Below are 441,248 nucleotides of genomic sequence, written 5' to 3' on the forward strand. Positions count from 1 at the left end.
GCCGGCAGTTCGATGTCGATCATCACCGCGTTCATCAGCATGCCGTTCACCTACGTGCTGACCAACGATGCGTTCTACTTTGGCGTGCTGCCGATCCTCGCCGAAACCGCCAGCCACTACGGCATCAGCGGCAAGGAAATGGCAATCGCCGGGTTGATCGGCCAACCGGTGCATTTACTCAGTCCGCTGGTGGCGTCCACGTATCTGCTGTGTGGGTTGCTGGATCTGGACTACGGCGATAACCAGCGCATGACGTTGAAATGGACGATCGGCACGGTGGGGGTGATGTTGTTGGCGGCGCTGGCGTTGGGGTCGATTTCCGTCATCCGGTAATCGTTCTGTAGGAGCCAGCTTGCTGGCGATGGCTGCACCGCGGTGTATCGGTTAGATCGCATCACCGGCAAGCCGGCTCCTACAGGGGGTGCGTGCAATTTGCGGGCGAAAAAAAAACCGGACCTGGGTCCGGTTTTTTATGGGATCGCTACGGCGCTTTATTCAGCAGCCGGGGCTTCCGGCTTGCGGCGCTTGAGCGGGGCCATGCCGTCCTTGCTAACCAGCGACAGGGCGTCGGTCTTCGGGCGGTTGGCGATTTTGCGCTTGGTCGGTGCCTTGGCGCCGGTTTTCTTCTTCTCGCCCTTGGCGTCGACCTTTTTCTTCTTCACGCCAACCGCTTTGCCCGAGGCCTTGACCTTTTTCGGTCCGCCGTAGGTGCCTTTGACTTCCTTGATGGTGCGGCGCTCGAAGCTCTGCTTGAGGTAGCGCTCGATGCTCGACATCAGGTTCCAGTCGCCGTGGCAGATCAGCGAGATGGCCAGGCCATCGTTGCCGGCACGACCGGTGCGACCGATGCGGTGAACGTATTCGTCGCCGCTGCGCGGCATGTCGAAGTTGATCACCAGGTCGAGGCCGTCAACGTCCAGGCCGCGAGCGGCAACGTCGGTGGCCACGAGGATTTTCACGCCGCCTTGCTTCAGGCGATCGATCGCCAGCTTGCGGTCTTTCTGGTCCTTGTCACCGTGCAGCACGAACGCTTTGTATTCCTGCGCCACCAGGCGGCCGTAGATACGGTCGGCCATGGCCCGGGTGTTGGTGAACACGATGGCCTTCTGATAGGTCTCGTTGGCCAGCAGCCAGTTCACGATCTGCTCTTTGTGCTGGTTGTGGTCAGCGGTGATGATCTGCTGACGAGTGGTCGCATTCAGGTCGCTGACGTTGTTCAGCTGCAGGTGTTCCGGGTTGTTCAGAACCTTGGCAACCATCTCGCGCAGGCCCGAACCGCCAGTGGTGGCGGAGAACAGCATGGTCTGCTGGCGATTGGTGCACTCGTCCACCAGACGCTGCACGTCTTCGGCAAAGCCCATGTCGAGCATGCGGTCGGCTTCGTCGAGCACCAGTACTTCGACTTCTTTCAGGTCGAGGTTGCCGGCGTTCAGTTGCTCGATCATCCGGCCCGGCGTACCGATCAGGATGTCCGGCACCTTGCGCAGCATGGCGGCCTGGACCTTGAAGTCTTCACCGCCGGTGATCAGGCCGGATTTGATGAAAGTAAATTGCGCAAAGCGCTCGACTTCCTTGATGGTCTGCTGGGCCAGCTCGCGAGTCGGCAGCAGGATCAGGGTCTTGATGCTGACGCGGATTTTCGCCGGGCCGATCAGACGGTTGAGGATCGGCAAAACGAAAGCAGCGGTTTTGCCGCTACCGGTTTGCGCTGTCACCCGCAGGTCACGCCCTTGGAGCGCCAGCGGAATAGCCGCTGCTTGCACAGGCGTTGGCTCGACAAATTTAAGCTCGGCCACGGCTTTGAGCAGGCGTTCGTGCAGGGCGAATTGGGAAAACACGGGTGCTACCTCGAAGAAATACAAAAAAACAGCTGCATAGGGTAACGGTTTCGAGCGCGAAGGCCGAGTTTCTTTATGCAATCGACCGTAAACAGTGGCTTTTTTGTTGCCTCTTTTGTCCTTAAACGTCATGCAAAGCGTCTTAAATGCTCTAATCGCTCCGACACGGACAATAGAAGAAACGGTTTTACCCATGGATATCAAACAGCTCTGGCTCAACGTCCAAGACATCTGGGGTGCTCTCGATCAGCATCCGCTCCTGCATTCCGGCCTCGGGCTGCTTCTGTTGCTGGTGGTGGCGCTGACCCTCGGACGAGTGGCGCGTTACCTGATCCTGCACGCGACCAAAATGCTCGGCCGCCAACCCGCGTTGCACTGGGTCAACGACTTTCGCCAGAACAAGGTGTTTCATCGCCTGGCGCAGATAACGCCGTCGCTGGTGATCCAGTTCGGCCTGCACCTGGTGCCGGAGCTGGGCAAAACCAGCCTGATTTTCCTCGGCAACGTCGCACTGGCCTTCACCATTCTGTTCCTGGTGCTGGCGATCAGCGCCCTGCTCAATGCGTTGCTGGACATCTACGCCCGCACCGAACACGCCCGCACCCGCTCGATCAAAGGCTACGTGCAACTGGCGAAAATGGTGTTGTACGTATTTGGCGCGATCATCATCGTCGCCACGTTGATCGACCGCTCGCCGCTGTTGCTGCTGTCGGGTCTGGGCGCCATGTCGGCGGTGATTCTGCTGGTCTACAAGGACACATTGTTGTCGTTTGTCGCCAGCGTGCAGTTGACCAGCAACGACATGCTGCGGGTCGGCGACTGGATCGAGATGCCGCAAGTCGGCGCCGATGGCGATGTGGTGGACATCACGCTGCACACGGTCAAGGTGCAGAACTTCGACAAGACCATCGTTTCGATTCCGACCTGGCGCCTGATGTCCGAGTCGTTCAAGAACTGGCGCGGCATGCAGCAGTCCGGTGGACGACGGATCAAACGCAGCCTGTTCATCGACGCCAGCGGCGTGCGATTCATCCGTGATGACGAAGAGCAAAAGCTGTCCCAGGTGCACCTGCTGACCGACTACATCAGCCGCAAACAGGCGGAACTCAAGGCCTGGAACGAGGCTCAGGGCAACGTCGCGGCAATGTCGGCCAACCGTCGGCGGATGACCAACATCGGCACCTTCCGCGCCTATGCGCTGGCGTATTTGAAAAGCCATCCGGAGGTCCAGCCGAACATGACCTGCATGGTGCGGCAGATGCAGACCACGGCACAGGGGATTCCGCTGGAAATCTACTGCTTCACCCGCACTACGGCGTGGGCGGATTACGAGCGGATTCAGGGGGATATTTTCGATTATCTGCTGGCGGTGCTGCCGGAGTTTGGCTTGAGCCTTTATCAGCAGCCGAGTGGCGGGGATCTGCGGGCCGGTTTGCTCCCGGCGATGCTTGGCGCAAGCCACATCCCCGAACCCGAAAAACACATCATGTAACCCCACCAACCAATGTGGGAGCGAGCCTGCTCGCGATGAGGTCGTGTCAGTCAACATATCTGTCGTCTGACACTCCGCTATCGCGAGCAGGCTCGCTCCTACAGGTTGCAGAGTTGACTTAGCAACACCGGTGTTATTTGACCTGACGCTGCGGTGCCTTGTGCACCATGGTGTAGGCGTAATCCACACCCATGCCATACGCGCCGCTGTGTTCCAGCACCAGTTCCATTACCGCCTCGTAAGTGTCTTTGTGTGCCCAGTCACGCTGGTATTCCAGCAGCACTTGTTGCCAGGTGACCGGCACCGCGCCTGCCTGAATCATCCGCTGCACCGACATGTCGTGAGCTTCTTTGGTGGTGCCGCCAGACGCGTCGGTCACGATGTACACCTCGTAGCCTTCAGCCAGGGCTTCCAGCGCCGGGAAGGTCAGGCAGACTTCAGTCCAGAGCGCAGCAATGATCAGCTTCTTGCGGCCGGTGGCTTTCACCGCGTCAACCAGCGCCTTGTCTTCCCAGGAGTTCATCGAGGTGCGCTCGATCGGCTTCTGCTCTGGGTGAACAGCCAGCAACTCCGGCCAGATAAAACCGCTGAAGCTTTCGGTTTCCACCGAGGTGTAGATCGTCGGCACGTTGAAGATCTTGGCGGCCTTGGCCAGGCCGACGGTGTTGTTCTTCAGGGTCTGGCGGTCGATCGACTGCACGCCGAAAGCCATTTGCGGCTGGTGGTCAATCAGGATCAGAGCGGAGTTGGTTGGGTTGAGCAGTTCACGAATAGACATGGCGCGTTCCTTTTGATGTCGATAATTCAAATCAGTAATGGGTTAGTCGACGCGGCTTCCAGAGGCTTTGTCGTCGGCTTGGATGTCACTTTAGGGGCTAGCAAGGAAAGGGACAATTACCTAAAATAGAGAATCATTGATTCTAAAATAGGGACAATCATGGATCGCATCGAATGCATGCGCGCGTTCGTCGTCACGGTCGGCGAGAACGGCTTTGCCGCCGCTGCACGGGCAATGGATGTGCCGCGATCAAAAGTCAGTAAACAGATTCAGGCGCTGGAAGAAGCCATCGGCGTGCAACTGTTGCAACGCACCACGCGCAGCCTGCACCTGACCGAGGCAGGCGCGGAGTATTTCGACGCGGCGCGGGAAGTACTGGCCTCGCTGGACGAGGCCGAACAGCGTGCCCGTAACGGCATCGGCGAGTTACGCGGGGTGCTGCGGGTCAATGCGCCGATGTCCTTCGGGTTGCGCCGGCTGGGGCCGCTGATTCCGCTGTTTCATGAACAACACCCGAACATTGAGCTGCAACTGGTGCTCAGCGATCAGCAGGTTGACCCGGTGCGCGGTGGTTTCGACGTGACCATCCGCATCGCCAGCATGCCGGACTCGACAATGATTGCCCGGCAACTGGCGCCGGCCCCGCGAATCATGGTCGCCTCACCTGCGTATCTCAAACGCGCAGGCACTCCGCAGACGCCGCAGGATCTGCGCGCCCATCAATGTTTGAACTACGGGTATTTGCAAAGCGGCGTGAGTTTGCAGCTGTGCAACGGCAAGGAAACCCAACGGGTCAACGTCACGGGCCCGCTGCACGCCAACAATGGCGACTTGCTCGCCCAGGCTGCCGAAGCCGGCATGGGCATCGCGCTGCTGCCCAACTTCATTGTCGAGGATGCGCTGGCGGCTGGCCGGTTGGTGCCGGTGATGTGTGAATGGCAGGCGCCTGCGATCACGATTAATGCGGTCTATCCATCGGCACGCCGGGTACCGCAGAAGACCCGGACGTTCATCGAGTTTCTGGTGGCGCAACTGGCAGAGAAATAACACATCCCTTGTAGGAGCGAGGCTTGCCCGCGAAGGCGGAGTGTCAGTCGACATACCTGTTGCCTGTCACACCGCGATCGCCGGCAAGCCGGCTCCTACAGTAGTCAGGTGATTGCCAACGACTTTCGTACACCCAGTCTGCTGATCCACACCGCCATCAAAATCACCGATCCGCCAAAGAACAACCGCCCCAGCTCTTCATGCTGATTCCAGATCAGCAGATTGATCAGCAACCCCACCGGCACATGCAGATTGTTCATCACCGCCAGCGTCCCGCCATTCACCAGGCACGCGCCCTTGTTCCACCAGTACAACCCCAGCGCGGTCGAGACCAGGCCGAGGAACACCAGCACGCCCCATTGCAGCGGTGCTTCGGGCAGGAAGTTCTGTTTGCCGAACAACAGAAACGCCGGTAACGCCACCGCCAATGCGCCGAGATAGAAATAGCCAAAGCGCCGGTAATGCGGCAGATCGCTTGGATGACGCGCCACCAGATGCTTATAAAGCACCTGCCCGGCGGCGTAGGTGAAGTTGGCCAGTTGCAGCAGCAGGAACCCCATGAAGAAATCCGGGTTGATCCGGTCGTAGCGAATCACCGCCGCGCCGAGCACCGCCACCAACGCCGCGACCAGTGCCCATGGATTGAAGCGCCGGTTCAGCGCGTCTTCGATCAGCGTCACATGCAGCGGTGTGAGGATGGTGAACAGCAACACTTCCGGCACCGTCAGCACCCGGAAGCTCAGGTACAGGCAGACGTAAGTCACGCCGAACTGCAACGCACCGATCAGCAGCATGCCGCGCATGAACGCAGGCTCCACCGAGCGCCAGCGCGTCAACGGAATAAACACCAGCCCCGCCAGCAGCACGCGCACCAGCACCGCGAAGTAACTGTCGACATGACCGGCCAGGTATTCGCCGATCAGACTGAAGGAAAACGCCTGGATCAGCGTGACAAAAAGTAGATAGCCCATGCTCGCCTCGTTTTGAATGGCGGCGACGATAGCGGGTTTTGCCGACGATCGCGAGAACACACAGATCTCTGTAGGAGCGAAGCTTGCTCGCGAAGACGGTGTGTCAGCCGCTATCTCTGTTGACTGTGACACCGTCTTCGCGAGCAAGCTTCGCTCCTACAGGTTTGTGGCAAACCATCAAATCGCAGGCAAAAAAAAGCCCGATCTCGCTAAAGCGTTCAATCGGGCTACAGCACTCAGGAGCAACAAGTGCAAAGGGAGGTCGATGCGCGTACAGGCTTGAAGGGTTGCGCCAAGTCACTAGACCATCCAGCGATTATCTGGCGATTAAAGCCTCAGGCCACTTGGGAAAGCTTGGCGTTGGCCTGGTTCAGGCCCTTCTCCTGGAAGTCACCGCCCAGGTTCATGCCTTCGGCGTGGATGAAGGTCACATCGTGGATTCCGATGAAACCCATGACCTGACGCAGGTACGGTTCCTGATGATCCGCAGTGCTACCGGCGTAGATCCCGCCGCGAGCGGTCAGCACGTAAGCGCGCTTGCCGCTGAGCAGGCCTTGCGGGCCGGTGTCGGTGTATTTGAAGGTCACACCGGCTCGCAGCACGTGGTCGAGCCAGGCTTTCAGCGTGCTGGGGATCGCGAAGTTGTACATCGGTGCGGCCATGACCAATACGTCGGCGGCCAGCAATTCATCGGTCAACTGGTTGGAGCGCTCCAGGGAAGCCTGTTCGCTGTCGTTGCGCTGTTCGGCGGGTTTCATCCAGCCGCCCAGCAGGTTGATGTCCAGGTGCGGCACCGGATTGACAGCCAGGTCACGGACGGTGATCTGGTCGTTCGGGTGAGCGGTTTTCCACTGGTTGATGAAGGTCTGGGTCAGTTGACGCGAAACCGAGTCTTGCTGACGGGCGCTGCTTTCGATGATCAGAACGCGGGACATGGGATGTAGCCTCCATCTGAGAATGCTGTAAGTCGATGGAGTGAAGGTTAAACAGAGTCATATCGATGAAAAAGCGCAAATAACTGCTATAACCCATCAATAAATTCGTTTATAAGCTGAGCATGCTTCATGTGGGAGCGAGCCTGCTCGCGATAGCGGTGGCGCATTCAAAATTGACTTTGACTGACATACCGCTATCGCGAGCAGGCTCACTCCTACAGGGTTGCAGTGTTATTTGGGGGTGCAGGTCAGGTTGATGCGCATCTTGATGATGGTCCGGTTGAACTTGGCAGTGGCATTTTTGTGCTTGCCGGCCGCCACTTCGATATTGCGGGTGCGCGGTGCTTCCGGACCGTTATTGAAAACCACCTTACAGACTGCATCGGTGCTGCCGAAGTTGTTGACCTGTATGGAGGCGATGTCGGTATCCGTGTCATACGCGTTGTAGTCGATGTCCATGCCGTTCAGCTGTTTTTGTACGTCGATCGGGTAGGCAAACGCAGTCAACGGCAACATCGCCAGCACCACACAACAGAATTTTTTCATTCGGCAGTCTCCAATAAGGACCGCCAGCTTAGGACAAGAGGAGCTCAAGATGAAAGCGCCCCGCGTGACCCTTGATCAATGGCGAACGTTACAGGCCGTGGTCGACCACGGCGGTTTCGCCCAGGCCGCCGAAGCGCTGCATCGCTCGCAATCGTCGGTCAGCTACACCGTGGCGCGCATGCAGGATCAACTCGGCGTGCCATTGCTGCGTATCGACGGCCGCAAGGCGGTACTGACCGAGGCCGGCGGCGTCTTGCTGCGTCGCTCGCGACAACTGGTGAAACAGGCCAGCCAACTGGAAGACCTGGCGCATCACATGGAGCAAGGCTGGGAAGCGGAAGTGCGCTTGGTGGTCGACGCCGCCTACCCCAGCGCCCGCCTCGTCCGCGCCTTGACCGCGTTCATGCCGCAAAGCCGTGGCTGCCGCGTGCGTCTGCGCGAAGAAGTATTGTCGGGCGTGGAGGAAGTCCTGCTGGAAGGCGTGGCCGACCTGGCGATCACCGGGTTCAGTATTCCCGGCTATCTGGGCGCGGAGTTGAGCGACGTCGAATTCGTCGCTGTCGCCCACCCCGAGCACGCCCTGCATCGATTGAACCGTGAGCTGAATTTCCAGGACCTGGAAAGCCAGATGCAAGTGGTGATCCGCGACTCCGGCCGTCAACAGCCACGCGACGTCGGCTGGCTCGGCGCCGAACAACGCTGGACCGTCGGCAGCCTGGCCACCGCCGCGACATTTGTCAGCAGCGGCCTGGGATTTGCCTGGTTGCCGCGGCACATGATCGAACGCGAACTGAAGGAAGGTACGCTCAAGCTGCTACCGTTGGATCAGGGCGGTAGCCGGAACCCGAGTTTCTACCTGTATTCAAACAAGGAAAAACCCTTGGGCCCGGCCACGCAAATCCTCATCGAACTGCTGCGCACCTTTGATACCGCGCCGCTGGATGCGCCCTTCGCTGCCCCAGAACAAGCCTGATACGGAGTGATCGCATGGCCTATTTCGAACACGAAGGTTGCAACCTGCACTATGAGGAATATGGCCACGGCACGCCGTTGCTGCTGGTTCACGGGCTCGGTTCCAGCACCCTGGACTGGGAAAAACAGATCCCGGCATTGGCGACCCGCTACCGGGTGATCGTCCCGGATGTGCGCGGCCACGGTCGCTCCGACAAACCCCGAGAGCGCTACAGCATCGCCGGGTTCAGCGCCGACCTGGTTGCCCTGATCGAACATCTGAACCTCGGCCCCGCACATTACGTGGGACTTTCGATGGGCGGCATGATCGGCTTCCAACTGGCGGTGGATCAGCCGCAATTGCTCAAGAGCCTGTGCATCGTCAACAGCGCGCCCGAGGTCAAATTGCGCAGCCGCGACGATTACTGGCAATGGTTCAAGCGCTGGAGCCTGATGCGTGCGCTTAGCCTGGGCACCATCGGCAAGGCCCTTGGTGGCAAACTGTTCCCCAAGCCGGAACAGGCTGAATTGCGTCAAAAGATGGCCGAGCGCTGGGCAAAAAACGACAAACATGCTTATCTCGCCAGCTTCGACGCGATTGTTGGTTGGGGGGTTCAGGAACGACTTTCCAGGGTGTCCTGTCCAACCCTCATTGTCAGCGCCGACCGGGACTACACGCCGGTAGCGCTGAAAGAGAACTATGTAAAACTGCTGCCCGATGCGCGGCTGGTGGTGATCGCCGATTCGCGTCACGCCACCCCGCTGGATCAACCCGAACGCTTCAACCAAACCCTGCTCGAGTTTCTCACCGCAGTCGACACCACCACACTCAGGATCACTGACCCATGCTGAAAAAAATCGCCCTCGTCGCTGGCACCGTTCTGTTTGCCGCCAACCTGATGGCCGCTACGCCCGCCAAGGCCCCACACGTTCTGCTGGAAACCACCAACGGCCAGATCGAAATCGAACTGGACCCGGTCAAGGCGCCGATCAGTACCAAGAACTTCCTTGAGTACGTCGACAGCGGCTTCTACAACAACACGATTTTCCACCGTGTGATCCCGGGCTTCATGGCCCAGGGCGGCGGTTTCACTGCGCAGATGGCGCAAAAAGACACCAAGGCACCGATCAAGAACGAAGCCAGCAACGGCCTGCATAACGTGCGCGGCACCTTGTCGATGGCGCGTACGTCGAACCCGGACTCGGCCACCAGCCAGTTCTTCATCAACGTCGCCGACAATGCGTTCCTCGACCCGGGTCGCGACGCCGGTTACGCGGTGTTCGCCAAAGTGGTCAAGGGCATGGACGTGGTGGACATCATCGTCAATTCGCAAACCACTACCAAACAAGGCATGCAGAACGTGCCTATCGACCCGGTGCTGATCAAGTCGGCCAAACGTATCGACTAAGATCCACAGGCACAGGGATGTTGAGCGGCCGCCGGTATTCGGCGCCGCTCATAGTGTTTAAAGGAGAGCCCGCACGCGGGCGGAGAACCGATGCTTTATCGCCGTTTTGAACAATTGATTGACGTGTTCCGTGACGCCCCGACGGCGGCTCCGCCCGACCGTGTTTTCCCCTTCTATACCTATTACCTGAAGCAGGTCTGGCCGAGTTTCGCCGCCCTGCTGACCGTCGGCCTGTTCGGCGCATTGATCGAAGTGGCGCTGTTCAGCTACCTGAGCCGCATCATCGACCTGGCCCAAGGCACGCCGAACGTCAATTTCTTCAAGGAACACGGCATCGAACTGGCCTGGATGGCCGTCGTGGCGCTGATCCTGCGCCCGGTGTTCGTGGGCCTGCATGACTTGCTGGTGCACCAGACCCTGAGCCCGAGCATGACCAGCATGATCCGCTGGCAAAACCACAGCTACGTGCTCAAACAGAGCCTGAATTTCTTCCAGAACGACTTCGCAGGGCGCATCGCCCAACGCATCATGCAGACCGGCAACTCGCTGCGCGATTCCGCCGTGCAGGCGGTGGACGCGCTGTGGCATGTGCTGATTTACGCGATCAGTTCGCTGGTGCTGTTCGCCGAGGCCGACTGGCGCCTGATGATCCCGTTGTTGACCTGGATCGCTGCCTACATCGGCGCCCTCTACTACTTCGTGCCACGGGTGAAAGAGCGCTCCGTGGTGTCTTCGGATGCGCGTTCCAAGCTCATGGGCCGGATCGTCGACGGCTACACCAACATCACCACGCTGAAGCTGTTCGCCCACACCAACTTCGAGCAGCAATACGCCAAGGAAGCCATCGAAGAACAGACGGTCAAAGCCCAACTGGCTGGCCGCGTGGTCACCAGCATGGACGTGGTCATCACCAGCATGAACGGCTTGCTGATCGTCAGCACCACGGGCCTGGCGCTGTGGCTGTGGTCGCAGTCGCTGATCACGGTGGGCGCCATCGCACTGGCCACCGGCCTGGTGATCCGGATCGTCAACATGTCCGGCTGGATCATGTGGGTGGTGACCGGCATTTTCGAAAACATCGGCATGGTTCAGGACGGTTTGCAGACCATTTCGCAACCGGTCAGCGTCACTGATCACGCAGAGGCCAAACCGTTGACCGTCGCCCGGGGCGAAGTGCGTTTCGAGCACGTGGATTTTCACTATGGCAAGAAGAGCGGGATCATTGGCGACCTCAACCTGACGATCAAACCGGGTGAAAAAATCGGATTGATCGGCCCGTCCGGCGCCGGTAAATCGACTCTGGTCAACCTGCTGCTGCGCCTCTATGACGTGCAGGGTGGGCGGATCCTGATTGACGGCCAGAACATCGCCGAAGTCGGCCAGGAAAGCCTGCGCGAGCGCATCGGCATGATCACCCAGGACACGTCGCTGCTGCACCGCTCGATCCGCGACAATTTGCTCTATGGCAAACCGGACGCCACCGATGCCGAACTCTGGGAAGCGGTGCATAAGGCCCGGGCCGACGAGTTTATCCCGTTGCTCTCGGACGCCGAGGGGCGCACCGGTTTCGATGCGCATGTCGGTGAGCGTGGGGTGAAGCTCTCCGGTGGTCAGCGTCAGCGGATCGCCATCGCTCGCGTGCTGCTCAAGGACGCACCGATTCTGATCATGGACGAAGCGACTTCGGCGCTGGATTCGGAGGTCGAAGCGGCGATTCAGGAAAGCCTGGAAACCCTGATGCAGGGTAAAACCGTGATTGCCATTGCTCACCGGCTCTCGACCATCGCCCGGATGGACCGGCTGGTGGTGCTTGAGAAAGGCAAGATTGCCGAGACGGGGACCCATGCTGAGTTGCTGGCGCATGGCGGGTTGTATGCGCGGTTGTGGCAGCATCAGACTGGGGGGTTTGTCGGGATCGATTGATTGGGGATTGGGGTTGGGATTGGGGGCATATCCGTTGCTGCGGTAACGGCCGCTATGGGTTTCGCCCTTACGGCGAGTCACTTGGAGAAGCGCCAAGTAACCAAGCGCTCTTGCCCCTTTCGTTCGGTGCCTCGCTAATGCTCGGCATGCCCTCGCTCCGGTCCTGCTCCGTGGGCACGCCGCCATCGGCCATCCCTGGCCGGGGGCGGCTAACCCGGCATCCATGCCGGGTTGCCCACTGCGCAGAACCTCCACTCGGCCTCTCGAGGGGGCGCTCAGATCAAAAGCTGAAGGCGAGCTAACGCTCGGCCTGATGAGTGGTGAAAATCAAAAGCGTACGCGCCCCCTGTAGGAGCCGGCTTGCCGGCGATAGCGGTGGGTCAGTCGACGCATTTATCGCCTGAAAGGACGCCATCGCCAGCAAGCTGGCTCCTACGGGGTAATGCGTATGTGTTCGGAATGTACACGATCCCCTGTAGGAGCCGGCTTGCTGGCGATAGCGGTGGGTCAGTCGACACATCTATCGCCTGAAAGGACGCCATCGCCAGCAAGCTGGCTCCTACGGGGTAATGCGTATGTGTTCGGAATGTACACGATCCCCTGTAGGAGCCGGCTTGCTGGCGATAGCGGTGGATCAGTCGACGCATCTATCGCCTGAAAGGACGCCATCGCCAGCAAGCCGACTCCTACGGGGTAATGCGTATGTGTTCGGAATGTACACGATCCCCTGTAGGAGCCGGCTTGCTGCGGGCGGCGTTCCGACGATAGCGGTGGATCAGTCGACGCATCTATCGCCTGAAAGGACGCCATCGCCAGCAAGCCGGCTCCTACAGGGGAGCGGTGTTCATGTCCGGAATGAGTGAGCGCAGCAGAGAAGAAGAATGCGGACAGCTGAGAGCCAGGTCGGCTTTCAGGCCGCCTCGGCGGCTGTGGCGGTAGTCGCCCCCTCGAGAGGCCGAGTGGAGGTTCTGCGCAGTGGGCAACCCGGCATGGATGGCCGATGGCGGCGGGCCCACGGAGCAGGACCGGAGCGAGGGCATGCCGAGCATTAGCGAGGCACCGAACGAAAGGGGCAGGAGCGCTTTGGTTACTTTCGCGCTTTTCGAAAGTGACTCGCTGTAAGAGCGAAACCAATAGCCGCCATTACCGCAGAAACGGATATGCCCCCAACCCACAACCCCCCACCAACCCCATCCCCCACCGCTCTAAGCCCACTGGAATTCCAGAAAAACCCTGCTGTACTCAGCCAAGGTTCTGGAGATGAGCCTGTCGTAAATCTGCAGGATGCATAACTCAATACAGTCTCGATAGGAAACCTATCAAGGACACTCTCATGTCTCTGTTCAAACGTTCAGTCACTGAGTTGTTAGGTACGTTCTGGCTGGTGTTGGGGGGTTGCGGCAGTGCGGTTCTGGCCGCGTCTTCTCCGCTTGGGATCGGAGTGCTCGGTGTAGCCATCGCGTTTGGTCTCACCGTACTGACCATGGCCTTCGCCATCGGCCACATCTCCGGTTGCCATCTCAACCCCGCCGTATCGGTCGGTTTGTCAGTCGGTGGCCGATTCCCCGCCAAGGAACTGCCCGCCTACATCATCGCCCAGGTCATCGGCGGGATCATCGCCGCCGCGTTGATCTACTACATCGCCAGCGGCAAGGAAGGCTTCGACCTCTCCGCCGGCCTGGCCTCCAACGGCTACGGCGAACACTCCCCTGGCAAATACTCGATGGCCGCAGGCTTTGTCTGTGAACTGGTGATGACCGCGATGTTTGTGCTGATCATCCTCGGTGCCACCGACAAACGTGCGCCGGCCGGGCTGGCACCGATCGCTATCGGCCTGGCCCTGACACTGATCCACCTGATCTCCATTCCCATCACCAACACCTCGGTCAACCCGGCCCGCAGTACCGGCCCGGCCCTGATTGTCGGCGGCTGGGCGATCGCGCAATTGTGGATGTTCTGGGTCGCGCCGCTGCTGGGTGCGGTGGTCGGTGGTGTGACGTATCGGTGGCTGGGCAAGGAAGGCACTTGACCTCATGGAAGAGGATCAGTCCTGTCGGTAAGGCAAGGCGGTCCTCGCTTCCTCGGCATAGGCCAGGACGCCGAGACGCTCCTGATGAAGGAAGTCTTTGACGGCGGCTTTCAAGCCGGGATGGCGCAAGTAGTGCCAGGAATGGGTGATCACCGGTTCAAACCCGCGAATCAGTTTGTGCTCACCCTGAGCACCGGCATCGAAACGCTGAAAACCGTTGGCAATTGCGTAGTCCATCCCTTGATAGAAACACGTCTCGAAATGCAGGCGATCGAACTCCGCCAGACAGCCCCAGTAACGCCCGTAAAAACTGTCGCCGCCCACCAGGCTGAAGGCCATGGCCACTGGCCGTGAGCCCTGTTTGGCCAGAACCACGCGAATCGATTCCGGCATGCGCTCGGCCAACAGACTGAAAAATTCCCGCGTCAGATAGGGCCGTTGCCGGCGCACCGCGTAGGTGTTGGCGTAACAGGCGTAAACGAAATCCCACTGCGCCTGATCCAGTTGCTTGCCTTCCAGCCACTCGAAATCAAACCCCTGCCCCGCCACTTGCTCGCGCTCTTTGCGCATCTGCTTGCGCTTGCGCGAACTGAGGACGTCGAGGAAGTCCTGAAAATCCCGATAGCCGCGATTTTGCCAGTGGTACTGACAGCCGATGCGCTGCAGCCAGCCGGGTTGTTCGGCCAGCGCCGCGTCGGTGAACGGATCGGTGAAATTGATGTGCGCACTGGAGAGTTCTTCGATCTCGAGGTAGCCCGGCAAACTCTTCAGCAGTTCGAAACCGTCTTCGACCGAGGCCGCCAGCAAGCGCGGTCCGCTGACCGGGCTGAACGGCACGGCGGTCAACAGTTTGGGGTAATAGTCGATGCCGGCACGCTCGCAGGCATCGGCCCAGGCGTGATCGAACACGTACTCGCCATAGGAATGCCATTTGCGGTAACTGGGCAGCGCGGCGATCAACCGGTCCCCGTCCATGTGCAACAAATGCTCGGGCTGCCAACCGGAATGCGGACCGACGCTGCCGCTGTCCTCCAGTGAACTGAGAAAGGCATGGCGCAGAAACGGCTGGGTTTGCGGCACCAGGGCATCCCAGGTGTGCGGGGCTATTTCGGACAGACGTTCCAGACGTTGCAGCGGCATCACTTCCCTCTCCACTTCTTGGCGTAAAAGCCTCGCGAGTATCGCCTATCGAGGCGCAATCCACACTCGTGATCCGCCGACAGGGCCCGGAATAGAAAGTTCCTTCGCACTTTGTATCGTCATCGAGCCGCCATCACTTTGCCACTGCCTTGTCATAAACCATCGCGATACTGGCGCCAGTTTTTAGAGCGTCGGGTTCTTAGCCCGATCACTGTTTTCCGTCCGACATCGGTCGGTTGTGCCCTGGATGGCTAAGTCATCCCCTCTCATCTTCGGAGATTGATATGCGTCTTGCTTCCACGAAAACTGCGGCGGCCCTGTGTGGCGGTCTGCTGCTGGCCATGAGTGTTCCGGCCAGCGCCGCAGTCGACGCCAAACTGCTCGACATGCTGAAGGCTAACGGTTCGATTACCAACGCGCAGTACAGCGAGTTGCAAGCCGAGCTGGCCAGGGATCAGAAGGATCAGCAAATCGCCCGTCAGGCTCAGCAAGAGACTAACGAGCAGATCGCGGCCACCGCGAAGAAAACCGAAGCACTGAGCACCTTCGACCAGAAACTGGCGTGGGCTGCCAAGACCCAGTTCAAGGGTGACGTGCGTTTCCGCCAGGAAACAGTCAAGAACGACGGTGTTTCCAACACCGGTGACCAGGATCGTCAACGTATTCGCGTCCGCCTGGGTGCCTACACTGCAATCAACCCGCAAGTGGACACCGGCATCCGTATTGCCACTGGCAGCGACAACGACTCTCGTTCCACCAACCAGAGCCTGGATGGCAACTTCACCAAGAAGGATATCTGGCTGGACCAGGGTTACGTCGACTACCACCCTGACGCCATCAAGAATCTGCACTTGATCGGCGGCAAGATGGCGCAACCATGGGTGAGCATGGGCGACATCATCTGGGATAGCGACATCAACCCGGAAGGTCTGGCAGTGACTTACAAATACCCGCTGGGCGGCAGCACCGAGCTGTTCGGTAGCGCCGGCCACTTCACCCTCAAGGACAACGTCGACGGCGAAGGCAAGCAGTTCCGCCACGACCTGCGTCTGTACTCAGGCCAGTTGGGCGCGCGTTTCGCGATCACTGACAACCTGAAAATGACCTTGGGTGGCAGTCTCTACGCTTACGACAACGACAACGACATCAACAATACCTGTGCGGCGAACACCTGCCGACTGGCTATTAACGGCAACACGGCGAACGAACAGTTCAAACTGTACGAAGGCTTTGGTCAGCTCGACATCGGCGGCCTGCCAATGCCATTGTCGATCTACGGTCAAGTCGTCAACAACGACGATGCCAGCAACGATCAGGACATGGGCTGGTTGGCCGGTGTCAAGACCAACGTCTTCGGCTTCGGCGTGGACTACAACTATCGCGACGTACAGCGTAACGCCGTGGTCGGCGCCTTCACCGACTCTGACTTCGCCAACGGTTTCACCGGTTCGCGCGGCAGCAAGTTGAAAGTGAGCTACGAGATCGACAAGAACTTCGCCCTCGGCGCGACGTACTTCATGGCTGATTCCGACTACACCAACGCCACCCTGCGTGACTCGAAAATCAACACCTTGCAGCTGGATGCCGAAGCCAAGTTCTGATCCCTGCTACACGGTTCGGGCAAGGACGCCCAAACTGCTTTTACAAACTCGCGCTGCTGTATCGGTCCCCATCATCCGTCCGATTCAGCAGCGCGAGTTTTTTTATGCAAAAAAAGATCGCAGCCTTCGCAGGCTGCGATCTTTTCATTTACCACGACAACTCAACGCTTGCGCAGAATCACACTACCAATCGAATAACCGGCGCCGAACGAGCTGAGCACCGCCAGCGAACCCGCCGCCAGATCATCCTGGTTCTTGTGAAACGCAATCACCGAGCCCGCAGAGCTGGTGTTGGCGTAGGTGTCGAGAATCACCGGGGCTTCTGCTTCGGTAGCTTCGCGGCCCAGCAGTTTCCTCACGATCAAGTGGTTCATGCTGAGGTTGGCCTGGTGCAGCCAGAAGCGCTTCACGTCGCCGACGTTGAGCTGGTTCTCTTCCAGGTGCGCACCGATCAGCTCGGCAACCATCGGGCAGACTTCCTTGAACACCTTGCGGCCTTCCTGCACGAACAGTTTGTCCTTGGCACCGATGCCCTCTTCTGCCGCGCGGTTGAGGAAGCCGAAGTTGTTGCGGATGTTGTTGGAGAACTTGGTCAGCAGCTTGGTGCTGACCACATCGAACTGGTACTTGGACGTCGCCAGGTCCGCTCGCTCGATGATCACTGCAGTGGCCGCGTCGCCGAAGATGAAGTGGCTGTCACGGTCACGGAAGTTCAGGTGACCGGTGCAGACTTCCGGGTTGACCATCAGCACTGCCCGGGCCTGGCCCAGTTGCACGCTGTTGGCCGCCGCTTGAATGCCGAAGGTTGCCGAGGAGCAGGCCACGTTCATGTCGAAACCGAAACCCTGGATGCCCAGCGCTTCCTGGACTTCGATAGCGATGGCCGGGTAGGCGCGTTGCAGGTTGGAGCAAGCGACAATCACGCCGTCGATGTCCGCCGCGGTTTTGCCGGCACGCTGCAAGGCTTGTTCGGCCGCGCCGATGGCCATCTGGCAAAGCACCGACCACTCGTCGTTCGAGCGCTCCGGCAGGCGTGGCGTCATGCGTTGCGGGTCGAGAATGCCGTCCTTGTCCATGACGAAGCGGCTTTTGATACCGGAGGCTTTTTCGATAAACGCGGCGCTGGATTCGGTCAATGCCTCGACTTCGCCACGGGCGATGGCGTCGGCGTTGTCGGCGTTGAACTGCGCGACGTAAGCGTTGAAAGACTGCACCAGCTCTTCGTTGGAAATGCTGTTGGCCGGGGTGTACAGGCCGGTGCCGCTGATGACGACGTTATGCATGGTCGTTTCTCTAATCTGTTCAGGCAGAAAGCATTGGCACCGACGTACCAATACATAAAGGGTCTGTTCCCGTCACGGAAAGCACACCTGGCATCGCTTTATTCCGAACCGCCCGAACCTGTGGAGGCTCAAAACCGCGGGGCCGGCGTTTATAGGCGCGAAGTTTGCCATAAACGTTGGGGTTTGGCGCCTTTTGCGAGTGTAACGGCACTACGGTTCAAGTAATGACAAACGGCAGATATCCAACCTGTAGGAGCACGGCTTGCCGGCGAAGGCGGCCTTGAACCTTGCATCGCACTCAAAGACGCCTTCGCCGGCAAGCCGTGCTCCTACAGGTTTTAGGGTTCGACCTGGGTCCATTGCTTGTTCAGGCGTTTGTCGGAGATCGGCACCTTCGTCCCCAATTGCTGGGCGAACAGCGAAACCCGGTACTCCTCCAGCCACCAGCGATACAGCTCCAGCTGCGGATCACGCTTGCCTTCCTGGGCATGTTTGCTGGCGCGAGTCTGGTATTGAGTCCAGAGGCCGGACAACTCACCGCTCCAGACCCGATCCTTCTGCACCTGCGCAGCCAGTTTCTCGAAGCGCTGCTCGATGGCTTTCAGGTAACGCGGCAGCTCCTTGAGCCACTGCATCGGCGTTTCGCGGACGAAACCCGGATACACCAGATGACTGAGCTGCTGCTTGATGTCATTCAACGCCACGGCCTGCGCCAGATCGATCTTGCCCTTGAAGCGTTTTTGCAGGCCGTGCCAGAGCTTGAGAATTTCCAGGGTCAGCTTCGCCAGACGCTCGGCATGCTCGGTCCAGCCGCCGCGTTTGCGTTCGGCCAGCGCCGCCAATCCGGCGCCATCACGCGGCAACGGGTCTTCGCCGTCGAGGATGCAGCTGTCGAGACTGGCCAGCAGAATGTCTTCCACCAGACTGTCGACACGGCCCATGTCGCGGTACATCAGGCCCAGCTCCGTCAGGCCCGGCAACTTGCCGCGCAGGAACTTCGCCGGTTCCGCCAGTTGTTGCATCAGCAGGCGCTGCAACGCGCGGCGATGCTGGAACTCGGCTTCGGCCGGTGTCGAGAACCGCCCTTCCTTGACCGTGCCGGCCTCTTCGACCAGCGCCGGATACACCGTCATCGACAACCCGGCGATCTTCTGTTGGGTCTTTTCCGCCACGGCGGCGAAGACTTTCGCCTCCACCGGTTGCTGGCTTTTCGCCGTTTGCGGAACGGCCAATGCCGCCTGGCTGGCTTCAGCGAATCGCGCGGTGAGTTCCGCCAGATCTCGTCCTTCGCCGAGGAACTTGCCCTGGCCATCGACGATTTCCAGGTTCATCCGCAGGTGATTTTCGACCTGCTGCGCCGCTTCGGCCCACGCTTCATCGCTGACCCGCGCACCGGTCATGCGCAACAACTCGCGACCCAATGCCTGAGGCAACGAACCCTCAGCAAAGGTCATGCGCTGCAACGCGGCTTTGACGAAGTCCGGCACCGGCACGAAGTTCTTGCGCAACGCCTTGGGCAGGTTGCGCACCAAGGCAATGCACTTGGCCTCGATCACGCCGGGCACCAGCCACTCCAGACGTTCCGGCGGCAGCATCGGCAACAGCGGCGCCGGCACGCGCAGGGTCACGCCGTCACGCGGATGGTTCGGTTCGAAATGGTAACTGAGCGCCAGTTCCAGATCGCCGATGTGCAAGGTGTCCGGGTAATGCAGCGCGGTGACTTCACTGGCCTCGCGGGCCAACACGTCCTCTTCGCGCATGATCAGCAGTTGCGGATCTTTCTGGCTGTTAATCCGGTACCAGCTGTCGAAGGTCGCGGTCTGGTGAATCTCCGCCGGCAGTCGCGCATCGTAGAAGGCGAACAGGGTTTCTTCGTCGGCCAGAATGTCGCGACGGCGAGCCTTGGCTTCCAGCTCGTCGAGCTGTTCCAGCAGTTGCTGGTTGGCCGTCAGGCACTTGGCTTTGGACTGAATCTCGCCGCGCACCAGGCCTTCGCGAATGAAAAACTCACGGGACACTACCGGATCGATCGGCCCGTAATGCACCGGCCGGCGACCGACCACGATCAGCCCGAACAAGGTGATCTGTTCGAACGCCACGACCTGCCCGCGCTTCTTCTCCCAATGGGGTTCGAAGTGGTTTTTCTTGATCAGGTGCCCGGCGAGCGGCTCGATCCAGTCGGCGTCGATCTTGGCGACCATGCGCGCGTAGAGCTTGGTGGTTTCCACCAGTTCGGCGGTCATCAGCCATTGCGGGCGCTTTTTACCAAGGCCCGATGACGGGTGAATCCAGAAGCGCCGCTGCCGGGCACCGAGGTAATCGCCTTCATCGGTTTTCTGCCCGATCTGGCTGAGCAGGCCCGAGAGCACGGCTTTGTGAAGTTTTGGGTAATCCGCCGGCTCTTTGTTCAGGCTCAACTGCATGTCGCGGCAGATCAAACTCAACTGACGGTGCGAGTCGCGCCACTCGCGCAACCGCAGGTAGTTGAGGAAATTCTTGCGGCACCAGTTACGCAGCGGACTGGCCGTCAGCGCCTGGCGTTGCTCTTCAAAACCACGCCACAGATTGACCAGCCCGGCGAAGTCCGAGTCCACGTCTTTCCATTGCGCATGCGCCTGATCCGCCGCTTGCTGACGTTCCGGCGGACGCTCGCGCGGGTCTTGAATCGACATCGCGCTGGCGACGATCAGCACTTCCTGCAAGCTGCCGAGTTTCGCCGCTTCCAGCAGCATGCGGCCCATGCGCGGGTCCACCGGCAGGCGTGCCAATTGGCGCCCCAGCGGGGTCAACTGGCTGTTGCGGTCCACCGCCGACAACTCTTGCAGCAGGTTGAAACCGTCGCTGATGGCCTTGCCATCGGGTGGCTCGATAAACGGGAAATCGGTGATCTCGCCGAGGCGCAGATGCAGCATCTGCAAAATCACCGCCGCGAGGTTGGTCCGCAGGATTTCCGGGTCGGTAAATTCCGGGCGACCGATGAAGTCTTCTTCGCTGAACAGCCGTACGCAAATGCCTGGCTCAACCCGACCGCATCGACCTTTACGCTGATTGGCGCTGGCCTGGGAAATTGCTTCGATGGGCAGGCGCTGGACCTTGGCGCGATAGCTGTAACGGCTGATGCGCGCGGTGCCGCTGTCAATCACGTAACGAATGCCCGGCACGGTCAGCGACGTTTCGGCGACGTTGGTCGCCAGCACCACGCGACGACCCGGGTGCGACTGGAAAATCCGCTGCTGTTCGGCCGGCGACAAGCGTGCGTACAACGGCAGGATTTCGGTGTGCTTGAGTTGCGCCTTGCGCAGCATGTCGGCGGCGTCGCGAATCTCGCGCTCGCCGGGCAGGAACACCAGCACGTCGCCGGGGCTCTTGCGCTCGCTGCGTTCGAACGCGGCGATTTCGTCGAGGGTGGCGAGGATCGCCTGATCCACGGTCAGGTCATCCTCGACGCGGTTGCCCTCTTCATCCTGTTCCAGGGTCAGCGGGCGATACCAGGTTTCCACCGGGAAGGTGCGACCGGAGACCTCAACGATGGGCGCATCGTCGAAGTGCTTGGAGAAACGCTCCAGGTCGATGGTCGCCGAGGTGATGATGACTTTCAGGTCCGGACGACGGGGCAGCAGGGTTTTCAGGTAACCGAGCAGGAAGTCGATGTTGAGGCTGCGTTCGTGGGCTTCGTCGACGATGATCGTGTCGTAGCGTTCGAGGTAGCGGTCGTTCTGGGTTTCCGCCAGCAGGATACCGTCGGTCATCAGTTTGATCAGGGTGTTGGAATCGCTCTGATCCTCGAACCGCACCTGATAGCCGACCAGCGCGCCCAATGGCGTCGCCAATTCTTCGGCAACCCGGCTCGCCACGCTGCGCGCCGCAATTCGACGCGGCTGGGTGTGGCCGATCAGACCGTGCTGGCCGCGACCGATTTCCAGGCAGATCTTCGGCAACTGGGTGGTTTTACCCGAGCCGGTTTCGCCGGCGATGATCAGCACCTGATGCTTGAGCAGCGCTTCCTTGATTTCATCGCGCTTGGCGGCGATGGGCAGGCTGTCGTCGTAACGAATCACCGGCAGGCTGGCGCGCCGCGCCAACACCTGATCACAGGACGCCTGCATGCGCGCCACCCACTGGGCCAGCTTGGCTTCGTCAGGCTTTTTGCGCAGCTCAAGCAACTGCCGACGCAGCCGGTGGCGGTCGGCGAGCATGGCGTGATCGAGGTTTTTCAGCAGTTTGTCGAGTGAAGGCGATTCGTCAGTCATCAGGTACGCAATAAGTCGTCTAGTGGCGCAGGGGGCGGATTGTCGCAGATTTTACGGCCGCTGCGCGGCCGAATCGCGAGCAGGCTCGCTCCCACATTGACCGCGGCGCCCCGATTTTGTGGTCGCTGTAGATCCAGTGTGGGAGCGAGCCTGCTCGCGATTCGATTGCACAGCAATCGCAGAGAACTACTCGGTATCCATGCCCTTGCGCCGATACGGGAACACGTCGATCACCTTGCCCGCACGAATCGCCTCTTGCAGGCTTTTCCAGTAATCGGCGTTGTACAACTCGCCGTGCAACTGATCGAACAAGCGCCGCTGCGCGGAATCGGCAAACAGAAACGGCGGGAACTCCTCGGGGAACACGTCCAGCGGCCCGATCGAATACCACGGCTCGGACGCCATTTCGTCTTCCGGCGTGCGCGGTTGCGGGATGTGGCGGAAGTTGGCTTCGGTCAGGAAGCAGATCTCGTCGTAGTCATAAAACACCACACGACCGTGACGGGTGACGCCGAAGTTTTTCAGCAGCATGTCGCCGGGAAAAATGTTCGCCGCCGCCAGTTGCTTGATCGCCAGGCCGTAATCTTCCAGCGCATCGTGCACCTGCGCCTCGTTGGCGTTTTCCAGGTACAGGTTCAACGGGGTCATCCGCCGCTCGGTCCAGCAGTGGCGGATCAATACGGTGTCGCCTTCCACCGACACGGTAGACGCCGCCACGTCCAGCAATTCTTCCAGACACGCCGGCTCGAACTTGCTCAACGGAAAACGGAAATCGGCGAATTCCTGGGTATCGGCCATGCGCCCGACGCGGTCGACGCTTTTCACCAGTCGGTACTTCTCGATCACCGTCGCGCGGTCGACGTTTTTCGACGGCGAGAAACGGTCCTTGATGATTTTGAACACGGTGTTGAAACCCGGCAGCGTGAACACGCTCATCACCATGCCGCGCACGCCGGGGGCCATGATGAACTGGTCGTCGGTGCTGGCCAGGTGGTTGATCAGCGCCCGGTAGAACTCCGACTTGCCGTGCTTGTAGAAACCGATCGAGGTGTACAGCTCGGCGATGTGTTTGCCCGGCAAGATCCGCCGCAGGAAACCGATGAACTCCGCCGGCACCGGCACATCGACCATGAAGTAGGAACGGGTGAACGAGAAGATGATCGACACGTCGGCTTCGTCGGTGATCAACGCATCGATCTGGATGCCACGGCCCTCAAGGTGCAGCAGCGGAATCGCCAGCGGCCATTGCTCATCGGTGGTGTAGATGCGCCCCACCAGGTAAGCGCCCTTGTTGCGGTACAACACCGAGGAAAACAGCTCGACGCTCAGCTCGGGATCCTTGCACACCCAGTCCGGCAGGTTCTCGCGCAGCTGTGCTTCGAGGCGACGCAGATCGCCCGCGAGGTCGGCGTAATCCTCGCTGAAACGGTAGTCGGCAAAAATGCTCGCCAACATGCCTGACAACTGCCCCTGAGGTTTGTAGGTGCGGGTTTGCGCGGCGCGCGCCCGGCGCAGGCTTGGCCGGGTGGTGTGGATGAACATGCAGCCATCGCTGATCAGGTCGTGGCTGAACAGCCCGCAGAAGATCGAGTTGTACCAGGTCTCGGACAGTTCATCGTCGAAGCGCAGGTCGATCAGGCTGATGTAGGCGCTTTTGACCAGTGGCCAGCAGCTGACATCCAGCGTGTCGGCGTCGAACGCGATGCGCAGCCGGTCCACCGTTTCGCTGACTTTATCTTCGTAGAGGTTGATCCGCGCCGCCGAGGCGATTTGCGTTTCCTGCCATTGGGCTTGCTCGAAACGCGCCCGGGCGCCGTCGGTGATCTGCCGGAAATGCTCGCGGTAATCGTCAAAGCCATCGAGGATCATTCGGGCGATGTCGGCGGCTGGCCATTGCTGCGGCATGGTGAGACCTCTACGGGAATTCGGAAGGCCTGAGCTTAGCCAGTGAACCGGGTGCAGGAGAAGCCTAATTTCGGTCCGAAAACGAATGAATCGCTCATGGGCGCAGTTTTTTCAGACTTTTTTTAATCGACCGTTCGGTCAGTAAACGACCTCAAAAGTCACTCTCCATCCACTTAATCGATTCATCTACAACCCTCTGATTATCAGGCGTACGGATCCAATCCACGGTCAGGCAAATGTCAGCCGCCAGGTTTTCTGCTTTTTCCTGAAAGCCTGCCCGCCTGAAAAGTGCTCTCGAACTGGTCTTACCAAGATAATGGCACTTTGATATACACCCCACGTTCACCCGCCTAAAAACAAGATCCTCGGTCCACGAGGACTACCTCTCAAAATGCCCAAGGAGCACATAAGATGCCTATAAGGAACATGCGCATAGGTTTGCGCGCGAGCTTGAGTTTTGCTGTGCTGGCCAGCCTGCTGGTGCTGGTCGGACTGTTCGGCCTGGGTCAGATGGCGACCCTGCGCGAAAGTGCATCGGTCATCGAGGAATCGTGGATGCCGAGCATCGAGAGCATCCATGACAGCGCGTCCAACATCGCCACCATCCGCCTGGAATCGTTGCGGTTGATCGCCAACAACCAGAGCGCTGTGCGGGAAAGGAGCAAAGGCATTCTCAACGCGCAACGCCAGGAATTGCAAAAGCGCCTCAACGACCACAAGACGCTGCTGTCCAGCGACCAGGAACGGGCCATGCTCGACAGCCTGAATGCCGCCGTTGCGAAGTACCTGGCCATCCTCGATCAGATCCTCGCGCAGATCGATGCCGGCCAGGATGAGCAGGCCTACGCTCGCCTCAACAGTGAACTGGCCCCGCAGGGCATCGTGCTGGATAAATCCCTGGAATCGATGATCAGTTTCAATCAGCAAGGCGCCGATACCGCTGCGGACGCCGCCGCGTTGATGTACCAGCGCGCGCAATGGATCGTCGGCACGATCATCGTGATTGCACTGCTTGCCACGCTGCTGTTGGCCTGGTTGCTGACGCGCAGCATCACCACGCCGATCAATCAGGCGCTGCAGGTCGCACGCCGGATTGCCGCGGGCGACCTCAGCGGACAGATTGCCAGCCACGGCAAGGACGAAGCCGCGCAATTGCTCAATGCCCTCGCCGATATGCAAGGCAACCTGCGCACGACCATTCGCGGCATCAGCGACTCGGCGCGCCAGCTGGCGTCGGCAGCCGAGGAGATGAGTTCGGTGATGGAGGAAAGCACTCGCGGCCTGCAGCAGCAGAACGACCAGATCGAGATGGCCGCCACCGCCGTCACCGAGATGAGCACTGCGGTGGACGAGGTCGCCGCGAATGCCGTGTCCAGCGCCGAGGCCTCCCAGGCGTCGAACGAGGACAGCAAGCACGGCCACGTGCAGGTCACTGAAACCATCACCGCGATTCAGGGGCTGGTCAGCGAAGTGCTTGGCGCCTCGGAACGGGCCGAGGGCCTGGCGGTTCAGGCGCAGGACATCAGCAAAGTGCTGGAAGTGATTCGCGGCATCGCCGGGCAGACCAACCTGTTGGCGCTCAATGCGGCCATCGAAGCCGCACGCGCCGGTGAAGCCGGGCGCGGGTTTGCCGTGGTGGCCGATGAAGTGCGCTCGCTGGCGCAACGCACCCAGAACTCCACCGAAGAAATCGAGCTGATGATCAACAACATCCAGCACGGCACCGGGGCCACGGTCAGCGCGCTGCAAAGCAGTGCCGAACACGCCAGCCAGACCTTGCGCCGGGCCAACAGTGCCGGCAGCGCGCTGGAAAAAATCACCGCATCGATCTCGCAGATCAACGAACGCAACCTGGTCATCGCCAGCGCCGCCGAACAGCAAGCGCTGGTGGCCCGGGAAGTCGATCAGAACCTGGTGACCATTCGCGATCTCTCGACCCAGACCGCCGCCGGCGCCACCCAGACTTCAGCCGCCAGTCAGGAACTGTCGCGGCTGGCAATCGACCTCAACGGTCTGGTGACACGTTTCATAATTTGATGCCGGTTTTTCGGTTGCCATAGGCAAGGCTCTCGGCAACACTCTCGTCCCCATCAAGGAAGGAGTGCACCGTGAGCCCTGTCGATATCGTTCGTTTACTGTCGCTGGCGGCCATTTGGGGCGCGAGTTTCCTGTTCATGCGCATCATCGCCCCAGTGATTGGCAGCATCCCCACGGCGTTTTTCCGCGTGTCGATTGCGGCGGTCGGGTTGCTGGTGATTGTCGGGCTGATGCGCATCAGCTGGGATTTCAAGGGCAAGCTCAAAACCGTGATGCTGCTCGGGGTGATCAACTCCGGGATTCCGGCGACCCTCTATTCAGTGGCAGCCCAGGTGCTGCCCGCCGGCTACTCGGCAATCTTCAACGCCACCACGCCACTGATGGGCGTGTTGATCGGCGGCCTGTTCTTCAGTGAGCGGCTCACTGCCGCCAAGCTCGGCGGGGTGTTTCTCGGTTTGTTCGGTGTTGGCGTGCTGACCCGTGCCGGCCCGGTGGCCTTCGACCTGCAACTGCTGATGGGCGCCCTCGCCTGCCTGCTCGCCACCACCTGTTACGGTTTTGCCGGGTTCCTCGCCCGCCGCTGGCTCGATCAGGCCGGCGGGCTCGACAGTCGTCTTTCGGCACTGGGCAGCATGCTCGGGGCGACCTTGTTCCTGTTGCCGTTGTTCGGCTACAGCGTGATCAGCCAGCCACCGGCGAGCTGGGGCGGCTGGAGCGTGTGGCTGTCGTTGCTGGGATTGGGGCTGGGGTGCACGGCGTTTGCGTACATTATTTACTTCCGCCTGCTCAGCTCGATCGGGCCTTTGAAATCGATGACAACGACGTTCCTGATTCCGCCGTTCGGGGTGTTGTGGGGGGCGTTGCTGCTGGATGAGCCGTTGTCGATGGCGCATGTGTATGGCGGGGTGTTGATTGCGGCGGCGTTGTGGTTGGTGTTGAAGCCTTCGGTGATGAAGGTCGCCGAGGTGACCGCCAAATAGAGTTGTGGTGCTGCTGATGACGCCTTCGCGGGCAAGCCTCGCTCCTACAGGTCCTGCACAAAACCTGTAGGAGCGAGGCTTGCCCGCGAAAGCAATCGCTCAGGCACTACAAAGGTGACTGACTCTCTTCGCCATCCACCAACCGCCGAATCCCCAGCGGATTCGCGTTCTGCAACGCCTCGGGCAACAACGCATCCGGGTAATTCTGGAAGCACACCGGCCGCAGGAATCGATCAATCGCCAGCGTCCCCACCGACGTCCCGCGAGAGTCCGACGTGGCCGGATACGGCCCGCCATGCACCATCGCCTCGCAGACTTCGACCCCGGTCGGATAGCCGTTGAGCAAGATCCGCCCGACTTTTTCCTGTAGCAATTGCGCCAGCCAGCGGTATTCCAGCAGCTCTTCGGCCTCGCCGATCAGCGTCGCCGTCAATTGCCCGCGCAGGCCGTGCAGCGCCGCCGCGAGCTGCGCCCGATCTTCGACTTCGATGACGATGGTGGTCGGCCCGAACACTTCCTCCTGAAGCAACTCATCACCCTTGAGCAGCAGGCTGACATCGGCCTTGAACACCTGCGGTTGCGCCTGATTGCCCTGCTGCGGTTTGCCCGCCAGGTGCGTCAGCCCCGGATGTTCGTGCAATTCCCCAAGGCCTTGGCTGTAGCTGACCAGCGCGCCGGCATTGAGCATGGTTTGTGCCGGCTGCTCGTTCATGTTGGCGCAGAACTGTTGAAGGAAAGCGCTGAACTGTGGCGAACGCAAACCGATGACCAAACCCGGATTGGTGCAGAACTGCCCGCAGCCCAAGGTCACCGAACCGGCCAGTTGCGCCGCGATCTGCTCGCCCCGCACGGCGAGGGCTTCGGGCAACAGGAACACCGGGTTGATGCTCGACATTTCGGCAAACACCGGGATCGGTTGCGGCCGGGTCGCGGCCATGTGGCTCAGGGCATTGCCACCCTTGAGCGAACCGGTGAAGCCCACGGCCTGAATAGCCGGGTGCTTGACCAGCCACTCACCAACGCCACCGCCATAAATCATGTTGAACACACCGGCCGGCATGCCCGTGCGTTCGGCGGCGCGGATGATGGCGTCCGCGACCCGTTCGGCGGTTGCCATGTGTCCGCTGTGCGCCTTGAATACCACCGGGCAACCGGCGGCCAGTGCCGAAGCGGTATCGCCACCCGCCGTGGAAAAAGCGAGCGGAAAGTTGCTGGCGCCAAACACCGCCACCGGACCGATGGCGATGCGGTACTGGCGCAGATCCGGGCGTGGCAACGGCTGACGATCCGGCAAGGCCCGATCGATCCGCGCGCCGTAGAAATCACCGCGCCGCAGGACCTTGGCGAACAGACGCATCTGGCCGCTGGTGCGCCCGCGCTCGCCCTGGATACGCCCGGCCGGCAGTGCCGTTTCCCGGCAGACCGTGGCGACGAAGTCATCGCCCAGCGCATCGATTTCATCGGCGATGGCATCGAGGAACGCCGCGCGTTTTTCCGCGCTCAGGTTGCGGTAGATCGGGTACGCCGCAGCGGCGGCTTTGGCGGCGGCATCCACTTCGGCTTCAGTCGCCTGGAAGAAGGTGCCGGGCAGCGGCTCGCCGGTTGTGGCGTCGAGGCTTTGCAGTTGCAACGTGCCGTTGGCGCTGCGCTGTCCGCCGATGTAGTTGTGTCCAAGTAACGTGGTCATGAGGTAATTCCTGATCAATTAGCACGGACCTGTAGGAGCCGGCTTGCTGGCGATGGCGTAGGGTCAGCCAACATAAATTTCGCCTGACAAATCGCTATCGCCAGCAAGCCGGCTCCTACAGGGATCAAGCGTTCCGCCAGTTTTAGAGCGAACGCACGTGGCCAATGGCCAACGGCTGGGCGCTTTCGCCGATGCCGTTTTCCAACGGTGCGCCAAACGCGTCGAGGCTGATCTGGAAGCGATCACCCGGCTGGGTTTTCACGCCGTCGGCAAACGACAGCGTCGCGGTGCCGAAGTAATGCACGTGGACATCGCCCGGACGCAAAAACTGCGCGTATTTGAAGTGATGGAATTCGAGGTTGGCGAGGCTGTGGCACATGTTGTCTTCGCCGCTGAGAAACTCTTTTTCCCAGAGGGTTTCGCCGTTGCGGATGATGCGGCTGGTGCCCGCCAGATGACGGGGCAATTCACCGACACGCAGCTCCGGACCATAGGCACAGAAACGCAGTTTCGAGTGCGCGAGGTACAGGTAATTGCGCCGTTCCATGACATGGTCGGAGAACTCGTTGCCCAAGGCATAACCGACACGATACGGCTGACCATCGTCGCCAATCACATAGAGGCCAGTCAGCTCCGGTTCTTCACCGGCATCTTCGGCAAACGGCGGCACCGGGAAATCCGCGCCGGGGCGCACGACGATGCTGCCGTCGCCTTTGTAGAACCATTCCGGCTGCGCGCCAACCTGTCCGGCTGCGGGTTTGCCACCTTCCAGGCCCCACTTGAAAATGCGCATGGTGTCGGTCATGCCGGCTTCAACGGCGCCATCCTGCTGGTGCATTTTGTCCCGCGCCGAGGCGCTGCCGAGGTGCGTCAGGCCGGTGCCGCTGATAAGGCAGTGCGCCGGGTCTTCGTGATCCAGCGGCGGCAGGACGTTGCCCTGCTGCAACAGTTGCGCGTAATCCGGGCCAGGCTCAGTGCCGCGTTGGGCCACTTCTTCTTGCAGGCTGCGTTGGGCGCGGATCGCCGCGAGAGCCAGTTCACGGGTGCTACGGGTGCCTTTGAGCACCTGGACCTGCGAACCTTCGACGACGCCGACCTGACGCTCACCGGCAGTGTTTTCAAATTGAATCAGGCGCATGTCGGCCCTCCAGAAAGTCGTGAATGGCGCCGCTCACGAGCGGCGCCTCAAGGTCACTCGATGATGTTGAAGTCGCTCAGGTATTCATCGGAGATTTCCAGGCCCAGGCCCGGCTTGTTGTCGTCGAGCTGGATGTAGCCGTTGACCGGTTGCGGCTCGCCCTTGAACACGTAGTAGAAGAGTTCGTTGCCGACCTCGACATCGAAGACCGGGAAGAACTCGGCCATCGGTGAGGCGGTGGTGGACATGGTCAGGTGATAGTTGTGCATCTGCCCCGCGTGCGGAATAACCGGCACCGACCAGGCTTCGGCCATGGCGTTGATCTTGCGCGCAGCGGTGATGCCGCCCACACGGTTGGTGTCGTACTGGATAACGTCGACGGCGCGGCGCTCCAGCAGGTCTTTGAAACCGTAGGAGGTGAATTCGTGTTCGCCGCCGGAGATCGGCATGATCCCCATTTTTTTCAGCTCGATGTAGCCCTCGATGTCGTCGGCGATCACCGGTTCTTCGAGCCAGCGCGGTTCGAATTCGGCGAGTTTCGGCAACATGCGCCGTGCGTATTCCAGGGTCCAGCCCATGTAACATTCGAGCATGATGTCGATGTCCGGGCCGGCGAGTTCACGCAGTGCGCGCACTTGTTCGATATTTTTGCGCATGCCCGCCGGGCCATCTTTCGGGCCGTAGCCGAAGCGCATTTTCAGCGCGGTGAAACCCTGGTTCAGATAGCCCTGGGCTTCTTCGAGGAACAGGTCGAGGTTGTCGTTGGCGTAGAGCTTGGAGGCGTAGGTCCAGATCTTTTCCTTGGTGCGACCACCGAGCAACTTGAACACCGGTTTGTTGACCGCTTTGCCCATGATGTCCCAGATCGCGATGTCGATCGCCGAGATCGCCGCCATGCCGATGCCTTTACGGCCCCAGGCGTGGCTCTGGCGGTACATCTTCTGCCAGATGTATTCGTTGTCGAACGGGTCTTCGCCAATCGCAATCGGCGCCAGGTAGGTGTCGATGATTTCCTTGGCCACACGCGGCGCCAGGGCGCAGTTACCGATGCCGACGAGACCGGTGTCGGTCTCGACTTCCACCACCAGCCAGCCGTGGAAACGGAACGAACCCATGGCGTCGCCACGTTCGAACAGGATGTCGCTGGCGTTGGTGCAGAAGTGCGCTTGTGGTGGGACGACTTTGCCTTTCCACTCGAAAACGCGGGTACGGATTGCTTTGATTTTCATGAATTCAATTCCTTGCTAACGCTTGGGTAGTGATCAGCCAACCTGAGCCGGTGTGAGCTGCGAGGGGGATTTAGGGGTGTGGGTGCTGCGAAGTCGGGACAACAGGACGGCGCCGACAATGCCGACCAGGGCCAGGGCGAACATGCCGGCGCGGGGGTCGGCGAAGCTGGTTTCCATCACGGTTTTCAGGTTCGGCGCGACGAAGCCGCCGAGGTTGCCGATGGAGTTGATCAGGGCAATCCCGCCGGCTGCGGCGGCACCGCTGAGGTAGCTGGTGGGAATGGTCCAGAACAGTGGCTGCACCGAGACGAAACCGGCAGCGGCGAAGCAGAAGGCGATGACCACCGGAACCATGCTGGTGCCCAGCGCCGAGGCGGCGATGCCGAGGGCGGCCATGGTCAGCATGCACACGGCGAGGCGACGATGTTGCCCGGTGCGGTCGGCGTAGCGAGTGACGAGACGGGTCACGACCAGGGCGCAGATCCACGGTATCGCGGTGATCAGGCCGACGTTGAGGCCGACGTGGCCGTCGAGCAGCCCGGCGATGCGCGTCGGCAGGTAAAACACCACGCCGTACACGCTCATCTGAATGGTGAAATACGCCAGGCAGAACTGCAGCACCCTAGGGTTGCGCAGCGCACTGAGAAAACCATGGGGGCTGCTGTCTTTTTTCTTCGCGTCTTCTTCGCTGAGCGCGGTTTGCAGCGCCTGCTTTTCATCGACGCTCAACCACGTGGCATCGGCCGGGCGGTTGACCAGATAGAAGTACGCAGCGATGCCGACCACCGACGCCATCAACCCTTCGACGACGAACAACCATTGCCAGTTGGTCAGGCCGAACACGCCGTGGAAGTCCAGCAACCAGCCCGACAGCGGGCTGCCCAGCACCAGCGCCAGGGGCAAGCCGAAGTAGAACAGACCGAGCGCCTGGCCACGGCTTTGCGCCGGGAACCAGTAGGTGAGGTAAAGGATGATCCCCGGGAAGAAGCCGGCTTCGGCAACCCCCAGCAGGAAGCGCAGGACGTAAAAGGTTTCGGCGTTGTGGGCGAACATCATTGCCGCCGAGACCAGGCCCCAGGTGACCATGATCCGGCACAGCCAGACCTTCGCGCCGAGGCGGTGCAGCATGTAGTTGCTCGGCACTTCGAAGAACGCGTAGCCGATGAAGAAGATGCTCGCGCCGAACGCGAACGCGGCATCGCCCAAACCGGTGTCGGCCTGCAACGCGGCTTTGGCGAAGCCGACGTTGGAGCGATCGATGAAGGCGAGGATGTACATCAGGATCAGAAACGGCAGCAGACGCAGCCGGCTTTTGGAGATGGCACTGGACAGAGCCAGGGCGAAATCTGGACGAGTCATGTGAAGGTTCCTTTGCTGCCGGTATATGCCTTGCGGAAGTGACAAGGCGGGCTTTTTGTAGTTGTTGAATCGTGCGATCGAGGCAGCTCGGGTGGCCGGCTCTGGTCATTCGATGGAGCGACTTTAGCCAGCGCACAGGGCGGCGGATAATCACTTATGCACATCCATCGATAACCTGGAGTGATAGGTAAGTGCGGTTATTGCCTAGATCGAGTTATCAGGCGCCCCCTAAAACAACTGTGGGAGCGAGCCTGCTCGCGAAGGCGATCTGACAGGCACATTGCAGTGACTGATAGAGCGCTATCGCGAGCAGGCTCGCTCCCACATGGGGTTTTGCGTTGATTGAACAACCTGGCAGCACCACGCATTACTGTAGGAGCCGGCTTGCTGGCGATTGCGGCCTGACAGGCACATCATCGGCGTCTGTCAGGCCCTCATCGCTGGCAAGCCAGCTCCTACAGGGTTTTGCATGGTTCACAAATACTGGCAACACCACCATCCACTGTAGGAGCCGGCTTGCCGGCGATAGCGGTCTGACAGTCACCTTATGTGTGTCTGTCAGGCCCTCATCGCCGGCAAGCCGGCTCCTACAGGGACTTGCGGTGTGTCAGGGGTTTGGTGGGGGGGTCAGTAGTGGTTGGTGCCCATGCGGCAGGCGATTTCGAACGCCTGGCGGATCGCGCCGGGGTTGGCTTTGCCCTGCCCCGCGATATCAAACGCGGTGCCATGGGCCGGTGTGGTGATGGGGATCGGCAAGCCGCCCTGCACTGTCACCCCACGGGAGAAGCCCATCAACTTGATCGCGATCTGTCCCTGGTCGTGGTACATCGTCACCACCGCGTCAAAGGCGCTCGCATCGCCCTGCACCTTGAGGAAAATCGTGTCGCCCGGATACGGACCTTCGGCCGCAATCCCCAACGCCTGCGCCGAACGTACGGCCGGGCCGATGATGTCCAGTTCTTCTCGACCGAACGAGCCGTTGTCGCCGTTGTGCGGATTCAGGCCGCACACGCCGATGCGCGGTTTCGCAAGGCCGTTGCGTTTGAGCGCGGTGTCGATCAGCTGGATCGCTTCCACCACCCGCGCTTGCGTCAGCATGCCCGGCACCTCCGACAGCGCTACATGCGAGGTCACCCGTGACGTCCAGAGGTTGTCGAGCACGTTGAATTCGCAGAACGGCCCGTGGAAATCCAGCAGCTCGGCGAACCAGTGCAACTCGTCGTTGTGGGCCATGCCGGCCATGTGCAGCGAGGTCTTGTTCAGCGGCCCGAACAGCACCGCACCCGTGGTGCCAGCCTCGGTGAGACGCAGGGCTTCTTCCAGAGTGTCGAGGCTGTAGCGGCCACCAATGACGCTGGCTTCACTGCGCGGGAATTCACCAATGGTGTCGCCGCGAAAGTCATAGAACAACGGCGTGTCATCGACAAATGACAGCTGATCCAGCGACTCGACGCGACGGTATGGAAATTCCACCCCGGCGATGCGCATGCCGCGGCGCATTTCCGCTTCGTCGGCGATCAGGATCACGTTGGCCTGGCTGCGAACCTGAGGCTCGGCGAGCAGGCGTGCGATCAGTTCCGGGCCGATGCCCGCCGGGTCGCCCAGGACCATGGCGATGGTTGTCTTGCTCATGCTTCACTCCTCAAGGGTTCGGGCCATGTACGGTCAATGGCGCTAGGCTCGCAGCGATAAACCCGCTGCGCGTTGCTGTAGAACAGGCGCTCCTGATCCGCCCATGGCAGGTCAGCAACGATGGATTTGAAACCGCTGTAGATGTCGTCGAACGAGCCGCACAGGCTGTCCACCGGAAAGTTGCTGGCGAACATCACTCGCTCGGTGCCGAACATGGCGATCACTTCGCGCACGATCCAGGCATTGTCTTTGGCGCGCCATGCCTGCCCTTTCAGGCCCAGGCCGGAAACCTTCACCTGCACGTTCGGCCACTCGGCCAGTCGTGCCATCGCCAGACGCCATCCCGCCAGGCCTTCGGCGCTGCGGTCATTGGGCAACCCGGCGTGGTTGAGAATCAGCGTGGTGCCGGGAAAGTCCCGGGCCAGCCGTTCGGCTTCGTAGAGGTTCCACCAGGGTGTCTGCAAATCGAAATGCAGCCCCAGCCCTTGCAGCGCGGCGTAACTGCGGCGCCAGTGTTCATCGCTCATCAGGCTGCGCAGATGGCCCACCTGCGCCGTCGAAGTCGGGCCACCGGGTTTGTGGCGCACGCTGCGTACGCACTTGAAACTCGCCTGCTCGGTGAGCACCGCGATGGCGTCCGGATGATCGAGCCAGGCCTGCGCGACGATTGCATTCGGTACGCCATAACGCGCCGCCAAACCTTCAATGAATCGGGTTTCGCCAATCGGGTCTTGCGGGTCCCATTCGGTCTCGATGTACACCGTTTGCACGACGTTATGCGGCCCGGCATCGGCGAAGTAATCGTCGGGAAAATAGCGCCGCTTGATCGCGCTGTAGTCACCGTAGCGAAACGGGATCCTGGCTTCAGGCGCGAGCCACGGATGGTGATTGATCGTCGGGTCCCAGAAGTGGTGATGGGCGTCGATGATCGGCCCCGTATACAACTCAGTCATGGCGCACCTCGTCGAGGCTGATGAACAGCGTGGCGAAAACGAAGACCGCCGAACACGCCGCAAAGAAACCCAGCACCGGCGCGAATCCACCGGCCATTTGCAGGATCACGCCGACCAGGATCGGCACCGCAATCCCGCCCGTGCTGCCGGCCATGTTCATCACGCCGCCGATCAGGCCGACCCGCGCCGGCGCCGCCAGCAATGCCGGGAAGCTCCAGTAGAGGCTGCCCCACATCAGGAAAAACGCAGTCATGGCCAACAACGCCACGGCGGCAAAAGGGTTAGTCAGGGTCGGCAATAACAGAAACGCGCCGAGGGCCACCAGGCCGGAAAACGCCAGCAGGCTCTTGACCGCCACACCGCGACTGACACCTTTGCGGATCAGCCCGTCGCAGAGGAAACCACCGGTCAACGAGCCGAGCGCACCGCAGACAAAAATCACGAAGGTCGCCGCGCCAATGCCCTTGATATCGAAGCCGCGAGCCTGCGCCAGATAACTCGGGCCCCAGGTCAGCAAGCCGAAATACACCATCGCCCAACTGGCGCGGCCGATCAGCAAACCGCTCAGGGAACGCGCCGCGATGCCCAGGCCCTTGACCGGCACTCGCGCCGCCTCGGCTGCCGGCGTGGCGCGCCCGGCGTTGATCTTCTCGAGTTCTTCGGCATTCACTTGCGGGTGACTGGCCGGGTCATCGCGCAGATATCGCCGCGCCAGCCACGCCAGTACCAGCGTCGCGATACCGGCGATCACGAACGCCAGGCGCCATGAGTCCAGCGACGCGATCAGATAGGCGATGATCAACCCGCCGAGCGCCACGCCCAACGGGCTGCCGCTGTCCATCAGCACCGCGCCGCGACTGCGCTCGCTTGGCGCCAGCCACAACGAAATCAATTTGCCGCCCGACGGGAACAAGGGAGCCTCGGCAGCACCGAGTGCAACGCGGGCGAACAACAATGACAAGCCGCCCGTGGCAAATGCCGCCAACACTTGAAACGTCCCCCACAACCCGGTGGACCAACTGATGACCCGGTGCGGGCCGAAGCGGTCGATCATCCAGCCACCGGGAATCTGCAACAGCGCATAGGCCCAGAAGAAGCTGCTGAGGATCAGGCCTTGCATGCTCGGCGACAGGGAAAACTCATGGGCGATGGTCGGCATCGCAATGGACAGCGACACCCGGTCGATGAGGTTGACCATGGTCAGCGCGAAGATGATCGCGAAGATCCGCCAGCGCACATTGCTGGCCTTGGTGGTGCCGGTCAGCGGTGTGGCCCCTGCGGCGGGTTGGGCAACTGCGCCGGGCAATTGCAGGGAAGCACTGGAACGAGCCATGGTGCGTACCTCGAATTTATTATTTTTGTGAAGTTGCAAACACCGACCTTGTAGGAGCCGGCTTGCTGGCGATTGCGGTGGGTCAGGCGCTATCAATGTTGACTGATACACCGCTATCGCCAGCAAGCCGGCTCCTACAGTGATGGAGGTGCATCAATTGATATTGATGGCGCCTGACATTTCGCCATCGCCGGCAAGCCGGCTCCTACAGGGTTCCCGTTTTGCCGCGTTTTCACGGCATTGGTGAGCACTATCGAAGGCTCACTGATAACCGTCTAATCAAAACTTGAAATAAGGCGATAGCCTCGGGTTATGTCATGCCCTGCTTTCAGGGGGCTTTCAATGAATAAGGCCTGCACACACTTTCCACTCAAACTGCTCTGGCGCAAGGCCTGCGGCGATCATCACGATTTTTCCCGTGCCGAGCTATAACCCCAGGCTATCGGTGTATGTATTGTTTTGACTAGACGCGACGCCTGCGGCTTCCCACACTCGGGCCAGGCTTGCAGCTTTACCGCTCAGACAAGTCACTCATAACAACTACAAAAACGAGGCCCTTCCATGCGAAATGCATTCGTCCGTCGCACATCCCGTCTGTTTCTTGGCTGCACGCTGATCGCCGCCGGCGCCCTTCCCGCTCTCGCTCATGCCGCCTGGCAACCGGACAAGAACGTCGAAATCGTCGTCGCTGGCGGTCCCGGTGGCGGCACCGACCAGCTCGGCCGTTTGATCCAGTCGATCATCACCACCCACAAGCTGCTCGACGTGAATACCATCGTCCTCAACAAGGGCGGCGGCAATGGCGCCGAAGCTTTCCTCGACCTGAAAATGAACAAGGGCGATCCGGAAAAACTGGTGATCGGCACCAACAACATCTACCTCTTGCCGCTGGTGTCCAAGCTCGGCTACCAATGGCAGGAACTGACCCCCATCGCCGCCGTGGCCGAGGACGATTTCATTCTCTGGAGCTACAAAGACGCACCGTGGAAGGACGCCAAGGGCTTCTACGAAGCGGTCAAGGCTGACCCGTCGAACCTGCGCATGGGCGGCAGCCAGTCCAAGGACGTGGACCAGACCCTCACCTTGCTGTTGAACCAGACCACAAACAGCAAACTGGTGTACATCCCGTTCAAGAGCGGCAGCGAAGCCGCGACCCAACTGGCCGGCAAACACATCGCCGCCAACGTCAACAACCCCAGCGAAAGCATCAGCCAATGGCGCGGTGATCAGGTCGAGCCGCTGTGCGTGTTCAGTAAAGAACGCATGAGCTACACCGAGAAAGTCGCCGGCGACAAATCCTGGGCCGACGTGCCGACCTGTCACGAGCAGGGCCTTGGCATCGATCAGTACCGCTTCCCGCGTACCGTGTTCATGCCCGGCGAAGTCACCGCCGAACAGCGGGCGTTCTATGTCGAGCTGATGCGCAAAGTCACCGAAACCCCGGAGTTCAAGGCCTACGTCAAACAGAACGCACTGGTGCCCACCTTCCTCGAAGGCGAGCCGCTGACCGCCTACATTGAGAAAGACACCGCCCGCGTCACCCCGGTGTTCAAAGAAGCCGGCTGGCTGAAAAACTGAGTTGCCGACGGCCGTCCGCCTGCGCACGGCCGTCACCTCTGGAGGTGTCTTCATGTCCCATTCTTCGGATTCACCGGCACTGGTCGGTACCCGCTGGGTCGAACTCGGCCTGACCGTCTTCACCGCGCTGATCGGCGTGGTGGTGATGTTCGACAGTGTCGAACAAGGTATCGGCTGGGGCGATTCCGGCCCCGAGCCGGGTTACTTCCCCTTCTACATCGGCCTGATGCTCAGCGCCGCAAGCGTGGCCAACGGCGTGTTGACCCTGGTGCGCTGGCACGCCCTGAGCATTGCATTCGTCAGCCGCAGTGCGTTCAAGCAAGTGTTGTCGGTGTTCATCCCGATTGCGCTGTTCGTGGGCGCCATGCCGTTCACCGGCATCTACGTGGCGTCAGCCTGCTTCATCGCCTGGTTCATGTGGCGTGACAAGGTCCGCGCCAAGCCTTACGGCAAACTGATGATCGGCAGCGTGTCCCTCGGCGCGGTGCTGGCCAGCTACCTGATTTTCGCGCTGTGGTTCAAGGTCCCGCTGGATGCCGGCCCGATGGGCGACTGGATTGCCCTGGCCGGGAGAAATTTCAAATGAGCGAGTTCGATTCCCTGCTGCAAGGCATGAACCTGATCCTGACCCCGGGCCACATCGGCCTGATGGTGATCGGCGTGCTGCTGGGCATTCTGGTCGGCGTATTGCCCGGCCTCGGTGCCCCCAATGGCGTGGCGTTGTTGCTGCCGCTGACGTTCACCATGTCGCCGGTATCGGCAATCATTCTGCTGTCGTGCATGTATTGGGGCGCGCTGTTCGGCGGTTCGATCACCTCGATCCTGTTCAACATCCCCGGTGAGCCCTCATCGGTGGCGACGACCTTCGACGGCTACCCGATGGCCCGCGAAGGTCGCGCCGCCGAAGCCCTCACCGCCGCCTTCAGTTCGGCACTGATCGGTGCGCTGGCCGGGGTGTTGTTGCTGACGTTCCTGTCGACCAAGATCGCCGCATTCGCCATGTCGTTCAGTTCACCGGAGTTCTTCGCGGTGTACCTGTTGGCGTTCTGCACCTTCATCGGCATGAGCAAGAACCCGCCGCTGAAAACCGTGGTGGCGATGATGATCGGTTTCGCCATGGCGGCGGTCGGCATGGACACCGTATCGGGCAACCTGCGCCTGACCTTCGACCAGCCGATCCTGATGACGGGCATCAGCTTCGAAGTGGCGGTGATCGGCCTGTTCGGCATCGGTGAAATCCTTTGCACGGTCGAGGAAGGCCTGGTGTTTCGCGGCGAGCATGCGCGCATTACACCAATGGTAATTCTGCGTACCTGGGCCAAGTTGCCGCGTTACTGGTGGACCATTCTGCGCAGCACGCTGGTCGGTTGCTGGATGGGCATCACGCCCGGCGGCCCGACGGCGGCTTCGTTCATGAGCTACAGCCTGGCGCGGCGCTTCTCGAAGAATCGCGAGAACTTCGGCAAGGGTGAACTCGAAGGCGTGATCGCCCCGGAAACCGCTGACCACGCCGCCGGCACCAGCGCACTGCTGCCGATGCTGACCTTGGGCATTCCCGGTTCCGCTACGGCAGCGGTGATGCTCGGTGGCTTGATGATCTGGGGCTTGCACCCTGGCCCGACGTTGTTCGTCGAGCAGCACGATTTTGTCTGGGGCCTGATTGCGAGCATGTACCTGGGCAACGTGGTGAGCCTGATCGTGGTGCTGGCCACCGTGCCGCTGTTCGCTTCGATCCTGCGCATTCCGTTCTCGATCATTGCGCCGATCATCATCATGGTCTGCGCCATCGGTGCCTACTCGGTGCACAACTCGTTCTTCGACGTGGTGCTGATGCTGGGCTTCGGCGCGCTGGGGTACCTGTTCAAGAAACTCGGTTACCCGATTGCGCCGCTGGTGTTGGCGGCAGTGCTGGGTGACAAGGCTGAGGATGCGTTCCGTCAATCGATGCTGTTTTCTGACGGCCACTTGGGGATTTTCTGGTCCAACCCGCTGGTGGGCAGCCTGACCACGGCGGCGCTGCTGATGCTGTTCTGGCCGCTGATTTCCAAGGCGCTGGGCAGCCTGATGGGCCTGCGCAAACCCCACGTCGCCAAGACCAAATCGGTGCTGTGACACGGCAATGCTGGCAACGCCTGACATTTGTTGTCAGGCTTGCCGCAGTCTTTTTCGCGAGCGCGGCCCATGACCCGAATTCCTGATGCCAATGTGATCCACAGTCGACTGCGTCTGCGCCAATTGCGGCTGATGCTGGCGTTGCAGGAATTAGGCTCGCTGCGCCGCGCCGCCGACCACATCGGCATGACCCAACCGGCAGCGACCAAGATGTTGCACGAGGCCGAGGACTTGCTCGGCGTCGAACTCTTCGAACGTCTGCCTCGGGGCATGCGCTCTACCCCGTTCGGGGAGACCGTCATCTACTACGCGCGCATGGTGTTTGCCGAACTCAGCGGTATGCGTGAAGAACTGGTCGCCCTGGAATCCGGCAACCTCGGGCGAGTCGCCGTCGGGGCGATTCCGGCGCTGGCCTCGGGGTTGCTGACCCGCACCATCGCCACCTTGAAGAAAAGCCATCCTCGGTTGTCGATGAGCATTCAGGTCGACACCAGTGATGTACTGGTGCAGGCACTGTTGCAGGATCAGCTCGACATTGTGCTGGGGCGGATTCCGGCGGGTGCGCGGGCCGAAGAATTGCTGTTCGACAGCTTGGGTGAAGAGGAGCTGTGCGTGATTGCCGGTGCGCAGAATCCATTGGCGCGGGAGAAAAACCTGAGCTGGGCGGAATTGCAGAACATGACGTGGGTGTTGCAACAGCAACCGAGCCCGATGCGCGCGATCATCAATCAGGTGTTTCACAATGCGCGGGTCGACATTCCCAGCAGTATTGTTGAAACCACGTCGATCATGACCTTGCTGTCGTTGATCCAGCAGACCGACATGCTCGGCGTCACGCCGGTGTCGGTGGTCGAGGATTATCCGGGGCGTGATTTGCTGGCGGTGTTGCCGATCAAGTTTGAAGCGCGGTTGCCGCCGTATGGGTTGATTACCCGGCGTCATCGTATTCAGTCTTCGGCGATGCAGGCGTTTATGAATTCGGTGCGGGCTGAGCATGCTTTGAGTAAGTAGGCCTTTGGGTATGCGTATATATCCGTTGCTTCGGTAACGGCTGCTTATGGTTTCGCCCTTACGGCGAGTCACTTTGGAAAAGCCCCAAAGTAACCAAAGCGCTTTTGCCCCTTTCGTTCGGTGGCTCGCTAATGCTCGCCATGCCCTCGCTCCGGTCCTGCTCCGTGGGCCCGCCGCCATCGGCCATCCATGGCCGGGGGCGGCTAACCCGGCATCCATGCCGGGTTGCCCACTGCGCAGAACCTCCACTCGGCCTCTCGAGGGGGCGACTACCGCCACAGCCGCCGAGGCGGCCTGAAAGCCGACCTGGCTCTTTTGATGTCCGCGTTGTCCTTCTCTGATGCGTTCACTCATTCCGGACATTGGCACCGCTCCCCTGTAGGAGCCGGCTTGCTGGCGATAGCGTCTGTCCAGCCAATACATACGTGACTGACCCACCGCTATCGCCGGCAAGCCGGCTCCTACAGTTGATCGTATTTATCCAAACACATCTGCATTTCCCTTGTAGGAGCCAGCTTGCTGGCGATAGCGTCCGTCCAGCCAATAAATAGGTTGACCGACCCACCGCCATCGCCGGCAAGCCGGCTCCTACAGGGAATCCCGTACGCTTTTGATTTCCACCACTCATCAGGCCGAGCGTTAGCTCGCCTTCCGCTTTTGATCTGAACGCCCCCTCGAGAGGCCGAGCGCAGGTTCTGCGCAGTGGGCAACCCGGCATGGATGCCGGGTTAGCCGCCCCCGGCCATGGATGGCCGATGGCGGCGGGCCCACGGAGCAGGACCGGAGCGAGGGCATGCCGAGCCTAGGCGAGGCACCGAACGAAAGGGGCAAGAGCCCTTGGTTACTTGGGGCTTTTCCAAGTGACTCGCTGTAAAAGCGAAACCGCCAGCCGCCATCACAAAAAAAACGGATATGCCCTCCCCAACCGCTCTACCGCGCCTGACGAAACACCACCCCCAGACCAACAATAATCAGCACCATCCCCACCATGCTCAACACCGCAAGTTGGTTGCCGAAAAACAGATAATCCATCACCGCCGTCACCGCCGGCACCAGATAAAACAGACTGGTGACATTCACCAGATTGCCCCGGGCGATCAGCCGATACAGCAACAACGTCGCCAACACCGACACCACCAGCCCCATCCACAACACCGGCACGATAAAACCGCTGCTGCGTTCAAAGTGAAAGGGCTGGAACGGCACGAAAATCCCGCACAACAACAGCCCCGCCAGATACTGCACCGGCAGCGTACCGAGGGGATTATCGGTGATGCGTTTCTGCATGATCGAACCGAACGTCATGCTCGCCAACGCCAGTAAACCGAAAAACATCCCGGCCAGCGACATGCCGGCCAGACCAATGCCCTGATACACCACCATGATCAATCCGGCCAAACCCAGCATCAAACCGAACACCCGGTTCGCTGAGCGCTGGCGCTCCATGATCACCACCGTGAGGATGGGCTGCACACCCATGATCGTGGCCATCACGCCTGGCGTGACCTTCAGGTCCAGGGCCAGCAGATAGAAAATCTGATAAGCACCCAGCAACACCACACCAGTGGCCATCGCATACAGCATCGGCTTGCCACCCTTGGGCAATTTCAGCTTGAGCAATGGCACCAGCAGCACCAACCCACAAAGCGCGATGGCGAAACGAATCAGCAAAAAAGCGAAGGGCGACGCGTGGGCCAGGCCCCATTTGGAGAAGATCGCCCCGCTGCTCCACAGCAAAACGAACAGGCTCGTGGACGCCGCCGCGAGCGCGGATTTTTTCGAAAGGACAAACATGAATACCACCTGTAGTCAGGCATAAAAAGCCAACTCAGCCGAAGCTGAAATCCAGTAGTTTTTCAGGCGAACGCTTTTAGAAGGGCAAGGGAACAGCAGGGAAAGCTGATCAGCCCGAAACGCCAACGCCCGGCGGTGATACGACTGCGTACACCGGCGTGCTACGGACAGGTGGGGGGTAATGACTGATCTGCGCAGGCTGCTGATCCCCGCACGGCACGACGCCAGCGTGGACCGCTGAATCGACTACCGCGTTGATGAGGGAAGCAGGCATGGGCTGATCTTTTTTGATGGGATGGACGGTGAATGGAAATCACCGAGCGCCGACTATAACCAGCGCTCGACATGGATTGCAATGACTTGGACAAAGGGCCAGTAGATACAGCGTTAGACCTGCTGCTTACTCTGAGGGAAAGGAAATCGCCCACTGAGGGGGGCAGGGAATGCAAGAGATCAAATGCCAAGGGAACGGACTCAACTTCGGTATCAGCTGTACAGATCAAATGCTCGAAAGCTGGCAATTGCCACCCTATCCCGACTTCATCAAGAACTGGAGCATGGAGGGCAAGTCGGCTTCGATTTTTCCAGGATTCGTTTCGAACCAATCAACGCACAGGCATTGAATGCATTCCAGCACTGGAATGATCCGCACTATTCATGGAATGAAGTCGTTGGATGGAAGGCAAAAGAGCCGATGTGTTTTGATCTGGCGATCTGGTTTGATCTGGAGTTATGCGGGCTGTGTTTTGCGAATCCAAACCAGAGTCGTCAACGAGTAAAGATCGTGCGATTGGAGGGTAATCCAGAAAGAGGTCATCCCCTGAAAAGTCTGATTGCTTCGCTCGCACTGACCGCTGTTACTCACTTTGCACAAATCATTGGCTGCAGACAGATCGAAATACAGGAGCCTGTAAAGGGTGCCATCGCCATCTATCAGCAGCTTGGTTTTGAATTCGACACAGAGGGTCGGCTTGTGATGCTTATGGAGTGCGACTAATATCGGGCCAACTGCTCATTTAATGATCAACGCTGGAGATTCAATGAAAGCTCTCGCTGAAAAAAATATTGCAGATAGACAACCGATCAAGGCAACTCCGAAGCGACCACCCACTGAGTTGCCAGAAAGTGTTTTGCGTCGCATCAGAGATACACTGGCAAACCCGGTAACAGAAGAGCCGATGGGCGTTCTCGCTGGAGCTTCGTTCACCTTTTCCTCATAAAAAAACCGCTCACAAGGAGCGGTTCTTTATTCAAAGTCCGGTTTCACCCAAACAACCAATACCCCAACAACATCAACACCACCACCGCGAGCACCGGCCGCAGCACACGGTAGGCTTTAGGATTGCGCCGCTTCCACTGCTTGACCACACCGCTGACCTTATCGCTGGAGTTCTTGCTCCAGGCGTAGGCCCGGTTAATCCCGCCGACACGCTCGTCATCGAGGTTCTGCGGCGCAGTGGCGCGACCGAGCAGGCTGCTGATCGAGCGGTTGATGCGGGTCATGATACGGTTGCTCAATGGACGTTCGATGTCGCAGAACAGAATGACCCGGGTCTTCTCGGTTTCGTTCTTGACCCAGTGCACATAGGTTTCGTCGAACATCACGTCTTCGCCATCACGCCAGGCGTAAACCTGACCGTCGACGAAGATGCGGCAATCATCGGAATTCGGCGTCGACAACCCCAGGTGATAACGCAGGGAACCGGCAAACGGATCGCGGTGCGGGTTGAGATGGCTGCCACCCGGCAGCAAGGCGAACATGGCGCCTTTGACGTTGGGAATGCTGCTGACCAGGGCCACTGTTTTCGGGCACAGTGTTTCGGCCGATGGCAGGGGTTTGTCGTACCACTTGAGGTAGAAACGCTTCCAGCCTTTCTTGAAAAACGAGCCAAAACCGGCGTCGTTGTTTTTCTCCGCGGCGCGAATGTAACCCTCATCAAACAGGTGCATCGCTTCGTCGCGGATGACTTCCCAATTGTCCTTGAGCACATCAAGTTCCGGGAACTTGCTGCGATCCAGATAGGGTTTGGAGGGCACGCTGGAGAACAGGTACATCAAGGCGTTGTACGGTGCGAACAAAGCGGAGTGGTTGACGAACTGACGCAAGACCGGCAATCGCGCCTTGCCGCGCAAGTGCACATAGAGGGTACTGCCGAGGAACAGCAGCAACAGCGATGCCTTCGCGGCAATGGTAAAGGTCATCTACAACTCCTTGAGAATTAGCAACTCTGCACTACGCCATTTACCCGACGTGGCAGTCGGCCATGATAAACACTACCGGCCTCGGGAAAAACCCGCTTTCCTCAACATTCACTGTTAAAGATTGTGCAACAACGTACTTCTTAACATATGTCTCCTGAACGGGGGCTGACCTGGATCAGCCCACTTGTCGGGATGAAAATCGAAACATCACTGCTTTGATTTGTTCACGATTACTGCTGATTCTCCTGCTCGGTAAACAGATCGCTGAACAGCATGCTCGACAGGTAACGCTCACCGGAGTCCGGCAGAATCACCACGATGGTCTTGCCCTGCATTTCCGGCGTTTCAGCCAGGCGCACGGCCACAGCCATGGCCGCACCGCAAGAGATGCCGCACAAAATCCCTTCCTCCTGCATCAAGCGCAAAGCCATCGCCTTGGATTCGTCATCGGTGACCAACTCGACCCGGTCCACCATCGACAGATCGAGGTTCTTCGGCACAAAGCCGGCACCGATGCCCTGGATCTTGTGAGGGCTAGGCTTGATCTCTTCACCGGCCAGCGCTTGCGTGATCACCGGAGACACCACGGGCTCCACCGCCACCGAGAGAATCGGTTTGCCCTGGGTATTCTTGATATACCGCGAAACCCCCGTAATGGTTCCGCCCGTTCCGACGCCGGCCACCAGCACATCAACGGCACCGTCAGTGTCGTTCCAGATTTCCGGACCAGTGGTTTTCTCGTGAATGGCCGGGTTGGCCGGGTTTTCGAATTGCGCCGGCATGAAGTAGAGGGACGGGTCGCTGGCAACCATTTCAGTGGCCTTTTCGATCGCACCTTTCATGCCTTTGGCCGGCTCGGTCAGCACCAGTTCGGCGCCCAACGCCTTGAGCACTTTGCGCCGTTCGATGCTCATGGACGCCGGCATGGTCAGCACCAACTTGTAGCCCCGTGCGGCGGCGACAAACGCCAGGCCAATGCCGGTGTTGCCGGAGGTCGGTTCGACGATGGTCATGCCAGGCTTGAGTTTGCCGGTGCTTTCGGCGTCCCAGATCATGTTCGCGCCAATCCGGCACTTCACCGAGTAACCAGGGTTGCGCCCCTCGATCTTGGCCAGGATGGTCACGCCACGCGGCGCAATGCGGTTGATCTGCACCAGCGGCGTATTGCCGATGGAATGGGCGTTGTCAGCAAAGATACGGCTCATGGCTGGGTCCTTATGCAGCGTTGAATTAGCCCTCCACGGTATGCCTGTTGCCCGTGGTCGTCCAGTCAGTCGAACGTCCGGCCCGCACAGCAGTCAATCGCATTACACCGCCAGAGATTTGCCGCCATGAAGCGTCGATACAGTTGGCCTCTGTGGACCCTCGCCGGCCTCCTCATGTTGCTGTTTGCCCTGCACATCGCCCTGCCCTATCTGGTGCGTGACTACCTGAACGAACGATTGGCGAATATGGGTGACTATCGCGGGCAGATCACCGACGTGGACCTGGCCCTGTGGCGCGGCGCCTACAAAATCAACGGGCTGAAAGTCGTCAAGATCGAAGGCAAGGTCCCGGTGCCTTTCGTCAATGCGCCGCTGATCGATCTTTCCGTCAGTTGGCACTCGCTCTGGTACGACCACGCGGTCGTGGCCAAGGCGCAGTTCGTCAAACCCGAAGTGAACTTCGTCGACGGCGGCGCCAACAAGAAAAACTCCCAGACCGGTGAAGGCACCGATTGGCGGGCACAATTGGAGAAATTGCTACCGATCACCCTGAACGAAGTGCGGATCAGCGACGGCAAGATCAGCTTCCGGAACTTCAATTCCAAGCCCCCCGTGAACATGAACGCCACCCAGGTCAACGCCAGCATTTACAACCTGACCAACGTCGTCGACAAGGAAGGCAAGCGCGACGCACGGTTCGATGGCAAAGCGCTGCTGCTGGGGCACGCGCCACTGGAAACCAGCGCGACCTTCGATCCGCTGAGCGACTTCGAAGATTTCCAGTTCCGACTACGCGCCACGGGCATCGAACTCAAACGCATGAACGACTTCGCCTCGGCCTACGGCAAGTTCGATTTCAATGCCGGGCATGGTGATGTAGTGATTGAAGCGCAAGCGAAAAAAGCCCAATTGACTGGCTACATCAAGCCACTGCTCAAAGACGTCGATGTGTTCAACTGGCAACAGGACGTCGAGAACAAGGACAAAGGGCTGTTCCGCTCCATTTGGGAGGCCATTGTCGGTGGCTCCGAAACCGTGCTGAAAAACCAAGGCAAGAACCAGTTTGCAACGCGCGTTGAATTGAGTGGCAGCGTTCACCGGCAAGATATCAGCGCGTTCCACGCGTTTTTGCAGATTTTACGTAACGGTTTTGTCCAGGCCTTCAATGCCCAGTATGAACGGCCGAAGCCGGAGGCCGGTTAGGGTTTGCGTGTAACGGTGTAACGGCCGGTTTCTTCAGCCGCCCGCGCCGGATCTCGCAGCTGCAGAAAATCCCACCCCAGACAGGCCAGCGCCAATGACCGGGGCACTGCTTCACGGCCACTGCTGTAGCGCGTGATGCTGCGGGCACTCACCCCCAAAGCCTCGGCGGCCTGATTGAGCGGCAACCCGGTACGCGCACGCCAGTCGATGAAGATCCGGGTGTTTTCATCCGCTGCGTTTTGCGCGAGTGCATCCAGATAAACAGTGTCTGCGCCGATCTGGATATCCTGCTCAGGCCATTCGACGCACCAGCCATCATCGCCCAGGGTTGCACTGGCGAAAGCTCCCGCCTCCAGCAACGGCTGCAATCCAGGATAGGTACGCAGGTCACGGCTTAAATCGAGCGTCAATTGCTGACCATCGATAAATGTCAGCGCCAAACGGTAATCCGGCAACGCCTGCACAGCAGACAACCGTGGTCGTTTCATGGGTAACATCGTTTCCAGTCCTCCAGTAGCTGCACCTGATGGGTCCTGACCCATTCCAGAGCTTCCTTGATAATCAACGGCGGCGCCTTGCCGACCATCACTTCAACCGTTTCCAGGCTGAGCATCACATCCAGCCCGCCACCGGTCAGGTGGACATGGGGCGGCGGATGGTCCTTCTCTCGCAACTGAATGCGGTACGTATCGCGAAATCGATATTTAGTGGACATGCTCCGCAAGCTATCGCCAAAATGGCGATAGCTCAATACTGGCCAGCCGCCGAGACTGAGTCAAGATGTGACGCCCCATTCAGAGACTGAATAAGCCGTCTGCGTTCACAGTCGACCGGGCAGCGCGTTATAGTCGGGTACTACAATTATTGCGCCCCGCCCTGCCCTGTCAGGTCGGCGTTACCGTTCGAGGATTAGCAGATGAAGTTCGAAGGCACCCAGGCCTACGTCGCCACCGATGACTTGAAGCTGGCGGTCAACGCCGCCATCACCCTGGAGCGTCCGCTGCTGGTCAAGGGCGAGCCGGGCACCGGCAAGACCATGCTGGCCGAACAACTGGCCGAGTCTTTCGGCGCCAAGCTGATCACCTGGCACATCAAATCCACGACCAAGGCGCATCAGGGCCTGTACGAGTACGACGCGGTCAGCCGCCTGCGCGATTCGCAGCTGGGCACGGAAAAGGTCCACGACGTTCGCAACTACCTGAAAAAGGGCAAGCTCTGGGAGGCTTTCGAGTCCGAAGAGCGGGTGATTCTGCTGATCGACGAAATCGACAAGGCCGACATCGAGTTCCCGAACGACCTGCTGCAAGAACTCGACAAGATGGAGTTCTACGTTTACGAGATCGACGAGACCATCAAGGCCAAGAAGCGTCCGATCATCATCATTACCTCCAACAACGAGAAAGAGCTGCCAGACGCGTTCCTGCGCCGCTGCTTCTTCCACTACATCGCCTTCCCGGATCGCGTCACGCTGCAGAAGATCGTCGACGTGCACTACCCGGACATCAAGAAGGATCTGGTCAGCGAAGCGCTGGACGTGTTCTTCGACGTGCGCAAGGTGCCGGGACTGAAGAAGAAGCCATCGACCTCCGAACTGGTGGACTGGCTGAAGCTGCTGATGGCCGACAACATCGGCGAAGCAGTGCTGCGCGAGCGCGATCCGACCAAGGCCATTCCGCCGCTGGCCGGTGCCTTGGTGAAGAACGAACAGGACGTGCAATTGCTTGAGCGCCTGGCGTTCATGAGTCGTCGCGGTACTCGCTAAGCTCTGATTAAGTAGGGGCTAACGCCATGCTGCTCAACCTGTTCAATGAAATGCGCGCAGCCAAGGTGCCCGTCTCGGTGCGCGAGTTGCTGGACCTGATCAACGCGCTGAAACAGCGCGTGACCTTCGCCGACATGGACGAGTTCTACTACCTGTCCCGGGCGATTCTGGTGAAGGACGAAAAGCATTTCGACAAGTTCGACCGAGCGTTCGGTGCTTACTTCAATGGCCTGGAAAAACTCGACGATCACCTTCAGGCCCTGATTCCTGAAGACTGGTTGCGCAAGGAATTCGAGCGTTCGCTGACCGACGAAGAGCGGGCGGCGATCCAGTCCCTTGGTGGCCTGGACAAGCTGATCGAAGAATTCAAGAAGCGCCTGGAAGAACAGAAAGAACGCCACGCCGGTGGCAACAAGTGGATCGGCACCGGCGGCACCAGCCCGTTCGGTTCCGGCGGCTTCAACCCGGAAGGCATTCGGGTCGGCGATGCCGGCAAGCGCCAGGGCAAGGCGGTCAAGGTCTGGGATCAGCGCGAGTACAAGAACCTCGACGATTCGGTGGAACTGGGCACGCGCAACATCAAGGTCGCCCTGCGTCGGCTGCGTAAGTTCGCCCGTCAGGGTGCGGCCGAAGAACTGGACATCGATGGCACCATCGACCACACCGCCAAAGATGCCGGGCTGCTGAGTATCCAGATGCGGCCGGAGCGGCGTAACACCGTCAAGTTGTTGCTGCTGTTCGACATCGGCGGTTCGATGGATGCGCACGTGAAGATCTGCGAGGAGTTGTTCTCGGCCTGCAAGACCGAGTTCAAACACCTGGAGTACTTCTACTTCCACAACTTCATTTATGAATCGGTGTGGAAGAACAACATGCGCCGCACCTCCGAGCGCACGTCGACCCAGGACCTGCTGCACAAGTACGGCGCCGACTACAAAGTGATCTTCATCGGGGACGCGGCGATGGCGCCTTATGAAATCACCCAGGCCGGTGGCAGCGTCGAGCACTGGAACGAAGAAGCCGGTTACGTGTGGATGCAGCGGTTCAAGGAGAAGTACAAGAAGCTCATCTGGATCAACCCGTATCCGAAAGATACGTGGGGCTATACGTCGTCGACCAATATCGTTCGGGATTTGATTGATGACCAGATGTACCCGCTGACGTTGCGGGGGCTTGAGGAAGGGATGCGGTTTCTTTCCAAGTAATCTTTGCAGTCCGCCAGGGCCCCATCGCGAGCAGGCTCGCTCCCACACTGGATTTTGAGCGGACACAAATTATGTGTTCGCAGAAGTTCAACTGTGGGAGTGAGCCTGCTCGCGATGCTTTTAGCTGTTCAAAAAACGTCGCAAATACTCAACCTGCTCCCGATGCGCGACATCCTGCACCACCGGCCGCAACCGCACCGTCGCCCCCGGCAGACACTGCGCCAGCCGCGCCAGGGCCAGCGGCGTCAACGCCCCCAGTCGCGGATAACCGCCAATGGTCTGCCGATCATTGAGCAGCACAATCGGCTGCCCGTCCGGCGGCACCTGCACCGCGCCGAGCGGAATACCTTCGGAAATCATCGGTTTGCCCTGGTACTGCAACGCTGTTCCCAGCAAGCGAATACCCATGCGGTCGGCGCGACTGTCGAGGGTCCAGGCGCTGTTGAACGCATCGAACAAGCTCTGGCCGCTGAACTCGCCGATCTGCGCGCCGAGTACCACGTCCAGTGGCAAATCGGATTTGAAGTCCGGTACTTGTTCGCGAGGCAACTCGCGCATCAGCAATGGCGCTTCAGCCGAATAGCTCAGCGACGCGCCTTTGGCTAACGCCTGCCCCATGCCGTCCAGCCCACCCAGCTCCTCACGCACCACCGTCGCACTGCTGCCCAACACCTTCGGCGCATCAAAACCGCCCGGCGCCGCGAGATAAGCCCGCGCCCCCAGGAGTGGCTGAGTGAACTGCAAACGCTGACCTTTGCGCAGCTTGAAACTGCGCCACGGCGCCAGCGCCTGACCGTCCAACTGTGCGCCAAGGTCCGCCCCGGCCAGCGCGAGCAAGCAATCCTCTTCGGCAACAACGTTGAACCCGCCGAGGGTGATTTCGATCACCGGTGCATCCAGCGCATTGCCCAGCAGCCAGTTGGCCCAGGACATCGAGCGCCAATCCAGCCCGCCGCCCTGGGTCACGCCCAGATGCCGCACGCCAAAACGGCCGGCGTCCTGCAACAGGCACAACGGTGTGCTCGCTTCAATCGATAACCGGCTCATGCCTGCGCCTCCAGTGGCGTGTCGACACCGCCCAGGTTGATGAACTCGGCGTGGCTGACCGCTTCAAAACGCACGGTGTCGCCCGGTTGCATCAGGCTGTAGCCATCGCGTTCGCGGTCGAACAGTTTGGCCGGGGTGCGGCCGATCAGGTTCCAGCCGCCGGGGGACACCACCGGATAGGCAGCGGTTTGCCGTTCGGCGATCCCGACACTGCCGGCCGCGACTTTTTTGCGCGGAGTATTCAGGCGCGGTGCGGCGAGGACCTCTTCCACCAACCCCATAAAAGCAAAACCCGGCGCGAAGCCCAAGGCGAACACCTGGTACTCACGGTCACTGTGGCGGCGGATCACCTCCTCCACGGCCAGCCCGCTGCGCTGAGACAACAGGCGCAATTCCGGACCGACGCTCACGTCATACCAGACCGGCAGCACGTGACATTTGCCCCCGGTGCGAGTGTTGGGCGACAAATCGATCAGTGCTTCGGCGATCAATTCCCGCGCCTGCGCCGGACTCAATTCGGTCAGATCGTAATGCACCATCAACGTCGTATACGACGGCACCAGATCGATCAGATGCGCACCAAACGCCGCACGCAGGTTTTCGCTGGCAGCGAGCATCCACGGCATGTTGGCTTCGGCGATCTCATCGAACAGCCGCACCATCAGGCAATCCAGCGCCACCACTTCCACCCGAAGTTTCATGGCGCACTCTGCTGATCGAGGGCTTCGCGAATGCGCCGCACGGCCGCCACCGAACTGGCGTTGTCACCGTGTACGCACAGGGTGTTGGCCTGCAAATGCAAGGCGCTGCCGTCGCTGGCGGTCAGGTTGTCGCCACGGGCGATGGTCAGTGCCTGTTCGATGATTTTTTCCGGATCGTGGTGCACTGCACCCGGCAGTTGCCGCGAAACCAGCATGCCGGCGCTGTCGTAGGCACGATCGGCGAATGCTTCGAACCACAGCGTCACGCCGTACTCATCACCCAATCGCTGTGCGGCGCTGTTGTCGCGGGTCGCCATCAGCATCAGCGGCAACGTCTTGTCATAAGACGCCACGGCCTGCAGGACTGCGCGCAATTGCGCCGGGTTGGCCATCATGTCGTTGTACATCGCGCCGTGGGGTTTGACGTAGCTGACGCGCCCGCCCTGCGCCCGGCAGAGGCCGTCGAGGGCGCCGATCTGGTAGTGCAGAATGTCCTGAAGTTCCTGGGCGGTATACGCCATGGAGCGACGGCCGAACCCGACCAGATCCTGATAGGCCGGATGGGCGCCGATCTGCACGCCGTTGCTCAGGGCCAGGCTGACAGTCTTGCGCATGATGCTCGGGTCGCCGGCGTGAAAGCCGCAGGCGATGTTGGCGCAATCAATGAAGGGCATGACCTCGGCGTCCAGACCCATGGTCCAGTTGCCGAAGCTCTCGCCGATGTCGCAGTTCAATAGCAGGCGGCTCACGGTGAACGCTCCTGTAGGTTTTGTTCTTTTCAGATGTGGGCAGATTACTGCGCATCCAGTTGTTTGCCACGGGTTTCCGGCAGGCTCAACGCCGCAAGGATCACCACCCCGTAGGAAACCGCCGCGAACGCCCCGATGCCTACGCTCAATGGCACCTTCTGGCTGAGCAAGCCGATCAACAGCGGAAACAACGCCGCCAGCGCCCGGCCTATGTTGTAGCAAAAGCCCTGGCCCGAACCGCGAATCCGCGTCGGAAACAACTCGGTCAGGAAGGCACCCATGCCGCTGAAAATCCCCGAGGCAAAGAAGCCCAACGGAAAGCCCAGCCACAGCATCACGCCGTTACTGACCGGCAATTGGGTGTAAAGCAACACGATGGTGAACGAGCCCACCGCGAACAGAATGAAGTTTTTCTTACGGCCAAGGATGTCAGTCAAATACGCGCTGATGACGTAACCGACGTAGGAACCGACGATCACCATCGCCAGATAACCGCCCGTGCCGAGTACGCTCAAACCGCGTTCGTTCTTCAGGAACGTCGGCAGCCAGGAAGTGATTGCGTAGTAACCGCCCAGTGCGCCGGTGGTCAGTATCGAAGCGCGAAGCGTGGTGAAGAGGATGCCGGGGGCGAAAATCTCGTAGAACTTCGCCGGGTTGCTCGGTTCCTGTTTGGCCTTGGCTTCGCGGTAGATTTCCGGGTCCTTGACCAGACGACGGACGAAGATCACGAAAACCGCCGGGACGATGCCGAGGATAAACAGTGCACGCCACGCGTCTTCCGGTGGCAACACCGAGAACAGCAGCGCATACAGAATCGCCGTCAGCCCCCAACCCAGCGCCCAGCCCGATTGCACCATGCCCACCGCTTTCCCACGGTCCTTGGCGCGAATCACTTCACCCATCAGCACCGCGCCGGCGGTCCACTCGCCGCCAAAACCGAAGCCCATCAAGGTGCGGCTGATCAGCAGTTGTTCGTAGTTTTGCGCGAAGCCGCAGAGGAAGGTGAAGAAGGCAAACCACAACACCGTCAGTTGCAAGGTGCGCACGCGACCGATGCGGTCGGAGAGAATCCCCGCCACCCAGCCGCCGATGGCCGAGGCAATCAGCGTACTGGTGTGAATCAGCCCGGCCTCGCCGGTGGTGATGCCCCACATCGCGATGAGGGTCGGCACCACGAAGCTGAGCATCTGGGTGTCCATGCCGTCCAGGCCGTAGCCGATCTTGCAGCTCCAGAATGTGCGGCGTTCTTGCTGATTGATGTTGCGGTACCAGTCGAAAGGTCCCGGGCGAGCCGTGGCTTTCGGGATGACGGTGGTGTCGGGCGCACTCATGGCAACTCTCCGTGCAAATTTTATTGGTATTGTTCTGAGCCCCGACGACGCCTATCGTGGGAACCGGATGGCCTGATTTTTGGGCGCTGGGCCCTGTTGCGTCCAACTAATAAAAACCCGCCTTAGACATAAGAAAACTTTATCCACGAGCTGACCCCATGAACCTGAAGTTTCTCGAGACCTTCGTCTGGGTCGCCCGACTCAAAAGTTTTCGCCTGACCGCCGACAAGCTTTTCACCACCCAGGCGTCTATTTCCAGCCGCATCGCCGTGCTCGAAGGCGAACTCGGGGTGAAGCTGTTCCTGCGCGATTCACGCGGCGTGAGCCTGACGCCCGAAGGCTTGAAAGTGCTCGAACATGCCGAGCAGATGATGGACACCATGCAGGCGCTCAAGCAGTCGATCGAGACCCGCTCCAGCAAGGTCGGGCGGGTGCGCATCGGCGTGATGGACACGGTGATTCATACCTGGCTGAGCCCGTTGGTGGCACAGATGACGGATCACTATCCACTGGTGGAAATCGAGCTGGTGGCCGATACCTCGCTCAACCTCTGCGATCAGCTGCAAAAAGGCTTCCTCGACTTGATCCTGCAAACCGACCTGCTGCGTCAGGAAAGCGTGCGCAGCCTGGAGCTGGCCAGTCACCCGATGGGCTGGATCGCTGCCAGCAACTCGATCTACAACCGCGAGTATTCCAGCGTGGCCGATCTGGCGCGGGAGCGGATCATTACCTACTCGAAAAACTCACACCCGCATCAAGAGGTGCTCGCGTTGATGCAGGCCAATGGCGTCATGACGCCACGGCTGAACTGCGTGAATTCGGTGTCGGCGATTACCCGGCTGCTGCGGGACGGTTTCGGCATTGGCGCGTTGCCACCGGTGCTGGTGGCCGAGGAGCTGGCGCGCGGCGAATTGACCTTGCTGGCCATCGATCAACGGCCACCGGATTTACAAGTGGTGGTGTCCTGGCGGACCGGGGCGGAATGGGTCGAGGAGATTGTCGCGTTGTGTCAGCAGGTGCTGGCGGGGTATGCGCGCAAGGTCGGCGAAAACTACATCGTCCTTGCGCGCTGATCACTTACAACCCGCGTAAATCCCGCTCTTCAATCGGCCGGCTCTGGCGCAGGCGCTTGCCGCCCAGCACCACCCAGTCGATCAGCCGGAACAGGCATTCAATCCCGAACGACAGCAGCAACGCGCCGCTCATGCCCCAGATCATCGCTTCCGGCGTCAGCAGGATCTGGTAGCTGTAGCCGTTCCAGGTTTCCTTGCGGATATCCGGGTCGGCGGCCAGTACAACCTGCAGGAAGCGGATGTACCACGGGCCTTGCATGGCTTGGAATTGTTTATCGAGGGCCAGTTGACGGGTCAGCAGGTTGCTCAGGCTGTCGGCATCGCTGCGGAAAACCGGGTCTTCGCTGGCGCGGTAGTGGGCGACCAGGGCCTGCATGTCACCCTTGAAAAATTGAATGGCGGTGCCCTGAAAACCGCTCAAGCCGGTCTGCGCCTCAATCAGGTGCGCTTCGACCCGCTTGGCGTAGTCGTTGATGAACCCCGGCACCTGGACGCCGATCAACAGGCCCGCCGCGAACAACACCAGCCGTAGATAACTGAGCAACATGGGGGAGAATCCTTATTCGGTCTTGCCCTGGCTGACGCATTCACCGCGTCGCCAGAGGCTCCATTGGCCCGGTTCGTAGCGGGTCCAGGTTTCGTTTTCGGTCAGGGGTTCGGTGGCGATGACCGTGACCACGTCGTTGGGCGTGGTTTCGGCCTGGAAATCGACGATCACGTCGACATCCTTCAAGCGCGCCGGGCCGAACGGTGCACGGCGGGTAATCTGCGCCAATTTGGTCGAGCAATAGCAGAACAGCCAGTCGCCGTCGCTGAGCAAGCAGTTGAACACGCCTTTGCTACGGTATTCGGCGCAGGCGGCTACCAGGTCCGGCAGCAGTGTTTCGATCTCTACCGGTTCCGGGAACGCCGCGCGTACGCGGTTGAGCAGATCGCAGAACGCCGCTTCACTGTCGGTATCGCCGACCGGGCGATAAAAGCTGGTGATCGGCTGAAAGTCCGCCAGTTGGCCGTTGTGGGCGAAACACCAGTTGCGCCCCCACAGTTCGCGCACGAACGGATGGGTGTTGGACAGGCAGACCTTGCCGACGTTGGCCTGGCGGATATGGCCGATGACCACTTCGCTCTTGATCGGATAGCGTTGCACCAGGTTGGCGACTTCAGACTCGCTGCTCGCCGCCGGGTCCTGGAACAGGCGCAGGCCGCGGCCTTCATAAAAGGCGATGCCCCAACCGTCACGGTGCGGGCCGGTGCGGCCGCCGCGCTGCATCAGCCCGGTAAAGCTGAACACGATATCGGTCGGCACATTGGCGCTCATGCCCAATAACTCACACATGCTCGGACTCTCTGTAAGGCAGGGGCAAGGTTACAAACGCGGTTCGACGCGCATACGCTGAGGGTTGCTCGGGACCGGCGGACGACCGTAACGGTCATCACCGGCACCGCCGAAAGGATGATCGTCGTCAGGGTCGTCGGCCCGGGCCGCAGCCTTGGCGGCCGCCGTGCGTTCCTTGCGAGCGTTGGAAGCGCGTTCGATCGGGAATCGGATCGCCACGAACACCAGGTAAATGCCGAAGGCGATCATGCCGTACATGAACAGGTCGGAGACCGCCCGCCAGGCATTGTTGCCAACCTTGAACGCGAGATCGAGGGTGGTAATGGCGATGGCCGGTGCGACCTTTTCCTTCACCGGATCGATGATCGTCGGGCTGAACAGCAACACAGCGACCAGCAGCCGCAGGGGCTCGCGCAACCAGCGCCACATCCAGCGGGTCATGCGCATCCACACCAACAGGCAGCCTAAAGCGGCGAAGGCGTAAAGGCCCCAAGCGATCAGATAGTCGTTCTCGGTCATGGTGTCCATGGCAAGGCAGGCAAAGAGGCGCTTATAGTAACGACTTTTCGCACATCAGGCTTGCCCCAATGCCGGCCGGCTATGCACAAACACTGTGGGAGCGAGACCGGCTTGCCGGCGAAGGCGTCCTGTCAGCAACATTGATGGCGACTGACACACCGCTTTCGCGAGCAGGCTCGCTCCCACAGGGATTTGCGTCATTTACCTATAGCCTGCGAACCCCTCTATTCCGTACATCGCCCGAGAGCCCTTCATGCCCCAATCCGCCAACATCACCAGCGCCCCGATTGCCCACAAGGCTGAAGGTTCTGACCCGTATGCCTGGCTGCAGGAACGCGACACCGAGGTGGTGCTCGATTACCTCAAGGCTGAAAACCGCTATCTAGAGGCGCAAACCGCCGATCAGGCCGGCCTGCGCGAAACCCTGTTCGAAGAGATCAAGGGCCGGATTCTCGAAACCGACCTGTCGCTGCCCTCCCCGTGGGGCCCGTATCTGTATTACACGCGCACCACCGCCGGCGACGAATACGCCCGTCACTACCGCTGCCCGCGCCCGGCGGATGACAGCCTGCAACTCGACGAAAGCCAGGAACAGCTGCTGCTGGACCCGAACGAACTGGCCAACGGCGGTTTCTTTTCCCTCGGCGCATTCAGCATCAGCCCGGACCACCAGCGCCTGGCCTACAGCCTCGACACCACGGGCGATGAGATTTACACGCTGTTCGTGAAGGAATTATCCAGCGGCCGCGTCAGCGAACTGGAATTCGCCGACTGCGACGGCAGCATGACCTGGGCCAACGACAGCCTGACGCTGTTTTTCGGCGAACTGGACGACACCCATCGCTCGCACAAGCTGTTCCGCTATCGACTGGACGGCACGGCGGCCGAAGAAGTGTTCCATGAGCCGGATGGCCGTTTCTTCATGCATTGCTACCGTTCAAGCTCGGAGCAGCAATTGCTGCTGGCGCTGGGCAGCAAGACCACCAGCGAAGTCTGGGTGCTCGACGCGTTCCAGCCGCAACAGGCGTTTACCTGCGTGGCGCCACGGGTCGAAGACCATGAGTACGACGTCGATCACGGCGCTCTCGATGGCCAGTGGACCTGGTTCATTCGCACCAACCGCGACGGCATCAACTTTGCCCTGTACACGGCCGTCGATACCGGCGTCGCGCCGACCGAAGCCGACTGGCAGAACCTGATTCCCCACAGCGACACCACGATGATCGACGGCATGAGCCTCAACGCCGGCGCCCTGACGCTGAGCCTGCGGGTCGGCGGCTTGCCGATCATCGAGGTTCACCCGCAAGACCTGCCGAGCTACCGCGTGCAATTGCCGGATGCGGCCTACAGCCTGCACGTGCAAAACAGCCTGGAGTTCGTCAGCGAGCGGATCCGCTTGCGCTATGAAGCATTGAACCGTCCGGCACAAATCCGCCAACTGGACCTGGTCAGCGGCGAACAGAAAGTGCTCAAGGAAACCCCGGTGCTCGGCCCGTTCGACGCCGACGCCTATGTCAGCCAGCGTCTTTGGGCGACTGCGCCGGACGGTACGCAAGTGCCGATCAGCCTGGTGGTCAAGCGCGAAGCCCTCGGCAAGCCGACACCCCTTTATCTGTACGGCTACGGCGCCTACGGCGAAAGCCTCGACCCGTGGTTCTCCCACGCGCGCCTGAGCCTGCTGGACCGCGGCGTGGCGTTTGCCATCGCCCACGTGCGTGGCGGCGGCGAGTTGGGTGAAGCCTGGTATCGCGCCGGCAAACAGGAACACAAGCACAACACCTTCAGCGACTTCATCGCCTGCGCCGAGCACCTGATCGCCAACGGTTTCACCACCTCACAGCAATTGGCGATCAGCGGTGGCAGTGCCGGCGGGTTGTTGATCGGCGCGGTGCTTAACATGCGGCCGGAGCTGTTCGGCGCGGCGATTGCCGAAGTGCCGTTCGTCGATGTGTTGAACACGATGCTCGACCCGGATCTGCCGCTGACCGTCACGGAATACGACGAGTGGGGCAATCCTGAAGAGCCGGACGTTTATGATCGGATCAAGGCCTACGCCCCGTACGAAAACGTCACCGCGCAGGCGTATCCGGCGACGCTGGTGATCGCCGGCTACAACGACAGTCGCGTGCAGTACTGGGAAGCGGCGAAGTGGGTAGCGAAATTGCGCGCGACCAAAACCGATACCCATCAACTGCTGCTCAAGACCGAATTGGGCGCCGGGCATGGCGGAATGAGTGGCCGTTATCAGGGATTGCGTGACGTAGCACTCGAATACGCATTTGTTTTCGGGGTTTTGGGCATTGCCTGAGGAACTTGGCTCGGTGATTCGGTCTTAACACCAGAACGCCGAGCCTGCCCTTGTAGGAGCGAGGCTTGCCCGCGAAGAGGCCGTAACATTCAACATCTATGTTGGCTGTGATAATGCCTTCGCGGGCAAGCCTCGCTCCTACAGGGGAACTCGTATGATCCGGAACCGCTACAGACACAAGAAAAAGACCGTGACGACATGTCAGAACCGACCTTACTGAACAACGAAATCCGCGACTGGCTGATGGACTGTGGCCTGTTCGATCAACTGCTGCCCGCCGACTTCGCAGCCGCCTCGGGCTACTTCAGCATCAGCACGGTGGCCGAGGGCGAAGAGATCTTCCGCGAAGGCGATGCCGGCAGTTTCATGTGCATCATCCATACCGGCCAGGTCGCGGTACAAAAAACCAACAGCGACGGACAACGGGTGACCATGGCCACGCTGCGCAGCGGTCGGGCGTTCGGCGAAATGGCCGTGCTCGATGGCGAACGGCGCTCCGCCAGTTGCGTAGCCGCGAGCAATTGCCAGCTGCTGAACCTGGGCAAGGATTCCCTGGAAAAGATGCTCAACGACGCGCCGAAAATCGCCGCGAAGATCATCCGCGCCCTCGCCGTCTCCCTGTCAAAACGCCTGCGCATGGCCGACGGGCAACTACTCTCGCAGCAGGTTTAACCGCCCGGCGACTTGATCTTCGTGCGGTTCTGCTCAAGCCCCGGCAAGGGCTGATCCTTGGGCGGGCTGGGCACGATGATCGGCGGCAACAGCGGCGGCCCGCCACTGCCAGGCCCGACTTTGGGCACACTGTTGGGGGTGATCTGCGGGTACGGCGTCGGCGTTGCCGTGCCGGGCGAACCGGGCAGCGGTGACGGGCTGGTCGGAATGGTTTGCAGCTCTTGGGCCTGCACTGCAGTTATCGAGAGCGCGGCCAAGGCAATGACCGTTAGAATGGTGCGCTTCATCAATGGCTCCGTTAGCCTTGTTGTCTGTTTGCAGGCTACTCCCAACTGCGTTCGTTTGCCTCCCCCATGCCCTTCCTCCTCAAGAGAACCCCATGAAACGTTTCGTTCTGCTCGACACCGCGCCTATCCCTGAAAACGGCGGTGCCCTGTGCCTGTTCGAATACGGTGAGGATTTCGTCATCAAGATCCAGGGTGGCGACGGCGGACAATTGATGAATACGCGCATGCACGGTTCCGAAGATGCGCTGGCCGAGATCCCCTGCCGCAAGGTCGCCGGACGGCCGAATTCACGGGTATTGATCGGTGGCCTGGGCATGGGCTTTACCCTCGCCTCGGCCCTCAAGCATCTGGGCAAGAGCGCTGAAGTGGTGGTCGCCGAACTGGTACCGGGCGTGGTCGAGTGGAATCGCGGGCCGCTGGGTGAGAAAGCCGGCAACCCGCTGCTGGATAAACGTACGGTGATTCGCATGGAAGACGTGGCGAACGTGCTGCAGGCCGAACCGCAAGGTTTCGATGCGATCATGCTCGACGTCGACAACGGCCCGGAAGGCCTGACCCAGAGAGCCAACAGCTGGCTCTATTCCGCTGGCGGCCTGAGCGCCTGCGCCAAAGCCCTGCGCCCAAAAGGGGTGCTGGCCGTCTGGTCGGCCAGCGCCGACAAGCAGTTTTCCGACAAACTGAAGAAGGCGGGCTTCAAGGCCGAGGAAGTCCAGGTCTTCGCCCACGGCAACAAGGGCACCCGCCACACCATCTGGATTGCCGAGAAGCTCAAGGGCTAGGCTAAACTTACGTCATAACCGTCATTAGTCTTTTACAAAGGTGAACCCATGAGTTCGTCAACACCGACCAACACCTCGAAGCTGGACCGCATCCTCGCCGACAACCAGCGCGACAAGGAAATGGGTTACCGCGACAAAGCCCTGAAGATGTACCCGCACGTGTGCGGCCGCTGCGCCCGTGAGTTTTCCGGCAAGCGCCTGAGCGAACTGACCGTGCACCACCGCGACCACAACCACGACAACAACCCGCAGGATGGGTCGAACTGGGAATTGTTGTGCCTGTATTGCCACGACAACGAGCACTCGCGGTATACCGACCAGCAGTATTTCGGTGAGGGTTCGTTGAGCACGCCGAAGATTGCCAAGGCGACGCATAACCCGTTTGCGGCGTTGGCCGGGTTGATGAAAAAAGAAGACTGAATATCTTCATTGCCTGACTTGGCCCCATCGCTAGCAGGCTAGCTCCCACAGGGGATCTTCTGTGCACATAAGAGTTTGTGAACACCCAAGATCCAATGTGGGAGCTAGCCTGCTAGCGATAGCAATTGTTCAGACACCACCAATCTCAAACCAGACACCCCCTCCCCCAATCCCCGTATAATCGCCGTTTTTTCCCCGAAGGCACCCCGCTCGTGGCAGACAAACGGTACAGCTGCATTGGTTTGTTCAACCCAAAATCACCGGAAAACGTCGGCTCGGTCATGCGCGCCGCCGGCTGCTACAACGTGGCGTCCGTGTTCTACACCGGCAAGCGCTATGACCGCGCCGCCGACTTCGTCACCGACACCAAACGTGTTCACTACGACATTCCGCTGATCGGCATCGACGACCTGAAAAAAATCCTGCCGCTGGGCTGCGTGCCGGTGGCCGTGGAACTGGTCGACGGCGCCCGTTCGCTGCCGGAATACACCCACCCGGATCGCGCGCTGTACATCTTTGGCCCGGAAGACGGCTCGCTGGATAAAGAGATTCGCGACTGGTGCGAAGACGTGGTCTACATCCCGACCACCGGTTGCATGAACCTTGCGGCCACCGTCAACGTCGTGCTGTACGACCGCATGGCCAAGGGCCTCAACACCCGTTCCGGGCCGAAATTCCGCTGAACCGACGCACATCCGATGGAACAAGCCGCCCGCCTCGGCAGTCAGCTTAATTATCTATTCTTGAAGCAGTCCTTCCAGCAGGAGACAGATCATGAGCGAACTCAAACGCGTGGAGCGCATCGAGTCCACCCCGTTCCAGAGTCCTTCCGACCATAACGTCCACGGCTGGGAACGCGCAGGCTCCGTCGCCGGCGGCCTGGTGATGGTGGGCAAAGGCCTGCGTCGCGGCGGTATTTTCGGATTGATCCAGGTGGCGATCGGTGGCGTGGCGCTGGCCCGTGGCATCACTGGCCACAGCTCGGCCAAGAGCCTGCTGGAAAAGAGCCGTCAGGACATGAACAACGTGCGGGCGAAAATCGAGCGTGCCGGGGAAGACCTGGCTCGGTTGAAGGCGAATGCCGAGGCGGCGACCAAAACTGCCAGCGTGACCGGGAATGATTCGTTGAAGTCGCCGAAAGCCGGGGTTTGATCCGGGATTTTGTGTCGCGGTTCAGGGCCTCTTCGCGGGCAAGCCTCGCTCCTACAAGGGATCACGCGGTCCTGTAGGAGCGAGGCTTGCCCGCGAAGGCGGTGTTACTGAAGCAACCCGGTATCAAGCACCTTGGAAGACTCGCCAATCACGCTCTCGGCCAGTTGAACGAATTCCTTGGTATCCACACTCTCCAAGTGCATCGCCCCGCGCAACACATCATCGAGCGAGCGCTTGTTGCGGGTCTTGATACGGATCTCCTGATCCAGTTCACTCAGCAATAGAACCGCTTTGCCAATCTGTGCCGGGCTGATCTGCTCGCCCCGCAACGTCGTGACCTTCTGGCTATCCTTGGCCAACTTCTTGTGCAAACTCTCATACCGCTCATCACTCATGCCACCGGCGCGGCGCACCAGTTCGATGGCGTAATACTCGGCAAAGCCTTCGCTGATCCAGTCGCTGCGCTGCTTGTCGTTGATGCGCCCGAACACCTGGGCCAGCTCACGCACCAGCGCGCTGCTGCCACTTTCGCTGACCAGTGGCAGACGCGAATTCAGATAGATCGACTCTCGCGCCGCCAGACTGCCGCGCCACATCGGGTCGTTGGCGCCGACGATCAACAATTTGGCGGGATGACGCGGAAACACAGCCTGCACTTGCGGCCAGACGAACGTCAGCAGCGTCAGCACGTCCATGCGGCGCATGCCCTGGCCCTGAGGCGAGGCGACGGTGACTTCGGTTTCCCCAAGCCGGGTGCGACGACTGCCGAGGTGACCGGCGAGCATCCAGCCGGTTGGCCGGTCGAACAGGCGCGAGACGTTGTCGATGCGGAATTTGTTCTTGCCGATCCGCGGCCAGGCGGTTTCGACGCTTTTCCATCCGCTGGGCAATTCGAATTCAAGGCGTGACACCAACTCGACGCCGTCCTGCTGATCGAGTCTGGCGGCCGGTACCAGGTCGTCGCCACGAATCAGCGCCCAGGTCGGGGTCATGCGCGTGTCGAAGCTGCCGCTCTTGCGGCCGTGGCTGATGCGCACGCGGTAGGTCAGGCTGGCCTTGTCGGCTGCCGGGCGCCAGACACCCCGGGCCTCTTTGCCCGGCGTGAGTTGCCATTGGCCGTCGGCCTTGAAGTCGCTGTAATGGCTGCCGTCGCCGAGGTCGAAATCCAGACTGCGCACCGCCGAACCCTGGGCCAGCGTCAGGCGCACTTCAGCCTGATCGCTTTGCGGCAACAGGCGCACGTGGTAATCCAGATCGACTTTCTTCGCCGCCCACACCGACGAACTCAGGGCCAGCAGCCCAACGGCCAACGCCAGCCGCAATCCCACAGCCATACACACTCCCTTGTAAAACTAACCTGCGCGGAAAATCAGATGGTCTTCCCAATCGTCCTCGGGCACGCTGCCTTCGGCGAGCATGCGCCCGGACTGGGAAATACGTTCGTGATGCACGGCATCGCGATCACCGCACACCAGATGGTGCCAGAGGGGCAAATCCTTGCCCTCGCTGACCAGGCGATAACCGCAGGTCGGCGGCAGCCATTTGAACTCATCGGCCTTGCCCGGTGTGAGCTGAATGCAGTCCGGCACAAATTCACGACGGTTGGGGTAATCGCTGCACTGGCAGGTTTTCAGGTCCAGCAGTTTGCAGGCGATGCGCGTGTAATAAACGCTGTTGTCGTCTTCATCCTCAAGCTTTTGCAGGCAGCACAGGCCACAACCGTCGCACAGCGATTCCCATTCCTCTTGATCAAGTTGATCGAGGGTTTTGCGTATCCAGAACGGTTCGACTTTGGCGGCCATGGCTCAAGCATCAACATCAGGTGGTGAAAAGGCCGCCAGTCTAGTGCCAAGGCCGTTGCGGGCCAAGCATTGGCGACTGCCGGTAGAACGCGCTTGTCAGTTTTTGCGCTGCCCAGTAGGGTTTCGCGTCGCCCCTCACTTTCAAACGTAGCAAGGAATCTATTGATGAGTGCCAATCCACGCGTTGCCGATTATGCCATCCACCCTCAATTCACCGATCGCTGGTCGCCCCGCGCCTTCACCGGCGAGGCTATCTCCGAGGAAACCCTGCTGAGCTTCTTTGAAGCCGCACGCTGGGCACCATCGGCCTACAACTCGCAGCCTTGGCGGTTTCTCTACGCGCGCCGCGATACGCCGAACTGGGAGCGTTACCTGGGCCTGTTGAACGAGTTCAACCGCAGCTGGGCGCAACACGCCTCGGCGCTGGTGATCGTGATCTCGAAAACCACCTTCACAGCACCCGGCGCCACCGAAGAAACCCCGGCGCTGTGGCACACCTTCGACACCGGTTCTGCTTGGGGCCATCTGGCGCTGCAAGCGAGCATCAGCGGCTGGCACACCCACGGCATGGCCGGTTTCGATCAGGAACTGACCCGCAAGGAGCTGAACATTCCTGAAGGTTACGCACTGCACGCGGCAGTGGCGGTGGGCAAGCTGGGGGACAAGGCGACGCTGGCGGATTACCTGCAAGCCCGTGAAGAGCCAAGCCCGCGTCGTCCGTTGAGCGAGTTGGCGGCTGAAGGCGACTTCACCCTCTAAGCCACAACATAGAACCAAATGTGGGAGCGAGCCTGCTCGCGATGGAGTGTCAGTCGACATCAACGTGTCTGACACTCCATCGCGAGCAGGCTCGCTCCTACAGAAGGTTTGCACAGTATTCAATGATGCAGTGGGTTCAATACCCGCGATTGAAATCCACTTCGCCGCGCAACGCTTCGCCCGCCTGATACGCCCGCAAATTCTCGACAAACAACTTCACCATCATCGTCGGCGACGTTGGTGCGGAGCTGTGGCCGGTCAACAGCAGGCCCCAGGCCGTCCAGAACGGATGACGTTGCGGCAGCGGCTCCTGACGGCAGACATCGATCACCGCGCCCGCCAGATGCCCTTCCTTCAAGGCTTCCACCAGATCCGCATCGACCACCGCCACGCCGCGCCCGACGTTGATGAACAACCCGGTCGGCTTGAATTGCTTGAACAGCGCCGCGTTGTACAGGTCGTGGGTGCTCGGGGTGTTCGGCAGCAGATTGATCACGTAATCCACTTCACCGACCAGGCGCGGCAAGTCCGCCAGCGCCCCCACTTCGACAAACGGAGCCTGCTCGCGGGCTTCGCTGGCGATGCCATACAACTCGACGCCAAACGGCAGCAGAAACTGCGCGACGGTCTGGCCGATATCGCCGGTGCCGACGATCAAGACTTTACGCCCCGCCAGGCTTTGGCCCTGGCGGCTGTCCCATTTGCGCTCGACCTGACTGACCAAGCGCGGCAGCACTTCGCGTTCGTGGCCGAGCATGTAGGTCAGCACGTATTCAGCCATGACCTGACCGAAAATCCCGACAGCGCGAGTCAGGCGATAGTGGCGCGGCAAACCGTCGGCCAGCAGCGGCGTGATCCCGGCCCACGTCGACTGCAACCATTGTGGCTGGTGGCCCTGACGCAACAGAGTGGCCAGGAGGTCCGGCTGACCCAGCCAGATCGGGCAATCGGCAGCCTGACTGGCCAGTTCGGCGGAGTCACCGCTGGTCAGCACTTCCAGATCAGGTGCTGCCTGACGCAACAGTTGGGCATACACAGGGTGGTCGTGTTCAGCAATCAGAACGCGCATGGTTCAAACCTTTCAAAAGCAGTGCAGACGGCCGCCGAGGGAGTATCGCTCCCTCGTTGCGGCCATCGCCAAAATCATTCCAGTTTTTCATAAAGGCTCTGAACAGAGCCTGTCTGCCGACTACATCGGGTCGTTGCGTCGCAACAACTCTTCCGGCAAGTGTTCGATGTATTCGTCTTCGGCCGGCGGCATTTGCAGGTGATAGCCCTGCTTGTCGAGGTTTTCCAGCACCACGGTGATGTCCTCGCGCGACAGCTTGCGCTCGGGGGTCAGCACCAGGTCAAACGCGTGGTGAGGTTTGCCGAAAGCGGCCATCAGACTTTCCGGAACGCGCTCCAGTGCATCGCTTTTGAGCACATAGAGGTACATCTCGTTTTTCTTCAGGCTTCGATAGATGGAGCAAATACGTTTCAAGGCTGTTCTCCGGCGGTGGCCAGGCTGTCGAGCAGCGCCTGGCCCATCAATTCGCGGCGCCAGCCACGCAGCGAATCAGGCAATTGGTAAGGACCATTGGGGAAGCCGCTCTTGAGCAGCGCTTCCAGGGTTTTCTTGCGCAGCATCAGTTCCGGCGCGACGTTCAGTCGCTCGGCTTCGGCCTGGCCGAGCGCACGCAACTGTTTGATCAGTGCGGCAGCATCCACCGGCAACGGTTCCGGCACGGCTGGCGGCCATTGATCTGGCGACACACTGCCAGAGCGCTTGATCAGATCAAGCAGAAATTCGCCGTCCTGACGCACGGTACGCGGGTGCATGTCTTCGATTTTCGCCAACGCCCCGAGGTTGTCCGGTTGCGTGCGCGCCAGCGGCCACAGGGAATGTTCACGGATGATGCGATTGCGCGGCAGATCACGGGCGCGGGCCTCGCGCTCACGCCAGGCACAGAGTTCACGCAAAACGGCGAGCTGAGCGCGAGACAACTTCCAGGCCAGTTTCGCTTCGCGGTAAACCTCGTACGGGTCGACTTCACGACGCAGGTTGGCCACCAGCTCGGCGCCGTCTTCCAGGACCCAGGCGTATTTGTCGTCAGACAGCTTCGGACGAAGCTGTACGAAAACTTCTGCCAGGTGCAAGGCGTCTTCGGCGGCGTAGCTGATCTGGGTGTCGGACAACGGGCGTTGCAGCCAATCGGAACGGGTCTCGCCCTTGGGCAGGTCGATGCCGAGCACTTCCTGCACCAACCGCGAATACCCCATGGAGAAACCGAGGTTCAGGTAGGCGGCGGCCAATTGCGTGTCGAACAGCGGCGCCGGCAGACTGCCGGTCAGGCGCAGCAACACTTCGAGGTCTTCGCTGCACGCGTGGACGACTTTGACCACCGCCGGGTTTTCCAGCAACGCAGCCAGGGGTTGCCAGTTGTCGATGGTCAACGGGTCAATCAGGTAAGCGCGTACGCCATCGCCGATCTGCAGCAAACCCGCGATCGGATAAAAGGTGTCGACCCGCATGAATTCGGTGTCGAGGGCAACGTAGGGCAGCTGCTGCCACTCGGCGCAAAACCGGCCGAGGCTATCGTTGTCGCGAATCCAGTGAATATCGATGGCCACACGGCTCTCCCTTGAAGAATGGCGCGCAGTATATATCGCCCCCGGCGATTTCCGCGCCTCCACTGAACAAGAGCTTTAGCGAAAACACCTGCTTGTTAGCAAGAATAGTCTGACGGAGGGAGGTTATCTGGCCTTACGCAGCACGTAGACGCGCATCCGCGTGCAACCGGGCAGGAAATCCTGATGGCTGAGTAAACGGAACCCGGCCTGTTTGAACTCGGCTTCCACCTCGGCCTTACTGGCCAGATGCCGGGCATGAGTGCTTTGTGCATCGGGTTGCCGGCGTTTGAAATGAGCTTCGACCCGCACCGCGACAATCACGGTGTCGCGGCTGACCCGGTGGAACTCACCGAGCATGGCTGACCGATGCTCGGCGCAGGCGATGTGCTGAAACAGTTGCATGCAAAAAATGCAGTCCACCGCATTCGCCGACAAGCCGATGGCGAACGCCGAACTCTGAAAGGTCTTGACCCGTTTCAGCAGCTCTTGCGGATGATGGATCGGGGCGTGATCGAGCATGTCCTGCGACGGATCGGACGCCAGGATCACCCGGTTCGTGTGTTCGGCCAGCACCGGCCAGAAACGTCCGGCCCCGCAAGCGACGTCAAGAATCAACCCCGGCTCGCCGGCCACTTTGAGCGCGTTGCGCACCAACTGCTCGTCCCGCCAGAACGCCAGGCGCCCGGCCAGGCCACGCGGACGCGGCTGCATGCAGACGCGGGCGTGTTCCTGGTCATAACGCCGGGCGAACTCAAGCTCGAAGGCGGATGGGGGTTGAGGGGACATGTGTGATTGCTCTTGTAGGAAAATCTACCGGCCGCAGGTTAGCGGCCGATACGTGAAAAAAAGGTCGTTACCCTCACTCTTTGGCCAAGACGCCGTCGATCACCGCACCACGGCAGCCGGCAAACAGGTCCAGATCCTGGTTGTAGACCTTACTGTTGACCTCCAGCAGACCGAGCATCGAATGGAACAGATTGTCCTGGCTCAGCGGCTTTTCACGGCTCAATTGCAGGCAGTGTGTGTCCACCGAGAACGACTTTTGATAGCTGTCAGAGAACCAGGCCAGCATCGCAACATGCTTCTGTTGCTCCGGCGCCAGCATGTAAGGCGTACCGTGGAGGAACAGGTTGTATTCGCCCAGGGATTCGCCGTGGTCCGACAGGTAGAGCATCGCGGTATCAACTTTGTCCTGGTTGCTGCGCAACAGATCGATCAGGGTCGACAGCACGTGGTCGGTGTAAACGAGGGTGTTGTCGTAACCATTGACGATACTTTCGCGACTGCAATTATTCAGGGCATTACTTTCACACACAGGCGTAAAGCGTTCGTACTCTTTCGGGTAGCGCTTGAAATACTCCGGGCCATGACTGCCCATCTGGTGCAACACCAATACCGTGTCTTTATCCAGGGTGTCGATGAAGTGCTGCAAACCTTGCAGGAGAATTTCATCGCGGCATTCACTATTGGCGCAGAGCACCGGGTCTTTCAGGTTACTGACATCGTCGAGGGTGACGCGGTCGCACGTGCCTTTGCAGCCTGACTGGTTATCGCGCCATATCACCTCCAGGCCTGCACGCTTGAGCACATCCAGCAGGCCTTCTTCATTCTTGGCCTTGCTCGCGTTGTAGTCCTTGCGGCCCATGTTGGAAAACATGCAGGGCACCGACACGGCCGTTTCAGTACCGCAGGAATGCACATCGGTGAACGCAATCAGGCCGGCTTCTTTATCCAGCTTCGGCGTGGTGTCACGGCTATAACCCAGCACACCGAAGTTCTCGGCCCGGGCACTTTCACCGACCACCAGCACGGTCAGGGATTTGCGGCTGTGCGCTTGCCAGGTCGGATTTCTCTCGGCGTCCTCACCGATTTTAACGAAAGGCTGATGGGCCGAAGCGACTTGCTCACGCAGGTAGCTGAACGAGGCGCCGATGTAGTTGCTCGGGACCACCATCAAACGCAATTCATGGTGATTGCGAAACAGTGAGGACAGGCCCTGATAGTTGACCAGTGCGACGCCACCGATCACCGCCACCGACGCCACACTTACCAGTACTTTACTGAGCAACTCACGGTGCCAGCGGCGGTAATTAATTGGCGTCTTCCACAACAACCACGAAGGTAAAACCCCGAGCAGAACAATATAAACAAGTAACTTTATCGAGAGTAAGTCACGCACTTCCGTGGCATTGGTTTGCGCAAAGTTACGCAACATGCCGGTGTCGATAAGTGCACCGTATTGCCCCATGAAATACGCCACCCCGGCGCTGATCATGAAGAGTAGGGTCAAGACCGGTTTTAACAGCGGGCGGAACGCCAGCAGGGTCAATACGATGTTGAAAGCAGCCAGAATCATCAAGCCAAAAGCCACACGCATGACGATGCCTTGACCGTCGAACGCGGTGATTTCAAACAAATGTTGCCAGAGCACCAAATTAAAGCCTGTCAATAAAAAGGCACTGGCAATCAACGTCACCCACTCGGGGCGAACGGCTTTGAGTTTCCACATGATAATCGGCTGTTCCTGAAAAGAAGTGCCGTCGGTCAATGTGAAAATTTCATTGACCGCGACAGCACTAATTTTAAGTAGCCAACCATCAATTTTTTGTGAAAAAGAAGCCAACGATTAGTTGGCTTAAGGCGTTTAACTACATCTTGAGATGTATTTGAGAATGGTTCAGGCCTGGTTCAGGTACCAACGCCAATCCTGCTCACCGACCTCGCCCATGAATTGACGATACTCGGCTCGCTTCACCGCGAGGTAAACACCCAGAAATTCTCTGCCAAAGGCCTCTCGCGCCCAGCCCGAACCTTCCAGTGCGCGCAAGGTAGTCAGCCAGTCGGTGGGCAGCAGTTCCGTGGCCTGGGCGTAACCATTGCCCTCCACGGGCGCCCCCGGGTCCAGTTGTTCGCGAATGCCGCGATGGATACCCGCCAGAATCGCCGCAGCCGCCAGGTACGGGTTGGCGTCGGCGCCGCAAATGCGATGTTCGATGTGCCGCGAGAATGCCGGCCCGCCTGGCACGCGTAGACTCACGGTGCGATTGTCCACGCCCCAGGTGGCCGCCAGCGGCGCGTAGCTGTTGGTCTGGAAGCGACGGTAGGAGTTGGCGTTCGGACAGAACAGCAACAACGAATCGAGCAAGGTACTGAGCATCCCGCCGACAGCCTGTTTGAGCAGCGGCGTACCGTCTGCGGCTTCGCTGGCGAACAGGTTGTTGCCGTCCTTGTCCGCGAGGCTGACGTGCATATGCATGCCCGTGCCGGCCAGGTCATCGAACGGTTTGGCCATGAAGCACGCGGTCATCCCGTGCTTGTGCGCCACGCCCTTGACCAGACGCTTGTAGCGCACGGCTTCGTCCATCGCCTGCAAGGCGTCGGTGCGATGCTCAAGAGTGATTTCCACCTGCCCCGGCGCGTATTCGGAAATCGCCGTGCGCGCCGGAATGCCCTGGAGTTTGCAGGCGTTGTAGAGATCCGCCAGAAACGGCTCGATCTGCTCCAGTTCACGCAAACCATAGACTTGAGTTGCGCGCGGGCGCCCGCCATCGACATCCCGCGCCGGTTGCGGCCGACCGTTGCTGTCGCGCTGCTGATCCAGCAGATAGAACTCCAGCTCCGCGGCCATCACCGGGTAGTAGCCGTCCGCCTGCAAGCCTTCGATCACCTTCGCCAACAGGTGCCGCGGGTCGGCGATGGTCGCCGGCATGCCCACCTTCGGGTGCATGCTGACCTGCACCGCCGCCGTCGGAATCAATCGCCATGGCATGCGCGTCAAGCTGCCGCTGATCGGGTAGGCCCGGCAATCGATATCCCCCACGTCCCAGACCAGACCCGAGTTTTCCACGTCATCGCCGTTGATGGTCAGGCCCAGGATGGTGCTTGGCAGGGGGCGACCGCTTTCGTAGACCGCCAGCAGTTCATCGCGATGCAACAACTTGCCCCGTGGCACACCGTTGTTGTCGAGGATGAACAACTCGAACATCTCGATATCCGGATTCTGTTCCAGAAAAGTCAGGGCTTCTTGTTTCGTGGCGAAGGAGGTCGTGGCACAACTCATAGGAATTCTCTTGTTTCCGCGTCAGGCAAACGCGCAGGCGCTGCCGGTTTGATCCCGGCGCACAGCGCAGGACCTGTAGGAACTATCAACGGGAAAGGCAGGAATCCGGTGGGCGCGCGTGACGGCAATGCCACAACGCCCAGAAGGCGAGTTCGGAAGGAAGTGCGACTGGACAATCGTCCATAAAGAAGACCGCAGTAGACAGATGAGCAGCAGCGTCACATGGCTGGTTAAGTCGTTAAATCGGGATTTGAAGAACTTTGGTTGTGGATTGGCTAAACATTCCATAAGCCACCCTAGAACCAATGTGGGAGCGGCGGTGCGGCGATCCGACTTGCTCGCTCCCACAGGAGTCTGTGTTGCGGCAGAGGTATTTGATTTTTAAATACTGCGACGGACTTTCTGATTTGCGGCTTCCAGGCCGCTCGCGCCTAATCGGGCCCTGTCATTCAAGGTCCAATCGATGGAAAACGTCCGCGCCACTTCTCGCCCTGCCTTCTGGTTGATGATCAGCATCATGCTCGTCGCCCTGAACCTGCGCCCGTCCATGGCTGCGGTCGGCCCTTTGCTCTCGGCGATTCGCGGCGACATCCCGCTGAGTTTCAGCCTGGCGTCGCTGCTGACCATGCTGCCGGTGATGGCCATGGGATTGGCGATGTTCTTCGGCCTCAGCGTCAGCCAATGGCTTGGCGAACAGCGCACGGTGGTGGTGTCGTTGCTGATCATCAGCCTGGCGACGGTGTCGCGCCTGTTCCTCGACTCCGCGGCCGAACTGATCCTCAGCGCCGTTCTGGCAGGTGTCGGTATCGCGCTGATTCAGGCGTTGATGCCGACGCTGATCAAGTCGCGTTTCAGCGACAACGTTTCCGTGTGCATGGGCCTCTACGTCACATCGATCATGGGTGGCGCCGCCCTCGCCGCGTCCTTCGCGCCGCTGGTGATGATGCGCACCGGCAGTTGGCGAGGAGGCTTGGCGATCTGGTCGATCCTGGCATTGGTGGCGCTACTCTTCTGGCTCGGCCAACGTGCGGCGATGCCGGCACTGCCCGCTCATGCGCAACGAAACAGATCGTTCTCCGCCAATTCCCGCGCCTGGTTACTCGCCATCTTCTTTGGTCTGGGCACAGCGTCCTACACCTGTGTGCTGGCCTGGCTGGCGCCGTACTACATGGAAAAAGGCTGGAGCGAACAAAACGCCGGTTTGTTGTTAGGTTTCCTCACGGCCATGGAAGTACTGTCCGGCCTGGTGACGCCTGCGATCGCCAACCGCAGCCGCGACCGTCGCCTGGTGCTGGTGGTGTTGCTGGCGCTGATCATGGCCGGTTTCTGCGGGCTGATAGTGTGCCCGCAACACCTGAGTCTGTTGTGGCCGTGCCTGCTGGGGCTGGGCATCGGCGGACTGTTCCCGATGAGCCTGATCGTGTCGCTGGATCATCTGGACAACCCGCAACGTGCGGGCGGGCTGACGGCGTTCGTCCAAGGCATCGGCTACCTGATCGCCGGCCTCTCGCCGCTGATTGCCGGGATCATCCGCGATCAACTCGGCAGTTTCGAATGGGCCTGGTGGTCACTCACCGGCGTCATGGCGCTGATGATGTTGATGGTCCTGCGCTTCAACCCGCGGCACTACGCCCGCCACATTCACTGACCCGGAAGCGCCCTCATGAAACACACCGGTTTCGCCGCCGCCCACATCGGAATGCTGCTCTGGGCACTGTTGATCGCTGCTTCGTTTTCCGCAGCGGCTCAGGTCAGTCAGGCCATTGATCCGGTCCTGCTGACCGGCTTGCGCCTGCTGTTTTGCGCCCTGGTGTTTTTGCCGCTGTTGCTGATCAAGGGCGACACCGCCATGAATCGACGCGGGTTATTTGGCCATGCCGTCCTCGGCCTGCTGCTGGCGGTTTATTTTGGCTCGTTGTTCGAAGCGTTGCGCTACACCAGCGCGGTCAACACCGGCACGATGTTCACGCTGGTGCCATTGCTGACCCTGCTTTTCGAAGCCGTGTTGATGCCGGACAGCAGCCTGAAACAACGGGTATTACCGATGCTGATCGCGGCCGCCGGGGCCGTGATGCTGGTACTGAAAGGCACTGGGCCCGGCGAGTTGCCGTCGTTCTATGCGGTGTCGGTGTACGGGCTCGGTTGCCTGGCGATGGCGCTCTATTCGCCCCTGAGTCAGCGGCTGAAAACCAGCAGCCTCAAGGGTCGTGGCCCGGTGGGCATGACCTTCTGGAACATGCTGTTCGGTGCGTTGTTCCTGCTGGTGTTCTGCGGGGTCAGTGGAGGCTGGCGATCGGCATCGTTGCTGACCCTGAACGATTTTTACTGGCTGATTTACCTGGCGTTGTTCGCCACCCTGGCGACCTTCTGGTTGCTGCACCGGGCCATCGGTGTCATCGCCCCCTCCTCGGTCATTTCGTACATTTACCTGAGTACGTTGTTCATAACGCTGTTCCATTGGTTCTGGTGGCGTCAATCGCCGATGCCGCTGGAAATCGTCGGTGCGGTACTCGTAGGCATCGGCATGCTGGCGTTATTGATGTCCAGTCGTCGCACTGTGCATTTGGCACTGCCTCACAACTAAAAGGGAAACTTCCCACAAGGCATTCTCCTGGGACCATCGTTCCGCTAGGATCATTCGCACGAGTTTGCGCTCAGTCAGCGCAAGGATCACAGCGAGATGGAATGGATGCTGAACAGTAACTTGCTTAGAAAACTCGACATGCAGGACCTCATGGTGTTTATCGCCGTGTATGAACAAAGCAGCGTCACCGGAGTGTCCGAAACACTCTGCGTCAGTCAGTCCACCGTCAGTTACTGCCTGAAAAAGCTACGCAGCGGATTCGAAGACGAATTGTTCATCAACACCCGCGCGGGGATGCGCCCTACTTACAAAGCCAGCACCATGTACACCCACGTGCTGAAAATTCTCGACAGCATCAACCTCTGTCACGCCGGGACGCAGGCGTTCGACCCTACCCTGCAACCGGTCACCTTCAACATCTGCGCACCGGAATACTTCGAGCAGTTAATCCTGCCGCGGCTATTGAAAAGCTTTGATTTCGCCGACTTACCGGTGATGGTCAACATGCACAAGTTCGAAACCGACATCCCGGCCGAAGAACTGCGCGACGGCAGTCTCGACCTGGTGATTTGCTTCGGCCCGAATTTTCATCGCAGTCACACCGACTTCAAATCCCGCATGCTGCTGGAGGACGATCTGGTCTGCGTCTTCGATAAACGCGCCACGCCGCTGGAGCCGCGTTTAAGTCTGCAAGCCTTCACCGAACGTCGGCACGTGTTTCCTACACCCTGGACATCGACCACCAACATGGTCGACGGCTGGCTGACGCAGCAAGCGCAAAAACGGCAAATCGTCGCACGCTCCAACAGCTACAGCGCAGCGCTGAAAATGATCACAGGCACCGACTTCATCGTTACCCTGCCCCGACGCATCCAGCACTTACTGGCCAGCGAGGCGATTTTCAATCACTGCGAAGCGCCCAACGGCTTGCCGGGTTTCACCCTCGACATGCAATGGAGTCAAGGCGCCGATCAGGACAGCGCCAATACCTGGCTGCGTGAACAAGTGGTCAAGGCCTGCACTGAACAGGCCATTGCCTGAAACTCAGTTGTTGATGGCGACTTTGCTGTAGGACTCCCGATCGATATCGAGGATTTCTACAGCCAACTGCACTTCAACCCCCGCCGGCCATTCACACAAGTCCTGCACCACCGCCAACAGGCTTTCGGATAACTGCTTTTTGATCTGCGGCGAGCGGCCACTCAACAACGCCAGTTTCACGTGCACAAATGCCCGCTCAGCCAATGCAGTACCGACCTTGAAGGTTTCGACCTTCACCGCTCGGCTTTTGATGTCGTATTCGGCAGCAAACTGACCGGAAGCCACCAGCGTATTGTTGAGCCGGATCAACGCCACGTCGGCGTTCAATTCAGGCAGGTTGGCGGTGTATTCCATGTGCAGGTGGGGCATGACGTGGCTCCTGAAATTAGGCGGAAAGGTCGTACATATAACACAGAGTGGTCCTGCTCACCGGGACGGCGGCGACGCTAAGCGCTCACTCATGAACGCCTCCAGTCGCGAGCGCAACCAGCGCTCGGCGGGGTCGGTATCGACGTGGCTGAGCCAGACCATCGACAGGTCAAGCGTCGGTGTCTTGAACGGAAAAGGCTCCATGAACAACTGTCCGGACGCCGCCATCGCCTCGGCGGTGTAATCCGGCAGGCTGGCGATCAGATCGGTTCCGGCGAGCAAGGCTGGCAAGGAACTGTATTGCGGCACGGATAACACTACGTGGCGTGTACGCCCGATCTCCGCCAGCCACTCGTCAGCGTAACCACTGATGTTGGCGGTGTGCGACACCAGCACGTGCGGGCGCGAGCAATATTCATCGAGGGTCAGTGGCGTGTCGGACGCATCGGCGCGCAGGATCCTGGGCTGGATGTGTCGCAACAATTTGCGCTTGGCATTGGCCGGCAGACCCCGGGTCTGGCTGATACCCACGGTGATGTCGCCGGATGCCAGCAAATCGGGAATTCGCCAGTAATCGACATGCTGCACTACAAACACCACCTTCGGTGCTTCCTGACGCAAGGCACGCAGCAACGGCGGCAACAGGCCGAACTCGACATCGTCCGACAGCCCGATACGAAACGTCATGGTGCTGACGGTCGGGTCGAAATCATGGGTCAGGCTTAACGCCACCGACAACGAGTCCAGCGCCGGCGACAAATACTGAATCAGCTCCTCGGCCCGGGCGGTCGGCTCCATTCGATGGCCAACCCGGATGAACAGCGGGTCGTTGAACATCGTACGCAGGCGGTTGAGCGCCGAACTGATGGTTGGCTGCCCGAGAAACAACTTCTCCGCCACACGGGTAACGTTGCGTTCGAGCATCAAGGTTTCGAACACCACCATCAGGTTGATATCCGCCTTGCGTAGTTCGTTGCGATTCATCCACTGCCCCCAATCCCCAAATCTGCTGACAGTTTAGGTAGCTGTCGCAACGGGCGTCTATGCGACTCAAGCAGTTTGCAGTTGATCGGGCTGCAAGGCTGCTTGAAACGAAGCTGCCCTGATTGAGCAGCTTCACCGCTCGAGGCCTAGATTTCCTTCACCGGAGTCTGATCCTGAGTGCCCTTGATCAGGCTGATGGCATGCACGCAATCCGCCTTGTTGACGTAAGCCTCCCCGCTGGCAATCGTTTCATTGTTCCCCGCCCGTAAACGCCACCGCCATTGACCTTTGCCGGTGTGCGGGGTGCCACGGGTTTGCCTGTAAATCTCAAAGTACATTGATCGCTCCTTGCGATGACTGATAACGGCAGGTCAGTGACCTGCGAAACCAGAGTAGACGAGGTTATGGGGCGGAGAGGTTTTGCAATGTCAGGGGATATTTCGGGGAAGAAGCCTTGGTTCACGGGGCAACCAATGGATAGGGCGCAGGTTAAATAGACTGACTCGGGGGAGTCACTTTTCTCAAGAAGGGGTTTATCTTTCTTACGCCGATTGGCAGCTGGATCCTACACAAACACATCAAATGGAGCTGTACATGCAACGGGGTATCACTTTTTCTCTAATCCTTCTGACCACAGCGCTAAGTGCATGTACGTCGAAGAGTCCAGCCACTGACCAATCCCTCGTCGGCTCATGGCAAGGAATGCGCGAAGAAAGCGGGAAATGTCAGTTCCTGTCGTGGAATACCCATTTCGACCCCAATGGTCGCTTCTCGATTACGTTCTTCAAAGATGCGCAACAAACCAGGCCCATTCAAACCGAGCGCGGGTCATGGTCTGCGGCCAATGGCAAGAATGAGCTTAAAACAGACGGCGTTCGTACTCCGGAAATCTATAACTACAAAATGCTGGACGGAAACACTGTTCACTACGTGAACACCGTCAAAGATCCTACTGCCGACTGCCAAGAGGACTACGAGTTCACGGAGCATCGGGTTCGGGGCTAGACCTTGAGCCTTTCACTTCTCCGAAAACGTAAAAGCCCCGTAGCTGAATAAGCTACGGGGCTGAATGAGATGGCCAGTCGGACCAAGAAGCCCTGCAGGTTTACGCCTGCAGGGCTTTTTTGTTTAGTGCAAAGGCAGACTCCGGCATCGTCTGACAGCCCCTTCCTGATTTGTCCAAGCCCCTGGCGACATCAAGCTTGGCCCCTAAGCTCTGCGACGTGCAGGGCGAAAAGGCCCTGACCACCGACAATCATGCGAACTCAAAAGGAGCCTCTGCAATGGCTAGAGATAAAGCAAAAGACGACAAACACTTCAACTGCACCCAAGCCCATGAAGCCGACTACGTCGCAGGCCTTTACCCTCATGCGAAGGAAGAGGTCAAAACATTACTGGCATCCGCCTGCAAGGACAAAACCTTGCACAACTCCACACACAGGGATGTCTACGAGCTGATCAAGAGGAAACTGGGTTACTCACAGCCGTAAGATTGGCGGGCTAATACGAAGCTGCTCTGATTGAGCAGCTTCACGGCTGTTTTTAAGCTCCACCCCAATTGCACAGAATAGAGCTCAGCACCGCATGAACTCGTCAGGCATGTGCCTCGCGATCGAGAACATCAGCCACCCACTGATTAATGCTCTTGTTAGCGAGCTGTGCTTTAACAGCGACTGTTGCGTGAAGTGCTGGTGCGAGACGCAGGCTGAGGTTGCCCGAATAGGGTTTTTGCGGGGAGCGGCCGAGCTTGGCGCACGTCTCCAGATAATCTGTGACGGCCTCTTCAAATGCTGCGCGAAGCTCGCTGACTGACTCGCCATGAAACCCAACGACATCCTTGATACCGGCGATATGGCCAACAAACAGGCTGTCTTCATCGCTGTATTCGATCCGGGCGGCGTAGCCCTGATAATTCATAACGTTCACGGGATAACTCCTGCTTGTTCAAGGAAAGCCCGAACATCACGCACCTGGTAGGGCTTGGCTTCTTTGTCTGGGTGGGGCCGATGAAAAGTTGCGACCACACCGTTGAGTTCAAAACGTACCCGCGATCCGTTGCCTTCAATGGTTCTGGCCCCTGCTGCGCCCAGCAAGGACTCGACACGGGCCCACTCCAGAGTGTTGGGCGCCGGCCTTGAGAAGACCGCTCTGAGCGTACTGAGCTGTTTATTATTCATGGTATTAACTCATGATACCAAACAAGGTTTGGCAGCGGCTAGCAATGTCGCCGATGCGTGAGCTGACTCCCAATAAATGTGCAAAAACGCCGCTTTTCCAGAGACTGGAAAGCGGCGTTTTCACATCCGGGATTCAGCTGTTTTTGTAAGGCCACAAGAATATCGGCGGGACTCTCGGCGCAGTTGTAGGCAAAATCCGAGAGATGCGTACGAACGTACATCTGCTGTCAAGGTGTTGACGAGGTGGCCACCGCTGAATACCGACGCCTAGTACTTACTTCTAGGCGCCCCCTAAAAAACGCACTAAAAAATCTACAGAAACGAAAAAGCCCCGTAGCTTATTCAGCTACGGGGCTTTTTCTATGTAATGGCGGAGAGATAGGGATTCGAACCCTAGGTACCGGTGAAGGTACAACGGATTTCGAATCCGTCCCATTCGGCCACTCTGGCATCTCTCCAACGGCGCGCATCATAACAACACTTTTGCCGGAAGCGAACCCCCAAAGCGAAATTTTTTCCGTGCTATCAGATGCTTGCGTCGATTAAAGCGGTACGCCCAGACGATTGGCGACTTCTTCGTAGGCTTCGATGACGTCACCGAGGCCCTGACGGAAGCGGTCCTTGTCCATTTTCTTGCCGGTGGCCTTGTCCCACAGACGGCAGCCGTCCGGGCTGAACTCGTCGCCCAGGACGATGGAGCCGTCGGAGAACACGCCGAATTCGAGTTTGAAGTCGACCAGCAGCAGGCCGGCGTCGTCGAACAGTTTGCTCAGGACTTCGTTGACCTTGAGCGACAGTTCTTTCATGCGAACCAGTTGCTCGGCGGTGCCCCAACCGAACGCCACGACGTGGGATTCGTTGATGAACGGGTCGCCCTTGGCGTCGTCCTTCAGGAACAGTTCGAAGGTGTAAGGGTTGAGCTTCATGCCCTCTTCGACACCCAGGCGCTTGACCAGGCTGCCGGCGGCGTAGTTACGCACGACGCACTCGACCGGGATCATGTCGAGTTTTTTCACCAGGCATTCGTTGTCGCCCAGCAGTTTGTCGAATTGAGTCGGCACGCCGGCTGCTTCGAGTTTCTGCATGATGAAGGCGTTGAACTTGTTGTTCACCATGCCTTTGCGGTCGAGCTGCTCGATGCGCTTGCCGTCGAACGCCGAAGTGTCGTTGCGAAACAGCAGGATCAAGCGGTCAGCGTCGTCGGTCTTGAAAACCGATTTGGCTTTGCCGCGGTAGAGTTCTTCACGTTTTTCCATGATGGGCTCCGCTTGCTAAGTAGGTGGGCTAGGCGATGTGTCGCCAGTCGAGCCCTGAATCTTGATCGGCCAGTTGCAGCCAGTCCGGGTCGCACCCGAGGGTGTCGACAAAACATTGCCGGGCCAGCTGCGGCAGGTTGTTCTTGCTGCTCAGATGGGCCAGGACCAGGTGTTGCAGGCCTTGCCAGCCCAACTCGGACACCAGGAATGCCGCCTGGTGGTTGTTCAAATGTCCCAGTTCACCACCCACCCGCTGCTTGAGAAAGTACGGGTAGTGACCGCGAGCCAGCATGTCACGGCAATGGTTGGCCTCGATTATCAACGCATCGAGGTCACGATAGCCGTCCAGCACCTTGTTGCAGTACGAGCCAAGGTCGGTCAACAGGCCGAAGCGCCGCTCACCGTCACTGAACACATATTGCGTCGGTTCCTGTGCATCGTGGGCCACGGCAATGACGCCGATGCTCAGTGCGCCGATCTGCAGTTGCTCGCCGCCAGCCAGAAGGCCGGCCGGTTCAATCGGTTTGCGCATCCCGCGCAGGGTGCCGCGACTGAGGTAGACAGGCAGATTGTAGCGCCGAGACAGCAAACCCACGCCATGCACGTGGTCGGCATGTTCGTGGGTCACGAGTATCGCGCTCAACTGCGCCGGGTTCACACCCAGGCGCAGCAAGCGTTTTTCGGTTTCCCGCAAGGAAAAACCACAATCCACCAGCACATACGTATCAGCGCTGGCTATCAGCGTGCCGTTCCCTTGGCTACCGCTGCCGAGAACGGCAAAACGCATGTGATCAGCCCAGGTTGTCCTGAATCACGCTCAACACTTTGCGCGCCACGTCAGCCGGCGCCACGGTGTTGATGTTTTTCTCGACGGTGACCTGAACGGTATCGCCTACCTTGCTCAGGCGAACCTGATAACGCTCGGCACGGGCTTCAACTTCTTCCTTGTCCGGCTTGCTGCCGAACAAACCGCTGAGGAAACCAGGCTTCTCGTCTTTCTTCTCGGCTTTTTCGGCCAGGTTGATGTAGTACAGGCCCAGGCTGCGGTTGATGTCTTCAACGCGCCATTCGCCCTGCTCCAGCGCACGACCGACGCTCGACCAGGCACGATCCAGGTCGGTGCCGACGTTCAGAACCGGGTTGCCGCTGCCGTCTTCGCTCAGGCTGACACGGCTTGGCGCATCAAAATCACGCGAGGCCAGCATGGAGACCGAACCGCCCTTCTCCGACGTGCGGCTCATGCTTGCCAGCATGTCGTCGACCAGCGCTGCGTCCAGGCCAGTGTTGACCGAACGGTTGGTGAAGGCCACATCGGCGGTGCTGCCGGCAGGACGCTCGGCGCTGACCACATAGACTTCACTGGTGTTGCGCTGCACGCCTGGCTCGATACGGACCCGCACGCGGGTTTCGCTGTCGGCGCCGACACCGGCTGCGCTCAGGCGCTTGGCCATCGCTGCGGACAGTTCGTCGGAATGCTGCCAGGTGGTTGTGAATTCGCCGGTTTGCGGGCGCTGTTCATCCAGACGGAAACCGTTGTCCTGGAAGAACTGCACAGCCACTGGCCAGACTTCGGCTGGCGGGTTTTGGGCCAGGATCGATCTCGAATCACCGCTCTTCTGCAGCGAGTAGGCACTGGCATCGGCAGCAGCGGACAGCGGCTGCGGACGCGGCACGATGTATTCGCCCTTGACGGTGTCATCGGCCACGTTGCGCGGGATCGGCAGCAGCGGATCCAGACGCTTGGCAGTGCTGACGTCCGTTGGCAATTGCATAGGTGCAGTCTGTTGCGCTTCCAGGTAATCGCTACCACGGTCACGGAAATAACCTTCCGGGCCCCAGACCCATCCACAGCCACTGGTGCTGGAGATAATCAAGGCAAGTGCGGAAAGTCCGGCCAATCGCTTCATGCGTAGTGCTTCCTCAATTAAACCAGTACGCCGGACTGGCGCATGGCCTGCCGCAGCGGTTCGTGACAGGCAGCGCTGAGCCAGGTGAGCGGCAGACGGATACCGTCCGGCATCAAGCCCATTTCATGCAGTGCCCATTTCACGGGGATAGGGTTGGATTCGATAAACAGGGTTTTATTGAGCGGCATCAGCTTTTCGTGAATCGCGCGGGCCGTGACGGCATCGCCTTTCAGAGCAGCGTTGCACAGGTCGGCCATGTCGCGCGGGGCAACGTTGGCGGTCACGGAAATGTTGCCTTTACCGCCGAGCAGGATCAGCTCGACCGCTGTCGCGTCGTCGCCGGAAAGCACCACGAAGTCTTCGCTGACGCCGTCGATGATCGCTTTGGCACGGGCCAGGTCGCCAGTGGCTTCCTTGATACCGATGATGTTTTTCACGGTCGACAGGCGGATCACGGTTTCGGTCAGCATGTCACACGCCGTACGGCCCGGTACGTTGTACAGGATTTGCGGAATGTCGACGGCTTCGGCGATGGCCTTGAAGTGCTGGTACAAACCTTCCTGGGTCGGCTTGTTGTAGTACGGCGTCACCAGCAGGCAAGCATCGGCGCCGGCGGTCTTTGCATTGGTGGTCAGCTCGATGGCTTCGCGGGTCGAGTTGGCGCCGGTACCGGCGATCACCGGAATGCGCCCTGCAACCTGCTTGACCACGTAACGAATCACTTCGATGTGTTCGTTCACGTCTAGCGTGGCCGATTCACCTGTCGTGCCGACCGCCACGATGGCGTGGGTGCCGTTTTGCAGGTGAAAGTCCACCAGTTTGCTCAGGCTGTCCCAGTCGAGACGACCCTGTGCATCCATGGGTGTGACCAGTGCCACCATACTGCCCGCAATCATGCAACCGCTCCTGCCGGAAAAAGAGAGCCGTAATGGTACTGGCGCCAAGATGCTTGTACAAGCGAAGTACTGCGCTGCTGCCATTCCCCTTGGCGCTGCTTTTCGCTACCCTTCAGACTTTGATCGGTACTGACAAGCTCGTACGCCGGGTTTCAGCCTCCATTTTCGGCATCACAAGCCCCGATCCAGCGTTGCCACCCCTCGCTCTTGCCTTGATGGAGCACGTTGCAACCTTCCGGCTCGGGTTTTCTGAATTCGCATCCGCAGGCTCGCCCCCGGCAATAAAAGCCCGTAGAAGTATCGACCGCTCATCGCTTTAGGAATGCTGCATGTCCACCCCCACAGTTCGCGAACAATTCCTTGTCATCAGTGCCCTCGGCGCCAACCCCATGGAGCTGACTAACGTCCTGTGCCGCGCCAGCCATGAAAACCGCTGCGCCGTGGTCACCTCTCGCCTGACCCGTCATGGCGAGTGCAGTGCGTTGATCCTCGAGATCTCCGGTAGCTGGGACGCCCTGGCTCGCCTGGAAGGCAGCCTGCCGAGCCTCGCCAAGAAGCACGCCTTCACGGTCAACGTGGTGCGCAGCGCGGCACTGGAGAACCGTCCCCAGGCCCTGCCGTACGTTGCCTATGTCAGCTCGGCTTACCGCTCGGACATCATCAACGAACTGTGCCAGTTCTTCATGGACCACAACGTCGAGCTGGAAAACCTGACCTGTGACACCTATCAGGCACCGCAAACCGGCGGGACCATGCTCAACGCCACGTTCACCGTGACCTTGCCGGCTGGCGTGCAGATCAGCTGGTTGCGCGACCAGTTCCTGGATTTCGCCGACGCGCTGAACCTGGATGCCCTGATCGAACCGTGGCGCCCACAAAACCCAATGTAAGGAAGCTCTCATGGCCGTTGCCATCGACCAACCGGTTGCCGACTTCGAAGCACCCGCCACCAGCGGACAGACCGTCAGCCTCGCGAGCCTTAAAGGCAAGCAAGTGGTGATCTACTTCTATCCGAAGGACAGCACGCCGGGCTGCACGACCCAGGGCCAGGGCTTTCGCGATCAGCTCGATGCCTTTAAAGCGGCTAACACCGAAGTCTTCGGCGTGTCCCGCGACAGCCTGAAATCTCACGAGAACTTCAAGGCCAAGCAAGCGTTCACCTTCGAGCTGATCAGCGACAAGGAAGAGGCGCTGTGCCAGCTGTTTGATGTGATCAAGCTGAAGAAGCTTTATGGCAAGGAATACATGGGTGTTGATCGCAGCACGTTTTTGATCGACAAGAACGGTGTACTGCGTCAGGAATGGCGCGGCGTGAAGGTGCCGGGGCATGTGGATGCTGTTTTGGCTGCTGCGCAGGCATTGAACAAAGCCTGATTTTGATGGCGCCTGTTCTGGCGCCTTCGCGGGCAAGCCTCGCTCCTACAGGAGGCTTGGGTGCGACTCAAAACCTGTAGGAGCGAGGCTTGCCCGCGAAGGGGCCATTAAGCTTGAACGTTAAAGCAGAGGTGCCACCACCGGCTCCTTACGCGGCCAAGCGTCGAGTACTGCCTTGAACAGCGTCGCCAGCGGAATCGCAAAAAACACCCCCCAGAATCCCCATAACCCGCCAAACAACAACACCGCGCAGATGATCGCCACCGGATGCAGGTTGACCGCTTCCGAGAACAGCAGCGGCACCAGCACATTGCCATCCAGCGTCTGAATAATTCCGTAGACCGCCATCAAATAGATGAACTGATCGCTCCAGCCCCACTGGAACAACGCAATCAGCAGCACCGGCACGGTCACCACCACGGCCCCGACATAGGGCACCACCACCGACACGCCTACCAGCAACGCCAACAGTGCCGCGTAGTTGAGCCCCAACACGACAAACGCGATGTAGGTCACGCCACCACAGATGAAAATCTCAATGACCTTGCCGCGAATGTAGTTGGCGATCTGCCGGTTCATTTCGTGGGCAACACGGGTGATCAGCGCGCGCTCACGGGGTAGATAACCGCGAACCCACTGGCCGATCATTTCCCGGTCCTTGAGAAAGAAGAACACCAGGATTGGCACCAACACCAGGTAAATCATGATGTTGACCAACAGCGGCAGGCTGGACAGCGAGAACGTCAGCGCCCATTGGCCGAACTTGCCGATCTCACCGCGTGCTGCCTCGATGGCCTGCAACACCTGCTCGTCGGACACCAGATGCGGATATCGCTCGGGCAGCAGCAACAACAGTGATTGCCACTTGGCGAGCATGCCGGGCAACTCGTTGAACAAGGTGATCAACTGGTGCCAGAGCAACGGCACCACGACAATAATGAACACCAGCAAAACGCCCATGAACAAGGCAAAGACCGCTCCGACGGCCACCCCGCCCGGCACCCGCAGGCGCTCAAGTGTCACCACCAATCCCTGCATCAGATACGCCAGCACCATCCCGGCGAGCACCGGCGCAAGCATGCCGCCCAAGGTGAGCACGGCGGTAAACGCCAGAAACAGCAGGACCGCCAGCACCACCGCTTCTTCATCGGAGAAATAGCGCTGAATCCAGTCGCGTAACACTTTGAACATCAATAATCCTTAGAAACGAACGCAGCAATTTTCAGGCTTTTTTCAGCCAATAGCGGTAAACACCCGCTTCATCTTCTTCGCGAAGCAGCGTATGACCGGCCAAACGGGCAAAGGTGCGGAAGTCGCGCTGCGAACCCGCATCGGTGGCGATCACCTTGAGTACTGCGCCGCTGGCCATCTTGTTGAGTTCCATCTTGGCCTTGAGCAGCGGCAACGGACAATTCAGGCCGCTGGCGTCCAGTTCGGCGTCATGGGCTACAGCGTCGGTCATTGCGTTACTCCGGGTCAGGTGGTCGAGCGGCTTAGAATATCTGGTCCGAAGCGTACTGTCCGGCTACAGTAAGGTCTTTGTCGACTAAGGCTTTGTGCATGACTTTTTTGCGCCCTACCCTGCTGACGCTCGCTTGCCTGCTCGCCTCACCGGGCTTCGCCGACGACCTGCCGTCACTCGGTGACGCCAGTTCTGCAATCGTCTCGCCACAACAGGAATATCAGCTGGGCCGCGCCTGGCTGGCGCTGCTGCGCAGTCAGGTTGACCAGCTCAATGACCCGCAGCTCAAGGACTATGTCGAGTCCAGCGTCTACCGGTTGGTTGAGACCAGCCAGGTCAATGACCGGCGTCTGGAATTCATCCTGATCAACAGCCCGCAGCTCAACGCCTTTGCGGCGCCGGGCGGGATTGTCGGGGTCAACGGTGGTTTGTTCCTTAATGCCCAGACCGAAGGCGAATATGCCTCGGTACTCGCTCACGAACTGGCTCACTTGTCGCAGCGCCACTTTGCCCGTGGCGTCGAAGCGCAACAACGCATGCAGGTGCCGATGATGGCCGCACTGCTGGCCGGGATCGTGATTGCCGCTGCCGGTGCCGGCGATGCCGGGATCGCGGCCATTGCGGGCACGCAGGCGGCAGCGATTCAGGAACAACGACGCTTCTCGCGCCAGAACGAGCAAGAGGCCGACCGCATCGGCATCCTCAACCTGGAAAAAGCCGGTTACGACCCACGCTCGATGCCAACCATGTTCGAGCGGTTGGCGCGCCAATACCGCTTCGACGCCAAGCCACCGGAGTTCTTGCTGACTCACCCGGTGACCGAATCGCGTATCGCCGACACCCGCAACCGCGCCGAGCAGGCAAAACCCGGCGGCATTGAAGACAGCATGCGTTATCAACTGATCCGTGCGCGAGTCCAGCTGATCTACGAAGAAACCCCAGGCCTGGGCGCCAAGCGCTTCCGCGCACAACTGGATGAAAACCCGAAAAACGACGTTGCGCGTTATGGCCTGGCGATCGCCCAGATAAAGGGCGGCCAACTGAACGAAGCACGGGAAAATCTCAAGTTGCTGCTGGCCAAGTCGCCAAACGAGATCATCTACAACCTGGCGCAGATCGATCTGGATATCACCAACAATCGCCTGCCAGACGCCCAAACCCGGGTCGACCGGATGCTGACTCAATATCCGGGCAACTATCCACTGAATCAGGTGCGCGTCGATTTGCTGCTCAAGCAAAACCGGGCGCCCGAAGCGGAAAAAGCGCTGGAGAACCTGCTCAAAAGCCGTCCCGATGATCCGGATGTCTGGTACATGGTGGCGGAAACCCGTGGCCTTTCAGGCAACATCATCGGCTTGCATCAGGCGCGCGCCGAGTACTTTGCGCTGGTTGGCGACTACCGCCAGGCCATTCAGCAACTGGACTTCGCCAAGCGCAAGGCCGGGACCAACTTCCCGTTGTCATCGCGTATCGACGCCCGCCAACGGGAGCTGATGGAGCAGGAGCGCATGATCAAGGACATGATGGGCTGACACTTTTCACCAGGCATAAAAAAACCGCCTCTTTCGAGGCGGTTTTTTATTCAGCCGACAACCGGTTTATTCAGCCAGTTTGAAGGTGATGAAGCTGGCGCGATTCTGACGCAGAACCCGCATCGACACCGAGCGGTTCTTCGGCAGCGCCTTGGCGATATCGGTGAACTCCTTGGCGGAACCAATCGCCTGATTGTTCAGGTGAGTGATGACGTCGCCTGGCTGCAAGCCGATCAGGGACGCAGGACCGTCCTGAACTTCCTTGATCACCACGCCACCTTTGAGGTCGTAGGTTTTCTTCTGTTCGTCGGTCAGCTCGACCACGGAAACACCCAGGCGATTGCTGCTGCGCTCGGTGGCCGATTTCGGCAGGGCATCCAGCTCTTTGCCCTCTTCAGGGATAGCGCCGACGGTCAGCTCGACATTCTGGCGCTTACCTTCACGAATCACTTCAAGGTTTGCCTTGGCGCCAGCCTTCAGCGCGCCGACCAGATGCGGCAGATCGGCAGACATGACGATCGGTTGACCGTTCATGCTCAGGATCACGTCACCCACTTGCAGGCCACCCTTGGCCGCCGGACCGTCATCCTGGATCTGCGCCACCAGTGCACCGGCCGGTTTATCAAGACCGAACGACTCGGCCAGATCCTTGCTCACTTCCTGAATAACGACCCCCAACCATCCACGGCTGACCTTGCCGCCGCTTTTCAGCTGGTTGGAAACGTCCATGGCCACATCGATCGGGATTGCGAACGACACGCCCATGAAACCACCGGAACGGGTGTAGATCTGAGAGTTGATCCCCACCACTTCGCCCGCCAGGTTGAACAGCGGACCACCAGAGTTACCCGGGTTGATCGGCACGTCGGTCTGGATGAACGGCACATAGTTTTCGTTCGGCAGGCTGCGACCGATGGCACTGACGATGCCTTGGGTCACAGTGTGGTCGAAACCGAATGGCGAGCCGATGGCCACGACCCACTGGCCAGCCTTCAGGTCCTGGGATTTACCCAGTTTCAGGACCGGCAGATCCTTGCCTTCGATTTTCAGCAGCGCCACGTCGGAGCGTGGATCGGTGCCGACCAGTTTGGCTTTCAGCTCACTACGGTCAGCGAGACGGACGAGAATTTCGTCGGCATCGGCGATCACGTGGTTGTTGGTCAGGATGTAGCCGTCAGACGAGATGATGAAACCCGACCCCAACGACTGGGCTTCGCGCTGACGATCACCGCGCGGTGTACGCGGTTGTGGCGGCATGCCGCGCTCGAAGAACTCGCGCAACATCGGCGGCAAGCCTTCAAGGTCCGGCATCTGCTGGCTCGACACTTTGCGGTCCGGCAGTTTCTGCGTGGTACTGATGTTTACCACCGCGGGCGAGGCCTGCTCGACCAGCTGCGTGAAGTCAGGCAACTCGGCCGCTTGTACAGCGACCGCCTGACCGAGCACCAGCACGGTGGCAAATATGGAGAGGTAAGACTTCAAGCGTGGTATCGACATACGGCTCCCGTTACGACGAGCATGGTTAAGCGATATGGAGCAAGGAACACCGGGAACGATACGCCGGTATTTTTGTTCCGGGAACAACAAACAAGGCCAGAGCCGAGGGGCTCTGACCTATAAAAAATTTCGGGGATATTTGCAAATTGAAATGCTCACCAAACATTTCGGTTTCAGCTCACTACTGGGTTGCAGTGGCATCGGAGCGCATGGACAGCGCAATCCGTTCAGCGGTGCCTACCGGGATTTCACCGACGACGGTGACCATCATCTCGCCTTGAGGGGTGGTCAAGCGCCGGGATACAGCGACGGTTGGGCCCAACTGAGTGCGGGTATCGGTGACGGGGGCACCATTGAGCGGCTCAAGGAACACCGAAAAACGTGCGAGACCATCGTCATACATCAGGCTGCTGACTTGGGTTTTGGTCGCGGGATCCTTGCGTGAAGTGCTGCTGGTCAGCTCAAAGCCGGCAGGCAACCAGTCCGAATGCCAGGTCTGGGCAGCCTTGACTGCCGAAGCCTTGTCGCTGTCGAGGGTGATGGCTTTGCAATCCGGGCCCGCCTGCAAATCGTCGTCGGAGGGCAAATCAGAGGTATCCAGCTGCGTGAACTGGAACCGCTCCAGCAACTGCCCTTTCTCATTCAGAAGCAATGATTTGAGCGGCAGGCCGGTTTCTTTATCCAGATGCAATTCAAAACCGTAGCGATGTTGATCGCGAGGCGTCAGGGTAACGATGACTGCCGCACGTCCGGCCACACGCGACTTGCCGATGACGGCAAGGTCGTACCAATTCTTGAGCTTCTGTGGATCGAGTGTACGAGCAGCGGAGTTGGGGGAATCCCCAAGCCCTGCAATCAGAAGACCGCTGACGCATTGAGTATGCCCATCAATGCGTACAACTTCCTGAGCCTGGCCGTCGAGCTGGAGTAAACGCTCATGGACCTTGCCATCCTGGACGCGGTGCCAGATGTTGTGGGTAGAAAAACTACCGTTTCGCTCGTAGACAAAAGTACCGTGAAAGCTTTGCTGCTGCTCGGCCTGGCCAAGACGGGTCAACCAGTCTTGTGCCTCATCGGCATGGGCTGGAACAATGAACCAGCCACTAAGCAGAAGCGAAAGTAGAGGTATGGCGCGCATGATCCTCCTTAACGGTTTTCCAGGCTCGCTGCACGAGCGTAAGGCAGAGCGCTCTCAGTACCTTTCAGTGCAGCCTGTTGAGCATGTTGGCGCAAGTAGCCCGGCAAACGCTGATCGTGCCAGCCCGGCTGAGCCTGCAATACGCCGTTGGCCATAGGACCAGTGGCTTCCGAGCTCTCATTATAGCCTGCCAAAACAGCTGGACCCTTGACCTGAGGAACGGCCAGACCCGGTTGAGTGGAGTGCTGAGCCAACTCGACACCCGCGATCTCGTCCTGGTTGTACAGACGAACACCTGCCAACACGGCGACGGTAACCGAAGCGGCTACAGCGAGGCGACCCAGGCTGCGCCATGGACCACGGGAGGCTTTCGCCGGTACGGCTTCATCAGCCAGCGCAGCAGAAACGGCCGCTGCAATGTCCAGACGTGGAAGCAGCAGATCCTTGTGCATCACTGCCCGAGCGATTTGATAACGAGCCCATGTTTCACGGGTTTCAACATCGTCAAAGGCATTCAATACCCGACGCAATTCCAGTTCGTCCGCTTCGTTATCCATCACTGCGGACAGCGATTCCTGCAGGGCTTCACGACTCATGGCGTTCCTCTCTTGGCTGTCGCCGCTGTCTCAGTTTTCCTGCAACAACGGCTGCAGGGCTTTATCGATGGCCTCCCGAGCGCGGAAAATCCGGGAGCGCACGGTACCCACCGGACACTGCATGACTGCCGCAATGTCCTCGTAACTCAGACCATCAAACTCACGTAAAGTTAAAGCCGTACGCAAATCTTCCGGCAGTTGCTGAATGGTTCGATGGACGGTGCCTTCGATCTCATCCCGCAGCAATGCGCGCTCAGGCGACTCGAGATCCTTGAGGCCATGATCGCCATCGTAGAACTCTGCATCTTCGGAACTGACATCGCTATCCGGCGGCCGACGGCCGCGTGAAACCAGATAGTTTTTCGCCGTGTTGATGGCGATGCGGTAAAGCCACGTGTAAAACGCGCTGTCCCCGCGAAAATTTCCAAGCGCACGGTACGCCTTGATAAAGGCTTCTTGTGCCACATCCTGGGCTTCATGGGTGTCGTGCACGAAACGCACGATCAACCCGAGAATTTTGTGCTGATATTTCAGCACTAGCAGATCGAAAGCTCGCTTGTCGCCGCGCTGAACGCGTTCGACCAGCTGCTGATCCTCTTCCTGGGTTAGCATGAACTCTCCTCGATAAGCTCGGAGGAAGCTTGCATAACTAAACGACCAGACTTGCAAACATAGACTCGGGCTTTTCGCAAAAGTTCTCCCCCTCCAAGCAAGTTTCCTGCGGGCTCTGATTTGGCACGCACGAAAAGCGCAGCTCGGCATAACCCGGCTGCGCGAATAATCTTGTCATCGGATTCGCCGGCAAGGATCAAACCGCAATCCTGCATTGAAGCCGACACTGTCCCTTGATTCAGGCAACGGTCTATTGATCTTGGGCCTTTGGCAAAAGTTCCAAATATTTATAGCTGCGCAAGACCGACATTGTGCAACCGTGAATGGAAAAAGACTGTTAAATCGACGATACAGTCTTCTTGTCGCCGAACCGGTCGAAAAATCATCCGACGAAGCGTCAAGTCTTTTCCGTCACAGTAGTTTCACAATGCCATGTGACCTCGGCTATTGTGCCGCTCCCCCCCTCTATATACTAGTGCGCTGTGTGGCCGCCTTGACTCGCCGATGCGGGAGTCATGCGCCAACCCCGACCCGGGTCGCTTTGAGCGGAATCCTGAAATGAGCCAACAGTTTCAACACGATGTTCTGGTGATTGGCAGCGGTGCTGCCGGTTTGAGCCTTGCGCTGACCTTGCCCGATCATTTGCGCATTGCCGTACTGAGCAAAGGCGACCTCGCCAATGGCTCGACCTTCTGGGCCCAGGGCGGTGTCGCTGCCGTGCTGGATGACACCGATACCGTTGAATCCCACGTCGATGACACCCTGAATGCCGGCGGTGGCCTGTGCCACGAAGACGCCGTGCGCTTCACCGTCGAGCACAGCAAAGAGGCCATTCAATGGCTGATCGATCAAGGCGTGCCGTTCACCCGCGATGAACAATCCGGCACCGAAGATGGCGGTTTCGAGTTTCACCTGACCCGCGAAGGCGGTCACAGCCATCGGCGCATCATTCACGCCGCCGATGCCACCGGCGCAGCGATTTTCAGAACCCTGCTCGACAAAGCCAGACAACGGCCCAACATCGAGTTGCTGGAACAGCGGGTCGCCGTCGATCTGATCACCGAGAAGCGCCTGGGCCTTGAAGGCGACCGCTGCCTCGGCGCCTACGTGCTCAACCGCGGCACCGGGGAAGTCGACACCTACGGTGCACGCTTCGTGATCCTCGCGTCCGGCGGTGCCGCCAAGGTCTACCTCTATACCAGCAACCCCGACGGCGCCTGCGGTGATGGCATCGCCATGGCCTGGCGTTCGGGCTGCCGGGTGGCGAACCTGGAGTTCAACCAGTTTCACCCGACGTGCCTGTATCACCCGCAAGCCAAGAGCTTCCTGATCACCGAAGCCCTGCGCGGCGAAGGTGCGCACCTGAAGCTGCCCAATGGCGAACGCTTCATGCAGCGTTTCGACCCGCGCGCCGAACTGGCGCCACGGGACATCGTCGCCCGGGCCATCGACCATGAGATGAAGCGCCTGGGTGTCGATTGCGTTTATCTGGACATCAGTCACAAGCCGGAAGCGTTCATCAAGACGCACTTCCCGACGGTGTACGAGCGCTGCCTGGAGTTTTCCATCGACATCACCAAGCAACCGATTCCGGTGGTTCCCGCAGCGCACTACACCTGCGGCGGCGTGATGGTCGATCAGCAGGGCCGCACCGACGTGCCGGGGCTGTATGCAATTGGCGAAACCAGTTTCACTGGCCTGCACGGCGCCAACCGCATGGCCAGCAACTCGCTGCTGGAATGTTTCGTTTACGCACGCTCGGCGGCAGAAGACATTCTTGAGCAACTGCCGCAGGTTTCGATTCCGGTCGCCCTGCCCGCCTGGGATGCCAGCCAGGTCACCGACTCGGATGAAGACGTGATCATTGCGCACAACTGGGATGAACTGCGGCGATTCATGTGGGACTACGTCGGCATCGTGCGCACCAACAAGCGCCTGCAACGTGCGCAGCACCGCGTGCGGCTGTTGCTGGACGAAATCGACGAGTTCTACAGTAACTACAAGGTCAGCCGGGATTTGATCGAGCTGCGCAACCTGGCCCAAGTGGCGGAACTGATGATTCAGTCAGCCATGGAACGCAAGGAAAGTCGCGGCCTGCATTACACCCTCGACTACCCGAACCTGCTGCCGGAGGCGCTGGACACTATTCTGGTGCCGCCCACCTACGCCGACTGAACGTGAGCCGAACCCGCAGGCGTCGGTGCACATCCGCCGTCTGCGAATCCCGGGGCACACAGATCGCCCGGACCCGCCGCTCGCCTTGCAGGCGAAAACGCAGGACGACGACCAGCGGCAGCGCGAGGCTGTCCGGCCGTAGCTGAACCGCCTGCCAACCCGCCGCCTGATTCCACAACTGCCAGCCATCCGCATCGCGACGCAAGCCGCGAAACGCCTGTGGGTGTGTCAGTAAAATCTGGCGTGGCAATGCCCAAACGCAATGAGCCAGGCAGCAAACAGCGCCGAGCAAGCTGGCCCAGACCGGTATGGCAAGCAGAAACAATGCACCCAGCGCGAACAGCTGGGCCAACAGATACGCCGCCAGCAACTGCCCAGAGGCATGCCAGCGGCATTCGAACGCATTACTTGGGCTGGACACGATCCAGGATCATGCGAACCATGCGCTGCAGCTCCGGATCTTCCGACTCGGCGCGTTCCATGAACCAGCCGAACATGTCCTGATCTTCGCATTCGAGCAGCTTGCGGTAGCAATCGCGGTCGACATCATTGAGGTGCGGGTAGACCTCTTTCACGAACGGCACCAGCAACACGTCAAGTTCAAGCATGCCGCGGCGGCTGTGCCAGTAGAGGCGATTCAGTTCAACATCTTCGACCATGGAGCGCTCCTCAAATAGGCGGCAAGTATACAGCCCCGGACACCATCGAACAGTCGGCTTTGGTCGGGCACTGTCGACCTTTTGTGAACTACCCATTTCATGGGCGCCCCCTTATGATGTCCCCCAGACTCTTTTACCCTGCGATCTCCCATGGCCGATTCTGCTTTTTTCTGCACCCTGTCTCACGAAGGCGTTCTCGCGGTCCGCGGCGCGGATGCCAGCAAATTTCTGCAAGGCCAACTGACCTGCAACCTCAATTACCTGAGCGACACCCAGGCCAGCCTCGGTGCGCGCTGCACCCAGAAAGGCCGGATGCAATCGAGCTTCCGCATTCTGCTGCAAGGTGATGGCGTGCTCATGGCCATGGCCACCGAGCTGCTGGAGCCGCAACTGGCGGACTTGAAGAAGTACGCGGTGTTCTCCAAATCGAAATTGACCGATGAAAGCGCTGCCTGGGTCCGCTTCGGCGTTGACCATGGCGATGCCGCCCTGATCGGCCTGGGTCTCGAACTGCCGGCGGACACCGACAGCGTGGCGCGCAATGACGGATTGATCGCCATCCGCGTTTCACCGGACCGCGCCGAACTCTGGGTTGCCGCCGATCAGGCCGACGTCATCAAGGGCCGGTTATCTGCTTTGCTGACCGAGGGCGATCTCAATCAATGGCTGCTGGGTCAGGTCCGCGCAGGGATCGGCCAGGTGATGCCGGGCACACGCGAATTGTTCATTCCGCAGATGCTCAATCTGCAGGCCGTCGGCGGCGTGAGCTTCAAGAAAGGTTGCTACACCGGCCAGGAAATCGTTGCGCGGATGCAGTACCTGGGCAAACTCAAGCGCCGCTTGTATCGTCTGAAGCTGGACGCCAGTGCATTGCCTGAACCCGGCACTCCCTTGTTTTCCCCGACACACGGCAGTTCCATCGGCGAAGTGGTGATTGCCGCGCACGCCGGACAAAACATTGAACTCCTGGCCGTCTTGCAAGCCGAAGCGGCGGAAGGTGGCGACGTCCATCTCGGCGTGATCGAAGGGCCGGCCCTGCATCTGCTTGACTTGCCTTATGAACTGGATCGCGATCGCGAGATCCAGCGTTAACAGCAGTATTTGTTGCAACACCCTAGAGAAAAGAAATGAGCGATTTGGCGGATAAGGTCCAACAGGATTTGGTTGAGGCCATCGATAACGATGACCTGGTTCTGCCAACGTTGCCGGAAGTGGCCCTGCAGATTCGCAAGGCCGCTGAAGACCCGGAAATAAGTGTCAGCACCCTGAGCAAAGTGATTGGCCGCGATACGGCGCTGTCGGCGCGCCTGATCAAAGTGGTCAATAGCCCGCTGCTGCGCGCGACCCAGGAAGTCACTGACTTGCACACGGCAATCACGCGCCTGGGCGTCAATTACAGCAGCAACCTGGCCATCGGTCTGGTCATGGAGCAGATTTTCCATGCGCGCTCTGACGTGGTGGAGAAAAAGATGCGCGATGTCTGGCGCAAAAGCCTGGAAATCGCCGGGGTCAGCTACGCGCTGTGCCGCAGTTACACGCAGCTCAAGCCCGATCAGGCGGCGCTGGGCGGACTGGTGCATCAGATTGGTGTACTGCCGATCCTGACCTACGCCGAAGACCACTACGAGCTGCTGTCGGACCCGGTCAGCCTGAACCATGTGATCGACCACATTCACCCGCTGCTCGGCGACAAACTGCTCAGGGTCTGGGAGTTTCCGGAAATGCTGGTGCAATTGCCGGGGCTGTATCTGGACTTCAAGCGCGAGTCCGAACGCGTCGACTATGTGGATCTGGTGCAAGTGGCCAGTTTGTATTGCCACAAGGACACCGACCACCCCATCGCCCGTATCGACCCGCTCGGCGTGCCGGCCTTCAAGAAGCTGGGAATCGACCCGGAGAATGAGTCGATGTGCAGGGATCTGGAAGAATCGCGGTCGATGTTCTATTAAAAGCTTCGCGGGCAAGCCTCGCTCCTACAAAAGCATCGTAATACCTGTAGGAGCGAGGCTTGCCCGCGAAGATGCCACCATTATTCTCCCGCGATAAAACTCACCCGCACCTTCAATCCCGCCTGCTCGCCATCGTGCAGGCTGATCTGCGCCAGATGCGCGCGGCAGATCTCGCCGACAATCGCCAACCCCAACCCCGACCCGGCCACCTGCTGATTGCGACGATAGAAGCGCTCGAACACCCGATCACGCTCTTCCAGCGGAATCCCCGGCCCGTCATCCTCGACCTCCAGCACCGCCGGCGCCGAGACCTGCAGGATCACGTTGCCGCCAGGCGGCGTATGGGCCAGCGCGTTGTCCACCAGATTGCTCAACAGCTCGTTCAGCAGCGTCGGCTCACCGCGCAGCCACACCGGTTCGTCGGCCTCCAGCGCCAGCGCCACGCCGCGGGCATGGGCCAGCGGCGCCATCGCCATGCCCAGTTCCCGGGCCAGCTGACTCAGATCGAGCAGTTGCGCACCGCCCTCGGCAATCGCCCGGGCACCGTTTTCGACACGCGCCAGCGACAGTAATTGGTTGGCCAGATGGGTCAAACGATCCGTGCCTTGCGCTGCCGTTTCCAGCGTGTTGCGCCAGGTTTCGGGCTCGCCCGAACGCAGGCCGAGTTCAAGTCGCGCCTTGAGCGCCGCCAGTGGCGTGCGCAGTTCATGCGCAGCATCGGCAATGAACTGCGCCTGACGTTCGAACTGCCCGCGCAGACGCTCGGTAAAGTGGTTGAGCGCACGCACCAACGGCCACAATTCTCGCTGCACCTCGACCAGCGGCAGCGGCCGCAAGTCGTCGGACTGGCGCTCTTCCACCGCCGTGCGCAAGCGTTCCAATGGGCGCAACGCCGCACTCACCGCAAACCACACCATCAGCAACGCGCCGACCGCCAGCATGCCCAGCCGCAACAACGTGTCTGCCGCCAGGCTACGGGCCATGCTGACGCGTGCCTCGTCGGTTTCCGCCACGCGAATTTCCGCCATGCCGTTCATGTTCGGTTCGCTCACGGGCTTGAGCAGGCTGACCACCCGCACGTTCTGCCCCCGATACGTCGCGTTGTAGAAACGGGCAAGCGCCGGATAGTCATCGGTGCGCGGCGTTCCCGGTGGTGGAGCGGGAAGGTTTTCGTAGCCGGAAATCAGGTTCTGGTGAATGTCGTTGACCAGGTAAAAAATTCGCCCGGCACTGTCGTAGGCAAACGTATCCAGCGCCACGTAAGGCACATCGGCACTGAGGGTTCCGTCACGCTGGGACACCCCGGCGGCGATGGTTCGCGCCGAAGCCAGCAGGGTCCGGTCATACGCGGTGTCGGCGGCTTCGCGACCATTCCAGTACGCGCTCAATCCACTGGCCAGCATCAACACCACCAGCAGCAGCGCGAGGTTCCACAGCAACCGCCAGCGCAGGCTGCTGGGCTTATGCATCGCGGCTTTCCAGCAAGTAGCCGAGGCCGCGGAACGTCACGATGGCGACCGGTTGGCCGTCGAGCTTTTTGCGCAAGCGGTGGACGTAGATTTCGATGGCGTCGGGGCTGGCTTCTTCGTCGAGACCGAACACCTGGGCGGCCAGTTGCTCCTTGCTCATCACCCGACCGGGACGCGCAATCAGCGCTTCGAGCACCGCTTGTTCGCGGGAGGTCAGGGTCAGCAATTCGTCGCCGAGGGTGAAGCGCCGGGTGTCCAGATCGTAAGCCAGCACGCCGCAGGTCTGCTGACGTTCGCCGCCGAGCACACTGCGACGCAGCAAGGCTTTGACCCGGGCTTCGAGCTCGGTCAGTTCGAACGGTTTGGCCAGGTAATCGTCAGCACCGAGGTTCAAGCCATGCACGCGATCCTTGACGTCGCTGCGAGCGGTCAACATCAACACCGGCAGGTTCTTGCCCCGGGCCCGCAAGCGCGCCAGCACCTCGAAGCCATCCATGCGCGGCAGGCCGACATCGAGGATCGCCATGGCGTATTCCTCGCTGCTCAGCGCCAGGTCGGCGGCCACGCCGTCGTGCAGCACATCCACGGTCAGCCCGGTGCTCTTGAGCGCCTGGGCGACACTGTCGGCGAGTTGCAGATGGTCTTCGACGAGCAGAACACGCATGGATCTTTACCTCATTCAGGGATGTTCGACGCCATTCTTTGGCGCGGAGTTTACAGCCGCATCCGCCGCTGTGAAGCCCGAAAACCGTGAAAGTCCGCTGAAAGGTTAGTGAAAGGTTCGACCGTTAGAGTCGGCCCACGGATGGTTTCGACTGAAAGCCATCGATCGTGCTTTGAAATGTAGCTCCCGAAAAACGCCTCGATGCGTTTTCGCCAATAAGAACAATAACGAGGTACTTCGCCATGCTGTCCACACAGCCCCAGGTTTGCCCGCCTCATCTCTTTTTTCAATTCCCGTCGTTTACGTTAGTCAGCGCCATCAACGGCTGCGCGACGCGAAACTGCCGCACCTGAAACATCCCCAAAAACAACAACTCCCGTGGAGACAACAATGAATCGATCACTGCGCCGTTTCGCCCTCGCCGCCAGCTGCATGCTGTTTGCCGGCCAACTGATGGCCGAGCCCAAGCGCCCGGAATGCATCGCCCCGGCCTCGCCCGGCGGCGGTTTCGACCTGACCTGCAAACTGGCGCAAAGCGCGCTGATGAACGAGAAACTGCTGAGCAAACCGATGCGCGTGACCTACATGCCCGGCGGTGTCGGCGCAGTGGCGTACAACGCGGTGGTCGCTCAGCGTCCGGCCGACGCCGGCACGCTCGTGGCGTGGTCCAGCGGCTCGTTGCTGAACCTGGCCCAGGGCAAGTTCGGTCGCTTCGATGAAACCAACGTGCGCTGGCTGGCAGCGGTCGGCACCAGCTACGGCGCCATCGCGGTGAAAAGCGATTCGCCTTACAAGACCCTCGACGATCTCGTTCAGGCGCTGAAGAAAGATCCAAGCAAAGTGGTGATCGGTTCCGGCGGCACCGTCGGCAGCCAGGACTGGATGCAAACCGCGCTGATCGCCAAGGCCGCCGGGATCAACCCGCGCGATCTGCGTTACGTCGCCCTCGAAGGTGGCGGCGAAATCGCCACCGCCCTGCTCGGCGGCCACATCCAGGTCGGCAGCACCGACATCTCCGACTCCATGCCGCACATCCAGAGCGGCGACATGCGCCTGCTGGCGGTGTTCTCCGATAAGCGCCTGGACGAGCCGGAAATGAAAGACATTCCGACCGCCAAAGAGCAAGGCTACGACATCGTCTGGCCAGTGGTTCGCGGTTTCTACCTCGGGCCAAAAGTCAGCGATGAAGACTACGCCTGGTGGAAAGACTCCTTCGACAAACTGCTGGCTTCCGATGATTTCGCCAAGCTGCGCGATCAACGTGAACTCTTTCCGTTCGCCATGACCGGCCCGGAACTGGACACCTACGTGAAGAAGCAGGTCGCGGACTACAAAGTGCTGGCCAAAGAGTTCGGCCTGATTCAGTGATCGCCTCTGTCTAGCGGCTGCGGCCCCGCACTGCGGGGTCGCGGCACAGGAGTTCCCCATGCTCGTACAACGCATTTTCGCATCGGTGCTGCTGCTGGCCTGCGCCAGCCTGGTGCTGATGGCCTGGCCCTACCAGGCACCTTTTTCCTACGAACCGATCGGCCCTCGCGCCTTCCCCTTGCTGATGCTGGGGCTGATGGGAATGGGCTTGATCTACATGGTGTTTCGCCCGTCCCCGATCAAACACTCCGAAGAAGACCCGCCGCTGGATCGTGAAACCCTCCACAAGATCGGCCGCTGCGTGGTGCTGCTGCTGGTGTTCGCCGGCCTGTTCGAACCGTTGGGCTTCATCCTCAGCAGCATTTTGATCGGCATTCCGATGGCGCGCCTGTACGGCGGACGCTGGTTGCCAAGCGCAGTGATCATCAGCCTGATGAGCATCGGTCTGTACCTGCTGTTCGACAAAGTGATGGACGTGCCGCTGCCTCTGGGTCTGCTCGACGTTCTGGAGAACTGAAATGGATACGCTTGGTTATTTGAGTCACGGCTTCGGCGTCGCACTGACCCCTTACAACCTGGTCACCGCACTCAGCGGCACGCTGATCGGCACCGTCGTCGGCCTGCTGCCCGGCCTCGGTCCGATCAACGGCGTGGCGTTGCTGATCCCGATTGCATTCGCCCTCGGGCTGCCACCGGAATCGGCACTGATCCTGCTGGCTGCGGTTTACCTGGGTTGCGAATACGGCGGCCGGATCAGTTCGATCCTGCTGAACATTCCGGGCGAAGCGTCCACCGTCATGACCACCCTCGACGGCTACCCGATGGCCCGTCAAGGCATGGCCGGTGTCGCGCTGTCGCTGTCGGCGTGGAGTTCGTTCATCGGCGCCTTTATTGCCACGTGCGGGATGGTGGTGTTCGCGCCGATCCTGGCGAAATGGGCGATTGCCTTCGGTCCGGCGGAATATTTCGTCCTGATGGTGTTCGCGATTGTCTGCCTCGGCGGCATGGCCGGTGATCGACCGCTGAAGACCTTTATCGCGGCGCTGATCGGCCTGTTCCTGTCGACCGTCGGCATCGACGCCAACAGCGGTGTCTACCGCTTCACCGGCGACAACATCCACCTCACCGACGGCATTCAGTTCGTGGTGTTGGTGCTGGGCCTGTTCTCCATCAGCGAGATTCTGTTGCTGCTGGAAAAAACCCATCGCGGCCAGGAAGCGTTCAAAGCCACCGGCCGCATGATGTTCAACTTCAAGGAAGCTGCGTCGGTGTTCTGGGTGAACATGCGGTGCGGTGTGCTGGGTTTCATCATGGGCGTTTTGCCTGGCGCCGGTGCAACACTTGCCAGCGCCGTGGCCTACATGACCGAGAAACGTATCGCCGGCCCAAGCGGCAAATTCGGACAGGGCGACAAGCGCGGTCTGGCCGCTCCGGAAACCGCCATCGGTGCTGAAGCCTGTGGCGCGCTGGTGCCGATGCTGACCCTGGGCGTTCCCGGTTCGGGCACGACGGCGGTGATGATCGGTGCGTTGTCGCTGTACAACATCACGCCGGGACCGCTGCTGTTCCAACAGCAACCGGACATCGTCTGGGGCCTGATCGCGTCGTTGTTTATCGCCAACATCATGCTGGTGATCCTCAACATTCCGATGATCCGCATCTTCACCCGCATCCTCGCCGTACCAAACTGGGCGCTGGTGCCAATGATCGCGATCATCACCGCCATCGGCGTGTTCGCGGTGCATGCCACCACCTTCGACCTGTTCCTGATGATCGGCATCGGCATCTTCGGCTACATTCTGCGCAAGCTGGATTTCCCGTTGTCGCCGGTTTTGCTGGGCTTCATTCTCGGAGGTTTGATGGAACAGAATCTGCGCCGCGCACTGTCGATCTCCAACGGTTCGCTGGAGATTCTCTGGTCGAGCGGGATCACGCTGGGTGTCTGGGCGCTGATCGTGGTGATGCTGCTGGTGCCGATCCTGCGGATCTGGCGCAAACGTTCGGTCGCTCGTCGCGCGGTCGCCGATGTCTGATCGAACACCCTTCAACGCCTGGTGGGGTACGCCGCTGGTCGGCGCGCTGGGCGGTTACCTGGCCAGCCAGATCGGCTGGCCACTGCCGTGGATGGTCGGCTCGTTGCTGGCGATCATCCTCGTGCGTTGCCTGACGCCCTGGCAATTGGCCGAAATCCCTGGCGGCCGCAAGGTCGGCCAGTGGGTCGTCGGCATCGGCATCGGCCTGCACTTCACCCCGGTGGTGATGGAGCAGGTGTTGAGCCACTTTGGCCTGATCTTCTTCGGTGCGTTGATCACCAGCCTGTCCGCCGTGGTCGGGGTCTGGTTGATGCGCCGTACCGGTGAGGATCGCGCCACCGCATTTTTTTCCAGCATGCCCGGCGGCTCCGGGGAGATGGTCAACCTCGGCGCACGCAATGGCGCGGTGCTCAGTCGCGTAGCGGCCGGGCAAAGCCTGCGGGTGCTGGTGGTGGTGCTTTGCGTACCGGCGGCGTTCAAGTACTTGTTGGGCGACGGTGTGCCGGTCTTTCATCCGACGGCCGTCAACTGGTGGTGGCTGGCCCTTCTATTTCCGGCGGGCGCCTTGGCGGCGTGGATTTGGGAACGTTTGCGTCAACCCAACCCGTGGCTGTTCGGGCCGTTGCTGGTGAGTGCGGCGGTGAGCATTGGTTGGGATCTGCACATTGGTTTGCCCAACGGCGCTAGTCAGATTGGCCAATGGCTGATCGGCAGTGGCTTGGGCTGCCACTTCAATCGGCAGTTTTTCCGGCGTGCGCCTTCGTTTATGGGGCGGACGTTGATTGGTACGGTGTTGACCATGTTGATCGCCACGGCGGCAGCCTTGGGATTGAGTGCGCTGACACATCTGGATTTGCGTTCGCTGACCCTGGGCATGATGCCCGGCGGGATTGCGGAGATGAGCCTGACGGCGGAGACCCTGCAATTGTCGGTGCCGCTGGTGACGGCGATGCAGGTGATGCGGTTGTTGTTTGTGTTGTTTCTGGCGGAGCCGTTGTTCAAGTATTGGAATCGGAATCCGGATTCGGTCTGATAGACCGAGGTGTTCCCTTCGCGGGCAAGCCTCGCTCCTACAGGTTTTGCACGAAATCTGTAGGAGCGAGGCTTGCCCGCGAAGCTTTTTAGACTGGCGGCAACCGCCAATCAATCGGCGTCTCGCCATTCTGCTCAAGAAACTTGTTGGTCCGGCTGAAGTGCCCGCACCCGAGAAACCCGCGATAAGCGGACAGCGGTGACGGGTGCACCGACGTCAGCACCAGATGCTTGGTCGCGTCGATCAGCTTCTGCTTGCTCTGGGCATGGGCGCCCCACAGCATGAACACCAGATGCGGTTGCTGCTGGCTGACCACTTCAATGATCCGATCGGTAAAGAACTGCCAGCCCTTGTCCTTGTGCGCATTGGCATTGGCGCGCTCGACGGTCATGGTGGTATTGAGCATCAACACGCCCTGATCGGCCCAGCTCTGCAGATAACCGTGATTGGGAATGTCGATGTTCAGGTCGCGTTTCAACTCCTTATAGATGTTCACCAGCGACGGCGGCGCCGGCACGCCCGGTTGCACCGAGAAGCACAAGCCATGGGCCTGGCCTGGCCCGTGATACGGATCCTGACCGAGAATGACGACCTTGACCTTGTCCAGCGGCGTCGAGTTGAGCGCGTTGAAAATCATCGGGCCCGGTGGATAAATCTCCTTGCCGGCCGCACGCTCCTGTTGCAGGAAATCGCGCAACTCTGCCATGTAGGGCTGGTCGAATTCGGCACGCAGTGCCTCCTTCCAGCTCGGTTCGAGTTTGATACGGTCGTCAGCAGTCATGGTTACATCCGGCAAAAACAATGGGGCGAACCCTAGGAAAGCCCATCACGCTTGTCAATTGATCTGACGCAGATCCGGCACTTTCCTGCATTGCGATCATACTGAACGCTCAAATTCCCGATCGAGGTCACGATGAATCTGCACTTCGAAGAACTCACCGGCACCGACGGCGCCCGCATCGGCGTTGCCAGCCTGGATGCCGAAAAGTCCCTGAACGCCCTGTCCTTGCCAATGATCAACGCCCTGCGCGATCAACTGGACGCTTGGGCCAAGGATCCGCAAATCGTCTGCGTGCTATTGCGCGGTCATGGCGCCAAGGCCTTTTGCGCCGGTGGCGAAGTGCGCAGCCTGGTGGAAGCCTGTCGCGCGCACCCCGGCGTAGTGCCCCCGCTGGCCGCAACTTTCTTCGCGGCGGAATACCGGCTGGACTTCAGCCTGCACACCTACCCGAAACCGCTGATCTGCTGGGGTCACGGTTATGTACTCGGCGGCGGCATGGGCCTGCTGCAGGGCGCGAACATCCGTATTGTCACGCCGAGCAGCCGTTTGGCGATGCCGGAAATCAGCATTGGTTTGTATCCGGATGTCGGTGCCAGTTGGTTTCTGTCGCGCCTGCCCGGCAAGCTCGGTTTGTTCCTCGGCCTGACTGGCGCGCACATCAACGGGCGCGATGCGATCGATCTGGGCCTGGCCGACCGCTTCCTGCTCGATGAACAGCAAGAAGAGCTGATCGAAGGCTTGCTGCAATTGAACTGGCAGGAACAGACGCCGATGCAACTCAACAGCCTGCTCAAGGCCTTGCAGCAGGAAGCGCTGGCGCAAATGCCCGAAGCCCAGTGGCTGCCGCGCCGCCAGCAGATCGACGAATTGCTGGATGTCAGTGATGTACGTTGCGCCTGGAAAGCCATCAGCCAACAGCGTGATAGCACGGACCTGGTACTTAGCCGCGCGGCGCGGACCCTGAGTGAAGGTTCGCCGCTGACTGCTCATCTGATCTGGCAACAGATATCCCGCGCCCGGCATATGTCGCTGGCTCAGGTTTTCCAGATGGAATACACCTTGAGCCTCAACTGCTGCCGGCATCCGGAGTTCAGCGAAGGCGTGCGTGCGCGGTTGATCGACAAGGACCAGAAACCGCATTGGCATTGGCCTGATATCAATCACGTGCCGGATGCGGTGGTGGAGGCGCATTTTCGCAAGGTCTGGGAAGGCCGGCATCCGCTGGCGGATTTGTAAGGTCACAAAACGAAATGTGGGAGCGAGCCTGCTCGCGATGGCGGTTTGTCATTCATCAATGATGTGACTGACAATCCGCCATCGCGAGCAGGCTCGCTCCCACAGGTATTGCATTCAACTCATGTTATCGGTGGCTGCCTCGGCCAGAGTGATCGCCGCGACCGTAGTGGTCACCTCGTCCACCGTGATTGCGTCCGCCACCACGGTAATCATTGTTCCAATTGCCACGGTTACGGCCATCCCAGCCGCCCCGGCCATTGCCGTCCCAACCGCGCCCCTGATGCGCCCGGTAATCGCTTCGTGGCGAAGGCTGGTAATAACGCGGTGCCGGTTGATACACCCGCGGCTGGTGGTAGTACCGCGGCGTTGGCTGGTAATAGCGGGCCGGTGGTGAGTAATACCGGCGCGGCGAGGTGTAGTAACCGCCACTGGAGTAGTAACCGCCGCCATCTGAGTAGTACGGCGCGGGGGACGTGTAAACCTCGGAACTGTAGTAGCTGCCTCCTCCATCGGCATAGGGCACGCACGCGCCAAGTGACAATCCTAATACAGCCATCAGAAGAATTGGGCGGAGCTGTTTTCGACAGAGCATGGCGGCCTCCTGGACCGCGAGTGAGCCACACCAGCGACGCTGGCGAGCGACAGTCAATTATTCGGTGACTGTCGAAAGATCAGACATCGTTTTCGACATCCGGTGCGCTCTTGAAACAAGTTGAAACATCTAGCCGATGAAAGGTTTTTCATCTATTCACCCGCTGATTAATGGTGCCGCCCATGGTATCCACCGCCGTAATAACGAGGGTGATGCCCGCCCCAATAGTAGTAGCGATAACCACCGTAAAAGCGCGGACCATAGTAATAACGCGGGCCGTAATAGTAGGAATACGGCGCATAGCCGGGGTAGTAATAAGGCGTGGAATACACGTCGTAGGTGCCGGCGTAGTAGTAGCAGCCGGACAACCCGACACCGAGCACAACGCCCAGTAACAGTCGACGAAACATGGCGGCCTCCTGAAAGACCACAGCCGATACAGCCGGCTGACACCTGTTTTGACTGGCAATGCGACGGCGAGTGCCGGACGACGCCTGACCTTCGGATCAGCGGCCAGCCACGCTGCATCTCAGTGCACGGGCGCACCATCACAAAGCAGCGAACGGCCCTTGCGCCCTCCCGAAAAATGGCAATCCCCCGGCCCAGAGCGCTTCGGGCGACTTGGCACGGCTCTCGCTTTAGCAAACCCGTGCAGGAGTCATCACAGGTTCGCGGCACCACAATTTGCAATGGCTGACTAGGGTTCCGGCTCGCTAAGGCGAGTGGCTGGTCCGAGAGTTGGCGACCTCCAGTTGAGGTTACACGGCGGGACAAAAGCCCGGGAGACAAGCCACCGTTCGCGGTGCCGCGTTGACTCCTGCCCGCCCTTGATCAACTGGAGAACCACCATGTCCCGACTTCGTTTACCCGCCCTCCTCGCCGCTGCCTTCGCAGCCATCGTGAGCGTCTCGTCCCAGGCCGCGCCAAAAGACCACTTCAGCGTCTGCTGGACCATTTACGCCGGCTGGATGCCCTGGGAATACGCCGGCAGCCAAGGCATCGTCGACAAATGGGCGAAGAAGTACGGCATCAAGATTGATGTGGTGCAGCTCAACGACTACGTCGAATCCATCAACCAATACACCGCCGGCCAGTTCGACGGCTGCACCATGACCAACATGGACGCGCTGACCATTCCGGCCGCCGGCGGCGTCGACAGCACCGCACTGATCGTCAGCGACTTTTCCAACGGCAACGATGGCATCGTGCTCAAGGGCGACGGCAAGAAAGTCGCCGACCTCAAGGGCATGGACGTCAATCTGGTCGAGCTGTCGGTGTCCCATTACCTGCTGGCCCGGGCCCTTGATTCGGTGGACCTCACCGAGAAAGACCTGAAAGTGGTCAACACCTCCGACGCCGACATCTCCGCCGCTTTCAACACGGAGCAGGTCAACGCCGTCACCACCTGGAACCCGATGCTCTCGGACATCAAGGCCAAGCCGGGCGTGACCGAAGTGTTCAATTCCAGCCAGATCCCCGGCGAGATCATGGACATGATGGTGGTCAACAGCGCCACCCTCAAAGACAACCCCGCTCTGGGCAAGGCACTGACCGGCGCCTGGTTCGAAGTGGTCGAGTTGATGAACGCGAAAAACGCCGCCAGCAAGGCTGCGCTCGAACACATGGCCAAGGCCTCGGGCACTGACCTCGCAGGTTTCCAGGCGCAACTCGACACCACCAAACTGTTCGCCACACCGCAAGAAGCCCTGGCGTTCTCTACCAGCAAGCAACTGCCGGAAACCATGCGCAAGGTCGCGGAGTTTTCCTTCCAGCACGGCTTGCTCGGTGAAGGCGCCAAGGACACCAGCGCGGTCGGCATGGCCTTCGCCAACGGCGTGACCAGCGGCGACAAGAGCAACCTAAAGCTGCGCTTCGATCCGAGTTACGTGCAGATGGCTGCCGACGCCAAGCTGTAACAAGAGGACCTGGCCATGCGCCTGATCAATCGCCACCCGGATCGCCCGAGTCGCCTGTTGTTGGTGATCCTGCCGTTCGCCCTGGTGCTGTTCGCCTACTTCATGGGCTCGGCCGAACGGCTACTGGACAACCCTAACGACAAGCTGTTGCCGAGCGCCGTGCAAATGACCGACGCGGTGAAGCGCCTGGCGTTCACCGCCGACAGCCGCACCGGCGAATACGTGCTGTGGCAAGACACCGCGTCCAGCCTGCGGCGCCTGGCCATTGGCCTCGGCATCAGCGCGTTGGCCGGGTTGTGCCTGGGCATCGCCGCCGGCACGTTGCCGCTGTTCGGCGCGCCGTTGTCGCCGTTGCTGACGGTGCTGTCGATGGTGCCGCCGCTGGCGATCCTGCCGATTCTGTTCATCGTCTTTGGACTGGGGGAGTTATCGAAAGTGATGCTGATCGTCATCGGCATCACCCCGTGTCTGGCGCGGGATCTGGAACAGCGCGCCCGGGAAATACCGGTCGAGTTGCTGATCAAGGCCCAGACCCTCGGTGCATCGACCTGGACGCTGATGCTGCGCGTGGTGCTCCCGCAATTGTTGCCGCGCCTGCTGATCTCGTTGCGGCTGATGCTGGGGTCGGCGTGGTTGTTCTTGATCGCCGCCGAAGCCATCGCCTCTACCGACGGTCTCGGTTACCGGATTTTCCTGGTGCGCCGTTACCTGGCGATGGACGTAATCCTGCCGTACGTGGTGTGGATCACCCTGCTCGCCTGGCTGATGGATTGGGGCCTCAAGCGCCTGACTCAACGTGCGTTCCCTTGGTATGAAGGAGCCCGCGCATGAGCTTCATCACGGTAAAAAACGTCTGGCAGCAATACGCCGATCAAGTGGTGCTCGAAGGCTTGAACCTGAACGTCAACGAGGGTGAGTTCTGCACCCTGGTCGGCGCGTCGGGCTGCGGCAAATCGACCTTCCTGCGCCTGTTGCTCGGCCAGGAACGCGCCAGTCGCGGCGAGATTCTGCTGGACGGTCAACTGCTGGCCGGCGAACCGGATTCGAGCCGTGGCGTGGTGTTCCAGCGCTACTCGGTGTTCCCGCACCTGACGGTGCTGGACAACGTCGCCCTCGGCCTCGAACTGCCGCGCTCGCCGCTGCTTGGGCGGTTGTTCGGCAACGCCAAAAAAGACGCTCGCGAACAGGCCTCGGTGCTGCTGCAAAAGGTCGGCCTCGGTCACTCGCTGGACAAGTACCCGGCGCAGCTCTCCGGCGGCATGCAGCAACGGTTGGCCATCGCCCAGGCGCTGATCATGAAACCCCGCGTGTTGCTGCTCGACGAACCGTTCGGCGCGCTCGATCCGGGCATCCGCAAAGACATGCACGCCTTGCTGCTGGAGCTGTGGCGCGAGACGCAACTGACGGTGTTCATGGTCACCCACGACCTGTCCGAAGGTTTCAGCCTCGGCACGCGACTGCTGGTGTTCGACAAGGTCCGCGTCGACCCGCACGCCCCCGGCGCCTATGGCGCGCGCATCACTTACGACATCCCTTTGAACAGCGACCGCCGCGCCACGCGCGCCGCCGTCGATGCCTTGCCGGAAACACTTGCAGGCGCGCTTCGCACCGCTTAAGAGGATTTTGCACATGACTGATTCGACCCAACTGTTCCCCCCCTTCGCCGAGGAAATGCTCCCCGGCGGCGGCCATCGTTCCTTCGTCCTGAAGCGCGGCCAATTGCTGCGCCTGACCGACCTGCGCGGTGGCGCCAACGTCAGCCTGACGCTGCTCAACGCCAACGAAAAAACCGAACGCCTGAACCTGCCCGACAGCCTCAAATGCCAACACACCGCCAAGCTCACCACCGGTCATTGCCTGTATTCGGACATGGGCCGCGTGCTGGCGGCGATCACCGCCGACACCTGCGGCTGGAGCGACAGCCTCGGCGGCGTGCTGTGCGCTGAAGAAGTCGCGGAAAAGTACGGCGCAGGCCGCTATCAGGAACTGCGCAACGGCTTCTTCCGCAACGGCACCGACAACCTGTTGGTGGAACTCGGCAAATGGGGTTTGGGCCTGTCGGACTTGCTGATGACCCTCAACCTGTTCAGCCGCGTGAACGTCGACGAAGCCGGGCGTTTCCACTTCGTCGAAGGCAACTCCAAGGCTGGCGACTACATCGAGTTGTACGCGCCGATGGACACGCTGGTGGTGCTCACCGCCCTGCAACATCCGATGGATCCGTCGCCGGAATACGCACCAAAACCGTTGAAGCTGAGCTGGATGAACGCCGACGCCAGTGTCGCCGAACACTGCCGCACCTCGCGCCCGGAAAACGAGCGCGGCTTCATCAACACCGACCGCCTGTTCGCCTGAGGATCGCTGCCATGTCACTCGCAATCGCTACCGCTCAAAAGCATCCAGAAACAGCGGTCTACCGCGCCACCATTCCCGCCGGCGAACCGTGGCTGATGGAGGTCAAGGTCGGCCAGACCCTGCGCATCCTCGACCTGGAAGGCAATCAGGCGGTTGATACGTTGTTCTACAGCGTCGCCAACCCGAAAGAACGCTACGACGTGCAACGCACCTTGCGCCGGCAGAACAGCGTCTACCTGAGCACCGGCAGCGTGCTCTATTCCAACCTCGGCAAACCGATGCTGACCATCGTCGCCGACACCTGCGGACGCCACGACACCCTCGGCGGTGCCTGCGCGCAAGAGAGCAACACCGTGCGTTACGCTCTGGAAAAACGCTACATGCACAGCTGCCGCGACAACTACCTGCGCGCCTGCGTCCACGACGGGCGACTGGGCAAGGGCGACATCGGGCCGAACATCAACTTCTTCATGAACGTGCCGGTCACGGCGGATGGCGGGCTGACGTTTGAGGACGGTATTTCGGCGCCGGGCAAGTACGTGGATTTACGGGCGGAGATGGACGTGATCGTGCTGATTTCCAATTGTCCGCAACTGAATAACCCGTGCAATGCCTACAACCCTACGCCTGCGGAGCTGCTGGTATGGAACTGAAACTGAACCGTCTGCGTCGCTGGTTGTTTGCCCTGTGCCAGGCCCGTTCCGGGCAGTGCCTCAAACCTCAAGAACACCACTAACCCCCTGTGGGAGCGAGCCTGCTCGCGAAAAACCCAAGTGCACCGCGGGGCATCTGGTTTTACGCGTAATCGTTCACGACCATCGCGAGCAGGCTCGCTCCCACAGGGTTCAGCGGTGTTCTGAAGACTTGTGATTTTCCGCCGGGGACGACCCCGGCGCCCAACGAAAAACTGCGGGACGGCCCGCATCCCCTCCAGGGGTTATGCCATGTTCGAAAAAGTCCTGATTGCCAACCGTGGCGCCATTGCCTGCCGCGTCCTGCGCACCTTGCGTGAACTGCACGTCAAAGGCGTCGCCGTTTATTCCGAAGCCGATGCCGCGAGCCTGCACATCCTGCATGCCGATAAAGCCCACAGCCTCGGTGAAGGCGCCGCCGCCGGCACCTATCTGGCGGTCGATAAAATCCTCGCCATCGCCAAAGCCACTGGCGCCACGGCGATCCATCCTGGGTACGGTTTCCTCTCGGAAAACGCCGCGTTCGCCGAAGCCTGCGCATCTGCCGATATCGCGTTCATCGGCCCGACGCCAGAACAGCTGCGCGTGTTCGGCCTCAAACACACCGCGCGCGCCCTGGCCAAGCAACACGGCGTGCCGATGCTCGAAGGCACCGAGCTGCTCGACAGCCTCGACGCGGCATTGATCGCCGGCGATCAAGTCGGCTATCCGGTGATGCTCAAAAGCACTGCCGGCGGTGGTGGCATCGGCATGCGCGTGTGTCGCAGTGCTGACGAGTTGAGTGAATCCTTCGAAGCCGTAAAACGCCTCGGCCAAAACAATTTCAGCGATGCCGGCGTGTTCATCGAGAAGTACATCCAACGCGCCCGACACCTGGAAGTTCAAGTGTTCGGCGACGGTCGCGGTGAAGTGATCGCCCTCGGTGTGCGCGACTGTTCGGTACAACGGCGCAACCAGAAAGTCCTCGAAGAAACCCCGGCGCCGAACCTGCCTGACGGCATGGCCGATGAGCTGTGCGCGGCGGCGATCAAACTGGCAAAAGCGGTGAACTACCGCAGCGCCGGCACCGTGGAATTTGTGTTCGACAGCGCAGACCAGCGCTTCTACTTTCTGGAAGTGAACACCCGTTTGCAGGTGGAACACGGCGTCACCGAACAGGTGTGGGGCGTGGACCTGGTGCGCTGGATGGTGGAACTGGCGGCGGGTGATTTGCCGCCGCTGAGCGTATTGAGCCAAGGATTGAAAGCCGAGGGCCATGCGATTCAGGCGCGGCTTTATGCGGAAGATCCGGGTCGTGATTTTCAGCCGAGCCCAGGTTTACTGACCGCTGTAAATTTCCCTGTCGCCGACGGCAAACAGCTGCGGATCGACACCTGGGTCGAGGCCGGTTGCGAGATACCGCCGTACTTCGACCCGATGATCGCCAAGGTCATCTGCTGGGCGCCGACCCGCGAACAAGCGCGTGCGGATTTGCATCAAGCACTGGGCGACAGCCAGCTCTACGGCGTGGAAACCAACCGCGACTACCTGCGGCAGATTTTGCTCGATGAACCGTTCACCAGCGGCCAACCGTGGACCCGTTGCCTCGAAGGCCTGGTGTATCAGGCCAACACTTTTGAAGTGCTCAGCGCCGGTACGCAGACCAGCGTTCAAGACTATCCGGGGCGACTCGGTTATTGGGCCGTGGGCGTGCCGCCGTCAGGGCCGATGGACAGTCGCGCATTGCGATTGGGCAACCTTTTGCTGGGTAACGACGAAGGCGCCGCCGCGCTGGAAATCACCATGAGCGGGCCATTGCTGCGCTTCAATTGCGACGCGGTGGTGGCGGTCACCGGAGCAGTGATTCCGCTGACGTTGAACGGCGAAACCGTGGCGATGAACACGGCGCTGCTGGTTCCGGCAGGCACTACGTTGAGTCTCGGCACGATTGGCGGCGCAGGCGCCCGCAGCTATCTGTGTGTGCGCGGCGGGCTGCAGGTGCCCGACTATCTGGGCAGCAAAAGCACCTTCACCCTCGGACAGTTTGGCGGCCATGGTGGTCGCGCATTACGGGCCGGCGATGTGTTGCATGTGCCGGCGTTGACCGATCACAGCGTCGGTGAGCAACTGCCTGTCATTGCTGAGTTGCCTGCCATGCGGCAGATCCGGGTGATCTACGGCCCCCATGGCGCACCGGAATATTTCACCGAAAACTACATCGGCACGTTTTTCGAGACTCAGTGGGAAGTGCATTTCAACTCCAGCCGCACCGGCGTGCGCCTGATCGGGCCGAAGCCGGAATGGGTGCGGGCTGACGGCGGTGAGGCGGGGCTGCACCCGTCGAATATCCACGACAATCCGTATGCGATTGGCGCCGTGGATTTCACCGGGGACATGCCGGTGATTCTGGGGCCGGACGGCCCGAGCCTCGGCGGGTTTGTGTGCCCGGTGACGGTGATCGAGGCGGATCTTTGGCAACTCGGCCAGCTCAAGGCCGGGGACAAAGTGCAGTTCCAGCCAGTCGATATCAAAACCGCCCGCACCCTCGCCCTGAAATGGAATACCCCTTGTAGGAGCCGGCTTGCTGGCGATGGGGCCCTAACAGACACCGCGTCAACTTCATCGCCAGCAAGCCGGCTCCTACAGTCCCCTGTTGTCATGGAGATTGGTCAGGACGATACGCGGTTGGTTGCGCGACTGTCGGGGGATACGCACCTGCTACTTGAGATCGGCGCACCGGAACTGGACCTGGTCCTGCGCTTCCGCGCCCACGCCCTCATGCAAGCCCTGGAAAGCAAACACCTGCACGGTGTAATCGACCTCACACCCGGTATCCGTTCGCTGCAAGTGCACTACCAACCCGAACAACTGCCGCTGGCCGATCTGCTCGGTATCGTCGCCGGTGAATGGGACGCGGTGTGCGCCGCCAAGGACCTGCAAGTGCCTTCGCGCATCGTCCATCTGCCGCTGTCCTGGGACGACCCGGCCTGCCAATTGGCGATCGAGAAATACATGACCACCGTGCGCAAGGACGCACCGTGGTGCCCGAGCAATCTGGAGTTCATCCGCCGCATCAACGACCTGCCGAACCTCGATGAAGTACAGCGCACGGTGTTCGACGCCAGCTATCTGGTAATGGGTTTGGGCGACGTCTACCTCGGCGCGCCGGTCGCCACCCCGCTCGACCCGCGCCATCGTCTGGTGACCACCAAGTACAACCCGGCCCGCACCTGGACTGCGGAAAACTCGGTGGGCATCGGCGGCGCGTACATGTGCGTGTATGGCATGGAAGGCCCCGGCGGTTATCAGTTCGTCGGTCGCACGTTGCAGATGTGGAACCGCTACCGCGAAGTCGCCGCGTTCGATGGCAAACCGTGGTTGCTGCGCTTCTTCGACCAGATCCGTTTCTACCCGGTGAGCGCCGATGAACTGCTGCGCATCCGCCGGGATTTCCCCCTCGGGCGCTTCGATTTGAACATCGAACACAGCCAGTTGAACCTCGCGGATTACCAGGCGTTCCTGAGCAAAGAAGCCTCGAGCATTGCAGCTTTTCGGGATCAACAGAAAGGCGCGTTCAACGCCGAGCGCGAGCGATGGATCGCCAGCGGCCAGGCGCATTTCGACAGTGAAGAAGCGGCCCCGGAAACGATCGAAGACGCACCATTGGCCAGTGGCGAAAGGAGCGTCGACAGCCACATCGCCGGCAACCTCTGGCAGGTCCAGGTGGAGACCGGCAGCCGCGTTGCCGCCGGTGATGTGCTGGTGATTCTGGAGTCGATGAAGATGGAAATCCCGCTGCTCGCACCGATGGCCGGCGTGGTGCGCGAAATCCGCGTGCAACCGGGTTCGGCCGTGCGCGCCGGACAGCGCGTCGTGGTGCTGGAACTCGACTGAACCCATTTTGCAAAGGACTCACTTCATGACCATCAATCTGCAACTCGACGCCCTGCGCAGCGCTTATCGCGACGCCAGCATCACACCGCGACAGCTGCTGCTGGCCCTGCGCGATAAAGCCGCCGCCCTGAACCCGGACTATCACCTGTTCATTCATTTGCTCAGCATTGAAGAACTGGAGCCGTACCTCGCCGCGCTCGACGGCCGCGATATCGACAGCCTGCCGCTGTACGGCGTGCCGTTCGCGATCAAGGACAACATCGATCTGGCGGGCATTCCGACCACGGCAGCGTGCCCGGCATTTGCCTATGTGCCGCAGCAGTCGGCGACCATCGTCGAGCAATTGCTGGCGCTGGGCGCGATTCCGCTGGGCAAGACCAACCTCGACCAGTTCGCCACCGGCCTCAACGGCAGCCGCTCGCCGTATGGCGCGTGCCCGAACAGCGTGTTGCCGGAGTATCCGTCAGGCGGTTCCAGCGCCGGTTCTTCGCTGGCGGTGGCGCTGGGCGTGGCGAGTTTTTCGTTGGGCACGGACACGGCGGGCTCGGGGCGAGTGCCGGCGGGGTTAAACAATCTGGTGGGGATGAAAGCCACCAAAGGGTTGATCTCCACGGCGGGCGTGGTGCCGGCGTGTCGTACGCTCGATTGCGTCACGACCTTTACCGCGACGGCTCGGGAAGCCAGTCAGTTACTGGCGCTCACCGCGCATCTCGATCCACGGGACGAATACAGCCGCCGTAATCCGCTGTGGAATGACGGCTCGGCGTTCGGCACACCGCGCCCTTTCCGCTTCGGCGTACCGCGTGCGCAGGACCTGGAGTTCTTCGGTTGCCCTGAAGGTCCGCTGTTGTTCGGCGATGCCATCGACCGGCTCAAGGCGTTGGGCGGTGAAGCCGTGGAACTGGATTTGTCGCCTTTCCTTGAAGCGGCGCACCTGCTGTATGAAGGCCCGTGGGTGGCGGAGCGCTACAGCGTCGCCGGCGAGTTGATGGAGCAAAATCCTCAAGCGGTGTTGCCGGTGATTCGTGCGGTGCTGGCCAAGGCGCCGGCGGTGAACGGTGTGCAAACCTTCCGCGCCCAATATCGGCTGCAAGCCTTGAAAGCGCTGTGCGACAAAGCGCTGGAAGGACTCGATTGCGTGGTCACGCCAACCATCGGCCGTCCCGTCACACTGGCGGAGCTTGAGGCTGAGCCAGTGCTGCGCAATTCGGAACTGGGTTACTACACCAACTTCATGAACCTGCTGGACTATGCCGCCGTCGCGGTGCCGAGCGGGTTCATGGGCAATGGTTTGCCGTGGGGCGTGACGGTGTTTGGCCGGGCGTTTACCGATCAGTATTTGTTGAGTGTGGCGGATGCGTTTCAGCGTCGTTCTCCTGCGCCCGCAACGGTCGCGCGCAACGATCGTGCGCGGCTGGTGGTGTGCGGCGCGCATCTCGATGGGCTGGCGCTGAACTGGCAGTTGAAGCGGCGCGGTGCGACGTTGGTCGAGACGACCTTCAGCTCGCCGGACTATCAACTGTATGCATTGGCCGGTGGCCCGCCGTTTCGTCCGGGGATGGTGCGGGTGAAGGATGGCGGCGTAGCGATTGCGGTGGAGGTCTGGGACTTGCCGAGCAGTGAGTTGGGGTCGTTTTTGACCGGGATTCCGGCGCCGCTGGGGTTGGGCAAGGTGCAACTGGCGGATGGGCGTTGGGAGAGTGGGTTTATCTGCGAGGCGTATGGGCTGGAGGGGGCTGTGGATATAAGTCATTTGGGCGGATGGCGTGCGTACCTGACAGGTCGACGTTGATCTCACGATTCGCGGGCAAGCCTCGCTCCTACAGATCCAGGTGACCTGTAGGAGCGAGGCTTGCCCGCGAAGACGTCAGCACAGGCACCACAAGACCTGATCCTCGCCGATTCACCCAGCAAATCCCGCAGTTATTTCCCCGCAGTCCCACTAGAATGCTCCCCAACGGGCCACTGCCAACGGAATCGCCATGCTGCTTCACTCGCCGCTGTATTCGCAACGTTCGCTGGTCCTCACGCTGATCGCGCTGCTGGGCGCAGGTTTTCTCGCCACGTCATTTCTCAGCTACTACGCCTCGCGCGCCTCGATCCGCGACAACATCGTCAACACCGAGCTGCCGCTGACTTCGGACACGGTCTACTCGGAAATCCAGAAAGACCTCGTCAGACCAATCCTGATTTCCTCGATGATGTCCCGCGACACCTTCATGCGTGATTGGGTGGTCAACGGCGAACACGACCCCGACCAGATGACCCGCTACCTCAACGAGGTCATGACCCACTACGGCGCCTACACCGCATTTTTCGTCTCCAACGGCACGCTCACCTACTACCACGCCAAAGGCGTGCTCAAGCAGGTCAAGGTCACTGAGCCGCGCGATGCCTGGTATTTCCGTGTGCGTGACATGGCTGCCCCTTACGAGATCAACGTCGACCCGGACCTGGCCAACAAGGACAATCTGACGTTCTTCATCAACTACAAGGTCTACGACTACAACAACCGTTTCATCGGCGCGGCAGGCGTTGGTCTGACCGTCGATGCGGTGATCAAGCTGATCGACAAGTATCAACAGCGCTATCAACGTAGCGTGTATTTCGTCGACAGCTTCGGCCGATTGGTGCTTACCGGTGCCGAGGGTGGCCCGCAGGGCGCGCATATCGGCCAGAAACTCAACGACCTGGAAAGCATGAAAGGCCTGGTCAACCAGCTGCCCAAGCCCCACAGCGGCAGCTACGAATATTCCGTCCAGGGCCAGGGCCATTTCCTCAACGTGCGCTTCATTCCGGAACTGAACTGGTACCTGTTCGTCGACAAACGCGAAGACGGCGCCCTCAGCGAAATCCGCCAGTCGCTGTACCTCAACCTGCTGATTTGCCTGCTCGTGACCCTGACTGTGCTGGCCCTGCTCAACCGGGTGATCAAGCGTTATCAGGGCAAGATCCAGGCGCAGGCGACCCTCGACAGCCTGACCGAACTGCCGAACCGTCGCGGCTTCGATCTGCTGGCCGCACAAGCCATGCACGAAGCCCAACGCGAGCCGAAACCGCTGACCGCCTTGCTGCTGGATCTGGACCACTTCAAGGCCTTGAACGACACCTACGGTCACCTCGCCGGCGATCAGGTGCTGATCGGCTTCGCAAGGGATCTGGAGAGTTGCCTGCGCCATTCCGACATCGTCTGCCGTTGGGGCGGTGAGGAATTCATCGTGCTGCTCAAGGACACGGATGGTGAGACCGGTCTGATGATTGCCGAGAAAATTCGCCAGCATGTCGAAGAACAGCTTTATGCCTACAACGGTCACACCTTGCATCTGACGGTCAGCATTGGCTTGACCACGCTGCAACCGGATGACACCTTGCACACCCTGCTCTCCCGCGCCGATCATGCGATGTATCGGGCCAAGCAATCCGGCCGTAACCGTACCTGCGCGGAAATGCCTCACACCAGTTATGCATAGTCCTACATGAACAAGCCTGAATTCTGCCCGGCCTGCGGCGCCTCCAACGACTGCACCCTGGCCGACCCGCGAACCGCCGATCGGGCCTGCTGGTGCTACGGCGTCAGCATCGACCCGGCGGTGCTCGAAGCACTGCCGCCCGAACTGCGCGACAAATCCTGCCTGTGCCCGCGCTGCGCGCAGGTCGAGGCGCAGTTGTAAGCATCCTTGTGGCCGATCACGTAAGATGCGCGGCCCGTTTCCTTCCGATGTTTTGTCATGCGTGTTGACCGTTTCCTCAGCAACCTGCCCCGCTTCAACCGTAAGCAGGTTCGCCTGTTGCTGGTGGAAAAGCGCGTGCGGGTTGACGGAAAAATCGTCAGCGACCCTCACACCGAGGTGCTGGAGTTCAGCCGCGTCGAAGTCGATCAAGAAGTGCTGCAACTCGGCAAACCCGCCCGCTACTTCATGCTGCACAAGCCCCCCGGTTGCGTCAGCGCCACCCGCGATCCGGAACACCCGACGGTCCTTGATCTATTCGACGAGCCGGACAAGGAAGACCTGCACATCGCCGGCCGCCTGGACTTCAACACCACCGGCCTGATGCTGATCACCAACGACGGCAGCTGGTCACGACGCCTGACCCAGCCGCAGACCAAATTGCCCAAGGTCTACTACGTCGAGACCGAGCAAGACATCGGCCCGGAATATGCTTTGAAATTCAGCGAAGGCCTGTACTTCGCCTTCGAAGACCTCACCACGCTGCCGGCCGAACTGGCGCTGCTCGGGCCGAAATCAGCGCGGCTGAGCATCGTCGAAGGTCGTTATCACCAGGTGAAGCGGATGTTCGGCCACTTCGACAACAAAGTGCTGCGCCTGCACCGCGAACGCATGGGTCCGCTGGTGCTCGACAGCACGTTGAAACCGGGCGAATACCGCCCTTTGAGCGATGAAGAGATCGGATTGATCTAAGCAGCCTACCGCTCAGCAGAAGTTGTCGAACAATTTACGAATGGCACTTGCGCGATGCCAACTCCCCTGCTTGAATCAGGTCGTCAGCCGAAATGTGACTGACGAGTCACAACATACATCTAAGAAACTTTTTGTCGGTTAGAGAACCTCAAGGTTCCGCCTCAGACCGACAGACTGCCCGCCAATAACAACACCCGTCGACCGGACTGCAATGGATCGACATGGGCCTTCAAATTCCAGGCATATGCCTACCTGTCACAAAGCTCGTGCAATCTCATTTGCGCGCATACCCGCTTGCCAGGAGTCTTATGACATGAGGCCAGAAATCGCTGTGCTGGATATACAAGGTCAGTATCGGGTTTACACGGAGTTCTATCGCGCAGACGCCGCAGAGAAGACCATTATCTTGGTCAACGGCTCGATGGCCACGACTGCGTCGTTTGCACAAACCGTGAAAAACCTCCACCCGCAGTTCAATGTGGTCTGCTACGACCAGCCCTACGCGGGCAAGTCAAAAGCCCACAACCTGCATGAGAAATTGCTGACCAAGGAAGTCGAAGGGCAGATCCTCCTGGAGCTGATCGACCACTTCGCCGCCGAACACGTGCTGTCGTTTTCCTGGGGTGGCGCCGCGACCCTGGTCGCCCTCGCCCAACAACCGCGACGGATCGAAAAAGCCGTGATCAGCTCGTTCTCCCCGGAGATCAACGCGCACATGCTCGACTACCTCGAGCGCGGCGTCGACTACCTCGGCAGCCGTGACGGCGACCGGGTCGGCAACCTGGTGAACAGCACCATCGGCAAACACCTGCCGACCCTGTTCAAGCGCTTCAACTACCGTCACGTCAGCAGCCTGGCCGATCATGAATACGGGCAGATGCACTTCCACATCAGCGACCTGCTGCACAGCGACCGCCAGTGCTTCTTCAAGGCTGCGGAGAAAATCAACGTGCCGGTGCTGTTCATGAACGGCGAATGGGACGAATACACCGCCGCCGATGGCGCGGCATTGTTCGCCAACCACGTGCAACACGCCACGTTCACGACGCTGGATGCGACGGGCCACTTTCTCGACATGGAACACAAAGCCGCCTGCCGAGACAGTCGCAATGCGTTGCTGGGTTTCCTGAAACCTGAGCAACAGGCAAGCCGACCGCGTTACCACTACGTCCAGGACCACCATGCATTGTCCATTTGAAACAGCGTCATCGCGAGCAAGCTTCGCCCTATAGCGTTAACGCCAATCTGTAGGAGCGAGGCTTGCCCGCGAACGACCGCCACCCGGTCCGATGTCTTGTTTCACCTGTGCCAAAGCCCTCACGCGCAAAGAAAAACTTCATTTTCATGCGCACATCTGGTACAAAGTCAGCCGCTCTGAGCGGGTGTCGTATAATGGCATTACTCCAGCTTCCCAAGCTGATAACGAGGGTTCGATTCCCTTCACCCGCTCCACTATTTTCAAGGCCTCCAGCCTACCCCGCGTCAACAAGGTATCTGTTTCTGTTTTTTCAGAACACGAACAAACTAAAAACAGATACCAGTGCTTAGTCGACTTAGACCTATTGCGCCCCTCCTGCACGCTGGCAACTGGCCAACACACCACTATTCGCATGCCACCCACAGCTGATCAGGCTTAGTCATATAACTCTGGTTCATCATCTCCCATCCCATGCCCAGGCATGACCCCGCGAACATCCGCGCGGGCTATTTTCCAGCACAAGTCTGATACAGTCGCCCTCGTTAAATTCGTTGACAGGGAGTCAAGCATGGCAAAGCCAGCTGCACGAATCACCGACCCAACCAGTTGCCCCATACCTGGGCACGGCTCCAAAGCTATCGCCTCCGGCTCTCCTGATGTGTTCTTCGACGGCCTTGCAGCCGCTCGCAAAGGGGACACGTGTACTTGCGGTAGTGCGTTAGCCTCGGAAGTGTCCGGCACAGTGTTTATCAACGGCAAAAACGCCGCATTGGTCGGCACTGTCGGAACCCATGGCGACGTCGTAATCGGCGGTTCGGGTACGGTCATCATCGGAAGCTCCCACACCCCTGCCCCCTTTACTCCGCCTACGCCCATGGTCATTCACGGGAACTGGATCGGTTTTAAGATTTCCGCAGAAGAAAGCTACAAAGGATTTGCTTGCACGGCTCACTTTGACGATGGGTCTTCCATGCCCGGCGTCTTTGACGCAAACAACTCGGTCAAATTTTCCAACCCCACCGGAAAGGCATGCCATACCTTGGCATTTGCCCAACACGAGAACACCTGCACAACCGCAGGTATCGACGGACTGCTGAACGATATTTTGGGATAAGGATATTCTCGTGACGGAACCGAACCTGGTAACCGGAAGTTATGTTGTAAAAAGTGAACATACGCTCGACCGATCCCCCCTTGAGATGGCGGTTGCAGGCATGGAGGGGGCGGCCAGTCGTTTTTCCATCGATGCCATAAAGGACGAACGCGTCCGCGCAAGCTACGAGGGCAATATTCGACGAATGTCACAGCAGATATTCGCCGAGGTGCGGGCCGGCAACATAAGCGTTGAGGACGCGACAAAGTTCAGCAATGAGATGCGCAACAAAATCATGCTCGAACACCGCAAGCTGACCTCTGCGCAGGGCCTGGCCATCGTGCAAAAAAAGAAGAAAACCGGGAAAACACACAGCGAAATCCTGAACGAAAAATCTCAAACCCAGTTCAACAAAAATTACGAACAACTTTCAAAGGCCCAACAAAAAGAAGTCCTGTACAAAGCGCTGGAGCGGTCCGGAAGTGCCAATGCCAAGTTCACCTCTGGCACCAAAATCATGTCTGTTATGGGCAAGGTTGGCATCATCATGACAGCGGTGCTGGCCACTTACCAAATACTGAACGCAGACGACAAGGCCAAGGAAACGGCTCGTCAAGCCACGATCCTGGGTGGTGGTGCGGCGGGTGGATTTCTGGCGGGTTTGGGCATATCCGCACTTTGTGGTCCTGGAGCTCCGGCTTGCGCCATAGCCGTTGTTCTCATCGGTAGCATTGCTGGTGGCATTGCAGGCGGGGTCGCGGCTGATACGTTCGACGCAGAGCTAGAGGAGCTGGCCCATTGGGACATATTCTGACCCCCGCGGAACGAGCCAGCATCCAGATCGCGCTGGCAGAGGCTTTTGTAGACAGCACTGTCGACTACGCCTCTATTGCAGAACGAATCCGGGGCTATGACCCAAAGGTCGTTGAAGACATCTTGTACTCAGAGGTCGCGCCTGTGTGTTTCAGCAACCTTGAAACGCCCGTCCCTCCTGTTTGGACTGGTTTTCAGGATGAATGGTTACTAGATGAAATAGCCAAAGAACTCAAAGCGCGAGAAAACAGTTGGCTGCGACGTAGCTTCGACCTGTTAAAAGTTACATGGCTACGCTACAGCTACGGTTACATTTGGAAGGAGCTCATGAAATTTAATCAATTCCAGTAGCCCACCTGCACCAGCTTCCCTAGCTGATAACGAGGGTTCGATTCCCTTCACCCGCTCAAATCGAATTTATGTCTCACGTCAGGATGATTTTGACGGGAGACGCAGAAACACAAAAAACCGGTCCAAGTGACCGGTTTTTTTGTGCCCGGAATCTGGAGCCCTGCGAGCCAGCCGCAAGGCCAGGCGACCCGATGCCCCTACCCTGCCCGCACGCCATGCAGTGCTATACTTTTCATGGCTTGAACGAAGTGAGAAGCGTTGCCCACGGGTACCGATACCGACTGCAAATTCCGGCAAACAGCTGCAAGACAAAGGAGGTCTACGGCAAGCACGGGATGGGAGGTGTGGCATGAATCGACACTATTACATCAGTGACAATCTCGACGACCTTGAAGCCGTTGAAAATGAACTGGAAGCCAACGGCATCAACTCCGAACAAATCCATGTGCTCAGCGAACATGTGGCTGATGTTGAACAACATCACCTGCACGAGATCAACTCGTTGATGGAGCAGGATGTCGTTCACTCTGGCGAAATCGGTGCGGTGATCGGTTTGCCACTCGCCGCGTTGGTCCTTGGCGGCGCCTACTGGCTGGGCTGGACCGAATCCGTCGCAGGCTGGATGCCTTTTATCTTTCTCGCCGTTGTTATATTCGGCTTCTGCATCTGGGAAGGCGGTTTTTTTGGTATTCAGGTGCCAAACGCTCACTTCCGCAGTTTCAAACAGGTGGTAGAAGAGGGAAAACACATTTTCTTTGTGGACGTCGAGCCGAATCAAGAGCCGGTTCTGGACGGGGTTATCGGACACCATCCACTACTGAAGATCGCCGGTACGGGCACGGCAGCCCCTCACTGGACAGTCGCCTGGCTGCACAGGTGGCATCAGTTCAAACGAACGATATAACGGCATTTGTTGCCGATCAGTCCCCGGAGGCTCAAGGTCGTCCGGGCGTATCCTATTGACCGAAGAAAATCACCCGGCTGAGAAACACATAGTCCGCCTCGGTGGCCATCAGTCCGACAAGCACCAGCAAACACAACGGTGGCACCAGGATGGCGTAGACCATGGCCAATCGTTCCCAGGCCATGTGCATGAAGATGGAGACGATCAAACCGGCCTTCAGCAACATGAAAGTGATGATCAGGGCCCAGCGAAGGTAGCCGTGGAAGTGAAAGTAATCGACCAGGTACGACAGGGTACTGAGGACGAATAACAGCCCCCAGATTTTCAGGTACAGGCTGATCGGATGTTGCTGACCTTGAGCATGCGCCATCATCAGTGCTCCTCTGCGGATCCTGCTCTCCCCTTCATGAACAGCGTCCCGGACTTACCATAAATAGAAAAACGCAAAAATAAACACCCACACCAAATCCACGAAGTGCCAGTACAGCCCGGCTATCTCGACGTTTTGATAGTTTCCGGAGCGCTCATAATCTCCCCGCAATACTTTCCTCGCCACAATGCTGAGGTAGAGGGCGCCGATGGACACATGCAGCCCGTGAAAACCGGTAATCATGAAAAAGCTGGCGCCAAATTGCGCCGCTCCCATGGGGTTCCCCCAGGGACGTACCCCTTCTGCGATGAGCTTGCTCCATTCAAATGCCTGCATGCCGACGAAGGTCACGCCCAAGGCAGCGGTCGCCAACATCAGGGCGGTGGTTTTCGCGCGATCACGGCGATACGCATAGTTCACGGCCATGGCCATGGTGCCGCTGCTGCTGATCAGCACAAACGTCATGATGGCGATCAGAATCAGCGGGATTTCTCGACCGCCGATGGTCAAGGCGAACACTTCACTGGGGTTTGGCCAGGCCGTGGTGATGGTCATGCGAACCGACATGTAGCCGGTCAAGAAACAGGTGAATATAAACGTGTCGCTGAGCAGGAATATCCACATCATCGCCTTGCCCCAAGGCACCTGCTTGAAAGCCTCCTTGTCCGAGGCCCAGTCATTGGCGATGCCTTGCCATCCTGGTGCAGACGGCGAGCCGAGGGGATTGGATGAACTTTCGCCTGGAGCTTGTGGATGCGATGCCATGGCTGATCACCTCAAGCCGCAGAGTCTGGCGATGGCTTCATAAGTCTGTGGCGTGCTGGTCAGCAAAGCGAATAACACAATCCACAGACCCAACAAGTAATGCCAGTAGATGGCACAGAGTTCGACGCTGGCGCTGAGTTGCGGCAACGGCACGCGACTCAGGAATCTGGCGACGGTCCTGCCCCAGGCAAACAACCCGCCCAGCAGGTGGAGCCCGTGCACACCGGTCAACAGGTAGAAGAAGCTATTGGCCGGGTTGCTGGCGACAAAGTAGCCCCAGGCGACAAACTGCTGCCAGACCCAGAACTGCCCCGCCAGAAAGGCAATTGCAAATACGCCTCCCACTACAAAGCCAATGACCGTTGCGTTCAGCCGAGCCTGGCGAGCGGCCATGCGCGCCCACTGCAACGCGATGCAACTCAACACCAGAAATGCCGAATTCACCCAGAGTTGCCATGGGTTGGCTAACGGCGCCAAGGGCTCTGTCAGGGGTAGCCAGTCGGACATTTGTGAACGGGCGATAAAGGCCAGCAGAAAGAGAAAGAACAACGAACTCACCACGACCAGAAACAGGCGCAGGCCTATTTTTGCGGTCTGGTTTCGATTGGCACCTTCAGCGGACTGAATCCCTTCGGGATCACGACTCCAGCTGCCGTTGGGGTCCGCGCCGTCGGCGTTTTTCAACAGCAGTCTGTTCATGTTTTAACGTCCGCTGCCCGGGTTCCGGCACTGAGCTGCCGCATCTGTTCCAGCTCCTCGGCGGAGACTGTTTGCGGCACGAAATCCTGTTCGATCCCCGGAACGCTGTAGTCATAGGCCCAACGATGCACGACCGGCAGCTTCGCGCCCCAGTTACCGTGTATCGGCGGAGTGTTCGGCGTTTGCCACTCCAGGCTGGCCGCGCCCCACGGGTTGCCGCCAGCGGGCTTACCCTTGAATGTGCTCCAGGCCAGGTTGAACACAAACAGCAACTGGGAAACGCCGACGGTCAAGGCCACCACCGTAATGAAAGCATTCAACTCTTGCGCCGACTGCGGGATGAACGCGTAGTTGTCATAAGCGTAATAACGGCGCGGCATGCCCTGGAAACCCAGGTAGTGCATGGGGAAGAAGATGGCGTAGGTGCCCAGGAAAGTAATCCAGAAATGCAACTTGCCCAGCGTGTCATTCAACAGGCGACCGGTGACTTTCGGGAACCAGTGATAAATGCCGCCAAACACCACCAGTACCGGCGCGACGCCCATGACCATATGGAAATGGGCGACGACGAAATAGGTGTCCGAGAGCGGAATGTCCACGATCACATTGCCGAGAAACAACCCGGTCAGGCCACCGACCAGGAAGGTGACGATAAAGGCCAGGGCAAACAGCATCGGCACGGTCAGATGAATGTCGCCGTGCCACAGGGTCAGCACCCAGTTGTAGACTTTCAGGGCGGTCGGCACCGCGATGATCAAAGTGGTGACGGCGAAGAAAAAGCCGAAGTACGGGTTCATTCCGCTGACATACATATGGTGCGCCCAGACCACAAAACTAAGCACGCCAATCGCGATAATGGCCCACACCATCATTCGGTAACCGAAGATGTTTTTCCGCGCATGGGTGCTGATCAGGTCCGAGACCAGGCCAAACGCCGGGAGCGCAACGATGTAGACCTCCGGGTGGCCAAAGAACCAGAACAGGTGCTGGAACAAGATGGGGCTGCCCCCTTGATGATCGAGTTGCTGCCCCAGCGAGATGATCGCCGGCATAAAGAAACTGGTGCCCAACAGTTTGTCGAACAGCATCATGACGGCGCTGACAAACAACGCCGGGAACGCCAGCAAGGCCATGATCGAGGCCATGAAGATTCCCCACACCGAGAGCGGCATGCGGAACAACGTCATGCCGTGGGTGCGCGCCTGCAACACCGTGGTGACGTAGTTCAACCCGCCCATGGTGGCGGCAACAATAAAAATCGCCAGAGAGACGAGCATCAGGACGATGCCCCACTCGACACCCGGTGTCCCCTGAGTAATGGACTGTGGCGGATAGAGCGTCCAGCCCGAACCGGTGGGGCCGCCCGGGACAAAGAAACTGGAGAGCAACACCACGACTGCCAGCAGGTAAAACCAGTAGCTGAGCATGTTGACGTAGGGGAAGACCATGTCGCGGGCGCCCACCATCAGCGGGATCAGATAGTTGCCGAAGCCCCCCAGAAACAAGGCCGTCAGCAAATAAATAACCATGATCATGCCGTGCATGGTCATCGCCTGGTAATAAGCACTGGCGTCCATGAACGCCAAACTGCCGGGGAAGCCGATCTGCATGCGCATCAAGCCGGACAGCACCACAGCGATAAGACCCACGAACAGCGCCGTCAAGGAATATTGAACGGCAATGACCTTGTGGTCCTGACTCCAGATGTATTTGGTCAGGAAACTTTTCGGCTCGTGCAGTGCCTCTGTTTCGGCTTGCTCCGCATAGGCCATCACGTCATCCTCCGGCCGAAGTTTCAGTGTGTTTCTGGCGGCTTTACGGCGACTTCCCTGGCTCAGCCTTGCTCGATTCAGCGTCAGCATTCGCTTTGGATTTGATAAAAGCGATCAGGGCGTTCAGCTCCTTGTCGCTCGGCGTGAAGGGCGGCATAACGGCTGCGTAGCCCTTGACGATTTTGGCAGCGGGATTGAGAACCGACTCTTTCAAATAGCCCTCATCGACCTTGATGCTCGTACCGTCGGCAAGGGTTTCTGCCTTGCCATACAGGCCCTGCCAACCGGGGCCGATACCCTTGCTGCCATCGACACTGTGGCAGGCCAGACAACCGAGCGACTGCGCCAGCCTCTGTCCCTGTGCCACCAGGTCGTCACCTGAGCCCGACACGTCGCCGGTAGACGGTTCTTCGGCTGGCTGCCCGGCACCCAGCGATTTGATCAGGGCGATGAGAGCAGCCAATTCATCATCCTTGAGAGTATAGGCCACCATCACCGGCGGGTAGCCTTGCACCAGGCGGGCCTTCGGATCGAGGATCGACTCTTTGAGGTAAGCCTCATCGACCTGCACGCTGCTGCCATCGGCGAGTTGTTCGGTGCGGCCGTACAAGCCCTTCCATCCCGGGCCGAGACTGGCACTGCCATCCTGGCTATGGCAGGCATGGCAGCCGTATTGCTCGACCAGTTGGCGGCCTTTTTCCAGCACGCTGTCCCGACCGGGCCTGGCGGCCGTGGTCAATGTCTGCGCAAAGGTCGGTTGGCTGCCCAGCCACTGAGCGAAGGCGGCCTGGTCGACCACGATCATATTGCCGCGCATGTTGTAATGACCGACGCCGCAATACTCGGCACACAGCACTTCATACTTGCCCATGACAGTTGGCGTAAACCAGAAGTACGACACCATTCCCGGCACCATGTCCATCTTGCTGCGAATCTGCGGTATATAAAAATTGTGCAGAACATCTTTGGAACGCAACAAGACTTTCACTGGCTGATCGATCGGAAGACGAACTTCATTACTTCTGACTATTACATCGTCCTGTCCAACAGGGTCCTTGGGATCAAGACCGAGTGGATTGACCGAATCAACAAGCTTGATATCCGACTTCCCCAACTTCCCGTCCTGGCCCGGAAAACGAAAAGCCCATTGCCATTGCTGGGCGACCACCTCAAGTTCATACGCATTTTTGGGCACCCGGATGAAATCGTTATAAACAACAAGACCTGGCGCCAACATCCCGGCAATCCCGATCGACGTCACGACAATCAACCAGAATTCCAAGCGTTTATTTTCTGGCTGGTAGGCGGCCCTGACGCCTTCCTTGTGACGGAAACGCATGACGGCCACCGCCATGAACACGGTGATGGCGATGAAAAATATCCCGCTGATGACCAGCGTGATGAACAGCGTGGTGTCTATTGACCCCCAATTGGAAGCGGGTGGTGCCGCATGCCAGGGCGCTAATAAATGGAAGAGCACGGATGCAATAACGATCAGGACAAGAATAATTGCCATTGCCATTTTGCCTTCTTCCTATTCCTGTCACTCATTGGCATGCATAAGCATCCCCACAGAACAGCAGCGTCTAATCACGACTCATCCGACGCCAAAACAGGCTGACCCAATACCACCTTTCGTCGTGGCAAAGTTCGCTGGAAGTATAGTTCATGGCCGCTACAGACGCTGTTGCTACAAGGCCCGCGCACCTGGATATTCCAACCTCGACATCAAGCGGATTACTTAAAACCTATTCGCTATATCTAACTGTCTCTATTCAGTAACACCCCTTCAGACTAATAAGGCGCGCAGAGACATCGAGTAAGCGAAACGCGGTGGCCAGCTATAATTAGTATCTGTGTTACGCAGGCAGGGATCGGCTGAAAATGCCACTGAAGACGGTCCTTGTCGGGTATAGCGGTCAGACCCATGACGGCTAAGAGCTACAACGTCCAGCCGTCCACAACGGAGATTTCGTCATGAGTGCCTTGACGATCGAAGGCTGGTGCAAATTCAACGGCGCACAAAAATCGACCCCAATAGGTGAAATCCATTTTTACGTCGATGGCCCCCTCCACCGGGGCCTGGAGGAGGCTGAAGAACGCTTGCAGGAGACCCATGAAAAGGAAGCCATGGTTGACGTCGACATGAGCACCCTGGAGTTGATCTTGCCAGGGGGGTACGGGCCTTTGTCCGACTGCCAGATGCGCGTCTATATCCACAACGAGCGCGGTCAGTTTCATCTGGTGGGACATCGAGCGAGTGATGGCTGCCTGATCTACAGCAACGCGGTTTTGGTTGATCAGTTGATTGATTAGCGGCTAAGGGATTTTCGGTTCTCAAATGCGCGAAAGGGGCGGACGAAAAGAGTGGCGTCTGCCCTGTTTCAAAAACCGGCTTTGATAGCCGGTTTTTTATGCTTGAAGATTGAGCTACGCAAGCGCTTCGGTTGGGCTGGCAAAACCCCGCAATATAGAAAATGCCTCATTTAAGGCCATCTCCACCCCCTATCCTCACGCCCTCCTAGACTCGTTTCTTACCACCTGTCCATCGATGCCCGAGAAGGCTCAGTGGTTATAGTGTTGATCATAAAAATTCAGTAGGTATAGTAACCACCTAAGCACACCACACGGAGGTGATGTGAATAGCCGATTTTTGATAAGCCAAATCGTTGCGGATGGCTGGTATCTGGTTCGAATCAGGGGTAGCCATCATCACTTCAAGCACCCGACCAAACCGGGGCTGGTGACAGTTCCTCATCCGAAAAAGGACCTGCTCAAAAAAACGGCAATCAGTATTTTGCAACAGGCGCTGCTCTGACGATCTCAATGCGCGGCGTCCCTGGAGGACAATGAACATGCTTTACCCAATTGCGATTTCAATGGGCGATGACGAACACGCTTGGGGCGTGGAGGTACCGGATATTCCGGGGTGTTTCTCTGCGGGTGAGGATCTTGATGATGCGATGGCCATGGCTCGCGAAGCCATTGAGGGCCATTTCGAAATTCTTGCCGAGGACGGTTCACCGATTCCACCCGCGAACAAAGTCACTCTGCACGCGGCCAATCCTCAGTACGCTGGTTGTACATGGGCGGTGGTGGATATCGATGTTACCAAGTACTTGGGCAAAGCCCAGAAGCTGAACATTACCCTGCCGGGCTACCTTCTCAACCGCATCGACGAATACGTACTGCATCATCCGGAAGAGAAAAGCCGCTCAGGTTTTCTGGCTTCGGCAGCTCTCAAGGTATTGCAGCAGAGCTGAAGATCTTGTTTCAAACATGCTCAACCGGCCCCAAGTGGCCGGTTTTTTTGTGGGCGGGATATAGTGAAACGTTGATTGCGATTGCCCCTTACTGATGGCCCTAAAGTGGCCAATAGCTGAATAGGCAAGGTCCTACACGACTCTGGGAATTGTCCGTAGACTTGTCCATTGCTGTGTTTTTGTCACGAAGCCTATAGTCCGTTCACGCCAAAAAGGCGTATCGGGTTTGGCGACTCGATGACAACGACCCAGAAGCCTCGGAGTTTTTCCGGAGCTTTTCTGACTGCACTTTGCTGCGCTTTTTTTGGTGGCTGTGCGTGGGAGACCTTCGGGTCTGCCGGTTTTACCGTTGTCCGGTTCGCCAACCCGCGTACAGCTACCACCCTATTGTTTGGCGACGATTGAGTGGTAGGTCTTTCACCTACTAACGGTAACCACTCATGAACGAATATATGGCTTTAACCAGCAACGCCGACGACCTCCCCACCTTCTACGTCAACACCACCCAACCGCTGCATTCCCTTCTCAGCTCCACCCGCTACAGAATCGGCGCGGTAACGCAGGTCCTGGAAAACCTCGCGATGCGTGGTGAAATCATCACCGACTCGGTGATTCTCAGCGACTTCGCACTCCTCTGCTCAATACCGCTACGCGATGGCTGCGACGTGATGGATGTCATTGCACGACGTATGGATGCTGAAAAGTAGTGCCGTGATTTGAGGGCGTCTTTCGGGGCGCTCTCCGCATTTAACCGCCCCACGTATAGTTTCCGTATAGATCCCCGCCACCCAGTAAAGAAGCCGTAGCGCCCCCTCAAACCCGCCCAAAAACCACCTACCCTGCCCTCTCACCTTTCACGCAGAGATCAGCATGGACAATTCAGAGTTGGGGCTCATGATCATTTCAATGATCGGGTTATTCGGCTTTGCGTCGTTTCTTTTCGATTACTTGAGCACCAAGCGAAGGGACAGATGACGTTCAGCGTTATCCGTCCCTTTTCCGCATTTAGCGGGTGGCGACGATGAACAATCGCGGGAATGGCAACAGCACCGAACCATCGCTCAGCGTCGGGTACGCCTGTTCGATAGCGGTGTGATATTGCTTGAGGTATTGCGCCTTTTCCGCGTCATCCAGCGGTTCGAGAAACGGCCGCAAGCCGCTGCCCTTGAACCACTCGACCACGCCCGAAGCGCCGCCCGCCAGCGGATGATGGTAGGTGGTGCGCCACACATCGACGCGCGCGCAGTGCGGTCGCAGCATCGAGTAATAGTCGCTGGCACTGGCCATTTCCGTGCGTTGCCCGGCGGCGTCCGCCAATTTGCTGGCCCACGGGCCATTGGCAGCGACGTCACGCATCAGGCGATGGGACGGTTCGTTGAGGTTGTCGGGCATCTGAATCGCCAGGCTACCACCGGGAGAAAGCTTGCTCACCAGAGCCGGCAGCAAATTCGCGTGATCGGGCAGCCACTGCAACACAGCGTTGGCGAAGATCACGTCGAACGGACCGCTCTCGTTCCAGGTGCCAATATCCACGGTGTCGAACTGCACCTGCGGCAAGCGCTTGCGGGCGGCTTCGATCATGTCGGTCGAACTGTCGACGCCGCGCACCGTAGCGCTGGTGAAGCGTTCCACCAGCAGCTCGGTCGAGTTGCCGGGGCCGCAACCGATGTCGATGGCCGAACGTGCTTCAACGGGCGGGATCGCCGCGAGCAGATCCCGGGCCGGGCGCGTGCGTTCATCTTCAAAAGCGACGTATTGCTTGGCGGACCAACTCATTGCGTTCTCCTGTCGAATCGTTGTCCGGGCCTGGGCCGACAACCGGTTCGCTACGATACCTCGCCCCACGCATCCCTCCCTACCCGACTTTTGGATGTTCGAAGGATATGCAGGTCGTTTCTTATCGCCAAATGATCAGAATTCATAACCAGATCGACCGTTCGTCGAGCTATCAGCAAAGCAGTTTTGACAGCCTGAATTTCACTTCTATAGTCCAATCGCGGCCCGTCGGAAGGAACCCGAACCCGTTGGTTTGTACTCAAGGAGCAAGGCCAGCTCATGTCCGTGACAGGTGGGTTCCGTCCGTAGTGTTTGCGCAACGACCGCAAGGCAAGCAAGCGTTGTTGAGCCTGGAAAGATGCCAGGCATTCACTATGAACAAGGAGTTTCACTATGTCTCGAGTCACGGATGTACTGGTTTCCATCGACACCGAAACCATTCTGAAAAACTACCCGAACATCAGCAAAAACCCTGCTGCGCCGACACTGATCGACGTCAATCACGTGTACATGGTGACCAACCAGAACAACGTGGTGAGCGGCCAGGCCGGTGGCGAACTCAACTTGAAAGCCCAGGTGGGCGACCTGATTCGCTGGCGTGAAACCAGCCTGTCGCAGAGCTTCGAGACCGCGGTGATTTTCTATAAATTCATCGGCAATGTCGGCCTTGACTTGATCTCCACACCCACGCCACGCAAGGCTACTGCCTGCGTAGCCGTGCCCAACACCAGCAATCCATCAGTGCCCAGCTGCCAGAAAGTCGATAACCATTACTGGTCTTCGGAAACCCTGTCCAGCGGCAGCGTGACCTATCACTTCCACTTCCTGATCGTGGATCGCGAGTGCAAGATCGTCGGCTGCTGTTCGTGGGACCCGTTCATTACCATCCGCAACTGACGAGCGTCAGGCCCCTTGGCAACGAGGGGCTTTTGCTGACTGCGTTGCCGCCTCGACAGGAACGGAATGCCTTGCATAAACCGAAGCGGCTACCGTCAAGTGTCACCATCATGAAAGGAATCCATGATGACTTCCGAACCGATCAAATCTCCTTCCTCAAGCGTCGCGACTGCCAACAATGTGTTGCTGATCGTCGATGCCGAATCACTGCTTCTACGCTACCCGAACCCGAGTCTTGAGGCGGAAAATCCGACACCCATTTCCGATGGATTCGTCTTCAGCATCAACGGATCGTCAGAACCACAAAGTACAACAAATGACAGCCTAATTACGTTGACCGCTGGCAGCGATGCGACTTTCCATATCCGCGGAAGAACCGTCAGCTTGCTCGCTGAGCACAGCGTAGTGTTTTACGAGATATCTGTTGGTGATGCCGGCGTATTGTCGACGCCGGAACTGGTGGTACGGGGCGACCTCACAGTGCCAGCACCCGACACTGAAAACCCGACTGAACCGGGTACTCACCAAGCCGATGATCATTATTGGGCATGCACCCGACTCGCCGCCGGAGTTGAGGCGTGTGAGCTGCATTTCATGCTGGTTGATAAAAACTGCGAGGCGTTGGGGTATTTCAGTTGGGCGGTTGAAATAAGGGTGCCCTGATCTGTAGGAGCCGGCTTGCTGGCGATGGCATCACCGCGGTTAATCAGCCACACCGCGTTGTCCGGATCGCCAGCAAGCCGGCTCCTACAGAAAGCGCGTCAGCAATCTGCTTGCAGCGCCCTGGCCATTTGCAGGTGGTTCTGCAGTTTGGGCAGGGTTTCTTCAGCGAAGGCTTTGATTTCCGGTACGTCCGTGCTCTGCGCCTCCTGCTCCAGTTGTTCGATGGCTTCCTGCGTGGTTTTCACCTGGCTGGCGGCGTATGCCTGATCAAAAGAATCGCCCTCCTGCACTTGCGGCATCAAGGCTTTGGCCTTGTCGACCACCTCTTCCCGTGGCGCCACCGGCAGATCCAGTTGCCTGGCGATTTTCGCCAGGTGCTGGTTCGCAGTGGTGCGGTCGTTGATGACGATGATGGTGAAGTCCTTGATCTCTTTGGATTCGGATTTCTGGTGCGCCAGGCGACTGGCTTCGATGTCGGCCATGCCTTTGGCCGAGGCATCGTCGATGAATTCGGCGGGTGACTGGGCAAAGGCACTGCTGGCACACAGGCCCAGTAACGTGGCAAATCCGGTGCTGCATAATCGGGTGGCCATCTGGCTCATGGTCGCGCCCTCCTCTCTATAAATTCAAACGGGAGCTTTCGCTCCCGCCTCTCAATCAAAACCACTTTCACCACTACTTGGATTTCTGGCCACCTTTGCGGCCCATGTCGGGTTTCAAAGGTTCTTTATCGACAGTCGTGGTGGTCGTTTTCCCACCTTTGCGACCGGCTTCAGACGCCTTCGTTCGATCGTTGGCGAAACTTCCCGAGTTCGAGTTTCTTGAGTTAGGCATGATTCTCTACCTCTTGGTGATGATCGCAGCGAGCAGGAGCCCGCATAGGATCTGAATTTCCATCACCGCAAAGGTTTAAAAAAAAACGGGATCGACGCGACGAACGGTGCCGTGGTTTTCAGGCCCCGAGTCGCAGGTGATGCTGGCGTTTGGCTGTGTACATCGCCTCGTCGGCATGGCGGAACAATTGCTTTTCTTCCGTGCCATGCTCGGGAAAATGCGCGACGCCGATGCTCAATTGAATGTTCAGGCTGTGCCCATCCAGCCGCAGCGGTTGCGCCAGGATATGACGGATTTTGCCCGCCACGCTGTCGGCATCTTCCGAGGCCTGAATGGTGTGCAGCAGCACCACGAACTCATCGCCGCCGATGCGCGCCACGGTGTCGGTTTCCCGCACGCAGCCTTTCAGGCGATTGGCGACCGCTTGCAGCAGCATGTCGCCGACTGCATGGCCGTGGGTGTCGTTGACTTCCTTGAAGCGGTCGAGGTCGACGTACAACAGCGCCATGCGCCCGCTTTCCGACTTGGCCAGTGCCAGTGAGGCTTTCAGCCGGTCCCGGAGCAACTCGCGATTGGGCAGTTGGGTCAGTTGATCGTATTGGGCCATGCGCTGCAGTCGGGCGTGCAACTGCTTGCGCTCGATGGCGGTGGCGACCTGGGCGCACACGAACTGCAACAGTTCCTTGTCTTGCTCGGTGTAGCGCTCGCCGCCCGCCACGCTTTTGACGATCAGTGCGCCGATGGTGCCTTTCTGGGAGTTCAACGGCACGCCCAGCCAGCATGGCGAATGCTGGCCCGTGACCAGCGCCTCGAATCCTGCGGGGGTGTTTTCCTGATTCGGGGTCAGCAGGATCGGTTGACCGCTGCGGATAACTTCGGCACACAAGCGTCCGGTCACCGTTCCAGGCTGTTCGGGTTGCTGCTCGTTGTCGTCGACGTGGTAAGGGAAATTGAGCTGCGCGCAATGCTCGTCATACAGCGCCACGGAGAAGTTCAGCGCCGGCAGCCATTCACCGATGATCAGGTGGATGCGTTTGAACAACGCCAACAAATCTTCCGCCGCGTGGGCCGCTTCGGAGATCGCGTACAGCGCCGCTTGTCGGGACTCGGCCTGCTTGCGTTCGGTGATGTCACGGGCCACGGCGATGCGCAGTTGATCGACTTCCGACCAGCGTGCGGACCACAGGATATGCACCACCCGGCCATCCTTGCGCACGTAGCGGTTTTCGAAGTTGAGTTTGGGGTCGCCGCCCATGATCTCCCGCGCGGCGTCGAGGGTGCGCTGGCGGTCGGCGGGATGCACCAGTTCGATCATCGGCTGGCCGACCAACTCGTCAGGCGTGTAGCCGAAAATGCGCTCGCAGGCCGCGCTGACAAAAACGAAGCGACCCTGTTTATCGACCGCGCAAACGGCGTCCAGCAGTAGATCAATGTAACTCGCCGACGGCGCGGAATTTCTGGTTGCCATGGTGCAGAGAGCATGTCCGAACAATGCAGCAATAAAGAACCATCCCTGACCAGTGATGATGCCGCTGACGCGTCCCTGCGATCAGTTTCAAGCCTTGTTCGGCATCAGCCCCGGCAAGGCATGCACCAGGGCGTTGATGGCGAAACCGATAAACATCACCCCGCACAACCGGGTGATCGCCAGTTCATGCCGTTGATACAGGCTGCGCACCTGCCGTGCACCGACGATGCCAATGAGGATAGCGTAGGCGATCAAACCGCCAACGAAGCTCAGAACGATCAGCCAGGGCAACATCGACCAATGCAGCAGTTCCGCACGGCTGGACAGCAACGCCGTAAAAGTCGCCACCGCCACCGGGTAAGCTTTGGGATTGGTCAGACCGAACAGAATGCCGTGCCAGAATGGCTGCCGCGCCGGGCCTTGCGGCGCTTCGGCGCTGCTGCGTTTGGCCCGCACTGCGCGCAAACCGAGCCAGAACAGATAGAGCCCGCTGAGCACGCCCAACACGTCAAACGCGGTGCTACCGATTTCCCGCGCACCGACAATCGCGATCAGCGCGGTGCTGCACCAGACCACGTCCCCGAGCAAATGCCCGCACAAAAAGCCTGCCCCTGCCCTTCGCCCACGCGCTGCACCAATACCGAACACCGCCAAAACGCCGGGCCCGGGCGTGATGCCGTAGATAAAGCCCGAGGCGAGAACGGCCATTAACAGCGATGGGGTCATCGGGAAATCCTTTTGTACTATCCGGTGAATGGGCGCAAGTCTATATCAGGTCCCGAGGAATCGACTGACTGATCGTCGAAGAACTTCATTCCTGCGTACGGCCGCTGACGACAGGCTGCCAATCGCGACGCCAGGTCGCCGACATGGACTTCGAGCTTGTGGCTGTCGGGGTCTAGGAAGTAGAAGGACGCACCTTCGCTGCGGTTATCGCGCCATTCGCGGACGTTGGCGGCACGAAGGCGCTCAACGAATGGCAGGAAGCCGGATGCGCTGATGCTGAAGGCGTAATGGGTGTAGTCGGTGGCGGGTTCAGTGTTGCGCAGGGGATCGAGGGAAAGGCACAACCACAGGCCGGGTAGCGAGAGATAGGCGCCGGAGTCCCATGTGGCGCTTAGCTGAAGTTGCAAGAGGTCGTGATAGAACGCCACGCTGCGGTTCAGGTCGGTGACGGCGAGGGTCAGGTGGTTGAGGCCGGTTAGCAATCTGATTACCTCGAACGTCGGAAGATAGGCTGTGCAATATCTCGTCCTCAATCCGCTCATACAACCCGTTCAACGTCTGATCCAGGACCAGATCCCTTGAATGAGCGGCCGGACGGCGTTCCGTTTACCAGCGATAGCGGTCTGAGATTGCAATGCCGATTTCGAGGGCCCCATCGCCGGCAAGCCGGCTCCTACAGGGTTGTGCGTGCTTTGGGAGCGATTGTTATTACCTGAACGCCGCGGTCTTGTAGGAGCTGGCTTGCCAGCGATGGCGGTCTGAAATTGCAATGCGGTTTTCGAGGGACCCATCGCCGGCAAGCCGGCTCCTACAGGGTTGTGCGTGCTTTGGGAGCGATTGTTATTACCTGAACGCCGCGGTCTTGTAGGAGCTGGCTTGCCAGCGATTGCGGTCTGAGATTGCAATGCTGTTTCGAGGGACCCATCGCCGGCAAGCCGGCTCCTACAGGGTTGTGCGTGCTTTGGGAGCGATCGTTACTGCCTGCACGCTGCGGTCCTGTGGGAGCTGGCTTGCCAGCGATGGCGGTCTGAGATTGCAATGCCGTTTTCGAGGGCCCCATCGCCGGCAAGCCGGCTCCTACAGGGTTGTGCGTGTTTTGGGAGCGATCGTTACTGCCTGCACGCTGCGGTTCTGTGGGAGCTGGCTTGCCAGCGATGGCGGTCTGAAGTTGCAATGCGGTTTTCGAGGGACCCATCGCCGGCAAGCCGGCTCCTACAGGGTTGTGGACTTCCCTAGAACTTGTCGAGTGTGCGCAGTTTTTGCGGTAACCCCCACAACAACAGCGCAACCGCGATCAGCGCGCAGACGCCGATGACGTACAGCGCCGGTGTGGTGCTGCCGGTCAGGTCTTTGATGCGCCCGACCATGACCGGGCTGACGATGCCGCCGAACTGGCCGAGGGTGTTGATCACCGCGATCCCGCCCGCAGCCCCTGCGCCGGCACCGGCCAGCAGTTTCGGTGGCAGGGTCCAGAAGCTCGGAATCGAGGCGATGATCCCGGCGCCGAGCAAGCCCAGCGCGACGATCAGGAAGGTCGTGTGGTTGGCGAAGATCCCGGCACAGAAGAACCCCAGCGCGCCCACCGCCACCAGCCCGGCGACAAACTTGCGCCGCTCGCCGGTCGAGTCGGACAACCGCCCGATCACCACCATGCTGATCGCGCCGCAGATGTACGGAATCGCGGTCAGCAAACCGATCATCACCGGGCTCTCAGTGCCTGCACTGCGGATCAGTTGCGGTGCCCAGAAGTTCAAGCCGTAGGACGCCACCTGAATCAGGAAGTAGATCAGCCCCAGCGTGAGAAAACCGGGAATCCGCAGCGCGGCGAGCAGCGAGCCACCACTCTTGTGCGGTTCGTGGTGAGCGATGCGGCTGGCCAGCAACGTCTTCTCCGACGGTGTCAGCCAATGGGCATCTTCGATGCGGTCCTTGAGCAAGGTCAGCACCAGCAAACCAAGGCCGATGCACGGCACGCCGCCGAGCAGAAACAGCCAATGCCAGCCGCGCATGTCCAGGAAACCATCGAGGTGTTGCAGCACCAACCCGGAGAACGGTGCGCCGACCAGCCCGGCAAATGCTGATGACAGGAACAGCATCGAGGTGATGCGCCCACGATAATGCTGCGGGAACCACAGCGTCAGGTAATACAGGACGCCCGGCGCAAAACCCGCTTCCATCGCGCCGATCACGAAGCGCAGCGCGTAGAACTGCCATTCGCTGTTGACGAAGACCATCGCCGCCGTCGCAAGGCCCCAGGACATCATGATTCGGGCGATCCAGCGCCGGGCGCCGACCTTGTACAGCATCATGTTGCTCGGCACTTCGAAGATCACGTAACCGACCACGAACAGCCCGGCGCCGAGGCCGTACGCGGTGTCGCTCAGGCTCAGGTCGGCCTGCAACTGGAACTTGGCGAAGCTGATGTTGATGCGGTCGAAAAAGGCGAACAGGTAGCAGACCATGATCAGCGGCATCAGGCGCCAGGCGACTTTGCTGACCAGGGCTTTTTCTTCGTCGTGGCTAACGGACGGGCTCGCGCCCGCCTCCAGTACGTTAAGGCTCATGCTGTTTCTCCAGGCGGACTTCCCGTGGGTGTCCGATTGTTTTTGTTGTCTGGTTGGGATGCTGTTTTCTGTAGGAGCCAGCTTGCTGGCGATGGCGGTGGCGGTGGGTCAGGAGACACCTATATTGGATTTTCCGGCCTCATCGCCGGCAAGCCGGCTCCTACAGGGGTGTTGGGTGGGTCAGGAAGGCAACGGGTGCAGGTCGCAATTGCGGCCGGCCTTGGCCAGTTGGCCGGGGACTTCGTGGCCGAGCAGCGCGGGCAATCCTCGCGAAAGCTTCAATAACAACGGCAGATCAATGCCGGTATGAATGCCGACTTCATCGCACAGGTTGACCAGGTCTTCGGTGCAGATATTGCCCGAGGCGCCGGGTGCGAACGGGCAACCACCGAGCCCGCCGAGGGCCGCGTCGAAGCGTCGGGCACCCGCCTCGTAAGCCGCCAGCACGTTGCACAAGCCTAGGCCGCGGGTGTTGTGGAAATGCAGGGTCAGATCCGCTGGCGAAACCCGCTGCAACACCCGCCGCACCAGCCGATCCACCTGCCGTGGATTGGCCATGCCAGTGGTGTCGGCCAAGGTGACGCCCTGAATCCCGAGTTCCTGATATTCATCGACGATTTGCAGCACGCGGTCCTCATCGATCTTGCCCTCGAACGGGCAACCGAAAGTGGTGGCGATGCTGCCGTTCAATCGCACCTTGGTGTCTCCCACGTATTGCACGATCTCGCCGAACGCCGCCAATGAAGCTTCGCAACGCATGCGCATGTTGGCCAGGTTGTGGGTCTGGCTGGCGGACATCACCAGGTTCAGCTCATCGGCGCGGCACGCCAACGCCCGTTGCGCGCCCTTGAGGTTGGGGATCAACGCGACATAGATCACCCCCGGTTAGCGGGTAATGCCCTTGAACACCAGCTCGCCATCGCGCAGGGCGGGAATGGCTTTGGGCGACACGAACGAGCCGGCTTCGATGCGGCTGAATCCAGCCAGTGACAGCTGATCGATCAACGCGATTTTGTCGACCGTTTCCACCCAGGTCGGCTCTATCTGCAAGCCGTCGCGCGGGGAGACTTCCTGAACGATCAGGGTCTCGGAAAAATCAGTGATCATTGCACCACCCCTTCAGTTTTCAGGCGTTCGATGTCCGCATCCGTCAGGCCCAGCCCCGCGAGAATCCCGTCGGTGTGCTGGCCCAGGCCCGGCCCCGACCAGTTCACGCCGCCGGGGGTTTCGGAAAGTTTGGGCACGATGCCCGGCATCTTCACTTTCGCGCCACCGGGCAGGTCGGCGCTGAGCAACATGTCCCGCGCCTGATAGTGCGGGTCGGCGACGATGTCGGCCACGGAATAGATGCGCCCGACCGGTACTTCAGCGGCTTCCAGCGCCGCCAGCACGTCATCGATGGGCAGGCTGCTGGTCCAGTGGGTGATGGCGGCGTCGAGCACATTACTTTTCAATGCGCGGCCATCGTTGTGGGCAAACTCAGGCGCTTCGGCCAGATCGCGGCGACCGATCACCTCCATCAAACGCTTGTAGATCGGGTCACTGTTGCCGGCGATCACCACGTAGGCGCCATCGGCCGTCAGGTAGGTGTTGGACGGCGCGATGCCCGGCAAGGCACCGCCGCTGCGTTCGCGAACATGGCCGAGCATGTCGTATTCCGGCACCAGGCTTTCCATGACATTGAACACGCTTTCAGCCAGCGACACATCGACCACTTGCCCCCCGCCCTGCCCGGTCTTGACCCGCATCAGCGACATCAACGCACCAATCACCGCGTGCAAAGACGCCAGGGAATCACCGAGGCTGACACCCACCCTCGCCGGCGGCGAACCGGGGGTGCCGGTGGTGTAGCGAATGCCGCCCATGGCCTCGCCGATGGCGCCGAAACCCGGGCGGTCGCGGTAGGGGCCGGTCTGGCCGTAACCGGAAATGCGTACCAGCGTCAGGTTGGGATTGAGCGCGTGCAGCACGTCCCAGCCCAGGCCGAGTTTTTCCAGGGCGCCGGGACGCAGGTTTTCGATCAGCACGTCGGCGCTGGTCGCCAGTTGCTTGACCAGTTCAATGCCTTCAGGGGATTTCAGGTTCAGCGCCAGGGACTTCTTGTTGCGCGATTGCAGGTACCACCACAGCGAGGTGCCTTCGTGCAGTTTGCGCCATTTGCGCAGGGGGTCGCCCTGGCCCATGGCTTCGATCTTGATCACTTCGGCGCCGAACTCGGCGAGCATGCGCGCGGCGAACGGCGCGGCAATCAGCGTGCCGATTTCGATCACTTTGATTGCGCTCAGGGGGGCAGTCATCGCGGGGTACCTCTTGTTCTTGGAATATGCGCCAAGGCTAGAGGAGCGAGGGGAATGGAATCCAACCTTCAGTTGGCAACGGGCGTTCGCCAAACGCGAACGCTCTGGAAGATTGTCGCGACCTCAGATCAGTCTTCGCGGGCAAGCCTCGCTCCTACAGGTTTGCGAGATCCCTGTAGGAGCGAGGCTTGCCCGCGAAGGGGTCGGACCTGCCAACAATAATCTCAACCCTGCCCGCGCAACTGCTCAAACAACATCCGGCTCACCGGCGACAACGCCGCTTCATCGCGCACGACGATGATCAACGCCCGATCCGACCAGTCATCCGTCAACGGCACCGCATGCAACCCCAGCGCCCGGCCAAACAACTCGTAAGCCTTCTGCGGCAAAATCCCGATGCCCATGTTGGCCTGGACCATCCGGCACATCGCATCGAACCCCGGCACATGAATCCGCAGCCGCAGCACTTTGCCCGCCTGCCGCGCGGCTGCGTGGGTGCGCATGTTGATGGAACTGGCGGCGTGCAGGCCGACGTAATCGCTGTCCAGCGTATCGGCGAACGCCAGGCTGGAACGGCTGGCCAAGGGATGATCCGGCAGCATCAACACCACCAGTTTGTCCTGGCGATACAGCACGCTGTGCAGACCTTTCACATCGCTGTCGCTGGAACAGATCCCGAGGTCCGCCACGCCATCCAACACCCCTTGAATCACCCCGCTGCTGGGGCGTTCTTCGAGGTCGGTCTTGACCTGCGGATGACGTTCGGAAAAGTCCCGCAGGTCTTCCGGCAGGAATTGAATGATCGCCGACAGGTTGGCGAGCATCCGCACATAGCCGCGAATACCGTGGCTGTGCTCGCCTAACTCCAGGCCCATTTTCTCGACGTTGAACAACATCTGCCGAGCATGGTGCAACAGGGTTTCGCCGGCCGGTGTCAGGGTCATGCCCTTGGCCTGACGCACAAACAGACTGATGCCCAGCGCCTCCTCCAACTCCATCAACCGCTTGCTCGCCGCCGACACCGCAATCGCTTCGCGCGCAGCGGCACGGGTCAGCGTGCCTTCTTCGTGGACGGCGACAAACAGTTGAAGGGTCATCAGATCGAGGCGGCGGATCAGGCTTTTTTGCAGCATGGAGGGCTCGGCGATGTCGGTTCGGGCGAAGACGCAGCATAGCGTCCTTTGCGCCCGAACCGTGCGACCGTCAAAACGCGCTGCGGAAAATCTCCTCGATCTGCCGCTGATCCGCTGCACGTGGGTTGGTCACGCCGCACGCGTCTTTCAAGGCGTTGCTGGCGAGCGTCGGGATGTCGTTGAGGCGGGCACCGAGTTCACGCAATCCGGCGGGAATTTCCACATCCCTGGCCAGGCTGCGGATCGCCGTGATGGCTGCCTGCGCGCCCTCTTCCGGGCTGAAGCCGCGAATATCGGCGCCCATTGCGTGGGCCACGTCGGTCAGGCGCTCGGCGCACACCAGCGCGTTGAAGCTTTGCACATGCGGCAACAGCACGGCGTTACAGACGCCATGGGGCAAGTCGTAGAAACCACCCAACTGGTGCGCCATGGCATGCACGTAGCCAAGGGACGCATTATTGAACGCCATGCCCGCGAGGAACTGTGCGTAAGCCATGTTTTCCCGCGCGGCCAGGTCGCTGCCATCGCGCACGGCCAGGCGCAGGTTGCTGCTGATCAGCGTCATCGCCTTCAGCGCGCAGGCATCGGTGATCGGGTTGGCAGCAGTGGACACGTAGGCTTCGATGGCGTGGGTCAGCGCGTCCATGCCGGTGGCGGCGGTCAGGCTCTTGGGCATGGCGACCATCAGCGCCGGGTCGTTGACCGACAGCAGCGGCGTGACGTTGCGGTCGACGATGGCCATTTTCACGTGACGGGTTTCGTCAGTGATGATGCAGAAGCGCGTCATCTCGCTGGCGGTGCCGGCGGTGGTGTTGATGGCGATCAACGGCAGTTGCGGCTTCTCGGATTGATCGACGCCTTCGTAATCGCGAATCTGCCCGCCATTGGTCGCGCACAACGCGATGCCTTTGGCGCAGTCGTGGGGCGAACCACCGCCCAGCGACACCACGAAATCACAGCGACTTTCCTTGAGCAGGCCCAGCCCGCTCTCGACGTTGGCGATGCTCGGGTTGGGCTTGGCGCCGTCGAAGATGACCGAGTCGATGTCTTTCATTGCCAGCCTCTCGGCGATCATCGCAGCCACGCCCGCCTTGGCCAGCCCGGCGTCGGTGACGATCAGCGCCTTTTTAAAACCGTACTTGCCGATGGCGTCCATGGCCTCGTCGAGGCAACCAATACCCATGATGTTCACGGCGGGGATGAAAAACGTGCTGCTCATGGCGAATCTCCAGGTCTGGGCCGTATCGGCGGTTCGATCCGGCGGATACCCACAGGATCGACCCATCGGCCCGACGTTAACTTGATCTGGCTCAAGTCCGGGTCGTGATAAAGTCGCCGCCCATCCGACCTTTTGCTTTTTGAGACGACGACCGCAATGACCGATTTCCAGGATGTCGATGCCCAACTTGAAGACTGGAACGCCCTGCGCGCCACCGCCTCGATCAGCGGCCTGCTGGTGGGCAACGGCGCCAGCCGCGCGGTCTGGGACGATTTCGGCTACGACTCGCTGTTCGAAAACGCCCGCACCGTCGAAGAAAAACCCCTGAGCCAGTCCGAGCTCAGCGTGTTCGATGCGATGCAAACGCGCAGTTTCGAGCAGGTGCTGGGTGCGCTGAAAACCACCAGCCGGGTGAACAAGGCCCTGGCCGTCAGCTCCGCCGCGCCGCGCAATCGCTACTACGCGATCAAGGAAGCGCTGATCAACACCGTGCACGCGGTGCACATCCCGTGGCGACTGGTGGTGCCTTCGACACTGGCGACGATCAATCAGGAACTGGGCCGTTACCGGACGGTGTTCACCACCAATTACGACTTGCTCAACTACTGGGCGATCCAGCACCAGCCGGATGCGATCACCGACCTGTTCCAGGGTGCCGAGCCAGGGTTTGATTTGAGCGCCACGGCGACCGATAAAACCCGTCTGCTGTACCTGCACGGCGGTTTGCATCTGGTGCGCAATCAGGACGGCACGGCGCGCAAACTGATGTCGACCGAAGGCACGCTGCTGGGCAGCTTTGCGATCAACAACACGATCAAGACGCTGGATGACGTGCCGCTGTTTGTGAACGAAGGGCCGAGCGCAGACAAGCTCAAGACTATCCGCAGCTCGGATTATCTGTCGTTTTGCTATGACCAGTTATTGGGGCATGCCGAGGGGTTGTGCGTCTTTGGGCATGCGCTGGGCGAGCAGGACAGCCACATCATTCATGCGCTGCGCCAGGCGAAACCCAAGGTGGTGGCGATTTCGATTTATCCGCGCAGCAAGGCGTTTATCCAGCATCAGAAGCGGCATTACGCGAAGGTGTTTGAGGGGACCGGGTGTGAGTTGCGGTTTTTTGATTCGAAGACGCATGCGCTTGGAAGTCCCAAGCTCACCGTTCCCGTCGAGGTGTAACACCGGTCCTGTAGGAGCCAGCTTGCTGGCGATGGCGGTGGGTCAGTCAATGCAGATGTTGATTGACCCACCGCTATCGCCAGCAAGCCGGCTCCTACAGGGGTGCGCGGTGTTATGCAGCTCACTCTTCAGCGCTATGCACCACCACCAGCAACTGCGCCTGAACCTCGCCCACTGAGCGGATCCGGTGCGGTTTCTGCGCATTGAAGTGCAGCGCATCACCGCGCTCTAGCAGCACGCGCTCGTTCATGAAGTCCACTTCCACCTGCCCTTCGTGGACAAACAGAAACTCCTCCCCCACGTGTTCCTTGAAGGTTTTGTCCGCGAATTCGAACGGCGGATAAATGATAAACGGCAGCAGACTGCGCTCACTCACCTGATGCGCCAGCACCGCATAGCCGGGGCTCTCATCATTGGCCGCCAGCGACTGACGCTCATGGCTGCGCACCAGGCTGTAGCTGTCGAGGCTGACGCTGTCTTCGGAGAACAATTCCTCGACCTTGACGTTCAGCGCCTTGGCCAGCTTCAGCGCAGCCGCGATGGACGGCGTATTCAACCCGCGCTCGACTTTCGACAGATAACTCTTGGTCATCCCGGATTTTTCAGCCAGGGCCTCGAGCGTCACGCCCAGTTTTTTTCTCAGTAATTTCAAACGGATAGACATGCAGAACGATTAATCCATCGAGGAGGCAACGATTCATCCTTGCCAATGACACAAAGTGTCATATAGCATCATTTGTGTCATTTGCATTCACCAAGGCCTTGCGAGCAACGAGTGAACGGCAAATCCGACGTCCATTGAACCACCCAAAGGACACCGATATGGCCAAGACCTTAGCACTACCCAAAGAGCAACTGGTCAAGCAAGCGCTGACCCAGATGCAAAATACCCTGGCAGATAATACGTGGACCGACCGGCAAAAGCTGGCCCTGACCTGCCGCATTCTGTTCGAGCACGGCCACGACTCCGGCCTGGCCGGGCAGATCACCGCCCGTGGCCCGCAGCCCGGCACTTACTACACTCAACAACTGGGCCTGGGTTTCGACGAAATCACCGCCAGCAACCTGCTGCTGGTCAACGAAGACCTGGAAGTGCTTGAAGGCCACGGCATGCCCAACCCGGCCAACCGTTTCCACAGTTGGGTGTACCGCGCCCGGCCGGACGTGAATTGCATCATCCACACGCACCCGACGCACGTCGCGGCGCTGTCGATGCTCGAAGTGCCGCTACAGATTTCCCACATGGACCTCTGCCCGCTCTACGACGATTGCGCGTTTCTCGAAGGCTGGCCGGGTGTGCCGGTCGGTAACGAAGAAGGCGAGCTGATTGCCGGCGCCCTCGGCGACAAGCGCGCGGTCCTGCTGTCGCACCACGGTCAGTTGTCCACCGGCACGACCATCGAAGAAGCCTGTGTGATCGCGCAACTGATCGAACGCGCCGCGAAGCTGCAACTGTTGGCCATGAGCGCCGGGACCATCAAGCCGATCATTCCGGAACTGGGCCGTGAAGCGCACGACTGGATCTCGAAACCCAAGCGCCATGGCGCTGCGTTCAACTACTACGCTCGGCAGAACCTGCGCCAACACGCCGATTGCCTGAACTGAACCCACGCATTTTCAAGAGGAGCGTCGCCATGTCGACCCCAACGATTCACGGCATCATCGGCTACACCATCACCCCGTTCACCGCCAATGGCGAAGGCGTTGATCTCGACGCGCTCGGACGTTCCATCGACCGCCTGATCGACGACGGCGTCCACTCGATCGCGCCGCTGGGCAGCACCGGCGAAGGCGCCTACCTGAGCGACGCGGAGTGGGACCAGGTCAGCGAGTTCAGCATCAAGCACGTGGCCAAACGGGTGCCGACCATCGTCAGCGTATCCGACCTGACCACCGCCAAAGCGGTGCGCCGCGCACGTTTCGCCGAAGCCCATGGCGCCGACGTGGTGATGGTCTTGCCGACGTCTTACTGGAAACTCAGCGAGGCGGAAATCCTCGCCCACTACCGCGCCATCGGCGACAGCATCGGCGTACCGATCATGCTCTACAACAACCCGGCCACCAGCGGCACGGACATGTCGGTCGACCTGATCCTGCGCATCGTCAACGCCGTGGACAACGTGACCATGGTCAAGGAGAGCACCGGCGACATCCAGCGCATGCACCAATTGCAACGGCTCGGCGAAGGTCAGGTGCCGTTCTACAACGGCTGCAATCCGCTGGCGCTGGAGGCTTTTGCAGCGGGTGCGAAAGGCTGGTGTACGGCGGCGCCGAACCTGATTGCGCAGCTCAATCTCGATTTGTATGAAGCGGTATTGGCCAACGATTTGAGCAAGGCGCGTGAACTGTTCTATCGCCAGTTGCCGTTGCTGGACTTCATTTTGAAGGGTGGGTTACCGGCAACGATCAAGGCCGGTTTGCGTGCGACCGGGCTGGAGGTGGGGGATCCACGGTTGCCGGTGTTTCCGTTGGGTGAGGCTGGGCAGAGTCAGTTGCAGGCACTGCTGAACGCGTTGCGCTGATCACCAAACCTGTAGGAGCCGGCTTGCTGGCGATCGCGGTGGGTCAGTCAACTTCTTTATCGACTGACCCTTCGCGATCGCCAGCAAGCCGGCTCCTACAGGGTTTTGTGTGGTTTTTTAGAGCACCGGCAAGGTCTTGTCCTTGATCACGGTGGTCGGGCCGTTGGTCTTCACGCTGGCGATGCCTTTTTCCCGCGCAGCCTCGGAAGAATAGGCCTCGCTGCTGCCGATGATCTCGTGGTTGGCGGCCTTGAGGTTGAAATACGGATGGCCATCCTTGGTAGTCTTTTTCTCGTAGCGCTCATCCAGCGGGCTGTTCTTCTGCACTGAGGCGATGCCGTTTTCGGCGGCGCTGCGAGTGGTGTAGTGCTCGCTGTTCAGAATGGTTTCGGCATTCGCCGCTTTCAGCACGAAGCGAAACTGGCCGTTGCTGGTTTTGCTCAACTCATACCATCCAGACATAATTTTTCTCCTTGGCGATTGAGGGGTTTCGCGCTTCAGAGTAAAGACCAGCCATGGATTTTTGTCGCCTGAACCGGCCTCTTCGCGGGCAAGTCGAATCGTCGCACCGCTCGCTCCTACAGGAACGCGTTCCCCTGTAGGAGCGAGGCTTGCCCGCGAATGGATCGACACGGTCTACGCTATTTCACCACCGCACGAACCACCGACAACTCCGGCGCCTGCACCCGCCGTTGCGACAAATACCGCGTACAACTCACCCGCAAGAACGAAGCGAAATTCACCACCTCCCCGCGGTAATCCATCACCTCTTCATACAGCTTGGCGATCAACTGGTTGGTGGTCATGCCGTCGACCTCGGCGATTTCGCTGAGGATGTCCCAGAACTGATTCTCCAGCCGCAGGGTGGTGACCACCCCGCAGATGCGCAGCGAGCGGGAGCGCGATTCGTACAGAATCGGGTCGGCCTTGACGTAGAGCTCGCACATGAAAAAGTCCCTCGTTACAGCGTGATTTTGGTGCCCAGCAACCCGAGGAAACCGGCGAGCCAGCTCGGGTGGGCCGGCCAGGCCGGAGCAGTGGCCAGATTGCCTTGAACGTGACCTTCCGTCACCGGGATATCGATAAACGTACCGCCGGCCAAGCGTACTTCCGGTGCGCAAGCCGGGTAGGCGCTGCATTCGCGACCTTCCAGAACTCCCGCCGCCGCCAGCAATTGCGCACCATGGCACACGGCGGCGATCGGTTTGCCGGCCTTGTCGAAGGCACGCACCAGCTCCAGGACTTTTTCGTTCAGGCGCAGGTATTCCGGGGCACGACCGCCGGGGATCAGCAGCGCGTCGTAGTCGGCTTCAGCAACCTTGGCAAAATCGAAGTTCAAGGCAAACAGATGGCCGGGCTTTTCGCTGTAGGTCTGGTCGCCTTCGAAGTCGTGGATCGCCGTGCGCACGGTCTGGCCGGTGGATTTGTCCGGGCACACCGCGTGCACCGTGTGGCCGACCATCAGCAATGCCTGGAACGGCACCATCACTTCATAGTCTTCGACGTAATCGCCGACCAGCATCAGGATTTTCTTGGCAGCCATGGGGAGGACTCCTCTGGGGAAATGCTTAGGAGTATTCAAGGTAGTCGTTATCCAGAGGGTCGGGTAATAACCAGCTACTACCTGATGGACCGCGTTATCGTTCTTCGCGGGCAAGCCTCGCTCCCACAGGATTTCGGTTGGTCGCGGTATTGCGCTCGGCACAAAACCTGTAGGAGCGAGGCTTGCCCGCGAAGGGGCCCTCAAACTGTACGGATAACTCTGCGCCTAGCTGTAACACCGCAGCCAGCACGGTTTATGGCTAGATGAAGACACTTCCCACCACCCTCGATTCTGGTTGCCCTCATGTCCACGCGCGAAAACACCGGCATGGCCCTCGGCCTGCTCGGCGTTGTGATTTTCAGCCTGACCCTGCCCTTCACACGGATCGTCGTGCAGGAACTCCATCCGTTGCTCAATGGCCTCGGACGTGCGCTGTTCGCGGCGATTCCGGCGGCGCTGTTGTTGCTGTGGCGCCGGGAAAAATGGCCGACCTGGAAACAGGTCAAAGGCCTGACGCTGGTGATCGCCGGCGTGATCCTTGGCTTCCCGGTTTTATCCGCCTGGGCGATGCAAACCTTGCCCGCGTCCCACGGCGCACTGGTCAACGGCCTGCAACCCTTGTGCGTGGCGCTGTACGCCGCGTGGTTGTCCCACGAACGCCCGTCGAAAGCCTTCTGGGCCTGCGCCGCGCTGGGCAGTGCGCTGGTGCTGGGTTACGCGTTGATCAGCGGTGCCGGGAGCATTCAGGCCGGTGATTTGCTGATGCTCGGCGCGATTGCCGTAGGCGGTCTGGGGTATGCCGAAGGGGGTCGCTTGGCCAAGGAGATGGGTGGCTGGCAGGTGATCTGCTGGGCGCTGGTGCTGTCGACGCCACTGTTGATCGGACCGGTGGTGTACCTGGCGCTGCAACACCAGGGCGAAATTTCGGCCAAGACCTGGTGGGCCTTTGGTTATGTTTCGCTGTTCTCGCAGTTCATCGGCTTCTTCGCCTGGTACGCCGGGTTGGCCATGGGTGGCATTGCCCGGGTCAGTCAGATCCAGCTGTTGCAGATCTTCTTCACCATCGCGTTTTCGGCGATGTTCTTCGGTGAACACATCGAGCCGATCACCTGGCTGTTTGCTGCCGGGGTGATCGTGACGGTGATGTTGGGGCGTAAAACGGCGGTCAAACCTGCACGTATTGCCACTGCATAACCCTGACCGCCTCCGAATGCACTGACACAACTCAATCCTGTAGGAGCCGGCTTGCCGGCGATGGCGTCCGTGAAATCGCCATCGCCGGCAAGCCGGCTCCTACAAGGTGTTTCAGAGGTAATTGTCAGCGCGCAGCAGGGTTTCCAGGCAATGTTCGGTGATGTGGTAGAAATCCTTCAGCTCCTGAATCTTCACCAACAACTGGGCCGGGTCCACCGGCTCGGCGCGCTTGACCGCCAGGATCATCTTGTTCTTGTTGGTGTGGTCCAGTGAGATGAACTCGAACACCTTGGTTTCATAACCGCAGGCTTCAAGGAACAACGCACGCAAACTGTCGGTGACCATTTCCGCTTGCTGACCCAGGTGCAAACCGTATTGCAGCATCGGCTTGAGCAGCGCCGGGCTCTGGATTTGCAGGCGGATCTGCTTGTGGCAGCACGGCGAGCACATGATGATCGACGCGCCGGAACGAATGCCGGTGTGGATCGCATAATCAGTGGCGATGTCGCAGGCATGCAGCGCGATCATCACGTCCAGCTCGCTCGGCGCCACACTGCGCACGTCACCGCACTTGAACACCAGCCCCGGGTGTTCCAGTTTCGCGGCGGCGGCGTTGCACAGGTTGACCATTTCTTCACGCAGCTCGACGCCGGTCACTTCGCCTTCGGCGTTCAGGGTGTTGCGCAAATAGTCGTGGATCGCGAACGTCAGGTAGCCCTTGCCCGAACCGAAGTCCGCGACCCGCACCGGTTTGTCCAGCGCCAGCGGCGAAGTGGTCAGGGCATGGCTGAAGACTTCGATGAACTTGTTGATCTGCTTCCACTTGCGCGACATCGCCGGGATGAGCTCGTGCTTGCTGTTGGTCACACCGAGGTCGGCGAGGAACGGTCGGCTGAAGTCGAGGAAGCGGTTTTTCTCGCGGTTGTGCTCGGCGGACGGCACTTCGCGCAATTGCTGAGGTTTGCTCTTGAACAGTGAAGACTTGCCCTTTTTGCTGTATTCGAGCTGGGCTTCGTCGGTCAGCGACAACAAATGCGCATTTTTGAACGAGGCCGGCAGCAACGCGGCGATGGTCGCCACGCCCTCGGCCAGCGGCAGGTTCTTGGTGATGTCGCGGGTTTTGTAGCGGTAGACGAAGGACAGGCAAGGCTGATCCTTGACCGTCAGTTGCTTGATGATCAGCCGTTGCAGATCCGCTTCGGTGCCGACGTACTTGGCCAGCACCAGTTTGATGAAGGCATTGGCGTCGAGGTTGGTTTGCAGCAGGTCGATGAACTGGGCGTGGTGATCCGGCGCGAGGCTGGCGGGAGTGGCGGTGACGGACATGGAAAAAACGGCCTCGGGCGGAGCGAATTGGGAATGGCGGGTATTTTAGGGGGGATGGCCGTTCAGGGCACGGCTAATTTCCCGAACGGCACACATCCCCTGTGGGAGCGGGCTTGCTCGCGAAGGCGGTGCTCAATCCAACATTGATGCCGGCTGACACGACGCCTTCGCGAGCAAGCCCGCTCCCACAGGGAAAGCGTCGCGGCCAGGAATTCAGCCTAGAACCACCAACCGGTTCGGCAACTCATTGCGCACATGCGTCACCGGCACGTGCACCTTGAGCAGCTCACCGCACGCTTCCACGCACGTCACAAAGCCCTGCAACGTCTGCCCCTGTTTCACCTGCTGGGTGAACGCCGCCACAATGGCGTCCCAGTTTTTGTTATCCAGCCGTTTGGAAATACCTTCGTCCACCAGGATTTCCACATAGCGCTCGGCCTCGCAAACGAAAATCAGCATGCCGGTGCTGCCGACGGTGTGGTGCAGGTTTTGCTCCAGGAACTGCCGGCGCGCCAGGTTCGAGGCGCGCCAGTGACGTACCGAGCGCGGGATCAGGTGCGTGGTGACTTTCGGAATACGGAACACCAGGCACAGCACAATGAAGGTGAGCCATTGCACCAGCAGCAGGCTGTGCATGGTCAGCCAGCCGGTCAAATAATGCACGACACCCGGCACCACCAGCGCCAGCAGGCTGGCCCATAGCAGCGGGATGTACGCATAGTCGTCGGCGCGGGCTGCAAGCACCGTCACCAGCTCGGCATCGGTGTCGCGCTCGACCCGGGCGATTGCCTCGGCGACTTTGCGTTGTTCGTGTTCAGTCAGTAATGCCATGTCTTAAAGTGCTCGTTCATTATTGTTATCACCAGCCGCCCGACGAACCGCCGCCCCCGAAACTGCCCCCGCCGCCGCTGAAGCCCCCGCCTCCACCGCCGCCGCCAAAACCACCACCGCCGAAACCACCACTCGAACCACCCGACCCGCCTCGGCCCGCCGGCAGAATCCCGAACATCTGCAAGACGAATATCGTCAGGATGAACAGCACCACCAGAAACACGAAAATCCCCGGGTGTCGGGAAACAAAATCACCGTCCTGATCGCCGCCCGACTCATAAATAGTCGACGGTTCATCCAGCGGGCTGCCGCCCAACACCACCAGCATCGCCGCGACCCCGTCGCTGATGCCCTTGCTGAAGTTACCGGCCTTGAACGCCGGGGTGATCACCTGGTTGATGATCACCGAACTCTGCGCATCGGTCAGGCGATCCTCCAGGCCATAACCGACTTCGATCCGCAGCTTGCGCTCATCGCGCGCAACGATCAGCAGCGCGCCATTGTTCTTGTCCTTCTGGCCGATGCCCCAATGACGCCCGAGTTGGTAACCGAAGTCGGCAATCTCGGCGCCCTGCAAGTCCGGCAACGTCACCACCACCAACTGCTCGCCGGTGGCCTTTTCATGGGCATTGAGCTGTTGCGTCAGCTGCTCGCGCACCGACGGCTCGATCATCCCGGCGTTGTCCACCACCCGCCCGGTCAGCTCCGGAAACTTCAGCTCGGCCTGGGCCGTGGTAGCAAACACCCAAAGCAACAGCGCCAGGCCCACATTCAACACGCGCATTGGCAACCTCATCCGTGGTAATGCTTCAAGCCGGTCAGAACTTCACTTCAGGTGCTTTCTCGGCACCGGGGGTGGTGGCTTCAAAGGTTTCGCGGATCGGCAAGTCGCTGTACATCACGGTGTGCCACAAGCGGCCCGGGAAAGTGCGGATTTCGGTGTTGTAGTTCTGCACCGCGAGAATGAAATCCCGACGCGCCACGGCGATGCGATTCTCGGTGCCTTCCAGTTGCGATTGCAACGCCAGGAAATTCTGGTTGGCCTTGAGGTCCGGGTAACGCTCGGACACCACCATCAAACGGCTCAAGGCACCGGTCAACTGATCCTGCGCCTGCTGGAACTGCTTGAGTTTCTCGGGGTTGTCGAGGGTGCTGGCATCCACCTGAATGGACGTCGCCTTGGCCCGGGCTTCAATCACCGCAGTCAGGGTTTCCTCTTCGTGTTTCGCATAGCCCTTGACGGTTTCCACCAGGTTGGGGATCAGGTCGGCGCGGCGCTGGTACTGGTTCTGCACCTGGCCCCAGGCGGCCTTGGCCTGTTCGTCGAGGGTCGGAATATTGTTGATGCCGCAACCGGCCAGCAACGTGGTCAGCAACATCAAGGCTGCGACCTGCAGGCTCGACCGAGTGTGATGTCGTACATTCATCTGGTTGACGCTCCCGTGCACATTCCGTTGAAAAAACAACCAGCAACCTCCTGACCGGACACTTCGGGCATAATCTGCCGCCGCTACTGGATTGCATCGAGCCAATGGGCTAAAAGATGCCCCTGCGCGAAAACACTGCGCAAGTGTGCCCGCATTTACTTGAACAACAATAGTCGCTCCCTAAATTTTGGCTGACCGGCGCATATTCACTGCCGTTTGGGCTTTTGAGAAAACCATTCATGAAGAAGCTGTGTTTGCTGGGCCTGTTCGTCAGCCTGGCCAGTCATAACGTATTGGCCGCCACGACGCCCACACCTCTGGAAAACAAGGACGCTTTCATCAGCAACCTGATGAAGCAGATGACCCTCGATGAAAAAATCGGCCAGTTGCGCCTGATCAGCATCGGCCCGGAAATGCCTCGGGAGCTGATCCGCAAGGAAATTGCCGCCGGTAACATCGGCGGTACGTTCAACTCGATCACCCGCCCGGAAAACCGTCCGATGCAGGACGCGGCGATGCGCAGCCGGTTGAAGATCCCGATGTTCTTCGCCTACGACGTGATCCACGGCCACCGCACGATTTTCCCGATCCCTATCGCCTTGGCCTCGAGCTGGGACATGGACGCCATCGGCCTGTCCGGGCGCATCGCCGCCAAGGAAGCTGCGTCGGACGGCGTCGACCTCACTTTTGCGCCGATGGTCGACATCTCCCGTGACCCGCGCTGGGGCCGTACTTCCGAAGGTTTCGGTGAAGACACCTATCTCGTGTCGCGCATCGCCGGCGTGATGGTCAAGGCATTCCAGGGCGCCGGCGCGAACGCGGCCGACAGCATTATGGCCAGCGTCAAGCACTTCGCCTTGTATGGCGCGGTCGAGGGCGGTCGCGACTACAACGTCGTCGACATGAGCCCGGTCAAGATGTACCAGGATTACCTGCCACCGTACCGCGCCGCGATTGACGCCGGTGCTGGTGGGGTCATGGTCGCGTTGAACTCGATCAACGGCATACCGGCCACCGCCAACACCTGGCTGATGAACGACCTGTTGCGCAAGGAATGGGGCTTCAAAGGCCTGGCGGTCAGCGACCACGGGGCGATTTTCGAGCTGATCAAGCACGGCGTTGCCGCTGATGGCCGCGAAGCCGCGAAGCTGGCGATCAAGGCCGGCATTCATATGAGCATGAACGACACGCTCTACGGCAAGGAGCTGCCAGGGCTGCTCAAGGCCGGCGAGATCCAGCAGAGCGACATCGATAATGCTGTGCGAGCGGTGCTCGATGCCAAGTACGACATGGGCCTGTTCAAGGATCCGTACCTGCGCATCGGCAAGGCTGAAGATGATCCGGTCGACACTAACGCCGACAGCCGCCTGCACCGCGCCGAGGCCCGCGACGTTGCGCGCCGCAGCCTGGTGTTGCTGAAGAACCAGGGCGAAACCCTGCCGCTGAAGAAAACCGCGAAAATCATGCTGGTCGGTCCGTTGGCCAAGGCACCGATCGACATGATGGGCAGTTGGGCCGCCAACGGTCGCCCTGCGCAATCGGTGACACTGTTCGACGGTATGACCACCGCACTCGGTGCGCAGTCGACACTGATCTACGCCCGTGGCGCCAACATCACCAGCGACAAGAAGGCGCTGGATTACCTGAACTTCCTCAACTTCGACGCACCGGAAGTGGTCGATGACCCGCGCTCGGCACAAGTGCTGATCGACGAAGCGGTGAAAGCCGCCAAGGATGCCGATGTGGTGGTGGCAGCCGTGGGCGAATCCCGTGGCATGTCCCACGAGTCCTCCAGCCGTACCGACCTGAATATTCCGGAAAACCAGCGTGAACTGATTCGCGCCTTGAAGGCCACTGGAAAACCACTGGTGCTGGTGTTGATGAACGGACGTCCGCTGTCGATTCTCCAGGAGAAGGAACAGGCTGACGCGATTCTGGAAACCTGGTTCAGCGGCACTGAAGGCGGCAACGCCATCGCCGACGTGCTGTTCGGCGACTACAACCCGTCGGGCAAACTGCCGATCACCTTCCCGCGTTCGGTGGGCCAGATTCCGACCTACTACAACCACCTGAGCATTGGCCGGCCGTTCACGCCGGGCAAACCGGGCAACTACACCTCGCAGTATTTCGATGACACCACCGGCCCCCTGTTTCCGTTCGGCTTCGGTCTGAGCTACACCGATTTCAGCCTGACCGACATGGCCCTGTCATCGACCACGCTGAACAAGACCGGCAAGCTCGACGCCAGCGTCATGGTGAAAAACACCGGCAAGCGCGACGGCGAAACCGTGGTGCAGTTGTACATCCAGGACGTGACCGGCTCGATGATCCGGCCACTGAAGGAACTGAAGAACTTCCAGAAAATCACGCTCAAGGCCGGTGAACAGAAAGTCGTGCACTTCACCATCACCGAGGATGACCTGAAGTTCTTCAACGCTCAGTTGAAGTACGCAGCAGAGCCAGGCAAGTTCAACGTGCAGATCGGCCTGGATTCCCAGGACGTGACGCAGCAGAGCTTCGAACTCCTGTAACCCCCGATCTCCTGTAGGAGCCGGCTTGCTGGCTCCTACAAGGGATGGGTCGACAAAAAAATCACGATCCAACCTCTATTCCCTGTGGGAGCGAGACCGGCTTGCCGGCGATGGCGGCCTGACAGTCAACTGAGATGTTGAATGTCAGGGCCTCATCGCCGGCAAGCCGGTCTCGCTCCCACAGTGGTTTGTGGTGTTCAAAAAACCGGGATCAGCCTCTACGATCCAGCAGATTCACCACCAGCCGATCCACCCATCCCCAGATCCTCTGCTTCACCCGCCGCCACAGCGGCCGGCGTTGCCAGGCCTCCAGGCTGACTTCCTGGCTCGATGCGAAGTCCCGCTCGAAACTCGCCGCCACTGCCCGTGTCAGCCCCGGGTCCAGCGCTTCAAGGTTGGCTTCCAGGTTGAATCGCAAATTCCAGTGATCGAAGTTGCATGAGCCAATGCTCACCCAATCATCGACCAGCACCATTTTCAGGTGCAGGAAACACGGCTGGTATTCGAAGATCTGCACCCCGGCCTTGAGCAATCGCGGGTAGTAACGATGCCCGGCATAACGCACCGACGGGTGATCGGTGCGCGGACCGGTCAACAACAGACGCACATCAACGCCTCGAGCTGCTGCCCGACGCAACGAGCGGCGGACTTTCCAGGTCGGCAGGAAATACGGTGTGGCCAGCCAGATTCGCTTTTGTCCGCTGTTCAGCGCACGAACCAGCGATTGCAGGATGTCCCGGTGTTGGCGGGCGTCGGCATACGCGACCCGGCCCATGCCCTCGCCCATCGGCGGCACACGGGGCAATCGCGGCAAACCGAAATGCGAGGCAGGTTTCCAGGCGCGGCGATGGCGGTTGGCGATCCATTGGCGATCGAACAACAACTGCCAGTCGATGACCAGAGGACCGGTGATTTCCACCATCACTTCGTGCCATTCGCTGGCGTCTTCGCCCGGCGTCCAGAACTCATCGGTGACACCGGTGCCGCCGACCACGGCCATGCTCTGATCGACCAGCAACAGCTTGCGATGATCGCGGTAGAAATTACCGACCCAGCGCTGCCAGCTCAGGCGATTGTAGAAGCGCAGCTCTACGCCGGCCGCCATCAGCCGCTGACGCAAGGTCAGGGTAAACGCGAGGCTGCCGTAATCATCGAACAGGCAGCGCACCCGCACGCCGCGCTCGGCGGCCTGGACCAGTGCCTGAACCATGGCCTCGGCACAGGCACCCGCCTCCACCAGGTACAGCTCCAGTTCGACTTGTTCCTCGGCGCGCGCAATCGCGACCAACATCCGCGGAAAGAACTGCGGACCGTCAATCAGCAGTTCGAAGCTGTTGCCTTCACGCCAGGGAAAAATCGCGCCGGCCATGTCAGCGCGCCGTGAAAATCAGCACCGCACCCACCGGCACCGACAGACTGATGGCCGACAACCCGGCGACCTTGCGCAAGCTGTCCAGCCCCGGCGCCAGATCAAAATCCTCGGCGTTGATCACCAGCGGTTCGAGCGTCACCACTTGAAAGCGTCGGTCATCAAGGCGAGTCGCCAACAACTCGGCGTTGTACTCACGGGTTTTGCCGTGGAGGTTGACGGTGACCGGCAAGCGCAGTTCGAGTTGCGCACCGGGGGCGAGGTCGTTGATCGGGCGCAAATCAATCTGCGCAGTGATCAACGCTTCGGGAAAGGTCTGGATCTCGAACAGCTCTTTGCGCATGCGCTCATCGCGCAAGGGGATGCCGCTGTTCACCGAATCCAGCTCGACTTCCACCTCGGCCAGTCCCTTGGGACTGACCTTGCCGTGCAGCACCAGGAAGCGCTGCACTTCGGAAACATTGGCGTTTTTGGTGCTGACAAATGACAGCCGCGAGGATTCGCCGTCCAGGTACCAATTGGCCTGAGCCGACAAAGTAGCGCTGGCCAGCAGCACAAAGGCGAGGGTTTTGGTGAGGGACCGCTTGAACATAAAGACTCGTGGGGCAGATAAACCTGAACGAACCTTAACCGTCCGCGAGCGCATTGCAAACCGCGAAGATTGAAGACCACCCTTGTAGGAGCCCGGCTTGCCGGCGATGGCGTTCCTGAGATCGCTATCGCCAGCAAGCCGGCTCCTACAGGTTTGGCGTGAACCTTCAATTCTCGAGCACACCGCAAATCCGTAGGAGCCCGGCTTGCCGGCGATGGCGTTCCGGAGATCGCCATCGCCAGCAAGCCGGGCTCCTACAGGTTTGGCGTGAACCTTCAATTCTCGAGCACACCGCAAATCCGTAGGAGCCCGGCTTGCCGGCGATGGCGCCCCTGAGATCGCCATCGCCAGCAAGCCGGCTCCTACAGGTTTGGCGTGAACCTTCAATCTTGAGCACATCGCAAATCCGTAGGAGCCGGCTTGCTGGCGATGGCGTCCCTGAGATTGCCATCGCCGGCAAGCCGGCTCCTACAAAGACGACCTGTCAGGGTTGCAGGCGGCAGCCTTGGTGTTCGCCGATCCATTGCGCGCTGTTGCTGCGGCCCATGCCGCTGACCGTCACGCGTTTGCCGGCGGCGTCATCGGCAAAACCGCTGAAGGGCAGCCATTGCTTCACATAGCCACGGCAATACTCGGCGTCGTTGTTCATCACGTATCGGCACGAGCAGTATTCCTTGGCGGTGTAGGCGCTGATGATGTCCGGGAAGGCCCATAGCGCCACACGCTCGTGCCAGATCCAGCCAAGCAAGGCGATCAGCAGGATCAACAACAGCGAACTGAACGGTCGGCGGCGGACAAACGGGCGACGGCTCATGGCTGCACCTTCCCGACGAATGCCTTACGCGCAAGGTTGAGCAATGCGTTGTGGCTGTAGCGACCGTCGCGGTCGTCGCCGTAGCGCACGATCACCAGTTTTTCGCTGGGGATCACATACATCGCCTGGCCCCAATGGCCAAGTGCGGCGAAGGTGTCGGGGGGTGCATCGGGCCAGGGTTGTGCGGCGCCATCCACGGCGCGGTTGAGCCACCACTGACCGCCTGGCACAGCGTCGTCCTGATTCGCTTGATAGTGAGCGAAGGGCTCGCGATTGAAGGTGACCCAGTCTTTGGGCAGCAATTGCCGGTCCCCCCAACGGCCGTCACGCGCCATCAACAGGCCGACTCGCGCCAGGTCGCGGGCGGTCAGGTAGGCATAGGACGAGGCGACGAAAGTGCCCGTGCCGTCGGTTTCCCACACCGCGTGACGAATCCCCAGCGGCTCGAACAGCGCGGTCCATGGATAGTCGGGATAACGCGCCGGGCCGACGATGTTCTTCAGCGCAGCGGACAACAGATTGCTGTCGCCGCTGGAATAGCGAAAAGCCTGGCCGGGTTTGGCGTACTCGGCGTGATCAGTGGTGAAGGCGGCCATGTCGTGATGGCCGCGGGTGTAGAGCATCGCCACCACCGAGGACTTCAACGGTGCGTATTCATAGTCTTCCTGCCAGTCCAGGCCCGAGGCCCAGTGCAGCAGATCGGCCAGGGTGATCGCCGGGTGTTTTTTCAGCGCTGGATAGAACTTCAGCACCGGGTCCTGCAATTTGAACAGGCCTTCGCCATAGGCGACGCCGAGCACCGTGGCCATGAGGCTCTTGCTGATCGACCAGGTCAGGTGCGGCGTGTCGGCGCTGGTCGGGCCGACGTAGCGTTCGTAGATCAACTGACCGTCGCGGATCACCAGCAAGGCGTCGGTGCGGATGCCCTTTCGGCTGATGTCATCACGGGATGGGAAGGCGTAGGTTTCCAGGGCTTGCAGCGCCGGGCCGCTCAGGGTCGGGCCAGTCGACCATTGCTCGGCGGGCCAGGTTTCGGCCTGGGTCGAGAGGCTGAGCAGCAGCATGAAAAACAGGGACAAGCCTTTGAACATGGCGGGGGCTCGGCGGATTTGATTGCTGAGCCTAGTTGAGGTTTATGACAGATCTGGAGTTTGTGTCGTCAATGAAGACGCCTTCGCGGGCAAGCCTCGCTCCTACAGAGGTATGCGCTCTCCTGTAGGAGCGAGGCTTGCCCGCGAAGAGGCCCGTCAGATCGCCGCCAACGCCTTGGCCAACCGCTTGCCCCGCGCCCCCGCCGCCAAATCCATCACAGCCTGATCCCGCTGCCACATCGCCGCCCACTGCGGCGGGCCATCGGCCAATGCCTGGTTCACCTCAACCTTCAACCCGTCGAACTGCGCAAACAACCCGCCCAGCAACACATGCCCCGCCGGATTGTTCGGCGCCTGACGGCTCATTTCCGCACACCCGGCCAACAGCGCCAGCAAACGCAACTGCAAGGCCTGCGGCCAGTCGCTGTCCTGGCCGACGCCATACAACCACGCTGTCATCGCGCTCAACACATAGACGTCTTCCAGCGTTCTGAACGGTTTGACGTACGCATCCCAGCCATCCCCCGCCAGCAATTCACACAAGGCATGGTCGAGAAACAGCCGGCCATGACTGATGTCCGGCATCAGCGGGATCGGCGGGAGTTTTTCCAGACGCACACCCGGCTCACCGGGATAAACCACCGCCAGGCTCAGGCGCGGCGACTCGCCAGGCGCTTCACTTCGCGCAGCGATCAGCAGCCAGTCGGCCGCATCGCCGGCGGTCACGAAATCCTTGCGTCCGCTCAGGCGCAGTTCGCTCAGGCGCGTCTGCATGTCCGCCACCCGCAGGCTGCGTTGCTCGGTCGCGCACAACGCGCCAAGACTCGGCGGCGCGCTCGGCCACAGCATGCGCAATGCCGCCTGATAGCCCACCAGAAACGCCAGCCCCGGCGTCGCCATCAGGCGTCCACCGCCCACCGCCAACTCAAACGGCGTGACCGTGCCCAACTGCTGCAACAAGGTCGCGAAGCCTTCACCGAGGTCCGGATTGGCGGGCAAGCGATCGCGGCGTTTCAACAGGGTTTGCCAGGGCATAAGAGGCTCCTTGTGGGCTGTCATATAAGCATCACCAAAGCTTCATGGCGATGACACCGGGGCTACATAGCCTGACTTTGCACAACACGGCCGCATAAAGAAAGTCGATCGGCTCTAACCCAAGACGGGTGACCAGCCCGCACGGAGAATCGCAATGACTCAGATCGCCCGCATCAGCGACACCGGCAATGAACGCCGCCTGCAAGCCGAACGCCTGGTGGGCGCCGAGGCCTTGCAGGAAGCCCAGGCTTTGCGCTTCAACGTGTTCAGCGGCGAGTTCAACGCCAAGCTCAAAGGCGCGGAACTGGGTCTGGACATGGATGACTATGATGTTCACTGCGCCCACATCGGCGTGCGTGACCTGAACACCGGTCGCCTGGTGGCGACCACCCGTTTGCTCGACCACACCGCCGCCAGCAGCCTGGGCAAGTTTTACAGCGAAGAAGAATTCAGCCTGCACGGCCTGATCCAACTCAAAGGCCCGATCCTCGAAATCGGCCGTACCTGCGTCGACCCGGCCTACCGCAACGGCGGCACCATCGCCGTGCTCTGGGGTGAACTGGCCGAAGTCCTGAACCAGGGCGGCTACAGCTATTTGATGGGGTGCGCGAGCATCCCGATGCAGGACGGCGGCATTCAGGCTCACGCGATCATGCAGCGTCTGCGTGAACGTTACCTGTGCACCGAAAACCTGCGCGCCGAACCGAAAAAACCGTTGCCGGTTCTGGACATCCCCTCCAACGTCATCGCCGAAATGCCGCCGCTGCTCAAGGCCTACATGCGCCTCGGTGCGAAGATCTGCGGCGAGCCGTGCTGGGACGAAGACTTCCAGGTCGCCGACGTGTTCATCCTGCTCAAACGCGACGAACTCTGCCCGCGCTACGCCAAACACTTCAAGGCGGCTGTGTAATGAGCCGCTTGCGGGTGTACGCGCGGATTGCGCGAGTGTTGGTCGTGGTGGCATTGGGGTTGAGCATGGCCAGTGTCTTCGGCTTGTTCGAGCGCTTGGGCATCGCCCATTCGATGGTCCGCCGTCAGCGCTGGTCGCGATTTTTCATGGCACGCCTGGCGAATGCCCTGCCCTTTCGCGTGACCGTGCACGGTGAATTGCCGAAGGAGCCGATGCTCTGGGTCAGCAACCACGTGTCCTGGACGGACATTCCGCTGCTGGGCATGCTCACGCCGATGTCGTTCCTGTCCAAGGCCGAAGTGCGTACCTGGCCGGTAGCAGGTTGGTTGGCGGCCAAGGCCGGCAGCCTGTTTATCCGCCGTGGTTCGGGTGACAGTCAGTTGATCCGCAAACAGATGACGCGCCACCTGGAGCAAGCGCATCCGCTGCTGATGTTCCCGGAAGGCACCACCACCGATGGCCGTTCGTTGCGCACCTTCCATGGTCGCTTGCTGTCGGCGGCGATTGATTCGCAAGCGAAGCTGCAACCGTTGGCGATTCGTTACCTGCGCGAGGGTGAAGTCGATTCGCTGGCGCCGTTCATTGGCGATGATGACTTGCTCTCGCACCTGATGCGCTTGTTTGCCAATGACCGGGGCGACGTGGAGATTCATCTGCTCAAGCCGATTGCCTGCGAAGGCCGGGAACGCGCGGCGCTGGCGTTCGAAGCGCAGCAGGCGGTGCAGAAGGTGTTGTTTGGCGAAGTGGCGAAACCGGCAGAGCCACGGCGCCCCGGCGAACTCATCGCCGCGTAACACTGCCTTTCTGTAGGAGCGAGGCTTGCCCGCGAAGGGAACGCTGCGGTGTAACTGATATACCGCGTTATCGTTCTTCGCGGGCAAGCCTCGCTCCTACAGGTTTTGTGTCAGCGGTTCCGGGCGAAGTCCTGGAGCTGTGGATAGAACAACCGAAAATCCTCGCTCAACGGCTCATACAACACCCGCAGCTCCTGCATCGCCGCCGCCAGTTCCTCGGGCCTGGTCAACCGCCGCGAAATCCCCCGCAGTACCTGCTCCAACACGTCGAATTCCCGGTAAGAACCCAACCAGTCATTCGCCACCATGTGCGGCGCAATCCTCGCCAGGCGTTCCGGTAATTGCGGCTCATTGGACAGCACCCGATACACATCGCCGGTGAACAGCGCCAGCGGCCGGTCGGCATACAGCGTCCAGTCCCGCGCCAGGCAATGGTCAAAAAACACATCGAGCACGATCCCGGCATAACGCCGGCGGGTCAGGGAAAACCGCGACAACGCCACGTCCACCATCGGATGGCGGTCGGTAAACACGTCGATGCTGCGATGCAACTGGATAGCCGCCTCGATCTCCGGGTCGAACTGCCCTTGCAGCCGTCCTTTGACGAAATCGCCATACAGACTGCCGAGCAATTGACCGGGACGCTGGCCACCGAGGTGAAGATGTGCGAGATAGTTCATGCCGCCCAGCTTAACACTGCGGCATTCATATCGTTATAACCCGATATACCGATTTGCGCGGTCATCAGATCAAAATCATATTGGTATATCGCGAAATACCGATTTAAAGTTCGCTTCATCGCGATATAACGTTTTACTCATCACGAGCCCCAAGCCATGAACCTCGACCTCGACGAAATAATAAAAGCCCTGGCACACCCAGTACGGCGAGAAATCCTGCACTGGCTCAAAGACCCGGACGTCGAATTTCCCGACCAGACCCACAGCAACGAGCACGGCGTCTGCGCCGGGCAGATCGATCAACGGTGCGGTTTGTCGCAGTCCACGGTGTCCGCACACCTGGCGACCCTGCAACGCGCCGGCCTGATCAGCAGCCGCAAAGTCGGCCAGTGGCACTTTTTCAAACGCAACGAGGAAACCATCCAGGAATTCCTCAAAACCTTCAGCAAAGAGCTCTGACCCTTAAGCTGACAAGGAATCAACAATGCCCCTCTCGCTCCTCATCCTGGCCTTGAGCGCCTTCGCCATCGGCACCACCGAGTTCGTCATCATGGGCCTGCTGCCCGATGTGGCGGCTGACCTCGGTGTGTCGATCCCCGGTGCCGGCTGGCTGGTGACCGGTTACGCCCTGGGCGTGGCCATCGGTGCGCCGTTCATGGCACTGGCCACCGCCAGGCTGCCGCGCAAGGCCGCACTGGTGGCGTTGATGGGGATATTCATCATCGGCAATCTGCTCTGCGCAGTGGCCAGTGACTACAACGTGCTGATGTTCGCCCGAGTGGTGACTGCCCTCTGCCACGGTGCGTTCTTCGGTATCGGTTCGGTCGTGGCGGCAGGCTTGGTGCCAGCCAACAAACGCGCTTCGGCCGTGGCCCTGATGTTCACCGGCCTGACCCTGGCCAACGTCCTCGGCGTGCCGCTGGGCACAGCGCTGGGTCAACAAGCCGGCTGGCGCTCGACGTTCTGGGCGGTGACCGTTATCGGCGTAATCGCCTTGATCGGCCTGATCCGTTTCCTGCCGGCCAAGCGCGATGAAGAGAAACTCGACATGCGCGCCGAACTGCGTGCCCTCAAAGGCGCCGGCATCTGGCTGTCGTTGAGCATGACCGCGCTGTTCGCCGCGTCGGTGTTCACCTTGTTCACCTACGTCGCCCCGCTGCTGGGCGAGGTGACCGGCGTCTCGCCACGCGGCGTGACCTGGACCCTGATGCTCATCGGCCTGGGCCTGACGGTCGGCAACATCATCGGCGGCAAACTGGCCGACAAAGGCCTGGCGGCGACGCTGATCGGGGTGTTCATCAGCATGGCCGTGGTGTCCACCGTACTGACCTGGACCAGCGTTGCGCTAATCCCGACCGAAATCACCCTGTTCCTCTGGGCTACCGCGTGCTTTGCCGCCGTGCCCGCCCTGCAAGTGAACGTGGTGACCTACGGCAAGGCTGCACCGAACCTGGTCTCGACCCTGAACATCGGCGCCTTCAACGTCGGCAACGCACTCGGTGCCTGGGTCGGCGGCAGCGTCATCGCCCACGGCTACGGCCTGACCAGCGTGCCACTGGCGGCGGCCGCGCTGGCGGTACTCGCCCTGCTGGTGACCCTGATTACTTTCCGTCAGAGCGGTAATCCCGAACTGGCCCCTGCTACCAACAACTGACTCACTGATACCTCACGAGGGTGCATTTCATGACGACTATTTTCGATCCGATCAAACTGGGCGACCTCGAGTTGGCCAACCGCATCATCATGGCTCCGCTGACCCGCTGCCGCGCCGACGAAGGTCGTGTGCCGAACGCGCTGATGGCCGAGTACTACGTTCAACGCGCCTCGGCCGGCCTGATCCTCAGCGAAGCCACCTCGGTCACGCCGATGGGCGTTGGCTACCCGGACACCCCGGGCATCTGGTCCAACGATCAAGTGCGCGGCTGGACCAACGTCACCAAGGCGATCCACGGCGCGGGCGGCAAGATCTTCCTGCAACTGTGGCACGTCGGCCGGGTTTCCCACGAGTCGTACCTGAACGGCGAAAAACCGGTCGCACCGAGCGCCATCCAGCCCAAAGGCCATGTCAGCCTGGTTCGCCCACTGGCCGATTACCCGACGCCGCGCGCCCTGGAAACCGCTGAAATCGCCGACATCGTCGACGCCTACCGCATCGGTGCCGAAAACGCCAAGGCCGCCGGTTTCGATGGCGTGGAAATCCACGGTGCCAACGGTTACCTGCTCGACCAGTTCCTGCAAAGCAGCACCAACCAGCGCACCGACCAATACGGCGGCTCCGTGGAAAACCGTGCTCGCCTGCTGCTGGAAGTGACCGATGCCGCCATCGAAGTCTGGGGCGCCGGCCGCGTTGGTGTGCACCTGGCACCGCGTGCCGACTCCCATGACATGGGTGACGACAACCTCGCCGAAACCTTCACCTACGTCGCTCGCGAACTGGGCAAACGTGGCATCGCGTTCATCTGCTCCCGCGAAAAAGAAGGCACCGACAGCCTCGGCCCGCAAATCAAGGAAGCCTTCGGCGGTCCGTACATCGTCAACGAACGCTTCACCAAGGACAGCGCCAACGCCTGGCTGGCCAGCGGCAAGGCTGACGCGGTCGCCTTCGGCGTGCCGTTCATTGCCAACCCGGATTTGCCGGCACGCTTGAAAGCCGATGCGCCGCTGAACGAAGCGCGTCCGGAGCTGTTCTACGGCAAGGGCCCGGTCGGCTACATCGACTACCCGGTAATGTAAGCTCCGTTTAAATAAAAAGCCCCGGGTAGAAACACCCGGGGTTTTTTATTTGGAAAACGCTAAACTAATGAAACAACATCTGTATTGCAACAGCACTTATAGCGGGGTTAATTTCAAACAACAACATAACCAACAAGTGATCTGAAATGGACAACTCCCCCGCAAACAAACTTACTTTTACATTAACCCTTAGCAACTTCACAGACTCGATATTATGGCGCAACGACGTCATGCTGGACGATACCCCGCCAGCCTTCCCCTCCAAAATCATGCCACTGAGTACTCAGTTAATCGTCTTGGAAGGCAACCCACAATTGCCGCAAAGCATTAATATCGAATACGGCATCAGAAAAACCGTTTTCAGCGCTCAGGCCATTTACACCAATTACCGTCAGACGGTGCATATCAAAACGGCTTTTCAATACACGCACCGTAAACGCCTGAATCATCGGCGGCCGGAAGTTGATTTCTTCTGGGAACACAACGCGTTGTCCATTGGGGAAGTCCCCATTTTCAGCCAGTCTTTTCTTGAAGACACGAGCGATAACTATCCCTACAACTACAACATGCTGGCCGTCATCATGGATCGCTGAGCCGCAATCCACCCAGACCGGGAACCACGTGTTTGATCGAAAGGAATCGACATGAACGACATCAAAGAAACCAGTAACAAGTACGAAGATTTACTATCGTTTTTCAATTACACTTCCATTGGCACACTTTACAACCTGACACCACTACTATTCAGCGAAGAGAATCAGCAAGCACTGGATGAGTTGATCGGGATCGCCCAAGTGGAATTAATCGGCCACCTCGAAAAGATTGAATCAGAGCGCGAGTTGAATCAGAAAATCGAACAGTGGCGACATCAAGATGAAAGCCCGAAAAACACTCGCGTGATCGTCAAACTCATTAACAACACACCGCACACGTTTAAAATCGCACAAACCAGTCTGCCTTTACGCCCATCAGAGCGTGAGTCATTCCTGCTCCAGGCTCACGCAAAGACAGCAATCAAATCCGATTTTGCCTATACGTACGCCGCGCCGTGGCCGAAGAACAAAATTATGTTCAATCAGTTCGTAGATTTTATCGATCAGAACGTCGGAGTACGTTTTGAGCTCGGCATGATCATGAACAAATCCTTCGGCGTTATTTCGCCAATACACAGGGCAACGGTAAAAAACACCGTCACCTCCATTGGCTCATCCAAAATCAATTGTTCCACCAAAATCACCAGCATGGCAGAGGATCAGCCTTTCAACTTCGAGGTGGAAATCACACTGGGCTGAAGCAGCGACCACTGGGGGATCGCTCTTACCTTTTCACATCTGCGACACAAATTTCCTACAAAATACGTAGCTCGCTACCTGTCATCCCGGAGCGCGTCCCTATATAAAAGCACCCCAGTACGCCAACGCGGGCGAAGAGTTGATCTTCGCCCGCGTCTATTGACATAAACGGATCCAATTACGCATGTTGCTTCACTTTCGCAGGCTGGGACTGAAACGCAGCATGTCCAGCCCGGTATCGACCCAACGCTCGGCCTCGGTATGCAGCTGGAAACTGTCCGGCGCGAGCAACCATTGGTACAACAGGCCATCTATATAGGCATGAATGCTGATGGCCGCACGGGCGGTGTCGAGGTTTTCCGGCAACTGCCCGCGATTCACGGCATTACGCAAGGTCAGGCCAATGCGCGTGTTGCATTCGAGGCTGGCCGTTCGGCGCTGCTGGCGCAGATCGCACATTTCATCGGTGAATTCGCACTTATGAAACAGAATCTCGTTGATGCGCCGGGTCTTGGGGTCCAGCGCAACTTCATGAAACAAATGAATCAGCAACCGACGCATGCAGCCCAGCGGATCGAGCTCGTCTTCGCTCTCCGCGGCTTTGGCCAGCTCATCAAGGGGCTCATGCAAGCTGTCGAGCATGGCCTGCACCAGATCGGCCTTGTTGCTGAAATGCCAGTAGATGGCGCCACGGGTGACGCCGGCCAGGGTTGCGATGTCCGCCAGCGTCGTGCGGGCCACGCCCCGCTCGAAAAAGGCTTTTTCGGCCGCCTCGAGTATCTGGCTGCGGGTTTCTTGAGCTTCCTCTTTGGTGCGACGGACCATGGCAGTACAACCTCAATCAGGATGCTTCAGCGATGTCTGAATATCAGCTGAATAAAAGTGGGGCGAGCGCTCTTGGGACTCGTCCCCGGGCCTACAATTCCAACCTTGCGACGGCCTCTGTAACAGCGAGGGTACACAGCCAAGGTATTTACAAACAACCGTGAATGTAAGTATATTCCTTAGCAAGCTACTTATCCACCCGGTACCCAATTTTTAACCTTCCATCTTTTCTTGTGCGTTTTTTTGCGCGCCTGACCCGAGGATTTTCATGCAATTCAAGCCAGCTGTTACCGCTCTGGTCACTGCCGTCGCCTTGGCATCGCTGCTCAGCGGATGCAAAAAGGAAGAAGCGGCACCGGCCGCTCCACCGCCTCAGGTCGGCGTCGTCACCCTGCAACCTCAAGCCTTCACCCTGACGTCCGAGCTGCCGGGCCGCACCAGCGCCTACCGCATCGCGGAAGTTCGCCCGCAGGTCAACGGCATCATTCTCAAACGTCTGTTCAAGGAAGGCGGCGACGTCAAGGCCGGCCAACAGCTGTATCAGATCGATCCAGCCGTCTATGAAGCCACGCTGAAAAGCGCCGAAGCCAACCTGCAACAGACCAAGTCGATCTCCGATCGCTACAAGCAACTGGTCAACGAACAGGCTGTGAGCCGTCAGGAATACGACACCGCACAGGCCAACCGCCTGCAATCGGAAGCCGCCCTGCAAAGCGCCCAGATCAATGTGCGCTACACCAAGGTCTATGCGCCACTGTCCGGTCGCATCGGTCGTTCCAGCGTGACCGAAGGCGCACTGGTCACCAGTGGCCAGGCGGACGCCATGGCGGTGATCCAGCAACTCGACCCGATCTACGTCGATGTCACCCAGTCCTCGGTAGAGCTGCTTGAACTGCGCCGCGAACTGGAAAGCGGTCGTCTGCAAAAGGCCGGCGACAACTCGGCGGCGGTCAAGCTGACCCTCGAAGACGGCAGCCAGTACAAGCTCGACGGCAAGCTCGAATTCTCCGAAGTCTCGGTTGACCAGACCACCGGTTCCGTCACCCTGCGTGCGGTGTTCCCGAACCCTGATCACACCCTGTTGCCCGGCATGTTCGTTCACGCCCAGCTTCAGGCCGGCGTGAATGCAGCTGCCATCCTGGCGCCGCAACAAGGCGTGACCCGCGACCTCAAAGGCTCCCCGACCGCGCTGGTCGTCGGTGCGGACAACAAGGTCGAGCTGCGTCAGCTCAAGGCCAGCCGCACTGTCGGCAGCCAGTGGCTGATCGAGGACGGCCTGAAAGCCGGCGATCGCCTGATCACCGAAGGGCTGCAATTCGTCAAACCTGGCGTTGAAGTCAAGGCCACTGAGGCGACTAACGTTGGCGCAAAGAACCCGGCCCCCGCACAGGCAGCTAACAAGGCTTCCAGCGGCAAAGGGGAGTAAACCATGTCGAAATTTTTTATCGACCGTCCGATTTTCGCCTGGGTAATTGCCCTGGTGATCATGCTGGTCGGGGCTCTATCGATCCTCAAGTTGCCGATCAACCAGTACCCGAGCATTGCGCCTCCGGCGATCGCCATCTCCGTGGCCTACCCAGGCGCTTCCGCGCAAACCGTGCAAGACACCGTGGTTCAGGTGATCGAGCAGCAGCTCAACGGTATCGACAACCTGCGTTATGTGTCCTCGGAAAGTAACTCCGACGGCACCATGACGATCACCGCGACCTTCGAGCAAGGCACCAACTCCGATACCGCGCAGGTTCAGGTCCAGAACAAACTGAACCTGGCCACCCCGCTGCTGCCGCAAGAAGTACAGCAGCAAGGTATCCGTGTGACCAAGGCAGTGAAAAACTTCCTGCTGGTGATCGGCGTGGTCTCGCGTGACGGCAGCATGACCAAGGACGACCTGTCCAACTACATCGTGTCCAACATGCAGGATCCGATCTCGCGGACAGCCGGCGTGGGCGACTTCCAGGTGTTCGGTTCCCAGTACGCCATGCGTATCTGGCTCGACCCGGCCAAGTTGAACAACTTCAACCTGACCCCGATCGACGTCAAAACCGCCATCGCCGCGCAAAACGTCCAGGTATCGTCCGGCCAGCTCGGCGGCCTGCCTGCCCTGCCCGGCACTCAGTTGAACGCGACAATCATCGGCAAGACCCGCCTGCAGACCGCTGAGCAATTCAACAGAATCCTGCTCAAGGTCAACAAGGACGGCTCCCAGGTTCGCTTGAAAGATGTCGCCGACGTCGGTCTGGGTGGCGAGAACTACAGCATCAACGCCCAGTTCAACGGCGCCCCGGCATCCGGCCTGGCGGTGAAACTGGCCAACGGTGCCAACGCCCTCGACACCGCGAAAGCGCTGCGCAAGACCATCGACAGCCTCAAGCCGTTCTTCCCGCAAGGGATGGAAGTGGTGTTCCCGTACGACACCACGCCAGTGGTGACCGAGTCGATCAAGGGTGTGGTTGAAACCCTGGTCGAAGCGATCGTGCTGGTGTTCCTGGTGATGTTCCTGTTCCTGCAGAACTTCCGCGCCACCGTCATCACCACAATGACCGTGCCGGTGGTATTGCTGGGTACGTTCGGCATCCTCGCGGCGTTCGGTTTCAGCATCAACACCCTGACCATGTTCGGTATGGTGTTGGCCATCGGCCTGCTGGTGGACGATGCCATCGTCGTGGTGGAAAACGTCGAACGGGTCATGAGCGAAGAAGGCCTGTCACCCAAGGAAGCCACCAAGAAATCCATGGGGCAGATCCAGGGTGCGCTGGTCGGTATTGCCCTGGTGCTCTCGGCGGTACTGTTGCCGATGGCGTTCTTCGGCGGCTCCACGGGTGTGATCTACAAGCAGTTCTCGATCACCATCGTCTCGGCCATGGCCCTGTCGGTACTGGTCGCGCTGATTTTCACCCCGGCGCTCTGCGCCACCATGCTAAAAGCCATTCCCAAGGGCGAGCACGGCGTGCCGAAACGCGGTTTCTTTGGCTGGTTCAACCGCAACTTCGACCGTAGCGTGAAAAGCTACGAGCGTGGCGTCGGCAACATTCTGCGCAACAAGGCGCCGTACCTGCTGGCCTACGTGATCATCGTCATCGGCATGATCTGGTTGTTCATGCGTATTCCTTCCTCGTTCCTCCCGGAGGAAGACCAGGGCGTACTGTTTGCTCAAGTGCAGACCCCGGCCGGCTCGACTGCCCAGCGCACTCAGGTCGTCGTGGACGAGATGCGTGAATTCCTGCTGCGTCCAAGCAAGGATGGCGGTGAAGGCGATGCGGTGAACTCGGTGTTTACCGTGACCGGCTTCAACTTCGCCGGCCGTGGCCAGAGTTCGGGTATGGCGTTCATCATGATGAGGCCGTGGCACGAACGTAACGCCGACAACAACGTGTTCAAAGTCGCGGCCCGTGCCCAACAGCACTTCTTCACCTTCCGTGACGCCATGGTGTTCGCTTTCGCACCGCCAGCGGTGCTGGAGCTGGGTAACGCCACCGGTTTCGACGTGTTCCTGCAAGACCGCGCCGGTATCGGTCACGAAAAGCTGATGGCTGCCCGTAACCAGTTCCTCGGCATGGCGGCGCAGAGCAAAGTGCTGGCGCAAGTGCGCCCGAACGGTCTGAACGACGAGCCGCAATTCCAGTTGGAAATCGACGACGAGAAGGCCAGTGCGCTGGGCGTTACCATCGCCGACATCAACAACACCCTGTCGATTGCCTTGGGCAGTAGCTATGTGAACGACTTCATCGACCGTGGTCGTGTGAAGAAGGTTTACGTGCAAGGCCAGCCCGGCGCGCGCATGAGCCCTGAAGACCTGAAGAAGTGGTACGTGCGCAACAGCACCGGGACCATGGTTCCCTTCACCGCGTTTGCCAAGGGTGAGTGGATTTACGGTTCGCCAAAACTGGCCCGTTACAACGGCGTAGAAGCGATGGAAATCCTCGGCTCCCCTGCCCCGGGTTATTCCACCGGTGAAGCCATGGCCGAAGTCGAGGCGCTTGCCCTGAAACTGCCGGCCGGTGTCGGTATTTCCTGGACCGGTCTGTCGTATGAAGAACGACTGGCGGGCTCCCAGGCGCCGGCGCTGTTCGCGCTGTCGATTCTGATGGTGTTCCTGTGCCTGGCAGCGTTGTATGAAAGCTGGTCGATTCCGATTGCCGTGGTGCTCGTGGTGCCACTGGGGATTATCGGTGCGTTGATGGCCACCAGCCTGCGGGGTCTGTCCAACGACGTGTACTTCCTCGTGGGTCTGTTGACCACCATCGGTCTGGCGGCGAAAAACGCCATTCTGATCGTCGAGTTCGCCAAGGATCTGCATGAACAGGGCAAGAGCTTGCAAGAGGCTGCCATCGAGGCTTGCCGCATGCGTTTGCGCCCGATCATCATGACCTCCCTGGCGTTCATTCTCGGCGTAGTGCCGCTGGCCATTTCCAGCGGCGCCGGCTCGGGCAGCCAACACGCCATCGGTACCGTGGTAATTGGCGGTATGATCACCGCCACCGTATTGGCGATCTTCTGGGTCCCGTTGTTCTTCGTCACCGTGTCGGCCATGGGTCAGCGAAAAATCGCCGATCAGGACGACGCTATTGAACCTTCTAAAGAGGCTGGCTAATGAGCAAGTCGCTACTCTCCATCGCAGTCGCGGCCTTCGTGCTGAGCGGCTGCTCGCTGATACCTGATTATCAGCAGCCTGAAGCACCGGTGGCCGCCCAGTACCCGCAAGGCCCGGCGTATTCGCCGGCCCAGGCGCCGAGCCAGGCCGCCGCCGAACAAGGCTGGAAGCAGTTTTTCCATGACCCTGCGCTGCAGCAGCTGATCCAGCTTTCCCTGGAAAACAACCGCGACCTGCGTGTCGCGGCGCTGAACATCGACGCGTTTGCGGCGCAGTACCGCATCTCGCGCGCCGACCTGTTCCCGGCGGTTTCGGCCAACGGTACCGGCAGCCGTCAGCGGGTTCCGGCTGACGCTTCACAGAGCGGTCAGGCAGGCATCACCAGTTCCTACTCGGCCACCGTCGGCATCAGCGCCTATGAACTCGACCTGTTCGGTCGGGTTCGCAGCCTGAACGAAGAAGCCCTGCAGAAGTACTTCGCCACTGAAGAAGGCCGTCGCAGCACGCAAATCAGCCTGGTGGCCAGCGTGGCGAATGCCTACCTGACCTGGCAGGCCGACAAAGAGCTGCGCAAGCTGACTCAGGACACCCTCGCTGCGTTCGAGGAGAGCTACAAGCTCACCGCGCGCAGCAACGAAGTGGGCGTAGCCTCGGCGCTGGATCTGGCGCAGTCGCGCACTTCGGTGGAAAACGCCCGTGCGCAACTGGCCCGTTACACCCGCCAGGTCGCCCAGGATGAAAACAGCCTGGTGCTGCTGCTCGGCACCGGTATCCCGGCCAATCTGCGGGAAGCCAGGCCGCTGTCTGACGACCTGCTGAGCGACGTACCGCCTGGCCTGCCGTCGGACCTGCTGCAACGTCGTCCGGACATTCTGCAAGCCGAATACAACCTGAAAGCAGCCAACGCCAACATCGGCGCGGCGCGTGCAGCGTTCTTCCCGAGCATCAGCCTCACCGCCAATGCCGGTACGTTGAGCCCGGACCTGTCCGGCCTGTTCAAGGGTGGTTCGGGCACGTGGTTGTTCCAGCCGCAAATCAACCTGCCGATCTTCAACGCCGGCAGCCTGCGCGCCAGCCTGGATTACTCGAAAATCCAGAAAGACATCGGCGTGGCGAACTACGAGAAGTCCATTCAAACGGCCTTCCAGGAAGTCGCCGACGGCCTGGCCGCCCGCCAGACCTACACCGAGCAGTTGCAGGCCCAGCGTGATTTCGTCACCGCCAACCAGGACTACTACCGTCTGGCCGAGCGTCGTTATCGCATTGGCGTCGACAGCAACCTGACCTTCCTCGATGCCCAGCGTCAGCTGTTCAGTGCCCAACAGGCGCTGATCACCGACCGCCTGGCGCAACTGACCAGCGCCGTGAACCTGTACAAGGCACTGGGCGGTGGCTGGAACGAGCAGACTGCGAAAGTCGAGCCGCTGAAAGAAGAAGCGCCGAAGCTGAAGTTGTTCTGATCGAGTTGCTGTAAACACGAAGCCCACCGTTTGGTGGGCTTTTTGTTGTCTGCTGGAAAAGTTGTGGTGTCTGTTATGGCCCCATCGCGAGCAGGCTCGCTCCCACAATGGATTGCATTCGTTCGGAAGGAACTCGGTTTACTGTGGGAGCGAGCCTGCTCGCGATGGGGTCAGTATTGCCAACACATAATCCAAGCCAATCTTGGTTCGATAATCGCCCAAAACCCGCTTTTACCAATTGAACCATCCAGTTCATTCCCCGCACCATTCGCCACACAAAACCAATAACAACAGGTTCGACACCATGCCCCCGCGCCCCGCCCTGTCCGGCTGATCTCGCCCCGTTTCATTTGAATTCGAATCTTTTTGTCTGCAACCCGACGGTTGCGGCATCGCCCCGTTTCATCTCCAAGAATTAGAGAGACCGAGCCCATGACGCCTTCCACTTATTTCGTTCCCAGCCTGATCGCCCTCGCACTGGCCGGCGCCGCCCTGCCCGCCACGGCCGAAGAGGCGGGTTTTGTCGAAGGGGCCAAGGTCAACCTGAACCTGCGCAACTTCTACATCAACCGCAACTTCACCAACCCGACCAAGGCACAGGGCAAGGCTGAAGAGTGGACGCAAAGTTTCATCCTCGACGCCAAGTCCGGGTTCACCCAAGGCACCGTCGGCTTCGGCATGGATGTGCTGGGGCTGTACTCGGTAAAACTCGACGGCGGTAAAGGCACCGGCGGTACGCAGTTGCTGCCGCTGGACCACGATGGTCGCCCGGCGGACAACTTCGGTCGCACCAACGTGGCGTTCAAGGCCAAGCTGTCGCAGACCGAAGTGAAGGTCGGCGAATGGATGCCGGTGCTGCCGATCCTGCGTTCGGACGATGGGCGCTCGCTGCCACAAACCTTCCGTGGCGGTCAGATCACCTCAAAGGAAATCAACGGCCTGACGCTCTACGGCGGCCAGTTCCGCCAGAACAGCCCGCGTGACGACAGCAGCATGAACGACATGTCGATGACCGGCAAAGCGGCGTTCACCTCCGACCGCTTCAACTTCCAGGGCGGCGAATACCTGTTCAACGAGAAACGCACCCAGATCGGCCTGTGGAACGCCGAACTCAAGGACATCTACAGCCAGCAATTCGTCAACCTGACCCACAGCCAACCCGTCGGCGACTGGACTCTGGGCGCCAACCTCGGTTTCTTCTATGGCAAAGAAGACGGTAGCGCCCGCGCCGGCGATCTGGACAACAAGACCTGGTCGGGAATGCTTTCCGCCAAGTACGGCGGCAACACCTTCTACGTCGGCCTGCAAAAACTCACCGGCGACAGCGCCTGGATGCGGGTCAACGGCACCAGCGGCGGCACACTGGCCAACGACAGCTACAACTCCAGCTATGACAACGCGCGGGAAAAATCCTGGCAGGTGCGCCACGACTACAACTTCGTTGCGCTCGGTGTACCGGGCCTGACCCTGATGAACCGCTACATCAGCGGCGAAAACGTACACACCGGCACCATCACCGACGGCAAGGAATGGGGCCGCGAGAGTGAACTGGGCTACACCGTACAAAGCGGTGCGCTAAAGGACCTGAACGTCAAATGGCGCAACTCGACCATGCGCCGCGACTACAGCAACAACGAGTTCGACGAGAACCGGTTGATCATCAGCTACCCGATCAGTTTGTTGTAAGCCTCAGCGCCAGCGTTGCCCATTGCGGGAAACGCTGGCGCTGACCACTGGTCGCGATGAACTGGCGAATTATTGAACCGCAGATACAGTCATCAAGGCGTTCAAGTTCTCCAGCCTGATGTAGGAGCCCCCATTTTCTTCCGTTATCTCCGGATGCTGTACGCGAAGCTGCCATGACCACGGAGGTCAGGTATGAGCAAGCGAATAGTTATCGTCGGTGGCGGCGTCGGTGGAACCATGCTGGCCAATCAACTGGTCAACAAGCTGTATCCAGAAATCCTGCGCGGCGAAGTCCTGATTACCCTGCTGTCCAACTCCCCCGATCACTACTACAAACCTGCGTTCATGTACGTGGCGTTCAACCTGTTTTTTCAGGAAGAACTCAAGCGCCCGGAACGCTCATTGTTGCGCCCGGAAATCACCTTCAACGTTGAAGAAGTGACGCGTTTTGATTTCCCTGGGCAACGCCTCAAGACCCGCAGCGGCAAAGTCTACGATTACGATTTTCTGGTCATCGCCACCGGTTGCGTCCCTGCCCCGGAACGTATCGAAGGTTTGAAAGAAGCCGGCGACCACTTCTATCAATACGACCCGGCCCGGCAACTGGCGCAGAAGCTGAGCACCATTAAAAAAGGCCGGATATTCATTACCGTGTCCTTCCCGCAAACACCGAACGTGCCCCATCAATGCGGCATCGCACCCGTCGAAACCACCTTGATGCTCGATGATTATTTGCGGCGTAGAGGTGTGCGAGACCAGGTGGAAATTATCTACACCTACCCGACAACCGCTCAGTTACTGCGCAACTGCCTGTTCCTGCAACGACCGACAGGGGAAATTCTGCCGAGTATTTTCGAGCAGAAAAACATTCGTTTTCAGCGTGGGTTCACCCTGGACCGTGTCGATCCGGACAGCAAAATCGCCTACTCCGCAGAAGGCGACGCGCAGCCTTTCGACATACTGATGGCAACGCCGCCGATCCGCGCCGTGGATGCCGTGCTGGAGTCCGGAGCGTCACAAGCGCCCAACAACGAAGGCTGGCTGCCCACCAACCATGAATCCCTGCAAGTCTACGGCCTGGAAAACGTCTACGTGATCGGCGACACCGTCGATCTGCCGGTGAGCAAGGCCGGAGGCGCGTGCCATAACCAGGCACCGGTGATCGCCAACAACATTGCTGCTGAAATCCGCCTTGGTGGTCCCATCGATGTCTACGACGGACGGGTTCAGGCCGTCGCGCAAATGGGCTTCTATGCCGGCATGCCGCTTTGGTACAACTTCAAGCGCGACGTTCTGCCAACTCCACCGACCAAACTCGGTGGCCTGCTCAGACACGGCTTCAATCATGGCCTGTACTGGATGATTGCCCGGGGCATGCTGTGACGGGCTCAGGGAGGAAAATGCAATGACAAACCTGACAGATGAAACCCTCGCCATCGCCACGGCCGACAGGTCGGAGGGACTCGTTGCCTTGATGGCAAAACTGCAGCCGCTGATCGATGGCGGGCGACTGGATAACCTTGTCGATTTGCTCTCGTTGACCTCGGACATGGTCGACCTGCTGGACGCGGCCATGGTGGAAAAACTGGCGCGCTTGTTCGAAAACGCTACGGCGGCCACCTGGACCGTCAGTAACGCCGTGCGCATGGCCCGTGCCGAAGTCGCCGCCGCCCCGGAACCACCGGGGGTCTACGCCTTGATAAAACTGCTGAACGAGCCGGACACGCGCAAAGGTGTGGCGGTTGTCCTGAAAACCCTGAACGTCATCGGAAGACAACTGTAACCGCCAGAGAGGACCACCTCATGAGCGTCAAACTTGATAAGGCAGGGAGCGCCTGCACGCACTGGGACGCCAAGGCGTACCAGCAGTTTTCGCGCCTCAGGCAACGACCGGTGAATGAATTGCTCGGTCGTGTCGAACTCAAATCGCCCCAACGCATTTATGACCTGGGGTGCGGCACCGGCATCGCCACGCAACTGTTGGCCAAGCGTTGGCCTCGCGCGCAGTTGCAGGGCATCGACAGCTCCGGACAAATGCTCGACGAAGCCCGCCTTCTGCCCATCAAGGCGCTGTGGAAACAGTGTGACCTGCTCGACTGGCAGCCCGAACAGCCAGCAGACCTGCTGTTCGCCGCCGCCGTTTTGCACTTCATCAAGGATCACCATCAACTGCTGCCGCGACTGCTCAAGCAGCTCAACCCAGGCGGTTGCCTGGCAGCGCACATGCCCGACTGGCGGGATGCCTTGTGGTACCGGTTGGTGCTCGACACGCTGGAAGACGCGGGGGCGTGTGGCCAACCGTTAGGCACGGCGCAGCTGCGCGAGGCCATGGCCGCACGAACGCTCTTGTCGCTGGAAGATTACTACCGCTTGCTCGCCCCGATCACTGACACCCTGGACATCTGGGAGACCGAGCAATTGCAGGTGGTCTGCGGCCAATCGCCGATCTATGACTGGGTCAAGGTCTCGGCGCTGCGACCAGTGATGCAGGCACTCAAGCCCGACGAACAGGCGCGCTTCATCTACCACTACCTGATGCGTGTACACGCGCATTACCCGCCGGAGAGCGACGGGCGAACGCTGTTTCCGTTCAAGCGCATATTCATCGTCGCGACGGTGTAACACATGACATTGCCTTCGCGGGCAAGCCTCGCTCCTACAGGATTATCACAACCTCTGTAGGAGCGAGGCTTGCCCGCGAAAGCGTCAATTCATGCACCGCAAATCGCGAACATTATTCCCGGGACTCGACGCCCAACTCGTCCCAAACCGACTCGGCCAAATGAAACGTCGCATTCGCCGCCGGGATGCCGCAATAGATGGCGCTCTGCATGATCACTTCCTTGATCTCGCCACGGGTCACGCCATTGTTGGCGGCGGCACGCAGGTGCAGTTTGAGTTCACCCTCACGGTTCATGCCGATCAACATGGCGATGGTGATCAGGCTGCGGGTATGGCGCGGCAGGCCAGGTCGGGTCCAGATGTCGCCCCACGCGTGGCGGGTGATCATCTCCTGAAACTCCGAATTGAACTCGGTCAACGCGTTCAGGCTGCGGTCGACATGGGCGTCGCCGAGGACTGCGCGACGGACGTTCATGCCCTCGTCGTAACGTTGTTTCTCGTCCACGGATGTTCCCCTCAATGACCCAGCAAAAAAGCGAGAACGCGCTCACTGAACGCATCGCCCGCCTGTACGTTGGACAGGTGCGCCGCGTAGAACTCGGCGTACTCGGCACCTGCCACATGTTCCTGGATGAAGTGCCCACCGGACGGCGGCGTGACCGCGTCTTCGGTGCCGGCGATCACCAGCAGCGGCACTTTGACCGAGGACAACTGATCACGGAAATCGGCATCGCGCACGGCAGCGCAATTGGCCGCGTAGCCTTGCGGCGAAGTGGCCGCGAGCATGTCGGTAATCCGTTTCGCCGCCGCTGGATTGGCCTCGGAAAAGTCCGGGGTAAACCAGCGCGCAATCGATGCATCGCGCAGCGCAACCATCGCCGCCGCGCCGTCACGCAACACGGTTTCGATGCGCGGGTTCCAGATCGACGGGTCGCCGATTTTCGCGGCGGTGTTGCACACCACCAGTTTGTTCAATCGATCACCGGCATTGATGCCCAGCCACTGGCCAATCAAGCCGCCCATCGACAAGCCGCAGAAATGCGCCTTCTCAATGTGCAACGCATCCAGCAGCGCCAACACGTCTCGGCCCAGTTGTTCGATGCTGTACGGCCCCGGCGTGACCAGGGATTTGCCGTGGCCACGGGTATCAAAACGCAGCACCCGGAAATGCTCGGTGAACGCGGCAATTTGCGCGTCCCACATGTGCAGGTCGGTGCCCAGCGAGTTGGACAGCACCAGCACCGGCGCATCGACCGGGCCATCGAAGTGCGGCCCTTCAATTTGGTAGTGCAGTCCGCCCTCGGCGAGTTGTACGAAAGCCACAGCAGTCTCCTTCAGGCAGTTAACGCAGAATGTTCAGCCACCGCTCGCTCGACCCAGGTACGGGCCTGTCCGAGGTAGTGAGCGGGGTCCAGCAGATGATCGAGTTCAGCGGCCGAGAGCTCGGCGGTCACGTGCGGCTCGTCGCCCAGCACCGCGCGCAAATGCCGTCGCTCGACCACGGCGCGCTTGCAGCACTGCTCCAGTAAATGATGCGCGGTGTCGCGGCCGACCCGTTGCGCGAGAACTATGCTCACCGCTTCGGCTAGCACCAGGCCTTGGGTCAGGTCGAGGTTGCGGGCCATGCGCTCGGCGTCCACTTCCAGTCCGTCTGCCACCAGCAATGCTTGCTTGAGACTGCCGGACACCAGGCAGCAAATCTCCGGCAGGGTTTCCCACTCGGCATGCCACAGGCCGAGGCTGCGCTCGTGCTCTTGCGGCATGGCACTGAACAGGGTCGAGAGCAGACCGGGAACCCGTGTTGCAGCGCCGATCAGCACGGCGGCGCCCACCGGGTTGCGTTTGTGCGGCATGGTCGACGAACCGCCCTTGCCCGGCGCCGAGGGTTCGAACACTTCGCCCGCTTCAGTCTGCATCAACAGGCTGATATCGCGACCGAGCTTGCCGAGACTGCCGGCGATCAATCCCAGCACCGAACCGAACTCCACCAGACGGTCGCGTTGCGTGTGCCACGGTTGGTCGGGCAACGTCAGGTGCAGCTCCGTGGCCAGCGCGTCGGCAATCGGCAGCGCTTGCGCACCGAGGGCCGCGAGGGTCCCGGAGGCGCCGCCGAATTGCAGCACCAGCAGGCGCGGTTTGAGTTCTTGCAGGCGTTGACGGCTGCGGGTAACGGCGCCCAGCCAACCGGCGATCTTCATGCCCAAGGTGACCGGCGTTGCGTGCTGCAACCAGGTGCGACCGGCCAGCGGCGTGGCGACATAACGTTGGGCTTGCGTTGAAAGGGTTTCGCCCAGTTGCGCCAGATCGCTCTCAATCAGTTCCAGCGCCCGGCGCAATTGCAGCACCAGGCCGGTGTCCATCACGTCCTGGCTGGTGGCGCCCAGATGCACATAGCGCTCGGCTTCGGCATCGGTGGTCGCGATCTGTTTGCCCAACGCCTTCACCAGCGGAATCGCCGAATTACCGGCCGTGGCAATCGCCTCGCCGAGGGCGGCGAAATCGTAATGCCCGGCGCGGCAAGCCGCTTCGATAGGCGCCACCGCCGTCTGCGGAATCAACCCGACATGCGCCTCGGCGCGGGCCAGCGCCGCTTCGAAATCGAGCATGGCCTGAACCCGGCCCTGATCGCAAAACACCTCGCGCATATCGCGCGCAGTGAAATAGGCATCGAACAATTGATTGCCCGGTCGCTGGTTCATAAACAGTCCCTGGAGGCGCGGGCCGCTTGGGCCCGCGGGTGTGGATCAAAGGTCGTTTTCTAGATACTTCGCATGCTTGGGCAGACGCAGGCTGAACAGGAACGCTATCGCCATCATCAACGTCACATACCAGTAGAAGGAGTTTTCCATGCCGACCGCTTTGAGGCTCAAGGCTACATACTCCGCTGAACCACCGAATATTGCATTCGCCACCGCGTAAGCCAGGCCAACACCCAATGCACGCACCTCAGGCGGGAACATTTCGGCTTTTACCAGACCGCTGATCGAGGTGTAGAAACTGACAATCGCCAGCGCCAGGGTAATGAGCACGAAGGCCAGGAACGGACTGGTGACGCTTTTCAGGCTGAGCAGAATCGGCACGGTGCACAGCGTGCCGAGTGCGCCAAACCACAGCATCGAGCTCCGGCGGCCGATCCTGTCCGAGAGCATGCCGAAGATCGGCTGCATGCACATATAAAGGAACAGCGCGCCGGTCATGATGTAGCTGGCGGTCTTGGCATGCATGCCGGCGGTGTTCACCAAGTACTTCTGCATGTACGTGGTAAAGGTGTAGAAAATCAGCGAGCCGCCGGCGGTGTAACCGAGCACGGTAATGAACGCGGCCTTATGGTCGCGGAACAGCGCGCGAATGCTGCCGGCGTCCTTGTTTTCGCGCATTTCCTTGCTGGTGGTTTCTTTCAGCGAACGACGCAGGTACAGCGAAACCAATGCCGCCATGGCACCCACCACGAACGGAATCCGCCAGCCGTAGGCACGCAGATCATCCTCGGTGAGGAACTGTTGCAGCACCACCACCAGCGACACCGCCAGCAGTTGCCCGCCAATCAAAGTCACGTACTGGAACGAGGCGAAGAAACCGCGCTGGCCCTTGAGCGCCACTTCGCTCATGTAGGTGGCGGTGGTGCCGTATTCGCCGCCCACCGACAGGCCCTGGAGCAAACGGGCGAACAGCAGCATGATCGGCGCCCAGACGCCGATGTCCTTGTAGGTCGGCAGGCAGGCGATGAGCAACGAACCGAAGCACATCATCAGAATCGATATCAGCATCGAATTCTTGCGCCCGTGCTTGTCCGCGACGCGACCGAAAATCCAGCCGCCAATCGGGCGCATCAGGAACCCGGCGGCAAACACGCCCGCGGTGTTGACCAACTGCACCGTCGGGTTATCGGACGGGAAAAAGGCAGGGGCGAAATAGATCGCGCAAAAGGCGTAGACGTAGAAGTCGAACCATTCGACGAGGTTGCCGGACGAGGCGCCGACAATCGCGAAGATCCGTTTGCTGCGCTCTTCGCCGGTGTATAGCGCGGTTGAAGCGATTGGCGTTGTCATTGTTTTTCACTCAATGGGGACAGTGAGAGTCTAGACACACTTTGCAACAGTCCCGTTCCACACGAACATTTGGTGGCGTACTTATGGACGCCTTCGCGGGCAAGCCTCGCTCCTACAGGTTTAGTGCCGCTCACAAAATGTGATGACCAAATCAAAACCTGTAGGAGCGAGGCTTGCCCGCGAATGATCTCAAGCCAACTCAATAATCGAAGAACACCGTCTCCGCATCCGTGCCTTGCAGAATCACATTCCACTGGTAAACACCGGTCGCATCCTGCTTCGCCAGCAAAGTATTGCGACGCTCGGCCGGCACGCACTCCAACAGCGGGTCGGCGACGTTGGCCGGTTCGCCATCAAAGTAAATACGCGTCAGCAAGTGCTTCACCAGCCCGCGAGCAAACACCAGCACCACCAGGTGTGGCGCCTGGGTCGAACCTTTCAGGCCTTCCACCGTGCCCGGCTTGATCGTGGTGAAGCGGAAGCGCCCTTCGGCATCCACCGGGATCCGGCCAAAGCCTTCGAAGTTCGGGTCCAGCGGTTTGGCCTGATCGTCTTCTGGGTGGTCGTACTTGCCGGCGGCGTTGGCCTGCCAGACTTCCAGCATCGCGTCGTTGACGATGTCACCGTTGCCGTCGATGACTTGCCCGGTGATCGCCACGCGCTCGCCCAGGGTTTGTTCGACGGTCAGGTTTTCGCGGTTCAGCCAGGTCAGGCCGATGTGGTAATACGGCCCGACGGTGTGGGACGTGGTCGCAGTCAGCGTCATCTTATTTCTCCATCGGCGTGGCGTCGCGGCCGCGCAATACGATGTCCCAGCGGTAACCGAGGGCATAGGAAGGGATGGTTTTTTCCAGGTCGAAACTGGCGATCAAGCGCTCTTTGGCGCTGGTATCGGGCACGCAGTTGTAGATCGGGTCGTACGCCAGCAACGGGTCGCCGGGGAAATACATCTGCGTGACGAGGCGCGTCAGGATGCTCGGCCCGAACAGCGAAAAATGGATGTGCGCCGGACGCCAGGCATTGTGGTGGTTGCCCCACGGATAAGCGCCGGGCTTGATGGTCTGGAATTGATACCAGCCATCGGCGTCGGTCACGGTGCGGCCGGTGCCGGTGAAGTTCGGGTCCAGCGGCGCGTCGTGCAGGTCACGGGCATGGTTGTAGCGACCGGCGGCGTTGGCCTGCCAGATCTCCACCAGAATCCCCGGCACCGGCAGACCGTTTTCATCCAGCACGCGGCCGTGAATGATGATGCGCTCGCCCAGCGGCTCGCCCTTGTGCTGGGCCGTCAGGTCATTGTCCTTCTCGTTGACGCGTTCGGCGCCGATGGTCGGACCGGTAATTTCCGACAACGAATGAGGCAAAAACACCAACGGCTTCGACGGTGAGCGACGGTTGGTGGATTGATACGTCGGGTGCAGGTACTCCGGCTGGGTGCCTTCCTGCGGGCGACGGTAACCAGGCTTGTCAGTCATTTCGCTTTCCTCAGTTCTTATTGTCACTGCTGTGGGTCAGACCCGTTCGATGGCCAAGGCCAGACCCTGGCCAACGCCGACGCACATGGTCGCCAGACCTTTCTTGCCACCGGTTTTTTCCAGCTGATGCAACGCCGTCAACACCAGGCGCGCACCGCTCATGCCCAACGGATGGCCCAAGGCAATGGCGCCACCGTTCGGGTTGACCTGCGCCGCGTCGTCCGCCAGGCCCAGTTCACGCAACACCGCCAAGCCTTGGCTGGCGAAGGCTTCGTTGAGTTCGATCACATCGAAATCGCTGACCGCCAGGCCGAGGCGTTCGGTCAGTTTGCGCACTGCCGGCACCGGGCCGATGCCCATGACACGCGGTGCGACACCGGCGCTGGACATGCCCAGCACTTTGGCGCGAGCGGTCAAACCGTGTTTCTTCACCGCTTCGGCCGAAGCCAGAATCAGTGCCGCCGCGCCGTCGTTCACACCCGACGCATTGCCGGCGGTGACGGTTTTGTCGGGACCGTTGACCGGTTTCAGTTTGGCCAAGGTTTCCAGCGTGGTATCAGCGCGAGGATGTTCGTCCTGGCTGACGACGGTTTCACCCTTCTTGTGGGCAATCCGCACTTCAATGATTTCTTCCGCGAAAAATCCTGCAGCTTGCGCGGCGGCTGTCCGCTGCTGACTGCGCAGGGCGAACGCGTCCTGATCCTCGCGGGACACTTCGTAATCGTCCGCCACGTTGTCGGCGGTCTGCGGCATCGCATCGACACCGTATTGCGCTTTCATCAACGGGTTGATGAAACGCCAGCCGATGGTGGTGTCTTCCAGCTTCATGTTGCGCGAGAACGCCGCATCGGCCTTGCCCATCACGAACGGTGCGCGGGACATCGACTCGACGCCGCCGGCAATCGCCAGTTCCATTTCACCGCTGGCGATGGCGCGGAACGCGGTACCGATGGCATCCATGCCCGAAGCGCAGAGGCGATTGAGGGTCACGCCCGGAATGGTTTCCGGCAGGCCCGCCAGCAGCAGCGCCATGCGCGCCACGTTGCGATTGTCTTCGCCGGCCTGGTTGGCGCAGCCGAGGAACACCTCGTCCACGGCGTTCCAGTCCACTGACGGGTTGCGCTCCATCAATGCCTTGATCGGCACGGCGGCCAGGTCGTCGGCGCGAACCGCCGACAGGCCACCGCCGAAACGGCCGATGGGGGTGCGAATCGCGTCGCAGATATAAACGTCACGCATCACGCTTCTCCGGGTGCTTGGCCGTGGGCGGCGGCGGTGCGGGCTTCCAGATCCCTGAGTGCCTTGAGTTCAACCTCGGTCGGCTCGGCGGTGTGTTCAACAGTGTCGGCGAAACGAATCGCCCAACCGGTGGCCGCAACCACTTGCTCGCGGGTCACGCCAGGGTGCAACGCCGTGACCACGAATTCATGGGTGCCCGCTTCCGGTTCCATGATGCACAGGTCGGTAATGATGCCGACCGGACCGGCGCCCGGCAGACCCAGACGCTTGCGCGAATCGCCGCCCTCGCCATGGCCGACCGAAGTGATGAAGTCGAGCTTGTCGACGAAGGAACGCGACGACTGTTTAAGGATGATCAACACGCTTTTGGCCGAACCGGCGATTTCCGGCGCGCCACCGGCGCCCGGCAGACGGACTTTCGGTGCGTGATAATCGCCGACTACCGTGGTGTTGATGTTGCCGAAGCGGTCCACTTGCGCGGCGCCGAGAAAACCGACGTCGATGCGCCCGCCCTGCAACCAGTAGCGAAAAATCTCACCGGTCGGGACCACGGTGTCAGCGGTTTCCGCCAGTTCACCGTCACCAATCGACAGCGGCAATACACTCGGCTTGGCACCGATCGGACCCGATTCATAGATCAGGACTACGTCGGGCGAGGACGTCAGCCGCGCCAGGTTGGCCGCTTTCGACGGCAGGCCGATGCCAACGAAGCACACCGAACCATTCTTCAGTCGGCGAGCGGCGGCAACGGTCATCATTTCATTGGTGGTGTAAGTCATTACTTCGCCTCCGAAGCAGCGGCCAGCTTGGCCTGGAACTCGCTGAAGTCAGCGCAGCCATGGATGTACTCGTTGATCCACGCGGTGAAGGTTTCACGGTCGCGGGCAATCGGGTCCCAGGCCTGATAGAAACGGTTGTCACGCTCGTTGTAGCCGTGGGCGTAAGACGGATGCGCACCGCCGGGAACATGGCAGACAGCGCTCAAGGCCCAGGTCGGCAGCACGCAGGAGTTCATCGGTGCGTTGAGGTCGTCGACGATTTCTTCAACGGTGACGATGCAACGCTTGGCGGCCAGTGCGGCTTCTTTCTGCACGCCGAGGATGCCCCAGAGCAGCACGTTGCCTTTACGGTCGGCTTTCTGCGCGTGAATCACGGTGATGTCCGGGCGCACCGAAGGCACGGCGGCCAACACTTCGCCGGTGAACGGGCAGGTAACGGATTTGATCAGCGGATTGACCTTCGGCAGGTCGGAACCGGCGTAGGCACGCAGCACCGCGAACGGCAGGCCGGAGGCGCCAGCGACGTAGGCGTTCGCCAGGTCGGCGTGGCTGTGTTCTTCGATTTCCAGCGGGTGCGGCCACTGCTTCTCGACCGCATCACGCAGACGGTGCAGCGAACCCACGCCCGGGTTGCCGCCCCAGGAGAAAATCAGCTTGCGAGCACAACCGGCGCCGATCAACTGGTCGTAGATCAGGTCAGGCGTCATCCGCACCAGCGTCAGATCTTTCTTGCCCTGACGAATGATTTCGTGACCTGCCGCCGTAGGGATCAGGTGAGTGAAGCCTTCGAGCGCAACGGTATCGCCGTCGTTAACGAATTGCTTCACCGCGTCGTGCAGCGAAAGGATTTCAGCCATGGGGCAGGCTCCCGTTTTGTTATGAACCGACAGTGGTAGAAAAAGGCGCGATGCGCGCGCCGGAATGACTAGAGAGTAAGCCCCATAAAAACGCCAAACAATCCGATAATCGACTGAGTGTTCGTTTATCGAACAGATTGTTGTCTCGCTACCGACCTCAAAAGCTTCGCGGGCAAGCCTCGCTCCTACGGGTAATCACTGAACCTGTAGGAGCGAGGCTTGCCCGCGAAGAGTCCATCAAACCCACTGAAGATCCTGAAACCCGGACTCAGGTCGCATCCGCATGGCTGACCATGCCCTTGATCACCACCGCCGTAGTCGCCAACGCCGCCGGAATCACCAGCGCCGTCAGCACCTGTTCAAAGTTCCAGCCCAACCCCAGCAACGTCGCGCCCATCCACGCCCCGAGGATCGCGCCAAAGCGACCAATCCCGAGCATCCACGACACACCCGTCGCCCGACCTTGAGTCGGATAAAACCGCGCCGCCAAAGAAGGCATCGCCGATTGCGCGCCGTTGACACACATCCCCGCCACCAGCACCAGGGTTGCCAACAGCGTGATGTTGCCCAGGCTCTGCCCTACCGCGTAGGCAAACACCCCGGCCAGCAAGTAGAAAGTGCCGATGACTTTGTGCGGATTGAACCGGTCCATCGCCCAGCCTACGCCCACGGCGCTCAACACACCGCCGAACTGGAACAGCGCGCCGATGAACGCCGCTTGCTCCATGCTCGCGCCACTGTCACGCATCAGCGTCGGCAGCCAACTGGTCAGCAGGTAAACGATCACCAGGCCCATGAAGTAGGTCAGCCACAACAACAAGGTGCCGGTGCTGTAAGTGCCGGAGAAGATCACCGCAAACACGTTGCGCGCCTTCACGGTTTTCTGTTCCGGCACACTGAAGCTGGATGCCTGAGCGACAACGCTCGGATCGATCGGCGCCAGCGCCTTGCGTACCTTGTCGGTGCCGCGATTGCGCACAACCAGGTAACGCGCCGATTCCGGCAGCCAGAGCAGCAAAACGACGGTGAGGATCAGCGGCAGAATTCCGCCGATCAGCAACAGGCTGTGCCAGCCGAACGCCGGAATCAGCTTGGCCGAAATAAACCCGCCACCGGCCATGCCGAGGTTGAAGCCGCAGAACATGCTGGTCACCAGCAGGGATTTTTTGCGCTCCGGGGTGTATTCCGACAGCAACGTCGTGGCGTTCGGCATGCCGGCGCCCAGGCCCAGGCCGGTCAGGAAGCGCAGCACCAGCAATTGATCGACATTGGTGCTGTAAGCCGACGCCAGGCTGAAGGCGCCGAACAACAACACGGCGCCCACCAGTACGACTTTTCGCCCGAAGCGGTCAGCCAACGGGCCGGAACCCAGTGCACCGAAGACCATGCCGATCAACGCCGCACTCATCACCGGGCCGAGGCTGGCGCGATCGATGCCCCAGTCCTGGGACAGTGCTGGCGCGATGAAGCCCATGGCCGCGGTGTCGAGGCCATCGAGGAAGACAATCAGGAAACACAGGATCACCACTCGCCACTGGTAGCGCGAAATGGGTTGAGCATTGATGAAGGACTGCACGTCGAGGCAGTTTCCTACAGCAGACTGAGGCTGGTTCATTATTTTTATTCCACGCAAGAACGCAGTCGGACAGGTGCCAGCCTAGGCTGGCGCTGCCGCGACATTAGTGATCCTGGGGAAAGTGCGTCAATTCGTTAAACGCGAGTCTGGGCGATTACCGAACAGCTTAGGCAAACAGCTGGGCGCTGAGGTTGCGGCTGGCCGCCAGCAGACCCGGCAGGAACCGTTGCTCCAGCTCGTTGCGGCTGACCCGGCCGGCGTGCGTGCTGACGTTGAGCGCCGCCACCACTTGCCCGGAAGCGTCGTACACCGGAACGGCAATCGAGCGCAGGCCTTGTTCCAGTTCCTGATCGACGATGCACCAGCCTTGTTGCCGTACTTCCTGCAGGCACTCGAGCAACGCTTCGGGGGTATGCAGAGTGCGACTGGTCTTGGCTTGCAGGTCGGCATGGTCGAGGTATTCGCGCAGCGACGTGTCGTCCAGTGCCGCGAGAAGAATCCTGCCCATGGAGGTGCAATAGGCGGGCAAGCGTCCGCCCACCGACAGGTCCACCGAGATCAGACGCTGAGTGGTCGCCGAGCGGGCGATGTACAAAATGTCGTCGCCTTCCAGTGTGGCCATGTTGCAGGCCTCATGAAGTTGCTCGCTCATGCGGTCGAGGTAAGGCTGGGCCGACACCGCCAACGGGGTCGAGGACAGATAGGCATGGCCGAGGGTCAGCACTTTGGGCAGCAGCGAATAGGTGCGACCGTCGGTGGTGGCGTAGCCGAGTTTGATCAGGGTGTGCAGGCAACGTCGCACAGCGGCGCGGGGAATTTCCGTGCGGTGACTGATCTGGGCGATGGTCAAATGCCGTTTGCGCTCCTGGAACGCTTGCACCACGGCCAGGCCACGGGCCAGGGACGTCATGAAATCCGGGTCGCCGGTCAGGGCCTGGATCCGCTTGGCGGGCGACGCGACTATCGGCGGCGCTACTGAAGCGAAGGAATTGCGCATTTGCTCGTTCATATCAGGTCCTTTTCCCACACGGATCGGCGAAGGCTATTACATGCGGCCCCGGGTTCGGCGCACAAGCCACAGGCAGCCAAGATCGGGCGATTATCGAACGGCCGACCGATAATCGCAATCAGCCCTATGGACGCGGCAGTCGCAGTGCAGGTTTCGGCTCGCTCCCTATTACATGTTTTGCCTTTGCTTGAACTCGCCGTTAAAGCACCCCATGTAAGCTTTAACTTGTTCGGCTTAATGACGCCAGAAAGACATCACTGCTAAGTGACCGCGAAACTTTCAAGTAACAAAACAATCACACATTGCCATTCATTTTTAACTCCTTGGCGATAGTGTTCTGCAAATCGACCGCTATAATGCAACTCAGTGACCCCTCGGTTTTTACTTGCCGATTGCGTCACCCGGCAGCACGATGTTCCATCGCGGCTGCCCGCAGCAAGTGCCTGTCGTTCATTTCATATGCTCCGCCAGCGCGCTCGCTGAAACAGGAATCTGATGCTACGTCAGCCGTTTTGCTCTGGTGCCGTGGCCGCCTGCAACATGGAAGTATTGATTGCCGTGTCGTAAAACGATGCCTTTGCGGGCATTGTCCTTTCGGCGAGCGTGGTCAATGCATTTGCTGCAGCGCGATTTACCAGAATTAATCTCAACCCATACAGGTAGCACTGTGACGAAAGACGAACTGCGCGCGGAACTTGAGCGCCAGGAACAACGTTACAAGGAAGTTTACGGCGGGGAAGTCACCACCTACGCCGCTCAGCCCGAACCGGAACGCAAACCCTGGCGTAAACGCGCCACCGTTCAGGATCAGGCTTTTTCCCAGGAATTGCAGAAGATGGAAAAGGAACTCAAAGCCGAAGAGCCATGATTGCCCCGGCCTGATTCCTTTCAAGGGCCCGCGCCTGCCCCCGTTAAAAGCGGGAAGCAATGATGTTGCCATTCGCGCCCGCTACGAGCGGGCAGCGGCTTCCTCATCCATCTGATGAGGCAAATGGCTCATGTCTGGCCCTCTTCTCAGATATTTCACACAAGCGTTCAAACCTCTCGCCTACAAGAGAGAAAACCTTGTGCCTGCGGGCTTTCCAAAGAAATTCAACGACTTGCAAAACCCGGTAAAAGCCCGGCGCCTGGGCTATTGCCGCAAACTAATTCGTTGAAGAATGTTACCGATGAGCAGCTAGTGCATCGATTAGCAGTCTTTTCTGGCATAATCGCGCCCCCTTATGACCGGGTCAGAAAACCTTCATGATCGATTTATTCAGCGGACTGGATGCTTGGGTGCTTGTGAGCCTCTTGCTCGCCCTCGCCTTTGTCCTCGCCTTCGAGTTCATCAACGGCTTTCATGACACTGCAAACGCGGTGGCCACTGTTATCTACACCAAAGCCATGCCGCCTCATCTGGCCGTGTTCTTTTCCGGTGTGTTCAACTTTCTTGGCGTGCTGCTGGGCGGTGTCGGCGTGGCGTATGCCATCGTCCACCTGCTGCCGGTAGAACTGCTGATCAATGTGAACACCGGTCACGGGCTGGCCATGGTGTTCTCGTTGCTCGCCGCCGCCATCACCTGGAACCTGGGCACCTGGTACTTCGGTATCCCGGCCTCCAGCTCCCACACGCTGATCGGTTCGATCCTCGGGGTCGGCCTGGCCAACGCCCTGATCAACGACATTCCGTTGGCCGATGGTGTGAACTGGCAGAAGGCGATCGATATCGGTGCCTCCCTGGTGTTCTCGCCAATGGCCGGCTTCCTGGTCGCCGCGCTGATTCTGATCGGCCTTAAATGGTGGCGTCCGCTGTCGAAGATGCACAAGACGCCGGAACAGCGCCGCAAGATCGACGACAAGAAGCATCCGCCGTTCTGGAACCGCCTGGTGCTGGTGATCTCGGCCATGGCCGTGAGCTTCGTGCACGGTTCCAACGATGGTCAGAAAGGTATCGGCCTGATCATGCTGGTGCTGATCGGTATCGTGCCGGCGCAGTTCGTGCTCGATCTGGGCAGCACCACGTACCAGATCGAACGGACTCGCGATGCGACCCTGCACCTGAGCCAGTTCTACAAACGCAATGCCGATACGCTGGGCGAGTTCCTGGCACTGGGCAAAAGCGTGGAAGGCGATCTGCCGGAGAAATTCCGTTGCAACCCGAAACAGACCGAACCGACCATTTCCGCCCTGCTCGACACCCTTAAAGGTGTGGCCGATTACCACTCGTTGTCGGCGGAAAGCCGCATCGAAGTGCGTCGCTATCTGCTCTGCCTGGACGACACGGCCAAGAAAGTCAGCAAACTGCCAAGCCTCGCAGCCCGTGAAAAGGCTGACCTGGACAAACTGCGCAAAGACCTGACCACCACCACCGAATACGCTCCGTTCTGGGTAATCCTGGCGGTCGCACTGGCTCTGGGCCTGGGTACCATGGTCGGCTGGAAACGCGTGGTACTGACCATCGGCGAGAAGATCGGCAAGCAAGGCATGACTTACTCCCAGGGCATGTCGGCGCAGATCACGACGGCGAGCCTGATCGGCATGGCCAACATCTTCAGCCTGCCGGTGTCCACCACCCACGTTCTGTCTTCGGGCGTGGCCGGCACTATGGTCGCCAACAAAAGCGGCCTGCAAGGTGGCACCGTCAAAACCATCCTGCTGGCCTGGGTCCTGACCCTGCCGGCAACCGTGGGCCTGTCGGCCGGCCTGTTCTGGCTGGCGTCGAAGGCACTGGCCAGCTGATACATCGCTGCAACGAAAAAGGCGCGTTCCGTGAGGTTCGCGCCTTTTTTAATCGCTGTGTTTTAGTGAACTTCACGAAGCACGCGAGCTGGGGGGGCGGTGTTGGATGGGGTGCATATCCGTTTCTGCGGTGATGGCGGCTATTGGTTTCGCCCTTACGGCGAGTCACTTTGGAAAAGCCCCAAAGTAACCAAAGCGCTCTTGCCCCTTTCGTTCGGTGCCTCGCCTAGGCTCGGCATGCCCTCGCTCCGGTCCTGCTCCGTGGGCCCGCCGCCATCGGCCATCCATGGCCGGGGGCGGCTAACCCGGCATCCATGCCGGGTTGCCCACTGCGCAGAACCTCCACTCGGCCTCTCGAGGGGGCGCTCAGATCAAAAGCTGAAGGCGAGCTAACGCTCGGCCTGATGAGTGGTGGAAATCAAAAGCAAACGCCGATCCCTGTAGGAGCCGGCTTGCCGGCGAAAAGCGTTTGGGCGACGCGTTCATTCAGACAGCCCGCGTTATCGTTGGCGTCCATCGCCAGCAAGCTGGCTCCTACAGGGGAAATGCAGATGTGTTTGGATAAATACGATCAACTGTAGGAGCCGGCTTGCTGCGGGCGGCGTTCCGACGATAGCGGTGGGTTAGTCAACGTATGTATTGGCTGAACGGACGCCATCGCCAGCAAGCCGGCTCCTACAGGGGATCGGTGTACAGGTCCGGAATGAGTGAACGCAGCCAAGAAGGATAGCGCGGCCACCCAAAGAGCCAGGTCGGCTTTCAGGCCGCCTCGGCGGCTGTGGCGGTGGTCGCCCCCTCGAGAGGCCGAGTGGAGGTTCTGCGCAGTGGGCAACCCGGCATGGATGCCGGGTTAGCCGCGCACGGCCAGGGATGGCCGATCGCGGCGGGCCCACGGAGCAGGACCGGAGCGAGGGTATGCCGAGCCTAGGCGAGGCACCGAACGAAAGGGGCAAAAGCGCTTTGGTTACTTTGGGGCTTTTCCAAAGTGACTCGCCGTAAGGGCGAAACCAATAGCCGCCATCACCACAGAAACGGATATGTACCCCACCCAACAATCAACCTGAAAACCCCAGGCCGTTGCCCAACTCAGAACCTCCCACCACCAACCCGCACAAACCACCAGATTCTCGCAGGCAAAAAAAAGGGCAACCGAAGTTGCCCAAAATGCCTTGCGTGCTCATTGCATCCAGAAAGACCTACGGTTTTTTCCGTTTGTGCGAATCTTTCCAGATAAAAAATCCAAACCCTGCGAAAAACAGAACCATGAGGCCGACTGTCAGCACTCCGGCGATCACCACGTTGTCGAAAAACATGACTGGCCTCCTGCACTTGCCCTGTTGCGATGGGGCTAAGTTAACCAATCAGGCAGGAGAGGAAATTGACCGGGATCAATATCGCCCGAGACTGGGCGCAAAGGAGGGGGAAAACTGATCTACATCAACGGATGCAAGGGGTTTAACGCTTTTTCGGTTTGCTCTTCGGCTTCTTCTTCGCCTTGCCCAACGGCATTGCCTGCTCGAATGCCTGGCGCACTTCGTTCAGGCGTTTTTCGTTGAGGTCATGAACACGCTTGGCGCGTTCGGAATTGAGGTCGATCAGTTTGTCGTCTTGGCTCATGGTCTTCAGTGCATCGTGTGAAATGAAGTTCAACTGCCGCATCGCTCGGCAGGATTGCGCCAATAATGCGGTCTGGCGCCCGCGCTGACCAGTCGCCTGCGTAACAGCGGCTTAACAAAATATGTGCTCATGGCGTTTTTTCAACGCACAATCGCGACTTTGCGATGGACCCAAAGGACCCGCGCCGTGGAACTGCACCAGGATCTGCCTCCCTTGATGGCCCTGCGCGCCTTTGAGGCCGTGGCGCGTCATTTGAGTTTCATCAAGGCCGCCGATGAATTGTCGGTGACCCAGAGTGCAATCAGCCATCAAGTGCAGAACCTGGAACAGTTCCTCAACCAGCGACTGTTTATCCGCCGCACCCGGGCCATCGATCTGACACCAGCCGGGGCAGCCTACTACCGGCAGATTCAACCGGCCCTCGCCTCCATCGCCCTGGCCACCCGTGAACTGCGGGGCAATGAGCACCAGGAAAGCCCCCTGCGCATCGGCCTGCTCGCCTCGTTCGCCACCCTGTGGCTGGCGCCGCGCCTGGCCAGTTTCAACGCGCGCCACCCGCACATTCATGTCGAACTCCTGCCCTCGGTGCAACTGGCCGACGTCGGCGGCGGCGAAGTCGACCTGGCCATCCGCTACGGCAAAGGTGGCTGGCCGAAAGTCCAGGCCCGGCGCTTTATGGTGGAAACACTGACCCCGGTCTGCAGCCCGGCGTTCAAGGCCAAGGGCACCGACCAAGGCCCGCTGCTCATGGCCAAGTCGCACCAGCCGTTCGAGTGGATCGACTGGAGCGCGCACAACGCCATCGACCTCAGCCATTGCCCCAGCGTCATGCTCCACGACTACAACATCGTCGTCGAAGCCGCCGTGGCCGGCCAAGGCATCGCCATGGGACGTCATCACTTGATCGAGCGCCGACTCAAGGACGGCTCGTTGGTAGAAGCCTTCTCCACCCCGCCGTTCATTAGCGATATCGGCTATTGGCTGGTCACGCCCGAGCGACCGCCGAGCCACGCGGCACAATGCTTTAGTGAATGGCTGAATGAGATGGCCAACATCGCACACAAATCTCACGGCGACTGAAGTTCAAAATTGTGGGAGCGAGCCTGCTCGCGAAGGCCCTGTCCCATCCAACATTCATGTGACTGACACACCCTTTCGCGAGCAGGCTCGCTCCCACATTCGATCTACGCATGAGCCAATTGAATACGTCGGATTAAATCTATCCGTTTGTCGCACTCCCCGTCCGCCAACATGCTGAAGCCTTCATTCAGGAGGATTCACCATGACCGATTCACTCGCCCACCGTGTCCAGCAACTTGGCCTGAGCCTGCCGACACCGAGCCAGCCCATCGCCAACTACGTCAACCACGTGGTCAGCCAGAACCAGTTGTTCATTTCCGGTCAGATTCCGCTACTGGACGGCAAACCGGCATTCATCGGCCGATTGGGAGAGTCGATCTCCGATGAAGAAGGCGCCAACGCCGCCGAACTTGCCGCGCTGGGCCTGCTCGCACAATTGAGCGATGCGCTCGGTGATGACCTGTCGAAACTGGTGCGCATCATCCGTCTTGGCGTGTTCATCGCCAGCGCCGCGGATTTTGCGCGTCAAGGTGCGGTCGCCAATGGCGCGTCCAACCTGTTGGTCAATGCCCTCGGCGAAAAAGGCCGGCATGTGCGCACGGCTGTCGGCGTATCGAGCCTGCCCGGCGGCGTGGCCGTGGAAATCGACGCGATTTTCGAGCTGCGTCCATGAACCTCGACGAAGTGGAGCGTTTGCGAGCGGCGACGCCGGGGTGCGCCAGCGTGATTCACTTCAACCACGCCGGCGCCTCGTTGCCGAGCCAGGCCACCCTCGACGCGATCATCGAGCAACTGCGACTCGAAGCCCGCTGCGGCCCCATGGAGGCCGCCGACCAGAGCGTGCAGGCCCGCGCTCGCAGTGCGGCGGCCCTGCTGCTCAATGCAAACACTGAAAACATCGCGTTCGCCAGCAGCGGTTCGGCTGCCTGGGGCATGGCATTCAATGCATTGGGGCCATGGCAGGACGGCGAGCGGATTTTGGTCGGGCGCCATGAATGGGGCGGCAATCTGGCCTGCATCGCCGGGGCCGTCAGCGCCGGGGCGCGGCTGGAGGTGATTCCCTGCGATGAGACGGGCGCCGTGTCCGTGTCCGCCCTCCAGCAGATGATCGACCCGAAGGTGAAGCTGATCGCGCTGACCTGGCTGCCGGCCAATGGCGGCCTGATCAACCCGGCCGAGGCCATCGGCGCCGTGGCGCGCCAGCACGGCATTCCCTACTTCATCGACGCCGGCCAGGCGCTGGGGCAATTGCCCTGCGATGTGCAGGCGTTGAACTGCGATGTGCTCAAGGGCGCCGGACGCAAATTCCTCCGTGGCCCGCGAGGAACGGCGTTGTTGTACATCAAACCGGGGTTTCTCGAACGTCTCGTGCCCGGCCATCTGGACGTGCTTTCCGCACCGTGGGACGGCGAAGGTTTCTCGGTGCGTGACGATGCGCGGCGGTTTGAAACCAGTGAAGTGTCGGTGGCTTTGCTGGCCGGGCTGGCCAATGCGCTGGAGGAGTTCAACCACTTGGGTGCAACCCGGATTCGCCAGCGGATCGAAAGCTTGAGCGGGCAACTGCGCGAACGCCTTGAGTCGGTCAGCGGGCTGACGCTACACAACCTGGGGCCGGCGAATCAGCAATCAGGCTTGGTCGCCTTCACGCTCAAGGGTTGGGACAGCGTTGAATTGAAGCAGCGGCTGGCGCAACGAGGGATCAACATCGGCGCCAATGGCGTCGCCTATACACCGCTGGATATGCAGGCCCGAGGGCTGGACAGCATCGCGCGGATTGCCGTCAGTTACCTCAATACCGAAGAAGAAATGGATGTACTGCTCAACGCCCTCAACGAACTTTCCCTCATCAAGGACTAAATCTGAATGTCGACCCACAACCCCTGACGCGGCTCGTCGTCCATCAATGGCGCGACCGGCACGGTGTTATCCGCGTTGAGCTCAGTGCCGGGAATCGCCAGGTGCTCTTCAGGATCTTCATCGGCTTCACGGCGACGGCGTTCCTTTTCCTGCTTGCGGCGCTGTTCCTCGCGCAGCTGAAACGCCGCCTCTTCCGGATCGCGCTGTTGCAGGTCGATCGTGCTTTCGTTGGAGCTTTCCTGCACCGGTACAACAGGCGGAATATCCGGGCGCTGGCGGATCGGGTCGTGCTGTGAAGTGATCGGCACGGCACTCAAGGGGAGCATCGGTGGCAGCATAATTATTTGTCTCCTGTCAGCAGGCTGTCGGCTGCGGGGATGGCGACTTGAGCCATCGGTCGCAAACTGTGACCGGATTGGCACTAACAAGTGCCCCGGCCCGCACACGTCTCAAGCGGTGGACTAACGTAAGACTGTGAGTTTTTCTGAGAGTCCTTTGGCCCTGAAGCCCTCATTCCGTTAAGATAGCCCGCTTTTTCAAGGTGGGAGTCAGGCAGCATGGCGCAGCAGTATCAACCGGGGCAACGCTGGATCAGTGACAGCGAAGCCGAGCTGGGTTTAGGCACCGTTCTGGCACAGGACGGCCGCTTGTTGACCGTGCTCTATCCGGCCACTGGCGAGACTCGCCAGTACGCGCTACGGAATGCGCCCCTCACCCGCGTGCGTTTTTCGCCGGGCGATTCGATCATTCACTTCGAAGGCTGGAAACTGACCGTACAGGAAGTCGACGACATCGACGGCCTGCTGATCTACCACGGTCTCAACGCGCAGAACGAAGTGGTCACCCTGCCAGAAACCCAGCTGTCGAACTTCATTCAGTTCCGACTGGCCAGCGACCGTTTGTTCGCCGGGCAGATCGACCCGCTGGCCTGGTTCTCCCTGCGCTACAACACCCTGGAACATACCAGCCGCCAGTTGCAATCCTCGCTCTGGGGCCTGGGCGGCGTGCGCGCGCAACCGATCGCGCACCAGTTGCACATCGCCCGTGAAGTCGCCGACCGCATTGCGCCGCGGGTATTGCTGGCGGACGAAGTGGGCCTGGGCAAAACCATCGAAGCCGGCCTGGTGATCCATCGCCAACTGCTCTCGGGCCGCGCCAACCGCGTGCTGATCCTGGTGCCGGAAAACCTGCAGCACCAGTGGCTGGTGGAAATGCGCCGCCGCTTCAACCTGCAAGTCGCGCTGTTCGACGAAGAACGCTTCATCGAAAGCGATGCCGCCAACCCGTTCGAAGACACCCAGCTCGCGCTGGTCGCTCTGGAATGGCTGGTGGAAGACGAAAAGGCCCAGGACGCGCTGTTCGCCGCCGGTTGGGACTTGATGGTCGTCGACGAAGCCCACCACCTGGTGTGGCACGAAGACAAGGCCAGCCCTGAGTACTCGCTGGTCGAACAGTTGGCTGAAGTCATTCCCGGCGTATTGCTGCTGACCGCCACCCCGGAACAACTGGGTCAGGACAGCCACTTCGCACGTCTGCGCCTGCTCGACCCGAACCGTTTCCATGACCTGCACGCCTTCCGTGCCGAGAGCGAGAACTATCGCCCGGTGGCCGAAGCCGTTCAGGAGCTGCTGGACAAGGGGCGTCTGTCGCCTGAAGCGCACAAGACCATTCACGGTTTCCTCGGCAACGAAGGCGAAGCGCTGCTGAGCGCCGTCAATGATGGCGACACCGAAGCCAGTGCCCGCCTGGTCCGTGAACTGCTCGACCGCCACGGCACTGGCCGCGTGCTGTTCCGCAACACCCGCGCCGCCGTGCAGGGTTTCCCGGAGCGCAAACTGCACCCGTACCCGCTGCCGTGCCCCGACGAATACCTCGAACTGCCGCTGGGCGATCACGCCGAGCTGTACCCGGAAGTCAGCTTCCAGGCCCAGCCGGACGCCAACGAAGAAGAACGCTGGTGGAAATTCGACCCGCGCGTCGAGTGGCTGATCGACCAGTTGAAAATGCTCAAGCGCACCAAAGTGCTGGTGATCTGCGCCCACGCCGAAACCGCCATGGACCTGGAAGACGCCCTGCGCGTGCGTTCCGGTATTCCTGCGACGGTGTTCCACGAAGGCATGAACATCCTTGAGCGTGACCGCGCCGCCGCTTACTTCGCCGATGAAGAATTTGGCGCGCAAGTGCTGATCTGCTCGGAAATCGGCAGTGAAGGTCGCAACTTCCAGTTCTCGCACCACCTGGTGCTGTTCGATCTGCCGTCGCACCCGGACCTGCTGGAGCAGCGGATCGGTCGTCTCGACCGGATCGGCCAGAAGCACATCATCGAACTGCACGTGCCGTACCTCGAAACCAGCCCGCAAGAGCGCTTGTTCCAGTGGTACCACGAAGCGTTGAACGCTTTCCTCAACACCTGCCCGACCGGCAACGCCTTGCAGCATCAGTTCGGCCCGCGCCTGCTGCCGCTGCTGGAAAATGCCGACGACGGCGAGTGGCAAGCGCTGATCGACGAGGCTCGCACCGAGCGTGAGCGCCTGGAAGCCGAGCTGCACACTGGCCGTGACCGCTTGCTGGAACTCAATTCCGGCGGCGCTGGCGAAGGTGATGCGCTGGTCGAGGACATCCTCGAGCAAGACGATCAGTTCACGCTGCCGATCTACATGGAAACCCTGTTCGACGCCTTTGGCATCGACAGTGAAGACCACTCGGAAAACGCCCTGATCCTCAAGCCGAGCGAAAAAATGCTCGACGCCAGCTTCCCGCTGGGCGACGACGAAGGCGTGACCATCACTTACGACCGCAACCAGGCGCTGTCTCGCGAAGACATGCAGTTCATCACCTGGGAACACCCGATGGTGCAAGGCGGCATGGACCTGGTGCTGTCCGGTTCGATGGGCAACACCGCCGTGGCGCTGATCAAGAACAAGGCGCTGAAACCGGGCACCGTGTTGCTGGAACTGCTCTACGTCAGCGAAGTGGTTGCACCGCGTTCGCTGCAACTGGGTCGTTACCTGCCGCCGGCCGCGCTGCGCTGCCTGCTCGATGCCAATGGCAATGACCTGTCGGCCCGGGTGTCGTTCGAGACCCTGAACGATCAACTGGAAAGCGTACCGCGTGCCAGCGCCAACAAGTTCATCCAGGCTCAGCGCGATCAGCTGACGCCACGGATCAACGCCGGTGAAGAGAAAATCTTCCCGCGTCATGCCGAGCGCGTGACTGAGGCGCAACGTCGTCTCGCGGCTGATACCGATGAAGAACTGGCCCGCCTGACCGCGTTGCAAGCGGTCAACCCGACCGTACGCGACAGCGAACTGGTTGCCCTGCGTAAACAGCGGGAACAAGGTCTGGCGATGCTCGACAAGGCAGCGCTGCGACTGGAAGCGATTCGGGTATTGGTGGCGGGTTAATCGTCCTGCCCCACCTCGTGCAATGAAAAAGGCCCGCAGCGATGCGGGCCTTTTTTTGTCTCGGAAAAACCAAACAATCCCTGTAGGAGCCGGCTTGCTGGCGATGGTCGTTAACGATAACGCGTACTGACTGGTTCACCGCGGCGTATTCGAGTCCATCGCCAGCAAGCCGGCTCCTACAGGTTCTCTATTGCAAATCTCCTACGCGGTGACTGCCGGGATCTGCGGCTCAACCACCGCCACCAACCCTTCCTTCATCCGCTTCGCATCCCGCACAAAACACCGCGACGCCATGAACAGGAACACCATCGTAAAGAACAGCGCCACCGGGATCAGGTACATCGCGTCATGCAGGCCAACAGCCTTGAACGCTTCGGTCATCTGTTCGGCGCCGGCCGCCAGCATCGCCGTGTGCGCAAAGTGATCGGACAAACCGCCCACCACCACCGGCCCCAATCCACCACCCAGCAAATACAGCCCGGCAAAGAACAACGCCATCGCCGTGGCCCGCAGGCGTGGTTCGACCACGTCCTGGATGGCCGTGTAAACGCAGGTGTAGAAGTTGTAGGCGAACAACCAGCCCAGACTGAACACCGCCACGAACACCCCGATCTCGATCCGCCCGGCATGCAACGCCCACGCGGTGCACACCGTCGAAACGATCAGGCTGAACGCCGCAAACAGCAGCCGCCCATTGGCCACCCGCTGGTGAATCTTGTCTGCGACCCAGCCGCCCAACGTCAGGCCGAACAGCCCCGTCACACCGACGATCACACCGGTCGCCACCGCCGCTTCGTGCAATGGCATCTGGAAGTAGCGTTGCAGCATCGGCACCAGGAAGGAGTTGCAGGCATAGGTCGCGAAGTTGAAGCACAGCCCCGCCATCACCAGCCACAGAAAGGTCGGCACCGCCAGCACCCGGCGGATCGGCCGGTCCACACGCTCCTGCGAGACCTGCACACTTTCCGCTGCGCCGCGTTTCGGTTCCTTGATGAAAAACATGAAGACCGCCAGGATCAGCCCCGGCACCGCCGCGATGAAGAACGGCGCGCGCCAGCTGTCGAACGCCTTGACCATCCAGCCGATGGTGAAGAACGCCAGCAGCAGGCCCAACGGCAGACCCAACATGAAAATGCCCATCGCACGCGCACGGCGGTGGGCCGGGAACAGGTCGCCGATCAGCGAGTTGGCGGCAGGTGCGTAACTGGCCTCACCGATACCGATGCCCATGCGCACGATCAGGAAACTCCAGAAACTGCCCACCAGCCCGTTGACCGCTGTCAGCCCGCTCCAGGCCGCCAGCCCCCACCCCATCAACTTGGCGCGCGAACCGGTATCGGCCATCCGCCCCAGCGGCAGCCCGGCAATCGCATAGACAATGGTGAAGGCGGTACCGATGATGCCCAGCTGAAAGTCGCTGAGATGCCATTCCATACGGATCGGCTCGATGATGATGGCCGGAATGGTGCGATCGAAGAAGTTGAACAGATTGGCCAGGAACAGCAGGAACAGAATGCGCCAGGCATTCGCCGCTTGGGTCGAGTTCTGCATGGGTCCGTCTCTTTTTATTGTTTTTGGGGCATCACTGTCCCCGGAACCTGCAATCTAGTCAGGCCCGGTGCAACTGTCTGTAATTATTCGTAAGGCTGATATCAACCCATGGCGCCAGTGGAACCGGCTTGCAAGCGATGGCGATGCCACATTCAACATTCATGTGACTGATATACCGGTCGCATCGCCCGTCCCACAGTGGGTTGGTGGTGTTTTCCATGATCCGACCAACCGTTGAAAAATACCTCTGCGCCCCCCTTCCAAAGCCCGAGGCGAAGCCTAGAATAGCGGCCTTGTCTGCCACACCATGCCCCCATCCCTCCTTTGATTATCGCCCATGTCCGAAGCCAGTCCGTGTCTGAATTGCGGTGCCTGCTGTTCTCACTTTCGCGTGTCTTTTTTCTGGGGTGAATGCACCTCGGCCGGAGGTGTAGTGCCCGATGAACTGGTGGCGCCGATCAGCCCCAGCCGGGTGGCCATGCTCGGCACCGACTGTAAACCGACTCGTTGTGTCGGATTGGTCGGTGAAGTCGGCACCGCGGTGCAATGCTCGATTTACGACCAACGCTCCAGTACTTGCCGCGAGTTCGATGCCTCTTGGGCCAACGGCGAGGCGAATGTGGATTGCGATGCGGCACGAGCCGCCTTCGGGTTACCAGCGCTGCAACCCGATTTACCTTATGAGCAGATCGCCTGAGCCTTAGCCGTAAACGCTATAACACTTATGCCAAAATCATTAGTGCCAATGTGCCATCACCGCTGACGCTCTTTGTATGACCTCTATACTCCAAAGCATTCGCCAGCGTGCATGGCGCGGGCCGGGACAAGACGGGGCATGCTATGGAGTGGCTTGGTTTGCATTTTTTTACCGAGCTGGCCGCGAACGGGCAAGTTGTCCTCAATTGCACACATGATCCTTTTCTGGTGCTGCTGGCCTATCTGGTCGCCTGTGTGGGCGGCTTCGCCACGCTGGACATGGCCGAACGAGTCGGGCATTCGGAAAACCCGGCGTCACAACGGCTGTGGCGCTGGATCGGTGCCGGATGCCTGGCAGGCGGCATCTGGGCCATGCATTTCATCGGCATGCTGGCGTTTCAGGCGCCGGTCGAGATTCAATACGAACTGCCCGTCACCCTTGCCTCCCTGCTGATTGCCCTGTTCGCCTCGTGGCTGGCGATGCACACCCTCAGTCATCCTCACCTGAGCATCCGGCAGTACATCCAGGCGGCCATTTGCATTGGCCTGGGCATCGCGATCATGCATTACGTGGGCATGGCGGCGATGCGTTCGAATGCGATGACGTATTACGAACCGGTGCTGTTCATCCTTTCCATCGTCATCGCCATTGGCGCCAGCCTCGCGGCGCTGTTGCTGTCGAGTCGATTGCGCGAAGGCTCTGGCCTGCTCCATCAATTGGTCAAATTCAGCGCCAGCCTGGTGCTCGGGGCGGGCATTATCAGCATGCATTTCACCGGCATGGCCGCCTTCAGCCTGGTGCTGCCGACCGGCAGCCCGCTGACGTTGCCCGGTGACAACAATCACCTGCAACTGGGGCTGACGGTGGCGGTCATCACGCTGCTGATCATCGGCAGCAGCATCGGCGCAGCACTGGCGGACAAGAAACTGCAACACAAGGAACGCGACCTGCAACGGGTCAATACGCTGCTCGGCCAACTGGATCAGGCGCGCATGTCGCTGCAAGAAGTGGCGAACTATGACGCCCTGACCAACCTGATCAACCGCCGCGGCTTCAACCAGATCTTCGCCGAGAAGCTGCTCCAGAAAACCGATGAAGGCGGCATGCTCGCGGTGATGTTTCTGGACATCGACCACTTCAAGCGGATCAACGACAGCCTCGGCCACGACGCCGGCGACGAATTGCTCAAAGTCCTGGCCCAGCACATCAAGGGTTCGGTTCGCAGTCACGAAGATGTGGTGGCGCGTTTCGGCGGTGACGAGTTCTGCCTCCTCATCAGCCTGCGTGAACGCGAGGAAGCACGGGCCATGGCCCAGCGCATCATGCTGAAGATGAAGGAACCGATCGAGCTGTCCGGGCGGCGCATGGTCATGACCACCAGCATCGGCATCAGCCTGTTTCCGGAGGATGGCACCACCTGCGAGGAATTGCTGAAACACGCCGACCTGGCGCTGTACCAGTCCAAGGGCGGCGGCCGCAATGGCCTGAATTTCTTCAGCCCGAACCTGAAAACCCGAGCCACGCTGGAGCTGCAACTCGAAGAGGAACTGCGCCACGCCCTGCATGAAAACACCGGGCTGATCCTGCATTACCAACCGATTTTCGACTTGCAAACCGCACAGGTCAGCAAGCTGGAAGCGCTGGTCCGCTGGCAACATCCGGTTCACGGGCTGCTGACACCAGACCGCTTCATTGCCATCGCCGAGGCCAACGGGTTGATTGCCGAGCTGGACAATTGGGTTCTGCGCAAAGCCTGCGAGGACCTGAGCGAGTTGTCACGTCAGGGCTACGAAGAACTGCACATCGCCGTCAACTGCTCGCCGCTGAACCTGGCGCGCGAAGACCTCGCCGATGAAATCGAACACGCGTTGCGGGTTGCCGGAGTGGCGCCGCAGCGACTGGAACTGGAAGTGACCGAGAACGCGCTGATGGTCAACATCGCCAATTCGTTGGTGTTGTTGCGCCAGATCCGCGCCCTCGGCGTGTCGCTGTCGATCGACGAATTCGGCACCGGTTATTCCTCCCTCGCCTACCTCAAGCGCCTGCCGCTCAACTCGCTGAAGATCGATCGCTCGTTCATCCAGGACATTCCAAAATCGACTCAGGACATGGAAATCGTTCAGGCGATTATCGTCATGGCTCACACCCTGCATTTGCAGGTGATCACCGAAGGCGTCGAAACCCTTGAGCAATACGAGTTTCTCCAGCGCAACGGCTGCGATTTCGTCCAGGGCTACCTGCTCAGCCGCCCGGTGCCGCTGGCGGAACTGCGTCCGGTGCTGAGTGAAATCAACCATCGCCAACACGGGCACACGATCAGTCCGCTGAGTCCGGTTCGCGGTACAACTGCACCAGGGTCGACGGATCTTTTTCCAGGAATCCCTGGCTACCATGCAACCGCATCAATTGTGCGGCCAATCCGCTGATGGGCGTGGCCGAACCTTGCTCACGGGAAAATTTCACCGCGGTATCGAGGTCCTTGAGCAGCGTGCGCACGTGCCATTTCACCGGTTCAAAACGGCTTTCGGCCATTTGCGGGGCGAGGATCTGCAACGGTTTTGAATCGGCAAACCCGCCGGCGAGCGCTTCGGCAATCAGGCTGGCCTGCACACCGGAACGTTCGGCCAGCGCCACGACTTCGGCGATGACCAGCGCGTTACAGGCAACGATCATCTGATTGCAGGCCTTGGTCACCTGCCCCGCCCCGACCGCGCCCATATGAGTGACACGTTGGCCGAGGCTGAGCAGAACAGGCCTGGCACGCTCAAGGTCCGCCGCTTCGCCGCCCACCATGATCGCCAGGCTCCCGGCCTCGGCGCCGACAACGCCCCCGGACACCGGAGCGTCCAGCCAGCGCATGCCGGTCTGGCTGGCCAACTGTGCCGACATTTCCCGCGTCGCGGTGGGTTCCAGGCTGGAAAAATCCACCAGCAACTGGCCGCTTTTCCCACCTTCGGCCACTCCGCCCGGACCAAACACCACCTCGCGCACCACGGCCGTGTCGGCCAGGCACAACATCAGCACATCGGCGTGCCGACACAGCTCGGCAGGCGTGGCAACTTGTCGCGCACCCGCCTCGACCAGCGGCGCACATTTGGCAGGATTACGGTTCCATACAGTCAGCGAAAACCCCGCAGCCAGCAGGCGCCGACACATCGGCAGGCCCATAAGGCCGATACCGGCAAAACCCAACGAAGGTAGGGTTGACATCATTTGGCCTCCTTTTTCATTAAAGATCGCCAAATATTGGCCGATTCATCATGACTAAGGAAAGGATTCCCCCGAGTGATGTTCAGGCCCAGTCCCTGACGCTTGGGCCCAATACGCGCTGAAAAAAGACGCGAGAACCCATCCGTGATGGCTTGACGACACGTTGTCGTCCAGCCAACCAGCCCAGGTACATGGCGCACAATGACTTCTAAAAACAATCCGGCCACTGCGATATCCGATCTGACGCTGAGCCCCGCGGCGAACAGCCCCACGCCGTCGAAGCCATTGAGCCCCTCGCGCCCGTTGGCGACTCAGCAATACCTGTACTTCACCGAGACCAATACCGACCGCATCCTCGATAACCTCGACGGTCTGCGCGACATGGTGTTCCCGCGTCCGCCGCACCTGGAAGGCGATAACGAACAGCACAACGATCAGGAATTCCCGTCGGTGTGCCTGATCGGCCTCGGTCGCTGCGGCTCGAACATCGCGCTGGACGTCGCGGAGCTGGTGTACAACGCCCGCAAGTTCTACCTCAACGAATTCAACAACGAAGATCGCCTGTCGCCGGACAAGCGCTACGCCGAAAAGGGCTACAGCCCGGCCCAGTGGATCCGCAACAACCTGCGCCTGGGCCCGAACAAGGCCACCAAGCCGGTGTTCCTGGTCGAACCGCTGGTAATGCTCGGCGACCTCGACAAAGACATCGCCGGTCGCATCCGTTTCTCGCGCAAGGGCGAAAAAAGCGGCTTCCTGCGCGACTACAGCAAAATGAAAATCATGGACTTGTCGGAAGTCCACGCCGGTGGCGCCGGTAACGCGCCGATCCTCGGTCAGTACCTGGCCAAGATCATCCTGAACAAGGACACCCAGCGTTTCTCCAGCCCGGACTGGAAAATGATTCACTCGTACCTGATCGACAGCTGCGGCATCAAGGCCAACCAGTCGCGCCTGTACTTCTCGATCTTCAGTGCCGGCGGCGGTACCGGTTCGGGCATGGCATCGGAATTCGGCCTGGCCCAGCAGCACTCGTACATGAACAAGACGTTCGACACCAAGCCGATGGACGAGCACGACGGCAAAAGCGGTCATTCCTTCGTCTTCGAACCGATCTTCACCAGCGGCATCTGCGTGCTGCCGAACATTTCCGATCACCGCAGTGAAATGTCCGAGGCGCTGCACATCAACGCCGGTCGCCTGCTGTGCAAATACCTCTCGGAAGAATGGGACTTCTCCTACAACTTCGCCAACGAAGACAGCAGCGAAGCCAGCGTCATGGGCCGTATCCGCCCATGGAACGCGATGATGCTGATTTCCAACGACATCATGCGTTATGCCGAAGAAAGCGATGACGGCAACATCCAGAACATCGACGTCAACGCGATGGAAAAGCACGCCAACCAATACATCTCGCAGCAGATCTTCAACATTCTGACGGCGCAGGCGGTCACGACTGACTACGACCAGAACTATTTCCGTCGCGCCGGCATCGACATCGGCGAAACCATTCGCCTCGACGCCAACGACCTGTTCATGAGCCTGGCCGGCCCGGTGGCGATTGCCTACGCAGAATCCGTAGTGCCGGAAACCCCGCCGCCAAGCAGTGACAAGTTCAAGGTGTTCGAGAAAGAGCCGCAGCGCCTGAACATCGATGACCTGTTCTTCCGCTCCATCGACCTGCCGCACTTCAACAAAGTGACCCAGGCCATTGAAGGCATCAGCCTGCTGCCGATCGAGTCCAAGCGCTATCGCGCCTCGTTGGAGCAGTACAAGAATTCCGGTTACGACGCGGCCGCGTTGCACGACCTGCACTTCTTCAAGAACTGCTCGTCGGTGGTGTCGATTGTTTCGCTGCCGAAAGACTACAAGCTGTCGTACATGGACCTGAACCGGTTGAAGACTCACCTCAACAGCCTGTTCCCGAACACCACGCTCAAGCGTTATGCGCTGGTGATCGGCGCGTCGGCCAACTTGTCGCTGACCACCTTGATCGCCAAGAGCCCGTGCCTGTCGGACGACTTCCTGACGCTGATCGTGGCCTTCATCAAGCGCTGCTTCGCGAAGAACCCGTACCGCTTCGACGATACGCTGGACAACTCGATCCTCGACTTCATCATCAACGAAGACTTCAACGAAGAGCTGATCGACGACTTGCTGAACGAGTTCGAGAACCCGGCGAAGATCCTCGATACCAACTGGTATGCGATCAAACCGATGTACGAGAAGAAGTACCGCGAGCTGATCAACGACAAGGAAAAATTTGTCTCGATCAATGACATTCGCCTGTCGCGCGATTGCGTGAAGAAAGCGATCAAGTACCTGCGCGAGATCTACCGTCACCGGATTGGCAAGACCAAGGTTATTTCGCTTAATAACCATACGGGCAAGACGTTTACCGTCTGATCTGATGCCGCTCCTCAGGCTTTTAGATTCAAGCTTGGGGGGCATATCCGTTTTTTGGGTGATGGCGGATATTGGTTTCGCCCTTACGGCGAGTTACTTGGAAGAGCGCCAAGTAACCAAGCGCTCTTGCCCCACCACTTGGCACCTCGCCTAGGCTCGGTGTGCCCTCAACTCCGGCATTGCTCCGCGGGTCGCCGCGATGGGCCATCCCTGGCCCAGCGCGGCTAAACCGGCATCCTTGCCGGTTTCCCCGCTGCGCAATGCCTGCGTTCGGCCAGCGTGGTTAACGGGGCGCTTGCGATCAAAATCAAAAACGAGGCGGCCTTTGGGCCGACCGGGGCGTCAAGCGGGCGCGCTGCGCTTGTTTGACCGTGCTGACGCCGATCCCAAGTAGGAGCGAGCCTGCTCGCGAAAAACGCCCAGCCACCGCGCACATTCAGGCAGCCCGCGTCATCGTTAACGTCCATCGCCAGCAAGCCGGCTCCTACAGGGGATTGGTGTACAAGTCCGGAATGAGTGTACGAAACAAAGAAGGACAACGCGGACCACCAAAGAGCCAAGTCGGCTTTAAGGCCGCCTCGCGCGGTGTTGATCTGGCTTTTGATTTTGATCTGCTTGCCCCATGGGGAGGCCGAGTGGAGGTTCTGCGCAGTGGGCAACCCGGCATGGATGCCGGGCTAGCCGCCCCCGGCCATGGATGGCCGATGGCGGCGGGCCCACGGAGCAGGACCGAAGCGAGGGTATGCCGAGCCATGGCGAGGCACCGGACGAAAGGGGCAAGAGCCCTTGGTTACTTGGGGCTTTTCCAAGTGACTCGCCGTAAGGGCGAAACCATTAGCAGCCGTTACCGCAGTAATGGATATGTACACAACCCACGCCTCCCAGCCTGAATAGCCCCCCCAAATCCAACATCCAGAAACAATTAAGCAGCCCATCGGCTGCTCAATAAACTGTGCCCGTTACGTTTACGTCACCGTTATGCCAACTCCGCCTGTGGCCTTTCTCTACGGCAACATGCCATCACGCTACTCGGCTACACACTTTTCCCCGGCGAAGCGACGCACTCATTCGGTGCGCAACTTCACTTCGTCGCCCTTTCCTGGATCAGAATCCACGGCGAAACCACCACTGCCCACAACTCCGGATCACGTTCGAAAAGATCCAGCGCCCGCGTTTCAGACAGCTTGGCGACCGTGTCGGCGGCCAGCCAGGCAGCCACTTTCGTCCCTTCGTCCGTCGCCACAGCCTCGGCCACCGCGATCAAATCCAGACCGGGATCGACCCACAATAGGGCACCCTTGGCGAAGAAGGGCTCCAGCTCCTTCCAGGTAATAGATGCGGTTTCACCAAGCAGCTTGGCATAGAGGGTGCTAGGTTCTTGAGTCATGGGTCCTGTCCGGAAAAGAAATCGACGTGGATGATAACGTCGGTGGTCAGGCAGAAAAACCCGGATGCAATTGAGTTACCGATTGAAAACTGCAGGAAAGCCAAGGATTGCTGAGAATTCAGCTACAACCCCCGCCGCAATTCTGTCTTTTTCTTTCAAAAAAGCGACACCCTCAGGTTTTGCCCCCCGGCGCTGCCTTCCCAGGCTAACAATCGGCGCTCTACACTGTACCGGTACAGTTGCCGGGGGCATTTTCCGGAGGATATTCGAAGATATCTGACCCGGTTCTGCTGCTACGGCGCCAGGACTATAAAAACTACAACAGTAAGAGTGGAGCACTATGACTAAGGCTACTAAGCAGATTTCCAAACTGTTTGCCGCTATGGTTCTGGCCGGGGTTGCCAGCCATTCGTTCGCAGCTGACACCATCAAGATCGGCATCGCCGGCCCTAAAACCGGCCCTGTAGCCCAATACGGCGACATGCAGTTCAGTGGCGCCAAAATGGCCATCGAACAGATCAACGCCAAGGGCGGCGTAGACGGCAAGAAACTCGAAGCCGTTGAATACGATGACGCCTGTGATCCAAAACAAGCTGTGGCTGTCGCGAACAAGGTCGTCAACGACGGCGTCAAGTTCGTAGTCGGTCACCTGTGCTCCAGCTCCACTCAACCGGCTTCGGACATCTACGAAGACGAAGGCGTGATCATGATCACCCCGGCTGCCACCAGCCCGGACATCACCGCTCGTGGTTACAAAATGGTGTTCCGCACCATCGGTCTGGACAGCGCCCAGGGCCCTGCCGCCGGTAACTACATCGCCGATCACGTAAAACCGAAAATCGTTGCTGTCCTGCACGACAAACAGCAATACGGTGAAGGCATCGCCACCGCCGTGAAGAAAACCCTGGAAGGCAAAGGCGTCAAGGTTGCCGTGTTCGAAGGCATCAACGCCGGCGACAAAGACTTCTCTTCGATGGTCTCCAAGCTCAAGCAAGCCAACGTCGACTTCGTCTACTACGGCGGCTACCACCCAGAGCTGGGTCTGATCCTGCGTCAATCCCAGGAAAAAGGCCTGAAAGCCAAGTTCATGGGTCCGGAAGGCGTGGGTAACGACTCCATTTCGCAGATCGCCAAGGAAGCTTCCGAAGGCCTGCTGGTAACCCTGCCGAAATCCTTCGACCAGGATCCAGCCAACGTTGCTCTGGCTGACGCGTTCAAAGCGAAGAAAGAAGACCCGAGCGGTCCGTTCGTGTTCCCGGCCTACTCGGCTGTGGAAGTGATCGCCGAAGGTATCAAGGCTGCCAAGTCCGAAGACTCCGCCAAAGTGGCTGAAGCCATCCACAAAGGCACCTTCAAGACTCCTACCGGCGACCTGAGCTTCGACGACAAGGGCGACCTGAAAGACTTCAAATTTGTGGTTTACGAGTGGCACTTCGGCAAACCAAAAACTGAAGCCAAGCCTCAGTAAGGCGTTGCCTGACTGACTGCCAATAAAGCCCACGGCGTGCCGTGGGCTTTGTTTTACGAACGTATTGGGCCGCGCTGGCGTGATCCGCCAGTCTCCCCACCTGAAAATCTCAAAACCGTCATCAGCGGTTCGCTGGCAAACCTCGCGTTCGAAGTGGATGCAGATCCACGGGGCTCGAGCGGGAAAATGACTCCACCAGTGAAATGCGTATCAGGTTTTTAGGAGCGCTGTAATGCCTGACATCTATCACTTCTTCCAACAGCTGGTTAATGGTCTGACCATTGGCAGCACGTATGCCCTGATCGCCATCGGCTATACGATGGTTTACGGCATCATTGGAATGATCAACTTCGCCCACGGCGAGGTGTACATGATCGGTTCCTACGTGGCGTTCATCGCCATTGCGGGCCTGTCCATGATGGGACTCGACAGTGTTCCGCTGTTGATGACCGCCGCTTTCCTCGCGACCATCGTCGTGACCAGTGCCTACGGTTACAGCATCGAACGGATTGCCTACCGCCCCTTGCGCGGCAGCAACCGTCTGATCCCGCTGATTTCCGCCATCGGCATGTCGATTTTCCTGCAGAACACGGTTCTGCTGGCGCAAGACTCCAAGGACAAATCCATCCCCAACCTGATCCCCGGCAACTTCGCCATCGGGCCAGGTGGCGCACATGAAGTGCTGATTTCCTACATGCAAATCGTGGTGTTCGTGGTGACCCTGATCGCCATGCTCGGCCTGACGCTGTTCATCTCCCGCTCTCGCCTGGGTCGCGCCTGCCGCGCCTGTGCCGAAGACATCAAGATGGCCAACCTGCTGGGTATCAACACCAACAACATCATCGCCCTGACCTTCGTCATCGGTGCCGCACTGGCGGCCATCGCGGCCGTGCTGCTGAGCATGCAATATGGCGTGATCAACCCGAACGCCGGTTTCCTGGTCGGCCTCAAGGCCTTCACCGCAGCGGTACTGGGCGGTATCGGCAGCATCCCCGGCGCCATGCTCGGCGGGATCGTGCTTGGGGTGGCGGAAGCCTTCGGTGCCGATATCTTCGGCGACCAGTACAAGGACGTCGTGGCGTTCGGCCTATTGGTTCTGGTGTTGTTGTTCCGGCCTACCGGCCTGTTGGGCCGTCCGGAGGTTGAAAAAGTATGACTAGGAATCTTAAACAGGCGTTGTTCAGCGCCTTGCTGGTGTGGGCCGTTGCCTACCCGGTACTCGGTCTGAAGCTGACTATTGTCGGCATCAACCTCGAAGTCCATGGCACCAGCACTGCCACGCTGATCACCATCGCCGTGTGCTCGGTACTGATGTTCCTGCGGGTGCTGTTCGACCAGCAGATCAGCTCGGCCTGGAAATCCTCGCCCAACCTGCCGGTGATGCCGGCCAAGGCCAGTAATTTCCTGACCCTGCCGACCACCCAACGCTGGATCATCATCGCGTTGATCGTCGGCGCGCTGGTCTGGCCGTTCTTCGGTTCTCGCGGTGCGGTGGATATCGCCACGCTGGTGCTGATCTACGTGATGCTCGGCCTGGGCCTGAACATCGTGGTCGGCCTGGCTGGCCTGCTCGACCTCGGTTACGTCGGTTTCTATGCCGTCGGCGCCTACAGCTACGCATTGCTGTCGCACTACTACGGCTTGAGCTTCTGGATCTGCCTGCCGATCGCCGGCCTGATGGCGGCCACTTTCGGCTTCCTGCTCGGTTTCCCGGTCCTGCGTCTGCGCGGTGACTACCTGGCGATCGTGACCCTGGGCTTCGGCGAAATCATCCGTCTGTTCCTGCGTAACCTGACCGACATCACCGGTGGTCCGAACGGCATCAGCAACATCGAGAAACCGACGTTCTTCGGCCTGACTTTCGAACGTAAGGCGGCTGAAGGCCTGCAGACGTTCCACGAGTACTTCGGCCTGGAATACAACTCGATCAACAAGGTGATCTTTCTTTACCTGGTCGCGCTGTTCCTCGCGCTGTTTGCGCTGTTCGTCATCAACCGCTTGCTGCGCATGCCCCTGGGCCGTGCCTGGGAAGCGTTGCGTGAAGACGAAATCGCCTGCCGTGCACTGGGCCTGAACCCGACGATCATCAAGCTCTCGGCTTTCACCCTCGGCGCGTGCTTCGCCGGTTTCGCGGGCAGCTTCTTCGCCGCGCGTCAGGGCCTGGTGACACCGGAGTCCTTCACCTTCATCGAGTCGGCGACCATCCTCGCCATCGTGGTGCTGGGTGGCATGGGCTCGCAGCTGGGTGTCGTACTCGCCGCCACGGTGATGATCCTGTTGCCGGAAATGATGCGTGAGTTCAGTGAATACCGCATGTTGATGTTCGGCGCCTTGATGGTGCTGATGATGATCTGGCGTCCTCAAGGTCTGCTGCCCATGCAACGTCCTCACATGGAGCTGCGCAAATGAGCCGCGAGATCCTTAAAGTCGAAAACCTGAGCATGCGCTTCGGCGGCTTGCTGGCCGTCAATGGCGTAGCCCTGAGCGTGAAAGAGAAACAGGTCGTGGCACTGATCGGCCCCAACGGCGCCGGCAAGACCACCGTGTTCAACTGCCTGACCGGTTTCTACAAGCCGAGCGGCGGCAGCATCATGCTGGACGGCGAGCCGATCGAAGGCCTGCCCGGCCACAAGATCGCCCTCAAAGGCGTGGTGCGCACCTTCCAGAACGTGCGGCTGTTCAAGGACATGACGGCGGTCGAGAACCTCTTGATCGCCCAGCACCGTCACCTGAACACCAACTTCCTGGCGGGCCTGTTCAAGACCCCGGGCTTCCGCAAAAGCGAACGCGAAGCCATGGAGTTCGCCGAGTACTGGCTGGACAAGGTCAACCTCAAGGCGTTCGCCAACCGTCCGGCCGGCACCCTGGCCTACGGTCAGCAACGTCGCCTGGAAATCGCCCGCTGCATGATGACCCGTCCGCGGATCCTCATGCTCGACGAACCGGCTGCCGGCCTGAACCCGAAGGAAACCGAGGATCTCAAGGCGCTGATCAGCATGCTGCGTGAAGAGCACAACGTCACCGTGCTGCTGATCGAACACGACATGAAACTGGTCATGAGCATTTCCGACCACATCGTCGTGATCAACCAGGGCACGCCTCTGGCCGACGGTACGCCGGAACAGATCCGCGACAATCCTGAAGTGATCAAAGCCTACCTGGGGGAAGCGTAAATGCTGCAATTCGAAAACGTTTCCACCTTCTACGGCAAGATCCAGGCGCTGCACAGCGTCAACGTCGAAGTCCGTCAGGGCGAGATCGTGACCCTGATCGGTGCCAACGGTGCCGGCAAATCGACCCTGCTGATGACCCTCTGCGGTTCGCCGCAAGCCCACAGCGGCAGCATCCGCTACATGGGCGAAGAGCTCGTCGGCCAGAGTTCGTCGCAGATCATGCGCAAGAGCATCGCCGTCGTGCCGGAAGGTCGTCGGGTGTTTGCTCGCCTGACCGTAGAAGAAAACCTCTCCATGGGTGGCTTCTTCACTGAAAAGGGCGATTACCAGGAACAGATGGACAAGGTCCTCGGACTTTTCCCACGCCTGAAAGAGCGTTTCAATCAGCGCGGCGGCACCATGTCCGGCGGCGAACAGCAAATGCTCGCCATCGGCCGTGCGCTGATGAGCAAGCCAAAGCTGCTGCTGCTCGACGAGCCTTCGCTGGGTCTGGCGCCGATCATCATCCAGCAGATCTTCGACATCATCGAACAGCTGCGCAAGGATGGCGTGACGGTGTTCCTGGTTGAGCAGAACGCCAACCAGGCGCTGAAAATCGCTGACCGCGCGTACGTTCTGGAGAACGGCCGCGTGGTGATGCAAGGCACCGGTGAAGCGCTGCTGACCGACCCGAAAGTGCGCGAAGCGTACCTCGGTGGTTAAGCGTTTGCGGTAAACAAAAAACGGCCTTCGGGCCGTTTTTTTTGTGTCTGCCACAATCCCGAGAACGATAAATAACCCCTGTAGGAGCCGGCTTGCCGGCGATAGCGGAGTATCAGTCAACCTCTCTGTAGAATGTTAAACCGCGATCGCCGGCAAGCCGGCTCCTACAGGGGTTTGTGTGATCAGTCAGAGCCGATCCAACGCCTCCCCACTGCGCTTGAACCAGCCAATCAAGTAATCCGCCAGCACCTGCGTGCGCTTGGGCAACCCACCCTGATACGGGTGCACCAAATACATCGGCATGCGACGCGTCTGATAATCGCGCAAGAGCCAGCGCAAACGGCCGTCAGCCAATTCCGCCTGCAACAGGTAGGACGGCAGACGCGCAATGCCGGCGCCCGCCAGCGCGGCTTTTTTGAGCAGGCTGTAATGATTGCTGGCGAACGGCCCCGACACACGCACCCGCAATAATTCGTGCTGTTGGTGATACAGCCATTCTTCGCGGCCGCTGTAGTGGCTGTTGAGCAAACACTGGTGCTCAGCCAGGGACTGTGGGGTCAGCGGTTCGCCGTGTTGCTCAAGGTAAGCCGGGCTGGCGCAGGTCAGTTCGTGCCAGGCCAACAGCGGTCGCGCCACCAGACGCTCGTCATTGCCGACGTCGGAGCGAACCGCCAGATCAAAACCGTCGCGGGACAAGTCACGGTAATTGTTGCTGAGGTCGAGCTCGATCTGCACCTGCGGGTACTTGTGGGAAAACTCCAGCAGCAAGCCATCGAAGAAGGTTTCTCCCAACGATACCGGAACCGTCATACGCACCGGCCCTGCCATATCGTCCTTCAACCGCGCCAATGCCTGACGCGCCCGTTCCACTTGCACCACCAGCGCCTGGGCTTGCGGCAACAGCGCCGCCCCCGCCGCCGTCAGGCTCAAGCGGCGGGTGGTGCGTTGCAGCAGCACCACGGAAAACCGCGTCTCCAACAGGCTGATGCGCTTGGACAACTGGCCCTTGCTGCAACCCAGTTGTTGCGCCGCCAAGGTGAAACTGCCCGCTTCAATCAGCACTGCAAACGCCGCCAGATCATCCATCTCGCTCATGGATTGTTTCCATTAGAAAACCAAAGGTTGCCTATTAGCGCGCTTATCCACAGAAAAAACCACTCTAGACTGAAGCCACTTTCAACACACATGAGGATAAACAATATGAAAATTCTTTTGATTGGCGCAGGCGGCACCATCGGTTCGGCGATCGACAAGGAGTTGTCCGAGCGTCACGAGGTCATCCGCATCGGTCGCAACAGCGGCGACTTCCAAGTGGATATCAGCGACAGCGCTTCGATTCGCAAACTGTTCGAACAGACCGGCAAGTTCGACGCACTGGTTTGCGCGGCGGGCAACGTGACCTTCGCGCCGCTGAACGAAATGACCGCCGACAGTTTTACCCTCGGCCTGAACGACAAGCTGATGGGCCAGGTCAACCTGCTGCTGATCGGTCGCGAATTCGCCAATGACGGCGCATCGTTCACCTTCACTACCGGCGTGCTCAGCCACGACCCGATCCGCAGCGGTGCTTCGGCCGCACTGGTCAACGGTGCCATCGACAGCTTCGTGCGTGCCGCCGCGATCGAGCTGCCGCGCGGCCTGCGGGTGAACTCGGTGAGCCCGAATGTCCTGGTTGAAGCCATGGGCAAATACGCGCCGTACTTCCGCGGCTTCAAACCGGTTCCGGCTGTCGATGTGGCACTGGCCTACGCCAAAAGCGTAGAAGGCCTGCAAACCGGTCAGACCTTTCACGTCGGTTAAACAACACAATCCGTAGGAGCACGGCTTGCCGGCGAAGGCGTCCGTAAGATCGCCTTCGCCAGCAAGCTGTGCTCCTACAGGTGGACCAACACACCTCGGCAGGGTTGTGATGAACGGTCAGGCTGCGTAACGTGGCGGCTCTTGTCTGGAGAGCCAAAGATGCGTGTTGCCCGTTCCTTAGTCCTTGTTGCCGTGCTTCCACTGTTCGCGGCCTGTCAGTTGTTCGATGGGCCGCGTGAAAGTGCCTCCCACGTGGGCCAGACCCGAATGCAGGGTCAGTTGACGGCAGCCGATGGCAAGCTGTTGTTCCAGCCGTGCAATGAGCAGCGCAGTTTCGTGGTCAACGACACCGGCGGCACCAGCGTCCTGCAAGAGGCCGCAGGCCTCGCCGATGCGAAGGGCAAGCTGTTCGCCGACGTTCGCGGGCGAATCGTCGACAGTCGCCTCGATCTGGAGCAGTTGTACCGCGTCGAGCGCTCGGGCACCGCCTGCGGCGATCCGAATTTCAAACCGTTGATCCTGCGCGCCGCCGGCCACGGGCCCGAGTGGAACGTCAAGGTCAGTGGCAAAGGCATGGTCGTCGACCGTGCGGGCCAACCGCCCCTGGCCGTCCCTTATGTTGAAGAGCAACTGGGCGATGGCCGCTTCAACCTCAGCACCGAAGCCAATAACCAGCACATCGAACTGTGGGTCGCGCCGCAACGTTGCGTCGACAGCAGCACCGGCAGTGTTCAACACATGAGCGCCGAACTGCGCATTGATGGCCAGGTTCAGCGTGGTTGCGGGTATTTCGGCGGATCGCGCGACGACTGATCGTTTAAGCCTCACGGGACTCGGCTTTTGGGGCTTATAATCGCCGCCTTCAAACGCCTTGGCGCAGTTGTGCGCCCCGCGAACCGGATCCCGTCATGTTACGAATCACTGAACTCAAGCTGCCGATCGACCATCCCGAAGAAGACCTGCGCCCTGCTATCGTGCAGCGCCTGGGCATCGCCAGCGATGACCTGCTCGATTTCACCTTGTTCAAGCGCAGCTACGATGCGCGTAAAAAATCCTCCGAACTGTGCTTCATCTACACCATCGACCTCACCGCGAAGGATGAGGCGGCGTTGCTGCACAAATTCGCCGATGACCGTAACGTCAACGAGGCGCCGGATGTCAGCTACAAAGTGGTCGGCCACGCGCCGGCCGATCTGCAGCAACGCCCGGTTGTCGTAGGTTTCGGGCCGTGCGGGATTTTCGCCGGGCTGCTGCTCGCGCAAATGGGCTTCAAGCCGATCATCCTCGAGCGCGGCACCGAAGTGCGCCAGCGCACCAAGGACACCTGGGGCCTGTGGCGTAAAAGCGTGCTCAACCCCGAGTCCAACGTGCAATTTGGTGAAGGCGGCGCGGGGACTTTCTCCGACGGCAAGCTCTACAGCCAGATCAAGGATCCGAAGTTCATCGGGCGCAAAGTCCTGCATGAGTTCGTCAAAGCCGGTGCGCCGGAAGAAATCCTCTACGTCAGCAAACCGCACATCGGTACGTTCCGTCTGACGGGCGTTGTGGAAAACATGCGTGAGCAGATTCGCGCACTGGGCGGCGAAGTACGCTTCCAGCAGCGCGTCACCGACGTGTTGATCGAGGACGGTCAATTGGTTGGCGTCGAGCTCAACGGCGGCGAACAGATCCATTCGAAGCACGTGATTCTGGCCCTCGGCCACAGCGCCCGCGACACCTTCCGCATGCTCCACGGTCGTGGCGTGTTCATGGAAGCCAAGCCGTTTTCGGTGGGTTTCCGTATCGAACACCCGCAGTCGCTGATCGACCGCGCGCGCCTGGGCAAGTACGCCGGCCACCCGAAACTGGGTGCCGCCGACTACAAACTGGTGCACCACGCCAAGAACGGTCGCTCGGTCTACAGCTTCTGCATGTGCCCGGGCGGCACGGTGGTCGCGGCGACCTCCGAGCCGAATCGCGTCGTGACCAACGGCATGAGCCAGTATTCGCGTAACGAGCGCAACGCCAACTCCGGGATCGTCGTCGGGATCACCCCGGAAGTCGATTATCCGGGCGGCCCGCTGGCCGGTATCGAGTTGCAGGAGCGCCTGGAATCCCACGCCTTTGTGCTGGGTGGCAGCAACTACGAAGCGCCGGCACAGCTGGTGGGCGATTTCATCGCGGGCAAACCGTCCACCGAGTTGGGCAGCGTTGAACCGTCCTACAAGCCCGGTGTTGCGCTGGGTGATTTGGCGTTGGCCTTGCCGGCATTCGCCATCGAAGCCATTCGCGAAGCCTTGCCGGCGTTCGAGAAGCAGATTCGCGGCTACTCGCTGCATGACGCGGTGTTGACCGGGATCGAGACGCGCACGTCGTCACCGTTGCGGATCACCCGTAACGAGTCGATGCAGAGCCTGAACGTGAAGGGTTTATTCCCGGCGGGTGAAGGCGCGGGTTATGCGGGCGGGATTCTGTCGGCGGGTGTCGACGGGATTCGCATCGCCGAAGCCGTGGCTCGCGACATCCTAGGCCTGGAAGCCTGACCTGCATTCCCTGGAATAAATGCAAAACCCTGTAGGAGCGAGGCTTGCCCGCGAAGAACGATAACGCGGACATTCAGACAGACCGCGTTATCGTTCTTCGCGGGCAAGCCTCGCTCCTACAGGGGCGTCGTTAGCCGTTAGATGTTGGCGCGCAGCACGGTGGCTGGAAGCGGCTCGCCGCGCTCGACACTCGCTGCCACCGCCGCCATCAACCCGCTCAACTCATACCCCTGCGCCTTGAGCCAGGCCTGATCGTAATAACTGGTCTCATAGCGCTCGCCGCCATCGCACAGAATCGCCACGATCGACCCCGTTTCCCCCGCCGCCACCATCTGTTGCGCCGCCATCAACGCACCAATCAGATTGGTCCCGCTCGACCCGCCCACCCGACGTCCCAAACGCTGCGCCAGGTAATGCATGGCCGCCAGTGACAGATCGTCCGGCACCTTGACCATCGCATCGATCACCTTTGGTAGAAACGACGCCTCGACCCGTGGCCGACCAATGCCTTCGATCCGCGAACCGTGATCCAGTCGAAGACTGGCATCGCCAGTCAGGTAGTAATCAAAAAACACCGAGCGCTCGGCATCGGCGCACAGCACGCGAGTGCAATGCTGGCGATAACGCACGTATCGCCCGAGGGTCGCCGTGGTGCCGCCGGTGCCTGGGCTGGAAATCAGCCAGCTCGGCTCCGGGTGCTGTTCAAAACGCATCTGATGGAAGATCGACTCGGCGATGTTGTTGTTCGCCCGCCAGTCGGTGGCACGTTCAGCGTAGGTGAACTGATCGATAAAGTGCCCGTCGTGCTCGCGCGCCAGGCGCTCGGATTCGGCATAGATCTGCGTCGGGTCGTCCACCAGATGGCTCTTGCCACCGTAGAACTCGATTTGCGCGATCTTCTCTTTGGAGGTGGTGGCCGGCATCACGGCAATAAACGGCAGGCCGAGCAAACGGGCGAAGTACGCCTCGGAAATCGCCGTCGAACCGCTGGACGCTTCGATCACTGGTGCGCCGGGTTTAAGCCAGCCGTTACACAGCGCGTAGAGGAACAACGAACGCGCCAGGCGATGTTTCAGGCTGCCGGTGGGATGGCTCGACTCATCCTTGAAATACAGCTCGATGCCCGGCAACCCCGGCAGCGGCAAGGGGATCAGGTGGGTGTCGGCGCTGCGCTGGAAGTCCGCTTCGATGATCCGGATGGCTTCCCGGGCCCACTGTCGGTTGTCGCTCATGATGGTTTTCTCGTTGAGTCGGCCTTGGCACAAGGCTCAGCCCACAAGCTTAGGAAAAATCCGACATCGCGCACAGATACAGCTGAGCTTCAATACGTCCGGCAACTGCTAGGCTCAGGTCCGTGTCGCCTTTCGCGTTGTAACGGCATATAACAAAAAAGAATATAACTTTTGTTTTAACAACTAACGGTACGGGTTAGGGTGTGCCACCTTTTTGATTATTCGATGGAGAGCGACCTTGCCTCTGCGTAGCACTTTCACGCGTTTCTTTCAGTTGGAAGCTGCCAGCGGTCTGTTGTTGATCGCCGCAGCAGCCCTGGCTTTGATCATCAACAACTCCCCGTTGTCGTGGCTCTACAGCAGCTTTCTGGACACCCCGGTGGTGGCTCAGGTCGGCGCGCTGCAAATCGCCAAACCGGCACTGCTGTGGATCAACGACGGCCTGATGGCCCTGTTCTTCCTGCTGATCGGCCTGGAGGTAAAGCGCGAAGTCCTCGACGGTCAGCTGTCGAAGCCTTCACAGGTGGTCCTGCCCGGCGCTGCGGCGATTGGCGGCATGGTCGTGCCGGCGTTGGTCTACTGGTTCTTCAACCGTGACAACCCCGCTGCGCTCGGTGGCTGGGCCATTCCGATGGCGACTGACATCGCCTTCGCCCTCGGCGTCCTCGCCCTGCTGGGCAAGCGTGTGCCGGTGTCGCTGAAACTGTTCCTGATGACCCTGGCGATCATCGACGACCTCGGCGCGATCATCGTCATTGCGATCTTCTATTCCGGCGCGCTGTCGACCCTGTCCCTGGCGTTGGCCGCGGCCTGCATCGTCGCGCTGATCGCGATGAACCGGCTCGGCGTGGTCAAGCTCGGGCCGTACATGATCATCGGTTTGATCCTGTGGGTGTGCGTACTCAAAAGCGGTGTCCACGCCACGCTGGCCGGCGTAACCCTGGCCTTCTGCATCCCGTTGCGCACCAAAAACGCCGAGCCGTCGCCGCTGCTGACGCTGGAACACGCCCTGCACCCGTGGGTCGCCTACGGCATCCTGCCGCTGTTCGCCTTCGCCAACGCCGGCCTGTCCCTGAGCGGCGTGACTGCCGAAAGCTTCACCCATCACGTGCCAATGGGCATCGCAATCGGCCTGCTGCTGGGCAAGACACTTGGCGTGTTCGGCCTGACCTGGCTCGCGGTAAAAACCGGCATCGCCGCCCTGCCCCAAGGCGCCAATTGGGGCCAGGTGCTGGGGGTTGCGATCCTCTGCGGGATTGGTTTCACCATGAGCTTGTTTGTCGGTTCCCTGGCGTTTGAACCGGGCGTCAGTGAATACGCCGGGATGGACCGGATGGGGATTTTGACCGGGTCGATATTGGCAGCGTTGATTGGATATGCGGTGACGGCGGCGGCGAGTCGCAAGCAAGGCGAGCGCTAATCCTGAATGGTTGTGGTGGCATCGCTCGCACATTAACCCTGTAGGAGCCGGCTTGCTGGCGATGGCGGTGGGTCAATCAACCTGTTTATTGACTAGACGGACGCCATCGCCGGCAAGCCGGCTCCTACAGGAAATCGCGTGCGCTTTTGATTTTCACCACTCATCAGGCCGAGCGTTAGCTCGCCTTCCGCTTTTGATCTGAGCGCCCCCTCGAGAGGCCGAGTGGAGGTTCTGCGCAGTGGGCAACCCGGCATGGATGCCGGGTTAGCCGCGCACGGCCAGGGATGGCCGATCGCGGCGGGCCCACGGAGCAGGACCGGAGCGAGCCACCGAACGAAAGGGGCAAAAGCGCTTGGTTACTTGGCGCTTCTCCAAGTGACTCGCCGTAAGGGCGAAACCAATGGAAGCCGTTACCGCAGAAACGGATATCCCCCCAATCCAAAACCCCGCCTCAAAAAAAACCCCAACCAGCTCACGCTGATCGGGGTTTTCTTTTACCCGCGTTCCCGCTTAGTGCGTAACGCGGCTCGTACCATCTACAGTAGCAATCCGCACCCGCTCACCCACACGGAACACTTCGTTTTCCTGAACCTGCTGCACATAGGCACGCATGCTGCCGTCGTCTTCACGAACAGTGATTTCCACACCTTGGGTGCGGGTCAGGCCTTCTTCAGTGGCCGAGCCGATCAGCCCGCCAGCCACGGCGCCGATAACTGCAGCAACGATGCTGCCTTTACCACCGCCGATGCTGCTGCCACCAACACCACCGACCGCCGCGCCGGCGAGGCCGCCGATCGGGGTCTTGGTGCCTTCGATTTTCACCGGACGCAGGGATTCGATGGTGCCCATGCGAACGGTCTGCACACGACGCGCTTCGTCACGGGAGTAGGAGTCACCGGTCAGGCTCGATTGGCAGCCAGTGAGCAACATCGCCATCGTGGAAAAGGAAGCAACAAGCAGAACAGACTTACGCATGGCATCACCTCCAAAGGACATGTAACCATTAAACTCCGCAGCTTGACGCGTGTCACGACGTCGCCCCGATAACATTGGTTTGATTCAGGCCCGGTACAGGGACCTCCACGAACTCATCAAACATTAGCGGCAAATGACGAGATCTGCGCCGCTGCCCCAAGGATTTTCATGGATTACTTCATCATTGTCGTCACCACTGTCGCCGGTCTGTACTTCCATGGGTGGTTGTACGTACGGATCAAACGCTGGATGGACCGCGATATGGCGCTAGCCCTGGCGGGGAGCGATGAGCAGAAAAGAGCCTACATGCTCCAGCAACTGGCGAACGCTCAAGCGCAGAAGATCAAGCGTCGGGACCTGCCTCAGTGGCTGGAGGCCGCTGCGGCAGGTTATCCCGGTCGGTAGACTGCTCAGGGCGCCAGACGTTCAAGAATCCAGTCGGCGCCTTGCAAACGATAGTTGAGGCGATCGTGCAGGCGGCTCGAACGGCCCTGCCAGAATTCGATGCGCTCAGGCAGCAGACGATAACCGCCCCAGTGCTCAGGGCAATGAGGCTGCGTATCGCTGAAACGTTGCTCGGTGTTCTTGAGCAACGCTTCCAGTTCGGCACGATCGGCGATCACGCGACTTTGCGGTGAAGCCCAGGCGCCAAGGCGACTGCCCAGCGGCCGGACCTGGAAGTAAGCATCGGACTCCTCAGGCGTGACCTTCACCACCCGACCTTCTACACGGACCTGACGCTCGAGGGCCGGCCAGAAAAACGTCATGGCCGCGAACGGGTTCGCGGCCAGATGCTGGCCCTTGGCGCTGTCGTAGTTGGTGAAGAAGGTGAAGCCCTGCGCGTCCAGGCCCTTGAGCAGCAAAATGCGGCAATGCGGCCGACCGTCCAGGTCGACAGTGGCCAGGGTCATGGCGTTGGCTTCCACCGGCGGCTGCTCGGTTTTCACCGCGTCGGCAAACCACTGATGGAACAGCGCGAACGGCTCGGCCGGGGCTTGTGCCTCGGTCAGGCCGTCTCGGGTGTAGTCGCGACGCATATCAGCCAGGCCCTGGGTCATGGCGCATTCCTTTTGGTTAACGAATCACTTTTTCACAGGATCAGCGACAACGACTTTTTTGTCAGCTGCCGCGGCTTTGGCCGGCGTGGTCTTTTTGGCCGGCGTCGCGGTTTTAGCCGGAGTCTTCTTGGCGGCGGCTTTCTTGGCCGGCGCTTTTTTCGTGGCAGGTACAGCGGCTTTCTTCGCGGCTGGTGCCGGGGTGACCGGCTTGGCCACTGGCTTGACGTCCTGGGCAGCGACCAGTTTCACCGGTGCAGGGGCTGGCATGTTGTACTTGCTCAACAGCGCAACCATAGTGTTTTGCGGAGTCACCAGCAGTTCGACGCGACGGTTCAAGGCACGGCCTTCAACGCTGTCGTTGGCCGCACGCGGGGCTTCGCCACCCATGCCGCGCAGCATCAGGCGATCACGCTGCAGACCGCTGAGGCGGAAAATCGCCGCCACGGCTTGTGCGCGTTCCTGGCTCAGTTTCACGTTGGCCGGTGCGGCGCCCGAGGTGTCGCTGTGACCCAATACCAGCACGGCGGTCTTGGGATCGACTTCAAGGATTTTCGCCACGCGAGTGAACGGGCCGAGAGTCACCGGCAACAACATGGCCGGACGGTCCGGGTTGAACGAACCTTCTACTGGCGCAGTGACCACCAGCACGTTTTCACGGCGCTCGAGTTGCAGGTTGCTGTCCTTGATCGCGGTGCGCAGGCGCGGTTCGTAATCGTCGAGCCAGGCCTGAGTGACTTTAGGGTCAGGCATCGGCACGACTTTGGCCGTGCTCTGCTCTTTGCCGCCGAACGGCCACCACCATTTACCACCGGTGTCGGCTTCAGCCTTGGCAGCCGGGGCCACCTCGGCAGGCTTCACAGGTGCCGGCGCGGGAGCCGGCTCTTTCGCCGCGACTTTGTCGGAGGAACCGAACGGCCACCAGCTGCTGCCATCCGAATCATTTTTTGGTGTCTGCGCACAACCGGTAACAGCGACACACAGGGCCAAAGCGAGGGTGGTTTTATTGAGTGACATTGGAAATCCACAAAAAAGAAGTCATAAAAATTCAGGCCGGCATGACCCGGATAAACAGACGGTTGGAAAACATAAAGGCCTTCGGGTTCCGGCCCTGGAACCCTTCAGCGCGTTTTACAGACAAGTGGCCAGTACCCGCGCGAGCTTTTGCGCGCGCGGATCCATCAAGACGTAAGGCCCCAGTGTATTTGTCACAAAACCGAAGGCGACATCGTATTCAGGGTCAGCAAAACCGATGGAGCCGCCAGCGCCCGGGTGACCGAACGCACGTGGGCCGAGGCCGTAGGTGGCGTTCGGGACATCCGGTTGATCGAGCATGCAACCCAGGCCGAAACGGGTCCGGGTCAGTAAAGTCTTGTCTTCGCCGAGGCTGTGTTCGCGGGTCAGCTCATCGAGCATCTCGCTTTCCAGCAGGCTGCCGTCGAGCAGCCCGGCATAGAACCCGGCCAGGCTGCGGGCATTGCCGTGGCCGTTGGCCGCCGGTTGTTGCATGCGCCGCCATTCCGGTTTGTTGGTGCTGGTCAGGACCGACGGCGGGTTAGTAAAGGCCCGCGTGGTCATGGCCGTCGGTTCGCGCATCGTCACTTGCAGCAGGCGCTGGGCCGCGGCATCCCCGACGTTGCCCTTGCCACGGGCGATGTGCGCCACGCGATGGAATTCTTCATCCGCCAGGCCGACGTGAAAATCCAGGCCCAACGGTTTGGCCACGCGGGCCACAATGGACTCGCCCGGCCCACGCCCGTCGGCACGGCGCAGTAACTCGCCGACCAGCCAGCCATAGGTGATCGCGGCATAACCGTGACCGGTGCCCGGCGTCCACCAAGGCGATTCGGCGGCCAGCGCATCGACCATGGTTTGCCAGTCGTAAAGCGCTTCCGGGGCCAGCAACTCGCGCAACGCCGGCAAACCAGCCTGATGGCAGAGCAGTTGACGCAAGGTGACGGATTCCTTGCCGGCGGCAGCGAATTCGGGCCAATAGCGGGCAACCGGGGCATCCAGTTGCAGCTTGCCTTCGGCGACCAGTTGCAGGGCGGTGACGGCGGTGAAGGTCTTGGTGCAGGAAAACAGGTTGGCGATAGTGTCGCTGTGCCAGGCCTCATGGCCATCCTTGTCGGCGGTGCCGGACCAGAGGTCGAGAACGGTTTCGCCGCCAACCTGGATGCACAGCGCTGCGCCACGCTCCTGAGGATCGTCGAACAACGCCGCGAACGCTTCGCGAACCGCTTCGAACTTAAGCTCGTAATGACCCTGAATCTGCACCCGCTACTCCCTCGGACAAACGTTCTACAAAGTGGCCGGCATTGTTCCAGCCATTGATGGTTTTGGGAACAGGGTTGGGCCGGGCGGTCGGATTGCCGATCTATTGGATCTGGAATTCATGGTGTTTTTGAGGACGCCTTCGCGGGCAAGCCTCGCTCCTACAGGAGCACCACCGAACCTGTAGGAGCGAGGCTTGCCCGCGAAGAACGATAACGCAGTAGATCAGGCCTTAATGACCATTCCCCGAATGCCCACCCGCCTGCCCGGCGCCCTTCCCCGGGCCCTTGCCGGCTTCAGCTTTTCGCCCGCCTTCGGCATCGTGACTGGCTTTATCCGCTTCAGCCTTGGCCTTCTCGGCCTCTTTGCCCAACTGATCAACGGCCGCCAGGTTGCTCTTGCGCACGCTGTCGACGAAGCCCTGAAACGGCAGATCGGTAATGCCGACCAAACCAAAGTGCCCGTTTTCACCGTCCAGCAGACGACCGGTCACCGGTTGATCGAGGTACTGGAACCAGTGCACGCCGACAATCGACGGCTCGCTCAGTGCCTGTTTCAGGAAATTGGCGTAAGCCGGACCGCGATCCTCTTCCTTCGCCAGTTGCGTCACGCCGCCCCAGAACGGGCCGCGATCGGCCGAGCCGAAGTTGAATTCGGTGATCAGCACCGGTTTGTCCAGGCTGCGCAATTTGGCGAAGTCGTAGCCGTCCTGCGGTTGCAGGGTGTACATGTTGAAGCTCAGCACATCGCAATACTGCGCACAGGACTCCACGGCTTCCGGGGTGCTGATGGCGAAGCGGCCGCCCAGCAGCAGCTGATTCGGTGCGTGCCACTTGAGCGAGTCGGAAATGGTTTTGAAGTACGTGTCAGCGAAGACCTTCTGGAAGTATTTGAAGTCGGCTTCGATTTCCGGGTACTCGGCGCTCGGCAGCGGCGGCACGAAGCCCGGGTCTTCCATCAATTCCCAGGCCGGCAAGTCGATGCCCCAGGCTTTGGACAGGCCCGCCTGATTGCGGTACTTGTCGCGCAATTGCTTGAGGAACGCGCGCTTGGCCGGCACGTCAGTGGTCATTTTCAAGGTGCCGTAGGCCAGCGCGTAGCGGGCTTTCGGGTCGTCACCGGGACCGGCCCAGGCCAGTTCGTTGTCGGCGAAGTAACCGATCAGCCAAGGGTCGTCGCGATGATCGCGGGCGGCGATGGCCACGGCGCGTTCGGTGGCCATGGCGAAACGCGGGTCGAACGGGTCAGGCATGCCGCCCCACCAGTCGGTGCCGGTGCTGATGCTGGCGTAATCGCCGACGATCGACAGCGGCAAGGTGTAGGGCACGCGGTCCGCGTTGCCCAGCTCCGGGGCGCTCCAGTTGCCGATGGTGTTGAAGCCCCAGGCTTGCAGGCGATCCAGGGTGTGGCTGGCCCAGCGTTGTTCATCAATCACTGCGGTGCAAGGTTCGGCGGGTTTCTGCTCGACCGCTTTCGCGACGGTCGCGTCCTCTGCGCCGGCCTTGGCGGCTTCGGCAACACCGGCTTCGGCCGTGGAAGGAACGACGGGTTGTTCAGCGGTCTTCTCGACCGTCGCCTCAACTGCGTCGGCCTTGGCCGCTTCGGCGACACCGGCCTTGGTGTCGCTGCCCGGTGTGCAAGGGGCGCCATACAGACGCTGCAGGTTCGCGCCATAGAAATCGTACCAGCGCCCGGCGTTGTAGCCTCGGCCCTGATCGACGCCATTGCCACCCCGGTTGTCGCCTTCGCCAAAGTGACTGGCCAGCGGTTCTTCGGGTTTAGGCAGCGATTCGAACATCCACTCGCGACCGGCGATGTAAGTCTGGTTGACGTCCGGCGCAACGGTGTTGACCCCGAGCGAATAAAACGGATGGCCTTCCGGGGTCACCAGATACCAGCGACCGTCACGTTTCTCGCTGCGGAAAAAACCGCTGGCCTTGAACGTCGGGCCTTTTATCCAGCCACCGAACTTGTCCAGCGACGACTTCTCGCGCTCGGCCAGCCAGGTTTTGGTTTGTTGCTGTTCCTTGGCGGCGGCGCTTTTCAGTTGCTCGTCGCTGCTGACCTTCTCCGGCCATTTGGTCCGGGTCGACTGACCGAAAGCGTCCACCAGGCCGCCATAAACGGCTTGGGTGACGGCCTCGCCTTCCTGCACACCGAAACGCTCAAGCAGGATACTTTGCGCGACTTTCGGCTGATCCATCGACAACGTCACCGACACCACCTGGCTGCGATCCAGCTCACCGGCGCTGCTGGCCAACAGGATGCGTTGACCGTCGACAGTCATCGGCATCGGCGGACCGGCCTTCATGCCCAGGCTCAGCGGCGAGCTCGGCTGCAACGGCACCAGCAGCGTCTGCGCAGGGCCCGCCGGCAGATCCACGCGACTGATCAGCGTCTTGCCGTCGTTGCTCTGGATTTTCACGTAAAGGGTCACGGCCCAGTCCATTGCGCTTTGAATACGCAGGCTCATCACGCCGGACTGCGACCAGTCCCAGGCCCCGGTTTGCGGGGTCAGGCGCAGGGTTGGCTGGGCCACCGGGTTGAACGTCACCCGGCGCAGCACTTCGCCTTCGGCCGTTTGCTCTGCATTGGATTGCGGCAGGCTGGCGTCCTGAGTCGCCACCTGGACCACGTCGGCGGGGCGCACAAAGTTGAACAGCGTCTGCTGGCCTGCGGGAGCGGCGAGCAAAGGCGTGGTGAACAACAAGGCAAAAACAGCAGGCAACGAACGGCGAATCATGAGAACGAAAATCTCCCTAACGACCAACAATGGCCAGTGGAAAAGCGATGGCAGAGAGATAGACAACGCGGCGGGCAGATTTGCCCACCGTCGTATCAGGAAATTTCTCGACGGAATGGCGGTAACGCATTGAGGATCGCTTTGCCGTAACGCTGGGTGACCAGGCGCCGGTCGAGCAAGGTGATGGTGCCGCGGTCCTCTTCGGTTCGCAGCAAGCGACCGCAGGCCTGGACCAGTTTCAGCGAGGCGTCCGGTACGGAGATTTCCATGAACGGATTGCCACCCCGCGCTTCGATCCACTCGGCCAGTGCCGCTTCGACCGGATCATCAGGCACCGAGAATGGAATCTTCGCGATCACCACGTGCTCGCAGTACGCACCGGGCAAGTCGACCCCTTCGGCGAAACTCGCCAGGCCGAACAGCACGCTGGAATCGCCGCCATCGACGCGCGCCTTGTGCTTGTTCAGGGTTTCCTGTTTCGACAGGTTGCCTTGAATGAACACTTGCTTGCGCCAGTCGCGGTCGAGACCGTCGAATACGTCCTGCATCTGTTTACGCGAGGAGAACAGCACCAGCGTGCCGCGCGAACCTTCAACCAGTTGCGGCAGGTCACGAATGATCGCCGCGGTGTGGGCCGCTGCATCACGTGGATCGGCTTTCAGGTCCGGCACCCGCAGCACGCCGGCATCGGCGTGATGGAACGGGCTCGGGACCACGGCGGTCACGGCTTTTTTCGGCAGCCCGGCACGCATGCGGAAGCGGTCGAAGGTGCCGAGTGCGGTCAGGGTCGCCGAAGTCACCAGCGCGCCGTAAGCCACGTTCCACAGGTTGCGCCGGAGCATTTCCGCCGCGAGGATCGGGCTGGCGTTGACTTCGATGTCGAACAGCGAGCCGCTTTCGGCCAGGGTCAGCCAGCGCGCCATGGGCGGGTTGTCTTCCGGGTCTTCGGCGGTGAATGCAACCCACAACTCCCAGTTGCCCGAAGAGCGCGACAACAGGCTGCCGAACAGCGGATACCACTCTTCAGCCTGGTTGCTGGCGATGCCGATGTTGACCTCGCCGTCCATGCCTTCCTTGAGCAGCTCGGTGAGGCGGGTAAACAGGTCGGTGAGACGGGCAAAACCCTTTTTCAGCTCGATGCCCATTTCGCGCATGTGCTCGGGAATCACCCCGCCGACGAAACGGTGACGCGGCCGCTCACGACCTTCGACGTCTTCGCCGGGTTTGAAATCGGCAGCCTGTTCGCAGGCGGTAAACATGAATTGCTGCTGGGTCTTGATCTCACGGGCCAGCTCCGGCACCTGTTCGATCAACTTGCCCAGGTCACCCGGCAGCGGATGCTGGGCGAGCAATTTGGTGAGGTTCTTCGCGGTGGTTTCCAGCCAGTCGGCGGTGGAGCGCAGGCGCGTGTAATGGGCGAAGTGGCCGATGGCCTTGTCCGGCAGGTGGTGACCTTCGTCGAACACGTAGATGGTGTCGCGCGGATCGGGCAAAACGGCGCCGCCGCCAAGGGCCAGGTCCGCCAGGACCATGTCGTGGTTGGTGACGATCACGTCAACCTTGCCCATGCCTTCGCGGGCCTTGTAGAAGGCGCACTGGCCGAAGTTCGGGCAATGGCGGTTGGTGCACTGGCTGTGATCGGTGGTCAGGCGCGCCCAATCGGCGTCTTCCAGGGCGGTGGACCAACTGTCGCGGTCGCCGTCCCATTTATTGCCGGCGAGCTTCTCGATCATGCTGGTGAACAGCTTCTGACTGGCCTCATCGACCTCGATCTTGAAGCCTTCTTCTTCGAACAGCTGCGCGGTAGCGGTTTGTGCGTGACCTTCCTGCAGCAACATGTCGAGCTTGGACAGGCACATGTAGCGCCCCCGGCCCTTGGCCAGGGCAAAGCTGAAATTCAGCCCGCTGTTGCGCATCAGGTCAGGCAGATCCTTGTAGACGATCTGTTCTTGCAGGGCCACGGTGGCCGTGGCGATCACCAGGCGTTTGCCGGCGGCTTTCGCAGTCGGGATCGCCGCCAGGCTGTAGGCCACGGTCTTGCCGGTACCGGTGCCGGCTTCCACCGCGACAATCGCGGGGTCGCCACTGCGCCGGCCTTCGTCGTCGGTGTCGATGTCACCGAGGACCTTGGCAATTTCAGCGATCATCAGGCGTTGGCCGTAGCGCGGCTTGAGGCTCTTGGCTTCGAGAAAACGCGAGTAGGCGCCCTGGATCGTGGTTTTGAGTTCAGTGCTGATCATGGATTGTCGGGCGCAAAAAACGCTGGATAAATTTTCAGTGGTTCGGTTCGGCGGCTATCATACCGCGCTAATTAATCCCGCGCAGAACGGAGTACCCCAATGACACCTTTTGGCATCGTTTACACCCTGCATGTCCTTTCCGCCCTGGTGTGGGTCGGCGGCATGTTTTTCGCCTGGATGGTCTTGCGTCCGGCCGCGATGAAGGCGCTGGAAGGCCCGGCCCGGTTGAAGCTGTGGGTAGAAGTGTTTCAAGGTTTTTTCCGCTGGGTCTGGATCGCGGTGGTGCTGTTGCCGGTCAGCGGTGTCGGCATGATTCATTTGCAGTACAGCGGTTTCGAGGCCGCGCCGCGTTATGTGCAGGTGATGATGGGGTTATTCGTGGTGATGACCGCGCTGTTTATCCGGATTCAGGCGTTGCTGTTGCCGGAATTGCGCACGGCGGTGACGGCGCAGGATTGGCCGACGGGGGCTGCGGTACTGGGGAGGATTCGCCGGTTGGTGGGGATTAATTTGATTGTGGGGTTGGTGCTGGTGGCGATCGCCTCGGCGCGGCCGATGTTCTAAAAGCTAAAAGCTTCGCGGGCAAGTCGGATCGCCGCACCGCTCGCTCCTACAATGGACAGCGTGATCCCTGTAGGAGCGAGGCTTGCCCGCGAAGGCAATCGTTCAGACGACGAAATTGTCCGAAACCACTTACAACCTTTGAACCGTCACCGAACCCGCCGCGCCCGCAGGCCCCGGCTGGCCGTCAACGCCAGGCTTGCCGCTCTTGCCGCCATCGGCCTTGTAGACGAAGCACCCCTTGGCCTTGCCACCCGCCCCCGGCTTACCGCCAGGACCGGCCAGACCACCCGCGCCGCCGGCAACCTGAACCTTGATCTGCTCCGCCGGATAATCACGCGGCACTTCCAGCCTGACCAGCGCACCCGGCGCCCCAGGCTGACCGTCGCTGCCATCGCTGCCATCGGCCCCGCGACCGGCCTGGCCCCAGGTGCAGCCCGGTGCCTGACCGTTGGCGCCGTCGAGGCCGACAAACCCCGGTGCACCTGCGCCGCCGCGAGCATCAACCACCAACTGTGGTGCATTCAGTGCCTTGATCTGCACATTCAGATTGCGTCCCGAGCGGGCCGCCTTGAGGTAAGTACCCGGTGCACCGCGAGCGGTAATCTGGCTGCCTTCGGACAATTGGGCGCGGCTGACTTTCAACTCCAGCGCCGTTTCGCCGGGCACGATGGCGATCCGCGCTTCACGCCCCAGGCGCAATTCGCCGACGCTGACTTCGGTCACGTTCGAGGGAATCAGCAATGTGCCGTAATCGGCCACTTCCAGGCGTTCCAGCTGCAAGGTGCTGGCGGTATTGGGCAAGCGCATCAGCGAGTTGGTTTCGACGCTGACCACCTGGGCGCAGGCGAATGGGCTGACGAGTGCGGCGAGCAGACAGAGTTTACGCATGGGAAGCCTTCGGTACGGCAGGAGCCGGAATGGTTTGCAGGTGGAAAACACCGAAAAAGACAATCTTCAAGCGATCACGCCAAGGGTGGGCGCGGCCTCTGAGACTGCGGAAACAGAACACCGCCTCAAGAAGATGAAGGAACGCCAGCAGGCCGCCGGCCAGATTGACCAACAGGTGCAGCGGATTGACAAAGGGCATCAGCAGATTGACCAACACCACCAGCCAGAACAGCAGGGTCAACAGCTTACCCAGCCCCCAAAACACCTTCATACGCCCCCCCGTTGAGAATTATTCTTTGCACGCACAGTAACGGCTTCCACGCGGGATAAGCCAGAGGGCAACGGAAAATTCTTCATGAAGGCCGCCGAATGGCCGTCGGCGCCACTGCAATCATTGGCCGACGGCTCTATCACGGGGCTCAGCGATTGATGTGCAATTCCACGCGACGGTTTTTCGCGCGACCTTCCTCTGTTTCGTTATCGGCCACCGGTGCGCTTTCGCCCCGGCCTTCGCTGGTGAGTTTGTCCGGCGCCAGGCCCATGCCCAGCAAGTAAGCCGCCACGCTGCTGGCGCGTCGCTCCGAGAGTGCCTGGTTATAGGCGTCGTCACCCACGCTGTCGGTGTGGCCGATCACTTTGATGCTGACCACATCGGCGCTTTGCAGTTTGGGTATGAACGAGTCCAGCTGACTTTGCGCCGAGGGTGTCAGGTCGGATTTGTTGAACGCAAACAACACATCGCCCGCATCGCTCAGGGTGATGACTTCAGATTGTGCAGGTTCAGCGGGATTCACACTGGCCGGGTATTGCGGCAGCGGACAACCATGATGCTCGACCGGAGTATTGGCCGGCGTATCCGGGCAGCGATCGCGTCGATCGAAGACACCATCGCCATCTTCGTCGCCATCCTGCGCGTAGCAGATCAGGCCACCGGTCAAGATACCAAGCGCCGCTCCACCGGCCGCCCAACCGCCACTTTCGATAGCGCCCAAGCCACCACCGACCAAGCCACCGATAACGCTGCAGATCGGCCAGGTACGTTGATTGAGGGGGGCAGTGCCATCGCTGTGAGTAGCGCAACCGGTCAACAGGCTGCCAAGCAGCACAACCGGCCAGACGGTCCGTGTGAGAAGGCTCATGGTGAAAGCTCCTGTGTTACCGGCCGACGCCGGTTACACAGGAGTAAAGACCCGCATCCGTGACTGCACAAGCCACGGATGCGAGGGATCTAGCGTTGGATTTTGATTTCGGTGCGACGGTTCTGTGCACGGCCGTCGGCGGTTTTGTTATCGGCCACCGGCTGACTTTCACCGGCACCGGAAACAGACACGAAGTTGCTGCGCGGCACGCCTTCCTGGATGAGGTATTCAACCACCGAGTGAGCGCGTTTATCCGACAGTTTCTGGTTGTAGCTATCACTGCCCACGCTGTCGGTATGGCCAGTAACGGTCAACTGAGCAGTAGGGGCTTCGGCTTTCAAACGAGTGGCGATCTTATCGAGCACCTGTTTGTCAGAAGGGGTGAGTGTGGCTTTGTCGAACTGGAAGTGAACATCGCGGATGACGATGGTTTCTTCCTTGACCACAACCGCCTCTTCAACCACTGGCGCAGGGACTGGTGGTGGGCAACCGTCGGCATCGACCTTCACGCCTCTAGGCGTGCCCGGGCACTTGTCGCGGCTGTCCGGCACGCCATCGCCGTCTTCGTCGCCATCACCGTGAACCCAGCAATAGGCAGCGGCCGTACCGCCAACCAGCAGAGCGCCGTACCCTGCCCATGCCGAGCTCTCGGTCGCGCCGAGACCCGCACCGATTACACCGCCGACTGCCGCACAGGTCGGCCAGTCGGTTTTCTGCAAACCTGCGCAACCAGTCAACACACTGGTTAGCAGAACCAAGGGTAATGCTGTCCGAACTATGCTCATCTAGTTTTCTCCTGAGGGATCGGCTTAGAACCGATTCAGGTAGTAAAGACCCGAGCTTTAATCTCCGCCAGCAATAGGCCATTGCAGTTTTATCCAGTGTTCACGGCTGATCGACACTTTTAGCGCGACGGCGCTCTATATCTGGGCCTTCGGGCAGGCTAGTCTTGGCGCTCTGATTGAGGAACTTCGATGATTTCAGGTATTTCTTCGCGCACGCCCCAGCAGGCGCTGGCCGCTTTGCTGGATCGTTATGCCCCGCTCCGCCTGTTGCTGATCGGCGCGAGCGAATTCCCCGCGCTGGAAGCATTCAAGCTGGCGCACCCGGACACCTGCGTCGCCCACGCGGCACCCGGACCGTTGCCGGCCGAACTGGCGGCGCGCCGCTTTGATCTGGCGCTGGTGGTCGATTGCCTTGAACACTTGCCCAAACGCGATGGCCTGAATTTGCTCGGCGGCATCCGCAACCTCAATGCCAGTCGCATTGCGGTGCTGGCGGACTTGCCGGCCAGTGGCTGGCAGGAGACAGATTTTTTCTCCCTGGCCCTGCAAGCCAGCGAACGCTTCCAGCGCGACGAGCAAGTACTGACCCTGTTCACCTACGATCTGCTTGACTACAAACAAGTCCCCGACTGGCTCAACTCACGGTTCTGGGCCAATCCGGAAAACTTCGGGAAATACTGGTGGTAACGCAATGAGTACATCCATTTGCCCTTGCGGCAGCGGCACCCTGCTGGACGCCTGCTGCGGTCATTACCATGCCGGGCACCCGGCGCCTTGTGCCGAAGCGTTGATGCGTTCGCGCTACAGCGCTTACGTGTTGGGCCTGATCGATTACCTGGTAGCGACCACCCTGCCCGCGCAGCAGTCCGGCCTTGATCGTCAGTCCATCAGCGACTGGAGCGCGCAAAGCACCTGGCTCGGCCTGGAAGTGGAAAGCTCCGAGGTGTTCGGCGGTCAACCGGAACACGCGTTCGTGACCTTTACCGCACGCTGGCACGATGGCAGCGGCGAACACAGCCACCGCGAGCGCTCGTCGTTCGTGCAGAACGCCGGCCACTGGTACTTCATCGACCCCACTGTGCCACTCAAGGCCGGACGCAACGACGCCTGCCCATGTGCCAGCGGGCAGAAATTCAAGAAGTGTTGCGCGGGGTATTTCGCCAGTTGAGGTGATTCGTGAAGGGCTAGACTGGGGATCAAGGGAGAAACACAACCATGATCAGCCGACGTCGCGTCCTGCATACGCTCACCCTGCTCCTGTTTCTCGGACTTGGCGGCTGTGCGTCCTGGTTCAGCGACGATGAACCGGAACCTGAAGTGCATCTGGTCAAGGTCGAAGTGGTCCGGGCGAAACTGATGGAGCAACGTTTCCTGTTGTTCTTTCGCGTCGACAACCCGCGCGACAGCGACCTGACGGTGCGCGGTCTCGAATACCGGATTCACCTGGGCGATATGTTGCTGACCGAAGGCGAGCACGAACACTGGTTTACGGTCGGTCCCAAGCACAGCGCATATTTCAAAGTGCCGATCCGCACCAACCTGTGGCCCAAGGTGCGGGATCTGGTGAAACTGTTGAAAAAACCCGAGCAACCTATCCCCTATCGCCTGGAAGGTGAGCTGGAAACCGGTGTGTTCATCGCGCACTACGTGCACCTGGCGCGCAAAGGCGTGATAATCCCCGCCGATTTAATTCCGGAGCACACCCGATGACCCAGCAACCCCACGTCCATGGCCCTGACTGCAATCACGATCATGACCATCACGACCACCATGATCACGACCATGGCCATGTCCACGGCCCGAACTGCGGCCACGCTCACCAGGAGCCGGTGCGCAACGCCCTGAAGGACGTCGGCCGCAACGACCCTTGCCCGTGCGGCAACGGCAAGAAATTCAAGAAGTGCCACGGCGCTTGATGCTTCGGGCGATGTTTTTCATCGCCTGTTGAATCGCTTCGCCGGCAAGCCGGTCTCGCTCCCACACTGGATTCGTGAATGACACAATCCCCTGTAGGAGCGAGGCTTGCCCGCGAAAAAGGCACCGCGATTATTCAGGCAAACCGCGTCATCTTCTTCGCGGGCAAGCCTCGCTCCTACAGTCACTCAGTCGGTCATCAGGATCAGCGCACTGCTGACGACCGTGGCGTATTCGCCGTGCAGATTGCCCAGCGACATCGCATGCACCTCTTCAGCTGAATGCGCATTGCCGAAATAATCCGCTTTGTCGAACGTGAAGCACGCATCCTCCGCCACCCACGTATCAAACCCCAGGTTACCGGCCGTTCGCGCCGTGGACTCCACCGAGTTGTGGGTCGCGACGCCCACGATGACCAACTGATCGATCCCCGCCTCGCGCAAACTTGCCTCCAGCGCCGTCGTACAAAACGCATCCGGCACCTGTTTCTGAATCAGTTGCTCGCCGGCCAATGGCTGGAACCGCTCCTGAAACTCCACGCCCGATTGCTGCGGCCAGAACACTGAGTCCGGTGAACGGGACAGGTGCTGTACGTGGATCACCGGCCGCCCGGTTCGCCGCCATAGCCCCAGCAAATCCAGAATCCGCGCTTCGGCCTGAGGGTTATTTCGCCGGCCAAGCCTTGGCTCCAAAATGCCTTTTTGTTGATCGATGATGATCAGTGCTGCGTTGGTCTTGAGCTCCATGCTGACTTTTCTCACGCGAGGTTATTGAGTTTCACGCACTTGAGCATCACCGCCTCCTACAGGCAAGTCCTCGATCGCAAACGGGACGATCTGATGTTCGCGGTTGCTGTCTGAACTTCACGACGCAGCTACGAATACAGCAAGGTGAATTCGGCTAAGGCTTGAGAGTGATCGATTGGGTGTATATCCGGTTCTTCGGTAACGGCTGCTATTGGTTTCGCCCTTACGGCGAGTCACTTGGAAAAGCCCCAAGTAACCAAGGGCTCTTGCCCCTTTCGTTCGGCCCTTCGCTAAGGCTCAGGGTCCCCTCGCTCCGGTCCTGCTCCGTGGGCCCGCCGCCATCGGCCATCCATGGCCGGGGGCGGCTAACCCGGCATCCATGCCGGGTTGCCCACTGCGCAGAACCTGCGCTCGGCCTCTCGAGGGGGCGCTCAGATCAAAAGCTGAAGGCGAGCTAACGCTCGGCCTGATGAGTGGTGAAGATCAAAAGCGTACGCCGATCCCTGTAGGAGCCGGCTTGCCGGCGAAAAACGTCTAGGCGATGCGTTCATTCAGACAGCCCGCGTTATCGTTGACGCCCATCGCCAGCAAGCTGGCTCCTACAATTTCGAACTGTGTGAACCCAATCCCTGTAGGAGCCGGCTTGCTGGCTCCTACAGGGGAGCGGTGTACATGTCCGGAATGAGTGAGTGCAGCAGAGAAAGATAATGCGGTCGACCAAAGAGCCAGGTCGGCTTTCAGGCCGCCTCGGCGGCTGTGGCGGTAGTCGCCCCCTCGAGAGGCCGAGCGCAGGTTCTGCGTAGTGGGCAACCCGGCATGGATGCCGGGTTAGCCGCCCCCGGCCAGGGATGGCCGATGGCGGCGGGCCCACGGAGCAGGACCGGAGCGAGGGCATGCCGAGCCACAGCGAGGCACCGAACGAAAGGGGCAAGAGCGCTTTGGTTACTTTCCGCCGGGCCGCGCAGGCTTTTCGAAAGTGACTCGCTGTAAAAGCGAAACCAATAGCCGCCGTTACCCCAAAAATGGATATGTACTCCAAACAAAAAAACAACAGCATCAACCCCAACCATCACGGTTTATCCGACAAATCCTGAAATAACCCCCTACCCTGCTTGCGCGGCCACCTCCTGCTCTCTAACGTAGCGCCTTTACTGACGCTACCCCCCCGCAGGAGCTTTGCCATGGCCTCGCCAGCCCTCACACATTTTCTTCCCCGGTTCGGCGTTGCCGCAGCAGTGGCCGGTGTTTTGAGCCTCTCCGGTTGTCAGACCTGGAACGCCCAAGACACGCTCCCGCCCACCACCGGCGTGCAGCCACTCAAAGGTCTGGCGCAAAACGTTTCGGTGCGCCGTAACGCCATGGGCGTGCCGTTGATCGAAAGCAGCAGCTTCCACGACGCGCTGTTCACCCTCGGCTATGTACACGCGAGCGACCGCATCACCCAGATGGTCACCCTGCGCCTGCTGGCCGAAGGCCGGTTGTCGGAGATGTCCGGTTCGGACCTGCTGGACGCCGACCGCTACATGCGCGCCGTCAACCTGAAGAAAAGCGCCGGCGAGTTGTACAAGGCCTCTTCGCCGCGCCTCAAACGCTTCTTCGAAGTCTATGCGCGCGGGGTCAACGCCTACCTGTTCCGCTACCGCGACAAGCTGCCGGCCGATCTCACCGCCACCGGCTACAAACCCGAATACTGGAAACCGGAAGATTCGGCGCTGATTTTCTGCCTGCTGAATTTCAGCCAATCGGCGAACCTGCCCGAGGAAATTTCCTCGCTGGTGCTGGCCCAATCAGTCACCACCGACAAACTCCCGTGGCTGACACCGTCCGCCCCCGACGAAAAACTGCCGGTGGCCGAAGCCGAAAAACTTCAGGGTCTCAAGCTCAACGGGGCGATTCCAGGCCTCGCCGAAATCAGCAAAGCCACCGGCCAACTGTCCGATCTGAATCTGCTGGGCGCCACATCATCGAACAACTGGGCGATTGCCCCGCAACGCAGCCGCAGCGGCAAAAGCCTGCTGGCCAGCGACAGCCATGGGCCGCTGGGCGTGCCGTCGCTGTTCAGTTACGTGCAGATTCGTGCGCCGAAATACCAGGCGTCCGGCGTGACCATCGCCGGTTTGCCGATGGTGCTAGGAGGCTTCAACGGCAAAGTCGCGTGGAGCATGACCTCGGTCATGGGCGACAACCAGGACCTGTTCCTGGAAAAAATCCAACGCCAGGGCAACGGTCTTTCCTACGAAGTCGGCGGCAAATGGCAGCCGGTTATCGTTCGCAACGAAACCTATTTCGTCAAAGGCCAGCGGCCGATTCGCGAAGCGGTGTACGAAACGCGCCACGGGCCGCTGCTCAACAGTGCCAAAGGCACGGCGCTGGGCAACGGTTTGGGCCTGGCGTTGCAGACACCGAACTTCACCGATGACAAATCCCTGGACGCGTTTTTCGACCTGTCTCGCGCACAAACCGTGGAGAAAGCCTCGGACGCCAGCCGTGAAATCCGTGCGATCACGCTGAACCTGGTCTTTGCCGACGCCAGCAATATTGGCTGGCAAGTCACCGGTCGTTACCCGAACCGCCGCGAAGGCGAAGGCCTGCTGCCATCGCCGGGTTGGGAAGGTCGTTATGACTGGGACGGTTACGCCGACGCGATGCTGCACCCGTACGATCAAGACCCGGCGCAAGGCTGGCTCGGCACCGCCAACCAGCGGGTCATTCCCCATGGTTACGGCATGCAGCTGTCCAATTCGTGGTCGGCACCGGAGCGTGGCGAACGCATGGCTGAACTGGCGGGCGTGGGCAAACACGACACGCGCAGTGTGATCGCCATGCAATACGATCAGACCACCACGTTCGCCGCCAAACTGAAAAAGATGTTTGCAGCGCCGGGCATGGCCAAGCCGCTCAAGCAGGCCATTGAAGCCCTGCCGGTAGCCGATCGCGGCAAGGCGAACGAAGCGTTTACCCGCCTGATGGCGTTCGACGGCAAACTCGCCGCGACCTCCGCCGATGCAGCGATTTACGAGCTGTTCCTGCAAGAAAGCGCCAAGCAAACCTTCCTCGACGAACTGGGCCCGGAAAGCAGTCCGGCGTGGAAAGCCTTTATCGCCAACGGCAAGTTGTCCTACGCGGCGCAGGCCGATCATCTGTTGGGGCGTGAAGACAGCCCGTTCTGGGATGACGCACGCACGCCGCAGAAAGAAGACAAACCGGCGATTCTCGCCCGCAGCCTCGCGGCGGCCATCACCGCAGGCGACAGTCAATTGGGCGGCGATCACAAAGCCTGGCAGTGGGGCAAACTGCACCGCTATGAATGGAAGAACGCCAGTGGCCAGACCGTGCGCGGTCCGCTCGCGGCCGGCGGCGATCACACCACGTTGAACACGGCGGCGTTCGCCTGGGGCCAGGACTTCAACACCACGCTGGCACCGGCCATGCGCTTCATCGTCGATTTCGGCCAGACCGAACCGCTGATGGGCCAGAACGGCACCGGCCAATCGGGTAACCCGGCGAGTCCGAACTACCTCGACAGCGTTGATCCGTGGTTGAAGGGGCAATACGTGAGTCTGCCGATGCAGCCGCAGAACTTCGACAAGGTCTACGGGACCAAGCGGTTGACGCTGACACCCGGCAAATAACGCAATTCCCCCTGTAGGAGCTGGCTTGCCAGCGATGGTCGTTAACGATTACGCGCACTGCCTGGTTAAACGCGGTGCATGTGAGTCCATCGCTGGCAAGCCAGCTCCTACAGGGATGTTATTTACTGTGAAGTTTCGATAGAACTTCTGACCTCGCCCAAACCTCATAGCTAACAAGTCCCTCCATTTTGGTAACAACATGGATCTTGTTATCGCGCGCCCAGAAGGTTTGTACTGCCCCGCCGGGGATTTCTATATCGACCCGTGGCGGCCAGTCGAACGTTCGGTCATCACCCACGCCCACGGCGATCATGCCCGAGGCGGCAACCAGCATTATCTGGCAGCCGCGCCCGGCGAAGGCATCCTGCGCGCGCGACTGGGCCAGGACATCAATCTGCAAACCCTGGCCTATGGCGAGCGGTTGCTGCATCACGGCGTCACCCTGAGCTTCCACCCCGCCGGCCATGTGCTCGGTTCGGCGCAGGTGCGCCTGGAATATGGTGGCGAAGTCTGGGTCGCCTCCGGGGATTACAAAATCGAACCCGACGGCACCTGTGCGCCGTTCGAACCGGTGCGCTGCCACACATTCATCACCGAATCGAACTTTGGCCTGCCGATCTATCGCTGGCCGCCTCAGGCGCAGGTGTTTGCCGAAATCAATCAGTGGTGGCAAGCCAATGCCGCCGAAGACAAGACCAGCGTGCTGTTCTGCTATGCCTTCGGCAAGGCGCAGCGGATTCTCCACGGTATCGACGCGCGCCTCGGCCCCATTCTGGTGCACGGCGCTGTCGAGCCGCTCAACCGGGTGTATCGAGAAAGCGGCGTTTACCTGCCACCAACGATCCACGCTGGCGAGGTGAAAAAGAGCGACCCGATGATGCGCAAGGCGCTGGTCCTGGCCCCGCCCTCGGCGGGCGGCAGCAGCTGGATGCGGCGCTTCGGCGATTACAGCGATGGCTTCGCCAGTGGCTGGATGCGCTTGCGTGGCACGCGTCGGCGACGGGGAGTGGACCGGGGTTTTGTACTGTCGGACCACGCCGACTGGCCAGGCCTGCTCTGGGCAATCGAACAGACCGGTGCTGAACGCGTGATGGTCACCCACGGTTCGGTCGCGGTCCTGGTGCGCCATTTGCGCGAACAAGGTCTCGACGCCCAGGAATTCACCACCGAGTACGGCGACGACGAGGAAGACATCACCGACACCGAACCGCAAAGCGCCGAGGTGCTGCCGTGAAGGCCTTTGCCCGGTTGTACGCCGAGCTCGACGCGACAACGTCCAGCAACGCCAAACTGGCAGCGATGCAACATTACTTCGCTCAGGCCGCCCCGGAAGACGCCGCCTGGGCGGTGTACTTTTTGTCCGGCGGGCGACCTCGGCAACTGGTGCCGGTGCGCATCCTGCGTGAACTCGCCGAGGCGTATTCCGGCCTGTCGCCGTGGTTGTTCGAAGAGAGTTATCAGGCGGTGGGCGATCTGGCGGAAACCATCTCGCTGGTGCTGCCCGAATCGCCCCACAGTTCCACCGACGGGTTGGCGGTGTGGATCGAAGACAAACTGCTGCCCTTGCGCGGCGAATCTCCCGACGTGCTCGCCCAGCGATTGCCCGAACTCTGGTCGCAACTGGACCGCCCCGGCCTGATGCTCTGCATCAAACTGATCACCGGCAGTTTTCGCGTCGGCGTCTCCAAGTTGCTGGTAACCCGCGCCTTGGCAGCGATGGCGCGGCTCGACAGCAAACGCGTGGCTCAGCGACTGGTGGGTTACACCGACCTCTCCAGCCGTCCCAGCGCAGCCAGTTACCTGAAACTGATCGCCGCCGAGTCGGCCGATGAACACTCACAACGGGGCGGCCAGCCGTATCCGTTTTTTCTCGCTCACGCGTTGTCGCAGCCGGTGGAGCAATTCGAAACCCTGCTCGGCCCCGCCAGCAACTGGCAAGTGGAATGGAAGTGGGACGGCATCCGCGCCCAAGTGGTCAAGCGCGATGGACGACTGTGGATCTGGTCGCGCGGTGAAGAATTGGTCACCGAGCGTTTTCCCGAATTTGACAGCCTGGTTCACGGCCTGCCGGACGGCACGGTGATCGACGGTGAGATCGTTGCGTGGAAAACCGCACTACCGAACACCGAAGATGCCTTCGATCCACTGTCGCCGAACCCACCGGCGGTGCAACCGTTCGCCCTGCTGCAACAGCGGATCGGCCGCAAGACCCTGGGCAAGAAAATCCTCGATGAAGTGCCGGTGGTTGTACTGGCCTTCGACTTGCTGGAATGGCAAGGCGCAGACTGGCGCAACCAGCCTCAAGCCAGGCGGCGCACCCAACTGGAACAGGTCATCACCCAGTGCAACAACCCGGTGTTACTGCCCTCCCCGGTGTTGACCGGAAAAGACTGGCCCGACCTCGCCCGCCAACGCGAAGCCTCCCGCCGCCTCGGCGTCGAAGGCATGATGCTCAAGGCCCGGGATGCGCTGTATGGCGTCGGCCGCACCAAGGACATGGGCGTCTGGTGGAAGTGGAAAGTCGACCCGTTCAGCATCGACGCCGTGTTGATTTACGCGCAACGCGGCCACGGTCGCCGAGCCAGTCTGTACAGCGATTACACGTTCGCGGTGTGGGACAGCCCGCCCGGCGCCAGCGAGCGCACGCTGGTGCCATTCGCCAAGGCGTATTCAGGGCTCACCGACGAGGAAATGCGCCAGGTCGACAGCATCGTGCGCAAGACTACGGTGGAGACATTCGGCCCTGTGAGCAGTGTAAAACCGAGCCTGGTGTTTGAATTGGGGTTTGAGGGGATCGCCTTGTCCAAGCGCCACAAGAGCGGGATTGCGGTGCGGTTTCCGCGGATGCTGCGGTGGCGCAAAGACAAGAGTGTTGACGAGGCTGACAATCTCGCCGCCCTGCAGAATCTTTTGAGTTAACCAATCCCCTGTAGGAGCCGGCTTGCTGGCGATGAACGATAACTCGGTCATTCTGAATCACCGCGTCGATCCGATCGCCAGCAAGCCGGCTCCTACGAAAAGCTTGATCACGTGTTCAATGACGGTGCAGCTATTTCCCGGCGCCCGTTTTCGTGCATAAATCCCGTCCAGCCATTTCTTGAATCACCTTTTAAAACGCTTGTTCGGGACTCTGGTTCGGAAATTGCTACTTTCAATAGGTCTTACGCTTTCCAGTAACAATAATTCTGCGCCACAAGCGCTCATATTGGTTCTTAGGGATTGAATAATGAAAAAAGCATTGCTGACCCTTTCTGCACTGGCGTTGTGCATGGCTGCCGGCTCCGCGCTGGCCAAGGAATACAAAGAACTGCGTTTTGGCGTTGACCCTTCCTACGCACCGTTCGAGTCGAAAGCGGCCGACGGTAGCCTGGTGGGCTTTGATATCGATCTGGGCAATGCCATCTGTGCCGAGCTGAAGGTCAAGTGCAAATGGGTCGAAAGCGATTTCGACGGCATGATTCCGGGCCTGAAGGCCAACAAATTCGACGGTGTGATCTCTTCGATGACCGTCACCCCGGCCCGCGAAAAAGTCATCGACTTCTCCAGCGAGCTGTTCTCCGGCCCAACCGCCTATGTGTTCAAGAAAGGTTCCGGCCTGACCGAAGACGTCGCGTCCCTGAAAGGCAAGACCGTAGGCTACGAGCAAGGCACCATCCAGGAAGCCTATGCCAAGGCCGTGCTGGACAAGGCTGGCGTGAAAACCCAGGCCTATCAGAACCAGGATCAGGTGTATTCGGACCTGATGTCCGGTCGCCTCGATGCCGCGATCCAGGACATGTTGCAAGCCGAACTGGGCTTTTTGAAGTCGCCAAAGGGCGAAGGCTACGAAGTCAGCAAGCCGGTTGACAGCGAATTGCTGCCAGCCAAAACAGCTATCGGTATCTCTAAAGGTAACAAAGACCTCAAGGCACTTTTGGATAAAGGTATCAAAGCGTTACACGATGATGGCACCTACGCCACCATTCAGAAGAAACACTTTGGCGATCTGAATCTGTACAGCGGCAAATAATGCCCGGCGCCCATCTCGCGATGGGCGCTTTTTTCATCCGATCAGGTTGCTGATTTATGTTCGAAAACCTATTACAAAATCTGGGGCTCTCAGCCTTCAGCCTCAAGGGCTTCGGTCCGTTGCTGATGGAAGGCACCTGGATGACCATCAAATTATCGGCGTTGTCGCTGCTGGTGGCCGTGTTGCTCGGCCTGCTCGGCGCCAGTGCCAAACTGTCAAAAGTCAAACTCGTGCGCGTCCCGGCACAGGTCTACACCACGCTGATTCGCGGCGTGCCGGACCTGGTGCTGATGCTGCTGATTTTCTACAGCCTGCAAACCTGGTTGACGTCGTTCACCGATTTCATGGAATGGGAATACATCGAGATCAACCCGTTCAGCGCCGGGGTCATCACCCTGGGCTTCATTTATGGCGCGTACTTCACCGAAACCTTTCGTGGCGCGATTCTCGCGGTGCCACGGGGCCAGGTCGAAGCGGCCACCGCCTATGGCCTCAAGCGTGGCCAGCGGTTCTGGATCGTGGTGTTCCCGCAGATGATGCGTTTCGCCCTGCCGGGTATCGGTAACAACTGGATGGTGATGCTCAAGGCCACCGCGCTGGTGTCGATCATCGGCCTCGCCGACCTGGTCAAGGCTGCCCAGGACGCCGGCAAAAGCAGTTATCAACTGTTCTACTTCCTGGTGCTGGCTGCGCTGATTTACCTGCTGATCACCAGCGCCTCCAACGTCATCCTGCGCTGGCTTGAACGCCGCTACGCCGCTGGCTCCCGGGAGGCCGTACGATGATCGAACTCCTGCAGGAATACTGGAAACCCTTCCTTTACACCGACGGCTACAACATCACCGGCCTGGCCATGACCCTGTGGCTGCTCAGTGCGTCGATCTTCATCGGTTTCCTCGTGTCGATCCCGCTGTCCATCGCCCGGGTGTCGCCGCATTTCTACATTCGCTGGCCGGTGCAGTTCTACACCTACCTGTTTCGCGGGACGCCGCTGTATATCCAGCTGCTGATTTGCTACACCGGCATCTACAGCCTGGCCGCCGTGCGAGAGCAGCCGATACTCGATGCGTTCTTTCGTGACGCGATGAACTGCACCATCCTCGCCTTCGCCCTGAACACCTGCGCCTACACCACGGAGATTTTCGCCGGGGCGATTCGCAGCATGGCCCACGGTGAAGTCGAAGCGGCCAAAGCCTACGGCCTGACCGGCTGGAAGCTGTATGCCTACGTGATCATGCCGTCAGCCCTGCGTCGCTCGCTGCCTTATTACAGCAACGAAGTGATCCTGATGCTGCACTCGACCACCGTCGCGTTCACCGCGACCATCCCGGACATTCTGAAAGTCGCGCGGGACGCCAACTCGGCGACCTTCCTGACCTTCCAGTCGTTCGGCATCGCCGCGCTGATCTACCTGACCGTCACTTTTGCGCTGGTCGGCCTGTTCCGCCTCGCCGAACGCCGATGGCTGGCGTTCCTCGGGCCGACCCACTAGGACTTTTCGCACATGCGCCACCAGATACATGACTTGCTGGCCCCGCTGCCGGGGACCGCACGACAGATTCACAGCTTCCACTTCGGCCCGACGTCGGCCCAGGGCAAGATCTACATCCAGGCGTCCCTGCACGCCGATGAAATGCCCGGCATGCTGGTCGCCTGGCACCTCAAACAACGCTTGGCGGAGCTTGAAGCCGCCGGCCACCTGCGCAGCGAAATCGTACTGGTGCCGATTGCCAACCCGGTCGGCCTCGAACAAGTGCTGATGGATGTACCGCTGGGCCGCTACGAGCTCGAAAGCGGGCAGAACTTCAACCGCTGGTTCGTCGACTTGAGCGAGGAAGTCGGCAATGAGATCGAAGGCCAGCTCGGCGACGATCCGCAGCGCAACCTCGAACTGATCCGCAACAGCCTGCGCCAGGCTCTGGCGCGACAGACTGCCAGCACTCAACTGCAATCCCAGCGCCTGATCCTGCAACGACTGGCCTGTGACGCGGACATGGTGCTGGACCTGCATTGCGATTTCGAAGCGGTCGCGCACCTCTACACCACGCCCGAGGCCTGGCCACAGGTCGAGCCGCTGGCCCGCTACATCGGTGCCGAAGCGAGTCTGCTGGCCACCGATTCCGGCGGTCAGTCGTTCGACGAATGTTTCACCCTGCTCTGGTGGCAGTTGAAAGAGCGCTTCGGCGAACACTTCGACATTCCGCTCGGCAGCTTCTCGGTCACCGTCGAATTGCGTGGCCAGGGCGACGTCAATCACCCGTTGGCCAGCCTCGACTGCCAGGCGTTGATCGATTACCTGATTCACTTCGGCGCGATTGCCGGCGAATCGGCGCCACTGCCGGAGCTGCCGTATCCCGCCACGCCGCTGGCGGCCGTCGAACCGGTGGCCACGCCCGTGGGCGGTTTGCTGGTGTTCACCGCGCTGCCGGGGGAATACCTGGAGGCCGGGCAACTGATCGCCGAAATCGTCGACCCGATCAACGATCTCGTCACCCCCGTTCACTGCACTGTCGCCGGGCTGATGTACGCCCGCTCGCTACGGCGCATGGCCACTGCCGGCATGGTGATCGCCCACGTCGCGGGCACCGAAGCCTATCGCAGCGGCTACCTACTTTCGCCTTGAGGATGCATGCCCCATGTACAAACTGACCATCGAAGGCCTGCATAAAAGCTATGGCGATCATCATGTGCTCAAAGGCGTTTCACTCAAGGCCAACACCGGCGACGTCATCAGCCTGATCGGCGCCAGCGGCTCGGGCAAAAGTACCTTCCTGCGCTGCATCAACTTTCTCGAACAGCCCAACGACGGCGCCATGAGCCTGGACGGCCAGAACATCCGCATGATCAAGGATCGCCACGGCATGCACGTGGCCGACGCCGATGAACTGCAACGGATCCGCACCCGCCTGGCCATGGTGTTCCAGCACTTCAACCTGTGGAGCCACATGACCGTGCTGGAAAACATCACCATGGCTCCGCGCCGGGTGCTGGGTTGCAGCAAGCAGGAAGCCGAGGACCGCGCACGTCGTTACCTCGACAAGGTTGGCCTGGCCGCACGCGTGGCGGACCAGTACCCGGCGTTTCTTTCCGGGGGCCAGCAACAACGGGTCGCCATTGCCCGTGCATTGGCCATGGAGCCGGAAGTCATGCTGTTCGACGAACCGACCTCGGCGCTCGACCCGGAGCTGGTGGGTGAAGTGCTCCGAGTGATCCAGGGCCTCGCCGAAGAAGGCCGGACCATGATCATGGTGACCCACGAAATGAGCTTCGCCCGCAAAGTGTCGAGTCAGGTGCTGTTTCTGCACCAGGGCCTGGTCGAGGAAGAAGGTGCGCCGGAAGACGTACTGGGCAATCCGAAGAGTGAGCGGCTGAAGCAGTTCCTCAGCGGCAATCTCAAGTAACACGCAGCCTTTGTAGGAGCGAAGCTTGCTCGCGAAAGCGGTGGGTCAGGGAAGAAAGATGTCGGCTGACCCACCGTCTTCGCGAGCAAGCTTCGCTCCTACCAATACAAGCCATTCATTCGCGTGGCTGATCACACAACCGGCGCGGGAGGCGGCTCATCCGGCAGGGTCGGCTCACCAGGTTCGGAGGGTTGTTCGTTGGGGGTATCGGGATCAGGCTGGCCGGGGATGCCCCCCGCCATGCTGATAGGCGGATGTGCCAGCAACGACCAGGCCAAAACGCCAACCTGATTGGGCTCAAGCCTTGCCAGTTCGGCACTTATACGCGGGTCGATCTTCATATAGCACTCCTGAGCGATGGCCCGATCCGCCTTGCGCAGATCGGAGCAGTACACCCCATAGAGTGTACGCTCGCCCAGGAATTCCCACGGTTTGTCAGACGGTTGACTCAGGTGCGTGGCAGCGTCACGCCGCGTTGGCCCTGATACTTGCCGCCACGGTCCTTGTAGGACACTTCGCACTCTTCGTCGGACTCAAGGAACAGCATCTGCGCCACGCCTTCGTTGGCGTAGATCTTCGCCGGCAGGTTGGTGGTGTTCGAGAATTCCAGGGTCACGTGACCCTCCCACTCAGGCTCAAGCGGGGTGACGTTGACGATGATGCCGCAGCGGGCATAGGTGCTTTTGCCCAGGCAAATGGTCAATACGTTGCGCGGAATACGGAAGTATTCGACGGTGCTGGCCAGGGCGAAGGAGTTCGGCGGGATGATGCAGACGTCGCTGTGGATATCGACGAAGCTGCCGGCATCGAAGTTTTTCGGGTCGACGATGGCCGAATTGATGTTGGTGAACACTTTGAAGTGATTGGTGCAGCGAACGTCGTAGCCGTAACTCGACACGCCGTAGGAGATCACTCGGCTATCGTCGCTGCCGCGCACCTGGCGCTCGACGAACGGTTCGATCATGCCCTGCTCTTGCGCCATGCGGCGAATCCACTTGTCCGATTTGATGCTCATGGCGGGTGTCCTGAATAGCGAGGTGGAAAAAATCTGTCCGGCATCTTACCGGGGCGCGCCGCCGGTTCAAAGTCCGGGGCACAATTCTTGGCGATCCCCCTTAAATTCCGGACCTCGACGGCAATACAATGCACCGTCAGTCACGAAAACAGAGAAACCTTCGCCGGAAGCATTGGCACGTTCCGGAAAAAGGGTTAAGGTGGCGCCACTGTGCTGCTTGTGTCACTGAGAATCTCTACACGATATGTTGAATTTCGATCCAACCATCTACAAGAATTTTTCCTGCTCTTTGCACTCAGTCTCGGCCAGGGTTCTTCCTGAGTCGCAGTTATCTTTGTTCAAGGAGTTACACCATGTCTAATCGCCAAACTGGTACCGTTAAGTGGTTCAACGATGAAAAAGGCTTCGGCTTCATCACTCCACAATCCGGTGACGACCTGTTCGTTCACTTCAAAGCTATCCAATCCGACGGCTTCAAAAGCCTGAAAGAAGGCCAACAGGTTTCTTTCATCGCTACCCGCGGTCAGAAAGGCATGCAAGCTGAAGAAGTTCAAGTTATCTAACTTGTACTTGCTTTAGTAAAAGGCCCCGCCCTTAAAAGCGGGGCTTTTTTGTGGGCGGGTGTTTTGTAGTGATCCAAACGCTATGGACAGTACTGACGCCTTCGCGGGCAAGTCGGATCGCCGCACCGCTCGCTCCTACAGGTTTTGCGTCGGTATCGGAAATCGCGACCTGACGCAAAACCTGTAGGAGCGAGCGGTGCGGCGATCCGACTTGCCCGCGAATGGTTTTACCAGGCCACACCAAACCCTGCGGTGTAGCGGGTCTTGTCCAGATCGGCATCGTCTGTACCGCTGATGATGTCTCGCTCGGCCTTCAGGTTAAGCGACGCCCACTCGGTCACTTTGTAGCGCAAGCCCATTTCGGCATCGAGCGCATAATCCGCCACACCCGACAACGGCTTGCCCACTTCGCCATTGGTGAAGAACTCCACCTTCTTGCCGATCAGGTAGCGGTTGTAATCCCACTTCATCGCCAGGGAATAGAAGTTGTCCTTGCTGCCGTCGGAGAACTGGTAGTCCGTGTGGTTGAACAGCGAGCCGAGCGAGAATGCGCCTAGCTCGTCATCCCAGAACTGGTAACCCGGACCGGTGCCGACTGTGCGCTGACGGGAGAGTTCTTCAACCTTGTCGCGCTTGTAAACTGCACGGCCCTGCCAGAACCACTTCTCGGTCAGGAAGCGGTCGAGCGAGTACTCGCCCCGCCAGTTATCAGTGGTGACCACGTCATCCTGGAATTCACGGTTGTACTCGCCTTCGGCGATATGCCGCCATCTGCCATGGCGCGCAGTGGTCTTGAAGTCGACATCGTAGTCGTCGGTGTCCTTTTCCGCCCGCTGGTAATCCAGCGCCGCATCGATATTGCCTTTCCAGACCAAATCTTCGACCACCGGCTTGGGCTTGAGAATCTGCTGGATGCTCGCCAGCTCGACGGTCTTTGGTGCCTCGCCGTTTTCCAGCGTCACCTTGCCGTCGTCCGCCGCGTGCAGCGACTTGGCCTTCTCGCCGCTGTAGGCATCCTGCTTGACCAGCAACTCCTGATCGCTCTCCAGGGTTTTGACCTGCTTCCAGTCGATTGGAACCGAACCGGCGTATTCGGTCTGGATCACCAGCTTGCCGCCGTCAAACAGAGTGATCTTGCCACTCAGCTTGTCACCGTTCTTTAACCACACGGTATCGGCGAGCAAGGGCGTGGAAGCACTCAGGACAGCGAGGCACAACAGGGTTCTGGACACCATAAGCAAAGACAGGCTCAAATTTGCGAAAAAAGTCGGCATTATCCATAGGAATAAGGCCCTAACAAGGACTGACCCGCCCATCTCTATTGAGTTCATTTCTCAATTACTGATCGAGGATTTACCCTACAGACGGTCAGCCACTGTAGGTGCGAGCCTGCTCGCGATAAACTCAAGATCGACGCATTTCCCCAGACAGCTCGCGTTATCGTTAACGACCATCGCCGGCAAGCCGGCCTCGCTCCTACAGGGATCCCGGATGTGACCGACGCCGATGCAGAAACCGAAAGCCCTGCGCAAATCCGACGCACGGCGCTGTACCTCACTCTGGCGCAGGTGCCCGAGGGCAAAGTCGTGAGTTATGGTCAACTTGCCGAACTCGCGGGACTGGGTCGCGCCGCGCGCTGGGTCGGTCGTACGCTCAGCCAGTTGCCCGGCGACACCAAACTGCCCTGGCACCGGGTGCTCGGTGCCGGCGGTCGGATCAGCCTGCCCGTGGGCAGTCCTTCAGGGGACGAGCAACGCGCACGATTGCGCTCCGAAGGCATCAGTGTCCTGAACAATCGTGTTGATATTCAGCGCCATGGCTGGCGCCCGGTAGAGCACAGCGGTTAGAGTGCGCGCTTTGTTTCCGTAATCTTGAGGCAGACTTCAGCCCATGCCCCGTAAAACCTGGCGCGCCGCGCTCGCCGCCTATGCCAGCCCATCGACACTTGTGCTGTTGTTGCTTGGTTTCGCCGCCGGCCTGCCCTACATGCTGGTGTTTTCGACACTGTCAGTCTGGTTGCGTGAAGCCGGTGTGGCTCGCGAAACCATTGGCTATGCAAGCCTGATCGGTCTGGCCTACGCCTTTAAATGGGTCTGGTCACCGTTGCTGGACCAATGGCGCCTGCCATTTCTCGGCAAGCTCGGTCGCCGTCGCTCGTGGCTGGTACTTTCCCAGGCACTGGTAATCCTCGGCTTGATCGGGATGGGTTTCTGCGACCCGCAAAAACACCTGTCCTGGCTGATCGCCATTGCTGTAGTCGTGGCCTTCGCCTCGGCGACGCAAGACATCGCGGTCGATGCCTATCGCCTGGAAATCGCCGAAGACAGCCGCCAGGCTGCCCTGGCCGCCAGCTACATGTCCGGCTATCGGATCGCGGCACTGCTGGCCACTGCCGGCGCCCTGTTCTTCGCCGAAGGTTTTGGCTCCACCGGTTTCAACTACAAGCATTCCGCATGGGCCGGCACTTACCTGCTGTTCGGCGCACTGATGGTTCCGGCGCTGCTGACCTCTTTCTTCATGCGCGAACCGCCGGTGCCATTGCGCACGCAACTGCAGGCCGGGCGCTACAGCTTCGTGCATCAACTGGCCTCGGTGTTCGTACTGATCGTGCTGCTGGTTTCCGTGCCGGCCATGTTCACCCAGCTCTACAACACCGACTTCGCCAGCGTGCTGTTTGACGGCGTCAGCCTGCTCGACCTGCTGCTCCAGGACCGCGCATTCCTGCGGGCGATCCTCTACACCTCGCTCACCGCGATGTGCCTGTCGGCCATAGGTCGTCGTGGCCTGGCGCCGGTGCTGACACCGGTCAACGACTTCATTCTGCGTTACCGCTGGCAAGCGCTGCTGCTGCTCGGGCTGATCGCCACGTATCGGATGTCGGATACGGTGATGGGCGTGATGGCCAACGTGTTCTATATCGACCAGGGCTTCACCAAGGATCAGATTGCCAGCGTCAGCAAAATTTTCGGCCTGATCATGACGCTGGTCGGCGCCGGCATGGGTGGCCTGCTGATCGTGCGTTTCGGCATCCTGCCGATCCTGTTCATCGGCGGCGTGGCGTCAGCGGGCACCAACTTGCTGTTCCTGATGCTCGCCGACATGGGCGCCAACCTGAACATGCTGATCCTGACCATTTCCCTGGACAACTTCAGCTCGGGCCTGGCGACCTCCGCATTCGTCGCCTACCTGTCGAGCCTGACCAACCTCAAGTTCTCCGCCACCCAATACGCCCTGCTCAGCTCGATCATGCTCCTGCTGCCGCGCCTGATCGGTGGCTATTCCGGGGTCATGGTGGAAAAATTCGGCTACCATGATTTCTTCCTGATCACCGCGCTGCTGGGCGTTCCGACGCTGGTGTTGATCGCCTTGCACTGGTTCCAGGAGAGCCGCCGCGAAGGCCCAACCCCAAAGCCTGAGCCGGTTCCAGCCCAGGTCGCGGAAGAATCGTAGGAAGCATCGCAAAGGGCGTGGAGATTCCCGCCCTCCTGCCACACCACCGACCGCGCGCCTGTACGCCAGCAGATCTCGCCCGTACAATGCTCCGTCATTTCTCGTCATCAGCAACCGACAACGGCCAACCATGCGCACCAGTCAATTTTTGCTCGCCACACAGAAAGAAACGCCTTCCGACGCGGTCGTCATCAGCCATCAGCTGATGCTGCGCGCCGGCATGATCCGCAAACTCGCCTCGGGCCTGTACACCTGGCTGCCGATGGGCTTGCGAGTAATGCGCAAGGTCGAAGCCATCGTTCGTGAAGAAATGAACGCCGCAGGCTCTCTTGAAGTGTTGATGCCGAGTACACAACCGGCTGAGCTGTGGCAGGAATCCGGTCGCTGGGAAGAATACGGCCCTGAATTGCTGCGCTTCAAGGATCGCCACGGTCGCGACTTCTGCGCCGGCCCGACCCACGAAGAAGTGATCACCGACCTGATGCGCAACGAGTTGAGCAGTTACAAGCAGCTGCCGATCAACCTGTATCAGATCCAGACCAAATTCCGTGACGAAATCCGCCCACGCTTCGGTTTGATGCGCGGCCGCGAATTCATCATGAAGGACGCCTATTCGTTCCACGCTGACCAGGCTTCGCTGCAGGTTACCTACGACCGCATGCACCAGGCGTACTGCAACGTGTTCACCCGCCTGGGCCTGAAGTTCCGCCCTGTCGAAGCCGATAACGGCTCCATCGGCGGCGCCGGCTCCCACGAATTCCACGTACTGGCCGAATCCGGCGAAGACGATATCGTCTTCAGCAACGGTTCCGACTACGCCGCGAACATCGAAAAAGCCGAAGCGGTACCGCGTGAAACCTCCCGCGCCGCGCCGACTGAAGAGATGCGCCTGGTCGACACGCCAGATACCAAGACCATCGCCGCGCTGGTGGAAAAATTCAATCTGCCGATTGAAAAGACCATCAAGACCCTCGTGGTTCACGCTGAAGAGAAAGGCAAGCTGATTGCCCTGATCATCCGTGGCGACCACGAGCTGAACGAAATCAAGGCCGCCAACCAGCCTGGCGTTGCCAGCCCGCTGGTCATGGCGTCCGAAAGCGAACTGCGCGACGCCATTGGCGCCGGCGCCGGTTCCCTCGGCCCGTTGAACCTGCCGCTGCCGATCATCATCGACCGTTCCGTCGAGCTGATGAGCGACTTCGGTATCGGTGCAAACATCGACGACAAGCACTACTTCGGCGTGAACTGGGAGCGTGACCTGCCGGTTCCGACCGTTGCCGACCTGCGTAACGTCGTGGCCGGCGATCCGAGCCCGGACGGCAAAGGCACCCTGGAAATCAAGCGCGGCATCGAAGTCGGGCACATCTTCCAGCTGGGCAACAAGTACAGCAAAGCGATGAAGTGCGAAGTGCTGGGCGAGAACGGCAAGCCGGTCACCCTGGAAATGGGTTGCTACGGCATCGGCGTTTCCCGCGTGGTAGCTGCGGCCATCGAGCAGAACAACGACGCCAACGGGATCATCTGGAGCGACACACTGGCGCCATTCCAGATCGCGCTGGTGCCGCTGCGCTACGAAACCGAACAGGTTCGCGAAGCGACCGACAAGCTGTACGCCGAGTTGACTGCGGCCGGCTTCGAAGTGCTGCTGGACGATCGCGACAAGAAAACCAGCCCGGGCATCAAGTTCGCGGACATGGAGCTGATCGGCATTCCTCACCGGATCGTGGTCAGTGACCGCGGCCTCGCCGAAGGCAATCTGGAATACAAGAGCCGCACCGAGCCCGAGGCGCAAGCGCTGCCGGTCGCTGACGTGCTGTCCTTCCTCCAGGCCCGTATCCGCCGCTGACACCAGATAGAGAAGTCATGTTCAAGCGAAACACCTTAGGCCTCGGTGGTGCCGCCCTGTGCGGCACCCTGCTGGTCAGCGGCTGCGCCAATCACATGTCGCAACGCAGCGAGCACGAGGCTCGTGTCGAGCGCAAATTGCTCGATCACAGCCTGCAGATCGATGTCGGTGAGCCCAAGGTGCTTGAGCTGCCGCAACGTCGGGTGAAGATCCACGAGCAGAAGACCTTCGAAGTCACCGAGTTCGAAGTCACCCGTCATTACGATCGCTACACGCCTTACCAACCCTGGCGGGAGGTCTACGAGATCCCGTTGGGCGCGGTGGCCGTGGTGGCCGGTGTCGGCGCGAACGTGGTCAACGTGTTCGCCCTCGGCAACCTGCCGGATAGCGTGACCAAGGACTGGTTCAGCTACGGTTTCGCCGGGCTCAACCCGTTCATGAACGCGCCGTCCCACGGTCGGGCGCAGCAGAACCTCGCCGGTATCGACGAAGTCCAGCTCGACAAGCGCACCGAATACTCGAGCCTGCCCTGGAGCGAGCGCCCGGTGGAGGTCAAGGCCGGCAAGGAAACGTTCGAGCTGAGCACCGACAAAAACGGTGTGTTGCGCCTGAACCTGCTGGACAGTCCGTTCGCCGAACATGACATCAATCACCTGAGTCGCCTGCTGATCAAGGTCGAAGATAGTCAGGACGATGTGCACACGGATTCGACCCTGGCGGTCAGCAGCTCGTTGCGCGGCAAGTTGCTCGAAGCCCACGGGCTGATTTACGACGATCTTGAAGACGACGAAGTGAGCCAGTGGGTACACCGGGTCAAGCGCCTGTCGGAACTGGGTCTGGAAGAAGAAGCCAGTGAGCTTGAACAGAGTTTGATTGAGCTGACGCGTAACGATCCTGAGTTGCAGACCGAATTCCTCAAGTCGTTGACCAAGGATGCCGGGCGGCTCGTCGCGGATCCGGGACCGAACTAAAAGCAAAAGCTTCGCGGGCAAGCCTCGCTCCTACAGGTATTGCGTGCACCCCTGTAGGAGCGAGGCTTGCCCGCGAAGAGGCCCTGATAGTCACCGCAAAAACTACCGCTCAAACAACTCCATCTGCTCAAACCCTCCGCGCAAATCCTCCAGCCTCACCCCGACCCCCAACAACCGCACCGGTTTCCCGCCGCGATTGAACGCCTGGGTCAGCAGCAACTGATAACTCCCCAGATCCCGCCCTGCCCCGGACTGCTCCAGCGTGGTCTGGGTAAAGTCATGGAATTTCACTTTGACGAACGGTTTGCCCGGCCGATAGCTGTTGTCGATTCGCGCCATGCGGCCCGCCAGGGTTTCCAGCAACTCGGGTAACTTATCCAGACAGCTCACCAGATCCGGCAGATCCACGTCATAGGTGTTTTCGACACTGATCGATTGCCGCCGGCTGTCGTTGTGCACCAACCGATCATCGATCCCACGGGCCAGACTCCACAATCGCTCGCCAAAACTGCCGAATTCACGCACCAGCGCCAACTTGTCCCATTCGCGCAAATGCGAGCAATCGACAATACCGAGCCTGCCCAGTTTGTCGGCAGTCACTTTGCCAACGCCATGGAGCTTGCTGACGGGCAAACCGCTGACGAAATCCTCGACCTGATCCGGCGTTATGACAAACAAGCCATTGGGCTTCTTCCAGTCGCTGGCAATCTTGGCCAGGAATTTGTTCGGCGCCACGCCGGCCGAGACAGTGATGTGCAACTGATTGGACACCCGACGACGGATGTCCTGGGCAATTCGCGTGGCGCTGCCGCCGAAGTGCGCACTGTCCGACACGTCGAGGTAAGCCTCATCGAGGGAAAGCGGCTCGATCAGGTCGGTGTAATCGCGAAAGATCGTGTGAATTTCCTTCGAGGCTTCCCGATAGGCTTCCATGCGCGGCTTGACGATGGTCAGGTCAGGGCACAACTTCAAGGCGTGCCCCGACGACATCGCCGAACGCACGCCATACGCCCGCGCTTCATAGTTACAGGTGGCAATTACCCCGCGCCGATCCGCCGAACCGCCCACCGCCAGGGGTTTTCCGGCGAGGCGCGGGTCGTCGCGCATCTCGATGGCAGCGTAGAAGCAGTCACAATCGACGTGGATGATTTTTCGCTGGCTCATATAAAAGCGGTGTTCATGGCGTAGAATTGGAGTCAAGGCGTGCCGGATCTGCAGTATCTCACCGACACCTGTATATAGCACCAGTAGTCTGAATGTTCTTACCCAATGGTAGGAAAAGTTACAGATGAATTTATTTTCTCAATCGAAAGAGCCCATGCGATAGAGCTGCAAGCCTTGCCAGGCCTGACTCACAGCCGATCACACCGCCCTCTATCAGAGCTAAGCGATTGAACCAGAACAGGTTTTATCTGGATTGAAGGTTGACAGCCCGGCGATCCTCTGTAGAATGCCGACACACAGACGCGGGATGGAGCAGTCTGGTAGCTCGTCGGGCTCATAACCCGAAGGTCGTCGGTTCAAATCCGGCTCCCGCAACCAAACATCAAAAAAGGCTACTCGAAAGAGTGGCCTTTTTTGTGCGCGCGTGTTTTGCCATGCGATTCGATTTCAATTCATGCACGCCTTCCTGTAGGAGCCGGCTTGTCTGCGGGCGGCGCTCCGACGATGGTCGTTAACGATAACGCGTGCTGCCTGAATCAACGCGGCGCACTCGAGTCCATCGCCAGCAAGCCGGCTCCTACAGGTAATGCGCATCGGTTCGTCCCCCAACATTCCGTGAGAAATTTGTTTTTTGACAGCACGGAGAAATCGTTCTGATTCCGAAACTTAACGCTCCCCTGCGACCGTTCGCCGCTTATTTACGCTTATTTGACCCGGCGCCGGATTAACGGTTGACACACCGGCGTATCTCTATAGAATGCCGCCACACAGACGCGGGATGGAGCAGTCTGGTAGCTCGTCGGGCTCATAACCCGAAGGTCGTCGGTTCAAATCCGGCTCCCGCAACCAAACATCAAAAAAGGCTACTCGAAAGAGTGGCCTTTTTTGTATCTGTTGAAAAAGTCCTTTCGCAACAATGACCTGTCACTGTGTAGGGAAGCGTTCGGGATCACCTGAGTTCTGAGTTCAGACTATGCTGAATCGCAGACAGAACCCCCTACGACGGATGACATGCCATCGCCGCTGATCGGCGAGAGGCGTTAATATTTGTGATTATTTTTTTCTACAGGGATTGGTAACTTGGCTGGATACCCCCATCCTGTCGCGCACAATCCAAGAGGTGATTGATGCGCGCCAACTCGTCTGATTCACAAGACACCGTCACAGCGACACAACCGATCAAGGCCGAGCGTCTGCGCTTGCTTGATCTGGTCAGCAAGTACCGTCAGCCCATTGGCCTGGCGGTCACCCTGCTGTTGTTCGCTATCGCGCTGATTGCCTGTCGCCACCTGCTGAGCGAACTCGATCTGTACGCTCTGCACGACTCCATTCTAGACGTACCGAAACCGGCACTGCTCGGCGCATTGGCCGCAACCGTGGTCGGCTTCATCATCTTGCTTGGCTACGAATGGTCGGCCAGCCGCTATGCCGGCGTGACCCTGGCGCCGCGGCTTCTTGCCCTGGGCGGGTTCACGGCATTTGCCATCGGTAATGCCATTGGCCTGTCGATGCTGTCGGGAGGCTCGGTTCGCTACCGTTTATATGCGCGTCATGGCCTGGGGGCTTCCGATGTCGCGCACATGACGCTGTTCGCCAGCCTCTCGCTCGGCTGCGCCCTGCCCCCGCTGGCCGCCCTCGCCACGCTCAGCAACCTGCCTGCCGCCTCTGCCGCCCTGGGCCTCTCTCAGATGCTGCTGGGTGCGATTGCCGCCGCTGTATTGCTGTTGTTTACCGTATTGGCCGTCGGCATCTATCGCCGGCGCCTGCCAGAGCAGCCTTATGCAGACAACCTGCTGGTCAAGGTCGGTCGTCGCACCTTGCGCCTTCCGGGCCGTCGCCTGACGTTCCTGCAACTGGTCATTACCGCCCTCGACGTAGCCGCCGCCGCGACCGTGCTGTATCTGTTGCTGCCGGAAGCACCGCCCTTCGGTGCATTCCTGCTGGTGTACCTGCTGGCGTTGGCCGCTGGTGTGCTCAGCCATGTTCCCGGTGGCGTCGGCGTATTCGAGGCCATTCTGCTGGCCGCCTTCGCCGACAAGCTTGGCGCCGCACCACTGGCGGCGGCCCTGTTGCTCTATCGCCTGATCTACGTGGTGCTGCCGCTGCTGGTCGCGTGCTTGCTGCTGTTGGTCAATGAAGGCCAGCGTTTGTTTCAAACGCGTCAATCCTTGCGTGCAGCCTCCGGCCTGGCCGCGCCGATTCTGGCGGTGCTGGTGTTTCTGTCCGGCGTGGTGCTGCTGTTCTCCGGCGTGACCCCGGAAATCGATACGCGCCTGGAACACATCGGTTTCCTGATTCCTCATCGACTGGTCGACGCTTCGCACTTCGGCGCCAGCCTGGTCGGCGTGCTTTGCCTGCTGCTGGCCCAAGGCCTGCGTCGACGCCTGTCCGCCGCGTGGATGCTGACCACCATTCTGTTGCTGGTCGGCGCCGTGCTTTCGCTGCTCAAGGGTTTCGACTGGGAAGAAGCCTGCCTGATGACCCTGACCGCGAGCCTGCTGGGGGTTTTCCGGCGCTCGTTCTATCGCCCGAGCCGCCTGACCGAACTGCCGTTTTCGCCGCTGTATCTGGTGTCGAGCCTTTGCGTACTCGGTGCGTCGATCTGGCTGCTGTTGTTCGCTTATCAGGACGTTCCCTACAGCCATCAACTTTGGTGGCAGTTCACCCTCGACGCCGACGCCCCGCGCGGCTTGCGCTCGCTGCTCGGCGCCGCCGTGCTGCTGGTGGTGGTGTCCCTGACCTGGCTGCTGCGCACCGCACGCCCGGTGATCCACTTGCCCACGCCGGACGAACTGGACCGCGCGGTAAAAATCCTGATGGCTTCCGCACAACCGGACGGTGGCCTCGCCCTGACCGGTGACAAGGCGCTGCTGTTTCACCCTAACGATGAAGCGTTCCTGATGTACGCCCGCCGTGGACGCAGCCTGGTGGCCTTGTATGACCCGATCGGCCCGACCCAGCAACGGGCGGAAATGATCTGGCAGTTCCGCGACCTCTGTGACATCCACCACGCCCGCCCCGTGTTCTACCAAGTACGCGCCGAGAACCTGCCGTACTACATGGACATCGGCCTGACTGCGATCAAACTCGGCGAAGAAGCCCGGGTCGATCTGCAGCGCTTTGATCTCGAAGCCAAGGGCAAAGAGATGAAAGACCTGCGCTACACCTGGAACCGTGGCACCCGTGATGGCCTGTCGCTGGAGATCCATGAGCCAGGGCATGCGCCGATGGATGAGCTCAAGGTGATTTCCGATGCCTGGCTGACCGGCAAGAACGTGCGCGAGAAAGGCTTCTCCCTCGGTCGTTTCGGTGATGACTACCTCAAGCATTTCCGCATCGCTGTCATCCGTTTCGAAGGGCGCCCGGTGGCGTTCGCCAATTTGCTCGAGACTTTCGGCCATGACCTGGCCAGCCTCGACCTGATGCGCGCACACCCGGATGCCCCCAAACTGACCATGGAATTCATGATGGTCGGCCTGATTCAACATTATAAAAATCATGGATACGCGCGTTTCAGCCTGGGCATGGTGCCGCTGTCGGGGTTGCAACCCCGTCGTGGCGCACCACTGACCCAGCGTCTGGGCTCGATGGTTTTCCGCCGTGGTGAGCAGCTGTACAACTTCCAAGGCTTGCGCCGCTTCAAAGACAAGTTCCAGCCTGACTGGGAACCCCGTTATATGGCTGTGCCCGCCGGACTTGATCCGCTGGTTGCCCTGGCCGACACTGCTGCCCTGATTGCGGGCGGCTTGACTGGATTGGTGAAACGCTGATGATTCAACGCTCCTTGCGGTACGTACTGGGCACACTGGTAGTGCTGGCCCTGATTCTCGGTGGCGGTTACTGGTACCTCAAACGCCCGGCGCCAGAGCCGACGCTCGAACGGCTGACACCGGCCGACGGCGCCGCGATGACCCGCGTCATCCCCGGCAACACGCCGCGCGCCCAGGTGCTGGTGGCGGTCAATGACGACCAGAAGCTCAGCGACAAACAATTGATGACCCTGAGCCGCAGCGGCTCGGCGCAGATCGTTCAGGTGATCCTGCCCAAGGACTGCCTGTTGCAAAGCCGCGCCCTGCAATCCGGCCTGAGAGAACTCAAAGGCCCGGCGACGCTGGTCAGCGGCATCGGCCCTGGCGCCGTGCTGGCATGGCGCTGGTTGTCCGAGCAGAAGGACGACAAGTCCCAGGCCGTTTCGGTGGACCTGGCCCTGGAAAAACCTGGCTGCACCCACCTGCTGCCGAAAAGCGCTGCTCACGGTCACTGGCTGGTGGCGTGGAACGACAACCCGGACGACACCAGCGCCGGCTTCGTGCGCGACCAACCCAACGCCGAAACCAGCATCAGCGACTACGACATCAACCTGCCGCAAGTGCTGAACAACGAACTGCGCAAGCTCCTCGTCGGTGGCGACAAAGCCGCTGGCGGCCTGCAGATTCCAGTGGTTGAAGTCCCGGCCGGCCAGGCCAAGGACACCGTCACCCTGTTCCTTTCCGGTGACGGCGGCTGGCGCGACCTCGACCGCGACGTAGCGGGCGAAATGGCCAAGATCGGCTACCCGGTCGTCGGCATCGACACCCTGCGCTACTACTGGCAGCACAAGAGCCCGGAGCAAAGCGCCCTGGACCTCGCTGAACTGATGCAGCACTACCGGCAGAAATGGGGCACCAAGCGCTTCATCCTGACGGGCTACTCGTTCGGCGCCGACGTCCTGCCGGCGATCTACAACCGCCTGGAAGCCTCGGAACAGCAACGCGTCGACGCAATCATCCTGCTGGCCTTCGCCCGCACCGGCAGCTTCGAAATCGAAGTCGAAGGCTGGCTCGGCAACGCCGGCAAAGAAGCCGCCACCGGCCCGGAAATGGCCAAGCTGCCACCGGAGAAAGTGGTGTGCATCTTCGGTGAAGAAGAAATCGACGAAAGTGGCTGCACCGACAAAACCGCCGTAGGCGAAGCCATCAAACTGCCCGGCGGCCACCACTTCGACGAGAACTACCCGAAACTGGCCCAACGGTTGGTGGATGTGATCGAGAAGCGCCAGGCGAAGGAGACGGCGGCTCAGGAATGACCTGAACCCGCCCACAAAAAGCCCCCGCTGCCTTACGGTAGCGGGGGCTTTTTTATGGTTCTTCACGGATTACCGGGAAACACAGAACCTGTAGGAGCCAGCTTGCTGGCGATGGTCGTTAACGATTACGCGTACGGACTGGTTCACCGCGGTGCACTTGAGTCCATCGCCAGCAAGCTGGCTCCTACAATGGACCGTGTAAACGTTGAAAATGAATTGCTCTTCAAGTCAAAGAAAGTCCCCAAAAAAGGTTCGTACAGACATGAAGCACTAACGGCTAGAAGGATTTTATGGCGTGCAGGCTGGCCAGTTTGAACAATGCAAAATGTCTTGACTCTCCACGATGCTGAAAACCCAAGTGTCCACATTCCATAAAACGTGGACACTTGTCTCAATGAAAATATCGAGTCGTCAATATCAATCGATACTTGTCGGAAGCTTCTTAGAAACACGCCACCCCCTGTTGCTTCAGCCTTTCCTGGCGTGCCGTCCCCGCATATCGTCGTGGTCGATTGCGCTGGTCTCATCAAAGCCGGTCAGGCGTTCCAGAACAGCTACTTCAATCCGAAGGTCATCCAGCTCGTCGAGCATTTCTTGATACGCCTCAACGTTGATGATGACCGCTGCCGGTTGATTGTCTTTGAAAATAACCAGGCGCTCGATGGCTCGAGTGGAGATTTCAGTGAGCCTGGTACTGAAGTCCTTGACCATCGCGACCACTGATATTGCCTGTTCAGCACGTTCTAGTAACGCCATCATGTTTTTCCCCCGACACTCATTTAATTTTTTGCGCCCATGTCCTCGGCTCGTAGAATCACTTGCGGCGTTTAGTTTTTGTTTGTTTCAGATGGCGCGATATCGGATGACGCCCGCAGACCTTGTAGGCAAACTCCGAATCGTGTTTTTTGGGCACTTTGATGCCTTGTTGCGCTTTTCTTTGACGGGATAGTCTCCGGACGTCGCTGACCATTCAGCGATCGGGCTTGGAAACCCGTCGAGCGTAGGCAACAACGTGCCCAACATGACCGCAGACATTTACGGCTGCAATTCTGTGTCATGGCGGTTGTGCGTGGGACGTCTTCGGACGTGCCGGTTTCCTAGGCTCCCGGTTTTCCAACCTGCGCACAGCTGCCACCCATTCGCTTGGAAACGAACGTGGCGGCTCCTCAGTTTAGGAGATACACCATGAGCAAAACAGATTCACCAGCCCCCTCAGAACTAAAAACCATCGGCCTCACCCCCGTCCTCTACTGCTCAAACCAACCCCTATTCCATGTCACGCGAGACGTTCCCCTCAGCGATGCGTTAGCCATGGCCTCCGATTTCCTGTACCTGGCCAAGGAGCTGACCAAAGATGCTGCCTACGCCCGAGACACCGACCGACACGCTTGGGCCGCGCATTATTTGACGGCGATGAGCAAGGCAGTGGTTGATGATGCAGTGAAGGTGCTGGAGCGGCCGGTTTGGACAAAGACCGAATCTAAAAAACAATGACCTGAGCGCAACTAAAAACGACGGGCCACACTCACAAAAAAGCCAGCAACACGGTCCCTGTAGGAGCAAGCTTGCTCGCGATAGCGGTCTGTCAGGCAACATTAATGGTGCATGTCAGTCCGCCATCGCGAGCAGGCTCGCTCCCACAGGGGATCGTTGTTAGCCAGCGTCAGGCGTCGGGCAATAAAAAGCCCCCGCTGCCTTCACGGCAACGGGGGCTTTTTGATGTCGCGGGATTACATCTCGACCTGCGTCCCCAACTCAATCACCCGGTTCAGCGGCAGATTAAAGAACCGCAAATTGCCATTCGCATTCTTCAACATGAACGCAAACAACGCCTCGCGCCAGCGCGCCATTCCCTCAAGCTTCGAGGCGATGACCGTCTCGCGACTGAGGAAGTAGGTGGTGCGCATCGGGCTGAAGTCGAGGTCATCGAGATGGCACAGCTTCAGCGCTTGCGGCACGTCCGGCTCGTCGATAAAGCCAAAGTGCAGGATCACCCGGAAGAACCCTTCGCCGTGGGATTCCACCTCGAAGCGCCGTGTCGTCGGTACTCGCGGGATGTCTTCGTACACCACCGTCAGCAGCACCACTTGCTCGTGCAGCACCTGGTTATGCAGCAAGTTGTGCAACAACGCGTGGGGTACGGCGTCTGGCCGCGCGGTGAGGAACACGGCGGTGCCCTGGACGCGATGCGGCGGTTGCACGGCGATACTGCTGATGAAAATCGGCAGCGGTAGCCCGCCTTCGTCCATGCGCTCCACCAACAGTTGTTTGCCGCGCTTCCAGGTAGTCATCAGCACGAACAGCGCAATACCGGCGATCACCGGGAAGGCCCCGCCCTGTACGATTTTCGGCACGTTGGCGGCGAAGTACACGCCATCGACCAGCAAAAATCCCAACAGGACCGGCACCGCAAGGACCGGTGGCCATTTCCATAGCAGCAGTATCACTGCCGACACCAGAATGCTGGTCATCAGCATGGTCCCGGTCACCGCAACTCCGTAAGCCGAGGCCAGGGCGCCGGAAGATTCGAAACCCAGCACCAGCAGCACCACGCCGACCATCAGCGCCCAGTTCACCGCACCGATGTAGATCTGGCCTTGCTCGGCGCTGGAGGTGTGCTGGATGTGCATGCGCGGAATGTAGCCGAGCTGGATCGCCTGGCGGGTCAGGGAGAACGCGCCGGAAATCACCGCTTGCGAAGCAATCACCGTGGCCAGGGTCGACAGGCCGACCAGGGGAATCAACGCCCAGCTTGGCGCCAACAGATAAAACGGGTTGCGCGCCGCTTCCGGGTCACCGAGCAGCAAGGCGCCCTGGCCGAAGTAGTTCAGCACCAGCGCCGGCAGCACGAGGATGAACCAGGCGCGGGCAATCGGCTTGCGCCCGAAGTGGCCCATGTCGGCGTACAGCGCTTCGGCGCCGGTCAACGCCAGCACCACTGCACCGAGGATCGCCACGCCCATGCCCGGGTGAACGATGAAGAAGCGCACGCCCCAGACCGGGTTCATCGCTTGCAACACTTCCGGATGCTGCATGATGCCGTAGACGCCCAGTGCGCCCAGCACCAGGAACCAGGTGACCATGATCGGCCCGAACAGGATGCCGATTCGCGCGGTGCCGTGGCTCTGGATCAAAAACAGCGCCACCAGCACGATCAACGACAGCGGCACCACCCAATGGTCGATGCCTTCGAAGGCCAGCCCGAGACCTTCAATCGCCGAAAGCACGGAGATCGCCGGAGTGATCATGCTGTCGCCATAGAACAGCGCCGCGCCGATCAGCCCGCAGACCACCAGCAACGTGCGCAACTTCTTGTGCCCCGCCGCTGCCCGCCGCGCCAGCGCGGTCAACGCCATGATCCCGCCTTCGCCCTGGTTGTCGGCGCGCAGGACAAACATCATGTACTTGATCGAGACGACCCAGATCAGCGACCAGAAGATCAGCGCCAGGATGCCCAACACGCCGTCATGGTTGACCGGTACGCCGTAACCACCGGAAAACACTTCTTTGAGGGTGTACAGCGGGCTCGTGCCGATATCGCCGTAAACCACCCCGACCGCCGCGACCAGCATACCGATCGGCTTCGCCGCCGAATGCTCGGCACCCGCCGCCTGACTACTTGCCTGACCCATCCAACACTCCTACTACCCAGACCGGACTTCTTGGAAGAAGCACTATGCTTTGTCACGCAGCATGCGCTGTTTTACATGACGTTACAGACGTTTTGTTGACTGTAAAAAATCGGTAACGCGTAACGGCGCGAAGCATAGCGCAGCACTCGTCGTATTTCCCTCCATAAAGCTGGTCAAGTGCGTCTCTCATCGCTAGAATTGCGCACTTTTTGATCAGAGGCGCAACAAGCGCCCGTCTGTCGCCTTGCCGTCTTCGGCTGGAGGCGTCACAAATACCGAGGTTAGACATGTCCACCACTCCTGCGCCGGCCAATCCAAAGGTTGGCTTCGTATCCCTGGGTTGCCCCAAAGCACTGGTCGACTCCGAGCGCATCCTTACCCAGCTGCGCATGGAAGGTTATGACGTTGTGTCCACTTATCAGGACGCCGATGTCGTGGTGGTCAACACCTGCGGTTTCATCGACTCGGCCAAGGCAGAATCTTTGGAAGTGATCGGCGAAGCCATCAAGGAAAACGGCAAGGTCATCGTGACCGGCTGCATGGGCGTCGAAGAAGGCAACATCCGCAACGTGCACCCGAGCGTGCTGGCCGTGACCGGTCCGCAGCAGTACGAGCAAGTGGTCAACGCCGTGCACGATGTCGTGCCGCCGCGTCAGGATCACAACCCGCTGATCGACCTGGTGCCGCCGCAAGGCATCAAGCTGACCCCGCGCCACTACGCGTACCTGAAAATTTCCGAAGGCTGCAACCACAGCTGCAGCTTCTGCATCATCCCGTCGATGCGCGGCAAGCTGGTCAGCCGTCCGGTCGGTGACGTGCTCGACGAGGCCCAGCGCCTGGTCAAAGCCGGCGTCAAAGAGCTGTTGGTGATCTCGCAAGACACCAGCGCCTACGGCGTCGACGTGAAATACCGCACCGGTTTCTGGAACGGCGCGCCGGTGAAAACCCGCATGACCGAACTCTGCGAAGCCCTGAGCACCCTCGGCGTCTGGGTTCGCTTGCACTACGTTTACCCGTACCCGCACGTCGACGAGCTGATCCCGCTGATGGCCGCCGGCAAGATCCTGCCGTACCTGGACATCCCGTTCCAGCACGCCAGCCCGAAAGTCCTGAAATCGATGAAACGCCCGGCGTTCGAAGACAAGACCCTGGCGCGCATCAAGAACTGGCGCGAGATCTGCCCGGACCTGATCATCCGTTCGACCTTCATCGTCGGCTTCCCGGGCGAAACCGAAGAAGACTTCCAGTACCTGCTGAACTGGCTGACCGAAGCCCAGCTCGACCGCGTCGGCTGCTTCCAGTACTCGCCGGTCGAAGGCGCACCGGCCAACGACCTGGACCTGGACATCGTCCCGGACGACGTCAAGCAAGACCGTTGGGACCGCTTCATGGCGCACCAGCAAGCCATCAGCTCGGCGCGCCTGCAAATGCGCGTCGGCCGTGAAATCGAAGTGCTGGTCGATGAAGTCGACGAGCAAGGCGCGGTTGGCCGTTGCTTCTTCGACGCCCCGGAAATCGACGGCAACGTGTTCATCGACAACGGCAGCAACCTGAAACCGGGCGACAAAGTCTGGTGCAAGGTTACCGACGCCGACGAATACGACTTGTGGGCTGAACAGATCTAAACGCAAAAAATACGCAAAGCCCTGCTCTCTTGACGAGATGCGGGGCTTTTTTACGTCTATCGTTTTGTGGGAGAAAGGACTCGCGCCATCCACTGCAAAAGGGGCATTCGGCCATGCGCCAACATTCGGTCATCCACACGCCGAAACAGAGCGACTACCAGGAACTGACTCAGGTCTGGGAAGACTCGGTGCGCGCCACCCATGACTTTCTGCCGGACAGCTACATCGAACTGCTGAAGAATCTGGTGCTGACGCGCTACCTCGACGCGGTGATGCTGATCTGCACCAAAGACTCGCGCCAGCGCATCACCGGGTTCGCCGGCGTGGCAGCGGGCAAAGTTGAAATGCTCTTCATCGACCCGGCCCACCGTGGCCAGGGCCTGGGCAAGCAGTTGCTGCGTTATGCCATGGAACACCTGAACGCCGATGAACTGGACGTCAATGAACAGAACCCGCAGGCGCTGGGGTTCTACTTCAAACAGGGCTTCGAGGTGATCGGCCGCACCGAGCATGACGGCATGGGGCAGCCTTATCCGTTGTTGCATATGCGGCTGCGCCAAACCCGGCAACAGTCGAGCAACGGCTGACCTGTGTAGGAGCCGGCTTGCTGCGGGCGGCGCTCCGACGATGGCATCACCTCGGTACAAATGACACACCGCATCGCCTGCATCGCCAGCAAGCCGGCTCCTACAAAAAGCCCAACGGTGAAATGGAGCCGGGATTAACCGGCGCCCAGCAGGTACAATGCCCACCCCTTTTTTGTTACGGCCCTGTCATGACTGACCCGATACGTCTCTCCAAACGCCTCATCGAACTCGTCGGCTGTTCCCGTCGGGAGGCTGAGCTGTTCATCGAGGGCGGCTGGGTCACCGTGGACGGCGAAGTCATCGACGAGCCGCAGTTCAAGGTCGACACCCAGAAAGTCGAGCTCGACCCGCAGGCCCAGGCCACCGCGCCAGAGCCGGTGACCATCCTGTTCAACGTGCCGGCAGGCATGGACGCGGACACGGCCATGGCCACCCTCAGCGCCGAAACCCTGAGCGAAGAACATCGCTTCAGCAAACGTCCGCTCAAGGGCCATTTCCAGCGTCTGACCGCCAGCACCGACCTGCAGGCCAACGCCAGCGGTCTGCTGGTGTTCACCCAGGACTGGAAGATCCTGCGCAAACTCACCGCCGACTCCGCGAAAATCGAGCAAGAGTATGTGGTCGAGGTTGAAGGCGAGATGGTGGCTCACGGCCTCAACCGCCTGAACCATGGCCTCACCTACAAGGGCAAGGAACTGCCGCCGGTCAAGGCCAGCTGGCAGAACGAAAACCGCCTGCGTTTTGCGATGAAGAACCCACAACCGGGCGTGATTGCCCTGTTCTGCCAGGCCGTCGGCCTGAAGGTCGTCGCCATCCGCCGCATCCGCATCGGCGGCGTGTCCATCGGCAAAGTGCCGTTGGGCCAATGGCGCTACCTGTCCGGCAAAGAGAAGTTCTAAGACTTTTCACGCCGCCACACATTCTGGCGCCGCGGCTTATGCGGCGCCCACTGCCGACTATCAGGATTGCACACCATGATTCATAACGACGTACTGCGCAGCGTGCGCTACATGCTCGACATCAGCGACAAGAAAGTCATCGAGATCATCAAGCTCGGCGGCATGGACGTGTCCCTGGAAGCCCTGCTGACCTACCTCGACAAGAAAGAAGAGGACGAGGAAGGCTTCGTACGCTGCCCGGACGAGGTCATGGCGCATTTCCTCGACGGCCTGGTGATCTTCAAGCGCGGCAAGGACGAAAGCCGTCCGCCGCAGCCAATCGAAGTGCCGGTGACCAACAACATCATCCTGAAAAAACTGCGCGTGGCCTTCGAGCTGAAAGAAGACGACATGCACGCGATCCTCAAGGCCGCCGAGTTCCCGGTGTCCAAGCCTGAGCTGAGCGCGCTGTTCCGCAAGTTCGGCCACACCAATTATCGCCCGTGCGGCGACCAGTTGCTGCGCAACTTCCTCAAGGGCCTGACCCTGCGCGTTCGCCCGCAGTAACCCCCACAGACCTTGGGCCACCACCGCCCCCTGTAGGAGCCAGCTTGCTGGCGATGGCGATTTTGAGGACGCCATCGCCGGCAAGCCGGCTCCTACAGGGGTGGCAGTAGCCGAAGGCTCTATAGACCTTCATTCCGCGCAAAAATAGTGGCTCCGCTTCCAGCGGCTGACGACTAGGGTGTATGCACCCTCAGCTCTCAGGATTCGCCATGCACCCGTACTTTTCCCTGCAAGGCCGCACCGCTCTGGTGACCGGCGGCACCCGTGGTATCGGCAAAATGATCGCCAAGGCCTATGTCGAGGCCGGCGCCACCGTGTACGTCTGCGCGCGCGATGCCGAAGCGTGTCAGCAAACGGCTGACGAGTTGAGCGCCTTCGGAACGTGCCACGCGGTGGCCGCCAACCTGGCCACTGAAGAAGGTGTGCTGCAACTGGTCACGGGGTTGGCCGAGCAGATCACCCATCTGGATATCCTGGTGAACAACGCCGGCACCACCTGGGGTGCGCCGCTGGAAAGCTACCCGGTCAAGGGCTGGGAAAAGGTCATGCAGCTCAACGTGACATCGGTGTTCAACTGCATCCAGCAATTCTTGCCGCTGCTGCGCAAGGCCGGGTCAGAAGCCAATCCGGCGCGGATCATCAACATCGGCTCGGTGGCGGGGATTTCTTCCTTCGGCGAACAGGCTTATGCCTACGGGCCGAGCAAGGCTGCCCTGCATCAATTGTCGCGGATTCTGGCGCGGGAACTGGTGAGCCAGCACATCAACGTCAATGTGATCGCACCGGGGCGCTTTCCAAGCAAGATGACCCAGCACATCGGGAACGATGAGCAGGCGCTGGCGGAGGATACGGCGTTGATTCCGATGAAGCGCTGGGGTCGGGAGGAAGAGATGGCGGCGTTGGCGATCAGTCTGGCGAGTACGGCGGGGGCTTACATGACCGGGAATATCATTCCTCTAGATGGTGGGTTTAGCCTTTAAATTAGTGGTGCAGCTATCGCGAGCAGGCTCACTCCCACAAGGATTTTCTGTGTCCACAGAATCTGTGGCAGACCGAGATCCACTGTGGGAGTGAGCCTGCTCGCGATGGGGCCGGCACAAGCACCGCTGAATGTAGGTCGATCGGGTTATCATGCCCGCCCTCAATCCTGCTTCGACCCTAAACCAATGACCTACAGCGTTTCCCCCATCGGCTTCGTGCGCTCCTGTTTCAAGGAGAAGTTCGCCATCCCGCGCCAGCCGCAACTGGCGCCTGCCGCTCGCGGCGTGCTGGAACTGGTGGCGCCGTTCGATCAGGGCGACGCAGTGCAGGGTCTGGAGCAGGTCAGCCACGTCTGGCTGCTGTTCCTTTTTCATCAGGCCCTGGAAGAAAAGCCACGCCTGAAAGTCCGCCCACCTCGCCTCGGCGGCAACAAATCCATGGGCGTGTTCGCCACCCGCGCGACGCACCGGCCCAACGGCATCGGCCAATCCGTGGTGAAGCTGGACAAGGTCGAGGCCAATCGCCTGTGGATATCCGGCATCGACTTGCTGGATGGCACACCGATTCTGGACATCAAACCCTACGTGCCTTATGCCGACATCATCGACACGGCGTCCAATAGCATCGCCAGCGCTGCGCCGCAGCTGATTCCCGTGCAGTGGACGGACTCGGCGTTGCAACAGGCGCATGGGCACGCTCAGCGGCTGGAAGAGCCTTTGGTGGAGCTGGTTGAGCAGTGCTTGGCGCAAGATCCGCGGCCGGCTTATCAGACGCCCGCGCCTGAGCGGGAATATGGCGCGCAATTCTGGGATGTGGATGTGCGGTGGCACTATCCGACGCCGGATTCGATCTGCGTCCTTGAGGTCATTCCCGCACAGGTTTAAACGCCAGAAACGAAAAAGCCCGCATGACCTTCTCAGGTCATGCGGGCTTTTCTATGCGCTACGCGATTAATGTAGGAGCCGGCTTGCTGGCGATGGACTGGAACTCAGCGCGTTTATCCTGGGAGAAACGCGTCATCGTTAACGACCATCGCCAGCAAGCCGGCTCCTACAGGTGACCTTCGGTCACTTCTCGACGAACGCACGCTCGATCAGGTAATCACCCGGCTCGCGCATCCGCGGCGAAACTTTCAGGCCGAAGCTGTTCAGCACTTCGCTGGTTTCGTCGAGCATGCTCGGGCTGCCGCACAGCATGGCGCGGTCGTCCTGTGGGTTGATCGGTGGCAGACCGATGTCGCTGAACAGCTTGCCGCTGCGCATCAGGTCGGTCAGGCGACCTTCGTTCTCGAACGGCTCGCGGGTCACGGTCGGGTAGTAGATCAACTTGTCACGCAGGGCCTCGCCGAAGAACTCGTTCTGCGGCAGGTGCTCGGTGATGAATTCGCGGTAAGCGACTTCGTTGACGTAACGTACGCCGTGGCACAGGATCACTTTTTCGAAACGCTCGTAGGTTTCCGGGTCCTGGATGACGCTCATGAACGGCGCCAGACCGGTACCGGTGCTGAGCAGGTACAAATGTTTGCCAGGCTTCAAGTCGTCCAGTACCAGCGTGCCCGTAGGCTTCTTGCTGATGATGATCTCGTCGCCTTCCTTCAGGTGCTGCAACTGGGAAGTCAGCGGGCCATCAGGCACCTTGATGCTGAAGAACTCGAGATGCTCTTCCCAGTTCGGGCTGGCAATCGAGTAAGCGCGCATGAGCGGCCGGCCGTTGGGCTGTTGCAGGCCGATCATCACGAACTGACCGTTCTCGAAGCGCAGGCCCGGATCGCGGGTGCACTTGAAGCTGAACAGAGTGTCGTTCCAGTGGTGAACACTGAGGACACGCTCGTGGTTCATGTTGCTCATGTACGTGGGACTCCTGGAGATTTTGCCTGCGCCTGTGGTCTGCGCAATTGCATCGCATTCTAATGGCAGCGACAATATCTGTTAAATGGATTATTAAGATAAGGGTTATCGGTTATATCGATATGCGATTTACTCTCCGTCAACTTCAAGTCTTCGTCGCCGTCGCCCAGCAGGAAAGCGTATCCCGTGCTGCGGGCCTGCTCAACCTGTCGCAATCGGCGGCAAGCACTTCAATCACCGAACTGGAGCGCCAGTCCAGCTGCCAGCTGTTCGACCGCGCCGGTAAACGGCTGAGCCTCAACGCCCTCGGCAAGCAATTGTTGCCGCAAGCGGTGGCGTTGCTCGACCAGGCCAAGGAAATCGAAGACCTGCTCAACGGCAAATCCGGTTTCGGCTCGCTGGCGGTCGGCGCGACCCTCACGATCGGCAACTACCTGGCTACGCTGCTGATCGGCAGCTTCATGCAGCGCCACCCGGAAAGCCAGGTGAAGCTGCACGTGCAAAACACTGCCAACATCGTGCAACAAGTTGCGCATTATGAAATTGATCTGGGTCTAATCGAAGGCGACTGCAGCCATCCGGACATCGAAGTGCAGAGTTGGGTCGAGGATGAGCTGGTGGTGTTCTGCGCGCCGCAGCATCCGCTGGCCCTGCGCGGCACGGCGACCATGGAAGAACTGAGCCACGAGGCGTGGATTCTGCGTGAGCAAGGCTCGGGCACGCGCCTGACCTTTGACCAGGCCATGCGTCATCATCGCAGCGCGTTGAATATCCGCCTGGAGCTGGAACACACCGAAGCGATCAAGCGCGCGGTGGAATCAGGATTGGGGATTGGCTGCATTTCACGGCTGGCACTGCGCGACGCGTTTCGCCGCGGCAGCCTGGTGCCGGTGGAGACGCCGGATCTCGATCTGGCGCGGCAGTTCTATTTCATCTGGCACAAACAGAAATTTCAGACACCGGCGATGCGCGAATTCCTCGACCTGTGCCGCGCTTTCACCGCCGGGGTTCAGCGCAGCGACGAGATCGTGCTGCCCACCATCGCTTAAAGCAGGATCACCGCCCACACCAGCGCGATCATGGTCAACGCCACCAACTGCGCGGCGCTGCCCATGTCCTTGGCGTTCTTGGACAGTGGGTGCAGCTCCAGGGAAATGCGGTCGATGGCCGCTTCCACCGCTGAATTGAGCAACTCGACGATCAACGCCAACAAGCAGACGGCTATCAACAGCGCCTGCTCGACGCGGCTGACGTTCAAAAAGAACGAAATCGGAATCAGGATGACATTGAGCAACACCAGTTGCCGAAAAGCCGCTTCGCCGGTGAAGGCTGCGCGCAGGCCGTCCAGCGAGTAACCGGAGGCGTTAAGGATGCGTTTCAGGCCGGTCTGGCCTTTGAAAGGGGACATAAAAGTGGCAACTGACCAAAAAGGAGTGGGAAAGCTAGATCAACCAAAGTCAAAAAAGCGTGAAGACGCCAACCTTCAGTGGCTTGAAATTGACTCAAGTTGTTGCAGGAGCAACGCCGCCTGGGTTCGGGTCCGTACATTCAGCTTACGGAAAATCGCCGTGACGTGGGCTTTGATCGTCGCTTCGGACACGCTCAGTTCGTAGGCAATCTGTTTGTTCAGCAGGCCTTCGCAGACCATGGTCAGCACCCGAAACTGCTGCGGTGTCAGGCTGGCAAGGCCTTCACTGGCGGCCTTGGCTTCATCGGAAACGCTGACTGCTTCGAACGCCTGAGGCGGCCAGAACACATCGCCATCCAGTACCGAACGTACGGCTTTCTGGATCACGCTCAGGTCACTCGATTTAGGAATGAAACCGCTGGCACCGAACTCACGGGACTTGACCATGATCGAGGCTTCTTCCTGGGCCGACACCATCACCACCGGAATTTGCGGGTACTGACCACGCAGCAGCACCAGCCCGGAAAAACCGTAGGCGCCCGGCATGTTCAGGTCCAGCAACACCAGGTCCCAGTCGGATTTTTCGTCGAGGCGGGTTTCCAGCTCGGCGATGCTCGCCACTTCCACCAGACGGACGTCCGGGCCAAGGCCCAGGGTCAACGCTTGATGCAAGGCGCTACGAAAAAGAGGGTGGTCATCGGCAATCAGGATTTCGTATGTGGCCATTTTTCAAATGATCCTGTTCTTCTAACAGCTCAAGGCGCAGCCACGGAGCTGCACCAACAGGGCACGTTCAACGCCAATGACGTGGCAATCACGTAAACAATACGGCGTATGAAACTACAGCCGCGCCCCAATCGGCGCCAAGCATGCCCAGCGAAACCGGGGTGGTCAAGGTGCCTGGCCGCTACAGTTCTTTGCAGTATGGGCGACAATCAGGCCGTGACGACGGCCGCTTTCGGTACGAAAGGCATCAGCTCGGCATGTGCCGGTGTTGCAACGTTCATTTCCAGCTGATGCTTGGCATCGAGGTAATGTTGGCTGAACACGTCGAAATAAGCGTCCAGTGCCGACGCGGCGTCGACATCGCCCGCCAGATCGAGGCACAACGCCGCCACTTCCGCCGTGCACAAATGCTCGCTGCGAGTCGACCGGCGCAGACGATAGCGCGACAGCTTCTCGGGCAGCAGGCTCAGGATCGGCAATGATTCAAAGTACGGGCTTTTGCGAAAAATCTTCCGGGCTTCGGTCCAGGTCGCGTCCAGCAGAATGAACAGCGGTCGCTTGCTGCTATCCACCTCGACGGTGTTGGTCACGCGCTCAGGTTCGACGTACTCGCCCGGAAACACCAGATACGGCTGCCATTGCGGGTCGGCGAGCAACGCCAGCAACTGCGGATCGGTTTCCGTGCGCGACCAGATGAACGCATGGTTGTCGCGCACCACATCGGCGATCAGCCAGCCGGTGTTACTCGGTTTGAACACTTCCTTGTTGGTCATGATCAGGCACACGCCCGAGCGGGTCTCGACCTGCGGACGCCAGGCACACAGGCAATGGCTCTCGATCACGCGGCAGGCACGGCAACGCGTCGCCCTCCAGCCTCGGGCCTGAATCGGCTTGATGCCCTCCTCTTCGCGCTGGTCGCGCAAGCGGGCTACGGCGTTGGGGGCGTGGTTCATCGTGGGCAACACCGGCAGACAGGAAAACTCGACACGAACGGCACTCAGGGCGATAAAGGCCGGCAGTTTACCAGAGCGGCCGGCACAAGCCTGTACCGTCCAGACGGGCTCCCCTATAATTCGCCGCCAATGAACGCACAGCCCTGTGGCTGGTCGAACCACCAGTCACCGAACCAGGAGAGTTTCATGCTGCGCCTTATCGTTCCCACCGCTGCCATCCTGCTGGCGTCGTCCTTCAGCGCTCAGGCTGCGTCCTTGAGTGAGCAGAATCTCAACAGAGAGCTGCGAAACGTCGCCGCACAAAGCAGCGTCGGCACGCCACGGGCGATCAACGAAGACATTCTCGATCAGGGCTACACCGCCGAAGGCAATGTTCTGATCAACCACTTGAGCGTGCAAAGCAGCCACGCCAACAAGATGCGGGCTGATCCGAAAGCGGTGTACTTCCAGCTTGGCGCTTCCGTCTGCAGAAACGAGGGGTTCCGCAAGCTGATGAAGAAGGGCGCGATCATGCGTTACGACTTTACCGAGGTGAAAACCAATCGCGCGGTCGGCTCCGCCAGCTTCGAGGAATCGGATTGCCCGAAAGCCACGCCGCCGGCAAAGAAAAAGTAATCAATGGGAATTGGCGCGCCGCTGTTCATCCTCGGCGCGCAGTTCGGCCAACAACGCCTGTAAATAGCGCGAACGCCGCTCGGCTCCCTCCAGACGCCGGCAACACTCCTCTTCGAGACTCAAATGATTGGTCTCGGCCGATGACTTCAATAATCGATACAGTTGCGTATCGATCTCCAGAATGACTCTGGCCATAGCATCCCGCCTCCTTGCACTTCGCCCTTGCTTGAGCGACAAAATCCTTGAACCGCTTGTACCGTGCGCCCTGCCTTTGACGCAAAGCTGTCGTGTCACGTCTGTAATTTAGTAAATCAGAGTGCCGGACACTTGGCGCAGGTTCAGACGAGCGGTGAAATCACCTTGCAAATCGTCAATAAGCGGTTGCCAGGAAAGACTTTGCAGCGCAATGATCAAGTCAGCGAAAACCATCTAGAGGGTCTAGATTCATAGTGTTCCCGTTCACTTTTCAGGGCAGAAAAGGGGCTGCCTGGTTTGCGTTTTCCGATGCGAATGTTTCTTTCATCCAAAGGAACAACAGAGCCTGTACGGAAGGAGAAGTTGATGCCTTACCAACCGAATGACCTCCTCAGCCGTCATTTCGAAGAAAGCGGCCACGACCTCATCAGCAAGGTCGAAGAGCAACTCAACCTGGTTTCACCCAACAGCCCGAACATCCCGATCTACCGCGACATGATCCTGACCGTGCTGCGCATGGCCCAGGACGATCACAACCGCTGGAATGCCAAGATCACCCTGCAAGCCCTGCGCGAACTCGAACACGCCTTCCGTGTGCTCGAACAGTTTCGCGGACGGCGCAAAGTCACGGTATTCGGCTCGGCCCGCACACCGATAGAACACCCGTTGTATGGCCTGGCCAGAGAACTCGGCGCCGCACTGGCGCGCTCCGACCTGATGGTGATCACTGGCGCAGGCGGCGGCATCATGGCGGCCGCCCACGAAGGTGCCGGCCTTGAACACAGCCTGGGATTCAACATCACCCTGCCCTTCGAGCAGCATGCGAATCCCACCGTGAACGGCACCACCAACTTGCTGCCGTTCCACTTTTTCTTTACCCGCAAGCTGTTCTTCGTCAAGGAAGCCGATGCGCTGGTTTTGTGCCCTGGCGGTTTCGGCACCCTTGATGAAGCGCTGGAAGTGCTGACACTGATTCAAACCGGTAAAAGCCCGCTGGTACCAGTGGTGCTGCTGGACGCTCCAGGTGGCACGTTCTGGCAAGGCGCACTGGATTTCATCCGCAATCAACTGGAGGAGAACCGCTACATCCTGCCGACCGACATGAAGCTGGTGAGCCTGGTCTACAACGCCGAGGAGGCGGTTGAGCAGATCAATCAGTTCTACAGCAACTTCCACTCCAGCCGCTGGCTCAAGCATCAATTCGTGATCCGCATGAACCACAAACTCAGTGATGCTGCGCTCGAGCACATGCAACAAGCGTTCGCCGACCTGTGCCTGAGCGATCACTTCCATCAGCATGCCTACAGCGGCGAGGAGCACGACGAACCGCAGTTCAGCCACCTCGCTCGCCTGGCCTTCACCTTTAACGCCCGTGATCATGGACGACTGCGCGAACTGGTGGACTACATCAACCTGCCGGAAAACTGGGCGCAGTCCAAACCCCAGGCGCAACAACGCACGCGGGAACCGTCAAAGGTTACGTGAGGCAAAAAAAAACGGCCCGCTATCGAAATAGCGGGCCGTTTTTGTTTAATCATCCATTCCTCGACCGCTGAACAAGCGGTTGATCATTTCCATGGAATACCCCCGATAAGCGAGGAACCGCCCTTGCTTGGCGCGTTCCCGGGCGTCTATCGGTAAATGCCCGGCAAACTTGCGCCGCCAGGTATCTTCCAGTTGTTCCTGCCAGTTGATACCGCTCTCACGCAGTGCGAGTTCGATGTCATTGCGTTGCAGGCCACGCTGGCTCAACTCTTCGCGAATACGCAAAGGGCCATAGCCGGATCGGGCACGGTAGGAAACGAAGCTTTCGAGGTAACGGGATTCGGACAACAGGCCCTCTTCCGTCAAGCGGTCGAGTGCTGTGTCGATCATTTCAGGGAGAGCGCCGCGCTGACGCAGTTTACGCGTCAGCTCGACCCGACCGTGCTCGCGTCGCGCGAGCAGGTCCATTGCGGTTCGCCGCACCGCGACGAGTGTATCGAGTACGGCGGTCATCGGATCAATCAGATATCAGCGTCAGCCAGGTCATCTTCAGTCTCTTTGACCGCAGAAGCTTTGGATTCCGCTACCGATGACGGAGACAGCAACTTGTCACGCAATTGCTTCTCAAGTTTCGCCGCGATTTCCGGGTTGTCCGCCAGGAACTTGGCCGAGTTGGCCTTGCCCTGACCGATCTTGGTGCCTTCGTAGGCATACCAGGCACCGGACTTCTCGACGAAACCGTGCAGAACACCCAGGTCGATCATCTCACCGTTCAGGTAGATGCCCTTGCCGTAAAGAATCTGGAACTCGGCCTGACGGAACGGCGAAGCAACCTTGTTCTTCACAACCTTGACGCGGGTTTCGCTACCGACGACTTCATCACCTTCTTTCACCGCGCCAGTACGACGGATGTCCAGACGAACCGAAGCGTAGAACTTCAGCGCGTTACCACCGGTGGTGGTTTCCGGGCTGCCGAACATCACGCCGATTTTCATACGGATCTGGTTGATGAAGATCACCAGGCAGTTGGCGTTCTTGATGTTACCGGTGATTTTACGCAGCGCCTGGGACATCAGACGGGCTTGCAGGCCCACGTGCATGTCACCCATTTCGCCTTCGATTTCAGCCTTTGGAACCAGGGCGGCTACGGAGTCGACGATGATCACGTCAACCGCGTTGGAACGCACCAGCATGTCGGTGATTTCCAGGGCCTGCTCACCGGTGTCCGGCTGGGAAACCAGCAGGTCGTCGACGTTGACGCCGAGCTTGCCGGCGTATTCAGGATCGAGGGCGTGTTCGGCGTCGACGAATGCGCAGGTCGCGCCGGCTTTTTGAGCCTGGGCGATTACCGACAGTGTCAGCGTGGTTTTACCGGAGGATTCAGGACCGTAGATTTCAACGATACGGCCTTTTGGCAGACCGCCAATGCCGAGCGCGATGTCCAGACCCAGAGAGCCAGTGGAAATAGCCGGGATCGCCTGACGGTCCTGATCGCCCATACGCATTACGGCACCCTTGCCGAATTGACGTTCGATCTGACCCAGGGCCGCAGCCAAGGCTTTCTTCTTGTTGTCGTCCATTAAAGTCCTCACGTAATCAATAAGGCCTGACGGCCAACACCTGTATAAGTAGCCAGTATTATTCCACAGCGATTCAGGATCGCCTACCCCTGATTTGAGATTTCTCCCGAGGCATGGCGCAGCAGCCCCTCTAGCGCGGCCTTCACCGTTTGTCGGCGGACCTCATCGCGGTTGCCGGGGAAGTGCTGCACCTCGCTGAACACCCGCTCCCCCACGCCCCAGGCCAGCCAGACCGTGCCGACCGGCTTGTTCGGCGAACCGCCATCCGGCCCCGCCACACCGCTGACCGCCACGGCAAAATACGCCCGGCTTTTTTCCTGGGCGCCACGGACCATGGCCTCGACCACTTCGCGACTGACCGCCCCCACCGTCGCAAACAACCCGACCGGGACATTCAGTTGCTCGGTCTTCTGCCGGTTGGAGTACGTCACATAACCGGCCTCGAACCACGCCGAACTCCCCGGAATCCGGGTGATCGCCTCGCAAATGCCGCCGCCGGTACAGGATTCGGCTGCGGTGACGTGAGCATTGAGAAGCTGCAGGCGTCTGCCCAGTTCAGCGGCCAGTTGGGTGATTTCTTTCACGGTCATCTCCTGAGCGGGCGGAATGGGACTACCGTACACGAGCGGATCACGCTTGCAAGTTACAGGATCGATCAAAATGTTAGCGACCGAGCGCCCTGATATAAGCCTGACAGGCCTGCAACGCAATCAGTGCACGGTCGCCGGCGTCGGTGATGGCGATAATTCGTTGAGCATGCGCCGGGTCAAGTCGGGCTCGAACGGCGCCATGATCCACGCTGCCGGTGCTGGCGGCGGTTGGCACTGCACAGGCTGAGGCAGCGTCATGGGCATCGAGGAGGACTGACAGCCGCACATCAGCAGTGGCAAGACGATCGCGCAAGCGACCTTGATCACGTTGGGCATCGCTAAGCGCTCGGTAATGGGTTTGTTCGCTGGCCGATAGCCGCTGTTCCAGCGCCAGCCGTTTATCCTGCTCGGTCTGTTGTCGAGCGGCCGCCGCCAGGGTCAGTTGGTTGAGCATCTCGGCGTGCGCCCCGGCCTGTTCCGCCAGTTGCCGCCCATAACGCCCATCCTGAAATCGCCAGGCCAGCGTTGCCGAGCCACCAGCCAACACAGCCAGCAACACAACAACGCCAACCACCCGCCACGACCCCGGGATCAAACCGAAGGCTGGCATAACACCGCCCTCGCCCGCGCCCAGAGTTGCAAACGATCCTGCAACCCGTTCAGCCCCCCGTTGATCCGGCGGGTGATGCTGTTGAACTGGTCACGATCAGCCAGCTCGTTGAGGCCGTTTTGCCGCCAGAACCAGGCGGCGGATTCGGCGGCCCATTGCGGTTGCTCCAACAGTTCCGGCAACTGCAACAGACGCTCGTCGCCGAACAATCCGAGGCTGCACTGCTGGTAGTTATGGCGGCCGGTAATCTGGATCAGGCCACGGCCTCGGTACCTTTGGCCATCACCGTCGGGCATGGGTGTATTGCCCAAACGAGCGGCCAGGGTGCCGGTGTCGTACTTGCTCAAATACTGATCACCGCCGAGTTCGCGCACGTAGTGCAACTGCCCGGATTCGTGACCGACTTGCGCAAGGAAAGCGGCGCTGCGTTTGGGCGTGTTGATGTCATGGCCATCCATGGCGCTATTGAGAGCAGAAATGAAAACGCCCGCTTGGCTGCGGGCGTTGGGAAGTATTTGCTGTAATTGCAGGACAGTAAGCGGCATGAGTGATGTTCCGTTCGCCATTGATCCGCCAGACCGGCGCCAGTGCATTTGATTGCGTTATTACGTGGCATCCGGACACTTCGCCTCGATCATGCAGCGATAGCTTTGATATTTGTCACCGCTGGCAATGACCTTTTCGATCGACCAGTACCCGCGCAGGAAATCCGGCCAGGACTGGTCGAGCAACAAGACACCCTCGGCGGACAGCGCCGGATTACCCGGGCAACTGATTTTCACCTTGAGCTTTTCACGCAGCAATTTGCGCACTTCACCCTCGCCGATATCCCTGGCCTCCGCTTCATTCTGGCAGAGCCGACCGATGACCTTGAACGGCGCGCTACCGGTTTCAATCACCCGCACCACCCCCGCTGCCGCGTCCCACCAACTCGTCTTGCAGCCCTGGTTTTTCGCCCGGACGGAGTCATCGAGCGTGGCGGAAATGAAGGCGCGATCGCCGGGTCGATTGTTGGTGGTCACCGACAGTTTCACCTGGGGCAACACCTTGCCCGACAGTGACTTGGTCTGACTTGGGAGCGCCAGCACATACAGCTCATTCATCGGTTTGGCGATGGCCTTGTATATGCCGGCGAGGCGAGTCAAAAACGCCATGTCACTTTCGTTGGACTGATCGATGTGGTCGATTTTTTTCAGTGCCAGTTGGGGTGCCACCCGTGGCGAAAAACCATGCCGCTCAGCGATCTCGCGAAACAGCGCACCCAGGGTGGTCGGCCCATGACTGGCCGATCGACGCTGCAGGAAGCCGGTCTTGTCATCGGCACTGAACGGCGCTGCGGTTGCCACCAGCGTCAAGCGCAGCGGGAACAACGTCGGCGTCAGGCGAGACACCGTGAACTGGCCCTTATCCACCAGACTGGACTCCGCGTAACCGACCTTCAGGCCAATCTTGCCGCCCAGGATCGGCAGCCCCTCAAGCCCTTCCAGATCGAGCGTCAATGTCAATTGATCGGACTCGGTACCGGCGGCATCAATGTGCTCCCAACTGATCAGGCGCTTGTTGATCAAGTCCTTATTGGCCCCATAAATCTCTACCTCTGGCGTAAAACCCAATGCCATGGAACCTCCTTAATCCCACGCGGAAACCGGCGTGGTCACAACGGGTTGTGAGTCAATTTCCGGCAGGACTACCCAGATACCCGCAGGTAATACCGCCCCCTGTTCTGCCAGCGTGGGGTTGAGCCGCCACAGTGCCTCTTCGACGGCATCGTCACAGCGACTCAGTTCGCGGTACAGCAACAGGTTCACCGAATCACCGGCCACACTTCGAACTCTACGCATGGATGAACTCCGACAGGTCTATTGCCCAACCGACGACCATCGCCGTGCCGTCATCGATGATCACGCTTTGGGTTTCCGTCACAGTGTTGATTCGCCAAAGCCCCCAGTTGCGTCCGATGCCATCCACCAACGGCACCGGCCTGCGCTGCTCCTGCAACGTGCGCAGTTCATCGAGCCGCTCCATGGCCACCGCGTACATCGACGTCCCTGTAATCTTCATCGTTTGGGCTTTCTGCCCGGTCTGACTGGATTTCGGCTTGCCGGTCACAATGTCCAGTTCCACCCAGCCACCGTCCGATGTGTGCACGATGCTGTGGTAGGCGAAGTTGCGGGACAGGCCGAAAATGAAACTGCCCAGGATCATTTGCTGGCGCATTACCTGCCTCCATCGGTCAGTGCCGCACCACGTCGGGTGGCGAGGGCGTTGGTGGTCATCAGTGGAACAAACTCGCCGTGGAACTGCGTTTGCAGCTGCTGCGCCACGATCGTCCGGATGTGCTCGGAGCTCTCCCCACCGGTGCAGGTGACCTGAATCGACGGTGAGTAATTGATCTGCTGGTTTTGTGTCGGTGCGCTGGTCAGTTCCTTGTTGATCTGCTCTGGCGAGGCCAAACGATCGGCTGTCGGAGCGGCCAGCTTGTCGCCCAGTGCCGCACCCGATTCACTGCCCAGCCAGCCACCAATCAGGCCACCCAGAACACCGCCAATGGCGGTGCCGATCACTGGAACAACACTGCCTAACGTGGCACCCACCGCAGAACCGGCGGTCGCACCCGCCCAGCCGCCACCTGCTGCACCAAGACCGGCACCGAGCATGCGGCGATTGCCGGTCATTACGCCGCCGACGACGTCCATCGCCGCACCGACGGCTTTCAGCGGCCCGGGTGCGCGGCGGGTCAGCGAGCGCATCGAGGCCCCCATCGCCATCAGACGTGAAGCTCCGCGCGAGCCTCGTGGACTGACACGCACGGTCGGGCCATCTCTAGGTCCAGGACGCGAGACTGCCTCGCTTGTGTCCGCTTTCTCCGCTTTCTCCGCTTTGTTCGCTCGATTCTTTTCTCTGAAATCTTCGGAAAACACCTGACCGAACTGTTTTGGAAGCCGGGCAGATGCCGCTCCCAAAAGCCGCTTGGCCATCTGATTTTTCATCTCGTCGAGTACGGGTGTGAACAGGGCTACCAAATACGGAAAGACTGCCGTGGCAGTGTCCTTCAGACCACTGAGCCGAGGGCTGAGGGAGGCAGGTGTGCTTTCTGCCGCCACGGGCGGTGTATTGCCGGTGGCCACGGGTAAATGATTGTCGCGAACGCTGTCGAGGTTCGACTGTTGCTCGCCGGGTATTTTCCCAGGGCGATTGATGATCTGCGGCTGATCAATTACCTCGTGACTGTCGAGCCTCAAAGGTATCCGCCAGTCAGCCTGCTTCTCTGCCTCCATCATGGCCGGCGTTCTGTACGCCGACGCAGAGATTGCGGCAGCCATCAGCGGGACACTGGCGACGCCCTGGTTTGACTCCATCACCGTCTCGCGCCGACGCTCGGGTGAACGATCAGCCTCAACAGCGCTCTTCACGCCGACCGACTTGAGCAGCGATGGCCGCTCAATGGCGCCACCCGCGTCACTCACGCTGTTTTGCCCACTGGCCAACGCCGTCCTTGGGGCGGAACCTGTTGCCGGCATCAACGAACGCGGCGAGGAAAACGTCAGGTTCAACGATTCCAGTGCCGTGGTCAGCAGACTGATTTTGAGACTCAGTGTGGCCAGCACCTGGCTGAAACCGGGCGCCAGATCCTCTGTGCCCTCCCCCGTCACCAGCGATGACACGGCACTGCTCAGGCCCACCTCGCGAAACTTCAGCCAGTCTTCATTGATGGCTGTGTTCTTGAGCGAATATTTATCGTCCGTCATCCCCCTCTACTCCTGTTTGACGCCAAGGCGAGTGATCGCAATGTCGTAGCGGCGCAAGGCCTTGCCGACGTCCCATTCCAGAATGTCCGCTTCACTTATCGGGTAAATGAGCGGCACCACATCGAGGATTACTTCGATGTCGCGCTCCGAAAGAAGGCCGCCGGTTTGTTTAAAAAATCGTCGATTCGCACCTGCAATTGTGTCCAGTCAGGCACGGTCAAACTGGCCAGATCGGGCAGCATCAGGCCGGTGCAATGGGCCGTGATGAATTCGGCGCGTTCCTTGGCGGTCTTGAGTTTTTTCATCGCCTTGGTCGCACGCAGCACCGGCATTTCCAGGGTCAGCGTGGTCAAGGTGCGACCCGCCACGGTGAGCGGTTGCAGCAAGCTCACTTCGTCGGGATCGGCCGACGGTTGTTCACCCTCGTCCGCTTGTTCAAGGAAATGCGACGTCGGCAAGGTCGACATCTCATGCACGTACTGCGCGATGCTCACGTAGTCCGGGCGTTTGAGTTGATCGAGTTCCTTGACCGACAAACCGGTGGCCAGCAGCGCCAGCTCGAAGAACTGATCGTCCTCATCATCGCCGGCACGGGCCAGGGCTTCTTTCTGTGCGGCGTAATACAACGGTTTGAGTTGAATCTGTTCGATCTCCGACTGATTGTCGGCGGTGATCGGCGACAACAAGGCGTGAACGGGAGGCGTCCAGGACATGTGATGAATTCCTTGATGAATCATGAAAAGGGATTGAGCAATGCTCCTTGTGGGAGCGAGCCTGCTCGCGATAGCGGGTTCACATTCAAAAGTGATGTCGACTGACACAATGCAATCGCGAGCAGGCTCGCTCCCACAGTTCGGTGATCGCAGTGCGACTTAAGGGATCAGCACCGCGCGACGGGCGTCGCCGAGAATGTCGACGCCGTTGAGCACGAACTTCTGGGTGCGCACGTCGATGTCGATCACCGGGATGCCGTTTTCCAGGCGGTTGTAGGTGCGGCAGGACAGCTCAAGCGTGGTGAGGGGTTTTTCGCCCATCTTCAGCTTGGCCTCGGTCAGCGATTTGAGCTTGCCGCCGACGGTGTGGTAGGTGAACCAGGTGTTGCCATCCTGATCCTGACCGGCTTCACGGACGTTCAACAAAATGTCGTCGCCCAGCTTCACGCCGAGGGAGAGCATCACTTCGGCGCCGACGCCTTGCAAAATGAGGGTCGCGCCCAGCACTTTGCCGCTCTTGATCATTTCTTCGGCGATGAAGCGCCCGCCCGCCATCGCTTCCATATCGAATTCGATCTTCGGCGGGGTGAACTCTTCCACGGTGGCCGACAACGGCAAGCCTTGCAGGGTGGCCGCGATGGCCTGTCTTACGCGGTTGGTAAACATTAGAGAACGTCCTCCAGGAACTGCTCGATGATTTCATCGCGGGCATTGAGTTGATAAACCATGTGTTCGTTCGGCGCGTAGCGGCCGTAGTCGATGACCACGTACCAGGTGCCGTTCTTGTACTTCTCGACGCTGTTCAATTCCGGGTGCAGGTACACGCTGCCGCCGGGGATGGTTTCGTCGGCGACCAGGGTTTGCAGCCAGTCGTTGATGCGCTTGACCTCCTGGTCCATGAACGACTTGGTGAGGTTCTTGGCCATGGCTTTCTGGCCGGCCTTGACCAGCTTGCGGCTGATCGCATCTTCCAGGCCGACGTAGCTGATGAACTTGCCGGTGATGGAACGGTTACCCAGCAGCGAGAAGCCGCCGAGGATGGTGCGGGCGTAGTAGCTGACGCCGTAGCGGTTGAGCAGATCGCCTTCGGTGGATTTGTCGAGAATGTTGTATTCCACGACGCGCGAAACGTCCTCGGCAAAGGTCACCTGATTGCCCGGGCTCTCCCATTGCTTGACCTTGGCCAGGGCCGCGATGGCCAGGCTCGAAGGCGACAGGAACACGTTCTTCTTCGCTGCCTTGGAGTACACCGATGGCATGTTGTGCACCAGCAGGCAGCGGTCGAAACCCAGTTCCGCGCCGCCCAGTTCCTGGCTGTACGTCACCTGATCGGCGACCGCGGCATCCTTGCCGTCGAGCACCACACGGGCCTTGATGCGCTTGCCGAACGAGGCGAACTCACCGGCCACGGCTTTGGTGCTGGTGAAGCCCGGCGCGCCGATGATGGTCAGGTCTTCCGGCACGCTGCCCAGTGCCGCGAGGCCGAGTTTGCGGCCGGTCAGCGGATCGACACCGCCGATAACGTTGTTCAGCGTGTCCGCCGGGGTCGCGCCTTCTTCGACGATGACCACGTAGACCGGCACCTTGACCACTTTCAGGATCTGGAAGACCGCGTGATACAGCGTGCCTGCCTCGGTGCCGGTCGGATCGAGCAGCGCCTGGGTGGTGAAGCTGTTGATGCGGAACGGCGCATTGCGTGGAATCAACGGGTCTGCCTTCGGCGCGGTGCCGATCAGACCGATGACGTTGTCACCCAGGCCGCCCATGGCCTCCGGGGATTCGGTGGCATTGACGGTAATGCCGTTGTGCTCGAAGTTCAAAACCTCAGCCATGGTTATTCAGCCTTCTTGGCAGCAGCTTTTTTCGCTGCGGTGGATGTAGAGGCCGAATCGGCAGCCTCGGCTTTTTTCAGCTCCAGACGACCAGCGCTGCGTAGCGCACTGGCCTCCACATCGAGCAGTTGCAGTTCCTGGCCGATGCTCGACCAGTGGCCACCCCCGGTAGGGAATGGAAGGAGCACGGTGTACGTTTGGCGTTCTGCCATTTCTGTTTCTCCATAAACGAAAAAGCCCCTTGGGTAAGGGGCTGTCGGGTGTTGTGTGTGTGTTTGTGTTGCGGATAAGAAAACGCCCCGGCGGTGCGGGGCGTTTATTGGGTGTGTTCGGCGATCCAGGACGGGGCGACCGGGCGATGCTGGGTATCGGGGAAGTCCGGTGATTGAGGCCAGTCGCGCAGTGCCTGGATGTACACGAGCAACTCACCGAACTGCTCTGCGGTCAGCGTGGTATGCCCTCCGATTTCACGCTGATCGCGATGACGCTCACGTAACCACATCAGCGAAACCAGTTCGGCATCGCGCCACTTTCGCTCATCGTCCGCTTTCGTGGTCGTGGGCGCTGTTGCGCTCTGGATGTACGCCTGAACCTCTTCATCAGACATAGGCACCAACCCGGCAGAGATAAAGTGCGCGGGAGCGTCATCTTCATAAGCATTGACGTTACCGGTCTGTGGATTATGGAAATACTTCATGGGCGCAGCTCCGACCAGACAGCATTGACAGGGCTTGAGAGGGTCACGGAATAAGTGGTTCCGACCGGGACAACGAAGGCGGCGTGAAAGCCTGTGGTCGTGAGAGTTACACCACCACAGGTGGCTGTGACCGAGCCGGACTGGATTGCCACTTGAACCTGAATCGGTCGACCGGTGGTGTTGGTGTAGACGGTGCCACTCACGCGACTGGCGGTGACGTTCTGCCAGGTCTGGCCATCACCTACGCCGCGTGGTCTGGCTTCCAGGCCTCCCACTTGTGCCGCCAGGCCCGCCACGTCGATGGTTCCCTGATTGACCGGGGCGTTCCAGGCTTTGATGCACCACATCACCGCCAGGTTGCGTGGCCGGGTTGCGCCGTAGGATATTTCGATAGTTTCAGTGATGACGATAGTAGATGCCGTATTCGCCACATTGACTTGCGCGGACGGATATAGCGCGGCCTGCACCGCGTCATACCCCAAATCGGACCGACCATTCTCGCCTGTTGCCGGCAAAATCCCGGACCTTTCCCCGCACACACCAGTCGATGGCCCGATGTCAAACGAATGAATCGACCCCTTCTGCCAACTACCAATGGTTCGCCCAGCGTCCGCACCACGCCCATGATCCCATCCACGCAAGAACTCGCCGCGAGTCTCAGGCAGCCGGGTAGATCCGACGGGATCGCCTGCCACGTTGTATTTTTTGTCCAGATACGCAGCCAGCTCGGGATAAACGGAATCCACAAAAAGACTGTTATCCGCCTCAAGGTAGCCGGGAGGAACGGTGCCCAATGGGAACGGCACAAGCGCGCCCACTGGAACGGCGGCTTTCAGCTTTTGCACTTCCTTGACCAGTTCACCGACGTCAACCTGTCCCTGATTAACAGGGGCGTTCCAGGCCTTGATGCACCACATCACCGCCAGGTTGCGCGGTCGAGATGTACCCAGCATCAAACCGACGGTACTTAGGGCAATAGGGGTCACTGCACCTGTAGCCACCCCGTAGAGACCTGTCACTTCAGGGGTAGTCAAGGGGTCTAAACCGAAGTCCGCTGCAACTTGGGAGGCGGTTGGCGCGAGAGATGTAACGCCTGCCCCACCTGATGGCATGTCGGAAGCAACCATAGAGCCTTTCTGCCAGCTACCAATAGCGCGCCCGGTATCAACCCCGCGCCCATGGTCCCAACCACGCAGGAACTCGCCACGCGATTCAGGAAGACGAAAATTGCCCGCGCCTTCATTGCCCTGATTGAACGACGTCCCGAGGAACGCGGCCAAATCAGGATAGATCGCAATGCTGCGCACACTGCCGTCAAGTTCAAGAAAGCCGGGCGGAACCTTGTTCACCGGCAACCCGACCATACTCCCGACCGGCAGCGCCGAAGCCTGTGCAATCAGCGCTTCGATTTCAGGCTTGGTGTAAGTGTCCTTGATCCCAAAACCCGCCAGCGTTTCCGGGTTCGTACCACCCGTGGCGCGACCGTATTTATCAACCGTCAGACTCTTGTAAGTCCCTGCCTGAATCCCCGTTCTACCGGCCAGCATTTCAAAGCTCAGCGCCGTAGTCCCCAGCGTGATCGGCCCGTTCGTCACCAGATGCCAAAGCGAATCACCGTTCGCCGTGCCCTCCTCGACCATCACCGTCAGGCCAGGCGTCACCTTGGCGCTGGCATTGGCATCCGCCGCCCGCACCCAGGCACCGTTAGCCGCCACATAAAGGCCGTTATCCTTCGCCAGCGTTTGCGCCGTCACCAGCACTCGCTGCCCGGACAGCACCGCGACACCATCGATTTGCTGCGCACCACTGAGCACGATGTTTTCCGTGGTGGCCACGCGAACGGATTGCTTGCCATCGAGCTTCGCCAGTTCGTCGGCGAGATAACCCATCACCCACGCCCGCGTCGCTTTGACCACGGTGTCGTCGATCAACAGCGTGACGAGCGACGCGTTGCTGGTCTCGAAAATCGAGCGAATGTAAAACTCTTTGCCCGAACCCGAGGTCGCCAGCACCGGCTTGAACGACTCCGGGTATTTAACGATGGCGTACAGGATGCCGGTGTCGGTCCAGAGCCCGGCCTCACGCACATACCAACCGCCCTCTTCTGGCGGGATGGTCACTTCGGCGAGCAGCCAGCTCGGATTTTTCTCGTCCTGGAACAGGGCATTCAGTGGCCCGCGCCACACTTCTCGTTTAAGCGCAGTGGCGGTTGCCGCCGGGTTGTAAACCGCGCCGCCGCCGTCGCCGACCGAAATCTGCGACAGTTTGATCGGCACGCCTGCCGCCTTGCAGGCAGTTTCGTAGGCGATCCCCGCATTGGTAAGCAGGGTGTAATAGTCGGCCATTTAGGACCCCTGAGGATAAATAGTGGATGTTTCAACGACGTAGAGCCCGGCGGCCATGAAGGCCTGCCCCGAGGCGTCAAGCCCTTCGATGACAATCGGATACACCGTGGTCAGTTCGCCGCACACCGTCGCCGCGCCGATGACGTGACTGCCGAATGCGCTCAAGCCGACAGACACCGACAGAACGTCGCGCTCGCTTTTGGCGTCCGCCAGACGTCGGTCGAGACGAACGTCGATTTCTTCGCTGTAGGGTTGCGAGGTAAATGCCCTCACGGAAAAGCTGTAAGGCGCGCCCGGCGGTGTCTGCTCGTACCAGGCACGCACCTCGGGCATTAACCGCAATCCTTTCGCGGCGTTTTCCAGGGCCTGACGTGTCCCGGCCTTTCGCGCGGTGGGCCAGGCCAGTTCAACGGTCAAACGCTTTTCCGCCTCGGCGGCCTTGGCGCTCCATTCACTGACACCACGATCCGCTGCGAGATAAGGCAGAAATGCCTGAGGCGTCGAGGTCGGGTTCATCAGCTCGGGGAACGGCGGCGCGATGCGGTCAAGCAATGCACCGAAGCCGATATCGAGGGCTTTTTCCAACGGTGAGCTGTTGGCTGGCAACAGGCTCGGGTGCGGCGTCTGGTCACTCATAGCGTGAGCACCTCGACCTCGACCCCGGTGCAGTAAGGCGCTTCAAACGCCGTCGTCACAATCGGCTCGACCGGTTCGAGAATGTCCAGTTGAACCGCGCCGGCACTATGCAGCGTGTAGTCGATCCAGCTCGGATCGATCCGCCCTTCCAGTCGATGACAGCTCTGGGCATACGCTTGCAGTTGCTGTTGCGCGGCCACCTTGGTCAGCCCCGAATCCGGGCCGGCGTTGATTCGGGCGACGACGCGGATTTTGTAGTTTTTGATATGGGCGCTTTGCACCGTGACCCGATCCGTTTCCGGTCGGACGTCAGGCCGGGCGAAGTGCCGGCGCACGCTGTCGAGCAGTTCATCGGACGCGGTGCCATCGCCCTCCCGTGCCAGCACCGTGACCATCACCTCACCGGGCGCGGTGCGGCGTCCATTGCCGTCCTTGACCTGCGCCGCGTAGCCGTCCGGGTCGAAGGTGTACGTGACCGTCACCTCGCCCGGGGCATGAGTGTCCACCTTCACCACAGGACGCTCGCCGAGGGTGAAGACCTCGCGGCGATATTGCATGCGTGAACCGGCAGCCGGTGCGTGTGGCGCCAGGTAATAACGCAACCGGGCGTCGTCGTCGCTTTCGTACACGGGCGCAATCGGCGGGAATGCCGCCGGGTCGCCAGGGTCCAGCAACTGACGCTCAAGCCCCATGTCCGCGAGGCGGGCATCGAGGTTGCTGCCAGTCGCCCACCAGGCCAGCATCTGCTTGATGCGGGCGTTGTATTTGCGTTCGTGGATTTGCAGGCGCACACAAAAGGCCTCAAGGGCCAGGGTCAGCAACTCGCTTTCGTTTTCGAGGCTGACCTTGATCTTTGCCGCCGACTCGGGAGCGCGGGCACCAACGTACTCGACGACAAACGTCTTGAACTCGGCGAGCAAATCCTCGAACGCTTCGACGGTGACGATCGAAGGTTCGGCCAACTGGTTCTGGCCGGGTATCAACATACTCATGTCACCACCTCGAAAGTCTGTTTGCGGTTTTGCCAGGTGCCGGCGAATCGCAGGACCAGCCCGGCACCTTGCCGGTCGGCCACAATGACCTGCGGCTGGAAATCATCGATGCCGTTCTGCGGGTTGTAGAACGCCTGCGCCGCGTGGCTCTGGGCAAGCATCAGCAAGTCGTCGCCGAGGTTGCGGCCCAGCAGTTCCGGGATCAGCGAGCCATACAAAGGACGTTTCTGCCGGGTGCCCAACGGCGTGGTCAGCGCTCGGGTTGCGCGCTGTACAAACTGCGGCCAGTCATCGACCGCCGCCCCGGTGTTTCTTTCGATTCCGATCATGGGAAACTCTTTATGCGGTACTGATGACGCGTCCCTGGTGATCCACCACCGGGCCGCTCAGGTGCACACCGGAAGCGTCGAGTCGCAAGCCGACCGCGCCCAGTTGCAGTTCGATGGCCTCAGGCGTGATCGCAAGTCTCGCCGGCCCGAGATTCAACTCGAGCGCTTCGCGAGAGCCATTGAACGCCGCCGGGCCGTTCTTCCAGTGCAAGGCATGAAGGGCGTCGTCGTAACCGCTTTCCGTACCGTCCAGATAGAGGCGACGCGTCAGCGAAGCCTGGGTCGAGGCGGGTGGAAACCGATTACCGTTAAGCCCGAACAACGCCACGGATTGAGCGCCGCCCTCGCCGCCGCCATGGTTCAGTAACAGGCATTGCTCGCCGACCGAGGGGATCCGCGACTCGCTTTGCGCCCCGGCGCTGGGGTTGAAAAAACGGATGGCCGGCGTCAGCAATCCTGAGTGGCTGACCCGGCAGGTATTGCTGGCCGCATCGACCTCCTGGCACACGCCGATACGACACAGGCTGTCGCTGCGCCGGTGCACGTCTTCAAGTTCGGCCTCCATCTCGGCCAGACGCTCAATGATCGGGCCGAGCTGCTGACGTAAAAGCGCATCGAACATGGCTCAGTCCTCAAGTGCGGTGTATTGGTCCGGGTCGTCGATGTTCGAGACTTCCCAGGTTTTGGCGAATTTCGGGATGCCCAGCGGGTCCTCCAGCAGCAATGCGCCGAGGTAAATCGTCTGGGTAAAGGAAAGGGTCCAGGCGAGGTACTCCTGCGAACCGCTGATGAGCGTCGACGGCAAGGCATCGATGTTCATGGGCAGGTCGCATTGGCTACCCGGCAGGCCCCAGCGGTTATCCGTGACCAATCCCTTGAGTACGCTCGCCAGATCGCCAGCGGCCAACCCCGGATTACTCAGGGTCGGCGGCACAATGATTTGCAGCGAGATCGACAAAACATGGGCGATGCGCCCGTCATGGGCGCGGTCGCCGGCTGCATTGCGTTCGATGGCGATCAGGACCCACGCCTGATCGAACGTACCGTCGAAGTCCTGGCGGCCTCCGACCTTCAAACCCGGGCCAACCGCACGCAGCGCGTCGGCAATGGCAAAAAACAGACGCGACGGCTTATCGATGTCGAGGGACATAAGTGGCTTCCATTCAAATTTCGAGGCGTCCGGCTGCGTGGGTTCATGCAGCGGACCGGGGATGCCAGAACGGCAAAGGGACCTGGCTTTATTGATCCGGGCGGGAATCACGCGGCGGCACTTCACACACGCCGATCCGCTTGGCCGCCCAGCGCTCATAAAGGCCAATGGCGACATCGGCGCCGGCCATCGCCGTAAGGCAGCCGAACGCGCCGGCCGCCCAGATAGACAGGCCGGCGGCGTACAGCAGCATGATGGCCGAGACCCCGCAAATCATGCAGGCCCCGGAACGCAGGGCCAGACGCCGCAGCAATGACCAGCCGCGAGCGCCCTCCTTGTCGGCACGCCACATTTCGCCGGTTACCCCGCCCACCAGGGCGAGCACGATGACCAGCCAGATCGGCATGTCCAGCAACGCTTGTTGCTCGTTTGTCATGTCACGCCTCCTGGGGTGAATTGCGTAACGAAAAGGTCCCGCGAATACGAGACCATAAATAGGGGGCGCGTGTCTTTCCACGCTACCTGTCGAAGACCATCGTCCTGATTTTGCTTCGGATAGCAGGCCTGCCCATCGACAAGCCTGCCCTTCAACCACGTTACCGGGCGCAGAACTCAGGCAATGCCGGTGAGTTGCCCCCATCGCATACCCGCTATCAAACGTTTTCGTTACGGCGCATAGCCTGCAGCAACGCATAACCCTTCCACGTCAGTTGATAAAGTGGCGTGCCCTTCGGGCCAACGCCTTCGTTGGAGAAATAACCCCCGTCCATCAGCAATTTGAATTGGAACATCTCCTCTGCCTGCGCTGGACGATTGAAGGTTTTCTTGACTAGATCCTCCATCTCCACACCCGCAACGGGTGCGATCGCTTCGCACGCATTCATGAACGATTGGGCTACACCTGTAAAACGTTGCATATGTTTCTCCTGAACGATTAACCCAACAGCTCTATGCCAATTGGGAAGTTGCGGCATGTGCCGCTTCTTTGTCGCTCAACGGCGATCGCTCAAGGCTCGCGGCCTTCACGTGATTCAATGTTCCGCATCGGGAGCATTTGATCTGGAGCTCGGTGTACTCACCCACCCGGGCGAGCAGTCTTTTGCACTGCCCACATCTGCAATCTTTCAACATCACGACGCCTCCTGGCTTGTGTCGAATCCTTTCTGTGGATGAGGTTGATCGACCTCGTACGAGGTAGGCATTCCAAAAAGCCCGGCGCTTGCCGGGCTTTTCAGTAATGCGATCCTTCGCGTTGACCTTTCGGCGCTACTGGCGCGGTACGGGTCCATTCAGATTGTTTTTCCGACCGCGGTCCCTGCCCGCCGGATAACTGCTTTCGGTGCTTTACGCTGCACACCCGGGTCAGTTGCCAACCCTCTGAACCGTTGAGGCCGGTTCATCGCTGCCTTTGTCGTGGAACTAAAGAACTTCGTTTCGAGCTGCTTTGTTGAGCGGCTTGAGACAAAGAATATGCATGGATGCATATACAGTCAATGCACAAATGCATTTATTTATGCATTTGAAATGCACTGACGCATGAAGCCCCCGCAGACAAAGGCGTTGGTGGGTTTTCAGCAGGCGAAAAAAAACCCGCACGATGGCGGGTTTTATCTGACAGCAATGAGGTTAGCGGGCGTACATGCCCCACCAGAAGACGTGGCCGAGGATGACAATCTGCTCTTCCTGGATCTCCTGGAAGGTGTAGTCCTCGTCCGGATGTTCATCGCGATTGAAGCTGCGCAGGCGAATCCCCGTGGGCAGGCGATAAAGCTGTTTAACCCGCAGTTGACCGTTGTGGTTGATCGCATAAAGGTCGCCATCGACGATATCGCCGATCCCGCACTTGCCGGCATTGACCCCCACGGTGGCGCCGTCGCGCAGTACCGGCAGCATGCTGTTACCACGCACCGTCACGCATTTGGCCTGGTCGAACTGCACACCGTTATGGCGCAAGCTGCGCTTGCCGAAGCGCAGGCTAGAGCGCTCGCTTTCTTCGATGACGAATCTTCCTGATCCAGCAGCCAATTCAACCTCGCGAAGAAAGGGGACCGACACCTCGTCGTCATCGACAGGCGTATCGTCGTCCCACAGGCTTATGTCCTTGAGTTCGGAATGCAATTCATCGCGACCGGAATTGGCGGCAGGCGCCACATCCGCGCGGCCACGCAACTGATCGGTGCTCACGGCGAAGTACTCGGCGATCTTCGAAATGTGCTTATCCGAAGGATCGACAATCTTCCCGCCGAGGATCCGCGAGAGAGTGGATTGAGGCACGCCGGTGCGACGGTGAAGCTCCGTGGGGGAGATCCCGTGCTGATCGAGCAGCGCTCTTAAGACGGAAGAAACATTGCGTTTTTGCATAACGCGCATAGTGCTTGATCTTTTTTACCGAGGCAAATGCAGAATTGCATAATTCATGCATAGACAGCAGAAATGTATCGCACAGCTTTAGTTGCCTGCGTCGGGCGGACCGCCCATGGTAACCTTGCGCCCATCGCGGAAAAGCCGGGCCGATGTCCCTCCTTTGCCCTACACCTTTCAACGAATTTGCCTGATTATCCGATGAATAAAGCACTCTCCGATCTGTCCTCTCACACGCCAATGATGCAGCAGTACTGGCGCCTGAAGAACCAGCACCCCGACCAGTTGATGTTCTACCGCATGGGTGACTTCTACGAGATCTTCTATGAAGACGCGAAGAAGGCCGCCAAGTTGCTGGACATCACCCTGACCGCCCGTGGGCAGTCGGCCGGTCAGGCGATTCCGATGTGTGGGATTCCTTACCACGCCGCGGAAGGTTACCTGGCGAAACTGGTGAAGCTCGGCGAATCGGTGGTGATCTGTGAACAGGTCGGCGACCCGGCGACCAGCAAAGGCCCGGTGGATCGGCAAGTGGTGCGGATCATCACGCCGGGCACGGTCAGTGATGAAGCGCTGCTGGATGAGCGTCGGGACAACCTGATCGCGGCGGTGCTGGGTGACGAGCGTCTGTTCGGTCTGGCGGTGCTGGATATCACCAGCGGCAACTTCTCCGTGCTGGAGATCAAGGGCTGGGAAAACCTGCTGGCGGAACTGGAGCGGGTCAATCCGGTGGAGCTGATGATCCCGGATGACTGGCCGAAGGATTTGCCGGCGGAGAAACGCCGTGGGGTTCGTCGTCGTGCACCGTGGGATTTCGAGCGCGACTCGGCGCTGAAAAGTCTCTGCCAGCAGTTTTCGACCCAGGACCTGAAGGGTTTTGGCTGCGAGAACCTGACCCTGGCCATCGGCGCTGCGGGCTGCCTGCTCAGCTACGCCAAGGAAACCCAGCGCACCGCCCTGCCCCATTTGCGCAGCCTGCGCCATGAGCGCCTGGACGACACCGTGGTGCTGGATGGCGCAAGCCGTCGCAACCTGGAACTGGACACCAACCTGGCCGGTGGCCGCGACAACACGCTGCAATCGGTGGTCGATCGCTGCCAGACCGCCATGGGCAGCCGCTTGCTGACCCGCTGGTTGAATCGTCCGCTGCGGGATCTGAACGTTTTGCTGGCGCGCCAGACCTCGATCACGTGCCTGCTCGACGCTTACCGTTTCGAAAAGCTGCAACCGCAGCTCAAGGAAATCGGTGACATCGAGCGGATTCTCGCGCGCATCGGTTTGCGTAATGCGCGTCCTCGCGACCTGGCGCGTCTGCGCGATGCCCTCGGCGCATTGCCCGAGCTGCAAGTGGCGATGGCCGAGCTGGAAGCGCCGCACATTATTCAACTGGCGAAAACCACCAGCACCTACCCGGAACTGGCGGCCCTGTTGGAAAAAGCCATCATCGACAACCCGCCTGCGGTGATCCGTGACGGCGGCGTGTTGAAAACCGGTTACGACAGCGAACTCGATGACCTGCAATCGCTCAGCGAAAACGCCGGGCAGTTCCTGATCGATCTGGAAGCACGCGAGAAGGCCCGTACCGGTCTGTCGCACCTGAAAGTCGGTTACAACCGCATTCACGGCTACTTTATCGAGCTGCCGAGCAAGCAGGCTGAATCGGCGCCGGCCGACTATATCCGTCGCCAGACGCTCAAAGGCGCCGAACGCTTTATCACGCCGGAACTGAAGGCGTTCGAGGACAAGGCGCTGTCGGCCAAGAGCCGCGCCCTCGCCCGCGAGAAGATGCTCTACGAAGCGCTGCTCGAAGACTTGATCAGCCAATTGCCGCCGCTGCAAGACACCGCTGCAGCCCTGGCCGAGCTGGACGTGCTGAGCAACCTCGCCGAACGCGCGCTGAACCTCGACCTGAACTGCCCGCGCTTCGTCGACGAGCCGTGCATGCGCATCAGCCAGGGTCGTCACCCGGTGGTCGAGCAAGTGCTGACCACGCCGTTCGTGGCCAACGACCTGAGCCTCGACGACAACACGCGCATGCTGGTGATCACCGGTCCGAACATGGGCGGTAAATCCACCTACATGCGCCAGACCGCGTTGATCGTACTGCTGGCGCACATCGGCAGCTTCGTGCCGGCGGCCAGTTGCGAATTGTCGCTGGTGGACCGGATCTTTACCCGGATCGGTTCCAGCGACGACCTGGCCGGTGGACGCTCGACCTTCATGGTCGAAATGAGCGAAACCGCCAACATTCTGCACAACGCCACCGAGCGCAGCCTGGTGCTGATGGACGAAGTCGGTCGCGGCACCAGCACCTTCGACGGCCTGTCCCTGGCATGGGCGGCGGCTGAACGCCTGGCGCAGCTGCGGGCTTACACGCTGTTCGCCACACACTATTTTGAACTGACGGTGCTACCGGAAGCGCAACCCCTGGTGGCCAACGTGCACCTCAATGCCACTGAGCACAACGAGCGCATCGTGTTCCTGCACCACGTGCTGCCCGGGCCTGCCAGCCAGAGTTATGGCCTGGCCGTTGCACAACTGGCCGGCGTGCCGAGCGAAGTGATCGTGCGCGCTCGCGAGCACCTGGGTCGCCTGGAAGCCACCGCGCTGCCACATGAAGTGCCCAAGGCTGCCAAAGGCAAATCGGCCGCGCCACAGCAAAGCGACATGTTCGCCAGCCTGCCGCATCCGGTACTCGAAGAACTGGCCAAACTGGATCTGGACGACCTGACACCGCGTCGTGCACTAGAAATGCTCTATACACTAAAGACACGGATCTAACGCACTTGCCTGCAAGCTGTTAGAATCTCGCGCGGTTTGGGATGCTGCAGGCTAATAGCCTGGCCTGCAGACTATCGCTCCCAAACCTGGCGACCCCAACGTGAAGGGGCTCCGCTGCCGCCGCCTGAGGAGAAAATTAGAAATGACCTTCGTCGTCACCGACAACTGCATCAAGTGCAAGTACACCGACTGCGTAGAAGTCTGTCCGGTGGACTGCTTTTACGAAGGCCCGAATTTCCTGGTGATTCACCCGGATGAGTGCATCGACTGCGCACTGTGCGAACCAGAATGCCCTGCCGTGGCCATCTTCTCCGAAGATGAAGTCCCGGAAGAGATGCAGGAATTCATTCAGCTGAACGTTGAGTTGGCCGAAATCTGGCCGAACATCACCGAGAAGAAAGAATCGCTGCCCGATGCCGAAGAGTGGGATGGCGTCAAAGGCAAGATCAAAGACCTCGAACGCTGATTGACCCTGCGTTCCCGAAAAGGCCCCTTGCGGGCCTTTTTGCTTTTTTGCAGGCAAAAAAGTTGATAACGCAAAAACCTGTAGGAGCCGGCTTGCTGGCGATGGATTCAAGTGCGCCGCGTCTATCCAGACAGCACGCGTTATCGTTGACCACCATCGCTGGCAAGCCAGCTCCTACAGATTCTGTGTCGTGTGAGAGAAACGGGATCACGCCACTCCTGTAGGAGCCAGCCTGCTGGCGATGGACTCAAGTGCGCCGCGTCTATCCAGAAAGCACGCGTTATCGTTAACGACCATCGCTGGCAAGCCAGCTCCTACAGATTCTGTGTCGTGTGAGAGAAACGGGATCACGCCACTCCTGTAGGAGCCAGCCTGCTGGCGATGGATTCAAGTACGCCGCGTTGAAGCAGGTTTCACGCGTTATCGTTAACGACCATCGCCAGCAAGCCGGCTCCTACAAATTTTGTATCGTGAGACAGAACCGGGATCACGCCACTCCTGTAGGAGCCGGCTTGCTGGCGATGGATTCAAGTGCGCCGCGTCTATCCAGACAGCACGCGTTACCGTTGACGACCATCGCTGGCAAGCCAGCTCCTACAGATTCTGTGTCGTGTGAGAGAACCGGGATCACGCCACGCCTGTAGGAGCCAGCCTGCTGGCGATGGACTCAAGTGCGCCGCGTCTATCCAGACAGCACGCGTTATCGTTGACCACCATCGCTGGCAAGCCAGCTCCTACAGATTCTGTGTCGTGTGAGAGAAACGGGATCACGCCACTCCTGTAGGAGCGATGGATTCAAGTGCGCCGCGTCTACCCAGGCAGCATGCGTTGTCGTTGACCACCATCGCTGGCAAGCCAGCTCCTACAGAGGGGCACGTACGCTTTTGATTTTCACCACTCATCAGGCCGAGCGTTAGCTCGCCTTCAGCTTTTGATCTTGAGGTACACGCCCCCTCGAGAGGCCGAGTGGAGGTTCTGCGCAGTGGGCAACCCGGCATGGATGCCGGGTTAGCCGCCCCCGGCCATGGATGGCCGATGGCGGCGGGCCCACGGAGCAGGACCGGAGTGAGGGCATGCCGAGCCTAGGCGAGGCACCGAACGAAAGGGGCAAGAGCGCTTGGTTACTTGCCGCTTTTGCAAGTGACTCGCCGTAAGGGCGAAACCAATAGCCGCCGTTACCGCAGAAACGGATATGTACACCAGGAAGAAAACGGTCGGCTATCAAGCCGCCATCGCCAGCAAGCTGGCTCCTACAAAGAACAGTGCCCACGCGGAAAATAAAGTGGCACCCAAACCAAAAAAAAGACAAAAAAAAGGGGCGGTTTGACCCGCCCACATTTTTTCCCTATTCCCTGTGTTCCTTTTCATCGTCCTGATGAATCGCATCCTGCAATGTCCTTTCCCCTCATCCTTGAAGGGCGTGTCTGTCCGTCGACACAACCTGAATACTAGAGAATTCCCGAGCAAGAGCAATCACCCTCTGCGGCAAAAATCCGCTGTCACATGCTCCTGATTTTTATAAATACCTATAAAAATCAAAGCATTAAAAAAATCATCGGCGAACAGTAGTCGTCTTCCAGGGTGTAAAAATAGCGAACACTTACGCAAGAGTAAGCCAAGACTTACACCGCAAGACTACAAACATATCGTCATTGCAGGAGCATCAGCCAGACAACAAAAAGCCCCGAACCAGTCGGGGCTTTTTGCATGCCGCTCAAGCGATTCGCTTATTGGAACAGCGACTCACTCGACAAGCCATTTTTCTCCAGAATCTCCCGAAGACGCTTCAGGCCTTCAACCTGAATCTGTCTGACGCGTTCCCGGGTCAGGCCAATTTCCAGGCCTACATCTTCCAGCGTGCTGCTCTCGTGCCCGCGCAAGCCGAAGCGGCGTATGACCACTTCGCGTTGCTTGTCGGTCAATTCCGAAAGCCATTGATCGATGCTCTGGGACAGGTCGTCATCCTGCAGCAGTTCGCATGGATCGGTCGGACGGTCGTCGGTAAGGGTGTCCAGCAGGGTTTTATCCGAATCCGGACCCAGTGAGACATCGACCGAAGAAACCCGCTCGTTCAGGCCCAGCATGCGCTTGACCTCGCCCACCGGTTTTTCCAGCAGGTTGGCGATTTCTTCGGGTGAGGGTTCATGATCGAGTTTTTGCGTCAGCTCCCGTGCGGCCCTCAGGTACACGTTAAGCTCTTTGACCACATGGATCGGCAACCGGATGGTCCGGGTCTGATTCATGATCGCGCGCTCGATGGTCTGACGAATCCACCAGGTTGCGTAGGTCGAAAAGCGGAAGCCACGTTCGGGGTCGAACTTTTCTACCGCCCGAATCAGTCCGAGGTTGCCCTCTTCGATCAGGTCCAGCAGCGACAAGCCACGATTGACATAGCGTCGGGCGATTTTCACCACCAGCCGCAGGTTGCTTTCAATCATGCGTTTGCGCCCGGCCGGATCGCCACTTTGCGACAAGCGTGCAAAGTGAACTTCTTCTTCGGGGGACAGCAGAGGGGAAAAGCCGATTTCATTGAGGTACAGCTGCGTGGCATCGAGCGCACGCGTGTAATCGATGTACTTGTGTTGCTTTAACGAGGCGGAGTGTCTGGATTTGGCACGAACGGAAGGTGGAGCAGCCCCTTCATCATTCGACATCGAATCCGTACCGATGCCGGTCTCCATCAGGAGAACCTCATCGTCGATGTCAAACTCCGGCACTTCTTTACTGAGAGCCATTGTTATAGTCCTTTGGTGAGTTCGACCTCAGGCTCAAGCGGCGCCTTTATCCTTGGCAACGCTGGAGCCTGTTCCCTCTACGTGACGGAACAGGCTGGTAACAAATCAACGACGTGGCAGGAACTGCAGCGGATCTACAGGTTTACCTTGTCGGCGAATCTCAAAATGCAGTTTCACCCGGTCTGTACCCGTTGACCCCATTTCGGCAATTGTCTGTCCGACCTTGACCTGCTGCCCCTCCCGAACCAACAGCCTGCGGTTGTGACCGTAGGCACTGACGTAGGTGTCGCTGTGTTTGATGATGACCAATTCGCCGTAGCCCCTTAAGCCACTCCCGGCGTATACCACCGTCCCATCAGACGCAGCTAAAACAGGCTGTCCCAAATCCCCGGCGATATCAATTCCTTTATTCAAACTACCGTTTGAAGAGAATTTTCCAATGAGAATGCCATTAGAAGGCCACCCCCAGCCGGTCGGGGCCGGGCCTGCGGGAGGCATCGGAGCGGGTGCTGGCTTGTTGGCGACGGACGGTGCAACCACCGTTGTCGTCGTAGTTGCGCCATTTGGCTGGCGCCGGATTACTGTGGTTTTACTCGACGATGAAGGCGCCGAATCGGCCGGGCTGGCCACCGCCGTCGGCGTTGAACCGGTGCGACCGTCAAAGCGAATCGTCTGACCCGGATGTATCGTGTAAGGCGCAGGAATGTTGTTGCGTGCGGCGAGGGCTTTGTAGTCCCAGCCGTAGCGGAAGGCGATGGAAAACAAGGTGTCTTTAGGTCGAACCACATACTGACCCGTGGTCACTGCCGGACGCTGGGCCACGGCATTGTTGCGATCGACGACGCGTACGTCGCTCGACTTGTTGCTGGAACAACCGACCAGCAAGGTACTCAAGACTAGGCCAGTCACCAGGCGCTGAAAGCTCGTTATACCCATTCGCTGCGCAATGACTGTGAGACTCACCCGCCGCTCCCTTTGTGGTGGCTGAAATATTGAATTGCCGCGCTCCCGGCATGAAGTGTCACCAGTATAACGGGCTGTGCAGGCTTTACCTTTAATGAAGCGAAGCACACGTTTGCTACCTGACGATGAAACCCGTTTAACCGATCGACGCCGCTGTAAGACAGAGGCAATCGAAGAGAATTCACAGCGCCCGGACAAATGCTCAGGCCAGGGGGCCGTTGAGCAATGGAACGAAACGCACCGCCCCCAGAACACGCCTGGAAAACCCGTGTTCTTCGCGGATGATCAGCATCAACTGTTGCACTTCACCCGAGCCGACCGGTATGACCAGTCGCCCTCCAGGTGCCAACTGATCAAGCAAGGCCTGAGGTACATCGGTTGCCACCGCCGTCACGATAATGCCGTTGTACGGCGCCAGCGCAGGCCAGCCTTCCCAACCATCGCCCCAGCGGAAAACCACATTGCGCAAGTTCAGATCAACCAGGCGTTCCTTGGCCCGGTCCTGCAGAACCTTGATGCGTTCGACGGAAAAAACCCGCTCGACCAGTTGCGACAGGATTGCGGTCTGATAACCCGACCCTGTGCCGATTTCCATTACCTTGTCCAGAGGCCCCGCTTCCAGCAGCAGCTCGCTCATGCGGGCCACCATGTAAGGCTGGGAGATCGTCTGGTTGTTACCGATCGGCAACGCCGTGTCTTCGTAGGCACGGTGCGCCAGCGCTTCGTCGACAAACAGGTGTCGTGGCGTAAGACGGATCACTTCCAGCACCTTGGTGTTGGAAATGCCTTCCTCGTACAACCGCTGAATCAGACGCTCGCGGGTACGTTGCGAGGTCATCCCGATACCGCGATGCATCGGGTCTTGTTCACGAGCCATCAGCGCAGTCCCTCCAGCCAGCCGTCGAGACTTGCGAAAGCATCATTGAAGGTGCGATCCAGTTGCAGCGGCGTGATGGATACATAGCCTTGCATCACCGCATGGAAGTCGGTGCCCGGGCCGCCGTCTTCGGCGTCCCCGGCGGCGGCGATCCAGTAACCGGACTTGCCGCGCGGGTCGACCACTTTCATCGGTGCCGCGGCGCGGGCGCGATGGCCGAGGCGCGTCAGCTGGATTCCGCGGATGTGGTCCAGCGGCAAATTGGGAATGTTCACGTTCAGCACCGTGCGCGGTGGCAGGTCAAGGTCAGCGTGGGCTTCCACCAGTTTGCGCGCAAAGTAAGCGGCTGTGGGAAGGTTCTCGACCTGCCGTGAGACCAACGAAAAGGCAAACGATGGCCGCTTCAGGAAACGCCCCTCGAGGGCCGCTGCCACGGTACCGGAATACAACACATCGTCCCCCAGGTTGGCGCCCAGGTTAATGCCGGAAACCACCATGTCCGCTTCGCGCTCCAGCAAGCCGTTGAGGCCCAGGTGCACGCAATCGGTCGGTGTGCCATTAAGGCTGATAAAGCCGTTGGCCAGGGTTTGCGGGTGCAACGGACGGTCGAGCGTCAGCGAACTGCTGGCGCCGCTTTTGTCCTGGTCCGGGGCGATAACCACGCATTCGGTGTAATCCGCCAGCGCAGCATAAAGCGCGGCGAGACCGGGTGCGGTTACCCCATCGTCGTTAGAAATCAGAATACGCATGGGCTGTCCGTCTGCCCCACCGGCACCAGATCAACAAGCTCGCGCACCAATACAGTGGCAAAGCATCCGGCCGGCAGGACGAATTCCAGTTGCAGAATGTCAGGCTCGGGATAATGCCACGTCAACCCACCAATGGGCAGCCGCAGGATGCGACGTTCGTGGCTCATTCCGGCGTTAATCAACCAATCGCGAAGGTCTGCTTCGCGGGCAGCGATTGCCTGCTCCAGTTCATGGACAGCGCCCGTCGCCGGCGAGTCACCTTCACCCCACTGTGGGCCGGTCGGGTGCAGGTCGAGAATCGCCAGACGCGGGTCGCTGCACTCGGCCTCACCAGCCGGGAAAAAACTGCGGCTGTCGGTAAACGCCAACAGATCGCCAACCTGCGCTTGCTGCCAGGTGCCATCAGCAACGCGCGCCGCCAACACTTGGTTAAACAGAAAACTGCGGGCGGTGGAAAGCAGACGCGAACGCACGTTGCGCTGCTCCGGCAAGGCCTTGCGCGCGGCCCAGCTACGGGCATCGACCACGTTGCCACCGTCAAAGCCGAAACGCTGGGCGCCGAAATAATTCGGAATACCTTGTTTGGCGATCAGTTGCAGACGCGCTTCGATCGCCGCTTTGTCGCCAGCGAATTGCGTGAGGCGCAAGGTGAAACCGTTGGCCGAGTGGGCGCCGCGTTGCAGCTTGCGTTTGTGCCGACCGGTCTTGAGGATTTTCAGCGTATCGTTTTCGGCCGCCGACAGATCAGGGTCGGCCTTGCCCGGCAGTTGCACGCTGAACCACTGACGCGTCAGCGCCTGACGATCCTTGAGACCGGCGTAACTGACGGTGCGCAATGGCACGCCCGCCGCCTTGGCGATTCGACGTGCTGCCTCTTCGGTATTCAGGCCGCGTTTTTCCACCCAGATCCACAGGTGCTCGCCGTCGCCGCTGAGCGGAATATTGAGGACTTCATCGACCTGGAAATCTTCCGCCGTAGCTTTCAGTACAGCGGTGCCGAGGGCTTCACCATAGGCACGCGGGCCAAGCAATTGCAGTTCGTTCATGCGCGCAGCAACAAGGCAACGGAGTGCACGGCAATACCTTCTTCGCGACCGACAAAGCCGAGCTTTTCGGTGGTGGTAGCTTTCACGTTCACTTGATCCAACTCAACTTGAAGATCCGCGGCAATCAGCGCACGCATCGATTCGATATGCGGGGCCATTTTTGGCGCCTGGGCGACGATGGTGTTATCGACGTTGCCGACCTTCCAGCCCTTGGCGTGGACCAGTGCGACGACATGACGCAACAGCACACGGCTGTCGGCACCCTTGAATGTCGGGTCGGTGTCCGGGAAATGCTTGCCGATATCACCCAGCGCAGCAGCGCCGAGCAAGGCATCGCTCAAGGCGTGCAGCAGGACGTCACCGTCGGAATGAGCGAGCAGCCCGAAGCCGTGTGCAATGCGCACGCCGCCCAGAGTAATGAAATCGCCTTCAGCGAAACGGTGCACATCATAGCCGTGGCCAATACGCATAAAAAAACGCCCCGATTTTTGTCAGGGCGTGATTCTACCTGCTTTGTCAGTCATTAGGCGCTTAGAGCACGTCCATGATGCTGCAAGTGTTCATCGATGAAGCTGGCGATGAAGAAATAGCTGTGGTCGTAGCCCGGTTGCAAGCGCAACGTCAGCGGATGACCGGCCAGTTTGGCCGCCTGTTGCAGGGCTTCAGGCTTGAGCTGGGTGGCGAGAAAATCATCTCGATCACCTTGGTCGACCAACAGCGGCAGCTTCTCGTCAGCCTCGGCAATCAGCGCACAGGCATCCCACTCGCGCCACTTCGAACGGTCTTCGCCCAGGTAACGGGAAAAGGCTTTCTGACCCCACGGGCAATCTATCGGATTGTTGATCGGCGAGAACGCCGACACCGACTGATAACGCCCCGGATTGCGCAACGCACAGACCAGCGCGCCGTGACCGCCCATGGAGTGGCCGCTGATACCGCGCTTGTCCGAAGCCGGGAAATGGGCTTCGACCAATGCCGGCAATTCCTGCACGACATAGTCATGCATCCGATAGTGCCGCGACCAGGGTTCCTGCGTGGCATTCAGATAAAACCCGGCGCCGAGGCCGAAGTCCCAGGCACCGTCCGGATCACCCGGCACATCGGGACCGCGCGGGCTGGTGTCCGGGGCAACGATGATCAACCCAAGCTCGGCGGCCATGCGCATGGCGCCGGCCTTTTGCATGAAGTTTTCGTCGGTGCAGGTCAGGCCGGACAACCAGTACAGCACCGGCAGTTTGCCGCCCTGCTCCGCTTGCGGCGGCAGGTACACGGCAAACACCATGTCGCAACCGAGCACGTCGGAGCGGTGCCGGTAGCGTTTGTGCCAGCCGCCGAAGCTTTTCTGGCAGGAGATATTTTCCAGGCTCATGACCGACCTCAGAAATGAATGACGGAACGGATGCTTTTTCCTTCATGCATCAGGTCGAAAGCCTTGTTGATATCTTCCAGGCCCATGGTGTGGGTGATGAACGTATCCAGCGGGATTTCGCCGGTCTCGGCCATTTCGACATAGCTCGGCAACTCGGTACGACCGCGCACACCGCCGAACGCCGAACCGCGCCAGACGCGACCGGTGACCAACTGGAATGGGCGGGTAGCGATTTCCTGACCGGCACCGGCGACGCCGATGATCACCGACTCGCCCCAGCCTTTGTGGCAGCACTCAAGTGCGGCGCGCATCAATTGGACATTGCCGATGCATTCGAAGGAAAAGTCGACGCCGCCATCGGTCATGTCGACGATGACTTCCTGGATCGGACGGTCGAAGTCTTTCGGGTTCACGCAGTCGGTTGCACCCAACTGTTTGGCGATTTCGAATTTGGCCGGGTTGATGTCGATGGCGATGATGCGCGCAGCCTTGGCTTTTACCGCGCCAATGACCGCCGACAGACCAATACCGCCAAGACCGAAAATCGCCACGGTATCACCCGGTTTCACCTTGGCTGTGTTGAGTACCGCGCCAATGCCGGTGGTGACGCCGCAGCCCAGCAGGCAGACTTTTTCCAGTGGCGCTTCTTTAGGAATCTTGGCGACGGAGATTTCCGGCAGCACGGTGTATTCGGAGAACGTCGAGGTGCCCATGTAGTGGAAAATCGGCTGGCCCTTGTAGGAAAAACGCGTGGTGCCATCTGGCATCAGGCCTTTGCCCTGGGTCGCACGAATCGCCTGGCACAGGTTGGTCTTGCCCGACAGGCAGAATTTGCACTGGCGGCATTCCGGGGTGTACAGCGGGATCACATGATCGCCGACAGCGACCGAGGTCACGCCCTCGCCGATCGCTTCAACCACCGCGCCACCTTCATGACCGAGGATCGACGGGAAGATACCTTCCGGGTCAGCGCCCGACAGGGTGTAGGCATCGGTATGACAGACACCGGAGGCAACCACACGCAACAGAACTTCACCGGCCTTGGGCAGGGCGACATCGACTTCAACGATCTCGAGGGGTTTCTTGGCCTCGAAGGCAACGGCGGCGCGCGACTTGATCATGTTGGTTCTCCAGTGAATAAAACGAGACAGTGAGTGTAATACAGCGCCTTACGGTGAATAATCCGGACAAAAGCAAAACATTATTGCCACACAGGGATAATCGTTAATGTCCGAGAACCGCTGGGAAGGTATCGACGAGTTCGTCGCCGTGGCCGAGTGCAGCCAGTTTACGGCGGCGGCGGAGCGTCTTGGGGTGTCTTCCTCCCACATCAGTCGCCAAATAGTACGCCTCGAAGAACGCCTTCAGACGCGCCTGCTTTATCGCAGCACCCGGCGAGTCACGCTGACCGAAGCCGGGCAAACGTTTTTGCAGCATTGCCAACGGTTGCAGGACGGTCGTGAAGAGGCACTCAGAGCTGTCGGCGACCTGACCAGCGAGCCCAAAGGCATGTTGCGCATGACCTGCGCGGTGGCCTACGGCGAGCGCTTTATCGTGCCGCTGGTGACGCGATTCATGGGGCTCTATCCGCAACTGCGGATTGATATCGAGCTGAGCAACCGGCAACTCGACCTGGTGCATGAAGGCCTGGACCTGGCGATCCGCCTCGGCCGCCTTCAGGACTCACGACTGGTGGCGACGCGACTGGCACCGCGACGCATGTATTTGTGTGCGTCGCCGTCCTACCTGGAACGGTATGGTCGCCCACATAGCTTGTCGGAATTGAGCCGCCACAACTGCCTCATCGGTAGTTCGGACCTGTGGCAACTGGAACAGAACGGGCGGGAATTTTCCCAGCGGGTGCAGGGAAACTGGCGTTGCAACAGTGGGCAAGCGGTGCTGGATGCGGCGTTACAGGGCGTCGGGCTCTGTCAGTTGCCGGATTACTATGTGCTGGAGCATCTGAAAAGCGGGGAATTGATTTCGCTGCTGGAGGCTCATCAGCCGCCGAACACTGCCGTTTGGGCGCTTTATCCACAGCAGCGGCATCTGTCGCCGAAGGTGCGCAAGTTGGTGGATTATTTGAAGGAAGGGTTGGCCGAAAGGCCGGAGTACCGGAGTTAGAAGAGGGTCGGTGTGTCAGTGGAATGCTGGTTGTCTGGACCGCCGCCATCGCGGGCAAGCCCGCTCCCACAAGGACTACAAAAAACTGTGGGAGCGGGCTTGCCCGCGATTGCAATCTATCAAGCGCTGAAGAATCAGCGGCGGTTAGCCCAGCGCTGTCTCAACCATTCCAGATCTTCGGGACGTGTGACCTTGAGATTGTCGGAACGCCCTTCGATAAGGCGTGGCGATGAACCAGCCCACTCCATCGCCGACGCTTCATCAGTGATAACAGCATCCGCCACCAGACTGTCCGCCAACGCCCGATGCAACGCGCCAAGTCGAAACATCTGCGGCGTATACGCCTGCCAGATCACGCTGCGGTCCACGGTTTCAACGACACGACCGTGCTTGTCGACCCGCTTCAGGGTATCGCGTGCCGGAACCGCCAGCAGCCCGCCGACCGGATCGTCAGCCAGTTCAACCAGCAACTTGTCCAGATCATCGCGGCTCAGATTCGGCCGCGCCGCATCGTGGACCAACACCCAATCCTCATCGTCCGCACCCAACGCATGCAAGTGCAGCAAGGCATTGAGCACCGACCCGGAACGCTCGGCACCACCGTCAACGCGTTGAATACGCGAATCGCCGGCGCATGCCAGATTGGGCCAATAAGGATCATCAACAGCCAGACTGACCACCAGTCCCTTCAGGGAAGGATGATCAAGGAAACAGCCAAGGCTGTGTTCAAGAATAGTGCGCCCGCCCAGGTGCAAGTATTGCTTGGGACGGTCTGCGGCCATACGGGCACCGACGCCCGCGGCAGGGATAACGGCCCAGAAGGCCGGTAACGAGGAATTCATTGAGCCAACTGGTAAAGGGTTTCACCGTCCTTGACCATGCCCAACTCATGGCGAGCCCGCTCTTCAACGGTCTCCATGCCTTTTTTCAATTCACTGACTTCAGCGTCCATGACCCGATTGCGCTCCAGCAGGCCTTCGTTCTCAGCATGTTGATCCGCGATCTGCTGAGTCAGCTCGGCCACTTGCGCCAGACTGCCATTACCCACCCACAGGCGGTATTGCAGGCCAGCCAGCAACAAGAGCAAGACGAGGAACAACCAATTGGGACTGCGCATCGAATATCAGGTATCCAGTGAAAAAAGACAGCCATGCCAAAACTTTGAAGCTTCTGATAGCACGAAGCCTGGAAAATCCAGGCTTGTGCTCTTAAGGCATCAGATTAGTGGCAAAAACGTCGCTGTCGCGATTTTTCCGACACAATCCGGTGTCTTTTTACCTTCTACAGCTTAACCGCGGAACTCGCTGCGGCCGTTGTACTTGGCCTTGCCGTTCAACTGCTCTTCGATACGCAGCAGTTGGTTGTACTTGGAAACGCGGTCGGAACGGCACAGGGAGCCGGTCTTGATCTGGCCAGCCGAAGTGCCCACAGCCAGGTCGGCAATGGTCGAATCTTCGGTTTCGCCGGAGCGGTGCGAGATCACGGCGGTGTAACCGGCGGCCTTGGCCATCTGGATGGCTTCCAGGGTTTCGGTCAGGGTGCCGATCTGGTTGAACTTGATCAGGATCGAGTTGGCGATCTTTTTATCGATGCCTTCTTTCAGGATCTTGGTGTTGGTTACGAACAGGTCGTCGCCTACCAGCTGGGTTTTCTCGCCGATCTTGTCGGTGAGGATTTTCCAGCCAGCCCAGTCGGACTCGTCCAGGCCATCTTCGATGGAGATGATCGGGTAACGCTCGGTCAGGCCTTTCAGGTAATCGGCGAAACCTTCAGCGGTGAACACCTGGCCTTCGCCGGACAGGTTGTACTTGCCGTCTTCGTAGAACTCGCTGGCCGCGCAGTCCAGTGCCAGGGTCACGTCGGTGCCCAGCTTGTAACCGGCGTTGGCCACGGCTTCGGAGATCACTTTCAAAGCGTCTTCGTTGGAAGCCAGGTTCGGTGCGAAACCACCTTCGTCACCGACGGCAGTGCTCAGGCCACGAGCCTTCAACACAGCTTTGAGGTGATGGAAAATCTCGGTGCCCATGCGCAGACCTTCCGAGAAAGACTTGGCGCCAACCGGCTGAACCATGAATTCCTGGATGTCGACGTTGTTATCGGCGTGCTCGCCACCGTTGATGATGTTCATCATCGGAACCGGCATCGAGTAAACACCCGGGGTGCCGTTCAGGTTGGCGATGTGTGCGTACAGCGGCAGGTCCTGGTCCTGAGCTGCTGCCTTGGCCGCAGCCAGGGAAACGGCGAGGATCGCGTTGGCGCCCAGGGAGCCTTTGTTTTCAGTACCGTCCAGCTTGATCATCGCGTGATCCAGCGCTTTCTGGTCGCTCGGATCTGTACCTTTCAACAGGTCGCGGATCGGACCGTTGATGTTGGCGACGGCTTTCAGAACGCCTTTGCCCAGGTAACGGCTCTTGTCGCCATCACGCAGCTCGAGCGCTTCACGCGAGCCAGTGGAAGCACCGGACGGCGCGCAAGCGCTGCCGATGATGCCGTTATCGAGAAGCACGTCCGCTTCCACGGTGGGGTTGCCACGGGAGTCGAGAACTTCACGACCTTTGATGTCGACGATTTTTGCCATTGTTGTAAACACTCCAAAGTTGACGAAAACGACGCAGCTGAAGGAAATCTTTTATCGCCGGCAAGTGATGTGCAACGGGCAGACTTGCGGACGATAAGGCTCAGGCCCGAGGGCCTGAGCAACAAATCGTGCGGTACTTTACCGGAGAAATGAGGATTACGCGGTTTCTACCGTCGGAAAACTCTTCACCAGTTCGTCCAAAGCTTTGAGCTGGGCCAGGAATGGCTCCAGTTTGTCCAGACGCAAGGCGCAAGGGCCGTCGCATTTGGCGTTGTCCGGGTCCGGGTGTGCTTCGAGGAACAGACCGGCCAGTGACTGGCTGATCCCGGCTTTCGCCAGATCGAGGACCTGGGCGCGACGACCGCCGGCGGAATCGGCACGACCGCCAGGCATTTGCAGCGCGTGGGTCACGTCGAAGAACACCGGGTACTCGAACTGCTTCATGATGCCGAAGCCGAGCATGTCGACCACCAGGTTGTTGTAGCCGAAGCTAGAACCACGCTCGCAGAGGATCAACTGATCGTTACCCGCTTCCACGCACTTGTTCAGGATGTGTTTCATTTCCTGAGGTGCGAGGAACTGGGCTTTCTTGATGTTGATCACCGCACCGGTCTTGGCCATCGCGACCACGAGGTCGGTCTGGCGCGACAGGAAGGCCGGCAGCTGGATGATGTCGCAGACTTCAGCGACGACCGCAGCCTGTTCAGGCTCGTGGACGTCGGTGATGATCGGCACGCCGAAGGCTTGCTTGATGTCCTGGAAAATCCGCATGCCCTCTTCCAGGCCGGGGCCACGGTAAGAGGTCACGGAGGAACGGTTGGCCTTGTCGAAGCTGGCCTTGAACACGTAAGGGATACCGAGTTTCTCGGTAACCTTCACGTACTCTTCGCAGACCTGCATCGCCATGTCGCGGCTTTCCAGCACGTTCATGCCACCGAAAAGCACCATTGGCTTGTCGTTGGCAATCTCGATATCGCCTACGCGGATGATCTTCTGCGCCATAAGGTTCAAGCCTTCTTCTGGTGTTGAGCCAAAGCTGCTTTGACGAAGCCGCTGAACAACGGGTGACCGTCGCGTGGCGTCGAGGTGAACTCAGGGTGGAACTGGCAAGCGACGAACCATGGATGATCCGGGGCTTCGACCACTTCAACCAGCGCGCCATCACCGGAGCGACCGGAGATTTTCAGGCCGGCTTCCATGATTTTCGGCAGCAGGTTGTTGTTCACTTCGTAGCGGTGACGGTGACGCTCGACGATCACGTCCTTGCCGTAGCAGCCGTGGACCAGGGAACCCGGCTCCAGCAGGCAATCCTGTGCGCCGAGACGCATGGTGCCGCCCAGATCGGAGGTTTCGGTACGGGTTTCGACGGCGCCGGTGGCGTCTTCCCACTCGGTGATCAGACCCACGACCGGGTGACCGCTTGCACGATCGAACTCGGTGGAGTTGGCGTCTTTCCAGCCCATGACGTTACGAGCGAACTCGATGACCGCCACTTGCATGCCCAGGCAGATGCCGAGGTACGGAACCTTGTTTTCGCGAGCGTACTGGACGGCGGTGATCTTGCCTTCCACGCCGCGCAGACCGAAGCCGCCTGGAACCAGAATCGCGTCGACGCCTTCCAGCAGCGCGGTGCCCTGGTTTTCGATGTCTTCGGAATCGATGTAGCGCAGGTTGACCTTGGTGCGGTTGCTGATGCCGGCGTGACTCATCGCTTCGATCAGCGACTTGTAGGCGTCCAGCAATTCCATGTACTTGCCGACCATGGCGATGGTGACTTCGTGCTCAGGATTGAGCTTGGCGTCAACCACGGCTTCCCACTCGGACAGATCGGCGCCGCCGCATTGCAGGCCGAAACGCTCGACCACAAAATCATCCAGGCCTTGCGAATGCAGGATGCCCGGGATCTTGTAGATGGTGTCGGCGTCTTCCAGCGCGATTACCGCACGTTCTTCAACGTTGGTGAATTGCGCGATCTTGCGACGCGAGGAGATGTCGATCGGGTGATCGGAGCGGCACACCAGCACGTCAGGTTGCAGGCCGATGGAGCGCAGCTCCTTGACCGAGTGCTGGGTTGGCTTGGTTTTGGTTTCGCCGGCAGTGGCGATGTACGGCACCAGTGTCAGGTGCATCAGCATCGCGCGCTTGGCGCCGACTTCGAAACGCAGCTGGCGGATGGCTTCGAGGAACGGTTGGGATTCGATGTCACCCACGGTGCCACCGATCTCGACCATGGCCACGTCGGCATCGCCGGCGCCCTTGATGATCCGGCGCTTGATTTCGTCGGTGATGTGCGGGATCACCTGGATGGTCGCGCCCAGGTAATCACCACGGCGCTCTTTGCGCAGGACGTGTTCGTAGACACGGCCGGTGGTGAAGTTGTTGTTCTGGGTCATGGTCGTGCGGATGAACCGCTCGTAGTGACCCAGGTCCAGGTCGGTCTCGGCGCCGTCGTGGGTGACGAACACTTCACCGTGCTGGAACGGGCTCATGGTGCCCGGATCGACGTTGATGTACGGATCCAGCTTCAGCATGGTGACCTTAAGTCCCCGCGCCTCCAGGATGGCCGCCAATGAAGCCGATGCAATGCCTTTCCCCAATGAAGAAACAACACCGCCCGTGACGAATATGTAGCGCGTCATGAAAAACCCTAGAAGTCTGCGTTAAAGCGGTCCGAGCCGCCGGGGAAAGCGAAGGAAGGCCGAAGCCCCCGATCACCTGCATTAATCACAGTGCACCTTTCAAAAAAACCGCCGCGTTGGGACAGACCGGAAGATGAAACACCGGTACGTTGCTCGCTACACATTTTTTGGAATCGCCCAGCAAAGACTGCTTGGTAATCGGCAACTCCTGCAATTCAGGCGAATCCACAGAAGTTGTATCAAGAAGGGAGCGTAGTCTACCGGAAAGCCCCTTTCAGCTCAAACCTTGATCTTCGTTCGGTGGCTGCCAATGCAAATTCCAGCCGTCCTGCTCACTGCCATTCAAACCTTGCAGCCTCGCCACCGCCAACAATTGCTCGCCCTGATAGAGCAGCGGCAATCTGCCACGGACGAAGCCCGGGACCCCACGTTCGTTGAGCAAACGCTTCAGATCACGATGGCCGCGCTCGGGCAGACTCATGACCTCACCCCCTTCACGATAGCGGATATGCAGCGGGCCATCGGGGGTTTGACCGGTGAGCGAGAGCACGCCGTTATCTGGCAACGCCAGTGATCGCGAGGGATAAGGCCAATCAGGCGCGGGCGGCGGCGTTCGCAGCCAGCAGCCCGACAGCCACCAGATCCGCCCGTTCGCCCGATGCAATTCCCCATCGGCCAAGCGCCAGACCGGAGAGGCATCCGCGGCCGCATCACGAAAATCTTCCCAACCCGACCAATGGTCGCTGTCCGGTAAACGGGTCAGTGCCGAGAGCCAGTGACTCACTGCATTTCGCTGGCGAGCGGCGGACAGGCTGGCAAGCGTAGAAAGCTCAAGTGACGGCACACCCAACCAATCGAATTCACTGATGGAGCCGGCCTGGGCCAGATCGATTTGCGCCAACTCATCGAGCAGCTCCTGCGCTTCGCTCAGATGCGCGGCGCTGCGAGCCATAGTCGCCATCGCTTGAGGCCAGCGCTCGGTCAGCACCGGGAACACCTGATTGCGCAAGTAATTACGCGAGAAACGTCGATCCTGATTGGAAGGATCCTCGATCCAGCTCAATGAGTACTGGTTCGCGTACCCCTCCAACTCTGCTCGCGAGACATCGAGCAAGGGTCGCAGCAGATGCCCTTTGCCCAACACACGCTGGCGCGGCATCCCCGACAACCCTCTCACCCCTGCCCCACGCAGCAATCGGAACAACAGGGTTTCCGCCTGATCATCACGATGCTGGGCGGTCAGCAGCACTTCATTGGCTTGAGTAGCCTCGATGAACGCGCCATAGCGCGCGTCACGGGCTGCACGCTCAAGGCTGGCGCCGGGCTGAACCTGGACGTGAACGACCTGTAGCGGTATTCCCAGCGCATCACAGACTGACTGGCAATGCTCCGGCCACGCATCGGCCGCAGACTGGAGGCCGTGATGAATGTGGATAGCTTTCAGCTCAGGGAGGTGTTCGGTTTTGGCGAGATGGGCGAGAAGGTGCAAAAGGACCGTGGAGTCGAGTCCACCGGAGAAGGCGATGAGCCATTTCGCAGCATTGCGCCACGGGTTCAGATTCATCAATAGCCGGGAAGGCAAATCAATCGTGGGCCGATCCATATCTTTCCCTTTGCACAAATCAAATGTGGGAGCGAGCCTGCTCGCGATTGCGGTCAAACAGCCAACCGATTAGTTGAATGTTAAACCGCAATCGCGAGCAGGCTCGCTCCCACAGGGGTATTGCGCGCCCGGCTTAGAGACCGTAGCTCATCAGTCGCTCGTAACGGCGCTTGAGCAGCGCTTCGTTGTCGAACTTCTTCAGCATCGCCAGTTGCGAGGTCAGCTCGGCACGGATCGATGCAGCAGCCGCCACCGGGTCGCGATGAGCGCCGCCCAGAGGTTCGCCGATCACTTTGTCAACGATGCCCAGGCCTTTCAGGCGCTCAGCGGTGATGCCCATGGCTTCTGCAGCATCCGGCGCTTTTTCGGCGGTTTTCCACAGAATCGACGCACAACCTTCCGGCGAGATCACCGCGTAGGTCGAGTACTGCAGCATGTTCAACTGATCGCACACGCCGATTGCCAGTGCACCACCGGAACCACCTTCACCGATTACGGTGGCGATGATCGGGGTTTTCAGGCGAGCCATGACACGCAGGTTCCAGGCAATCGCTTCGCTCTGGTTGCGCTCTTCAGCGTCGATGCCCGGGTAAGCACCCGGCGTGTCGATGAAGGTCAGGATCGGCATTTTGAAGCGCTCGGCCATTTCCATCAGGCGGCACGCCTTGCGGTAGCCTTCCGGACGCGGCATGCCGAAGTTGCGGCGAACCTTCTCGCGCACTTCGCGACCTTTCTGGTGACCGATGATCATCACCGGCTGGTCGTCCAGACGGGCCACGCCGCCAACGATGGCAGCGTCGTCGGAGAAGTGACGGTCGCCGTGCAGCTCGTCGAACTCGGTGAAGATGTGTTCGATGTAGTCCAGGGTATATGGACGTTTCGGGTGACGCGCCAGACGCGCGATCTGCCAGCTGGTCAGCTTGCCGAAGATGTCTTCGGTCAGCGTGCTGCTTTTGTCCTGCAGGCGGGAGATCTCATCGCCGATATTCAGCGAATTGTCGTTACCGACCAAGCGCAACTCTTCGATCTTGGCTTGCAGGTCGGCGATCGGCTGTTCGAAATCTAGAAAATTCGGGTTCATAGGCGTCCGTCTTGGGTCGACGTCCAAGAGAGCTTGGGCCGGCCGGTTGTCTATTCGCGCCCTACCTTAAGGGAGAGGCGCGTTCAGGTCGAGATTAAAAATTCAGGTCGAGATCAGGGCGTTCAGTTGCTACCTGACCGTCAACGGTATTGGAGGAAGACGTTGTCTCGCCCGAACTGGTCACGCAAGGCTTGAATCAACGCATCCGCCGGGTCGATTCGCCAGGTCTCGCCGAACTGCAGCAAGGCCTTCGCATCGGGGCTCGTGTACTCCATGGTGATCGGGCACGCACCTCGGTGACGCTTGAACAGCTCACCCAGCCAGCGTAGCTGATCGCCTTTCAAATCCTTGGTCTGCAGCTTCAAGCGCAGACTTTCGGCCAGGTTGGTGCGCGCATCTTCCATGCTCATCACCCGCTTGACCCGCAGGCGCAAACCGCCGGAGAAATCGTCGTTGCTGACTTCGCCTTCGACAACAACCATCGCGTCAGTCTGCAACAGCGACTGCGCCGAATGGAACGCATCGGCAAACAACGAAGCTTCGATCCGCCCAGAACGATCGTCAAGGGTGATGAACCCCATCTTGTCGCCCTTTTTGTTCTTCATCACACGCAGGGCGATGATCATGCCCGCGACGGTCTGTGTATCGCGAGCCGGCTTCAGGTCGATGATGCGCTGACGGGCAAAGCGGCGGATTTCGCCTTCGTATTCGTCGATCGGGTGACCGGTCAGGTACAGGCCCAGGGTGTCTTTCTCCCCTTTCAGGCGTTCCTTCAGGGTCAGCTCTTTCGCCTTGCGGTGATTGGCGTAGACGTCGGCGTCTGCCTCGACGAACAGCCCGCCAAACAGATCGGCGTGACCACTGTCGTGGGTGCGAGCGGTTTGTTCAGCGGCCTTGATCGCCCCTTCCATCGCATTCAGCAGCACCGCGCGGTTCTGGTCGATGCTCGCTTGATACGCTTTCGGTTCGTCATGGAAATACGGGCCCAGACGATCCAGCGCACCGCTGCGGATCAAACCGTCGAGGGTGCGCTTGTTGATGCGCTTGAGGTCGACACGGGCGCAGAAATCGAACAGATCCTTGAACGGACCGTCCTGACGCGCCTCGGTAATCGCCTCTACCGGGCCTTCGCCCACACCCTTGATCGCGCCAAGGCCGTAAATGATGCGGCCTTCGTCGTTCACCGTGAACTTGAACTCCGAAGTATTCACATCCGGCGCGTCGAGACGCAGCTTCATGGTGCGAATTTCTTCGATCAAGGTCACGACCTTGTCGGTGTTGTGCATATCCGCCGACAGTACCGCGGCCATGAACGGCGCCGGGTAGTGCGTTTTCAGCCACGCGGTCTGGTACGACACCAGCCCGTAGGCGGCGGAGTGGGATTTGTTGAAGCCGTAACCGGCGAATTTCTCTACCAGGTCGAAAATGTTACCGGCCAGGTCGGCTTCGATATTGTTGGTCTTGCAACCTTCAATGAAACCGCCGCGCTGCTTGGCCATTTCTTCGGGCTTTTTCTTACCCATGGCCCGCCGCAGCATGTCCGCACCGCCGAGGGTGTAACCGGCCATGACCTGGGCGATCTGCATCACCTGTTCCTGATACAGGATGATGCCGTAAGTCGGTGCCAGTACCGGTTTCAGGCCTTCGTACTGGTAATCCGAGTGCGGGTAAGCGAGTTCGGCGCGGCCGTGCTTACGGTTGATAAAGTCGTCAACCATGCCGGATTGCAAAGGGCCCGGACGGAACAGGGCCACCAGTGCGATCAAGTCTTCCAGGCAGTCGGGCTTGAGCTTTTTGATCAGCTCTTTCATGCCGCGCGACTCGAGCTGGAACACCGCAGTGGTTTCCGCTTTTTGCAGCAGCGTATAGGTTGGCTTGTCGTCCAGCGGAATGAACGCGATGTCCAGCGGTGGTTCGTTGACCTTGGCGCGGTCGCGGTTGATGGTTTTCAGCGCCCAGTCGATGACCGTCAGGGTCCGCAGACCGAGGAAGTCGAACTTCACCAGGCCGGCGGCTTCAACGTCGTCCTTGTCGAACTGGGTTACCAGGCCGTCACCGGCCTCGTCGCAATAGATCGGCGAGAAGTCGGTCAGCTTGGTCGGCGCGATAACCACACCACCGGCGTGTTTACCGACGTTACGCACGACGCCTTCGAGCTTGCGCGCCATCTCCCAGATTTCCGCGGCTTCTTCATCGACCTTGATGAAGTCACGCAGGATTTCTTCCTGCTCGTAGGCTTTTTCCAGGGTCATGCCGACTTCGAACGGAATCATCTTCGACAGACGATCCGCCAGGCCGTAGGACTTGCCCTGCACCCGCGCCACGTCACGGACCACAGCCTTGGCGGCCATGGAACCGAAAGTGATGATCTGGCTTACCGCGTTGCGGCCGTATTTCTCGGCCACGTAGTCGATCACGCGGTCACGACCGTCCATGCAGAAGTCGACGTCGAAGTCGGGCATGGAAACCCGTTCCGGGTTAAGGAAGCGTTCGAACAGCAGGTCGTATTCCAGCGGATCGAGGTCGGTGATCTTCTGTACATAGGCCACCAGCGATCCGGCACCCGATCCACGGCCAGGGCCTACCGGCACGCCGTTGCTCTTGGCCCACTGGATAAAGTCCATAACGATCAGGAAGTAACCGGGGAAGCCCATCTGGATGATGATATCCAGCTCGAAATTCAACCGGTCGACGTAGACCTGGCGCTTGGCTTCATAGTCTTCGGTGGTGTCCTTGGGCAGCAGAACGGTCAGCCGTTCTTCCAGGCCATCGAAGGACACCTTGCGGAAATATTCGTCAATGGTCATGCCATCGGGAATCGGGAAGTTGGGCAGGAAGTGCGTGCCCAGCTTCACTTCGATGTTGCAGCGCTTCGCGATCTCGACGGTGTTTTCCAGCGCCTCGGGAATGTCGCTGAACAGCTCGGCCATTTCCTCGGCGCTTTTGAGGTATTGCTGATCGCTGTAGTTCTTCGAACGCCGCGGATCGTCGAGGGCGCGGCCCTCACCGATGCAGACGCGGGTTTCGTGAGCCGCGAAATCTTCCTGCTTGATGAAGCGCACGTCGTTGGTCGCTACCAGCGGCGCGCCGATTTTCTCGGCCAGGGCCACGGCGCCGTGCAGTTGTTCTTCATCGTTAGGGCGGTTGGTGCGCTGGATTTCCAGGTAGAAACGATCCGGGAACACCGCCATCCATTCGCGTGCCAGTTTTTCCGCTTCCGCCGGATTGCCGCTGAGCATGGCCAGGCCGATTTCGCCTTCCTTCGCCGCCGACAGCATGATCAAGCCTTCGCTGGCCTCGGCCACCCACTCACGCTCGATGATGATCGAGCCATTACGCTGGCCGTCGATGAAACCGCGGGAGATCAGCTCAGTCAGGTTGCGATAGCCGACAGCGTTCATCGCCAACAGGCTGATCCGGCTCAGGGCGTTGTCCGGGTCCTTGTTCGACAGCCACAAGTCGGCGCCGCAGATCGGCTTGATACCTGCGCCCATCGAGGCTTTATAGAATTTGACCAGGGAACACATGTTGTTCTGGTCAGTGACCGCTACGGCAGGCATGTTCATGCCGACCAGGGTCTTGACCAGCGGTTTGATCCGCACCAGACCGTCGACCAGGGAGTATTCAGTGTGCAGGCGTAGGTGAACGAATGAAGCCGGCATAGTGATCCTGTCTAGAAACGTGAAGACAACAAGGCCCGGATTGTACCGGGCCTTGGCGAAAACATCAGCCTCGCGACTAACTCTCGATGAGGCTTTCGCGCGCCTCATACGCCAACCGCACCGGTGCGAACGAGCGGCGGTGAATCGGCGTCGGCCCCAAGCGTGCCAGCGCTTCCAGATGAACGGGCGTCGGGTAGCCTTTGTGACCGCCGATGCCGTAACCCGGGTAAATCAGTTCGAATGCCGCCATTTCACGGTCGCGGCTGACCTTGGCCAGAATCGAGGCCGCGGCGATGGCCGGGACCTTGCTGTCGCCCTTGACCACGGCTTCAGCGCGCATGGCCAGTTTCGGGCAACGATTACCGTCGATCATCGCCAGTTTTGGCTGAATGTGCAGGCCTTCGATCGCACGCTGCATGGCCAGCATGGTGGCATGCAGGATGTTCAGCTCGTCGATTTCTTCGACTTCCGCGCGAGCGATGCACCAGCTCAGGGCTTTTTCGCAGATTTCGTCGAAGAGTTTTTCGCGGCGGGCTTCGGTGAGCTTCTTCGAATCGTTGAGGCCAAGGATCGGACGATTCGGATCGAGGATCACCGCAGCCGTCACCACAGCGCCGCAGAGCGGGCCGCGACCGACTTCATCCACACCGGCAACCAGCTCTTCGACTTCGGCGACCAGGGTGAAATCAAGGCCCATCTGTTGTGCTTTTGTCATTGTGTTTTGCCGATCAGATTCAGTACCGCGTCCGCCGCCTGATTGGAGGCATCCAGGCGCAAGGTCCGGTGAATTTCGTCGAAGCCGCGGGTCTGCTCTTCGCCACCTTCGATCAGGGGCGACAGCGTCTGGGCCAAGGCTTCAACCGTTGCATCGTCCTGTAACAATTCAGGCACCAAGAGGCGCTGGGCGAGCAGGTTCGGCAACGAGACGTAAGGGCTTTTCACCATGCGCTTGAGGATCCAGAACGTCAGCGGTGCCAGGCGATAAGCCACCACCATCGGACGCTTGTACAGCAAGGCTTCGAGGGTCGCCGTTCCAGAGGCAATCAACACTGCGTCGCAGGCGGCCAGCGCCAGATGGGACTTGCCGTCGAGCAGGGTCAGCGGCAGATCGCGACCGGCCAGCAGTTCTTCAAGCTGCATGCGGCGCTGAGGGCTGGCGCAAGGAATAATGAACCGCACGCCAGGGCGCATGGCGCGCAAACGCTCGGCGGCATCGAGGAACAAAGCGCCCAGACGCCCGACTTCGCCACCGCGACTACCCGGCATCAGCGCGACCAATGGGCCATCAGGCAAACCGAGCTCGGCGCGTGCGGCGCGACGATCAGCCTCAAGGGGTATCGCATCGGCCAAGGTGTGACCGACAAACCGCACCGGCACGCCCTTCTCTTCATAGAATTTCGCTTCGAACGGGAACAGCGTCAGCATCAGGTCGCAACCTTCGCGAATCTTCAGCACTCGCTTCTGCCGCCACGCCCACACTGACGGGCTGACGTAATGCACGGTCTTGATCCCGGCCTGACGCAGCTTCAGTTCGATATTGAGGTTGAAATCCGGCGCATCGATACCGATGAACACGTCCGGTTTCTCGGCGATCAGGTCTGCGATCAGCTTCTTGCGGCGTTTCAACAACTCGCGCAGCCGACCGAGCACTTCCACCAGCCCCATGACCGAGAGACGTTCCATCGGAAAATACGAGGTCAGGCCTTCAGCCTGCATCAGCGGGCCACCGACACCGATGAACTCGACCGCCGGATGCTGAGCCTTGAGCGCACGCATGAGACCGGCGCCCAGAATGTCACCGGAAGCCTCACCCGCCACCAGCGCAATACGCAGATTAGCCATGATTAACGTGTGATGCCGCGGGTCGAAGACTGGATGGAGTCACGGAACACCGCAACTTCCGGAAACTGCTCCGAAGGCTCGGCCAGCTCCGCGAGTGCCTGCTCAACCGTGAGCCCCTGGCGATAAACCACCTTGTAGGCACGGCGCAGGGCGTGGATCGCGTCTTCGCTGAAACCACGACGGCGCATGCCTTCGAAGTTCATGCTGCGAGCTTCGGCCGGGTTGCCGAACACCGTGACGTACGCTGGAACGTCCTTGCCGATGGCGGTGCCCATACCGGAAAAGCTGTGGGCGCCGATGTGGCAATACTGGTGAACCAGGGTAAAACCGGACAGGATCGCCCAGTCTTCAACATGCACATGGCCCGCCAACGCGGTGTTGTTGACCAGGATGCAATGGTTGCCGATGACGCTGTCGTGGCCGATGTGAGCGTAGGCCATGATCAGGTTGTGATCGCCCAGGGTCGTTTCGGAACGGTCCTGAATAGTCCCGCGGTGAATGGTCACGCCTTCACGGATGACGTTGTGGTCACCGATGACCAGACGGGTTTCTTCACCCTTGTATTTCAGATCGGGCGTGTCTTCGCCTACCGAAGAAAACTGGTAGATGCGGTTGTGCTTACCGATTCGGGTCGGGCCTTTGAGAATCACATGCGGCCCGATCACTGTCCCCTCGCCGATTTCCACACCAGCGCCGACGATCGACCAAGGGCCGACCTCGACGTCGTCGGCCAGGATGGCCGTCGGATCGATGATTGCGCGAGGGTCAATCAAACTCATACTTTTTGTTCCGCACAAATGATCTCGGCCGAGCAGACCGGCTTGCCATCTACCGATGCCTGGCATTCGAACTTCCAGATCTTGCGCTTGCAGCTGATGAACGTGGCTTCAAGGATCAACTGGTCGCCAGGCTTGACCGGCTGACGGAAACGCAGTTTGTCGGAGCCTACGAAGTAGTACAGGGTGCCATCAGCCGGCTTCACGTCCAGCATCTTGAAACCAAGGATCCCGGCAGCCTGAGCCATCGCTTCGATGATCAGTACGCCCGGCATGATTGGATGCGCAGGGAAGTGACCATTGAAGAACGGTTCGTTGATGCTGACATTCTTGTAGGCGCGAATGCGCTTGCCTTCCACATCCAGATCCACGACCCGGTCCACCAGCAGGAACGGGTAACGGTGAGGCAGGTATTCGCGAATCTCGTTGATGTCCATCATTTCGGGGGGAAGCCTATGTAAAGATTGGGAACGCGCGACTGACGCGCGCTCCTCTAGCAAATCAAGGAGGCAGTCTAGCGGCTGTGCACACTTGATATGGAAATGGTATCAGCCATCTGATGAAGCAATACCGTCAGGGGTCACTTCCCCTACTCGCTTTTCCAGCTGTCGCAACCGCCGCGCGATGTCATCGAGCTGACGGATACGTGCCGCGCTTTTGCGCCATTCGGCAGCCGGTTGCATGGCCGTACCGGAAGAATAGGAGCCCGGCTCGGTAATCGAGTGGGTCACCATGGTCATCCCGGTAATGAAAACCTTGTCGCAAATTTCGATATGTCCCACCAGCCCTACGCCACCGGCGAGCATGCAATGCTTGCCGATTTTGGTGCTGCCGGAAATCCCCACGCACGCCGCCATGGCAGTGTGATCACCAACCTGAACGTTGTGGGCGATCTGAATCTGATTGTCGAGCTTGACGCCATTACCAAGAATGGTATCGGCCAGTGCACCGCGGTCGATGGCAGTATTCACGCCGATCTCCACATCGTCACCGACCAGAACGCCACCGATCTGGGCGATTTTCTGCCAGATGCCTTTCTCGTTGGCAAAGCCGAAGCCTTCGCCACCCAACACTGCACCGGACTGAATCACCACCCGCTTGCCGATGCGCACGTCGTGATACAGCGTGACGCGCGGTGCGAGCCAGCCACCTTCGCCGATAACGCTACGAGCGCCGATGAAGCAATGCGCGCCGATGGTCGTGCCTGCATCAACTCGCGCCCCGCTCTCGATGACCACAAAGGCACCGATGCTCGCCGCTGGATCAACCACCGCGTCCGCCGCAATCACTGCGGTCGGATGAATGCCGGCAGCCGCCTTGGGCTTGGGATCGAACAGGTGGGAAACACGAGCGTAGGCGGCGTACGGATCAGGTACGACCAATGCATTCCCGGCAAAACCTTCAGCGTCAGCGGCTTTCAGCAACAGTGCTGCAGCCCGGCTGTCAGCCAGGTATTTGCGGTATTGAGGATTTGCCAGAAAGCTCAACTGAGCTGGGCCAGCCTCTTGCAAAGTGGCTAGCCCAGTAATTTCCTTCTCTGGGTCGCCACGTAGGGTGGCGCCGAGGAACTCGGCCAACTGGCCGAGTTTTATGGTCGCTGTCATGGATTACTTCAGCTGATTCATGCGCTCGATAACCTGGCGAGTGATGTCGTACTGAGGTTTGACATCAATCACTGCGCCACGCTCGAAGACCAGGTCAAAAGCACCTTTCTTGATGACTTCTTCCACAGCGCTGTCCAGTTTCGGCTTGAGCTGCTTCAGCATTTCACGGTCGGCAACGGCTTTGGCTTCGTTCAATTCCTTGGACTGGAACTGGAAGTCACGGGCCTTTTGCTTGAATTCAAGTTCCAGACGCTCACGCTCGCCTTGCTGCATCTTGTCGCCGCCAGCCATCAGACGGTCCTGAATACCCTTGGCACTGCTTTCCAGCGTCTTGAGCTTGGTCAGTTGCGGGCCGAACTTCTTCTCGGCATCCACGGCGTACTTCTTGGCCGCATCGGATTCCAGCAAAGCCATTTGATAGTTCAGAACGGCAATTTTCATGTCGGCAAAAGCCGGGCCTGCTACCAGTACGGTCGCCAGGAGAACCAATTGAGTCAACTTACGCACGATGCACTCCTACAAAATCCATTGTCGTTATCTTGGGTCAGACGCTTAGAACGTCTGGCCGAGGGAGAATTGGAACACTTGAGTTTCAGCCTCATCCGGTTTCTTGATCGGCATGGCCAACGCGAAACTCAGAGGACCCAGTGCGGTAACCCATGTCACGCCTACACCGACAGAGCTGGCCATGTTGCTCAGGCTGATGTCGTTGCACTGTGTATTGGACTTCGAACCATCGGCATTGGTGGTCGACTTGCACTGCGAGTCGAACACGTTACCCACGTCCCAGAATACCGAGGTGCGCAGGGAACGCTGATCCTTGACGAACGGCAGAGGGAAAAGAACCTCCACACCACCCTGGATCAGGACGTTACCACCGAACGGCAGCGGATCCTGGTCCGGATCGAGCGCAGTGCCAGGGTTCTTGCCGGTACTTGGAGTACTGCGAGGACCCAGGGTGCTGTCCTTGAAGCCACGAACCGAGTTGAAACCACCAGCATAGTAGTTTTCATAGAACGGCAAGCCATCGGTCGAACCGTAGCCATCGCCATAACCCAGCTCGGTATGCAGGCGCATGGTGTAGTTTTCGGTCAACGGCTGGAACAACTGGCCACGGTAGTCGAGTTTGAAGAACGACAGGTCGCTGCCAGGGGTCGTGGTTTCCAGCACAAGGCTTTGCGAATGACCACGGGTCGCCAGCACGCCTTTGTTCAGGGTCGACTCGGACCAACCGGCCGAAGCCTTGAAGTTCAGGTAGCTGTCGCCTTCCTTGTTAACGAAGTCGAAGATTTCGTCAACGGTGTACAGGCCAGTCTTGATCTTGTCCTGTTGCGCAGTCAGGCCGAAGGTCAGACGCGAAGTCTCGCTGATCGGATAACCGACGCTCGCGCCGGCACCGTAGCTGTCTACCGCATAGCTGGCAACGTCGACGTCGAGGTCTTTGTAGTCAGTGGTGCGATAGAACGCGTTGTAACCCAGGCTCACACCGTCAGCAGTCCAGTACGGGTCGACATAACCGAAGTTATAGCGGCTCTGGTATTCACTGCGGGTCAAGCCAACGCTGACCTTGTTACCGGTACCGAGGAAGTTGTTCTGGGTGATCGAACCACCGAGGATCAGACCGGCACTCTGTGCAAAGCCGACGCTGGCGGTAATCGAACCGGACGCTTGCTCTTCAACGCTGTAGTTCACGTCAACCTGGTCATCGACACCCGGTACAGCCGGGGTTTCGACGTTGACTTCCTTGAAGAAGCCCAGACGCTCAAGACGGGTCTTGGATTGGTCGATCAGGTAAGTCGAAGCCCAGCCGCCTTCCATCTGACGCATTTCACGGCGCAGCACTTCGTCTTCGGACTTGGTGTTGCCACGGAAGTTGATGCGGTTAACGTAAGCACGCTTGCCCGGATCGACCGCGAAAGTGATATCGACGGTGTGGTCTTCATCGTGCGGCTGAGGTACGCCGTTGACGTTGGCGAAGGTGTAACCCTCGTTACCCAGGCGACGGGTGATCAGTTCGGAGGTGGTGGTCATCAGCTTGCGCGAGAACACCTGGCCTTTCTGCACCAGCAACAGGGACTTGACCTGGTCTTCAGGAACTTTCAGGTCGCCGCTCAGCTTGACGTCACGAACGGTGTACTTCTCGCCTTCGTTGACGTTGACGGTGATGTAGACGTGCTTCTTGTCCGGGGTGATGGACACCTGGGTCGAAGCGATATCCATGTTGATATAGCCACGGTCCAGGTAGTAGGAACGCAGACGCTCCAGGTCACCGGACAGTTTTTCACGAGCGTACTTGTCGTCGTTCTTGAAGAACGACAACCAGTTGGTGGTCTTGAGTTCGAACAGGTCGATCAGGTCTTCATCAGGGAAGACCGTGTTACCCACCACGTTGATGTGCTGGATAGCTGCAACGGTGCCTTCGTTGATATTGACCTTGAGGCCGACGCGGTTACGCGGCTGCGGCACCACTTCGGTGTCAACGGTAGCCGAGTAGCGGCCCTGAGCGACGTACTGGCGCTGCAGCTCGTTACGAACACCTTCGAGGGTGGCGCGCTGGAAGATCTCGCCTTCGGCCAGACCGGACTGTTTGAGGCCCTTCATCAGGTCTTCAGTGGAGATCGCCTTGTTACCCTCGATCTCGATACTGGCGACGGACGGACGCTCGACTACAGTAATGACCAGGACGTTGCCATCACGGCCCAGCTGGATATCTTGAAAGAACCCGGTTTTGAACAGCGCACGAGTGGATTCCACCAGGCGACGATCATCCGCCTGTTCACCGACGTTCAACGGCAAGGCACCAAAGACGCTACCCGCGGAGACCCGCTGGAGGCCATTGACGCGAATATCAGAGATAGTGAAGGACTCGGCGTGAACTTCGGCGATCATCAATACGGTGAGAACCGCAGTTAGCAGCAGACGTTTCATGAAGTCCTTTCTTATTCCAACTGGCAATAAACAAACTGCCGCAAAATGCGGCAGATTCGCAATTCAGCGAAGTGCTACAGACGACCCAAATCATTGACCAGAGCGAGCAACATCACCCCGACCACCAAACTGATGCCGATCTGTATCCCCCAACCCTGCACCCGATCCGACAAGGGGCGACCACGCGCCCACTCAATCAGATAAAACAACAAATGCCCCCCATCCAGTACCGGAATGGGCAACAAATTCAGAACACCCAGGCTAATACTCAGATAAGCAAGGAAATTCAGGAAATCAGCGACGCCCGACTGGGCAGAAGCGCCCGCCACTTTAGCAATGGTTATCGGTCCACTCAAGTTTTTTACCGAGAGCTCACCGAACAACATTTTCTTGAGCGAATCGAGGGTCAGTATGCTCATGGTCCAGGTGCGTCGAGCCCCCTCGCCAATCGCTGCCAAAGGACCGTAACTGACCTCGCGAATCATCTCCGGTGGCCAATCGATCGCTTTCACCCCGGCACCGAGATAACCACTGGGCGACTTTTTCTCGCCGCGAGCAGCGAGCGTCACAGGGACGTCGATTTGAGCACCATCGCGCTCGACGCGCAGCATGATTTTGGTATCAGGATGAATACGGACGATATCGACCACTTGTTGCCAGTCATCGAGCGCCTTGCCATCCAGGGCCAACAATCGGTCACCGGTCTTCAGGCCGGCAGCCTGCGCCGGGCCTTTCGGATCGAGTTCCGCCAGCACCGGCGGCAACGCCGGACGCCATGGGCGAATACCCAGCGAGCGAATCGGATCCGGCTCGTCAGCGCCCTTGAGCCATTTATCCAGCACCAGCTCACGCGGCGAATCCGCTGTGGAACCCTGCTCACGAACCAGCAACTGAAGGGAACCGCTTTCGCCAAGACGGCGAACCAGTTGCAGATTTACGGCGCCCCAGCCCGAAGTCGGCTCACCATCAATGGCAACAATTTCCTGACCTGCACTCAAACCCGCCCTGGCGGCGATGCTGCCGGACTCAACGGCACCGATGACTGGCCGCACCTGCTCGCTGCCAAGCATGGCGAGCACCCAGAAAAAAATCATCGCCAGCAAGAAGTTGGCAATCGGCCCCGCCGACACGATAGCAATGCGCTGACGGACGGATTTGCGATTGAAGGATTGATCGAGCTGATCGGCCGGCACTTCACCTTCACGCTCGTCGAGCATTTTCACGTAGCCACCCAGCGGGATGGCGGCAATCACGAATTCAGTGCCTTTCTTGTCGTGCCAGCGCAGCAACGGCATACCGAAGCCCACGGAGAAACGCAGCACTTTGACTCCACAGCGACGTGCGACCCAGAAATGGCCGAATTCGTGGAAAGTGACCAGCACGCCCAGGGCTACCAGGGTGCCGACAATCATATAGAGCGCGCTCATCTACTTTCTCCGCAACTTATCCGGTGCTGCATGGGCCAACGTATTGCAGCACTTACCGCCCGTGACGACTCAACCACTGCCCAGCCAGTACTCGCGCTTTCGCGTCAGCCGTGAACACCGCCTCGAGATCATCCACCGCAACCACGGGCTCGAGATTTAACACTTCTTCGATGATACTCGCGATTTCCAGATAGCGAACCCGCCCGTCGAGAAAGGCCGCGACAGCCACTTCATTCGCCGCATTGAGCATGGCTGGCGCGCTATTGCCAGCCTCTGCGGCCTGACGCGCCAGGCGCAGGCATGGGAAACGCTCTTCATCGGGAGCCTGGAAATCCAGGCGCGCAATGGCAAACAGATCCAGCGGTGCGACACCTGAGTCGATACGTTCGGGCCAGGCGAGCGCATTGGCAATAGGCGTACGCATGTCGGGATTACCCAACTGAGCCAGGACCGAACCATCGATGTAATCGACAAGCGAATGAATCACGCTCTGCGAGTGAATCACCACTTCGACCTGGGACGGCTTGGCATCAAACAGCCAGCAGGCTTCGATCAGCTCGAGGCCTTTGTTCATCATGCTGGCCGAATCCACCGAAATCTTGCGCCCCATGGACCAGTTCGGATGGGCACACGCCTGATCAGGGGTTACATGCACCAGCTCAGCCATAGGCGTCTGACGGAAAGGACCACCGGAAGCTGTCAGCAAGATCCGACGGACACCGACCGCACCCAGCCCACGAGCGAAATCCTGCGGCATGCACTGGAAAATCGCGTTGTGCTCGCTGTCGATCGGCAGCAGCACCGAACCGCTTTTACGTACGGCCTGCATGAATAACGCACCGGACATCACCAGTGCTTCTTTGTTGGCCAGGAGTATTTTCTTGCCAGCCTCGACCGCCGCCAGCGTCGGGCGCAGGCCCGCCGCGCCAACAATGGCGGCCATGACGGCATCGACCTCAGGATCGGCGGCGACCTGACACAGCCCCTCCTCCCCCACCAGAACGCGGGTCGACAACCCGGCCGCACGCAAGTCGTCCTGCAAGCCTCGGGCAGCGCCCTGCTCTGGCACAACGGCGAACCGTGGCGTATGACGGACGCACAACGCGAACAACTCACTCAGGCGAGTGAAACCGCTCAAGGCGAACACTTGATAACGCTCGGGATGACGGGCAATAACGTCGAGCGTGCTCAGGCCGATCGAGCCGGTAGCCCCCAGAACGGTAATCTGTTGAGGGCGGCTCACGGTGCCGCCATCCACAACAACACCGCGAACACCGGGATCGCTGCCGTCAGGCTGTCGATGCGATCGAGTACACCACCGTGGCCGGGAAGCAGATTGCTACTGTCCTTGACCCCGGACTGGCGCTTGAACATGCTTTCGGTGAGGTCACCCACTACCGAGATGAACACGATAATTGCGGCACCGATCAACCCTTTGAAAAGCTCGGCAACCGTCCAGTCGCGAACCAGGCCGACAATAACGGTGATGACCAGGCTCAGCGCGAGGCCGCCATACACGCCTTCCCAGCTCTTGCCGGGACTGACCTGCGGTGCCAGCTTGCGCTTGCCGAAGGCCCGACCGGAAAAGTAAGCACCGATGTCGGCACCCCAGACCAGCACCATGACGGCCATGATCAACCAGTTGCCCAATGGGTATTGTTTGATCTGCACCAGACCTTGCCAGGCCGGCAGGAGAATCAACAAGCCAATCACCAATTTGGTCGCCGCACTGGACCAACGCTCGCTCGAACGCGGATACGTCAACACCAGGTACGTCGCCACGCCCCACCACAGCACCGAAGCGCCCAGCACCCAAGGTGCCAGGCCCGGCAGGATATGCATGACAAACAGCATCAACGCGACGACTGCAGCATAGGCAACGCGGATCGGCTGCTCAGTGAAGCCCGCCAGACGCGCCCATTCCCAGGCACCGAGGGTCACGACCAGCCCGATGAACAGCGCGAAACCGGAGCCTTCGAGCAGGAAAAACCCGCACAAGGCGATCGGCAACAGGATCAGCGCGGTGATGATTCGTTGTTTGAGCATTAAACCCGGGCCCCAGCCTCGACCTGCTCGCTCGTTTTACCGAAGCGGCGCTGGCGAGAAGCGAAATCGGCCAGCGCGGTGCGCATGGCGTCGTGTTTGAAGTCCGGCCAGAACAGGTCGGAGAAGTACAACTCGGCGTAGGCCAGTTGCCACAGCAGGAAGTTGCTGATGCGGTGCTCGCCACCGGTACGGATGCACAAGTCCGGCAACGGCAGATCGCCAGTGGCCAGGCAGGTTTGCAACAGTTCCGGGGTGATGTCTTCCGGACGCAGATGCCCGGCCTGAACTTCCCGCGCCAGACGCTGTGCGGCTTGCGCGATGTCCCACTGACCGCCGTAGTTGGCGGCGATCTGCAGAACGAAGCGATTGGTGCCCGCGGTCATCGCTTCCGCTTCACGCATCGCAGCCTGAAGCTCCGGATGGAAACGCGAACGGTCACCAATGATGCGCAGACTGATGTTGTTGTCGTTGAGGCGCTTGGCCTCACGACGCAACGCCTTGAAGAACAGATCCATCAAGGCACTGACTTCATCGGCCGGACGCTGCCAGTTCTCGCTGGAGAAGGCGAACAGGGTCAATACCTCGACCTTGGCCTCGGCACACACCTCGATCACTGCACGAACTGCGTCCACACCCGCTTTATGCCCGGCGACACCTGGCATAAAGCGTTTTTTCGCCCAGCGATTATTGCCATCCATGATGATCGCGACATGACGCGGCACCGCGGACGGCACTGACTGCTTGGTCTTTTCCATGAAAACGCGACCCTTATACGGCCATCAGGTCTTTTTCTTTCTGCGCCAAATTCGCGTCGATTTCAGCCACGTACTTTTTGGTCAGATCATCAATTTCACCAGTGGCGCGACGTTCTTCGTCTTCACTGATTTCCTTTTCCTTGACCAGATCCTTGAGCTGGCTGTTCGCATCACGACGGATGTTGCGCACGGCAACACGGGCATCTTCAGCGACATCGCGAGCCTGCTTGGTGAAGCCCTTGCGGGTTTCTTCGGTCAGGGCCGGCATGGAGATCAGCAGCAACTCACCCAGGTTGGTCGGGTTGAGGTTCAGACCAGCACTGCCGATGGCCTTGTCGACGGCGCCCAGCATGTTGCGCTCGAAAGCGACCACTTGCAGGGTACGGGCGTCTTTGACGGTGATGTTGGCGACTTGCTTGATCGGGGTGTCGGAACCGTAGTACGGCACCATCACGCCTTCGAGGATGCTTGGGTGCGCCTGGCCAGTACGAATACGGCCGAAGTTGTGCATCAGCGACTCGACGGATTTCTGCATACGCTCTTTAGCGTCTTTCTTGATTTCGTTGATCATTGTTGGCCTTCCTCGATCAGGGTCCCTTCAGCGCCGCCATGCACGATGTTCAGCAGGGCGCCGGGTTTGTTCATGTTAAATACGCGCAACGGCATCTTGTGGTCGCGGCACAGGCAAATGGCGGTCAGATCCATCACACCCAGCTTGCGATCCAGCACTTCATCGTAGGTCAGATGATCGAACTTCTCGGCATGCGGGTCTTTGAATGGATCAGCGGTGTAGACGCCATCGACCTTGGTCGCTTTCAGCACGACATCGGCATCGATTTCGATTGCTCGCAGGCAGGCCGCCGAATCCGTGGTGAAGAACGGATTGCCGGTACCGGCCGCGAAGATCACGACTTCCTTGGCATTCAGGTGGCGCATGGCTTTGCGACGATCGTAGTGATCAGTCACGCCAACCATGGAAATCGCCGACATCACGATGGCCGAGATATTGGCACGTTCCAGCGCGTCGCGCATGGCCAAGGCATTCATCACGGTGGCCAGCATGCCCATGTGGTCGCCGGTGACCCGATCCATGCCCGCCGCGCTCAGCGCTGCACCACGGAACAGGTTGCCGCCGCCGATCACCAGGCCGACCTGGACGCCGATGCCGACCAGTTGGCCGACTTCCAGCGCCATGCGGTCCAGAACTTTCGGATCGATCCCGAACTCTTCCGAGCCCATCAGGGCCTCGCCGCTAAGCTTGAGTAGAATGCGTTTATAGCGAGCCTGATAACCACTGCCCTGCTGAGCCATTGCGAATCTCTCCTGCGGCGTATTTTAAAAATTCTTTGCGAGCTGTTTACAGCTGGCGTTCACTCTAGCTTGGCGCTGCTTCAGCGCCATCGGAACATGGCTTTGTAAGCCAGTTCCAAAAGGAAACCAATTAAAAATTGGTGCCCCATCTGAAAAGAGGCTGCGCGCGTAAGCGGGCAGCCTCTTCAGGGCGACAGTTAAAAAACCGTCTTATTGCTTGGCGGCAGCCAGCTGGGCAGCAACTTCTTCAGCGAAGTTGTCGACCGGCTTCTCGATGCCTTCGCCTACTTTGAAGTAGGTGAAAGAAACGATTTCTGCACCGGCTTTCTTGGCCAGTTCGCCAACCTTGATTTCAGGGTTCTTGACGAACGCCTGCTCAACCAGGCTTGCTTCAGCCAGGAACTTGCTGATACGGCCTTTGACCATGTTCTCAACAATGTTTTCTGGCTTGCCTTTGATTTTTTCTTCGTTCAGCTGCAGGAACACGGCTTTTTCGCGCTCGATAGCTTCAGCAGAAACTTCCGATGGCAGCAGGAACTCAGGGTTGCTGGCCGCTACGTGCATAGCGATGTCTTTGGCCAGCTCAACGTCGCCGCCCTTCAGAACAACCGCAACACCGATTTTGTTGCCGTGCAGGTAACCACCAACAACATCACCTTCAACGCGAACCAGGCGACGGATGTTGACGTTTTCGCCAACCTTGCCGACCAGTACCAGGCGAGCAGCTTCTTGAGCTTCGATCAGCGGAGCGACGTCAGTCAGCTTGTCGGCGAACGCTTTTTCAACGCTTGCAGCAACAAATGCCTTGAAGTCGTCCTGCAGAGCCAGGAAGTCGGTCTGCGAGTTCACTTCCAGCAGAACGGCGGATTTACCGTCTTCTTTCAGAGCGATAGCGCCTTCAGCAGCCACGTTGCCTGCTTTCTTGGCAGCCTTGATGGCGCCCGAAGCACGCATGTCATCAATGGCTTTTTCGATGTCGCCGCCAGCCTTGGTCAAGGCCTTTTTGCAGTCCATCATGCCTTCGCCAGTACGCTCGCGCAGTTCTTTGACCAACGCTGCAGTAATCTCTGCCATTTCAAAATTCCTCTTGGATAGGTTTTCAACCATTCCACCCGATCGAACGGGCGTTCAATTCTTCCCGAACCACCCTTGTTAGCAGCTGCAAGTTACAAATGATGTAAATGCGCCACCGGACAAATGGTTTTCGAGGTGGCAAAAAGGGGGCCAAGCCCCCTTTTTGCTTACTGAGTCAACGCCAAGGCGTCAGTTACTCAGCTGCAGCTGCCGGAGCTTCTTCAACGAACTGCTCGGTGCCGCCAGCAACGTGGTTGCGACCGCGGATTACTGCGTCAGCCATCGAACCCATGTACAGCTGGATAGCGCGGATTGCGTCATCGTTACCTGGGATGATGTAGTCAACGCCTTCCGGGCTGCTGTTGGTATCGACTACGCCGATAACCGGGATGCCCAGCTTGTTGGCTTCGGTGATCGCGATGCGCTCGTGATCAACGTCGATAACGAACAGAGCGTCTGGCAGACCGCCCATGTCCTTGATACCACCCAGGGAACGATCCAGCTTTTCCAGGTCACGGGAGCGCATCAGCGCTTCTTTCTTGGTCAGCTTGGCGAAAGTACCGTCTTCGGCTTGTACTTCAAGGTCACGCAGACGCTTGATGGAAGCACGGATGGTTTTGAAGTTGGTCAGCATGCCGCCCAACCAGCGGTGATCGACGTACGGCGAACCGCAACGTGCTGCTTCTTCAGCAACGATCTTGCCAGCGGAACGCTTGGTGCCGACGAACAGAATCTTGTTTTTGCCCTGGGCCAGACGCTCTACGAAAGTCAGAGCTTCGTTGAACATTGGCAGGGTTTTTTCAAGGTTGATGATGTGGATCTTGTTACGCGCGCCGAAAATGTATTTACCCATTTTCGGGTTCCAGTAACGGGTCTGGTGACCGAAGTGCACACCGGCCTTCAGCATATCGCGCATGTTGACTTGGGACATGATAGTTCCTTAATAAGTCGGGTTTGGCCTCCACGTATCCCAATGACCAACCAGCAGCATCAGCTGAAGGCACCCAGGTCATCGTGTCGACACGTGTGTGGATTTAAGCCTTTCGGGGTATCCCCGGAAAGCGGCGCATTTTATATCACAAGGCTCGCAAAAACGGAACCCGGATTCTCAATTCCTGACGCGCGCCTTTATCCGCGCCCTTGGAATCGCTCAAGAATGCGCCTATCTATAGAGAGAAGCGATGTACAGAGGCTCAGATTTGCGCTGTTCGTCTGTTAGAATCGCGTTTTTCAGGGCGGTAAAGATTGATCGCACACTGCCCATTCCGTTTTGACAAGCGCCATCGAGCGTAGAGAGAGCCTGTATGACCGTCACCCTCAAAACCCCGGAGGACATCGCAAAAATGCGTGTCGCCGGCAAACTGGCCGCCGATGTGCTGGAAATGATTGCTGAACATGTCAAGCCGGGCGTCACCACTGAAGAGCTGGACCGCATCTGCCACGACTACATCGTCAACGTGCAGCAGGCCATCCCTGCCCCGCTCAACTACAAAGGCTATCCGAAGTCGATCTGTACCTCGATCAACCACGTGGTCTGCCACGGCATCCCGAACGAGAAGCCATTGAAGGACGGCGACACGCTGAACATCGACGTCACCGTCATCAAGGACGGCTACCACGGCGACACCAGCCGCATGTTCCACGTCGGCACAGTGCCGGTCTGGGCCGAGCGCCTGTCGCAAGTGACCCAGGAATGCATGTACAAGGCCATCGAAATCGTCAAACCCGGCTGCCGCCTGGGCGACATCGGTGAAGTGATCCAGAAGCACGCCGAAAAGAACGGCTTCTCGGTGGTTCGCGAGTTCTGCGGCCACGGCATTGGCAAGGTGTTCCACGAAGAACCGCAGATCCTGCACTACGGCCGCGCCGGCACCGGCATGGAACTGAAAGCGGGCATGACCTTCACCATCGAGCCAATGATCAACCAGGGCAAGGCCGACACCAAGGTGTTGGGCGATGGCTGGACCGCGATCACCAAGGACCGCAAGCTCTCGGCCCAGTGGGAACACACCCTGGCAGTGACCGAAACCGGTTATGAGATCTTCACCCTGCGCAGCGACGACACCATCCCGCGCGTTTCGGCCTGATCCGGTCCGCACAGCTCTCAGCCTTATAGATAGGAAAGCCAATCGATGCCACAGGTGGATCCCGAACTCTTCGACCGTGGCCAGTTCCAGGCTGAACTGGCCCTGAAGGCCAGCCCGATCGCGGCCTTCAAGAAGGCGATCCGCCAGGCGCGCGAGGTGCTCGACGAGCGCTTTCGCAGCGGCCGGGAGATTCGCCGGCTGATCGAGGATCGAGCGTGGTTCGTCGACAACATCCTGCAAAAGGCCTGGGAGCAGTTCAACTGGAGTGAAGATGCCGACATCGCGCTGGTCGCGGTCGGCGGCTACGGTCGCGGGGAATTGCACCCTTATTCCGATATCGATTTGCTGATCCTGCTGGACAGCGCCGACCACGAAGTTTTCCGCGATTCCATCGAGCGTTTTCTGACGTTGTTGTGGGACATCGGCCTGGAAGTCGGTCAGAGTGTTCGCTCGGTCGAAGAATGCGCCGTTGAAGCCCGCGCCGACCTGACGGTCGTCACCAACCTGATGGAAAGCCGCACCATCTGCGGCCCCGAGCACTTGCGCCAGCGCATGCTCGACGTCACCAGCACTGCGCACATGTGGCCGAGCAAGGAGTTCTTCCTGGCCAAACGCGCCGAGCAAAAGGCCCGTCATCACAAGTACAACGACACCGAATACAACCTGGAACCCAACGTCAAAGGCTCGCCCGGCGGACTACGGGATATTCAGACGATTCTGTGGGTCGCCCGTCGCGAATACGGCACCCTGAACCTGCGGGCATTGGCCGGCGAAGGGTTTCTGGTCGAGAGCGAAAACGCCCTGCTGGCTTCATCCCAGGAATTCCTGTGGAAAGTCCGCTACGCGCTGCACATGCTCGCCGGCCGCTCGGAAGACCGCTTGCTGTTCGACCACCAGCGTTCGATTGCCGGCCTGCTGGGGTTCAAGGGCGATGACGCCAAGCAAGCCATCGAAAACTTCATGCAGCAGTATTACCGGGTGGTCATGAGCATCGCCCAGCTCAGCGACCTGATCATCCAGCACTTCGAGGAAGTCATCCTCGCGCCCGAAGACGAAGCGCCACCGCAGCCGATCAACTCGCGGTTCCAGTTGCACGATGGCTACATCGAGGCGCGCAACGACAACGTGTTCCGCCGCACGCCGTTCGCCATGCTCGAAATCTTCGTGCTGATGGCCCAGCAGCCGGAAATCAAGGGCGTGCGCGCCGACACCATTCGTCTGTTGCGGGAAAACCGGCACCTGATCGACGACGATTTCCGCAACGACATTCGCAATACCAGCCTGTTCATCGAACTGTTCAAGTGCAAGATCGGCATTCATCGCAACCTGCGGCGGATGAACCGTTACGGCATCCTCGGGCGCTATTTGCCGGAGTTCGGCTTCATTGTCGGGCAGATGCAGCACGACCTGTTTCACATCTATACGGTCGATGCGCACACCCTGAACCTGATCAAGCACCTGCGTAAGTTGCAGTACACGCAAGTGTCGGAAAAATTCCCGCTGGCCAGCAAGCTCATGGGCAAGCTGCCCAAGCCCGAGCTGATCTATCTCGCCGGGCTGTACCACGACATCGGCAAGGGCCGGCATGGCGATCACTCGGAAATCGGCGCAGTGGATGCCGAAGCTTTTTGCCAGCGCCATCAATTGCCGATCTGGGACAGCCGCCTGATCGTCTGGCTGGTGCAGAACCACCTGGTGATGTCGACCACCGCCCAGCGCAAGGACTTGTCCGACCCGCAGGTGATCCATGATTTCGCGCAGATCGTCGGTGACGAAACCCGCCTGGATTACCTGTACGTGCTGACCGTCGCCGACATCAACGCCACCAACCCGACGCTGTGGAATTCCTGGCGCGCCAGCCTGCTGCGCCAGCTCTACACCGAGACCAAGCGTGCGTTGCGTCGCGGCCTGGAAAACCCGGTGGATCGCGAAATGCAGATCCGCCAGACCCAGAGCGCAGCCCTGGACATTCTGGTACGCGGCGGCAACGACCCCGACGACGTCGAGCAGTTGTGGTCGCAACTGGGCGATGACTATTTCCTGCGTCACACCGCCGGCGATGTGGCCTGGCACACCGATGCGATCCTGCAGCAGCCGGCCGATGGCGGCCCGCTGGTGCTGATCAAGGAAACCACCCAGCGCGAGTTCGAGGGCGGTACGCAGATCTTCATCTACGCGCCGGACCAGCACGACTTCTTCGCCGTGACCGTGGCCGCGATGGACCAGCTCAACCTGAACATTCACGACGCCCGGGTCATCACCTCCAGCAGCCAGTTCACCCTCGACACCTACATCGTGCTCGACACTGACGGCGACTCGATTGGCGATAACCCGGCGCGGGTCAAACAGATTCGCGAAGGCCTGACCGAAGCCCTGCGCAACCCGGACGATTACCCGACGATCATCCAGCGTCGCGTACCGCGCCAGCTCAAGCATTTCGCGTTTGCACCTCAGGTGACGATCCACAACGACGCCCAGCGCCCGGTGACAGTGCTGGAGCTCAGCGCCCCGGATCGCCCAGGGTTGTTGGCGCGGATTGGCACGATTTTTCTGGAATTCGACCTGTCACTGCAGAACGCCAAGATCGCCACGCTAGGCGAGCGTGTGGAAGACGTGTTCTTCATTACCGACGCCAACAACCAACCGTTGTCTGACCCACTGTTGTGCAGTCGTTTGCAGGATGCGATCGTCGAACAGCTCAGTGTCAGCCAGGAACCCGATATCAAACTGTCGCGAATCAGTATCTGAATTAACAAATTTCCCCCTGTGGAGACCTGTCCTTTGTAGGAGCCGGCTTGCTGGCGATAGCATCGCCTCGGTGTGTCAGTCGTACCGGAGTGATGCAATCGCCAGCAAGCCGGCTCCTACAGAGGGCAGGCCTCCACATTGAACGAGATCTACCGATGAACAACGCTCTGTCCCAGTTGCAGCCTTACCCGTTCGAGAAGCTCCGCGCCCTGCTCGGCAGCGTCACGCCAAACCCGGACAAGCGCCCTATCGCGCTGTCCATCGGCGAGCCGAAGCACCGTTCGCCAAGCTTTGTCGCCGAAGCCCTGGCAAGCAATCTGGACCAGATGGCCGTCTATCCGACCACCCTCGGCATTGCGGCCCTGCGTGAAGCCATCGCCGCGTGGTGCGAACGCCGCTTCAACGTGCCGAACGGCTGGCTCGACCCGGCGCGCAACGTGCTGCCGGTGAACGGCACCCGCGAAGCGCTGTTCGCGTTCACCCAGACCGTGGTCAACCGTGGCGACGACGCCCTGGTGGTCAGCCCGAACCCGTTCTATCAGATCTATGAAGGTGCCGCGTTCCTCGCCGGCGCCAAGCCGCATTACCTGCCGTGCCTGGACGAGAATGGCTTCAACCCGGATTTCGATGCCGTTTCCCCGGACATCTGGAAGCGTTGCCAGATCCTGTTCCTGTGCTCGCCGGGCAACCCGACCGGCGCGCTGATCCCGGTCGAAACCCTGAAAAAACTGATCGCCCTGGCCGATGAGTACGACTTCGTGATCGCTGCGGACGAGTGCTACAGCGAACTGTATTTCAACGAACAAACCCCGCCCGCCGGCCTGCTCAGCGCCTGCGCGGAACTGGGCCGCAAGGACTTCAAACGCTGCGTGGTGTTCCACAGCCTGTCCAAGCGCTCCAACCTGCCGGGCCTGCGTTCGGGTTTCGTGGCCGGTGATGCCGACATTCTCAAAGGCTTCCTGCTGTACCGCACCTACCACGGCTGCGCGATGCCGGTTCAGACTCAACTGGCCAGCGTTGCTGCGTGGAATGACGAAGTGCATGTGCGCGCCAACCGTGCGTTGTATCGCGAGAAGTACGACGCGGTGTTGGAAATCCTCGGCCCGGTGATGGACGTGCAGCGCCCGGATGGCGGTTTTTACCTGTGGCCGAATGTTGAAGGTGATGACGAGGCGTTCTGCCGCGATCTGTTCGTCGAAGAACACGTGACCGTGGTGCCTGGCTCTTATCTGTCCCGTGACGTTGACGGTGCGAATCCGGGTGCCGGTCGGGTGCGTATGGCGCTGGTTGCGCCACTGGCCGAGTGTGTGGAAGCCGCTGAACGCATCCGCGCCTTCATCCAGCGCCGCAAATAACCACAAACCTGTAGGTGCCGGCTTGCCGGCACGAGCGACGCTATTTCACCTGCCCCAGATTGGCTTCGCTCAAGTCCAGCTCCCCCAGCACCTCGCGCAATACGTCATCACCAATCTGGTGGTGACGGCTGAGCTTATACAACTCCAGGCGTTGCGCCCGCAGCGCCTTCAAGCGCAGACGCCGTTCCAGCAGGTCCATCTGAAACGCCAGCGCCTGGGCTTCCGCCGAATCGTTGAACACCTCCAGTTGATGCCGATACTCGGACATGATCCGTGCCTTGAGTTCGACAGCGAGCGCCGCCTGGGCGGCGTCCTGCGGATTGGCCTCTTCGGTTTCGAGCGCATGAATGGCGGCTTCGGCGGTCTTGCGCCAGGCATCGCGTACTTCACTGCGACGTTTGTCGTCAGGGCTCTTCTCGATGCCGCGCAGCAGCAATGGCAATGCAATACACGCGGCAATCAGCGACAGCAGAATGACCCCGGCCGCGATGAAAATCAGCAGATCGCGCTCAGGAAACGCCTCATTCCCCATCAGTATCGGCACTGACAACACACCCGCCAGCGTCACCGCACCGCGCACCCCACCGACGGTCAACAACCAGCAGGAGCGCGCCGTCGGCACTTGCGTCATTTCGCCCTTGCCGCGCCAACGACGCAGCAGCCCCGACAATCGCCAGATGCTCTGCACCCAGACAAACCGCAACACCACCAACACCAGGAAAATCGCCACCACGTCGAGGCAGCGATACAGCAGCGTTGGCCACAACGAAGTTTCGTGGCTGGCCACGGCTTTGATGATGTCCGGCAACTGCAAACCCAGCAGCAGGAAGATCAGCCCGTTAAACGCGAACTCCAACAGTGACCAGACGCTGCGGTTGAGCAGTCGGGTGCTGGTCTGGCGCGGCAGCAGATCGAGCCAGCTCTGCATCATCCCGGCCGCCACGGCAGACAGAATCCCCGAGCCCCCCAGGCGTTCGGCCAGCACGTAAGCCGCAAACGGCAGCAACAACATGAAGACCACGTGAGTCGCCGGATCATCCCAACCGCGAGCAATCATCCACGAGCGCAAACGCCCGACCAGCCAGCTCAGTGCGACACCGACCGCCAGGCCACCAACCGCCACCAACACAAATGTCAGACTGGCGTTGGCCAGCGAGAACACCCCGGTCACCGCCGCGACCAGGGCGAACTTGAAGGTCACCAGGCCCGACGCGTCATTCATCAGCGCCTCGCCCTGCAACATGTGCATCAGTGGTGTCGGCAGTCGGTTTTGAGAAATCGCCGAGACGGCCACGGCATCCGTCGGCGACAACACCGCCGCCAGGGCAAAGGCCACCGGCAGCGGAATGCTCGGCAACAACCAATGAATGAAGTAACCCGCACCGACGACGGTAAACAGCACCAGGCCGACCGCCAAGGTCAGGATCGGCCCCCGCAGTCGCCAAAGCTCGCGTTTGGGCATGCGCCAGCCGTCGGAGAACAACAGCGGCGGCAGAAACAAAAACAGAAACAATTCCGGGTCCAGGGCGACGTGCAAACCGAGCGTCGGCCAGGCCAGCAAGGCGCCGGCACCGATTTGCACCAGCGGCAATGGCAACGGGATCACGCGTCCGACCAGGCGCGAAACACTGACCAGCATCAACAGGATCAGGACGGTGTAGGCGGTTTGCATAAAGCGCGGTTCCCGGACAATCGACAGCATTGAAGTGCCATATTAGCCGCTTAGACTGCGGGTTGACCGTTGTACCAATGTCGCAGGCTGTCGCCAGTCTCGAAAAAATCCCAAACCCTGCAGGAGCCGAGCTTGCTCGCGAAAGCGGCAGGTCAGCCACTATCAATGTTGAATGTTAAGCCGCTTTCGCGAGCAAGCTCGGCTCCTACAGGGTTTTGCGTTTTAAGCGGACGGTCATGGCATAATCCGTCACCTTTTTTTTCCAGCACCTGTAAAGGGGGCAATTCCTTGACCGATTCAAGCAAAACGTTGCACCTTTTCGGCATCAAAGCCTGCGACACCATGAAAAAGGCGCGCACCTGGCTCGATGAACACGCTGTCAGCTATGACTTTCATGATTACAAAGCGGTCGGAATCGACCGTGAACACCTGAGCCAATGGTGCGACGAGCACGGCTGGCAAGTGGTGTTGAACCGTGCAGGCACGACCTTTCGCAAGCTCGACGACGAACGCAAAGCCGATCTCGACCAGCCGAAAGCCATCGAACTGATGCTCGCACAACCCTCGATGATCAAGCGCCCGGTGCTCGATCTCGGTGACCGAACCCTGATTGGCTTCAAGCCAGATATCTACGCGGCAGCGCTCAAGTAAGCCAGCCCGTTCAATTTTGTTAGAGGTATTTACATGTCCACTTCCGTATTCAGCCTGGCCTTTGGTGTCGGCACTCAAAATCGTCAGGGCGCATGGCTCGAAGTGTTTTACGCTCAGCCGCTGCTCAACCCGTCGGCCGATCTGGTCGCGGCCATCGCGCCGGTTCTGGGTTACACCGAAGGCAATCAGGCCATCGCGTTCAGCACTGCCCAGGCTTCGCAACTGGCTGAAGCACTGAAAGGTGTCGACGCAGCCCAGGCCGCCCTGCTGACCCGTCTGGCCGAAAGCCACAAGCCGCTGGTCGCCACCATTCTGGCCGAAGATGCGCCGCTGACTTCCACGCCTGAGGCTTACCTCAAGCTGCACCTGCTGTCCCATCGTCTGGTCAAGCCGCACGGCCTGAACCTGGCCGGCGTGTTCCCGCTGCTGCCGAACGTCGCATGGACCAGCCAGGGCGCGATCGACCTCGCAGAACTGGCCGAACATCAACTGGAAGCCCGTCTGCGCGGCGAGCTGCTGGAAGTGTTCTCGGTAGACAAATTCCCGAAAATGACCGACTACGTCGTGCCGGCCGGCGTGCGTATCGCTGATGCCGCCCGTATCCGTCTGGGCGCTTACGTCGGCGAAGGCACCACCGTGATGCACGAAGGTTTCGTCAACTTCAACGCTGGCACCGAAGGCCCGGGCATGATCGAAGGCCGCGTTTCCGCTGGCGTGTTCGTCGGCAAGGGTTCGGACCTGGGCGGCGGTTGCTCGACCATGGGCACCCTGTCGGGCGGCGGCAACATCGTGATCAAGGTTGGCGAAGGCTGCCTGATCGGCGCCAACGCCGGTATCGGTATCCCGTTGGGCGACCGCAACACCGTTGAATCGGGCCTGTACGTGACCGCTGGCACCAAAGTGGCGCTGCTGGACGAAAACAACAAACTGGTCAAAGTCGTGAAGGCTCGTGAACTGGCCGGTCAGCCGGACCTGCTGTTCCGCCGCAATTCGGAAACCGGTGCCGTGGAATGCAAAACCCACAAATCGGCGATCGAACTGAACGAAGCGCTGCACGCTCACAACTAAGCAGAGCGTCACGACCACCTGTTCTTGTAGGAGCGAGGCTTGCCCGCGAAGCTTTTGGGGATCTCACCGGCCCCTTCGCGAGCAAGCTTCGCTCCTACAGGTCCGGCGTAGCCCAGACCATCAGGTCAGGCGTACGTCCGCCCATGTTTAGCAGGGCCCGATACCATGATGATTCTCTCCCCCTGGCGCGCCGATTTTCCGGCCATCGCCGCCCTGCAACGGCAAGACCAGACCTATCTGGACAACGCCGCCACCACGCAAAAACCTCAAGCCCTGCTGGATGCCCTGGCGCATTACTACGCCAATGGCGCAGCCAACGTGCATCGGGCGCAACACTTGCCCGGCGCGCATGCCACCCAGGCGTTCGAGGACAGCCGCAATAAAGTCGCGCAATGGCTGAATGCCGGTGATTGCGGACAGATCATCTTCACCCACGGCGCGACCTCGGCGCTGAACCTCCTGGCCTATGGCCTGGAACACCTGTTCAATCCGGGCGATGAAATTGTCATCAGCGCCCTGGAGCACCACGCCAACCTGCTGCCATGGCAGCAACTGGCCCACCGTCGCGATCTGAAACTGGTGATCCTGCCGCTGGACGCCGACGGCTTGATCGACCTCGACAGCGCCGCCGCGTTGATTGGCCCGCGAACCCGCTTGCTGGCGGTCAGTCAGCTGTCCAACGTGCTTGGCGCCTGGCAGCCATTGCCCGCGCTGCTGGCGATGGCCAAGGCACACAACGCGTTGACCGTGGTCGATGGCGCCCAAGGCGTGGTCCATGGCCGACACGATGTGCAGGCGCTGGGTTGCGACTTTTATGTCTTTTCCAGCCACAAGCTCTATGGCCCGGATGGCCTGGGGGTGTTGTTCGGCCGCCATGAGGCGCTCAAGCAACTGCGCCATTGGCAGTTCGGCGGCGAAATGGTGCTGGATGCGGATTACCAGCACGCACGCTTTCGTCCTGCTCCGCTCGGTTTCGAGGCTGGAACGCCGCCGATCTCCAGCGTGATTGGTCTCGGGGCGACGCTCGATTACCTCGCCGGCCTCGATCAGGACGCGGTTTCGGCCCATGAAGCCGCGCTGCATGACTATTTGTTGAAAGGTCTTGAGGCGCGCGACGGCATTCGCTTGCTGGGCAAACCGCAACTGGCCCTGGCGAGTTTTGTCGTCGAGGGTGTGCATAACTCTGATCTGGCGCACTTGCTGACAGAACAGGGGATCGCGGTGCGCGCCGGGCATCATTGCGCGATGCCGCTGCTGAAAAGCTTTGAACTGGCCGGGGCGATTCGGGTGTCGTTGGCGCTTTACAACGATTCCGAGGACCTGCAACGGTTCTTTGATGCGCTGGATCAAGCGCTGGAGTTGTTGCGATGAACCTCCCTGCCGATGCCGTGACAGCGCTCGAAACTTTTCAGGCCGCCGCTGGCTGGGAGCAACGCGCGCGACTGCTGATGCAATGGGGCGACCGGCTGCCGGCATTGAGCGATGTGGATAAGGTCGACGCCAACCGCGTGCATGGCTGTGAAAGTCAGGTGTGGTTGGTGGGATCGTTGCAGGACGGCCACTGGCAGTTTGCGGCGAGCAGCGATGCGCGGTTGATTCGCGGGTTGGTGGCGTTGTTGCTGGCGCGGGTTAACGGGTTGTCGGCGGTCGAATTGCAGCAGGTGGATTTGCCGGAATGGTTCAACCAGCTTGGACTCAGCCGACAGTTGTCGCCTTCGCGTAGCAATGGCCTCAACGCCGTGCTCCAGCGGATGAATGAGTTGGCCGCGCCCCTGTAGGAGCGAGGCTTGCCCGCGAAAGCGGTGTGTCAGATAAAACGCCTTCGCGGGCAAGCCTCGCTCCTACAGAGATGGTGTTTCAAACACCTGGTTTGATGCGATCCGCCGGCCGCCGCACACCCGCCACAATCTTATCCACAGCCTTGGTCGCCGCGACCATGCCGAACGTCGCCGTCACCATCATCACAGCACCAAACCCGCCCGCGCAGTCCAGCTTCACGCCATCCCCGACAAAACTCTTCTGCAGGCAAATGCTGCCGTCCGGTTTCGGATAACGCAGCTGCTCGGTGGAAAACACGCACGGCACGCTGTAATGACGGGTCACGGTGCGGGAGAAGTTGTAATCGCGACGCAGGGTCGAGCGCACTTTCGAGGCCAACGGGTCGTTGAACGTACGGTTCAGGTCGCAGACCTGGATCAGCGTCGGGTCGATCTGCCCGCCCGCCCCCCCGGTGGTGATGATCTGGATCTTGCGGCGCTTGCACCAGGCGATCAGCGCAGCCTTGGCGTTGACGCTGTCGATGCAGTCGATCACACAGTCGATGTTCGGCGTGATGTATTCGGCCATGGTGTCGCGGGTGACGAAATCCGCCACCGCGTGCACCGTGCAATCCGGGTTGATCCCGCGCAGGCGCTCGGCCATCACCTCGACCTTGGGCTTGCCGACGGTGCTGTCCAGCGCATGCAACTGACGGTTGGCATTGCTGACGCAGACGTCGTCGAGGTCGAACAGCGAAATCTCGCCCACGCCACACCGCGCCACCGCTTCCGCAGCCCAGGAACCGACGCCACCGACGCCAACAATCGCCACGTGCGCCGCGCGCAGGCGCTCTAGCCCTTCGATGCCATACAAACGGGCGATGCCTGCAAACCGCGGATCTTCTGTACTCATGACCATTACCCCAAAAACCGGCGCGCATTATAGGGCCACACGCCAAAAGATCTAAGCCACAAGCGACAAGTGTAAGAACTTATGTGAAAGCCGATTGCCCAATGTCGTGCAATTCCCTGTCCGATGTACGTTCAGTGAACTGCCGGTGTAGGATGCGCGCCCCTTGGCGATCGCCAACCGTTCCTTCGTTCCACAGCCTTTGGAACCCGAAATAGCTATGTCATCGCGTAAATTTGGACTCAACCTGGTCGTGGTGCTCGCCATCGCAGCCTTGTTTACCGGCTTCTGGGCGCTGATCAATCGCCCGGTCACCGCCCCCAACTGGCCTGAACAGATCTCCGGTTTCTCGTACTCGCCGTTCCAGCAAGGCCAGTATCCGCAGAAAGAGCAGTACCCGACCGACGATCAAATGCGTCGCGATCTGGAGATCATGAGCAAGCTGACGGACAACATCCGTACCTACTCGGTCGATGGCACCCTGGGAGACATTCCCAAACTGGCAGAGGAATTCGGCCTGCGGGTCACCCTGGGGATCTGGATCAGCCCGGACCTGGAACGCAACGAGCGGGAAATCACCCGGGCCATCGAAATCGCCAACTCCTCACGCAGCGTGGTTCGTGTGGTCGTAGGCAACGAGGCCATCTTCCGTAAGGAAATTACCGCTGCCGAACTGAGCGTGCTCCTTGATCGCGTTCGCGCAGCCGTGAAGGTGCCGGTCACCACGTCCGAGCAATGGCACGTCTGGGAAGAACACCCGGAACTGGCCAAGCACGTCGACCTGATTGCCGCGCACGTGCTGCCTTACTGGGAATACATCCCGGTGGACAAGGCCGGCCAGTTCGTCCTCGACCGCGCCCGCGACCTGAAAAAGATGTTCCCGAAAAAACCGCTGCTGCTCTCGGAGGTTGGCTGGCCGAGCAACGGCCGCATGCGTGGCGGCACCGATGCGAGCCCGGCAGATCAGGCGATCTACCTGCGTACGCTGGTGAACAAGCTTAACCGCCAGGGTTTCAACTACTTCGTGATCGAAGCGTTTGACCAACCGTGGAAGGCCAGTGACGAAGGTTCGGTGGGCGCGTATTGGGGCGTGTTCAACGCTGCGCGTCAGCAGAAATTCAACTTCGAAGGCCCGGTCGTCGCGATCCCGCAATGGCGCGTGCTGGCCATCGGCTCGGCGGTGTTGGCCCTGCTGTCCCTGACCTTGCTGATGATTGACGGCTCGGCCCTGCGTCAACGTGGCCGTACCTTCCTGACTTTTATCGCCTTCTTGTGCGGTTCGGTGCTGGTGTGGATCGGCTACGACTACAGCCAGCAATACAGCACCTGGTTCAGCCTGACCGTAGGATTTCTCCTCGCACTCGGCGCACTTGGGGTCTTTATCGTACTGCTGACCGAGGCGCATGAACTGGCCGAAGCGGTCTGGACCCACAAGCGTCGGCGTGAATTCCTGCCGGTGGTGGGCGATTCGGACTACAGGCCGAAAGTGTCGATTCACGTGCCTTGCTACAACGAGCCGCCGGAGATGGTCAAACAGACCCTCAACGCCCTGGCCAACCTCGACTATCCAGACTTCGAAGTCCTGATCATCGACAACAACACCAAGGACCCGGCCGTCTGGGAGCCGGTGCGCGATTACTGCGCAACCCTCGGTCCGCGCTTCAAGTTCTTCCACGTCGCACCGCTGGCCGGCTTCAAGGGCGGCGCGCTGAACTACCTGATTCCGCACACCGCCAAAGATGCCGAAGTGATTGCGGTGATCGACTCCGATTACTGCGTCGACCCGAACTGGCTCAAGCACATGGTGCCGCACTTCGCCGATCCGAAAATCGCCGTGGTGCAGTCGCCGCAGGATTATCGCGACCAGAACGAAAGCACCTTCAAGAAGCTTTGCTACGCGGAATACAAAGGTTTCTTCCACATCGGCATGGTCACCCGTAACGACCGCGACGCGATCATCCAGCACGGCACCATGACCATGACCCGGCGCTCGGTGCTCGAGGAACTCGGCTGGGCCGACTGGTGCATCTGCGAAGACGCCGAGTTGGGTCTGCGCGTGTTCGAGAAAGGCTTGTCGGCGGCGTACTACCACACCAGCTACGGCAAAGGCCTGATGCCCGATACCTTTATCGACTTCAAGAAACAGCGTTTCCGCTGGGCCTACGGTGCGATTCAGATCATCAAGCGTCACACCGCCAGCCTGCTGCGCGGCAAGGACACCGAGCTGACCCGTGGCCAGCGCTACCACTTCCTCGCGGGCTGGTTGCCGTGGGTCGCGGATGGCATGAACATCTTCTTCACCGTAGGCGCACTGTTGTGGTCGGCGGCGATGATCATCGTGCCGCAGCGGGTCGATCCGCCGTTGCTGATTTTCGCGATCCCGCCATTGGCGCTGTTCGTGTTCAAGGTCGGCAAGATCATCTTCCTCTACCGTCGCGCCGTTGGCGTGAACCTCAAGGACGCGTTCTGCGCGGCACTGGCCGGGCTGGCGTTGTCGCACACCATCGCCAAAGCGGTGCTGTACGGCTTCTTCACCAGCAGCATTCCGTTCTTCCGCACGCCGAAAAATGCCGACAACCACGGCTTCTGGGTGGCGATTTCGGAAGCGCGTGAAGAGATGTTCATCATGCTGCTGTTGTGGGGCGCGGCGCTGGGGATCTTCCTGGTGAACGGGCTGCCGAGCAACGACATGCGCTTCTGGGTGATCATGTTGCTGGTGCAGTCGCTGCCGTACCTGGCGGCGCTGATCATGGCGTTCCTGTCCTCGCTGCCGAAACCGGCCGTCGAGGCCGAAACGGCACCGGCAGTCTAAATCTTTGCAGATGCACTAAACGGCGGCCAATGGCCGCCGTTTTGCTTTAAGATAACCGCCATTTTCCAGGCCTTGCCCCCCATTTCCCGTAGGAGCGAGGCTTGCCCGCGAACGAAGCGACTCGGTGTAACAGATACACCTCATTATCGTTCTTCGCGGGCAAGCCTCGCTCCTACAGATAAAGCACCGGAGTTTTCCATGACGGCCCACGCCGACCTTTCGCCGACCCTTCAACTCGCCATCGACCTGATCCGCCGTCCGTCCGTGACGCCGGTCGACGCCGATTGCCAGAAGCAGATGATGCAGCGCCTGGGCGATGCCGGTTTTATGCTTGAGCCAATGCGCATCGAAGATGTGGATAACTTCTGGGCCACCCACGGCAAACACGACGGCCCGGTGCTGTGCTTCGCTGGCCACACCGACGTGGTCCCGACCGGCCCGGTGACCGCCTGGCAGATCGACCCGTTCAATGCGCTGATCGACGAACACGGCATGCTCTGCGGTCGTGGCGCAGCGGACATGAAAGGCAGCCTGGCGTCCATGACCGTGGCCGCCGAGCGCTTCGTCGCCGACTACCCGGATCACAAGGGCAAAGTCGCGTTCCTGATCACCAGCGATGAAGAAGGCCCGGCGCACCACGGCACCAAAGCGGTGGTTGAACGTCTGGCGGCGCGCAAGGAGCGTCTAGACTGGTGCATCGTCGGCGAACCGTCGAGCACTACGCTGGTCGGTGACGTGGTCAAGAATGGCCGTCGCGGTTCCCTCGGCGCCAAGCTGACCGTACGCGGTGTGCAAGGTCACGTCGCTTATCCGCACCTCGCCAAGAACCCGATCCACCTCGCCGCCCCGGCACTGGCCGAACTGGCCGCCGAGCATTGGGACCACGGCAACGATTTCTTCCCGCCGACCAGTTTCCAGATTTCCAATGTGAATTCCGGCACTGGCGCGACCAACGTGATCCCCGGTGATCTGGTGGCGGTGTTCAATTTCCGCTTCTCCACCGAGTCCACTGTTGAAGGCTTGCAGAAGCGCGTCGCCGATATCCTCGACAAGCATGGCCTGGACTGGCACATCGACTGGGCGCTGTCCGGTCTGCCGTTCCTCACCGAACCGGGCGCGTTGCTGGACGCCGTCGCGTCGAGCATCAAGGACATCACCGGTCGCGAAACCAAAGCCTCCACCAGCGGTGGCACCTCCGATGGGCGCTTTATCGCGACCATGGGAACACAGGTGGTTGAACTGGGCCCGGTCAACGCGACGATCCACCAGGTCAACGAGCGCGTGCTGGCCGCCGACCTCGACGTGCTGACCGAAATCTACTACCAGACCCTGATCAAGTTGCTCGCCTGATGCTTGCCTGCCCGATCTGCAGCGAACCGCTGAACGCGGTGGACAACGGCGTGGCCTGCCCCGCCGGGCATCGTTTCGACCGTGCGCGCCAGGGTTACCTGAACCTGTTGCCGGTGCAGCACAAGAACAGCCGGGACCCTGGGGATAACCTGGCGATGGTCGAAGCCCGGCGCGACTTCCTGAACGCCGGCCATTACGCGCCGGTGGCCAGGCGTCTCGCTGAGCTGGCGGCGCAATACGCGCCGCAGCGCTGGCTCGACATCGGTTGTGGCGAGGGCTACTACACCGCGCAAATTGCCGAAGCCTTGCCGAACGCTGACGGTTACGCGCTGGACATATCCCGGGAAGCGGTCAAACGCGCCTGCAAACGCAACCCGCAGCTGACCTGGTTGATCGCCAGCATGGCGCGGGTGCCGTTGGCGTCCGGCAGTTGTCAGTTTCTCGCCAGCGTCTTCAGCCCGCTGGACTGGGAAGAAGCCAAACGCCTGCTCAGCCCCGGCGGCGGCTTGATGAAAGTCGGGCCGACCAGCGGCCACCTGATGGAATTGCGCGAGCGGCTGTACGACGAAGTGCGTGAGTACACCGACGACAAGCATCTGGCCCTGGTGCCGGACGGCATGGCGCTGCAACACAGTGAAACCCTGGAATTCAAGCTGACGCTTGCAAGTGGTCAGGATCGCGCCAACCTGTTGGCCATGACGCCTCACGGCTGGCGCGCCAGTGCCGAACGCCGGGCGGCGGTCATCGAACAAGTGGAACCGTTCGAGGTCACTGTTTCGATGCGCTACGATTATTTTGTTCTTCAATCTTAATTTTTGGTCTTGAGCAGCAGCTTGAGGCCGGCTAAATCCGCGAATGGATTTTTCAGACCCGCAGTGAGGACATCCATGCGCCAACCCGATATCGAGATTTACCTGAAAGACGCCGACGTCGACCACAAGGCCGTATCCGCCTGGCTCGGCGCGGCTCTGGGCCCGAGCACCGATTGGGTTCAGAAAGGTCAGACCTACAAGTGCAAGGCCGGCAACGTGCCAGTGACCTGGCTGCCGAAAGCGGTAGGAAAATGGAACAGCCTGTACCTGGAAAGCGACCAGACCCCGTGGGAAGACGACATTGCCTGTGCCCGCGCCGCGTTTGCCGCGCTGAACGTAGAAGTACGTTGTGCACCGGGCAGTTGGGTCGAGGAAGAAGGTGAAGAGACAGCGGATCGCTGGATGCGCATCAGCGCCGATGGCGAAGAAGAGATCACCTGGAAAACTGCGTAACCCATCACACCACGAACCTGTAGGAGCGTGGCTTGCCCGCGAAGCTTTTAGCGTCAGTGATGACGCCTTCGCGGGCAAGCCTCGCTCCTACAGTGGGATTTCGGTGATCTGAAGTGTGGGTTTACAGCCCCACCACATCCTCAGCCTGCAAACCCTTCTCCCCCGTCACAACGCCGTACTCGACCTGCTGGCCTTCAGTCAGCGAACGATGCCCTTCACCGCGAATCGCGCGGTAGTGCACGAACACGTCCACCCCGTCCTCGCGCTGGATGAAGCCATAGCCCTTGGCGTCGTTGAACCACTTCACGTTGCCGGTTTCGCGTGTTGCCATTTGTTCATACTCCCTTTTTATTATTGATCGGGCTTTTCGCAGGAAAGCCTCGGGAACGTCAGCCTGCGCATACCGGTCCCATGAGGGTGACGGCGACAGTGCGCCGAGTATATGTCAGACATTTAATCTCTCAATAGCACTTTGATTGCCGCTTTTTTGCCGATTTTCAGTGAATCCGGCACACTATCGACCGCCCGAGCAAACGCTCGGTTTATTCCACTCACGCAGAAGCCGTATGACCCGTTCCCCGTTCCGCCGTCTTGTGTTTGGCACCCTGCGCCGACTGCTCTATCTCTGGGTTCGCTCGGAGACGATCAATCAGTCGTCGTTCACCCTCAACCTCGACCGCAGCCGTCCGGTGTTCTACGTCCTGCAAAACCCTTCGCTGACCGACCTCGCCGTGGTCGACACCGAATGCAGCAAGGCGGGCCTGCCGCGCCCGGTGCTGCCGGTGTCTGTCGGCAATCTGCTGGAACCCGCCGCGTTCTTTTACCTGACACCGGAGCCCGACTGGCTCGGTCGCCAGGACAAACGCGGCGCGCCACCGACCCTGACCCGACTGGTCAGCGCCCTGAGCCAAAACGCTGCCGAAGACGCGCAGATCATTCCGGTCAGCGTGTTCTGGGGCCAGTCGCCGGACAGCGAATCGAGTCCATGGAAACTGCTGTTCGCCGATAGCTGGGCGGTTACCGGGCGCCTGCGCCGCTTGCTGAGCATCATCGTGCTGGGGCGCAAGACCCGCGTGCAATTCTCCGCGCCGATCCACCTGCGTGAACTGATCGAGCACGACAAGGGCCACGAGCGCACCGTGCGCATGGCCCAACGGATTCTGCGGGTGCACTTCCGCAACCTCAAAGCCGCGGTGATCGGCCCGGACATTTCCCACCGTCGCAACCTGGTCAAAGGCCTGCTCAACCAGCCGCTGGTCAAGCAAGCGATCCTCGACGAAGCCGAACGCGAGAATATCTCCCCGGAGAAAGCCAAGGCCCAGGCCCTGCGCTACGGCAACGAGATCGCCTCGGACTACACCTACACCGCGATACGCTTCATGGAAGTGGTGCTGAGCTGGTTCTGGAACAAGATCTACGACGGCATCAAGGTCAACAACATCGAAGGCGTGCAGAAGGTCGCCCCGGGTTACGAAGTGATCTATGTGCCGTGCCACCGTAGCCATATCGACTACCTGCTGCTGTCCTATCTGCTGTTTCGCAACGGCCTGACCCCGCCGCACATCGCCGCCGGGATCAACCTCAACATGCCGGGGATCGGCGGCCTGCTGCGTCGCGGCGGTGCGTTCTTCATGCGCCGTACCTTCAAGGGCAACCCGCTGTACACCTCGGTGTTCAACGAATACCTGCACACCCTGTTCACCAAAGGTTTTCCGGTCGAGTATTTCGTCGAGGGCGGCCGCTCGCGCACCGGGCGCATGTTGCAACCGAAAACCGGGATGCTGGCGATCACCTTGCGCAGCTTCCTGCGCTCCTCGCGCATGCCCATCGTGTTCGTGCCGGTGTACATCGGTTATGAACGCGTGCTGGAAGGCCGGACTTACCTCGGCGAACTGCGTGGCGCGAGCAAGAAGAAAGAATCGATCTTCGACATCTTCAAAGTCATCGGCGCCCTGAAGCAGCGATTCGGCCAGGTGGCGGTGAACTTCGGCGAGCCGATCAAACTGGCGGAATTCCTCGACAGCGAACAGCCAGACTGGCGTCAACAGGAACTCGGCCCGCAGTTCAAACCGACCTGGCTCAACGAAACCACCAACCGCCTCGGCGAGAAAGTCGCGCAGCACCTGAACGAAGCGGCAGCGATCAATCCGGTCAACCTCGTGGCGTTGGCATTGCTGTCCACCAGTCGCTTGGCACTGGACGATCGTGCCATGGCGCGGGTGCTGGATCTGTATCTGGCGCTGCTGCGCAAGGTTCCGTACTCGCCGCACACTACGCTGCCGGAAGGTGACGGCCGCGCGTTGATCGAGCATGTGAAGGACATGGACCTGCTGTCCGAGCAAAGCGATGCGCTGGGCAAAATCCTCTATCTGGATGAGCAAAACGCCGTCCTGATGACTTACTACCGCAACAACGTGCTGCACATTTTCGCGTTGCCGGCGTTGCTCGCGAGCTTCTTCCAGAGTGCGTCGCGCATGAGCCGCGAGCAGATCCTGCGCTACACCCGCGCACTGTATCCGTACCTGCAATCGGAGCTGTTCATTCGCTGGTCGCTGGACGAACTGGATGCCGTGATCGATCAATGGCTCGAAGCGTTCGTCGAGCAAGGCCTGCTGCGTTTCGAGAACGACGTTTACCTGCGCCCGGCACCAAGCTCGCGGCATTTCGTGTTGCTGACGCTGCTGTCGAAGAGCATCGCCCAGACCTTGCAGCGCTTCTACATGACGGTTTCCCTGCTGCTCAACAGCGGCCAGAACAGCATCAGCGCCGAAGAACTGGAAGACCTGTGCACGGTCATGGCCCAGCGCCTGTCGATCCTGCATGGCCTGAACGCGCCGGAATTTTTCGACAAGAGCCTGTTCCGCCACTTCATCCAGACGATGCTCGACCTCGACGTGCTCAAGCGTGACGAGGCCGGCAAGCTTAGCTATCACGAACTGCTCGGCGAACTGGCCGAAGGTGCCGCGAAACGGGTGTTGTCGGCGGAGATCCGCTTGTCGATCCGTCAGGTGGCGTTGCATCGCAGCGAAGATGCGGCGGAGTTGGTCACGCCTGTTTGATCGCACGGCCCCCAGGGGTTCAGAAGCAAGGAAGCTTCCGATCCACGCTGACATCGATTCACCCCCGAATCAGGGAATTCCCCTACATCTGGTTCCGGTGCCTTGGCGATAGGCTGACTGCTCGTCATTTCCGACGATTTATTTGATAAGGAAATCAAAATGAGCAGCGAACCTTTAATGAACATCAGCGGTACCGTGTACTACCTGCACAAGATTGCCCTTCCACTGAACTCGACACTTTACGTCGATCTGCTGGATGTCACTGCGACTGATGCCCCAGCCAAACTACTTGCCCGACAAGTTATCTCTGATGCGGAAAAGAAAGCGTTAACCTTTTCCCTGCTGTACCAGGTTGCGGATGTCCTGCCTGGCAATAGCTATGCAATCCGTGCACGCATCGAAACCCCCGAGCATATGATTTACAAGACCATCAAACTTCATCGAGTGGAGCTGGGTGTAAACCACCTGCGCCCGGAGGACGTTGTCGTTCGTAGCGTTCGTGAAACACCGGAAGGTAACTTCTAAGCCCTCGCCTGAAAAAAACGCTAAATTGTCGTTGGCGCCAGTCTTCTTCAGGTGCCAACGACAAGGATTGAATGCATGAAAAAACTTCCGCTTCTGGGACTGGCTGCTTTGCTCAGTGCCTGCCAAACCCCGCAACCCGCCGCCAAAACCAGCCTCGATGGCGAAGTCTTCTACCTGCAACGCATCGCCCTGCCGCCGACTGCCACCTTGAGCGTCAGCTTGCAGGACGTATCGCTGGCCGACGCTCCTGCCGTGGTACTCGACGAGCAGAAAGGCCCGGTCAAAGGCCAGGTGCCACTGCCGTTCCATCTGAGTTACGATCCCGCCGAGGTCAAACCCGGCCATCGTTATTCCGTCAGCGCGCGAATCGAAGTGAATGGCCAACTGATGTTCATCACCACCGAACATCACGCCGTGCAACTGAATGGCAGCGACCCACAGCCATTGAAAATTCGCGTCGACGCCGTCCGTTAATTCTTTTTTTGCTCATTTTTTTCCGAACAAGGAAGCCGCCATGTTCCGCCCTACCCTTCGCTTCGCCGGCCTGTGTGCAGGTTTGATGATTTCCGCCAGTGCCATGGCGCTGTCACTCAGTGACTTGTCGCAAAAGGACGCTACCGGCGGCCTCAAGGATGCCCTGACCCAAGGCGCGCAACTGGCCGTGAAACAACTCGGCACGCCGGGCGGCTTCAGTAACAACCCGGACGTGAAGATCGAACTGCCGGGCAAACTGGGCAAGGTCGCCAGCAAAATGAAACAGTTCGGCATGGGTGATCAGGTCGATCAGCTGGAAACCAGCATGAACAAAGCGGCGGAAACGGCCGTGGTCCAGGCTCAGCCGATCCTCGTGGATGCCGTGAAGAAGATGACGGTCGACGATGCCAAGGGCATTCTCAGCGGCGGTAATGACTCCGCCACGCAATACCTGAACAAAACCAGCCGCGAACAGATCCGCGCCAAGTTCCTGCCGATCGTCAAACAAGCCACCGACCAGGTTGGCCTGGCCAAGCAGTACAACTCGTTCGCCGGACAAGCCGCGACCATGGGCGTGGTGGATGCGAAAAGTGCCAACATCGAAAGCTACGTAACCGAGCAGGCCCTGAACGGTTTGTTCGAGATGATCGGCAAACAGGAAGAAACCATTCGCCAGAACCCTGCGGCGGCGGCGACCAGTTTGGCGAAGAAGGTGTTTGGTTCGCTCTAAGCCTTAGTACAAGGCGCTGTGGGAGCAGGCATGCTCCCACACTGATTCAGGCCGATACAGGCCGTAGGAAAAACACCCACTCCCGCCCCACCTTCCTCTTCTCAAACACCTTCAAATCCGCCAGCCCGTTCAAGGTCGCCGACGCGGTGTTGTAAGAGCAGTTGAGATTTTCCTTCACATTAACTGCCGTAAATTCCTTGGCCATCCCGCTCTTGGCCACCTGGAATACGGCACGCTGCTTCTCGGTCAATTGCTCAAAAAAACCGGACGCCAACAACCAGCGATCAAAGCTGTCGGCGTACGCCAGACTTTTCCGATACGCCTTGGTGAAACCACTGACAGCACGCAAGACGACCGAACACTGGAAATCAATGAAGTACGTCAAGTCGAGGTCATCAGCTTCAGTGTTCAGGTAAGAGCGCCCGTACTTCACCGGCGCATTGCGCAACAAAATGCTGATCGCAATGTAACGAAAGGCAGAGAAGTCACTCTTGAACATGTACCAGTAGAACAACGCCCGCGCGACCCGCCCGTTCCCATCACGGAAAGGATGCTCATAGCCCAAGGCAAAATGCAGCGCGATGCCTTTGATCAGGGGATGAAGGTATTCCACGTGCTCAGGATCGTTGTGCGACTGGTTGATCCACTTCGCCAGCAACTGCAATCGTGACATCACTCCCGCAGCAGGAGGGGGCGTATGAACGGTGTTGCCTTCGCCATCCTGCACCACCACGTCATCATTGCCCCTGAACTCCCCTGGCGAGTATTGCGCATCATCAATGCCTTCGACGCCAACCCGGTGCATGTCCAAAATCAGCGCGACACTCAGGGGTTCATAACGTTTTTCCCAGGCGAAGTTCATCATTTTGAAATTGCCGATCACCATTCGCTCATCCGGCGTGCGCGGCCGGCGCTTGCGCTTGAGCATGTCCTTGGCCACACGCGTGGTCGTCGCTGCACCTTCGAGTTGGCTGCTGCTGATCGCTTCGTCTTCGATCAGATCATTCAACAGATAGCTGAAATGCGCATGCTCGCCGATCTGACTGGTCATGAATTCCAGTGCAGCCGTTGTGGTTTGTCGATCGACGGCGGAAACCGCCTTGTGCGCCAGCGGCGTGAGCATGAAGTTGCCCCACCGAACAGGCTCGCCCAGCGGCAAAAGACTTGAGTACTGTGCCGTTCTGGCTTTCTTTACCAGCGCCCAACACAGGTTCGAATCCAGCCCCGGCGCCCAGCGATAACGCAACTCATCGAAGGGAAGATAGCGTCCCTGATCATCCAGCGGTTTGAGCAGGGCGAGGTAATCCGAGAGGCGCTCTTTGTGGGGTGACTTCCCCAACAGGTCGAACACCGGATCGGTCCGCCCCTTCAGCTTCGGTGGCTTTTTCATTATTGCTGTTTCAAAACCTCATGAAACTGAAGCTTGAGTACAGCATTCAGGTCCCTCTGACTCAATATCAGAGGTTTCTGAAATAGTTGTAGGAGCCGAGGATGCCTTCGCGGGCAAGCCTCGCTCCTACAGGGAATATGTCGTTCGCAAATTATACGGTCGACTCAAAACCTGTAGGAGCAAGGCTTGCCCGCGAAGGCGTCTTTGAATCCAACAAAAGTCAGGCGGGTTCTTTCTTGATGCGGAACCATGCCGCATACAGCGCCGGCAAAAACAGCAACGTCAACGCCGTCGCGACAATCAATCCGCCCATGATCGCCACCGCCATCGGCCCGAAGAACACGCTTCGTGACAGCGGGATCATCGCCAATACGGCGGCGAGCGCGGTCAGCACGATCGGCCGGAAACGACGCACCGTGGCTTCGATAATCGCCTGCCACGGTTTGAGCCCGGCGGCGATGTCCTGCTCGATCTGGTCTACCAGAATCACCGAGTTACGCATGATCATCCCGGACAGCGCGATGGTCCCGAGCATGGCCACGAAACCGAACGGCTGGCGGAACACCATCAGGAACAGGGTCACCCCGATCAATCCCAATGGCGCTGTAAGAAACACCATCACCGTGCGTGAGAAGCTTCGCAGTTGCAGCATCAACAACGTCAGCACCACAACGATGAACAGCGGCACACCGGCCTTCACCGAATTCTGCCCACGGGCGGAATCTTCCACGGTGCCGCCGACTTCCAGCAAGTAGCCGTCAGGCAGTTCCGCGCGGATCGGATCGAGCGTCGGCATGATCTGCTGCACCAGCGTCGCCGGTTGTTCCTTGCCATAGATATCGGCGCGGACCGTCACGTTCGGTAAGCGGTTGCGGTGCCAGATGATGCCTTCTTCAAAGCCGTATTCCAGCGTCGCGATCTGCGACAACGCCACGCTGCGACCGTTGTCGGTCGGCACCGCCAGGCTCGGCAGCAACGACAGTTCAGTGCGTTCATGCAACGTGCCGCGCAGCAGGATTTCGATCAACTCGTTGTCTTCGCGGTACTGACTGACGCTGGAACCGGTCAGCGAGCTTTGCAGAAACTTCGACAGGTTCGCGGTGCTCACGCCGAGCGCGCGGGCGCGGTCCTGATCGACGTTCAGATAAACCACTTTGCTCGGCTCTTCCCAGTCCAGGTGGACGTTGGCCACATGGGGATTCTCGCGAACCTTGGCCGCTACTTTTCGAGCCAGGGCGCGGACGTCCTCGATGTGTTCGCCGGTGACCCGGAACTGCACCGGATAGCCCACTGGCGGGCCGTTTTCCAGACGCGTCACCCGCGAACGCAGGGCCGGGAATTGCTCGTTGAGGGTTTCGATCAGCCAGGTGCGCAGGGTTTCACGGTCCTCGATGGTCTTGGCCAGGACGACAAACTGGGCGAAGCTCGCCGCAGGAAGTTGCTGATCCAGCGGTAGGTAAAAGCGCGGCGAACCGGTACCGACGTAGGCCACGTAATTATCAATGCCGGCGTGATCCTTCAGTAAACCTTCAAGGCGTTTAACCTCGTCGGCGGTGTTGCTCAGCGAAGCGCCCTCGGCCAGTTTCAGATCGACCATCAACTCCAGTCGTCCCGAGGCCGGGAAGAACTGCTGCGGTACAAAACGGAACAACACGATGGAGGCGATAAACAACACCACTGTCAGCGTGATCACCGTTTTGCGCCAGCGCACGCACCACTCCACCAGGCGTCGGACACGTTCATAAAAAGGCGTGGCGTACGGATCAGGCTGACCAATGCCGTGTTTCGCTGCATGAATCTTCGCCAGGTCCGGCAGGAGTTTTTCCCCCAGGTACGGCACGAAAATCACGGCGGCAATCCACGACGCCAGCAACGCGATGGTCACTACCTGGAAGATCGAACGCGTGTACTCGCCAGTGCCCGATTGCGCAGTGGCAATCGGCAGGAAACCGGCGGCCGTGATCAGCGTGCCGGTGAGCATCGGGAACGCGGTGCTGGTCCAGGCGTAACTCGCGGCTTTGATCCGGTCAAAGCCCTGCTCCATTTTGATCGCCATCATTTCCACGGCGATGATCGCGTCGTCCACCAGCAAGCCCAACGCCAGCACCAGCGCGCCAAGGGAAATCTTGTGCAGGCCGATGCCCAGGTAATACATGCAGGCGAAGGTCATCGCCAACACCAGCGGAATCGCCAGCGCCACCACCATGCCGGTGCGTACGCCGAGAGAGAAGAAGCTCACCAACAGGACGATGGCCAGTGCTTCCACCAGCACTTGGACAAACTCACCGACACCGGTTTTCACCGCAGCGGGTTGATCGGAAACCTTGCGCAACTGCATGCCGGCCGGAAGGTTTTTCTGGATCCTGGCGAACTCGATTTCCAGCGCCTTGCCCAGCACCAGAATGTCGCCGCCTTCCTTCATCGCCACGGCCAGACCGATGGCGTCTTCGGCCATGAAGCGCATGCGCGGCGCCGGAGGATCGTTGAAGCCACGACGCACGTCCGCGACGTCGGAGATACGGAACGTGCGATCACCGACGCGAATCGGGAAGTTCCTGATCTCTTCGACCGTCTGAAAATTCCCCGAAACCCGTAGCTGCAATCGCTCACTGGTGGTTTCAAAGAAACCGGCCGTGGACATCGCGTTCTGCTCTTCAAGCGCCTGCTGCACCGCCGCCAACGGTAAACCGAGGGTGGCGAGCTTGACGTTGGAGAGTTCGATCCAGACCTTCTCGTCCTGCAACCCGAGCAGGTCGACCTTGCCCACATCCTTGACCCGTTGCAGCTGAATCTGGATGCGGTCGGCGTAGTCCTTGAGCACCGCGTAATCAAAACCGTCGCCGGTCAGCGCGTAGATGTTGCCGAAGGTGGTGCCGAATTCATCGTTGAAGAACGGGCCCTGAATGCCCGGTGGCAAGGTATGACGAATGTCGCCGATTTTCTTGCGGACCTGGTACCAGAGATCCGGAATCTCCACCGAGTGCATGGAGTCACGCGCAACGAACGTCACCTGGGATTCACCCGGTCGAGAGAACGACACAATGCGCTCGTACTCGCCGGTTTCCATCAACTTCTTTTCTATGCGTTCACTGACCTGGCGCGACACTTCCTCGGCGGTGGCCCCCGGCCAGTTGGTGCGGATCACCATGGCCTTGAAGGTGAACGGAGGGTCTTCGCTCTGGCCCAGTTTGGTGTAGGAAAGTGCGCCGACGATGGCCAGCAACAGCATCAGGAACAGTACGATCTGGCGGTTACGCAGCGCCCATTCGGAAAGATTGAAACCCATCGGGGATTACTCCTTGCCCGCTAGATTGACCACGCGGTTGGAGCGATCCACCGGGCGCACTTGCTGCCCGTCGTGAAGCACATGCACACCGGCCGCCACCACCCAGTCACTGGCGTTCAGGCCTTCGAGCACCGGCACGGTTTTCTCGCCGAACGGGCCGACCCGGACTGGCGCTTTCTTCAGGGTGTTGTTGGCGCTGAGCACCCAAACGTAAGTGGCACCGTTTTCGGCGGTAACCGCCGAGAGCGGCACCGACAGCGCCACGACGTCGGCAGTCTGGATAAACACCCGAGCGCTCTGGCCGAGCTCGGCCGGAACCTTGCCGGCGGTGAACGCAATGCGGGCGGCGAAGGTGCGGGACTTGGGATCAGCGGCGGGCGACAGCTCGCGGATGCGCCCGGCAAAACGCTGATCAGGTTGCGTCCAGAGTTCCACCGACACCGGCTGGCCGACCTTGAAACGACCGAAGCTCTGTTCCGGCAGGCTGATCAACACTTCGCGCTCGCCATCGGTGGCGAGGGTAAACACGGTTTGACCGGCGGCGACGACTTGCCCGACTTCCACCGCTCGCTTGGCCACCACACCATCCTGAGGCGCACGCAGCACGGCGTAGCTGGCCTGGTTGGTCGAGACGTTGAATTCGGCCCTGATCTGCTTCAGGCGCGCTTCACCGGATCTGTATAGGTTTTCGGAATTGTCGTACTGCGAGCGGCTGACCATCTGACGATCCATCAGGGTCTTGTAGCGATCGCGCTCGGCACGTACGAGATTGAGATTGGCTTCGGCCGCCGCGACCTGAGCGCGGGTGGCTTCCAGTTGCAGGCGGACGTCCTGGGGATCGAGTTCGGCCAGCGGTTGATCGGCCTTGACCCGCTGCCCTTCTTCGACCAGTCGTCGGCTGACTTTGCCGCCAATGCGAAACGCCAGATCCGGCTCGTAGCGAGCACGGACTTCACCGGGATAGCTTTCCATCGCCTGTGCCGAAGGCTCTGGCTGCACCACCATGGCCGGTCGGACGGTGACTTGCGGTGCCTCTTCGTGACCACACGCAGACAATAAAAGCGCCAGACTGACTGGCAATGCGAGGGGCAAGGCATAGCGGAACATGGTGAAGGACCTTTCGCTAATGGTGCTTGGAATAATTATACTGACCAGTATGTTATTAATAGCAAACTCACCAGTCCAGTATTAAAAGCGAATAATGCCGAACAACTTTTCAGCACCCAATGGTCCGGGCCGCCCCAAGGATCTGGCCAAACGCCAGGCAATCCTCGATGCGGCGAAAATCCTGTTCCTGAGCAATGGCTATGCGAGCACCAGCATGGACGCCGTCGCGGCCGAAGCTGGCGTGTCGAAGCTGACCGTCTACAGCCATTTCAACGACAAGGAGACACTGTTCTCCGCCGCCGTTGTCGCCAAATGCGAAGAGCAATTGCCTACGCTGTTTTTCGAATTGCCTGACGGCATTTCAGTGGAAACGGTGCTGTTGAATATCGCGCGCGGCTTTCATCACCTGATCAACAGCGATGAATCGGTGAACCTGCACCGGTTGATGATGACGCTGGGCAGCCAGGACCCGAAACTCTCGCAGATCTTCTTCGAGGCCGGGCCGGAACGCATGCTGCACGGCATGGAACGGCTGCTGACCAAGGTTGATCAGAGCGGTGTGTTGAGCATCGACAAGCCACGTAACGCGGCGGAGCATTTCTTTTGCCTGCTCAAGGGCGCGGGGAATTTTCGGTTGTTGTATGGCTGTGGCGAACCGTTGACCGGGGATGCGGCGGAGGAGCATGTGCGGGAAGTGGTGGAGTTGTTTATGCGGGCTTATCGGCCAGAGACAGCCTGTTAATTATTGGGTGTCTGGACTGGCCTCTTCGCGGGCAAGCCTCGCTCCTACAGGGGCCGCGGTGCTTTTGTAGGAGCGAGGCTTGCCCGCGAAGGGCGCGACTCGGTCTTAAGGCTTGAGCGCCTTCTTCGGATAAATGTCATACCGACTGGATTTCCCGTCCAGCGCATGACTCGGCTTCGGCCCGGCAATGCACGGTGCCTTGCGCGGACGCTTCACCACCACCCGGTGGCTGGCCAATGCCAACGCCGCTTCGAGCAACGCCGGTGCATCCGGGTCATCCCCCACCAATGGCCGGAACAGGCGCATTTCCTTCTTCACCAGCGCAGTTTTCTCACGATGGGGAAACATCGGGTCGAGGTAGATGACCTGCGGCGGCTCGCCTTCCCAGTTGCGCATGACTTCGATCGAGTTGCCCTTGAGCAATCGCATGCGCGCCACAATCGACGCCACGTCGAAATCTTCCGCGCCGCGTGCCAGGCCATCTTCAAGCAAGGCGCCGATCAGCGGCTGACGTTCGATCAGGCTCATCTCACAACCCAGGCTCGCCAGCACGAACGCGTCCTTGCCCAGCCCCGCCGTAGCGTCCAGCACCCGCGGACGCACGCCCTGGGCGATGCCGACCGCCTTGGCGATCATCTGACCGGTGCCACCGCCGAACAAGCGGCGATGGGCGGCGCCACCCTCGACGAAGTCCACCCGCACCGGTCCCGGTGCGTCCGGGCCGAGTTGTTGCAGTTGCAAACCCTGTTCACCCACCTGCAAGGCAAACTCGCCGTCATCGACCTGCAAAGGCAGGCCCAGGCGCTCGGCCCATTGCTCGGCCTGTGGCTGAAAAGCCGTGCCCAGGGCCTCGACATGGATGCGGCAAGCCGCCGGTTGCTCAATCATGGGAAAACACGCTCAAAAAAATTAATGATCGGCAGAAACGGCCGATAACAAAACTAACGAGCATTTTGCCAGAGCTGAGCGTCGACCGAGAGAAATGTCAGACATTCAACGCACATCGATAGGTTACATCTCGCCCCACGGCGATTTTGGCCTGCGAAACTCCCAAGCACTGAGCGGCGTCAGTCACCTGTGGCAAGATTTCTTTGCCCAGGCCCTGGCCGATCAGTCGGGCGATGTCGTGCCGGCGTCTCTCAACTTTCCACCGGTCGATCTCGAAAGCCCGGAAGAACCCACAGTTGGCAGCGAACTGCTGGCGCACATCGTTTCCCAGCGTGAATGCGATGTGAAGGAAACCCAGGTCAAGCCACCCGAGCCGCTGTTCCTGCCGATCGCCGAGTTCGAAATGGACCTGGCCGACAAACCATTCCCACCGTTCCCACCGGAAGAAATCGCTGCCCAGCAAAAGCAGCAGAACTTCGAAAGCGGCTGGGTTCGCCCGATCGTACTGACGGCCGGTCAACCGGTGCCAGAAGCCGGCCCGGCGCCGCAACCACGCCCACTGCACCTGCCGATCGCCGAATTCGAAATGGACCTGCTGGACAAGCCATTCCCGCCGTTCCCGCCGGAAGAACTGGCGGAACAACAGAAAAACTTCGATTTCGATATCGGCTGGGCGCGCCCGATCGTGCTGCAGAACCTGCGCATCGCCGCCTGACCTTCAGCGCCACCCTCTCCTCACGCAGCCGCATCAGTTTGTAGCGGGTGAGCGATCACCCGCAAAAACCGCGTTGTCAGCCTTTGAACAATTGATTGGCCTGTGCGTACGGCATCGACCGCGAGGTAAAGCCGAACGTGCCCGAAGTCTTGATCTCTTCGGCCGCTCGGTAGAATTCGCCAAGCGCTGCCAGCGCGAGCGCCGAACCGACGCTGATGCGCTTGACGCCCATTTCGCTCAACTGCTCGACCGTCAGTTTCAACCCGCCGGACATCAACACATTGACCGGTTTCGGCGCCACGGCGCGCACCACCGCCAACACGTCTTCAGCACTGCGCAATCCCGGCGCATAGAGCACGTCGGCGCCCGCTTCGGCAAAGGCCTGCAAGCGGCGAATGGTGTCGTCCAGATCGGGATTGCCATGCAGAAAATTCTCGGCCCGGGCCGTCAACGTGAACGGGAACGGCAAACTGCGGGCGGCGGCGACGGCGGCTTCGATTCGCGCCACTGCATGCTCGAAGCAGTAAATCGGCGCGTCTGCACGTCCCGTGGCGTCTTCGATCGAACCACCGACAGCGCCTGCTGCAGCGGCTCGCAGAATGCTTTGGGCGCATTCGGCGGGATCGTCGGCAAAACCGTTTTCCAGATCGACCGCAACCGGCAGGTCCGTCGCCGCGACAATCGCCTGAACGTTCGCCAGGGTATCGTCCAGCGTCAGCCCGCCATCGGGTCGCCCCTGAGAAAAGGCAAAACCGGCACTGGTGGTCGCCAGCGCCTCGAAGCCCAGGTTGGCGAGCATTTTCGCCGAGCCGGCGTCCCACGGGTTGGGAATGACAAAAGCCCCGGCGCGTTCATGCAGTGCTTTGAAGGCTTGGGCTCGAAGGGTTTGCGCATCCATTGGCAGGCTCCTGAAAAAGGCAGGGAATCCGCCTCAGAGCAGGCCAAGTTGCTCGGCGGCGGGCTCTCTGTATAGCTCAGGCAGCGGCGGCAAGCCAGGCAAACGCAGCATCAGCTTTGCGTGAAAACGTTGCGCCAGTTTCGCCGCCAGCAAGTTGTCGGCGGTGTGCAGGAAGATATACGGCGTGCGCCCCTCTTCGATCCACAGGGCGATTTTCTCGACCCAGGGCACCAGGAACGGGTCGTTGGTTTCCAGTTGCGGATGGCCAATGAAGCGCACTTGCGGGAATTGCGTGAAGGCCGCCGGACGGGGCGGAACCCTGGGTTTCTTCGATTGGGCGTGGAGCACCGAAGGATCGGTGGACGTGCAACTGAACAACGCCCGCGGATCGAGGCAGATACGTTCGACACCGCGATCCAGCAGCAGGCGATTGAGCGAACGCTCAGCCTCACCCTTGGCGAAGAAATCGTCATGCCGCACTTCGATGGCCAGCGGCCGATCCACTGCGTCGATAAAACCTGCCAGCTCGTGCAATCGTTGCGGCGTGAAGCTTTTCGACAACTGCAACCACAGGGGCGACACCCGCTCGCCCAAAGGGCTGAGCAATTGCAGGAAGGTTTCGGTGGCGGTCAATTGTTCGCGCAGGTCACCGCCGTGGCTGATGTCGCCGGGGAACTTGGCAGTGAAGCGAAAGTGTTCGGGCATGGTCTCGGCCCAACGCTGCACGGTGCTGGCAGCCGGGCTCGCGTAGAAGGTCGTGTTGCCTTCCACGGCGTTGAACACTTGAGAATACAGATTGAGAAATTCGGAGGTTTTCGCGTCTTGCGGATAAAGGTAATCGCGCCAGGCGTTTTCACTCCAGGACGGGCAGCCGAGGTAGTAAGGCAGCCGCATCAGATATACAGGTCGAGACCCATCACATCCGAATCCCAATCGACAAAATTGGCGGTGCTGAGGTAGCTGGCCAGGGCCATCGCGACGCTTTTGCTCATGGCGCGGTGGTAAATCATGTCTTGTTGGCGCGCCGGCAGATTGCTCAGGCGCTGCGCGGAGGCTTTGGCAGCGCGGGCGGCCATTTGCTCTTCCGAAGGGAATTCCAGCTCGCCCTCGATATCGACGGATTCGTCTTCAACCACATGCCCTTTGCGAGGCTTGCGCTTGATGGGGTAGGACTGAGAAGAAAGGCCGTCTATGCGCATAATGTCATGCTCGGTATCAGTGATGGCAGTTTAGTGGCGCATAGCCCACTTCGCAAACCGCTTGGTGATAACTAGAACACAGAATTGCGAAAAGGTTTAAAGGCGGGGGGATAAAACGACGATTGGTGTTGGTCGGGAGACCGCCATCGCTGGCAAGCCAGCTCCTACAAGGTTAGCGATAATCCTGTAGGAGCTGGCTTGCCAGCGATAGGGCCGACTCGGTGCCGGAAATCAACGCGCCTTGGGCGTCGCAACCTTGTCCCGCAGATAAACCGGCTGCGCCTCGTCCGCCACAATCGCTTCACCCCGTTCCCAGGCAAATCGCGCCAGGGTCAGCAGGTCTTCGGCATGAGGCAGCATGCCTGCGTCCTGACCGCTCAGGCTGACGGCGATGCGATCGGCATAACCCCAACCGGTGCCGGCGCCAAACCAGTCACCGCTGGCATCCGCCGGCAACGCCGCCACTTCCGGCGGCAATACGGCTTCGTTGCCGACCAGACGCATCTCACCCGCCGTTTCGCGGTAGCAGCCCCAGTACACTTCATCCATGCGCGCATCGATGGCGGCCGCGACCTGGCTCACACCGTGTTCGCGATACGCCCGCTGCGCCAGCACCGCCAGGTTCGACACCGGCAGGACCGGGCGATCCAGGGCAAACGCCAGGCCCTGTACCACGCCGATGGCGATACGCACGCCAGTGAATGCGCCCGGCCCACGGCCAAACGAGATGGCATCGACCGCTTGCAAGGTGGTCCCGGCATCGGCGAGCAATTGCTGGATCATCGGCAACAGCTTCTGCGCATGCAGGCGCGGGATCACCTCGTAATGGCTCGTCACTTTGCCGTCATGCAGCAAGGCAACGGAGCAAGCTTCAGTCGCGGTGTCCAGGGCCAGCAAGGTGCTCATCGATGTTTCCGTAAGAGAGGTCAGAAAAAGTGCGCCAGTATAAACAACTACGGCCCGCAAGCGGGCCGTAGAAGATGAAGCGGTTCAGACTTTTCAGCTCAGCGCTTCAAGCACCTTGCCGGTGATCGCTTCAACCGAACCGACGCCAGCAATGTGGCTGTACTTCGGTTTGCCTTGAGCCGCCGACAGCTTCTGGTAGAAGTCCACCAGTGGCTTGGTCTGCGAGTGGTAGACCGACAGGCGATGACGCACGGTTTCTTCAGTGTCGTCCTTGCGCTGCACCAGATCTTCGCCGGTGATGTCGTCTTTACCAGCAACTTTTGGCGGGTTGTAGACGGTGTGGTACACGCGGCCGCTGGCCTCGTGAACGCGACGACCAGCAATACGCTGAACGATTTCTTCGTCATCGACCGCGATTTCGACCACGTGGTCCAGCTCGACGCCGGCCTTCACCAGGGCTTCAGCCTGAGGAATGGTGCGCGGGAAACCGTCGAACAGGAAACCGTTGGCGCAATCCGCCTGGCTGATGCGTTCCTTGACCAGATTGATGATCAGGTCATCGGAAACCAGGCCACCGCTGTCCATGACGCTCTTGGCGATCAGGCCCAGCTCGGTGCCGGCCTTGACCGCAGCACGCAGCATGTCGCCGGTGGAGATTTGCGGGATGCCGAACTTTTCGGTGATGAACTTAGCCTGAGTACCTTTACCGGCCCCGGGAGCTCCCAGCAGAATGACGCGCATCGATGTGCTCCTCAATTTTTATATAGATAACAAAGGATTCGCCTCGTGGGGCCAATCTCAAAACAGGGTCGTGACCGCCCAAACGGCCAAAGGCTGATCAAGATACACAGCAGATCCTACGCACACAAGCCGTCGAAAGTCGGAGAAACCCGCGCCTTGCGTGACCTTGCGACGGGGTACCCCAAGTCGCAACCCCATCATTAAGTGTCGCCTTGCAGCACTTTCCAACCTCGCGCAAACCGGCACTCGACGCCCGCGTCGAGTGCCCGAACCCACGACGAAAACCTTAGCCGGTATTTCGCAAACCGGCGGCAATCCCCGCCACAGACACCAGCAACGCCTGTTCTACCGGGCTGCCCTGCGCCACTTCCTGCAGGCGCGAACGTGCCAGCAACTCCGCCTGCAATAGATGAAGCGGGTCGAGGTAGGTGTTGCGCAAGCGGATGAATTCGAGGGTAGCTGGGCTATGTGCCAGTAGCTGCGACTGACCGGTCAACCCCAGAACAATCGAACACGCCTGCGACAATAGGTCGCGTAAGTGCGCACCCAAAGGCAGCAGATCCGGCTCGACCAGCCGCTCATCGTAGGAGCGGGCGATATCCGCGTCGGCCTTGGCCAGGACCATCTCCAGCATGTCGATGCGCGTGCGGAAGAACGGCCACTGCTCGCGCATTTGCCCCAGCAGCTCGCCTTCGCCGCGCGCCAGCGCCTTGCTTAACGCGGCTTCCCAGCCGAGCCAGGCCGGCAACATCAAGCGGGTCTGGGTCCAACCGAAGATCCACGGGATCGCCCGCAGGCTTTCGATCCCGCCGGCGCGGCGCTTGGCCGGGCGACTGCCCAGTGGCAGGCGCCCCAACTCCTGCTCCGGGGTGGACTGGCGGAAATACTCGACGAATTGCGGATTTTCCCGCACCACGGCGCGGTAAGCACTGACACCGTCTGCCGCCAATTCGTCCATCAAATGGCGCCAGGCGGGTTGCGGTGGTGGCGGTGGCAACAACGTCGCCTCCAGCACCGCCGCCAGGTACAGGTTGAGATTTTGCTCGGCGATGTCCGGCAGGCCGAATTTGAAACGAATCATTTCCCCCTGCTCGGTGGTGCGGAAACGCCCCGCCACCGACCCCGGCGGCTGCGACAGAATCGCCGCGTGCGCCGGACCGCCACCACGCCCCACGGTGCCACCGCGACCGTGGAACAACAGCAGTTCCACTTGCTGCTCGCGGCAGATGTCGACCAGACGTTCCTGCGCCCGATATTGCGCCCAGGCCGCCGCCGTGGTGCCGGCGTCCTTGGCCGAGTCGGAATAGCCGATCATCACTTCCTGCGGCCCTTGCAGGCGCGCGCGATAACCCGGCAGCAGCAACAGTTTTTCAATCACCGGGCCGGCGTTATCGAGGTCGGCAAGGGTTTCGAACAGCGGCACCACGCGCATCGGCCGCAAAACACCAGACTCTTTGAGCAACAGTTGCACGGCCAGCACGTCGGAAGCGGCGCCGGCCATGGAGATCACGTACGAACCGAGCGAAGCGCCCGGTGCGGCGGCGATTTCCCGGCACGTGGCGAGCACTTCAGCGGTGTCGGCGGAGGGTTTGAAGTACGCCGGCAACAACGGCCGACGGTTGTTCAACTCGCGCATCAGGAAGGCGATGCGCTCCTCTTCGCTCCAGTCTTCGTAGCGACCGAGGCCAAGGTAATCGGTGATTTCAGTCATCGCCGCCGTGTGACGAGACGAGTCCTGACGCACATCGAGGCGCACCAGGAACAAGCCGAAGGTCACCGCACGACGCAGGCAATCGAGTAGCGGCCCATCAGCGATCACGCCCATGCCGCACTCATGCAGCGACTGGTAGCAGAGCTCCAGCGGGTCGAGCAAATCGCGGTTGTTTTGCAGCACATCGGCGGGGGCCGGCGTGGCGGTTGTCAAGGAAGTGTGGGCCCAGCTTCGAGTGGCGCGCAGGCGTTCACGCAGTTGTTTAAGGACGGCACGATAGGGTTCGGCGCTGTCGCCGGCCTTGGCTTTCAGCGCGTCGCTGGCCTGTTGCATCGACAGCTCGGCGGCGAGGTGATCGACATCGCGCACGTACAGATCGGCGGCCATCCAGCGTGCCAGCAGCAACACCTCACGGGTCACGGCAGCCGTGACGTTGGGGTTGCCATCGCGGTCGCCGCCCATCCACGAAGCAAAGCGAATCGGCGCGGCTTCCAGCGGCAAATGCAGGCCGGTGGCGTCATACAGAGCCTTATCAGCCTTGCGCAAATAGTTCGGGATCGCTTGCCACAGCGAATGCTCGATCACCGCGAAACCCCATTTGGCTTCGTCCACCGGGGTCGGGCGGGTGCGACGGATTTCTTCGGTGTGCCAGGCTTCGGCGATCAGGCGCTGCAATTTCGATTGAATCTGCTCGCGCTCGGCGCTGGTCAGGTCGCGGTGATCCTGAGCGGCAAGTTGCGCGGCGATGGCGTCGTACTTCTGGATCAGCGTGCGGCGCGCGACTTCGGTCGGGTGCGCAGTCAACACCAGTTCGATTTCCAGGCGCCCCAACTGTCGTGCCAGGGATTCGGCCGCATGACCTTCGGCCAGCAGGCGCGTTAGCAACTCCGGCAACACGCGCGCCTCGAACGGCGCGGGTTGGGATTCTTCGCGGCGATGGATCAGTTGATATTGCTCGGCGATGTTGGCCAGGTTGAGAAACTGGTTGAACGCCCGCGCCACCGGCAGCAACTCGTCTTCGCTCAGTTGATTGAGGCTGGCGCTCAGTTCGGCGTCCATCGAACCGCGACGGTCGGCCTTGGCGCCTTTGCGGATCTGCTCGATCTTGTCGAGAAAATCGTCCCCGTACTGTTCACGAATGGTATTGCCCAACAGCTCACCCAACAGGTGAACATCCTCGCGCAAGCGTGCATCAATATCGGTCATCAGCCGTTCTCCAGCGAAAAATCCGGGGTGCCTTGTGGTTCAAGAGTGCCGCCGTAAAGCGCTTCTTACAAGCACACGACGAAGGGACTTTAAACCCCGGGCACGCAAGCTAGTCTGAAGAGTAAGCCGCACAACGGCTTTCGCCGGCCATGGCCGGACACTTACCCGGCCTGCTACGAACAGGCGTGCCATGAGGTTTTTATGAAAATCCGCGAGCTTGCCCATCATTGGGAAGAAAACGCCAAGGGTCGCCTGACCGACACCGGCTACTCGATTCATCTGGATGTGGAGGCCGCCGCGCGCTTGGCGGCGATCATCGAGATGTACCCCAAGCGGCACCCTGAAGAACTGCTCGGCGAGTTGATCGGCGCGGCGCTCGAAGAGCTGGAAAAGAGCTTCCCGTACGTGAAAGGCTCGACCATCGTGGCCACAGACGAAGAAGGCGATCCGCTGTACGAAGACATCGGCCCGACCCCGCGCTTTCTCGCGCTGTCCCGGCGGCATTTGCACGATTTGTCGTCTGGTGAGGACAAGCAGAAACACTGAATTCACCGCAGAACCTGTGGGAGCGAGCTTGCTCGCGATAGCGGTGTGTCAGGCGACATCAATGTTGAATGTTAAGCCGCCATCGCGAGCAGGCTCGCTCCCACATTTGACCTGCGTGACTTTCAACAATTGCGTGCTTCCGCCCTTGGAATACCCCCTCCTATCGCCAAAGTTCCCGATTTAGAGCCTTGTCCGTTCGGTCAAAGTTTTTTCGGGCGACAGGCCATATTCTCTGAACTTTTAAAAAATGCCTCGGGTCGTAACCAGTAACCACGCCTGGGACGGCCGTTTCAAAACGCTTCGGAAATTGATGGTTGCGGCTCCTTGCCCAGGATGGATGTTCAGTTTTTCAGGAGTTATTCCAATGGAGTTGAAGACCATGAAGATCAACACTGCCAAGCCCGCTTCCACCCCCCTGCGCAGCCTGAAACTGGCCGCCCTGGCCATCGGCAGCAGCCTGGTTCTGGCCGGTTGCGCCGGTAACCCGCCGACCGAGCAATACGCCGTGACCCAATCGGCCGTGAACAGCGCCGTCAGCGCGGGCGGCACCGAATTCTCGGCGGTTGAGATGAAGTCCGCCCAGGACAAGCTCAAACAAGCCGAAATCGCGATGCACGACCAAAAGTACGACGAAGCCCGAGTGCTCGCCGAACAGGCCGAGTGGGACGCGCGCGTCGCCGAACGCAAAGCCCAGGCGATCAAAGCCGAACAGGCGGTGAAGGACTCTCGGATTGGGGTTCAGGAACTGCGTCAGGAAAGCCGGCGCACCGTGCAATAAGCGCCGCCACGACGTACTTCTTACTCGACTTAAAAGGACGATACCCACATGCGCAATCAATTGATGATCCCTGCCCTGCTGGCCGCAAGCGTTGCACTGGCTGCCTGCTCGACGCCGCCTAATGCGAACCTTGAACAGGCCCGCACCAACTACAGCGGCCTGCAAGCCAACCCGCAGGCGAGCAAAGTCGCGGCACTGGAAACCAAGGACGCCAGCGATTACCTGGACAAGGCCGACAAGGCTTATCTGGACAAGCGAGACGCGAACGAGGTCGATCAACTGGCCTATTTGACCAATCAGCGTGTTGAAGTGGCGAAGCAAACCATCGCCCTGCGCACCGCTGAAGCCAATCTGAAGAATGCTGCCGCACAGCGCGCCCAGGCGCGTCTGGATGCTCGCGACGCGCAGATCAAACAGTTGCAGGACAGCCTGAACGCCAAGCAGACCGATCGCGGTACGCTGGTAACCTTTGGTGATGTGTTGTTCGCAACCGACCGTGCCGACCTGAAGTCCAGCGGCCTGGCGAACATCAACAAACTGGCGCAGTTCCTTCAGGAAAACCCCGACCGCAAGGTGATCGTCGAAGGCTACACCGACAGCACCGGCACGGCGTCGCACAACCAGTCGCTGTCCGAGCGTCGCGCCGGTTCCGTGCGCACGGCACTGGTGAAAATGGGCGTTGATCCTGCGCGCATCGTTGCCCAGGGTTATGGCAAGGAATACCCGGTTGCTGAAAACGGCGACGCTTCGGGTCGAGCCATGAATCGCCGTGTAGAAGTGACCATTTCCAACGACAACCAGCCGGTGATCCCGCGTTCGGCGGTGAGTGCCAACTAAGCTTCATGTCTGAACGCAAAAGCCCCGCCTGATCTGATCAGGCGGGGCTTTTTGTTTTCGCGGTTTGGCAGAACACCGCGTCGCGTCCATCGCCAGCAAGCCGGCTCCTACAGGATTGCGTTGAACCTGTAGGAGCGAAGCTTGCTCGCGAAGAAGGCGACTCGGTAGTCCAGATATATCGCGATATCGTTCTTCGCGGGCAAGTCGGAACGCCGCCCGCTCGCTCCTACGGGATATTTATTGCTCCAGCTTCTGCGGGGTTTCCTGGCCCATGCAGCGCACGGCTTTTTTCTTGTTGTTGACCAATACGCCGGTCAGGCCTTTCTGTTCGGTGTCGAACATCACCAGCACGCCATCGATGCACTGGGCCACTTGTGGAGCCGGTTCCAGGGAGACTTTGTAGTCTTCGCCCGGCACGGTCTTGAGCATGGTGAAGTCGCTGAGCAGCAGCGCATCTTCGGGTTTGGCGAAGTGCAGGTAACCGTAGTACCACAGGGCCCCGACGGTGCCGAGGATGCTGCAGATACCGGTGATGATCAGCGGGATGGCGTTACGTTCTTCACTCATTGCGGACTCTCTGGTGGTTCATCTTCTGAATTCGGGGGTGCCGGGTAGTTGGGAATTTCACCCAAGCGGCGCAGGCCATTGAAATGCTGCGGGTCATCAAGGTATCGCAGCATGACCTTGCGCCAGACCGGGTCGGCGAACGTCTGCACATGACCGCCACGGGTCAGTTGCAGCACTCGCGGCGGCGGCGCAGCTTGATACAGACGGATGCCGTTGGAAAGGGGCACGATCGGATCGTCGATGCTGTGATAGATCAGTTTCGGCACGCCGTTGAGCTGCGTCATCGAGTGGATCGCGCTGTCACCGTCCGGCACCAGCCACGAAAGCGGCACCTGGAACGCCCACGTCAGCCAGGAATTGCTCAGGGCGAATTGGCCGATGCTGCGATAACTGGCGGGCACGCCATCGAGGACGAAGGCCTTGAGTTGTTTCTGGCGTTCGGGATGCTGAACCAGGTAATGCACGGCCATTGAGCCGCCCAGACTTTGCCCGAGCAGGATCAACGGTTTGCCTTTGACCTCCGGCGCCTGGTCGAGCCATTTGAACGCGGCGTCGATGTCCTGATAGATCGCCGGCAAACTCGGTTCGCCTTCGGACAAACCGTAACCGCGATAATCGATCAGCAGCACTTGATAGCCTTCCTTCGGCAACCACCAGCTACCGCCCAGATGCATCGGCAGATTGCCGCCGTTGCCGTGCAGGTGCAGCACCGTGCCTTTGACTTCGACGCCTTTTTTCGCCGGCAGCCACCAGCCGTGCAGCTTGAGGCCATCGGCCGTGGTGAGGGTGACGTCGCGGTATTCGAGTTTGGCTTTTTCCGGGGTGAACAGCTGTCCGGGCTCGGGGTAGAACAGCAAAGAGCTGCAACCGCCGAGGGTTAAAAGAAGGAAGAGGATGCCGAGGATTCTCATCCGTTGAAACCTCGCTTTAGGATTGATAGCAAGTCCTGTAGGAGCGAGGCTTGCCCGCGAAGGCGGTATAACATTCAACAGGCATGTTGACTGACACAACGCCTTCGCGGGCAAGCCTCGCTCCTACAAGGTATGCGGTGATTACAAGATGTTGGAGTAATCCGCTTCGATCCGGTCCAGGCTCAGGTGGTTCAGGAAGTTGGAGAAGCACATCCACGCCGACAGCGCGTTCATGTCACGGAACTGTTCCGGCAGGTATTTCGGCGGCACCACCAAGCCTTCATCGACCAACTGGCGCAAGGTGCGCATGTCTTCCAGCGTGGTCTTGCCGCAAAACAGCAGCGGCACTTGCTCAAGCTTGCCTTTACGCACGGCCAACTGAATGTAGTTGTAAACCATGATAAAGCCCTTGAGGTAGGACAAGTCTTTGGTAAATGGCAGACCGTTCGGCACCGAACCACGGAAAACCCGACTGGCGTTGCCGTAGCTTTCCGCCATTTCAAAGCCCTGCTCGCGGAAGAACTCGAAGATCTGCAGGAAGTCCGCGCCCTCCTCCACCATGTGAATGGCGCGGGTACGGTTGGTCAGTTTGCGCAGGCGGCTCGGGTAAGAGGCGAAGGTGATGATTTCCATCAGGATCGCCAGCCCTTCCTGGGTCACCGTCGACGAGGGCGGCCCCTTGGACAGGAAGGTGCAGATCGGCTGGTTCAGACCGTTGAGCGTAGTGCCGACATGCACCAGCCCTTCGTGGACTTCCAGCGCACGCACGTCACGCTCGTTGAACATCGCGTCGGTGCGGATCTTGATGTAGTCGGCGCCAGCCGCCGCATCGGCGACGATGCCGTCGGACTCGAACACCCGAATGGTTTCCTCGGCCTCGCCAAACACTTTGCTCAGCCGGGTTTGCAACAAATGCACGGCGTCCTTGGCGGTGAGGATTTTCGGCTCATCTTTCAGGTCACCACGACCATCGATGTTATTCAGATAATCGGAGAGCATCAGGCCGAGGTCGGACAAGGTCGGGTCACCAGCGTGAAACGCATCGGATGCCGCGCCATACAACTCTTGGGAAATCAGGCCGAAATCCTCGGTGCCGCGCGCTTCAAGCATGCGCACCACCATCCGGTATTCCTTGCACATGCGCCGCATGATCTGGCCGACCGGGTTGAACTGGCCAAGCTGACGGGTGATGTCGCGCTCGATGTTCTGGAATTCCAGTTTCACTTTGCTGGAGTCGAAGGACAGCGGCCGGTTCAGGTAGTAATCACGGTCCACCGCCGGCATTTCCTTGCCCTTGGCCTTGAGGAAACCCTTGCGGATGCTGTCGTCCCACTTCACTGCATCCAGGACGCGAATCGGCGTCTGCGCCAGCACAATGCGATCGGACAACATGCGTATCGTCTGCTGGTAATCGTCCACCCGAAACTCCTGTAGAAAAACCGTTATGTGCTGGGTTTATTTGGCTTTGGCCAGGCGCTGATAGCGCACGGCTTCGACGAAGACATCGGAATTGGCCGGATCGTCGAGGTAAGCGAAGACCTGGTCCATGCGTGTGTTGATCAGCACGCCGTCACCGTCGTCGGTCTGGAAACCTTCGCCGCTGAGGATTTTTTGCCCCAGGGCCTGGTTGATCTGCTCGAGGTCGAGGTTGTAGACCACCAGTTCATGCTTGTCGGTGAGTTCGAAACCGGCAATGGTGAAATGCCCGCCAAACTGCGCCGGGACTTTTGCCGACAGGTACCAGCGGTTGCCATGGCGCGAGACGGTGAAGGGATAGGCTTCGCGTTCCTTGGGTTTGGCCTTGAAGTAGCTGACCGCCTGATAGCGATTGTCGCCGATGCGCGTCAGCTCCAGGTTCAGCGGCTCGCCCCAGGCGTTGGTGCTGGTCCATTTGCCGAGTAATCCTTTGGGCGCGGGGTCGCTCGTGGGCAATGGCTCCCTGAAGGTCACCAGACAGCCACTGAGCAGCAGGATCGACAAGGCGATCACAACGACGCGCCAGGCTTTCATTCAATACTCCCTATGAACACAGTCCCCCGAATGCTCACTGTCCCTGTAGGAGCGTGGCTTGCCCGCGAAGGCGATGTGTCAGTCAACACATCATCTGTTGAATGTTAAATCGCCTTCGCGGGCAAGCCTCGCTCCTACAGGTTCATCGCAGGATCACACCGACGCCAATACCAAGTGCATATAGCGAGTCAGAATACCGAGCATTTCAGCTTCGGCGTCAGGCTCGGCGTCGTTGAGCAGCCCCTGATATTCCATCCGTCCGATAATCGCCGTCAACACTTTGGCATCCTGGTGTGGCTCACGGGAACCCAAAACCTGGAAAAGCTGACACGTACCCTGCAGGAGAATCTGCTGATGCGAGCGCACCAGCTCCGCCAGGCGCGGGTTCAGCAGCGCTTCCTGACGGAACGCCTGTTCGGCCATCAGGTGTTCGCGACGGTTGATCAGTTGCCGGTGAACATAGTCCGCCATCAACCGTGCGATGTCGTCCGCCAGTTGCGAGCGCGACTCGGGGCTGCCGTCGCCGCTGACGACCATCTCGCGCAGCAACCCTTCATTGTTCACCCACAACTTGGCCATGAACGCCGCGCTGCGTTCCACATATTGGGCAAAGGTATCGGTGAGCAAGTCATCGATGTCCTTGAAATAGTAAGTGGTGGCCGACAGTGGCACACCCGCTTCTGCGGCAACCGCACGGTGACGCACGGCCCGCACGCCATCGCGCACGACAATGCGCATGGCCGCATCGAGAATGTCCTGTCGACGCTGCTCGCTGCCCTGACGGCTGGCCTTGCGGCCCTGGTACTGAACACTTTCAGCGACCGCAGTGGCGATACCCGCTGCACCTTCTTGAGCCATTGCACGGTTCACGACAGGAATTCCTCTCTCATTTCAAAAGTAACCAATTGATACGTTTGTACCAGACAGGCAATAAAAAGCCGCCTGTTATAGGCGGCTTTTTAATTGAAACATTTACGCTTGCGGCCGCATGTGCGGGAACAGGATCACGTCGCGGATCGACGGGGAGTTGGTCAGCAGCATCACCAGACGGTCGATGCCGATGCCTTCACCGGCCGTTGGCGGCATGCCGTACTCCAGCGCGCGAACGAAGTCGGCGTCGTAGTGCATGGCTTCGTCGTCGCCGGCGTCCTTGTCGGCCACCTGCGCCATGAAGCGCTCGGCCTGGTCTTCCGCGTCGTTCAACTCGGAGTAGGCGTTGGCGATTTCACGGCCACCGATGAACAATTCGAAACGGTCGGTAACGTTCGGGTTATCGTCGTTGCGACGGGCCAGCGGCGACACTTCGAACGGGTACTGGGTAATGAAGTGCGGCTGCTCCAGCTTGTGCTCGACCAGCTCTTCGAAAATCATCACCTGCAATTTGCCCAGGCCTTCGAAGCCCAGCACCTTGGCGCCGGCTTTCTTGGCGATGGCGCGGGCCTTGTCGATGTCATTCAGATCATCGGCAGTCAGCTCAGGGTTGTACTTGAGGATCGAATCGAACACCGACAGACGCACGAACGGTTCGCCGAAGTGGAACACCTTGTCGCCGTAAGGCACGTCGGTGCTTCCCAGAACCAGCTGCGCCAGCTCGCGGAACAGCTCTTCGGTCAGGTCCATGTTGTCTTCGTAGTCGGCGTAAGCCTGGTAGAACTCCAACATGGTGAATTCAGGGTTGTGACGAGTCGAAACGCCTTCGTTACGGAAGTTGCGGTTGATCTCGAACACTTTCTCGAAGCCGCCAACCACCAGACGCTTGAGGTACAGTTCAGGCGCGATACGCAGGAACATTTCCATGTCCAGCGCGTTGTGGTGCGTTTCGAACGGCTTGGCCGCCGCGCCGCCCGGAATGGTTTGCAGCATCGGCGTTTCCACTTCCAGGAAGTCGCGCTGCATCAGGAAGCTGCGGATGTGGGCGATGACTTGCGAACGCACGCGGAAGGTCTGGCGCACGTCTTCGTTGACGATCAGGTCAACGTAGCGCTGGCGGTAGCGCTGTTCGGTGTCGGTCAGGCCGTGGTGCTTGTCCGGCAGCGGGCGCAGGGATTTGGTCAGCAGGCGCACGCTGGTCATTTCGACGTACAGGTCGCCCTTGCCGGAACGGGCCAGGGTGCCTTCGGCGGCAATGATGTCGCCCATGTCCCAGGTTTTCACCGCGGCCAGGGTTTCTTCGGACAGGGTCTTGCGGTTGACGTAGACCTGGATGCGACCGGTCATGTCCTGGATCACCATGAACGAGCCACGGTTGAGCATGATGCGACCGGCAACCTTGACCGGGATTGCAGCCTCTGCGAGCTCTTCCTTGGTCTTGTCCACGTACTGTTTCTGCAAGTCTTCGCAGTAGTTTTCGCGGCGGAAGTCGTTCGGGAAGGCATTGCCCTTGGCGCGCTCGGCAGCAAGCTTTTCCTTGCGCAGGGCGATCAGGGAGTTTTCTTCCTGTTGCAGGGCTTGCGGGTCGAGTTCTAGGTCGCTCATGTCTTTAGATATTCCATCTGGTTCGTTGCCCCCGGCCTGCGGCCGGGGATCGCCAGCGAGCTGGCTCCTACAGGGGATCGGGGGGGGTCAGCCGATCCCGTATTGCATTGCTTACAAGCCCGACTTCAGGCTCGCTTCGAGGTATTCATCGATATCACCGTCGAGTACCTTGTCGCAGTCACTGCGCTCGATGTTAGTGCGCAGATCCTTGATGCGCGAGGCATCGAGTACATAAGAACGGATCTGATGACCCCAGCCGATATCGGACTTGGTGTCTTCCAGCGCCTGGGACGCCGCGTTGCGCTTCTGCATTTCCTGCTCGTACAACTTGGCCCGCAGCATTTTCATGGCGGTGTCCTTGTTGGCGTGCTGGGAACGTTCGTTCTGGCAGCTGACCACGGTGTTGGTCGGTACGTGGGTGATACGTACGGCCGAGTCGGTGGTGTTTACGTGCTGACCACCGGCACCGGAGGAGCGATAGGTGTCGATCCGCAAGTCTGCCGGGTTGATTTCGATTTCCACCTTGTCATCGATCTCTGGCGAGACGAAAACCGCGGAAAACGAGGTGTGGCGACGGTTGCCGGAGTCGAACGGGCTCTTGCGCACCAGGCGGTGTACGCCGATCTCGGTCCGCAACCAGCCAAAGGCGTATTCGCCCTTGATGTGCACGGTCGCGCCCTTGATGCCGGCGACTTCACCGGCCGACAGTTCCATGATGGTGGCGTCGAAGCCGCGTTTGTCAGCCCAGCGCAGGTACATGCGCAGCAGGATGTTGGCCCAGTCCTGGGCCTCGGTGCCACCGGAGCCGGCCTGGATGTCCAGGTAGGCGTTGTTCGGGTCCATTTCATGGCTGAACATGCGGCGGAATTCAAGCTTGGCGAGGTTTTCCTCGAGACGGGCCAGCTCGGCGACGACATCGCCCACTGCGCCTTCGTCGTTTTCTTCGACGGCCATGTCCAGCAGGTCGCGGCAATCGGCCAGACCGGTGTTCAGCTCGTCCAGGGTATCGACGATCTGTGCCAGCGCAGAGCGCTCGCGGCCCAACTCCTGGGCATATTCAGGTTTGTTCCAGACGCTCGGATCTTCAAGCTCGCGATTGACTTCGGTCAGACGCTCGTGCTTTTGATCGTAGTCAAAGATACCCCCGAATAGTTTCGGAGCGCTCGGACAGGTCCTTGATGGTGTTAAGGATCGGGTTGATTTCCATGGCGGGCAGCACTCGTTGGCGAACTTTTGAAAGCCGGCGAGTATAACGGCAAACGGCCGGAAACGGCAGCCCGCCAGGCCGAAAAGGCCCGGTGTGTTTTCGGAGCGGCCGTACACCGATCAACTGTAGGAGCCGGCTTGCCGGCGATGGCTTACTAAGATCCAGACTCTGTTTTCGGTCGGAGTACATATCCGTTCTTTTGGTAACGGCGGCTATCGGTTTCGCCCTTACGGCGAGTCACTTGGAAGAGCCCCAAGTAACCAAGGGCTCTTGCCCCTTTCGTTCGGTGCCTCGCCTAGGCTCGGCATGCCCTCGCTCCGGTCCTGCTCCGTGGGCCCGCCGCCATCGGCCATCCCTGGCCGGGGGCGGCTAACCCGGCATCCATGCCGGGTTGCCCACTGCGCAGAACCTGCGCTCGGCCTCTCGAGGGGGCGCTCAGATCAAAAGCGGAAGGCGAGCTAACGCTCGGCCTGATGAGTGGTGGGAATCAAAAGCGTACGCGATTTCCTGTAGGAGCCGGCTTGCTGGCGATAGCGGTGGGTCAGTCAACCTGTTTATTGGCTGGACGGACGCTATCGCCAGCAAGCCGGCTCCTACAGGGGATGAAGTCCCTGTTACTCGATACCCACCTGATTACGCCCATTGTTCTTCGCCAGGTACAGCCCCTTGTCCGCCGCCGAGATCAATTGACGGCAATCGGCGCCCGGTTGCGGGGTCATGGTCGACAGGCCGATGCTGATGGTCAGGCTTGAGCCTTCGCTCGGTGAAATGTGCGGGATTTTCAGTGCCGCCACGGTCTGGCGCAGTTTTTCCGCCACCAGTCGCGCACCGCCCGGTGATGTATTGGGCAGGACCAGCGCGAATTCTTCACCGCCATAACGGGCCGGCAAGTCAGAAGGTCGGGCGCTGGCGTCGCGGATGGCCGTGGCGACTTTGCGCAGGGCTTCGTCGCCTTCGAGGTGGCCAAAGTTGTCGTTGTAGGACTTGAAGTAGTCCACATCGATCATCAGCAACGACAACTGGCTTTGGTCGCGCAGGGAACGTCGCCATTCCAGTTCCAGGTACTCGTCGAAGTGACGACGGTTCGACAAGCCCGTCAGGCCATCCGAGTTCATCAGGCGTTGCAGCACCAGGTTGGTGTCGAGCAACTGCTGCTGGCTGACCCGCAACGCGCGGTACGCGGCGTCCCGCTGCAACAGGGTCATGTAGGAGCGCGAGTGATAGCGGATGCGCGCCACCAGTTCGATGTTGTCCGGCAGTTTGACCAGGTAATCATTGGCCCCGGCCGCGAATGCCGCGCTTTTGATCAGCGGGTCTTCCTTGGTCGACAGCACAATGATCGGAATGTCCTTGGTGGCCGGGTGATTGCGGTATTCGCGCACCAGGCTCAGGCCGTCGAGACCGGGCATGACCAGGTCCTGGAGAATCACCGTCGGCTTGATCCGGATCGCTTGCGCAATCGCCTGATGCGGGTCGGCGCAGAAGTGGAAGTCGATGTTTTCTTCATTCGACAAACCGCGGCGCACCGCTTCGCCGATCATGGCCTGATCGTCCACCAACAACACCATGGCGGCGTTTTCGTCGGTTTTGAAGCCGTCGAGCTGTAAGTCATTCATGTGCGGTCACCTGAGTACTGCCTGGGCCAGGATTGCTGCTGAGCATAGTCATTTGGCAAAAATCTCCAGCAATCGTGGCGCTATCTTTTCCAGCGGGCGAATTTCTACAGCGGCGTCGATGGCCGCTGCCGCTTTCGGCATGCCATACACCGCGCTGCTTTGTTGGTCCTGAGCGATGGTCAGGTAACCCTGTTGGCGCATGAGTTTAAGCCCCTGCGCGCCATCGCGTCCCATGCCGGTCAATAAAACACCCACGGCATCGCCATTCCAGTAACTGGCCACGCTCTCGAAAAACACATCGATCGAGGGCCGATAGATCTCGTTGACCGGCTCGGCGGTGTACGCCAGCGTGCCGTTTTTCAATAAACGAATATGGTGGTTGGTGCCGGCCAGCAGCACGGTGCCCGCCTGCGGTGGCTCGCCTTCCTGGGCCAGGCGCACGTTCAGGCCGCTGGCGCCGCTGAGCCACTCGGCCATGCCGGCGGCGAACACCTGGTCAACATGCTGCACCAGCACAATGGCGGCGGAAAAATTTATCGGCAGTCCTTTGAGCAGTATCTCCAGGGCTGCCGGCCCGCCTGCGGAGGAACCGATGGCGATCAGTTTTTGCCGGGAACCTGAGTGGCGCAACGGGCCCGGCGCAGGTCGCACGCGATTGCCCTTGTCGCCGATCAGCCAACCGATGTTGAGGATTTTGCGCAGCAGCGGTGCCGCTGCTTCCTGGGCATTGCCGGCACCGATTGCCGGCGTATCGACCACATCCAGAGCGCCGTGGCCCATGGCTTCGAACACCCGGTGCACGTTCTGCTGGCGGTCGACCGTGACGATCACGATGGCACACGGCGTCTCGGCCATGATTCGCCGCGTCGCCTCGACGCCATCCATCACCGGCATGATCAGGTCCATCAGGATCAGGTCCGGGGTGTTTTCCACGCAACGTTGCACCGCCTCGGCGCCGTTGCTGGCGACCCAGATCACTTGATGCTCCGGCTCAAACGCCAAGGCGCGGCGCAAAGCCTCCACCGCCATGGGCATGTCGTTGACGATTGCGATTTTCATGCCCGCGCTCCTCCTATGAGCTCAACCACTGCATCAAGCAGGGCGTCGTCGTGAAAACTGGCTTTGGCTAGATAATAGTCGGCCCCGGCGTCCAGTCCACGACGACGGTCTTCTTCGCGATCCTTGTAGGACACCACCATCACCGGCAGCGATTGCAGGCGGTTGTCACGGCGCAACAAAGACACCAGTTCGATACCGTCCATGCGCGGCATATCGATGTCGGTGATCAGCAGATCGAAATCCTCGGAACGCAGGGCATTCCAGCCATCCATACCGTCCACCGCCACGGCCACGTCGTAGCCGCGATTGAGCAACAGTTTGCGTTGCAACTCGCGGACGGTCAGCGAATCGTCGACCACCAGAACCCGTTTGCGCGCAGCTTCAGCCGCCTGATTGCTGTGACGGGCAATCCGCTCCAGACGCCCGGTATTGAGCAGTTTGTCCACCGACCGCAGCATGTCTTCAACATCGACGATCAGCACCACCGAACCGTCGTCGAGCAGCGCGCCTGCGGAAATGTCCTGCACTTTGCCCAGACGCTCGTCCAGCGGCAAGACCACCAGCGTGCGCTCGCCGACAAACCGCTCGACCGCCACACCGTAGATCGCATCTCGCTCGCGGATGACCACGACCTTGAGGGTTTGCTGACTGTTGGTGCTCGCCGGACGCTGAAGCAATTGGCTGGCCGCAACCAATCCGACATGCCGGCCTTCGTACCAGAAATGCTGACGGCCTTCGACCTGCACGATGTCCGCCGGCTCCAGGTCGCACATGCGCTCGATGTGGGCCAGCGGAAACGCATACGCCTCTTCGCCGACCTCCACCACCAGGCTGCGCACCACCGACAGGGTCAGCGGCACTTCGAGATGGAAGCGGCTGCCCTCGCCCGCCGTCTGCTCCAGCACCACCGCGCCGCGCAACTGGCGGACCATGTGCTGAACCGCGTCGAGGCCGACGCCACGTCCGGACACTTCAGTGACCGCGTCGCGCAGGCTGAAACCCGGCAGGAACAGGAACGTCAGCAACTCCTCTTCGCTCAACTGCGCGGCGGTGTCGGCCGGGGACAACTGACGTTCGATGATGCTGCGGCGGACCTTTTCCAGGTCGACGCCGTTGCCGTCATCGCTCAGTTCCAGCATCAGCAGACCGGCCTGATGCGAGGCGCGCAGGCGGATCACACCTTCTTCCGGTTTACCGGCCAGTAGCCGTTGCTCCGGGGATTCGATGCCGTGGTCGACGGCGTTGCGCAGCAGGTGCGTCAGCGGCGCTTCGAGTTTTTCCAGGACGTCGCGATCGACCTGGGTTTTCTCGCCCTCGATCTCCAGCCGCACCTGTTTACCGAGGCTGCGCCCCAGGTCGCGGACCATGCGCACTTGCCCGCTCAGCACATCGGCAAACGGCCGCATGCGACAGGCCAGCGCGGTGTCGTACAGGACTTGCGCACGTTGACTGGCCTGCCAGGCGAACTCGTCCAGCTCGGCGTTTTTTTCCACCAGCAATTGCTGGGATTCCGCCAGCAACCGACGCGCATCGTCGAGGGCTTCCCGGGCTTCCAGGCTCAAGGTCTGATCCTTGAGATGGACATTGAGGTTTTCCAGCGCCCGCAGGCCGTTGTTCTGCATGCGCTTGAGGCGTTGCATGGTGGCCAGGTGCGGTTTGAGCCGCAGGGTTTCCACCAGGGATTTGCTCGACAGGTCGAGCAGGCTGTTCAAGCGTTCGGCCGTAACGCGCAATACGCGCTCGCCACTTTCGGTGGTGCGTTTGGTCTTGGGCGAGGGCTCGGCGGCAGCTGCCGAAGGGGCTTGCGTGGCGGCCGGCATGGGCGACTCAACCGTGGCCGTCGGCGGCTCCAGCTGCAGTTCTGCCATCGGCGGCGCGATGGGGGCAACCGTCGCCATGTGAACAAGCAGCCGTCCCATCAAGACGACATAAGCTTCGATATCCGCAGGCGCCGGTGCGTTGTTCGGCGTCGCGATGCGCATCAGCAAATCGGTGCCCTGCAGCAAGGCATCAATGTGCTCGGGCCGCAGATACAACCGGCCTTCCTGGGCGCTGACCAGGTAATCTTCCATCACATGGGCAACGCTGACGCCGGCATCGACGCCAACAATTCGCGCCGCGCCTTTGAGCGAGTGAGCCGCGCGCATGCACGATTCAAGGTAATCGGCCTGGGTCGGATCGCGTTCAAGCGCCAGCAGCCCCGTGCTCAACACCAGGGTCTGGGCCTCGGCTTCGAGGCTGAACAGTTCCAGCAAAGAGGCGTCGCGCATTTGCTCGGGGGTCATGTGAGGCTCCGGGTCACGGCGGACAGCAGCTGTTCTTCATCCAGCCAACGCAGGCTGCGACCTTTGAATTGCAATACGCCACGGGTGTATTTGGCGCTGGCTTGCGCACCGGAACGCGATGCGGCCTCAAGGAGGCGCTCGTCGATGGCATGGATCCCGTCGACTTCGTCCACTGGCACCACCACCGGCCCGCCGTGGGCCGCGATGATCAACATGCGCGGCATCACGCGCGCACCAGGCGCCACGCTGCTCACGCCGTCGAGACCGAGCAGTTCCACCAACGACAGGCACGCCACCAGCGCGCCGCGCACATTCGCCACGCCGAGCAAGGCCCGGGAGCGCTGGTGCGGCAGGGAATGAATCGCTTGCAGCGGCGCCACTTCCACCAGGCTGCGGGTGGCCAGGCCCAACCATTCTTCGCCGAGGCGGAACATCAACAGCGAGCGGGTATTCACCTCGCTTTCGAGCGCGACCGAGACTTGCCCGCGGTCTTCCTGTTGCAACGCATAGCGGTCGAGCAAACGCGTAGCGGCCGCCGAGTACACCGCGCAATTGCGGCAATGAATGTGTTCGATCAGCAGCGGGCAGGACTTGTCGCCGTGGATACCGATACGGTTCCAGCAATCGTCGATGGCCTGGGCATCTTCATGGGTGAGGCTAAAGCTGTCGGCGGCATTCATCGTTTGCGCTCACTGTCTGCGCGCTCGCTGCGGGCGGCGCGGTCCTGCAATCGTTTGGCGCCCGCCGTGTCGCCCTGTGATTGCAGCAAGGCCGCCAGGTGCATCAACGCGTCGGGATGTTGCGGTTCGAGGTACAACGCCTTGCGATAAAAGCCCTGGGCTTCGAGAGCGCTGCCGGCGACATCGCTGAGCAGTCCCAGCCAGTAAAACACCTGGGCTACCGGTTCATGGCTGCGCAAATAACTTTCGCACGCGGCGCGGGCTTCGGCGCTTTTGCCTTCATTGGCCAGTGCGGCGATGTTTGCCAGCAACGTAGCGGCGTCGGGACTGGCGGCTTTTGCCGCCACCGGCAGCGGCGTCACCGTTGCGAAGGGCCGCAGGCGTACCGGCGCCGGAGTGACGCTGCGCACCGGTTGGCGCACTGGCAACGGCGTCGGCACGAAGGCTGGAAAAGGTTCAGGCTCGGGCGCGCTCTGGCGACTGAACGCAAATGATTGAGGGATACCAATCGAACGCATGCCCAGGCGCCCCAGCAAACTGCCCTCGGCGGGGCCGATAAACAGCACGCCCTCGACATGGGTCAGGCGCTTGAGCACTTCGAACACCTGTTGTTGCGTCGGCTGATCGAAATAGATCAGCAGGTTGCGGCAGAACACGAAGTCATAAGGCGATTCGTTGGCCAGCAACGCCGGATCCAGCAGATTGCCGACCTGTAAACGCACCTGTTCCAGCACGCGCTCGCTGAGGCGATAGGACTCGTCCTCGGCAGTGAAATGCCGCTCGCGAAACGCGATGTCCTGGCCGCGAAACGAATTCTTGCCGTACTGCGCGCGCCTGGCTTTCTCCACCGACAGCGGGCTGACGTCCATGCCTTCGACTTTGAATTGATGCGGTTTGAACCCGGCATCGAGCAAGGCCATGGCAATGGAATAGGGTTCTTCACCGGTGGAACACGGCAGGCTGAGAATCCGCAATGCACGCATGTTGTTGATATCGGTCAGGCGCTTGGCCGCCAGTTTTGCCAGGGCGGCGAAGGATTCCGGGTAACGGAAAAACCAGGTTTCGGGAACGATCACCGCTTCGATCAGCGCATGCTGCTCATCCTGCGAACCCTGCAAGGTGTGCCAATACTCATCGGCCGTCAGCGCGTTGGACGCCGTGCTGCGCTGGCGCACCGCTCGTTCGATGATCGCCGGGCCCACCGAGGTGACGTCGAGGCCGATGCGCTCCTTGAGAAAATCGAAAAACCGCTGATCGCTGCTCATGGCTGCACCTCAAGCTGCGCCAGGTCCAGCGGGGGTGACGGAAACAGCAGCGCCCGAACTTGCTCGTCCAGCAGATCGGCGACGCGCACCCATTGCAGCAAACCTTGCGCGTCTTCACGCACCGGTCCGAGGTACGGCGCCTGGCGATTATCCAGGCCATAGGGTTGAAAGTCCGCCGGGTTGCAGCGCAGCGTGTCGGTGGCCTGCTCCAGGATCAGCCCGAGCAATTGCGCCTCGGCGGTTTCATCCGCACGGTAATTGACCAGCACCAGGCGCGTGCTGGTGCGCGCCTGGGCCGGTTCGCCAAAGGTCAGCGCACTGAGGTCGATTACCGGCACTACCGCGCCGCGATAGGCGAACACCCCGGCGACCCAGTCCGGCGCGCGGGGTATCGGCTTCAACGGCAGGCGCGGCAGTACTTCCGCCACCTCGATCGCTTGCAAGGCATAGCGCTCGCTGCCGATGCGAAACACCAGAAACAATGCATGCATCGCCGGCTTCACGGCGGTGCGTTTGGCCGTGAGTTCGCTCATCAGACTTTGAATCGCGAAACGCCGCCGCGCAGCCCGACGGCCACCTGGCTCAGTTCGTCGATGGCAAAACTGGCCTGACGCAAGGACTCGACGGTCTGGCTGCTGGCATCGCCCAACTGCACCAGTGCATGGTTGATCTGCTCGGCGCCGGTGGCCTGGGCCTGCATGCCTTCGTTGACCATCAACACCCGCGGCGCCAGCGCCTGAACCTGATGGATGATCTGCGACAGCTGTTCGCCGACCTGCTGCACCTCGGACATGCCGCGACGCACTTCTTCAGAGAACTTGTCCATGCCCATGACCCCGGCCGACACCGCCGACTGGATCTCGCGCACCATCTGCTCAATGTCGTACGTGGCCACGGCGGTCTGGTCCGCCAGGCGCCGCACTTCGGTGGCAACCACGGCAAATCCACGACCGTATTCACCGGCCTTCTCGGCTTCAATGGCAGCGTTCAGCGACAGCAGGTTGGTCTGGTCCGCGACCTTGACGATGGTCACCACCACTTGATTGATGTTGCCGGCCTTCTCGTTGAGGATCGCCAGTTTGGCGTTGACCAGATCCGCGGCGCCCATCACCGAGTGCATGGTCTCTTCCATTCGCGCCAGGCCCTGCTGCCCGGAACCGGCAGCCACCGAGGCCTGATCGGCAGCGGTGGAGACTTCGGTCATGGTCCGCACCAGGTCACGCGAGGTGGCGGCGATTTCACGGGAAGTGGCACCGATTTCGGTGGTGGTGGCGGCGGTTTCCGTAGCGGTGGCTTGCTGCTGTTTGGAGGTGGCGGCGATTTCCGTCACAGACGTGGTGACCTGCACCGACGAGCGCTGCGCCTGAGACACCAACGAAGTGAGTTCGGCCATCATGTCGTTGAAGCCGGTTTCCACAGCGCCGAATTCGTCCTTGCGCTCCAGGTTCAAGCGGCCGCTGAGGTCGCCGGTACGCATGACTTCGAGGATCTGCACGATGCGGTTCATGGGCGCCATGATCGCGCGCATCAGCAGCAGGCCGCAGAGACCGGCGGCCAATACCGCCACCAGCAGGGAAATGCCCATGATGACTTTCGCGGTGAACACCGCATCATCAATGTAGGCCATGTCCTGATCCGCCACGGCTTTGTTTTCGCGCAGGATGTCATTGAGCTTCATACGCCCCGCCGTCCAGGTCGGGGTCAGTTGTTCATTGAACAACTTGATGGCCTCGGCTTCCTGATTGCGCTTATGCAAGTCGAGCACTGCAGCCAGGATCTTGCCGTAATTCTCATGGAATTTTTCGAAGGCTGCGAATTCGAGCTTGTCTTCATCCGTGGTGACGGTGGCGCGATAGCTATTCATCGCGTCCTGCACGCGCGCTTCAAAATTCTTGAAGTCTGCGGCGTCCTCGGCACTGATGCCCTGCCCTTCCTTCAAGCCCAGCATTTCCTGGGTCTGGAGATAGCTGTCGACCCAGGCGCCACGAATCATCGAGCTGTAATACACCCCGGGGAGCGCGTCGTCACGAACGCTGACTTCGCTGGCCTCGATCTTCAACAGCCGGGAATACGAGACGACGACCATCAGCAACATGATGGCGATAATTACCGCAAAGCTCGCCAAAATGCGTTGGCGCAACGTCCAGTTCTTCACAGTCAGTCCTCGGGGCCATTTCAAATGCTGCGCAGTATAGCCGAGGGCGGTGTTTCATTTATAAGACGGATGCGCGGCGGTTCACATCTCGGCGAATGAGGGTTGTGGCGGGGCTGAAAAGGCTATCGCCAGCAAGCCGGCTCCTACAGGGGAACGGTGTCGGGCACGAATGTTGTGCGCACCGCAATTCCCTTGCCGGCGATGGCGGCCTTGAAGGGCGGGGCAGGATTTGAGGGCCTCATCGCCAGCAAGCCGGCTCCTACAGGGGGTCGGTGTCGGGCACGAGTGTTGTGCGCACCGAAAATCCCTTGTAGGAGCTGGCTTGCCGGCGATGGCGGCCTTGAGGACGGGGCAGGATTTTAGGGCCTCATCGCCAGCAAGCCGGCTCCTACAGGGGGTCGGTGTCGGGCATGCATGCTGTGCGCACCGCAATTCCCTTGTAGGAGCCGGCTTGCTGGCGATGGCGGTCTTGAGGGCGGTGCAGGATTTTAGGGCCTCATCGCCAGCAAGCTGGCTCCTACAGGTGTTCGGTGTCGGGCACGCATGCTGTGCGCACCGCAATTCCCTTGTAGGAGCCGGCTTGCTGGCGATGGCGGTCTTGAGGGCGAAACAGGATTTGAAGCCGGTTTCTACATGGAAGCCTGGCGCACCTGCTTTTCCAGCTCGGCCTTCAACGCCGGCTCAAGCTTGAGTTGGCGCGCCAGTTCGTCCAGGTAAGACTTCTCCATGAAGTTCTCCTCGTCCACCAGCATCACACTGGCGATGTACATCTCGGCCGCCATTTCCGGGGTGCTGGCGGCGCGCGCAACATCGGTTGGATCCAGCGGTTTGTTCAGTTCGGCGTGCAGCCAGTGTTGGAGTTCCTGATCATTGTCGAGTTTGATGAACTCGCCTTCGATCAACGCACGCTCGCGCTCGTCGACATGACCATCAGCCTTGGCAGCCGCCACCAGCGCCTTGAGAATCGCCTGGCTGTGTTGCTCGACCTGCGCCGTCGGGACGCGGTCCACGGTTTGCGGCTCTTGTTTCGGTGCTGTGCCCTGCTGGGCCTGCCAGTTGCCGTAAGCCTTGTAGGCAATCACGCCCAATGCCGCGAGCCCGCCGTAGACAGCGACTTTGCCGCCAACTTTGCGAGCCTTCTTGTTACCCATCAACAGGCCCATCGCGCCTGCCGCCAATGCACCGCCACCCGCGCCTGACAACAAACTGCCAAGGCCACCCGAACCACCGCCACCACCGAGCAATCCGCCCAATCCACCGCTGGACGCCTTGTTCTGCGCGCCACCGGTCTTGTTCTGCAACAGGTCCTGGCCGGATTTGAGTAATTGATCGAGCAATCCACGGGTATTCATTCTTGCCGCCTCCACAAAAGGGGTTAACCGGACACATAAGGCCACCAGCCTAGATCGAAAGTGCCCGGCCCTTCCCGGCGAGAGTGCTTCCAGATGTTGCTCACCTTCTGTGACGCTAAAAAGCCCATCGATTAAAAAGATATACACTCAAGCGAATCTATAAAAACCGCCCACCGGGTACTTCTTCATGATGACTTTGCGTCAAATTCGTCATTTCATCGCCGTGGCCGAGACCGGCTCGATCTCTGCCGCCGCGCAAACCGCGTTCATTTCCCAATCGACATTGACCCTGGCCATCCAGCAACTGGAGCAGGAAATCGGCGTCGGGCTGTTCAACCGCCATGCCAAGGGCATGACGCTGACCCACCAGGGTCATCAGTTCCTACGCCAGGCACACCTGATTCTGGCAACGGTGGACAACGCCAAACGCAGCCTGCAACAAAGCACCGATCAAGTCGCCGGGCAGTTGATCGTCGGTGTAACCAGTCTCGTCGCCGGTTATTACCTCGCGGACCTGCTCACCCGCTTTCAACGCGCCTACCCCAACGTCGAGATCCGCGTGATGGAGGACGAACGCCCGTACATCGAGCATTTGCTGGTCAGCGGCGAGATCGATGTCGGTGTGCTGATCCTCTCCAACCTCGAAGACCGCCACGCCCTGCAAACCGAAGTACTCACCCATTCGCCCCACCGTTTATGGCTGCCGGCCCAGCATCCGCTGCTGGAACACGACAGCATCAACCTGGCCGACGTCGCCCGTGAGCCTCTGATTCAACTGAACGTTGATGAAATGGACCGCAACGCCCAGCGCATGTGGTCGGCAGCATCGCTTCAACCGCGCATCACCCTTAAAACCGCTTCGACCGAAGCGGTACGAAGCCTGGTGGCCGCCGGATTGGGCGTGTCGATCCAGCCCGACATGACCTATCGCCCCTGGTCATTGGAGGGCGACATCATCGAAGCGCGGCCGATTGCCGACCTGAGCCAGACCCTCGACGTCGGCCTGGCCTGGCGCCGCGGCACGGCGCGTCCGGCACTGGTCGACCCGTTCCTGACCGTCGCGCGCGAGCAGCCCCACGGCGGGCGCAAGCCATCTATTTAATCGAACGCCACCTTCAGTATTTAGTATTTGTCGACCTCGGATCCGGGCACTAGTCTTGGAACATCTATAAGACGGCCGGGCCCCAGTCACAGGGAGCAGCATGGCCACACAAGAAAAGAGAACCCGAAAAATGGCTGGCGCGCAGACCCCGTTGTTCACCGCATTGTTGATCGATGGCGAACTGGTCGCGGGTCAGGGTTTTGTCGAGCCGATCCTCAACCCGGCCACCGGTGAAGTGCTGACGCACATTGCCGAAGCCAGCACCGAGCAAGTCGAAGCCGCGATCCTCGCCGCGCACCGCGCGTTCGCCAGTTGGTCGCGGACCACGCCGCAGCAGCGCTCGAACCTGCTGCTGGACATAGCCAATGCCATCGAAAAACAAGCCGACCTGCTCGCCCGCCTCGAATCCCTGAACTGCGGCAAACCGTTGCACCTGGCGCGTCAGGACGACTTGAGCGCGACGGTCGACGTGTTCCGCTTCTTCGCCGGCGCGGTGCGCTGCCAGACCGGCCAGCTCAGCGGCGAATACTTGCCGGGTTATACCAGCATGGTCCGTCGCGATCCGATTGGCGTGGTCGCCTCGATTGCGCCGTGGAACTACCCGATCATGATGGCCGCGTGGAAAATCGCCCCGGCCCTCGCTGCCGGTAACACGCTGGTGTTCAAGCCTTCCGAGCACACGCCGCTGTCGATCCTGGCCCTGGCGCCCGCGCTGGCCGAAATCCTCCCACGCGGCGTGATCAACATCATTTGCGGCGGCGGTGAAGGCGTGGGCAGCCACTTGGTCAGCCACCCGAAAATCCGCATGGTGTCGCTGACCGGCGATATCGTCACCGGACAAAAAATCCTCCAGGCCGCAGCGAAAACCCTGAAACGCACGCACCTCGAACTCGGCGGCAAGGCCCCGGTGATCGTCTGCAACGATGCCGACATTCAGGCGGTGGTCGAAGGCGTGCGCACGTACGGTTACTACAACGCCGGCCAGGATTGCACCGCCGCCTGCCGCATTTATGCACAGGCCGGCATTCATGACCGCCTGGTGGCCGAACTCGGCGCAGCGGTCAGCAGCCTGCGCTTCGCTGGTAAACGCGATGCCGACAACGAAATCGGGCCGCTGATCACCACCCGCCAGCGCGACCGCGTGGCCAGTTTCGTCGAACGCGCCCTGGGTCAGCCGCACATCGAGCGCGTGACCGGCGCGGCCGTGCATTCCGGTGCCGGCTTCTATTACCAACCGACGCTGCTGGCCGGCTGCAAGCAGAGCGATGAAATCGTCCAGCGCGAAGTGTTCGGGCCGGTGGTCACCGTGACCCGCTTCGATGGGCTCGAACAAGCGGTGGACTGGGCCAACGATTCGGAATACGGCCTGGCTTCCTCGATCTGGACCCAGAACCTGGACAAGGCGATGCAGGTCGCCGCGCGCTTGCAGTACGGCTGCACCTGGATCAACAGCCATTTCATGCTGGTCAGCGAAATGCCCCATGGCGGCCTGAAACGCTCGGGCTACGGCAAAGACCTGTCCAGCGATTCGCTTCAGGACTACAGCGTGGTGCGGCACATCATGGCGCGCCACGGACAGCATTTATAAAAGCGCACTACGCTAACAATTAGCCGTAAAGGCATTAGCGCAGAAACGCTGGAACACCGCGAATCCCTTGTAGGAGCCGGCTTGCCGGCGAAGGCGTCCGAAAGACATCGCAAGGCTTAAAGGCCTCTTCGCCGGCAAGCCGGCTCCTACAAGGGCCGTGTTTACAACGCTGAACCACGTTCAAAACTGCCCCGACCATAATTTAAAGAAGAGGGAATTCCCATGTTCGTGCACAAGACCGCACTGCTCAGTGCAATCACCACAGCGCTGTTGGCCAGCGCCAGTATCCAGGCCGCCGAACCGCTGAAAGCCGTCGGTGCCGGCGAAGGTCAGCTGGATATCGTGGCTTGGCCCGGCTACATCGAACGTGGCGAAAGCGACAAGGCCTACGACTGGGTGACCAGTTTCGAGAAGGAAACCGGCTGCAAGGTCAACGTCAAAACAGCCGCCACTTCCGATGAGATGGTCAGCCTGATGTCCAAGGGCGGCTACGACCTGGTGACCGCATCGGGCGATGCGTCGCTGCGATTGATCGTCGGCAAACGCGTGCAGCCGATCAACACCGCGTTGATTCCGAACTGGAAGAACATCGACCCGCGCCTGAAGGATGGCCAGTGGTACGTCGTCAACAAACAAACCTACGGCACCCCGTATCAGTGGGGCCCGAACGTGTTGATGTACAACACCAACGTCTTCAAGACCGCCCCGGACAGCTGGGGCGTGGTGTTCGAGGAACAGAACCTGCCGGACGGCAAGTCCAACAAGGGCCGGGTCCAGGCCTACGACGGTCCGATCTACATCGCCGATGCAGCGCTCTATCTCAAGGCGAAACGGCCGGAACTGGGGATCAAGGACCCGTACCAGCTCAACGAAGAACAATACAAGGCCGCGCTGGACCTGCTTCGCAAGCAGCAGCCTCTGATCCACCGCTACTGGCATGACGCGACCGTGCAGATGAGTGACGTCAAGAACGAAGGCGTCGTGGCGTCCAGCACCTGGGGCTACATGGTCAACGGCCTGGTGGCGGACAAGCAGCCAGTGGCCTCGGTCATTCCGAAAGAAGGCGCAACGGGCTGGGCCGACACCACCATGCTGCACGCCGACGCCAAGCACCCGAACTGCGCTTACAAGTGGATGGACCATTCGCTGCAACCGAAAGTCCAGGGTGACCTGGCCGCCTGGTTCGGTTCGTTGCCGTCGGTTCCGGCGGGGTGCAAAGAGAGCGAATTGCTCGGTGCCGAAGGCTGCAAGACCAACGGTTTCGACCAGTTCGACAAGATCGCCTTCTGGAAAACCCCGCAGGCTGAAGGCGGCAAGTTCGTGCCGTACAGCCGCTGGACCCAGGACTACATCGCGATCATGGGCGGTCGTTAAGCCCTCTTCGCGAGCAGGCTCGCTCCCACAAAATCACCGCAATACCTGTGGGAGCGAGCCTGCTCGCGAAGCTTTTAAAGATTCTGTTTTTCGGAGCACCGCACCATGACGCTTGCAGTCCAGTTCACCAACGTTTCCCGTCTGTTCGGCGAAGTGAAAGCCGTAGACCGGGTTTCCATCGACATCCAGGACGGCGAGTTCTTCTCCATGCTGGGCCCTTCCGGCTCGGGCAAAACCACGTGTTTGCGCCTGATCGCCGGTTTCGAACAACCGAGCGCAGGCTCGATCCGGATTCACGGCAATGAAGCCGCCGGGCTGCCGCCGTATGAGCGTGACGTCAACACGGTGTTTCAGGATTACGCCCTGTTCCCGCACATGAACGTACTCGACAACGTCGCCTACGGTTTGAAAGTCAAAGGCGTCGGCAAAGCTGAACGCCAGAAACGCGCTGAAGAAGCCCTCGACATGGTAGCCCTCGGCGGCTACGGCGCACGCAAACCGGTGCAACTGTCGGGCGGTCAGCGCCAGCGTGTGGCCCTGGCCCGCGCATTGGTCAATCGCCCACGGGTGCTGCTGCTCGACGAACCGCTGGGCGCCCTCGACTTGAAGCTTCGCGAGCAAATGCAGAGCGAGCTGAAAAAGCTGCAACGCCAGCTCGGCATCACCTTCATCTTCGTCACCCACGACCAGACCGAAGCGCTGTCGATGTCTGACCGTGTGGCCGTCTTCAACAAGGGTCGCATCGAGCAGGTCGACACGCCGCGCAACCTCTACATGAAACCGGCGACCACCTTTGTCGCGGAATTCGTCGGCACCTCCAACGTGATTCGCGGCGATCTGGCGCAGCAGCTCAGCGGCAATCCGCAGCCGTTTTCGATTCGCCCGGAACATGTGCGTTTCGCCGACGGCCCGTTGGCCAGCCACGAAATCGAAGTCAGTGGTTTGCTCCACGACGTTCAGTACCAGGGCAGCGCCACCCGTTATGAACTGAAGCTGGAAAACGGCCAGACCCTGAACATCAGCCAGGCCAACAACCAATGGCTGGACGTCAGCGCGCAACATCAGACCGGGCAACGCATCAGCGCACGCTGGGCACGGGAAGCGATGATCCCGCTGCACGACACCGTTGCCGGCGGGGTGTGAGATGACCAGCGTGGCTCTCCCTCAAACCCCGGCCGGCGGCTCGCCGTTGCGCAGGTTTTCCAACCTGCTGTATCGCCGGCCGAACTTTTACCTGTCGCTGCTGCTGGTGCCGCCGCTGTTGTGGTTCGGCGCGATCTACCTCGGTTCGCTGCTGGTGCTGTTGTGGCAAGGTTTCTACACCTTCGACGACTTCACCATGGCGGTCACGCCCGACCTGACCCTGGCGAACTTCACCGCGCTGTTCCAGCCGTCGAACTTCGACATCATTCTGCGCACCCTGAGCATGGCCGTCGTGGTCTCGATTGCCAGCGCCATCGTCGCGTTCCCAATCGCCTACTACATGGCGCGCTACACCACCGGCAAGACCAAGGCGTTTTTCTACATCGCGGTGATGATGCCGATGTGGGCCAGTTACATCGTCAAGGCGTATGCGTGGACGTTGCTGCTGGCCAAGGGCGGCGTAGCGCAGTGGTTCGTTCAACACCTGGGACTGGAGCCTGTCTTGCAGTTTGTGCTGGGCATTCCGGGCGTGGGTGGCAGCACCTTGTCGACCTCGCACCTGGGGCGCTTCATGGTGTTCGTCTACATCTGGCTGCCGTTCATGATCCTGCCGATTCAGGCCTCGCTGGAACGCCTGCCGCCGTCGTTGCTGCAAGCCTCCGCCGACCTCGGCGCCAAGCCGCGCCAGACCTTTATGCAAGTGATTCTGCCGTTGTCGATTCCGGGCATCGCCGCCGGGTCGATCTTCACGTTTTCGCTGACCCTGGGCGACTTCATCGTGCCGCAACTGGTGGGCCCGCCGGGGTACTTCGTCGGCAGCATGGTGTACGCCCAACAAGGCGCGATCGGCAACATGCCAATGGCCGCGGCGTTCACGCTGGTGCCGATTGTGTTGATCGCCATTTACCTGACCATCGTCAAACGACTGGGGGCCTTCGATGCACTCTGAGAAAGCATCTTTGGGTCTGCGCATCGCAGCCTGGGGCGGGTTGGTGTTTCTGCACTTCCCGATCCTGATCATCTTCCTCTACGCGTTCAACACCGAAGACGCGGCGTTCAGCTTTCCGCCCAAGGGCTTCACCCTGAAGTGGATCGGCGTGGCGTTCGCGCGGCCGGATGTACTGGAAGCGATCAAGCTGTCGCTGCAGATCGCCTCCGTCGCGACGTTGATCGCGTTGGTGCTCGGCACGCTGGCGTCGGCGGCGTTGTACCGGCGAGATTTCTTCGGCAAGCAAGGCATCTCGCTGATGCTGATTTTGCCCATCGCATTGCCGGGGATCATCACCGGGATCGCGTTGTTGGCGACCTTCAAGACGCTGGGCATCGAGCCGGGGATGTTCACCATCATCGTCGGCCACGCGACCTTCTGTGTGGTGATCGTCTACAACAACGTCATCGCCCGTTTGCGCCGCACTTCGCACAGTTTGATCGAAGCCTCGATGGACCTCGGCGCCGATGGCTGGCAGACCTTCCGCTACATCGTCCTGCCGAACCTCGGCTCGGCGTTGCTGGCCGGCGGCATGCTCGCGTTTGCGCTGTCGTTCGACGAAATCATCGTCACCACCTTCACCGCCGGCCATGAACGCACCCTGCCGCTGTGGCTGCTCAACCAGCTCAGCCGCCCACGGGACGTGCCGGTGACCAACGTCGTCGCGATGCTGGTGATGATGGTGACCATGCTGCCGATTCTCGGCGCCTATTACCTGACCCGTGGTGGTGAAAGCGTGGCGGGAAGTGGCGGGAAGTAACGAACAACTCAATATCCACTGTAGAAACCGAATCCTGTGTAGGAGCGAGGCTTGCCCGCGAAGGCGTCCTCGAGAGCGCCAAAAGCTTCGCGGGCAAGCCTCGCTCCTACACAGGATCCGGTTTCGGCAGAAAAATAATAGATTCAAAGAGGACAACGCCATGCAAACCAAACTCTTGATCAACGGCCAACTGCTCGACGGCGAAGGCCCCGCCCAACCGGTGTTCAACCCGGCCCTCGGTCGTGTGCTGGTGGAAATCAACGAAGCCAGCGAAGCCCAGGTCGATGCTGCCGTACGCGCTGCCGATGCCGCGTTTGAAAGCTGGTCGCACACCCCGCCGAAAGAGCGCTCGCTGTTACTGCTCAAACTCGCCGACGCCATCGAAGCCCATGGCGAAGAGCTGGCCAAACTCGAATCCGACAACTGCGGCAAACCCTACAGCGCTGCGCTGAACGACGAGATCCCGGCGATTGCCGACGTGTTCCGTTTCTTCGCCGGCGCCAGCCGCTGCATGAGCGGTTCGGCAGGCGGTGAATACCTGGCCGGGCACACCTCGATGATCCGCCGCGACCCGGTGGGCGTGATCGCCTCCATCGCGCCGTGGAACTACCCGTTGATGATGGTCGCCTGGAAAATCGCCCCGGCCCTCGCCGCCGGTAATACCGTGGTGCTCAAGCCGTCGGAACAAACCCCGCTGACCGCGTTGCGCCTGGCACAACTGGCGTCGGAAATCTTCCCGGCTGGCGTACTCAACCTGGTATTCGGCCGTGGTCCTACCGTAGGCAGCCCGCTGGTCACCCACCCGAAAGTGCGCATGGTGTCGCTGACCGGCTCCATAGCCACTGGCTCGAACATCATTTCCAGCACCGCCGCCAGCGTCAAACGCATGCACATGGAGCTGGGCGGCAAAGCCCCGGTGATCATCTTCGACGACGCCGACATTGATGCCGCAGTGGAAGGCATTCGCACCTTCGGTTTCTACAACGCCGGCCAGGACTGCACCGCCGCGTGCCGCATCTACGCACAGGCCGGCATCTACGAAAAATTCGTCGAGAAGCTCGGCGCGGCAGTCAGCAGCATCAAGTACGGCGTGCAGGATGATCCGTCGACCGAACTTGGCCCGCTGATCACCGCGCAGCATCGCGACCGGGTAGCCGGGTTCGTCGACCGCGCCGTGGCGCAACCGCACATTCGCCTGATCACTGGCGGCAAGGCAGTTGAAGGCAACGGTTTCTTCTTCGAACCAACGGTGCTGGCCGATGCACAGCAGGACGACGAAATCGTCCGCCGCGAGGTATTCGGGCCGGTGGTGTCGGTGACCAAATTCAGCGATGAAGCGCAGGTGCTCGGTTGGGCCAACGATTCGGACTACGGCCTGGCGTCGTCGGTGTGGACCTCGGACGTCGGCCGCGCGCATCGCCTGTCGGCACGCTTGCAGTACGGCTGCACCTGGGTGAACACGCACTTCATGCTGGTCAGCGAAATGCCCCATGGCGGTCAGAAACTGTCCGGGTACGGGAAGGACATGTCGATGTATGGGTTGGAGGATTACACCGTTGTGCGGCATGTGATGTTCAAGCACTAAAAGCTTCGCGAGCAAGCTTCGCTCCTACAGGTTTTGCGTCGTACGCAATTTTTGCGAACACCATCAATCCTGTAGGAGCCAGCTTGCTGGCGATGGTGTCACCCCGGTTTCAAGGTAGAAACCGGCACCACGCACCACCAGGTTCTACACCAAAACAATAACCACCGATCCGGGCAGCGCCATCACGGCCCTGTCACGGTTTCGGACATCCGAAATCTGCCGATTTTCCGGAGCTAACACACCATGAGTGCACTACCTGAATTCTCCGCAGCCGTTGCCGACAGCGATGCCGAGCAACTCCGAAAGCTGGGTTACACCTCCAACTTCAACCGCAGCATGAGCCTGTGGGAAAACTTCGCCCTGGGCTTCACTTACCTCTCACCGGTCGTAGGGGTCTATACCCTCTTCGGCCTGTGCCTGGCCGCCGGTGGACCACCGATGTTCTGGGCGTATTTGCTGGTCGGTTGCGGCCAATTGCTGGTGTGCCTGATCTTCGGTGAAGTGGTCTCGCAGTTCCCGATCTCCGGTGGTGTTTACCCATGGGCTCGCCGTTTGGTGGGCAAACGCTGGGCGTGGATGGTCGGCTGGATCTACTCCATCGCCCTGTGCGTGACCATCGCCGCCGTTGCGGTCGGTGCCGGGCCTTACCTTGCCGCGATGATGGGCTTCGAACCGAGCAACAACACCAACATCGTCATCGCCCTGGTGCTGACCCTGTTCGCCACGCTGGTCAACCTCAGCGGCACCAAAGTGCTGGCGCGAATCGCCATGTTCGGCTTCCTCTGCGAACTGGTCGGCGCGGTGATCGTCGGCATGTACCTGCTGATTTTCGAACGTCATCAATCGATCAGCGTGTTGTTCAACACCTTCGACATCAGCGTTGACGGCTCTTACCTGCCGGCCTTCCTCACCGCTTCGCTGGCGGGGATGTTCCTGTACTACGGCTTCGAGGCCTGCGGCGACGTGGCCGAAGAAACCCCGAACCCGAGCAAGAAAATCCCGGTGGCCATGCGCATGACCATCTACATCGGCGGCGTTGCGGCGATGTTTGCTTGCCTGGCGCTGATCCTCGCCGTGCCGGACATGCAAGCGGTGATCAACGGCACCGACAAAGACCCGGTCGGCACCATCCTCAACAACGCCTTCGGCCCCGTCGGTTCGAAAATGGTCATGGGCGTGGTGATGATTTCCTTCATCTCCTGCGTCATCAGCCTGCAAGCGGCGGCGAGTCGTCTGCTGTATTCCTACGCCCGGGATGAAATGGTCATCGGCAGCTCACTGCTGAAAAAGATTTCGCCTACAACCCAGGTTCCGGTTGCTGCGCTGTTCGTCTCCGGCGTCCTGCCGGCGCTGATCATCATTCTGGGCTTCTTCCTGCAAGACGCCGTGGCCACCATCGTCAGCTTCGCAGCAATCGGCATCTACCTCGCGTTCCAGATGATCGTGCTTGCAGCCCTTTATGCCCGCCTGAAAGGCTGGAAACCGAGCGGCAAATTCACCCTCGGCGCCTGGGGCTGGGCGGTGAACATCGGCGCGCTGGTCTACGGCGTCGGCGCCATCATCAACATGGCCTGGCCGCGCACACCGGATGCGGCGTGGTACATCAACTATGCGATGGTGCTGAGCACGGCGATCGTGATTGGCTTGGGGTTGGTTTATATGTGGATTGCCAAGCCGTATGACCATGGTACGGCGCCTGCGGGGGATGCCTGGAAGGTTCGCAGGTAACTGAATTCACCCCGGTGTCGACGGCCCACGAGGTGACTTGCGATGCTTTCAGGTTGCTGGCAACGGGGTCTAGTCAGATAAAAAATTCCCCTTCCTCTATTTTTAGAGGAAGGGGAATCATCAACAGATATTGGTTATGCAAAAAACGCTAAACAATTAATTCTGTTTGATCATGCTTCAACAAAGAGATGCGATCAAAAAGCTTAATTTTTGCGTCGGCTTTTTGTTTATCTTGATCCGACATAACCGCAACCAAGTCCTCAAGCTGGCTCACATCACCAACCACCTTAAAGGCTTTTTCTTTATTCACAAAAACCAGCGACTTCTTCCTTCGAGACAATAATTCAATAACATTACTCAAGGTTCCCGTACTTTTTGCATCCCATATCATCAAGCCGTAATCAGCCGCCTCCGCCATGACAACATCTTTAGCGGTAAAAAAGGCTCTAGACCCCTTGGCATACTTGCTCTCCACCGTCCTTGCCGGCCATTTCCCAAGGTTGTTTCGCGGAGTCGCCCCACTGCAATAAATAGTGGTTTTAGAAAGTGATAAACTCAACAAGTACTCTTGAATAGAAGTGTCGGCGCCACCAGCATCCCCAACAACCACATCGAATTCCGAAGCAACAATATTATCGATACGCTCTTTCACCTTTGGATCAAGGTGCTTGATATTAATAGAGCCCGCAATAAATACAGTTGTCATTTAGCTCACTTCCAAGTTAGTGCTGCCACGTAAATTTTTCCTACTTTTTGATATTGACGCAAGACAGCACAGGCTGCGTCCATCGACGCACCACTATCAAACAGATCATCGACGACCAAAACATTCCAACAGCCAGCACCCAACCTTGATCCCAAGGACCGTTTAAATGTTTGAGCGTTACTTTCAAGGCGTTCTCCATTTCAAAGCTTGACGTTGAGCACCGAAAATTTCATAGCGCTCAGTGACCATAGGCAATGAAAAGCAGTGACTCGCACCGGACCGCAAAAACAGGAAATTCCTACAGATCGAGCCTTCCTGAAAAGACTCTGATTCCTACGACAAGCGTCGCCAGAGTAGACTTGTCGCCGCGAGCGCCTGACCGATAGGCTTTGTCCCGTCGCTGCCAAATCAGCGGCCCGGGGTCGAAGCCGGTCAATCATCAACATGGCGCATCCGCACCACCATAGGAACTGGGGCACAGTTTTGCCTTTTCGTTTCGCTTTATGGTGGACCGTGTGGCGCGGGCCTCTCGGCTTTTGCCGTGTTGATCGAGAATGTTCCGACTTCGAACGCCACATGGTCCGCCACCCAAATCTGTCGAAGGATTAGTGGCGGCTCCTTTCTCAACATGGAGTCGAAGAAATGCACACGCTAAATCCGTCTGAAATTCATCCTCATTTCATCCCCACTGTTTTCCCCCGCCACAACCGCTTCCTCCACGCCATAATCCAAGCCAACCAAGCCTGGTTCTGCGTCCATGACCTGGGACGTTTGATGGGCCGCCCGCTCGACCAACGACTCACCCATAAACTCGATCCCGATCAACGCCGATATGTCTGGCTGCTGAAGAACGGCAAAACGGTCGAATCGCTCATGGTCAGCGAGTCCGGAATGTACGCATTGCTGGTCCACCATTTCATCCCGGAAAACCGCAACCTGCGCCAATGGCTGAGCAACGAAGTCATACCTGCGCTACGCGAGTCGAACGCGGCATCCGTCGAAAACATTCCGAGCCTGAGTTCATTGCAATGGGGCGGCCTCTCGGTGCCGCTGCTGCACTGGCAAGATTCGGCGTGGATCAAGTGGCGGGATATGCCGGATCTGGTGCAGGCGCAACGACCGTTTCCGATCATGGGCATTTGCAGTTGAAGGCAGGTTGAGACATGAAAAAGGCCCGTTCAGCCTGACTGATGGGTCTTTTTTTTGCCTTCATTTCCCCCTCGGTATCAGCCAATCGCACTGCGCTACGACCTTGCCTGCACCGCTCACCCACCTGCCTTTCTACAGCTTTTGCACCCATGGTTTTTTTTAAAAATCATGGCACTTTGGTTTGATTGAACTACCGTCAAACAATAAGAAGTCATAACGGCTCCAGTTTCCAAGTTAGCTTCAATGATCAGATTGGCAAAAGGAGTTAGCTCACTATGATCATGGCAGGCGTATTCCGGCTCTGTACCTACATGGCCGTTTACTTTTCGGGGGGGGCAGGTCGGCGGACAGCAGCGTCCGTAACTGCCAGCGTCACTCTGGCGCGCAGTCCAGGTAACCGCCTCACTAAAAACCGTTTTAGCAAAGGTCGCTCGCTGTTCAGCCCGGTCAGCGAACTGCGCCCGCTCGTGTGTTGCACGCAAGGAATAACGCCAAAGCCATCGATAAGTGGTGTGGCGCATTGGGGGGGATAGTCCGATCCCCGTGAAGTGATCAGAGACAACTTTGTCTGCCTATAGATGGCCTATCCAGTGAGGATGCATTAAATGAGCCTTCGTCCCGCGCCCGCTTTCAAGAAAATTATCCATGGCCTGTTCTGGACGGGCCTCAGCGTGAATGCGGCTCAGGCCGCACCTGCCAATTGTTCGCAACTGGACAGTTGGTCGACAACGTTCGAGGTCGGTCAGGGGTTGCAGAATGAACTGCGCAGCCCCGTTCCGGTAACGCAACTGGCGGTGGGTGACCCGAAAATTGCCGACGTGCAACCCAGCGGCAACAACGCGTTCATACTCACGGGCATTGCACCGGGGACCACCAGCCTGATGGTCTGGACTGCCTGTTCGAAAACGCCGCGCCAAAGCATGGTGTTCGTCAAGGGTAAAGCCACATCGGCACTGACCAGCGTGCCGTCGGTGCCCTCCGACGACCCGCTGCTGCCGAGCCAGGTGCAGACCGATATCCGTTTCGTCGAAGTCAGCCGGACCAAGCTCAAGGAAGCCTCCGCTTCGATTTTCGGTATCCGTGGCAACTTCCTGTTCGGCTCGCCGAGAACCTTGCCCACCATCGGCGGCATAGTCACGCCGGTGCTGCCGGTGAACAACAACAACTTCAACCTCTCTTTTGCTACCGGCAGTACCCTGGTGGCGCTCAATGCGCTGGAAGGCAGTGGTTTCGCCTACACCCTGGCGCGGCCAAGCCTGGTAGCGCTCAGCGGGCAGAGTGCGAGCTTCCTGGCCGGCGGTGAAATACCGATTCCGGTGCCCAGTTCAGGCAGCGATAACGTGTCCATCGAGTACAAGGAATTCGGTATCCGCCTGACTCTGACGCCGACCATCGTCGGGAAAAATCGTATCGCGCTGAAGGTGGCGCCGGAAGTCAGTGAACTGGACTTCACCAACGCCGTGAGCATCGCCGGCACGATAGTCCCGGCCCTGACCGTGCGCCGTACCGATACCAGCATCTCCCTGGCCGACGGCGAGAGCTTCGTCATCAGCGGCCTGATCAGCTCCCGCAACAATTCCCAGGTGAACAAGTTTCCGGGGCTGGGCGATATCCCGGTTCTGGGCGCATTTTTCCGCGACAACACCATCAACCGTGAAGAGCGCGAACTGCTGATGATCGTCACCCCCCATCTGGTCCAGCCACTGGCTGCCAATGCAACACTACCGTCATTGCCTGGCGAACAGCTGCGCAATTACGACCCGAACTTCTACCGCATGTTTTTCCTGGAAAATGGCGACTTCGACAGTCTCAGCGGTCTCTCGCAATGATCCGGAGCCTGAACCAGACTCGCCTCGCCCTCACTCGTAACGGTGACGTTGAACGCCTGCCGGGCCAGCTTCATTGCCATTGGCCGGGCGTTCAACATGTTGTAGCCAGAGGACATACGATGAAAGCAGTCATTGCAATAGCGACGACGTTAATGCTCGCAGGTTGCGCCAGTAATGGCCTGACTTCGCGACCGCCCAGCTGTGCCAAGCCCGGTTCGGAGCAGGAACTGGCCCTGAACCTGGCCGACAACATGGCCGACGAAGGCCGTTTGTATGCCAGCCTGGCGAATCTGGAAGGTTTGCCCGATGACCTGGTCCAGGTTCGCCTGCGCAAGGCTCGGGTGTTGCGCATGATGGGGCGTAGCGGCGACGCGCAGCCGTTGTACGAAAGCTTGCTCGGCACCTGCCTGACGGCTGAAGGGGAACATGGCCTGGGCCAGTTGGCCGCCGCCAAAAATGATAACGCCTCCGCTGCCACTCACCTTGAGCGTGCGGTGAAGATGGCCCCCACCGACGACAGGATGCGAAATGACCTGGGGGTCGTCTACCTCAATCAGCGACGGATCCCTGAAGCACGCTTTGAGTTCATGACCGCCATGGAGCTCAAGCAGGCAAACACATTGGCGGCACTCAATATGGTGACGCTGCTGATCTACCAGGATAACTGGAAGTCGGCTGCTGACCTGGTGACCCGCGCCGACTTGAGCCCCAAGCAAGTCGCCGAAGCTCAAACCCGCGCGGAAAAACTCAAGGCCTCCGCCAAAAAAGTGGTGGCTACCGAGGGGAATCGCAAGACGGAAGTAGCCGATGCCTCTTCCAGTGCGAACAAGTAGAACGTACGAGGAATCGAGATGAAGACCAAAAGGCTGTTGATCGTGTGCATGGCTTGCCTGTCCACCACTGCCTGGGCTATTGAGCCGGGCCCCTCTTCGCCGTACCAACAAGGCACCGAACAGTGGTTGCAGTTGCAGATTCGAGGTGTGGTTGCCTCCCCTAATCTGCAAACCGCTTCGGCCGCCGAACGTGAACTGGCCATGCAGCGCTGGCTGAATAGCTTCAACTTCCCGATTCCGATGTTTTTTGAACAGGATGCTGGGGGAGATATGAGTAGCGGCAACTGAGGCATGTCGATGGGTGATCAGCCTCTGGCGTAGTCCAGAGTAGCCTGGCTGCAAAGCCGGGCTTGATGTCGTGTTCAGGAAAGTAGTCTCTACACATTATCCAACCCTGGTTGGATGATCCCGCGGCGGGAAATGTGTGGGTCCATGACAGGAAAGTGCAGATCAGGCTCGGGTGGAGGCCATCGCACTCGATAGCCTCCACCCGTTTTACCTCACCCGAATACTTTGAGTACACCGATCATGGCCGGGCCGATAGCGACCAGAAAGAAGCTCGGCCACAGACAGAAAATCAGTGGGAATATCAGCTTGGTACCAATTTTCGCCCCCATCTCTTCGGCGGCCTGCGTACGCCGGTCACGGAACTCATCGGCATAGATGCGCAGCGTATCGGCCACGCTGGTACCAAAGCGAATACTCTGCGCCAACAGGCTGACCAGCCCTTGTACGTCATCCAGGCCCGTGCGCACAGCCAGTTGTTTGAGCGCCGCGGTACTGGAAATGCCCGCGCGGATTTGCGCATTGACCAGGGCCAGTTCTTCAGCCAGTTCGACCTGACTGACCGACATCTCCTCAGCCACCCGTTCGATCGTCGTGGGCAAGGCCAGGCCCGACTCCACGCACACGACCATCAGATCCAGCGCATCCGGAAACGCGGCACGCAACCGACCTTGTCGCAACTGCTTGCGCTTGGCGACATACAGCGCTGGCAGCAACCATCCGATACCGGCTGCCAAGACCACCACCAGCAACCCCATGGCCAGGGAAACCCTGGGAATCATCGGCAATAGCAGCAACGTAATACCGACTAATAACAGCGGCGTCATCAAGCGCACAGCCCAGTACATCTGCACCGCTGAAGAGGAACGGTACCCAGCATGCGTCAATAAAGTCTGGGTGACTGAGGTCTGAGCCGATTCGGCCGAGGCAAAGCGCTGGCCGACCCGTTCCAGTAACAGTTGCAGATTACCCGGGGCTTCTTGCCCGGCGGTGTTGCCTAAATGACCACGCTTGATCAGCGCCAGACGACGCTGCACCGGATCCTGAAGCCCCAAAATCAGCAAGCTCACGGCGACAACTGCAAGCACCGTACTCAAACCGATCGCGCCGAGGAACAACAGGCGCGCCACCTCCTCGCTTCCCGTGACCCGACTGAACAACCCGAGCAAAAAGTCCATGACCTGTACCTCCCGGTAGCGAAAACCGCTTAAACCTGAATCCGAATGATTTTGCGTATCCAGAAAATCCCGAGCAGCATGGCGAAAAACGCCCCGATGATCAGTTTGTGGCCTATGGGATCATTGAGCAGCACAGGCATGTAGGTGGGGCTTGTGACAACGATCGCAATCGCCAGCACGAACGGAATCGACACCAGCACCCAGGCTGACATCCGCCCTTCGGCCGACAGGGTCCTGACCTTGCGCTGGAAGCGAAAACGCCCGCGGATCAGGCGACTCAAACGCTCCAGCACCTCGGTCAGATTGCCGCCGGTCTCGCGATGGATGAGGATTGAGGTCACCAGCATCATCACCGTCATGCTCGGCATCCTTTCCAGCAGGCCGAGCATGGCCCGACGTACATCGTTGCCATAGTTGATGTCCGCGAAAGTCAGGCCAAACTCCTGAGCGACCGGCCCCTTATGCTCCTCGCCGACCAGGCGCAGGGTTTCGTTGAACGGGTGCCCGGCGCGCAGGGCACGGCAGATGGCATCCAGTGCATCCGGCAGGCCTTCCTCAAACCCGGCGAAGCGTTTGCCACGGTCACGAGAAATTTTCAGCAGTGGTAGCCAGAACGCTCCGAAGCCCGCCAGCAACGCCATCCACCAGACTGACGAGATCATCCAGATCGAGAAACCTGCACAGGCGCCCAGGAACAGCCCGAGCAACAACACCCGATAAGCACGATATTCATGACCGGACTGCTCGATCATCTGGGTCAGGCTCGCCATAAAGGGCAACTGCTCGAGCATGGCCTCCAGCGGCGTCAAGCGCGTCAGGTACTTCTGTCGCAACACCGTCTGCATATTGGGCAGGTTGTTGGCCTTCTCCAGAACGTGCAGACGGCCGCGGATACGCTTGCGCATCTTGCCGGCCTCGCCGAACACCGGCACCACCACCCCCTGAGACAGGAGGAACACAGCGATAAACACCATGCCGAGGAACATCAGAATGAATTCACCAGGAATATTGTTCATGACTGCCGTGCCTCCATCCATTCAGGCCTGAACATCGTAAGCGGCAACTCGATGCCGCGCTTGGCCAGCACATCGCGGAACGCGGGGATCATGCCGCTGGGCCGGTAATCACCAAGCACTTCGCCGTTTTCGCCCATGCCATGGCGCACGAAGGAAAAGATTTCGGTCATGGTGATGATCTCGCCTTCCATGCCGTTGATTTCCTGCACGCTGACCAGTCTGCGCTTGCCATCCTCTTGGCGTTCCAATTGGATCACCACATCAATGGCCGAAGCGATCTGCTGCCGCATGGCCTTGATCGGAAAGGTCGCCCCGGTCATCGACACCATGTTCTCGACTCGCCCCAACGCATCGCGTGCGGTGTTGGCGTGGATCGTGGTCAACGAGCCGTCGTGGCCGGTGTTCATCGCAGTCAGCATGTCCAGCGCCTCGACGCCACGCACTTCGCCGATCACTATGCGGTCCGGACGCATCCGCAGGCTGTTGCGCACCAACTCCCGCTGGCTCACTTCGCCACGGCCCTCGATGTTCGAAGGCCGGGTTTCCAGGCGCACCACATGGGGTTGCTGCAGTTGCAGTTCGGCCGAATCTTCGATGGTGACAATCCGCTCGTTTTGCGGAATGAAGCTGGACAGCACGTTGAGCATGGTGGTCTTGCCGCTGCCGGTACCGCCGGAAATCAGCACGTTCAAGCGCCCACGGACAATCGCCTTGAGCAGCAGGGCAATGGCCGGGGTCAACGTCCCCACCTGGATCAGACTGTCGGTATTGAGCAGGTCCACCGCAAAGCGCCGAATCGACATGCTCGGGCCATCGATGGCCAGCGGCGGGATAATCGCGTTGACCCGCGAACCGTCCTTGAGCCGGGCATCCACCAACGGCGAGGACTCGTCGATCCGCCGACCCAGGCTTGAGACGATACGGTCGATGATGTTCAACAAATGCTGATCATCGCGAAAACGCACATCGGTCCGTTGCAGTTTGCCGAAGCGCTCGACATAGACCGAGGCAGAGCCGTTGACCAGAATGTCGGACACGCTGTGATCGGCCAGCAACGGTTCCAGAGGCCCCAGGCCGAGCACCTCGTCGGTGATCTGCTTGATGATCAACTGACGGCTGACGGTACTCACCGGTGCCGAATGCTCATCGAGCAGGCGCTGGCAAATATCGCGAATCTGCCGAGCAGCCTCGGCCTGTTCAAGGGAGTCCAGCAAGGACAGGTCCATGACCTTGAGCAACTGCTGGTAGATCTTTTCCCGCCACTCCGCCTCCACCGGGGTGACCTGGCTTTTGGTTTCGTAAAGAACGTCTGGTGCCACACGTTCCCACGCCATTATTTCCTCTGGCGGATCCAGCAGATCGTCGCCCGGTTGGGCAGCGGCGGGTTTACCGGACTGTTTGCGCAAGCGGTTACGAAAGTCGCTGATCATGGTTCATCCCCCGAAAACACGGTTGAAGGCGCGTTTGAACAAGCCTTTGTTGCCGGCCACTTGTTGACCGACCAGGTCCTCGGTCATGTCGCGCAGTGCAGTAGTAATCGCTGCCCTCGGCGCATGCAGCCCCAACGGCACACCAGTGTTCTGACTCTGGCTGACCAGATTGAAGTCGTTGGGTAATTTCGACAGATTGGTGCAGCGCAGCGCCTCGCCGATATCTTTAAGGCTGATCGCTGCGGCCTTGTCATAACGGTTGACCACGATCTGCAATTGATCCCCGCGCACACCCAGGTCATCGCGAAGAATCCGCACCAGAGAGCTGGCATCGCGCAGATGGCTGACGCTCTGTTGCACCACCACGTACACCCGATCCACCTGCTCCAGCACAGAACCGGTGAGGTGATCGATTTGCCGCGGCAGGTCGACCACCACCCAGCCATAGCTGGCGCGGGCCAACTGCAACAGGGTGTCGAGTTGCTCGGGTTGGGCATCCTGCGGCAAACACAGCTCACCGGCCCGACCGCCCAGCACATGCAAGGTCGGGCTGAAGTGACTGCAAAAACCGCGTAACGCAACGCTGTCCATGCCGTTGACCTGATGCAACACCTCCAGATGGCTGTGCGTCTGCGCCACATCCAGATAATGCGTCACGCTGCCAAATTGCAGGTCCATATCCAGCAACAGGGTACTGCCGCCTTTCATGCTGAGCTGTTGTGCCAGGTTGCAGGCCACCAGCGTTCCGCCGGAACCGCCCTTTGCGCTCATCACGGCGATCAATTTCCCGTCAGCCCCACTGCCGCTCCGAACCTCCGTGACCAGCCGATTCATGGCGGCGACCAGTTCGGTCTCGGCGATGGGCTCCGGCAGCACGTCCCGGGCACCGGCCTGCATCGCCAGGCGCATGGCTTCCTGTTCGCTCAGCAGTCCGCACACCAACATCGGCGGACGCTCATGGGCCGGGTGTTGCAACAGTGCCGACAATTCCTCGCGCCACAGGTGGCTGACGCGCAACAGCAACAGATCGGGCATACGGTCCAGACTGTAGAGCGGGTCGACATGCCCATTGCTCACCAGGCGAGTGCTTACCTCCAGGCCAGGCATGCGCTGACAGACACTCTGCAGATCGCGTAAAGAGTTGGCATCACGGCTGCTGATCAGCAACCGCAACCCGGTTTTGCCAGTCGAACTGGCAATCGGCGTTTCCTTCATATTCAGCATGGTGTGATCTCCCCGGAATCAGAGTGACGCCCGAGACTTTCGCGTGGCAACGTTGCCCTGAATGCAGGCAAGGTAATGGGCACGCCGAACCCGGGAATAAACAGATTGAAAACGAAGTTTTGCAGACTCAACTGGACATAGCGGATGGCACGAAAGCCGTTTGCGCTGACCAGGTCAGCTGGGTTGGCCACCAGGGCGCCATTTGCGTCCAGGTAGGTCAACGTCAGATTAGTGGTGGCCAGATTGCTGATCAGCTGGCTCGTACCTGCGTCGGTCGCGGCATTGAAGATTGCCCGCCGCAACACCACCGGATCGCTGATATTGCAGACGGCTGCCAGGCGCGCACCACGGCGCGCGGCCTCATCCAGTGCATTGACCGTGAAGTACAGGCGGCCCATTTCCAACACGCCGAACAACAGCGTGAACACCAGCAGACCAACGAACGCGAACTCGACCGTATAGATTCCGCGCATGTGTTTTCTATTCATCACAGTGCCCTCATCACGGTAGTGGCAACCAGGGGAATGTTCAGCGCAATCTGATTGCCAAAAAAACCCGGAATCGAGCCGGCACAATTGCCACTGCCAATCACCGGGCAGAACGTATAGGTGATGGTGACTCGCACATGGTCGGTGCCCACCGCAGCGACGACCACGTTGTCAGGCGTCAACCCGGACAACACAGCGGTGCCGGTGTTGGCAGGCACGCCATACACCGCAACGTTTTTCGTCTGGGTCTGCAGCGCATTGCTCAGAGAGACCGCCCCCAGCGTCGAGTCCCAGGCGTGGTTTGCGACAAAACGGTCGGCATCACGGCTGGCCTGCAGCAACACGTTGTACTGATAGAGCATGCGGCCGATCTCACCGAGGCTCAGTAACAGCAGCAACAACACCGGCAGGACGAGGGTGAATTCCACCATGGCCAGGCCTTGCTGGCGCTTCGGATGTTTAAACGCGTGAAGTCTCATGACGCCTCCTATGAGTCAGTGCTCGGAGTACCGCTGCCGTTGAGATAGGTTTTGTAGAGCTGGATGATCTGAGGGCCGGAATCGGTTGACGGCGTAGGGCCGGCCACGTTGTCGCCTTCGCACTCCTTCACGAACTGCCCGAAGATCTGAGCGTCCCCGCCACCGCCATCCATTGGTTGCACCACGTAATAGCAGCCAAAACCGAGGACGGGGATCGAGGTTGAACCGCCTTGTTTGCCAGTGCAGTTGCCGACCACAATTTTCATCATCCGGCGCTCGAACACGCCATGGCTCTCACAACCACTGCCAGACCCTGCCACACACCCGGCAACGCTCGTGCGCCAGTCGTTGTAGTCAAATATCGCGTCGCCGCCCGCCGTGAGATTGCCGTTGCTCGAGGTGACAGTTTTCCCTTTGTACTTCGCCTGTGCCGGTGTGACCGAGTCGTCGTAAGTGATCGCGGGGTTGCTGGATTCGGTCACCATGTCCGGCGGATAGTCCGAGGCACTGACCGGGCCGTTGTAGATGCCGAAGCGTGTGTTCAAGCCTTGGGAGGTAGGGCCGACCTTGTTGCCAGGTGCGGTCTGGACGTTGTCCCCCACAGTGCGGCAGACCTTGCCACCTCCGGCCAGGTCCTCCCTGACCGTACTGCCGCCCGAACCAAAATCGAGCAACTGAAAATTGCCTGGACCAATGGGCGACGAGTTGCCGGCAGCCGTCTTCAATACCTGCAAATCACCAAACTGGAAGCCCCAGAACATGCCAGCGCCAGGGTTGTATTGAGTCGGGTCGCCACAGACCATCAAAGGTGCGAGATCACAAGGACTGGTAGGGCTGGGTCCGGCAGTGGCGATTGCCGCCACCGCTTTGGCCCCCAGGCCGCCAGAACCGAATACCTGGGCGAAGTTCCAGAAAAATCCGGTCAGGTTATAGCTCGGTACCGATACCCGAACGTATTTGGCATTCGCTGGCCCGGGATAGGTGAACGGCCCATAGACACTGCTTGCCAGTTCCACCACCGCGAATGTGGCTGCGTTGCCACCAACCGCCGTTGCCAATTCTGTGTTGCCCGTGGCATTCGCATTTTGCGTCAGCGTATTGAGTGCGGCAGTGCGCGTCGTACTGGCAATATTGACTCCACCTTCCACCTGACTCAGGGTTTTGGCACCACTCAGGGCCGCGGCGTCCACCGCATTCTGCAAGCGCGTTTTGTTCAGCATCATGTGCCCGCCGTCCAAAGCCAGTGCGGCCACCATGCCAATCGCCGCCAACGCGATCACCATCAATACACTCACCGATCCTTTCTGGCGCCTTGGCGTCGCAGTGAACGGCTGCTGAATACGACGATTCATCATCAAGCCCTCATTTGCCAATACTGATGCGGATCGGCTCCGCCAAGACCTGGTGTCCAGGACCTGTTACGCCCTGTCAGCGAATGTTGACTACTTTGGTTTCGACCCCGCGGATGACGGTGACAGCCCCACCACTTTCGCCGCCGCTGCGTTGCACCACGCGTTTTGGCACCGTGGCGGTGGCCACCGTCATGACCGGTGCGACAGGCGCAACAGGTGCAACGGCCGCGATTTTTTTCTCGGAGTTCAGCGGATTGCGCAAGGTCAATTGCAGTTTCCCTTCCGTTTGCGCCGTGACCAGGGTTTCAGCCTCTGCGGTCGTCATTTCCAGCGTCACTGCACGCACCACCACCGGTTGGGTCTTGTCGGTACCTGCCGTCTGGTCCACCGCCAATACCCGCAAGTTCTCGAGGATGGTCCTGGACACGGCGCTGTTGCTGCCGGCACTGGTGGTTTTGGTCGCGAGTACATCGACCCGGTTACCCGGCAACAGGAACCCGCCCACACCGACCACATCGTCCACCCGTACCGAGATGGCACGCTTGTCTGTCGCAATCAGCGAAGCCAGGGTGCTGCCACCCAAGTGCTCACTCAGACGCGCACCGCGCACAATGTCGCCCTTCAGAATGTCGAACGTTGCGATCTTGCCCACAGCCTTTTCGCTCATGTCGAAGGCGTCTTCCGGGATCGTATCCATGGGCATGCGTACGGTCGTGACCTGCTGAGCCTCGACCATCTGCCCGAATGGAATCTCTACTGTGGCGACCACTACGCTTCGAAGGTGATCATCCGGGCTGGCATTGAGCCGGGCGCTCAGCCAGGAGTCGGCCATCCATGCAGCACCAAGGCCCATGACCAGGGAAACGCCTATCAGGGAAAGAGTACGAGAGCTCATGTCAGTATCTCCGTATCAAAGAAAGTCGAGCTGGACGAAGTAGTTGTGCCAGGCCCATTCCAACTCTTGCGGTGACAGTGGTCCGGAACCGCCCATGTAACGTTGACGATCGAGCGCCATGCTCAGGAGATCGCGGGGATGGCAAGGCACCAGGGGCATGCCTTCACTTGCATAAAGCCTTTGCAGCACATAACGCACCAGCAACTGGTCATAAGGCACGCCCAGACGCTCGCTTTCCTGACGCCAGATCTTTTCGTACTCCTCAGGCTTCAGATAACCGAATTGCAGCTTGTAGCCAATCCGGCGAAGAAAGGCCTCATCGGCCAACTCCAGGGGATTGAGGTTGGTGGAAAACACCAGAATCAGATCGAACGGCAGCTCGCAATGCCGACCGCCGCCCAGGTTGAGGAAATCGCACTTCTCTTCCATCGGGACGATCCAGCGATTCAACAGCTCGGCGGGTGCCATGCGCTGGCGCCCCATGTCATCGATGATGAACAGGCCATTGCTGGCCTTGAGCTGCAAAGAAGCCTGGTATTGACGGGTGTTAGTGTCATAGCGAACGTCCAGTTGCTCCATGCTCAACTCACCGCCAGTGACGACGATCGGGCGTTTGCAGCGCAGCAGTCGACGGTCGATCCCTTCGTTGAGCATCAGATTGTTCTGTTGAACGTTATCTTCGAACCGCTGATGCACTTGCGGGTCATAGATCTCGATCACGGACTCGTTGATGACGATGGCATGAGGCACCCAGATGGCCTCGGTGAACAGACGGATCAACCGACGGCTGATGTAGGTCTTGCCAGTACCCGCGGGGCCATAAATCATAATGGCGCGCCCGGAGTTCATCGCCACACCTAACTGATCGAGCATGCTGTCGGTAAGCACTACGCCAGCAAAGGCATTGCGCATATCGTTGGCGTTGATGCGACCATGGTGAATGGTTTGCAGTTTGATCAGGGACCGGTAGGTGTCCACCGGGAAGGGTGCCGCACCGATATAGCCACTGCGGGACAAGGCATCGCGGGCGGCGCTGCGACCGCGTTCGGTCAGGCCATAACGCAGCATTTGCCCACTTGTCGATTGCGACCCCAACTGGCCAAGCACTTCGACACGACCGTCCTTGCGCAGAAACGCCAGGACTTCATCAAGTACGGCGCCGGTCAGCGCCAGGCGCTCCACCAGCCGCGGCATGTCCAGCACGCCAGCGTCATACAAGTGCTTGCATACCAACTCGCCGAGGAAACTGTCTGTCAGTCCAGTTTCGCGGATTGTGCACGGCTGGGGAGCCAGTCGTTGCACCGCGCCCCGAGCGCTGGGGTAGGCATCACTATCGACAATGATGTGCATGACTAGCCTCCGAATCCACCGGCAACCAGTTGCCAGTAGACGCTGATTAAAGTGCCTATCAATATTGCAATCGAATAAGGGAAAGGCTTGCTGGCTACTTCATCTGAAGTTGGCGCCAGATAGGCCTGCGCCTTCAGAATCAACCAATAACGTCCCAGGGTCTGAAGCAGCTGGCCGCGATACAGCACAATCAAAAAACCGCACACGCCACCGGCTATCAGGCTGAACAAGGCAGCCCACAATGCAAAATGGAAGGGTAAAAAGCTGCCGACCATGGCCATTAACTTGACGTCGCCGGCGGCCATGCCACCCAAGGCGTACATCGGCAGAAACAGTGCAAAACAGACCAGGATGCCCAACAGGCTGTCACCCAACCCGCTGACGCCACCTAAATACATTTGACCGCCCAGTCCCAGGGCAAGGCCCAACAGGACCAGCATGTTGGGAATGCGGTGGCGACGCAGATCGCTCACCACCGCCACGCCCAATAGTCCTAGCAGTAAAACAGTCATTACCAACAATTCCATGGACATGGCGCGTCCCCCCCTAACCGGGATTATCGTTAGCAGCCAGCACCTTTGACCGCTGCGCAAAGTGCTGTAATCCTGGTGTTCACCTCGGCCCCCAAAAGAATAAACATTGCGGCAACCGCTACCGTCACTAATCCACCGGCCACGGCGTATTCCACAATTGTCAGGCCATCTTCATCTTTGGCGAACTTGGTGATTGAAGTTCTGATTGTTAGCAGATTCATTTTTGTATACCTCGCTTCAGCCGTGATATGGATCAGAAAGTACGTTGGCGGGGACAGCGTGAAGTCTATTGAGTTGCCCGGTCTATCAGAGGAACTGTAAAACTGGTTGCTCTATGGATATCACCGCGCCCCACCACAACGAGTGGTTGTCATCAGCAGGCGGCACCTTTGACCGCAGCGCACAGTGCTGTGATCCTGGTGTTCACGGCGCCACCCAAAAGAATAAACATCGCGGCAACAGCTACCGTAATTAAGCCACCGGCTACCGCGTACTCCACAATGGTCAGGCCATCTTCATCTTTGGCGAACTTGGTAATTGAAGTTCTGATTGTTTGCAGATTCATTTTTTAGTACCTCGTTTCAGCGGTCATACGACTCAGAAAATACATTGGCGGGGTCTGCGCGAAGTTCATTGAGTTGCCGGTCGATCAGAGAAACTGTAAAACCGGCTGCTCCGTGGATATCACCGCGCCCCACCACAGTGGGTTACTGTCATCAGCAGGCAGCGCCTTTGACCGCAGCGCACAGCGCTGTGATTCTGGTGTTCACGGCACCGCCCAAGAGAGTGAACATTGCGGCAACAGCTACCGTGATTAATCCGCCGGCCACCGCGTATTCCACAATGGTCAGACCGTCTTCGTCTTTGGCGAACTTCACTACCGAAGCCTTGATTGTTTGCATGATCATTTTGGCCACCTCACTCAAATGTTGTGTTTCTGAGGCAGAACTTTCTGTGCTGCCTGATGCAACCCTAGTCAGTAAGCAGGCATAGGCGTTAGGAGGATTTTGCACATCGTTAGGACTTTTTTGCGCAGCGGCCGGATACGGTTCATTGGCCTTTGCAGAAGTCGCGAGAGGGGTAAACAAGGCATTGAAACGCAACGGCAATTGGCATTGATTCAGAAGCGACAAGTGGTTAAACCCGGGTTCGTCGACAACACACCCGCAAACACTGGGACCGGGCAGCCTTCCAGGAAACACATAGATCGAACAGATCTGTAATTCGTCGTTTTTATAAGGATTCAATCTGCAAAGTGATGGCGTATTGGCAATACTAGCGAGTAGAGAGTCAATCAGACCTGCCGAGTAGAGACATGACGTCCAATTTGACCAAAAGGCCATCGCTCCTATGGTTCGATCTGACTCATGATCGATCCACGAAAGAACTCATCGCACAGTTCGAGGGTACCTGCGACTGCAAACTGGCGAAAAACTCCGCGCTGCCCATCGGGGAACAGGCGGACATGATCTGCATGCATTTCGATCGCCCCGACACACCAGGCTTGAGGCTGTTGCTGGAGATCAAACGCAGCACACCGGGCATCCCGATCACCATGTTCACCGTGCAGCACTCAGAGGAACTGGCCGTCTGGGCCATGCGTTCCAGCGTCTGGGAATACATGGTGCTCCCGCTCTCGCTCACAGAGAAAAGTCGCTACCTGACTGCTGTAGTTCAGCTCTGCGAGCTGCGCCGAAATGTGACCGACCTGCGCAAGACGATGCTGATCGACCACTCCCCAACCCTGCCGGACAGTATCCGGCTGACCTCAGGGCACCAAAAACACCAGGCGCTGAGCAATGTCATGCTGTACATCGAACAGCACTTTCGAGACAGCATCGATCAAAGGGACTTGGCGCAGCGCTGCGGCATGACGACATTTCGCTTCAGCCGCCTGTTCAAGGAAGCCAATGGACTTGGCTTCACGGATTACATCTTGAACAAGCGCATGAACTTCGCCAAAGAGCTGCTCGACAACAGCCAGATGCCTATTACCAGCATCGGCTATGAGGCCGGCTTCAAGGATCCGTCCTACTTCGCTCGTGCCTTCAAACAGTTCGCAAACTGCACGCCCAGTGAATACCGCTTGGCACGTCAAGTCAGAGCGACTGCAGCAGCACAACTGGCGCAGGATGAAAATATCACTGAAGCGCTCGAAAGCCTGATCGAAAGCCTCAGCGGTTGATCGGCACCCGCAAGATTGCGCCCATGCCGGGCGCACATGAAAAAGGGGCAGACTTCACAGTCCGCCCCTCGGCTTCTTACTCAAAACCGCGAAACACTGCGCATCGCATCCACCAGATACCGCATCGCAATCCGGTCGTTCTCCGACAACTCGCGATACCGCTCCACCAGTTTCAACTCCTCGGAATTAAGCCGGCGCCTTCGCCGCCCCATACCCAGACACGGAAAGATCCCCAACATTTCAGTGATGCCTTGTACTTTCGACATGGACGATGTCCCTCTCTACGTCAAAAAGAAAACTGCAAAAACCGCATCGCCCTACCCTTTTTCAGCGGTCACCTCGTGCCAACTGAATCCCACCGGCCTGAGGGCAGAAACCGGTCATGCCCATAGAATAGGAAGTAAATTGGCGCTGAAAAGCGGTTTTTAGAGTAATTAGTCAAAAAAAGCAGAAATGCCGCATAAATCAGAAATCTCTGTGGGAAACGTTTACCGGAAATGTCTTGTTTCATAGCGGTGCCACTGCCACGCCATCAATCATTTTTGCTCTGCCACCGAACGGTTTAAGCTATTTGGCATCTGTTTAAAGTCCGTTGCGTTTGGCCGAAGGCATGTCCGAACCTCCATTTCTGATCCAGCACGTGCCAGGAACGGCGCGGGATTGTTCACGACAGGTTGTACTTATGCACCGCAGGAATTTGCTCAAAGCGTCCATGGCCATCGCTGCCTACACCGGTTTGTCTGCCTCCGGCCTGTTGGCTGCGCGGGCCTGGGCCGGTAATGGCACAGCTGACGGCGAGGCTCAGGCGTTCGATTTCGAAGCCCTGAAAATCCAGGCCAAGCAACTTGCCGGCAACCGCTATCAGGACACCAAGCAGGTGCTGCCGCCGACCCTGGCGACCATGACCCCACAAAATTTCAACGCGATCCGCTACGACGGCAATCATTCCCTTTGGAAGGATCTGAAAGGCCAGCTGGACGTGCAGTTTTTCCACGTCGGCATGGGTTTCAAGCAGCCGGTGCGCATGTACAGCGTCGACCCCAAGACGCGTCAGGCGCGGGAGGTGCATTTCCGCCCTTCGCTGTTCAACTATGAAAACACCACGGTCGATACCAAGCAGCTCACGGGCGATCTGGGTTTCTCCGGGTTCAAGCTGTTCAAGGCCCCGGAACTGGACCGGCACGACGTGCTGTCTTTCCTCGGCGCCAGTTATTTCCGTGCGGTAGACGCCACTGGCCAATACGGTCTGTCGGCGCGCGGTCTGGCGGTCGATACCTACGCCAAGAAGCGCGAAGAATTCCCCGACTTCACCAAGTTCTGGTTCGAAACCCCGGACAAGGACAGCACCCGTTTCGTGGTCTACGCCCTGCTGGACTCGCCGAGTGCGACCGGTGCCTACCGTTTCGATATCGATTGCCAGGCCAGTCAGGTCGTCATGGCCGTCGACGCCCATATCAATGCGCGTACCGCCATCGAACAACTGGGCATCGCACCGATGACCAGCATGTTCAGCTGCGGCACCCACGAGCGGCGCATGTGCGACACCATCCACCCGCAGATCCACGATTCGGATCGCCTGGCGATGTGGCGTGGCAACGGCGAGTGGATCTGCCGTCCGCTGAACAACCCGGCGACCCTGCAATTCAATGCCTTCGCCGACACCGACCCGAAAGGTTTCGGCCTGGTGCAGACCGACCACGAGTTCGCCAGTTATCAGGACACCGTCGACTGGTACAGCAAGCGGCCGAGCCTGTGGGTAGAACCTACAACCGCGTGGGGCGAAGGCTCTATCGATCTGTTGGAAATTCCTACAACCGGCGAAACCCTGGATAACATCGTCGCGTTCTGGACTCCGAAGAAACCGGTCGCTGCCGGTGATTCCCTGAACTACGGCTACAAGCTGTACTGGAGCGCTTTGCCGCCGGTCGGCACGCCGCTGGCGCGGGTCAACGCAACCCGTTCGGGCATGGGCGGCTTCACTGAAGGTTGGGCGCCGGGCGAGCATTACCCGCCAGTCTGGGCGCGCCGGTTTGCGGTGGACTTCACCGGCGGCGGGCTGGATCGCTTGCCGCAAGGTACGGGCATTGAACCGGTAGTGACGTGCTCCAACGGCCAGGTCAAGGATTTCAACGTGCTGGTGCTGGATGACATCAAGGGCTACCGGATTACCTTTGACTGGTTCCCGACCAATGACAGTGTGGCCCCGGTGGAGCTGCGGTTGTTTATTCGCACCAATGACCGGACGTTGAGCGAGACCTGGTTGTATCAGTATTTCCCGCCGGCGCCGGAGAAGCGTAAGTACACCTGAGTTTGAAGGGTTGTCTGGGCGGGCCCTTTCGCGGGCAAGTCGGATCGCCGCACCGCTCGCTCCTACAGGTTAGTGTCGAACGAGGATGATGGGCTCGACATAAATTTGTAGGAGCGAGGCTTGCCCGCGAAGATGGCCTGACAGCCAACAAACATCCCTGCACAAAAACACAAAAGCCCCGATCACATCGATCGGGGCTTTTTGTTTTCACAACGCTACTCAGTCACGCAAATCCGACTCATGAATCGGCTGATCCCGATGCGTCGCGCGTTGATACTGCGCCGGCCAGATGGCCTTGTGTCCACCCAAATCATCATCCGCATGCAATGGCCAGTACGGGTCGCGCAGCAGCTCACGGGCGAGGAAGATAATGTCCGCCTGACAGGTGCGCAGAATGTGCTCGGCCTGGGCCGGCTCGGTGATCATTCCTACGGTGCCGGTGGCGATGCCTGACTCCTTGCGTACTCGTTCGGCGAAGCGGGTTTGATAACCGGGGCCTGTAGGAATTTCCGCGTTGACCGCCGTGCCGCCCGACGACACATCGATCAGGTCCACGCCCAAATCTTTGAGGCGACGCGCCAGTTCAACGGTTTCATCCGGATTCCAGCCGTCTTCCACCCAATCGGTGGCCGAGACCCGCACGAACACCGGCAACTCCTCAGGCCACACCGCACGCACCGCTTCGGTGACTTGCAGCACCAGCCTAATTCGATTCTCGAACGAACTACCGTATTGATCGCGCCGCTGATTGCTCAAGGGCGATAGGAATTGATGCAACAGGTAACCATGAGCCGCGTGAACCTCGACGACTTTGAAACCGGCAATCAGCGCCCGTTTCGCTGAATCAACGAACGCCTGGATGACCTCGGCAATTTCACTCTCATTCAGCTGCTTCGGTGGTGTGTGCTGTGGGTCGAACGCAATGGGCGAAGGACCGACCGGCGTCCAGCCGCCATCTTCAGGTTTGACGCTACCGTGCTTGCCGATCCACGGCCGATGGGTGCTGGCCTTGCGCCCGGCGTGGGCCAGTTGAATTCCGGCGACAGCGCCTTGGGCGGCGATGAAACGCGTGATGCGTTGCAGGGGTTCGATCTGTTCGTCATTCCACAAGCCGAGGTCTTCGGCGGTGATGCGTCCATCGGCCGTCACTGCCGTGGCTTCAGTAAAAACCAGACCGGCCCCACCGACAGCACGGCTACCGAGATGGACCAGGTGCCAGTCATTGGCCAGGCCATCGACACTCGAATACTGGCACATCGGTGACACCGCGATGCGGTTGAGCAGGGTCAATTGGCGAAGGGTATAGGGTTCAAGCAGCAGACTCATGGGGCACCTCTCGAATCAGTGGGCAGGCTCCAGGGTTCTGTTTGAAAGTCGACGAGTGACAGGAAAAAGGTGCAGCACCCGCCCCCGCGGGCAAAAAATTCGACAAGACGTCACAAGGAAAATCAAGCAGTGCTTAGAGCCTAGTCGACATTGGGGGATGGTGAAGGGTTCCGAGGGTATTTGGCGTCAGGGAAATCGCCTTCGCGAGCAAGCCCGCTCCCACAGGGTCTGCGCAGATCCTGTGGGAGCGGGCTTGCTCGCGAATGGGGTCAACGCGGTTCTATGTGGGCAATCATCAACTGGACCGTCTCATTCCCGCGAAACTCGTTAAGGTCGAGTTTGTAGGCCAGCTCCACCCATTTGATGGTCGGGTTCGGCCAGATATCGCGGTCGATTCCAAACGCGATGCCGTCCAGCTTCACCGAACCGCATTCACTTCTCAGCACCACTTTGAGGTGCCGTTCGCCAACAACCCGTTGTTCGACCAACTGGAACACACCATGGAACAACGGCTCCGGGAAGTGTTGCCCCCAAGGACCGGCATGCCGCAAAGCACGGGCCAGTTCGAGGTGAAATTCTTCGACCGCTAAAGTCCCGTCCGACAGCAGTCGCCCGGTCAGGTCTTCTTCGCGCAATTGCCTACGCACTTCAGCGTCAAAGGCTTCGGCGAACAGCGGAAAATTCGCTTCCGGCAAGGTCAAGCCTGCCGCCATGGCGTGGCCACCGTACTTGCTGATCAAATTTGGGTGCTGAGCCGCCACCACGCTCAAGGCGTCACGAATATGGAAGCCCTGCACCGAACGCCCCGAGCCTTTGAGCATGCCATCGCCTGCATCGGCAAAGGCGATGGTCGGACGGAAATAGCGCTCTTTCATACGCGAGGCGAGGATTCCGATGACACCCTGGTGCCACTCGGGATCGAACAGGCACAGGCCGAACGGCATCGATTCCACCGGCAAATCCTTGAGCTGGGCCAGCGCCTCGCGCTGCATGCCCTGCTCGATGGATTTGCGATCCTGGTTCATGCCGTCCAGCTGGACAGCCATTTCCCGAGCGAGCCCGGCGTCTTCGGTGAGCAGGCATTCGATGCCCAGGCTCATGTCATCCAGGCGCCCCGCCGCGTTCAGGCGCGGGCCGACAATGAACCCAAGATCCGTGGACGTGATGCGCGCATGATCACGCTTCGCCACTTCGAGGATCGCCTTGATCCCCGGCCGCGCACGTCCGGCGCGGATTCGCTCGAGGCCTTGGTGGACGAGAATCCGGTTGTTGGCGTCCAGTGGCACCACGTCAGCGACGCTGCCGAGGGCCACCAGGTCCAGCAACTCGCCGATGTTCGGCTGCGGCCTGCTCTCGTACCAGCCGAGGCTGCGCAGACGCGCGCGCAGGGCCATCAGCACGTAGAAGATCACCCCGACGCCGGCGAGTGCCTTGCTCGGAAACCCGCAGCCTGGCTGGTTGGGATTGACGATGGCATCGGCCAGGGGCAATTCATCGCCCGGCAAGTGGTGGTCGGTGACCAGCACGTTGAGGCCAGCCTTTTTCGCCGCGGCCACGCCTTCAACGCTGGAGATGCCGTTGTCCACGGTGATCAGCAGCTGCGGCGTGCGGGTCAGCGCCACCTCAACGATTTCGGGCGTAAGGCCGTAGCCATACTCGAATCGGTTCGGCACCAGATAATCAACGTGAGCTGCGCCCAGCAGGCGCAAGCCCAACATGCCCACGGTACTGGCCGTCGCGCCGTCGGCGTCGAAGTCGCCGACGATCAGAATCCGCTGACGCTGCTCCAGCGCGGTCACCAGCAAATCCACCGCTGCATCGATGCCCTTGAGCTGCTGGAACGGAATCAGCCGCGCCAGGCTCTTGTCCAGTTCAGCCTCTGAAACCACGCCCCGCGCCGCGTACAGACGGGTCAGCAGCGGCGGCAGGTCACCGAGGAATGGCAGGGTGTCGGGCAACAGGCGAGGTTCGATGCGCATGGGGTGACAGGTACTTCTCTTGAATACGTAGGATAAAACCGGATGACGTGGCGAAAAATCAGCCGCGTTCGCCGCTCAGCCACTGCAACTGGACTTCGTGCTGACCACGATCGTCGGTGACGAAAATCGTCCCTTCGCTGATCATCACGTCCCACTTGATAACACGCGGCATGTCTTTGGCCAGGGTTTCCAGGACTTCCTGCGGCACAGCAGCGATGTGCACGTTTTTCAGGTTCTTGATCGCCGGGATCACTTTGGTTTCCCAGACGCGCAAGCTGCCATAGGCCAGCAGGCTGGTGCGCTCGGTGCGACGCGAGCACCACGTCAGGCGATCGGCGTCTGGCTGACCGACTTCGATCCAGTGCAGGACGCGATCATCCAGGCTCTTTTCCCACAGGGCGGGTTCATCCACGTCTGACAGACCACGGCCAAACGACAGCTGCTCGTTGTACCAGAAGGCGTAGGCCAGCAGCCGCACGGTCATGCGCTCTTCGGTTTCCGAAGGGTGACGGGCGATGGTCTGCTTCACCGTCTCGTAAACGCTGCGGTCGAGGTCGGTAAGGTTCAGTTCAAACTTGTAGGTCGTGGACGGCTGGGCCATGAACGGGCTTCTTGATACGTGGAAAGGCGGCAAGTCTAACCGATGCGGCAGGCTTCGCGGCCATCAACCTTGAGCGACTGACGGCGGGCTGTGCTAAAACGCTCTATCAGCCAAGCCTTTGTCCTACAGGATCCAGCATGCCGTTCACCGCCAAACCCCTCTCAGGTCTGAAAGTCATCGAATTGGGCACGTTGATCGCCGGGCCGTTTGCCTCGCGCATTTGCGGCGAATTCGGTGCCGACGTCATCAAGATCGAATCCCCCGACGGTGGTGATCCGTTGCGCAAATGGCGCAAGTTGTATGAAGGCACGTCGCTGTGGTGGTTCGTTCAGGCACGCAACAAGAAGTCCCTGACCTTGAACCTGAAACACCCGGACGGCCTGGCAATCCTGAAAAAGCTGCTCAGTGAAGCGGACATCCTCATCGAGAATTTTCGCCCCGGCGTGCTGGAAAAACTCGGTCTGGGCTGGGACGTCCTGCACGCACTGAATCCAAAACTGGTGATGGTGCGCCTTTCGGGTTTCGGCCAGACCGGGCCGATGAAGGATCAACCAGGTTTTGGTGCGGTCGGTGAATCCATGGGCGGCCTGCGCTACATCACCGGGTTTGAGGACCGACCGCCGGTACGCACCGGGATTTCCATCGGCGACTCGATTGCGGCGCTCTGGGGCGTGATCGGTGCGCTGATGGCTTTGCGTCATCGCGAGGTCAATGGCGGCCTGGGCCAAGTGGTGGATGTGGCGCTGTACGAAGCGATCTTCGCCATGATGGAAAGCATGGTCCCGGAGTTCGACGTGTTCGGCTTCATTCGCGAACGCACCGGCAACATCATGCCCGGCATCACGCCCTCCTCGATCCACACCAGTGCTGACGGCAAACATGTGCAGATCGGCGCCAATGGCGATGCGATTTTCAAACGATTCATGCTGATCATCGGCCGTGAAGACCTGGCCAACGACCCGGCGCTGGCCAGCAATGACGGGCGTGACAGCCGTCGCGACGAGATTTATGGGGTGATTGATCGCTGGGTCAATGCGCTGCCGCTGGACACCGTCATCGAGCAGTTGAATCAGGCCGACGTCCCTGCCAGCCGGATCTTCAGCGCCGAAGACATGTTCAGTGATCCGCAGTACCTGGCTCGGGAAATGTTCCTGAAGGCTAAGCTGCCGGACGGCAAAGATTTCAAGATGCCGGGAATTGTGCCGAAACTCTCAGAGACACCCGGCAGTTCGCAATGGGTCGGGCCGCAGTTGGGCGAACACAATGCGCAGGTACTCAACGATCTTGGCTACGACAAGGAACAGATCGCAAAGCTGCGTGAAGACGGGGCCATCTAAGCTGAAACGCCTGCTTTCGCTGCTCATCACAGACTGCCTGTCGCACGGCAGGAGGGTGATGTGCGCGCTCGCGGCGACAGCCTTGCTCATCGGTCCGACCTCGTCGGCGATGGCGCAGCCCAAGGAAACCATGATCTGGCTGTTGCGGGATCTGCCACCGCTGACGATTTTCGAAGGACCGAAAAAGGGCCTGGGCGTCATCGACCAACTGTTGCCGCTGTTGATCGCCGGCATGCCGCAATACGAACACACCTTGATGCGAGTCAACCGTGCTCGCGCCTTGCAAATGCTCCACGAGCCGTCCCTTACCTGCGATGCGGCGCTGAACCGGAGCAAGGAACGCGAACGCTGGATCGCGTTTTCGATTCCGGTGTTTCGGGCCATGAGTAACGGCGTGGCCGTAAGGCGCGTTGACCGTGAGACGCTTGCCCCCTTCATCCAGGACGGTGAACTGGACCTGGCGGCCTTCCTGGCGAGCGGCGGCGAGAAATTGGGCATTATCGCCGAGCGTAACTACGGTGATTACCTCGACGCGCTGCTCAAACAGGCACCACCTGACTCGCTGACCCCGCACTACGGCAACGACGCCTTGGGCAGCCTGTTGCAGATGCAACGCCTGGGGCGCTTGCGGCTGCTGTTGGGATACCGCCCGGAAATCCGCTATCAGGCCCAACAGCAAGGGATCGCCGAGGATGAATTGCAGTTCTACCCGATTCGCGGCGCCGAGAAATTCTTGTCCGGTTACATCGGCTGCACCGACACGCCCAAAGGCCGGCAGGCGATTGTCGAGATCAATCAATTGCTGCGCAAAATGCCCCATGATCGCTTGAGCGAGGCGTACGCCGCGTGGCTCGACCCGGAAAGTCGCGACGCCTATCTGGAAGAATCCAGGAAGTATTTCGAGCAACAGGCGCTGGAATGACAAATCGCGGGCAAAAAGAAACCCCGAGAAGTGGGGAGACATCTCGGGGTTAAACGTGGTCTACAAAGAGACCAGTGGCAGCACGACTACAAGCACCGGAGCACAATGCTTGATCCTGCTGTTACATGCTCTGACTGACCTTGGTCGAGGAAGGTTCCCACAAAAGACAATTCAATTACGGCTGGCCACGACCTTGTCCTGTGCAGCGTTGCGCAATGCCGCGATAACGCAGGGTTCCAGGCGTCCTTCGGCAATCATCAGATCGCGATGCAAGCCGTCGACCACATCCGTGAGCAGACGTTTGTCGGTCAACTGGGCCTGATTGAACTCCCGCTCGACCACGATGGCGCCGGTCGTGCTTTTCAGTGTCACCAGGCATTCACCGTGGGCGCCCGAGGGGGTCAACGTTACCTGGTACGGGCTCAGAGCCTCACCGAGCAATAGATTGATACTTTCCATCTCGATCACCACTCAATAGTCCGAAAACAAAGTGCCTGGGGCGTGTTCACATTAAGTGACCATTGGCCCGAGAAGAAAGTTCTGGATTCCAGGTGCAGGCGCGTCGGCGTCTCTGGTGGGTAGAGCATGCATGGGGTAGATGACAGGTTTGTGTATGGCTTGGGTTTTGGTGGTTGGTTGGGATTGGGATTGGGTGAATATCCGTTTCTTCGGTGAGGGCGGCTATTGGTTTCGCCCTTACGGCGAGTCACTTGGAAGAGCCCCAAGTAACCAAGGGCTCTTGCCCCTTTCGTTCGGTGGCTCGCTAATGCTCGCCATACCCTCGCTCCGGTCCTGCTCCGTGGGCCCGCCGCCATCGGCCATCCATGGCCGGGGGCGGCTAACCCGGCATCCATGCCGGGTTGCCCACTGCGCAGAACCTCCACTCGGCCTCTCGAGGGGGCGCTCAGATCAAAAGCGGAAGGCGAGCTAACGCTCGGCCTGATGAGTGGTGAGAAGCAAAAGCGTACGCGATTTCCTGTAGGAGCCGGCTTGCTGGCGAAAAGCGTCTGGGCGACGCGTTCTTTCAGACAGCACGCGTTATCGTTGACGCCCATCGCCAGCAAGCTGGCTCCTACAATTTTGAATCGTGCGAACCCAATCCATTGTAGGAGCCGGCTTGCTGGCGATAGCGGTGGGTCAGTCGACGTATGTATTGGCTGGAGGGACGCCATCGCCAGCAAGCCGGCTCCTACAGGGGGGGCACAGGTGCGGAATGAGTGAACGCATCAAAAAAGGACAACACGGACAACTGAAGAGCCAGGTCGGCTTTCAGGCCGCCTCGGCGGCTGTGGCGGTGGTCGCCCCCTCGAGAGGCCGAGTGGAGGTTCTGCGCAGTGGGCAACCCGGCATGGATGCCGGGTTAGCCGCCCCCGGCCATGGATGGCCGATGGCGGCGGGCCCACGGAGCAGGACCGGAGCGAGGGCATGCCGAGCCTTAGCGAGGCACCGAACGAAAGGGGCAAGAGCCCTTTGGTTACTTTGGGGCTTTTCCAAAGTGACTCGCCGTAAGGGCGAAACCAATAGCCGCCATTACCGCAGCAACGGATATGCCCCCCAACCGATTACAACGGCTTCCCACGATTCCCATGCTGACTGACAAACGCCTGTACAGCCTTAAGGTCATTCGGCAACACCGTGCAACGCTCATCCCGCTCAAACAGATCGGCAAGGTGAACAGGCAACTCCAGCGCTTTACCCACGCCTGCCTTCTCAACCGCATCCGGGAATTTGACCGGGTGCGCAGTCCCGAGAATAACCATCGGAATATCCAGACTACGACGGCATTCACGCGCAGCCTTCACACCGATAGCCGTGTGCGGATCCAGCAACTCACCCGTCTGCTCGTAAACCTCAGCAATCGTTTCGCAAGTTTGCGCATCATCCACAGCCAGCGAATCGAACAGCTTGCGTGCTTCGGTCCAACGCTCCTGTTCAACGCTGAAACCGCCGCCCTGCTTGAACGAATCCATCAACCCGGCAATCGCAGCGCCGTTGCGACCGTGCAGGTCGAACAGCAGACGCTCGAAGTTCGACGACACCATGATGTCCATCGACGGCGACAGCGTGGCGTGCAGGGTTTCCTTGACGTACTGATTGCCGCTCATAAAGCGGTGCAGGATGTCGTTGCGGTTGGTGGCGACGATCAACTGATTGATCGGCAGGCCCATGTTGCGCGCCAGGTAACCGGCGAAGATGTCGCCGAAGTTGCCGGTTGGCACCGAGAACGACACCGAACGCGCCGGGCCGCCCAGCTGCAGGGCTGCGTGGAAGTAGTAGACGATCTGGGCCATGATCCGCGCCCAGTTGATCGAGTTCACCGCCACCAGACGCGTGCCCTTGAGGAAGCTTTGGTCGGCGAAGCTCGCCTTGACCATTTCCTGGCAGTCATCGAAGTTGCCTTCGATAGCGATGTTGTGGATGTTCTCGCCGAAGATCGTGGTCATCTGCCGACGCTGCACTTCAGACACGCGGTTGTGCGGGTGCAGGATGAAGATGTCGACGTTTTCGCAGTGCTTGCAGCCTTCGATGGCGGCCGAACCGGTATCGCCGGAAGTGGCGCCGACGATCACCACGCGCTCACCGCGTTTTTCCAGCACGTAATCGAGCAGGCGACCGAGCAGTTGCAGGGCGAAGTCCTTGAACGCCAGGGTCGGGCCGTGGAACAGCTCCAGCACCCATTCATTGCCGTTCAGTTGACGCAACGGTGCCACGGCGTTGTGCGAGAACACGCCATAGGTTTCTTCAAGAATCTTTTTGAAATCGGCGTCGGGAATGCTGCCGGTGACGAACGGGCGCATCACCCGGAAGGCCAGCTCGTGATACGGCAGGCCGGCCCAGGAAGCGATTTCTTCCTGGGTGAAACGTGGCAGGTTTTCCGGGACGTACAAACCGCCGTCAGTGGCCAGACCGGCCAGCAGGACGTCTTCGAAATTCAGGGCCGGTGCCTGGCCGCGGGTGCTGATATAACGCATGACTGACTCCAATGGACAGTGTTCGCAAACCCGGGCCCGCACGCAGGCCCGGTGAACGATAACGGCTTAGTTCAGGTGCTCGACGCGGATCCGTACAACCGGACCGACCACACCCGTGAGGGCTTCGAGGGCGGCAATCGCGTCGTTCATGTGCTGTTCCAGCACACGGTGGGTCAGCAGGATCATCGGCACCAGGCCGTCATGCTCTTCGACTTCTTTCTGCATGATCGATTCGATGTTGATGCCGCGCTCCGACAGGATGCTCGCAACCTGAGCCAGCACGCCCGGATGGTCCTTGGCCTGAATGCGCAGGTAGTAGGCGCTTTCGCAGGCTTCGATCGGCAGGATCGGATGCGCCGACAGCGAATCCGGCTGGAAGGCCAGGTGCGGCACGCGGTTTTCCGGATCGGAAGTCATGGCGCGAACCACGTCCACCAGGTCGGCGATCACCGACGAAGCGGTCGGCTCCATGCCGGCACCGGCACCGTAGAACAGGGTCGAACCGGCTGCGTCACCGTTGACCATCACTGCGTTCATCACGCCGTTGACGTTGGCGATCAGGCGATCGGCCGGGATCAGCGTCGGGTGCACGCGCAACTCGATGCCAGCCGCCGTGCTGCGAGCGACGCCCAGGTGCTTGATGCGATAGCCCAGCGCTTCGGCGTAGTTCACGTCAGCCGTGGTCAGCTTGGTGATGCCTTCGGTGTAGGCCTTGTCGAATTGCAGCGGAATGCCGAACGCGATGGAGGCCAGGATCGTCAGCTTGTGGGCCGCGTCGATGCCTTCAACGTCGAAGGTCGGATCGGCTTCGGCGTAACCCAGGGCCTGCGCCTCGGCGAGAACGTCTTCGAAGGTGCGACCCTTCTCGCGCATCTCGGTGAGGATGAAGTTGCCGGTGCCGTTGATGATGCCGGCGACCCAGTTGATCCGGTTGGCGGACAGGCCTTCACGGATCGCCTTGATCACCGGAATGCCACCGGCCACGGCCGCTTCGAACGCAACGATCACGCCCTTCTCGCGAGCCTTGGCGAAAATTTCATTGCCGTGAACGGCGATAAGCGCCTTGTTCGCGGTGACCACATGCTTGCCATTCTCGATGGCCTTGAGTACCAGCTCGCGGGCAACGGTGTAGCCGCCCATCAGCTCTATAACGATGTCGATCTCAGGGTTCGTGGCCACTTCGAAGACATCGTTGGTAATCGCAATACCGGTCGTTTGGAACTGAGGCTTTGGCGTGCGAATGGCAATTTGTGCCACTTCGATTCCACGCCCGGCACGACGAGCAATTTCCTCGGCGTTGCGCTGAAGTACGTTGAAGGTACCGCCACCGACGGTCCCTAACCCACAGATGCCTACTTTGACCGGTTTCACTGTGAACTCCCCATAAAACGGCCGACTCAAGGCCGGCCGTGAAAACAGCCGCATGCTCGCGGCTCTCTATTAATGGCCCGGCAAATGTTGCCGCCGGACCATGATCGTCAAAGGCTGGCCGTGACGATGCGAATTTACTTCGCGCCCAGCGCCAGTTTGGCGACTTGTGGCGCAGGCTGGTAGCCCGGAATGACCTGACCGTCGGCCAAAACGATGGCCGGTGTGCCGTTCACGCCAATGGACTGACCGAGGGCGAACTGTTTGGAAACCGGGTTATCGCACTTGGCGGCCTTGATTTCCTTGCCGTCGACCATTTTGTCCATGGCCGCTTTCTTGTCTTTCGAGCACCAGACCGCTTGCAGCTGTTCGTCACCCGGCGAGCCCAGGCCCTGGCGCGGGAACGCGACGTAGCGCACTTCGATGCCGCGCTTGTTCAGCTCAGGCACTTCGGCATGCAGCTTGTGGCAGTACGGGCAGGTGGTGTCGGTAAACACGGTGATGTGCGATTTGGTTTCGCCGATGGCCGGGTAGACCACGGTTTCCGCAACAGGAATGGCGTTGACCAGCTTGGAAATGCCCAGGCGTTCGGCTTTTTCGGTCAGGTTGACCGGCTTGCCGTCCTTGAGCTGAAACATGTAGCCCTGAACCACGTATTGGCCGTCGGCACTGGCATACAGCACGCGGCTGCCCTGCAGTTTGACTTCATACAGGCCCGGCAGCGGACTGGCGGAAATGCTTTCTACCGGCACTTCGAGCTGGAGGGTTTCCAGGCTTTTACGAATGGCTTTATCGGCCGCGTCATCGGCGACGGCAAGGGTGCTGACCAACGCAATGGCTGCGACGGCGAAAATCTGGGTCAGACGCATGAGAACTCCTGAAGGCGGACAAATGGGACGACCAGAACGCCCGTGCCGAAACACCGGGTCATAACCGCCCATCGTACAAACCGACAAAGCCTACCACATAAGGGCTGTGTGGCCGAATGTGGGGTGACAAGACAACACCGCGATCCCTGTAGGAGCGAAGCTTGCTCGCGAAGCACGTCAACGATAACGCGTGCTGTCTGGATGAACGTGTTGTCCGGACCTCCTTCGCGAGCAAGCTTCGCTACTACAGGGATCGCGCAGCAGGGAATGTGATCATCCGCGCGGGTGGTGTTTGGCGTGCAGGTCCTGCAGGCGTGCCCGGGCGACATGGGTGTAGATCTGAGTGGTCGACAGGTCGCTATGGCCGAGCAGCATCTGTACCACTCGCAAATCCGCGCCGTGGTTGAGCAGGTGCGTGGCGAAGGCATGGCGCAAAGTGTGCGGCGACAGCGATTTGCCGATCCCGGCGACCTTGGCCTGATGCTTGATCCGGTGCCAGAAGGTCTGGCGCGTCATCTGCTCGCCACGCTGACTGGGAAACAGCACATCACTGGGACGCCCGCCGAGCAGCTCGCCACGGGCGTCGCGCATGTAACGCTCGACCCAGACAATCGCCTCCTCGCCCATCGGCACCAGCCGCTCCTTGCTGCCCTTGCCCATCACCCGCAGCACGCCCTGGCGCAGGTTGACCTGTTCCAGCGTCAGGCTGATCAGTTCCGTCACCCGCAAACCGCAGGCGTACAGCACTTCGAGCATGGCGCGGTCACGCTGGCCAATCGCTTCACTCAGATCCGGCGCCTTCAGCAGTGCTTCCACATCGGCTTCCGACAAGGATTTTGGCAACGGCCTACCAAGTTGAGGCATATCGACGCGTAACGTCGGATCGACCGCGATCAACTTTTCCCGCAACAGATAGCGATAAAAGCCACGCACACCCGAGAGAAATCGCGCAGTGGAGCGGGGTTTGTAGTTCTGTTCCAGGCGCCAGGCCAGGTGATCGAGGATCAACTCGCGACCGGCGTTGATCAACTCCAGCCCCTTCTCCTGCAGCCAGCCATTGAACAAGGCCAGGTCACTGCGATAGGCATCGCGAGTGTTGTCGGAAAGGCCTTTCTCCAGCCATAACGCGTCGAGGAATTGGTCTATCAGTGGATGATCGATGGCAGGCATGGGCACTCGAAACATGCAGTCTTGAGACTGCGCGCGAAAAAAAGGTGAACAGTAAAAACCACCGCTAGTCTTTCATAGCCCGCTACTTCAAGGAACAGGAAGACTCAATGAACGAGCAACAGATTCTGTTGGCTTTTGGCGGTATTGGTGCGGCGGCACTGGGGTGTCAGTGGCTGGCGTGGCGACTGAAATTGCCGGCGATCCTGTTTCTGTTGCTGAGCGGGATTCTGGTCGGTCCGATCCTGGGCTGGCTCGACCCACAGGAAATGTTCGGCCCATTGCTAATGCCACTGGTGTCGCTGGCGGTGGCGCTGATTCTGTTTGAAGGCAGCCTGACGCTGCACCTCTCGGAGTGGCGCGAAATCGGCAGCGTCGTACGCCGGCTGGTGACGATTGGCGCGATCTCGACCTGGGTGGTCATTGCTGTCGCCACGCATTGGCTGCTGGGTTTCGACTGGTCGCTCGCGATACTGTTCGGCAGCCTGACGCTGGTCACCGGGCCCACGGTCATCGTACCGATGCTGCGCGTGGTACGCCCCAAAGCCTCGATTGCCAACATCCTGCGCTGGGAAGGCATCGTCATCGATCCGATCGGCGCCCTCCTCGCCGTGGTGGTCTACAGCTTCATCATCGCCCGTACGTCAGATGACGGCTTGAGCCAAAGCCTGCTGACCTTCGGCGGAGTGATTCTGTGCGGCACCGCATTCGGGATTGCCGGCGGCTGGGTGCTCGGCACGATCATTCGGCGCCAATGGTTGCCGGAATACCTGCACAACCTGGCGGCGTTGGCGGCGGTGCTGGGGATTTTCATTACCGCCAATCAAGTCATGCACGAATCCGGTTTGCTGGCCGTGACCTTGATGGGGATCTGGCTGGCCAACATGAAGGACGTGGATGTGCGGGACATCCTGCACTTCAAGGAGAACCTCAGCGTGCTGCTGATCTCCGGGCTGTTCATTTTGCTGGCGGCGCGACTCGATCTGAACGCCTTGATCGGCCTCGGGCCGCTGGTGCTGATTCTGCTGCTGATCATTCAGTTCATTGCACGGCCATTGAACGTCATGCTTTCCACGGCAGGCTCGAGTTTGAGCTGGCGCGAGCGGGCACTGCTGTCATGGATCGCACCTCGCGGAATCGTGGCGGCGGCGGTTTCGGCGATTTTCGCCGTTCGCCTGAATGAGGCCGGACTCGAAGGCGCGTTGCTGCTGGTGCCTCTGACGTTTGCGGTGATCATCGGCACGGTGGTGCTGCAAAGTGCCACGGCCCGGCCATTGGCGCGCTTGCTGAAAGTCGCCGAACCGGCGCCCAGCGGCTTTCTGATCGTCGGCGCCAACGCCCCGGCACGTACCTTGGGCAAAGCCCTGCAACAGCTGGGCTGTCGAGTGCTGCTGACGGATTCGAGCTGGGAGAATATTCGCGCGGCGCGCATGGACGGTTTGCCGACGTACTTTGGTAACCCGGCGTCGCAGCATGCCGATGCTCATCTGGATCTGGTCGGGCTTGGGCATTTGCTGACATTGTCGCCGTCCGGCGAATTGAATGCGTTGGCGTCGATGCGTTTTCGACACGATTTCGGCCATCAGCGACTGTTTGGTCTCGCCAGTGGTCAGGAAAGCCACCGCACTGACAAGCACCGCGCCAGCCATGAACATCGCGGGCGTTTGCTGGGCAATGAGGAACTGACCTACAACAAACTGGCTAATCTGCTGCACCAGGGTGCCGAGCTGTACAGCACAACTCTGACGGAGGGGTTCGGCTGGGAGGATTACCGGGCGCTGCATGGCGAACGCGCGACATTACTGTTCGCTCGCGATGACAGCGGATGGGTGCATGTGGCGACGCCGGACAGTCCGTTGAAGCCTTCGGCGGGGTGGACGTTGTTGGCGTTGATTCAACCGCAGGTCGGCGGCGCCTTATAGATCGATTCGCGGGCAAGCCTCGCTCCTACAGGTATGTAAGGAACCCTTGTAGGAGCGAGGCTTGCCCGCGAAGGCCGCACCTCGGTCCCGCGTCAGGCAGCAAACCCAGGCAACACCGGCACCGGCCGCTTGTCTTCATCAATCGCCACAAAGCTGAACTGCCCATGAATCGCCTTCTCGCGACCATCACAGCTCATGCTTTCAACAAACACTTCAACCTCAACCTTGAGACTGGTGTTGCCGACCTTGATCACCCGCCCGACCAGTTCAACGATGGAGCCGGCAGGGATTGCGTGATTGAAGTCGATGCGGTCCGTGGAAACGGTCACCAGCGGTAGCCGACAAAAGCGGGTGGCGGTGATGAATGACACTTCATCCATCCAGGCCAGCGCAGTGCCGCCGAACAGGGTGTTGTGGTGGTTGGTGGTCGACGGGAAAACAGCCTTGGTCACGCGGCTCACCGAGAGTTCGGTGCGGCGTTCGATTTCTTGCTCACGAGCGGTCATGGGTCTACAGCCTGAAACGAAATTCCGGGATAAATGGCGGGCAACAAAAAAGCAGCCCGTAGGCTGCTTTTTTCTGCATCGGAAGCTGGACTTAAGCCAGTTTTTCCTTGATGCGAGCTGCTTTACCGGACAGGTCACGCAGGTAGTACAGCTTGGCTTTACGTACGTCACCGCGACGTTTAACGGCCATGCTGTCGATTTGCGGGCTGTAGGTCTGGAAAGTACGCTCTACGCCAACACCGTTGGAGATTTTACGAACGGTGAAAGCACTGTTTACGCCGCGGTTACGCTTGGCGATAACAACACCTTCGAACGCTTGCAGACGCGAACGGTCGCCTTCCTTCACTTTCACCTGAACGACAATGGTGTCGCCCGGGGCAAAGGTAGGGATCTCTTTGGTCATCTGCTCTGCTTCGAGTGCAAGGATGATTTTGTTAGTCATGCTGTGCTCCTAAGGTAAATCAACGGACTTACCATCGATACGTTGTTAACTATCGTCCCGCTCGCGGATGTATTCCTCGAGCAGCTTCTTCTCTTCTCCAGAAAGCGAGCGGCTTTCCAGAAGATCGGCGCGTCGTTCAAAGGTCCTACCAAGGGACTGCTGTAAACGCCAACGCCGGATGTGCGCGTGATTGCCACTTAGCAATACGTCGGGAACACGCTGATCCGCATACACCTCCGGTCGGGTGTAGTGCGGGCAATCCAGCAAACCATCCGTAAAGGAATCTTCCTCGGCGGAGTCCGCATGCCCTAAAGCTCCAGGCAGCAGTCGTGTAACCGCATCGATCAGGACCATCGCCGGCAGCTCGCCGCCAGACAGTACATAGTCGCCAATCGACCACTCTTCATCGACATGAGCATCAATAAAACGCTCGTCAATGCCTTCATAGCGGCCGGCAATCAGGATCAATGCATCCAGATTCGCCAACTCGCGTACCGCCGACTGAGTCAGTTGACGGCCTTGGGGGGACAGGTAAATCACCTTCGCCGCCTCCCCGGCTGCTGCCTTGGCCTGAACCAGAGCATCTTCCAGGGGCTTGATCTTCATCACCATGCCCGGGCCACCGCCAAATGGGCGATCGTCCACAGTGTGATGTCGATCCGTCGTGTAGTCTCGCGGATTCCAACAGGTGAGCTGCAAGAGCCCCTGTTTCACCGCCCGACTGGTGATGCCGTACTCGCTGATGGCGGAGAACATCTCGGGAAACAAACTGATCACTTCTACGCGCAAGTTAGCCACGCTTAGAAGTCCGCGTCCCAATCCACCTTCATCTCGCCTGCGGCAAGGTCGACGGCCAACACGCATTGCTCCGTATAGGGCAACAGGCGTTCGCGATCATCCAGGCTGCCAGCGCAAGGCTTGACCACCATTACATCATTGGCGCCGGTTTCCAGAAGATGATCGATTTTCCCGAGCAATTGCCCAAGGTGATCAATAACCTTCAGACCTTCCAGCTGGTACCAGTAGTACTCGCCGTCGGTCAATTCAGGGAACAGGTTGCGCGGCACGCAGATCTCATAACCAGCCAGAAGACGAGCTTCTTCACGATCATCAAGACCCTTGAGCTTTGCGACCAGGAACTTGTCGCTCCCGCGTCCGCTGACCAGCTCGACCTGTTTCACATTGCCTTCGCGCTTGAGCGTCCAGGTTTTGTACTGCAACAGGTTTTCAGTCGGATCAGTAAAGGAATACACCTTCACTTCGCCGCGAACGCCATGAACAGAATAAATCTTGCCGATAACGATCAAATCATCAGCAATGGCTGGCGTCGCGTTCATATTGCTCAGGCCGCAGCCTTAGCAGCGTCCTTCAACAACTGAGCAACACGCTCAGAAGGTTGTGCACCAACGCTCAGCCAGTAGGCTACGCGCTCTTGGTTCACGGACAGACGGACTTCTTGACCACGAGCAACAGGGTTGAAGAAACCAACCTGTTCCTTGTGCGAACCGTCGCGCGGGTTGCGGCTGTCGGTTACGGTCAAGTGGTAAAACGGGCGCTTTTTGGAGCCGCCAAGGGCAAGACGGATTGTTAGCATGTGAACATCGTTCCTGTAGTCGGTGCTGCAAATCTAAAGGCACAGCGGGCATAGGTGCCCGAAAGGCCGCATATTCTAAGGAATATCCGGACTTTTGCAAATGTCTTTTTCCGGCGGCCTATCGGACGCCATCCAGATTTGCTATAGAGCCGTCGTTGAAAACGGCCAGTCAGCTCCCGCCAAGTGCGGGTTTGCTGGAGATCCCACTTCCGTGTGGGCTGCGCAAGAGCAAGCCCCTGCGCGAATTCTTTACATTTTCGGCATGCCGCCGCCGGGCAACATACCGCCCATGCCGCGCATCATTTTGGCCATTCCGCCTTTCGCGGAGAATTTCTTCATCATCTTCTGCATCTGCTTGTGCTGCTTGATCAAGCGACCGATGTCCTGCACCTGAGTGCCGGAACCCATGGCGATCCGGCGTTTGCGCGAACCGCTGATCAGCTCAGGGTCGCGGCGCTCGGCCGGGGTCATGGAATTGATGATGGCTTCCATCTGCTTGAATTGTTTCTCTGCCGCGCCCTGGGCATTGCCCATTTGCGCCAGGTTCACACCGCCGATGTTCGGCAGTTTGTCCATGAGGCCACCGAGGCCGCCCATGTTCTTCATCTGTTGCAGCTGATCGCGGAAGTCTTCGAGGTCGAAGCCCTTGCCCTTCTTCAGCTTCTTGGCCAGCTTGTCGGCCTTGTCCTTGTCGAGCGTCGCTTCGGCCTGTTCGATCAGGCTGAGCACGTCGCCCATGCCGAGGATCCGCGAAGCGATACGCTCCGGGTGGAACGGCTCAAGGGCTTCGGTCTTCTCGCCCATACCGATGAACTTGATCGGCTTGCCGGTGATGGCACGAACGGACAGTGCGGCACCGCCACGGGCGTCGCCGTCGACCTTGGTCAGGATCACACCGGTCAGCGGCAGTGCATCGCCGAAGGCCTTGGCCGTGTTGGCGGCGTCCTGGCCGGTCATGGCGTCGACCACGAACAACGTTTCGACCGGGTTGATCGCGGCGTGCAACGCCTTGATCTCGCCCATCATCTCTTCGTCGATGTGCAGACGACCGGCGGTATCGACGATGACCACATCAATAAACTTAAGCTTTGCTTCTTTTATAGCCGCTTGCGCGATGTCGACCGGCTTCTGGCTCAGGTCGGACGGGAAGAACGTCACGCCGATGTCGTTGGCCAGGGTTTCCAGCTGCTTGATCGCCGCAGGACGGTAAACGTCCGCGGACACGACCATTACCGACTTCTTCTTGCGCTCTTTAAGGAAGCGCGCAAGTTTACCGGCGGTGGTGGTTTTACCGGCACCCTGCAAACCGGCCATCAATACGACGGCGGGCGGAACGGCGCTCAGGTTCAGGTCTTCGTTGGCCGCACCCATCAGGCTTTCGAGTTCGGCCTGGACGATCTTCACGAAGGCCTGGCCCGGCGTCAGGCTACGCGACACCTCGGTGCCGACGGCGCGTTCCTTGACCGAATTGACGAAATCCTTCACCACCGGCAAGGCGACGTCGGCTTCGAGCAACGCCATGCGCACTTCGCGCAGGGTGTCTTTGATGTTGTCCTCGGTCAGTTTGGCCTTGCCGGTGACATGGCGCAGCGTCTGCGAGAGACGGTCGGTTAAGTTTTCAAACATTGCGCGATCCTTTCAGGCCCTGTGTAGACCGGGATAATGGCGGCCCAGACCGGAATCAACATGTGCTCGGCGAGCCTGCGGCGTGGGCAGGTCGCGGATTATAGCGAAGACTGCGACTGGCGGACACCTCGCACTTTCGTGGTGTGTGGGTTCTATGCCAAACTCAGCGCCTTTCGGGCTTGCCTAACAGGATTTATGCTCCCCTTGTCACCCAGTTTGCTTACCACTCTCGCCGCCGCCTGCTTATATGCCGCTGCGACCATTTATCAGGGCTCTCGCCTGGCCACCGGCGCCAAGGCGAACAAACGCCTGCTGGTCACGCTCGGCGTGCTCGCCGTGCTGGCTCACAGCGCCAGCCTGTTCACCCACCTGCTGACACCGATTGGCCTGGGCCTGGACTTTTTCAGCGCCGCCAGCCTGATCGCCGCAGCGGTCATTGCCCTGACGCTGCTGGCCTGCTCGCGGATCCCGGTGGAAAACCTGCTGATATTGCTGTTGCCGCTGGGCGCCGCCACCGTGCTGCTGGCACAGTTCGCCCCGGCCGGCACGGTGCAGATCATCGACGAAGAGCCGGGCATCCTCGCGCATATCCTGTTGTCGATCCTGGCTTACGGCATGTTCACCATCGCGGTGTTCCAGGCCTTGCTGCTGCTGGTTCAGGATCATCAGCTCAAGCACAAGCACCCGTCCGGACTGATCAAGAACTTCCCGCCGCTGCAAACCATGGAAAGCCTGCTGTTCAGTTTCCTGTGGGCCGGCTGGACCTTGCTGTCGCTGTCGCTGATCTCTGGCTGGCTGTTCGTCGACAATCTGTTCGCCCAGCACCTGGTGCACAAAACCTTACTGGCGTGCCTGGCCTGGATCGTCTTCAGCGTGCTGCTCTGGGGCCGCAACCGCCTCGGCTGGCGCGGACACAAGGCCATTCGCTGGACCCTCGCCGGTTTCTGCCTGTTGATGCTCGCGTATTTCGGCAGCAAGCTGGTCCGTGAATACATCCTGCACATCTGACGGGCGGCATAAATGGACGACTTGCCCATAGGGCCGATGCTCGCCGTAGTGGCCCTGCTGATTTTATGGTCGGGGCTGTTCACCGCCATTGAAGCGGCACACCAGCACTTGCTGGCCCAGCGCACCGCCTCGCGTGCAAGCGACAAACCGGTGGCAAAGCTGAGTTTTCCGCTCAACAGCCTGATTCTCTGCAACACCCTGTGCCGCGCGCTGGTAGTGGTCATCAGCACCTTGCTCGCGATTTTCACTTGGGCCGAGAACGGTCCATGGGCCGCGTGCCTGGGGGCCGGCGCGATTCTGCTGGTGTTTGCCGACTACCTGCCGCGCACCCTGGCCGTCCGCTATCCCGACGCGGTCCTGGCGCTGGGCAACACCTTGCTCCGCGCGCCGCTGAAAATCATCTACCCGGCCGCCTGGCTGCTCAATGGCATCAGCCAGTTGCTGATGCGGCCGTTTGCCCGCAAGGCCAAAGTGGTGCAGCAGAGCGAGGACGAGACGCCGAAGGATCGTCACGACGACCAACAACCGGTTTGCCGTCCGCACGCGGTGTCCGGCATCCACGCGCTGGACAACATCACGGTCAACGACATTCTGGTGCCGCGCAGCGATGTCGACGGGATCAACCTCGACGACTCCATCGAAGAAATCCTCGAACAGCTTCGGGCCAACCGGCGCACGCGCCTGCCGGTGTTCCACAGTGACATCAACCAGGTCGAGGCGGTGCTCAACACCCGACAGATCCGCCACCTGCTGCCCAACGGCCAACTCACTCGCGAAGCGTTGCTGGCCGCGTGTCACGACCCGTATTTCGTACCGGAAAGCACACCGTTGCAGCTGCAACTGCTGAACTTTCACAAACAGCAGCGGCGCCTGGGCATGGTGGTCGACGAGTATGGCGAAGTACTCGGTATCGTCACGCTGGAAGACATTCTCGAAGAAATCGTCGGCGAATTCGAAAGCCAGCACAGCCTGGACAACCCGCACATCCATCCGCAGGCCGATGGACGCCTGGTGATCGACGGTGCGGCATCGATTCGCGACCTGAACAAAAGCCTCGGCTGGCATTTGCCCAGCGATGGCCCGAAAACCCTTAACGGGCTGGTGACCGAAGCGCTGGAGACGATTCCGGACAGCGCGGTGTGCCTGAAGATCGGGCGTTATCGGCTGGAGATTCTGGAGACCGAAGACAACCGCGTGACCCGCGTGTTGATCTGGCATACGGCCGCAACCCCCACAACTGTCTGACAACCCGCCCTTGTAGGAGCCGGCTTGCCGGCGATGGCGATCTCAAGGACGCCATCGCCGGC

The 441,248-nt window shown here is 59.8% G+C and carries 418 protein-coding genes, 4 tRNA genes, 2 pseudogenes and 1 riboswitch (1 of these 425 only partly in view); of the genes and pseudogenes, 178 read left to right on the forward strand and 246 right to left on the reverse strand.

Going from position 1 to position 441,248, the window contains the following annotated elements; all coding sequences use genetic code 11:
* Positions 1 to 333, forward strand: the end of a protein-coding gene (locus IB246_RS13925; RefSeq protein WP_008044013.1) for a CitMHS family transporter. The gene continues 954 nt to the left of window position 1, outside the view; only the last 333 of its 1,287 coding nucleotides appear in the window; its start codon lies off the left edge, out of view; its stop codon occupies positions 331 to 333.
* 158 nt (positions 334 to 491) lie between these two features.
* Here the strand turns inward: IB246_RS13925 and IB246_RS13930 are convergent, their stop codons facing one another.
* Positions 492 to 1,838, reverse strand: a complete 1,347-nt coding sequence (locus IB246_RS13930) for a DEAD/DEAH box helicase (RefSeq protein ID WP_008034278.1) — start codon at positions 1,836 to 1,838, stop codon at positions 492 to 494.
* A 193-nt stretch (positions 1,839 to 2,031) separates the two neighbouring features.
* Here IB246_RS13930 and IB246_RS13935 point away from each other — a divergent pair, with 193 nt between their 5' ends.
* Entirely contained in the window at positions 2,032 to 3,330 is a 1,299-nt protein-coding gene (locus IB246_RS13935) for a mechanosensitive ion channel family protein (RefSeq protein WP_008040937.1), read from the forward strand.
* A gap of 133 nt (positions 3,331 to 3,463) precedes the next feature.
* Here the strand turns inward: IB246_RS13935 and IB246_RS13940 are convergent, their stop codons facing one another.
* Positions 3,464 to 4,108, reverse strand: coding sequence for a hydrolase (locus IB246_RS13940; protein WP_008040938.1), 645 nt, complete (start codon positions 4,106 to 4,108; stop codon positions 3,464 to 3,466).
* 159 nt (positions 4,109 to 4,267) lie between these two features.
* Here IB246_RS13940 and IB246_RS13945 point away from each other — a divergent pair, with 159 nt between their 5' ends.
* On the forward strand, positions 4,268 to 5,155 hold the full coding sequence (locus IB246_RS13945) for a LysR family transcriptional regulator (RefSeq protein WP_008040939.1): 888 nt from the start codon (positions 4,268 to 4,270) through the stop codon (positions 5,153 to 5,155).
* Positions 5,156 to 5,259: 104 nt separating this feature from the next.
* Here IB246_RS13945 and IB246_RS13950 read toward each other — a convergent pair whose 3' ends face one another.
* From IB246_RS13950 to IB246_RS13960, 3 genes are all read right to left on the reverse strand, one after another.
* A complete protein-coding gene (locus IB246_RS13950) occupies positions 5,260 to 6,126 on the reverse strand; it encodes a carboxylate/amino acid/amine transporter (protein WP_008040940.1) in 867 nt (288 codons plus the stop codon).
* A gap of 335 nt (positions 6,127 to 6,461) precedes the next feature.
* A complete protein-coding gene (locus IB246_RS13955; RefSeq protein WP_008040941.1) occupies positions 6,462 to 7,061 on the reverse strand; it encodes an FMN-dependent NADH-azoreductase in 600 nt (199 codons plus the stop codon).
* Positions 7,062 to 7,292: 231 nt separating this feature from the next.
* On the reverse strand, positions 7,293 to 7,607 hold the full coding sequence (locus IB246_RS13960) for a hypothetical protein (RefSeq protein ID WP_008034289.1): 315 nt from the start codon (positions 7,605 to 7,607) through the stop codon (positions 7,293 to 7,295).
* Positions 7,608 to 7,656: 49 nt separating this feature from the next.
* On the opposite strand from IB246_RS13960, the gene IB246_RS13965 reads away from it, so the two are divergent.
* The 5 genes and pseudogenes from IB246_RS13965 (at position 7,657) to aqpZ (ending at position 13,919) form a co-directional block, all read left to right on the forward strand.
* Positions 7,657 to 8,580 carry a LysR family transcriptional regulator gene (locus IB246_RS13965; RefSeq protein ID WP_008034291.1) on the forward strand — a complete coding sequence of 308 codons (924 nt, stop codon included), beginning with the start codon at positions 7,657 to 7,659 and terminating at the stop codon, positions 8,578 to 8,580.
* A 14-nt stretch (positions 8,581 to 8,594) separates the two neighbouring features.
* Positions 8,595 to 9,400, forward strand: a pseudogene (locus IB246_RS13970) (alpha/beta fold hydrolase).
* Between the two features lie 3 nt (positions 9,401 to 9,403).
* The gene (locus tag IB246_RS13975) at positions 9,404 to 9,967 is read left to right on the forward strand and encodes a peptidylprolyl isomerase A (protein WP_008040944.1); all 564 of its coding nucleotides are present in this window, start codon (positions 9,404 to 9,406) and stop codon (positions 9,965 to 9,967) included.
* Positions 9,968 to 10,057: 90 nt separating this feature from the next.
* Positions 10,058 to 11,890: an ABC transporter ATP-binding protein gene (locus tag IB246_RS13980; RefSeq protein WP_008040945.1), complete on the forward strand. Its 1,833-nt coding sequence runs from the start codon at positions 10,058 to 10,060 to the stop codon at positions 11,888 to 11,890.
* Positions 11,891 to 13,223: 1,333 nt separating this feature from the next.
* Positions 13,224 to 13,919 carry an aquaporin Z gene (gene aqpZ, locus IB246_RS13985; protein WP_008029032.1) on the forward strand — a complete coding sequence of 232 codons (696 nt, stop codon included), beginning with the start codon at positions 13,224 to 13,226 and terminating at the stop codon, positions 13,917 to 13,919.
* Positions 13,920 to 13,934: 15 nt separating this feature from the next.
* On the opposite strand, the gene IB246_RS13990 is transcribed toward aqpZ, so the two are convergent.
* The gene (locus IB246_RS13990) at positions 13,935 to 15,059 is read right to left on the reverse strand and encodes a GNAT family N-acetyltransferase (protein ID WP_008043467.1); all 1,125 of its coding nucleotides are present in this window, start codon (positions 15,057 to 15,059) and stop codon (positions 13,935 to 13,937) included.
* Positions 15,060 to 15,343: 284 nt separating this feature from the next.
* On the opposite strand from IB246_RS13990, the gene IB246_RS13995 reads away from it, so the two are divergent.
* Positions 15,344 to 16,660 (forward strand): putative porin, encoded by a 1,317-nt coding sequence (locus IB246_RS13995; protein ID WP_008029035.1) that lies wholly within the window; start codon positions 15,344 to 15,346, stop codon positions 16,658 to 16,660.
* A gap of 161 nt (positions 16,661 to 16,821) precedes the next feature.
* Here IB246_RS13995 and IB246_RS14000 read toward each other — a convergent pair whose 3' ends face one another.
* From IB246_RS14000 to aceK, 3 genes are all read right to left on the reverse strand, one after another.
* On the reverse strand, positions 16,822 to 17,943 hold the full coding sequence (locus IB246_RS14000; protein WP_008043468.1) for a beta-ketoacyl-ACP synthase III: 1,122 nt from the start codon (positions 17,941 to 17,943) through the stop codon (positions 16,822 to 16,824).
* A gap of 338 nt (positions 17,944 to 18,281) precedes the next feature.
* A complete protein-coding gene (hrpA, locus tag IB246_RS14005) occupies positions 18,282 to 22,193 on the reverse strand; it encodes an ATP-dependent RNA helicase HrpA (RefSeq protein ID WP_008043469.1) in 3,912 nt (1,303 codons plus the stop codon).
* A gap of 186 nt (positions 22,194 to 22,379) precedes the next feature.
* Complete coding sequence (aceK, locus tag IB246_RS14010; protein ID WP_008029042.1) at positions 22,380 to 24,098, reverse strand: bifunctional isocitrate dehydrogenase kinase/phosphatase; 1,719 nt, start codon at positions 24,096 to 24,098, stop codon at positions 22,380 to 22,382.
* Positions 24,099 to 24,524: 426 nt separating this feature from the next.
* Between aceK and IB246_RS14015 the strand changes: the two genes are divergently transcribed.
* Positions 24,525 to 26,135: a methyl-accepting chemotaxis protein gene (locus tag IB246_RS14015; protein ID WP_412548150.1), complete on the forward strand. Its 1,611-nt coding sequence runs from the start codon at positions 24,525 to 24,527 to the stop codon at positions 26,133 to 26,135.
* A 71-nt stretch (positions 26,136 to 26,206) separates the two neighbouring features.
* Complete coding sequence (locus IB246_RS14020) at positions 26,207 to 27,115, forward strand: DMT family transporter (protein WP_008043472.1); 909 nt, start codon at positions 26,207 to 26,209, stop codon at positions 27,113 to 27,115.
* Between the two features lie 106 nt (positions 27,116 to 27,221).
* Here IB246_RS14020 and IB246_RS14025 read toward each other — a convergent pair whose 3' ends face one another.
* From IB246_RS14025 to IB246_RS14055, 7 genes are all read right to left on the reverse strand, one after another.
* A complete protein-coding gene (locus IB246_RS14025) occupies positions 27,222 to 28,802 on the reverse strand; it encodes an aldehyde dehydrogenase (NADP(+)) (protein WP_008043474.1) in 1,581 nt (526 codons plus the stop codon).
* A 142-nt stretch (positions 28,803 to 28,944) separates the two neighbouring features.
* Positions 28,945 to 29,940, reverse strand: coding sequence for an AraD1 family protein (araD1, locus tag IB246_RS14030; RefSeq protein ID WP_008043477.1), 996 nt, complete (start codon positions 29,938 to 29,940; stop codon positions 28,945 to 28,947).
* Positions 29,941 to 29,993: 53 nt separating this feature from the next.
* Positions 29,994 to 31,169 (reverse strand): L-rhamnonate dehydratase, encoded by a 1,176-nt coding sequence (locus IB246_RS14035; protein WP_008043480.1) that lies wholly within the window; start codon positions 31,167 to 31,169, stop codon positions 29,994 to 29,996.
* Positions 31,170 to 31,202: 33 nt separating this feature from the next.
* Positions 31,203 to 32,528, reverse strand: coding sequence for an MFS transporter (locus IB246_RS14040; RefSeq protein WP_008043481.1), 1,326 nt, complete (start codon positions 32,526 to 32,528; stop codon positions 31,203 to 31,205).
* 627 nt (positions 32,529 to 33,155) lie between these two features.
* The gene (locus IB246_RS14045) at positions 33,156 to 34,160 is read right to left on the reverse strand and encodes a 4-hydroxythreonine-4-phosphate dehydrogenase PdxA (RefSeq protein WP_008045225.1); all 1,005 of its coding nucleotides are present in this window, start codon (positions 34,158 to 34,160) and stop codon (positions 33,156 to 33,158) included.
* A complete protein-coding gene (locus IB246_RS14050; protein WP_008029057.1) occupies positions 34,157 to 35,113 on the reverse strand; it encodes an amidohydrolase family protein in 957 nt (318 codons plus the stop codon). The genes IB246_RS14045 and IB246_RS14050 overlap by 4 nt, the downstream gene beginning before the upstream one ends.
* Complete coding sequence (locus IB246_RS14055) at positions 35,106 to 36,446, reverse strand: MFS transporter (protein ID WP_008045228.1); 1,341 nt, start codon at positions 36,444 to 36,446, stop codon at positions 35,106 to 35,108. Before IB246_RS14055 ends, IB246_RS14050 begins: the two co-directional genes overlap by 8 nt.
* A gap of 561 nt (positions 36,447 to 37,007) precedes the next feature.
* Here IB246_RS14055 and IB246_RS14060 point away from each other — a divergent pair.
* The 4 genes from IB246_RS14060 to IB246_RS14075 all read left to right on the forward strand — a co-directional run bounded on the left by IB246_RS14060 (position 37,008) and on the right by IB246_RS14075 (position 41,147).
* On the forward strand, positions 37,008 to 38,024 hold the full coding sequence (locus tag IB246_RS14060) for a Bug family tripartite tricarboxylate transporter substrate binding protein (RefSeq protein ID WP_008045229.1): 1,017 nt from the start codon (positions 37,008 to 37,010) through the stop codon (positions 38,022 to 38,024).
* Positions 38,025 to 38,076: 52 nt separating this feature from the next.
* Positions 38,077 to 38,610 (forward strand): tripartite tricarboxylate transporter TctB family protein, encoded by a 534-nt coding sequence (locus tag IB246_RS14065; RefSeq protein WP_008045230.1) that lies wholly within the window; start codon positions 38,077 to 38,079, stop codon positions 38,608 to 38,610.
* Positions 38,607 to 40,136: a tripartite tricarboxylate transporter permease gene (locus IB246_RS14070; RefSeq protein ID WP_008045231.1), complete on the forward strand. Its 1,530-nt coding sequence runs from the start codon at positions 38,607 to 38,609 to the stop codon at positions 40,134 to 40,136. The genes IB246_RS14065 and IB246_RS14070 overlap by 4 nt, the downstream gene beginning before the upstream one ends.
* Before the next feature lie 69 nt (positions 40,137 to 40,205).
* A complete protein-coding gene (locus tag IB246_RS14075; protein WP_008029067.1) occupies positions 40,206 to 41,147 on the forward strand; it encodes a LysR family transcriptional regulator in 942 nt (313 codons plus the stop codon).
* Between the two features lie 930 nt (positions 41,148 to 42,077).
* Here IB246_RS14075 and IB246_RS14080 read toward each other — a convergent pair.
* Both IB246_RS14080 and IB246_RS14085 read right to left on the reverse strand, forming a co-directional pair.
* On the reverse strand, positions 42,078 to 42,941 hold the full coding sequence (locus tag IB246_RS14080) for a DMT family transporter (RefSeq protein WP_008044889.1): 864 nt from the start codon (positions 42,939 to 42,941) through the stop codon (positions 42,078 to 42,080).
* Between the two features lie 109 nt (positions 42,942 to 43,050).
* Positions 43,051 to 43,215 (reverse strand): hypothetical protein, encoded by a 165-nt coding sequence (locus tag IB246_RS14085; protein WP_177318199.1) that lies wholly within the window; start codon positions 43,213 to 43,215, stop codon positions 43,051 to 43,053.
* Positions 43,216 to 43,398: 183 nt separating this feature from the next.
* Here IB246_RS14085 and IB246_RS14090 point away from each other — a divergent pair, with 183 nt between their 5' ends.
* Positions 43,399 to 43,938: a hypothetical protein gene (locus tag IB246_RS14090; protein ID WP_008044888.1), complete on the forward strand. Its 540-nt coding sequence runs from the start codon at positions 43,399 to 43,401 to the stop codon at positions 43,936 to 43,938.
* 43 nt (positions 43,939 to 43,981) lie between these two features.
* Positions 43,982 to 44,161, forward strand: a complete 180-nt coding sequence (locus IB246_RS14095; protein ID WP_157214384.1) for a hypothetical protein — start codon at positions 43,982 to 43,984, stop codon at positions 44,159 to 44,161.
* Between the two features lie 43 nt (positions 44,162 to 44,204).
* Here the strand turns inward: IB246_RS14095 and IB246_RS14100 are convergent, their stop codons facing one another.
* Together IB246_RS14100 and cysK are read right to left on the reverse strand one after the other, a co-directional pair.
* On the reverse strand, positions 44,205 to 45,143 hold the full coding sequence (locus tag IB246_RS14100) for an aspartyl/asparaginyl beta-hydroxylase domain-containing protein (RefSeq protein WP_008044886.1): 939 nt from the start codon (positions 45,141 to 45,143) through the stop codon (positions 44,205 to 44,207).
* Between the two features lie 230 nt (positions 45,144 to 45,373).
* On the reverse strand, positions 45,374 to 46,348 hold the full coding sequence (gene cysK / locus IB246_RS14105) for a cysteine synthase A (protein WP_008044885.1): 975 nt from the start codon (positions 46,346 to 46,348) through the stop codon (positions 45,374 to 45,376).
* Between the two features lie 126 nt (positions 46,349 to 46,474).
* Here cysK and IB246_RS14110 point away from each other — a divergent pair, with 126 nt between their 5' ends.
* Positions 46,475 to 47,551: a DUF748 domain-containing protein gene (locus IB246_RS14110; protein WP_008044884.1), complete on the forward strand. Its 1,077-nt coding sequence runs from the start codon at positions 46,475 to 46,477 to the stop codon at positions 47,549 to 47,551.
* On the opposite strand, the gene IB246_RS14115 is transcribed toward IB246_RS14110, so the two are convergent.
* Positions 47,548 to 48,048 (reverse strand): DUF2442 domain-containing protein, encoded by a 501-nt coding sequence (locus tag IB246_RS14115; protein ID WP_008035069.1) that lies wholly within the window; start codon positions 48,046 to 48,048, stop codon positions 47,548 to 47,550. The two genes, IB246_RS14110 and IB246_RS14115, sit on opposite strands and share 4 nt — an antisense overlap.
* The gene (locus IB246_RS14120; protein WP_032829218.1) at positions 48,036 to 48,266 is read right to left on the reverse strand and encodes a DUF4160 domain-containing protein; all 231 of its coding nucleotides are present in this window, start codon (positions 48,264 to 48,266) and stop codon (positions 48,036 to 48,038) included. The genes IB246_RS14115 and IB246_RS14120 overlap by 13 nt, the downstream gene beginning before the upstream one ends.
* A 201-nt stretch (positions 48,267 to 48,467) precedes the next feature.
* Here IB246_RS14120 and IB246_RS14125 point away from each other — a divergent pair, with 201 nt between their 5' ends.
* The gene (locus IB246_RS14125; RefSeq protein WP_008035065.1) at positions 48,468 to 49,313 is read left to right on the forward strand and encodes an AAA family ATPase; all 846 of its coding nucleotides are present in this window, start codon (positions 48,468 to 48,470) and stop codon (positions 49,311 to 49,313) included.
* Between the two features lie 26 nt (positions 49,314 to 49,339).
* Positions 49,340 to 50,518 (forward strand): vWA domain-containing protein, encoded by a 1,179-nt coding sequence (locus tag IB246_RS14130; protein WP_008035063.1) that lies wholly within the window; start codon positions 49,340 to 49,342, stop codon positions 50,516 to 50,518.
* 120 nt (positions 50,519 to 50,638) lie between these two features.
* On the opposite strand, the gene IB246_RS14135 is transcribed toward IB246_RS14130, so the two are convergent.
* Genes IB246_RS14135 through IB246_RS14150 form a run of 4 tightly spaced genes read right to left on the reverse strand, consistent with a single transcriptional unit; the run spans position 50,639 to position 54,346 of the window.
* Positions 50,639 to 51,565: a biotin-dependent carboxyltransferase family protein gene (locus IB246_RS14135; RefSeq protein WP_008044883.1), complete on the reverse strand. Its 927-nt coding sequence runs from the start codon at positions 51,563 to 51,565 to the stop codon at positions 50,639 to 50,641.
* On the reverse strand, positions 51,562 to 52,266 hold the full coding sequence (gene pxpB / locus IB246_RS14140; protein ID WP_008044882.1) for a 5-oxoprolinase subunit PxpB: 705 nt from the start codon (positions 52,264 to 52,266) through the stop codon (positions 51,562 to 51,564). Before pxpB ends, IB246_RS14135 begins: the two co-directional genes overlap by 4 nt.
* Positions 52,263 to 53,015: a 5-oxoprolinase subunit PxpA gene (locus IB246_RS14145; protein WP_008035059.1), complete on the reverse strand. Its 753-nt coding sequence runs from the start codon at positions 53,013 to 53,015 to the stop codon at positions 52,263 to 52,265. The genes pxpB and IB246_RS14145 overlap by 4 nt, the downstream gene beginning before the upstream one ends.
* Positions 53,016 to 53,059: 44 nt before the next feature.
* Positions 53,060 to 54,346: an MFS transporter gene (locus IB246_RS14150; protein ID WP_008035057.1), complete on the reverse strand. Its 1,287-nt coding sequence runs from the start codon at positions 54,344 to 54,346 to the stop codon at positions 53,060 to 53,062.
* 158 nt (positions 54,347 to 54,504) lie between these two features.
* On the opposite strand from IB246_RS14150, the gene IB246_RS14155 reads away from it, so the two are divergent.
* Positions 54,505 to 55,419 (forward strand): LysR family transcriptional regulator, encoded by a 915-nt coding sequence (locus tag IB246_RS14155; RefSeq protein ID WP_008035056.1) that lies wholly within the window; start codon positions 54,505 to 54,507, stop codon positions 55,417 to 55,419.
* A gap of 4 nt (positions 55,420 to 55,423) precedes the next feature.
* Here the strand turns inward: IB246_RS14155 and IB246_RS14160 are convergent, their stop codons facing one another.
* The 3 genes from IB246_RS14160 to IB246_RS14170 are packed head-to-tail and all read right to left on the reverse strand — an operon-like array spanning position 55,424 to position 57,283.
* On the reverse strand, positions 55,424 to 55,966 hold the full coding sequence (locus tag IB246_RS14160) for a DUF2937 family protein (RefSeq protein ID WP_008035055.1): 543 nt from the start codon (positions 55,964 to 55,966) through the stop codon (positions 55,424 to 55,426).
* 12 nt (positions 55,967 to 55,978) lie between these two features.
* Entirely contained in the window at positions 55,979 to 56,755 is a 777-nt protein-coding gene (locus tag IB246_RS14165) for a class II glutamine amidotransferase (protein ID WP_008035054.1), read from the reverse strand.
* 30 nt (positions 56,756 to 56,785) lie between these two features.
* A complete protein-coding gene (locus IB246_RS14170) occupies positions 56,786 to 57,283 on the reverse strand; it encodes a hypothetical protein (RefSeq protein WP_008044875.1) in 498 nt (165 codons plus the stop codon).
* A 244-nt stretch (positions 57,284 to 57,527) separates the two neighbouring features.
* Here IB246_RS14170 and IB246_RS14175 point away from each other — a divergent pair, with 244 nt between their 5' ends.
* The gene (locus tag IB246_RS14175) at positions 57,528 to 59,582 is read left to right on the forward strand and encodes a S9 family peptidase (RefSeq protein ID WP_008044874.1); all 2,055 of its coding nucleotides are present in this window, start codon (positions 57,528 to 57,530) and stop codon (positions 59,580 to 59,582) included.
* Between the two features lie 198 nt (positions 59,583 to 59,780).
* A complete protein-coding gene (locus tag IB246_RS14180) occupies positions 59,781 to 60,254 on the forward strand; it encodes a cyclic nucleotide-binding domain-containing protein (RefSeq protein WP_008035048.1) in 474 nt (157 codons plus the stop codon).
* Here the strand turns inward: IB246_RS14180 and IB246_RS14185 are convergent.
* The gene (locus tag IB246_RS14185; RefSeq protein ID WP_192228708.1) at positions 60,251 to 60,541 is read right to left on the reverse strand and encodes a hypothetical protein; all 291 of its coding nucleotides are present in this window, start codon (positions 60,539 to 60,541) and stop codon (positions 60,251 to 60,253) included. The two genes, IB246_RS14180 and IB246_RS14185, sit on opposite strands and share 4 nt — an antisense overlap.
* 92 nt (positions 60,542 to 60,633) lie before the next feature.
* Between IB246_RS14185 and IB246_RS14190 the strand changes: the two genes are divergently transcribed.
* From IB246_RS14190 to IB246_RS14205, 4 genes are all read left to right on the forward strand, one after another.
* Positions 60,634 to 61,320, forward strand: a complete 687-nt coding sequence (locus IB246_RS14190; RefSeq protein ID WP_008034788.1) for a spermidine synthase — start codon at positions 60,634 to 60,636, stop codon at positions 61,318 to 61,320.
* 48 nt (positions 61,321 to 61,368) lie between these two features.
* Positions 61,369 to 61,740, forward strand: coding sequence for a YajD family HNH nuclease (locus tag IB246_RS14195; protein WP_007944009.1), 372 nt, complete (start codon positions 61,369 to 61,371; stop codon positions 61,738 to 61,740).
* A gap of 212 nt (positions 61,741 to 61,952) precedes the next feature.
* Positions 61,953 to 62,423, forward strand: coding sequence for an RNA methyltransferase (locus IB246_RS14200; protein ID WP_008034973.1), 471 nt, complete (start codon positions 61,953 to 61,955; stop codon positions 62,421 to 62,423).
* A gap of 91 nt (positions 62,424 to 62,514) precedes the next feature.
* On the forward strand, positions 62,515 to 62,892 hold the full coding sequence (locus IB246_RS14205) for a DUF2892 domain-containing protein (protein ID WP_008036152.1): 378 nt from the start codon (positions 62,515 to 62,517) through the stop codon (positions 62,890 to 62,892).
* 104 nt (positions 62,893 to 62,996) lie between these two features.
* Here IB246_RS14205 and IB246_RS14210 read toward each other — a convergent pair whose 3' ends face one another.
* A complete protein-coding gene (locus IB246_RS14210) occupies positions 62,997 to 64,226 on the reverse strand; it encodes a hypothetical protein (RefSeq protein WP_008036151.1) in 1,230 nt (409 codons plus the stop codon).
* 18 nt (positions 64,227 to 64,244) lie between these two features.
* Positions 64,245 to 64,694 carry a YcgN family cysteine cluster protein gene (locus tag IB246_RS14215; RefSeq protein ID WP_008034970.1) on the reverse strand — a complete coding sequence of 150 codons (450 nt, stop codon included), beginning with the start codon at positions 64,692 to 64,694 and terminating at the stop codon, positions 64,245 to 64,247.
* A gap of 165 nt (positions 64,695 to 64,859) precedes the next feature.
* On the opposite strand from IB246_RS14215, the gene IB246_RS14220 reads away from it, so the two are divergent.
* Entirely contained in the window at positions 64,860 to 65,453 is a 594-nt protein-coding gene (locus IB246_RS14220; protein ID WP_008034969.1) for a nitroreductase family protein, read from the forward strand.
* Positions 65,454 to 65,589: 136 nt separating this feature from the next.
* On the opposite strand, the gene IB246_RS14225 is transcribed toward IB246_RS14220, so the two are convergent.
* The 6 genes from IB246_RS14225 to IB246_RS14250 all read right to left on the reverse strand — a co-directional run bounded on the left by IB246_RS14225 (position 65,590) and on the right by IB246_RS14250 (position 72,126).
* Positions 65,590 to 66,522: a D-2-hydroxyacid dehydrogenase gene (locus IB246_RS14225; RefSeq protein WP_008034968.1), complete on the reverse strand. Its 933-nt coding sequence runs from the start codon at positions 66,520 to 66,522 to the stop codon at positions 65,590 to 65,592.
* Between the two features lie 120 nt (positions 66,523 to 66,642).
* Complete coding sequence (locus tag IB246_RS14230; RefSeq protein WP_008036150.1) at positions 66,643 to 66,936, reverse strand: YcgL domain-containing protein; 294 nt, start codon at positions 66,934 to 66,936, stop codon at positions 66,643 to 66,645.
* The gene (rnd, locus tag IB246_RS14235) at positions 66,933 to 68,066 is read right to left on the reverse strand and encodes a ribonuclease D (RefSeq protein WP_008034962.1); all 1,134 of its coding nucleotides are present in this window, start codon (positions 68,064 to 68,066) and stop codon (positions 66,933 to 66,935) included. The genes IB246_RS14230 and rnd overlap by 4 nt, the downstream gene beginning before the upstream one ends.
* Before the next feature lie 123 nt (positions 68,067 to 68,189).
* Positions 68,190 to 68,852, reverse strand: coding sequence for a class I SAM-dependent methyltransferase (locus IB246_RS14240; RefSeq protein ID WP_008036147.1), 663 nt, complete (start codon positions 68,850 to 68,852; stop codon positions 68,190 to 68,192).
* A gap of 73 nt (positions 68,853 to 68,925) precedes the next feature.
* Positions 68,926 to 70,575 carry a phosphoethanolamine transferase gene (locus tag IB246_RS14245; protein ID WP_008036145.1) on the reverse strand — a complete coding sequence of 550 codons (1,650 nt, stop codon included), beginning with the start codon at positions 70,573 to 70,575 and terminating at the stop codon, positions 68,926 to 68,928.
* A gap of 168 nt (positions 70,576 to 70,743) precedes the next feature.
* Positions 70,744 to 72,126: a glutamine synthetase family protein gene (locus IB246_RS14250; RefSeq protein WP_008036143.1), complete on the reverse strand. Its 1,383-nt coding sequence runs from the start codon at positions 72,124 to 72,126 to the stop codon at positions 70,744 to 70,746.
* Between the two features lie 463 nt (positions 72,127 to 72,589).
* On the opposite strand from IB246_RS14250, the gene IB246_RS14255 reads away from it, so the two are divergent.
* The 3 genes from IB246_RS14255 to IB246_RS14265 all read left to right on the forward strand — a co-directional run bounded on the left by IB246_RS14255 (position 72,590) and on the right by IB246_RS14265 (position 75,751).
* Complete coding sequence (locus IB246_RS14255; RefSeq protein ID WP_008036142.1) at positions 72,590 to 73,774, forward strand: cyanate transporter; 1,185 nt, start codon at positions 72,590 to 72,592, stop codon at positions 73,772 to 73,774.
* Between the two features lie 15 nt (positions 73,775 to 73,789).
* The gene (locus IB246_RS14260; protein ID WP_008036141.1) at positions 73,790 to 74,710 is read left to right on the forward strand and encodes a DMT family transporter; all 921 of its coding nucleotides are present in this window, start codon (positions 73,790 to 73,792) and stop codon (positions 74,708 to 74,710) included.
* A 105-nt stretch (positions 74,711 to 74,815) separates the two neighbouring features.
* Entirely contained in the window at positions 74,816 to 75,751 is a 936-nt protein-coding gene (locus IB246_RS14265; RefSeq protein ID WP_032832270.1) for a LysR family transcriptional regulator, read from the forward strand.
* Between the two features lie 3 nt (positions 75,752 to 75,754).
* On the opposite strand, the gene IB246_RS14270 is transcribed toward IB246_RS14265, so the two are convergent.
* The 3 genes from IB246_RS14270 to IB246_RS14280 form a co-directional block, all read right to left on the reverse strand.
* Positions 75,755 to 76,120, reverse strand: a complete 366-nt coding sequence (locus IB246_RS14270) for a 5-carboxymethyl-2-hydroxymuconate Delta-isomerase (RefSeq protein ID WP_008034935.1) — start codon at positions 76,118 to 76,120, stop codon at positions 75,755 to 75,757.
* A 57-nt stretch (positions 76,121 to 76,177) separates the two neighbouring features.
* Complete coding sequence (locus IB246_RS14275; protein ID WP_008034933.1) at positions 76,178 to 77,104, reverse strand: LysR family transcriptional regulator; 927 nt, start codon at positions 77,102 to 77,104, stop codon at positions 76,178 to 76,180.
* A gap of 146 nt (positions 77,105 to 77,250) precedes the next feature.
* A complete protein-coding gene (locus IB246_RS14280; RefSeq protein WP_008034931.1) occupies positions 77,251 to 77,442 on the reverse strand; it encodes a YegP family protein in 192 nt (63 codons plus the stop codon).
* Positions 77,443 to 77,698: 256 nt separating this feature from the next.
* Here IB246_RS14280 and IB246_RS14285 point away from each other — a divergent pair, with 256 nt between their 5' ends.
* Together IB246_RS14285 and IB246_RS14290 are read left to right on the forward strand one after the other, a co-directional pair.
* Positions 77,699 to 78,109 (forward strand): hypothetical protein, encoded by a 411-nt coding sequence (locus IB246_RS14285; protein ID WP_008036138.1) that lies wholly within the window; start codon positions 77,699 to 77,701, stop codon positions 78,107 to 78,109.
* A 278-nt stretch (positions 78,110 to 78,387) separates the two neighbouring features.
* Positions 78,388 to 78,594, forward strand: a complete 207-nt coding sequence (locus tag IB246_RS14290; protein WP_008036137.1) for a hypothetical protein — start codon at positions 78,388 to 78,390, stop codon at positions 78,592 to 78,594.
* Positions 78,595 to 78,697: 103 nt separating this feature from the next.
* Here IB246_RS14290 and IB246_RS14295 read toward each other — a convergent pair whose 3' ends face one another.
* The 7 genes from IB246_RS14295 to dapA form a co-directional block, all read right to left on the reverse strand.
* On the reverse strand, positions 78,698 to 79,030 hold the full coding sequence (locus tag IB246_RS14295) for a type II toxin-antitoxin system HicB family antitoxin (protein ID WP_008036135.1): 333 nt from the start codon (positions 79,028 to 79,030) through the stop codon (positions 78,698 to 78,700).
* Positions 79,027 to 79,281, reverse strand: coding sequence for a type II toxin-antitoxin system HicA family toxin (locus IB246_RS14300; RefSeq protein ID WP_008036132.1), 255 nt, complete (start codon positions 79,279 to 79,281; stop codon positions 79,027 to 79,029). The genes IB246_RS14295 and IB246_RS14300 overlap by 4 nt, the downstream gene beginning before the upstream one ends.
* Positions 79,282 to 79,649: 368 nt before the next feature.
* Positions 79,650 to 79,739: transfer RNA gene (locus IB246_RS14305), tRNA-Ser, on the reverse strand.
* Positions 79,740 to 79,823: 84 nt separating this feature from the next.
* A complete protein-coding gene (purC, locus tag IB246_RS14310) occupies positions 79,824 to 80,537 on the reverse strand; it encodes a phosphoribosylaminoimidazolesuccinocarboxamide synthase (protein WP_008034929.1) in 714 nt (237 codons plus the stop codon).
* Between the two features lie 28 nt (positions 80,538 to 80,565).
* Positions 80,566 to 81,324: an MBL fold metallo-hydrolase gene (locus tag IB246_RS14315; protein ID WP_008036017.1), complete on the reverse strand. Its 759-nt coding sequence runs from the start codon at positions 81,322 to 81,324 to the stop codon at positions 80,566 to 80,568.
* Positions 81,325 to 81,328: 4 nt separating this feature from the next.
* Entirely contained in the window at positions 81,329 to 82,444 is a 1,116-nt protein-coding gene (gene bamC / locus IB246_RS14320) for an outer membrane protein assembly factor BamC (RefSeq protein WP_008034927.1), read from the reverse strand.
* A 17-nt stretch (positions 82,445 to 82,461) separates the two neighbouring features.
* Positions 82,462 to 83,340 carry a 4-hydroxy-tetrahydrodipicolinate synthase gene (dapA, locus tag IB246_RS14325; RefSeq protein WP_008034926.1) on the reverse strand — a complete coding sequence of 293 codons (879 nt, stop codon included), beginning with the start codon at positions 83,338 to 83,340 and terminating at the stop codon, positions 82,462 to 82,464.
* A 329-nt stretch (positions 83,341 to 83,669) separates the two neighbouring features.
* Here dapA and IB246_RS14330 point away from each other — a divergent pair, with 329 nt between their 5' ends.
* Together IB246_RS14330 and IB246_RS14335 are read left to right on the forward strand one after the other, a co-directional pair.
* Positions 83,670 to 84,230, forward strand: a complete 561-nt coding sequence (locus tag IB246_RS14330) for a glycine cleavage system protein R (RefSeq protein ID WP_008034925.1) — start codon at positions 83,670 to 83,672, stop codon at positions 84,228 to 84,230.
* A gap of 10 nt (positions 84,231 to 84,240) precedes the next feature.
* Complete coding sequence (locus IB246_RS14335; protein ID WP_008034924.1) at positions 84,241 to 84,714, forward strand: peroxiredoxin; 474 nt, start codon at positions 84,241 to 84,243, stop codon at positions 84,712 to 84,714.
* 120 nt (positions 84,715 to 84,834) lie between these two features.
* On the opposite strand, the gene IB246_RS14340 is transcribed toward IB246_RS14335, so the two are convergent.
* Positions 84,835 to 85,905 (reverse strand): AI-2E family transporter, encoded by a 1,071-nt coding sequence (locus IB246_RS14340; RefSeq protein WP_008034923.1) that lies wholly within the window; start codon positions 85,903 to 85,905, stop codon positions 84,835 to 84,837.
* Between the two features lie 31 nt (positions 85,906 to 85,936).
* Entirely contained in the window at positions 85,937 to 86,176 is a 240-nt protein-coding gene (locus IB246_RS14345) for a sulfurtransferase TusA family protein (RefSeq protein ID WP_008034921.1), read from the reverse strand.
* A gap of 98 nt (positions 86,177 to 86,274) precedes the next feature.
* Between IB246_RS14345 and IB246_RS14350 the strand changes: the two genes are divergently transcribed.
* The gene (locus IB246_RS14350) at positions 86,275 to 87,708 is read left to right on the forward strand and encodes a M48 family metalloprotease (protein ID WP_008034920.1); all 1,434 of its coding nucleotides are present in this window, start codon (positions 86,275 to 86,277) and stop codon (positions 87,706 to 87,708) included.
* 66 nt (positions 87,709 to 87,774) lie between these two features.
* Here the strand turns inward: IB246_RS14350 and IB246_RS14355 are convergent, their stop codons facing one another.
* From IB246_RS14355 to rpoE, 4 genes are all read right to left on the reverse strand, one after another.
* On the reverse strand, positions 87,775 to 89,205 hold the full coding sequence (locus IB246_RS14355; RefSeq protein WP_008034918.1) for a DegQ family serine endoprotease: 1,431 nt from the start codon (positions 89,203 to 89,205) through the stop codon (positions 87,775 to 87,777).
* Positions 89,206 to 89,386: 181 nt separating this feature from the next.
* Positions 89,387 to 90,343 (reverse strand): MucB/RseB C-terminal domain-containing protein, encoded by a 957-nt coding sequence (locus IB246_RS14360; RefSeq protein WP_008036016.1) that lies wholly within the window; start codon positions 90,341 to 90,343, stop codon positions 89,387 to 89,389.
* Positions 90,344 to 90,351: 8 nt separating this feature from the next.
* Positions 90,352 to 90,939: a sigma-E factor negative regulatory protein gene (locus IB246_RS14365; protein ID WP_008036015.1), complete on the reverse strand. Its 588-nt coding sequence runs from the start codon at positions 90,937 to 90,939 to the stop codon at positions 90,352 to 90,354.
* A 30-nt stretch (positions 90,940 to 90,969) separates the two neighbouring features.
* The gene (gene rpoE, locus IB246_RS14370; protein WP_007944079.1) at positions 90,970 to 91,551 is read right to left on the reverse strand and encodes an RNA polymerase sigma factor RpoE; all 582 of its coding nucleotides are present in this window, start codon (positions 91,549 to 91,551) and stop codon (positions 90,970 to 90,972) included.
* Positions 91,552 to 92,109: 558 nt separating this feature from the next.
* Between rpoE and nadB the strand changes: the two genes are divergently transcribed.
* On the forward strand, positions 92,110 to 93,726 hold the full coding sequence (gene nadB / locus IB246_RS14375; RefSeq protein WP_008036014.1) for an L-aspartate oxidase: 1,617 nt from the start codon (positions 92,110 to 92,112) through the stop codon (positions 93,724 to 93,726).
* Here nadB and IB246_RS14380 read toward each other — a convergent pair.
* Both IB246_RS14380 and IB246_RS14385 read right to left on the reverse strand, forming a co-directional pair.
* Positions 93,695 to 94,147, reverse strand: a complete 453-nt coding sequence (locus tag IB246_RS14380) for a protein YgfX (RefSeq protein WP_032832260.1) — start codon at positions 94,145 to 94,147, stop codon at positions 93,695 to 93,697. The two genes, nadB and IB246_RS14380, sit on opposite strands and share 32 nt — an antisense overlap.
* Positions 94,131 to 94,385: a succinate dehydrogenase assembly factor 2 gene (locus tag IB246_RS14385; RefSeq protein ID WP_007944081.1), complete on the reverse strand. Its 255-nt coding sequence runs from the start codon at positions 94,383 to 94,385 to the stop codon at positions 94,131 to 94,133. The genes IB246_RS14380 and IB246_RS14385 overlap by 17 nt, the downstream gene beginning before the upstream one ends.
* A gap of 150 nt (positions 94,386 to 94,535) precedes the next feature.
* Between IB246_RS14385 and IB246_RS14390 the strand changes: the two genes are divergently transcribed.
* Together IB246_RS14390 and IB246_RS14395 are read left to right on the forward strand one after the other, a co-directional pair.
* Positions 94,536 to 95,477 carry a YgfZ/GcvT domain-containing protein gene (locus tag IB246_RS14390; RefSeq protein WP_008036013.1) on the forward strand — a complete coding sequence of 314 codons (942 nt, stop codon included), beginning with the start codon at positions 94,536 to 94,538 and terminating at the stop codon, positions 95,475 to 95,477.
* Positions 95,478 to 95,512: 35 nt separating this feature from the next.
* Positions 95,513 to 96,334: an HDOD domain-containing protein gene (locus IB246_RS14395; RefSeq protein WP_008036012.1), complete on the forward strand. Its 822-nt coding sequence runs from the start codon at positions 95,513 to 95,515 to the stop codon at positions 96,332 to 96,334.
* A gap of 80 nt (positions 96,335 to 96,414) precedes the next feature.
* Here IB246_RS14395 and IB246_RS14400 read toward each other — a convergent pair whose 3' ends face one another.
* Both IB246_RS14400 and IB246_RS14405 read right to left on the reverse strand, forming a co-directional pair.
* Entirely contained in the window at positions 96,415 to 97,803 is a 1,389-nt protein-coding gene (locus IB246_RS14400) for a sensor histidine kinase (protein WP_192230063.1), read from the reverse strand.
* Entirely contained in the window at positions 97,796 to 98,467 is a 672-nt protein-coding gene (locus IB246_RS14405; RefSeq protein WP_008034908.1) for a response regulator, read from the reverse strand. Before IB246_RS14405 ends, IB246_RS14400 begins: the two co-directional genes overlap by 8 nt.
* Before the next feature lie 390 nt (positions 98,468 to 98,857).
* Here IB246_RS14405 and IB246_RS14410 point away from each other — a divergent pair, with 390 nt between their 5' ends.
* From IB246_RS14410 to IB246_RS14425, 4 genes are read left to right on the forward strand one after another with little or no spacing between them, the layout of a single operon-like run.
* Positions 98,858 to 99,835 carry a Bug family tripartite tricarboxylate transporter substrate binding protein gene (locus IB246_RS14410; protein ID WP_008036010.1) on the forward strand — a complete coding sequence of 326 codons (978 nt, stop codon included), beginning with the start codon at positions 98,858 to 98,860 and terminating at the stop codon, positions 99,833 to 99,835.
* Positions 99,836 to 99,893: 58 nt separating this feature from the next.
* Complete coding sequence (locus tag IB246_RS14415) at positions 99,894 to 100,352, forward strand: tripartite tricarboxylate transporter TctB family protein (protein ID WP_008034905.1); 459 nt, start codon at positions 99,894 to 99,896, stop codon at positions 100,350 to 100,352.
* Between the two features lies 1 nt (position 100,353).
* Positions 100,354 to 101,868: a tripartite tricarboxylate transporter permease gene (locus tag IB246_RS14420; protein ID WP_008034898.1), complete on the forward strand. Its 1,515-nt coding sequence runs from the start codon at positions 100,354 to 100,356 to the stop codon at positions 101,866 to 101,868.
* The gene (locus IB246_RS14425) at positions 101,861 to 102,901 is read left to right on the forward strand and encodes an AbrB family transcriptional regulator (protein WP_192230065.1); all 1,041 of its coding nucleotides are present in this window, start codon (positions 101,861 to 101,863) and stop codon (positions 102,899 to 102,901) included. The genes IB246_RS14420 and IB246_RS14425 overlap by 8 nt, the downstream gene beginning before the upstream one ends.
* Positions 102,902 to 102,989: 88 nt before the next feature.
* Here the strand turns inward: IB246_RS14425 and ung are convergent, their stop codons facing one another.
* Entirely contained in the window at positions 102,990 to 103,682 is a 693-nt protein-coding gene (gene ung, locus IB246_RS14430) for a uracil-DNA glycosylase (RefSeq protein WP_008025785.1), read from the reverse strand.
* A gap of 132 nt (positions 103,683 to 103,814) precedes the next feature.
* On the opposite strand from ung, the gene IB246_RS14435 reads away from it, so the two are divergent.
* Complete coding sequence (locus IB246_RS14435; protein ID WP_008036219.1) at positions 103,815 to 104,918, forward strand: enoyl-CoA hydratase/isomerase family protein; 1,104 nt, start codon at positions 103,815 to 103,817, stop codon at positions 104,916 to 104,918.
* Between the two features lie 124 nt (positions 104,919 to 105,042).
* Here the strand turns inward: IB246_RS14435 and IB246_RS14440 are convergent, their stop codons facing one another.
* Positions 105,043 to 105,510, reverse strand: a complete 468-nt coding sequence (locus tag IB246_RS14440) for a hypothetical protein (RefSeq protein WP_008036217.1) — start codon at positions 105,508 to 105,510, stop codon at positions 105,043 to 105,045.
* A gap of 167 nt (positions 105,511 to 105,677) precedes the next feature.
* Positions 105,678 to 105,920, reverse strand: a complete 243-nt coding sequence (locus IB246_RS14445) for a hypothetical protein (protein ID WP_008025780.1) — start codon at positions 105,918 to 105,920, stop codon at positions 105,678 to 105,680.
* A gap of 276 nt (positions 105,921 to 106,196) precedes the next feature.
* A riboswitch (guanidine-I (ykkC/yxkD leader) is annotated at positions 106,197 to 106,297 on the forward strand.
* Positions 106,298 to 106,358: 61 nt separating this feature from the next.
* On the opposite strand from IB246_RS14445, the gene IB246_RS14450 reads away from it, so the two are divergent.
* From IB246_RS14450 to IB246_RS14525, 16 genes are all read left to right on the forward strand, one after another.
* On the forward strand, positions 106,359 to 107,426 hold the full coding sequence (locus IB246_RS14450; RefSeq protein ID WP_008025779.1) for a putative urea ABC transporter substrate-binding protein: 1,068 nt from the start codon (positions 106,359 to 106,361) through the stop codon (positions 107,424 to 107,426).
* A 15-nt stretch (positions 107,427 to 107,441) separates the two neighbouring features.
* Positions 107,442 to 108,257 carry an ABC transporter permease gene (locus IB246_RS14455; RefSeq protein ID WP_008025776.1) on the forward strand — a complete coding sequence of 272 codons (816 nt, stop codon included), beginning with the start codon at positions 107,442 to 107,444 and terminating at the stop codon, positions 108,255 to 108,257.
* Positions 108,254 to 109,042 (forward strand): ABC transporter ATP-binding protein, encoded by a 789-nt coding sequence (locus IB246_RS14460; RefSeq protein ID WP_008036214.1) that lies wholly within the window; start codon positions 108,254 to 108,256, stop codon positions 109,040 to 109,042. Before IB246_RS14455 ends, IB246_RS14460 begins: the two co-directional genes overlap by 4 nt.
* A 13-nt stretch (positions 109,043 to 109,055) precedes the next feature.
* Positions 109,056 to 109,781 (forward strand): urea amidolyase associated protein UAAP1, encoded by a 726-nt coding sequence (locus tag IB246_RS14465; protein ID WP_008036212.1) that lies wholly within the window; start codon positions 109,056 to 109,058, stop codon positions 109,779 to 109,781.
* Positions 109,782 to 109,792: 11 nt separating this feature from the next.
* Complete coding sequence (locus IB246_RS14470; protein ID WP_008036211.1) at positions 109,793 to 110,434, forward strand: urea amidolyase associated protein UAAP2; 642 nt, start codon at positions 109,793 to 109,795, stop codon at positions 110,432 to 110,434.
* A gap of 291 nt (positions 110,435 to 110,725) precedes the next feature.
* Positions 110,726 to 114,346 carry an urea carboxylase gene (uca, locus tag IB246_RS14475; RefSeq protein WP_008036207.1) on the forward strand — a complete coding sequence of 1,207 codons (3,621 nt, stop codon included), beginning with the start codon at positions 110,726 to 110,728 and terminating at the stop codon, positions 114,344 to 114,346.
* Positions 114,347 to 114,371: 25 nt separating this feature from the next.
* Positions 114,372 to 116,138 carry an allophanate hydrolase gene (gene atzF / locus IB246_RS14480; protein ID WP_008036201.1) on the forward strand — a complete coding sequence of 589 codons (1,767 nt, stop codon included), beginning with the start codon at positions 114,372 to 114,374 and terminating at the stop codon, positions 116,136 to 116,138.
* Between the two features lie 190 nt (positions 116,139 to 116,328).
* Positions 116,329 to 117,816: a sensor domain-containing diguanylate cyclase gene (locus IB246_RS14485; RefSeq protein WP_008036200.1), complete on the forward strand. Its 1,488-nt coding sequence runs from the start codon at positions 116,329 to 116,331 to the stop codon at positions 117,814 to 117,816.
* Positions 117,817 to 117,822: 6 nt separating this feature from the next.
* Positions 117,823 to 118,017 carry a cysteine-rich CWC family protein gene (locus tag IB246_RS14490; RefSeq protein WP_008025763.1) on the forward strand — a complete coding sequence of 65 codons (195 nt, stop codon included), beginning with the start codon at positions 117,823 to 117,825 and terminating at the stop codon, positions 118,015 to 118,017.
* 57 nt (positions 118,018 to 118,074) lie between these two features.
* Positions 118,075 to 118,767, forward strand: coding sequence for a pseudouridine synthase (locus IB246_RS14495; RefSeq protein ID WP_008025762.1), 693 nt, complete (start codon positions 118,075 to 118,077; stop codon positions 118,765 to 118,767).
* 313 nt (positions 118,768 to 119,080) lie between these two features.
* The gene (locus IB246_RS14500; protein WP_008036199.1) at positions 119,081 to 119,965 is read left to right on the forward strand and encodes an alpha/beta fold hydrolase; all 885 of its coding nucleotides are present in this window, start codon (positions 119,081 to 119,083) and stop codon (positions 119,963 to 119,965) included.
* A gap of 180 nt (positions 119,966 to 120,145) precedes the next feature.
* Positions 120,146 to 120,219: transfer RNA gene (locus IB246_RS14505), tRNA-Gly, on the forward strand.
* A gap of 314 nt (positions 120,220 to 120,533) precedes the next feature.
* The gene (locus IB246_RS14510) at positions 120,534 to 121,079 is read left to right on the forward strand and encodes a PAAR domain-containing protein (RefSeq protein ID WP_008036198.1); all 546 of its coding nucleotides are present in this window, start codon (positions 120,534 to 120,536) and stop codon (positions 121,077 to 121,079) included.
* Between the two features lie 10 nt (positions 121,080 to 121,089).
* A complete protein-coding gene (locus IB246_RS14515) occupies positions 121,090 to 121,872 on the forward strand; it encodes a hypothetical protein (protein WP_008036197.1) in 783 nt (260 codons plus the stop codon).
* Positions 121,857 to 122,222 carry a hypothetical protein gene (locus IB246_RS14520; RefSeq protein WP_008036195.1) on the forward strand — a complete coding sequence of 122 codons (366 nt, stop codon included), beginning with the start codon at positions 121,857 to 121,859 and terminating at the stop codon, positions 122,220 to 122,222. Before IB246_RS14515 ends, IB246_RS14520 begins: the two co-directional genes overlap by 16 nt.
* A 349-nt stretch (positions 122,223 to 122,571) precedes the next feature.
* Positions 122,572 to 123,126, forward strand: a complete 555-nt coding sequence (locus tag IB246_RS14525; protein WP_008036193.1) for a hypothetical protein — start codon at positions 122,572 to 122,574, stop codon at positions 123,124 to 123,126.
* Positions 123,127 to 123,178: 52 nt separating this feature from the next.
* Here IB246_RS14525 and IB246_RS14530 read toward each other — a convergent pair whose 3' ends face one another.
* From IB246_RS14530 to IB246_RS14550, 5 genes are read right to left on the reverse strand one after another with little or no spacing between them, the layout of a single operon-like run.
* A complete protein-coding gene (locus tag IB246_RS14530) occupies positions 123,179 to 123,496 on the reverse strand; it encodes a cytochrome C oxidase subunit IV family protein (protein WP_007988247.1) in 318 nt (105 codons plus the stop codon).
* A gap of 54 nt (positions 123,497 to 123,550) precedes the next feature.
* Positions 123,551 to 124,261, reverse strand: coding sequence for a heme-copper oxidase subunit III family protein (locus IB246_RS14535; protein WP_008036192.1), 711 nt, complete (start codon positions 124,259 to 124,261; stop codon positions 123,551 to 123,553).
* A gap of 6 nt (positions 124,262 to 124,267) precedes the next feature.
* Positions 124,268 to 124,960, reverse strand: a complete 693-nt coding sequence (locus IB246_RS14540) for a cytochrome c oxidase subunit 3 (RefSeq protein ID WP_008036190.1) — start codon at positions 124,958 to 124,960, stop codon at positions 124,268 to 124,270.
* Positions 124,957 to 126,732 (reverse strand): cytochrome c oxidase subunit I, encoded by a 1,776-nt coding sequence (gene ctaD / locus IB246_RS14545; protein WP_008036188.1) that lies wholly within the window; start codon positions 126,730 to 126,732, stop codon positions 124,957 to 124,959. The genes IB246_RS14540 and ctaD overlap by 4 nt, the downstream gene beginning before the upstream one ends.
* Positions 126,733 to 126,775: 43 nt before the next feature.
* Positions 126,776 to 128,254, reverse strand: a complete 1,479-nt coding sequence (locus IB246_RS14550) for a cytochrome c oxidase subunit II (RefSeq protein ID WP_008036186.1) — start codon at positions 128,252 to 128,254, stop codon at positions 126,776 to 126,778.
* Positions 128,255 to 128,709: 455 nt separating this feature from the next.
* Between IB246_RS14550 and IB246_RS14555 the strand changes: the two genes are divergently transcribed.
* The 4 genes from IB246_RS14555 to IB246_RS14570 all read left to right on the forward strand — a co-directional run bounded on the left by IB246_RS14555 (position 128,710) and on the right by IB246_RS14570 (position 130,702).
* Positions 128,710 to 129,048 carry a hypothetical protein gene (locus IB246_RS14555; RefSeq protein ID WP_008036183.1) on the forward strand — a complete coding sequence of 113 codons (339 nt, stop codon included), beginning with the start codon at positions 128,710 to 128,712 and terminating at the stop codon, positions 129,046 to 129,048.
* 322 nt (positions 129,049 to 129,370) lie between these two features.
* On the forward strand, positions 129,371 to 129,550 hold the full coding sequence (locus IB246_RS14560) for a type II toxin-antitoxin system HicA family toxin (protein ID WP_007984690.1): 180 nt from the start codon (positions 129,371 to 129,373) through the stop codon (positions 129,548 to 129,550).
* A gap of 37 nt (positions 129,551 to 129,587) precedes the next feature.
* Positions 129,588 to 129,995, forward strand: a complete 408-nt coding sequence (locus tag IB246_RS14565) for a type II toxin-antitoxin system HicB family antitoxin (RefSeq protein ID WP_008036180.1) — start codon at positions 129,588 to 129,590, stop codon at positions 129,993 to 129,995.
* A 440-nt stretch (positions 129,996 to 130,435) separates the two neighbouring features.
* Positions 130,436 to 130,702, forward strand: a complete 267-nt coding sequence (locus IB246_RS14570) for a hypothetical protein (RefSeq protein WP_008036179.1) — start codon at positions 130,436 to 130,438, stop codon at positions 130,700 to 130,702.
* A gap of 298 nt (positions 130,703 to 131,000) precedes the next feature.
* Here IB246_RS14570 and tam read toward each other — a convergent pair whose 3' ends face one another.
* Positions 131,001 to 131,771: a trans-aconitate 2-methyltransferase gene (gene tam / locus IB246_RS14575; RefSeq protein WP_008036177.1), complete on the reverse strand. Its 771-nt coding sequence runs from the start codon at positions 131,769 to 131,771 to the stop codon at positions 131,001 to 131,003.
* Positions 131,772 to 132,164: 393 nt separating this feature from the next.
* Between tam and IB246_RS14580 the strand changes: the two genes are divergently transcribed.
* Together IB246_RS14580 and IB246_RS14585 are read left to right on the forward strand one after the other, a co-directional pair.
* Positions 132,165 to 132,668, forward strand: a complete 504-nt coding sequence (locus IB246_RS14580; protein ID WP_008036175.1) for an inclusion body family protein — start codon at positions 132,165 to 132,167, stop codon at positions 132,666 to 132,668.
* Between the two features lie 126 nt (positions 132,669 to 132,794).
* Entirely contained in the window at positions 132,795 to 133,331 is a 537-nt protein-coding gene (locus tag IB246_RS14585; RefSeq protein ID WP_008036174.1) for an AidA/PixA family protein, read from the forward strand.
* Positions 133,332 to 133,429: 98 nt separating this feature from the next.
* Here the strand turns inward: IB246_RS14585 and IB246_RS14590 are convergent, their stop codons facing one another.
* From IB246_RS14590 to yiaY, 10 genes and pseudogenes are all read right to left on the reverse strand, one after another.
* Positions 133,430 to 133,933: a DUF4142 domain-containing protein gene (locus IB246_RS14590; protein ID WP_008036171.1), complete on the reverse strand. Its 504-nt coding sequence runs from the start codon at positions 133,931 to 133,933 to the stop codon at positions 133,430 to 133,432.
* A gap of 73 nt (positions 133,934 to 134,006) precedes the next feature.
* Positions 134,007 to 134,165, reverse strand: coding sequence for a KGG domain-containing protein (locus tag IB246_RS14595; RefSeq protein WP_008025734.1), 159 nt, complete (start codon positions 134,163 to 134,165; stop codon positions 134,007 to 134,009).
* 118 nt (positions 134,166 to 134,283) lie between these two features.
* On the reverse strand, positions 134,284 to 135,633 hold the full coding sequence (locus tag IB246_RS14600) for a bifunctional diguanylate cyclase/phosphodiesterase (protein ID WP_008036168.1): 1,350 nt from the start codon (positions 135,631 to 135,633) through the stop codon (positions 134,284 to 134,286).
* Positions 135,634 to 135,720: 87 nt separating this feature from the next.
* Positions 135,721 to 136,359, reverse strand: a complete 639-nt coding sequence (locus IB246_RS14605) for a LysE family translocator (protein ID WP_008036165.1) — start codon at positions 136,357 to 136,359, stop codon at positions 135,721 to 135,723.
* A gap of 17 nt (positions 136,360 to 136,376) precedes the next feature.
* Positions 136,377 to 136,841, reverse strand: a complete 465-nt coding sequence (gene fos / locus IB246_RS14610) for a fosfomycin resistance glutathione transferase (protein WP_008036164.1) — start codon at positions 136,839 to 136,841, stop codon at positions 136,377 to 136,379.
* 750 nt (positions 136,842 to 137,591) lie between these two features.
* A complete protein-coding gene (locus tag IB246_RS14615; RefSeq protein WP_008025730.1) occupies positions 137,592 to 138,923 on the reverse strand; it encodes an MFS transporter in 1,332 nt (443 codons plus the stop codon).
* A gap of 180 nt (positions 138,924 to 139,103) precedes the next feature.
* A pseudogene (locus IB246_RS14620) lies at positions 139,104 to 140,030 on the reverse strand (hydroxymethylglutaryl-CoA lyase).
* Positions 140,027 to 141,220 carry a CaiB/BaiF CoA transferase family protein gene (locus tag IB246_RS14625; RefSeq protein WP_008039511.1) on the reverse strand — a complete coding sequence of 398 codons (1,194 nt, stop codon included), beginning with the start codon at positions 141,218 to 141,220 and terminating at the stop codon, positions 140,027 to 140,029. Before IB246_RS14625 ends, IB246_RS14620 begins: the two are co-directional and overlap by 4 nt.
* A gap of 224 nt (positions 141,221 to 141,444) precedes the next feature.
* Positions 141,445 to 142,353, reverse strand: coding sequence for a LysR family transcriptional regulator (locus IB246_RS14630; protein ID WP_008025723.1), 909 nt, complete (start codon positions 142,351 to 142,353; stop codon positions 141,445 to 141,447).
* 70 nt (positions 142,354 to 142,423) lie between these two features.
* Positions 142,424 to 143,572, reverse strand: a complete 1,149-nt coding sequence (gene yiaY / locus IB246_RS14635; RefSeq protein WP_008025719.1) for an L-threonine dehydrogenase — start codon at positions 143,570 to 143,572, stop codon at positions 142,424 to 142,426.
* A gap of 156 nt (positions 143,573 to 143,728) precedes the next feature.
* On the opposite strand from yiaY, the gene IB246_RS14640 reads away from it, so the two are divergent.
* Positions 143,729 to 144,748 carry a DUF4917 family protein gene (locus IB246_RS14640; RefSeq protein ID WP_008039509.1) on the forward strand — a complete coding sequence of 340 codons (1,020 nt, stop codon included), beginning with the start codon at positions 143,729 to 143,731 and terminating at the stop codon, positions 144,746 to 144,748.
* 121 nt (positions 144,749 to 144,869) lie between these two features.
* Here IB246_RS14640 and IB246_RS14645 read toward each other — a convergent pair whose 3' ends face one another.
* On the reverse strand, positions 144,870 to 145,412 hold the full coding sequence (locus IB246_RS14645; RefSeq protein WP_008039507.1) for a helix-turn-helix domain-containing protein: 543 nt from the start codon (positions 145,410 to 145,412) through the stop codon (positions 144,870 to 144,872).
* Positions 145,413 to 145,570: 158 nt separating this feature from the next.
* Between IB246_RS14645 and IB246_RS14650 the strand changes: the two genes are divergently transcribed.
* Both IB246_RS14650 and IB246_RS14655 read left to right on the forward strand, forming a co-directional pair.
* Positions 145,571 to 146,353 carry an aldolase gene (locus tag IB246_RS14650; protein ID WP_008025714.1) on the forward strand — a complete coding sequence of 261 codons (783 nt, stop codon included), beginning with the start codon at positions 145,571 to 145,573 and terminating at the stop codon, positions 146,351 to 146,353.
* 29 nt (positions 146,354 to 146,382) lie between these two features.
* On the forward strand, positions 146,383 to 147,270 hold the full coding sequence (locus IB246_RS14655; protein ID WP_008039504.1) for a dihydrodipicolinate synthase family protein: 888 nt from the start codon (positions 146,383 to 146,385) through the stop codon (positions 147,268 to 147,270).
* Positions 147,271 to 147,387: 117 nt separating this feature from the next.
* Here the strand turns inward: IB246_RS14655 and IB246_RS14660 are convergent, their stop codons facing one another.
* The 3 genes from IB246_RS14660 to IB246_RS14670 all read right to left on the reverse strand — a co-directional run bounded on the left by IB246_RS14660 (position 147,388) and on the right by IB246_RS14670 (position 148,813).
* Positions 147,388 to 147,732, reverse strand: coding sequence for a YegP family protein (locus IB246_RS14660; RefSeq protein ID WP_008025708.1), 345 nt, complete (start codon positions 147,730 to 147,732; stop codon positions 147,388 to 147,390).
* A gap of 179 nt (positions 147,733 to 147,911) precedes the next feature.
* Positions 147,912 to 148,217 carry a ribbon-helix-helix domain-containing protein gene (locus IB246_RS14665; protein ID WP_008025707.1) on the reverse strand — a complete coding sequence of 102 codons (306 nt, stop codon included), beginning with the start codon at positions 148,215 to 148,217 and terminating at the stop codon, positions 147,912 to 147,914.
* A gap of 14 nt (positions 148,218 to 148,231) precedes the next feature.
* Positions 148,232 to 148,813: a DJ-1/PfpI family protein gene (locus tag IB246_RS14670; protein ID WP_008039501.1), complete on the reverse strand. Its 582-nt coding sequence runs from the start codon at positions 148,811 to 148,813 to the stop codon at positions 148,232 to 148,234.
* A gap of 303 nt (positions 148,814 to 149,116) precedes the next feature.
* On the opposite strand from IB246_RS14670, the gene IB246_RS14675 reads away from it, so the two are divergent.
* Positions 149,117 to 150,007 carry a DMT family transporter gene (locus IB246_RS14675; RefSeq protein WP_008039499.1) on the forward strand — a complete coding sequence of 297 codons (891 nt, stop codon included), beginning with the start codon at positions 149,117 to 149,119 and terminating at the stop codon, positions 150,005 to 150,007.
* Between the two features lie 111 nt (positions 150,008 to 150,118).
* Here IB246_RS14675 and IB246_RS14680 read toward each other — a convergent pair whose 3' ends face one another.
* The 4 genes from IB246_RS14680 to IB246_RS14695 form a co-directional block, all read right to left on the reverse strand.
* The gene (locus IB246_RS14680) at positions 150,119 to 151,333 is read right to left on the reverse strand and encodes a class I SAM-dependent methyltransferase (protein ID WP_008039497.1); all 1,215 of its coding nucleotides are present in this window, start codon (positions 151,331 to 151,333) and stop codon (positions 150,119 to 150,121) included.
* Positions 151,334 to 151,546: 213 nt separating this feature from the next.
* A complete protein-coding gene (locus IB246_RS14685; RefSeq protein WP_008025698.1) occupies positions 151,547 to 152,164 on the reverse strand; it encodes a TPM domain-containing protein in 618 nt (205 codons plus the stop codon).
* 28 nt (positions 152,165 to 152,192) lie between these two features.
* On the reverse strand, positions 152,193 to 152,948 hold the full coding sequence (locus IB246_RS28845) for a TPM domain-containing protein (RefSeq protein WP_008039493.1): 756 nt from the start codon (positions 152,946 to 152,948) through the stop codon (positions 152,193 to 152,195).
* 34 nt (positions 152,949 to 152,982) lie between these two features.
* Positions 152,983 to 153,591: a LemA family protein gene (locus IB246_RS14695; protein WP_008025694.1), complete on the reverse strand. Its 609-nt coding sequence runs from the start codon at positions 153,589 to 153,591 to the stop codon at positions 152,983 to 152,985.
* Positions 153,592 to 153,830: 239 nt separating this feature from the next.
* On the opposite strand from IB246_RS14695, the gene bglX reads away from it, so the two are divergent.
* A complete protein-coding gene (gene bglX, locus IB246_RS14700) occupies positions 153,831 to 156,122 on the forward strand; it encodes a beta-glucosidase BglX (RefSeq protein ID WP_008039492.1) in 2,292 nt (763 codons plus the stop codon).
* A 211-nt stretch (positions 156,123 to 156,333) separates the two neighbouring features.
* On the opposite strand, the gene IB246_RS14705 is transcribed toward bglX, so the two are convergent.
* From IB246_RS14705 to IB246_RS14725, 5 genes are all read right to left on the reverse strand, one after another.
* Positions 156,334 to 157,491 (reverse strand): phospholipase D-like domain-containing protein, encoded by a 1,158-nt coding sequence (locus tag IB246_RS14705; RefSeq protein ID WP_008039490.1) that lies wholly within the window; start codon positions 157,489 to 157,491, stop codon positions 156,334 to 156,336.
* A 1-nt stretch (position 157,492) separates the two neighbouring features.
* Positions 157,493 to 158,083 carry a YceI family protein gene (locus IB246_RS14710; RefSeq protein ID WP_008039484.1) on the reverse strand — a complete coding sequence of 197 codons (591 nt, stop codon included), beginning with the start codon at positions 158,081 to 158,083 and terminating at the stop codon, positions 157,493 to 157,495.
* A gap of 484 nt (positions 158,084 to 158,567) precedes the next feature.
* Positions 158,568 to 158,897: a hypothetical protein gene (locus tag IB246_RS14715; RefSeq protein WP_008039483.1), complete on the reverse strand. Its 330-nt coding sequence runs from the start codon at positions 158,895 to 158,897 to the stop codon at positions 158,568 to 158,570.
* Entirely contained in the window at positions 158,894 to 159,988 is a 1,095-nt protein-coding gene (locus tag IB246_RS14720; protein ID WP_008039482.1) for a serine hydrolase domain-containing protein, read from the reverse strand. The genes IB246_RS14715 and IB246_RS14720 overlap by 4 nt, the downstream gene beginning before the upstream one ends.
* A gap of 156 nt (positions 159,989 to 160,144) precedes the next feature.
* Positions 160,145 to 161,023 (reverse strand): acyl-CoA dehydrogenase, encoded by an 879-nt coding sequence (locus tag IB246_RS14725; RefSeq protein ID WP_008039481.1) that lies wholly within the window; start codon positions 161,021 to 161,023, stop codon positions 160,145 to 160,147.
* Between the two features lie 154 nt (positions 161,024 to 161,177).
* Between IB246_RS14725 and olsB the strand changes: the two genes are divergently transcribed.
* Positions 161,178 to 161,933 carry an L-ornithine N(alpha)-acyltransferase gene (olsB, locus tag IB246_RS14730; protein WP_008025682.1) on the forward strand — a complete coding sequence of 252 codons (756 nt, stop codon included), beginning with the start codon at positions 161,178 to 161,180 and terminating at the stop codon, positions 161,931 to 161,933.
* Positions 161,933 to 162,727 (forward strand): lysophospholipid acyltransferase family protein, encoded by a 795-nt coding sequence (locus IB246_RS14735; RefSeq protein WP_008039480.1) that lies wholly within the window; start codon positions 161,933 to 161,935, stop codon positions 162,725 to 162,727. The genes olsB and IB246_RS14735 overlap by 1 nt, the downstream gene beginning before the upstream one ends.
* 110 nt (positions 162,728 to 162,837) lie before the next feature.
* Here the strand turns inward: IB246_RS14735 and IB246_RS14740 are convergent, their stop codons facing one another.
* Positions 162,838 to 163,407, reverse strand: a complete 570-nt coding sequence (locus IB246_RS14740) for an ACP phosphodiesterase (RefSeq protein WP_008039479.1) — start codon at positions 163,405 to 163,407, stop codon at positions 162,838 to 162,840.
* 156 nt (positions 163,408 to 163,563) lie between these two features.
* On the opposite strand from IB246_RS14740, the gene IB246_RS14745 reads away from it, so the two are divergent.
* From IB246_RS14745 to IB246_RS14765, 5 genes are all read left to right on the forward strand, one after another.
* Entirely contained in the window at positions 163,564 to 163,866 is a 303-nt protein-coding gene (locus IB246_RS14745) for an ArsR/SmtB family transcription factor (RefSeq protein ID WP_008025677.1), read from the forward strand.
* A gap of 25 nt (positions 163,867 to 163,891) precedes the next feature.
* Positions 163,892 to 165,061 carry an MFS transporter gene (locus IB246_RS14750; RefSeq protein WP_008039463.1) on the forward strand — a complete coding sequence of 390 codons (1,170 nt, stop codon included), beginning with the start codon at positions 163,892 to 163,894 and terminating at the stop codon, positions 165,059 to 165,061.
* A 29-nt stretch (positions 165,062 to 165,090) separates the two neighbouring features.
* Positions 165,091 to 166,140: an alkene reductase gene (locus IB246_RS14755; protein WP_008039461.1), complete on the forward strand. Its 1,050-nt coding sequence runs from the start codon at positions 165,091 to 165,093 to the stop codon at positions 166,138 to 166,140.
* Positions 166,141 to 166,286: 146 nt separating this feature from the next.
* The gene (locus tag IB246_RS14760) at positions 166,287 to 166,733 is read left to right on the forward strand and encodes a hypothetical protein (RefSeq protein ID WP_008039459.1); all 447 of its coding nucleotides are present in this window, start codon (positions 166,287 to 166,289) and stop codon (positions 166,731 to 166,733) included.
* Between the two features lie 51 nt (positions 166,734 to 166,784).
* Positions 166,785 to 167,432, forward strand: a complete 648-nt coding sequence (locus tag IB246_RS14765) for a hypothetical protein (protein WP_008039458.1) — start codon at positions 166,785 to 166,787, stop codon at positions 167,430 to 167,432.
* 192 nt (positions 167,433 to 167,624) lie between these two features.
* Here IB246_RS14765 and emhR read toward each other — a convergent pair whose 3' ends face one another.
* Positions 167,625 to 168,257 carry an efflux system transcriptional repressor EmhR gene (gene emhR / locus IB246_RS14770; RefSeq protein WP_008039456.1) on the reverse strand — a complete coding sequence of 211 codons (633 nt, stop codon included), beginning with the start codon at positions 168,255 to 168,257 and terminating at the stop codon, positions 167,625 to 167,627.
* A gap of 268 nt (positions 168,258 to 168,525) precedes the next feature.
* Here emhR and emhA point away from each other — a divergent pair, with 268 nt between their 5' ends.
* The 7 genes from emhA (at position 168,526) to IB246_RS14805 (ending at position 178,616) form a co-directional block, all read left to right on the forward strand.
* Complete coding sequence (gene emhA, locus IB246_RS14775; RefSeq protein ID WP_008039454.1) at positions 168,526 to 169,683, forward strand: efflux RND transporter periplasmic adaptor subunit EmhA; 1,158 nt, start codon at positions 168,526 to 168,528, stop codon at positions 169,681 to 169,683.
* A 3-nt stretch (positions 169,684 to 169,686) separates the two neighbouring features.
* Entirely contained in the window at positions 169,687 to 172,848 is a 3,162-nt protein-coding gene (gene emhB, locus IB246_RS14780; RefSeq protein ID WP_008039452.1) for an efflux RND transporter permease subunit EmhB, read from the forward strand.
* Positions 172,848 to 174,308, forward strand: a complete 1,461-nt coding sequence (gene emhC / locus IB246_RS14785; RefSeq protein ID WP_008039450.1) for an efflux RND transporter outer membrane subunit EmhC — start codon at positions 172,848 to 172,850, stop codon at positions 174,306 to 174,308. Before emhB ends, emhC begins: the two co-directional genes overlap by 1 nt.
* 432 nt (positions 174,309 to 174,740) lie before the next feature.
* Positions 174,741 to 175,994: an OprD family porin gene (locus tag IB246_RS14790; protein WP_008039448.1), complete on the forward strand. Its 1,254-nt coding sequence runs from the start codon at positions 174,741 to 174,743 to the stop codon at positions 175,992 to 175,994.
* Positions 175,995 to 176,186: 192 nt separating this feature from the next.
* Complete coding sequence (locus IB246_RS14795; protein ID WP_008039446.1) at positions 176,187 to 177,377, forward strand: FAD/NAD(P)-binding oxidoreductase; 1,191 nt, start codon at positions 176,187 to 176,189, stop codon at positions 177,375 to 177,377.
* A 22-nt stretch (positions 177,378 to 177,399) separates the two neighbouring features.
* Positions 177,400 to 177,777 (forward strand): DUF1641 domain-containing protein, encoded by a 378-nt coding sequence (locus IB246_RS14800; RefSeq protein WP_008039444.1) that lies wholly within the window; start codon positions 177,400 to 177,402, stop codon positions 177,775 to 177,777.
* Positions 177,778 to 177,797: 20 nt separating this feature from the next.
* Entirely contained in the window at positions 177,798 to 178,616 is an 819-nt protein-coding gene (locus tag IB246_RS14805; protein ID WP_008039441.1) for a methyltransferase domain-containing protein, read from the forward strand.
* Between the two features lie 112 nt (positions 178,617 to 178,728).
* On the opposite strand, the gene pcaC is transcribed toward IB246_RS14805, so the two are convergent.
* From pcaC to pcaR, 11 genes are all read right to left on the reverse strand, one after another.
* Entirely contained in the window at positions 178,729 to 179,121 is a 393-nt protein-coding gene (pcaC, locus tag IB246_RS14810; RefSeq protein ID WP_008025653.1) for a 4-carboxymuconolactone decarboxylase, read from the reverse strand.
* Positions 179,122 to 179,132: 11 nt separating this feature from the next.
* Positions 179,133 to 179,939, reverse strand: a complete 807-nt coding sequence (pcaD, locus tag IB246_RS14815; protein ID WP_008039439.1) for a 3-oxoadipate enol-lactonase — start codon at positions 179,937 to 179,939, stop codon at positions 179,133 to 179,135.
* A gap of 11 nt (positions 179,940 to 179,950) precedes the next feature.
* Complete coding sequence (locus IB246_RS14820) at positions 179,951 to 181,315, reverse strand: 3-carboxy-cis,cis-muconate cycloisomerase (protein ID WP_008039438.1); 1,365 nt, start codon at positions 181,313 to 181,315, stop codon at positions 179,951 to 179,953.
* Between the two features lie 45 nt (positions 181,316 to 181,360).
* Positions 181,361 to 182,665 (reverse strand): MFS family transporter, encoded by a 1,305-nt coding sequence (locus IB246_RS14825; protein WP_008039437.1) that lies wholly within the window; start codon positions 182,663 to 182,665, stop codon positions 181,361 to 181,363.
* Positions 182,666 to 182,864: 199 nt separating this feature from the next.
* A complete protein-coding gene (gene pcaG / locus IB246_RS14830) occupies positions 182,865 to 183,431 on the reverse strand; it encodes a protocatechuate 3,4-dioxygenase subunit alpha (protein WP_008025646.1) in 567 nt (188 codons plus the stop codon).
* A 1-nt stretch (position 183,432) separates the two neighbouring features.
* Positions 183,433 to 184,137: a protocatechuate 3,4-dioxygenase subunit beta gene (gene pcaH, locus IB246_RS14835; protein ID WP_008039436.1), complete on the reverse strand. Its 705-nt coding sequence runs from the start codon at positions 184,135 to 184,137 to the stop codon at positions 183,433 to 183,435.
* A 36-nt stretch (positions 184,138 to 184,173) separates the two neighbouring features.
* Entirely contained in the window at positions 184,174 to 185,379 is a 1,206-nt protein-coding gene (gene pcaF, locus IB246_RS14840) for a 3-oxoadipyl-CoA thiolase (RefSeq protein ID WP_177318175.1), read from the reverse strand.
* A complete protein-coding gene (locus IB246_RS14845) occupies positions 185,376 to 186,155 on the reverse strand; it encodes a CoA-transferase subunit beta (protein WP_008025640.1) in 780 nt (259 codons plus the stop codon). Before IB246_RS14845 ends, pcaF begins: the two co-directional genes overlap by 4 nt.
* The gene (locus IB246_RS14850; RefSeq protein WP_008025638.1) at positions 186,155 to 187,012 is read right to left on the reverse strand and encodes a CoA transferase subunit A; all 858 of its coding nucleotides are present in this window, start codon (positions 187,010 to 187,012) and stop codon (positions 186,155 to 186,157) included. Before IB246_RS14850 ends, IB246_RS14845 begins: the two co-directional genes overlap by 1 nt.
* A gap of 268 nt (positions 187,013 to 187,280) precedes the next feature.
* A complete protein-coding gene (locus IB246_RS14855) occupies positions 187,281 to 188,627 on the reverse strand; it encodes an MFS transporter (protein WP_008039434.1) in 1,347 nt (448 codons plus the stop codon).
* 127 nt (positions 188,628 to 188,754) lie between these two features.
* Entirely contained in the window at positions 188,755 to 189,597 is an 843-nt protein-coding gene (pcaR, locus tag IB246_RS14860; RefSeq protein WP_008025635.1) for a pca regulon transcriptional regulator PcaR, read from the reverse strand.
* 667 nt (positions 189,598 to 190,264) lie between these two features.
* On the opposite strand from pcaR, the gene IB246_RS14865 reads away from it, so the two are divergent.
* Together IB246_RS14865 and IB246_RS14870 are read left to right on the forward strand one after the other, a co-directional pair.
* Positions 190,265 to 190,465, forward strand: a complete 201-nt coding sequence (locus IB246_RS14865) for a hypothetical protein (protein ID WP_007903846.1) — start codon at positions 190,265 to 190,267, stop codon at positions 190,463 to 190,465.
* A 377-nt stretch (positions 190,466 to 190,842) separates the two neighbouring features.
* Complete coding sequence (locus tag IB246_RS14870; protein ID WP_008025627.1) at positions 190,843 to 192,318, forward strand: inorganic phosphate transporter; 1,476 nt, start codon at positions 190,843 to 190,845, stop codon at positions 192,316 to 192,318.
* 1,196 nt (positions 192,319 to 193,514) lie between these two features.
* Here IB246_RS14870 and ccoM read toward each other — a convergent pair.
* A complete protein-coding gene (gene ccoM, locus IB246_RS28915) occupies positions 193,515 to 193,631 on the reverse strand; it encodes a cytochrome c oxidase subunit CcoM (RefSeq protein WP_007906619.1) in 117 nt (38 codons plus the stop codon).
* A 142-nt stretch (positions 193,632 to 193,773) separates the two neighbouring features.
* Positions 193,774 to 193,935 carry a hypothetical protein gene (locus IB246_RS14875; protein WP_085988412.1) on the reverse strand — a complete coding sequence of 54 codons (162 nt, stop codon included), beginning with the start codon at positions 193,933 to 193,935 and terminating at the stop codon, positions 193,774 to 193,776.
* Between the two features lie 186 nt (positions 193,936 to 194,121).
* On the opposite strand from IB246_RS14875, the gene IB246_RS14880 reads away from it, so the two are divergent.
* The 3 genes from IB246_RS14880 (at position 194,122) to IB246_RS14890 (ending at position 196,872) form a co-directional block, all read left to right on the forward strand.
* Entirely contained in the window at positions 194,122 to 195,015 is an 894-nt protein-coding gene (locus tag IB246_RS14880; protein ID WP_008043588.1) for a LysR substrate-binding domain-containing protein, read from the forward strand.
* Between the two features lie 202 nt (positions 195,016 to 195,217).
* Positions 195,218 to 195,688 carry a RidA family protein gene (locus IB246_RS14885; protein WP_008043590.1) on the forward strand — a complete coding sequence of 157 codons (471 nt, stop codon included), beginning with the start codon at positions 195,218 to 195,220 and terminating at the stop codon, positions 195,686 to 195,688.
* Entirely contained in the window at positions 195,685 to 196,872 is a 1,188-nt protein-coding gene (locus tag IB246_RS14890) for an aminotransferase class V-fold PLP-dependent enzyme (RefSeq protein ID WP_008043592.1), read from the forward strand. Before IB246_RS14885 ends, IB246_RS14890 begins: the two co-directional genes overlap by 4 nt.
* Here the strand turns inward: IB246_RS14890 and IB246_RS14895 are convergent.
* The gene (locus IB246_RS14895; protein WP_008034222.1) at positions 196,869 to 197,210 is read right to left on the reverse strand and encodes a hypothetical protein; all 342 of its coding nucleotides are present in this window, start codon (positions 197,208 to 197,210) and stop codon (positions 196,869 to 196,871) included. The two genes, IB246_RS14890 and IB246_RS14895, sit on opposite strands and share 4 nt — an antisense overlap.
* 219 nt (positions 197,211 to 197,429) lie before the next feature.
* On the opposite strand from IB246_RS14895, the gene rapA reads away from it, so the two are divergent.
* The gene (gene rapA, locus IB246_RS14900; protein ID WP_008043596.1) at positions 197,430 to 200,276 is read left to right on the forward strand and encodes an RNA polymerase-associated protein RapA; all 2,847 of its coding nucleotides are present in this window, start codon (positions 197,430 to 197,432) and stop codon (positions 200,274 to 200,276) included.
* Positions 200,277 to 200,477: 201 nt separating this feature from the next.
* Here rapA and IB246_RS14905 read toward each other — a convergent pair whose 3' ends face one another.
* Complete coding sequence (locus IB246_RS14905; protein WP_008043599.1) at positions 200,478 to 201,827, reverse strand: spinster family MFS transporter; 1,350 nt, start codon at positions 201,825 to 201,827, stop codon at positions 200,478 to 200,480.
* A 337-nt stretch (positions 201,828 to 202,164) separates the two neighbouring features.
* Here IB246_RS14905 and IB246_RS14910 point away from each other — a divergent pair, with 337 nt between their 5' ends.
* A complete protein-coding gene (locus tag IB246_RS14910) occupies positions 202,165 to 202,524 on the forward strand; it encodes a YkgJ family cysteine cluster protein (protein ID WP_032829148.1) in 360 nt (119 codons plus the stop codon).
* Positions 202,525 to 202,667: 143 nt separating this feature from the next.
* Complete coding sequence (locus IB246_RS14915) at positions 202,668 to 204,950, forward strand: putative bifunctional diguanylate cyclase/phosphodiesterase (RefSeq protein WP_032832815.1); 2,283 nt, start codon at positions 202,668 to 202,670, stop codon at positions 204,948 to 204,950.
* On the opposite strand, the gene IB246_RS14920 is transcribed toward IB246_RS14915, so the two are convergent.
* Positions 204,841 to 205,737, reverse strand: coding sequence for an NAD(P)-dependent oxidoreductase (locus IB246_RS14920; RefSeq protein WP_008043602.1), 897 nt, complete (start codon positions 205,735 to 205,737; stop codon positions 204,841 to 204,843). The genes IB246_RS14915 and IB246_RS14920 overlap by 110 nt on opposite strands.
* Positions 205,738 to 205,935: 198 nt before the next feature.
* Between IB246_RS14920 and IB246_RS14925 the strand changes: the two genes are divergently transcribed.
* On the forward strand, positions 205,936 to 208,137 hold the full coding sequence (locus IB246_RS14925; RefSeq protein WP_008034213.1) for a hypothetical protein: 2,202 nt from the start codon (positions 205,936 to 205,938) through the stop codon (positions 208,135 to 208,137).
* A gap of 1,081 nt (positions 208,138 to 209,218) precedes the next feature.
* On the opposite strand, the gene IB246_RS14930 is transcribed toward IB246_RS14925, so the two are convergent.
* Positions 209,219 to 209,524 carry a DUF2288 domain-containing protein gene (locus tag IB246_RS14930; protein ID WP_008043547.1) on the reverse strand — a complete coding sequence of 102 codons (306 nt, stop codon included), beginning with the start codon at positions 209,522 to 209,524 and terminating at the stop codon, positions 209,219 to 209,221.
* A gap of 340 nt (positions 209,525 to 209,864) precedes the next feature.
* Between IB246_RS14930 and IB246_RS14935 the strand changes: the two genes are divergently transcribed.
* The 5 genes from IB246_RS14935 (at position 209,865) to IB246_RS14955 (ending at position 214,867) form a co-directional block, all read left to right on the forward strand.
* A complete protein-coding gene (locus IB246_RS14935; protein ID WP_008034377.1) occupies positions 209,865 to 210,992 on the forward strand; it encodes a branched-chain amino acid ABC transporter substrate-binding protein in 1,128 nt (375 codons plus the stop codon).
* Positions 210,993 to 211,224: 232 nt separating this feature from the next.
* Positions 211,225 to 212,148, forward strand: a complete 924-nt coding sequence (gene livH, locus IB246_RS14940) for a high-affinity branched-chain amino acid ABC transporter permease LivH (protein WP_008034378.1) — start codon at positions 211,225 to 211,227, stop codon at positions 212,146 to 212,148.
* Positions 212,145 to 213,401: a high-affinity branched-chain amino acid ABC transporter permease LivM gene (locus tag IB246_RS14945; RefSeq protein ID WP_008034379.1), complete on the forward strand. Its 1,257-nt coding sequence runs from the start codon at positions 212,145 to 212,147 to the stop codon at positions 213,399 to 213,401. The genes livH and IB246_RS14945 overlap by 4 nt, the downstream gene beginning before the upstream one ends.
* Entirely contained in the window at positions 213,398 to 214,165 is a 768-nt protein-coding gene (livG, locus tag IB246_RS14950; RefSeq protein ID WP_008034380.1) for a high-affinity branched-chain amino acid ABC transporter ATP-binding protein LivG, read from the forward strand. The genes IB246_RS14945 and livG overlap by 4 nt, the downstream gene beginning before the upstream one ends.
* Positions 214,166 to 214,867: an ABC transporter ATP-binding protein gene (locus IB246_RS14955; protein ID WP_008034381.1), complete on the forward strand. Its 702-nt coding sequence runs from the start codon at positions 214,166 to 214,168 to the stop codon at positions 214,865 to 214,867.
* A 186-nt stretch (positions 214,868 to 215,053) separates the two neighbouring features.
* Here IB246_RS14955 and IB246_RS14960 read toward each other — a convergent pair whose 3' ends face one another.
* Positions 215,054 to 215,962: a LysR family transcriptional regulator gene (locus IB246_RS14960; protein WP_008034383.1), complete on the reverse strand. Its 909-nt coding sequence runs from the start codon at positions 215,960 to 215,962 to the stop codon at positions 215,054 to 215,056.
* A 105-nt stretch (positions 215,963 to 216,067) separates the two neighbouring features.
* Between IB246_RS14960 and IB246_RS14965 the strand changes: the two genes are divergently transcribed.
* The 3 genes from IB246_RS14965 to IB246_RS14975 all read left to right on the forward strand — a co-directional run bounded on the left by IB246_RS14965 (position 216,068) and on the right by IB246_RS14975 (position 219,189).
* On the forward strand, positions 216,068 to 216,667 hold the full coding sequence (locus tag IB246_RS14965) for a short chain dehydrogenase (protein WP_008034386.1): 600 nt from the start codon (positions 216,068 to 216,070) through the stop codon (positions 216,665 to 216,667).
* A 159-nt stretch (positions 216,668 to 216,826) separates the two neighbouring features.
* Complete coding sequence (locus IB246_RS14970; RefSeq protein ID WP_008043544.1) at positions 216,827 to 217,480, forward strand: COG3650 family protein; 654 nt, start codon at positions 216,827 to 216,829, stop codon at positions 217,478 to 217,480.
* A 95-nt stretch (positions 217,481 to 217,575) separates the two neighbouring features.
* Complete coding sequence (locus IB246_RS14975) at positions 217,576 to 219,189, forward strand: NAD(P)/FAD-dependent oxidoreductase (protein WP_008043543.1); 1,614 nt, start codon at positions 217,576 to 217,578, stop codon at positions 219,187 to 219,189.
* A gap of 137 nt (positions 219,190 to 219,326) precedes the next feature.
* On the opposite strand, the gene IB246_RS14980 is transcribed toward IB246_RS14975, so the two are convergent.
* On the reverse strand, positions 219,327 to 220,424 hold the full coding sequence (locus tag IB246_RS14980) for a PLP-dependent cysteine synthase family protein (protein ID WP_177318900.1): 1,098 nt from the start codon (positions 220,422 to 220,424) through the stop codon (positions 219,327 to 219,329).
* Between the two features lie 235 nt (positions 220,425 to 220,659).
* Between IB246_RS14980 and nhaA the strand changes: the two genes are divergently transcribed.
* Entirely contained in the window at positions 220,660 to 221,841 is a 1,182-nt protein-coding gene (gene nhaA / locus IB246_RS14985; RefSeq protein WP_008045233.1) for a Na+/H+ antiporter NhaA, read from the forward strand.
* 510 nt (positions 221,842 to 222,351) lie between these two features.
* Here nhaA and IB246_RS14990 read toward each other — a convergent pair.
* A complete protein-coding gene (locus IB246_RS14990) occupies positions 222,352 to 222,816 on the reverse strand; it encodes a glycine zipper 2TM domain-containing protein (RefSeq protein WP_008040841.1) in 465 nt (154 codons plus the stop codon).
* A gap of 168 nt (positions 222,817 to 222,984) precedes the next feature.
* Here IB246_RS14990 and IB246_RS14995 point away from each other — a divergent pair, with 168 nt between their 5' ends.
* The gene (locus IB246_RS14995) at positions 222,985 to 223,221 is read left to right on the forward strand and encodes a hypothetical protein (RefSeq protein ID WP_008040840.1); all 237 of its coding nucleotides are present in this window, start codon (positions 222,985 to 222,987) and stop codon (positions 223,219 to 223,221) included.
* A 5-nt stretch (positions 223,222 to 223,226) separates the two neighbouring features.
* On the opposite strand, the gene pdxH is transcribed toward IB246_RS14995, so the two are convergent.
* From pdxH to dinG, 5 genes are all read right to left on the reverse strand, one after another.
* Positions 223,227 to 223,874 carry a pyridoxamine 5'-phosphate oxidase gene (gene pdxH, locus IB246_RS15000; protein ID WP_008040839.1) on the reverse strand — a complete coding sequence of 216 codons (648 nt, stop codon included), beginning with the start codon at positions 223,872 to 223,874 and terminating at the stop codon, positions 223,227 to 223,229.
* A 24-nt stretch (positions 223,875 to 223,898) separates the two neighbouring features.
* On the reverse strand, positions 223,899 to 224,888 hold the full coding sequence (locus IB246_RS15005) for an OmpA family protein (RefSeq protein ID WP_008040838.1): 990 nt from the start codon (positions 224,886 to 224,888) through the stop codon (positions 223,899 to 223,901).
* A gap of 114 nt (positions 224,889 to 225,002) precedes the next feature.
* Positions 225,003 to 226,148: an EstA family serine hydrolase gene (locus IB246_RS15010; protein ID WP_008040837.1), complete on the reverse strand. Its 1,146-nt coding sequence runs from the start codon at positions 226,146 to 226,148 to the stop codon at positions 225,003 to 225,005.
* 229 nt (positions 226,149 to 226,377) lie between these two features.
* Positions 226,378 to 228,888 (reverse strand): hypothetical protein, encoded by a 2,511-nt coding sequence (locus IB246_RS15015; RefSeq protein WP_008040835.1) that lies wholly within the window; start codon positions 228,886 to 228,888, stop codon positions 226,378 to 226,380.
* Positions 228,889 to 228,983: 95 nt separating this feature from the next.
* Positions 228,984 to 231,128 (reverse strand): ATP-dependent DNA helicase DinG, encoded by a 2,145-nt coding sequence (gene dinG, locus IB246_RS15020; protein WP_008031664.1) that lies wholly within the window; start codon positions 231,126 to 231,128, stop codon positions 228,984 to 228,986.
* A 99-nt stretch (positions 231,129 to 231,227) separates the two neighbouring features.
* On the opposite strand from dinG, the gene IB246_RS15025 reads away from it, so the two are divergent.
* Positions 231,228 to 231,692 carry a CopD family protein gene (locus tag IB246_RS15025; RefSeq protein WP_008031665.1) on the forward strand — a complete coding sequence of 155 codons (465 nt, stop codon included), beginning with the start codon at positions 231,228 to 231,230 and terminating at the stop codon, positions 231,690 to 231,692.
* Between the two features lie 129 nt (positions 231,693 to 231,821).
* On the opposite strand, the gene IB246_RS15030 is transcribed toward IB246_RS15025, so the two are convergent.
* The 4 genes from IB246_RS15030 to IB246_RS15045 all read right to left on the reverse strand — a co-directional run bounded on the left by IB246_RS15030 (position 231,822) and on the right by IB246_RS15045 (position 234,504).
* A complete protein-coding gene (locus tag IB246_RS15030; RefSeq protein ID WP_008040834.1) occupies positions 231,822 to 232,580 on the reverse strand; it encodes a collagen-like protein in 759 nt (252 codons plus the stop codon).
* Positions 232,573 to 232,851: a DUF1145 domain-containing protein gene (locus tag IB246_RS15035; RefSeq protein WP_008031667.1), complete on the reverse strand. Its 279-nt coding sequence runs from the start codon at positions 232,849 to 232,851 to the stop codon at positions 232,573 to 232,575. Before IB246_RS15035 ends, IB246_RS15030 begins: the two co-directional genes overlap by 8 nt.
* Before the next feature lie 148 nt (positions 232,852 to 232,999).
* Positions 233,000 to 233,719 (reverse strand): OmpA family protein, encoded by a 720-nt coding sequence (locus tag IB246_RS15040; protein WP_008040833.1) that lies wholly within the window; start codon positions 233,717 to 233,719, stop codon positions 233,000 to 233,002.
* Between the two features lie 89 nt (positions 233,720 to 233,808).
* Complete coding sequence (locus tag IB246_RS15045; RefSeq protein ID WP_008040832.1) at positions 233,809 to 234,504, reverse strand: OmpA family protein; 696 nt, start codon at positions 234,502 to 234,504, stop codon at positions 233,809 to 233,811.
* A gap of 189 nt (positions 234,505 to 234,693) precedes the next feature.
* Here IB246_RS15045 and IB246_RS15050 point away from each other — a divergent pair, with 189 nt between their 5' ends.
* The 4 genes from IB246_RS15050 to IB246_RS15065 are packed head-to-tail and all read left to right on the forward strand — an operon-like array spanning position 234,694 to position 236,420.
* Complete coding sequence (locus IB246_RS15050) at positions 234,694 to 235,191, forward strand: DUF6231 family protein (RefSeq protein WP_008031670.1); 498 nt, start codon at positions 234,694 to 234,696, stop codon at positions 235,189 to 235,191.
* Between the two features lie 4 nt (positions 235,192 to 235,195).
* Complete coding sequence (locus IB246_RS15055; protein ID WP_008040831.1) at positions 235,196 to 235,672, forward strand: YchJ family protein; 477 nt, start codon at positions 235,196 to 235,198, stop codon at positions 235,670 to 235,672.
* 47 nt (positions 235,673 to 235,719) lie between these two features.
* A complete protein-coding gene (locus IB246_RS15060; protein WP_008040830.1) occupies positions 235,720 to 236,214 on the forward strand; it encodes an LEA type 2 family protein in 495 nt (164 codons plus the stop codon).
* Positions 236,211 to 236,420: an SEC-C metal-binding domain-containing protein gene (locus IB246_RS15065; RefSeq protein WP_007906737.1), complete on the forward strand. Its 210-nt coding sequence runs from the start codon at positions 236,211 to 236,213 to the stop codon at positions 236,418 to 236,420. The genes IB246_RS15060 and IB246_RS15065 overlap by 4 nt, the downstream gene beginning before the upstream one ends.
* Before the next feature lie 186 nt (positions 236,421 to 236,606).
* On the opposite strand, the gene IB246_RS15070 is transcribed toward IB246_RS15065, so the two are convergent.
* Positions 236,607 to 237,164, reverse strand: coding sequence for a cysteine hydrolase family protein (locus tag IB246_RS15070; protein WP_008040827.1), 558 nt, complete (start codon positions 237,162 to 237,164; stop codon positions 236,607 to 236,609).
* Between the two features lie 1,181 nt (positions 237,165 to 238,345).
* On the opposite strand from IB246_RS15070, the gene IB246_RS15075 reads away from it, so the two are divergent.
* The 8 genes from IB246_RS15075 to IB246_RS15110 all read left to right on the forward strand — a co-directional run bounded on the left by IB246_RS15075 (position 238,346) and on the right by IB246_RS15110 (position 248,206).
* Complete coding sequence (locus tag IB246_RS15075; protein ID WP_008039257.1) at positions 238,346 to 240,796, forward strand: penicillin acylase family protein; 2,451 nt, start codon at positions 238,346 to 238,348, stop codon at positions 240,794 to 240,796.
* Between the two features lie 199 nt (positions 240,797 to 240,995).
* Entirely contained in the window at positions 240,996 to 242,030 is a 1,035-nt protein-coding gene (locus IB246_RS15080) for a ligase-associated DNA damage response exonuclease (RefSeq protein WP_008039258.1), read from the forward strand.
* Positions 242,027 to 243,715: an ATP-dependent DNA ligase gene (locus IB246_RS15085; protein ID WP_008039259.1), complete on the forward strand. Its 1,689-nt coding sequence runs from the start codon at positions 242,027 to 242,029 to the stop codon at positions 243,713 to 243,715. Before IB246_RS15080 ends, IB246_RS15085 begins: the two co-directional genes overlap by 4 nt.
* Positions 243,716 to 244,022: 307 nt before the next feature.
* A complete protein-coding gene (locus IB246_RS15090) occupies positions 244,023 to 244,805 on the forward strand; it encodes a transporter substrate-binding domain-containing protein (RefSeq protein ID WP_008030070.1) in 783 nt (260 codons plus the stop codon).
* Between the two features lie 56 nt (positions 244,806 to 244,861).
* Positions 244,862 to 245,590 (forward strand): ABC transporter permease, encoded by a 729-nt coding sequence (locus IB246_RS15095; protein ID WP_008030068.1) that lies wholly within the window; start codon positions 244,862 to 244,864, stop codon positions 245,588 to 245,590.
* Positions 245,587 to 246,297: an ABC transporter permease gene (locus tag IB246_RS15100; RefSeq protein ID WP_008030066.1), complete on the forward strand. Its 711-nt coding sequence runs from the start codon at positions 245,587 to 245,589 to the stop codon at positions 246,295 to 246,297. Before IB246_RS15095 ends, IB246_RS15100 begins: the two co-directional genes overlap by 4 nt.
* A gap of 12 nt (positions 246,298 to 246,309) precedes the next feature.
* Positions 246,310 to 247,428 (forward strand): succinylglutamate desuccinylase/aspartoacylase family protein, encoded by a 1,119-nt coding sequence (locus IB246_RS15105; protein ID WP_008039262.1) that lies wholly within the window; start codon positions 246,310 to 246,312, stop codon positions 247,426 to 247,428.
* Positions 247,429 to 247,441: 13 nt separating this feature from the next.
* A complete protein-coding gene (locus IB246_RS15110) occupies positions 247,442 to 248,206 on the forward strand; it encodes an ABC transporter ATP-binding protein (RefSeq protein ID WP_008030062.1) in 765 nt (254 codons plus the stop codon).
* Positions 248,207 to 248,337: 131 nt separating this feature from the next.
* On the opposite strand, the gene IB246_RS15115 is transcribed toward IB246_RS15110, so the two are convergent.
* The gene (locus tag IB246_RS15115; protein WP_008030060.1) at positions 248,338 to 248,547 is read right to left on the reverse strand and encodes a hypothetical protein; all 210 of its coding nucleotides are present in this window, start codon (positions 248,545 to 248,547) and stop codon (positions 248,338 to 248,340) included.
* Positions 248,548 to 248,654: 107 nt separating this feature from the next.
* Positions 248,655 to 249,221 (reverse strand): dCTP deaminase, encoded by a 567-nt coding sequence (gene dcd / locus IB246_RS15120; RefSeq protein WP_008030058.1) that lies wholly within the window; start codon positions 249,219 to 249,221, stop codon positions 248,655 to 248,657.
* Positions 249,222 to 249,574: 353 nt separating this feature from the next.
* Between dcd and IB246_RS15125 the strand changes: the two genes are divergently transcribed.
* Complete coding sequence (locus IB246_RS15125; protein WP_002554837.1) at positions 249,575 to 249,784, forward strand: cold-shock protein; 210 nt, start codon at positions 249,575 to 249,577, stop codon at positions 249,782 to 249,784.
* A gap of 227 nt (positions 249,785 to 250,011) precedes the next feature.
* Here IB246_RS15125 and IB246_RS15130 read toward each other — a convergent pair whose 3' ends face one another.
* The gene (locus IB246_RS15130; RefSeq protein ID WP_008039264.1) at positions 250,012 to 251,019 is read right to left on the reverse strand and encodes a DUF481 domain-containing protein; all 1,008 of its coding nucleotides are present in this window, start codon (positions 251,017 to 251,019) and stop codon (positions 250,012 to 250,014) included.
* Between the two features lie 258 nt (positions 251,020 to 251,277).
* Between IB246_RS15130 and IB246_RS15135 the strand changes: the two genes are divergently transcribed.
* The 4 genes from IB246_RS15135 (at position 251,278) to IB246_RS15150 (ending at position 256,051) form a co-directional block, all read left to right on the forward strand.
* On the forward strand, positions 251,278 to 251,631 hold the full coding sequence (locus IB246_RS15135; protein WP_008039267.1) for an MGMT family protein: 354 nt from the start codon (positions 251,278 to 251,280) through the stop codon (positions 251,629 to 251,631).
* A 43-nt stretch (positions 251,632 to 251,674) separates the two neighbouring features.
* Complete coding sequence (locus IB246_RS15140; protein ID WP_008039268.1) at positions 251,675 to 253,234, forward strand: AmpG family muropeptide MFS transporter; 1,560 nt, start codon at positions 251,675 to 251,677, stop codon at positions 253,232 to 253,234.
* Positions 253,235 to 253,364: 130 nt separating this feature from the next.
* Positions 253,365 to 255,080 carry a proline--tRNA ligase gene (locus IB246_RS15145; protein WP_008039270.1) on the forward strand — a complete coding sequence of 572 codons (1,716 nt, stop codon included), beginning with the start codon at positions 253,365 to 253,367 and terminating at the stop codon, positions 255,078 to 255,080.
* 17 nt (positions 255,081 to 255,097) lie between these two features.
* Positions 255,098 to 256,051: a hypothetical protein gene (locus IB246_RS15150; RefSeq protein ID WP_008030049.1), complete on the forward strand. Its 954-nt coding sequence runs from the start codon at positions 255,098 to 255,100 to the stop codon at positions 256,049 to 256,051.
* 102 nt (positions 256,052 to 256,153) lie between these two features.
* On the opposite strand, the gene dinB is transcribed toward IB246_RS15150, so the two are convergent.
* Positions 256,154 to 257,215, reverse strand: a complete 1,062-nt coding sequence (gene dinB, locus IB246_RS15155; RefSeq protein ID WP_008039272.1) for a DNA polymerase IV — start codon at positions 257,213 to 257,215, stop codon at positions 256,154 to 256,156.
* A 301-nt stretch (positions 257,216 to 257,516) separates the two neighbouring features.
* On the opposite strand from dinB, the gene IB246_RS15160 reads away from it, so the two are divergent.
* From IB246_RS15160 to IB246_RS15175, 4 genes are all read left to right on the forward strand, one after another.
* Positions 257,517 to 257,593: transfer RNA gene (locus tag IB246_RS15160), tRNA-Met, on the forward strand.
* Between the two features lie 394 nt (positions 257,594 to 257,987).
* Positions 257,988 to 258,064 (forward strand) — tRNA-Met (locus IB246_RS15165).
* A gap of 278 nt (positions 258,065 to 258,342) precedes the next feature.
* Positions 258,343 to 260,985: a bifunctional lysylphosphatidylglycerol flippase/synthetase MprF gene (gene mprF / locus IB246_RS15170; protein WP_008030043.1), complete on the forward strand. Its 2,643-nt coding sequence runs from the start codon at positions 258,343 to 258,345 to the stop codon at positions 260,983 to 260,985.
* Complete coding sequence (locus tag IB246_RS15175; RefSeq protein WP_008030041.1) at positions 260,985 to 262,280, forward strand: virulence factor family protein; 1,296 nt, start codon at positions 260,985 to 260,987, stop codon at positions 262,278 to 262,280. The genes mprF and IB246_RS15175 overlap by 1 nt, the downstream gene beginning before the upstream one ends.
* 468 nt (positions 262,281 to 262,748) lie before the next feature.
* On the opposite strand, the gene IB246_RS15180 is transcribed toward IB246_RS15175, so the two are convergent.
* The gene (locus tag IB246_RS15180) at positions 262,749 to 263,039 is read right to left on the reverse strand and encodes a hypothetical protein (RefSeq protein WP_008039275.1); all 291 of its coding nucleotides are present in this window, start codon (positions 263,037 to 263,039) and stop codon (positions 262,749 to 262,751) included.
* 426 nt (positions 263,040 to 263,465) lie between these two features.
* Between IB246_RS15180 and IB246_RS15185 the strand changes: the two genes are divergently transcribed.
* The gene (locus IB246_RS15185) at positions 263,466 to 263,774 is read left to right on the forward strand and encodes a DUF3077 domain-containing protein (RefSeq protein ID WP_008039277.1); all 309 of its coding nucleotides are present in this window, start codon (positions 263,466 to 263,468) and stop codon (positions 263,772 to 263,774) included.
* 236 nt (positions 263,775 to 264,010) lie between these two features.
* Here IB246_RS15185 and IB246_RS15190 read toward each other — a convergent pair whose 3' ends face one another.
* Positions 264,011 to 265,912, reverse strand: coding sequence for a potassium transporter Kup (locus IB246_RS15190; RefSeq protein WP_008030040.1), 1,902 nt, complete (start codon positions 265,910 to 265,912; stop codon positions 264,011 to 264,013).
* A gap of 287 nt (positions 265,913 to 266,199) precedes the next feature.
* Here IB246_RS15190 and rimO point away from each other — a divergent pair, with 287 nt between their 5' ends.
* The 6 genes from rimO to tsaA all read left to right on the forward strand — a co-directional run bounded on the left by rimO (position 266,200) and on the right by tsaA (position 271,434).
* Positions 266,200 to 267,537, forward strand: coding sequence for a 30S ribosomal protein S12 methylthiotransferase RimO (gene rimO / locus IB246_RS15195; RefSeq protein ID WP_008030039.1), 1,338 nt, complete (start codon positions 266,200 to 266,202; stop codon positions 267,535 to 267,537).
* 113 nt (positions 267,538 to 267,650) lie between these two features.
* A complete protein-coding gene (locus tag IB246_RS15200; protein ID WP_008039278.1) occupies positions 267,651 to 268,124 on the forward strand; it encodes a GNAT family N-acetyltransferase in 474 nt (157 codons plus the stop codon).
* Between the two features lie 188 nt (positions 268,125 to 268,312).
* Entirely contained in the window at positions 268,313 to 269,023 is a 711-nt protein-coding gene (locus IB246_RS15205) for an rRNA pseudouridine synthase (protein ID WP_008039279.1), read from the forward strand.
* A gap of 75 nt (positions 269,024 to 269,098) precedes the next feature.
* Entirely contained in the window at positions 269,099 to 269,569 is a 471-nt protein-coding gene (locus IB246_RS15210) for a DUF1456 family protein (protein WP_008030033.1), read from the forward strand.
* 209 nt (positions 269,570 to 269,778) lie between these two features.
* On the forward strand, positions 269,779 to 270,549 hold the full coding sequence (locus IB246_RS15215) for an SDR family oxidoreductase (protein ID WP_008039280.1): 771 nt from the start codon (positions 269,779 to 269,781) through the stop codon (positions 270,547 to 270,549).
* 186 nt (positions 270,550 to 270,735) lie between these two features.
* Complete coding sequence (gene tsaA, locus IB246_RS15220) at positions 270,736 to 271,434, forward strand: tRNA (N6-threonylcarbamoyladenosine(37)-N6)-methyltransferase TrmO (protein ID WP_008039281.1); 699 nt, start codon at positions 270,736 to 270,738, stop codon at positions 271,432 to 271,434.
* A 183-nt stretch (positions 271,435 to 271,617) separates the two neighbouring features.
* On the opposite strand, the gene fpr is transcribed toward tsaA, so the two are convergent.
* Entirely contained in the window at positions 271,618 to 272,397 is a 780-nt protein-coding gene (gene fpr, locus IB246_RS15225) for a ferredoxin-NADP reductase (RefSeq protein ID WP_003443014.1), read from the reverse strand.
* Between the two features lie 122 nt (positions 272,398 to 272,519).
* On the opposite strand from fpr, the gene IB246_RS15230 reads away from it, so the two are divergent.
* Positions 272,520 to 273,446: a LysR family transcriptional regulator gene (locus tag IB246_RS15230; RefSeq protein WP_008030029.1), complete on the forward strand. Its 927-nt coding sequence runs from the start codon at positions 272,520 to 272,522 to the stop codon at positions 273,444 to 273,446.
* Here the strand turns inward: IB246_RS15230 and IB246_RS15235 are convergent.
* The 3 genes from IB246_RS15235 to IB246_RS15245 form a co-directional block, all read right to left on the reverse strand.
* Positions 273,443 to 273,805 (reverse strand): diacylglycerol kinase, encoded by a 363-nt coding sequence (locus tag IB246_RS15235; RefSeq protein ID WP_008030027.1) that lies wholly within the window; start codon positions 273,803 to 273,805, stop codon positions 273,443 to 273,445. The two genes, IB246_RS15230 and IB246_RS15235, sit on opposite strands and share 4 nt — an antisense overlap.
* A 75-nt stretch (positions 273,806 to 273,880) precedes the next feature.
* The gene (gene erdR, locus IB246_RS15240; RefSeq protein ID WP_008039285.1) at positions 273,881 to 274,531 is read right to left on the reverse strand and encodes a response regulator transcription factor ErdR; all 651 of its coding nucleotides are present in this window, start codon (positions 274,529 to 274,531) and stop codon (positions 273,881 to 273,883) included.
* Between the two features lie 209 nt (positions 274,532 to 274,740).
* Positions 274,741 to 275,484, reverse strand: a complete 744-nt coding sequence (locus IB246_RS15245; RefSeq protein ID WP_008039290.1) for a tRNA-uridine aminocarboxypropyltransferase — start codon at positions 275,482 to 275,484, stop codon at positions 274,741 to 274,743.
* Between the two features lie 186 nt (positions 275,485 to 275,670).
* Between IB246_RS15245 and IB246_RS15250 the strand changes: the two genes are divergently transcribed.
* Positions 275,671 to 276,099 (forward strand): PA3611 family quorum-sensing-regulated virulence factor, encoded by a 429-nt coding sequence (locus IB246_RS15250; protein WP_008030019.1) that lies wholly within the window; start codon positions 275,671 to 275,673, stop codon positions 276,097 to 276,099.
* Here IB246_RS15250 and IB246_RS15255 read toward each other — a convergent pair whose 3' ends face one another.
* Complete coding sequence (locus IB246_RS15255; protein WP_008030018.1) at positions 276,100 to 276,294, reverse strand: hypothetical protein; 195 nt, start codon at positions 276,292 to 276,294, stop codon at positions 276,100 to 276,102.
* Between the two features lie 108 nt (positions 276,295 to 276,402).
* Complete coding sequence (locus IB246_RS28850; protein WP_259331695.1) at positions 276,403 to 276,528, reverse strand: hypothetical protein; 126 nt, start codon at positions 276,526 to 276,528, stop codon at positions 276,403 to 276,405.
* A 132-nt stretch (positions 276,529 to 276,660) separates the two neighbouring features.
* On the opposite strand from IB246_RS28850, the gene IB246_RS15260 reads away from it, so the two are divergent.
* On the forward strand, positions 276,661 to 277,779 hold the full coding sequence (locus IB246_RS15260; protein WP_008039292.1) for a TIGR00730 family Rossman fold protein: 1,119 nt from the start codon (positions 276,661 to 276,663) through the stop codon (positions 277,777 to 277,779).
* Positions 277,780 to 277,824: 45 nt separating this feature from the next.
* Here IB246_RS15260 and recX read toward each other — a convergent pair whose 3' ends face one another.
* The 24 genes from recX to IB246_RS15380 form a co-directional block, all read right to left on the reverse strand.
* Complete coding sequence (recX, locus tag IB246_RS15265) at positions 277,825 to 278,292, reverse strand: recombination regulator RecX (RefSeq protein ID WP_008039293.1); 468 nt, start codon at positions 278,290 to 278,292, stop codon at positions 277,825 to 277,827.
* Positions 278,293 to 278,300: 8 nt separating this feature from the next.
* Positions 278,301 to 279,359, reverse strand: a complete 1,059-nt coding sequence (recA, locus tag IB246_RS15270) for a recombinase RecA (RefSeq protein WP_008030012.1) — start codon at positions 279,357 to 279,359, stop codon at positions 278,301 to 278,303.
* A gap of 83 nt (positions 279,360 to 279,442) precedes the next feature.
* Positions 279,443 to 279,943: a CinA family protein gene (locus tag IB246_RS15275; protein ID WP_008039294.1), complete on the reverse strand. Its 501-nt coding sequence runs from the start codon at positions 279,941 to 279,943 to the stop codon at positions 279,443 to 279,445.
* Between the two features lie 79 nt (positions 279,944 to 280,022).
* Positions 280,023 to 280,559, reverse strand: coding sequence for a lysis system i-spanin subunit Rz (locus IB246_RS15280; RefSeq protein WP_008030007.1), 537 nt, complete (start codon positions 280,557 to 280,559; stop codon positions 280,023 to 280,025).
* Positions 280,541 to 281,104: a glycoside hydrolase family 19 protein gene (locus IB246_RS15285; protein ID WP_008039295.1), complete on the reverse strand. Its 564-nt coding sequence runs from the start codon at positions 281,102 to 281,104 to the stop codon at positions 280,541 to 280,543. Before IB246_RS15285 ends, IB246_RS15280 begins: the two co-directional genes overlap by 19 nt.
* A gap of 60 nt (positions 281,105 to 281,164) precedes the next feature.
* On the reverse strand, positions 281,165 to 282,178 hold the full coding sequence (locus tag IB246_RS15290) for a hypothetical protein (protein WP_008039296.1): 1,014 nt from the start codon (positions 282,176 to 282,178) through the stop codon (positions 281,165 to 281,167).
* A gap of 9 nt (positions 282,179 to 282,187) precedes the next feature.
* Positions 282,188 to 282,400, reverse strand: a complete 213-nt coding sequence (locus IB246_RS15295; RefSeq protein ID WP_008039297.1) for a tail protein X — start codon at positions 282,398 to 282,400, stop codon at positions 282,188 to 282,190.
* Positions 282,393 to 282,776 carry a phage tail protein gene (locus IB246_RS15300; RefSeq protein ID WP_008039298.1) on the reverse strand — a complete coding sequence of 128 codons (384 nt, stop codon included), beginning with the start codon at positions 282,774 to 282,776 and terminating at the stop codon, positions 282,393 to 282,395. The genes IB246_RS15295 and IB246_RS15300 overlap by 8 nt, the downstream gene beginning before the upstream one ends.
* Positions 282,776 to 284,308, reverse strand: coding sequence for a hypothetical protein (locus tag IB246_RS15305; RefSeq protein WP_008039300.1), 1,533 nt, complete (start codon positions 284,306 to 284,308; stop codon positions 282,776 to 282,778). The genes IB246_RS15300 and IB246_RS15305 overlap by 1 nt, the downstream gene beginning before the upstream one ends.
* Before the next feature lie 128 nt (positions 284,309 to 284,436).
* A complete protein-coding gene (locus tag IB246_RS15310; protein ID WP_008039304.1) occupies positions 284,437 to 285,021 on the reverse strand; it encodes a phage tail assembly protein in 585 nt (194 codons plus the stop codon).
* Between the two features lie 159 nt (positions 285,022 to 285,180).
* Positions 285,181 to 285,687 (reverse strand): phage major tail tube protein, encoded by a 507-nt coding sequence (locus tag IB246_RS15315; protein WP_008039308.1) that lies wholly within the window; start codon positions 285,685 to 285,687, stop codon positions 285,181 to 285,183.
* Complete coding sequence (locus IB246_RS15320; RefSeq protein WP_008029994.1) at positions 285,687 to 286,853, reverse strand: hypothetical protein; 1,167 nt, start codon at positions 286,851 to 286,853, stop codon at positions 285,687 to 285,689. Before IB246_RS15320 ends, IB246_RS15315 begins: the two co-directional genes overlap by 1 nt.
* Positions 286,854 to 286,855: 2 nt before the next feature.
* Positions 286,856 to 287,065, reverse strand: coding sequence for a hypothetical protein (locus IB246_RS15325; protein ID WP_008039310.1), 210 nt, complete (start codon positions 287,063 to 287,065; stop codon positions 286,856 to 286,858).
* Between the two features lie 104 nt (positions 287,066 to 287,169).
* Positions 287,170 to 287,550 carry a phage tail assembly chaperone gene (locus tag IB246_RS15330; RefSeq protein WP_008039313.1) on the reverse strand — a complete coding sequence of 127 codons (381 nt, stop codon included), beginning with the start codon at positions 287,548 to 287,550 and terminating at the stop codon, positions 287,170 to 287,172.
* Positions 287,547 to 289,895, reverse strand: a complete 2,349-nt coding sequence (locus tag IB246_RS15335; RefSeq protein WP_008039314.1) for a phage tail protein — start codon at positions 289,893 to 289,895, stop codon at positions 287,547 to 287,549. The genes IB246_RS15330 and IB246_RS15335 overlap by 4 nt, the downstream gene beginning before the upstream one ends.
* Positions 289,896 to 290,531, reverse strand: coding sequence for a phage tail protein I (locus tag IB246_RS15340; RefSeq protein WP_008039316.1), 636 nt, complete (start codon positions 290,529 to 290,531; stop codon positions 289,896 to 289,898). It lies immediately after the preceding gene.
* Positions 290,528 to 291,523, reverse strand: coding sequence for a baseplate J/gp47 family protein (locus IB246_RS15345; protein WP_008039317.1), 996 nt, complete (start codon positions 291,521 to 291,523; stop codon positions 290,528 to 290,530). The genes IB246_RS15340 and IB246_RS15345 overlap by 4 nt, the downstream gene beginning before the upstream one ends.
* Entirely contained in the window at positions 291,520 to 291,852 is a 333-nt protein-coding gene (locus IB246_RS15350; protein ID WP_008039318.1) for a hypothetical protein, read from the reverse strand. Before IB246_RS15350 ends, IB246_RS15345 begins: the two co-directional genes overlap by 4 nt.
* Before the next feature lie 10 nt (positions 291,853 to 291,862).
* Positions 291,863 to 292,474: a phage baseplate assembly protein V gene (locus tag IB246_RS15355; RefSeq protein WP_008039320.1), complete on the reverse strand. Its 612-nt coding sequence runs from the start codon at positions 292,472 to 292,474 to the stop codon at positions 291,863 to 291,865.
* A gap of 3 nt (positions 292,475 to 292,477) precedes the next feature.
* On the reverse strand, positions 292,478 to 293,002 hold the full coding sequence (locus IB246_RS15360) for a hypothetical protein (RefSeq protein WP_008039322.1): 525 nt from the start codon (positions 293,000 to 293,002) through the stop codon (positions 292,478 to 292,480).
* Positions 293,003 to 293,090: 88 nt separating this feature from the next.
* Positions 293,091 to 293,438 (reverse strand): phage holin family protein, encoded by a 348-nt coding sequence (locus tag IB246_RS15365; RefSeq protein WP_008039324.1) that lies wholly within the window; start codon positions 293,436 to 293,438, stop codon positions 293,091 to 293,093.
* 217 nt (positions 293,439 to 293,655) lie between these two features.
* Positions 293,656 to 293,919: a hypothetical protein gene (locus tag IB246_RS15370; protein ID WP_008039325.1), complete on the reverse strand. Its 264-nt coding sequence runs from the start codon at positions 293,917 to 293,919 to the stop codon at positions 293,656 to 293,658.
* A gap of 31 nt (positions 293,920 to 293,950) precedes the next feature.
* The gene (locus tag IB246_RS15375; protein WP_008039326.1) at positions 293,951 to 294,133 is read right to left on the reverse strand and encodes a Com family DNA-binding transcriptional regulator; all 183 of its coding nucleotides are present in this window, start codon (positions 294,131 to 294,133) and stop codon (positions 293,951 to 293,953) included.
* A 495-nt stretch (positions 294,134 to 294,628) separates the two neighbouring features.
* Positions 294,629 to 295,363, reverse strand: coding sequence for an XRE family transcriptional regulator (locus tag IB246_RS15380; protein WP_008039327.1), 735 nt, complete (start codon positions 295,361 to 295,363; stop codon positions 294,629 to 294,631).
* Positions 295,364 to 295,564: 201 nt separating this feature from the next.
* Between IB246_RS15380 and mutS the strand changes: the two genes are divergently transcribed.
* Both mutS and fdxA read left to right on the forward strand, forming a co-directional pair.
* Positions 295,565 to 298,144 (forward strand): DNA mismatch repair protein MutS, encoded by a 2,580-nt coding sequence (gene mutS, locus IB246_RS15385; protein WP_008039328.1) that lies wholly within the window; start codon positions 295,565 to 295,567, stop codon positions 298,142 to 298,144.
* Between the two features lie 142 nt (positions 298,145 to 298,286).
* The gene (gene fdxA, locus IB246_RS15390) at positions 298,287 to 298,610 is read left to right on the forward strand and encodes a ferredoxin FdxA (protein WP_007908827.1); all 324 of its coding nucleotides are present in this window, start codon (positions 298,287 to 298,289) and stop codon (positions 298,608 to 298,610) included.
* 1,727 nt (positions 298,611 to 300,337) lie between these two features.
* Here fdxA and rpoS read toward each other — a convergent pair.
* From rpoS to IB246_RS15430, 8 genes are all read right to left on the reverse strand, one after another.
* Complete coding sequence (rpoS, locus tag IB246_RS15395) at positions 300,338 to 301,345, reverse strand: RNA polymerase sigma factor RpoS (RefSeq protein WP_008029016.1); 1,008 nt, start codon at positions 301,343 to 301,345, stop codon at positions 300,338 to 300,340.
* A gap of 105 nt (positions 301,346 to 301,450) precedes the next feature.
* A complete protein-coding gene (locus IB246_RS15400; protein WP_008039422.1) occupies positions 301,451 to 302,308 on the reverse strand; it encodes a peptidoglycan DD-metalloendopeptidase family protein in 858 nt (285 codons plus the stop codon).
* A 202-nt stretch (positions 302,309 to 302,510) separates the two neighbouring features.
* Complete coding sequence (locus IB246_RS15405; RefSeq protein ID WP_177318174.1) at positions 302,511 to 303,146, reverse strand: protein-L-isoaspartate(D-aspartate) O-methyltransferase; 636 nt, start codon at positions 303,144 to 303,146, stop codon at positions 302,511 to 302,513.
* 38 nt (positions 303,147 to 303,184) lie between these two features.
* Entirely contained in the window at positions 303,185 to 303,934 is a 750-nt protein-coding gene (surE, locus tag IB246_RS15410; protein ID WP_008029009.1) for a 5'/3'-nucleotidase SurE, read from the reverse strand.
* A complete protein-coding gene (truD, locus tag IB246_RS15415) occupies positions 303,922 to 304,980 on the reverse strand; it encodes a tRNA pseudouridine(13) synthase TruD (RefSeq protein ID WP_008029007.1) in 1,059 nt (352 codons plus the stop codon). Before truD ends, surE begins: the two co-directional genes overlap by 13 nt.
* Entirely contained in the window at positions 304,977 to 305,450 is a 474-nt protein-coding gene (gene ispF / locus IB246_RS15420; protein ID WP_008029005.1) for a 2-C-methyl-D-erythritol 2,4-cyclodiphosphate synthase, read from the reverse strand. The genes truD and ispF overlap by 4 nt, the downstream gene beginning before the upstream one ends.
* Before the next feature lie 53 nt (positions 305,451 to 305,503).
* Positions 305,504 to 306,349, reverse strand: coding sequence for an S-formylglutathione hydrolase (gene fghA / locus IB246_RS15425; protein ID WP_008039413.1), 846 nt, complete (start codon positions 306,347 to 306,349; stop codon positions 305,504 to 305,506).
* Between the two features lie 8 nt (positions 306,350 to 306,357).
* On the reverse strand, positions 306,358 to 307,470 hold the full coding sequence (locus tag IB246_RS15430) for an S-(hydroxymethyl)glutathione dehydrogenase/class III alcohol dehydrogenase (RefSeq protein ID WP_008029001.1): 1,113 nt from the start codon (positions 307,468 to 307,470) through the stop codon (positions 306,358 to 306,360).
* A 106-nt stretch (positions 307,471 to 307,576) separates the two neighbouring features.
* Here IB246_RS15430 and IB246_RS15435 point away from each other — a divergent pair, with 106 nt between their 5' ends.
* Positions 307,577 to 308,473, forward strand: a complete 897-nt coding sequence (locus IB246_RS15435; RefSeq protein ID WP_008039411.1) for a LysR substrate-binding domain-containing protein — start codon at positions 307,577 to 307,579, stop codon at positions 308,471 to 308,473.
* Positions 308,474 to 308,607: 134 nt separating this feature from the next.
* On the opposite strand, the gene ispD is transcribed toward IB246_RS15435, so the two are convergent.
* The 23 genes from ispD to rpsB form a co-directional block, all read right to left on the reverse strand.
* Positions 308,608 to 309,315: a 2-C-methyl-D-erythritol 4-phosphate cytidylyltransferase gene (ispD, locus tag IB246_RS15440; protein WP_008028996.1), complete on the reverse strand. Its 708-nt coding sequence runs from the start codon at positions 309,313 to 309,315 to the stop codon at positions 308,608 to 308,610.
* Positions 309,312 to 309,590, reverse strand: coding sequence for a cell division protein FtsB (ftsB, locus tag IB246_RS15445; RefSeq protein ID WP_008028992.1), 279 nt, complete (start codon positions 309,588 to 309,590; stop codon positions 309,312 to 309,314). Before ftsB ends, ispD begins: the two co-directional genes overlap by 4 nt.
* Positions 309,591 to 309,761: 171 nt before the next feature.
* Positions 309,762 to 311,051 carry a phosphopyruvate hydratase gene (eno, locus tag IB246_RS15450; RefSeq protein WP_008039408.1) on the reverse strand — a complete coding sequence of 430 codons (1,290 nt, stop codon included), beginning with the start codon at positions 311,049 to 311,051 and terminating at the stop codon, positions 309,762 to 309,764.
* 156 nt (positions 311,052 to 311,207) lie between these two features.
* On the reverse strand, positions 311,208 to 312,053 hold the full coding sequence (kdsA, locus tag IB246_RS15455; protein WP_008028990.1) for a 3-deoxy-8-phosphooctulonate synthase: 846 nt from the start codon (positions 312,051 to 312,053) through the stop codon (positions 311,208 to 311,210).
* 5 nt (positions 312,054 to 312,058) lie between these two features.
* The gene (locus IB246_RS15460) at positions 312,059 to 313,690 is read right to left on the reverse strand and encodes a CTP synthase (protein ID WP_008028989.1); all 1,632 of its coding nucleotides are present in this window, start codon (positions 313,688 to 313,690) and stop codon (positions 312,059 to 312,061) included.
* 274 nt (positions 313,691 to 313,964) lie between these two features.
* On the reverse strand, positions 313,965 to 315,293 hold the full coding sequence (gene tilS / locus IB246_RS15465; protein ID WP_008039407.1) for a tRNA lysidine(34) synthetase TilS: 1,329 nt from the start codon (positions 315,291 to 315,293) through the stop codon (positions 313,965 to 313,967).
* 133 nt (positions 315,294 to 315,426) lie between these two features.
* Positions 315,427 to 316,374 (reverse strand): acetyl-CoA carboxylase carboxyltransferase subunit alpha, encoded by a 948-nt coding sequence (locus tag IB246_RS15470; RefSeq protein ID WP_008028987.1) that lies wholly within the window; start codon positions 316,372 to 316,374, stop codon positions 315,427 to 315,429.
* Positions 316,375 to 316,514: 140 nt separating this feature from the next.
* Positions 316,515 to 320,036 carry a DNA polymerase III subunit alpha gene (gene dnaE, locus IB246_RS15475; RefSeq protein WP_008028986.1) on the reverse strand — a complete coding sequence of 1,174 codons (3,522 nt, stop codon included), beginning with the start codon at positions 320,034 to 320,036 and terminating at the stop codon, positions 316,515 to 316,517.
* Between the two features lie 76 nt (positions 320,037 to 320,112).
* Positions 320,113 to 320,751 carry a ribonuclease HII gene (rnhB, locus tag IB246_RS15480; protein ID WP_008028985.1) on the reverse strand — a complete coding sequence of 213 codons (639 nt, stop codon included), beginning with the start codon at positions 320,749 to 320,751 and terminating at the stop codon, positions 320,113 to 320,115.
* Positions 320,748 to 321,878, reverse strand: coding sequence for a lipid-A-disaccharide synthase (gene lpxB / locus IB246_RS15485; protein WP_008039406.1), 1,131 nt, complete (start codon positions 321,876 to 321,878; stop codon positions 320,748 to 320,750). Before lpxB ends, rnhB begins: the two co-directional genes overlap by 4 nt.
* A gap of 2 nt (positions 321,879 to 321,880) precedes the next feature.
* The gene (gene lpxA, locus IB246_RS15490) at positions 321,881 to 322,657 is read right to left on the reverse strand and encodes an acyl-ACP--UDP-N-acetylglucosamine O-acyltransferase (RefSeq protein WP_008039405.1); all 777 of its coding nucleotides are present in this window, start codon (positions 322,655 to 322,657) and stop codon (positions 321,881 to 321,883) included.
* Positions 322,654 to 323,094: a 3-hydroxyacyl-ACP dehydratase FabZ gene (gene fabZ / locus IB246_RS15495; protein WP_008028982.1), complete on the reverse strand. Its 441-nt coding sequence runs from the start codon at positions 323,092 to 323,094 to the stop codon at positions 322,654 to 322,656. Before fabZ ends, lpxA begins: the two co-directional genes overlap by 4 nt.
* A 108-nt stretch (positions 323,095 to 323,202) precedes the next feature.
* Positions 323,203 to 324,258, reverse strand: a complete 1,056-nt coding sequence (gene lpxD / locus IB246_RS15500) for a UDP-3-O-(3-hydroxymyristoyl)glucosamine N-acyltransferase (RefSeq protein ID WP_008039404.1) — start codon at positions 324,256 to 324,258, stop codon at positions 323,203 to 323,205.
* A 3-nt stretch (positions 324,259 to 324,261) separates the two neighbouring features.
* Entirely contained in the window at positions 324,262 to 324,765 is a 504-nt protein-coding gene (locus IB246_RS15505; RefSeq protein ID WP_008028980.1) for an OmpH family outer membrane protein, read from the reverse strand.
* Positions 324,766 to 324,810: 45 nt separating this feature from the next.
* Positions 324,811 to 327,186 (reverse strand): outer membrane protein assembly factor BamA, encoded by a 2,376-nt coding sequence (bamA, locus tag IB246_RS15510; RefSeq protein ID WP_008039402.1) that lies wholly within the window; start codon positions 327,184 to 327,186, stop codon positions 324,811 to 324,813.
* A gap of 74 nt (positions 327,187 to 327,260) precedes the next feature.
* The gene (gene rseP, locus IB246_RS15515) at positions 327,261 to 328,613 is read right to left on the reverse strand and encodes a sigma E protease regulator RseP (protein ID WP_008039401.1); all 1,353 of its coding nucleotides are present in this window, start codon (positions 328,611 to 328,613) and stop codon (positions 327,261 to 327,263) included.
* A 52-nt stretch (positions 328,614 to 328,665) separates the two neighbouring features.
* Positions 328,666 to 329,856: a 1-deoxy-D-xylulose-5-phosphate reductoisomerase gene (ispC, locus tag IB246_RS15520; RefSeq protein ID WP_008039399.1), complete on the reverse strand. Its 1,191-nt coding sequence runs from the start codon at positions 329,854 to 329,856 to the stop codon at positions 328,666 to 328,668.
* Positions 329,853 to 330,659, reverse strand: a complete 807-nt coding sequence (locus tag IB246_RS15525; RefSeq protein ID WP_008039396.1) for a phosphatidate cytidylyltransferase — start codon at positions 330,657 to 330,659, stop codon at positions 329,853 to 329,855. The genes ispC and IB246_RS15525 overlap by 4 nt, the downstream gene beginning before the upstream one ends.
* Entirely contained in the window at positions 330,659 to 331,414 is a 756-nt protein-coding gene (gene uppS / locus IB246_RS15530; RefSeq protein WP_008039394.1) for a polyprenyl diphosphate synthase, read from the reverse strand. The genes IB246_RS15525 and uppS overlap by 1 nt, the downstream gene beginning before the upstream one ends.
* A gap of 13 nt (positions 331,415 to 331,427) precedes the next feature.
* On the reverse strand, positions 331,428 to 331,985 hold the full coding sequence (gene frr / locus IB246_RS15535) for a ribosome recycling factor (protein ID WP_008028968.1): 558 nt from the start codon (positions 331,983 to 331,985) through the stop codon (positions 331,428 to 331,430).
* Positions 331,982 to 332,725: a UMP kinase gene (gene pyrH, locus IB246_RS15540; protein ID WP_003172271.1), complete on the reverse strand. Its 744-nt coding sequence runs from the start codon at positions 332,723 to 332,725 to the stop codon at positions 331,982 to 331,984. The genes frr and pyrH overlap by 4 nt, the downstream gene beginning before the upstream one ends.
* Before the next feature lie 210 nt (positions 332,726 to 332,935).
* Positions 332,936 to 333,799, reverse strand: a complete 864-nt coding sequence (gene tsf / locus IB246_RS15545; RefSeq protein WP_008028965.1) for a translation elongation factor Ts — start codon at positions 333,797 to 333,799, stop codon at positions 332,936 to 332,938.
* Positions 333,800 to 333,992: 193 nt separating this feature from the next.
* Positions 333,993 to 334,730 carry a 30S ribosomal protein S2 gene (gene rpsB, locus IB246_RS15550; RefSeq protein WP_008028964.1) on the reverse strand — a complete coding sequence of 246 codons (738 nt, stop codon included), beginning with the start codon at positions 334,728 to 334,730 and terminating at the stop codon, positions 333,993 to 333,995.
* A gap of 373 nt (positions 334,731 to 335,103) precedes the next feature.
* Here rpsB and map point away from each other — a divergent pair, with 373 nt between their 5' ends.
* The 3 genes from map (at position 335,104) to dapC (ending at position 339,989) form a co-directional block, all read left to right on the forward strand.
* The gene (map, locus tag IB246_RS15555) at positions 335,104 to 335,886 is read left to right on the forward strand and encodes a type I methionyl aminopeptidase (RefSeq protein ID WP_008028962.1); all 783 of its coding nucleotides are present in this window, start codon (positions 335,104 to 335,106) and stop codon (positions 335,884 to 335,886) included.
* 45 nt (positions 335,887 to 335,931) lie between these two features.
* Complete coding sequence (locus tag IB246_RS15560) at positions 335,932 to 338,634, forward strand: [protein-PII] uridylyltransferase (protein WP_008039391.1); 2,703 nt, start codon at positions 335,932 to 335,934, stop codon at positions 338,632 to 338,634.
* A gap of 155 nt (positions 338,635 to 338,789) precedes the next feature.
* On the forward strand, positions 338,790 to 339,989 hold the full coding sequence (gene dapC, locus IB246_RS15565; RefSeq protein WP_008039390.1) for a succinyldiaminopimelate transaminase: 1,200 nt from the start codon (positions 338,790 to 338,792) through the stop codon (positions 339,987 to 339,989).
* A gap of 40 nt (positions 339,990 to 340,029) precedes the next feature.
* Here dapC and IB246_RS15570 read toward each other — a convergent pair whose 3' ends face one another.
* Entirely contained in the window at positions 340,030 to 341,661 is a 1,632-nt protein-coding gene (locus tag IB246_RS15570) for a Na+/H+ antiporter (RefSeq protein ID WP_008039389.1), read from the reverse strand.
* A 288-nt stretch (positions 341,662 to 341,949) separates the two neighbouring features.
* Here IB246_RS15570 and IB246_RS15575 point away from each other — a divergent pair, with 288 nt between their 5' ends.
* From IB246_RS15575 to IB246_RS15590, 4 genes are all read left to right on the forward strand, one after another.
* A complete protein-coding gene (locus IB246_RS15575) occupies positions 341,950 to 342,312 on the forward strand; it encodes an ArsC family reductase (RefSeq protein ID WP_008039388.1) in 363 nt (120 codons plus the stop codon).
* Between the two features lie 33 nt (positions 342,313 to 342,345).
* Positions 342,346 to 343,380 carry a 2,3,4,5-tetrahydropyridine-2,6-dicarboxylate N-succinyltransferase gene (gene dapD, locus IB246_RS15580; protein WP_008039387.1) on the forward strand — a complete coding sequence of 345 codons (1,035 nt, stop codon included), beginning with the start codon at positions 342,346 to 342,348 and terminating at the stop codon, positions 343,378 to 343,380.
* 165 nt (positions 343,381 to 343,545) lie between these two features.
* Positions 343,546 to 344,751, forward strand: a complete 1,206-nt coding sequence (locus IB246_RS15585) for an aminotransferase class V-fold PLP-dependent enzyme (protein ID WP_008039386.1) — start codon at positions 343,546 to 343,548, stop codon at positions 344,749 to 344,751.
* Complete coding sequence (locus IB246_RS15590) at positions 344,748 to 345,158, forward strand: SufE family protein (RefSeq protein ID WP_008039377.1); 411 nt, start codon at positions 344,748 to 344,750, stop codon at positions 345,156 to 345,158. Before IB246_RS15585 ends, IB246_RS15590 begins: the two co-directional genes overlap by 4 nt.
* Positions 345,159 to 345,237: 79 nt before the next feature.
* Here the strand turns inward: IB246_RS15590 and tcdA are convergent, their stop codons facing one another.
* Positions 345,238 to 346,056: a tRNA cyclic N6-threonylcarbamoyladenosine(37) synthase TcdA gene (gene tcdA, locus IB246_RS15595; protein ID WP_008039374.1), complete on the reverse strand. Its 819-nt coding sequence runs from the start codon at positions 346,054 to 346,056 to the stop codon at positions 345,238 to 345,240.
* Positions 346,057 to 346,267: 211 nt separating this feature from the next.
* On the opposite strand from tcdA, the gene IB246_RS15600 reads away from it, so the two are divergent.
* From IB246_RS15600 to IB246_RS15615, 4 genes are all read left to right on the forward strand, one after another.
* Entirely contained in the window at positions 346,268 to 348,859 is a 2,592-nt protein-coding gene (locus IB246_RS15600) for a glycosyltransferase (protein ID WP_032829235.1), read from the forward strand.
* 198 nt (positions 348,860 to 349,057) lie between these two features.
* Positions 349,058 to 350,209, forward strand: a complete 1,152-nt coding sequence (gene dapE / locus IB246_RS15605; RefSeq protein ID WP_008035465.1) for a succinyl-diaminopimelate desuccinylase — start codon at positions 349,058 to 349,060, stop codon at positions 350,207 to 350,209.
* Positions 350,209 to 351,021, forward strand: a complete 813-nt coding sequence (locus IB246_RS15610; RefSeq protein WP_008039372.1) for a putative RNA methyltransferase — start codon at positions 350,209 to 350,211, stop codon at positions 351,019 to 351,021. Before dapE ends, IB246_RS15610 begins: the two co-directional genes overlap by 1 nt.
* Before the next feature lie 75 nt (positions 351,022 to 351,096).
* On the forward strand, positions 351,097 to 351,474 hold the full coding sequence (locus tag IB246_RS15615; RefSeq protein ID WP_008039369.1) for a hypothetical protein: 378 nt from the start codon (positions 351,097 to 351,099) through the stop codon (positions 351,472 to 351,474).
* Between the two features lie 121 nt (positions 351,475 to 351,595).
* Here IB246_RS15615 and IB246_RS15620 read toward each other — a convergent pair whose 3' ends face one another.
* Positions 351,596 to 351,805 (reverse strand): cold-shock protein, encoded by a 210-nt coding sequence (locus IB246_RS15620; protein ID WP_008035470.1) that lies wholly within the window; start codon positions 351,803 to 351,805, stop codon positions 351,596 to 351,598.
* 235 nt (positions 351,806 to 352,040) lie between these two features.
* Here IB246_RS15620 and plsB point away from each other — a divergent pair, with 235 nt between their 5' ends.
* The 4 genes from plsB to IB246_RS15640 all read left to right on the forward strand — a co-directional run bounded on the left by plsB (position 352,041) and on the right by IB246_RS15640 (position 356,262).
* Entirely contained in the window at positions 352,041 to 354,533 is a 2,493-nt protein-coding gene (gene plsB, locus IB246_RS15625) for a glycerol-3-phosphate 1-O-acyltransferase PlsB (RefSeq protein WP_008039368.1), read from the forward strand.
* Between the two features lie 159 nt (positions 354,534 to 354,692).
* A complete protein-coding gene (locus IB246_RS15630; protein ID WP_008039367.1) occupies positions 354,693 to 355,058 on the forward strand; it encodes a YbaY family lipoprotein in 366 nt (121 codons plus the stop codon).
* A gap of 75 nt (positions 355,059 to 355,133) precedes the next feature.
* Positions 355,134 to 355,532, forward strand: coding sequence for a YbaY family lipoprotein (locus tag IB246_RS15635; protein WP_008039366.1), 399 nt, complete (start codon positions 355,134 to 355,136; stop codon positions 355,530 to 355,532).
* Positions 355,533 to 355,572: 40 nt separating this feature from the next.
* On the forward strand, positions 355,573 to 356,262 hold the full coding sequence (locus IB246_RS15640) for a DUF4197 domain-containing protein (RefSeq protein ID WP_008039365.1): 690 nt from the start codon (positions 355,573 to 355,575) through the stop codon (positions 356,260 to 356,262).
* Positions 356,263 to 356,308: 46 nt separating this feature from the next.
* On the opposite strand, the gene IB246_RS15645 is transcribed toward IB246_RS15640, so the two are convergent.
* The 3 genes from IB246_RS15645 to IB246_RS15655 form a co-directional block, all read right to left on the reverse strand.
* The gene (locus IB246_RS15645; RefSeq protein ID WP_008039362.1) at positions 356,309 to 357,652 is read right to left on the reverse strand and encodes a Fic family protein; all 1,344 of its coding nucleotides are present in this window, start codon (positions 357,650 to 357,652) and stop codon (positions 356,309 to 356,311) included.
* 220 nt (positions 357,653 to 357,872) lie between these two features.
* Complete coding sequence (locus tag IB246_RS15650; RefSeq protein WP_008039360.1) at positions 357,873 to 360,938, reverse strand: efflux RND transporter permease subunit; 3,066 nt, start codon at positions 360,936 to 360,938, stop codon at positions 357,873 to 357,875.
* Between the two features lie 6 nt (positions 360,939 to 360,944).
* Positions 360,945 to 362,045: an efflux RND transporter periplasmic adaptor subunit gene (locus tag IB246_RS15655; protein WP_008039358.1), complete on the reverse strand. Its 1,101-nt coding sequence runs from the start codon at positions 362,043 to 362,045 to the stop codon at positions 360,945 to 360,947.
* 94 nt (positions 362,046 to 362,139) lie between these two features.
* Between IB246_RS15655 and IB246_RS15660 the strand changes: the two genes are divergently transcribed.
* A complete protein-coding gene (locus IB246_RS15660) occupies positions 362,140 to 362,787 on the forward strand; it encodes a TetR/AcrR family transcriptional regulator (protein WP_008039356.1) in 648 nt (215 codons plus the stop codon).
* A gap of 105 nt (positions 362,788 to 362,892) precedes the next feature.
* Here the strand turns inward: IB246_RS15660 and IB246_RS15665 are convergent, their stop codons facing one another.
* Entirely contained in the window at positions 362,893 to 363,675 is a 783-nt protein-coding gene (locus IB246_RS15665) for a class I SAM-dependent methyltransferase (RefSeq protein ID WP_008035485.1), read from the reverse strand.
* Positions 363,676 to 363,769: 94 nt separating this feature from the next.
* Here IB246_RS15665 and IB246_RS15670 point away from each other — a divergent pair, with 94 nt between their 5' ends.
* Entirely contained in the window at positions 363,770 to 364,390 is a 621-nt protein-coding gene (locus tag IB246_RS15670) for a hypothetical protein (RefSeq protein ID WP_008035487.1), read from the forward strand.
* Positions 364,391 to 364,466: 76 nt separating this feature from the next.
* Here IB246_RS15670 and IB246_RS15675 read toward each other — a convergent pair whose 3' ends face one another.
* The 6 genes from IB246_RS15675 to ppc form a co-directional block, all read right to left on the reverse strand.
* A complete protein-coding gene (locus tag IB246_RS15675; protein ID WP_008039353.1) occupies positions 364,467 to 365,288 on the reverse strand; it encodes an isocitrate lyase/PEP mutase family protein in 822 nt (273 codons plus the stop codon).
* A 33-nt stretch (positions 365,289 to 365,321) separates the two neighbouring features.
* Entirely contained in the window at positions 365,322 to 366,182 is an 861-nt protein-coding gene (locus tag IB246_RS15680; protein ID WP_192230067.1) for a DUF72 domain-containing protein, read from the reverse strand.
* A complete protein-coding gene (locus tag IB246_RS15685; protein WP_008039348.1) occupies positions 366,182 to 366,487 on the reverse strand; it encodes a hypothetical protein in 306 nt (101 codons plus the stop codon). The genes IB246_RS15680 and IB246_RS15685 overlap by 1 nt, the downstream gene beginning before the upstream one ends.
* 231 nt (positions 366,488 to 366,718) lie before the next feature.
* On the reverse strand, positions 366,719 to 367,393 hold the full coding sequence (gene tsaB / locus IB246_RS15690; RefSeq protein WP_008039346.1) for a tRNA (adenosine(37)-N6)-threonylcarbamoyltransferase complex dimerization subunit type 1 TsaB: 675 nt from the start codon (positions 367,391 to 367,393) through the stop codon (positions 366,719 to 366,721).
* Between the two features lie 93 nt (positions 367,394 to 367,486).
* Positions 367,487 to 368,134, reverse strand: a complete 648-nt coding sequence (gene adk, locus IB246_RS15695) for an adenylate kinase (RefSeq protein WP_008039344.1) — start codon at positions 368,132 to 368,134, stop codon at positions 367,487 to 367,489.
* Positions 368,135 to 368,420: 286 nt separating this feature from the next.
* Positions 368,421 to 371,051: a phosphoenolpyruvate carboxylase gene (ppc, locus tag IB246_RS15700; protein WP_008039342.1), complete on the reverse strand. Its 2,631-nt coding sequence runs from the start codon at positions 371,049 to 371,051 to the stop codon at positions 368,421 to 368,423.
* A gap of 201 nt (positions 371,052 to 371,252) precedes the next feature.
* Between ppc and IB246_RS15705 the strand changes: the two genes are divergently transcribed.
* The 3 genes from IB246_RS15705 (at position 371,253) to IB246_RS15715 (ending at position 373,212) form a co-directional block, all read left to right on the forward strand.
* Complete coding sequence (locus tag IB246_RS15705) at positions 371,253 to 371,597, forward strand: hypothetical protein (protein WP_008024664.1); 345 nt, start codon at positions 371,253 to 371,255, stop codon at positions 371,595 to 371,597.
* Between the two features lie 364 nt (positions 371,598 to 371,961).
* Positions 371,962 to 372,375, forward strand: a complete 414-nt coding sequence (locus IB246_RS15710) for a DUF4398 domain-containing protein (protein WP_008039339.1) — start codon at positions 371,962 to 371,964, stop codon at positions 372,373 to 372,375.
* A gap of 48 nt (positions 372,376 to 372,423) precedes the next feature.
* On the forward strand, positions 372,424 to 373,212 hold the full coding sequence (locus IB246_RS15715) for an OmpA family protein (protein WP_008039336.1): 789 nt from the start codon (positions 372,424 to 372,426) through the stop codon (positions 373,210 to 373,212).
* A gap of 237 nt (positions 373,213 to 373,449) precedes the next feature.
* Here the strand turns inward: IB246_RS15715 and IB246_RS15720 are convergent, their stop codons facing one another.
* The 15 genes from IB246_RS15720 to IB246_RS15790 form a co-directional block, all read right to left on the reverse strand.
* Complete coding sequence (locus IB246_RS15720) at positions 373,450 to 373,779, reverse strand: hypothetical protein (RefSeq protein ID WP_008039335.1); 330 nt, start codon at positions 373,777 to 373,779, stop codon at positions 373,450 to 373,452.
* The gene (locus IB246_RS15725; protein ID WP_008039334.1) at positions 373,776 to 374,690 is read right to left on the reverse strand and encodes an alpha/beta hydrolase; all 915 of its coding nucleotides are present in this window, start codon (positions 374,688 to 374,690) and stop codon (positions 373,776 to 373,778) included. Before IB246_RS15725 ends, IB246_RS15720 begins: the two co-directional genes overlap by 4 nt.
* A gap of 141 nt (positions 374,691 to 374,831) precedes the next feature.
* The gene (locus IB246_RS15730; protein ID WP_177318173.1) at positions 374,832 to 376,082 is read right to left on the reverse strand and encodes a flavohemoglobin expression-modulating QEGLA motif protein; all 1,251 of its coding nucleotides are present in this window, start codon (positions 376,080 to 376,082) and stop codon (positions 374,832 to 374,834) included.
* Positions 376,083 to 376,145: 63 nt separating this feature from the next.
* Positions 376,146 to 376,700: a hypothetical protein gene (locus IB246_RS15735; RefSeq protein ID WP_008039333.1), complete on the reverse strand. Its 555-nt coding sequence runs from the start codon at positions 376,698 to 376,700 to the stop codon at positions 376,146 to 376,148.
* Positions 376,701 to 376,853: 153 nt separating this feature from the next.
* Positions 376,854 to 377,570 carry a TetR/AcrR family transcriptional regulator gene (locus tag IB246_RS15740; protein WP_008034197.1) on the reverse strand — a complete coding sequence of 239 codons (717 nt, stop codon included), beginning with the start codon at positions 377,568 to 377,570 and terminating at the stop codon, positions 376,854 to 376,856.
* Positions 377,571 to 377,672: 102 nt separating this feature from the next.
* Entirely contained in the window at positions 377,673 to 379,175 is a 1,503-nt protein-coding gene (gene lysS / locus IB246_RS15745; protein ID WP_008034198.1) for a lysine--tRNA ligase, read from the reverse strand.
* 111 nt (positions 379,176 to 379,286) lie between these two features.
* Positions 379,287 to 380,382, reverse strand: a protein-coding gene (gene prfB / locus IB246_RS15750) for a peptide chain release factor 2 (RefSeq protein ID WP_157214382.1) whose coding sequence is annotated in 2 segments (ribosomal slippage) — positions 379,287 to 380,309 and positions 380,311 to 380,382 — 1,095 coding nt in all. Because the reading frame shifts where the segments join, the coding sequence is not laid out codon by codon here.
* A 614-nt stretch (positions 380,383 to 380,996) separates the two neighbouring features.
* Positions 380,997 to 381,998: a response regulator gene (locus tag IB246_RS15755; RefSeq protein ID WP_008043779.1), complete on the reverse strand. Its 1,002-nt coding sequence runs from the start codon at positions 381,996 to 381,998 to the stop codon at positions 380,997 to 380,999.
* A 48-nt stretch (positions 381,999 to 382,046) separates the two neighbouring features.
* Entirely contained in the window at positions 382,047 to 383,057 is a 1,011-nt protein-coding gene (locus IB246_RS15760; RefSeq protein ID WP_008043780.1) for a chemotaxis response regulator protein-glutamate methylesterase, read from the reverse strand.
* Positions 383,054 to 385,342, reverse strand: coding sequence for a hybrid sensor histidine kinase/response regulator (locus IB246_RS15765; protein WP_008043781.1), 2,289 nt, complete (start codon positions 385,340 to 385,342; stop codon positions 383,054 to 383,056). The genes IB246_RS15760 and IB246_RS15765 overlap by 4 nt, the downstream gene beginning before the upstream one ends.
* The gene (locus IB246_RS15770; RefSeq protein ID WP_008043782.1) at positions 385,339 to 386,022 is read right to left on the reverse strand and encodes a chemotaxis protein CheW; all 684 of its coding nucleotides are present in this window, start codon (positions 386,020 to 386,022) and stop codon (positions 385,339 to 385,341) included. The genes IB246_RS15765 and IB246_RS15770 overlap by 4 nt, the downstream gene beginning before the upstream one ends.
* Positions 386,019 to 387,287 carry a CheR family methyltransferase gene (locus tag IB246_RS15775; RefSeq protein WP_008043784.1) on the reverse strand — a complete coding sequence of 423 codons (1,269 nt, stop codon included), beginning with the start codon at positions 387,285 to 387,287 and terminating at the stop codon, positions 386,019 to 386,021. The genes IB246_RS15770 and IB246_RS15775 overlap by 4 nt, the downstream gene beginning before the upstream one ends.
* Complete coding sequence (locus IB246_RS15780; RefSeq protein WP_008029747.1) at positions 387,284 to 387,820, reverse strand: chemotaxis protein CheW; 537 nt, start codon at positions 387,818 to 387,820, stop codon at positions 387,284 to 387,286. Before IB246_RS15780 ends, IB246_RS15775 begins: the two co-directional genes overlap by 4 nt.
* The gene (locus IB246_RS15785) at positions 387,820 to 389,382 is read right to left on the reverse strand and encodes a methyl-accepting chemotaxis protein (protein WP_404943262.1); all 1,563 of its coding nucleotides are present in this window, start codon (positions 389,380 to 389,382) and stop codon (positions 387,820 to 387,822) included. The genes IB246_RS15780 and IB246_RS15785 overlap by 1 nt, the downstream gene beginning before the upstream one ends.
* Before the next feature lie 689 nt (positions 389,383 to 390,071).
* Positions 390,072 to 390,794: a tellurite resistance TerB family protein gene (locus IB246_RS15790; RefSeq protein WP_008042338.1), complete on the reverse strand. Its 723-nt coding sequence runs from the start codon at positions 390,792 to 390,794 to the stop codon at positions 390,072 to 390,074.
* A 187-nt stretch (positions 390,795 to 390,981) separates the two neighbouring features.
* Here IB246_RS15790 and IB246_RS15795 point away from each other — a divergent pair, with 187 nt between their 5' ends.
* The 8 genes from IB246_RS15795 to IB246_RS15830 all read left to right on the forward strand — a co-directional run bounded on the left by IB246_RS15795 (position 390,982) and on the right by IB246_RS15830 (position 401,062).
* Positions 390,982 to 391,896 (forward strand): LysR family transcriptional regulator, encoded by a 915-nt coding sequence (locus tag IB246_RS15795; RefSeq protein WP_008029741.1) that lies wholly within the window; start codon positions 390,982 to 390,984, stop codon positions 391,894 to 391,896.
* A gap of 100 nt (positions 391,897 to 391,996) precedes the next feature.
* The gene (locus tag IB246_RS15800) at positions 391,997 to 393,484 is read left to right on the forward strand and encodes a gamma-aminobutyraldehyde dehydrogenase (RefSeq protein WP_081500226.1); all 1,488 of its coding nucleotides are present in this window, start codon (positions 391,997 to 391,999) and stop codon (positions 393,482 to 393,484) included.
* Positions 393,485 to 393,706: 222 nt separating this feature from the next.
* On the forward strand, positions 393,707 to 394,858 hold the full coding sequence (gene ydcS, locus IB246_RS15805; protein ID WP_008029736.1) for a putative ABC transporter substrate-binding protein YdcS: 1,152 nt from the start codon (positions 393,707 to 393,709) through the stop codon (positions 394,856 to 394,858).
* A 105-nt stretch (positions 394,859 to 394,963) separates the two neighbouring features.
* Positions 394,964 to 396,001 (forward strand): ABC transporter ATP-binding protein, encoded by a 1,038-nt coding sequence (locus IB246_RS15810; protein WP_008029734.1) that lies wholly within the window; start codon positions 394,964 to 394,966, stop codon positions 395,999 to 396,001.
* A gap of 1 nt (position 396,002) precedes the next feature.
* Positions 396,003 to 396,950: an ABC transporter permease gene (locus IB246_RS15815; protein WP_008042342.1), complete on the forward strand. Its 948-nt coding sequence runs from the start codon at positions 396,003 to 396,005 to the stop codon at positions 396,948 to 396,950.
* On the forward strand, positions 396,940 to 397,749 hold the full coding sequence (locus IB246_RS15820; RefSeq protein WP_008029730.1) for an ABC transporter permease: 810 nt from the start codon (positions 396,940 to 396,942) through the stop codon (positions 397,747 to 397,749). The genes IB246_RS15815 and IB246_RS15820 overlap by 11 nt, the downstream gene beginning before the upstream one ends.
* Before the next feature lie 160 nt (positions 397,750 to 397,909).
* Positions 397,910 to 399,334: a gamma-aminobutyraldehyde dehydrogenase gene (locus IB246_RS15825; protein WP_008029727.1), complete on the forward strand. Its 1,425-nt coding sequence runs from the start codon at positions 397,910 to 397,912 to the stop codon at positions 399,332 to 399,334.
* 243 nt (positions 399,335 to 399,577) lie between these two features.
* Positions 399,578 to 401,062, forward strand: coding sequence for an APC family permease (locus tag IB246_RS15830; protein WP_008042343.1), 1,485 nt, complete (start codon positions 399,578 to 399,580; stop codon positions 401,060 to 401,062).
* Positions 401,063 to 401,210: 148 nt separating this feature from the next.
* Here IB246_RS15830 and IB246_RS15835 read toward each other — a convergent pair whose 3' ends face one another.
* A complete protein-coding gene (locus IB246_RS15835; RefSeq protein WP_008042345.1) occupies positions 401,211 to 401,768 on the reverse strand; it encodes a hypothetical protein in 558 nt (185 codons plus the stop codon).
* Positions 401,769 to 402,410: 642 nt separating this feature from the next.
* Here IB246_RS15835 and IB246_RS15840 point away from each other — a divergent pair.
* The 4 genes from IB246_RS15840 (at position 402,411) to IB246_RS15855 (ending at position 405,867) form a co-directional block, all read left to right on the forward strand.
* Entirely contained in the window at positions 402,411 to 402,917 is a 507-nt protein-coding gene (locus IB246_RS15840) for a Bro-N domain-containing protein (RefSeq protein WP_008042346.1), read from the forward strand.
* A 605-nt stretch (positions 402,918 to 403,522) separates the two neighbouring features.
* Positions 403,523 to 404,746 carry a type II and III secretion system protein family protein gene (locus IB246_RS15845; RefSeq protein WP_008042348.1) on the forward strand — a complete coding sequence of 408 codons (1,224 nt, stop codon included), beginning with the start codon at positions 403,523 to 403,525 and terminating at the stop codon, positions 404,744 to 404,746.
* 119 nt (positions 404,747 to 404,865) lie between these two features.
* Positions 404,866 to 405,579, forward strand: coding sequence for a tetratricopeptide repeat protein (locus IB246_RS15850; RefSeq protein WP_008029716.1), 714 nt, complete (start codon positions 404,866 to 404,868; stop codon positions 405,577 to 405,579).
* A gap of 18 nt (positions 405,580 to 405,597) precedes the next feature.
* Positions 405,598 to 405,867: a DUF3613 domain-containing protein gene (locus IB246_RS15855; protein WP_008042349.1), complete on the forward strand. Its 270-nt coding sequence runs from the start codon at positions 405,598 to 405,600 to the stop codon at positions 405,865 to 405,867.
* A gap of 212 nt (positions 405,868 to 406,079) precedes the next feature.
* Here IB246_RS15855 and IB246_RS15860 read toward each other — a convergent pair whose 3' ends face one another.
* The 13 genes from IB246_RS15860 to IB246_RS15920 form a co-directional block, all read right to left on the reverse strand.
* A complete protein-coding gene (locus IB246_RS15860) occupies positions 406,080 to 407,042 on the reverse strand; it encodes a type II secretion system F family protein (RefSeq protein WP_008042350.1) in 963 nt (320 codons plus the stop codon).
* Positions 407,043 to 407,071: 29 nt separating this feature from the next.
* Positions 407,072 to 408,058 carry a type II secretion system F family protein gene (locus tag IB246_RS15865; protein ID WP_008042351.1) on the reverse strand — a complete coding sequence of 329 codons (987 nt, stop codon included), beginning with the start codon at positions 408,056 to 408,058 and terminating at the stop codon, positions 407,072 to 407,074.
* Entirely contained in the window at positions 408,055 to 409,488 is a 1,434-nt protein-coding gene (locus tag IB246_RS15870; protein WP_008029707.1) for a CpaF family protein, read from the reverse strand. The genes IB246_RS15865 and IB246_RS15870 overlap by 4 nt, the downstream gene beginning before the upstream one ends.
* Before the next feature lie 3 nt (positions 409,489 to 409,491).
* The gene (locus IB246_RS15875; protein ID WP_008042352.1) at positions 409,492 to 410,712 is read right to left on the reverse strand and encodes an AAA family ATPase; all 1,221 of its coding nucleotides are present in this window, start codon (positions 410,710 to 410,712) and stop codon (positions 409,492 to 409,494) included.
* The gene (locus IB246_RS15880) at positions 410,706 to 411,200 is read right to left on the reverse strand and encodes a TadE family protein (protein WP_008029703.1); all 495 of its coding nucleotides are present in this window, start codon (positions 411,198 to 411,200) and stop codon (positions 410,706 to 410,708) included. The genes IB246_RS15875 and IB246_RS15880 overlap by 7 nt, the downstream gene beginning before the upstream one ends.
* Positions 411,200 to 411,679, reverse strand: a complete 480-nt coding sequence (locus tag IB246_RS15885; RefSeq protein ID WP_008042353.1) for a TadE/TadG family type IV pilus assembly protein — start codon at positions 411,677 to 411,679, stop codon at positions 411,200 to 411,202. The genes IB246_RS15880 and IB246_RS15885 overlap by 1 nt, the downstream gene beginning before the upstream one ends.
* An 8-nt stretch (positions 411,680 to 411,687) precedes the next feature.
* Positions 411,688 to 413,034, reverse strand: a complete 1,347-nt coding sequence (locus IB246_RS15890; RefSeq protein ID WP_008042354.1) for a TadE/TadG family type IV pilus assembly protein — start codon at positions 413,032 to 413,034, stop codon at positions 411,688 to 411,690.
* 73 nt (positions 413,035 to 413,107) lie between these two features.
* On the reverse strand, positions 413,108 to 413,926 hold the full coding sequence (gene cpaB / locus IB246_RS15895) for a Flp pilus assembly protein CpaB (RefSeq protein WP_008042355.1): 819 nt from the start codon (positions 413,924 to 413,926) through the stop codon (positions 413,108 to 413,110).
* A gap of 15 nt (positions 413,927 to 413,941) precedes the next feature.
* Entirely contained in the window at positions 413,942 to 415,276 is a 1,335-nt protein-coding gene (locus IB246_RS15900; RefSeq protein WP_008029696.1) for a hypothetical protein, read from the reverse strand.
* A gap of 2 nt (positions 415,277 to 415,278) precedes the next feature.
* The gene (locus tag IB246_RS15905; protein ID WP_008029694.1) at positions 415,279 to 415,809 is read right to left on the reverse strand and encodes a prepilin peptidase; all 531 of its coding nucleotides are present in this window, start codon (positions 415,807 to 415,809) and stop codon (positions 415,279 to 415,281) included.
* Positions 415,810 to 415,838: 29 nt separating this feature from the next.
* On the reverse strand, positions 415,839 to 416,030 hold the full coding sequence (locus tag IB246_RS15910) for a Flp family type IVb pilin (RefSeq protein ID WP_008042356.1): 192 nt from the start codon (positions 416,028 to 416,030) through the stop codon (positions 415,839 to 415,841).
* A gap of 152 nt (positions 416,031 to 416,182) precedes the next feature.
* Positions 416,183 to 416,374, reverse strand: a complete 192-nt coding sequence (locus tag IB246_RS15915) for a Flp family type IVb pilin (protein ID WP_008042357.1) — start codon at positions 416,372 to 416,374, stop codon at positions 416,183 to 416,185.
* A 151-nt stretch (positions 416,375 to 416,525) separates the two neighbouring features.
* Complete coding sequence (locus IB246_RS15920; RefSeq protein WP_008042358.1) at positions 416,526 to 416,717, reverse strand: Flp family type IVb pilin; 192 nt, start codon at positions 416,715 to 416,717, stop codon at positions 416,526 to 416,528.
* Between the two features lie 407 nt (positions 416,718 to 417,124).
* Between IB246_RS15920 and IB246_RS15925 the strand changes: the two genes are divergently transcribed.
* The gene (locus IB246_RS15925; RefSeq protein ID WP_008042359.1) at positions 417,125 to 417,994 is read left to right on the forward strand and encodes a response regulator transcription factor; all 870 of its coding nucleotides are present in this window, start codon (positions 417,125 to 417,127) and stop codon (positions 417,992 to 417,994) included.
* An 80-nt stretch (positions 417,995 to 418,074) separates the two neighbouring features.
* Here IB246_RS15925 and IB246_RS15930 read toward each other — a convergent pair whose 3' ends face one another.
* Complete coding sequence (locus IB246_RS15930) at positions 418,075 to 418,260, reverse strand: hypothetical protein (protein WP_008029684.1); 186 nt, start codon at positions 418,258 to 418,260, stop codon at positions 418,075 to 418,077.
* A gap of 416 nt (positions 418,261 to 418,676) precedes the next feature.
* On the opposite strand from IB246_RS15930, the gene IB246_RS15935 reads away from it, so the two are divergent.
* Complete coding sequence (locus tag IB246_RS15935) at positions 418,677 to 420,302, forward strand: glucan biosynthesis protein D (RefSeq protein WP_008029682.1); 1,626 nt, start codon at positions 418,677 to 418,679, stop codon at positions 420,300 to 420,302.
* Positions 420,303 to 420,521: 219 nt separating this feature from the next.
* On the opposite strand, the gene IB246_RS15940 is transcribed toward IB246_RS15935, so the two are convergent.
* From IB246_RS15940 to IB246_RS15950, 3 genes are all read right to left on the reverse strand, one after another.
* Positions 420,522 to 421,628 (reverse strand): NADH:flavin oxidoreductase/NADH oxidase, encoded by a 1,107-nt coding sequence (locus IB246_RS15940; protein ID WP_008029680.1) that lies wholly within the window; start codon positions 421,626 to 421,628, stop codon positions 420,522 to 420,524.
* Between the two features lie 269 nt (positions 421,629 to 421,897).
* Complete coding sequence (gene recJ, locus IB246_RS15945; protein ID WP_008042360.1) at positions 421,898 to 423,607, reverse strand: single-stranded-DNA-specific exonuclease RecJ; 1,710 nt, start codon at positions 423,605 to 423,607, stop codon at positions 421,898 to 421,900.
* A gap of 58 nt (positions 423,608 to 423,665) precedes the next feature.
* A complete protein-coding gene (locus IB246_RS15950) occupies positions 423,666 to 424,208 on the reverse strand; it encodes a YaeQ family protein (RefSeq protein WP_007944886.1) in 543 nt (180 codons plus the stop codon).
* A 137-nt stretch (positions 424,209 to 424,345) separates the two neighbouring features.
* On the opposite strand from IB246_RS15950, the gene IB246_RS15955 reads away from it, so the two are divergent.
* Together IB246_RS15955 and IB246_RS15960 are read left to right on the forward strand one after the other, a co-directional pair.
* Positions 424,346 to 425,545 carry a CaiB/BaiF CoA transferase family protein gene (locus IB246_RS15955; RefSeq protein ID WP_008042361.1) on the forward strand — a complete coding sequence of 400 codons (1,200 nt, stop codon included), beginning with the start codon at positions 424,346 to 424,348 and terminating at the stop codon, positions 425,543 to 425,545.
* Between the two features lie 58 nt (positions 425,546 to 425,603).
* Entirely contained in the window at positions 425,604 to 426,467 is an 864-nt protein-coding gene (locus IB246_RS15960; protein WP_008042362.1) for a TIGR02285 family protein, read from the forward strand.
* 171 nt (positions 426,468 to 426,638) lie between these two features.
* Here IB246_RS15960 and IB246_RS15965 read toward each other — a convergent pair whose 3' ends face one another.
* From IB246_RS15965 to xerD, 5 genes are all read right to left on the reverse strand, one after another.
* Entirely contained in the window at positions 426,639 to 426,926 is a 288-nt protein-coding gene (locus IB246_RS15965) for a DUF3509 domain-containing protein (protein ID WP_008042363.1), read from the reverse strand.
* Positions 426,927 to 428,029: 1,103 nt separating this feature from the next.
* Positions 428,030 to 429,439, reverse strand: a complete 1,410-nt coding sequence (gene thrC / locus IB246_RS15970) for a threonine synthase (protein ID WP_008025609.1) — start codon at positions 429,437 to 429,439, stop codon at positions 428,030 to 428,032.
* A 66-nt stretch (positions 429,440 to 429,505) separates the two neighbouring features.
* The gene (locus IB246_RS15975) at positions 429,506 to 430,810 is read right to left on the reverse strand and encodes a homoserine dehydrogenase (RefSeq protein ID WP_032828598.1); all 1,305 of its coding nucleotides are present in this window, start codon (positions 430,808 to 430,810) and stop codon (positions 429,506 to 429,508) included.
* A 134-nt stretch (positions 430,811 to 430,944) separates the two neighbouring features.
* Complete coding sequence (gene dsbC / locus IB246_RS15980; protein ID WP_008042372.1) at positions 430,945 to 431,676, reverse strand: bifunctional protein-disulfide isomerase/oxidoreductase DsbC; 732 nt, start codon at positions 431,674 to 431,676, stop codon at positions 430,945 to 430,947.
* Positions 431,677 to 431,949: 273 nt separating this feature from the next.
* Positions 431,950 to 432,846: a site-specific tyrosine recombinase XerD gene (gene xerD / locus IB246_RS15985; RefSeq protein ID WP_008025604.1), complete on the reverse strand. Its 897-nt coding sequence runs from the start codon at positions 432,844 to 432,846 to the stop codon at positions 431,950 to 431,952.
* A gap of 107 nt (positions 432,847 to 432,953) precedes the next feature.
* On the opposite strand from xerD, the gene IB246_RS15990 reads away from it, so the two are divergent.
* The gene (locus IB246_RS15990; protein WP_008042374.1) at positions 432,954 to 434,765 is read left to right on the forward strand and encodes a cation:proton antiporter; all 1,812 of its coding nucleotides are present in this window, start codon (positions 432,954 to 432,956) and stop codon (positions 434,763 to 434,765) included.
* 92 nt (positions 434,766 to 434,857) lie between these two features.
* Here the strand turns inward: IB246_RS15990 and IB246_RS15995 are convergent, their stop codons facing one another.
* The 6 genes from IB246_RS15995 to ffh form a co-directional block, all read right to left on the reverse strand.
* Entirely contained in the window at positions 434,858 to 435,271 is a 414-nt protein-coding gene (locus IB246_RS15995; protein ID WP_008025600.1) for an acyl-CoA thioesterase, read from the reverse strand.
* A 91-nt stretch (positions 435,272 to 435,362) separates the two neighbouring features.
* Positions 435,363 to 435,713, reverse strand: coding sequence for a 50S ribosomal protein L19 (gene rplS, locus IB246_RS16000; protein ID WP_003175895.1), 351 nt, complete (start codon positions 435,711 to 435,713; stop codon positions 435,363 to 435,365).
* 45 nt (positions 435,714 to 435,758) lie between these two features.
* The gene (trmD, locus tag IB246_RS16005; RefSeq protein WP_007897583.1) at positions 435,759 to 436,511 is read right to left on the reverse strand and encodes a tRNA (guanosine(37)-N1)-methyltransferase TrmD; all 753 of its coding nucleotides are present in this window, start codon (positions 436,509 to 436,511) and stop codon (positions 435,759 to 435,761) included.
* Positions 436,512 to 436,513: 2 nt separating this feature from the next.
* Positions 436,514 to 437,050, reverse strand: a complete 537-nt coding sequence (rimM, locus tag IB246_RS16010; RefSeq protein WP_008025598.1) for a ribosome maturation factor RimM — start codon at positions 437,048 to 437,050, stop codon at positions 436,514 to 436,516.
* Positions 437,051 to 437,055: 5 nt separating this feature from the next.
* Entirely contained in the window at positions 437,056 to 437,307 is a 252-nt protein-coding gene (rpsP, locus tag IB246_RS16015) for a 30S ribosomal protein S16 (RefSeq protein ID WP_007944872.1), read from the reverse strand.
* Positions 437,308 to 437,556: 249 nt separating this feature from the next.
* Complete coding sequence (gene ffh, locus IB246_RS16020; protein ID WP_008042378.1) at positions 437,557 to 438,933, reverse strand: signal recognition particle protein; 1,377 nt, start codon at positions 438,931 to 438,933, stop codon at positions 437,557 to 437,559.
* A 195-nt stretch (positions 438,934 to 439,128) separates the two neighbouring features.
* Here ffh and IB246_RS16025 point away from each other — a divergent pair, with 195 nt between their 5' ends.
* Entirely contained in the window at positions 439,129 to 439,941 is an 813-nt protein-coding gene (locus IB246_RS16025) for an inner membrane protein YpjD (RefSeq protein WP_032828592.1), read from the forward strand.
* Positions 439,942 to 439,953: 12 nt separating this feature from the next.
* The gene (locus IB246_RS16030; protein WP_008042380.1) at positions 439,954 to 441,186 is read left to right on the forward strand and encodes an HlyC/CorC family transporter; all 1,233 of its coding nucleotides are present in this window, start codon (positions 439,954 to 439,956) and stop codon (positions 441,184 to 441,186) included.
* Positions 441,187 to 441,248: the final 62 nt, after the last annotated feature.

The sequence above is a fragment of the Pseudomonas sp. PDM01 genome (genome assembly GCF_014852325.1).
Classification (GTDB): Bacteria; Pseudomonadota; Gammaproteobacteria; order Pseudomonadales; family Pseudomonadaceae; genus Aquipseudomonas; species Aquipseudomonas migulae.

What these genes read in the sequence shown, in the direction of transcription:
- IB246_RS13935 (WP_008040937.1), top strand. Translation starts at nt 2,032, where the DNA reads ATGGATATCAAACAGCTCTGGCTCAACGTCCAAGACATCTGGGGTGCT.
- IB246_RS13940 (WP_008040938.1), bottom strand. Translation starts at nt 4,108, where the DNA reads ATGTCTATTCGTGAACTGCTCAACCCAACCAACTCCGCTCTGATCCTG.
- IB246_RS13945 (WP_008040939.1), top strand. Translation starts at nt 4,268, where the DNA reads ATGGATCGCATCGAATGCATGCGCGCGTTCGTCGTCACGGTCGGCGAG.
- IB246_RS13950 (WP_008040940.1), bottom strand. Translation starts at nt 6,126, where the DNA reads ATGGGCTATCTACTTTTTGTCACGCTGATCCAGGCGTTTTCCTTCAGT.
- IB246_RS13955 (WP_008040941.1), bottom strand. Translation starts at nt 7,061, where the DNA reads ATGTCCCGCGTTCTGATCATCGAAAGCAGCGCCCGTCAGCAAGACTCG.
- IB246_RS13960 (WP_008034289.1), bottom strand. Translation starts at nt 7,607, where the DNA reads ATGAAAAAATTCTGTTGTGTGGTGCTGGCGATGTTGCCGTTGACTGCG.
- IB246_RS13965 (WP_008034291.1), top strand. Translation starts at nt 7,657, where the DNA reads ATGAAAGCGCCCCGCGTGACCCTTGATCAATGGCGAACGTTACAGGCC.
- IB246_RS13975 (WP_008040944.1), top strand. Translation starts at nt 9,404, where the DNA reads ATGCTGAAAAAAATCGCCCTCGTCGCTGGCACCGTTCTGTTTGCCGCC.
- IB246_RS13980 (WP_008040945.1), top strand. Translation starts at nt 10,058, where the DNA reads ATGCTTTATCGCCGTTTTGAACAATTGATTGACGTGTTCCGTGACGCC.
- aqpZ (WP_008029032.1), top strand. Translation starts at nt 13,224, where the DNA reads ATGTCTCTGTTCAAACGTTCAGTCACTGAGTTGTTAGGTACGTTCTGG.
- IB246_RS13990 (WP_008043467.1), bottom strand. Translation starts at nt 15,059, where the DNA reads ATGCCGCTGCAACGTCTGGAACGTCTGTCCGAAATAGCCCCGCACACC.
- IB246_RS13995 (WP_008029035.1), top strand. Translation starts at nt 15,344, where the DNA reads ATGCGTCTTGCTTCCACGAAAACTGCGGCGGCCCTGTGTGGCGGTCTG.
- IB246_RS14000 (WP_008043468.1), bottom strand. Translation starts at nt 17,943, where the DNA reads ATGCATAACGTCGTCATCAGCGGCACCGGCCTGTACACCCCGGCCAAC.
- hrpA (WP_008043469.1), bottom strand. Translation starts at nt 22,193, where the DNA reads ATGACTGACGAATCGCCTTCACTCGACAAACTGCTGAAAAACCTCGAT.
- aceK (WP_008029042.1), bottom strand. Translation starts at nt 24,098, where the DNA reads ATGCCGCAGCAATGGCCAGCCGCCGACATCGCCCGAATGATCCTCGAT.
- IB246_RS14015 (WP_412548150.1), top strand. Translation starts at nt 24,525, where the DNA reads ATGCGCATAGGTTTGCGCGCGAGCTTGAGTTTTGCTGTGCTGGCCAGC.
- IB246_RS14025 (WP_008043474.1), bottom strand. Translation starts at nt 28,802, where the DNA reads ATGACCACGTTACTTGGACACAACTACATCGGCGGACAGCGCAGCGCC.
- araD1 (WP_008043477.1), bottom strand. Translation starts at nt 29,940, where the DNA reads ATGCGCCTGATTCAATTTGAAAACACTGCCGGTGAGCGTCAGGTCGGC.
- IB246_RS14035 (WP_008043480.1), bottom strand. Translation starts at nt 31,169, where the DNA reads ATGAAAATCAAAGCAATCCGTACCCGCGTTTTCGAGTGGAAAGGCAAA.
- IB246_RS14040 (WP_008043481.1), bottom strand. Translation starts at nt 32,528, where the DNA reads ATGACTCGTCCAGATTTCGCCCTGGCTCTGTCCAGTGCCATCTCCAAA.
- IB246_RS14045 (WP_008045225.1), bottom strand. Translation starts at nt 34,160, where the DNA reads ATGAGCAAGACAACCATCGCCATGGTCCTGGGCGACCCGGCGGGCATC.
- IB246_RS14050 (WP_008029057.1), bottom strand. Translation starts at nt 35,113, where the DNA reads ATGACTGAGTTGTATACGGGGCCGATCATCGACGCCCATCACCACTTC.
- IB246_RS14055 (WP_008045228.1), bottom strand. Translation starts at nt 36,446, where the DNA reads ATGGCTCGTTCCAGTGCTTCCCTGCAATTGCCCGGCGCAGTTGCCCAA.
- IB246_RS14060 (WP_008045229.1), top strand. Translation starts at nt 37,008, where the DNA reads ATGCGAAATGCATTCGTCCGTCGCACATCCCGTCTGTTTCTTGGCTGC.
- IB246_RS14065 (WP_008045230.1), top strand. Translation starts at nt 38,077, where the DNA reads ATGTCCCATTCTTCGGATTCACCGGCACTGGTCGGTACCCGCTGGGTC.
- IB246_RS14070 (WP_008045231.1), top strand. Translation starts at nt 38,607, where the DNA reads ATGAGCGAGTTCGATTCCCTGCTGCAAGGCATGAACCTGATCCTGACC.
- IB246_RS14075 (WP_008029067.1), top strand. Translation starts at nt 40,206, where the DNA reads ATGACCCGAATTCCTGATGCCAATGTGATCCACAGTCGACTGCGTCTG.
- IB246_RS14080 (WP_008044889.1), bottom strand. Translation starts at nt 42,941, where the DNA reads ATGTTTGTCCTTTCGAAAAAATCCGCGCTCGCGGCGGCGTCCACGAGC.
- IB246_RS14085 (WP_177318199.1), bottom strand. Translation starts at nt 43,215, where the DNA reads ATGCCTGCTTCCCTCATCAACGCGGTAGTCGATTCAGCGGTCCACGCT.
- IB246_RS14090 (WP_008044888.1), top strand. Translation starts at nt 43,399, where the DNA reads ATGCCAAGGGAACGGACTCAACTTCGGTATCAGCTGTACAGATCAAAT.
- IB246_RS14095 (WP_157214384.1), top strand. Translation starts at nt 43,982, where the DNA reads ATGAAAGCTCTCGCTGAAAAAAATATTGCAGATAGACAACCGATCAAG.
- IB246_RS14100 (WP_008044886.1), bottom strand. Translation starts at nt 45,143, where the DNA reads ATGACCTTTACCATTGCCGCGAAGGCATCGCTGTTGCTGCTGTTCCTC.
- cysK (WP_008044885.1), bottom strand. Translation starts at nt 46,348, where the DNA reads ATGAGCCGTATCTTTGCTGACAACGCCCATTCCATCGGCAATACGCCG.
- IB246_RS14110 (WP_008044884.1), top strand. Translation starts at nt 46,475, where the DNA reads ATGAAGCGTCGATACAGTTGGCCTCTGTGGACCCTCGCCGGCCTCCTC.
- IB246_RS14115 (WP_008035069.1), bottom strand. Translation starts at nt 48,048, where the DNA reads ATGTTACCCATGAAACGACCACGGTTGTCTGCTGTGCAGGCGTTGCCG.
- IB246_RS14120 (WP_032829218.1), bottom strand. Translation starts at nt 48,266, where the DNA reads ATGTCCACTAAATATCGATTTCGCGATACGTACCGCATTCAGTTGCGA.
- IB246_RS14125 (WP_008035065.1), top strand. Translation starts at nt 48,468, where the DNA reads ATGAAGTTCGAAGGCACCCAGGCCTACGTCGCCACCGATGACTTGAAG.
- IB246_RS14130 (WP_008035063.1), top strand. Translation starts at nt 49,340, where the DNA reads ATGCTGCTCAACCTGTTCAATGAAATGCGCGCAGCCAAGGTGCCCGTC.
- IB246_RS14135 (WP_008044883.1), bottom strand. Translation starts at nt 51,565, where the DNA reads ATGAGCCGGTTATCGATTGAAGCGAGCACACCGTTGTGCCTGTTGCAG.
- pxpB (WP_008044882.1), bottom strand. Translation starts at nt 52,266, where the DNA reads ATGAAACTTCGGGTGGAAGTGGTGGCGCTGGATTGCCTGATGGTGCGG.
- IB246_RS14150 (WP_008035057.1), bottom strand. Translation starts at nt 54,346, where the DNA reads ATGAGTGCGCCCGACACCACCGTCATCCCGAAAGCCACGGCTCGCCCG.
- IB246_RS14155 (WP_008035056.1), top strand. Translation starts at nt 54,505, where the DNA reads ATGAACCTGAAGTTTCTCGAGACCTTCGTCTGGGTCGCCCGACTCAAA.
- IB246_RS14160 (WP_008035055.1), bottom strand. Translation starts at nt 55,966, where the DNA reads ATGTTGCTCAGTTATCTACGGCTGGTGTTGTTCGCGGCGGGCCTGTTG.
- IB246_RS14165 (WP_008035054.1), bottom strand. Translation starts at nt 56,755, where the DNA reads ATGTGTGAGTTATTGGGCATGAGCGCCAATGTGCCGACCGATATCGTG.
- IB246_RS14170 (WP_008044875.1), bottom strand. Translation starts at nt 57,283, where the DNA reads ATGGACACCATGACCGAGAACGACTATCTGATCGCTTGGGGCCTTTAC.
- IB246_RS14175 (WP_008044874.1), top strand. Translation starts at nt 57,528, where the DNA reads ATGCCCCAATCCGCCAACATCACCAGCGCCCCGATTGCCCACAAGGCT.
- IB246_RS14180 (WP_008035048.1), top strand. Translation starts at nt 59,781, where the DNA reads ATGTCAGAACCGACCTTACTGAACAACGAAATCCGCGACTGGCTGATG.
- IB246_RS14185 (WP_192228708.1), bottom strand. Translation starts at nt 60,541, where the DNA reads ATGAAGCGCACCATTCTAACGGTCATTGCCTTGGCCGCGCTCTCGATA.
- IB246_RS14190 (WP_008034788.1), top strand. Translation starts at nt 60,634, where the DNA reads ATGAAACGTTTCGTTCTGCTCGACACCGCGCCTATCCCTGAAAACGGC.
- IB246_RS14195 (WP_007944009.1), top strand. Translation starts at nt 61,369, where the DNA reads ATGAGTTCGTCAACACCGACCAACACCTCGAAGCTGGACCGCATCCTC.
- IB246_RS14205 (WP_008036152.1), top strand. Translation starts at nt 62,515, where the DNA reads ATGAGCGAACTCAAACGCGTGGAGCGCATCGAGTCCACCCCGTTCCAG.
- IB246_RS14210 (WP_008036151.1), bottom strand. Translation starts at nt 64,226, where the DNA reads ATGGCTGTGGGATTGCGGCTGGCGTTGGCCGTTGGGCTGCTGGCCCTG.
- IB246_RS14215 (WP_008034970.1), bottom strand. Translation starts at nt 64,694, where the DNA reads ATGGCCGCCAAAGTCGAACCGTTCTGGATACGCAAAACCCTCGATCAA.
- IB246_RS14220 (WP_008034969.1), top strand. Translation starts at nt 64,860, where the DNA reads ATGAGTGCCAATCCACGCGTTGCCGATTATGCCATCCACCCTCAATTC.
- IB246_RS14225 (WP_008034968.1), bottom strand. Translation starts at nt 66,522, where the DNA reads ATGCGCGTTCTGATTGCTGAACACGACCACCCTGTGTATGCCCAACTG.
- IB246_RS14240 (WP_008036147.1), bottom strand. Translation starts at nt 68,852, where the DNA reads ATGTCCCCTCAACCCCCATCCGCCTTCGAGCTTGAGTTCGCCCGGCGT.
- IB246_RS14245 (WP_008036145.1), bottom strand. Translation starts at nt 70,575, where the DNA reads ATGTGGAAACTCAAAGCCGTTCGCCCCGAGTGGGTGACGTTGATTGCC.
- IB246_RS14250 (WP_008036143.1), bottom strand. Translation starts at nt 72,126, where the DNA reads ATGAGTTGTGCCACGACCTCCTTCGCCACGAAACAAGAAGCCCTGACT.
- IB246_RS14255 (WP_008036142.1), top strand. Translation starts at nt 72,590, where the DNA reads ATGGAAAACGTCCGCGCCACTTCTCGCCCTGCCTTCTGGTTGATGATC.
- IB246_RS14260 (WP_008036141.1), top strand. Translation starts at nt 73,790, where the DNA reads ATGAAACACACCGGTTTCGCCGCCGCCCACATCGGAATGCTGCTCTGG.
- IB246_RS14265 (WP_032832270.1), top strand. Translation starts at nt 74,816, where the DNA reads ATGCTGAACAGTAACTTGCTTAGAAAACTCGACATGCAGGACCTCATG.
- IB246_RS14270 (WP_008034935.1), bottom strand. Translation starts at nt 76,120, where the DNA reads ATGCCCCACCTGCACATGGAATACACCGCCAACCTGCCTGAATTGAAC.
- IB246_RS14275 (WP_008034933.1), bottom strand. Translation starts at nt 77,104, where the DNA reads ATGAATCGCAACGAACTACGCAAGGCGGATATCAACCTGATGGTGGTG.
- IB246_RS14280 (WP_008034931.1), bottom strand. Translation starts at nt 77,442, where the DNA reads ATGTACTTTGAGATTTACAGGCAAACCCGTGGCACCCCGCACACCGGC.
- IB246_RS14285 (WP_008036138.1), top strand. Translation starts at nt 77,699, where the DNA reads ATGCAACGGGGTATCACTTTTTCTCTAATCCTTCTGACCACAGCGCTA.
- IB246_RS14290 (WP_008036137.1), top strand. Translation starts at nt 78,388, where the DNA reads ATGGCTAGAGATAAAGCAAAAGACGACAAACACTTCAACTGCACCCAA.
- IB246_RS14300 (WP_008036132.1), bottom strand. Translation starts at nt 79,281, where the DNA reads ATGAATAATAAACAGCTCAGTACGCTCAGAGCGGTCTTCTCAAGGCCG.
- purC (WP_008034929.1), bottom strand. Translation starts at nt 80,537, where the DNA reads ATGGAAAAACGTGAAGAACTCTACCGCGGCAAAGCCAAATCGGTTTTC.
- IB246_RS14315 (WP_008036017.1), bottom strand. Translation starts at nt 81,324, where the DNA reads ATGCGTTTTGCCGTTCTCGGCAGCGGTAGCCAAGGGAACGGCACGCTG.
- bamC (WP_008034927.1), bottom strand. Translation starts at nt 82,444, where the DNA reads ATGAAGCGATTGGCCGGACTTTCCGCACTTGCCTTGATTATCTCCAGC.
- dapA (WP_008034926.1), bottom strand. Translation starts at nt 83,340, where the DNA reads ATGATTGCGGGCAGTATGGTGGCACTGGTCACACCCATGGATGCACAG.
- IB246_RS14330 (WP_008034925.1), top strand. Translation starts at nt 83,670, where the DNA reads ATGTCCACCCCCACAGTTCGCGAACAATTCCTTGTCATCAGTGCCCTC.
- IB246_RS14335 (WP_008034924.1), top strand. Translation starts at nt 84,241, where the DNA reads ATGGCCGTTGCCATCGACCAACCGGTTGCCGACTTCGAAGCACCCGCC.
- IB246_RS14340 (WP_008034923.1), bottom strand. Translation starts at nt 85,905, where the DNA reads ATGTTCAAAGTGTTACGCGACTGGATTCAGCGCTATTTCTCCGATGAA.
- IB246_RS14345 (WP_008034921.1), bottom strand. Translation starts at nt 86,176, where the DNA reads ATGACCGACGCTGTAGCCCATGACGCCGAACTGGACGCCAGCGGCCTG.
- IB246_RS14350 (WP_008034920.1), top strand. Translation starts at nt 86,275, where the DNA reads ATGACTTTTTTGCGCCCTACCCTGCTGACGCTCGCTTGCCTGCTCGCC.
- IB246_RS14355 (WP_008034918.1), bottom strand. Translation starts at nt 89,205, where the DNA reads ATGTCGATACCACGCTTGAAGTCTTACCTCTCCATATTTGCCACCGTG.
- IB246_RS14360 (WP_008036016.1), bottom strand. Translation starts at nt 90,343, where the DNA reads ATGCGCGCCATACCTCTACTTTCGCTTCTGCTTAGTGGCTGGTTCATT.
- IB246_RS14365 (WP_008036015.1), bottom strand. Translation starts at nt 90,939, where the DNA reads ATGAGTCGTGAAGCCCTGCAGGAATCGCTGTCCGCAGTGATGGATAAC.
- rpoE (WP_007944079.1), bottom strand. Translation starts at nt 91,551, where the DNA reads ATGCTAACCCAGGAAGAGGATCAGCAGCTGGTCGAACGCGTTCAGCGC.
- nadB (WP_008036014.1), top strand. Translation starts at nt 92,110, where the DNA reads ATGAGCCAACAGTTTCAACACGATGTTCTGGTGATTGGCAGCGGTGCT.
- IB246_RS14385 (WP_007944081.1), bottom strand. Translation starts at nt 94,385, where the DNA reads ATGGTCGAAGATGTTGAACTGAATCGCCTCTACTGGCACAGCCGCCGC.
- IB246_RS14390 (WP_008036013.1), top strand. Translation starts at nt 94,536, where the DNA reads ATGGCCGATTCTGCTTTTTTCTGCACCCTGTCTCACGAAGGCGTTCTC.
- IB246_RS14395 (WP_008036012.1), top strand. Translation starts at nt 95,513, where the DNA reads ATGAGCGATTTGGCGGATAAGGTCCAACAGGATTTGGTTGAGGCCATC.
- IB246_RS14400 (WP_192230063.1), bottom strand. Translation starts at nt 97,803, where the DNA reads ATGCATAAGCCCAGCAGCCTGCGCTGGCGGTTGCTGTGGAACCTCGCG.
- IB246_RS14405 (WP_008034908.1), bottom strand. Translation starts at nt 98,467, where the DNA reads ATGCGTGTTCTGCTCGTCGAAGACCATCTGCAACTCGCCGACAGTGTC.
- IB246_RS14410 (WP_008036010.1), top strand. Translation starts at nt 98,858, where the DNA reads ATGAATCGATCACTGCGCCGTTTCGCCCTCGCCGCCAGCTGCATGCTG.
- IB246_RS14415 (WP_008034905.1), top strand. Translation starts at nt 99,894, where the DNA reads ATGCTCGTACAACGCATTTTCGCATCGGTGCTGCTGCTGGCCTGCGCC.
- IB246_RS14420 (WP_008034898.1), top strand. Translation starts at nt 100,354, where the DNA reads ATGGATACGCTTGGTTATTTGAGTCACGGCTTCGGCGTCGCACTGACC.
- IB246_RS14425 (WP_192230065.1), top strand. Translation starts at nt 101,861, where the DNA reads ATGTCTGATCGAACACCCTTCAACGCCTGGTGGGGTACGCCGCTGGTC.
- ung (WP_008025785.1), bottom strand. Translation starts at nt 103,682, where the DNA reads ATGACTGCTGACGACCGTATCAAACTCGAACCGAGCTGGAAGGAGGCA.
- IB246_RS14435 (WP_008036219.1), top strand. Translation starts at nt 103,815, where the DNA reads ATGAATCTGCACTTCGAAGAACTCACCGGCACCGACGGCGCCCGCATC.
- IB246_RS14440 (WP_008036217.1), bottom strand. Translation starts at nt 105,510, where the DNA reads ATGCTCTGTCGAAAACAGCTCCGCCCAATTCTTCTGATGGCTGTATTA.
- IB246_RS14445 (WP_008025780.1), bottom strand. Translation starts at nt 105,920, where the DNA reads ATGTTTCGTCGACTGTTACTGGGCGTTGTGCTCGGTGTCGGGTTGTCC.
- IB246_RS14450 (WP_008025779.1), top strand. Translation starts at nt 106,359, where the DNA reads ATGTCCCGACTTCGTTTACCCGCCCTCCTCGCCGCTGCCTTCGCAGCC.
- IB246_RS14455 (WP_008025776.1), top strand. Translation starts at nt 107,442, where the DNA reads ATGCGCCTGATCAATCGCCACCCGGATCGCCCGAGTCGCCTGTTGTTG.
- IB246_RS14460 (WP_008036214.1), top strand. Translation starts at nt 108,254, where the DNA reads ATGAGCTTCATCACGGTAAAAAACGTCTGGCAGCAATACGCCGATCAA.
- IB246_RS14465 (WP_008036212.1), top strand. Translation starts at nt 109,056, where the DNA reads ATGACTGATTCGACCCAACTGTTCCCCCCCTTCGCCGAGGAAATGCTC.
- IB246_RS14470 (WP_008036211.1), top strand. Translation starts at nt 109,793, where the DNA reads ATGTCACTCGCAATCGCTACCGCTCAAAAGCATCCAGAAACAGCGGTC.
- uca (WP_008036207.1), top strand. Translation starts at nt 110,726, where the DNA reads ATGTTCGAAAAAGTCCTGATTGCCAACCGTGGCGCCATTGCCTGCCGC.
- atzF (WP_008036201.1), top strand. Translation starts at nt 114,372, where the DNA reads ATGACCATCAATCTGCAACTCGACGCCCTGCGCAGCGCTTATCGCGAC.
- IB246_RS14485 (WP_008036200.1), top strand. Translation starts at nt 116,329, where the DNA reads ATGCTGCTTCACTCGCCGCTGTATTCGCAACGTTCGCTGGTCCTCACG.
- IB246_RS14490 (WP_008025763.1), top strand. Translation starts at nt 117,823, where the DNA reads ATGAACAAGCCTGAATTCTGCCCGGCCTGCGGCGCCTCCAACGACTGC.
- IB246_RS14495 (WP_008025762.1), top strand. Translation starts at nt 118,075, where the DNA reads ATGCGTGTTGACCGTTTCCTCAGCAACCTGCCCCGCTTCAACCGTAAG.
- IB246_RS14500 (WP_008036199.1), top strand. Translation starts at nt 119,081, where the DNA reads ATGAGGCCAGAAATCGCTGTGCTGGATATACAAGGTCAGTATCGGGTT.
- IB246_RS14510 (WP_008036198.1), top strand. Translation starts at nt 120,534, where the DNA reads ATGGCAAAGCCAGCTGCACGAATCACCGACCCAACCAGTTGCCCCATA.
- IB246_RS14525 (WP_008036193.1), top strand. Translation starts at nt 122,572, where the DNA reads ATGAATCGACACTATTACATCAGTGACAATCTCGACGACCTTGAAGCC.
- IB246_RS14530 (WP_007988247.1), bottom strand. Translation starts at nt 123,496, where the DNA reads ATGGCGCATGCTCAAGGTCAGCAACATCCGATCAGCCTGTACCTGAAA.
- IB246_RS14535 (WP_008036192.1), bottom strand. Translation starts at nt 124,261, where the DNA reads ATGGCATCGCATCCACAAGCTCCAGGCGAAAGTTCATCCAATCCCCTC.
- IB246_RS14540 (WP_008036190.1), bottom strand. Translation starts at nt 124,960, where the DNA reads ATGAACAGACTGCTGTTGAAAAACGCCGACGGCGCGGACCCCAACGGC.
- ctaD (WP_008036188.1), bottom strand. Translation starts at nt 126,732, where the DNA reads ATGGCCTATGCGGAGCAAGCCGAAACAGAGGCACTGCACGAGCCGAAA.
- IB246_RS14550 (WP_008036186.1), bottom strand. Translation starts at nt 128,254, where the DNA reads ATGGCAATGGCAATTATTCTTGTCCTGATCGTTATTGCATCCGTGCTC.
- IB246_RS14555 (WP_008036183.1), top strand. Translation starts at nt 128,710, where the DNA reads ATGAGTGCCTTGACGATCGAAGGCTGGTGCAAATTCAACGGCGCACAA.
- IB246_RS14565 (WP_008036180.1), top strand. Translation starts at nt 129,588, where the DNA reads ATGCTTTACCCAATTGCGATTTCAATGGGCGATGACGAACACGCTTGG.
- IB246_RS14570 (WP_008036179.1), top strand. Translation starts at nt 130,436, where the DNA reads ATGAACGAATATATGGCTTTAACCAGCAACGCCGACGACCTCCCCACC.
- tam (WP_008036177.1), bottom strand. Translation starts at nt 131,771, where the DNA reads ATGAGTTGGTCCGCCAAGCAATACGTCGCTTTTGAAGATGAACGCACG.
- IB246_RS14580 (WP_008036175.1), top strand. Translation starts at nt 132,165, where the DNA reads ATGTCTCGAGTCACGGATGTACTGGTTTCCATCGACACCGAAACCATT.
- IB246_RS14585 (WP_008036174.1), top strand. Translation starts at nt 132,795, where the DNA reads ATGACTTCCGAACCGATCAAATCTCCTTCCTCAAGCGTCGCGACTGCC.
- IB246_RS14590 (WP_008036171.1), bottom strand. Translation starts at nt 133,933, where the DNA reads ATGAGCCAGATGGCCACCCGATTATGCAGCACCGGATTTGCCACGTTA.
- IB246_RS14595 (WP_008025734.1), bottom strand. Translation starts at nt 134,165, where the DNA reads ATGCCTAACTCAAGAAACTCGAACTCGGGAAGTTTCGCCAACGATCGA.
- IB246_RS14600 (WP_008036168.1), bottom strand. Translation starts at nt 135,633, where the DNA reads ATGGCAACCAGAAATTCCGCGCCGTCGGCGAGTTACATTGATCTACTG.
- IB246_RS14605 (WP_008036165.1), bottom strand. Translation starts at nt 136,359, where the DNA reads ATGACCCCATCGCTGTTAATGGCCGTTCTCGCCTCGGGCTTTATCTAC.
- IB246_RS14615 (WP_008025730.1), bottom strand. Translation starts at nt 138,923, where the DNA reads ATGAGCCTTAACGTACTGGAGGCGGGCGCGAGCCCGTCCGTTAGCCAC.
- IB246_RS14625 (WP_008039511.1), bottom strand. Translation starts at nt 141,220, where the DNA reads ATGACTGCCCCCCTGAGCGCAATCAAAGTGATCGAAATCGGCACGCTG.
- IB246_RS14630 (WP_008025723.1), bottom strand. Translation starts at nt 142,353, where the DNA reads ATGCTGCAAAAAAGCCTGATCCGCCGCCTCGATCTGATGACCCTTCAA.
- yiaY (WP_008025719.1), bottom strand. Translation starts at nt 143,572, where the DNA reads ATGAGCAGCACGTTTTTCATCCCCGCCGTGAACATCATGGGTATTGGT.
- IB246_RS14640 (WP_008039509.1), top strand. Translation starts at nt 143,729, where the DNA reads ATGACCGATTTCCAGGATGTCGATGCCCAACTTGAAGACTGGAACGCC.
- IB246_RS14645 (WP_008039507.1), bottom strand. Translation starts at nt 145,412, where the DNA reads ATGTCTATCCGTTTGAAATTACTGAGAAAAAAACTGGGCGTGACGCTC.
- IB246_RS14650 (WP_008025714.1), top strand. Translation starts at nt 145,571, where the DNA reads ATGGCCAAGACCTTAGCACTACCCAAAGAGCAACTGGTCAAGCAAGCG.
- IB246_RS14655 (WP_008039504.1), top strand. Translation starts at nt 146,383, where the DNA reads ATGTCGACCCCAACGATTCACGGCATCATCGGCTACACCATCACCCCG.
- IB246_RS14660 (WP_008025708.1), bottom strand. Translation starts at nt 147,732, where the DNA reads ATGTCTGGATGGTATGAGTTGAGCAAAACCAGCAACGGCCAGTTTCGC.
- IB246_RS14665 (WP_008025707.1), bottom strand. Translation starts at nt 148,217, where the DNA reads ATGTGCGAGCTCTACGTCAAGGCCGACCCGATTCTGTACGAATCGCGC.
- IB246_RS14670 (WP_008039501.1), bottom strand. Translation starts at nt 148,813, where the DNA reads ATGGCTGCCAAGAAAATCCTGATGCTGGTCGGCGATTACGTCGAAGAC.
- IB246_RS14675 (WP_008039499.1), top strand. Translation starts at nt 149,117, where the DNA reads ATGTCCACGCGCGAAAACACCGGCATGGCCCTCGGCCTGCTCGGCGTT.
- IB246_RS14680 (WP_008039497.1), bottom strand. Translation starts at nt 151,333, where the DNA reads ATGTCCGTCACCGCCACTCCCGCCAGCCTCGCGCCGGATCACCACGCC.
- IB246_RS14685 (WP_008025698.1), bottom strand. Translation starts at nt 152,164, where the DNA reads ATGGCATTACTGACTGAACACGAACAACGCAAAGTCGCCGAGGCAATC.
- IB246_RS28845 (WP_008039493.1), bottom strand. Translation starts at nt 152,948, where the DNA reads ATGCGCGTGTTGAATGTGGGCCTGGCGCTGTTGCTTTGGGTGTTTGCT.
- IB246_RS14695 (WP_008025694.1), bottom strand. Translation starts at nt 153,591, where the DNA reads ATGAATGTACGACATCACACTCGGTCGAGCCTGCAGGTCGCAGCCTTG.
- bglX (WP_008039492.1), top strand. Translation starts at nt 153,831, where the DNA reads ATGAAGAAGCTGTGTTTGCTGGGCCTGTTCGTCAGCCTGGCCAGTCAT.
- IB246_RS14705 (WP_008039490.1), bottom strand. Translation starts at nt 157,491, where the DNA reads ATGGCCGGCGCGATTTTTCCCTGGCGTGAAGGCAACAGCTTCGAACTG.
- IB246_RS14710 (WP_008039484.1), bottom strand. Translation starts at nt 158,083, where the DNA reads ATGTTCAAGCGGTCCCTCACCAAAACCCTCGCCTTTGTGCTGCTGGCC.
- IB246_RS14715 (WP_008039483.1), bottom strand. Translation starts at nt 158,897, where the DNA reads ATGAGCCGTCGCCCGTTTGTCCGCCGCCGACCGTTCAGTTCGCTGTTG.
- IB246_RS14720 (WP_008039482.1), bottom strand. Translation starts at nt 159,988, where the DNA reads ATGTTCAAAGGCTTGTCCCTGTTTTTCATGCTGCTGCTCAGCCTCTCG.
- IB246_RS14725 (WP_008039481.1), bottom strand. Translation starts at nt 161,023, where the DNA reads ATGCCCTGGCAAACCCTGTTGAAACGCCGCGATCGCTTGCCCGCCAAT.
- olsB (WP_008025682.1), top strand. Translation starts at nt 161,178, where the DNA reads ATGACTCAGATCGCCCGCATCAGCGACACCGGCAATGAACGCCGCCTG.
- IB246_RS14735 (WP_008039480.1), top strand. Translation starts at nt 161,933, where the DNA reads ATGAGCCGCTTGCGGGTGTACGCGCGGATTGCGCGAGTGTTGGTCGTG.
- IB246_RS14740 (WP_008039479.1), bottom strand. Translation starts at nt 163,407, where the DNA reads ATGAACTATCTCGCACATCTTCACCTCGGTGGCCAGCGTCCCGGTCAA.
- IB246_RS14745 (WP_008025677.1), top strand. Translation starts at nt 163,564, where the DNA reads ATGAACCTCGACCTCGACGAAATAATAAAAGCCCTGGCACACCCAGTA.
- IB246_RS14750 (WP_008039463.1), top strand. Translation starts at nt 163,892, where the DNA reads ATGCCCCTCTCGCTCCTCATCCTGGCCTTGAGCGCCTTCGCCATCGGC.
- IB246_RS14755 (WP_008039461.1), top strand. Translation starts at nt 165,091, where the DNA reads ATGACGACTATTTTCGATCCGATCAAACTGGGCGACCTCGAGTTGGCC.
- IB246_RS14760 (WP_008039459.1), top strand. Translation starts at nt 166,287, where the DNA reads ATGGACAACTCCCCCGCAAACAAACTTACTTTTACATTAACCCTTAGC.
- IB246_RS14765 (WP_008039458.1), top strand. Translation starts at nt 166,785, where the DNA reads ATGAACGACATCAAAGAAACCAGTAACAAGTACGAAGATTTACTATCG.
- emhR (WP_008039456.1), bottom strand. Translation starts at nt 168,257, where the DNA reads ATGGTCCGTCGCACCAAAGAGGAAGCTCAAGAAACCCGCAGCCAGATA.
- emhA (WP_008039454.1), top strand. Translation starts at nt 168,526, where the DNA reads ATGCAATTCAAGCCAGCTGTTACCGCTCTGGTCACTGCCGTCGCCTTG.
- emhB (WP_008039452.1), top strand. Translation starts at nt 169,687, where the DNA reads ATGTCGAAATTTTTTATCGACCGTCCGATTTTCGCCTGGGTAATTGCC.
- emhC (WP_008039450.1), top strand. Translation starts at nt 172,848, where the DNA reads ATGAGCAAGTCGCTACTCTCCATCGCAGTCGCGGCCTTCGTGCTGAGC.
- IB246_RS14790 (WP_008039448.1), top strand. Translation starts at nt 174,741, where the DNA reads ATGACGCCTTCCACTTATTTCGTTCCCAGCCTGATCGCCCTCGCACTG.
- IB246_RS14795 (WP_008039446.1), top strand. Translation starts at nt 176,187, where the DNA reads ATGAGCAAGCGAATAGTTATCGTCGGTGGCGGCGTCGGTGGAACCATG.
- IB246_RS14800 (WP_008039444.1), top strand. Translation starts at nt 177,400, where the DNA reads ATGACAAACCTGACAGATGAAACCCTCGCCATCGCCACGGCCGACAGG.
- IB246_RS14805 (WP_008039441.1), top strand. Translation starts at nt 177,798, where the DNA reads ATGAGCGTCAAACTTGATAAGGCAGGGAGCGCCTGCACGCACTGGGAC.
- IB246_RS14820 (WP_008039438.1), bottom strand. Translation starts at nt 181,315, where the DNA reads ATGAACCAGCGACCGGGCAATCAATTGTTCGATGCCTATTTCACTGCG.
- IB246_RS14825 (WP_008039437.1), bottom strand. Translation starts at nt 182,665, where the DNA reads ATGACAACGCCAATCGCTTCAACCGCGCTATACACCGGCGAAGAGCGC.
- pcaG (WP_008025646.1), bottom strand. Translation starts at nt 183,431, where the DNA reads ATGACGCTGACTGCGACCACGTCCCACACCGTCGGGCCGTATTACCAC.
- pcaH (WP_008039436.1), bottom strand. Translation starts at nt 184,137, where the DNA reads ATGACTGACAAGCCTGGTTACCGTCGCCCGCAGGAAGGCACCCAGCCG.
- IB246_RS14845 (WP_008025640.1), bottom strand. Translation starts at nt 186,155, where the DNA reads ATGACTTACACCACCAATGAAATGATGACCGTTGCCGCCGCTCGCCGA.
- IB246_RS14850 (WP_008025638.1), bottom strand. Translation starts at nt 187,012, where the DNA reads ATGGCTGAAATCCTTTCGCTGCACGACGCGGTGAAGCAATTCGTTAAC.
- IB246_RS14855 (WP_008039434.1), bottom strand. Translation starts at nt 188,627, where the DNA reads ATGAACCAGCCTCAGTCTGCTGTAGGAAACTGCCTCGACGTGCAGTCC.
- pcaR (WP_008025635.1), bottom strand. Translation starts at nt 189,597, where the DNA reads ATGAACGAGCAAATGCGCAATTCCTTCGCTTCAGTAGCGCCGCCGATA.
- IB246_RS14870 (WP_008025627.1), top strand. Translation starts at nt 190,843, where the DNA reads ATGATCGATTTATTCAGCGGACTGGATGCTTGGGTGCTTGTGAGCCTC.
- ccoM (WP_007906619.1), bottom strand. Translation starts at nt 193,631, where the DNA reads ATGTTTTTCGACAACGTGGTGATCGCCGGAGTGCTGACAGTCGGCCTC.
- IB246_RS14875 (WP_085988412.1), bottom strand. Translation starts at nt 193,935, where the DNA reads ATGAGCCAAGACGACAAACTGATCGACCTCAATTCCGAACGCGCCAAG.
- IB246_RS14885 (WP_008043590.1), top strand. Translation starts at nt 195,218, where the DNA reads ATGACCGATTCACTCGCCCACCGTGTCCAGCAACTTGGCCTGAGCCTG.
- IB246_RS14890 (WP_008043592.1), top strand. Translation starts at nt 195,685, where the DNA reads ATGAACCTCGACGAAGTGGAGCGTTTGCGAGCGGCGACGCCGGGGTGC.
- IB246_RS14895 (WP_008034222.1), bottom strand. Translation starts at nt 197,210, where the DNA reads ATGCTGCCACCGATGCTCCCCTTGAGTGCCGTGCCGATCACTTCACAG.
- rapA (WP_008043596.1), top strand. Translation starts at nt 197,430, where the DNA reads ATGGCGCAGCAGTATCAACCGGGGCAACGCTGGATCAGTGACAGCGAA.
- IB246_RS14905 (WP_008043599.1), bottom strand. Translation starts at nt 201,827, where the DNA reads ATGCAGAACTCGACCCAAGCGGCGAATGCCTGGCGCATTCTGTTCCTG.
- IB246_RS14910 (WP_032829148.1), top strand. Translation starts at nt 202,165, where the DNA reads ATGTCCGAAGCCAGTCCGTGTCTGAATTGCGGTGCCTGCTGTTCTCAC.
- IB246_RS14915 (WP_032832815.1), top strand. Translation starts at nt 202,668, where the DNA reads ATGGAGTGGCTTGGTTTGCATTTTTTTACCGAGCTGGCCGCGAACGGG.
- IB246_RS14920 (WP_008043602.1), bottom strand. Translation starts at nt 205,737, where the DNA reads ATGATGTCAACCCTACCTTCGTTGGGTTTTGCCGGTATCGGCCTTATG.
- IB246_RS14925 (WP_008034213.1), top strand. Translation starts at nt 205,936, where the DNA reads ATGACTTCTAAAAACAATCCGGCCACTGCGATATCCGATCTGACGCTG.
- IB246_RS14930 (WP_008043547.1), bottom strand. Translation starts at nt 209,524, where the DNA reads ATGACTCAAGAACCTAGCACCCTCTATGCCAAGCTGCTTGGTGAAACC.
- IB246_RS14935 (WP_008034377.1), top strand. Translation starts at nt 209,865, where the DNA reads ATGACTAAGGCTACTAAGCAGATTTCCAAACTGTTTGCCGCTATGGTT.
- livH (WP_008034378.1), top strand. Translation starts at nt 211,225, where the DNA reads ATGCCTGACATCTATCACTTCTTCCAACAGCTGGTTAATGGTCTGACC.
- IB246_RS14945 (WP_008034379.1), top strand. Translation starts at nt 212,145, where the DNA reads ATGACTAGGAATCTTAAACAGGCGTTGTTCAGCGCCTTGCTGGTGTGG.
- livG (WP_008034380.1), top strand. Translation starts at nt 213,398, where the DNA reads ATGAGCCGCGAGATCCTTAAAGTCGAAAACCTGAGCATGCGCTTCGGC.
- IB246_RS14955 (WP_008034381.1), top strand. Translation starts at nt 214,166, where the DNA reads ATGCTGCAATTCGAAAACGTTTCCACCTTCTACGGCAAGATCCAGGCG.
- IB246_RS14960 (WP_008034383.1), bottom strand. Translation starts at nt 215,962, where the DNA reads ATGAGCGAGATGGATGATCTGGCGGCGTTTGCAGTGCTGATTGAAGCG.
- IB246_RS14965 (WP_008034386.1), top strand. Translation starts at nt 216,068, where the DNA reads ATGAAAATTCTTTTGATTGGCGCAGGCGGCACCATCGGTTCGGCGATC.
- IB246_RS14970 (WP_008043544.1), top strand. Translation starts at nt 216,827, where the DNA reads ATGCGTGTTGCCCGTTCCTTAGTCCTTGTTGCCGTGCTTCCACTGTTC.
- IB246_RS14975 (WP_008043543.1), top strand. Translation starts at nt 217,576, where the DNA reads ATGTTACGAATCACTGAACTCAAGCTGCCGATCGACCATCCCGAAGAA.
- IB246_RS14990 (WP_008040841.1), bottom strand. Translation starts at nt 222,816, where the DNA reads ATGCGTAAGTCTGTTCTGCTTGTTGCTTCCTTTTCCACGATGGCGATG.
- IB246_RS14995 (WP_008040840.1), top strand. Translation starts at nt 222,985, where the DNA reads ATGGATTACTTCATCATTGTCGTCACCACTGTCGCCGGTCTGTACTTC.
- pdxH (WP_008040839.1), bottom strand. Translation starts at nt 223,874, where the DNA reads ATGACCCAGGGCCTGGCTGATATGCGTCGCGACTACACCCGAGACGGC.
- IB246_RS15005 (WP_008040838.1), bottom strand. Translation starts at nt 224,888, where the DNA reads ATGTCACTCAATAAAACCACCCTCGCTTTGGCCCTGTGTGTCGCTGTT.
- IB246_RS15015 (WP_008040835.1), bottom strand. Translation starts at nt 228,888, where the DNA reads ATGATTCGCCGTTCGTTGCCTGCTGTTTTTGCCTTGTTGTTCACCACG.
- dinG (WP_008031664.1), bottom strand. Translation starts at nt 231,128, where the DNA reads ATGATCAGCACTGAACTCAAAACCACGATCCAGGGCGCCTACTCGCGT.
- IB246_RS15025 (WP_008031665.1), top strand. Translation starts at nt 231,228, where the DNA reads ATGACACCTTTTGGCATCGTTTACACCCTGCATGTCCTTTCCGCCCTG.
- IB246_RS15030 (WP_008040834.1), bottom strand. Translation starts at nt 232,580, where the DNA reads ATGCGTAAACTCTGTCTGCTCGCCGCACTCGTCAGCCCATTCGCCTGC.
- IB246_RS15035 (WP_008031667.1), bottom strand. Translation starts at nt 232,851, where the DNA reads ATGAAGGTGTTTTGGGGGCTGGGTAAGCTGTTGACCCTGCTGTTCTGG.
- IB246_RS15040 (WP_008040833.1), bottom strand. Translation starts at nt 233,719, where the DNA reads ATGAGCCTTCTCACACGGACCGTCTGGCCGGTTGTGCTGCTTGGCAGC.
- IB246_RS15045 (WP_008040832.1), bottom strand. Translation starts at nt 234,504, where the DNA reads ATGAGCATAGTTCGGACAGCATTACCCTTGGTTCTGCTAACCAGTGTG.
- IB246_RS15050 (WP_008031670.1), top strand. Translation starts at nt 234,694, where the DNA reads ATGATTTCAGGTATTTCTTCGCGCACGCCCCAGCAGGCGCTGGCCGCT.
- IB246_RS15055 (WP_008040831.1), top strand. Translation starts at nt 235,196, where the DNA reads ATGAGTACATCCATTTGCCCTTGCGGCAGCGGCACCCTGCTGGACGCC.
- IB246_RS15060 (WP_008040830.1), top strand. Translation starts at nt 235,720, where the DNA reads ATGATCAGCCGACGTCGCGTCCTGCATACGCTCACCCTGCTCCTGTTT.
- IB246_RS15065 (WP_007906737.1), top strand. Translation starts at nt 236,211, where the DNA reads ATGACCCAGCAACCCCACGTCCATGGCCCTGACTGCAATCACGATCAT.
- IB246_RS15070 (WP_008040827.1), bottom strand. Translation starts at nt 237,164, where the DNA reads ATGGAGCTCAAGACCAACGCAGCACTGATCATCATCGATCAACAAAAA.
- IB246_RS15075 (WP_008039257.1), top strand. Translation starts at nt 238,346, where the DNA reads ATGGCCTCGCCAGCCCTCACACATTTTCTTCCCCGGTTCGGCGTTGCC.
- IB246_RS15080 (WP_008039258.1), top strand. Translation starts at nt 240,996, where the DNA reads ATGGATCTTGTTATCGCGCGCCCAGAAGGTTTGTACTGCCCCGCCGGG.
- IB246_RS15090 (WP_008030070.1), top strand. Translation starts at nt 244,023, where the DNA reads ATGAAAAAAGCATTGCTGACCCTTTCTGCACTGGCGTTGTGCATGGCT.
- IB246_RS15095 (WP_008030068.1), top strand. Translation starts at nt 244,862, where the DNA reads ATGTTCGAAAACCTATTACAAAATCTGGGGCTCTCAGCCTTCAGCCTC.
- IB246_RS15100 (WP_008030066.1), top strand. Translation starts at nt 245,587, where the DNA reads ATGATCGAACTCCTGCAGGAATACTGGAAACCCTTCCTTTACACCGAC.
- IB246_RS15105 (WP_008039262.1), top strand. Translation starts at nt 246,310, where the DNA reads ATGCGCCACCAGATACATGACTTGCTGGCCCCGCTGCCGGGGACCGCA.
- IB246_RS15110 (WP_008030062.1), top strand. Translation starts at nt 247,442, where the DNA reads ATGTACAAACTGACCATCGAAGGCCTGCATAAAAGCTATGGCGATCAT.
- IB246_RS15115 (WP_008030060.1), bottom strand. Translation starts at nt 248,547, where the DNA reads ATGAAGATCGACCCGCGTATAAGTGCCGAACTGGCAAGGCTTGAGCCC.
- dcd (WP_008030058.1), bottom strand. Translation starts at nt 249,221, where the DNA reads ATGAGCATCAAATCGGACAAGTGGATTCGCCGCATGGCGCAAGAGCAG.
- IB246_RS15125 (WP_002554837.1), top strand. Translation starts at nt 249,575, where the DNA reads ATGTCTAATCGCCAAACTGGTACCGTTAAGTGGTTCAACGATGAAAAA.
- IB246_RS15130 (WP_008039264.1), bottom strand. Translation starts at nt 251,019, where the DNA reads ATGGTGTCCAGAACCCTGTTGTGCCTCGCTGTCCTGAGTGCTTCCACG.
- IB246_RS15140 (WP_008039268.1), top strand. Translation starts at nt 251,675, where the DNA reads ATGCCCCGTAAAACCTGGCGCGCCGCGCTCGCCGCCTATGCCAGCCCA.
- IB246_RS15145 (WP_008039270.1), top strand. Translation starts at nt 253,365, where the DNA reads ATGCGCACCAGTCAATTTTTGCTCGCCACACAGAAAGAAACGCCTTCC.
- IB246_RS15150 (WP_008030049.1), top strand. Translation starts at nt 255,098, where the DNA reads ATGTTCAAGCGAAACACCTTAGGCCTCGGTGGTGCCGCCCTGTGCGGC.
- dinB (WP_008039272.1), bottom strand. Translation starts at nt 257,215, where the DNA reads ATGAGCCAGCGAAAAATCATCCACGTCGATTGTGACTGCTTCTACGCT.
- mprF (WP_008030043.1), top strand. Translation starts at nt 258,343, where the DNA reads ATGCGCGCCAACTCGTCTGATTCACAAGACACCGTCACAGCGACACAA.
- IB246_RS15175 (WP_008030041.1), top strand. Translation starts at nt 260,985, where the DNA reads ATGATTCAACGCTCCTTGCGGTACGTACTGGGCACACTGGTAGTGCTG.
- IB246_RS15180 (WP_008039275.1), bottom strand. Translation starts at nt 263,039, where the DNA reads ATGATGGCGTTACTAGAACGTGCTGAACAGGCAATATCAGTGGTCGCG.
- IB246_RS15185 (WP_008039277.1), top strand. Translation starts at nt 263,466, where the DNA reads ATGAGCAAAACAGATTCACCAGCCCCCTCAGAACTAAAAACCATCGGC.
- IB246_RS15190 (WP_008030040.1), bottom strand. Translation starts at nt 265,912, where the DNA reads ATGGGTCAGGCAAGTAGTCAGGCGGCGGGTGCCGAGCATTCGGCGGCG.
- rimO (WP_008030039.1), top strand. Translation starts at nt 266,200, where the DNA reads ATGTCCACCACTCCTGCGCCGGCCAATCCAAAGGTTGGCTTCGTATCC.
- IB246_RS15200 (WP_008039278.1), top strand. Translation starts at nt 267,651, where the DNA reads ATGCGCCAACATTCGGTCATCCACACGCCGAAACAGAGCGACTACCAG.
- IB246_RS15205 (WP_008039279.1), top strand. Translation starts at nt 268,313, where the DNA reads ATGACTGACCCGATACGTCTCTCCAAACGCCTCATCGAACTCGTCGGC.
- IB246_RS15210 (WP_008030033.1), top strand. Translation starts at nt 269,099, where the DNA reads ATGATTCATAACGACGTACTGCGCAGCGTGCGCTACATGCTCGACATC.
- IB246_RS15215 (WP_008039280.1), top strand. Translation starts at nt 269,779, where the DNA reads ATGCACCCGTACTTTTCCCTGCAAGGCCGCACCGCTCTGGTGACCGGC.
- tsaA (WP_008039281.1), top strand. Translation starts at nt 270,736, where the DNA reads ATGACCTACAGCGTTTCCCCCATCGGCTTCGTGCGCTCCTGTTTCAAG.
- fpr (WP_003443014.1), bottom strand. Translation starts at nt 272,397, where the DNA reads ATGAGCAACATGAACCACGAGCGTGTCCTCAGTGTTCACCACTGGAAC.
- IB246_RS15230 (WP_008030029.1), top strand. Translation starts at nt 272,520, where the DNA reads ATGCGATTTACTCTCCGTCAACTTCAAGTCTTCGTCGCCGTCGCCCAG.
- IB246_RS15235 (WP_008030027.1), bottom strand. Translation starts at nt 273,805, where the DNA reads ATGTCCCCTTTCAAAGGCCAGACCGGCCTGAAACGCATCCTTAACGCC.
- erdR (WP_008039285.1), bottom strand. Translation starts at nt 274,531, where the DNA reads ATGGCCACATACGAAATCCTGATTGCCGATGACCACCCTCTTTTTCGT.
- IB246_RS15245 (WP_008039290.1), bottom strand. Translation starts at nt 275,484, where the DNA reads ATGAACCACGCCCCCAACGCCGTAGCCCGCTTGCGCGACCAGCGCGAA.
- IB246_RS15250 (WP_008030019.1), top strand. Translation starts at nt 275,671, where the DNA reads ATGCTGCGCCTTATCGTTCCCACCGCTGCCATCCTGCTGGCGTCGTCC.
- IB246_RS15255 (WP_008030018.1), bottom strand. Translation starts at nt 276,294, where the DNA reads ATGGCCAGAGTCATTCTGGAGATCGATACGCAACTGTATCGATTATTG.
- IB246_RS28850 (WP_259331695.1), bottom strand. Translation starts at nt 276,528, where the DNA reads ATGGTTTTCGCTGACTTGATCATTGCGCTGCAAAGTCTTTCCTGGCAA.
- IB246_RS15260 (WP_008039292.1), top strand. Translation starts at nt 276,661, where the DNA reads ATGCCTTACCAACCGAATGACCTCCTCAGCCGTCATTTCGAAGAAAGC.
- recX (WP_008039293.1), bottom strand. Translation starts at nt 278,292, where the DNA reads ATGACCGCCGTACTCGATACACTCGTCGCGGTGCGGCGAACCGCAATG.
- recA (WP_008030012.1), bottom strand. Translation starts at nt 279,359, where the DNA reads ATGGACGACAACAAGAAGAAAGCCTTGGCTGCGGCCCTGGGTCAGATC.
- IB246_RS15280 (WP_008030007.1), bottom strand. Translation starts at nt 280,559, where the DNA reads ATGCCAGCCTTCGGTTTGATCCCGGGGTCGTGGCGGGTGGTTGGCGTT.
- IB246_RS15285 (WP_008039295.1), bottom strand. Translation starts at nt 281,104, where the DNA reads ATGCCGCTTACTGTCCTGCAATTACAGCAAATACTTCCCAACGCCCGC.
- IB246_RS15290 (WP_008039296.1), bottom strand. Translation starts at nt 282,178, where the DNA reads ATGGCATTGGGTTTTACGCCAGAGGTAGAGATTTATGGGGCCAATAAG.
- IB246_RS15295 (WP_008039297.1), bottom strand. Translation starts at nt 282,400, where the DNA reads ATGCGTAGAGTTCGAAGTGTGGCCGGTGATTCGGTGAACCTGTTGCTG.
- IB246_RS15300 (WP_008039298.1), bottom strand. Translation starts at nt 282,776, where the DNA reads ATGCGCCAGCAAATGATCCTGGGCAGTTTCATTTTCGGCCTGTCCCGC.
- IB246_RS15305 (WP_008039300.1), bottom strand. Translation starts at nt 284,308, where the DNA reads ATGACGGACGATAAATATTCGCTCAAGAACACAGCCATCAATGAAGAC.
- IB246_RS15310 (WP_008039304.1), bottom strand. Translation starts at nt 285,021, where the DNA reads ATGTCCTGGACGCCTCCCGTTCACGCCTTGTTGTCGCCGATCACCGCC.
- IB246_RS15315 (WP_008039308.1), bottom strand. Translation starts at nt 285,687, where the DNA reads ATGTTTACCAACCGCGTAAGACAGGCCATCGCGGCCACCCTGCAAGGC.
- IB246_RS15320 (WP_008029994.1), bottom strand. Translation starts at nt 286,853, where the DNA reads ATGGCTGAGGTTTTGAACTTCGAGCACAACGGCATTACCGTCAATGCC.
- IB246_RS15325 (WP_008039310.1), bottom strand. Translation starts at nt 287,065, where the DNA reads ATGGCAGAACGCCAAACGTACACCGTGCTCCTTCCATTCCCTACCGGG.
- IB246_RS15330 (WP_008039313.1), bottom strand. Translation starts at nt 287,550, where the DNA reads ATGAAGTATTTCCATAATCCACAGACCGGTAACGTCAATGCTTATGAA.
- IB246_RS15335 (WP_008039314.1), bottom strand. Translation starts at nt 289,895, where the DNA reads ATGGCCGACTATTACACCCTGCTTACCAATGCGGGGATCGCCTACGAA.
- IB246_RS15340 (WP_008039316.1), bottom strand. Translation starts at nt 290,531, where the DNA reads ATGAGTGACCAGACGCCGCACCCGAGCCTGTTGCCAGCCAACAGCTCA.
- IB246_RS15345 (WP_008039317.1), bottom strand. Translation starts at nt 291,523, where the DNA reads ATGAGTATGTTGATACCCGGCCAGAACCAGTTGGCCGAACCTTCGATC.
- IB246_RS15350 (WP_008039318.1), bottom strand. Translation starts at nt 291,852, where the DNA reads ATGATCGGAATCGAAAGAAACACCGGGGCGGCGGTCGATGACTGGCCG.
- IB246_RS15355 (WP_008039320.1), bottom strand. Translation starts at nt 292,474, where the DNA reads ATGTTCGATGCGCTTTTACGTCAGCAGCTCGGCCCGATCATTGAGCGT.
- IB246_RS15360 (WP_008039322.1), bottom strand. Translation starts at nt 293,002, where the DNA reads ATGTCCCTCGACATCGATAAGCCGTCGCGTCTGTTTTTTGCCATTGCC.
- IB246_RS15365 (WP_008039324.1), bottom strand. Translation starts at nt 293,438, where the DNA reads ATGACAAACGAGCAACAAGCGTTGCTGGACATGCCGATCTGGCTGGTC.
- IB246_RS15370 (WP_008039325.1), bottom strand. Translation starts at nt 293,919, where the DNA reads ATGCAACGTTTTACAGGTGTAGCCCAATCGTTCATGAATGCGTGCGAA.
- IB246_RS15375 (WP_008039326.1), bottom strand. Translation starts at nt 294,133, where the DNA reads ATGTTGAAAGATTGCAGATGTGGGCAGTGCAAAAGACTGCTCGCCCGG.
- IB246_RS15380 (WP_008039327.1), bottom strand. Translation starts at nt 295,363, where the DNA reads ATGCAAAAACGCAATGTTTCTTCCGTCTTAAGAGCGCTGCTCGATCAG.
- mutS (WP_008039328.1), top strand. Translation starts at nt 295,565, where the DNA reads ATGAATAAAGCACTCTCCGATCTGTCCTCTCACACGCCAATGATGCAG.
- fdxA (WP_007908827.1), top strand. Translation starts at nt 298,287, where the DNA reads ATGACCTTCGTCGTCACCGACAACTGCATCAAGTGCAAGTACACCGAC.
- rpoS (WP_008029016.1), bottom strand. Translation starts at nt 301,345, where the DNA reads ATGGCTCTCAGTAAAGAAGTGCCGGAGTTTGACATCGACGATGAGGTT.
- IB246_RS15405 (WP_177318174.1), bottom strand. Translation starts at nt 303,146, where the DNA reads ATGACCTCGCAACGTACCCGCGAGCGTCTGATTCAGCGGTTGTACGAG.
- surE (WP_008029009.1), bottom strand. Translation starts at nt 303,934, where the DNA reads ATGCGTATTCTGATTTCTAACGACGATGGGGTAACCGCACCCGGTCTC.
- truD (WP_008029007.1), bottom strand. Translation starts at nt 304,980, where the DNA reads ATGAACGAACTGCAATTGCTTGGCCCGCGTGCCTATGGTGAAGCCCTC.
- ispF (WP_008029005.1), bottom strand. Translation starts at nt 305,450, where the DNA reads ATGCGTATTGGCCACGGCTATGATGTGCACCGTTTCGCTGAAGGCGAT.
- fghA (WP_008039413.1), bottom strand. Translation starts at nt 306,349, where the DNA reads ATGAGCCTGGAAAATATCTCCTGCCAGAAAAGCTTCGGCGGCTGGCAC.
- IB246_RS15430 (WP_008029001.1), bottom strand. Translation starts at nt 307,470, where the DNA reads ATGATCAAGTCGCGCGCCGCCGTTGCCTTCGAGGCCAAGAAACCCCTC.
- IB246_RS15435 (WP_008039411.1), top strand. Translation starts at nt 307,577, where the DNA reads ATGTCCGAGAACCGCTGGGAAGGTATCGACGAGTTCGTCGCCGTGGCC.
- ispD (WP_008028996.1), bottom strand. Translation starts at nt 309,315, where the DNA reads ATGAATTCCTCGTTACCGGCCTTCTGGGCCGTTATCCCTGCCGCGGGC.
- ftsB (WP_008028992.1), bottom strand. Translation starts at nt 309,590, where the DNA reads ATGCGCAGTCCCAATTGGTTGTTCCTCGTCTTGCTCTTGTTGCTGGCT.
- eno (WP_008039408.1), bottom strand. Translation starts at nt 311,051, where the DNA reads ATGGCAAAAATCGTCGACATCAAAGGTCGTGAAGTTCTCGACTCCCGT.
- kdsA (WP_008028990.1), bottom strand. Translation starts at nt 312,053, where the DNA reads ATGGCGCAGAAGATCATCCGCGTAGGCGATATCGAGATTGCCAACGAC.
- IB246_RS15460 (WP_008028989.1), bottom strand. Translation starts at nt 313,690, where the DNA reads ATGACGCGCTACATATTCGTCACGGGCGGTGTTGTTTCTTCATTGGGG.
- tilS (WP_008039407.1), bottom strand. Translation starts at nt 315,293, where the DNA reads ATGGATCGGCCCACGATTGATTTGCCTTCCCGGCTATTGATGAATCTG.
- IB246_RS15470 (WP_008028987.1), bottom strand. Translation starts at nt 316,374, where the DNA reads ATGAACCCGAATTTTCTAGATTTCGAACAGCCGATCGCCGACCTGCAA.
- dnaE (WP_008028986.1), bottom strand. Translation starts at nt 320,036, where the DNA reads ATGCCGGCTTCATTCGTTCACCTACGCCTGCACACTGAATACTCCCTG.
- rnhB (WP_008028985.1), bottom strand. Translation starts at nt 320,751, where the DNA reads ATGACAAAAGCACAACAGATGGGCCTTGATTTCACCCTGGTCGCCGAA.
- lpxB (WP_008039406.1), bottom strand. Translation starts at nt 321,878, where the DNA reads ATGGCTAATCTGCGTATTGCGCTGGTGGCGGGTGAGGCTTCCGGTGAC.
- lpxA (WP_008039405.1), bottom strand. Translation starts at nt 322,657, where the DNA reads ATGAGTTTGATTGACCCTCGCGCAATCATCGATCCGACGGCCATCCTG.
- fabZ (WP_008028982.1), bottom strand. Translation starts at nt 323,094, where the DNA reads ATGATGGACATCAACGAGATTCGCGAATACCTGCCTCACCGTTACCCG.
- lpxD (WP_008039404.1), bottom strand. Translation starts at nt 324,258, where the DNA reads ATGACAGCGACCATAAAACTCGGCCAGTTGGCCGAGTTCCTCGGCGCC.
- bamA (WP_008039402.1), bottom strand. Translation starts at nt 327,186, where the DNA reads ATGAAACGTCTGCTGCTAACTGCGGTTCTCACCGTATTGATGATCGCC.
- rseP (WP_008039401.1), bottom strand. Translation starts at nt 328,613, where the DNA reads ATGAGCGCGCTCTATATGATTGTCGGCACCCTGGTAGCCCTGGGCGTG.
- IB246_RS15525 (WP_008039396.1), bottom strand. Translation starts at nt 330,659, where the DNA reads ATGCTCAAACAACGAATCATCACCGCGCTGATCCTGTTGCCGATCGCC.
- uppS (WP_008039394.1), bottom strand. Translation starts at nt 331,414, where the DNA reads ATGGAAAAGACCAAGCAGTCAGTGCCGTCCGCGGTGCCGCGTCATGTC.
- frr (WP_008028968.1), bottom strand. Translation starts at nt 331,985, where the DNA reads ATGATCAACGAAATCAAGAAAGACGCTAAAGAGCGTATGCAGAAATCC.
- pyrH (WP_003172271.1), bottom strand. Translation starts at nt 332,725, where the DNA reads ATGGCTCAGCAGGGCAGTGGTTATCAGGCTCGCTATAAACGCATTCTA.
- tsf (WP_008028965.1), bottom strand. Translation starts at nt 333,799, where the DNA reads ATGGCAGAGATTACTGCAGCGTTGGTCAAAGAACTGCGCGAGCGTACT.
- rpsB (WP_008028964.1), bottom strand. Translation starts at nt 334,730, where the DNA reads ATGTCCCAAGTCAACATGCGCGATATGCTGAAGGCCGGTGTGCACTTC.
- map (WP_008028962.1), top strand. Translation starts at nt 335,104, where the DNA reads ATGACCGTCACCCTCAAAACCCCGGAGGACATCGCAAAAATGCGTGTC.
- IB246_RS15560 (WP_008039391.1), top strand. Translation starts at nt 335,932, where the DNA reads ATGCCACAGGTGGATCCCGAACTCTTCGACCGTGGCCAGTTCCAGGCT.
- dapC (WP_008039390.1), top strand. Translation starts at nt 338,790, where the DNA reads ATGAACAACGCTCTGTCCCAGTTGCAGCCTTACCCGTTCGAGAAGCTC.
- IB246_RS15570 (WP_008039389.1), bottom strand. Translation starts at nt 341,661, where the DNA reads ATGCAAACCGCCTACACCGTCCTGATCCTGTTGATGCTGGTCAGTGTT.
- dapD (WP_008039387.1), top strand. Translation starts at nt 342,346, where the DNA reads ATGTCCACTTCCGTATTCAGCCTGGCCTTTGGTGTCGGCACTCAAAAT.
- IB246_RS15585 (WP_008039386.1), top strand. Translation starts at nt 343,546, where the DNA reads ATGATGATTCTCTCCCCCTGGCGCGCCGATTTTCCGGCCATCGCCGCC.
- IB246_RS15590 (WP_008039377.1), top strand. Translation starts at nt 344,748, where the DNA reads ATGAACCTCCCTGCCGATGCCGTGACAGCGCTCGAAACTTTTCAGGCC.
- tcdA (WP_008039374.1), bottom strand. Translation starts at nt 346,056, where the DNA reads ATGGTCATGAGTACAGAAGATCCGCGGTTTGCAGGCATCGCCCGTTTG.
- IB246_RS15600 (WP_032829235.1), top strand. Translation starts at nt 346,268, where the DNA reads ATGTCATCGCGTAAATTTGGACTCAACCTGGTCGTGGTGCTCGCCATC.
- dapE (WP_008035465.1), top strand. Translation starts at nt 349,058, where the DNA reads ATGACGGCCCACGCCGACCTTTCGCCGACCCTTCAACTCGCCATCGAC.
- IB246_RS15610 (WP_008039372.1), top strand. Translation starts at nt 350,209, where the DNA reads ATGCTTGCCTGCCCGATCTGCAGCGAACCGCTGAACGCGGTGGACAAC.
- IB246_RS15615 (WP_008039369.1), top strand. Translation starts at nt 351,097, where the DNA reads ATGCGCCAACCCGATATCGAGATTTACCTGAAAGACGCCGACGTCGAC.
- IB246_RS15620 (WP_008035470.1), bottom strand. Translation starts at nt 351,805, where the DNA reads ATGGCAACACGCGAAACCGGCAACGTGAAGTGGTTCAACGACGCCAAG.
- plsB (WP_008039368.1), top strand. Translation starts at nt 352,041, where the DNA reads ATGACCCGTTCCCCGTTCCGCCGTCTTGTGTTTGGCACCCTGCGCCGA.
- IB246_RS15630 (WP_008039367.1), top strand. Translation starts at nt 354,693, where the DNA reads ATGAGCAGCGAACCTTTAATGAACATCAGCGGTACCGTGTACTACCTG.
- IB246_RS15635 (WP_008039366.1), top strand. Translation starts at nt 355,134, where the DNA reads ATGAAAAAACTTCCGCTTCTGGGACTGGCTGCTTTGCTCAGTGCCTGC.
- IB246_RS15640 (WP_008039365.1), top strand. Translation starts at nt 355,573, where the DNA reads ATGTTCCGCCCTACCCTTCGCTTCGCCGGCCTGTGTGCAGGTTTGATG.
- IB246_RS15645 (WP_008039362.1), bottom strand. Translation starts at nt 357,652, where the DNA reads ATGAAAAAGCCACCGAAGCTGAAGGGGCGGACCGATCCGGTGTTCGAC.
- IB246_RS15650 (WP_008039360.1), bottom strand. Translation starts at nt 360,938, where the DNA reads ATGGGTTTCAATCTTTCCGAATGGGCGCTGCGTAACCGCCAGATCGTA.
- IB246_RS15655 (WP_008039358.1), bottom strand. Translation starts at nt 362,045, where the DNA reads ATGTTCCGCTATGCCTTGCCCCTCGCATTGCCAGTCAGTCTGGCGCTT.
- IB246_RS15660 (WP_008039356.1), top strand. Translation starts at nt 362,140, where the DNA reads ATGCCGAACAACTTTTCAGCACCCAATGGTCCGGGCCGCCCCAAGGAT.
- IB246_RS15665 (WP_008035485.1), bottom strand. Translation starts at nt 363,675, where the DNA reads ATGATTGAGCAACCGGCGGCTTGCCGCATCCATGTCGAGGCCCTGGGC.
- IB246_RS15670 (WP_008035487.1), top strand. Translation starts at nt 363,770, where the DNA reads ATGTCAGACATTCAACGCACATCGATAGGTTACATCTCGCCCCACGGC.
- IB246_RS15675 (WP_008039353.1), bottom strand. Translation starts at nt 365,288, where the DNA reads ATGGATGCGCAAACCCTTCGAGCCCAAGCCTTCAAAGCACTGCATGAA.
- IB246_RS15680 (WP_192230067.1), bottom strand. Translation starts at nt 366,182, where the DNA reads ATGCGGCTGCCTTACTACCTCGGCTGCCCGTCCTGGAGTGAAAACGCC.
- IB246_RS15685 (WP_008039348.1), bottom strand. Translation starts at nt 366,487, where the DNA reads ATGCGCATAGACGGCCTTTCTTCTCAGTCCTACCCCATCAAGCGCAAG.
- tsaB (WP_008039346.1), bottom strand. Translation starts at nt 367,393, where the DNA reads ATGAGCACCTTGCTGGCCCTGGACACCGCGACTGAAGCTTGCTCCGTT.
- adk (WP_008039344.1), bottom strand. Translation starts at nt 368,134, where the DNA reads ATGCGCGTCATTCTGCTGGGAGCTCCCGGGGCCGGTAAAGGTACTCAG.
- ppc (WP_008039342.1), bottom strand. Translation starts at nt 371,051, where the DNA reads ATGACCGATATTGATGCACGCTTGCGCGAGGATGTTCACCTGTTGGGT.
- IB246_RS15705 (WP_008024664.1), top strand. Translation starts at nt 371,253, where the DNA reads ATGAAAATCCGCGAGCTTGCCCATCATTGGGAAGAAAACGCCAAGGGT.
- IB246_RS15710 (WP_008039339.1), top strand. Translation starts at nt 371,962, where the DNA reads ATGGAGTTGAAGACCATGAAGATCAACACTGCCAAGCCCGCTTCCACC.
- IB246_RS15715 (WP_008039336.1), top strand. Translation starts at nt 372,424, where the DNA reads ATGCGCAATCAATTGATGATCCCTGCCCTGCTGGCCGCAAGCGTTGCA.
- IB246_RS15720 (WP_008039335.1), bottom strand. Translation starts at nt 373,779, where the DNA reads ATGAGTGAAGAACGTAACGCCATCCCGCTGATCATCACCGGTATCTGC.
- IB246_RS15725 (WP_008039334.1), bottom strand. Translation starts at nt 374,690, where the DNA reads ATGAGAATCCTCGGCATCCTCTTCCTTCTTTTAACCCTCGGCGGTTGC.
- IB246_RS15730 (WP_177318173.1), bottom strand. Translation starts at nt 376,082, where the DNA reads ATGTTGTCCGATCGCATTGTGCTGGCGCAGACGCCGATTCGCGTCCTG.
- IB246_RS15735 (WP_008039333.1), bottom strand. Translation starts at nt 376,700, where the DNA reads ATGAAAGCCTGGCGCGTCGTTGTGATCGCCTTGTCGATCCTGCTGCTC.
- lysS (WP_008034198.1), bottom strand. Translation starts at nt 379,175, where the DNA reads ATGAGCGACCTAGAACTCGACCCGCAAGCCCTGCAACAGGAAGAAAAC.
- IB246_RS15755 (WP_008043779.1), bottom strand. Translation starts at nt 381,998, where the DNA reads ATGAATGACTTACAGCTCGACGGCTTCAAAACCGACGAAAACGCCGCC.
- IB246_RS15760 (WP_008043780.1), bottom strand. Translation starts at nt 383,057, where the DNA reads ATGAAAATCGCAATCGTCAACGACATGCCCATGGCGGTGGAGGCTTTG.
- IB246_RS15765 (WP_008043781.1), bottom strand. Translation starts at nt 385,342, where the DNA reads ATGACCCCCGAGCAAATGCGCGACGCCTCTTTGCTGGAACTGTTCAGC.
- IB246_RS15770 (WP_008043782.1), bottom strand. Translation starts at nt 386,022, where the DNA reads ATGAATGCCGCCGACAGCTTTAGCCTCACCCATGAAGATGCCCAGGCC.
- IB246_RS15775 (WP_008043784.1), bottom strand. Translation starts at nt 387,287, where the DNA reads ATGAGCAGCGATCAGCGGTTTTTCGATTTTCTCAAGGAGCGCATCGGC.
- IB246_RS15780 (WP_008029747.1), bottom strand. Translation starts at nt 387,820, where the DNA reads ATGAGCGAACTCACGGCCAAACGCACCGCCGTGAAGCCGGCGATGCAT.
- IB246_RS15785 (WP_404943262.1), bottom strand. Translation starts at nt 389,382, where the DNA reads ATGTTGCTGATGGTCGTCGTCTCGTATTCCCGGCTGTTGAAGATCGAG.
- IB246_RS15790 (WP_008042338.1), bottom strand. Translation starts at nt 390,794, where the DNA reads ATGAATACCCGTGGATTGCTCGATCAATTACTCAAATCCGGCCAGGAC.
- IB246_RS15795 (WP_008029741.1), top strand. Translation starts at nt 390,982, where the DNA reads ATGATGACTTTGCGTCAAATTCGTCATTTCATCGCCGTGGCCGAGACC.
- IB246_RS15800 (WP_081500226.1), top strand. Translation starts at nt 391,997, where the DNA reads ATGGCCACACAAGAAAAGAGAACCCGAAAAATGGCTGGCGCGCAGACC.
- ydcS (WP_008029736.1), top strand. Translation starts at nt 393,707, where the DNA reads ATGTTCGTGCACAAGACCGCACTGCTCAGTGCAATCACCACAGCGCTG.
- IB246_RS15810 (WP_008029734.1), top strand. Translation starts at nt 394,964, where the DNA reads ATGACGCTTGCAGTCCAGTTCACCAACGTTTCCCGTCTGTTCGGCGAA.
- IB246_RS15815 (WP_008042342.1), top strand. Translation starts at nt 396,003, where the DNA reads ATGACCAGCGTGGCTCTCCCTCAAACCCCGGCCGGCGGCTCGCCGTTG.
- IB246_RS15820 (WP_008029730.1), top strand. Translation starts at nt 396,940, where the DNA reads ATGCACTCTGAGAAAGCATCTTTGGGTCTGCGCATCGCAGCCTGGGGC.
- IB246_RS15825 (WP_008029727.1), top strand. Translation starts at nt 397,910, where the DNA reads ATGCAAACCAAACTCTTGATCAACGGCCAACTGCTCGACGGCGAAGGC.
- IB246_RS15830 (WP_008042343.1), top strand. Translation starts at nt 399,578, where the DNA reads ATGAGTGCACTACCTGAATTCTCCGCAGCCGTTGCCGACAGCGATGCC.
- IB246_RS15835 (WP_008042345.1), bottom strand. Translation starts at nt 401,768, where the DNA reads ATGACAACTGTATTTATTGCGGGCTCTATTAATATCAAGCACCTTGAT.
- IB246_RS15840 (WP_008042346.1), top strand. Translation starts at nt 402,411, where the DNA reads ATGCACACGCTAAATCCGTCTGAAATTCATCCTCATTTCATCCCCACT.
- IB246_RS15845 (WP_008042348.1), top strand. Translation starts at nt 403,523, where the DNA reads ATGAGCCTTCGTCCCGCGCCCGCTTTCAAGAAAATTATCCATGGCCTG.
- IB246_RS15850 (WP_008029716.1), top strand. Translation starts at nt 404,866, where the DNA reads ATGAAAGCAGTCATTGCAATAGCGACGACGTTAATGCTCGCAGGTTGC.
- IB246_RS15855 (WP_008042349.1), top strand. Translation starts at nt 405,598, where the DNA reads ATGAAGACCAAAAGGCTGTTGATCGTGTGCATGGCTTGCCTGTCCACC.
- IB246_RS15860 (WP_008042350.1), bottom strand. Translation starts at nt 407,042, where the DNA reads ATGGACTTTTTGCTCGGGTTGTTCAGTCGGGTCACGGGAAGCGAGGAG.
- IB246_RS15865 (WP_008042351.1), bottom strand. Translation starts at nt 408,058, where the DNA reads ATGAACAATATTCCTGGTGAATTCATTCTGATGTTCCTCGGCATGGTG.
- IB246_RS15870 (WP_008029707.1), bottom strand. Translation starts at nt 409,488, where the DNA reads ATGATCAGCGACTTTCGTAACCGCTTGCGCAAACAGTCCGGTAAACCC.
- IB246_RS15875 (WP_008042352.1), bottom strand. Translation starts at nt 410,712, where the DNA reads ATGCTGAATATGAAGGAAACGCCGATTGCCAGTTCGACTGGCAAAACC.
- IB246_RS15880 (WP_008029703.1), bottom strand. Translation starts at nt 411,200, where the DNA reads ATGAATAGAAAACACATGCGCGGAATCTATACGGTCGAGTTCGCGTTC.
- IB246_RS15885 (WP_008042353.1), bottom strand. Translation starts at nt 411,679, where the DNA reads ATGAGACTTCACGCGTTTAAACATCCGAAGCGCCAGCAAGGCCTGGCC.
- IB246_RS15890 (WP_008042354.1), bottom strand. Translation starts at nt 413,034, where the DNA reads ATGATGAATCGTCGTATTCAGCAGCCGTTCACTGCGACGCCAAGGCGC.
- cpaB (WP_008042355.1), bottom strand. Translation starts at nt 413,926, where the DNA reads ATGAGCTCTCGTACTCTTTCCCTGATAGGCGTTTCCCTGGTCATGGGC.
- IB246_RS15900 (WP_008029696.1), bottom strand. Translation starts at nt 415,276, where the DNA reads ATGCACATCATTGTCGATAGTGATGCCTACCCCAGCGCTCGGGGCGCG.
- IB246_RS15905 (WP_008029694.1), bottom strand. Translation starts at nt 415,809, where the DNA reads ATGTCCATGGAATTGTTGGTAATGACTGTTTTACTGCTAGGACTATTG.
- IB246_RS15910 (WP_008042356.1), bottom strand. Translation starts at nt 416,030, where the DNA reads ATGAATCTGCTAACAATCAGAACTTCAATCACCAAGTTCGCCAAAGAT.
- IB246_RS15915 (WP_008042357.1), bottom strand. Translation starts at nt 416,374, where the DNA reads ATGAATCTGCAAACAATCAGAACTTCAATTACCAAGTTCGCCAAAGAT.
- IB246_RS15920 (WP_008042358.1), bottom strand. Translation starts at nt 416,717, where the DNA reads ATGATCATGCAAACAATCAAGGCTTCGGTAGTGAAGTTCGCCAAAGAC.
- IB246_RS15925 (WP_008042359.1), top strand. Translation starts at nt 417,125, where the DNA reads ATGACGTCCAATTTGACCAAAAGGCCATCGCTCCTATGGTTCGATCTG.
- IB246_RS15930 (WP_008029684.1), bottom strand. Translation starts at nt 418,260, where the DNA reads ATGTCGAAAGTACAAGGCATCACTGAAATGTTGGGGATCTTTCCGTGT.
- IB246_RS15935 (WP_008029682.1), top strand. Translation starts at nt 418,677, where the DNA reads ATGCACCGCAGGAATTTGCTCAAAGCGTCCATGGCCATCGCTGCCTAC.
- IB246_RS15940 (WP_008029680.1), bottom strand. Translation starts at nt 421,628, where the DNA reads ATGAGTCTGCTGCTTGAACCCTATACCCTTCGCCAATTGACCCTGCTC.
- recJ (WP_008042360.1), bottom strand. Translation starts at nt 423,607, where the DNA reads ATGCGCATCGAACCTCGCCTGTTGCCCGACACCCTGCCATTCCTCGGT.
- IB246_RS15950 (WP_007944886.1), bottom strand. Translation starts at nt 424,208, where the DNA reads ATGGCCCAGCCGTCCACGACCTACAAGTTTGAACTGAACCTTACCGAC.
- IB246_RS15955 (WP_008042361.1), top strand. Translation starts at nt 424,346, where the DNA reads ATGCCGTTCACCGCCAAACCCCTCTCAGGTCTGAAAGTCATCGAATTG.
- IB246_RS15960 (WP_008042362.1), top strand. Translation starts at nt 425,604, where the DNA reads ATGTGCGCGCTCGCGGCGACAGCCTTGCTCATCGGTCCGACCTCGTCG.
- IB246_RS15965 (WP_008042363.1), bottom strand. Translation starts at nt 426,926, where the DNA reads ATGGAAAGTATCAATCTATTGCTCGGTGAGGCTCTGAGCCCGTACCAG.
- thrC (WP_008025609.1), bottom strand. Translation starts at nt 429,439, where the DNA reads ATGCGTTATATCAGCACCCGCGGCCAGGCACCGGCCCTGAATTTCGAA.
- dsbC (WP_008042372.1), bottom strand. Translation starts at nt 431,676, where the DNA reads ATGCGTCTGACCCAGATTTTCGCCGTCGCAGCCATTGCGTTGGTCAGC.
- xerD (WP_008025604.1), bottom strand. Translation starts at nt 432,846, where the DNA reads ATGCCTGCCATCGATCATCCACTGATAGACCAATTCCTCGACGCGTTA.
- IB246_RS15990 (WP_008042374.1), top strand. Translation starts at nt 432,954, where the DNA reads ATGAACGAGCAACAGATTCTGTTGGCTTTTGGCGGTATTGGTGCGGCG.
- IB246_RS15995 (WP_008025600.1), bottom strand. Translation starts at nt 435,271, where the DNA reads ATGACCGCTCGTGAGCAAGAAATCGAACGCCGCACCGAACTCTCGGTG.
- rplS (WP_003175895.1), bottom strand. Translation starts at nt 435,713, where the DNA reads ATGACTAACAAAATCATCCTTGCACTCGAAGCAGAGCAGATGACCAAA.
- rimM (WP_008025598.1), bottom strand. Translation starts at nt 437,050, where the DNA reads ATGAACGCGACGCCAGCCATTGCTGATGATTTGATCGTTATCGGCAAG.
- rpsP (WP_007944872.1), bottom strand. Translation starts at nt 437,307, where the DNA reads ATGCTAACAATCCGTCTTGCCCTTGGCGGCTCCAAAAAGCGCCCGTTT.
- ffh (WP_008042378.1), bottom strand. Translation starts at nt 438,933, where the DNA reads ATGTTTGAAAACTTAACCGACCGTCTCTCGCAGACGCTGCGCCATGTC.
- IB246_RS16025 (WP_032828592.1), top strand. Translation starts at nt 439,129, where the DNA reads ATGCTCCCCTTGTCACCCAGTTTGCTTACCACTCTCGCCGCCGCCTGC.
- IB246_RS16030 (WP_008042380.1), top strand. Translation starts at nt 439,954, where the DNA reads ATGGACGACTTGCCCATAGGGCCGATGCTCGCCGTAGTGGCCCTGCTG.